This window comes from Halobacillus litoralis (genome assembly GCF_009856415.1).
Classification (GTDB): Bacteria; Bacillota; Bacilli; order Bacillales; family Halobacillaceae; genus Halobacillus; species Halobacillus litoralis_C.
This window is the reverse complement of the sequence record NZ_WMEZ01000001.1, coordinates 57,672-519,044: the sequence shown is the minus strand read 5'-3', so window position 1 is coordinate 519,044 and position 461,373 is coordinate 57,672. Positions and strand designations below refer to the sequence as shown.

Annotated in this window: 498 protein-coding genes, 5 tRNA genes, 4 pseudogenes and 5 riboswitches (2 of these 512 running past the window's edge); of the genes and pseudogenes, 109 read left to right on the top strand and 398 right to left on the bottom strand. The window is 44.1% G+C overall.

Features of this window, described 5'->3' with window-relative positions:
• The 7 genes from deoB to GLV98_RS02770 all read right to left on the bottom strand — a co-directional run.
• Positions 1-604, bottom strand: the 5' portion of a protein-coding gene (gene deoB / locus GLV98_RS02800) for a phosphopentomutase (protein WP_160911900.1). 575 nt of this gene lie to the left of the window's left edge; the window shows 604 of its 1,179 coding nt (coding positions 1-604); the start codon lies at positions 602-604; its stop codon lies beyond the left edge, outside the window.
• A gap of 97 nt (positions 605-701) precedes the next feature.
• A complete protein-coding gene (gene xerD / locus GLV98_RS02795) occupies positions 702-1,589 on the bottom strand; it encodes a site-specific tyrosine recombinase XerD (RefSeq protein ID WP_160911899.1) in 888 nt (295 codons plus the stop codon).
• 7 nt (positions 1,590-1,596) lie between these two features.
• Positions 1,597-1,815 carry a DUF4227 family protein gene (locus GLV98_RS02790; RefSeq protein ID WP_160911898.1) on the bottom strand — a complete coding sequence of 73 codons (219 nt, stop codon included), beginning with the start codon at positions 1,813-1,815 and terminating at the stop codon, positions 1,597-1,599.
• Between the two features lie 291 nt (positions 1,816-2,106).
• Positions 2,107-2,583, bottom strand: a complete 477-nt coding sequence (locus GLV98_RS02785) for a Fur family transcriptional regulator (RefSeq protein ID WP_160911897.1) — start codon at positions 2,581-2,583, stop codon at positions 2,107-2,109.
• A gap of 111 nt (positions 2,584-2,694) precedes the next feature.
• A complete protein-coding gene (spoIIM, locus tag GLV98_RS02780; RefSeq protein WP_160911896.1) occupies positions 2,695-3,333 on the bottom strand; it encodes a stage II sporulation protein M in 639 nt (212 codons plus the stop codon).
• 82 nt (positions 3,334-3,415) lie between these two features.
• Positions 3,416-4,573 carry an endonuclease Q family protein gene (locus tag GLV98_RS02775; RefSeq protein ID WP_160912930.1) on the bottom strand — a complete coding sequence of 386 codons (1,158 nt, stop codon included), beginning with the start codon at positions 4,571-4,573 and terminating at the stop codon, positions 3,416-3,418.
• Complete coding sequence (locus GLV98_RS02770; protein ID WP_160911895.1) at positions 4,573-5,118, bottom strand: NUDIX hydrolase; 546 nt, start codon at positions 5,116-5,118, stop codon at positions 4,573-4,575. The genes GLV98_RS02775 and GLV98_RS02770 overlap by 1 nt, the downstream gene beginning before the upstream one ends.
• Before the next feature lie 95 nt (positions 5,119-5,213).
• Here GLV98_RS02770 and GLV98_RS02765 point away from each other — a divergent pair, with 95 nt between their 5' ends.
• Positions 5,214-6,137 carry an aldo/keto reductase gene (locus GLV98_RS02765; protein ID WP_160911894.1) on the top strand — a complete coding sequence of 308 codons (924 nt, stop codon included), beginning with the start codon at positions 5,214-5,216 and terminating at the stop codon, positions 6,135-6,137.
• Positions 6,138-6,210: 73 nt separating this feature from the next.
• Here GLV98_RS02765 and GLV98_RS02760 read toward each other — a convergent pair whose 3' ends face one another.
• Positions 6,211-7,266, bottom strand: a complete 1,056-nt coding sequence (locus tag GLV98_RS02760) for a dipeptidase (RefSeq protein ID WP_160911891.1) — start codon at positions 7,264-7,266, stop codon at positions 6,211-6,213.
• 737 nt (positions 7,267-8,003) lie between these two features.
• Here GLV98_RS02760 and GLV98_RS02755 point away from each other — a divergent pair.
• Together GLV98_RS02755 and GLV98_RS02750 are read left to right on the top strand one after the other, a co-directional pair.
• Entirely contained in the window at positions 8,004-9,785 is a 1,782-nt protein-coding gene (locus GLV98_RS02755; RefSeq protein ID WP_160911889.1) for a M3 family oligoendopeptidase, read from the top strand.
• A 192-nt stretch (positions 9,786-9,977) separates the two neighbouring features.
• Complete coding sequence (locus GLV98_RS02750) at positions 9,978-10,265, top strand: putative quinol monooxygenase (protein ID WP_337193720.1); 288 nt, start codon at positions 9,978-9,980, stop codon at positions 10,263-10,265.
• A 100-nt stretch (positions 10,266-10,365) separates the two neighbouring features.
• Here the strand turns inward: GLV98_RS02750 and GLV98_RS02745 are convergent, their stop codons facing one another.
• A complete protein-coding gene (locus GLV98_RS02745; RefSeq protein ID WP_160911885.1) occupies positions 10,366-10,896 on the bottom strand; it encodes a DinB family protein in 531 nt (176 codons plus the stop codon).
• Between the two features lie 611 nt (positions 10,897-11,507).
• Between GLV98_RS02745 and GLV98_RS02740 the strand changes: the two genes are divergently transcribed.
• From GLV98_RS02740 to GLV98_RS02730, 3 genes are all read left to right on the top strand, one after another.
• Positions 11,508-12,650 (top strand): glycosyltransferase family 4 protein, encoded by a 1,143-nt coding sequence (locus tag GLV98_RS02740; protein ID WP_160911883.1) that lies wholly within the window; start codon positions 11,508-11,510, stop codon positions 12,648-12,650.
• 18 nt (positions 12,651-12,668) lie between these two features.
• The gene (locus GLV98_RS02735) at positions 12,669-13,994 is read left to right on the top strand and encodes a UDP-glucose dehydrogenase family protein (RefSeq protein WP_160911881.1); all 1,326 of its coding nucleotides are present in this window, start codon (positions 12,669-12,671) and stop codon (positions 13,992-13,994) included.
• A gap of 295 nt (positions 13,995-14,289) precedes the next feature.
• Positions 14,290-15,738, top strand: coding sequence for an MDR family MFS transporter (locus GLV98_RS02730; RefSeq protein ID WP_160911879.1), 1,449 nt, complete (start codon positions 14,290-14,292; stop codon positions 15,736-15,738).
• A gap of 125 nt (positions 15,739-15,863) precedes the next feature.
• On the opposite strand, the gene GLV98_RS02725 is transcribed toward GLV98_RS02730, so the two are convergent.
• From GLV98_RS02725 to GLV98_RS02710, 4 genes are all read right to left on the bottom strand, one after another.
• Positions 15,864-16,970, bottom strand: a complete 1,107-nt coding sequence (locus GLV98_RS02725) for an NAD(P)/FAD-dependent oxidoreductase (protein WP_160911877.1) — start codon at positions 16,968-16,970, stop codon at positions 15,864-15,866.
• A 78-nt stretch (positions 16,971-17,048) separates the two neighbouring features.
• A complete protein-coding gene (locus GLV98_RS02720; protein ID WP_160911875.1) occupies positions 17,049-18,371 on the bottom strand; it encodes a cytochrome P450 in 1,323 nt (440 codons plus the stop codon).
• Between the two features lie 613 nt (positions 18,372-18,984).
• Complete coding sequence (locus GLV98_RS02715) at positions 18,985-19,395, bottom strand: RDD family protein (protein ID WP_160911873.1); 411 nt, start codon at positions 19,393-19,395, stop codon at positions 18,985-18,987.
• 178 nt (positions 19,396-19,573) lie between these two features.
• On the bottom strand, positions 19,574-20,059 hold the full coding sequence (locus GLV98_RS02710) for a DinB family protein (RefSeq protein WP_160911871.1): 486 nt from the start codon (positions 20,057-20,059) through the stop codon (positions 19,574-19,576).
• A 107-nt stretch (positions 20,060-20,166) separates the two neighbouring features.
• On the opposite strand from GLV98_RS02710, the gene GLV98_RS02705 reads away from it, so the two are divergent.
• Positions 20,167-20,352, top strand: a complete 186-nt coding sequence (locus tag GLV98_RS02705; protein WP_160911869.1) for a hypothetical protein — start codon at positions 20,167-20,169, stop codon at positions 20,350-20,352.
• Positions 20,353-20,626: 274 nt separating this feature from the next.
• On the opposite strand, the gene GLV98_RS02700 is transcribed toward GLV98_RS02705, so the two are convergent.
• The 8 genes from GLV98_RS02700 to GLV98_RS02665 all read right to left on the bottom strand — a co-directional run bounded on the left by GLV98_RS02700 (position 20,627) and on the right by GLV98_RS02665 (position 26,966).
• On the bottom strand, positions 20,627-20,965 hold the full coding sequence (locus GLV98_RS02700; protein WP_160911867.1) for a DUF1048 domain-containing protein: 339 nt from the start codon (positions 20,963-20,965) through the stop codon (positions 20,627-20,629).
• Positions 20,966-20,977: 12 nt separating this feature from the next.
• Positions 20,978-21,301, bottom strand: coding sequence for a PadR family transcriptional regulator (locus GLV98_RS02695; RefSeq protein ID WP_160911865.1), 324 nt, complete (start codon positions 21,299-21,301; stop codon positions 20,978-20,980).
• 341 nt (positions 21,302-21,642) lie between these two features.
• Entirely contained in the window at positions 21,643-22,413 is a 771-nt protein-coding gene (locus GLV98_RS02690) for an alpha/beta hydrolase (RefSeq protein ID WP_160911863.1), read from the bottom strand.
• Between the two features lie 232 nt (positions 22,414-22,645).
• Entirely contained in the window at positions 22,646-23,710 is a 1,065-nt protein-coding gene (locus GLV98_RS02685) for an NAD(P)H-dependent flavin oxidoreductase (RefSeq protein ID WP_160911861.1), read from the bottom strand.
• Between the two features lie 80 nt (positions 23,711-23,790).
• A complete protein-coding gene (locus GLV98_RS02680; RefSeq protein WP_160911859.1) occupies positions 23,791-24,333 on the bottom strand; it encodes a cysteine hydrolase family protein in 543 nt (180 codons plus the stop codon).
• Between the two features lie 158 nt (positions 24,334-24,491).
• Entirely contained in the window at positions 24,492-25,967 is a 1,476-nt protein-coding gene (locus tag GLV98_RS02675) for a UDP-N-acetylmuramoyl-L-alanyl-D-glutamate--2,6-diaminopimelate ligase (RefSeq protein WP_160911857.1), read from the bottom strand.
• 132 nt (positions 25,968-26,099) lie between these two features.
• Complete coding sequence (locus GLV98_RS02670) at positions 26,100-26,501, bottom strand: hypothetical protein (protein WP_160911855.1); 402 nt, start codon at positions 26,499-26,501, stop codon at positions 26,100-26,102.
• Between the two features lie 21 nt (positions 26,502-26,522).
• Positions 26,523-26,966 (bottom strand): hypothetical protein, encoded by a 444-nt coding sequence (locus GLV98_RS02665; protein ID WP_160911853.1) that lies wholly within the window; start codon positions 26,964-26,966, stop codon positions 26,523-26,525.
• A gap of 106 nt (positions 26,967-27,072) precedes the next feature.
• On the opposite strand from GLV98_RS02665, the gene GLV98_RS02660 reads away from it, so the two are divergent.
• From GLV98_RS02660 to GLV98_RS02650, 3 genes are all read left to right on the top strand, one after another.
• Positions 27,073-27,522, top strand: coding sequence for an ASCH domain-containing protein (locus GLV98_RS02660; protein ID WP_160911851.1), 450 nt, complete (start codon positions 27,073-27,075; stop codon positions 27,520-27,522).
• Between the two features lie 356 nt (positions 27,523-27,878).
• Entirely contained in the window at positions 27,879-28,877 is a 999-nt protein-coding gene (gene sppA / locus GLV98_RS02655; protein WP_160911849.1) for a signal peptide peptidase SppA, read from the top strand.
• Positions 28,878-28,889: 12 nt separating this feature from the next.
• Positions 28,890-29,432 carry an RDD family protein gene (locus GLV98_RS02650; RefSeq protein ID WP_160911847.1) on the top strand — a complete coding sequence of 181 codons (543 nt, stop codon included), beginning with the start codon at positions 28,890-28,892 and terminating at the stop codon, positions 29,430-29,432.
• Positions 29,433-29,686: 254 nt separating this feature from the next.
• On the opposite strand, the gene GLV98_RS02645 is transcribed toward GLV98_RS02650, so the two are convergent.
• Entirely contained in the window at positions 29,687-30,850 is a 1,164-nt protein-coding gene (locus tag GLV98_RS02645) for a substrate-binding domain-containing protein (protein WP_160911845.1), read from the bottom strand.
• A gap of 138 nt (positions 30,851-30,988) precedes the next feature.
• Here GLV98_RS02645 and GLV98_RS02640 point away from each other — a divergent pair, with 138 nt between their 5' ends.
• Genes GLV98_RS02640 through GLV98_RS02630 form a run of 3 tightly spaced genes read left to right on the top strand, consistent with a single transcriptional unit; the run spans position 30,989 to position 34,593 of the window.
• On the top strand, positions 30,989-32,368 hold the full coding sequence (locus GLV98_RS02640; RefSeq protein ID WP_160911843.1) for a spore germination protein: 1,380 nt from the start codon (positions 30,989-30,991) through the stop codon (positions 32,366-32,368).
• The gene (locus GLV98_RS02635) at positions 32,361-33,455 is read left to right on the top strand and encodes a GerAB/ArcD/ProY family transporter (RefSeq protein WP_160911841.1); all 1,095 of its coding nucleotides are present in this window, start codon (positions 32,361-32,363) and stop codon (positions 33,453-33,455) included. The genes GLV98_RS02640 and GLV98_RS02635 overlap by 8 nt, the downstream gene beginning before the upstream one ends.
• A complete protein-coding gene (locus tag GLV98_RS02630; protein WP_160911839.1) occupies positions 33,445-34,593 on the top strand; it encodes a Ger(x)C family spore germination protein in 1,149 nt (382 codons plus the stop codon). The genes GLV98_RS02635 and GLV98_RS02630 overlap by 11 nt, the downstream gene beginning before the upstream one ends.
• A gap of 28 nt (positions 34,594-34,621) precedes the next feature.
• Here the strand turns inward: GLV98_RS02630 and GLV98_RS02625 are convergent, their stop codons facing one another.
• On the bottom strand, positions 34,622-35,632 hold the full coding sequence (locus GLV98_RS02625; RefSeq protein ID WP_160911837.1) for a serine hydrolase domain-containing protein: 1,011 nt from the start codon (positions 35,630-35,632) through the stop codon (positions 34,622-34,624).
• A gap of 108 nt (positions 35,633-35,740) precedes the next feature.
• Here GLV98_RS02625 and GLV98_RS02620 point away from each other — a divergent pair, with 108 nt between their 5' ends.
• On the top strand, positions 35,741-35,932 hold the full coding sequence (locus GLV98_RS02620; protein WP_160911835.1) for a hypothetical protein: 192 nt from the start codon (positions 35,741-35,743) through the stop codon (positions 35,930-35,932).
• A 33-nt stretch (positions 35,933-35,965) separates the two neighbouring features.
• Here GLV98_RS02620 and GLV98_RS02615 read toward each other — a convergent pair whose 3' ends face one another.
• The 3 genes from GLV98_RS02615 to GLV98_RS02605 form a co-directional block, all read right to left on the bottom strand.
• Positions 35,966-36,796 (bottom strand): GNAT family N-acetyltransferase, encoded by an 831-nt coding sequence (locus GLV98_RS02615; RefSeq protein ID WP_160911833.1) that lies wholly within the window; start codon positions 36,794-36,796, stop codon positions 35,966-35,968.
• A 128-nt stretch (positions 36,797-36,924) separates the two neighbouring features.
• Positions 36,925-37,944: a phosphotransferase gene (locus GLV98_RS02610; RefSeq protein ID WP_160911831.1), complete on the bottom strand. Its 1,020-nt coding sequence runs from the start codon at positions 37,942-37,944 to the stop codon at positions 36,925-36,927.
• A gap of 81 nt (positions 37,945-38,025) precedes the next feature.
• Positions 38,026-38,397: a SecDF P1 head subdomain-containing protein gene (locus tag GLV98_RS02605; protein ID WP_160911829.1), complete on the bottom strand. Its 372-nt coding sequence runs from the start codon at positions 38,395-38,397 to the stop codon at positions 38,026-38,028.
• Between the two features lie 274 nt (positions 38,398-38,671).
• Between GLV98_RS02605 and GLV98_RS02600 the strand changes: the two genes are divergently transcribed.
• The gene (locus tag GLV98_RS02600) at positions 38,672-39,883 is read left to right on the top strand and encodes an Nramp family divalent metal transporter (protein ID WP_160911827.1); all 1,212 of its coding nucleotides are present in this window, start codon (positions 38,672-38,674) and stop codon (positions 39,881-39,883) included.
• 351 nt (positions 39,884-40,234) lie between these two features.
• Here GLV98_RS02600 and GLV98_RS02595 read toward each other — a convergent pair whose 3' ends face one another.
• On the bottom strand, positions 40,235-40,567 hold the full coding sequence (locus GLV98_RS02595) for a DUF4257 domain-containing protein (RefSeq protein WP_160911825.1): 333 nt from the start codon (positions 40,565-40,567) through the stop codon (positions 40,235-40,237).
• Between the two features lie 219 nt (positions 40,568-40,786).
• Positions 40,787-41,071 carry a hypothetical protein gene (locus tag GLV98_RS02590; RefSeq protein WP_160911823.1) on the bottom strand — a complete coding sequence of 95 codons (285 nt, stop codon included), beginning with the start codon at positions 41,069-41,071 and terminating at the stop codon, positions 40,787-40,789.
• A 460-nt stretch (positions 41,072-41,531) separates the two neighbouring features.
• On the opposite strand from GLV98_RS02590, the gene GLV98_RS02585 reads away from it, so the two are divergent.
• The gene (locus GLV98_RS02585) at positions 41,532-42,500 is read left to right on the top strand and encodes a sodium:calcium antiporter (protein WP_160911820.1); all 969 of its coding nucleotides are present in this window, start codon (positions 41,532-41,534) and stop codon (positions 42,498-42,500) included.
• A 206-nt stretch (positions 42,501-42,706) separates the two neighbouring features.
• On the opposite strand, the gene GLV98_RS20085 is transcribed toward GLV98_RS02585, so the two are convergent.
• From GLV98_RS20085 to GLV98_RS02565, 5 genes are all read right to left on the bottom strand, one after another.
• Positions 42,707-42,979 carry a DUF4367 domain-containing protein gene (locus tag GLV98_RS20085; protein ID WP_237417022.1) on the bottom strand — a complete coding sequence of 91 codons (273 nt, stop codon included), beginning with the start codon at positions 42,977-42,979 and terminating at the stop codon, positions 42,707-42,709.
• Between the two features lie 63 nt (positions 42,980-43,042).
• On the bottom strand, positions 43,043-43,615 hold the full coding sequence (locus GLV98_RS20080; protein ID WP_237417021.1) for a hypothetical protein: 573 nt from the start codon (positions 43,613-43,615) through the stop codon (positions 43,043-43,045).
• Positions 43,616-43,905: 290 nt separating this feature from the next.
• A complete protein-coding gene (locus GLV98_RS02575; protein WP_160911818.1) occupies positions 43,906-44,094 on the bottom strand; it encodes a DUF6366 family protein in 189 nt (62 codons plus the stop codon).
• A 326-nt stretch (positions 44,095-44,420) separates the two neighbouring features.
• Entirely contained in the window at positions 44,421-44,615 is a 195-nt protein-coding gene (locus GLV98_RS02570) for a hypothetical protein (protein WP_160911816.1), read from the bottom strand.
• A gap of 67 nt (positions 44,616-44,682) precedes the next feature.
• Positions 44,683-44,988 (bottom strand): hypothetical protein, encoded by a 306-nt coding sequence (locus GLV98_RS02565; RefSeq protein ID WP_160911814.1) that lies wholly within the window; start codon positions 44,986-44,988, stop codon positions 44,683-44,685.
• Positions 44,989-45,106: 118 nt separating this feature from the next.
• On the opposite strand from GLV98_RS02565, the gene GLV98_RS02560 reads away from it, so the two are divergent.
• Complete coding sequence (locus GLV98_RS02560) at positions 45,107-45,829, top strand: 3-ketoacyl-ACP reductase (protein ID WP_160911811.1); 723 nt, start codon at positions 45,107-45,109, stop codon at positions 45,827-45,829.
• A gap of 113 nt (positions 45,830-45,942) precedes the next feature.
• Here the strand turns inward: GLV98_RS02560 and GLV98_RS02555 are convergent, their stop codons facing one another.
• Positions 45,943-46,269: a hypothetical protein gene (locus tag GLV98_RS02555; protein WP_160911809.1), complete on the bottom strand. Its 327-nt coding sequence runs from the start codon at positions 46,267-46,269 to the stop codon at positions 45,943-45,945.
• 199 nt (positions 46,270-46,468) lie between these two features.
• Here GLV98_RS02555 and GLV98_RS02550 point away from each other — a divergent pair, with 199 nt between their 5' ends.
• Positions 46,469-46,819, top strand: a complete 351-nt coding sequence (locus GLV98_RS02550; RefSeq protein ID WP_160911807.1) for a carboxymuconolactone decarboxylase family protein — start codon at positions 46,469-46,471, stop codon at positions 46,817-46,819.
• An 85-nt stretch (positions 46,820-46,904) separates the two neighbouring features.
• Here the strand turns inward: GLV98_RS02550 and GLV98_RS02545 are convergent, their stop codons facing one another.
• The 3 genes from GLV98_RS02545 to GLV98_RS02535 are packed head-to-tail and all read right to left on the bottom strand — an operon-like array spanning position 46,905 to position 49,417.
• Positions 46,905-47,729, bottom strand: coding sequence for a MetQ/NlpA family ABC transporter substrate-binding protein (locus GLV98_RS02545; protein WP_160911805.1), 825 nt, complete (start codon positions 47,727-47,729; stop codon positions 46,905-46,907).
• A 22-nt stretch (positions 47,730-47,751) separates the two neighbouring features.
• Positions 47,752-48,414, bottom strand: coding sequence for a methionine ABC transporter permease (locus GLV98_RS02540; protein ID WP_089653045.1), 663 nt, complete (start codon positions 48,412-48,414; stop codon positions 47,752-47,754).
• Positions 48,374-49,417 (bottom strand): methionine ABC transporter ATP-binding protein, encoded by a 1,044-nt coding sequence (locus GLV98_RS02535; RefSeq protein ID WP_160911803.1) that lies wholly within the window; start codon positions 49,415-49,417, stop codon positions 48,374-48,376. The genes GLV98_RS02540 and GLV98_RS02535 overlap by 41 nt, the downstream gene beginning before the upstream one ends.
• Before the next feature lie 93 nt (positions 49,418-49,510).
• Positions 49,511-49,617, bottom strand: a riboswitch (SAM riboswitch).
• 142 nt (positions 49,618-49,759) lie between these two features.
• Between GLV98_RS02535 and GLV98_RS02530 the strand changes: the two genes are divergently transcribed.
• Positions 49,760-50,833: an iron-containing alcohol dehydrogenase family protein gene (locus GLV98_RS02530; RefSeq protein ID WP_160911801.1), complete on the top strand. Its 1,074-nt coding sequence runs from the start codon at positions 49,760-49,762 to the stop codon at positions 50,831-50,833.
• Position 50,834: 1 nt separating this feature from the next.
• On the opposite strand, the gene GLV98_RS02525 is transcribed toward GLV98_RS02530, so the two are convergent.
• A complete protein-coding gene (locus GLV98_RS02525) occupies positions 50,835-52,166 on the bottom strand; it encodes an NAD(FAD)-utilizing dehydrogenase (RefSeq protein ID WP_160911798.1) in 1,332 nt (443 codons plus the stop codon).
• A 4-nt stretch (positions 52,167-52,170) separates the two neighbouring features.
• A complete protein-coding gene (locus tag GLV98_RS02520; protein WP_160911796.1) occupies positions 52,171-52,743 on the bottom strand; it encodes a GNAT family N-acetyltransferase in 573 nt (190 codons plus the stop codon).
• Between the two features lie 136 nt (positions 52,744-52,879).
• Here GLV98_RS02520 and GLV98_RS02515 point away from each other — a divergent pair, with 136 nt between their 5' ends.
• Complete coding sequence (locus tag GLV98_RS02515; RefSeq protein ID WP_160911794.1) at positions 52,880-53,788, top strand: DMT family transporter; 909 nt, start codon at positions 52,880-52,882, stop codon at positions 53,786-53,788.
• Positions 53,789-53,945: 157 nt separating this feature from the next.
• Here GLV98_RS02515 and GLV98_RS02510 read toward each other — a convergent pair whose 3' ends face one another.
• Positions 53,946-56,675, bottom strand: a complete 2,730-nt coding sequence (locus GLV98_RS02510) for a pullulanase (RefSeq protein ID WP_160911792.1) — start codon at positions 56,673-56,675, stop codon at positions 53,946-53,948.
• A gap of 209 nt (positions 56,676-56,884) precedes the next feature.
• Between GLV98_RS02510 and GLV98_RS02505 the strand changes: the two genes are divergently transcribed.
• Entirely contained in the window at positions 56,885-57,196 is a 312-nt protein-coding gene (locus tag GLV98_RS02505; RefSeq protein WP_160911789.1) for a hypothetical protein, read from the top strand.
• A 29-nt stretch (positions 57,197-57,225) separates the two neighbouring features.
• Here the strand turns inward: GLV98_RS02505 and GLV98_RS02500 are convergent, their stop codons facing one another.
• Both GLV98_RS02500 and GLV98_RS02495 read right to left on the bottom strand, forming a co-directional pair.
• On the bottom strand, positions 57,226-57,792 hold the full coding sequence (locus GLV98_RS02500; RefSeq protein WP_160911787.1) for a hypothetical protein: 567 nt from the start codon (positions 57,790-57,792) through the stop codon (positions 57,226-57,228).
• A complete protein-coding gene (locus GLV98_RS02495; RefSeq protein WP_160911785.1) occupies positions 57,789-58,688 on the bottom strand; it encodes a hypothetical protein in 900 nt (299 codons plus the stop codon). Before GLV98_RS02495 ends, GLV98_RS02500 begins: the two co-directional genes overlap by 4 nt.
• Before the next feature lie 243 nt (positions 58,689-58,931).
• Between GLV98_RS02495 and GLV98_RS02490 the strand changes: the two genes are divergently transcribed.
• Positions 58,932-59,504, top strand: a complete 573-nt coding sequence (locus GLV98_RS02490; protein ID WP_160911782.1) for a hypothetical protein — start codon at positions 58,932-58,934, stop codon at positions 59,502-59,504.
• A 22-nt stretch (positions 59,505-59,526) separates the two neighbouring features.
• Here the strand turns inward: GLV98_RS02490 and GLV98_RS02485 are convergent, their stop codons facing one another.
• The 5 genes from GLV98_RS02485 to GLV98_RS02465 all read right to left on the bottom strand — a co-directional run bounded on the left by GLV98_RS02485 (position 59,527) and on the right by GLV98_RS02465 (position 61,302).
• The gene (locus tag GLV98_RS02485; protein WP_160911780.1) at positions 59,527-59,754 is read right to left on the bottom strand and encodes a hypothetical protein; all 228 of its coding nucleotides are present in this window, start codon (positions 59,752-59,754) and stop codon (positions 59,527-59,529) included.
• The gene (locus tag GLV98_RS02480; protein WP_160911778.1) at positions 59,751-60,209 is read right to left on the bottom strand and encodes a hypothetical protein; all 459 of its coding nucleotides are present in this window, start codon (positions 60,207-60,209) and stop codon (positions 59,751-59,753) included. Before GLV98_RS02480 ends, GLV98_RS02485 begins: the two co-directional genes overlap by 4 nt.
• Positions 60,210-60,231: 22 nt before the next feature.
• Entirely contained in the window at positions 60,232-60,477 is a 246-nt protein-coding gene (locus tag GLV98_RS02475) for a hypothetical protein (RefSeq protein ID WP_160911776.1), read from the bottom strand.
• Positions 60,478-60,576: 99 nt separating this feature from the next.
• Positions 60,577-60,825: a hypothetical protein gene (locus tag GLV98_RS02470; protein ID WP_160911774.1), complete on the bottom strand. Its 249-nt coding sequence runs from the start codon at positions 60,823-60,825 to the stop codon at positions 60,577-60,579.
• A 90-nt stretch (positions 60,826-60,915) separates the two neighbouring features.
• Positions 60,916-61,302 carry an ectoine synthase gene (locus tag GLV98_RS02465; protein ID WP_160911772.1) on the bottom strand — a complete coding sequence of 129 codons (387 nt, stop codon included), beginning with the start codon at positions 61,300-61,302 and terminating at the stop codon, positions 60,916-60,918.
• Between the two features lie 176 nt (positions 61,303-61,478).
• On the opposite strand from GLV98_RS02465, the gene GLV98_RS02460 reads away from it, so the two are divergent.
• The gene (locus tag GLV98_RS02460) at positions 61,479-62,174 is read left to right on the top strand and encodes a toast rack family protein (RefSeq protein WP_160911770.1); all 696 of its coding nucleotides are present in this window, start codon (positions 61,479-61,481) and stop codon (positions 62,172-62,174) included.
• Positions 62,175-62,279: 105 nt separating this feature from the next.
• Here the strand turns inward: GLV98_RS02460 and GLV98_RS02455 are convergent, their stop codons facing one another.
• The 4 genes from GLV98_RS02455 to GLV98_RS02440 all read right to left on the bottom strand — a co-directional run bounded on the left by GLV98_RS02455 (position 62,280) and on the right by GLV98_RS02440 (position 66,363).
• Positions 62,280-63,095: a GGDEF domain-containing protein gene (locus GLV98_RS02455; RefSeq protein ID WP_160911768.1), complete on the bottom strand. Its 816-nt coding sequence runs from the start codon at positions 63,093-63,095 to the stop codon at positions 62,280-62,282.
• A gap of 119 nt (positions 63,096-63,214) precedes the next feature.
• Entirely contained in the window at positions 63,215-64,126 is a 912-nt protein-coding gene (locus GLV98_RS02450) for a methyl-accepting chemotaxis protein (RefSeq protein WP_337193701.1), read from the bottom strand.
• 154 nt (positions 64,127-64,280) lie between these two features.
• The gene (locus GLV98_RS02445; protein WP_272917269.1) at positions 64,281-64,751 is read right to left on the bottom strand and encodes a GNAT family N-acetyltransferase; all 471 of its coding nucleotides are present in this window, start codon (positions 64,749-64,751) and stop codon (positions 64,281-64,283) included.
• 397 nt (positions 64,752-65,148) lie between these two features.
• Positions 65,149-66,363 carry an EAL domain-containing protein gene (locus tag GLV98_RS02440; protein WP_160911763.1) on the bottom strand — a complete coding sequence of 405 codons (1,215 nt, stop codon included), beginning with the start codon at positions 66,361-66,363 and terminating at the stop codon, positions 65,149-65,151.
• A gap of 208 nt (positions 66,364-66,571) precedes the next feature.
• Between GLV98_RS02440 and GLV98_RS02435 the strand changes: the two genes are divergently transcribed.
• Positions 66,572-68,263: an N-acetylmuramoyl-L-alanine amidase gene (locus tag GLV98_RS02435; RefSeq protein WP_160911761.1), complete on the top strand. Its 1,692-nt coding sequence runs from the start codon at positions 66,572-66,574 to the stop codon at positions 68,261-68,263.
• Between the two features lie 134 nt (positions 68,264-68,397).
• On the opposite strand, the gene GLV98_RS02430 is transcribed toward GLV98_RS02435, so the two are convergent.
• Positions 68,398-68,571: a hypothetical protein gene (locus tag GLV98_RS02430; RefSeq protein WP_160911759.1), complete on the bottom strand. Its 174-nt coding sequence runs from the start codon at positions 68,569-68,571 to the stop codon at positions 68,398-68,400.
• A 64-nt stretch (positions 68,572-68,635) separates the two neighbouring features.
• Positions 68,636-68,758 carry a hypothetical protein gene (locus GLV98_RS20215; RefSeq protein WP_272917268.1) on the bottom strand — a complete coding sequence of 41 codons (123 nt, stop codon included), beginning with the start codon at positions 68,756-68,758 and terminating at the stop codon, positions 68,636-68,638.
• Positions 68,759-68,911: 153 nt separating this feature from the next.
• On the opposite strand from GLV98_RS20215, the gene GLV98_RS02425 reads away from it, so the two are divergent.
• Complete coding sequence (locus tag GLV98_RS02425) at positions 68,912-69,910, top strand: tRNA dihydrouridine synthase (RefSeq protein ID WP_160911757.1); 999 nt, start codon at positions 68,912-68,914, stop codon at positions 69,908-69,910.
• 199 nt (positions 69,911-70,109) lie between these two features.
• On the opposite strand, the gene GLV98_RS02420 is transcribed toward GLV98_RS02425, so the two are convergent.
• The 6 genes and pseudogenes from GLV98_RS02420 to GLV98_RS02395 all read right to left on the bottom strand — a co-directional run bounded on the left by GLV98_RS02420 (position 70,110) and on the right by GLV98_RS02395 (position 73,100).
• Positions 70,110-70,313: a hypothetical protein gene (locus tag GLV98_RS02420; RefSeq protein ID WP_160911755.1), complete on the bottom strand. Its 204-nt coding sequence runs from the start codon at positions 70,311-70,313 to the stop codon at positions 70,110-70,112.
• Positions 70,314-70,381: 68 nt separating this feature from the next.
• Positions 70,382-70,618, bottom strand: a pseudogene (locus GLV98_RS02415) (IS1595 family transposase); the annotation flags it as partial.
• Positions 70,619-70,695: 77 nt separating this feature from the next.
• Positions 70,696-70,962, bottom strand: a complete 267-nt coding sequence (locus GLV98_RS02410; protein WP_160911753.1) for a hypothetical protein — start codon at positions 70,960-70,962, stop codon at positions 70,696-70,698.
• A 246-nt stretch (positions 70,963-71,208) separates the two neighbouring features.
• On the bottom strand, positions 71,209-71,991 hold the full coding sequence (locus tag GLV98_RS02405) for an aminoglycoside adenylyltransferase domain-containing protein (protein ID WP_160911751.1): 783 nt from the start codon (positions 71,989-71,991) through the stop codon (positions 71,209-71,211).
• Positions 71,992-72,003: 12 nt separating this feature from the next.
• Positions 72,004-72,351 (bottom strand): DUF4260 family protein, encoded by a 348-nt coding sequence (locus GLV98_RS02400; protein WP_160911749.1) that lies wholly within the window; start codon positions 72,349-72,351, stop codon positions 72,004-72,006.
• A gap of 227 nt (positions 72,352-72,578) precedes the next feature.
• Positions 72,579-73,100 (bottom strand): hypothetical protein, encoded by a 522-nt coding sequence (locus GLV98_RS02395; RefSeq protein ID WP_160911747.1) that lies wholly within the window; start codon positions 73,098-73,100, stop codon positions 72,579-72,581.
• A gap of 334 nt (positions 73,101-73,434) precedes the next feature.
• Between GLV98_RS02395 and GLV98_RS02390 the strand changes: the two genes are divergently transcribed.
• From GLV98_RS02390 to GLV98_RS02380, 3 genes are all read left to right on the top strand, one after another.
• On the top strand, positions 73,435-74,289 hold the full coding sequence (locus GLV98_RS02390) for a hypothetical protein (protein ID WP_160911744.1): 855 nt from the start codon (positions 73,435-73,437) through the stop codon (positions 74,287-74,289).
• Between the two features lie 51 nt (positions 74,290-74,340).
• Positions 74,341-75,468, top strand: coding sequence for a toxic anion resistance protein (locus GLV98_RS02385; protein ID WP_160911742.1), 1,128 nt, complete (start codon positions 74,341-74,343; stop codon positions 75,466-75,468).
• A gap of 395 nt (positions 75,469-75,863) precedes the next feature.
• On the top strand, positions 75,864-76,628 hold the full coding sequence (locus GLV98_RS02380) for a hypothetical protein (RefSeq protein ID WP_160911740.1): 765 nt from the start codon (positions 75,864-75,866) through the stop codon (positions 76,626-76,628).
• Positions 76,629-77,380: 752 nt separating this feature from the next.
• On the opposite strand, the gene GLV98_RS20330 is transcribed toward GLV98_RS02380, so the two are convergent.
• Together GLV98_RS20330 and GLV98_RS02370 are read right to left on the bottom strand one after the other, a co-directional pair.
• Positions 77,381-78,400, bottom strand: coding sequence for an Ltp family lipoprotein (locus GLV98_RS20330; protein WP_337193700.1), 1,020 nt, complete (start codon positions 78,398-78,400; stop codon positions 77,381-77,383).
• A gap of 219 nt (positions 78,401-78,619) precedes the next feature.
• Positions 78,620-79,879 (bottom strand): SLC13 family permease, encoded by a 1,260-nt coding sequence (locus GLV98_RS02370; protein WP_160912923.1) that lies wholly within the window; start codon positions 79,877-79,879, stop codon positions 78,620-78,622.
• Positions 79,880-80,170: 291 nt separating this feature from the next.
• Between GLV98_RS02370 and GLV98_RS02365 the strand changes: the two genes are divergently transcribed.
• The gene (locus GLV98_RS02365) at positions 80,171-80,527 is read left to right on the top strand and encodes a response regulator (RefSeq protein WP_160911738.1); all 357 of its coding nucleotides are present in this window, start codon (positions 80,171-80,173) and stop codon (positions 80,525-80,527) included.
• A gap of 326 nt (positions 80,528-80,853) precedes the next feature.
• Positions 80,854-81,003 (top strand): aspartyl-phosphate phosphatase Spo0E family protein, encoded by a 150-nt coding sequence (locus GLV98_RS02360; RefSeq protein ID WP_160911735.1) that lies wholly within the window; start codon positions 80,854-80,856, stop codon positions 81,001-81,003.
• 486 nt (positions 81,004-81,489) lie between these two features.
• Here GLV98_RS02360 and GLV98_RS02355 read toward each other — a convergent pair whose 3' ends face one another.
• From GLV98_RS02355 to tenA, 6 genes are read right to left on the bottom strand one after another with little or no spacing between them, the layout of a single operon-like run.
• The gene (locus GLV98_RS02355) at positions 81,490-82,509 is read right to left on the bottom strand and encodes a thiazole biosynthesis adenylyltransferase ThiF (RefSeq protein ID WP_160911733.1); all 1,020 of its coding nucleotides are present in this window, start codon (positions 82,507-82,509) and stop codon (positions 81,490-81,492) included.
• The gene (locus GLV98_RS02350) at positions 82,506-83,273 is read right to left on the bottom strand and encodes a thiazole synthase (protein ID WP_160911731.1); all 768 of its coding nucleotides are present in this window, start codon (positions 83,271-83,273) and stop codon (positions 82,506-82,508) included. Before GLV98_RS02350 ends, GLV98_RS02355 begins: the two co-directional genes overlap by 4 nt.
• Before the next feature lie 2 nt (positions 83,274-83,275).
• On the bottom strand, positions 83,276-83,479 hold the full coding sequence (gene thiS, locus GLV98_RS02345; RefSeq protein WP_160911729.1) for a sulfur carrier protein ThiS: 204 nt from the start codon (positions 83,477-83,479) through the stop codon (positions 83,276-83,278).
• Complete coding sequence (gene thiO, locus GLV98_RS02340; RefSeq protein ID WP_160911726.1) at positions 83,476-84,603, bottom strand: glycine oxidase ThiO; 1,128 nt, start codon at positions 84,601-84,603, stop codon at positions 83,476-83,478. The genes thiS and thiO overlap by 4 nt, the downstream gene beginning before the upstream one ends.
• A complete protein-coding gene (tenI, locus tag GLV98_RS02335) occupies positions 84,600-85,214 on the bottom strand; it encodes a thiazole tautomerase TenI (protein WP_160911724.1) in 615 nt (204 codons plus the stop codon). The genes thiO and tenI overlap by 4 nt, the downstream gene beginning before the upstream one ends.
• Positions 85,211-85,909: a thiaminase II gene (tenA, locus tag GLV98_RS02330; protein ID WP_160911722.1), complete on the bottom strand. Its 699-nt coding sequence runs from the start codon at positions 85,907-85,909 to the stop codon at positions 85,211-85,213. The genes tenI and tenA overlap by 4 nt, the downstream gene beginning before the upstream one ends.
• A 156-nt stretch (positions 85,910-86,065) precedes the next feature.
• A riboswitch (TPP riboswitch) is annotated at positions 86,066-86,174 on the bottom strand.
• 154 nt (positions 86,175-86,328) lie between these two features.
• Here tenA and GLV98_RS02325 point away from each other — a divergent pair.
• The gene (locus GLV98_RS02325; RefSeq protein ID WP_160911720.1) at positions 86,329-87,144 is read left to right on the top strand and encodes a YitT family protein; all 816 of its coding nucleotides are present in this window, start codon (positions 86,329-86,331) and stop codon (positions 87,142-87,144) included.
• Positions 87,145-87,545: 401 nt separating this feature from the next.
• Here GLV98_RS02325 and GLV98_RS02320 read toward each other — a convergent pair whose 3' ends face one another.
• The 5 genes from GLV98_RS02320 to GLV98_RS02300 all read right to left on the bottom strand — a co-directional run bounded on the left by GLV98_RS02320 (position 87,546) and on the right by GLV98_RS02300 (position 93,021).
• Positions 87,546-88,613 (bottom strand): PQQ-dependent sugar dehydrogenase, encoded by a 1,068-nt coding sequence (locus GLV98_RS02320; protein WP_160911717.1) that lies wholly within the window; start codon positions 88,611-88,613, stop codon positions 87,546-87,548.
• A gap of 210 nt (positions 88,614-88,823) precedes the next feature.
• Positions 88,824-90,158: a D-serine ammonia-lyase gene (locus tag GLV98_RS02315; RefSeq protein WP_160911715.1), complete on the bottom strand. Its 1,335-nt coding sequence runs from the start codon at positions 90,156-90,158 to the stop codon at positions 88,824-88,826.
• 402 nt (positions 90,159-90,560) lie between these two features.
• Positions 90,561-91,490, bottom strand: coding sequence for an HNH endonuclease (locus GLV98_RS02310; protein WP_160911713.1), 930 nt, complete (start codon positions 91,488-91,490; stop codon positions 90,561-90,563).
• 184 nt (positions 91,491-91,674) lie between these two features.
• On the bottom strand, positions 91,675-92,658 hold the full coding sequence (locus tag GLV98_RS02305; protein WP_160911711.1) for an HNH endonuclease domain-containing protein: 984 nt from the start codon (positions 92,656-92,658) through the stop codon (positions 91,675-91,677).
• A gap of 39 nt (positions 92,659-92,697) precedes the next feature.
• Positions 92,698-93,021 carry a nucleoside triphosphate pyrophosphohydrolase gene (locus GLV98_RS02300; protein WP_160911709.1) on the bottom strand — a complete coding sequence of 108 codons (324 nt, stop codon included), beginning with the start codon at positions 93,019-93,021 and terminating at the stop codon, positions 92,698-92,700.
• 174 nt (positions 93,022-93,195) lie between these two features.
• On the opposite strand from GLV98_RS02300, the gene GLV98_RS02295 reads away from it, so the two are divergent.
• Positions 93,196-94,992, top strand: coding sequence for a GmrSD restriction endonuclease domain-containing protein (locus GLV98_RS02295; RefSeq protein WP_160911707.1), 1,797 nt, complete (start codon positions 93,196-93,198; stop codon positions 94,990-94,992).
• A gap of 840 nt (positions 94,993-95,832) precedes the next feature.
• Here the strand turns inward: GLV98_RS02295 and GLV98_RS02290 are convergent.
• The 20 genes from GLV98_RS02290 to GLV98_RS02195 form a co-directional block, all read right to left on the bottom strand.
• Positions 95,833-96,003, bottom strand: coding sequence for a hypothetical protein (locus GLV98_RS02290; protein WP_160911705.1), 171 nt, complete (start codon positions 96,001-96,003; stop codon positions 95,833-95,835).
• 46 nt (positions 96,004-96,049) lie between these two features.
• Entirely contained in the window at positions 96,050-96,973 is a 924-nt protein-coding gene (locus GLV98_RS02285) for a hypothetical protein (RefSeq protein WP_160911703.1), read from the bottom strand.
• Positions 96,974-97,106: 133 nt separating this feature from the next.
• Positions 97,107-99,701 (bottom strand): DEAD/DEAH box helicase family protein, encoded by a 2,595-nt coding sequence (locus GLV98_RS02280; protein WP_160911701.1) that lies wholly within the window; start codon positions 99,699-99,701, stop codon positions 97,107-97,109.
• Positions 99,701-101,587: a site-specific DNA-methyltransferase gene (locus GLV98_RS02275; RefSeq protein ID WP_160911699.1), complete on the bottom strand. Its 1,887-nt coding sequence runs from the start codon at positions 101,585-101,587 to the stop codon at positions 99,701-99,703. The genes GLV98_RS02280 and GLV98_RS02275 overlap by 1 nt, the downstream gene beginning before the upstream one ends.
• A gap of 261 nt (positions 101,588-101,848) precedes the next feature.
• The gene (locus GLV98_RS02270; RefSeq protein WP_160911697.1) at positions 101,849-102,013 is read right to left on the bottom strand and encodes a hypothetical protein; all 165 of its coding nucleotides are present in this window, start codon (positions 102,011-102,013) and stop codon (positions 101,849-101,851) included.
• Positions 102,014-102,474: 461 nt separating this feature from the next.
• Positions 102,475-103,713 (bottom strand): replicative DNA helicase, encoded by a 1,239-nt coding sequence (dnaB, locus tag GLV98_RS02265; protein WP_160911695.1) that lies wholly within the window; start codon positions 103,711-103,713, stop codon positions 102,475-102,477.
• Positions 103,703-104,035 (bottom strand): hypothetical protein, encoded by a 333-nt coding sequence (locus GLV98_RS02260; protein ID WP_160911693.1) that lies wholly within the window; start codon positions 104,033-104,035, stop codon positions 103,703-103,705. The genes dnaB and GLV98_RS02260 overlap by 11 nt, the downstream gene beginning before the upstream one ends.
• Complete coding sequence (locus GLV98_RS02255) at positions 104,032-104,757, bottom strand: DnaD domain protein (protein WP_160911691.1); 726 nt, start codon at positions 104,755-104,757, stop codon at positions 104,032-104,034. Before GLV98_RS02255 ends, GLV98_RS02260 begins: the two co-directional genes overlap by 4 nt.
• A gap of 154 nt (positions 104,758-104,911) precedes the next feature.
• Complete coding sequence (locus GLV98_RS02250; RefSeq protein ID WP_160911689.1) at positions 104,912-105,784, bottom strand: TIGR03943 family putative permease subunit; 873 nt, start codon at positions 105,782-105,784, stop codon at positions 104,912-104,914.
• Between the two features lie 7 nt (positions 105,785-105,791).
• A complete protein-coding gene (locus GLV98_RS02245) occupies positions 105,792-106,805 on the bottom strand; it encodes a permease (protein WP_160911686.1) in 1,014 nt (337 codons plus the stop codon).
• Positions 106,806-106,883: 78 nt separating this feature from the next.
• Positions 106,884-107,846 carry a GTP-binding protein gene (locus GLV98_RS02240; protein ID WP_160911684.1) on the bottom strand — a complete coding sequence of 321 codons (963 nt, stop codon included), beginning with the start codon at positions 107,844-107,846 and terminating at the stop codon, positions 106,884-106,886.
• A gap of 469 nt (positions 107,847-108,315) precedes the next feature.
• Entirely contained in the window at positions 108,316-108,621 is a 306-nt protein-coding gene (locus tag GLV98_RS02235) for an AbrB/MazE/SpoVT family DNA-binding domain-containing protein (RefSeq protein WP_160911682.1), read from the bottom strand.
• Positions 108,622-108,792: 171 nt separating this feature from the next.
• On the bottom strand, positions 108,793-110,466 hold the full coding sequence (locus GLV98_RS02230; RefSeq protein WP_160911680.1) for a metal ABC transporter solute-binding protein, Zn/Mn family: 1,674 nt from the start codon (positions 110,464-110,466) through the stop codon (positions 108,793-108,795).
• 94 nt (positions 110,467-110,560) lie between these two features.
• Positions 110,561-110,965, bottom strand: a complete 405-nt coding sequence (locus GLV98_RS02225) for a Fur family transcriptional regulator (protein WP_160911678.1) — start codon at positions 110,963-110,965, stop codon at positions 110,561-110,563.
• An 83-nt stretch (positions 110,966-111,048) separates the two neighbouring features.
• Positions 111,049-111,318, bottom strand: a complete 270-nt coding sequence (gene rpsN / locus GLV98_RS02220) for a 30S ribosomal protein S14 (RefSeq protein ID WP_160911675.1) — start codon at positions 111,316-111,318, stop codon at positions 111,049-111,051.
• Positions 111,319-111,362: 44 nt separating this feature from the next.
• Positions 111,363-111,908: a dCTP deaminase gene (gene dcd, locus GLV98_RS02215; RefSeq protein WP_160911673.1), complete on the bottom strand. Its 546-nt coding sequence runs from the start codon at positions 111,906-111,908 to the stop codon at positions 111,363-111,365.
• Between the two features lie 19 nt (positions 111,909-111,927).
• A complete protein-coding gene (locus GLV98_RS02210; RefSeq protein ID WP_160911671.1) occupies positions 111,928-113,130 on the bottom strand; it encodes a GTP-binding protein in 1,203 nt (400 codons plus the stop codon).
• A 54-nt stretch (positions 113,131-113,184) separates the two neighbouring features.
• On the bottom strand, positions 113,185-114,162 hold the full coding sequence (locus tag GLV98_RS02205; protein ID WP_160911669.1) for a CobW family GTP-binding protein: 978 nt from the start codon (positions 114,160-114,162) through the stop codon (positions 113,185-113,187).
• Positions 114,159-114,590, bottom strand: coding sequence for a Fe-S cluster assembly sulfur transfer protein SufU (sufU, locus tag GLV98_RS02200; protein WP_202409879.1), 432 nt, complete (start codon positions 114,588-114,590; stop codon positions 114,159-114,161). The genes GLV98_RS02205 and sufU overlap by 4 nt, the downstream gene beginning before the upstream one ends.
• 98 nt (positions 114,591-114,688) lie before the next feature.
• A complete protein-coding gene (locus GLV98_RS02195) occupies positions 114,689-115,051 on the bottom strand; it encodes a hypothetical protein (RefSeq protein ID WP_160911664.1) in 363 nt (120 codons plus the stop codon).
• Positions 115,052-115,526: 475 nt separating this feature from the next.
• Between GLV98_RS02195 and GLV98_RS02190 the strand changes: the two genes are divergently transcribed.
• Positions 115,527-116,474 (top strand): CobW family GTP-binding protein, encoded by a 948-nt coding sequence (locus GLV98_RS02190; RefSeq protein WP_160911662.1) that lies wholly within the window; start codon positions 115,527-115,529, stop codon positions 116,472-116,474.
• A 117-nt stretch (positions 116,475-116,591) separates the two neighbouring features.
• Positions 116,592-116,774: a hypothetical protein gene (locus tag GLV98_RS19945; RefSeq protein ID WP_202409942.1), complete on the top strand. Its 183-nt coding sequence runs from the start codon at positions 116,592-116,594 to the stop codon at positions 116,772-116,774.
• Positions 116,775-116,898: 124 nt separating this feature from the next.
• Here GLV98_RS19945 and GLV98_RS02185 read toward each other — a convergent pair whose 3' ends face one another.
• The 17 genes from GLV98_RS02185 to bglX form a co-directional block, all read right to left on the bottom strand.
• Complete coding sequence (locus tag GLV98_RS02185; protein WP_160911660.1) at positions 116,899-117,126, bottom strand: hypothetical protein; 228 nt, start codon at positions 117,124-117,126, stop codon at positions 116,899-116,901.
• A 328-nt stretch (positions 117,127-117,454) separates the two neighbouring features.
• Complete coding sequence (locus tag GLV98_RS02180) at positions 117,455-117,751, bottom strand: hypothetical protein (protein WP_160911658.1); 297 nt, start codon at positions 117,749-117,751, stop codon at positions 117,455-117,457.
• 159 nt (positions 117,752-117,910) lie between these two features.
• On the bottom strand, positions 117,911-120,085 hold the full coding sequence (locus GLV98_RS02175) for a malate synthase G (RefSeq protein WP_160911656.1): 2,175 nt from the start codon (positions 120,083-120,085) through the stop codon (positions 117,911-117,913).
• A gap of 25 nt (positions 120,086-120,110) precedes the next feature.
• Complete coding sequence (locus GLV98_RS02170; RefSeq protein WP_160911653.1) at positions 120,111-120,281, bottom strand: DUF1427 family protein; 171 nt, start codon at positions 120,279-120,281, stop codon at positions 120,111-120,113.
• A gap of 21 nt (positions 120,282-120,302) precedes the next feature.
• Complete coding sequence (gene mtnA, locus GLV98_RS02165) at positions 120,303-121,379, bottom strand: S-methyl-5-thioribose-1-phosphate isomerase (protein WP_160911651.1); 1,077 nt, start codon at positions 121,377-121,379, stop codon at positions 120,303-120,305.
• 13 nt (positions 121,380-121,392) lie between these two features.
• Positions 121,393-121,995, bottom strand: a complete 603-nt coding sequence (locus GLV98_RS02160; protein ID WP_160911649.1) for a class II aldolase/adducin family protein — start codon at positions 121,993-121,995, stop codon at positions 121,393-121,395.
• Positions 121,992-123,437 carry an amidohydrolase family protein gene (locus tag GLV98_RS02155; RefSeq protein WP_160911646.1) on the bottom strand — a complete coding sequence of 482 codons (1,446 nt, stop codon included), beginning with the start codon at positions 123,435-123,437 and terminating at the stop codon, positions 121,992-121,994. The genes GLV98_RS02160 and GLV98_RS02155 overlap by 4 nt, the downstream gene beginning before the upstream one ends.
• Position 123,438: 1 nt before the next feature.
• Positions 123,439-124,239: an MTAP family purine nucleoside phosphorylase gene (locus tag GLV98_RS02150; RefSeq protein ID WP_160911644.1), complete on the bottom strand. Its 801-nt coding sequence runs from the start codon at positions 124,237-124,239 to the stop codon at positions 123,439-123,441.
• Positions 124,236-125,117 (bottom strand): nucleoside phosphorylase, encoded by an 882-nt coding sequence (locus GLV98_RS02145; protein ID WP_160911641.1) that lies wholly within the window; start codon positions 125,115-125,117, stop codon positions 124,236-124,238. Before GLV98_RS02145 ends, GLV98_RS02150 begins: the two co-directional genes overlap by 4 nt.
• The gene (locus GLV98_RS02140; protein WP_160911639.1) at positions 125,101-125,967 is read right to left on the bottom strand and encodes an energy-coupling factor ABC transporter ATP-binding protein; all 867 of its coding nucleotides are present in this window, start codon (positions 125,965-125,967) and stop codon (positions 125,101-125,103) included. The genes GLV98_RS02145 and GLV98_RS02140 overlap by 17 nt, the downstream gene beginning before the upstream one ends.
• 21 nt (positions 125,968-125,988) lie before the next feature.
• The gene (locus tag GLV98_RS02135; RefSeq protein ID WP_160911637.1) at positions 125,989-126,837 is read right to left on the bottom strand and encodes an energy-coupling factor ABC transporter ATP-binding protein; all 849 of its coding nucleotides are present in this window, start codon (positions 126,835-126,837) and stop codon (positions 125,989-125,991) included.
• Positions 126,837-127,730, bottom strand: coding sequence for an energy-coupling factor transporter transmembrane component T family protein (locus GLV98_RS02130; RefSeq protein WP_160911634.1), 894 nt, complete (start codon positions 127,728-127,730; stop codon positions 126,837-126,839). The genes GLV98_RS02135 and GLV98_RS02130 overlap by 1 nt, the downstream gene beginning before the upstream one ends.
• A 21-nt stretch (positions 127,731-127,751) precedes the next feature.
• Positions 127,752-128,789 carry a LacI family DNA-binding transcriptional regulator gene (locus tag GLV98_RS02125; protein WP_160911632.1) on the bottom strand — a complete coding sequence of 346 codons (1,038 nt, stop codon included), beginning with the start codon at positions 128,787-128,789 and terminating at the stop codon, positions 127,752-127,754.
• A 228-nt stretch (positions 128,790-129,017) separates the two neighbouring features.
• Complete coding sequence (locus tag GLV98_RS02120; RefSeq protein WP_160911630.1) at positions 129,018-129,797, bottom strand: fumarylacetoacetate hydrolase family protein; 780 nt, start codon at positions 129,795-129,797, stop codon at positions 129,018-129,020.
• Positions 129,794-131,002, bottom strand: a complete 1,209-nt coding sequence (locus GLV98_RS02115; protein WP_160911628.1) for an NAD(P)-dependent malic enzyme — start codon at positions 131,000-131,002, stop codon at positions 129,794-129,796. The genes GLV98_RS02120 and GLV98_RS02115 overlap by 4 nt, the downstream gene beginning before the upstream one ends.
• Positions 131,003-131,186: 184 nt before the next feature.
• Positions 131,187-131,804, bottom strand: coding sequence for an ECF transporter S component (locus GLV98_RS02110; RefSeq protein WP_160911626.1), 618 nt, complete (start codon positions 131,802-131,804; stop codon positions 131,187-131,189).
• 441 nt (positions 131,805-132,245) lie between these two features.
• Positions 132,246-134,411: a beta-glucosidase BglX gene (bglX, locus tag GLV98_RS02105; protein WP_160911624.1), complete on the bottom strand. Its 2,166-nt coding sequence runs from the start codon at positions 134,409-134,411 to the stop codon at positions 132,246-132,248.
• 227 nt (positions 134,412-134,638) lie between these two features.
• Here bglX and GLV98_RS02100 point away from each other — a divergent pair, with 227 nt between their 5' ends.
• The 4 genes from GLV98_RS02100 (at position 134,639) to GLV98_RS02085 (ending at position 138,734) form a co-directional block, all read left to right on the top strand.
• Entirely contained in the window at positions 134,639-135,871 is a 1,233-nt protein-coding gene (locus tag GLV98_RS02100; protein WP_337193698.1) for a sugar ABC transporter substrate-binding protein, read from the top strand.
• Positions 135,872-135,948: 77 nt separating this feature from the next.
• The gene (locus tag GLV98_RS02095) at positions 135,949-136,830 is read left to right on the top strand and encodes a carbohydrate ABC transporter permease (RefSeq protein WP_237417019.1); all 882 of its coding nucleotides are present in this window, start codon (positions 135,949-135,951) and stop codon (positions 136,828-136,830) included.
• A 21-nt stretch (positions 136,831-136,851) separates the two neighbouring features.
• A complete protein-coding gene (locus GLV98_RS02090) occupies positions 136,852-137,682 on the top strand; it encodes a carbohydrate ABC transporter permease (protein ID WP_160911621.1) in 831 nt (276 codons plus the stop codon).
• Positions 137,683-137,744: 62 nt separating this feature from the next.
• A complete protein-coding gene (locus GLV98_RS02085; protein WP_160911619.1) occupies positions 137,745-138,734 on the top strand; it encodes a LacI family DNA-binding transcriptional regulator in 990 nt (329 codons plus the stop codon).
• A gap of 42 nt (positions 138,735-138,776) precedes the next feature.
• Here the strand turns inward: GLV98_RS02085 and GLV98_RS02080 are convergent, their stop codons facing one another.
• The 12 genes and pseudogenes from GLV98_RS02080 to GLV98_RS02030 form a co-directional block, all read right to left on the bottom strand.
• Positions 138,777-140,135, bottom strand: coding sequence for a glucoamylase family protein (locus GLV98_RS02080; RefSeq protein WP_237417018.1), 1,359 nt, complete (start codon positions 140,133-140,135; stop codon positions 138,777-138,779).
• A gap of 494 nt (positions 140,136-140,629) precedes the next feature.
• Positions 140,630-141,964 carry a glycoside hydrolase family 68 protein gene (locus GLV98_RS02075; RefSeq protein WP_160911617.1) on the bottom strand — a complete coding sequence of 445 codons (1,335 nt, stop codon included), beginning with the start codon at positions 141,962-141,964 and terminating at the stop codon, positions 140,630-140,632.
• A 79-nt stretch (positions 141,965-142,043) separates the two neighbouring features.
• On the bottom strand, positions 142,044-143,324 hold the full coding sequence (locus GLV98_RS02070) for a glycoside hydrolase family 68 protein (protein WP_160911615.1): 1,281 nt from the start codon (positions 143,322-143,324) through the stop codon (positions 142,044-142,046).
• 548 nt (positions 143,325-143,872) lie between these two features.
• The gene (locus tag GLV98_RS02065; RefSeq protein ID WP_160911613.1) at positions 143,873-149,545 is read right to left on the bottom strand and encodes a GH32 C-terminal domain-containing protein; all 5,673 of its coding nucleotides are present in this window, start codon (positions 149,543-149,545) and stop codon (positions 143,873-143,875) included.
• Positions 149,546-149,644: 99 nt separating this feature from the next.
• Positions 149,645-150,247, bottom strand: a complete 603-nt coding sequence (locus GLV98_RS02060; RefSeq protein ID WP_160911611.1) for a DUF624 domain-containing protein — start codon at positions 150,245-150,247, stop codon at positions 149,645-149,647.
• Between the two features lie 21 nt (positions 150,248-150,268).
• Positions 150,269-150,742: a GH32 C-terminal domain-containing protein gene (locus GLV98_RS20370; RefSeq protein WP_423785001.1), complete on the bottom strand. Its 474-nt coding sequence runs from the start codon at positions 150,740-150,742 to the stop codon at positions 150,269-150,271.
• Positions 150,743-151,744, bottom strand: a pseudogene (locus GLV98_RS02055) (glycoside hydrolase family 32 protein); the annotation flags it as partial.
• 87 nt (positions 151,745-151,831) lie between these two features.
• Positions 151,832-152,686: a carbohydrate ABC transporter permease gene (locus GLV98_RS02050; RefSeq protein WP_160911607.1), complete on the bottom strand. Its 855-nt coding sequence runs from the start codon at positions 152,684-152,686 to the stop codon at positions 151,832-151,834.
• A 5-nt stretch (positions 152,687-152,691) separates the two neighbouring features.
• Entirely contained in the window at positions 152,692-153,675 is a 984-nt protein-coding gene (locus GLV98_RS02045; RefSeq protein WP_160911605.1) for a carbohydrate ABC transporter permease, read from the bottom strand.
• An 89-nt stretch (positions 153,676-153,764) separates the two neighbouring features.
• Complete coding sequence (locus tag GLV98_RS02040; protein ID WP_160911603.1) at positions 153,765-155,123, bottom strand: ABC transporter substrate-binding protein; 1,359 nt, start codon at positions 155,121-155,123, stop codon at positions 153,765-153,767.
• A 102-nt stretch (positions 155,124-155,225) separates the two neighbouring features.
• Positions 155,226-156,221 (bottom strand): LacI family DNA-binding transcriptional regulator, encoded by a 996-nt coding sequence (locus tag GLV98_RS02035; protein ID WP_160911601.1) that lies wholly within the window; start codon positions 156,219-156,221, stop codon positions 155,226-155,228.
• A 257-nt stretch (positions 156,222-156,478) separates the two neighbouring features.
• A complete protein-coding gene (locus GLV98_RS02030; RefSeq protein ID WP_160911599.1) occupies positions 156,479-157,138 on the bottom strand; it encodes a carboxymuconolactone decarboxylase family protein in 660 nt (219 codons plus the stop codon).
• Positions 157,139-157,363: 225 nt separating this feature from the next.
• Between GLV98_RS02030 and GLV98_RS02025 the strand changes: the two genes are divergently transcribed.
• Both GLV98_RS02025 and GLV98_RS02020 read left to right on the top strand, forming a co-directional pair.
• The gene (locus tag GLV98_RS02025; protein WP_160911597.1) at positions 157,364-157,522 is read left to right on the top strand and encodes a hypothetical protein; all 159 of its coding nucleotides are present in this window, start codon (positions 157,364-157,366) and stop codon (positions 157,520-157,522) included.
• Positions 157,519-157,815, top strand: coding sequence for a hypothetical protein (locus GLV98_RS02020; RefSeq protein WP_160911595.1), 297 nt, complete (start codon positions 157,519-157,521; stop codon positions 157,813-157,815). Before GLV98_RS02025 ends, GLV98_RS02020 begins: the two co-directional genes overlap by 4 nt.
• Positions 157,816-157,820: 5 nt before the next feature.
• On the opposite strand, the gene GLV98_RS02015 is transcribed toward GLV98_RS02020, so the two are convergent.
• Together GLV98_RS02015 and GLV98_RS02010 are read right to left on the bottom strand one after the other, a co-directional pair.
• A complete protein-coding gene (locus GLV98_RS02015) occupies positions 157,821-158,246 on the bottom strand; it encodes an RDD family protein (protein WP_160911593.1) in 426 nt (141 codons plus the stop codon).
• A 27-nt stretch (positions 158,247-158,273) separates the two neighbouring features.
• Entirely contained in the window at positions 158,274-158,441 is a 168-nt protein-coding gene (locus tag GLV98_RS02010) for a hypothetical protein (RefSeq protein WP_160911591.1), read from the bottom strand.
• Between the two features lie 72 nt (positions 158,442-158,513).
• Between GLV98_RS02010 and GLV98_RS02005 the strand changes: the two genes are divergently transcribed.
• The 6 genes from GLV98_RS02005 (at position 158,514) to GLV98_RS01980 (ending at position 163,317) form a co-directional block, all read left to right on the top strand.
• Positions 158,514-159,035, top strand: a complete 522-nt coding sequence (locus tag GLV98_RS02005) for a DUF420 domain-containing protein (protein WP_160911589.1) — start codon at positions 158,514-158,516, stop codon at positions 159,033-159,035.
• Between the two features lie 182 nt (positions 159,036-159,217).
• The gene (locus GLV98_RS02000; protein WP_160911587.1) at positions 159,218-159,448 is read left to right on the top strand and encodes a hypothetical protein; all 231 of its coding nucleotides are present in this window, start codon (positions 159,218-159,220) and stop codon (positions 159,446-159,448) included.
• A gap of 116 nt (positions 159,449-159,564) precedes the next feature.
• A riboswitch (TPP riboswitch) is annotated at positions 159,565-159,667 on the top strand.
• Positions 159,668-159,757: 90 nt separating this feature from the next.
• Positions 159,758-160,360, top strand: a complete 603-nt coding sequence (locus GLV98_RS01995; RefSeq protein ID WP_160911585.1) for a YkoF family thiamine/hydroxymethylpyrimidine-binding protein — start codon at positions 159,758-159,760, stop codon at positions 160,358-160,360.
• A complete protein-coding gene (locus GLV98_RS01990) occupies positions 160,357-160,935 on the top strand; it encodes an ECF transporter S component (protein ID WP_160911583.1) in 579 nt (192 codons plus the stop codon). The genes GLV98_RS01995 and GLV98_RS01990 overlap by 4 nt, the downstream gene beginning before the upstream one ends.
• Positions 160,932-162,551 (top strand): ABC transporter ATP-binding protein, encoded by a 1,620-nt coding sequence (locus GLV98_RS01985; RefSeq protein WP_160911581.1) that lies wholly within the window; start codon positions 160,932-160,934, stop codon positions 162,549-162,551. Before GLV98_RS01990 ends, GLV98_RS01985 begins: the two co-directional genes overlap by 4 nt.
• A complete protein-coding gene (locus GLV98_RS01980; RefSeq protein ID WP_160911578.1) occupies positions 162,538-163,317 on the top strand; it encodes an energy-coupling factor transporter transmembrane component T family protein in 780 nt (259 codons plus the stop codon). The genes GLV98_RS01985 and GLV98_RS01980 overlap by 14 nt, the downstream gene beginning before the upstream one ends.
• Positions 163,318-163,435: 118 nt before the next feature.
• On the opposite strand, the gene GLV98_RS01975 is transcribed toward GLV98_RS01980, so the two are convergent.
• A complete protein-coding gene (locus GLV98_RS01975) occupies positions 163,436-164,701 on the bottom strand; it encodes an MDR family MFS transporter (RefSeq protein WP_160911576.1) in 1,266 nt (421 codons plus the stop codon).
• 97 nt (positions 164,702-164,798) lie between these two features.
• Between GLV98_RS01975 and GLV98_RS01970 the strand changes: the two genes are divergently transcribed.
• Positions 164,799-166,562 (top strand): ABC transporter substrate-binding protein, encoded by a 1,764-nt coding sequence (locus GLV98_RS01970; RefSeq protein ID WP_160911574.1) that lies wholly within the window; start codon positions 164,799-164,801, stop codon positions 166,560-166,562.
• Positions 166,563-166,614: 52 nt separating this feature from the next.
• Here GLV98_RS01970 and GLV98_RS01965 read toward each other — a convergent pair whose 3' ends face one another.
• The 13 genes and pseudogenes from GLV98_RS01965 to GLV98_RS01905 all read right to left on the bottom strand — a co-directional run bounded on the left by GLV98_RS01965 (position 166,615) and on the right by GLV98_RS01905 (position 173,424).
• Complete coding sequence (locus GLV98_RS01965; RefSeq protein ID WP_160911572.1) at positions 166,615-166,977, bottom strand: ASCH domain-containing protein; 363 nt, start codon at positions 166,975-166,977, stop codon at positions 166,615-166,617.
• Between the two features lie 13 nt (positions 166,978-166,990).
• Positions 166,991-167,629 carry an alpha/beta family hydrolase gene (locus tag GLV98_RS01960; protein ID WP_160911570.1) on the bottom strand — a complete coding sequence of 213 codons (639 nt, stop codon included), beginning with the start codon at positions 167,627-167,629 and terminating at the stop codon, positions 166,991-166,993.
• 61 nt (positions 167,630-167,690) lie between these two features.
• A pseudogene (locus GLV98_RS20070) lies at positions 167,691-167,804 on the bottom strand (GNAT family N-acetyltransferase); the annotation flags it as partial.
• A 42-nt stretch (positions 167,805-167,846) separates the two neighbouring features.
• Positions 167,847-168,122: a hypothetical protein gene (locus GLV98_RS01950; protein WP_160911566.1), complete on the bottom strand. Its 276-nt coding sequence runs from the start codon at positions 168,120-168,122 to the stop codon at positions 167,847-167,849.
• A 4-nt stretch (positions 168,123-168,126) separates the two neighbouring features.
• Positions 168,127-168,600 (bottom strand): GNAT family N-acetyltransferase, encoded by a 474-nt coding sequence (locus GLV98_RS01945; RefSeq protein ID WP_160911564.1) that lies wholly within the window; start codon positions 168,598-168,600, stop codon positions 168,127-168,129.
• A gap of 54 nt (positions 168,601-168,654) precedes the next feature.
• A complete protein-coding gene (locus tag GLV98_RS01940; RefSeq protein ID WP_202409908.1) occupies positions 168,655-169,590 on the bottom strand; it encodes a hypothetical protein in 936 nt (311 codons plus the stop codon).
• A gap of 23 nt (positions 169,591-169,613) precedes the next feature.
• Positions 169,614-170,357: an SDR family NAD(P)-dependent oxidoreductase gene (locus GLV98_RS01935; RefSeq protein ID WP_160911560.1), complete on the bottom strand. Its 744-nt coding sequence runs from the start codon at positions 170,355-170,357 to the stop codon at positions 169,614-169,616.
• A 15-nt stretch (positions 170,358-170,372) separates the two neighbouring features.
• Complete coding sequence (locus tag GLV98_RS01930) at positions 170,373-170,714, bottom strand: hypothetical protein (RefSeq protein ID WP_160911558.1); 342 nt, start codon at positions 170,712-170,714, stop codon at positions 170,373-170,375.
• Positions 170,711-171,127 (bottom strand): hypothetical protein, encoded by a 417-nt coding sequence (locus GLV98_RS01925; protein WP_160911556.1) that lies wholly within the window; start codon positions 171,125-171,127, stop codon positions 170,711-170,713. Before GLV98_RS01925 ends, GLV98_RS01930 begins: the two co-directional genes overlap by 4 nt.
• Before the next feature lie 28 nt (positions 171,128-171,155).
• Positions 171,156-171,524: a hypothetical protein gene (locus GLV98_RS01920; protein WP_160911554.1), complete on the bottom strand. Its 369-nt coding sequence runs from the start codon at positions 171,522-171,524 to the stop codon at positions 171,156-171,158.
• 631 nt (positions 171,525-172,155) lie between these two features.
• Entirely contained in the window at positions 172,156-172,428 is a 273-nt protein-coding gene (locus tag GLV98_RS01915; RefSeq protein WP_160911552.1) for a hypothetical protein, read from the bottom strand.
• A gap of 76 nt (positions 172,429-172,504) precedes the next feature.
• Positions 172,505-173,020, bottom strand: a complete 516-nt coding sequence (locus tag GLV98_RS01910) for a hypothetical protein (RefSeq protein WP_160911550.1) — start codon at positions 173,018-173,020, stop codon at positions 172,505-172,507.
• Positions 173,017-173,424 carry a cytidine deaminase gene (locus tag GLV98_RS01905; protein WP_160911548.1) on the bottom strand — a complete coding sequence of 136 codons (408 nt, stop codon included), beginning with the start codon at positions 173,422-173,424 and terminating at the stop codon, positions 173,017-173,019. The genes GLV98_RS01910 and GLV98_RS01905 overlap by 4 nt, the downstream gene beginning before the upstream one ends.
• 235 nt (positions 173,425-173,659) lie before the next feature.
• Here GLV98_RS01905 and GLV98_RS01900 point away from each other — a divergent pair, with 235 nt between their 5' ends.
• Together GLV98_RS01900 and GLV98_RS01895 are read left to right on the top strand one after the other, a co-directional pair.
• On the top strand, positions 173,660-174,184 hold the full coding sequence (locus tag GLV98_RS01900) for a redoxin domain-containing protein (protein WP_160911546.1): 525 nt from the start codon (positions 173,660-173,662) through the stop codon (positions 174,182-174,184).
• Between the two features lie 105 nt (positions 174,185-174,289).
• Positions 174,290-174,901 (top strand): class I SAM-dependent methyltransferase, encoded by a 612-nt coding sequence (locus GLV98_RS01895; protein ID WP_160911544.1) that lies wholly within the window; start codon positions 174,290-174,292, stop codon positions 174,899-174,901.
• A 38-nt stretch (positions 174,902-174,939) separates the two neighbouring features.
• On the opposite strand, the gene GLV98_RS01890 is transcribed toward GLV98_RS01895, so the two are convergent.
• From GLV98_RS01890 to GLV98_RS01840, 11 genes are all read right to left on the bottom strand, one after another.
• Entirely contained in the window at positions 174,940-176,124 is a 1,185-nt protein-coding gene (locus tag GLV98_RS01890; protein ID WP_160911542.1) for a GTP-binding protein, read from the bottom strand.
• Positions 176,125-176,135: 11 nt separating this feature from the next.
• Positions 176,136-177,275, bottom strand: a complete 1,140-nt coding sequence (locus GLV98_RS01885; RefSeq protein ID WP_160911540.1) for an FAD/NAD(P)-binding protein — start codon at positions 177,273-177,275, stop codon at positions 176,136-176,138.
• 352 nt (positions 177,276-177,627) lie between these two features.
• Positions 177,628-177,897, bottom strand: coding sequence for a 30S ribosomal protein S14 (rpsN, locus tag GLV98_RS01880; protein ID WP_160911538.1), 270 nt, complete (start codon positions 177,895-177,897; stop codon positions 177,628-177,630).
• 203 nt (positions 177,898-178,100) lie between these two features.
• A complete protein-coding gene (locus GLV98_RS01875) occupies positions 178,101-178,640 on the bottom strand; it encodes a GNAT family N-acetyltransferase (RefSeq protein WP_237417017.1) in 540 nt (179 codons plus the stop codon).
• Positions 178,641-178,696: 56 nt separating this feature from the next.
• Positions 178,697-179,218 (bottom strand): hypothetical protein, encoded by a 522-nt coding sequence (locus tag GLV98_RS01870; RefSeq protein WP_160911534.1) that lies wholly within the window; start codon positions 179,216-179,218, stop codon positions 178,697-178,699.
• Positions 179,196-179,453, bottom strand: coding sequence for a hypothetical protein (locus GLV98_RS01865; protein WP_160911532.1), 258 nt, complete (start codon positions 179,451-179,453; stop codon positions 179,196-179,198). The genes GLV98_RS01870 and GLV98_RS01865 overlap by 23 nt, the downstream gene beginning before the upstream one ends.
• Positions 179,454-179,470: 17 nt before the next feature.
• Entirely contained in the window at positions 179,471-179,707 is a 237-nt protein-coding gene (locus GLV98_RS01860) for a hypothetical protein (RefSeq protein WP_160911530.1), read from the bottom strand.
• A 1-nt stretch (position 179,708) separates the two neighbouring features.
• Positions 179,709-180,143 (bottom strand): hypothetical protein, encoded by a 435-nt coding sequence (locus GLV98_RS01855; RefSeq protein ID WP_160911528.1) that lies wholly within the window; start codon positions 180,141-180,143, stop codon positions 179,709-179,711.
• Between the two features lie 9 nt (positions 180,144-180,152).
• Positions 180,153-180,335, bottom strand: a complete 183-nt coding sequence (locus GLV98_RS01850) for a hypothetical protein (protein ID WP_160911526.1) — start codon at positions 180,333-180,335, stop codon at positions 180,153-180,155.
• A complete protein-coding gene (locus tag GLV98_RS01845; RefSeq protein ID WP_160911524.1) occupies positions 180,335-180,886 on the bottom strand; it encodes a GNAT family N-acetyltransferase in 552 nt (183 codons plus the stop codon). The genes GLV98_RS01850 and GLV98_RS01845 overlap by 1 nt, the downstream gene beginning before the upstream one ends.
• Positions 180,887-180,900: 14 nt before the next feature.
• Entirely contained in the window at positions 180,901-181,524 is a 624-nt protein-coding gene (locus tag GLV98_RS01840; RefSeq protein WP_160911522.1) for a pyridoxamine 5'-phosphate oxidase family protein, read from the bottom strand.
• A gap of 120 nt (positions 181,525-181,644) precedes the next feature.
• Here GLV98_RS01840 and GLV98_RS01835 point away from each other — a divergent pair, with 120 nt between their 5' ends.
• A complete protein-coding gene (locus GLV98_RS01835) occupies positions 181,645-182,262 on the top strand; it encodes an acetate uptake transporter (RefSeq protein ID WP_160911520.1) in 618 nt (205 codons plus the stop codon).
• 30 nt (positions 182,263-182,292) lie between these two features.
• Here the strand turns inward: GLV98_RS01835 and GLV98_RS01830 are convergent, their stop codons facing one another.
• Together GLV98_RS01830 and GLV98_RS01825 are read right to left on the bottom strand one after the other, a co-directional pair.
• Positions 182,293-182,547 carry a hypothetical protein gene (locus tag GLV98_RS01830; RefSeq protein WP_160911518.1) on the bottom strand — a complete coding sequence of 85 codons (255 nt, stop codon included), beginning with the start codon at positions 182,545-182,547 and terminating at the stop codon, positions 182,293-182,295.
• A 12-nt stretch (positions 182,548-182,559) separates the two neighbouring features.
• Entirely contained in the window at positions 182,560-182,814 is a 255-nt protein-coding gene (locus tag GLV98_RS01825; protein WP_160911516.1) for a hypothetical protein, read from the bottom strand.
• A 214-nt stretch (positions 182,815-183,028) separates the two neighbouring features.
• Here GLV98_RS01825 and GLV98_RS01820 point away from each other — a divergent pair, with 214 nt between their 5' ends.
• On the top strand, positions 183,029-183,418 hold the full coding sequence (locus GLV98_RS01820) for a sporulation protein (RefSeq protein WP_160911514.1): 390 nt from the start codon (positions 183,029-183,031) through the stop codon (positions 183,416-183,418).
• A gap of 107 nt (positions 183,419-183,525) precedes the next feature.
• Here GLV98_RS01820 and GLV98_RS01815 read toward each other — a convergent pair whose 3' ends face one another.
• The 4 genes from GLV98_RS01815 to GLV98_RS01800 form a co-directional block, all read right to left on the bottom strand.
• A complete protein-coding gene (locus tag GLV98_RS01815) occupies positions 183,526-184,434 on the bottom strand; it encodes a GNAT family N-acetyltransferase (RefSeq protein ID WP_160911512.1) in 909 nt (302 codons plus the stop codon).
• The gene (locus GLV98_RS01810) at positions 184,431-184,940 is read right to left on the bottom strand and encodes a GNAT family N-acetyltransferase (RefSeq protein WP_160911510.1); all 510 of its coding nucleotides are present in this window, start codon (positions 184,938-184,940) and stop codon (positions 184,431-184,433) included. The genes GLV98_RS01815 and GLV98_RS01810 overlap by 4 nt, the downstream gene beginning before the upstream one ends.
• A 393-nt stretch (positions 184,941-185,333) precedes the next feature.
• Positions 185,334-185,630: a hypothetical protein gene (locus tag GLV98_RS01805; protein WP_202409878.1), complete on the bottom strand. Its 297-nt coding sequence runs from the start codon at positions 185,628-185,630 to the stop codon at positions 185,334-185,336.
• Between the two features lie 313 nt (positions 185,631-185,943).
• Positions 185,944-187,083: an FtsW/RodA/SpoVE family cell cycle protein gene (locus tag GLV98_RS01800; protein ID WP_160911508.1), complete on the bottom strand. Its 1,140-nt coding sequence runs from the start codon at positions 187,081-187,083 to the stop codon at positions 185,944-185,946.
• A 128-nt stretch (positions 187,084-187,211) separates the two neighbouring features.
• Here GLV98_RS01800 and crcB (GLV98_RS01795) point away from each other — a divergent pair, with 128 nt between their 5' ends.
• On the top strand, positions 187,212-187,586 hold the full coding sequence (gene crcB / locus GLV98_RS01795) for a fluoride efflux transporter CrcB (protein ID WP_160911506.1): 375 nt from the start codon (positions 187,212-187,214) through the stop codon (positions 187,584-187,586).
• Entirely contained in the window at positions 187,586-187,954 is a 369-nt protein-coding gene (gene crcB / locus GLV98_RS01790) for a fluoride efflux transporter CrcB (protein ID WP_160911504.1), read from the top strand. The genes crcB (GLV98_RS01795) and crcB (GLV98_RS01790) overlap by 1 nt, the downstream gene beginning before the upstream one ends.
• Before the next feature lie 46 nt (positions 187,955-188,000).
• On the opposite strand, the gene GLV98_RS01785 is transcribed toward crcB (GLV98_RS01790), so the two are convergent.
• Both GLV98_RS01785 and GLV98_RS01780 read right to left on the bottom strand, forming a co-directional pair.
• Positions 188,001-188,708 carry a GDSL-type esterase/lipase family protein gene (locus GLV98_RS01785; RefSeq protein ID WP_160911502.1) on the bottom strand — a complete coding sequence of 236 codons (708 nt, stop codon included), beginning with the start codon at positions 188,706-188,708 and terminating at the stop codon, positions 188,001-188,003.
• Between the two features lie 185 nt (positions 188,709-188,893).
• Positions 188,894-189,157: a hypothetical protein gene (locus tag GLV98_RS01780; RefSeq protein WP_160911500.1), complete on the bottom strand. Its 264-nt coding sequence runs from the start codon at positions 189,155-189,157 to the stop codon at positions 188,894-188,896.
• Between the two features lie 397 nt (positions 189,158-189,554).
• Positions 189,555-189,659: riboswitch (SAM riboswitch) on the top strand.
• Between the two features lie 139 nt (positions 189,660-189,798).
• Here GLV98_RS01780 and GLV98_RS01775 point away from each other — a divergent pair.
• Both GLV98_RS01775 and GLV98_RS01770 read left to right on the top strand, forming a co-directional pair.
• Positions 189,799-190,848 (top strand): homocysteine S-methyltransferase family protein, encoded by a 1,050-nt coding sequence (locus GLV98_RS01775; RefSeq protein WP_160911498.1) that lies wholly within the window; start codon positions 189,799-189,801, stop codon positions 190,846-190,848.
• A gap of 180 nt (positions 190,849-191,028) precedes the next feature.
• A complete protein-coding gene (locus tag GLV98_RS01770) occupies positions 191,029-191,475 on the top strand; it encodes a hypothetical protein (RefSeq protein ID WP_237417016.1) in 447 nt (148 codons plus the stop codon).
• A 206-nt stretch (positions 191,476-191,681) separates the two neighbouring features.
• On the opposite strand, the gene GLV98_RS01765 is transcribed toward GLV98_RS01770, so the two are convergent.
• Positions 191,682-194,078: a M14 family zinc carboxypeptidase gene (locus GLV98_RS01765; RefSeq protein ID WP_160911496.1), complete on the bottom strand. Its 2,397-nt coding sequence runs from the start codon at positions 194,076-194,078 to the stop codon at positions 191,682-191,684.
• 472 nt (positions 194,079-194,550) lie between these two features.
• Between GLV98_RS01765 and GLV98_RS01760 the strand changes: the two genes are divergently transcribed.
• The gene (locus GLV98_RS01760) at positions 194,551-195,684 is read left to right on the top strand and encodes a S8 family peptidase (RefSeq protein ID WP_160911494.1); all 1,134 of its coding nucleotides are present in this window, start codon (positions 194,551-194,553) and stop codon (positions 195,682-195,684) included.
• Positions 195,685-195,966: 282 nt separating this feature from the next.
• On the opposite strand, the gene GLV98_RS01755 is transcribed toward GLV98_RS01760, so the two are convergent.
• The 8 genes from GLV98_RS01755 to GLV98_RS01720 all read right to left on the bottom strand — a co-directional run bounded on the left by GLV98_RS01755 (position 195,967) and on the right by GLV98_RS01720 (position 204,318).
• Complete coding sequence (locus GLV98_RS01755; RefSeq protein ID WP_160911492.1) at positions 195,967-196,650, bottom strand: RibD family protein; 684 nt, start codon at positions 196,648-196,650, stop codon at positions 195,967-195,969.
• A gap of 177 nt (positions 196,651-196,827) precedes the next feature.
• Positions 196,828-197,229: a VOC family protein gene (locus tag GLV98_RS01750; RefSeq protein ID WP_160911490.1), complete on the bottom strand. Its 402-nt coding sequence runs from the start codon at positions 197,227-197,229 to the stop codon at positions 196,828-196,830.
• Positions 197,230-197,463: 234 nt separating this feature from the next.
• On the bottom strand, positions 197,464-197,619 hold the full coding sequence (locus GLV98_RS01745; protein WP_160911488.1) for a hypothetical protein: 156 nt from the start codon (positions 197,617-197,619) through the stop codon (positions 197,464-197,466).
• 422 nt (positions 197,620-198,041) lie between these two features.
• Positions 198,042-198,332, bottom strand: a complete 291-nt coding sequence (locus GLV98_RS01740) for a hypothetical protein (protein ID WP_160911486.1) — start codon at positions 198,330-198,332, stop codon at positions 198,042-198,044.
• A 498-nt stretch (positions 198,333-198,830) separates the two neighbouring features.
• Positions 198,831-199,976 (bottom strand): saccharopine dehydrogenase C-terminal domain-containing protein, encoded by a 1,146-nt coding sequence (locus tag GLV98_RS01735; protein ID WP_160911484.1) that lies wholly within the window; start codon positions 199,974-199,976, stop codon positions 198,831-198,833.
• A 27-nt stretch (positions 199,977-200,003) separates the two neighbouring features.
• Positions 200,004-201,500: an aldehyde dehydrogenase family protein gene (locus GLV98_RS01730; protein ID WP_160911482.1), complete on the bottom strand. Its 1,497-nt coding sequence runs from the start codon at positions 201,498-201,500 to the stop codon at positions 200,004-200,006.
• The gene (locus GLV98_RS01725; RefSeq protein ID WP_160911480.1) at positions 201,497-203,143 is read right to left on the bottom strand and encodes a thiamine pyrophosphate-dependent enzyme; all 1,647 of its coding nucleotides are present in this window, start codon (positions 203,141-203,143) and stop codon (positions 201,497-201,499) included. The genes GLV98_RS01730 and GLV98_RS01725 overlap by 4 nt, the downstream gene beginning before the upstream one ends.
• 5 nt (positions 203,144-203,148) lie before the next feature.
• On the bottom strand, positions 203,149-204,318 hold the full coding sequence (locus GLV98_RS01720; RefSeq protein ID WP_160911477.1) for an aminotransferase class I/II-fold pyridoxal phosphate-dependent enzyme: 1,170 nt from the start codon (positions 204,316-204,318) through the stop codon (positions 203,149-203,151).
• 235 nt (positions 204,319-204,553) lie between these two features.
• Here GLV98_RS01720 and GLV98_RS01715 point away from each other — a divergent pair, with 235 nt between their 5' ends.
• Together GLV98_RS01715 and GLV98_RS01710 are read left to right on the top strand one after the other, a co-directional pair.
• Positions 204,554-205,741 (top strand): CoA transferase, encoded by a 1,188-nt coding sequence (locus tag GLV98_RS01715; RefSeq protein WP_160911475.1) that lies wholly within the window; start codon positions 204,554-204,556, stop codon positions 205,739-205,741.
• Between the two features lie 12 nt (positions 205,742-205,753).
• Positions 205,754-206,941, top strand: a complete 1,188-nt coding sequence (locus tag GLV98_RS01710; RefSeq protein WP_160911473.1) for an acyl-CoA dehydrogenase family protein — start codon at positions 205,754-205,756, stop codon at positions 206,939-206,941.
• 97 nt (positions 206,942-207,038) lie between these two features.
• Here the strand turns inward: GLV98_RS01710 and GLV98_RS01705 are convergent, their stop codons facing one another.
• Positions 207,039-207,626: a hypothetical protein gene (locus GLV98_RS01705; RefSeq protein WP_160911471.1), complete on the bottom strand. Its 588-nt coding sequence runs from the start codon at positions 207,624-207,626 to the stop codon at positions 207,039-207,041.
• 289 nt (positions 207,627-207,915) lie between these two features.
• Here GLV98_RS01705 and GLV98_RS01700 point away from each other — a divergent pair, with 289 nt between their 5' ends.
• Positions 207,916-208,119, top strand: a complete 204-nt coding sequence (locus GLV98_RS01700) for a hypothetical protein (RefSeq protein WP_160911469.1) — start codon at positions 207,916-207,918, stop codon at positions 208,117-208,119.
• Between the two features lie 20 nt (positions 208,120-208,139).
• On the opposite strand, the gene uvsE is transcribed toward GLV98_RS01700, so the two are convergent.
• From uvsE to GLV98_RS01655, 9 genes are all read right to left on the bottom strand, one after another.
• Entirely contained in the window at positions 208,140-209,108 is a 969-nt protein-coding gene (gene uvsE, locus GLV98_RS01695) for a UV DNA damage repair endonuclease UvsE (RefSeq protein ID WP_160911467.1), read from the bottom strand.
• 69 nt (positions 209,109-209,177) lie between these two features.
• A complete protein-coding gene (locus GLV98_RS01690) occupies positions 209,178-209,342 on the bottom strand; it encodes a hypothetical protein (RefSeq protein WP_160911464.1) in 165 nt (54 codons plus the stop codon).
• 136 nt (positions 209,343-209,478) lie between these two features.
• Entirely contained in the window at positions 209,479-210,117 is a 639-nt protein-coding gene (locus GLV98_RS01685; RefSeq protein WP_237417015.1) for a class D sortase, read from the bottom strand.
• A 57-nt stretch (positions 210,118-210,174) separates the two neighbouring features.
• On the bottom strand, positions 210,175-211,083 hold the full coding sequence (locus GLV98_RS01680; protein WP_160911462.1) for a DUF6612 family protein: 909 nt from the start codon (positions 211,081-211,083) through the stop codon (positions 210,175-210,177).
• 322 nt (positions 211,084-211,405) lie between these two features.
• Positions 211,406-212,086: a DUF421 domain-containing protein gene (locus GLV98_RS01675; RefSeq protein WP_160911460.1), complete on the bottom strand. Its 681-nt coding sequence runs from the start codon at positions 212,084-212,086 to the stop codon at positions 211,406-211,408.
• A 133-nt stretch (positions 212,087-212,219) separates the two neighbouring features.
• Positions 212,220-212,483, bottom strand: a complete 264-nt coding sequence (locus tag GLV98_RS01670; protein ID WP_160911458.1) for a hypothetical protein — start codon at positions 212,481-212,483, stop codon at positions 212,220-212,222.
• A gap of 11 nt (positions 212,484-212,494) precedes the next feature.
• Positions 212,495-212,803 carry an NUDIX domain-containing protein gene (locus GLV98_RS01665; protein ID WP_202409876.1) on the bottom strand — a complete coding sequence of 103 codons (309 nt, stop codon included), beginning with the start codon at positions 212,801-212,803 and terminating at the stop codon, positions 212,495-212,497.
• 276 nt (positions 212,804-213,079) lie between these two features.
• On the bottom strand, positions 213,080-213,364 hold the full coding sequence (locus tag GLV98_RS01660; RefSeq protein ID WP_160911456.1) for a hypothetical protein: 285 nt from the start codon (positions 213,362-213,364) through the stop codon (positions 213,080-213,082).
• 64 nt (positions 213,365-213,428) lie between these two features.
• A complete protein-coding gene (locus GLV98_RS01655) occupies positions 213,429-214,265 on the bottom strand; it encodes an alpha/beta fold hydrolase (protein WP_160911453.1) in 837 nt (278 codons plus the stop codon).
• 325 nt (positions 214,266-214,590) lie between these two features.
• On the opposite strand from GLV98_RS01655, the gene GLV98_RS01650 reads away from it, so the two are divergent.
• The gene (locus GLV98_RS01650; protein WP_160911451.1) at positions 214,591-215,223 is read left to right on the top strand and encodes a FusB/FusC family EF-G-binding protein; all 633 of its coding nucleotides are present in this window, start codon (positions 214,591-214,593) and stop codon (positions 215,221-215,223) included.
• Positions 215,224-215,268: 45 nt separating this feature from the next.
• Here GLV98_RS01650 and GLV98_RS01645 read toward each other — a convergent pair whose 3' ends face one another.
• On the bottom strand, positions 215,269-216,702 hold the full coding sequence (locus GLV98_RS01645; RefSeq protein WP_160911449.1) for an MDR family MFS transporter: 1,434 nt from the start codon (positions 216,700-216,702) through the stop codon (positions 215,269-215,271).
• 40 nt (positions 216,703-216,742) lie between these two features.
• The gene (locus GLV98_RS01640; RefSeq protein WP_160911447.1) at positions 216,743-217,285 is read right to left on the bottom strand and encodes a GNAT family N-acetyltransferase; all 543 of its coding nucleotides are present in this window, start codon (positions 217,283-217,285) and stop codon (positions 216,743-216,745) included.
• 129 nt (positions 217,286-217,414) lie between these two features.
• Here GLV98_RS01640 and guaC point away from each other — a divergent pair, with 129 nt between their 5' ends.
• Positions 217,415-218,398 (top strand): GMP reductase, encoded by a 984-nt coding sequence (gene guaC, locus GLV98_RS01635; RefSeq protein WP_160911445.1) that lies wholly within the window; start codon positions 217,415-217,417, stop codon positions 218,396-218,398.
• 31 nt (positions 218,399-218,429) lie between these two features.
• On the opposite strand, the gene GLV98_RS01630 is transcribed toward guaC, so the two are convergent.
• The 7 genes from GLV98_RS01630 to GLV98_RS01600 form a co-directional block, all read right to left on the bottom strand.
• Positions 218,430-218,900, bottom strand: coding sequence for an effector binding domain-containing protein (locus GLV98_RS01630; RefSeq protein ID WP_160911443.1), 471 nt, complete (start codon positions 218,898-218,900; stop codon positions 218,430-218,432).
• Positions 218,901-219,004: 104 nt separating this feature from the next.
• Positions 219,005-220,426, bottom strand: a complete 1,422-nt coding sequence (locus GLV98_RS01625) for a glycosyltransferase family 2 protein (RefSeq protein ID WP_160911441.1) — start codon at positions 220,424-220,426, stop codon at positions 219,005-219,007.
• On the bottom strand, positions 220,423-221,472 hold the full coding sequence (locus tag GLV98_RS01620) for a HEAT repeat domain-containing protein (protein ID WP_160911439.1): 1,050 nt from the start codon (positions 221,470-221,472) through the stop codon (positions 220,423-220,425). Before GLV98_RS01620 ends, GLV98_RS01625 begins: the two co-directional genes overlap by 4 nt.
• Positions 221,473-221,649: 177 nt before the next feature.
• Positions 221,650-222,513, bottom strand: coding sequence for a cupin domain-containing protein (locus GLV98_RS01615; protein ID WP_160911436.1), 864 nt, complete (start codon positions 222,511-222,513; stop codon positions 221,650-221,652).
• 119 nt (positions 222,514-222,632) lie between these two features.
• The gene (locus GLV98_RS01610; RefSeq protein ID WP_160911434.1) at positions 222,633-223,091 is read right to left on the bottom strand and encodes an SRPBCC family protein; all 459 of its coding nucleotides are present in this window, start codon (positions 223,089-223,091) and stop codon (positions 222,633-222,635) included.
• The gene (locus tag GLV98_RS01605; protein ID WP_160911432.1) at positions 223,088-223,432 is read right to left on the bottom strand and encodes a MerR family transcriptional regulator; all 345 of its coding nucleotides are present in this window, start codon (positions 223,430-223,432) and stop codon (positions 223,088-223,090) included. The genes GLV98_RS01610 and GLV98_RS01605 overlap by 4 nt, the downstream gene beginning before the upstream one ends.
• Before the next feature lie 48 nt (positions 223,433-223,480).
• Positions 223,481-223,924: a GyrI-like domain-containing protein gene (locus GLV98_RS01600; protein ID WP_237417042.1), complete on the bottom strand. Its 444-nt coding sequence runs from the start codon at positions 223,922-223,924 to the stop codon at positions 223,481-223,483.
• 63 nt (positions 223,925-223,987) lie between these two features.
• On the opposite strand from GLV98_RS01600, the gene GLV98_RS01595 reads away from it, so the two are divergent.
• Positions 223,988-224,350, top strand: a complete 363-nt coding sequence (locus GLV98_RS01595) for a VOC family protein (protein ID WP_160911427.1) — start codon at positions 223,988-223,990, stop codon at positions 224,348-224,350.
• A gap of 246 nt (positions 224,351-224,596) precedes the next feature.
• Here the strand turns inward: GLV98_RS01595 and GLV98_RS01590 are convergent, their stop codons facing one another.
• From GLV98_RS01590 to GLV98_RS01575, 4 genes are all read right to left on the bottom strand, one after another.
• A complete protein-coding gene (locus GLV98_RS01590) occupies positions 224,597-225,040 on the bottom strand; it encodes a GNAT family N-acetyltransferase (protein WP_160911425.1) in 444 nt (147 codons plus the stop codon).
• Between the two features lie 13 nt (positions 225,041-225,053).
• Positions 225,054-225,353 carry a hypothetical protein gene (locus GLV98_RS01585; protein ID WP_160911423.1) on the bottom strand — a complete coding sequence of 100 codons (300 nt, stop codon included), beginning with the start codon at positions 225,351-225,353 and terminating at the stop codon, positions 225,054-225,056.
• Positions 225,354-225,567: 214 nt separating this feature from the next.
• A complete protein-coding gene (locus tag GLV98_RS01580; RefSeq protein WP_160911421.1) occupies positions 225,568-225,993 on the bottom strand; it encodes a DUF4871 domain-containing protein in 426 nt (141 codons plus the stop codon).
• Between the two features lie 265 nt (positions 225,994-226,258).
• Positions 226,259-226,561 carry a hypothetical protein gene (locus tag GLV98_RS01575; protein ID WP_160911419.1) on the bottom strand — a complete coding sequence of 101 codons (303 nt, stop codon included), beginning with the start codon at positions 226,559-226,561 and terminating at the stop codon, positions 226,259-226,261.
• Between the two features lie 372 nt (positions 226,562-226,933).
• On the opposite strand from GLV98_RS01575, the gene GLV98_RS01570 reads away from it, so the two are divergent.
• From GLV98_RS01570 to GLV98_RS01555, 4 genes are all read left to right on the top strand, one after another.
• Complete coding sequence (locus GLV98_RS01570; protein ID WP_160911417.1) at positions 226,934-227,434, top strand: peroxiredoxin family protein; 501 nt, start codon at positions 226,934-226,936, stop codon at positions 227,432-227,434.
• Between the two features lie 115 nt (positions 227,435-227,549).
• Positions 227,550-229,391 carry a squalene--hopene cyclase gene (shc, locus tag GLV98_RS01565; RefSeq protein WP_160911415.1) on the top strand — a complete coding sequence of 614 codons (1,842 nt, stop codon included), beginning with the start codon at positions 227,550-227,552 and terminating at the stop codon, positions 229,389-229,391.
• Between the two features lie 242 nt (positions 229,392-229,633).
• Positions 229,634-229,861: a YuzF family protein gene (locus tag GLV98_RS01560; protein ID WP_089652090.1), complete on the top strand. Its 228-nt coding sequence runs from the start codon at positions 229,634-229,636 to the stop codon at positions 229,859-229,861.
• Positions 229,862-229,873: 12 nt separating this feature from the next.
• On the top strand, positions 229,874-230,764 hold the full coding sequence (locus tag GLV98_RS01555) for a manganese catalase family protein (RefSeq protein WP_160911412.1): 891 nt from the start codon (positions 229,874-229,876) through the stop codon (positions 230,762-230,764).
• A gap of 31 nt (positions 230,765-230,795) precedes the next feature.
• Here GLV98_RS01555 and GLV98_RS01550 read toward each other — a convergent pair whose 3' ends face one another.
• From GLV98_RS01550 to GLV98_RS01530, 5 genes are all read right to left on the bottom strand, one after another.
• Positions 230,796-231,272 carry a DMT family transporter gene (locus GLV98_RS01550; protein ID WP_160911410.1) on the bottom strand — a complete coding sequence of 159 codons (477 nt, stop codon included), beginning with the start codon at positions 231,270-231,272 and terminating at the stop codon, positions 230,796-230,798.
• Between the two features lie 11 nt (positions 231,273-231,283).
• Positions 231,284-231,979, bottom strand: a complete 696-nt coding sequence (locus GLV98_RS01545; protein ID WP_160911408.1) for a Crp/Fnr family transcriptional regulator — start codon at positions 231,977-231,979, stop codon at positions 231,284-231,286.
• Positions 231,980-231,995: 16 nt separating this feature from the next.
• Positions 231,996-232,421: a DMT family transporter gene (locus tag GLV98_RS01540; protein WP_160911406.1), complete on the bottom strand. Its 426-nt coding sequence runs from the start codon at positions 232,419-232,421 to the stop codon at positions 231,996-231,998.
• Between the two features lie 681 nt (positions 232,422-233,102).
• Positions 233,103-234,617: a potassium/proton antiporter gene (locus GLV98_RS01535; protein ID WP_160911403.1), complete on the bottom strand. Its 1,515-nt coding sequence runs from the start codon at positions 234,615-234,617 to the stop codon at positions 233,103-233,105.
• 172 nt (positions 234,618-234,789) lie between these two features.
• Positions 234,790-235,680 carry an NAD(P)/FAD-dependent oxidoreductase gene (locus GLV98_RS01530; RefSeq protein WP_160911401.1) on the bottom strand — a complete coding sequence of 297 codons (891 nt, stop codon included), beginning with the start codon at positions 235,678-235,680 and terminating at the stop codon, positions 234,790-234,792.
• Between the two features lie 111 nt (positions 235,681-235,791).
• On the opposite strand from GLV98_RS01530, the gene GLV98_RS01525 reads away from it, so the two are divergent.
• From GLV98_RS01525 to GLV98_RS01515, 3 genes are all read left to right on the top strand, one after another.
• Positions 235,792-237,348: an ABC-F family ATP-binding cassette domain-containing protein gene (locus tag GLV98_RS01525; RefSeq protein WP_160911399.1), complete on the top strand. Its 1,557-nt coding sequence runs from the start codon at positions 235,792-235,794 to the stop codon at positions 237,346-237,348.
• A 146-nt stretch (positions 237,349-237,494) separates the two neighbouring features.
• Complete coding sequence (locus GLV98_RS01520) at positions 237,495-238,133, top strand: YczE/YyaS/YitT family protein (RefSeq protein WP_160911397.1); 639 nt, start codon at positions 237,495-237,497, stop codon at positions 238,131-238,133.
• A 109-nt stretch (positions 238,134-238,242) separates the two neighbouring features.
• Positions 238,243-238,833 carry an NAD(P)H-dependent oxidoreductase gene (locus tag GLV98_RS01515; protein ID WP_160911395.1) on the top strand — a complete coding sequence of 197 codons (591 nt, stop codon included), beginning with the start codon at positions 238,243-238,245 and terminating at the stop codon, positions 238,831-238,833.
• A gap of 54 nt (positions 238,834-238,887) precedes the next feature.
• Here GLV98_RS01515 and GLV98_RS01510 read toward each other — a convergent pair whose 3' ends face one another.
• Positions 238,888-239,295: an NUDIX hydrolase gene (locus tag GLV98_RS01510; RefSeq protein WP_160911392.1), complete on the bottom strand. Its 408-nt coding sequence runs from the start codon at positions 239,293-239,295 to the stop codon at positions 238,888-238,890.
• Positions 239,246-240,040 carry a metallophosphoesterase family protein gene (locus GLV98_RS01505; protein ID WP_160911390.1) on the bottom strand — a complete coding sequence of 265 codons (795 nt, stop codon included), beginning with the start codon at positions 240,038-240,040 and terminating at the stop codon, positions 239,246-239,248. The genes GLV98_RS01510 and GLV98_RS01505 overlap by 50 nt, the downstream gene beginning before the upstream one ends.
• 110 nt (positions 240,041-240,150) lie before the next feature.
• On the opposite strand from GLV98_RS01505, the gene GLV98_RS01500 reads away from it, so the two are divergent.
• Complete coding sequence (locus GLV98_RS01500) at positions 240,151-240,342, top strand: hypothetical protein (RefSeq protein WP_237417014.1); 192 nt, start codon at positions 240,151-240,153, stop codon at positions 240,340-240,342.
• A 207-nt stretch (positions 240,343-240,549) separates the two neighbouring features.
• Here GLV98_RS01500 and GLV98_RS01495 read toward each other — a convergent pair whose 3' ends face one another.
• The 11 genes from GLV98_RS01495 to GLV98_RS01445 form a co-directional block, all read right to left on the bottom strand.
• Positions 240,550-241,119, bottom strand: a complete 570-nt coding sequence (locus GLV98_RS01495) for an alpha/beta fold hydrolase (RefSeq protein WP_237417013.1) — start codon at positions 241,117-241,119, stop codon at positions 240,550-240,552.
• A 10-nt stretch (positions 241,120-241,129) separates the two neighbouring features.
• Positions 241,130-241,483, bottom strand: a complete 354-nt coding sequence (locus tag GLV98_RS01490; RefSeq protein WP_160911386.1) for a VOC family protein — start codon at positions 241,481-241,483, stop codon at positions 241,130-241,132.
• 20 nt (positions 241,484-241,503) lie between these two features.
• Positions 241,504-242,301 (bottom strand): SDR family oxidoreductase, encoded by a 798-nt coding sequence (locus GLV98_RS01485; protein WP_160911383.1) that lies wholly within the window; start codon positions 242,299-242,301, stop codon positions 241,504-241,506.
• Between the two features lie 8 nt (positions 242,302-242,309).
• Positions 242,310-243,143, bottom strand: a complete 834-nt coding sequence (locus GLV98_RS01480; protein ID WP_160911381.1) for an alpha/beta fold hydrolase — start codon at positions 243,141-243,143, stop codon at positions 242,310-242,312.
• A 105-nt stretch (positions 243,144-243,248) separates the two neighbouring features.
• Positions 243,249-244,253 (bottom strand): SDR family oxidoreductase, encoded by a 1,005-nt coding sequence (locus GLV98_RS01475; protein ID WP_160911379.1) that lies wholly within the window; start codon positions 244,251-244,253, stop codon positions 243,249-243,251.
• Complete coding sequence (locus GLV98_RS01470) at positions 244,250-244,675, bottom strand: NUDIX hydrolase (protein ID WP_160911377.1); 426 nt, start codon at positions 244,673-244,675, stop codon at positions 244,250-244,252. Before GLV98_RS01470 ends, GLV98_RS01475 begins: the two co-directional genes overlap by 4 nt.
• Complete coding sequence (locus GLV98_RS01465) at positions 244,668-245,174, bottom strand: GNAT family N-acetyltransferase (protein WP_160911374.1); 507 nt, start codon at positions 245,172-245,174, stop codon at positions 244,668-244,670. The genes GLV98_RS01470 and GLV98_RS01465 overlap by 8 nt, the downstream gene beginning before the upstream one ends.
• Positions 245,161-245,661 (bottom strand): NUDIX hydrolase, encoded by a 501-nt coding sequence (locus tag GLV98_RS01460; RefSeq protein WP_237417012.1) that lies wholly within the window; start codon positions 245,659-245,661, stop codon positions 245,161-245,163. Before GLV98_RS01460 ends, GLV98_RS01465 begins: the two co-directional genes overlap by 14 nt.
• 13 nt (positions 245,662-245,674) lie before the next feature.
• Complete coding sequence (locus GLV98_RS01455; protein WP_160911370.1) at positions 245,675-246,064, bottom strand: VOC family protein; 390 nt, start codon at positions 246,062-246,064, stop codon at positions 245,675-245,677.
• On the bottom strand, positions 246,061-246,435 hold the full coding sequence (locus tag GLV98_RS01450; protein ID WP_160911368.1) for a hypothetical protein: 375 nt from the start codon (positions 246,433-246,435) through the stop codon (positions 246,061-246,063). The genes GLV98_RS01455 and GLV98_RS01450 overlap by 4 nt, the downstream gene beginning before the upstream one ends.
• Before the next feature lie 114 nt (positions 246,436-246,549).
• Positions 246,550-247,413 (bottom strand): AraC family transcriptional regulator, encoded by an 864-nt coding sequence (locus GLV98_RS01445; RefSeq protein ID WP_160911366.1) that lies wholly within the window; start codon positions 247,411-247,413, stop codon positions 246,550-246,552.
• A gap of 261 nt (positions 247,414-247,674) precedes the next feature.
• Between GLV98_RS01445 and GLV98_RS01440 the strand changes: the two genes are divergently transcribed.
• A complete protein-coding gene (locus GLV98_RS01440; protein ID WP_160911364.1) occupies positions 247,675-248,244 on the top strand; it encodes a DJ-1/PfpI family protein in 570 nt (189 codons plus the stop codon).
• Between the two features lie 42 nt (positions 248,245-248,286).
• Here GLV98_RS01440 and GLV98_RS01435 read toward each other — a convergent pair whose 3' ends face one another.
• The 16 genes from GLV98_RS01435 to GLV98_RS01365 all read right to left on the bottom strand — a co-directional run bounded on the left by GLV98_RS01435 (position 248,287) and on the right by GLV98_RS01365 (position 261,844).
• The gene (locus GLV98_RS01435; protein ID WP_160911362.1) at positions 248,287-249,153 is read right to left on the bottom strand and encodes a LysR family transcriptional regulator; all 867 of its coding nucleotides are present in this window, start codon (positions 249,151-249,153) and stop codon (positions 248,287-248,289) included.
• 15 nt (positions 249,154-249,168) lie between these two features.
• A complete protein-coding gene (locus tag GLV98_RS01430; protein ID WP_160911360.1) occupies positions 249,169-249,450 on the bottom strand; it encodes a putative quinol monooxygenase in 282 nt (93 codons plus the stop codon).
• 67 nt (positions 249,451-249,517) lie between these two features.
• Positions 249,518-250,186: a type 1 glutamine amidotransferase domain-containing protein gene (locus GLV98_RS01425; protein ID WP_160911358.1), complete on the bottom strand. Its 669-nt coding sequence runs from the start codon at positions 250,184-250,186 to the stop codon at positions 249,518-249,520.
• A 193-nt stretch (positions 250,187-250,379) separates the two neighbouring features.
• Entirely contained in the window at positions 250,380-250,718 is a 339-nt protein-coding gene (locus tag GLV98_RS01420; RefSeq protein WP_160911355.1) for a hypothetical protein, read from the bottom strand.
• Between the two features lie 163 nt (positions 250,719-250,881).
• Positions 250,882-251,535, bottom strand: a complete 654-nt coding sequence (locus GLV98_RS01415; RefSeq protein ID WP_160911353.1) for a hypothetical protein — start codon at positions 251,533-251,535, stop codon at positions 250,882-250,884.
• A 250-nt stretch (positions 251,536-251,785) separates the two neighbouring features.
• The gene (locus GLV98_RS01410) at positions 251,786-253,369 is read right to left on the bottom strand and encodes a BCCT family transporter (RefSeq protein ID WP_160911351.1); all 1,584 of its coding nucleotides are present in this window, start codon (positions 253,367-253,369) and stop codon (positions 251,786-251,788) included.
• Between the two features lie 369 nt (positions 253,370-253,738).
• Entirely contained in the window at positions 253,739-253,951 is a 213-nt protein-coding gene (locus GLV98_RS19940) for a hypothetical protein (RefSeq protein ID WP_202409941.1), read from the bottom strand.
• A gap of 153 nt (positions 253,952-254,104) precedes the next feature.
• On the bottom strand, positions 254,105-255,139 hold the full coding sequence (locus GLV98_RS01405) for an HAAS signaling domain-containing protein (RefSeq protein WP_160911349.1): 1,035 nt from the start codon (positions 255,137-255,139) through the stop codon (positions 254,105-254,107).
• The gene (locus GLV98_RS01400; RefSeq protein WP_160911347.1) at positions 255,126-255,470 is read right to left on the bottom strand and encodes a PadR family transcriptional regulator; all 345 of its coding nucleotides are present in this window, start codon (positions 255,468-255,470) and stop codon (positions 255,126-255,128) included. Before GLV98_RS01400 ends, GLV98_RS01405 begins: the two co-directional genes overlap by 14 nt.
• Positions 255,471-255,626: 156 nt before the next feature.
• Complete coding sequence (locus tag GLV98_RS01395; protein WP_160911345.1) at positions 255,627-256,571, bottom strand: ribose-phosphate diphosphokinase; 945 nt, start codon at positions 256,569-256,571, stop codon at positions 255,627-255,629.
• 91 nt (positions 256,572-256,662) lie between these two features.
• A complete protein-coding gene (locus GLV98_RS01390; RefSeq protein ID WP_160912909.1) occupies positions 256,663-257,433 on the bottom strand; it encodes a putative hydro-lyase in 771 nt (256 codons plus the stop codon).
• Between the two features lie 108 nt (positions 257,434-257,541).
• On the bottom strand, positions 257,542-258,195 hold the full coding sequence (locus GLV98_RS01385) for a DUF429 domain-containing protein (RefSeq protein ID WP_160911343.1): 654 nt from the start codon (positions 258,193-258,195) through the stop codon (positions 257,542-257,544).
• A gap of 257 nt (positions 258,196-258,452) precedes the next feature.
• Positions 258,453-259,112, bottom strand: coding sequence for a class F sortase (locus tag GLV98_RS01380; protein ID WP_160911341.1), 660 nt, complete (start codon positions 259,110-259,112; stop codon positions 258,453-258,455).
• Positions 259,113-259,192: 80 nt separating this feature from the next.
• Positions 259,193-260,554 carry a copper amine oxidase gene (locus tag GLV98_RS01375; protein ID WP_160912907.1) on the bottom strand — a complete coding sequence of 454 codons (1,362 nt, stop codon included), beginning with the start codon at positions 260,552-260,554 and terminating at the stop codon, positions 259,193-259,195.
• Positions 260,555-260,752: 198 nt separating this feature from the next.
• Entirely contained in the window at positions 260,753-261,295 is a 543-nt protein-coding gene (locus GLV98_RS01370; RefSeq protein WP_423784990.1) for a DNA topology modulation protein FlaR, read from the bottom strand.
• A 27-nt stretch (positions 261,296-261,322) separates the two neighbouring features.
• Positions 261,323-261,844: a GyrI-like domain-containing protein gene (locus GLV98_RS01365; protein WP_160911339.1), complete on the bottom strand. Its 522-nt coding sequence runs from the start codon at positions 261,842-261,844 to the stop codon at positions 261,323-261,325.
• A 279-nt stretch (positions 261,845-262,123) separates the two neighbouring features.
• Between GLV98_RS01365 and GLV98_RS01360 the strand changes: the two genes are divergently transcribed.
• Positions 262,124-262,843, top strand: coding sequence for a DUF4386 domain-containing protein (locus GLV98_RS01360; protein ID WP_160911337.1), 720 nt, complete (start codon positions 262,124-262,126; stop codon positions 262,841-262,843).
• Here GLV98_RS01360 and GLV98_RS01355 read toward each other — a convergent pair.
• Positions 262,823-263,407: a Crp/Fnr family transcriptional regulator gene (locus GLV98_RS01355; protein ID WP_160911335.1), complete on the bottom strand. Its 585-nt coding sequence runs from the start codon at positions 263,405-263,407 to the stop codon at positions 262,823-262,825. The genes GLV98_RS01360 and GLV98_RS01355 overlap by 21 nt on opposite strands.
• 244 nt (positions 263,408-263,651) lie before the next feature.
• On the opposite strand from GLV98_RS01355, the gene GLV98_RS01350 reads away from it, so the two are divergent.
• Positions 263,652-263,819, top strand: a complete 168-nt coding sequence (locus GLV98_RS01350; protein WP_160911333.1) for a hypothetical protein — start codon at positions 263,652-263,654, stop codon at positions 263,817-263,819.
• Between the two features lie 129 nt (positions 263,820-263,948).
• On the opposite strand, the gene GLV98_RS01345 is transcribed toward GLV98_RS01350, so the two are convergent.
• The 7 genes from GLV98_RS01345 to GLV98_RS01315 form a co-directional block, all read right to left on the bottom strand.
• Positions 263,949-264,485 (bottom strand): GNAT family N-acetyltransferase, encoded by a 537-nt coding sequence (locus GLV98_RS01345; protein WP_160911331.1) that lies wholly within the window; start codon positions 264,483-264,485, stop codon positions 263,949-263,951.
• Between the two features lie 100 nt (positions 264,486-264,585).
• On the bottom strand, positions 264,586-265,275 hold the full coding sequence (locus GLV98_RS01340) for a hypothetical protein (protein WP_160911329.1): 690 nt from the start codon (positions 265,273-265,275) through the stop codon (positions 264,586-264,588).
• Between the two features lie 80 nt (positions 265,276-265,355).
• The gene (locus GLV98_RS01335; RefSeq protein WP_160911327.1) at positions 265,356-265,850 is read right to left on the bottom strand and encodes a GNAT family N-acetyltransferase; all 495 of its coding nucleotides are present in this window, start codon (positions 265,848-265,850) and stop codon (positions 265,356-265,358) included.
• Positions 265,851-265,874: 24 nt separating this feature from the next.
• Positions 265,875-266,270: a hypothetical protein gene (locus GLV98_RS01330; RefSeq protein WP_160911325.1), complete on the bottom strand. Its 396-nt coding sequence runs from the start codon at positions 266,268-266,270 to the stop codon at positions 265,875-265,877.
• 291 nt (positions 266,271-266,561) lie between these two features.
• Positions 266,562-267,299 carry a L,D-transpeptidase family protein gene (locus GLV98_RS01325; protein ID WP_160911323.1) on the bottom strand — a complete coding sequence of 246 codons (738 nt, stop codon included), beginning with the start codon at positions 267,297-267,299 and terminating at the stop codon, positions 266,562-266,564.
• A gap of 307 nt (positions 267,300-267,606) precedes the next feature.
• Positions 267,607-268,413 carry an anti-sigma factor gene (locus GLV98_RS01320; protein ID WP_160912903.1) on the bottom strand — a complete coding sequence of 269 codons (807 nt, stop codon included), beginning with the start codon at positions 268,411-268,413 and terminating at the stop codon, positions 267,607-267,609.
• Positions 268,406-268,972 (bottom strand): RNA polymerase sigma factor, encoded by a 567-nt coding sequence (locus tag GLV98_RS01315; RefSeq protein WP_160911321.1) that lies wholly within the window; start codon positions 268,970-268,972, stop codon positions 268,406-268,408. Before GLV98_RS01315 ends, GLV98_RS01320 begins: the two co-directional genes overlap by 8 nt.
• A gap of 211 nt (positions 268,973-269,183) precedes the next feature.
• Here GLV98_RS01315 and GLV98_RS01310 point away from each other — a divergent pair, with 211 nt between their 5' ends.
• Positions 269,184-270,173: a glutathione S-transferase family protein gene (locus GLV98_RS01310; protein ID WP_160911319.1), complete on the top strand. Its 990-nt coding sequence runs from the start codon at positions 269,184-269,186 to the stop codon at positions 270,171-270,173.
• Entirely contained in the window at positions 270,170-270,676 is a 507-nt protein-coding gene (locus GLV98_RS01305) for a GNAT family N-acetyltransferase (protein ID WP_160911317.1), read from the top strand. Before GLV98_RS01310 ends, GLV98_RS01305 begins: the two co-directional genes overlap by 4 nt.
• Before the next feature lie 43 nt (positions 270,677-270,719).
• On the opposite strand, the gene GLV98_RS01300 is transcribed toward GLV98_RS01305, so the two are convergent.
• The 7 genes and pseudogenes from GLV98_RS01300 to GLV98_RS01270 all read right to left on the bottom strand — a co-directional run bounded on the left by GLV98_RS01300 (position 270,720) and on the right by GLV98_RS01270 (position 280,020).
• A complete protein-coding gene (locus GLV98_RS01300) occupies positions 270,720-271,037 on the bottom strand; it encodes a hypothetical protein (protein ID WP_160911315.1) in 318 nt (105 codons plus the stop codon).
• A gap of 246 nt (positions 271,038-271,283) precedes the next feature.
• Complete coding sequence (locus GLV98_RS01295; RefSeq protein WP_160911313.1) at positions 271,284-274,241, bottom strand: carbohydrate binding domain-containing protein; 2,958 nt, start codon at positions 274,239-274,241, stop codon at positions 271,284-271,286.
• 175 nt (positions 274,242-274,416) lie between these two features.
• Complete coding sequence (locus tag GLV98_RS01290; RefSeq protein WP_160911311.1) at positions 274,417-275,763, bottom strand: GH1 family beta-glucosidase; 1,347 nt, start codon at positions 275,761-275,763, stop codon at positions 274,417-274,419.
• A 30-nt stretch (positions 275,764-275,793) separates the two neighbouring features.
• Positions 275,794-276,810, bottom strand: a pseudogene (locus tag GLV98_RS01285) (LacI family DNA-binding transcriptional regulator); the annotation flags it as partial.
• 76 nt (positions 276,811-276,886) lie between these two features.
• Positions 276,887-277,720, bottom strand: coding sequence for a carbohydrate ABC transporter permease (locus tag GLV98_RS01280; protein ID WP_089651846.1), 834 nt, complete (start codon positions 277,718-277,720; stop codon positions 276,887-276,889).
• On the bottom strand, positions 277,717-278,625 hold the full coding sequence (locus GLV98_RS01275) for a carbohydrate ABC transporter permease (RefSeq protein WP_089651894.1): 909 nt from the start codon (positions 278,623-278,625) through the stop codon (positions 277,717-277,719). Before GLV98_RS01275 ends, GLV98_RS01280 begins: the two co-directional genes overlap by 4 nt.
• A gap of 114 nt (positions 278,626-278,739) precedes the next feature.
• Positions 278,740-280,020 carry an ABC transporter substrate-binding protein gene (locus GLV98_RS01270; RefSeq protein ID WP_160911306.1) on the bottom strand — a complete coding sequence of 427 codons (1,281 nt, stop codon included), beginning with the start codon at positions 280,018-280,020 and terminating at the stop codon, positions 278,740-278,742.
• A gap of 320 nt (positions 280,021-280,340) precedes the next feature.
• On the opposite strand from GLV98_RS01270, the gene GLV98_RS01265 reads away from it, so the two are divergent.
• On the top strand, positions 280,341-280,526 hold the full coding sequence (locus GLV98_RS01265; RefSeq protein WP_160911304.1) for a hypothetical protein: 186 nt from the start codon (positions 280,341-280,343) through the stop codon (positions 280,524-280,526).
• A 39-nt stretch (positions 280,527-280,565) separates the two neighbouring features.
• Here the strand turns inward: GLV98_RS01265 and GLV98_RS01260 are convergent, their stop codons facing one another.
• The 5 genes from GLV98_RS01260 to GLV98_RS01240 form a co-directional block, all read right to left on the bottom strand.
• Complete coding sequence (locus GLV98_RS01260) at positions 280,566-280,961, bottom strand: hypothetical protein (protein WP_160911302.1); 396 nt, start codon at positions 280,959-280,961, stop codon at positions 280,566-280,568.
• 140 nt (positions 280,962-281,101) lie between these two features.
• Positions 281,102-281,830 carry a P-II family nitrogen regulator gene (locus GLV98_RS01255; protein WP_160911300.1) on the bottom strand — a complete coding sequence of 243 codons (729 nt, stop codon included), beginning with the start codon at positions 281,828-281,830 and terminating at the stop codon, positions 281,102-281,104.
• Entirely contained in the window at positions 281,784-282,554 is a 771-nt protein-coding gene (locus GLV98_RS01250; protein ID WP_160911298.1) for a DUF1538 family protein, read from the bottom strand. Before GLV98_RS01250 ends, GLV98_RS01255 begins: the two co-directional genes overlap by 47 nt.
• Positions 282,551-283,243: a DUF1538 domain-containing protein gene (locus GLV98_RS01245; RefSeq protein ID WP_160911296.1), complete on the bottom strand. Its 693-nt coding sequence runs from the start codon at positions 283,241-283,243 to the stop codon at positions 282,551-282,553. The genes GLV98_RS01250 and GLV98_RS01245 overlap by 4 nt, the downstream gene beginning before the upstream one ends.
• A 329-nt stretch (positions 283,244-283,572) precedes the next feature.
• Positions 283,573-284,058 (bottom strand): hypothetical protein, encoded by a 486-nt coding sequence (locus tag GLV98_RS01240; RefSeq protein ID WP_160911293.1) that lies wholly within the window; start codon positions 284,056-284,058, stop codon positions 283,573-283,575.
• Positions 284,059-284,213: 155 nt separating this feature from the next.
• Between GLV98_RS01240 and GLV98_RS01235 the strand changes: the two genes are divergently transcribed.
• Positions 284,214-285,212, top strand: coding sequence for an LLM class flavin-dependent oxidoreductase (locus GLV98_RS01235; protein ID WP_160911291.1), 999 nt, complete (start codon positions 284,214-284,216; stop codon positions 285,210-285,212).
• A 57-nt stretch (positions 285,213-285,269) separates the two neighbouring features.
• Here GLV98_RS01235 and GLV98_RS01230 read toward each other — a convergent pair whose 3' ends face one another.
• The 4 genes from GLV98_RS01230 to GLV98_RS01220 all read right to left on the bottom strand — a co-directional run bounded on the left by GLV98_RS01230 (position 285,270) and on the right by GLV98_RS01220 (position 287,098).
• The gene (locus tag GLV98_RS01230; RefSeq protein WP_160911289.1) at positions 285,270-285,536 is read right to left on the bottom strand and encodes a hypothetical protein; all 267 of its coding nucleotides are present in this window, start codon (positions 285,534-285,536) and stop codon (positions 285,270-285,272) included.
• 7 nt (positions 285,537-285,543) lie between these two features.
• Positions 285,544-285,705, bottom strand: coding sequence for a hypothetical protein (locus GLV98_RS19935; RefSeq protein WP_202409873.1), 162 nt, complete (start codon positions 285,703-285,705; stop codon positions 285,544-285,546).
• 106 nt (positions 285,706-285,811) lie between these two features.
• On the bottom strand, positions 285,812-286,288 hold the full coding sequence (locus GLV98_RS01225; protein ID WP_160911287.1) for an HIT family protein: 477 nt from the start codon (positions 286,286-286,288) through the stop codon (positions 285,812-285,814).
• A gap of 666 nt (positions 286,289-286,954) precedes the next feature.
• Positions 286,955-287,098: a hypothetical protein gene (locus GLV98_RS01220; RefSeq protein ID WP_160911285.1), complete on the bottom strand. Its 144-nt coding sequence runs from the start codon at positions 287,096-287,098 to the stop codon at positions 286,955-286,957.
• Between the two features lie 123 nt (positions 287,099-287,221).
• Here GLV98_RS01220 and GLV98_RS01215 point away from each other — a divergent pair, with 123 nt between their 5' ends.
• The gene (locus GLV98_RS01215) at positions 287,222-287,359 is read left to right on the top strand and encodes a hypothetical protein (RefSeq protein ID WP_160911282.1); all 138 of its coding nucleotides are present in this window, start codon (positions 287,222-287,224) and stop codon (positions 287,357-287,359) included.
• A 45-nt stretch (positions 287,360-287,404) separates the two neighbouring features.
• On the opposite strand, the gene GLV98_RS01210 is transcribed toward GLV98_RS01215, so the two are convergent.
• The 13 genes from GLV98_RS01210 to GLV98_RS01150 all read right to left on the bottom strand — a co-directional run bounded on the left by GLV98_RS01210 (position 287,405) and on the right by GLV98_RS01150 (position 299,256).
• Positions 287,405-288,379, bottom strand: coding sequence for a carbohydrate-binding protein (locus GLV98_RS01210; protein WP_160911280.1), 975 nt, complete (start codon positions 288,377-288,379; stop codon positions 287,405-287,407).
• A 149-nt stretch (positions 288,380-288,528) separates the two neighbouring features.
• Positions 288,529-289,251 (bottom strand): exonuclease domain-containing protein, encoded by a 723-nt coding sequence (locus GLV98_RS01205; RefSeq protein WP_160911278.1) that lies wholly within the window; start codon positions 289,249-289,251, stop codon positions 288,529-288,531.
• Positions 289,248-290,213 (bottom strand): DUF294 nucleotidyltransferase-like domain-containing protein, encoded by a 966-nt coding sequence (locus tag GLV98_RS01200; protein WP_160911275.1) that lies wholly within the window; start codon positions 290,211-290,213, stop codon positions 289,248-289,250. The genes GLV98_RS01205 and GLV98_RS01200 overlap by 4 nt, the downstream gene beginning before the upstream one ends.
• Positions 290,214-290,240: 27 nt before the next feature.
• Positions 290,241-291,506 (bottom strand): ammonium transporter, encoded by a 1,266-nt coding sequence (locus tag GLV98_RS01195; RefSeq protein WP_160911273.1) that lies wholly within the window; start codon positions 291,504-291,506, stop codon positions 290,241-290,243.
• Positions 291,507-291,712: 206 nt separating this feature from the next.
• Positions 291,713-292,468 carry a polysaccharide deacetylase family protein gene (locus GLV98_RS01190; RefSeq protein WP_237417011.1) on the bottom strand — a complete coding sequence of 252 codons (756 nt, stop codon included), beginning with the start codon at positions 292,466-292,468 and terminating at the stop codon, positions 291,713-291,715.
• 121 nt (positions 292,469-292,589) lie between these two features.
• Positions 292,590-292,883 carry a hypothetical protein gene (locus GLV98_RS01185; protein WP_160911271.1) on the bottom strand — a complete coding sequence of 98 codons (294 nt, stop codon included), beginning with the start codon at positions 292,881-292,883 and terminating at the stop codon, positions 292,590-292,592.
• A 102-nt stretch (positions 292,884-292,985) separates the two neighbouring features.
• The gene (locus tag GLV98_RS01180) at positions 292,986-293,348 is read right to left on the bottom strand and encodes a rhodanese-like domain-containing protein (protein ID WP_160911269.1); all 363 of its coding nucleotides are present in this window, start codon (positions 293,346-293,348) and stop codon (positions 292,986-292,988) included.
• A 12-nt stretch (positions 293,349-293,360) separates the two neighbouring features.
• Entirely contained in the window at positions 293,361-293,744 is a 384-nt protein-coding gene (locus GLV98_RS01175) for a rhodanese-like domain-containing protein (protein WP_160911258.1), read from the bottom strand.
• Between the two features lie 268 nt (positions 293,745-294,012).
• Positions 294,013-295,587, bottom strand: a complete 1,575-nt coding sequence (locus GLV98_RS01170; protein ID WP_160911255.1) for a long-chain-fatty-acid--CoA ligase — start codon at positions 295,585-295,587, stop codon at positions 294,013-294,015.
• Between the two features lie 151 nt (positions 295,588-295,738).
• Complete coding sequence (gene bioB / locus GLV98_RS01165) at positions 295,739-296,734, bottom strand: biotin synthase BioB (protein ID WP_423785000.1); 996 nt, start codon at positions 296,732-296,734, stop codon at positions 295,739-295,741.
• Positions 296,735-296,998: 264 nt separating this feature from the next.
• Entirely contained in the window at positions 296,999-297,925 is a 927-nt protein-coding gene (locus GLV98_RS01160) for a ferritin family protein (protein ID WP_237417010.1), read from the bottom strand.
• A gap of 207 nt (positions 297,926-298,132) precedes the next feature.
• Complete coding sequence (locus GLV98_RS01155; protein ID WP_160911249.1) at positions 298,133-298,768, bottom strand: putative glycolipid-binding domain-containing protein; 636 nt, start codon at positions 298,766-298,768, stop codon at positions 298,133-298,135.
• An 11-nt stretch (positions 298,769-298,779) separates the two neighbouring features.
• Positions 298,780-299,256 carry a GNAT family N-acetyltransferase gene (locus GLV98_RS01150; protein ID WP_337193694.1) on the bottom strand — a complete coding sequence of 159 codons (477 nt, stop codon included), beginning with the start codon at positions 299,254-299,256 and terminating at the stop codon, positions 298,780-298,782.
• A 422-nt stretch (positions 299,257-299,678) separates the two neighbouring features.
• Here GLV98_RS01150 and GLV98_RS01145 point away from each other — a divergent pair, with 422 nt between their 5' ends.
• Positions 299,679-300,815, top strand: a complete 1,137-nt coding sequence (locus GLV98_RS01145; RefSeq protein ID WP_160911247.1) for a DUF2515 family protein — start codon at positions 299,679-299,681, stop codon at positions 300,813-300,815.
• A gap of 321 nt (positions 300,816-301,136) precedes the next feature.
• Here the strand turns inward: GLV98_RS01145 and GLV98_RS01140 are convergent, their stop codons facing one another.
• The 11 genes from GLV98_RS01140 to GLV98_RS01090 all read right to left on the bottom strand — a co-directional run bounded on the left by GLV98_RS01140 (position 301,137) and on the right by GLV98_RS01090 (position 308,830).
• Positions 301,137-301,463, bottom strand: coding sequence for a YnfA family protein (locus GLV98_RS01140; RefSeq protein ID WP_160911245.1), 327 nt, complete (start codon positions 301,461-301,463; stop codon positions 301,137-301,139).
• 78 nt (positions 301,464-301,541) lie between these two features.
• Positions 301,542-301,943, bottom strand: a complete 402-nt coding sequence (locus GLV98_RS01135; protein WP_160911243.1) for a VOC family protein — start codon at positions 301,941-301,943, stop codon at positions 301,542-301,544.
• A gap of 669 nt (positions 301,944-302,612) precedes the next feature.
• A complete protein-coding gene (locus GLV98_RS01130) occupies positions 302,613-302,822 on the bottom strand; it encodes a DUF3951 domain-containing protein (protein ID WP_160911240.1) in 210 nt (69 codons plus the stop codon).
• 10 nt (positions 302,823-302,832) lie between these two features.
• On the bottom strand, positions 302,833-303,594 hold the full coding sequence (locus tag GLV98_RS01125) for a class I SAM-dependent methyltransferase (RefSeq protein ID WP_337193693.1): 762 nt from the start codon (positions 303,592-303,594) through the stop codon (positions 302,833-302,835).
• Between the two features lie 59 nt (positions 303,595-303,653).
• Positions 303,654-304,103, bottom strand: coding sequence for a hypothetical protein (locus GLV98_RS01120; protein ID WP_160911236.1), 450 nt, complete (start codon positions 304,101-304,103; stop codon positions 303,654-303,656).
• Positions 304,104-304,662: 559 nt separating this feature from the next.
• A complete protein-coding gene (locus GLV98_RS01115) occupies positions 304,663-304,836 on the bottom strand; it encodes a hypothetical protein (RefSeq protein WP_160911234.1) in 174 nt (57 codons plus the stop codon).
• A 133-nt stretch (positions 304,837-304,969) separates the two neighbouring features.
• On the bottom strand, positions 304,970-305,194 hold the full coding sequence (locus GLV98_RS01110; RefSeq protein ID WP_160911232.1) for a YqkE family protein: 225 nt from the start codon (positions 305,192-305,194) through the stop codon (positions 304,970-304,972).
• On the bottom strand, positions 305,191-305,523 hold the full coding sequence (locus tag GLV98_RS01105; protein ID WP_160911230.1) for an iron-sulfur cluster biosynthesis family protein: 333 nt from the start codon (positions 305,521-305,523) through the stop codon (positions 305,191-305,193). The genes GLV98_RS01110 and GLV98_RS01105 overlap by 4 nt, the downstream gene beginning before the upstream one ends.
• 61 nt (positions 305,524-305,584) lie before the next feature.
• Positions 305,585-306,859, bottom strand: a complete 1,275-nt coding sequence (locus GLV98_RS01100; RefSeq protein WP_160911228.1) for a DNA polymerase thumb domain-containing protein — start codon at positions 306,857-306,859, stop codon at positions 305,585-305,587.
• A 206-nt stretch (positions 306,860-307,065) separates the two neighbouring features.
• Positions 307,066-307,860 carry an SDR family NAD(P)-dependent oxidoreductase gene (locus GLV98_RS01095; protein ID WP_160911226.1) on the bottom strand — a complete coding sequence of 265 codons (795 nt, stop codon included), beginning with the start codon at positions 307,858-307,860 and terminating at the stop codon, positions 307,066-307,068.
• Positions 307,861-307,864: 4 nt separating this feature from the next.
• A complete protein-coding gene (locus GLV98_RS01090) occupies positions 307,865-308,830 on the bottom strand; it encodes an MBL fold metallo-hydrolase (protein WP_160911223.1) in 966 nt (321 codons plus the stop codon).
• Positions 308,831-309,053: 223 nt separating this feature from the next.
• On the opposite strand from GLV98_RS01090, the gene GLV98_RS01085 reads away from it, so the two are divergent.
• Positions 309,054-310,577, top strand: a complete 1,524-nt coding sequence (locus GLV98_RS01085; RefSeq protein ID WP_160911221.1) for an AbgT family transporter — start codon at positions 309,054-309,056, stop codon at positions 310,575-310,577.
• Positions 310,578-310,628: 51 nt separating this feature from the next.
• Here GLV98_RS01085 and GLV98_RS01080 read toward each other — a convergent pair whose 3' ends face one another.
• The gene (locus GLV98_RS01080; RefSeq protein ID WP_160911219.1) at positions 310,629-311,105 is read right to left on the bottom strand and encodes an RNase adapter RapZ; all 477 of its coding nucleotides are present in this window, start codon (positions 311,103-311,105) and stop codon (positions 310,629-310,631) included.
• 55 nt (positions 311,106-311,160) lie between these two features.
• Positions 311,161-312,786, bottom strand: a complete 1,626-nt coding sequence (locus tag GLV98_RS01075) for a M20/M25/M40 family metallo-hydrolase (protein ID WP_160911217.1) — start codon at positions 312,784-312,786, stop codon at positions 311,161-311,163.
• A gap of 82 nt (positions 312,787-312,868) precedes the next feature.
• Between GLV98_RS01075 and GLV98_RS01070 the strand changes: the two genes are divergently transcribed.
• The 5 genes from GLV98_RS01070 to GLV98_RS01050 all read left to right on the top strand — a co-directional run bounded on the left by GLV98_RS01070 (position 312,869) and on the right by GLV98_RS01050 (position 318,196).
• Entirely contained in the window at positions 312,869-313,615 is a 747-nt protein-coding gene (locus GLV98_RS01070; protein ID WP_160911215.1) for a glycerophosphodiester phosphodiesterase, read from the top strand.
• Position 313,616: 1 nt separating this feature from the next.
• Positions 313,617-314,777, top strand: coding sequence for a glycosyltransferase (locus GLV98_RS01065; protein WP_160911213.1), 1,161 nt, complete (start codon positions 313,617-313,619; stop codon positions 314,775-314,777).
• Positions 314,774-315,790: an NADPH dehydrogenase NamA gene (gene namA / locus GLV98_RS01060; protein ID WP_160911211.1), complete on the top strand. Its 1,017-nt coding sequence runs from the start codon at positions 314,774-314,776 to the stop codon at positions 315,788-315,790. Before GLV98_RS01065 ends, namA begins: the two co-directional genes overlap by 4 nt.
• Before the next feature lie 105 nt (positions 315,791-315,895).
• Positions 315,896-316,819 carry a ribonuclease Z gene (gene rnz, locus GLV98_RS01055; RefSeq protein WP_160911209.1) on the top strand — a complete coding sequence of 308 codons (924 nt, stop codon included), beginning with the start codon at positions 315,896-315,898 and terminating at the stop codon, positions 316,817-316,819.
• Positions 316,820-316,834: 15 nt separating this feature from the next.
• On the top strand, positions 316,835-318,196 hold the full coding sequence (locus GLV98_RS01050; protein ID WP_160911207.1) for an aldehyde dehydrogenase: 1,362 nt from the start codon (positions 316,835-316,837) through the stop codon (positions 318,194-318,196).
• Positions 318,197-318,508: 312 nt separating this feature from the next.
• Here GLV98_RS01050 and GLV98_RS01045 read toward each other — a convergent pair whose 3' ends face one another.
• The 10 genes from GLV98_RS01045 to GLV98_RS01000 form a co-directional block, all read right to left on the bottom strand.
• Positions 318,509-320,743 carry an ABC transporter permease gene (locus GLV98_RS01045; RefSeq protein WP_160911205.1) on the bottom strand — a complete coding sequence of 745 codons (2,235 nt, stop codon included), beginning with the start codon at positions 320,741-320,743 and terminating at the stop codon, positions 318,509-318,511.
• On the bottom strand, positions 320,740-321,441 hold the full coding sequence (locus GLV98_RS01040; RefSeq protein WP_160911203.1) for an ABC transporter ATP-binding protein: 702 nt from the start codon (positions 321,439-321,441) through the stop codon (positions 320,740-320,742). The genes GLV98_RS01045 and GLV98_RS01040 overlap by 4 nt, the downstream gene beginning before the upstream one ends.
• 872 nt (positions 321,442-322,313) lie before the next feature.
• Positions 322,314-322,538: a DUF3892 domain-containing protein gene (locus tag GLV98_RS01035; RefSeq protein ID WP_089651888.1), complete on the bottom strand. Its 225-nt coding sequence runs from the start codon at positions 322,536-322,538 to the stop codon at positions 322,314-322,316.
• Between the two features lie 119 nt (positions 322,539-322,657).
• Positions 322,658-322,807, bottom strand: a complete 150-nt coding sequence (locus GLV98_RS01030; RefSeq protein WP_160911201.1) for a small acid-soluble spore protein P — start codon at positions 322,805-322,807, stop codon at positions 322,658-322,660.
• A 19-nt stretch (positions 322,808-322,826) separates the two neighbouring features.
• A complete protein-coding gene (locus GLV98_RS01025; protein WP_089651799.1) occupies positions 322,827-322,955 on the bottom strand; it encodes a YpzI family protein in 129 nt (42 codons plus the stop codon).
• A 59-nt stretch (positions 322,956-323,014) separates the two neighbouring features.
• Positions 323,015-324,262: a DNA polymerase IV gene (locus tag GLV98_RS01020; protein ID WP_160911199.1), complete on the bottom strand. Its 1,248-nt coding sequence runs from the start codon at positions 324,260-324,262 to the stop codon at positions 323,015-323,017.
• A gap of 153 nt (positions 324,263-324,415) precedes the next feature.
• Entirely contained in the window at positions 324,416-325,540 is a 1,125-nt protein-coding gene (locus GLV98_RS01015; RefSeq protein ID WP_160911197.1) for a M20/M25/M40 family metallo-hydrolase, read from the bottom strand.
• Positions 325,541-325,610: 70 nt separating this feature from the next.
• Entirely contained in the window at positions 325,611-327,185 is a 1,575-nt protein-coding gene (locus GLV98_RS01010; protein WP_202409872.1) for an acyl-CoA carboxylase subunit beta, read from the bottom strand.
• Entirely contained in the window at positions 327,161-327,973 is an 813-nt protein-coding gene (mce, locus tag GLV98_RS01005; RefSeq protein ID WP_160911193.1) for a methylmalonyl-CoA epimerase, read from the bottom strand. The genes GLV98_RS01010 and mce overlap by 25 nt, the downstream gene beginning before the upstream one ends.
• A 15-nt stretch (positions 327,974-327,988) precedes the next feature.
• The gene (locus tag GLV98_RS01000; protein WP_160911191.1) at positions 327,989-329,644 is read right to left on the bottom strand and encodes an acyl-CoA mutase large subunit family protein; all 1,656 of its coding nucleotides are present in this window, start codon (positions 329,642-329,644) and stop codon (positions 327,989-327,991) included.
• Positions 329,645-329,821: 177 nt separating this feature from the next.
• Here GLV98_RS01000 and prli42 point away from each other — a divergent pair, with 177 nt between their 5' ends.
• Positions 329,822-329,935, top strand: coding sequence for a stressosome-associated protein Prli42 (gene prli42, locus GLV98_RS00995; RefSeq protein ID WP_237417008.1), 114 nt, complete (start codon positions 329,822-329,824; stop codon positions 329,933-329,935).
• 58 nt (positions 329,936-329,993) lie between these two features.
• Here the strand turns inward: prli42 and GLV98_RS00990 are convergent, their stop codons facing one another.
• The 11 genes from GLV98_RS00990 to GLV98_RS00940 all read right to left on the bottom strand — a co-directional run bounded on the left by GLV98_RS00990 (position 329,994) and on the right by GLV98_RS00940 (position 342,468).
• Positions 329,994-330,512: a L,D-transpeptidase gene (locus tag GLV98_RS00990; protein WP_160911189.1), complete on the bottom strand. Its 519-nt coding sequence runs from the start codon at positions 330,510-330,512 to the stop codon at positions 329,994-329,996.
• 36 nt (positions 330,513-330,548) lie between these two features.
• Positions 330,549-331,499, bottom strand: a complete 951-nt coding sequence (locus GLV98_RS00985) for an aromatic acid exporter family protein (RefSeq protein WP_160911187.1) — start codon at positions 331,497-331,499, stop codon at positions 330,549-330,551.
• Positions 331,500-331,631: 132 nt separating this feature from the next.
• Complete coding sequence (locus GLV98_RS00980) at positions 331,632-332,063, bottom strand: BrxA/BrxB family bacilliredoxin (protein WP_160911186.1); 432 nt, start codon at positions 332,061-332,063, stop codon at positions 331,632-331,634.
• Between the two features lie 322 nt (positions 332,064-332,385).
• A complete protein-coding gene (locus GLV98_RS00975; RefSeq protein WP_160911185.1) occupies positions 332,386-333,705 on the bottom strand; it encodes a 2-oxo acid dehydrogenase subunit E2 in 1,320 nt (439 codons plus the stop codon).
• 19 nt (positions 333,706-333,724) lie between these two features.
• Entirely contained in the window at positions 333,725-334,708 is a 984-nt protein-coding gene (locus GLV98_RS00970) for an alpha-ketoacid dehydrogenase subunit beta (RefSeq protein WP_160911184.1), read from the bottom strand.
• A gap of 15 nt (positions 334,709-334,723) precedes the next feature.
• Positions 334,724-335,716, bottom strand: a complete 993-nt coding sequence (locus tag GLV98_RS00965) for a thiamine pyrophosphate-dependent dehydrogenase E1 component subunit alpha (RefSeq protein ID WP_160911183.1) — start codon at positions 335,714-335,716, stop codon at positions 334,724-334,726.
• Between the two features lie 19 nt (positions 335,717-335,735).
• The gene (gene lpdA, locus GLV98_RS00960) at positions 335,736-337,157 is read right to left on the bottom strand and encodes a dihydrolipoyl dehydrogenase (protein WP_160911182.1); all 1,422 of its coding nucleotides are present in this window, start codon (positions 337,155-337,157) and stop codon (positions 335,736-335,738) included.
• 15 nt (positions 337,158-337,172) lie between these two features.
• Positions 337,173-338,258 (bottom strand): butyrate kinase, encoded by a 1,086-nt coding sequence (gene buk / locus GLV98_RS00955; protein WP_160911181.1) that lies wholly within the window; start codon positions 338,256-338,258, stop codon positions 337,173-337,175.
• Between the two features lie 14 nt (positions 338,259-338,272).
• Entirely contained in the window at positions 338,273-339,376 is a 1,104-nt protein-coding gene (gene bcd, locus GLV98_RS00950) for a branched-chain amino acid dehydrogenase (RefSeq protein ID WP_160911180.1), read from the bottom strand.
• An 11-nt stretch (positions 339,377-339,387) separates the two neighbouring features.
• Positions 339,388-340,290, bottom strand: a complete 903-nt coding sequence (yqiS, locus tag GLV98_RS00945; RefSeq protein WP_160911179.1) for a phosphate butyryltransferase — start codon at positions 340,288-340,290, stop codon at positions 339,388-339,390.
• 102 nt (positions 340,291-340,392) lie between these two features.
• Positions 340,393-342,468, bottom strand: coding sequence for a sigma-54 interaction domain-containing protein (locus GLV98_RS00940; RefSeq protein ID WP_160911178.1), 2,076 nt, complete (start codon positions 342,466-342,468; stop codon positions 340,393-340,395).
• 135 nt (positions 342,469-342,603) lie between these two features.
• Between GLV98_RS00940 and GLV98_RS00935 the strand changes: the two genes are divergently transcribed.
• Genes GLV98_RS00935 through GLV98_RS00925 form a run of 3 tightly spaced genes read left to right on the top strand, consistent with a single transcriptional unit; the run spans position 342,604 to position 345,530 of the window.
• Positions 342,604-342,840: a DUF2627 domain-containing protein gene (locus GLV98_RS00935; protein ID WP_160911176.1), complete on the top strand. Its 237-nt coding sequence runs from the start codon at positions 342,604-342,606 to the stop codon at positions 342,838-342,840.
• Between the two features lie 42 nt (positions 342,841-342,882).
• Positions 342,883-344,790, top strand: coding sequence for a DUF294 nucleotidyltransferase-like domain-containing protein (locus GLV98_RS00930; protein WP_160911174.1), 1,908 nt, complete (start codon positions 342,883-342,885; stop codon positions 344,788-344,790).
• Positions 344,790-345,530: a 3'-5' exonuclease gene (locus GLV98_RS00925; RefSeq protein WP_160911172.1), complete on the top strand. Its 741-nt coding sequence runs from the start codon at positions 344,790-344,792 to the stop codon at positions 345,528-345,530. The genes GLV98_RS00930 and GLV98_RS00925 overlap by 1 nt, the downstream gene beginning before the upstream one ends.
• A gap of 628 nt (positions 345,531-346,158) precedes the next feature.
• Here GLV98_RS00925 and GLV98_RS00920 read toward each other — a convergent pair.
• Positions 346,159-347,508, bottom strand: coding sequence for an aspartate kinase (locus tag GLV98_RS00920; protein ID WP_160911169.1), 1,350 nt, complete (start codon positions 347,506-347,508; stop codon positions 346,159-346,161).
• 207 nt (positions 347,509-347,715) lie between these two features.
• On the opposite strand from GLV98_RS00920, the gene GLV98_RS00915 reads away from it, so the two are divergent.
• Complete coding sequence (locus GLV98_RS00915; protein WP_160911167.1) at positions 347,716-347,997, top strand: hypothetical protein; 282 nt, start codon at positions 347,716-347,718, stop codon at positions 347,995-347,997.
• A gap of 40 nt (positions 347,998-348,037) precedes the next feature.
• Here the strand turns inward: GLV98_RS00915 and spo0A are convergent, their stop codons facing one another.
• The 27 genes from spo0A to GLV98_RS00780 form a co-directional block, all read right to left on the bottom strand.
• Positions 348,038-348,817 carry a sporulation transcription factor Spo0A gene (gene spo0A / locus GLV98_RS00910; protein ID WP_160911165.1) on the bottom strand — a complete coding sequence of 260 codons (780 nt, stop codon included), beginning with the start codon at positions 348,815-348,817 and terminating at the stop codon, positions 348,038-348,040.
• A 241-nt stretch (positions 348,818-349,058) separates the two neighbouring features.
• The gene (gene spoIVB / locus GLV98_RS00905) at positions 349,059-350,309 is read right to left on the bottom strand and encodes a SpoIVB peptidase (protein WP_337193692.1); all 1,251 of its coding nucleotides are present in this window, start codon (positions 350,307-350,309) and stop codon (positions 349,059-349,061) included.
• Between the two features lie 235 nt (positions 350,310-350,544).
• Positions 350,545-352,269: a DNA repair protein RecN gene (gene recN / locus GLV98_RS00900; protein ID WP_160911163.1), complete on the bottom strand. Its 1,725-nt coding sequence runs from the start codon at positions 352,267-352,269 to the stop codon at positions 350,545-350,547.
• A 16-nt stretch (positions 352,270-352,285) separates the two neighbouring features.
• The gene (gene ahrC / locus GLV98_RS00895) at positions 352,286-352,735 is read right to left on the bottom strand and encodes a transcriptional regulator AhrC/ArgR (RefSeq protein ID WP_160911160.1); all 450 of its coding nucleotides are present in this window, start codon (positions 352,733-352,735) and stop codon (positions 352,286-352,288) included.
• A 63-nt stretch (positions 352,736-352,798) separates the two neighbouring features.
• On the bottom strand, positions 352,799-353,623 hold the full coding sequence (locus tag GLV98_RS00890) for a TlyA family RNA methyltransferase (RefSeq protein WP_160911158.1): 825 nt from the start codon (positions 353,621-353,623) through the stop codon (positions 352,799-352,801).
• A gap of 4 nt (positions 353,624-353,627) precedes the next feature.
• Positions 353,628-355,520, bottom strand: a complete 1,893-nt coding sequence (dxs, locus tag GLV98_RS00885; protein WP_160911156.1) for a 1-deoxy-D-xylulose-5-phosphate synthase — start codon at positions 355,518-355,520, stop codon at positions 353,628-353,630.
• An 18-nt stretch (positions 355,521-355,538) separates the two neighbouring features.
• Positions 355,539-356,138: a hypothetical protein gene (locus tag GLV98_RS00880; RefSeq protein WP_160911154.1), complete on the bottom strand. Its 600-nt coding sequence runs from the start codon at positions 356,136-356,138 to the stop codon at positions 355,539-355,541.
• Positions 356,139-356,843: 705 nt separating this feature from the next.
• Entirely contained in the window at positions 356,844-357,722 is an 879-nt protein-coding gene (locus tag GLV98_RS00875; protein ID WP_337193691.1) for a polyprenyl synthetase family protein, read from the bottom strand.
• Between the two features lie 3 nt (positions 357,723-357,725).
• On the bottom strand, positions 357,726-357,962 hold the full coding sequence (locus tag GLV98_RS00870; protein ID WP_089651772.1) for an exodeoxyribonuclease VII small subunit: 237 nt from the start codon (positions 357,960-357,962) through the stop codon (positions 357,726-357,728).
• Complete coding sequence (gene xseA / locus GLV98_RS00865; protein WP_160911152.1) at positions 357,952-359,304, bottom strand: exodeoxyribonuclease VII large subunit; 1,353 nt, start codon at positions 359,302-359,304, stop codon at positions 357,952-357,954. Before xseA ends, GLV98_RS00870 begins: the two co-directional genes overlap by 11 nt.
• Before the next feature lie 11 nt (positions 359,305-359,315).
• A complete protein-coding gene (gene folD, locus GLV98_RS00860) occupies positions 359,316-360,167 on the bottom strand; it encodes a bifunctional methylenetetrahydrofolate dehydrogenase/methenyltetrahydrofolate cyclohydrolase FolD (RefSeq protein ID WP_160911150.1) in 852 nt (283 codons plus the stop codon).
• A gap of 22 nt (positions 360,168-360,189) precedes the next feature.
• Positions 360,190-360,567, bottom strand: coding sequence for a transcription antitermination factor NusB (nusB, locus tag GLV98_RS00855; protein WP_160911147.1), 378 nt, complete (start codon positions 360,565-360,567; stop codon positions 360,190-360,192).
• A 159-nt stretch (positions 360,568-360,726) separates the two neighbouring features.
• A complete protein-coding gene (locus GLV98_RS00850; RefSeq protein WP_160911145.1) occupies positions 360,727-361,131 on the bottom strand; it encodes an Asp23/Gls24 family envelope stress response protein in 405 nt (134 codons plus the stop codon).
• 15 nt (positions 361,132-361,146) lie between these two features.
• Positions 361,147-362,505 carry an acetyl-CoA carboxylase biotin carboxylase subunit gene (gene accC, locus GLV98_RS00845; protein ID WP_160911143.1) on the bottom strand — a complete coding sequence of 453 codons (1,359 nt, stop codon included), beginning with the start codon at positions 362,503-362,505 and terminating at the stop codon, positions 361,147-361,149.
• Positions 362,506-362,521: 16 nt separating this feature from the next.
• Positions 362,522-363,031 (bottom strand): acetyl-CoA carboxylase biotin carboxyl carrier protein, encoded by a 510-nt coding sequence (gene accB, locus GLV98_RS00840; RefSeq protein WP_160911141.1) that lies wholly within the window; start codon positions 363,029-363,031, stop codon positions 362,522-362,524.
• A gap of 760 nt (positions 363,032-363,791) precedes the next feature.
• On the bottom strand, positions 363,792-364,343 hold the full coding sequence (locus GLV98_RS00835) for a SpoIIIAH-like family protein (protein WP_160911139.1): 552 nt from the start codon (positions 364,341-364,343) through the stop codon (positions 363,792-363,794).
• A 12-nt stretch (positions 364,344-364,355) separates the two neighbouring features.
• Positions 364,356-364,985: a stage III sporulation protein AG gene (gene spoIIIAG, locus GLV98_RS00830; protein WP_160911137.1), complete on the bottom strand. Its 630-nt coding sequence runs from the start codon at positions 364,983-364,985 to the stop codon at positions 364,356-364,358.
• On the bottom strand, positions 364,978-365,580 hold the full coding sequence (gene spoIIIAF / locus GLV98_RS00825; protein ID WP_160911135.1) for a stage III sporulation protein AF: 603 nt from the start codon (positions 365,578-365,580) through the stop codon (positions 364,978-364,980). Before spoIIIAF ends, spoIIIAG begins: the two co-directional genes overlap by 8 nt.
• 10 nt (positions 365,581-365,590) lie before the next feature.
• The gene (gene spoIIIAE, locus GLV98_RS00820; RefSeq protein WP_160911133.1) at positions 365,591-366,763 is read right to left on the bottom strand and encodes a stage III sporulation protein AE; all 1,173 of its coding nucleotides are present in this window, start codon (positions 366,761-366,763) and stop codon (positions 365,591-365,593) included.
• 19 nt (positions 366,764-366,782) lie between these two features.
• Complete coding sequence (gene spoIIIAD / locus GLV98_RS00815; protein ID WP_160911131.1) at positions 366,783-367,175, bottom strand: stage III sporulation protein AD; 393 nt, start codon at positions 367,173-367,175, stop codon at positions 366,783-366,785.
• A 3-nt stretch (positions 367,176-367,178) separates the two neighbouring features.
• Entirely contained in the window at positions 367,179-367,385 is a 207-nt protein-coding gene (gene spoIIIAC, locus GLV98_RS00810) for a stage III sporulation protein AC (RefSeq protein ID WP_008637060.1), read from the bottom strand.
• 49 nt (positions 367,386-367,434) lie between these two features.
• A complete protein-coding gene (spoIIIAB, locus tag GLV98_RS00805; RefSeq protein WP_160911129.1) occupies positions 367,435-367,944 on the bottom strand; it encodes a stage III sporulation protein SpoIIIAB in 510 nt (169 codons plus the stop codon).
• Positions 367,889-368,866: a stage III sporulation protein AA gene (gene spoIIIAA, locus GLV98_RS00800; protein ID WP_160911127.1), complete on the bottom strand. Its 978-nt coding sequence runs from the start codon at positions 368,864-368,866 to the stop codon at positions 367,889-367,891. The genes spoIIIAB and spoIIIAA overlap by 56 nt, the downstream gene beginning before the upstream one ends.
• A gap of 718 nt (positions 368,867-369,584) precedes the next feature.
• Complete coding sequence (gene efp / locus GLV98_RS00795; RefSeq protein ID WP_160911125.1) at positions 369,585-370,148, bottom strand: elongation factor P; 564 nt, start codon at positions 370,146-370,148, stop codon at positions 369,585-369,587.
• Between the two features lie 18 nt (positions 370,149-370,166).
• On the bottom strand, positions 370,167-371,228 hold the full coding sequence (locus GLV98_RS00790) for a M24 family metallopeptidase (protein ID WP_160911123.1): 1,062 nt from the start codon (positions 371,226-371,228) through the stop codon (positions 370,167-370,169).
• Complete coding sequence (gene aroQ / locus GLV98_RS00785) at positions 371,225-371,686, bottom strand: type II 3-dehydroquinate dehydratase (RefSeq protein ID WP_160911120.1); 462 nt, start codon at positions 371,684-371,686, stop codon at positions 371,225-371,227. Before aroQ ends, GLV98_RS00790 begins: the two co-directional genes overlap by 4 nt.
• Before the next feature lie 45 nt (positions 371,687-371,731).
• Positions 371,732-372,247 (bottom strand): YqhR family membrane protein, encoded by a 516-nt coding sequence (locus tag GLV98_RS00780; RefSeq protein ID WP_160911118.1) that lies wholly within the window; start codon positions 372,245-372,247, stop codon positions 371,732-371,734.
• A gap of 345 nt (positions 372,248-372,592) precedes the next feature.
• Between GLV98_RS00780 and GLV98_RS00775 the strand changes: the two genes are divergently transcribed.
• The gene (locus GLV98_RS00775) at positions 372,593-373,000 is read left to right on the top strand and encodes an SA1362 family protein (protein WP_160911116.1); all 408 of its coding nucleotides are present in this window, start codon (positions 372,593-372,595) and stop codon (positions 372,998-373,000) included.
• Between the two features lie 41 nt (positions 373,001-373,041).
• Here the strand turns inward: GLV98_RS00775 and GLV98_RS00770 are convergent, their stop codons facing one another.
• The 3 genes from GLV98_RS00770 to GLV98_RS00760 all read right to left on the bottom strand — a co-directional run bounded on the left by GLV98_RS00770 (position 373,042) and on the right by GLV98_RS00760 (position 377,442).
• Positions 373,042-373,929, bottom strand: a complete 888-nt coding sequence (locus GLV98_RS00770) for a patatin-like phospholipase family protein (RefSeq protein ID WP_160911114.1) — start codon at positions 373,927-373,929, stop codon at positions 373,042-373,044.
• A 262-nt stretch (positions 373,930-374,191) separates the two neighbouring features.
• A complete protein-coding gene (gene mntR / locus GLV98_RS00765; RefSeq protein ID WP_160911112.1) occupies positions 374,192-374,623 on the bottom strand; it encodes a transcriptional regulator MntR in 432 nt (143 codons plus the stop codon).
• 245 nt (positions 374,624-374,868) lie between these two features.
• Positions 374,869-377,442 (bottom strand): vitamin B12-dependent ribonucleotide reductase, encoded by a 2,574-nt coding sequence (locus tag GLV98_RS00760; RefSeq protein WP_160911110.1) that lies wholly within the window; start codon positions 377,440-377,442, stop codon positions 374,869-374,871.
• A 372-nt stretch (positions 377,443-377,814) separates the two neighbouring features.
• Here GLV98_RS00760 and GLV98_RS00755 point away from each other — a divergent pair, with 372 nt between their 5' ends.
• Entirely contained in the window at positions 377,815-378,195 is a 381-nt protein-coding gene (locus GLV98_RS00755) for a rhodanese-like domain-containing protein (RefSeq protein WP_160911108.1), read from the top strand.
• A 119-nt stretch (positions 378,196-378,314) separates the two neighbouring features.
• On the opposite strand, the gene gcvPB is transcribed toward GLV98_RS00755, so the two are convergent.
• From gcvPB to gcvT, 3 genes are read right to left on the bottom strand one after another with little or no spacing between them, the layout of a single operon-like run.
• A complete protein-coding gene (gene gcvPB, locus GLV98_RS00750) occupies positions 378,315-379,778 on the bottom strand; it encodes an aminomethyl-transferring glycine dehydrogenase subunit GcvPB (RefSeq protein WP_160911105.1) in 1,464 nt (487 codons plus the stop codon).
• On the bottom strand, positions 379,771-381,120 hold the full coding sequence (gene gcvPA, locus GLV98_RS00745; RefSeq protein ID WP_160911103.1) for an aminomethyl-transferring glycine dehydrogenase subunit GcvPA: 1,350 nt from the start codon (positions 381,118-381,120) through the stop codon (positions 379,771-379,773). The genes gcvPB and gcvPA overlap by 8 nt, the downstream gene beginning before the upstream one ends.
• Positions 381,121-381,138: 18 nt before the next feature.
• Positions 381,139-382,239: a glycine cleavage system aminomethyltransferase GcvT gene (gcvT, locus tag GLV98_RS00740; RefSeq protein WP_160911101.1), complete on the bottom strand. Its 1,101-nt coding sequence runs from the start codon at positions 382,237-382,239 to the stop codon at positions 381,139-381,141.
• A 159-nt stretch (positions 382,240-382,398) separates the two neighbouring features.
• Positions 382,399-382,488: riboswitch (glycine riboswitch) on the bottom strand.
• Positions 382,489-382,655: 167 nt separating this feature from the next.
• Here gcvT and GLV98_RS00735 point away from each other — a divergent pair.
• On the top strand, positions 382,656-384,299 hold the full coding sequence (locus GLV98_RS00735; RefSeq protein WP_160911099.1) for a DEAD/DEAH box helicase: 1,644 nt from the start codon (positions 382,656-382,658) through the stop codon (positions 384,297-384,299).
• On the top strand, positions 384,296-385,096 hold the full coding sequence (locus GLV98_RS00730; RefSeq protein ID WP_160911097.1) for a YqhG family protein: 801 nt from the start codon (positions 384,296-384,298) through the stop codon (positions 385,094-385,096). The genes GLV98_RS00735 and GLV98_RS00730 overlap by 4 nt, the downstream gene beginning before the upstream one ends.
• A gap of 187 nt (positions 385,097-385,283) precedes the next feature.
• Here GLV98_RS00730 and GLV98_RS00725 read toward each other — a convergent pair whose 3' ends face one another.
• Together GLV98_RS00725 and GLV98_RS00720 are read right to left on the bottom strand one after the other, a co-directional pair.
• Positions 385,284-385,466, bottom strand: coding sequence for a YqzE family protein (locus tag GLV98_RS00725; protein WP_160911095.1), 183 nt, complete (start codon positions 385,464-385,466; stop codon positions 385,284-385,286).
• A gap of 48 nt (positions 385,467-385,514) precedes the next feature.
• On the bottom strand, positions 385,515-385,997 hold the full coding sequence (locus GLV98_RS00720) for a shikimate kinase (RefSeq protein ID WP_160911093.1): 483 nt from the start codon (positions 385,995-385,997) through the stop codon (positions 385,515-385,517).
• Positions 385,998-386,091: 94 nt separating this feature from the next.
• Between GLV98_RS00720 and comGA the strand changes: the two genes are divergently transcribed.
• Genes comGA through GLV98_RS00685 form a run of 7 tightly spaced genes read left to right on the top strand, consistent with a single transcriptional unit; the run spans position 386,092 to position 389,946 of the window.
• Complete coding sequence (gene comGA, locus GLV98_RS00715) at positions 386,092-387,102, top strand: competence type IV pilus ATPase ComGA (RefSeq protein WP_160911090.1); 1,011 nt, start codon at positions 386,092-386,094, stop codon at positions 387,100-387,102.
• Complete coding sequence (locus GLV98_RS00710) at positions 387,056-388,108, top strand: type II secretion system F family protein (protein WP_160911088.1); 1,053 nt, start codon at positions 387,056-387,058, stop codon at positions 388,106-388,108. The genes comGA and GLV98_RS00710 overlap by 47 nt, the downstream gene beginning before the upstream one ends.
• Positions 388,109-388,124: 16 nt before the next feature.
• Positions 388,125-388,460 (top strand): competence type IV pilus major pilin ComGC, encoded by a 336-nt coding sequence (gene comGC, locus GLV98_RS00705; RefSeq protein WP_160911086.1) that lies wholly within the window; start codon positions 388,125-388,127, stop codon positions 388,458-388,460.
• Positions 388,432-388,884: a competence type IV pilus minor pilin ComGD gene (gene comGD / locus GLV98_RS00700; RefSeq protein WP_237417007.1), complete on the top strand. Its 453-nt coding sequence runs from the start codon at positions 388,432-388,434 to the stop codon at positions 388,882-388,884. The genes comGC and comGD overlap by 29 nt, the downstream gene beginning before the upstream one ends.
• Positions 388,871-389,203 (top strand): type II secretion system protein, encoded by a 333-nt coding sequence (locus tag GLV98_RS00695; RefSeq protein WP_160911084.1) that lies wholly within the window; start codon positions 388,871-388,873, stop codon positions 389,201-389,203. Before comGD ends, GLV98_RS00695 begins: the two co-directional genes overlap by 14 nt.
• The gene (locus GLV98_RS00690; protein WP_160911082.1) at positions 389,187-389,603 is read left to right on the top strand and encodes a competence type IV pilus minor pilin ComGF; all 417 of its coding nucleotides are present in this window, start codon (positions 389,187-389,189) and stop codon (positions 389,601-389,603) included. The genes GLV98_RS00695 and GLV98_RS00690 overlap by 17 nt, the downstream gene beginning before the upstream one ends.
• On the top strand, positions 389,566-389,946 hold the full coding sequence (locus GLV98_RS00685) for a hypothetical protein (RefSeq protein WP_160911080.1): 381 nt from the start codon (positions 389,566-389,568) through the stop codon (positions 389,944-389,946). Before GLV98_RS00690 ends, GLV98_RS00685 begins: the two co-directional genes overlap by 38 nt.
• Before the next feature lie 31 nt (positions 389,947-389,977).
• On the opposite strand, the gene GLV98_RS00680 is transcribed toward GLV98_RS00685, so the two are convergent.
• A complete protein-coding gene (locus GLV98_RS00680) occupies positions 389,978-390,361 on the bottom strand; it encodes a Spx/MgsR family RNA polymerase-binding regulatory protein (RefSeq protein ID WP_160911078.1) in 384 nt (127 codons plus the stop codon).
• Between the two features lie 247 nt (positions 390,362-390,608).
• Here GLV98_RS00680 and GLV98_RS00675 point away from each other — a divergent pair, with 247 nt between their 5' ends.
• The gene (locus GLV98_RS00675) at positions 390,609-390,854 is read left to right on the top strand and encodes a DUF2626 domain-containing protein (protein ID WP_089651732.1); all 246 of its coding nucleotides are present in this window, start codon (positions 390,609-390,611) and stop codon (positions 390,852-390,854) included.
• Positions 390,855-390,915: 61 nt separating this feature from the next.
• Here GLV98_RS00675 and GLV98_RS00670 read toward each other — a convergent pair whose 3' ends face one another.
• Positions 390,916-391,539 (bottom strand): MBL fold metallo-hydrolase, encoded by a 624-nt coding sequence (locus GLV98_RS00670; RefSeq protein ID WP_160911076.1) that lies wholly within the window; start codon positions 391,537-391,539, stop codon positions 390,916-390,918.
• Between the two features lie 189 nt (positions 391,540-391,728).
• Between GLV98_RS00670 and GLV98_RS00665 the strand changes: the two genes are divergently transcribed.
• A complete protein-coding gene (locus GLV98_RS00665) occupies positions 391,729-391,893 on the top strand; it encodes a DUF2759 domain-containing protein (RefSeq protein WP_089651730.1) in 165 nt (54 codons plus the stop codon).
• A gap of 54 nt (positions 391,894-391,947) precedes the next feature.
• Here the strand turns inward: GLV98_RS00665 and GLV98_RS00660 are convergent, their stop codons facing one another.
• From GLV98_RS00660 to GLV98_RS00635, 6 genes are all read right to left on the bottom strand, one after another.
• Entirely contained in the window at positions 391,948-392,736 is a 789-nt protein-coding gene (locus GLV98_RS00660) for an ABC transporter permease (RefSeq protein ID WP_160911074.1), read from the bottom strand.
• 13 nt (positions 392,737-392,749) lie between these two features.
• Positions 392,750-393,436: an ABC transporter ATP-binding protein gene (locus GLV98_RS00655; RefSeq protein WP_160911072.1), complete on the bottom strand. Its 687-nt coding sequence runs from the start codon at positions 393,434-393,436 to the stop codon at positions 392,750-392,752.
• A gap of 361 nt (positions 393,437-393,797) precedes the next feature.
• Positions 393,798-395,678, bottom strand: a complete 1,881-nt coding sequence (locus tag GLV98_RS00650) for an LTA synthase family protein (protein WP_160911070.1) — start codon at positions 395,676-395,678, stop codon at positions 393,798-393,800.
• A gap of 300 nt (positions 395,679-395,978) precedes the next feature.
• A complete protein-coding gene (locus GLV98_RS00645; RefSeq protein ID WP_202409869.1) occupies positions 395,979-396,935 on the bottom strand; it encodes an ROK family glucokinase in 957 nt (318 codons plus the stop codon).
• Positions 396,935-397,150: a YqgQ family protein gene (locus GLV98_RS00640; RefSeq protein ID WP_160911065.1), complete on the bottom strand. Its 216-nt coding sequence runs from the start codon at positions 397,148-397,150 to the stop codon at positions 396,935-396,937. The genes GLV98_RS00645 and GLV98_RS00640 overlap by 1 nt, the downstream gene beginning before the upstream one ends.
• A 65-nt stretch (positions 397,151-397,215) precedes the next feature.
• Entirely contained in the window at positions 397,216-398,697 is a 1,482-nt protein-coding gene (locus GLV98_RS00635) for a spore germination protein (RefSeq protein ID WP_160911063.1), read from the bottom strand.
• Between the two features lie 138 nt (positions 398,698-398,835).
• Between GLV98_RS00635 and GLV98_RS00630 the strand changes: the two genes are divergently transcribed.
• Positions 398,836-399,687 carry a hypothetical protein gene (locus GLV98_RS00630; RefSeq protein WP_337193719.1) on the top strand — a complete coding sequence of 284 codons (852 nt, stop codon included), beginning with the start codon at positions 398,836-398,838 and terminating at the stop codon, positions 399,685-399,687.
• On the opposite strand, the gene GLV98_RS00625 is transcribed toward GLV98_RS00630, so the two are convergent.
• From GLV98_RS00625 to rpmG, 5 genes are all read right to left on the bottom strand, one after another.
• A complete protein-coding gene (locus tag GLV98_RS00625; protein WP_160911059.1) occupies positions 399,684-401,216 on the bottom strand; it encodes a rhomboid family intramembrane serine protease in 1,533 nt (510 codons plus the stop codon). The two genes, GLV98_RS00630 and GLV98_RS00625, sit on opposite strands and share 4 nt — an antisense overlap.
• Before the next feature lie 109 nt (positions 401,217-401,325).
• Entirely contained in the window at positions 401,326-401,511 is a 186-nt protein-coding gene (locus GLV98_RS00620) for a hypothetical protein (RefSeq protein WP_160911057.1), read from the bottom strand.
• Between the two features lie 30 nt (positions 401,512-401,541).
• Positions 401,542-402,525, bottom strand: coding sequence for an L-lactate dehydrogenase (locus GLV98_RS00615; RefSeq protein WP_160911055.1), 984 nt, complete (start codon positions 402,523-402,525; stop codon positions 401,542-401,544).
• Between the two features lie 93 nt (positions 402,526-402,618).
• Complete coding sequence (locus GLV98_RS00610; protein ID WP_160911052.1) at positions 402,619-403,188, bottom strand: 5-formyltetrahydrofolate cyclo-ligase; 570 nt, start codon at positions 403,186-403,188, stop codon at positions 402,619-402,621.
• A 364-nt stretch (positions 403,189-403,552) separates the two neighbouring features.
• Positions 403,553-403,702 (bottom strand): 50S ribosomal protein L33, encoded by a 150-nt coding sequence (rpmG, locus tag GLV98_RS00605; RefSeq protein WP_035509116.1) that lies wholly within the window; start codon positions 403,700-403,702, stop codon positions 403,553-403,555.
• A gap of 183 nt (positions 403,703-403,885) precedes the next feature.
• On the opposite strand from rpmG, the gene GLV98_RS19930 reads away from it, so the two are divergent.
• Together GLV98_RS19930 and GLV98_RS00595 are read left to right on the top strand one after the other, a co-directional pair.
• Positions 403,886-404,263, top strand: coding sequence for a hypothetical protein (locus GLV98_RS19930; protein ID WP_202409868.1), 378 nt, complete (start codon positions 403,886-403,888; stop codon positions 404,261-404,263).
• Positions 404,260-404,709, top strand: a complete 450-nt coding sequence (locus tag GLV98_RS00595; protein ID WP_160911050.1) for an endolytic transglycosylase MltG — start codon at positions 404,260-404,262, stop codon at positions 404,707-404,709. Before GLV98_RS19930 ends, GLV98_RS00595 begins: the two co-directional genes overlap by 4 nt.
• A 143-nt stretch (positions 404,710-404,852) precedes the next feature.
• On the opposite strand, the gene phoU is transcribed toward GLV98_RS00595, so the two are convergent.
• From phoU to GLV98_RS00515, 16 genes are all read right to left on the bottom strand, one after another.
• Positions 404,853-405,512 (bottom strand): phosphate signaling complex protein PhoU, encoded by a 660-nt coding sequence (gene phoU / locus GLV98_RS00590; protein WP_160911048.1) that lies wholly within the window; start codon positions 405,510-405,512, stop codon positions 404,853-404,855.
• A gap of 19 nt (positions 405,513-405,531) precedes the next feature.
• Complete coding sequence (gene pstB, locus GLV98_RS00585) at positions 405,532-406,299, bottom strand: phosphate ABC transporter ATP-binding protein PstB (RefSeq protein WP_237417035.1); 768 nt, start codon at positions 406,297-406,299, stop codon at positions 405,532-405,534.
• A 103-nt stretch (positions 406,300-406,402) separates the two neighbouring features.
• Entirely contained in the window at positions 406,403-407,281 is an 879-nt protein-coding gene (gene pstA, locus GLV98_RS00580; RefSeq protein ID WP_160911045.1) for a phosphate ABC transporter permease PstA, read from the bottom strand.
• Positions 407,281-408,228 carry a phosphate ABC transporter permease subunit PstC gene (gene pstC, locus GLV98_RS00575; RefSeq protein ID WP_160911043.1) on the bottom strand — a complete coding sequence of 316 codons (948 nt, stop codon included), beginning with the start codon at positions 408,226-408,228 and terminating at the stop codon, positions 407,281-407,283. Before pstC ends, pstA begins: the two co-directional genes overlap by 1 nt.
• Before the next feature lie 79 nt (positions 408,229-408,307).
• A complete protein-coding gene (locus tag GLV98_RS00570; RefSeq protein ID WP_160911041.1) occupies positions 408,308-409,306 on the bottom strand; it encodes a PstS family phosphate ABC transporter substrate-binding protein in 999 nt (332 codons plus the stop codon).
• Positions 409,307-409,517: 211 nt separating this feature from the next.
• On the bottom strand, positions 409,518-411,665 hold the full coding sequence (locus tag GLV98_RS00565) for a peptidoglycan D,D-transpeptidase FtsI family protein (protein ID WP_160911039.1): 2,148 nt from the start codon (positions 411,663-411,665) through the stop codon (positions 409,518-409,520).
• Between the two features lie 85 nt (positions 411,666-411,750).
• The gene (locus GLV98_RS00560) at positions 411,751-412,986 is read right to left on the bottom strand and encodes an MFS transporter (RefSeq protein WP_160911037.1); all 1,236 of its coding nucleotides are present in this window, start codon (positions 412,984-412,986) and stop codon (positions 411,751-411,753) included.
• Between the two features lie 102 nt (positions 412,987-413,088).
• Positions 413,089-413,703, bottom strand: a complete 615-nt coding sequence (locus GLV98_RS00555) for a superoxide dismutase (RefSeq protein WP_160911034.1) — start codon at positions 413,701-413,703, stop codon at positions 413,089-413,091.
• Positions 413,704-413,879: 176 nt separating this feature from the next.
• A tRNA-Phe gene (locus GLV98_RS00550) sits at positions 413,880-413,952 on the bottom strand.
• A 62-nt stretch (positions 413,953-414,014) separates the two neighbouring features.
• Positions 414,015-414,107 (bottom strand) — tRNA-Ser (locus GLV98_RS00545).
• An 11-nt stretch (positions 414,108-414,118) separates the two neighbouring features.
• Positions 414,119-414,195, bottom strand: a tRNA-Ile gene (locus GLV98_RS00540).
• Between the two features lie 3 nt (positions 414,196-414,198).
• Positions 414,199-414,274: transfer RNA gene (locus GLV98_RS00535), tRNA-His, on the bottom strand.
• A 24-nt stretch (positions 414,275-414,298) separates the two neighbouring features.
• Positions 414,299-414,375: transfer RNA gene (locus GLV98_RS00530), tRNA-Met, on the bottom strand.
• Between the two features lie 450 nt (positions 414,376-414,825).
• Positions 414,826-416,463, bottom strand: coding sequence for a Na/Pi cotransporter family protein (locus GLV98_RS00525; protein WP_160911032.1), 1,638 nt, complete (start codon positions 416,461-416,463; stop codon positions 414,826-414,828).
• A gap of 197 nt (positions 416,464-416,660) precedes the next feature.
• Positions 416,661-418,445, bottom strand: a complete 1,785-nt coding sequence (locus GLV98_RS00520; RefSeq protein WP_160911030.1) for a methyl-accepting chemotaxis protein — start codon at positions 418,443-418,445, stop codon at positions 416,661-416,663.
• A gap of 95 nt (positions 418,446-418,540) precedes the next feature.
• On the bottom strand, positions 418,541-419,161 hold the full coding sequence (locus GLV98_RS00515) for an NfeD family protein (protein ID WP_160911028.1): 621 nt from the start codon (positions 419,159-419,161) through the stop codon (positions 418,541-418,543).
• 250 nt (positions 419,162-419,411) lie between these two features.
• Here GLV98_RS00515 and ispG point away from each other — a divergent pair, with 250 nt between their 5' ends.
• A complete protein-coding gene (gene ispG, locus GLV98_RS00510; RefSeq protein ID WP_089654277.1) occupies positions 419,412-420,536 on the top strand; it encodes a flavodoxin-dependent (E)-4-hydroxy-3-methylbut-2-enyl-diphosphate synthase in 1,125 nt (374 codons plus the stop codon).
• Between the two features lie 34 nt (positions 420,537-420,570).
• Here ispG and GLV98_RS00505 read toward each other — a convergent pair whose 3' ends face one another.
• Both GLV98_RS00505 and GLV98_RS00500 read right to left on the bottom strand, forming a co-directional pair.
• Entirely contained in the window at positions 420,571-421,134 is a 564-nt protein-coding gene (locus GLV98_RS00505) for a DUF4190 domain-containing protein (protein WP_160911026.1), read from the bottom strand.
• A gap of 114 nt (positions 421,135-421,248) precedes the next feature.
• The gene (locus GLV98_RS00500) at positions 421,249-421,977 is read right to left on the bottom strand and encodes a transglycosylase SLT domain-containing protein (RefSeq protein WP_160911024.1); all 729 of its coding nucleotides are present in this window, start codon (positions 421,975-421,977) and stop codon (positions 421,249-421,251) included.
• Positions 421,978-422,167: 190 nt separating this feature from the next.
• Between GLV98_RS00500 and GLV98_RS00495 the strand changes: the two genes are divergently transcribed.
• On the top strand, positions 422,168-422,452 hold the full coding sequence (locus GLV98_RS00495) for a DUF2624 domain-containing protein (RefSeq protein ID WP_160911022.1): 285 nt from the start codon (positions 422,168-422,170) through the stop codon (positions 422,450-422,452).
• A 753-nt stretch (positions 422,453-423,205) separates the two neighbouring features.
• On the opposite strand, the gene GLV98_RS00490 is transcribed toward GLV98_RS00495, so the two are convergent.
• On the bottom strand, positions 423,206-424,099 hold the full coding sequence (locus GLV98_RS00490) for a deoxyribonuclease IV (RefSeq protein WP_160911020.1): 894 nt from the start codon (positions 424,097-424,099) through the stop codon (positions 423,206-423,208).
• A gap of 15 nt (positions 424,100-424,114) precedes the next feature.
• Entirely contained in the window at positions 424,115-425,434 is a 1,320-nt protein-coding gene (locus GLV98_RS00485; RefSeq protein WP_160911018.1) for a DEAD/DEAH box helicase, read from the bottom strand.
• Positions 425,435-425,609: 175 nt separating this feature from the next.
• Between GLV98_RS00485 and GLV98_RS00480 the strand changes: the two genes are divergently transcribed.
• Positions 425,610-426,566 (top strand): 4-hydroxy-3-methylbut-2-enyl diphosphate reductase, encoded by a 957-nt coding sequence (locus GLV98_RS00480; RefSeq protein ID WP_160911016.1) that lies wholly within the window; start codon positions 425,610-425,612, stop codon positions 426,564-426,566.
• 34 nt (positions 426,567-426,600) lie between these two features.
• Here GLV98_RS00480 and GLV98_RS00475 read toward each other — a convergent pair whose 3' ends face one another.
• From GLV98_RS00475 to GLV98_RS00300, 36 genes are all read right to left on the bottom strand, one after another.
• The gene (locus tag GLV98_RS00475; RefSeq protein WP_160911014.1) at positions 426,601-427,719 is read right to left on the bottom strand and encodes a Nif3-like dinuclear metal center hexameric protein; all 1,119 of its coding nucleotides are present in this window, start codon (positions 427,717-427,719) and stop codon (positions 426,601-426,603) included.
• Positions 427,716-428,423 carry a tRNA (adenine(22)-N(1))-methyltransferase gene (locus GLV98_RS00470; protein ID WP_160911012.1) on the bottom strand — a complete coding sequence of 236 codons (708 nt, stop codon included), beginning with the start codon at positions 428,421-428,423 and terminating at the stop codon, positions 427,716-427,718. The genes GLV98_RS00475 and GLV98_RS00470 overlap by 4 nt, the downstream gene beginning before the upstream one ends.
• A 68-nt stretch (positions 428,424-428,491) precedes the next feature.
• Positions 428,492-428,860, bottom strand: coding sequence for a cytochrome c550 (gene cccA / locus GLV98_RS00465; RefSeq protein WP_146812822.1), 369 nt, complete (start codon positions 428,858-428,860; stop codon positions 428,492-428,494).
• A gap of 108 nt (positions 428,861-428,968) precedes the next feature.
• On the bottom strand, positions 428,969-429,502 hold the full coding sequence (locus GLV98_RS00460) for a hypothetical protein (protein ID WP_160911009.1): 534 nt from the start codon (positions 429,500-429,502) through the stop codon (positions 428,969-428,971).
• Positions 429,503-429,580: 78 nt separating this feature from the next.
• Positions 429,581-430,714: an RNA polymerase sigma factor RpoD gene (rpoD, locus tag GLV98_RS00455; RefSeq protein ID WP_089654288.1), complete on the bottom strand. Its 1,134-nt coding sequence runs from the start codon at positions 430,712-430,714 to the stop codon at positions 429,581-429,583.
• 37 nt (positions 430,715-430,751) lie between these two features.
• Positions 430,752-432,563, bottom strand: a complete 1,812-nt coding sequence (gene dnaG / locus GLV98_RS00450) for a DNA primase (protein WP_160911007.1) — start codon at positions 432,561-432,563, stop codon at positions 430,752-430,754.
• A 37-nt stretch (positions 432,564-432,600) separates the two neighbouring features.
• Positions 432,601-433,062, bottom strand: coding sequence for a YaiI/YqxD family protein (locus GLV98_RS00445; protein WP_160911005.1), 462 nt, complete (start codon positions 433,060-433,062; stop codon positions 432,601-432,603).
• Between the two features lie 255 nt (positions 433,063-433,317).
• Positions 433,318-434,130, bottom strand: a complete 813-nt coding sequence (locus GLV98_RS00440; RefSeq protein WP_160911003.1) for a pyruvate, water dikinase regulatory protein — start codon at positions 434,128-434,130, stop codon at positions 433,318-433,320.
• Positions 434,131-434,153: 23 nt separating this feature from the next.
• Positions 434,154-434,783, bottom strand: coding sequence for a helix-turn-helix transcriptional regulator (locus GLV98_RS00435; protein ID WP_160911001.1), 630 nt, complete (start codon positions 434,781-434,783; stop codon positions 434,154-434,156).
• Between the two features lie 82 nt (positions 434,784-434,865).
• Complete coding sequence (gene glyS, locus GLV98_RS00430; protein ID WP_160910999.1) at positions 434,866-436,950, bottom strand: glycine--tRNA ligase subunit beta; 2,085 nt, start codon at positions 436,948-436,950, stop codon at positions 434,866-434,868.
• On the bottom strand, positions 436,943-437,830 hold the full coding sequence (gene glyQ, locus GLV98_RS00425; RefSeq protein WP_160910997.1) for a glycine--tRNA ligase subunit alpha: 888 nt from the start codon (positions 437,828-437,830) through the stop codon (positions 436,943-436,945). The genes glyS and glyQ overlap by 8 nt, the downstream gene beginning before the upstream one ends.
• 285 nt (positions 437,831-438,115) lie before the next feature.
• Positions 438,116-438,862, bottom strand: coding sequence for a DNA repair protein RecO (gene recO, locus GLV98_RS00420; RefSeq protein WP_160910994.1), 747 nt, complete (start codon positions 438,860-438,862; stop codon positions 438,116-438,118).
• A gap of 18 nt (positions 438,863-438,880) precedes the next feature.
• The gene (locus tag GLV98_RS00415; RefSeq protein WP_160912888.1) at positions 438,881-439,057 is read right to left on the bottom strand and encodes a YqzL family protein; all 177 of its coding nucleotides are present in this window, start codon (positions 439,055-439,057) and stop codon (positions 438,881-438,883) included.
• Between the two features lie 70 nt (positions 439,058-439,127).
• Positions 439,128-440,033, bottom strand: coding sequence for a GTPase Era (gene era, locus GLV98_RS00410; RefSeq protein ID WP_115822485.1), 906 nt, complete (start codon positions 440,031-440,033; stop codon positions 439,128-439,130).
• Between the two features lie 78 nt (positions 440,034-440,111).
• Positions 440,112-440,483: a diacylglycerol kinase family protein gene (locus tag GLV98_RS00405; RefSeq protein ID WP_160910992.1), complete on the bottom strand. Its 372-nt coding sequence runs from the start codon at positions 440,481-440,483 to the stop codon at positions 440,112-440,114.
• On the bottom strand, positions 440,458-440,928 hold the full coding sequence (ybeY, locus tag GLV98_RS00400; RefSeq protein WP_167356112.1) for an rRNA maturation RNase YbeY: 471 nt from the start codon (positions 440,926-440,928) through the stop codon (positions 440,458-440,460). Before ybeY ends, GLV98_RS00405 begins: the two co-directional genes overlap by 26 nt.
• 1 nt (position 440,929) lies before the next feature.
• Complete coding sequence (locus tag GLV98_RS00395) at positions 440,930-443,047, bottom strand: HD family phosphohydrolase (protein WP_237417006.1); 2,118 nt, start codon at positions 443,045-443,047, stop codon at positions 440,930-440,932.
• Between the two features lie 64 nt (positions 443,048-443,111).
• A complete protein-coding gene (locus GLV98_RS00390; RefSeq protein WP_160910990.1) occupies positions 443,112-444,074 on the bottom strand; it encodes a PhoH family protein in 963 nt (320 codons plus the stop codon).
• Between the two features lie 2 nt (positions 444,075-444,076).
• Positions 444,077-445,258: a sporulation protein YqfD gene (gene yqfD, locus GLV98_RS00385; RefSeq protein ID WP_160910988.1), complete on the bottom strand. Its 1,182-nt coding sequence runs from the start codon at positions 445,256-445,258 to the stop codon at positions 444,077-444,079.
• Between the two features lie 4 nt (positions 445,259-445,262).
• Positions 445,263-445,556: a sporulation protein YqfC gene (gene yqfC, locus GLV98_RS00380; RefSeq protein ID WP_160910986.1), complete on the bottom strand. Its 294-nt coding sequence runs from the start codon at positions 445,554-445,556 to the stop codon at positions 445,263-445,265.
• A gap of 71 nt (positions 445,557-445,627) precedes the next feature.
• On the bottom strand, positions 445,628-446,116 hold the full coding sequence (locus GLV98_RS00375) for a hypothetical protein (RefSeq protein ID WP_160910984.1): 489 nt from the start codon (positions 446,114-446,116) through the stop codon (positions 445,628-445,630).
• Positions 446,117-446,144: 28 nt separating this feature from the next.
• Positions 446,145-447,113, bottom strand: coding sequence for a flotillin-like protein FloA (gene floA, locus GLV98_RS00370; RefSeq protein WP_167356116.1), 969 nt, complete (start codon positions 447,111-447,113; stop codon positions 446,145-446,147).
• A 14-nt stretch (positions 447,114-447,127) separates the two neighbouring features.
• Positions 447,128-448,486 (bottom strand): NfeD family protein, encoded by a 1,359-nt coding sequence (locus tag GLV98_RS00365; protein WP_160910982.1) that lies wholly within the window; start codon positions 448,484-448,486, stop codon positions 447,128-447,130.
• A 159-nt stretch (positions 448,487-448,645) separates the two neighbouring features.
• Positions 448,646-449,092 (bottom strand): GatB/YqeY domain-containing protein, encoded by a 447-nt coding sequence (locus GLV98_RS00360; RefSeq protein ID WP_146812806.1) that lies wholly within the window; start codon positions 449,090-449,092, stop codon positions 448,646-448,648.
• Between the two features lie 20 nt (positions 449,093-449,112).
• The gene (gene rpsU / locus GLV98_RS00355; protein ID WP_008638284.1) at positions 449,113-449,286 is read right to left on the bottom strand and encodes a 30S ribosomal protein S21; all 174 of its coding nucleotides are present in this window, start codon (positions 449,284-449,286) and stop codon (positions 449,113-449,115) included.
• Positions 449,287-449,380: 94 nt separating this feature from the next.
• Complete coding sequence (locus GLV98_RS00350; RefSeq protein ID WP_160910980.1) at positions 449,381-449,950, bottom strand: flavin reductase family protein; 570 nt, start codon at positions 449,948-449,950, stop codon at positions 449,381-449,383.
• Positions 449,951-450,314: 364 nt separating this feature from the next.
• Positions 450,315-450,986 (bottom strand): deoxyribose-phosphate aldolase, encoded by a 672-nt coding sequence (deoC, locus tag GLV98_RS00345; protein ID WP_160910978.1) that lies wholly within the window; start codon positions 450,984-450,986, stop codon positions 450,315-450,317.
• A gap of 89 nt (positions 450,987-451,075) precedes the next feature.
• Positions 451,076-451,825, bottom strand: coding sequence for a 16S rRNA (uracil(1498)-N(3))-methyltransferase (locus GLV98_RS00340; RefSeq protein WP_160910976.1), 750 nt, complete (start codon positions 451,823-451,825; stop codon positions 451,076-451,078).
• A 4-nt stretch (positions 451,826-451,829) separates the two neighbouring features.
• Positions 451,830-452,768 carry a 50S ribosomal protein L11 methyltransferase gene (gene prmA, locus GLV98_RS00335; RefSeq protein WP_160910974.1) on the bottom strand — a complete coding sequence of 313 codons (939 nt, stop codon included), beginning with the start codon at positions 452,766-452,768 and terminating at the stop codon, positions 451,830-451,832.
• A gap of 144 nt (positions 452,769-452,912) precedes the next feature.
• Positions 452,913-454,043, bottom strand: a complete 1,131-nt coding sequence (dnaJ, locus tag GLV98_RS00330) for a molecular chaperone DnaJ (protein ID WP_160910972.1) — start codon at positions 454,041-454,043, stop codon at positions 452,913-452,915.
• 143 nt (positions 454,044-454,186) lie between these two features.
• A complete protein-coding gene (dnaK, locus tag GLV98_RS00325) occupies positions 454,187-456,016 on the bottom strand; it encodes a molecular chaperone DnaK (RefSeq protein ID WP_160910969.1) in 1,830 nt (609 codons plus the stop codon).
• Positions 456,017-456,059: 43 nt separating this feature from the next.
• Complete coding sequence (gene grpE / locus GLV98_RS00320) at positions 456,060-456,590, bottom strand: nucleotide exchange factor GrpE (RefSeq protein WP_160910967.1); 531 nt, start codon at positions 456,588-456,590, stop codon at positions 456,060-456,062.
• A gap of 107 nt (positions 456,591-456,697) precedes the next feature.
• The gene (gene hrcA / locus GLV98_RS00315; protein WP_160910965.1) at positions 456,698-457,720 is read right to left on the bottom strand and encodes a heat-inducible transcriptional repressor HrcA; all 1,023 of its coding nucleotides are present in this window, start codon (positions 457,718-457,720) and stop codon (positions 456,698-456,700) included.
• Positions 457,721-458,033: 313 nt separating this feature from the next.
• Complete coding sequence (gene hemW, locus GLV98_RS00310) at positions 458,034-459,173, bottom strand: radical SAM family heme chaperone HemW (protein ID WP_160910963.1); 1,140 nt, start codon at positions 459,171-459,173, stop codon at positions 458,034-458,036.
• Between the two features lie 73 nt (positions 459,174-459,246).
• Positions 459,247-461,061, bottom strand: coding sequence for a translation elongation factor 4 (gene lepA, locus GLV98_RS00305; protein ID WP_160910961.1), 1,815 nt, complete (start codon positions 461,059-461,061; stop codon positions 459,247-459,249).
• A 96-nt stretch (positions 461,062-461,157) separates the two neighbouring features.
• Positions 461,158-461,373, bottom strand: the 3' portion of a protein-coding gene (locus GLV98_RS00300; protein WP_160910959.1) for a hypothetical protein. 102 nt of this gene lie beyond the right edge of the window; 216 of the gene's 318 nt are visible here — the last part of the coding sequence; its start codon lies beyond the right edge, outside the window — the gene reads right to left on this strand; its stop codon occupies positions 461,158-461,160.

The following is a 461,373-nucleotide window of genomic DNA, read 5'->3' as shown; positions in this document are numbered from 1 at the left end:
CCCCGATGAACGGGCGGGCAATGACGCGGCCGACCATATATTTCTCATCTTTCGTAATTTCACGGCAGAACTCACAGATTTCATAAAGCTCTTCCGGCGGAATGACATCTTCGTGGGCGGCAATCTGCAGGACAGAATCAGCAGACGTGTAAATGATCAAATCTCCCGTCTCCATGTGATGTTCTCCCAATTCCTTTAGGATCTCCGTCCCTGAAGCCGGTTTATTTCCGACAATGCCGCGGCCGGTCTTTTCTTTAATCTGATTCAGCAGCTCATCTGGAAAACCATCCGGGAATGTACGGAAAGGCTGGTCGATATAAAGGCCCATGATTTCCCAGTGGCCGGTCATCGTATCTTTCCCGTTCGACGCTTCCACCATGGTTGTGTAATGCGCTTTCGGTTTTTCCGCCTTGTCAATTCCCTGGATCTGCCTAATGTTGCTGAGCCCAAGTGACCCCATATGCGGCATATCCAAGCCTTTCATATGTTCTGCGATATGCCCCAGAGTGTGGGCACCTTTATCGTCGAACTTCTCTGCGTCCGGAGCTTCTCCTATTCCTACAGAGTCCATAACTACTAAAAATACACGTTTGAATGAATTCATCAAAGATCCCTCCTAATGTTTAATTTCCCAAATTCGTGAAAAACTACCCCACATTCATAAGATGTAGGATGTCAGACAACTTAAAACACAAAAGAGTTTATGCCCGTGGATGATACGAGCGATAAACGTCTTTTAACCTTGTCTTGGAGACATGGGTGTAGATTTGTGTTGTTGAGATGTCTGCATGTCCAAGCATTTCCTGAACGGCCCTCAGGTCGGCTCCATTTTCCAGTAGGTGTGTAGCAAAGGAATGACGCAGCGTATGGGGGGTCAACTCTTTATTGACGCCCATCTCCCTAGCAACCGCTTTCAATACCTTCCAAAAACCTTGTCGGGATAAGGCATTCCCATGATGATTGACAAAAAGCTCTTCGGTCTGCTTCTGTTTCACGAGTGCATCGCGACCAATTTGCAAATAATTTTCAACCGCATCCTTGGCCATATCCCCGAGAGGGATGATCCTCTCTTTCGAACCCTTTCCTAGACAACGGACAAACCCCATCGTCAAATGCAGATCCGTCACTTTAAGTGAGACGAGTTCCGTTACCCTCAAACCCGTGGCATACAGCATTTCGAACATCGCCTTATTCCTTGCCGAAAGCGGATCTTTGGCATGAATGTTCAGTAGCTTGTCCACATCGTCTGAGGAGAGCACTTTCGGGAGCTTCCTTTCTTTCTTCGGAGTCTCTATATGTAAGCTCGGATCCTGCTCTGTCACCTTCTCCCGGATCAGGAACTGGTGAAAAAGACGTATGGATGACAACAACCGTGCGATGGTTGCTGATGAACGCCCCTGGTCATTGAGGTGATGCAAGTATTTCATAATATGGGAGCGGGTCATTTCATCCCAACTTTTCACGCCTAATTCCTGCTGTAAAAAGCGATCATACTGGGAGAGGTCCCGCTTGTAAGATTGAATCGTGTTAGGTGATAATCCGCGCTCTACGGTCAAATAATGAAAAAAATCTTCCAGCGCATGCTGCATCGTCCATCTACTCTCCTAACCGAAAAAATATCGACAGCCGATCCGTCCATGGTTGTTCCAGGGGTTGATAGACTTTAATTGCGGTACCACCTGGCGGATCGTATCGATGCTGACGCTCGTATTCTTCATGTACCATTCGTAAGGCCATGTAAAAAACACAAGTACAAACAGTGAATACAATCAGGACTTTGATTAAATCTCTTAAACTGCTCTTTAAACGAGTCATTGGCACTCCCCTCACTTCCGTACCTTTTTGTAAAGGATATGCCTAAATTCCTTACAAATATACGTAGAATGATGAGAGAATCAGATGACAGAGCGTTGAACAACAGCACAAGTCCTATCTAGGTTTAACGTACACGATTTTCATTCATTTGTAAATAAAAATACAAGAGTCAGAGATTTTAGAAAACGGATACAAAAAAACCAACCTGGATCGTTCTTCGTCCTGAGAGTTCCGCTGAATGATTATATAGCCAAAATAAAAGCCACTATGTCTTTCATAGCGGCGGTCGTTTTATTCTTCATTAGATTTTGCTGATGATGCCGTAACAGCCTGTTTTTGGCACACACGGCATATGCCATGGAACGTCAAGCGGTGATCTTTAACTTCGAAACCCCACTGACTTTCCACGATTTTTTCTACATCCCCTAAGAGATCTTCATCGATTTCTTCCACAGATCCACACTCAATACATACGAGATGATGGTGAAAGTGTTCGGCACCTTCTTTTCTCAAGTCATATCGGGAGACGCCATCTCCAAAATTGATTTTATCGACAACTTTTAGTTCTGATAGTAATTCTAATGTTCGATAGACGGTTGCTAGACCAATTTCTGGTGCTTTCTCTTTTACGAGGAGGTAAACATCTTCCGCACTTAAGTGGTCTTCTTCATTTTCCAAAAGTACCCGTACTGTGGCTTCACGCTGCGGGGTCAGCTTATAACTCTGGGAATGCAGCTGCTTTTTAATCTTATCTATACGATGTTCCATATCGTTCGTCCCTCCCTCGTAATACCAATTTCATTATAATCAGAGACAGAACGAGTGTCAAATTATAATTATTTTAATCTGTTAACGATAATCATTATTATTTGATATTTTCTACTTATAAATCCATTTCAATACATATTCCAAAAAAGTGTTGCTAAGAAAGACTTCCACAACGGAGGAAACCATCAGAATCGCAATCAACGCACCGAACAGCGCACTATATCTCACAAAGCCCTTCATGATCGGCTGGTGAACCCGACGAATGAACAGCTGCTTACATAAAGTAAGGGAAAAAATCAAAGCGAGTGAACCTGCAATCAAATATACAGGAATAATAATGACGTTTTGAGGTGCAATCGAAACGGATGAAATTAACAATCCATACCAGCCCATCTGATTAACTAGAAAACCGACGGAAAATCCGATCACCAACCCTTTGAGAAATAGTAACACCGTAATGATCGGCATGCCGATGACCGAGATCCCTAACAAAAAGAGGAGAAGCATATACTTGAGATGGTAAAGGACGCTGTCTTTCCACAGGGTAGCCTTTCCCGTTCCCCCGATCATCGTCTGCTGCTCAAAGAATTGCTTCAGATAGAAGAAGAGATCCTGCTTTTGGACGAAGTTCATACTGTTTACGATCACGGCCCCGAAAATCATCCCCATAAGAAATAGAACGAAAATGAACACGAAAATATTCATATGTGTTTGAACGTCGTTTTTAACCATTCGCATACCCTGCTGCATCTTTTTATCCACCTTTCTCTTCACCGGTCTATGACCAATCTATGAGAGAGATGGAAAAAGTAGACCACATCCAGCTCAGTTTCTATTGAATTCTTCCATAGCGTCCGCCCCCGCCTGCCTGAATGGTGAGTGTCCCTTTTCTCATGGCCGTGATCCGTTCAGCTACCTGGTCAGGAATGACAGCCGTCAATTCTTCCCGTGCAGCTTCATGAATGACAGCCATTTCGGTTCCAAAGGCATCGATCAATTTCTCGTAGGTACGCGTCCCTACTCCAGGGAGCGATGATAGAGGAACTTGATAGATATAGGGAGGTCTCTCTTTCTTCTGTGTACTAGATTCTAACTCCTCTATTCGATCTTTCACGCCTTTGACGATTTTTTTCGATCCACAAGCGTCACATACAGAAGCATTTACCTTCGCAGGGGACAGACATTTGGCACAAACGGTCTGGTGGTATTTCCCCATGGCGGGGCTCATCCCGTAATTGGTGAGGACTTTTCTTCCCAGCTGGTTATGAAGAGCCATCCGCAACTCCTCAAAATTCAAGGCCTTCAATGCCATTCGCTGATACTCACGTGCAAGCTTCCCTAAGGAATGGGCATCGGAGTTGGTTACGTAGGTGTACGGTTCAAGCTCCCCGATTTGATCAGCCATATCTGTATCCGCGCTCAACCCGAGTTCTATGGCATCAATTTTGTCAGGATCAAGAACCTCCCTTAATGTTTCTTTCACCCCTTTTCCATAAAGGCTTTTAAAAGGAGTGAAAACATGAGCGGGAATGAAAATACCCTCATGTTCTTTCACATACTGCTGGAGCTCACGAGCGGTGCCATAAAAACGCTGGGAGCTCAAGTTCACATTTTTCATCTTCTGGGAAAGCCATGCGGTGAACGCCCGCATTCGATTCATCGTTGGAAAATAACAGAGCACATGGATGGGACCGGAACAAGCCGCGTCATAAACTTCGATTTCAGAACCTAGAAGGAGCACTGTGTTTTGATATCGGATGCCCCCTTCCTTCAATTCCTCGGCTTGACCACGTTCGATCAGATCCATCATTTCTTCCTGGACGGCCGGCGCTTGTGCATCGATGACACCAACCATATCCAACCCTTTTCGATACGTCGCTTCTTCAAAGATATTCGAGAGGGTCAGCGTTTTGGAACCTGTTATTTTGACAGGCTTTCCGTTCCAGTCCCTGCCGATGTGAATATGTAGATCGACGAAAAAAGAATCCATCATCTCGCATTTCTCAATTTCATATAAAGGATGGCATAGGCGGTTTTCGCATCATGGATCCGCTCTTCTTTTTCCAAAGCTTCTGCTTCCTCTACCGTCAGTTCGAGTTGTTCGACAAACTCATCTTCATCCCCGTCCGGCTGCTCTTCCATCGGTTTGATCTGGTCTGTGAAGTATAGATGGACGATTTCATCAGCAAATCCTGGAGATGTGTAGAAAGAGGTAATGAATTCAAGATCATCGGACGTGTAACCCGTTTCCTCCTCCAATTCCCTAAGCGCACATGTTTTCGGTTCTTCGCCAGGTTCAAGCTTGCCTGCAGGGATTTCGATGATGCTTTTTTCCATCGGTTTTCTGTACTGTTCCACACAAACGAGTTTCCCTTCATCTGTAATGGCAATGACAGCGACAGCCCCTGGATGACGGATCAGTTCTCGTTTAGATGTATTCCCATCGGGTAAAGTAACACTGTCGACATCCAATTGAACAATTTTCCCTTTATAAATCGTTTCGGTTTCATATGTTTTTTCTTCGAATTTTTTCAAAACATTCATCCTCTCTTGTTGCTATCGTCATTTTATCACAGGAGTGGCATGGAACCGGAATAATCCGCTACACTTAATTTGGAAAGGATGATACCATGAACAAACGTCAATTAGGATCTTCAGATTTATACGTATCCGAAATCAGCCTTGGGTGCATGTCACTCGGGACCGATCATAACAAAGCGAAAGACATTATCACCCGCGCCGTCGATGCCGGGATCAATTACTTAGATACCGCCGACTTGTACGATTTTGGAGAAAACGAAAAAATTGTAGGGGAAGCGGTCAAAGGAAAAAGAGACGATTTATTAATCGGAACGAAAGTAGGCAACAACTTTAATCCTGGTGAGAAAGACTGGCACTGGGACCCATCCAAAAAACATATCAAAGAAGGTGTGAAAGACAGCCTGAAACGACTGGGTATCGATTATATCGACCTTTACCAGCTGCATGGCGGCACAATTGAAGACCCGATTGAAGAAAGCATCGAAGCTTTCGAAGAGCTTAAACAAGAAGGGCTCATCAGAGAGTACGGCATCTCTTCGATCCGTCCGAATGTCATCAAAGAATATGTAGAAAAATCCAGCATCGTCAGTGTAATGATGCAATACAATGCTCTTGACCGCCGTCCGGAAGAAGAAATTCTCAACCTGCTTGCAGACAATGAAATCAGCGTCCTTGCGAGGGGGCCTCTGGCAAAGGGAATGTTATCTTCGAAAGGACAGGAAAAAGCCCAAGAAAAAGCAGAAAATGGATTTTTAGAGTACAGCCAAGAGGAAGTGTTGGAAATCGCGAAGCAATGGCAATCGTTCACCTCTGACGAGAAAACGGCAGAAACGCTTGCGCTTCAATATGTCCTGCAAAGTCCTACCGTCGCGACCGCTGTCTTCGGAGCAAGCTCCGTGGAGCAGCTCAATGACAACTTGCGCTACCTTGAATCCCCTCCATTGACGGAGCAAACGTATAAGGATATGCAAGCACTGACAAGAGGAATTACCTATCAGAAACATAGAGCCTAATCATGAATGACAAACCAAAAAACGAGGATGCCCCGGCCAAGGGCATCCTCGTTTTTTTCGTAGTAAGCGTGGATCAGCTCTTATCTTTCCATGTTTCCTTAAGAACACGAAGCCAATTTTTATAGGCGAGCATTTCCATATCCTCCGTGCTCAATCCTTCCTTTTTCAATAGATCAAATAATTTCGGCACACCGGTCACATCTTTGAGAGCGGTCGGCACCCGGGTTCCGTCAAAATCCGAACCTAAAGCGACATGGTCGATTCCGATGCGATCGATCATGTAATGGATATGTTTCGTGATGTCAGATAATGCGGCTCCTTCATTATTACCACCATCTTCTGTCACCATATTGGGATTAATACTATAAGTGACCCCGATCAAGCCATTCGAATTTCCGATCGCATCGATTTGTTTGTCTGTCAGATTCCTGGTAACCGAACAGATCTGATGAGCATTGGAATGCGTAGCTACAAGCGGAGCATCACTGATGGAGGCGACGTCCCAAAACCCTTTTTCATTCAAATGGGATAGGTCGATCATGATTCCTAATCGGTTACACTCGCGGACGAGATTTTTCCCGGCTTCCGTAAGCCCTGGCCCCGTATCTGGAGAGGAAGGGAAACGATACGGAACCCCCTCCCCGAATGCGTTTGCTCTGCTCCACACAGGACCGACCGATCGCAACCCCGCTTCATATAAGACAGAGAGCGCATGCAAGTCTTGATCAATGCCCTCGGCTCCCTCGATATGTAAGATTCCCGCCATGTACTCTCCTGCAATCGCCCGTTCCAAGTCTCCGACGGTACGTGCTGCTTTAAACTTCCCACCCGATTCTGCTTCCATTTTCAAGAAGCGGGCAACCATCTTAAGGGTGTACTCGTAAGCATAGGCATAAGATAACGGTCTCGGAAACGGTTTCTCATAACCCTTCTCTGTTTTGTAGGCGACGGGAAGGGGATCGGTATCAGGATTCGGACAGAAAACGGCGTAGAAACCTGCGGCCATTCCAGAACGATGCCCTCTTGGCCAATCGATGTGCCCTTCTTTCGTCCCAGTGAAGAATGGCTTCACTCCATTTTCAAAGTTCATCATCGTATCATTATGTCCATCTATGAACGGTACTTTCATCTATTTCTCCTCCTTATAAATCATCTTGCTCCATCACAGGTGTGGAATACTCAGTTTCGAGACTTTTGTTAAGTGGATGGGGGCTGCGGGGAATGGCTCGCTTTCCGCGGGAGCGCGGTGAGCCTCCTCGGACTTCGTCCTGTGGGGTCTCACCATGCCCTTTTTTCCCGCAGGAGTCTCGCCATTCCCCTCCGCCCCTTTGCCATACATGTATCTCGAAACCACCTTCCAGAACAAGCAGTTATTGAACGCTATGGAAGTTGATGAATTCAACTTTCAAACAGACAGTCCCCGAGTACCAGCGCATGCTATAGAGCCCTTTTTACTATAAAGCAGCGGATACGGAAGACGCTCGACCCGTGTATATGGATCGATAGGTGTGATTGGGCACCTGTCCAGGGGATAAGGAGATAGCGAGATTCCGTAGGACGCAGTCCGAGGAATCTCTGCGATCCCCCACAGAAAAGTGTTCAAATGCGGGATCCCCCTGCTGGACACGAGTATTAGGTCGATGAAGCTAGACGAGTAGCTCCCCAGCCTCCCCTGACGCTCAAATGAAGCAATTAACCCAGGACATCTCAAACTTGAGTTTTCAATAATCCTCCTCCATTTTTTAACAACATATTTTTAAAATGCGCTCCTGCGTCGGGGATAGGAGCGGGAGTCCGTCTTGAGGATGATGAAGATTTTTCCAAAGTCTATTACACTAATACTATCAAAACCATAGGAGGAATCATATGAAGAACACGGTAATGAAAAAATGGGATTTGGAGCGTCTTTTTCCTGACGGGCTTGAAGATGTACTGACGAAAAAGAATGAACAATTGGAAACCCTTCATAATCAGATCAAGCACTCAAAAACTCCTGAAAACTTTAACGATTTCCTATTGATGGTAGAAGAAGTACAAAAGCTTTACTCTGACGTTTTTGCCATTGATGAATACGCGATCTGCCTATCTTCTGAAGATGTGCAGGATCGTAATGGCCACTACTTTATGGATCAAAGCCAACGTTTAAAAGCAAAAATGGAGACCTTGCTGCTGACTTTCAATCATTCTCTCGCAGCGATCCATGAATCTTCCTGGCATGAATGGATGCGAGCTGAGGAATTTGCCGAAATCCACACGTCTTTAATGGAGCGGAGAAAACAGGTGAAAGACCGGTTAGCGCCTGAATTGGAACAGGCGATCCACACCTTATCCATGAATGGTTTCGAGGGATGGGAAGACCTTTTTGAGCAGGAATTCGCCAGTCTTCGTGTTCCTGTGGAGGAAGATGGTAAACGGACGGAACTCTCATTTGATATGGCTTTCATGAAGGCGATGTTATCGAAGGATCGGTCTGTCCGCGCTTCCATTGCAACGTCAATCATTGAGGTATGCAAACAGAACCAGGACCGGTTTGCCATTATCTTTAACCATTTCGCCGGTTTCCGGAATGATTTGTATGAGTTGCGAGGCTGGACGAACCCACTGAAAGAAATGTATGAGCAGAACAGAATTACGGAATCCTCTGTGAACAGCATGATGAAAGCTTTACATGAGCATAAGGATCTTTTGTATCGATTCTTGAAAAGGAAAGCACAGGTCGACGACATTCCAAAACCGGACTGGTATGATTTATATGCACCTTCTTTCACGGCTAAGACTACACTTACATATGAAGAGGCAACGGAAATTGTTATCAAGCAGTTCTCTCAATATAGTGAGAAACTCGGAGACTTCGCCAAGCAGGCTTTCCATGAGGGATGGGTCGATGCGGAGCCACACGAAAACAAGCGTCACGGTGCCTTTTGTGCCTCGTTTCCCCATGCGAAAGAAAGCCGTGTGCTCCTCTCCTTCCAAGGAACGTATCAGGATGTTGTGACCATGGCGCATGAACTCGGGCATGCTTATCACAATACGTTGCTTCATGAACAGCCCGGCTTCGCCCAGCATGCAGGTACAGGGCTTGCGGAAACAGCGTCCACGTTCGCGGAAAATCTAGTATTGGACGCTGTCATCGATCTCGCAGAAACAGAAGAAGACGCCCTTTCCCTCTTAGAAATGAAAATTATCAATGGACTGAAGTATACGACCTTCATTCCTGCAAAATTTGAATTCGAAAATGATTTTTATGAAAAACGAAAACAAGGAAAGCTCTCTTCCTCAGAGATCATCGATTTGATGGAAGCAAAAGAACGGGACTGGTTCGGAGAAGAGCTGGAACATGTGAATGCTTATAATTGGATGAGCATCCCTCATTTTTATGATACCGAAAAAGCTTTTTATAACCTTCCCTACACAATCGGTTATCTGTTCAGTAATGGCATTTACTCTCAATACAAAGAAAGTCCAACATCATTCCCTGAAAAGTACGAGGACCTTTTAAGTCATTCGGGAGATTTGCCGATGGATGAACTGTGTGCAGACTTTCTCGGCCAAGACCTAAACACGCAGACGTTCTGGAACGAGTCCTTCCGCCCCTTGGAGGAAGCCATTGAAGATTACCTCAAGAGAACAGAAAACGATCTATCGTAAAAATGGAGAAGCGGCACTCTACGAATTGTAGGGGGCCGTTTCTTTCTTTAAGGCTATGTAGAATCTTTATTAGCAAGAGTGGTGGAAATAAAAGGGGATTTGGGTCCAGTTGTAGAACATTGAACGGGTCATAAAAAAAGGAGGACGATCCGATCATGAGAAACAAAATTCAGTTTGTTCGGTAAGTTTACTGTGCTGGAAGGTGAACGTGAAACAATGGTGGATCTTTTGTTGGAAGCAGCTGAATCCTTGCAGAACCTTAATGACTGCGATGTCTATCTCGTGAATATTTCTGAAAGTGAACCAAATGCTGTCTTTGTTTATGAAGTGTGGAAGAGCGAAGATGCTCATCAAGCTTCTCTGACTCTCGAAACTACACAATCGTTGATCCGGCGCGCAAAACCATTCATAACGGGAATGGAGAGAGTCGAAACCTTACAAACAAGAGGCGGAAAGGGTATTGGACAGCATTCTGATTGAATGGACGAGTATGTAAATGGATCATGGGATACTAAAAAATAGAACTTCCCATATTAAGGAAGTTCTATTTTAGTATGATCTTATAAACCTATTTTTTATGTTAGAAACTACTGATTTTCCGCTGTTTCTTCGAACGGATCATGGCACGGATCTGCCCGCGGTGGCTGATTTCATCTTCCATGACATGGAACCAAAGGTAGTAAGGGTTGTATTTCACGCCATTCGGCCAGGATCGTTCCTCGAACAGCCAATCATCGTCCTTTTCTTTCAAGTATTCAAGCGTCATATCTCTCGTCGCCTCAAGGAGATCCAAATAGTCGTCCACCGGTAAAGATCGGAATTTCGCGCGGGCCCTGTCCCCCAGTTCAAGCGCCGCTCCCCATTCTTCCTGTTCATCCTCTGTTAAATCCCTCTCGTCAAAACTGATGGCTTGATGGACAAACTCAATCGCCGCCATGTGGGAGAGAAGCATACCAATGGAGTTTCCACCGGTTTCGCACTCATCAAGTTCATCCTGCGTGAGATCCGCTACTTCCTGAATCGTCACCGCACGTGCGTGTTCAAGCATACATACGAGTTCCCCGATTTTCTCAGTAAAACCTTTTTCTGATTGAACTTGATAAGAAATCATGAAAACTTCCTCCTCTTCTTTTTTACATTTTCTCAAGTTTTAAGCCTGGATTCTTTGTTTTCTTACAGGCTTATTTTATATATTCGACACTTTCATGCCTTAACCTTCTTCAAAACGTTGAGACGCTCGAATTTTGTAGATATTTTTGTTGTTTAATCTTGATTAAATGACGGTATATGCTAAGTATGAACAAAGCGGTGATGTCTGTTCGTCAAAATTTCGTTAGCCCCATCAAACACTAAGGAGGAAACAAAAGATGAACATTAAAGTGGGCATTTGGAACAAGTTGACAAACCAAGACAAGATGACCCTATTAAAAGCCGTCAGCCAACACTCTCTTACAAAAAAATCAGCGTAATTATACACAGCCTTCCACGAAACTCTCTTCATTCCATCGCCATACTTTCCAACATAACCCGGTAGCAGCCTCCATAATCTTCTGACAAAACCTGCATAGGCAGGTTTTTTGTCGTTCTCTCCTTTTTGTCAAGCTCATGTAAAGATGTGTTCCATTCTTCCCTCTCTTGCATAAACCCTTTTTCCAGCGAATAGATAAGTACCGAAGGACAAGGACACACACCGCTCTTCGGTTAAAAAGGGGGAATGGAAGAATGAAAGTGGCGATTTTCACAGATACGTATGTACCACAAGTCAATGGAGTCGCTCGTACATTAAAAAGATGGACCGGATACCTTGATAAGAAACGCATTCCTTACAGGGTGTATGCTCCAGACGTGAGAAGCAATGAAGAGTACGGCGATTCTATTCATAGATTTAACAGTGTTCCTTTCTGGTTATATCCGGAATGCCGTCTGGCTCTTCCTAATTTGATGAAAATCAAAAGAGATCTTGACGTTTTCCAGCCCGACCTGATTCATATCGCCACCCCCTTCAACCTCGGTCTCGCGGGGCTCCATTTCGGAAAGAAAATGGACATTCCGCTCGTGGGTTCTTATCATACGCATTTCGATCAATATTTAGACTATTATAAATTGTCTTTCCTCTCCCCTTTTGTCTGGAAATATATGCAATGGTTCCATCAGCCTTTAAAAAAGACATTCGTCCCTTCCCTTCATACGAAAAGAGAATTAGAGCTTCACGGGTTCCACAAGATCGAACTGTGGCAGAGAGGTGTGGACCATCATCACTTTTCCCCTGTTCAAAGTGATGATCGTGTACGAAAGCATTTCAAAATCGACGCCCCTATCCTATTAACCTATGTCGGAAGACTCGCACCGGAAAAAGGACTCGACACCCTCATGAATGTGGCCAAAAACCTCCCTCACGTTATGAATAAAAACATTCACTGGCTCATCGTAGGAGACGGTCCTTTACGTAATCATCTTCAGTCGGTTGCCCCTCAGAACATGACATTCGCCGGTTATCAGGATGGAGAAAGTCTTGCTCGCATTTACGCCTCTTCCACGTTATTCATTTTTCCCTCAGCCACCGAAACGTTCGGTAACGTCGTTCTAGAATCCTTATCCTCCGGAACACCTGTAGTCGCCGCAAACGCCGGTGGTGTAACCGAGATTGTGAACCATGGAAAAACAGGCTTGTTATGTACACCGCATGATCATAACTCTTTCACCCAGGGAATCATCGAACTTCTTTCTGATCAAAAAAGGCTGGCATCAATGAGAAAACAGGCACGGCAAGAAGCGCTCGAGAGTTCATGGGAAGAAATCTTTGAACAACTGCTCAGAGATTACAAAGATGCGATTGGCGAAGTGAAGCTCGCCTCTTTCGCCTAGGGACAGGAGAAGATGAATATGAGAAAAATCACAGTCATCGGTACAGGTTACGTCGGTTTGGTTACTGGAACCTGTCTTGCGAACCTCGGTCATGAAGTCACTTGTGTGGATATTGATGAGGAAAGGATAGACGCCTTGAACGATGGACATTGTCCTTTCCATGAGCCTGGACTCTTATCATTGATAAAATCCAACCTTTTAGAAAAAAGACTGCGTTTCACGACCATCCTGAAAAAAGCTGTTCACCACGCAGAAGCCATTTTCATTGCCGTCGGCACACCGGAAAACGAAGACGGGTCGGCGGATCTCTCTTATGTAAAGAGTGCCGTCCAGAACCTATCCCCCTATATCAACGATGGAACACTGATCATTATCAAAAGTACGGTCCCTCCTGGAACCAATCAGAAAGTCCGTGAATGGATGCAGTCGGATTCTGGACGGACGTTCCATGTCGTATCCAATCCAGAGTTTCTTAGAGAAGGATCCGCTCTTCATGATTTCTTTTATGGTGACCGCATCGTCATCGGCTCTACAGACAATAATGCAGGACGATTCCTTGAAGATATCTACAGTAAAATCAACACTCCGTTTTTGCAGACAGACCCGTTAAGTGCAGAAATGATCAAATATGCGTCCAATGCTTTTTTGGCGACGAAAATCAGTTTCATCAATGAAATCTCTTCTGTCTGCGGGGATTTAGGTGCAGATATAGAGCAAGTGGCCCAAGGAATGGGGATGGACAGTCGCATAGGAGAGCAATTCCTACGGGCAGGAATCGGGTTTGGCGGCTCATGTTTCCCAAAAGACACCAAAGCTCTGGTCCAGGTGGCACAGGAAACCGGTCATCCCTTCAAGCTCCTATCTGCGGTCATGGATGTGAATGAAAGGCAAAAGAACCTTTTGATTGATAAAGCATTGAAACGCTATGGCAGCCTGAAGGGAAAGCACGTTGCGGTACTTGGACTTGCTTTTAAACCGAATACCGATGATATCCGTGAATCTCCGGGGATTTCGCTGATCAAACGCCTCCAAAAACTCGGGTCCATTCCGATCGCTTATGATCCTGTCGTCAAAAACATCCCTTACTGTGCAGTCAATAATTCCATCCATGAAGTGTTATCAGGTGCCGACTTTGCGATGATCTGCACAGAGTGGCCTTCCATCAGTGACTTACCTTTAGACGTCTATGAAAATACAATGAAGGAAGCCGTCCTATTTGATGGGCGTAATTGTTATGCACGGGAGGATTTTGAAGGTAGAACCATCGAGTACCATTCTGTAGGACGCCAACCGTATGAAGGACTCATCACAAATAAGCAATCCATAAAATTCAAGCTTTTGTAAGCTCCCCCTTTATTTTCTTTCAATCTAAGAAGTGAGCGCTTATGTAAAGTAACATCTTCAAAAAATCTTTAAAACAGAAAACCTCGATGGATGTAGGATACCATCGAGGTTTTCCTGTTCCCTATTAGTGGATGGTCATGGCTTACCGCTCTATTCATGATCTTCTTTTTCCGAAGAAAAAAGCACCAATGAAGTTTACATAATATTAAACTAGTAAACTGAGTTGGATGAGTTGTTCTTCCATCCCAGCCAGGAGTATAATGTTATATTAGTTGATTCATAGGAGGACGACATTATGACATCCAAAGGCACCAACAAAGTGCTCATGGCAGCCCTTTTACTGGCTGGTTCCTTTATTACGATATTAAATCAGACGCTCATGATTACAGCCATCCCTCCCATCATGGATGAGATGAATGTAACAGCGAACTCCGCCCAGTGGCTGACCACCGTTTTCATGCTCGTGAACGGTGTAATGATCCCTGTCAGTGCATTCCTTATCGAGCGATTCACAACGAGGCAGCTTTTCATATCGGCCATGAGTGTCTTTGCATTCGGGACGATTCTTGGTGGACTGGCATTGAATTTCCCCCTCCTCCTTTTAGGAAGGGTCGTCCAGTCCGCTGGAGCAGGGGTGATGCTGCCTTTGATGCAGACGGTTTTTCTCATGATTTTCCCCGTCCATAAACGCGGAGCAGCTATGGGATATATCGGACTCGTCATTTCATTCGCACCAGCGATTGGACCTGCGCTCAGCGGTTATATCACATCCGCCTATACGTGGAGATATTTGTTCTGGATGATCTTACCTCTGGCCATTTTGATTATTGTTCTCGCCTACTTCATCCTGAAAAACGTTACCGAACTCTCCTATCCTAAGGTTGATCCAGTTTCCATCATCCTATCTTCCATAGGGTTCGGAGGACTTTTATACGGTTTCACACTAGCTGGAAACCAGGGATGGACGAGCATCGACACGGTAACCGTCTTGCTCATCGGTGCCGTAACCTTGACCTTGTTCATTCGGAGACAATTACGGATGCACCACCCGATGCTGGAGTTCCGCGTTTTCAAGTACCCAGTCTTTGCCATCACGACGGTTATCGCCATGATTACTTTCTTAGGATTGATCGGAGCAGAAACCTTGATTCCATTGTATATGCAGGACATGCGTGATTTCTCTGCTTTTGAATCCGGGCTCGCTTTACTTCCGGGGGCGGTCATCACAGCATTCATGTCACCGATCACCGGGCGTATTTTTGACAAAATCGGTGCGCGACTGCTCGCTGTTGTCGGACTCACGATCATTACAGGAGCAACGCTTGCCTTTTCATTCTTGAACATCGAGACGACATTCACGACGATCACTGTCTTATACGCGATCCGTATGTTCGGATTATCAATGGTCATGATGCCTGTGACGACAGCAGGATTGAATCAATTGCCTAAAAAGCTCATCCCCCACGGGGCTGCGATGAGCAACACGATGCGGATGGTAGCAGCTTCTGTCGGTACAGCGATTCTCGTCACCGTGATGACAACAACGGCCCAATCCGCCGAAAGCAATCCGACGATCGACCACCCTTCGATTTATGGTGTGAACATCGCATTCTTTATCGTCACGGCATTGTCCCTTGCCGGGTTGATTCTCGCTTTCTTCGTCAAGCGGACCTATCCGCCGGATGAAGAGCAAGTCAATGAACCAGAAGCAGAGCGTGAATATCAAAAAGCAGAAAGCCATTAAATGAAAGTACGACCAATCTTACACATCCCTTCTTTCCTTGTGAGAATATTTGGTCTTAGAGAAATGGAAAAACGTAAACACCACAAAAGGCTCCCTTATTCGATGAGGGAGCCTTTTTTATATGACTATTTGAATAAATGATTCGCCGTATAGTTGGTAAAATCGAGTTCGGTACCTTCCTCTAACAAGTACTTGACAAGCTCAGATCCAATATAAGGACCGCTCGTCAGCCCAGAGGCCCCTAAACCATTAGCTACCACGATGTTTTCATGACCCGGAACCTTTCCAATGACTGGTGTTGAACCCGGGGTGAAAGGCCTGAATCCGACATTTGTTTTAATATAGGTGGCGTCTGCAAGTCCAGGAGCAACACGAAGGGCTTTATCCATCAACTGATGGACAGAACCTGCGGTGACTCTGGAGTCAGACACTTTCTCTTTCGTCGCGCCAATGACGATCCGCCCTTTCCCTAAAGTGAGAATATAGTGGTTGAACGGTGGGAGCATCACAGGCCAATTCTCCGTATCGTAATTCCTCATGTCTACATGAACAATCTGCGCTTTTTCAAAAGTGACCTGTGGGCTCATGCCGATCGGTTCGAACAACGGCTTTGTCCATGCCCCATTCGAGACCACAATCCGGTCAGCAAAGATTTTTTCTCCATTTACATAGACGCCTTCGACACGTTTGTTCTCATAAAGGAATGCAGCTTCTCCGCTTATAAAAGTCGCTCCATTTTTCTTGGCTGCCCTTATGAGTGAGGAGGTGACTTCCGCTCCATTTACTCGAGCACCCCCTGAGATGTGAAGCGCTCGATAGTGTTCCGCTACAGGTGGGAACATCTCTTTCGTCTCTTTTGGGGAAAGGCAGGAGATCTCCCCCATTTCCGGAGCTTGCTCTTTCCTTTCAAGAGCAACCTGTCGTTTCTTTTCCAATTTTTCTTCCGTATCAAATATATTGATTGCTCCCACCCGCTTATAGCCGGTTTGAGTTTCCCCAGCTTCAGCAAGTTCCTCCATTAAAGCAGGGTAATATTTCGCCCCACCTGTGACGAGAGGATACCAAACTTTGTTGCTTCTGTTCGTCAGCCACGGACAGACGATTCCTGCCGCATTGCGCGTCGCCTGTTCCGGATCATTCCGATCGATGACGATCACTTCTTCCCCTTTTTTCGCGAGATGGTACGCCGTCGACGCCCCTAATATCCCTGCTCCAATAATGATTGTTTTCATACGAACACCTTCTATCCCTGTCATTTCATCTGTTGTTATTGTACATGAACAGAAAGGCAGGGTACAGGAAATAAAAGCTCAGCTGTTGCCTGCTCCTTTTTTCGATAATTGAACTTTCAGGCCATGCTTCATCCGAAGCGTGACCAAAGGCTCTGCCTTGACAGGAAAAGCGTCAGAAGAAGGCGCAAACGTGTACGATTTAATAAGAGACGAGAGGATGACCAGCATCTCAAGCATGGCGAAGTGCTGTCCGATGCAAACACGCGGCCCACCACCGAATGGCAGATATAAATAATCAGGCCCTCCGAGAAGTCGGCCATCCTCAAAACGTTCAGGCAGAAACTCGTCGGGATAATCGATATACCTTCGGTGCCGATGCATCAGGTAAGGACTGACCATCACAGTCGCTCCTTTTTTGATGAAGGTGGATCCAATGTTCACATCTTCTTTGGCACGCCTGCCAAACATCCATGCTGGAGGATACAAGCGCATACTTTCAAGAATCACTTTTTTCGTATATAAAAGGTTCCCCGTTTCCTCGACGGAAGGAGTATCGCTTGAAAGGGTTTGTTCGATTTCGCTTTCGACTTTCTGATAACAGTCGGGGTGCTTCATGAGTAATTGGAGCGTCCATATCAATGCGGACGCTGTCGTTTCATGGCCGGCGAGAAACACGGTCATCACTTCATCACGGAGCTGCCTGGCATCCATTTTATTCCCTTCTGCATCTTCAGCCTCCTTCATGACGCTGAGAAGGTGTTCTCCGGAGGCGTGAGGCTGATGGATAATCGAATAAACCACCTCGTCCAACTTATCGACCGCATCATCGAACAGCTTGTTCCGAACCGTTTTCCATGAACGTGGCGATTTAAAAACACTACGGATCCTCTCGGTGGCGATTTCCATCGCGGTATCCAGCTGCTGCCCAACTTTATCATGGTCCGCTCTCACCTCTGTACCGAACATCGTTTCTGTAATGATCTTGAGCGTGATACTTCTAATATCTTCAGAAATCAACCGCTCTCCATCCTTCCAGAGAGAGGTATGGTCTGTAACGACTCTCCCCATCGTTTCACAATAGCGCTGAATATGCTTTGGAGTAAAAAAAGGCTGTATTTTGCGACGTTGTTGTTTATGAAGCTGCCCTTCACTCAATAACAAGCCTTTCCCTAGTAGTGGTTCCAATTCCTGAAAAGGTTTGGACTTGTAAAAGGAGTCCGCTTTTCTTACGAGCACCTCCTGAATCAAGGCCGGATGCATCAACATGAACATCGGTCGATGAGCAAACCTGAACCTTGTGACGGGTTTCTGTGTCTCTTCCATTTCCATCAGAAATGCGAGTGGATCCTTTTTAAATGCCGGCAATTGACCTAGCGGCGAACGACTCTTCCATTTATGCATAAAGTACCCCCTTCAACCTTCTATTAGAGCGTACTAGAGTCCACCTCATTTTATTCATTCCATTTAGAACCATCTAAACTTCCCTTTTAAAAATTTCGAGATGTTTTCCGAGGTTCGTTGCTATGTTGAGGGTCAGGGTGGCTGGGAAGCTACTCGTCTAGCTCCATCGCCCACGGGAGTCTTGCAGCTTCCCAACCAACCCATTCAGTATAGGAGAGAAACGAACCCACCTACATGGATGAAGCGTCTGCCATAACCACTGATTTATCGATGAAAAGTGCTATATCAAACTCTCACAAACGGTATTCCTGGGCTGGTTATCTTAATTCCACCACCTCCCTCATGCTGAAAAGCTGCTTATTCAGCGGTTTCGAGATACTAATATGGCAAAGGGGCGGAGGGGAATGGCGAGACTCCTGCGGGAAAAAAGTGCAGGGTGAGACCCCACAGGACGCAGTCCGAGGAGGCTCACCGCGCTCCCGCGGAAAGCGAGCCATTCTCCGCAGCCACCATCCACTCACCAAATGTCTCGAAACTGATATTTTTTATAAGAGGTTGTGACTGGAGTTATGGGGATGAATAGGAAAAGTCGATGGGAGGTTCCATCGACTTTTCAGGGGATGTTTTTCACATAGGTTTGAGCAAGCAGATCGTGAATGGCTCGTTTGTCTTTTCTAAAAGCGATCATAAAAGCACTCACAACAGAAGCGATTCCGAATGTAATCACGCCGAGGAGAAATTTACCGATGACTTCTCTAATGAACATCTGGAATAGCCCTACAGGCTGATCTCCTTCTTTCCTGATTTTGATTGTCAGTATCCTTTTCCCTACGACATACCCGCTCCATATCACAGGAAGTACGGTCAAATAACCCACGTAAATGACCTGCCATAACCATCCGTCCGTTACATCCGTGCTCCAATCTCCCTGATACAGAGACCATAAGAGATTCATAGGAACCGTAATGATGAGTCCATCCAAAATCAAGGCGAAAAACCGGCTCCAAAATCCAGCTCGTTCCATCAATCTACCTCCTTCCCATCTGGGAGTATCCGAATGATTTCTATGATGAAATAACCGATGAGAAAATAAAACACAAAGGACAAATCAAAGGATTTTTCAGAGAGCAGCGAGACTAAAAACACACCAAGGACGACGCCATTGCCTGTCCGTGTTAGTTTCTCAATCGCCTTATGTATCATCAGAATAAATTTTCGACACCCTGGGCCCTTTTCATGGCAGATATCGTTCCTTGATGTAGACCTTCGTGCCAGATGGTGAAATTCAACACTTCATCCAACGTCCGGAAGACGATCCCCCCGCCAAGGTCAAAAGGCTTTTCCCCTTCTTCCGATAAGCGTCCCTCGTACGTTTGAATCAAACGCTCGGTTTGAGACTCCAGCTCTTTTCTAAGATCAGACAGACGCGGGACCTCTTCCGGCCATTCGTCTGGCGATGTTCCTCCATTGAATAGTTGGATATATCCTTCTGGTATAAAGGCTTCTTCCCCTGTAAACCGAGCTAGCAAGTTTTCCTGAGAAACGAAAATATGCCCAAAGTTCCAACGGATGTTATTCAAAAACCCTTCTGGTTTTGCATCCGCTACCTCTTCTGTCGTAGCATCAAGCGCGGCAAGACTTCTCTTCCTGACAAAACGCATTTGTTGAAATAAGCTTTCTTCTTTCATTCTTCCACCACCTTCACAGATTCAGAAAAATCAATCACCTTTACTATAGCATGAACCAATCCAAGTATATATGTTAATCTAGTAAGGAAAGAAAGGGAGGAAATCCTATGAATCAAGATATGAAAATAGGCATTGCACTGATCAGCAGCTTTTTAATATTCATGGTCGGCATATTCCGGTTATTCACAGCTGAACTTCAAGATATACCACTTTTTGTAGCTTACATACTTACGATAACAGGCTTGGTTGGGGTCATAACGAATGGGTGGAAGTGGAAAAAACGGGAGAATTAACTCTCCCGTTTTTTAACGTAGATCACCGAAGGCAATTGGCTGAATGGGCAAAGACCCAGGTTTAGTCACTTTTTGATGCGGTGGAGTGCTTCATGAATGCTTTTTCAATCCAGACCACACACTAGTTTGTAAGACTGATATTCTGTATAACTTACTACCAAAGTAAAAATAAAACGGAAGGTTGTATTCTCATTGATAACCATCACCGGAGTCAATAAAGTTGATCGAATTTATTTTCCCTAAATCTGCATGATTGAATAGGACTCATATTTCCCTAGCCACGGCCCACCGTATCGTTTAACCTTGTTCGATACTTATCTTTCCAAGTTTTCTCATCCTCTAACAGGTCGTCACAGAAAGCGGCCACATCATCACCAGTAAGATCAGTGACTTTCCTGTTTTCTGCAGCCCCCTGTTCGAAGAGATCAAGAATACCGTCAAAGATCCGTTTTGTATCCTTCCAGTCTGTAGGACCGCCGGTGGTCCACATATACTTTTGGATGGCTTTGTAAGCGTTATGGTACTCACTTGGGAGCGCCTTCGCGCGTGCCTCCATCGCTCTCCATTCCCGCTTGTCATCCAGACTCCCAATAATTTTTTCAAAAATGCTCATCTTATCTCTCCTTTACTTTTCGTTTTTCAGTTCGTTAATTTTGCTTGAGACGAATTCCCATTTGCCCCAAAAGGTTTGAAGATGCTCCTGCCCTGCAGCGTTGAGTGTGTAAAATTTCCTAGGTGGTCCCATAGTGGACGGCTTTTTCTCAATGTCCACAAGGTTGTTTTTCTCAAGTCGCATGGTAATCGTATAAACGGTGCCTTCGACTACATCCGTGAAGCCGAGTTTTCGTAGCTGTTGTGTGATTTCATAGCCATAGGTTTCACCACGACTGATGATCTCAAGCACACAACCTTCAAGCACCCCTTTCATCATTTCTCTGAAGTTTCCCATTTTTACCTACCTTTGTCGTTTGTACTTCGGAGTATTCCGTTGTATAAATCTTTCAGCACTAATACTAAGTAATACTTATTACCATTATATAGTATTACTTATTAGCTGAATCGTCAAGGGAAAACATTTCATCAAAACCCCTTCTCAAAAGAGTACAAGTGTGATCAGCAGCTTTTTAATATTCATGGTCGGCCTATTCCGGTTTATTTACAGCTGAACTTCAGGATGTCCCACTTTTTGTAGCTTACATACGTACGATCACCGGCTTGATTGGGATCATAACGAATGGTTGGGAGTGGAAAAAACGGGTGAACTGCCTTTTGGACAATCGCTACGAGGCTTCAAAGAATTCCTTGAATACTAGAAAATATTTGAGGTACCCTGCTTTTAAACGACGTATAATGATGCGTACCGCCACTGATGACGGAACATGTAAAGTCGGTTACCTTTTCTTTTAATATACGGGCAACTCTCTCGTTTGAAGTATAGAACCTTTTGTTAATTTCTTCATCTTTCCCCTCTCGATCCCCCCAATCCAAGTAAAGACTATGGATTGATGAAAGGTCCGATTTTTTAATCAGCTCTTCTATTTGTTCCTGGTTCCGCCAAAAAGCTGAAGAGAAACCCACGACATTTTTATAGATTTGCGGGTATTTACATGCGGCATAAACAGAAACCAGACCACCTAAGGATATTCCCACCATGGATGTATCCTCTGTTAAAGTGTGGTATTTACGATCAATGAAAGGCTTAAGCTCTTTCGTAATGAAATCGATATATTGCTTCCCCTTACCTCCTAGTTTACATGGATACCCCAGCATTCGTTCACTGTAGGCCCCATTGATCCAAGGACAGTATTCATTGATTCTCTCTTCTGGGTTCTGATCGATTGCTACAACAATGACTTTCAAACGATTCTCATCTAAGTAGTCTTCCAATGATAATGAGATGCCACCGATTGCATCAGAATCCCGAAACACGTTCTGGCCATCATGTATATAGATGACAGGGTAACGTTTTTTATCATTTGGATTGTACCCTTCAGGTAGATAAACACGTACTTTTCTCTTTTCTTTAAACGGCGTCATATGAACTTGAAATATTTCAAGCATGTTATCCCCCTCCCGTTCTGCTTTCTTATCATTCGATTCCTGAATTCCACGCAGAAATGGAAATCTTCTACATACATGATAAAAAATCACTCCAAGTCTCCATTCCTTCTACTTTTGCTACAGCCTAAATCCTGAACTAAAAAAGAACCTGCCACACATGCAGGTTCTCACCATGATCTCTAGCTTAACTTATCTTTCCGCTGCAAACAGCAATGAATGAGGCCAGGATCTGTTACATTTTTTCGTTTTCCAGGTCAAAAACAATCGACTCCACAATGGAAGAAGCGGATTGGCTCGTGCTTAATCGGGGGCTCTGCCCTGACCACAGCGACATATATTCAGGACGGTTTTGACTGGCCGCTTCCTTTCTTATGTCTTTTGTGAGCGTGTTTTGTAGAGGATATGCTAAAAGATGATGACCTTCCCCGTTTTCCATTTTCTCGATAAAAGAATTCCGAATTCCTCTTGCTGGCTTCCCGCTGAAAACAGAAGTGACAACGGTTTCCGTTTCCTTTGTATTCAAAATCGCCTCTTTATGTTGAACTTTCGCACCACTCTCCTTACAAGTGACAAAAGCTGTTCCAAGCTGGGCGGCTTGAGCTCCCAGGGCGAGGGCAGCCTTGATCCCACGCCCATCCATGATTCCACCGGCCGCAATGACAGGAATCTTCACGTGGTCGACCACCTGAGGCACGAGCGACATCGTACCGATCATGGCATCATCGAAAGCGCCGGAAAAAGTCCCTCTATGACCGCCCGCTTCACTTCCTTGTGCGACAACCATATCCATTCCATACTCTTCGTTGATGATTGCTTCTTCCACCGTGGTAGCCGTACCGATCACAACGATCTCCTCTTTTTTCAAATCCTTGATCACTTCACGCGTCGGCACCCCGAAGGTGAAACTCACGACGGGAACTTGTTCCGTCATCAGTCCTTCGATTTGTTTTTCAAAAAGAGCAACGTCCTGCTCAGGCGTCGGTTCTTGTTCGATCCCTAGCTCGTTGCGGTAAGGTTCTAACCACTTGTTCGCCTCGGCTATTTCTTCCTCTGTCGCTTGAGGGTTTTGAGGGACAAAAACGTTCACACCGAAGGTCCGGTTTGTGATTCGCTTGATTTCCTTCACACTTTGGACCATAGCCTCAGGGGTCATATACCCTGCCCCCAAATTCCCCAGCGCTCCAGTATTCGAAACCGCTGAAACCAGTTCGGGTGTCGTTACTCCCCCCGCCATGCCTGCCTGAATGATTGGATAATCAATGTTCAGCACATCAATCAGAGAATTTCCCTTCCACATGGATTCTGCTCCTTTCTTATCCCGGATCGTTTGGCAGCTATCGTGTCACAAAACCATAAAAACGGTCTCGGTTTTTATGGTTATTTCACTTTCTCCCAGCCAAGCTCGTGGGAAGACTTCAAATCAATTGTTGCCGTTTCACTCCAAAAGTTCGTTAATGTATATTGTGTGTGATCAATGATTTGAGCGGCAGTTAAATGCTCGTTCGAACAAGTGGTATGAGCATCGGAAATCAATGTAACACGGTAACCATGATCAAACGCTCCTCGCGAAGTCGAGTCAACACAATAGTCCGTCTGCGCTCCACATATAAAGAGATGATCCGCTCCCACTCGATCAAGCGTTTTCTTAAGCGATGAATTTACAAAAGCGTTCGGCACCATTTTAAAAATCACGGCATCTTGTTCCAACGGCTTCTCCAAATCTGGATGCAGCTGCCACCCCTCGGCGCCACGTTTCATTGGACCCTCAGGGTATTCATGCTGAACGTAGATCACTGGAATCTGCTTTTCTCTCGCCCGGTGGATCGCTCGATTCATATTCGTGATTTTCTCTTCGCATTGATACGCGTTTTCCATGACGGCCTTCTGCACATCAATGACGATCAATACCTCTTTCCCCATTCACTCACATCCTTTTTGGTTTTCCCTTGTACCTTTCTCTAAAAGAGTCCAGAGTTCCTTCATAAGGTGCAAGGGGTGGTAAAGAGTTGCATTGATTCAGCTGGGATTTGAAAAGGTTTTCAATGGAATAAAAAAAGAACCTGCCATTAAAAGCAGGTTCATGCCATCATATCTTTTTCCACTGACTTCAACTTCCGTTTCATATCTTCTACCATTTCCTTGTCGGAGCTCACAGGGTAATGGTAATCCTGCTGGTAACTCTCATGGCCTTTACCAGTAATGATTACCCAATCTCCTGCTTCGCTGTTCACGATCGCTTCTTCAATGGCGAGCGTCCGGTCGGGGATGATTCTGCCCGAGGAGTCGCCGAATTCTTTCTGCAGGTCTTCGAGCGTGGATACCATTTCATCGAATGTGGCCGTATTCAAGTCATCAAGCGTGAGGATGTAATGGTCTGCTCGTATAGCGGAGGCACCAATCATTTCTCCCCTTTTCGAGATGTCCCTGTCCCCACGAAAACCGAAGACATGGGTCAGTGATGCGGCCCCTTGTTGTCTGGCCGTATCCAGTACATGTTCGATGCTGTCTGCCGTATGCGCATAATCGATGACGACGGTCGGTCCACCTTCCAATTCGATGAGCTCGAAGCGGCCGCGGATGCCAGGCAAGGAAGTCATCGCCTTTTCCATGTCAGAAAATGAAAATCCGAGCTGAAGCCCGACAGCAAACGCCTCCAAGGTGTTGTAGACATTGTGGGTACCCTTGAGCGGAGAAGTTACTTTCCTGTTTTCTTCGCCGTAATGAATGCAAGCAGTAAAATCATCGGTATCGATATCCTTTAGGATGAGCTCATTTTCCAAATGATGGCCGACCTTACAAACGGACGTGTCTCTTTCCTCAACAAGCTTTGCCAGTTTTTCACCCCAGGGATCATCTGTGTTGATGACAGACGTTCCTCCGGGTTTCAACATATGGAAAAGCTTCGATTTCGCTTCGAAATACGACTCCATTGAGTCATGGTAATCCAAATGATCTTTATATAAATTGGTGAATACTGCATAGTCGAAGGCGACCCCCTCCAGGCGGTACTGTGCCAACCCATGGGAGGAGACCTCCATCACGACGACATCATCCTTGCTTTCAAAGAGAAGCTTTTGCAGCAATGGAGCGCTCGGTGTCGTCTGTATACCCGGTACGACTTTATCATTGACCATATAATCGATGGTTCCGAACATCCCACAGGAATAGCCGTTCTTTTCACAAAGGTGTTTAATCATATGGGATGTCGTCGTTTTCCCATTCGTCCCCGTCACACCGATCACGATTTTATCGTCAGAAGGATGTCCATAAAAAGCTGTCGCGATCTGCCCCAGCGCTTTCCTGCTGTTTTCCGTTTGCAGACAAACCGCACCATCGTGCTCCACTTCTTCTTCCGTGACGACCACAGACGCCCCTTTGTCGATCGCTTCTTCAATAAAGTCATGACCGTCGACTTGATAACCTCTGACGGCTACGAAGACATAACCTTCCTCAACCTCCCGCGAGTCGTCTGTGACACCGGTGATGAGCGAATGGGGATTTATATTCTTTTTCGTTTTTTGATTGAGTAATTTTAAAATCTGTTCAACGTTCATCGTCGGTATCTCCTTTGATGTATGTTACGTGTCGCATGCCCTATTTTAATGGAAAATACACCGGTGCAGGCGGATTGTCGAAGAGATGTAAATGAATCTTAATATTCCCGTCAATAATATGGAAATCCGCTGCTATTCTCCCGAGAGCTTCAAAGTCAAATCAATCTCTTCTGCCTGCTCTGTATGAAGGGAAAAAGTATAAGAGCCTTCTTCCATAGGCAATTTAAAGTCACTTTCCTGGTTATGTGGCAGAGTTTCTGCAAAAATCGCTTCTCCATCCTTCGTAATCTCAAGCGTCACATCTCCCTCCTTTATGGAAGACGTGTACGGAATCGAGACATTCCTGTCTGATTCTACGGTATATGTATCCATCACATACCGTCCTTTCAATGAACGAATCTTTACAGAAAGTTCCCCATCCTTATAGACTTTACTCGCCCCCACAGAAACGTTCTCCCCCGTCAGCACCAGGACCATGATCCCAGCGGAGATTATGATGGATAGGATTCCTGCTGCGATCAGCCATTTCTTCATGAACATTCTCCTCTTTATTCATTATGAGGCGCCTTGCTTTTCTTTACTCTTTTTCATGTCATAAACCGTTCTGTAATATTTCCTTTCTTCCCTTCTGATCTGGTAGCGCTCGGCGAAATCTTCAAAATCGGCTAAGACTTCCACCGAATCAAAGTTTACCACCCGAATCGGAAAGCCTTTCTTCATTTTGATGGATGCGGAAGGCGTGCCCCAGCCGGCATCTCTGAAAACAATTGTATGTATGTCCGCGGGTGGTACACTTTTTTCTATAACCTTAAATTGAAAGAAGCATACGTGGAAGTGAATGGTTTGATCCACCTTCAATTGATACGAAAGACCAAGAATAAGCAGAACAATAGCGATCGTTAAAAACGTGTAGAGGTTGATTTCCTGCTCCCGTATGTCAGCGATGAAAATAGGGGCAAAGAAAGGTACAACCCATCGCGGTGGCCTGGCGTGATACAAGGAACTCCTCCCTTCTGAGCATGGAAATGTGCATGGAATCCATTATAACATCCCATAATGTAAGTAAATGAAAAGTCCAGCAGATTTGGAAAAGGAGTGTTCACACATGAACGAACAGGCGAAAGAGTACTGGGATTCCTATTGGAAAGGAAAAGAAAAACCGGATAACGTCAAAGCGTGGTCTTTTGGCACCGCCCCTGACCGAATGGCAAGACTCGTCATGGACGGGATCAAAACAGCCACATGCTCGGCGCGTCAAGCGTATGAGGTGGAAAACGAAGCGCTCCCCGAAGTCGGAGAATATAACATCATCTTAAATGGAGAAGATGAACCTGCCGCTATCATCAGGACGACAGAAGTGGAAGTGATTCCTTTTAACGAAGTAACCGAGGAATTCGCTCGGGCGGAAGGAGAAGGTGACCTTTCTTATCAACACTGGTTAGAGGTTCATAAAAAATTTTACAAGAACGAAGCGGAAGAAATCGGTTATGAATACAGCGAAGACATGGACCTCGTTTGCGAGAGATTCCAACTGGTGCACGTGAACCCGGATTGAAGGACGGAAACCACTTCCGTCCTTTTTCCATCGATCGCCTTCGGCTGCAGGGCCATTCGAATGGATAATCCAACAAGTCCAACTAAAAATACAATGATGATGGTAATGATGATGATTCTTAATTTATTCCGACTCAATGTCTATCCCTCCTCCCCTTCTCTACCCGTTTCCTAAAGGAACTATGCGAAATTTACAACGGATAAAGATCTTATAAAAAAATCATCAAATTTGAAACCTTACAAACCCTCATTCGTAGAAAAGGTGTTCAGAAACATTCGAAGGTTCATTTCATATCCTTGAACCATAGCCTTATGGTATGGTTGTATCCTGAACAACAGACAGAAAGGAGTTTACATATGAGCAAAAGAATAACGGCAAGTATCATTGCAGCCACGATTTTGATTCTCGCTCTTGTCGTCCAGCTGATCGGAACGGTCTTTACCGGTGAAGAAGCGGAGAATGAGACGATGGGGCTCTTCGCAAGCAATGAGAATTTAGAAGAAAAAGTCGTCGAACGAGGGTCCGGAAGCAAACGGATTGTAGAGTTGAACCTCGAAGGGGCCATCATCGACAACCCGAGCACGAACCCGAATCCTTTCGGGGGCGGCGGCTATCAGCATGATCGCTTTATGAAAAAACTAGAAGCGATCAAAAAAGATACCTCCATCAAAGGGGTGCACCTATATGTCAATTCCCCAGGGGGCGGTGTCTATGAAAGTGCTGAAATCCATGACAAATTGCTTGAAGTAAAAGAAGCTGGAAAGACGATTTACGTGTCCATGGGGAACATGGCCGCTTCCGGCGGGTATTATGTTTCTGCCCCAGCTGACCGTATTTTTGCGAGTAATGATACGTTCACAGGTTCCTTGGGTGTCATCATGGAAAGCATCAATTATCAGGAACTTGCCAATGAGTATGGAGTGAAATTCAACACCATCAAGAGTGGGGAGTTCAAAGATATCATGAGTCCGACGAAGGAAATGACCGAAGCGGACAGAGAGATCCTCCAAACGCTTGTCGATGAGTCCTACCAGCAGTTCGTCGATGTCATAGTCGAGGGACGAGATATGCAGGAAAGCCGCGTGAAAGAACTCGCTGACGGCCGGATCTACTCTGGAAAGCAAGCGGTGGAGAACGGACTGGTAGACGACATCGGATTCCGTGAAGACACATTGAAGGCACTCAAGAAAGAAATCGGTGGCGACCCGCAGGTGTTCCAATACAAAAATACCATGGGGTCCTTTTTCAACCTGCCGCTTGCTGAAAGCTTGATGCCGAATAGTGAAATCCGTTACATCGAAGAATTGATGAACAAGCGCCAAGGACCACGCATGATGTATATGTACACAGATTAAGGAGGGAACGGTATGGATGACACCAATCATAACGAAAACGATGGTCAGCTTTCATCGTTGATCCATCATCAGAAAAGCGACCTCCAAAAACTGCTGTACGCAGGATTCGGTTCAAGATTCCTTGCCTACATCATCGACTTGATTGTCATTTGGAGTGTCAATACCATAGTGACCCGGCCATTGCTGCGACTCTTGAATCTGGAAGACGCCCAACTTTGGGTACCCATGTTCAGCGCAGCAAATATTACGACATCGATCATCTTTTTCGCTTACTTCATTTTGATGACGAAGTTTTTCCGCGCTACGCTAGGAAAAATGATCTTAGGTTTGTCTGTCGTTTCATTCAAAGGAGAAGCTTTGTCCAACGGTCAGATCATCTTCCGTGAATGCATCGGTCGTTACATCAGCATGGCAATCCTCGGAATTCCTTATCTGGTTGTTGCGTTCACAAAACGCCACCAGGGAATACATGATCTTTTTGCAGATACATCCGTCATCAAGAATAAATTCAGGAAGCTGAATGATACGATTGAAGATCGACCACAAACGGTATAAAAAAGGAACGCCTGCTTCCAATGGGAAGCAGGCGTTTTTATCATCCTTAACGATAAGGGTCTTGTTTGCCCGTACCGTTCTTTTCCCCTTTTTCACGACGAAGTGCATTCAGGTCTTTCTTGCTTTTGTTTTTCGCTTTTTCACCCATGTCGGAAGACCTCCCTTCTCCCCTATTTTGTGAAGGTTGATGAGAATCCATGTAATGAAATAACATCCACAAAATGCAGAAGAAACTCGTTTCCTCAAAGAGTGGCTTACTCTTCGGGAAGGTTGGTTCCTTTAACAGGGATATATCCTGTCTCTTCAATCAGTCTCTGCCCCTGCCTCGACAGAATCCACTCGATCAACGGTTCGACGTGGGGATTTTTCGTGCCATTCGTAATCGCATAAAAGTTTTCCGTCAGAGGATAGTCCCCGCTTTTGATATGATAAACACTTGGTACGATGCCATTGATATTCAACAGCTTGATGTTATGTCCTTCCACCATCTTCGTGGCGAAAAACCGATAACTGAACCCAATGCTGTTGCGATAATTCCTGTAATCCGAAGCTTTTTCAATCACCCCACCCATTCCGTCGACCCTTTGGTCTTTGGGCGGGTCCATGATGGGTGTTTCCCCCATCATGTTTTCCAGTCCTGTTTGACTGCCGCTTCCTTCCGGCCGTTGAAAGGCGATAATTTTTTGATCTCTTCCGCCAACGTCTTTCCAATTCTTGATTTCACCGGAATAAATCCCTCTCAGCTCGTTCAATGTTAAAGAATCAACCGGATTATCCTTATGTACAAAAAATACGAAAGCTTCCTTCCCTATGGCTGTTTTCTCCATTTGTTTCAAGGCCTGCTTCTGTTCATCCGAAGGTCCAGCGGTGAAGATGATGTTCACTTGAAACCTTGATAACCGCTGAAAAGCTCCGTTCGTTTTCGAGACAGTAACAGGACTTTCACTGCGATCATCATGTACATAGGAGCCTTCTGGATAAACGGCTTCAGCGAACGCTGCATAGACAGGGTATAAAGCGGTCGCTCCATCTAACTCCGGAAGATTTTCTTTCAATTGAAGAGTAGCAGGTTTTTCTAGACGAGCGAGGTCCGCCCCTTCCTTGTACGGTTGATAAGTGGAAAGATCGACTTCAGCGCTGGCAATTTCAATGCTTCGTATATACCAGTCATAACTCCCATAGACGACAGAAGGAACGATGAATACCACAACCATCATGACCCACGTCCACGTCTTGGCGACCTTCTTATGTAAGTTCAAAATAAAGTAATTCACCGATAAACCAATGGCGATGCATAGGAAACCGATGTATATGTATTCATTCCCAGTGGACAATATACGAGCAAGTCCATAAACAAACCATCCCACCAATCCAAAGACAATCGTAAAAACCCAGGCGGCTATCTTTCTTTTCCTCATATCCATTCTCCTCTCCTTTTCTATGGATATGGTACCACAAATAAATGTGTAAATATACACTAAATGAACAATATTACGTTTGTGTAAATAAAGGAAAATAGTACATAATAAAAAAAACTGCGGATGTGGGGTGAGCACATGGATCAAACGTTGAACATCGACCAAATCCTTCGTGAAAAACAGAAAAACCACCATGTGACCATCAAGAAAATGGAGCTTGAGGATCACCCCGTCCACGTCATCTACATACCTGCCATCACGGATATGAAACAAGTGCAGGATGCGATTCTTCTTCCATTACAAGAGTGGAAACACAAAGAGAATCCTCTTCCACATGCCTTTTCAGCAGAGCCTTTGCTGCAACTGGAGAACAAAAACGACGTCGACCAATATCTGCTCGATGGTTACACACTGTTGATCGAACAACAGACGGTGTATGCGATCGACACCGCACAATTCGCGTACCGCTCCATCCAGGAACCTGTATCGGAGATGACCCTGCGTGGGTCACGCGATGGCTTTATCGAATCACTGGAACAAAATATCGCTCTCTTGCGTGTCCACTTGCGTACAACGGATTTGAAGTTTGAAGAATTCACCATCGGCACCCGCTCCTTTACCAATGTATCCATCGCTTATGTCGATCGTACGGTCAATGAGGAACTGTTGAAGGACGTACGAGCAAGGATCCAGGCTGTCCAGGAAGATTACATACCGGATGGTGGAGTGATGGAGCAATTGCTGGAAAAGAACAACTACTCGCTGTTTCCTGAGATACAGGAAACCGAAAGACCGACAAAAGTAGCCAGCGCGCTTGTAGAAGGGAAAGTAGCGGTTTTCGTTGAAGGTTCCCCTTCTGTTTTGCTCGCTCCGACAACGTTGAACAGCCTTTTTCAACAGGCTGATGACTACAACTTCAAGTGGATCCCGGCATCCCTTATCCGATTAATGCGGTTCATGGCTGCTTTTTTATCCGTCATGCTTCCTTCGGTTTATATTTCTTTGATTTCCTACCATCATGGTTTGATACCAACAGATCTAGCCATCTCCATCGCTAAAACCCGTGAAGGTGTACCGATCCCATCGTTCATGGAAGCGTTGATCATGCAATTGACCATTGAAACCTTGAGGGAAGCGGGCATCCGATTACCCAAACCGATCGGACCTGCCGTCAGTATTGTCGGAGCGATCGTCCTCGGTGAAGCGGCTGTTACCGCAGGGATCGTCAGCCCTTTGATGGTCATCGTCGTTTCGTTCGCGGCCATCTGTTCATTTACCATTGCCGATTATGCGTTAAGCCTGGCGCTCAGAACGATCAGTTTCGTCATGCTGTTTGCCGCCGCATTTCTAGGCATATATGGATTGATTTTGGCTATCTTTGTCGTCAGTATTCACCTTGTTCATCTGCAAAGCTTCTCTGTTCCATACTTGGAACCTTTCACACCTTTTTACGTGAAGCGTTGGAAAGATTCCTTGATTCGATTCAAGTTGAAAAAAGGAGGCGGACGCATTGAGTGATTTGAAACAACTGACTATGCTGCAGCTTGTCGTCGTATTCATATCATCGATGATCGGAATCGGCATCATCCTCATGCCCCGTGATCTAGCCAAGATGGTAAATTCTCAAGACCTGTGGCTGAGCATCATTTTCGGTGCCATCGCCGTTTCCATCGTTTCCTGCATTTATGTAGCCCTGGCTGTCCGTTATCCCGGACTCACTTTTTTCGAGATGAGTTCAACGATAATGGGGAAATTCATAGGCTTCCTCTTTAACTTATACTTCACGGTCTACAGCCTTATCGTTGCTGCCTATATACTCAGAATCATCGGGGGAATTATCAAAAACTACCTGCTCGATACGACACCATTGTATATCGTGGTGGGTTCCTTTCTTCTCGTCAGCATGTATTTGATCTATAACGGGGCCGGGGATATCGTCCGGTTTTTCCAACTCTATTTTCCGATCATGATGGTCATGTTCATCGTGCTTTGTTTATTGAGTATCAAAAACCTTGATATCAATAACGTTCGCCCCATCCTGCAAAATAACATTTGGTCAACGATCAGGGGAGCACAAATCACCTTCTTCTCTTTTTTAGGTATGGAGCTTTTACTGATCTTCGCCAAATTGATCAAAAAGAAGAAAGCCAAAAATCTGCTGATCACGATGTGGACGAGTATCGGCTTGACCGCCCTCATCTATGTGGTTTTCCATATCATCTCCATTGGAGTTCTAGGAGTGGAAGAGCTGAAAGAAATCACGTTCCCAACGATAGAAATGGCCAAGAGCATCGAATTTCAAGGTTTCTTTTTCGAACGGTTTGAATTGATCTTTATCTTCGGATGGTTGACGACAGCTTTCACTTCCTTCACCGCTTATATGTACACATTGACTTTGGGCTTGAAAAATATGTTTACACCAAGACGGTGGTTCTTACCGATTGCGGGTGTATCCATTTTTGCTTTGAGCTTATTTCCTGAAGGACTGACGGAAGTTTTCCATTACTCGACGCAAATCCAGCTGATTTCCGTTACAGCCATTGTCGTCTTACCCGCTCTACTACTGATTGTATCCTTGATCAGGGGGAATACGTATGCCACGTAAAATCATCTTCTCAGGTTTAGTGATGCTATTCGTATTGACTGGCTGTTGGGATATCAAAGAAATCGAGGATGTGGGAATCATCACGGGCATGGGCCTGGATGTCGACGAAGAGAAGGATGAACTGACGATGATCAACCAGTATGTCGTTCCAGGAAAGATTCCGTCACAGCAAAGCACCTCACAGCAAAGCGTCCCTTACCAGAACATTTCGCAATCCGGTAAGACATTTTTTGAAATCATAAGGAACAACTCATTGGAAAGCAACCGTCCTCCCAATTACACGCACTTGAAATCGATCCTGGCCTCTACAGATTTATTAGAAAAAGAACGGGCCGACAAAGTGATCGACCTGTTCATCCGTGACCATGAATTCAGGAGGACGACACCTGTGTTCCTGACCAGAGACCCTGTTCTTGATATCCTTAGTACTGAACCAGCAAAGGAATTTTTTCCGTCCATACAAATCAAATCCCTCAGTGAAAATTCCAATAAAAACAATAAAAATCCAACAAATCTAACGATCGGTGATGTGTCCCAATTGATTTCCGAAATGAAAAGCTTTCTAATTCCTGGCATTGCATTGAATGAAGGAAAGATCAAAGCATCGGGTGCTGGGATCATCGACGCGGAGAGTTCTAATTATGTAGGTTGGATCGATATTGAGGATATGGAAGGCATAAGGTATATGCAAAACACGGTGCAAGGTGGTTTTATAGATTTAGATGAAGAAGAAATTGAGGATGGTCCAATCGTTCTTGAAATTAAAGGTTCAAAAACAATGTTCAAGACAAAAGCGAGCAAAGATCAACTGGAAATGACCATTAAAATTGAGACATCCACGGTCTTAGCGGAAGACTGGGGGACAGGGAGAAATGTATATAAAAAAGGATGGAAAAAGGATATTGAAGAGGCAGCGAACAACGTCATCCAAGGAAAAGTGGAACGCGTACTAAAACTCGCCCAGCAGGAATACGAAATCGATTTTCTCAATGTATCCAAATGGGTCCACATTCATGAACCGAAGTACTGGGAAGATCATGAAAAAGAATGGAACGAAATCTTTCCTGAAGTGGATTTCAAAGTCGATGTAACGACAAAAATCACAGACTTCGGCACCCAAAACTTCAATACAGAATAAAGTGGAAGGGTTTCCCCCTCCACTTTATCTATTTCAAAAACAATTCTTCCACCCCTTTGATGATTTGGAAGGCTCCTGAACCATGATTGGAAAGGACGGTCACCATCCAATCATTATCCGGGTAAACGCATGAATGAAAACTGACCCCAGGATCATAGCCCATCGCATGGTAGACCGTCTGTTCATTGACATCATCCAGCCAGAGTCCATACCCGTAGGAAATGCCATCTTTGACTTTTACATGTTTCATCAACAGCCCCTCGACATGATCTTCACTGATGAGTTCCCCATTCAACAAGGCTTCCCAAAAACGGATCATGTCCGGCCCTGTCACAAATGCTCCCCCATCAGATCCTCCGACGACAGGTACAGCATACGCATTCGTTTTTAAAGAACCATCCTTTTCTATGTATCCAAGCGCGGTGTTCTCAGGCAAACGATCCAAACGGTAATACCCAGCATCCAGCATACCTGCATCCTTGAAGATGTGGTCGGTTACATATGCTGTAAAAGACACGTTTGCGAAGGCTTCAACGACTAAGCCTAATACGATGAACCCAGCATTATTGTAGTGAAATTTTTCACCCGGATCGAACATCTTTTCCTTACCTTCAAACATCGGTACAAAATCATCAAGCTTTTCCATCTTGTACATCGGTTTCTCTTCCCACAGTTCTGAAAAGTCATCCATGACGGATTCATCAAAGTAATCGGGAATCCCCGACGTATGTGTCAACAAATGGTGAATGGTCACATCTTCATCTATACAAGGAGGGCACGGCACCAACAGCTGATGAACGGGTGTATCGTAAGCGAACTTCTTCTTTTCAACGAGTTGGGCGACGGCTACCGCTGTCAATAACTTGCTTCCAGAGGCGATTCCGAATTTCGTATCCGCTTGATTCGGTAGCTTTTCAGCAAGGTTTCTGTAACCAAACCCCTCCGAATAGACGACTCCCCCTCCTCTTTGAATAACAACAGAACCTGAAAAATTTTCCCTTTCTGCTATTTCTCGAATTTGATCATCCAATCTCTCCATCTCCCTTTTTTTAAAAAATCTAACCATCTTTTATATCGGCTTAACCCCCCCTTTTTGTTTCACTTAGCCAGTGTACGGAAACAAGGACTGTAAAAAGGAGTGATTCTTATGGAAGTACTAGCTGTCGTTTTAATCGCTCTCGGCATCATCGCTGTCCGGGTGATCAGCTTTTTTTATCCTGATTGGAAAGCGATCAAAGGCGAGCCTTTGTCGGAGCGAAAACATTGGGGCTACAGCTTATTGGGAATTGGCATCTTGCTTCTCATGTATCTACTCAGTCAATTCCTCATCAGGATCTAGGCAGTGTGTTACACCATGGCAGCCGGTGATCATTCATTCGATCGGAAAGATATAAACGAAATAATGCAAATAATGGATTAAACCTGATTTTTCAGCAATAACATTCGAAGGCTTATTTGATTTCTCACAATCCCAGTAAGGAACCATCCCCTTACTCAAACAATCTTTCACAACACAGTGGGCGGCCTTCTGACCCAACTTATTCCCCTGATGATCCTCTATGGTTTCGATATCGATCCCGTGAACATTTTCAGCGACAAACCCAGAAAAACATAAACTCACCATCTTATTCTGGTGGACCACACAGTACCCGATTCCCTTTTGAAAAAAGTCCTCGGGAGAAGACCAGAATTCGGATATTTTTGAACGTAAAAATTCTATGTTTTCTAGAGAATCGTCCTTATTCTCATAAAGTTTTTCGTTGATTTTAAAAACTCGATAAACTGGTTTAATTGAAGGTTCATGATGAGCGGGATGCAGCCTCTTTTCCAACCGATACACTTTCTGATAGGATTTCTGCATCGGGCGATGTTCAAAGACCCTCTCGATCGTTCTTTCCCACTTTGAATGATTACCGATCGCTATAAAATTATTTAACCTAAGCTTCTTCGCTTCAGGAAAAATCACTTGATCTAAAAAATCGTTGATCTGATTATTGAACGCCTGATTTTCTTCTTCACCAATAAAGAAAAAACCATCATGATTCCCCAACCAGATCAGCCCAGTTTTAGGCGATTCAGCATCATCTACAAAAACCCGACCAGGGTTATTCCCTTCGATCACCGCTTTCACTTCTACATGCCCATTCTCTTCTATTAACTTTTCGCATTTATAAAATTCGGTTTGATCAAGTTCACGAATCATTTTTGACTCTCCCATCGGAATGACGTGGTTGATGACATCCATCCTGGCCTTTTATGTAATAACACCTCTGCAGTAGCCCCTGCTAGGCCAAGATTCAAAAAGTTGTAATTGGTGGAGCTGAAAGTGCATTAGACAACCCGCTTTTTATTAAGCCAATCAAGTAGTATGGGGGTCGAATTTTCATATTGTTGAAGTTCCATAATGGTTTCCTTTACTTGAGCAGCCCCCAGCTTTTGCTCCTTTTCATCTGAACACTCCATTTGGAGAGACCGTTTTAAATTGTATTCAAGCCAATTCAGCTTACCTAAATATCCAGTATCTAATACCCGTTCCCAATGGGCACAAAGTTCACCGGAATTCTTTTGATACCCTTCTAAGAAAGCCAAGAATAGTTTCTCATTGATGTTCCCCTGTCCATCCGTTGACCAATATACCGCTGTTTCTATCAAATCTTGCATAGGATTGATGGATCCAGCTGACTCCCAATCAATGATTACAGGACTGCCTTGGTACCACATCACATTTTTCGGATCTAAATCCCTGTGACTCATCACTGTTTCTGATGATAGGACTTCCGCTGCTTTTTTTGATTTAGCCTCCCACTCATATAGTTTATCAATATTTCGTTCCAATAAGGTTACCCATTCAGCACTCTTCTTTTGACCCTTTTTCATATAACGATGCCACTCGATCCAGTGACTATTATTTATCCCACTATATTCGAGCTCAAGTTCTTCACAATTGGCCTTATGAATATCGGCAAGGATTGAACCTATTTTCCTACTATGTACAGGTTTAATCTCTATGGGTTTCATTCTCCCCCCTTCCACCCGATCAAACACCATATAGAACTGGTGATCGATTTCATGAACAAATGTACCGTTAATAAGGTTAGCCGGCAGCGCAGGTATGTAGTTGGACAAATGGTTGGCGATTTTCTCAGAGTTCATATAGTTCGTCATTGCCTCTGGTCTTCTCATTATTACGGGATTCAATACTTTTACAGCATAGTTGTCCTTTGCAGTTTTCACACCGTACATTTTGTGTAAAAGTCCTCCTGTAATAGATTCAGGAGAAGAGACTAATTTCCCTAGGTCAGTTTGAAAACATAAAAGTTGCCATTGAACATCATTTTGCATATGACTCATCTTTTGATCCCCCTTTTAACGGATTCTAATAAAGATTAAAAATGGAAGGCCATACAGATGACCTTCCATTCTAGTTAGCGGCTATTGATTGATCACATCTACAAATTGCTGTGCTTCTTCTTTCGTATAATCCCCAGCCACTTGCATGGAATCATCATGGATGACTTTTCGAATCGTTGGAGACGCTATTTTCTCATCCCCTAAATAAATATGAACCTTCTCATTGAGATGATTCTCAGTCATCTGTTTAGGTGTATCGCTATTATTGAAGTTCACATTAACAAGTACGCGGTTTTCACCCTCTTGAATACTTGCTTCTTCAAAATCCGAGGAAGTCAACAGAACATTTCCTTCCTGGTCTTTCATAGATACATCGTTGAACTGGTCATTGGCATTTTGTTGACAGCCAATAAGCAGAAACAGCGCTGTCAATGTTGATACGATCAGCTTCATTCTAACCCTCCCTTCATCATAGGATCGTTCCGGGATTCTAGTTATCTATACGGCTAGTTTTGGAAAAGTTTCAAATAGAATATAAAAAATCACAAAAGTAACCTTTCTTTTATAATGGTGCAATGACAATCCCACCACGTCTGAAATACTCTCTCCATACTAGGTGAATATCATCATCAAAGAAATGATTAATATTCCATATATAGGGAATTGACAGACTAAAATAAAACACGTAGGTTGCAGACTTATACCATCACATGAGAGGAGACAACAGATGGCGAAGGAGAGCAAATTAAAGAAGCGGTTAAAAAATGTTGGGCCGGGGGCTATTGTAGCGGCAGCCATTGTAGGACCAGGAACGGTGACGACAGCGAGTAATGTAGGGGCACAATTTGGTTATGCACTGATCTGGGCACTGATCTTTTCCGTAATCGCAACGATGTTTCTGCAGGAGATGGTTACGAGACTGGGTGTGATTACCAGAAAAGATTTGAGTACCATTTTGCGTGAGCAATTTTCCCATCCCGTTCTGAAATGGTTGACGATTCTATTGATCATTAGTGCCATTGTCATTGGAAGCGCGGCTTATGAAGCTGGCAACATTGTTGGAGGAGCTATAGGGATGTCTGCATTCACAGGGCTTTCCACTGAAACTGTGGCCATCCTCATCGGATTGATCGCAGGCGTTTTATTATGGGTCGGGAAATATAAAATCATCGAACGCGTGTTCATTGGACTGATCCTGACGATGACCCTGAGCTTCGTCGTAACAGCCATAGTCATCCAGCCGGATTTGTCTGCGATTATTACTGAAGGGCTGGTCCCTAAGATTTCGTCAGGGAATATACTATTTGTCATATCCCTCATCGGGACGACGATCGTACCCTATACCTTATTCTTACAATCTTCTGTCGTACAGGAGCGGTTCAAAGGGGAGGAAGAATTGACAGACAGCCGCTTTGATGTGGTTACGACGATTACCATCTGTGGGATTATCTCTGTTGCGATCATCATTACGGCCGCTGTCGCTTTCCCCTTAGGAACAGAAATACAAAATCCGAGCGTCATGGCCGATCAGTTGAAACCGTTGCTTGGATCATGGGCAAAATATGTATTTGCTATTGGGATATTTGCCGCTGGCATTTCTTCTGCTATGACGGCCCCTTTGGCCTCTGCCTATGCAACTGCCGGCGCATTGGGCTGGGACAGGAACCTTCGTTCAACGAAATTCCGGCTGGTTTGGATCGTAGTACTTCTTGTAGGCGTCATTTTTGCAAGCCTTGGATACGACCCAATTCAATTGATTGTTTTTGCTCAATATGCCAATGGGTTGATTCTTCCGTTTATCGTTTTAATCCTGATGGTTGCCATGAATAATCGCGCTACACTACAAAACCACGTCAATTCCCTATGGGTGAACATTGTGGGTGGATTGATCTTCCTTATTACCGTTACGTTATCACTGATCTCATTCGGAATATTTTAATCATGTGATCATAGTAAACCCTCGATTACGGGACCATGCCCCTATAGAATAGACGCTTACGAAGCGTCTTTCTATAGGGCTCTATTGAGGATCGAGACGCACTGCGATAAGAAAATGAATGTTTTGAGGCGGATAAATCTTCAACATCCAACCCAAAACGATACGCGTGTATTGACTAAGTAGAGATGACAGATTCATCTAACTATTCTTTTGCTCATAAAATTTTTTCATATGTGAAAACAGCATAAGTATTTAAAGGAATGGCGACCATGTTGTAGGGTGATTCGAGGAAGAAGAGGTAATGAGAGGATACCAATTGGAAAGAAAAATAAGGATTGGAGCGGTGAAAATCTATTTCAATCTCTCATTGATACGATCCAACCCTTCCACTTTTGCTTTTTCTACATTCAATTCCCTTTTTAATAACACATTTTCTGCAGTCATGCCCGCTAATATAGAAATTCCAATAATCGACCGTAATACATTAGAATCTGTTGGGGTAAGATAGGTAACGGCGAAAACTGAAGCTGCCGCCCCAATAAAAAAATCAGCGAGGAATCCTAAATAAATCCCCTTGGGACGTGTTCTTTTTTTAGGAAAGATGAGCACTTTTCCATTTCTCATCAAATGAGAGACGATGCCTGTGACCCCTCCAATACACCCGGCAATAAGTAGTGTATTCATAAGAAAATTTCCCCCTAGACTAAAAAAGCGGCAGCTGGTGGAAACTTAGAAACATAAGCTACTATGCACTAAATCCTCAACCAAGCTCGCCGCTCCGTTTAAGTCCGTTATTTTTTTAAATACAAAATCTCCCACTATAATGAACACCATACCTATAGTCTACACTATTATTATCAGAAAATAAATACTATTTTTCAATATTCTGTCTTCAATAACAACTTATGTCAGATTTGTATTGTAAATTTTATTCAACCATGCATGAATCTGTTCTTCATAATACCTGACTTCCTTCTTTGAGTCAGCATCCACCAGCTTCCTTCTCAATCGTTGATACTCTTTCAATTGGGGCTCCGTTATGGATTGCCCCCTGGTTGATTCCAGATTGTCTAAGTACAGTTGGATTTCTACAAAATAATGGCGGCTTTCCTCTATCGACTGAGCCTTTTTAAAGGATTTCATAAGATCATCATAGGCTTCTTTTTCTCTTTCGTTCATCATAATCAATCGTCGGCACCTCCTCTGGACTTTTACTGATCGGGCGCTTAACACGGAATAGAAAATACCACGAAAAAGCATGACTCCCTTGTAAATCATTGAATTTGCCTTGAACACCGACTTATCCTTCATATCCATTATACAAGATTACCTAACGGATATTGTTAGTCCTCCATCATTTCTACAATATTTTTTTACCTTTATGAGAATGGTCACAGGTGTACCATCTCTTTCAAAGGATTCCTGCCATATATGAAAGAAAAAATCTTTTAAACAAGTATTGTTTTCCTCAATCATGAAATATCTCAAGGATTCCCCTTTTTATGAATGAAAGAACAATGGATATATCTATGAGACAAGCATACATTAGAATGGAAAAGCAGTATTCACGAGGAATCCTGGTCGGGTTAATGAGAGATTAACCCCAAATGAGCCAGGCACTCCGTGGTATCTTCAGAGGGGGCAGCCCATGATTTTCATTATTTTCTTTATCGCGGCAATCCTTGTCGTTACAGCTGCAATTCATTTAAATCAATGCGGTGACGTCATCAGTAAAAAAACTTCTCTAAGCGGTGCTGCTGTCGGTACCTTCTTAATCGCCGGGGCTACCTCATTACCCGAACTAACGACTAGTATTACGGCCGTTTATATCGATAACCCGGACATAGCCGTAGGAAATATGCTTGGCAGTAACGTGTTCAATTTATTGATACTCGCCGTTGTCGATTTGTTCTATCGGAAGCAACGGTTATTTCAAAGAATCAACCAGCACGCCAACCTTCCTTCAGCATGGATAAGCCTCACTTTTTTAGTCATCATCTCTCTTTCTCTTCTGGTTCCTGAATCCTTGCAACTTTTCAATATAGGTATTGAAATGTATATGATCGTCATCCTCTATATCATTTCCATGAAATTCATTGCCAGTGATTATGAAGACGATCATGACGCTCCTCTTACTAAGGATATTCCCCTTTCTTCAGCGATTACTGGTTTTCTCATAGCCGTCGGGGTCGTTTTTATATCGGGCAGCATTCTTTCCCTTGCCGGAGATCAGATGGCCGAAGTCACTGGAATGAACAGTAGTTTTATAGGCAGTTTCTTAATTGCAGCCTCAACCTCGTTACCTGAACTTGTGAGCGTGCTTGCTGCATTTAAATTAGCGAACTACAACATGGCCGTCGGGTCCATTATTGGAAGCAATTTGTACAACCTGAACTTACTTGTATTCACCGATGTATTGTATCAAAAAGGTGCGATCTTAAACTCCATCCAGGACACCCATCTTTACCTCGCTTTACTCGGGATAACGATGACATTGTTCCTCATTTACACACTCATCAGGCCGAACAAAATCGATCGTTTAGGGCATTATCTCATGCCTTCGGTGTTCATCATCACTCTATACTTTTTGACCTCTTATATGATCTTTTTTCTGTAGATCCTTCTCTTTCGCTCCTGGTTTATTGAAAGTTCGAAACCATGACCATTACCCTTTCATTCTTTCATCTAACAGATCAACTCTACGGAAGTTCAGTCTGATATCCATGAGCACGGAAGACATAGAAAAAAAGAAAAACCTACTCCCTCAAATAAATGGAGTGGGTTTCATACATTCATTTGTTATTTCACCAGTTCTTCCATTACTTATTTAAAAGACTCCGCCAATGTAATCAGATCATCTTTTGATAAGCCGTCTACATTCCCTTTCAATTCATACAAGATCGATCCATCTTTCCAAATCAACCGTTGAGTCTCGCCTTCTTTTCCGGCGTAACGCCCCGTTTGATCACCGATCGCTACCTCTTCTGTTTCCATGTCCTGAGAGGAAATATCGCCATCCTTAACCGTCTTCAATTCCATCCTATCATTCGTTTCGGCATGAAAGATAAAGATCAGTAAGGTATCCTTTTGCTCCATGACTCCTGCTTTTATTTCTACACCATCCACTTCAAAGGGCATGATTGTCGGATATTTGGGCTGTTAGGCTTGATCCTCGGTCCGACTCACTAACCTTGAACGATCATATTCGAATCGTCCTTCTTCTGTTTCAACAGACGTATCGAAAGCGTGCAGCAGTGTTTGAATATCATTGTAGTGGATGCGGGTGATTTTCCCGTCTTCGTTCGTGTTCACTCTTCCACTGACATCCGCTTTTTGACCATTGCTTATAAGGATTTGCATTTCAAAATCATAAGCGGTTTCTGTCTCCTCGCTTTGCTCGACGCTCTGATTGCCAATTTCCATGGTAACGTCATTTCCAAACGCCTTCTGATGAAAACTGCTAAGCAGATTAGTGTTGATCGCATCTGTCATATACTCTTCTGTGAAATAAGGCTCGAATTGATTCATGTAGTAGTTAGAAATTCCTTCAAAATCATTTTCTTCATACAGTTGTGCTAGTTCTTCTTCAGGTCCTGAGAACACTTGCTCCAGCACCTTTGTCACCTCTTCCTCCGTCGTATCTTTCTCTTCCGCATTCTCACCAGCGGACTGGGAGGATGTGCAACCGGCTGTTATAAAGAGTGCAATCGCAATAAATAGTATATTTTTCATCCTATAGATAACCCTCGTTTTCCTCGTTTACTACAAGTACGATTGCGAACGGTTTAGGTTTCAAAAATTGGTAATAAAATAGAAATTATTCGAGACAAAAATCCTATTTTCAACTCCACGGTCTCAAAACCAGGCTTCTGTTTTCATTTGTTTTACGAAAATTCCATGGATAGAAAAGATTCCCTATCTCCACATGAATCACAAGAGCAGGCCCTTGTTGACCTGAAGTTCTTCTCAACTCACCTGATAAATAATGAAATAATGAAACAATGAAAAACCTTTATACAGCTTCAGCGATAGATAGCAGTATAGATGATAAATCCTGAGATCAGTACAAGAATAAGGATCCCCGTACCTTTCCAGCCTAGATTCCCGATGAAATCAGGAAGTCCTCCACCGTGGATACTACCTGAAGGATCCTTCTTCCATTCCTCTTGTCTCAACCTTTCCCTTGTCGTTTCAGGTTTTTCTTCACTCATTGGAACACCTCCATGATGATTACATTTATGTAAGGCTTCATATTGATCAAAGGCCGTCTTTCTGCTTAATCTTTTCCATTTCCATAAGATTCTCTCTCAAACAAATAACCAATGAAAAATATCCCTCCCAGGAGTAGCGGAAACCCTATAAGGATGTAATAAATATTTTCAGGTACATCAAAGACACTTCTTAGATAAAAGAATAAGAACATCCAAATGATTATGAGTGTGCGTTTCATCCAAAGCTTCATCATCCACCCCGCTAACGTAATCATGAAGAGTGTCCTGGACTCTCGTATCTTGGCTCCTTAAATTTTATACAGGATTCAATGATCATCCTTCGACTTCTTCTTTATGTATGACGGTACCAGCCAACTGCCGATGATTACTCCCGCTAAGACCATTCCTATTAGATGGTTTTTATTGACTCCATCATGATTGAAATAACTGAGTAATAGGGAGATGACGGCCATAGCAAAAGCCATAGCTCCCCCTACCAAAAGTCGTTTGACTAAACTCATCCGTCCACTCCAATCCTTCATTTAACATCGGATACCTGTACCTTGGACTCCTCCATTTAATCGTCCGTTAAACTCTAGTTTCTGACACACGCCTGGGTTTGAAGCTGTACACTAAAATATTCAATAAGCTTACAGGGAATAAAGCGATGTACAGGTAAAAGGAAACAGCATCGCCACTCAAACCGAACGCATCCACGATAGATCCACTGCTGTAAAGGCAGACACTACCGATGATCAAGCTAATCGTTGTGATGATGAAAAGCGTGTATCCATTCACCTTCTCTTCCTTCTGAATAAGAAGAAGAACCGTAAGGAGAAGAGAGACAAGGACTAATAATAGGAATACGGGTCTCAACATGATAAAGGTTTCCATAAAATCCCTCCCCCTATCAGTTTATCAAAGGAAACATCCCGGAGGTAGACGCTATCTTTTGATTTCAAAATAGGAAACTCGTAGACTTGAATGAAGAACAGGTAAAGGAGTGAGGAACATGGCACAAGAAATCAAAGGGAAAATCGCTTATGTGACCGGTGCAGGTCGCGGAATCGGAAAGTCTACGGCTTTGCAGCTGGCGAAAGAAGGGGTTCATGTCGGACTGATCGCAAGGACCGAAAGCCGTCTTGAAGACGTAGCCGAGGAAGCACGGTCCTACGGTGTGCAGGCAGCTGTAGCTTCCGCTGACATTTCCGACATCGATCAGGTGGAAAGTGCGATTCAGAAGTTAAAAGAAGAGCTTGGTGAAGCGGACATTCTCATCAACAATGCAGGCATCGGGGTGTACGGAAAATTCCTTGAACTGGAGCCCGAAGAATGGAAAAGGACGTTTGAAGTGAATGTTTATGGTACATACCATGTCACGAGAGCAGTCCTGCCCATGATGAAGGAGAAAAACCAAGGAGACATCATCAATATCTCTTCATCCAGCGGACTCAAAGGCACCGCCGGCTCTACGGCATATAGCGGATCAAAGTTCGCCCTTCAAGGCATGATGGAAGCGCTCATGCAGGAAGTAAGAAGGGACAACATCCGCGTCTTCACATTAAACCCAAGCCTTGTCGCTACCGAACTCGCTTTAGGCGAAGATATGGAAGGCCAGGATAAAGAGAAGTATATGCAGCCGGAAGACCTTGCTGAATACATGGTTTCTCAATTGAAACTGCATCCTCGAATTTTCATCAAGCAGTCGCTCCAATGGGCAACCAATCCTTTTTAAGCTTTATAGACTATACCTGGCACCTATGAAAAAATTTAAGGAAACGAAAAACGCTTGGATTTCAACATCCAGGCGTTTTCTTTTTCTACACGTTTTCGAAGGACTTCTGTAGATCAACCAGTAAAATAATCTTTATAATAGATGATTGTGATCACAAGCGCTACCGTGGTATATCCGATCGCGGTATAAAATACAACGGTGGGGTTGAATTTCTGTTTCTCCTCTTCGATCTTCAATCCCGTCCGGGCCTGGATCCCCAGCCTGACCGAATTGGAAGCATAACCACCTTTTGAATTAAAGAACCACACGATGGTCATGACGACAACGCCAAGCAAAAAGGAGTATTCGATAAATTCACCACTGAAAAAAGAAGCGACTCCCCAATTGATCAGCACCATGACACCAACCGTTACGATTGCCCATAGGATATTTTTCGCCATTGCCATCCCCTCCAACTATGTATCCTCATCTCTACTTACGGATCAAAAGACGAAAGGTTTCAAATTTTCTTACAAAATTCGCGCTCGAGCCCTGACCCTATCTTTATTATGGATATGCTCTCTTACATACACGCCGGTTTCAAACCTTAGGAAGAACAGGTATAGCACGAGTAAGCTTTGAAAAAGGGAGAGAGTGTAAATGAAAAATCAAGCCGAACAGACACTGAATGATTACCGTCATGGAATAGAAGAATTGACAAGTTATTTACCGGAAGGAACGAAAGAATACAACCGTTTCACAGGCACTTTTTTCGAGGATGGAGAAGTCGACCGGTCCCATAAGCATCTGATGGCTTTGGCGATCAGCGTAAAAGATGGAGATGAAGCAAGCATTACCTATCATATGGACCAATGTGTGGCGCTCGGGTGCAGCGATCAGCAAATCTATGAAACGATGGGCGTCGCAGCTGCTTATGGAGGGGGATCAGCGATGAGCCAAGCGGTGACGGTCGGGATTCGTACATTAAAAGAGTTTCGGGAGAGATCTTGATAGAGAATGGTGATTACCTGATCAGTCCCCAGATGTCCTTCAAAACGATAAAAAAAGGCTGACGAATAAACGTCAGCCCTCCCTACTATTCTTTCATCCACTGTGGTTTCCCAAAACCTTTGAATTCTTCATCGATAATCTTTTCAAACGCCTCGGATTCCACCACTTCTTTAATATCTTTCACAAACTGTGCATCAAGATCTTCCGTTTTCACGGCCACACGGTTACGGTAATCATCAGGCATGTCTTCCAAAGCCAGTGCATTCAGAAGATCCATTCCTGCAGCCAATGCGTAGTTTCCTGGAACCATGGACAAATCTTCGCTATCGACTAGACGCGGCAGTTGGCCAGCTTCCACTTCGACAAACTGGATATCCTTTTTATTCTTCGTAATATCGTTCAATGATGCGCGTAATGGATCGACGCTGTCATCCACCTCCACAAGACCTTCATCCTCAAGCACAATCAAGGCACGGGCAAGGTTTGTCGGATCGTTCGGTACCCCCATCGTGCTTCCATCTTCAATACTTGCGATATCCTCGTATGTATTGGAGTAGATCCCCATCGGCGCTGTCGGTACGATGATGACTTCAGATAGATCCAGGTTGTTTTCCTTCGCAAACGACTCTAAGTAAATTTTATGCTGAAAAAGGTTTGCGTCCAAATCCCCGTTTGCAAGAGCTTTGTTGGGCTGGACATAATCCGTGAATTCCTTGTTCGTCACCTCATATCCCTTTTCTTCTAATAGTGGGGCGATTGCTTTTGTGACCATATCACTGTATGGCCCGGCAGTAGCACCGAAGCGAATCGTTTCTTTTCCAGAAGCATCTGCACTTTCCTCTTCTTCCCCGCACGCAGCGAGAAAGGCAATCGATAATAATGTGAGACCTAATAAAATGATTTTTTTCATGATGGTTCCTCCTAAGTGTGATTCAATTCTTTTTCACTGTTTTTGCAATGTAATCGCCCGTGTATTGTACGATTTGGACGAGGACTATAAGCAGGATGACGGTCGTGAACATGACAAAGTTATCGTAGCGATAGTAACCATATCGAATCGCCAAGTCCCCGATTCCTCCGCCTCCGATGGCACCTGCCATGGCGGAGTACCCGATCAAACTGATGGCTGTGATGGTTAACCCACTGATCAGACCGGGTTTGATTTCAGGGAAAATGATATCCTTGATGATCAGCCAAGGGGAAGCTCCGCAGGCAATGGCCGCTTCGATCACCCCTTTGTCGATATCGCGTGCTGATGATTCCACGATCCTCGCGTAAAAAGGGATGGCAGCGACAGAGAGGGCTACAGAAGCCGCTACCGGCCCCGTGGTTGTCCCGATTAAAAAGTTTGTAAAAGGAAACAAAAAGACAAGTAAGATAATGAACGGGACCGAACGAATTAAGTTCACCACGACGCCAACGATGCTTTTAACGGTGCGATTCTCGAGAAACAAATCACGGTCCGTCACAAACAAGAGCAGCCCGAGCGGAAGACCTGCGATTAAAGCAACAACCAGTCCTATGCCTACCATGATCAATGTTTCGATGAATGATTTATTCAGCTCTGGCCAGAGATTGATCAGTTGATCGATCATCTTGCAGCACCTCCACTTCTCCAAGCTTTTCTCTTAAATCTTGTATGGCCTGTTGGACAACTTTTCGTTCTCCCGTCAGTTCCATAACAAAAGTACCGAGAGCCTGGTCTTGGATGTAATCGATCTTTCCATGCAGGATATTGGCGCGTATGCTGTATCCTTGCAAGAGGTCTGAGACGACAGATTCGTTGGCCGAGTCGCCTTTGAACGTCATATGTACAATCGTCCCTTTCCTTTCTGACAGGACCTTTTCCGGGATCCGGAAATCGATGACGGTTTGGATGAAGCGTTTCGTCAATTCGTTTTCAGGATCAGCGAAGATTTCATACGTCGACCCCTGTTCCACGATTTTCCCGTCTTCCATAACGGCACAACGATCACAGATTTCCTTGACGACTTCCATCTCATGGGTGATCAGGACGATCGTCAGGCCGAGTTCACGATTGATCCTTTTCAACAGTTTTAAAATCGATTGCGTCGTATTCGGATCAAGCGCCGAGGTTGCTTCATCACACAAAAGCACTTTAGGATCATTGGCAAGCGCCCTCGCAATGCTCACCCTCTGCTTCTGACCCCCACTCAACTGGGCCGGATACTGATCGGCTTTATCTGAAAGACCGACAAGCTCCAATAATTCCTGGGCCCTTCTTTTCCTTTCCTGACGATTAACGCCTGAAGCCTTCAAGGCAAAGGCGACGTTTTCCAAGACGGTTTTCGCCATCGCCAGGTGAAAACCTTGGAAGATCATCCCGATCGATTGCCTGGCCTTCCTCAAGTCTCTGGAATTCAAAGTCATGAGATCGATTCCATCCACCATAACCTTTCCTTCTGTCGGACGTTCAAGAATGTTCATGCATCGCAAAAGGGTGCTTTTCCCAGCCCCGCTGTACCCGACGACTCCAAAAATCTCCCCTTTGTTGATGTCCAAGGAGACGTCATCGACTCCGATCACGGTTTTCCCCTTGGATTGATAGACTTTGCTCAGTTGTTCCAATGAAATCATCGGCTCTCCCCCTTTTCAACAATTCATATCAATCCTTATAAAAAAACTCCCGCCCTTTTCAGGGAGAGAGTTTCGCATAGAAAGACTGCCAAACTCTTATCTCCCAGAATAGGAATATTCTGCAGGAATTAGCACCACTCCCATAGGGAAGGTTGCTGTGATCTCTTCGGGCCTTATCCCTCAATCACTCTCGATAAGAATTTTGATTATGTTTTAACACTTTAACGTAAGTATCAGGGTTTGTAAATAATATTCCCAATCTTTTTAATTATTTATTTTTCTCGTTGACATCATTTTTTAAAATATGGATAATGATGGGCATATCTTGAAAGGGGGATGAAGATGGAGACCATCAATGTTCAAGGATCGCCGAACTTTTACAAGTGTGAATCCGGTGTACTGAAGGAATTGCCAGAGCTCATCAAAGATGAACCATTCAAACATGGGACCATCATCCACGGCAAAGATTCATGGGCCATGGCCGAACCTTATATGCCAGAATTTCCGTTCAGCATCGAAACCATTTCGTATGACGGGGAATGCACCCATCAGGAAGTCGAAAGGATCAAGGAAAACGCCTCTGCAGCCACAGACGTCTTGATCGGTGTCGGAGGCGGAAAAATTCTCGACCTCGTTAAAGCGTGCGGCGTGGCGCTAGATCTGCCGGTCATCCTGATCCCTACACTCGTATCCAATTGCGCCGCCTGGACACCTTTGAGTGTATTTTATGATGATAAGGGCAATTTCGTAGAATATACGATCTACAAAAGAAGTACATACATGGTCATCGTAGACCCCTCCATGCTCGTTCATGCTCCCGTCGAATATCTCCGTGCCGGCATCGGTGATACGATTGCCAAATGGTATGAGGCTGATGTTTTGACGAGGCAGATAAAAGATAAACCTGTCCCTTTAGAAATCGCCCTTCACGCTGCAAAATTGTGTAGAGACATTCTCCTTAATGAAGGAAAAGACGCCGTGGAGGTCAATGAAACAGCTCAATGCACTTCCGCCTTCACACGTGTTGCAGAAACCATCATTATGGCAGGCGGTATGGTCGGGGGCTTTGGAGATCGTTACGGAAGAATATCGGGAGCCCACTCCATTCATAATGGGCTGACAAAAGTGCCGGGTGCCCATCCGTTTTTGCATGGAGAGAAAGTCGCTTACGGCATCCTCGTCCAATTAGCACTCGAAGGAAAAAACGAACAAATCAAGCAGCTGGTTCCTTTTTACAAATCCATGCAACTTCCACTATCTCTTAAGGATCTAGACGCTGATTCACCGGAGGATATAGAGGCCATTTCTTACTATTCCACACGTCCTAGTGAATCGATCCACCTCATGGGCATTCATGAACAATCTCAAGTGAGAGAAGCGATCTTTGCCGTTGAAAATAGCTTAGCCTCATTGTAGGCTAAGCTATGATCCGGCGGGCTAAGTAAATTCCGCTTGCCGCCGCTTGAGAAAGGGAATGCGTTTCCCCGGAGCAGTCCCCGATTAAATACAACCCTGACACCTCGGTTTCAAAATGCTCATCGGTGAAGATCTTTGCTTCATAAAATTTGCTGTCCAACCCATAAAGGATGGTATCCCCATCGATTTCCTCGCCAAGCAGCCCTTCCAACGCTTCAAAAAACTCAAGCAGTGCCTCTATATAAAGGGGCGGAACTTCTTTGCGGAGATTTCCCGCTTCTGCTTCCAGTGAGGGGTGAATAACGCCTTTGGAAAGATGGTCGGAAGGGTTCCCCTCCAATAAATCTCCTAACTTATGCGCCACTATCCTGTCATGTCCCTGATTGATTCCGCCGATCACACGATGAGCTTCTGCCATGGCTTCCTCTTGATTTTTGAAATAGCGCGGTACAAAAAGGGTGAAGTTCAAATTCTGACTCGGTTCCTCCTCATTCTGGTTCTGCCCATCCGGCATCACCAGGCCATGCTGATATTTACGGATGATTCTGCCGCGTGGATTCATGCAGTAGGTGGTTGCAGAAAAACGCTCCGTTATGTAATGAAGTTTCGTTTCAAACGTTTCCTGAAGGATAGGATCGAGCTGATTGCCACGCATTTCCACTCTTATTCCTAAATCCAAACGTGTTTGGCCAGCCTTCAACCCTAATTTGGCTGTCATGGATTTCAGCCAGTCACTCCCGCTCATCCCTGTAGCGAATACGACCTTCCTGCTCTGAAACCGCCCGTGATTTGTATCGATCGAAAACAGTCCTGCTCCTTTTGTGACTCCTGTAATATCCGCTTCGAAGGTGAAGGTCATCTGTTCAGACATCTCTTCATACATCTCTTGAAAAACCCGCCGAGCGAGCTGCGTCCCCAAATGCCTCACTTCTGTCGAGAAAACACGCAAGCCATGCTCGGCTGCCAGTAAGGAAAGTTTTTCATTTTTTGTACTGTATCTATCTACATGGTCGCCTCCATAGGAGCATAAAAGTTCATCGACCTCTTCCATGAGTGCGAGGGCTTCCTTTTCCCCGACCTTCCTTCCCAACTGACCTCCGAAGTCGTTGGTATAATTGAATTTCCCTTCTGATTTTCCGAGTCCTGCAAATCCTATGTACCGATCGCACGGCCCTTCACATGTGCACGCTTCCTGTTGTAATCCGCACGTCCGTTCAGCCAGTGGCTTTCCTTTATCCATCACATGAATCTTCAGGTCCGGGTGTTCCTGCGCTAACGTGTAGGCAAGAAACACGCCACTGACACCTGCGCCAATGATCGTCACGTCATACACAAGATCACGCCCCTTTAACACGGACTTTGGCATAGATACACGTATCGGTTAAACGCTTTCCATCGACAGAGAGGTCCTCGTTACGAAGAATTCCTTCCAGCTCAAAACCCAGGGACTCCGGGATGGCGCGGCTCCTTTTATTTTCAGATTCGCAGCGGATCTCCACCCGTGCTCCTCCTAAATCATTCAAAGCATACGCCGTTAAAGCTTCCACCGCTTCCCGCATATATCCTTTTCCACTATGAGCCGTGTCCATCCAATATCCAAGTTCAAACTTCGGGACATCCCAGTCCATGCGATGAAAACCGGTAGATCCGACGAACGTCATATCCTCTTTCAGAAAAACGAGATACCTCAAGTTCTGCCTCAACAAAAATTTCGCATGCGCTTCCCTTGCGTTTGATTCGGTATCTTCGACGGTCGGCGTCTCCTGGACGAATCCAAGCCATGGTTTCAGTTCATTCACAGACCTCTGGATGGCTGCATTGACCGCTGTCCCGTCGCCTGGCTCCGGCATTTTCAAAATCAGCCGTTCTGTTTCGATGTGTGTTTTGATGTCTCGCATAACTGGATTCATAGTCCCATCCCCTTGTGATTCGATTTCATCCTTATTCTCTATCAAACAAGATTTCCTATTTTTTTGCAACAGCTATATTCAAACCTTTCTAAATTTTTGTATAATAGACGGAAATTGATGTAGAAGGAGGGGTACGATGACAAGAAGCCGGGCATTTTTCATGATCTTCCTCGGTGCTTCCTTGTGGGGGATCATCGGGCTGTTTGTGAACGAACTCTACGAATATGGCTTCACTCCTATTCAAGTCGTGGCTCTCCGAGTGACCGCTGCCATGCTCCTATTGTTCTGTTCTATCACCCTATCGAACATCCGACTTTTAAAAATCAAGCCTGCCGACTCGCGCTATTTCTTCGGCACAGGTGTCATCAGCATCGCCTTATTCAACTGGTGTCTGTTCAGCGCGATTGAAACGACTTCGATGTCGATCGCCTTCGTTCTCCTTTATACAGCGCCTGTGTTCGTGACCATATTTTCCAGGATCTTCTTCAAAGAAGCATGGACTGGAAGAAAATTGGTGGCGCTTATCGCGACTTTTATCGGTTGTACACTCGTTATTGGTTTACTTCCGAGTCTTAATGCAACTTTGTCCCTGGCAGGCTTTCTCTTCGGACTAGGTTCCGGACTGTTTTACGCACTTTACAGCATCTTCGGTAAAGTCGTTCTGAAAAAGTACCGCTCCCTGACTGTCACCTTTTATACTTTTTTATTCGCGACGCTCGCCGTCGTTCCTTTCAGCGGCCTATGGAATAATGCATCCCTGCTGAGTGACATCCACGTCTGGCTGTTGATTCTCGGCCTCGGACTCATCTCGACCGTTCTGCCTTTTCTCCTCTACACGAAAGGCCTTGAGCATGTGGAATCGAGCCGGGCTTCCATCGTCGCCACCATCGAACCCGTCGTCGCGACGCTCGTCGGGTACTTTGTTTATGCAGAGATCATGACAGTCTACCAATATGCCGGTGTTGTGCTCGTGCTTTTGTCTGTCGTTATCGTCCAGGAGGCGAAAAAGAAGCCAGCGCAATACAAGGAAAAGTCTGCTTCTTGAACGTTAAGTCACTTTAAGGTAGCGTTAGGGCACTTTCGTGGTGTGTTAGGGCACTTTGGCTTCGCGTTAAGTCACTTTGGTCGTGCGTTAGGGCACTTTGCCCACTCATTAGGGCACATTAAAAAACCAGCTCCTCAAAAAAGGAGCTGGTTTTTCGTTATTTCGTATGGATGACAACCGTCGTCAATGGATCGATGGTTATTCCATCTTTATTCAGCTCAAAGCCGGATGGGTCTTTCACTTTTTTGCGTCCAGCTTCGTCATTATCTACGAGCACTTTTCCTTTCTTCAAATCCTCATCGAGCGTCAGCGTACGTTCTTTGTCATCGGCGTTGATGAACACGTAATAGCTTCCTTTGGCTTTCTTGCCAGGATCGACGGCTTTGTAAGCAAGCATCAAATCCGTTTCCTGGATTTCAGGAGCATCCAAAAGCGTCACGTTTTTTTCGACGTCTTCCTCAGAACCGAGGCGGAAAGCATCTGTCCAGCGTCTCAGTTCAATCAAACCTTTGGTATATTCCATCGTTTCCTGTTGAATACTTGGCTCGGACACGGCCTGCCAATCGAATTGGTTGATCACATCCGTAGAATCATAGGAATCATGGATGAAGTAAGGATCCTCGAACGGATTCCCGTTTTCATCTTCCATGTACGTCCACTTATCTTCTGGAACGCCATCTGCTTTCCACTGCTTCGTACGGCCATACTCCTGACCGGCATGAAGGAAAGAGATCCCCTGACTTGTCAGAATCATAGAGTTACCGAGGCGGATGCGTTTTTGAATTTCCTCCTCATGCTTCGCAGGATCCTTTTTAATCGACTGTGCGATGACGTCATGAAGCGTCAAGTTGTCGTGGGCTGCGATGTACTGCACGATATCGCCCGGGTCATCTTCCGTCACATTTCCAGGCTGTCCTTTGATATTGTTGAAAATGGTATCGATGTTACGAACGCCGCCTGTAATGAAACGCGGTTCGCCTTCACTGCCGAAACCGGACTTCAGTTCATTTCTGATTTCATCAGAGAACACAGCGACTCCATCGGTTTCATCCATCCAATCCTGGTCAGCAGGTTGAACACCTTCTCCGCCGTTATCGCCGGCATATGTTCTCCAACCTTCTCCGAGCATCAAAATGTTCGGGTTCAAAGCTTCCGCAGCGTCATAAGCCGCTTGGACACTTTCTGCATCCAGGTCACCCATCAAGTCGAAGCGGAAACCGTCTACTTTGAATTCATCGACCCAATATTCGATGGAGTCGACCATGAGCTTGCGGGACATTTCGTGCGTCGTCCCCACTTTTCCACCGCCGTAACCGACTTTGGCATTCCCTTCCTCATCCATGAAGTGATAATAGTTCGGGACAAGGTCTTCCAGGATGCTCACTTTGGCTGTGTGGTTATACACAACATCCAAAATGACGCCCATTTTGCGTTTGTGAATTTCCTTGATCAACTGCTTGAACTCTTCGATTCTTTCTTCCGGATCTTCCGGACGCTCGGAATACATGCCGGAAAGAGCGAAGTAGCTGTGAGGGTCATAGCCCCAGTTGTAATTGTTCCCTGAAGCGGAGTACTCACGTTCACGTGTGCTGCTGTCGAGCTCATCACCGAAATAGTACTTCATGACCGGCAGCAATTGGATATGAGTCACTCCAAGTTCTTTCACGTAATCGAGTTTTTCTACAAAAGCATTGAACGTGCCGAACTGTGAATCCAGTTCCCCTTCGATGCTCGGATCAGAAGTGAAGTCGCGTACATGTGCTTCCCAAATGATCGCGTCTTCACGCTTTTCATAGCCTTTGATTTTGGCAAAATCAAGTTTAGGACCGATGTCAGATGGATCGACAATCGCCGCTTTCCCTACATCATCGTTATCCTCATTGTTCGAAGCCGCCATGGATTTCGCATAAGGATCGAGAGCAAGCTTCTCTTCGCCATAAGCTTCGATTTTGTATTGGTAATAATAGCTGTTGAGGTCTTTGATTCCCGTATTGGACTCATCCAGCGTCACAGACCAGACGCCGTTCTCCCCTTTTTCCATCGGGATGTCATTAGTCACGACTTCATATTGATCGTCTTTATCATAAAGAACGACAGAAACATTGGTCGCAATCGGTGACCAAAGCTTCAGTTCAGCTGTACCGTCGTCATGTAGAGTCGCTCCGAGGTCGTCCCCGTCATAAGCGAACCTTTCATCGATCAGCTTCCAGTCGACAATGACATTCGTTTCTTCTTCTCCATACTGGATGGTGTACGTTTGAGTGAGATCCAGCGCTTCTGCTGTTTCAAGTCGGACGTCTTGTCCATCCACCTCAGCAGACTCAATGGTGACGCGCTCTCCATCTGCGCCCTTCAGAACAAAATCAGAACGATCTGCATTTTCTATCACCTGGCTCATCTTTGCTGAAATGAGCGTGTCGTTCTTAATTTTCGCCGACTCCACGTAAGTCGTCAGCACAGGTTCTTCCAAATAGACTTCCTCCTTGCCTTGGACCAGCCAGAAATCCGTTTCACCGGTCGTTGGAAAACTACGATCATTCGGAGTATCTTTTAGATCCCCCTTATGTACAATGAAATTTAATCCGTTCTTGATGTCGATGACCGGGATTTCCACGGACATTCCGAAGTCCGTTTCATTCGTAAATTCCACAGGATCCGACCAATCCGTCCCTTGTTCAATTGCAGGATTGGAACCGTCCTGATTCCATAGGTGCAGTCCCCAGCCTTCGTAATTTCCATCTAATCGTTTGTAGTTAATGGTAACGGTTTCATTTGATTCAGCAAAAGTCTTCGTTGAACTGACCGACGAAAAAGATGTCGGAACTGCCAACAAAAACACAAGTACAACGCTGATGACAACCTTCCACCACTGTCTCCTTATCCTCAAATCATTCTCCTCCTTTAATAGGTATCTGAGTGCGATGCACGCCGATTAGTGCAAACGCTTTCACAAACCAATATACCATACATTTCCTGAGTGTGAAGAAATATTCAGAAAATGATCGAAAAGGAAACGAATGTCCCGTTTCTATAGTCCCAAGTTCTAAACCTGTGTTCTTTGAATACATTGAAAAAGGATATACGGGAGGTGTTTGTATGTCAGCAGCACGCATTCTCATGTGGGTCACCGCCGCTCTGGAAGCATGTTTAGGCATACCTTTTGTTGGAGGGACCTTCGTCATCTCATTACTGTGGACTCCCCTGGCCGTCATGCTCATTCTTCATATCATCACCCTTGTACTTGCCCAGCAAAAAGGAAGAGAAACGAGAGGAAGCATCCTCGGAATCGTCACCTCATGCATCGGCTGGGTTCCTTTCGTCGGTATGGTCATGCACATTTTGACAGCCATCTTTTTGTTCATTGATGCAGCGGAAGCGGATCCGGAATTGGAAAAACAGCCCGCATAGAAAAGACGCCTCAGGCCGAGGCGTCTTTTTTAATAGATTTCGATTCTGTTTTGTTCCTTATGAAAAGCCCGGATTAAGATCAGGAACATTATCTCAAGGATCATCACGACAGCTAATCCTACGATGAATAACGGAATCACCGTACTTTCCGGGAGGTTCATGGAGAAAGGCAATAGAGCATAATAAAAGAGGTGTGCAGTCACATATCCCCTAAATAGTTTATGTGTTCTCCTTTCAAGTTCCTCCTCTCCCTTTTTCTTTGCCCAATCCATGAACACATAGAAAAGGTAGAAAATCAGCACAAGTTTAATCAAACCTAGAGCCTGATGGTAAATCGTAAGAGGATCGAAGCCAATATTGACACCCTCGTTCGTACCTGCCGGTTGACCTAAAAAGGCTTGCGGAATCGTAAGGACACTGAGGGTCAAGGCAGTCGCTCTTGCCCCCTTCATCCCTTTCCAGTTCCCATCCATGCTGTTCAATGCACTTAAGACGAGGAGATACCCGATGAAATCAGCTAAGATCTCTATTTGACCAAGGTGTATATCTAATAAAACAAGAAGCAAACCTCCGAAGATCCGATGAAAGGAATTCATTGGCTGCCCCTCCTTTCAATAAGGAGTTCCATCTGCTCTGGTGTGAACTGCGGATGATTCGAGACAAGGAAAGGCTGTGTGAATGGGGTGCCATTCTTCGTCGTGCCTGTCAAATCAATCTCATAAGAATAAGCGCGAATCGCGTCCGGCTTTTCCTGCATCGTCAACCTGATCCGGTCTCCCTGCTTCATTTCGATTGGAAAATCAATCTTTTCCAGTGGCGCACCTGCCACCCGGCTCCATTCCTCATCCATTTCTTTCGTGTACGTGCGAGGTCCGCCCCCATCCGGTGTGCCTGTTGTACCGATTGAAGGGGTGTATAATTTCATTTTGACATCATCTTGAACCTCAGGAAAAGGAGAAGACATGGATTCTATTTTTACATCTTCTTTTACTGTATAAGAGCGGAAGGAACGTCCGTTACTGCTGCTTGAACTTGATTGTTGACGGAATAAACCATTTCCCTCCCTCAACTTACTAAATTCAACCGTGCCGATATCCGCTGTGACGGTTTTTCCATCATTGAAATGAATAGTCGCTTCTCCTTCATGGTCGACTTCCAATTCTCTCATTTGCTGCTCATCAAATCCTGCTTTTTTCAGCAGGTAGTGCGTGGACCTGCTTTGGACGTCCGGACCATAAGCAGGGCTTTCGCTATGAAAGCCGTAGTAGTCGGATTTCGCATGTAAAGTTGTTCCATCGCTGAACTCTACACTCATAACATGAGATGAGTCTTCTCTATTTGTTAAGTAATAAAGCTCGAACACTCCGGCACCGCCGTAATAGTGTTCAAGAAAAATCGGTTCCTCCAATTGTTTGGATTGATAGAACCATAGATTGCCTCCCCAGCTGATGGCAATGATCAGCAGAGAAATCAAAAATGTTTTTCCTTTCATATGTATCTTCCTAACTCTTATTCTTTTCGTTGCACGCGGTTCTTATTTCATGGACGTTTTTCTAGTATCCTGCGCGTGACTCGGGCTTCCTTACACGCGTTCTAGACTTCTTGCGCGCGTTCCGAGCTTCCTGCGCGCGTTCTAGACTTCTTGCGCGCGACTCACTTATTTTAAATTGAATGAAACCATGAGACCAGATCATTCGTATTGTATAGGAAATCCTATACAGAAAGCGAGACAATTATGTTACATCATTCTACTTACTACACACTGCAAACCGAAACCATCATGACCCACCAGAGCACCCAATACAGCATTTCAAATAGCGAGAATCAGAGAGTCTCGACATTTGAGGAGGATTCCTCTACCTCTAGCCATTGGCTGAACCATGCCTTGAAATTGTTTAACCTTAAACAAATGACCAGTTTACATATCAAGCTGTTATCCGATCGACAGGAGGTCCTCGCTCATATTTATCGCAAAAAAGGCATCTCGAGCGACGTCTCCATTCAAACGGCTGACTCCATATACCACCTTCGCTTCAAAGGGAGCGTTTCACAAAAAATCATAGCCGAATATTCGGGAGAAACACTGTTAGAAGTAAATGGGAAAAACATGGCGTGTGACTTTGAAGTGAAATCAGGTGAGAGACAAATCGCTACGATCCAGAAGAGGTCGATTCCTGCTCCGACAACGAAAGAAGCCTGGCTTTCCGAAGACCTCTACCATATAAGAGGCCACGAGTGGACGGAAGAACAAGCCATTCTATTATTATGTACAGCGTTGATGATCGACTTAACTTATCATCACAAATAGAGCCAGCACAATGGCTCTATTTTTATACCATCACGGCTATTATGGAAACGACGACAAGAAAGAAATAATAAGCCGCATACTTCTTTCGACCATCCATCCAATCATCGATTCCAAGCAATAAAAAGAGACCACCAATGATCACCGCATTGATTTTTACAGAAGGATTGAACCCTTCATAAAATAAACTGACCGTCAGCCAGATGAGAGCAGCGGCACCGTAGAAAACGTTAAAAATCTTTAATGCTTTCATGCCGCCATGCTCCTTTTTTCTATGTATTCCTCATAATAGTACTCTTTCGCTTCCCATTTCTTCTTCCCGTCCCGGAACCCTGTAGCAAGGCCAACCACTAAGAAAATGGCGCCCATGATCCATGAGGCGTTAGCACCCAGGATTGCCGGCAGCAAAATGTCCAGAGAATTAGTTATGGATGAACGCAATTGGAAAAGGGTGCGCCGGTCTTTCCAGCGTTCATCCCAAATCCGCCACAATTCCTCGTTGGTTTTCCTGCTCATATAAGTTTCATAAAGGAAAAATCCATAAAACACGACGGCGCCCAAATAAAAGAGACCTGGAACTTCATCGAAAAAAATCTGCCCTAACCCGATACATAAGGCCATAATCAGGAATAGATGCCAAACCGATTTACGGGCTTTATTTCTAATTTTCTTTTGATCCACGCTTTCATTTTTTAAAGCTTCTTCCATACGAACCCCTCGCAATATGTAGTCAGATGAATAATAAACCGTATAATGAGAGACTAAAAATGAGGATACAAAGAGTAATCGTGATCAGCGGCTCTACTTTCTTTCCTGTCTCACACATATCCCCAACTCTCGTAATGACGACGGAAGGGGCCAGGAAAATCCATCCCCATTCGGTCCGAAATGGGAGATCTGTGAACAGCATGAAAAGAAAAATGAGAACGGCAGCTCCAAAGAGAATATGTCCCAACCATCTCCAAGTCTTGTTCAAATTCATCCCCCTCCCTTGGATTCATCGGTCTAATGGAAGCAGATTTTCCGACTTTATGGAAAAGTAGCCCTTTTTAGGGTAGACCGATCAACAACGTTTCTAAAAACTAATCCATAGTAAACTGTATAGAGAGATCCCGAAAATAAATACACTAAAAACAATAGCAAGAATCGGTTCGACTTTCTTTCCATTTTGAATGTCTTTCACTCTCATAACCGCAACGGCTGGCACGGAGCAAATCCATAACAGCTCCCATCGAAAAGGAAAATCCGTAAACAGTGGTAGGATGAGGGCGAAAAATCCAGCGGCTAAAAAAGTGACACTTACTCTGTCCCATAACTTGTACATCCTTTTCCTCCCTTTACGCTCCACCGGTCCTATTGTAACAGAATTTTCCGTTTTTATGGAAAAAAATAACCCTTCCTGGACTAGGAAAGGTTACGATTCATCGGCAGGATACACACCGTCTTCATCATGAACTTCATCCCCGCTGATCGGTGGATTGAACACGCAGATCATCCGCATATCCGTTTTCGCCCGCAACAAATGCTCATCATGTTCATCAAGCGCATAGAGGACGCCCTGCTCGATCGGCCATGTCTTTTGATCTTTGAGAGTGACGACTTCGCCCTCGCCTTCGATACAATAGACCGACTCCAAATGGTGCTTGTACCAAATGTGCGTTTCCGTACCTGCGCGGATGATCGTGTCATGGACCGAATAGCCCATCCCGTCCTTTTTGACGATGAGACGGCGGCTGTTCCACGTCCCTCCATCGACATCCTGACTCGTCCCAATCACATCTTTTAAGGCAACGACTTTCACAACATCTCCTCCTTCTTTTCCAATCTATTCCCTATTCAAAAGAGTAGAACGCCCTTCCGAGAACTTATGGAATAAAAATATATCTCGAGACCTATGAAAGATACACCCACAGTCGCTGAGCAAATACGCGGAAGAATTCTATACTGGTTTTAGATGCAAAAAAAGGAGCGGTGATGATGAAGAAACTATACAAAACCTTGGTTGGCGCTAGTGCTTTGATGACCCTGGCCGGATGTTCCTTCGTTCATGCTGGGGAACAGGTGGAAGAGACGCAGCGGGTCCAACAGGACAAAGCAGAAAAACTGAAAGTGGAAATCGATATGGGTGTCGGAGAACTTTCATTAGGTACAGGATCGGAAGACTGGCTGGAAGGTTCGTTCATTTATCCTGAAAACCATTTGACTCCAGAGCTTTCTTATCAAGACGGCACCATCAGGCTATCCCAAACGAAACACAAAAGGAAATTCATCAACAATCAAAAGAGCGAGTGGGACGTTCTCATAAGTAAAAGTGTCCCTGTGGATCTTTCCATCCAAACGGGGGCAGCGGAGTCCACCCTGGACCTGACCGTAGCGAAATTGCAGAACCTTTCCATCGAGGCTGGAGTTGGTGAATTGACCGTCGATCTATCCGGCGATTATGAAGAAAGCTTTGATGCAAAAATCGAAACAGGCGTTGGGGAAAGTACCGTGTATCTCCCTAAAGAAACGGGTGTAAAAATCACAGCAGAGAAAGGCATCGGGGATATCAGTACGGAGGGCCTCACGAAAACGGGAGATTCGTGGGAGAACGAAGCGTATAATTCCAGTAAAAACCAAATTCATATCGATGCGGAAATGGGCGTTGGAGACTTGAATTTCATCGTAAAATAAATCGATCGGAGCGACGATCTCACTGTGATAAAAAACCTTAAAGCCGCTCGGACCTACCTGGTCCAAGCGGCTTCCTTTTATCCTCTTAAGAGTGGTTTCACCCACTTACGTTTGCAGCCGTACTTTACGCCTGTTCTTCGCTTTATACATCTCCTGGTCCGCTTCATCCAAAATGCTGACAAAGTCCTTATGCCCAAACTCGAACTCACAGACGCCGATGCTGATGCTGACAGGGATGTGGTGTCCGTCCAGATGGAACGGTTCCTGGAAAGCGTGATGAATGCAGGCACACAATTCATTCGCCCTTCCCCAGCCCTCCATTTTTTGTAGGATGACAAATTCATCGCCGCTCAGCCTGTACACTTCCGCGCTCCCTTTCACCGCTTCTTGCAAAACGGCTGCGATGGATATGAGCATCTCATCCCCCAGCACATGTCCGTATGTATCATTGATCTTTTTGAATTCATTCACATCAATGAACAACAGGGCACAAGGACCGCTCTCCTCCCCATTGAGGAAGCGCTGCTGTAAAGCCTGCCTGTTCGGGATCCGTGTCAGATCATCATGGAGGATGGTGTTCTGGGAGCGCTCCAGATTGACCAGCGTCTTGTTGATGTTCCGGTTCAATTCTCCTATGATGCCGCCGGAACGAAACTGTGTCCTTGCTGACAAGTCCCCGTTTCGAACGGAATTCAATACTTGATTCACGTGAAGGATGAACACTTTTGTAAAGTGAAAATAAACCAAATAGTTGATCAACCCTAACAGCGACCCCGCAAAGACCGAAGCGATCATAAAGAAAGAAAACAGATGCGCTGGAATCGGGATGAACTGGTCGAGGACAAGAGAAAATCCGATGCCCATGAGGACCCCGAGAACGATATAGATGACGAGCATCCACCTTAAATAATTCGATTTCATAGAATGACGACCTTTCCGAAGGGTTACGAGTAAACATCCTTCTTCTGGTCATTTAGACCCGGATATATTTACCCTACGGTAAAAATACCCCTCCTCCTACATTCGAAACTTTCCAATGTTCAAATGATCCCGGACAAGGCCTCCGCCTCTTTCTTTAACGATTCCGCCGCCCCTACGATTTCCTTGTAGCCCGCAGAAGCTTCGTTGATCTGTACTTGGCCGCTTTCCACATCTTTTCTGATCTGCTCGGTTCCTGATGTGATATTGGAAATCTCTTTTGTGATATTATCGATGTTTTCACGGACCTCACCGATGGATTCTTCCACCTTCGTCGAAAGCTTGCGAACTTCTTTTGCGACGACATCGAAACCGCGGCCATGTTCTCCTGCCCTTGCTGCTTCAATGGCTGCATTCAAGGATAGAAGGTTCGTCTGGGCGGCAATATCCCGGATCGTCTTCACGACCCCCTGGATGTCTTCGGTCTGTTTTCGTAAATCTATGAGAATATCCGTGTTTCCTTTGGATTTGATAGCGATTTCATTGATTTTGTCATTCAGTTCTTCGTGTTGGCGGACCCCATCTTCGGCCCTCGTATTTAAAGTAAAGGACATCTCCTTCAAACTTTCCACCACTTCAGTGATTTCACTTTGACGCTTCGTAATATCTGTCGCGACTTTCATGACACCGACGATTTCAGCGCCATCGTAGACAGGCATGTAAGTCGCTTCAAGCCAGACACGATTGCCTTTCGCATCCTTGCGTTCGATTTTATCCTGATAGCTGCGACCGCTAAGCAGGTCATTCCAGAACGTATCATAATCCCTGCTTCTAGCAAAATCATCGAAACAAAAGTTCTGATGATGCAAGCCGATCATGTCATCCGTCGATCTGAACTGCATCGTGGACGAGAAGATGTCATTCACATAAGAGACTCTCCGATCGGTCCCGAATTGAATCATGGCCAGATTCCTTTCAGCTGCCTCGAACATTAAGTCTTTCCTCACGTCAACGTTTTTTATACTATGTAACACTCTACCAGCCCTCTCCCGTATCATAATCCATAATACCTATCTCTTTATATTCATCATTATACCCAGTAGAAAGATGTCTGGCAATTTTAATGTTTTAGACTATTAGAGTACTAGAGTACGAAAAAAGCCCGGAACAACCGTCCCGGACTTTACATTATTCTTTCATCATCGTAATGAAAGGACACACATCCGTTTGAAAAGAAGCTCGTTTGTCAAAACCCATGTTCTCATAAAGACGGATGGCCCGCTTATTGAAGGTGGCTACCGAAAGTCGGACCGGCATACCTTCATGTTCCTTCTCGATTTCGGCGAGGACCGTTTTTCCAAAAAGATTCCCGTTCCCCTGCCCCGTAAGCGAAGGATGCATACCGAGACCCATGTCGATAGCTGCTTCATCATAGACGCCATCCTTTTCACCGGCTGGGACTTTCGCACTCTCTCCCGTGCAAAAGAAGCCGATGAGCGCTCCCTTCTCATCCAGCACGGAATGATAACTTCCGTCCAACCGTTCGGCAAGCGTCTCTTCAGACAGTTCCACATTGTAAAAATCATAAGGCGGCTCGTACATCCACCGAAGAGATTCGGCCGCATATTCTTTGGTCATTTCCTTTATAAAAAGGTTCAACCCGCTCCCCCTCTTTCAGCACCAGTCCTCATCATAATGTTCCATCTCGATAAACATCATCGCCAACCGCGACTTTTCCGGTGCGCTTTTGATTTTATGTTTCTTTTCATAACGAAACGACCCTTTCCAGTGCGCTTTCGCGAATTATCCTGGGTGTTTCAGCCACGGGTGCGTGGGGTCATTTCCTACATACTGTCTCACATTCAGCAAGAAGTCCAGGTGCTTCCGTATGATGCGCTCCCTGTGATGGCGGTCATCATCGGTTCTTTTTTTTCATGGTTCCACGTCCTGTTCCTCGAGATTTGACACGATCCCGTAAGGAGGCTCAAGGAAACTGCTCTCTACAGGAACGTATCAAACGGCGTGGTTGTCATCATGATTGGGACCCCCGTTTGCATCAGGCGAGCAGACACTCGTGCTCATAGATATACGCATACCTCAAATCAATGAAAAGGAAGTGTTGATCCGTCAACGGAAAGCTGAAGGTCCTCACCATTTCCTTTGTTTCGATATCCGAATAAAGGCCGGAAAGCAAACCCGTATTGAGCGCTTTCATCTGCATCACGTTCTCTAAGAAGTACGGACGGAACGCCCAGTTCGATCCACGCTTGTGCGGCTCCAGTTCCCAAACGTCTGTCTTTTTTCTGAAGTTGGAGGACACTTGCTGCCCGTCCATATGACAAACGAACATCCGGAAGCTCTCCTCATTGAATTCCTTCGTCACCCCTTCAATGAAAACATCCGCCTTCTTCGGACCTTCCCACTTCGGCAAGAGATCCTTCACCTTTTTCTCCCACGCATTGATAAAATCATGACGTTGCTGCAACAGGCTCTTTTCCCGTTGGACGTAGCCGGACATCTTCTCCCCGATATTCAGAGCCAGTGACTCGCGGTCGACCGGTTGGAAGGCGGGATACCCGAGATAGAATCCCTGGTAGTAGCGGCTGCCGTGTTTCCATGCGAAATAGAGCTGATAATCATCTTCTATGTTTTCAAAAAGGAGCGCCGCACCGATCCGGTGAGCGAGCATCGACATCGAGAACATGATGTCATGGAATGTGTCGCCGTTCTGCTGGCGGATGATCCTCGAATCGATTTTCAGGATATGTGGCTCCAGCTGGCGGATGCGGTCGATGTTCGAGCTTTTCGCTCCGACGTGGTCGACAGCAATTTGGATGCCATATGTTTTATAATAGAGAAGCAGATGGTTCAACGTCTCGAATTCTTCATCAAAATCATGCTCCGTGACTTCGATGACGACCCGACCCATGTCCAACCCTTTTTGTTCATAATCAAGCAGCGATTGCAACAGGTCATCCCCGTCATTGATCATCAGCTGCTTCGCATTACGGTTGATGAACAACAGCCCGTCGGTCCCTTTTTCTAAGATTTGTTCGACCGCAAGCCTTAGTACATGCTGATCGACTTCGACTTTGAATTCTTCCGGAACGTCGGGGTCGAGGAAAAAGGGACCCAAACTATGCCATTTCCCATCCTCTTCGTATCGCGCCAGAACTTCGTGGCCGATGACGTCTTGATTGATCGCGCTGACGATCGGCTGGAAGACCGGTCTGATTTTATGTAAGTTGCCTAAGATATCCAGTGGATCCATATGTCCCCCTCCTGCTTTTCTTTATCTGAATCTATTATACATGATTTTTTCTTCCATTAATAAATGAAAAGGACAATCGGATAGGGTTCATACGGGACCAAAGTTTTATATCAAAGAAAAAAATGCTTCGTTCACCTTATATCTGACTATACCTTTAGTCTGGTATATTCATATAATACTGGGAAGTCTAGAAAGGAGACTGACTACTATGAAAACTGTTGTCATAGATGCTGGTCACGGAGGGTCTGATCCGGGCGCGACTTATCGCGGATACCAGGAGAAGACCTTCAATTTGTCGATTGCTATGAATGTCCAACGCATCCTTTCACAAAATTACCAAGTGAGAATTCTCATGACCCGAACGACAGACGTTACGTTATCCCTTGGTGCTCGTACAAGTCTTGCCAACCGGGAAAACGCCGACTTTTTCCTATCGATCCACAACAATGCCGCTGGAGGAAGCGGCTTCGAAACGTATATTTATAACGGTCCGTTGAACCCGAATACGCGCACGTATCAAAATATCATCCACGATACCACATATCGTGCGATCAGAGGATACAATGTGCGCGACCGTGGAAAAAAAAGGGCCAACCTTTTTGTCACAAGAGAAACGGATATGAGTTCCCTGCTCGTCGAAGTGCTGTTCGTCGACAACCCGGGCGACCTCGCCCTTCTCAGAAATTCCGCTTTTATCAATGATGTGAGCCGCGGTATCGCAGAAGGCATCGCGGATGCTCTTAACCTTCCGAAAATGCCAACCCCTGCCCCGACACCACCTGGGAATGACACTTTGTACAGGGTCATCGCAGGATCCTTCCGCAACAGAGAGAATGCCGAACAGCGCATCGAGTCGCTCGCCGGCCAAGGGTTCCCTGGCTTTGTCGTACCAACGACGATTTCAGGCACGACGTACTACCGTGTGCAAACAGGCGCTTTTTCTAATGAAGAAAACGCGAAAGAACAGGTGGAGCGTCTGAAGCGCATCGGAATTACAGATGCCTTCATCATTCGCGGTGAAGATGCCCCTGCTCCTCCAGAACCAGAACCGGAAGAACCTGGAGACGGCTTGTTCCGCGTCATCGCCGGATCCTTCCGAAGCCGCGAGAATGCTGAACAAAGAATCGCATTCCTTGCCCAGGAAGGCATCGACGGCTTCATTGTCCAGGCGGAGATCGACGGTGTGACCTATTATCGCGTCCAGACAGGAGCGTACTCGGACAGGGAAAACGCCGAGGCTCAAGTCGAACGCCTAGAAGCCATCGGCATCACCGGTGCCTTCATCATCGGCGGCGGGTCGACACCACCGAGCGAGCCAGAGCCAGAACCGGAGCCAGAGCCGGAACCACCCGTCGACGACGGCGGTTACAAGATACTCGGAGATATGTATTTAACAGCCTGCCAGCTCAACGCTTACGCCAAAACCGTCAACCCGGACGCTCCGGACCTCGGACGCTTCTATTTGAAATATGGAGAAGCATACGGCATCCGCGGCGATGTCGCTTTCGCCCAGGCACTTAATGAAACCAACTACTTCCGCTTCACCGGAGATGTGAGAGCGGATCAGAACAACTACGCAGGCATCGGCGCGACCGGTGGCGGCGTACGAGGAGCTTCTTTTGACACACCAGAAGAAGGCGTGCACGCCCACATCCAGCACCTTTACGCCTACGCATCAAAAGATCCGATCCCAGCAGGATTTGAAAAAGTCGATCCGCGCTTCGACCTCGTCACCCGCGGCATCGCCCCGACGTGGACCCGCTTGAACGGCCGATGGGCTGTACCTGGTGACACGTATGGACAGCTGATTTTGCAACTTCATGAGCGGAATATCAATCATGCGCTCGAAGAGATGGAAGAGCAGCGTGTGCAGTTGAATGATGTGCTAGATGAGATATAAAAATGAGCCAGTCTCCTTTGTAGGAGTACTGGCTTTTTTGTTGGCTATGTGAGAGTGTTATCCATATATAGAAGCTATTTCGATTCTTTAATAGCAAGTATAGTTTTACAGAGGAACTCACCTTCTTATTCGTATTAAAAACTAGTCGCTATCCAAATAAGTAAGAACGCAAACCCTACAGCAGCAATGAGGTGGACCCAATTCCCCTTCATTTTCCCCTTGGCAATATCAAAGTCCCTGAGAATGATCGCTCCCCAACCTGCAACAACCAATAAAATAATGATGACTGACATAATGGTATCATTCATAAGAACCCTCCATTTACTGTTCCATAGGAGTCTATTACCTGGAGCGTTCGTATACAAACTACAATCAGATAATCAGTCGTGTACAATAGATGAATAACTTAAACATCACTCTAATGGAGATATCCGTTATTTCAGCCGTTGGATTGACGCCAAGCACGATTTGAGCTTCATTATCACCTCTATCCATAGAAGAAAGCCTTATCCCCTTGCACTTTTCGCTATATACCATTAAAGTATATAATGGTTCAAATCCTGCCTAAATGGTAATGGATATAGAAGAAACATCAAAAACCACAACATCAACTATGATCATTCTTATAAAGAAAGGGTTCAGATATATATGAAAGAAAATTTCTGGCACGAGCTGCCAAAACCGTTTTTTGTCCTGGCACCGATGGAAGCCGTGACGGATGTCGTGTTCCGACATGTCGTGAGTGAAGCGGCGAGACCTGACGTGTTTTTCACAGAGTTCACGAATACGGAAAGCTACTGCCATCCAAAAGGAAAAGACAGTGTCCGTGGGCGCCTGACGTTCACAGAAGATGAACAGCCGATCGTCGCCCACATTTGGGGAGATAAACCCGAATACTTCCGTCAGATGAGTATCGGGATGGCCGAAATGGGCTACAAAGGAATCGATATCAACATGGGCTGCCCGGCTCCAAACGTCGCGACAAAAGGAAAAGGCTGCGGTCTGATCCGCCGCCCTGATATCGCCGCAGAGATCATCCAAGCTTCGAAAGCTGGAGGACTGCCTGTCAGCGTAAAGACCCGTCTCGGTTATACCGAAGTGGACGAATGGCGCACGTGGCTCAAGCACCTACTGGAACAGGATATCGTCAACCTTTCCATCCACCTTCGTACGAAGAAGGAAATGAGTAATGTCGATGCGCACTGGGAGCTGATCCCGGAGATCAAGAAGCTCCGTGACGAGATAGCACCAGATACGCTTCTGACGATCAACGGAGACATCCCCGACCGTCAAAAAGGGCTTGAACTCGTGGAGAAGTACGGCGTAGACGGAGTCATGATTGGACGTGGGGTCTTCCACAACCCGTTCTGCTTCGAAACAGAGAAAAAAGAGCATACGAGTGAAGAATTGCTCGACCTTCTGCGTCTACAGCTTGATCTGCATGATAAGTATTCCGCAGAACTTGAGCCACGTCTCTTCAAACCGCTCCGCCGCTTCTTCAAGATTTACGTGCGCGGTTTCCGTGGAGCCGGTGAGCTAAGGAACCAGCTGATGAACACAGAATCGACCGATGAAGTCCGTGCTCTGCTTGATGAGTTTACAGAGACTGAAGGAGTTAAGGAAGAACAGAGTTTTTCGATTTCTTAATGTATTTCAACCAATTACCAGAGAGAAAAGCATCGATGCTTTTCTCTCTTTTTTATTTGACTCCGGTAGAATCCATGAAGTAATTTTTATAAAAAATAGGCTCTGTTAAGTTTAATGTTGATATTTATCTAAAAAAACAGAACTTCCGCAAAGTTGGAAGTTCTGTTTGGTTTTATAGGACTTTCAGCAAAATTAAAACTTATTCATCCCATTTCAAAAGTTCAGCAATAACGTCAGAGCTACCGGGAAGCAATAATAATGCTAACGACATTACTATAAACCCAATACCAATGACAAATAGAAAAATTACTATTTTAACTGAACGAGGCACATCCTTTTTAAGTGCTCCAATTATAATTAGTACAATTCCGATAACGAGTAGGAATAAATAATAAAATCCCATCGAGACACTCCTCATAATTTTTCCTTTTTTAAAGAATATGTTCAGATACTTGAATAAAGAAATAACCTTTATACAGTAAATTTAGATAATCTAAGGGTATCATAGGTCTCGACACTTGGAAATATATTCCCTTTTACCATTCATCGTCACTTCATTTCCCTGATGATGGATAATCTCTCTAACACCTGAAACCAGGTTAGGTAATGATTGAGATCCTTCGTTGCTCCACCATTAAAACGCTGCATCCACGCTTTCAGCCTTCGGTGGTAGTTATTGATGTTCTGGATGTGATAAAGCCCCTTGGTGCAGATGATCAACAACAAACTTTAACAGAGCCAAAAAATAAAAGCATGGACCCCATCCATGCTTTTTTCCTAAGATATTAAGCTTCGAGTCCCGTGTAATGAACATCTCCATAAACACGCCCCAAAGATGTGTGCAGACGTTTAGAAATATTCTCAGCCTTTTCCATCGTAATATCAGTTTTAACGACGATCGTTTCGAAGTTTTTCTTCATACTTTTATTGGGCCATACATTCACGAAAACGTCATATAACGAGTCATCTTCCTCGGTCGCCTGCAAGTAAGAGATCGTGATATAGTTTCCGCCAATATCTTCTATTTTCTGTGTAATTTGATTATAGTCCATCTATTTCACCTCTAATAATAATTAATCCTTTGCTTAAGAAGCCAAAGAGTGCCTTATCTACTATACATGAATTAGAGGGAGGATGATAGTCCGTTTTTGAGCTATTACAGGAAGATATCTTTCTTGTATAGGGATCGTATTCACATAAGCTTACGTATACGAAGCTTTTCCAGTGAGTGAGTGGTTTTAAGGATATCGTTTGCTCTTCCATTCCTCCCCTGTTTATGTTGATCTCCCATTCAACGGTCAATCCCCAACTTTAACAGAGCCTTTCACCCTCACATTCTTCTCTTGAAGGGAAGCCTCTATTTTCTCATGATAATATCGTTTGAAAGATGAGAGTTCTTCATCTGAGATCGAAACATCATCCCCCCGCCTCCGCTTCAATACTTTCACCACGGTTTTTGAAAAAGGAGAACTCAATGCCCACTGGCCGGCCTCATCCTTCGAGTAGATGCGTTCGTCCTCCAAATAATAATAGACCCGGAGGATGTTCAACACACTATAAACCGGTTCCACCTCGACGTTTTCCAGACAATCCTCATAGTCGCTCAGAATCGAATCCAAATAGTCCTGCTTCGGAACTGGAGGGAATACTTCATCGACCGGTTTTCCGAACAGCACACACCCTTGGTGATGGATGATGGTCAGATGGGCGGCCAAGTCTGCGTCTTTCCGTGCTCCCCTGTCTAAAAAGGTAGATCCGCCTGAGAGAAAACGATTCCTCCAGGCCTCGCTGTAGTGGTAATCAAATGGACACGGGTGCTGCCATTCCTCAAGCTGGTCGCGGTTCAATACAGAGATTTCGATCGGATAAGGAGAGCCCGACTGTTCTAGCAGAAAATCGGTCAGCTGGACGGCATCCATACGGGACATCGGTTTTTCCGTCACGACAATCAAATCGACATCACTTTTCGCAGGCACGAACCCGCCTAATACAAGCGAACCATGCAGATACACGCCTGTTATATTCTCACCGAAAATTTCATGGAACTTCTCCGTACATCCTACGAGAAAAGCATCGACCATTGATTTACCCTCCTAGATTCTTTGAAGATGAGTGTCCTTGAAACCGGTCGGATATTTCAACCCATACCCGAGCATCCTGTCCATCGCGTTATGCGCCATCCAGATCAAGCTGATCATCAGGAGCCAATCCAGGGAGGCAACTAAAGCAGCCACGATGAACAATAACGGTAGAACATAACTATGGGAAAGGTTATAGACAACCGCCCCGACTCTTTCATTGACAATGTATCCGAGCATGGAAATGTCGAAGATCAATAAAAGGAACACGAAGGCGAGCCAGCTGAAATCATTCTGCTGGTAAAAATATAAACTTGCCAGGAATACGAATGCTCCTTCCAAATGAAGCAAAATCCTCGTCACTTCAACCCCTCCTGTCCACCACTTGTGATACCGAACTCTATCTGCTTCCATTTTAATAGGAACCCTTGTATGACCAACCTATCATAATTCATTGGACAAGAGTTCAAATTTTAATATACTTAACCAAATGTTTAGGTGTCCAGCTTTGGTAAGTATCGTGGTCCTGCTTTTAGGAGGACTTCAAACATGATGCTTAAAGAAACTCACATACACTCAATCAATCCGCCTCAATCTGAATATCTGAGGAAACTGAACTTCCCATCCTCATCCAAATTGATTCTCCCTTTTACGGTTGTAGCATTTGTTTCGCCATCTTTCCTGTATTCCACATCGACCTCAAAAGCGTAAGCATTATTTTCTTCATCTTTGTCAATGTTAATGTCTGTTGCGTTCAATTCATAACCGCTCCTACTTGCTTCCCTGATATACATCGAAGCTTTTTGTAATTGTGTTATGTCTTCGTATCCTTTTTCATTAAAGTAAGGTTTGTACGTCTCCTCTACATAATTCCGGAGCTCTTCAGTCGTCCCCTCCCTATATATTTCTTCCGTTTTTTCACTCGGGCCGTTAAATTCGTGTTCGAGAAACTCCCGCACTCTTTCACGATTCTCATCTGAAGAGGTTTTGGCTTCGTTTCCCTTACTTGAATCTCCCTCTTGTTCCAAAGAGCTTTGATCCGAATTCGTGCAGGCGCTGGTAACGAATAAAACGGATAGGATCGTTGCTATGACGATTAATATCTTTTTCACCTTGAAATTCCTCCTTATATTCCTTCTTTCTTCAACAGCAAGTGTCCTTCTCTTTTGGCCCTAATTCCCTACAAAGGAAAAAATATGGATAAATACTCCCACTCAAACTGTGAAGAGTAATATGTAAAATTGTGAAACATTTAAGCTCGCAAGTACGTATATTCATAGTAAATGGAAGATAGATTTCCCACAGACGATGACTCCGACTCCTCCTTTTCAATGATAGGTGACGTAGGCATATCTTAGTCTCAACCCCCATTTTGTGGTATTCTTGAAGTATTATAGATTCATTTAGTCGTGGAAAAAGGAAAGACGGAAAAGGGGCTGACGAAGCATGGAAAACCTCAACTCTTTTATGCTTGAGAATTTGGAAAGAACATTCATGCCACATACCTCCGAATATCAGCGCTACATCGATTTTCAAACGATGAGAGATATGAAGCAGGTGATTAAAGGAAAACGCCCTGTTTATTTCGATCTGGATATAGAAGAACTGGTAGAGATGAAAAAGAGATATATTATGGATGGATTTTGGAACGGTGTTTTATTCTCCGCCGTTATTCCGAAGTCCAACACATTCAGGGGAACCCTCGAGTTTTACGGCAAACCGCCGAAAATGCTGCTCGGCCGCTTTGAATGGATCGAAGAAGAAAAAGCCTTCCTCCCTACTTTTCTGAAAGAAGAATTCACGAGGAAAAAAGGACTCGGAGGCACGCTGAGAGATTTTTCAGAGGTACTGTACAAACATGCAAATACCTATGTCGAGCACATGGAAGTATCCGGAGAAAGTACAACGTTTGAACATCCTGAGGAACCGATTTTCGAAGACTGGGACTTCCCATTTCTCGAGAACCATCCTGACCTCCAACAGGAGTGGACGTCTTTGAAGGAACGGACAGAGAAACAGTTCAGACGGATGGAAGAGCTCGACATCGAAGAACAATACGCCCTTGAGACGATGATGGAGAAAGACGTCCCTGACTTCATCGCATCGTTCCAACGATTGTCCGACGAAAACAAGGAAAACCGGAAACATGAACTGGTAGAGACGATGTACGATTTGCAGAAGTTTATTGAGACACTGGAGCGAAAAGAAGAAGAAAGTCATGCGCAGAACTTTGCCAGAAGCAAAGGAATCATTGCTTCCAAATATAATAAGGAAGACGAAAACTTCCTTTCGCGAAAGTAAACGGCCGTTTTTTTTCATAAAACCAACGAATGACATACAGGAGGTATGGACATGAGTAAACATTCTCCCTATAAAGATAGAGAAGCTGAAATGAACCAACAAGACCTTAGAGAAGCGATGACGCTTATTGATAAAGAAGATATCGACCGCCTGAACGAAGAAGCCGAAGCCTATGCGGGAAGGTTCGATACATCCAGGGACGATTCCCTATCTGACGTGATGAGAGAACTCGGAGACCTCGGAGAAAAAGAACAGCGCGTCGCCGGTGAGACGATGGAAACATTGAAGCGCCCGGTCAACGACCTTATGACCAAAGGCAACAACGACATCCCCGATTCGCTGAGAGAACTTGAAACGATCGTATCGGACCTTGATCCGAAGCGAACCGAAGGCAACGGCGTGCAGAAGTTCTTCTATAAACTAAGCAAAAAACAGCCCATCGACCGCTACATGAAGAAGTATGAAACGGTCGATTCGAAGATTGATATGGTTGTTAGGAGCCTGCTTGCAGGGAAAGACCGCCTCGAAGAAGATAGCGTCGAATTACAGCTCATCAAAGAAAACGCCCAGAAGCGTATTTATGACCTGGACAAGCAGATCTATCTCGGGAAGAAGCTGTTCGAGCTTTTGAAAGAAAAAGAAGCGACAGGCGAATACGACTTGGCGCTGCTTACCGAAGGAAAAGAGAAAATCATTACGCGGACGAGAAACATGACGCAGATGAAAAGTGTGCTGCATCAGAGTATTTCTTCCGTAGACATCATCAAGAAAAACAATGAAAAGCTGAAGGAATCGATCCGCAATGCGGTTACGCTGACGAAAAATATCATTACCGTTTCTGCCTCGATTCAGCTCGCTTTGAATAATCAGCGGAAAGTGATTGATACGGTGAACGGCGTCAATAAAGCGACCGAGGAGATGCTGCTTTCGAACTCCAGGAATTTAAAGGAGAACGCGGAAGAGACGACCGAGATGATGGAGAATCCAGCGATTAGTATGGAAGCTTTACAGGAGTCTTTTGATAACGTTTTTGAAGCGTTGAAAACGACGGAGCAGTCGTCGGAGAGAATCATTGCTTCCAGTGAACAGTTTATTGAAGAGATGGATGCGTTGAACGAAAATGTTCGGAAGAGGTTGTCCCAGACGGATAGTTATAAGCAAAGAGCGCTTCGTGACTGAAGCGCTCTTTTATACGTGGCACACTGGTCTATTTTCCGTACCATCTATGGTAAAATAATACATAAAAGAATTAGGTGGGATAACTAAGATTATTATTTTCTCTATTTCTTTTCTTTTCATTATGCAAGCCTCCCCCTTTCCATAATTCAGTAATAATTTGAATATTCCCTGCATTATATGTTGAATTTAGACGGTGAATAGGATTTTTCTTTATATTAAGGTACTTGTGTTTTCAAGCAGGACTCAAAATCGTGTGCCTCATGGTGGCAGGGACTAATATAAGATTGTAAATACAATCTCCCACCTACCATTAATACATAATTTATTTTGTTGTATGTCTTCTCACCGCATGGAAAATACAGGAATGTGAACGAATTTATAAAAGGAGTACTTAAATGAATGAAATTAACATTTCTCTTAATCAAATCTTCGACTTAATAATCAATGGGCTTTTATGGCTCTTGTTAAAAGTCTTGACCGGGCTTCTCTGGGTATCTTTAAAAGCCTTGAATGGTGTAATTGTAGGTCTATTTGGCTTTATTACTGCAATGTTATTATATAGATACCTTAATTATCGCTTAGTTGATAGGGATGAAATAAAAGGTATAATTACATCATTTCTATTGACGTGTAGTGGATATAGGAAAAAAGGCAGTACACACTATATGCCAACAAAACAACATCCAGGTAGTGACTATGAAATGCCGGTAGTCTACCCGTCCACAAAAGCAATTACTCAACATGTCAGAATGACCTTCCCATTATTCAAATTTAACAGATGGGGTTTCAAATATGATGAAGAATTTATTAAAGATTTACTTGAAGATATGCTTTTTGAAGGTTGTGTTCAACATTTATATGATGAACACACTCATGAAATTGTTGGATGGAAATATGGAGGAGAATGCCTAAGAAAACTTAAATTTTCTATCTGGCGACCAATCAAAGTTAAAAGGGATGATTCGCAAAAAGTAATAATTATTTCTCAAGGAAAAAAAGAAGAAAAAATATACATAAAGAATATTGACAAAGTGGCTAAAGGAAAAAGGAAAAAGTATCTTGGTATTTTTGCTAACAGGCTTATAGATGTGGACTGTGGTTGGAACTGGAGAGCAACTAGATTAAAAAAGAAAATAGATAAGCTAGCCAAAGTAAAATAAACTATAATGTGTAATTTGGTTTATCGTTACAAAGCAACTCTAAACTTAATCACATTTTATGTCTTTACTCTCTTAAATAAGCATGAACTCATTGGGTTTCCTACTTTAAAAAATCTACCTAACCTTAGGACCGCGTTGGAAAAAGATGTGAAATCACTAAAGTTAAGTACAATTTCTATTCCAAACACGCCAGAGCTAATCCCCAAAAGGACTAGCAAATCAACCATCACCACAATTAATAAGACTTTTCTATTCATTTTTACCACCCCATAAGCGTTGTTGCAGCTAACGAGGTCTCGAATCCGATTATTAAATGATGGCTCTCATACGCCACACCCCTGCGTTTCCTAGCCAGTTTTAGGCTTTAAGGTTTTCTGACGTGATAACCCTACTACATTTCGCAATCTCGTTAATCCTAAGTGCTGCTACGCCTTTCTCGTCTGGCATGTCGCATAAAAGAAGAGTTACGTAGTTTACGTAAGGCATTAATTTATAAATCAATCCTGCTTCCTCTAACATCATTGAGTCCATAAAAAGTGCCTGACTCCCACTACGTTAATACTTTAGCACAGTAGGGGCCAGGCACCATCATGATATATTAGTCGAGTGAAATTCGGGTCTATATGACCAGTTTCCGCTTTATCTGCACTGTAAGTTACCACCAGCGTTAATATTTTAGCGTAGTGGCTGCAGTCACTTTCATAAGTCCTCATTTATTCACCTATATTATCTCACAGCCTTTTATCTTCCGATTACAACCCCATTTGACTGGCAGCGTAAGCTGCATGTTCTTTGCTGAACCCTTCGAAAACCAACTGATCAATCAAACCCTGTCTTGAGAACGCCATAAAATCAAGATATTCCTGTGCCTTGATGACTGCCTGTTCCTGCCAATCCACCGAAATATTTTCTACACCATAAGTAGCATCCTCCGTGCTGAATCCCTCGAACTCCAATTGATCGATCAACCCTGACTTCGAGAATGCCATGAAATTAATGTAATGCTCAGCCATAGCAACCGCCTGTTTTTGAGAAACTGTTACGCTGTCTTCTTTAGCTTTACGCTCTGCCTCTTCCTTCGCTTTCCTTTCTTCTTCCTCTTTAGCCTTACGTTCTTCTTCTTTCTTCTTCTGTTCCTCAGCCTCTTTGGCTTCCTGTTCTTTTTGTGCCTTTTCTTTAGCTTCCCGTTCTTCCTGCTCCTTCTGCGCTTGTTCTTTAGCTTCTCGTTCTTCCTGCTCTTTCTGGGCTTGTTCTCTTGCTTCTCGTTCTTCCTCTTCTTTCTGCGCTTGTTCCTTAGCTTCCTGCTCTTTTTCCACTTGTTCTCTAGTCTCGTGCTCTTTATCTTCCTCTTCCTGTTTCGCCATTTCTTCAGCTTCTTGTTCTTCTACAGAAGCATTAGCTTCAGCGTCTTCCATAACCGTGGCATCCTCGCTCATCGCTCCCACAATAAGGGCAGACACTAATAAGGCCAGAAAGCAGCCACCTGATATCAGAAAGTTTCGCAGCCTGTATCCCTTTCCTTTCACGAAGGCTAATATAAAAAAGACGACTATTCCTGCTAAGGCTGTTACCATTAAAATTAGTAAGAAAGTTAGAAAAGCACCATCCTCAGATCCTAAAATCATAGTGAGGACGAAACAGGCATACAGACATCCACCTGCTTTTAGAAAGTTCCCGCGCCTGTGATTCTTTTCTTTTACAAAGGCAAAAACAAAAAAGACGATCGTTCCCGCTAACGCCAACGACATTAAAATCAGTAAGAATGCGTCCACGAATAACCTCCTCTGATTTTTATAACATCTCCTTCCAGTATATTAAGCAAGAAGCGATACTTTCCTTTTTCCTTCGGGTTATGTAAACGTTTTAAAATTTGAAACGTGGTAACGCATCACCTTAAATTTTTAAAGATGTACCATAACAAAGAGCGCTTCGTGACTGAAGCGCTCTTTTATACGTATGAATTCCAGTAAGCACCTGAACCGTCCCTGCTTTTACAGCAAACCTGCATAAATAATTGTAGAAACAATCACAATGACCAATCCTATCAACGTTTCATAAGGCAGGGCTTTCAATCGTTCTTTCATTTCCATGAACAGACTATCCCGTGAAATGTGAAAAAGCGGACCGTGTGGCAAATGGTCAAAAGCAACAGCTCCCGCATTAATCATCGTGGCAGCGGCTAAAGCACTGACGCCATTTTCTAACAATATTTCTCCAAACACATTACTGGAAATCGCTGCAGAAGACGTGGCTGAAGCTGTGGCGAGTGCCATAAACGAACCTGATAGAGGTGCGATGAAAGAGATGGGCAAATCAAATGCATTTAAACCGCTCATAATCATACGGCTGAGTGAGGAATTCACGATAATGCCAGCTAAGGTACCTGTAGCCAGTATTAAAATGGATATTCCAGACATTTTTTGAAGTCCGCTCGTCATGAAAGATTTTAAATCCGTTGTTTTCCTCATGATAATGGCACCGAAAAATCCCCCTGCTGGCAATGCAATTAATGAGTCCACTTCAATATCTAATAATGGCTGTAAAGATAGGATGAAAATCGCAAACAAAGGCCCTGAAATGGCTGCCAAAAAAGAAGGTTGATTGATCTCATCTGTCTTTTCCATCCTGATTTTAGTGACCTTAGATCCCTTATTATTCAATTTTTTCGCTATAAAATAAGTACATCCTGCGCCAATGATGGCTGGGCCGATTCCAGCGAACATGACGCTCGTTAATGGTATGGAAAAGCTTTCAGCCGCTGCAATGGTATTAGGGTTGGGCGACATCACATTTCCTGCCCTGGCCCCGCATACGACAGCGATTAACACACTTAACCTGGAAACTCCGGTCCGTTTGGCGATCATCAATGCGATCGGTGCGACCGTAATCACTGCTGCTGCGATGAACACCCCTACTGCGGTTAATACCAACGCGGATACTGTAATCGCTAATAATGCCCTTGTCTCTCCCATTTTTGACACAATGGTATTAGCAATGACGTTGGCCGCGCCTGATTCGATTAAAACGCCAACTAACACTCCGGCTGCCAGAATCCGTAGTACAGCCGGGGTCAATAACTGAGCCCCGCCGATCATGAATTCCAGGGTAGCCGCTAAACTGAGCCCGCCTACGAGCCCCCCAGCAATAGCACCTGCCATCATGGCATACGGAGGGTTAATACTCCGGAATATCAAAATAATAGTAATGGCCATTGCCACTAACACACCTGTAATACTAACCTCTGCGCCGATTATGCTCACCACTTCCTGATAAATAGATGTATGTACCATAACATATATTTTTTTAATTGACCTTCCATAGATTATGAAAAGTAACGACGCTAAACATCACACAACAAATGATAGAATTCTAATCTAACTCTTACTAAATAAGAATGAATCATTCTTATTTGGCTGCAGCAATGCTTTCGACTTTTCTATTCTCCCAATGTTCTATTTATTCTGTTATGATATGGGAGGGGTGAACATTTACACAGGTATAAAGTTAGGGTTAGGGAGACCATTCGATGTAAGGAAGATTGTATGCCTACTGCACTATTGGTAGATGATTCTCGAGAGAAACGTAGATTAAAAAGTATATTAGAGCGACATTCCTATAAAGTTTTGGCGGAAACGGAAGATTGCATGGAAGTCCTCTCCCTTTATGATCGATATCATCCAGACCTTGTTCTCATTGATGTTTCCATGTCAGATATGGAAGGTTTAGAATGCTTAGAGGAGCTACATAGCAAGTATCCAAAAGCGCAGGTGATTGTTTGTTCTGAGCTTAGTGATATACGACTCCTTGACCGGTGTGCTTCTTTAGGAGTCATTGACTTCATTCAAAAACCACTTCTTCATAGACTCTCTTCAGCCATAGAAAAATTACATGAAAGATAAAGAGATCACCCCTCTTTGTCAGTGCATTCATTCTGCACTGGCATTTTTTATGTACGAACAGGAGATATAAAGAATAAGGGTGAAGGTGACCACATAAACACCCCTTATATATCCAGCTATTGTGATGAGTCCCCTTTGTTAATTACGCCAGAGCTTTTGCTCTCGCGTCATTTGTCTCCTATGCTACCAACACCTAGGATAAGGAATTTAGTCCTTGGTACCTTTTACCTGTTTCAAACTGCCACAATCAAAATCATTCGAATTGTCAGGATATTGTAAAGACATGTGTTAATCTTGAGTTGGAAGAGCTTACGCGGAGGATTACTATGGATGATATTTCATTGTTAGAAGAAAAAATAGAATCTGTTCGACAAGAAATGTATGATGCCTATTTTAATGGAGCAGACGATGAGGATGTTTTATGCATATCTCAAAAGCTGGATAAACTTCTCAATCAACTCCACTCCTTACTCTAGAGATGCCACTGACGTCACTTGTTTTTAAAGAATGAAAGGTAAAAAAGAACTGAAAACCGGCAAAAGTAAAGAACAGAATGATCGGACCCAAGAAGCTATCATTTAACAGGAACGAGTTTACCATCTGCTTTCAGCTCCGAGAGAGTAATTTTATGTATTCTTCCCATATTTCGCTCCTTTTATCACACTTGTTACGAATTTTTCATTCTTCAAGAAATCTAACGAAAGAGCAGTCATCTAAGTGAACCGTTTAGGGAAAAATGCATGCTTTGTTCTGTAAGAATTCATCTCAGAAACGAGTTCATAATGAAAAAGCGCTTCGTGATTGAAGCGCTCTTTTGTGCACATTATATAAGATTGTCACTTATCTGCCTTTTGTCATTTCTTCATTAAACATGTTCTCTTATCCTTAAAACATATTTCACTCATACCCGTGCCTTACTCTCGCTTTATGAAATTGGATACATACATCGGAGCGATTTGCTGTTAGCCAAAGTACCGATGGTAAAGTGTCTTCGCTTCTGTCTCATCCTGCGTTCCGTGTATCAAAGCACGACCGTCTTTAAATAAAACCATCCTCCTTTTCCCCGTTGTAAAAGAAACAAGATATGGATTTTGTTCTACCTTCCCCTTCTGTTTATCAAGATTCCTTGCAACCTCTTCTAAACTCCATTCCCCGTTTGCCGGAGGGCGGATTTGAACAGAGTCACGCCCACACAAAACAGCCGTTTTCATCTGTTGGCTATATTCTAAAAATGGATAGGAAGGGTTCTCTCCACAAGAAGGGCAGCTTTCGTTCTTCATCCTGGATACGTTGATGGATGTATGCTGATTCTGCCACAGGTCAAAGGAAACAAGCTTCCGGCTGACAACCGCCCAGTCTTCCACTAGTATTTTCATAGCTTCAACGGTTTGATGAGCGACGACCATCTGCACAGCAGGACTGATAATTCCGGCGGTATCACAAGTCATGCCACCGTGGGGCACTTGATTAAGCAGGCAGTTCAAACAAGGGGTCTCCCCCGGAAGAATGGTATAGCTGATGCCATAACTGCTCACGCATGCCCCATAAATCCATGGAATCTGGTATTTTTGAGAAAGATCGTTCATCATCATCCTGGCATCAAAGTTATCGGTGGCATCAATCATGAGATCGACGCTATCTAATAACCGTTCCATATCAGATGGAGTCGCATCCAAGACGTAGGCATCGACTAGTACGTCACTGTTCACCTCCCCCAACCGTTGTTTCGCCGCCACTGCTTTTGGGATTCGGTCTTCGGCATCCTGTTCTGAGTACAATTGCTGCCTTTGGAGATTGCTCCACTCCACATAATCACGGTCAATCACTGTTAACCGTCCAATCCCTGCGCGTACGAGAGCTTCAGCATTTCCTGTTCCCAGCGCTCCTGCTCCAAGAAGCAGCACATGTTTGTCCCTGATTTTTTTCTGGCCTGCTTCTCCAATGGGAGCAAAAAGCGTCTGTCTGGAATAGCGTTCATTCATGGACGGCTCATTCCCTCTATCGGACTGCTTGCTGTGGCATAGCGTTTTTTCGGAATTCTTCCTGCTTCATAACCAAGACGCCCGGCTTCGATTGCTAATTTCATCGCTTCGGCCATCTTCACTGGGTCTTTCGCTGCCGAAACAGCTGTATTTAACAACACACCATCCGCTCCAAGCTCCATGGCCTGTGCTACATCAGCCGGGGACCCGATCCCGGCATCCACGATGACTGGCACCGTTGATTGTTCGATAATGAATTGAAGATTCTCACGGTTGATGATCCCTTGGCCAGAACCGATTGGGGAAGCTCCCGGCATAACCGCATGAGCACCCAATTCTTCCAACCGGCGGGCAAGCACGACATCATCGGAGGTATAAGGAAGAACCGTGAACCCTTCTTGGATCAGTTCTTCTGTTGCCTTGAGCGTTTCTACTGGGTCCGGCAGTAACGTCCTGTCACAGCCGATCACTTCCACCTTGATCATATCGCAAAGCCCTGAAGCTTTCGCCAGTTTAGCATGTCGGACCGCTTCTTCTGCCGTTTTCGCACCCGCCGTGTTCGGAAGGAGCGTAAATCTCTCGACATCAATCTGTTCAAGGAAATTCGGCTGGCTTGGTTCGAAAATATTCATCCGCCTTACGGTAAAGGTAAGGATATCGGTCCCTGATGCCTCCACCGCCTTTTTCTGAACGTCAAAATCCGGATACTTTCCTGTGCCTAACAACAAACGTGACTTGAATTCCTGGTTACCGATTTTCAACATCTTCATCCGCCTCCTACAAATTGTACAATTTCAATCGTATCTCCATCCTGCACCTTGTGTTCTGATCGTGATTCCTTCTCGAGGATGGTTTCATTCTGTTCAACGATGACCACCCGCTGATCCAATTGAAAATGACCCAGAAGCTCACCGATTGTATCGACCGTTTCCGGAACGGTCAGCCATTCCCCATTGATTCGTAGTTTCATAGGTTCACTCCTCCACGTGATAAATTCCCAGTAGTTATCCATTCATGAGGAACATCCTTGCCTTCAATCAAGTCTGCGATCACTTTTCCTGTGATCGGGGACAATAAAATGCCATTGCGATAGTGTCCGGTAGCGACAAAAAGTCCGGCATACTCCTGGTGCGGGCCCAGATACGGAATGGCGCCTTCCGTTTGTGGACGAAGCCCGGTCCAGGCTGTTTCCCACTCCGCAAAAACAAGTTCAGGCACCAACTGAGTCGCTGCTTTGATCAATGGAAATAACCCGCCCAAGGTTACCGTTTCATCAAATGTACCAGGCTTTTCTGTTGCACCGATCACCAGACGCCCCCCTGCCTTCGGAACGATGTAACATCCCTTAGAAAAGAGCGTCCCTTGAATGAGCCTGCGCTTCGTTTTCACGGAAAAGCATTCACCTTTTACCGGAAACATATCCATCCCCAGTTCCTGTTTTCCAAGCAAATCTTCACTCCATGCCCCGCAAGCGACTACGACATGATCGGCGCTTACGTCTCCTCGATTGGTTCTCACGCCTGTGACTTGATTCCCTTCTTTAATTAAACCTTGTACATCGGTATATTCTAAAAGTTCGGCTCCAAGCTCTACCGCTGACATGGCAAAAGCCTTCGACAAATGGGGAGCGGAAACTTGACCATCGTTAGGGAGAAATAACGCGCCACTCAGCTGGGAAGACACCGCCGGCTCTTCTCTTTGGAATTCCTGGGGCTCCATCCACTTCGCTTCCTCCCCGCGGCTTCGTTGAACTTCCCCATATGCGATTAACTCTTTTCTTTCTCCTTCATTGGTAGCAATTTTATAAATGCCATTTTGCTGCAAACCAATATCAATGCCGCTATATTCTTTTAATTCTTCAGCGAGCGTAGGGAACATCGCCCGACTTGCTGTGGCGAGTGAGTACAACGAATCGTTCCCGTCTTTTAGTTCCGATTGCGCTCCAAGCATGCCAGCGGCAGCTGAAGAAGCTTTGCAGGCAATTGTCCCTCGCTCCAAGAGAAGAACGCTGCGTCCACGCTTAGCCAAATGATAGGCGATGGAACTGCCAATCACTCCAGCACCGACAACAATCGTTTCATAATGCGTATTCATAACATCCTCCCTCCATCGATTTCCTTCCGGTAAGCCTGTGCTGCTTCCACAGGATCCTCCGCCTGTAGAATGCCGGACATGACTGCAATCCCCTGAGCTCCCGCACGAATGACATCACCTGCCCGCTCTGGCGTTATTCCACCGATAGCAACGACCGGGCACCCTACAGGTTCGATAATTTCACGGAGCGAACTCAATCCTTTCCCCGCTTTTCCAGGCTTGGAGGCGGTGGGATAGATATTTCCGTATAAGAGAAAATCCGCTCCTTCCTGTTCCGCATCTATGCCCTCATTTAAAGAATGAACGGATTTCCCCACACTCAGGTCTGAAAAGGTTTGCTTCACTTGAGAGACAGGCAGGCTGTGGTGAGTCAACTGCACCCCGAAGCATCCTGCAACAGAAGCTACATCTGCCCTGTCGTTAATGATGATACGATCCCTTGGAAAACCGGTATCCGTCAGCTGTTGAAGTCCATCAAAAATTTCAGCGGCAGACCGTTGCTTTTCTCGAATGTGGAGATAGTCGACATCCTGCTGCACCGCTGTCACTATCTTGGTCAGTTCAGAAAAAGTCTGCTTCCCTGTCGACATCAAATGAATGGAAGGCCTCACATTCCTCTTCCTGCCGTTAAAGAAGTTCTCATATCAAACGGCCATTCTTCCATGACATAAGCCATTTCCCAAAACTTGTACTCATACTGACTGCTGATCACAAACAACTCCATCATCCGCTCACGGTCAGCTACCGATTTCAATTCCGCCAGATCATCCAGCCTCTGGATCTGCTCCTCTACAAGTGTCCGGAACCAATCCCCGCCATAGGTGCCGATCCATTCCTGATAAATCGGTTCTTCCGGCTGATGATCTTTCAAGTGCTCCCCGACTTCATAATAAAGCCAGTAGCACGGAAGAATTGTAGCGATGATTTCTCCCAAGTCCCCGTGGTAGGCTCCCCGATACATATGGGATGCGTATGCGTAAGCCGTCGGAGAAGGAGTGAACTGGTTGCGCTCCTCCTCTGTAATTCCGAGCCTTTTTGAAAAGTTCTCGTGAAGCTCCATCTCTGCTTCATACGTCCCTTGAGCATGAGAAGCCATACTGGCCATGGTTTTCATGTCCTCTGACTTCGCTGCTCCCATCGCCTGCACTCTGGAGAAATGGGATAAATAATAAGAATCTTGAAGCACGTAGTAGCCGAACTGGTCGAGCGATAACGTCCCTTCTCCAATCCCTTTTACAAACGGATGGTTGAAACTTGCTTCCCAAATGGGATCCACCGCTTCTCGAATCTGTTGTGAAAATTTCATTGTAACTCTCTCCTTTTCCCGACGATCCACGGTCAAGGAAATAAGGAATAAGACGCAAGCACTCGATGCATCTATTTCCAGACACTAAAAAAACCACTTTCTTCATATGCGTGAAGAAAGTGGTTTCATGTGTAAACATCTATATGTAGCTTAAGATACACGTAACCGCCACTTCCCTACGCTGGTATCAACCAGATCAGGTTCTAAGAGTCTTAAAGCTACACTTTAATCTCAGCCTTATGAGAAGGCACCCCTAGTGGATCGTCTATGTTTTTTTGATTTCAATGATATCGTAACATGTTATAAATGATTGTCAAAACATTCCTGAAAAACGAATGAAATAAAATATTATTGACTTACAAATTCACGGTCGCTAAAATTCATTTAGTATTTTTTATAACATAAATTGGAGTGTTTTCATGAGTCGCTTGAAAAATTTAGTCGTATTATTTGTCGCCTCCATCATATTAGGAGCAGCCTTCAACCTGTTTTTGATCCCCAATGAAGTCTTAACTGGTGGGGTGACCGGGCTGGCTATGGTGTTCGGGATACTTACTCCTATAAGTGCGGGTATTTGGTTAGTGGTTCTGAATGCCCCGATCTTTATTCTAGGATGGATGAAGCTAGGAAAAGAGTTTATTGCGAATAGCATATTTTCAGTAGTTATCACCTCAATCACGATGCAATACCTCCCAGTCATTCAAGTAACAGAAGATGCCTTGTTAGCCTGTGTATTTGGAGGAGCGATTGCTGGTGGAGCCATTGGCACGATCATCAGGTTTTACGGATCTGGTGGTGGAGCTGATATTATTGGGCTCCTACTCACGTTGAAACGTGATATCCCGTTAGGAGTATTGATTTTTGCTATCAATAGTGTGGTTGTTTTTATCTCCGGCTTTGTTTTTTCATGGGAATTAGCTCTGTACACCATGATATCCATTTATATTACTGGAATCGTGATCGACCGTGTTCATACCCGCCATGTGAAGCTTAGCTTAATGGTTGTATCCGATCGAGGGGAAGAAGTGAAAAGTGAGCTGCTGGATAATTTAATACGTGGCATCACTGTTATGTATGGTCAAGGTGGATATTCAAACACAGAACGTAAAGTGCTCTATACGGTTATTACGCGTTATGAGCTTGCGTTAGTTAAATCACTGATTACAAGTATTGACCCCAAAGCATTTGTTAGTGTCAGTGAAACAGTAGAAGTCATAGGAAATTTCAGAAGGTAAATATAAACTTTAAAATGCCTGACTTCCCACTCCGCTAAAATGTTAGAGCGCTGGGGGTCAGGCACTTTTTACAGACACCCACCTGCTTTTAGAAAGTTCCCGCGCTTGTGATTCTAGCCTTTTACCAAGGCAAAAACAAAAAAGACGATTGTACCTGCTAAAGCCAATAACATTATAATCAGTAAGAATGCGTCCACAAATAACCTCCTTTGATTTTTATCACATCTCCTTCCAGTATATTAAGTAAGAAGCTACACTTTCCTTTTTCATTCAGGTTATGTACACGTTTTAAAAAATGCCATTATTCCCTTTGATTATAAATGATGGACCATAAGAAAGAGCGCTACGTGACTGAAGCGCTCTTTTTTATGGTCTAATTTTAACCAATTAATCTTCAGTGATTAATTCAGATCTAAGAGTGAAATTCTATATAGCTTGTCATCATTTTCCTGTGGATTTCCACGACCATCTGTATTATTACTAATGAAATAAAGATCGTCATCCTTTATCTGTACATCCCGAATCCTTCCAAGACCAGTGATCACTTCACGGTATTCACCTGTTTCGAGATCAAATTCTAAAACGGCAGAACCCCTTAATGCTGCAACATAAAGTTTTCCTGCAAAATTGTCCATTCCAGATGGTGCCCAGGTGGAGTTATCTCCAGAAGTGAATAGAGGCGAAACCATTCCCTCCTGTTCTTCAGAGCCTTCTATAACCGGCCATCCGTAATTTTGACCAGCTTCAATTAAATTAATCTCATCGTTTGCATTATCCCCATGTTCACTTGCATACATCGTACCATCTGATAACCAAGTCATCCCTTGAGGGTTGCGATGTCCAAAGCTATAAACGTAGGAATCCGCAAATGGATTATCATCCGGTATTGATCCATCCAAGTTGATTCTTAAAATTTTTCCACCTAATGAATCTAGGTCTTGTGCTATTTCAGGATCAGAAGCATCCCCAGCCGTAGCGTAGAGTTTTTCACCAGGACCTATTTTAAGTCTTCCTCCATGATGGTAAGTACCGCTTGGAATTTGGTCAAGAAGCAAATCCTCTTCTCTCCACACACTATCTTTCAACCGAAGCGTTACGATACGATTAAATTGTTCTTCACCATCTTCATACGTGTAATAGGCATAGGCAAGGTTCGATTCGGAAAAGTCAGGAGCAAGAACAAAACCAAGCAACCCTGCCTCTGAAGCTGTGGATACCTCTTCTTCAAGCTCTACCCTCTGCCTTTCTACTTCACCATCTTCTATTTTGACAATGTTCCCTGATCTTTCTGTTAAATAAAAGGTATCTTCTATTTTTTCGATGGACCACGGAACTTCCAGATTATCTGCTATCACTTCTAAACCTTCAGCAGGTAGTGGCGATTCTTCCTGGTTATTATCATCCGAGTTGTCAGAGCAACCTGCTATAAAAAAGAAGGTAGTAATCAGTAGCGCTATGATTTTTTTCAATTTAAAGCATTCCTCCCTATTCCACTTTAATCTGAAGTGGGGCAGTTCTAGTTCTCCCTCATTTCACTCCCGTATTTCAAATTAAATAGAAGTGTTCAATTTGGAAAATATGCTATTTTTCTGTTTATCATGAAGGAAGAATAGAAGCTGACGATCCGCCCCAGGCTTCACAATTGTGTCACGAGGAGCCCTTTAACAGGTGAGTTTCTTCTATTCATCTTGACGAAGAAATGATGTCCCTTTAGAAACAAAACCTTCCATAATATCTTTTGGCACCAAACTTCCACCTGTTGCCCAGACTAAATGTGTCGCCTGACTTAACCGGGACCCATACATAAGGTCTAACTGGTTTTGAATGTCAATGGAAGAAGGACCGTACATGCCTGCAAGTGCCGATGGCTCGAGGGAAATACCTTCCGATTCATGCAAAAGAGCCAATAGCTTGTACAAATTTTCGTCGTTGATCGTATAAATGCCGTTCACCATATTTTCTACCAGCCGGCCAGCCAAAGCTGATGGTCGTCCAACAGCTAATCCATCCGCTTCCGTCTTATTATCAAGCCCGATATCCTGAACAGAAATGTCCTCATGTTTTCCTGTGACAAGTCCAAGCATCATGCACGGAGAGCTGGTCGGTTCTGCAAAATAACAGTGCACATGATCCCCAAAAACATACTTCAGTCCATAAGTGATACCCGCAGGTCCTCCTCCTACACCGCAAGGTAAATAAACCACCAGAGGATGATCCGCATCAACCGAGATATTTTCCTGTTTTAATTGCTCATGAAGGCGCAAAGCAGCTACGGCATAGCCTAAAAATAAATCCTTGGAATTTTCGTCATCAATAAAATAACAGTTCTTTTGCTCCTGACATCGTCTCCGTCCTTCGTTTACGGCAAAAGAAAAATCCTTATCATGCTCCACCACCACTACACCTTTATCCCTGAGTAGGTCTTTCTTCCATTCTTTCGCGTCCACGGACATATGAACCGTCACCTGAAAACCTAAAACAGCACTCATGATGCCTATACTCAAAGCCAGATTGCCTGTGGATCCTACAGCGATGGAGAAGTTGGAAAAGAACTGCCTGAATTCAGGATTGGCTAACTTGGAATAGTCATCATCTTTTGTAAGCTTTCCATGTTTTATCGCCAGCCCTTCCGCGTATTTTAATACTTCATAAATACCTCCCCGCGCTTTTATGGACCCGGCTATCGGAAGCTCGTGATCACATTTTACATATAAATGGCCAGGGATGGATTGCTGGAATCGCTTTTCCAATTCCTGCTGCATAGAAGGTATGCAACGAATAGGAGATTCAATGATTCCGTTTATTTTCTTGGTTTCTGGAAATACTTTAGCTAAATATGGAGTAAACCTATGAAAGAGATTTTCTGCTTCATGAAGGTCTTTGATAGGGATAGATAGATTTTTGTCCAGCGTGTGATAAGGTTTAAGGGATTCATTAGACCAAAACGTTTCTTTTTTGTTTTTCAACTGATCAATCAATTCTTTCTCGCTACTATAAGTACTTTCAGGAAACATAAAATCCTCCTTTAATTAATTTAAAGAGTGCCTGACCCTCACTACGTTAATACTTAGCGCAAAAGGGTCAGGTACCCTAGACTTTTGCAATTGCATCAAATTTAGAGGAGTTCTTTAAATACCATTTTCCAATCATCTCTTTTGAATCAGATTGTTGAATCATAGTTATGCGCAGAATTAACTTTACTTTTCTCTTTATAGAAATACTACCCTCAATTATTTAATGCTTCACATACTGAACAAATATAAATCATTTACATACTTAGAAGCGTAAGGACTGTCCCCTCGCTTCTCACTAAGAAAATCGAATCTTAACCTATCATCCTGTTAAACTTGATTGTTCCAATCATAAAGTTATCAAACATTAACCTATTCAATTAACTTTTAGTGTTTAGAGGTATATCAGTTTTTGAATTTTTCTTCTCTATGCCATTTCATAAATTCTCTCTGATCTTTACTTAGATCAATTCTAATGTTCTCGTTTATATTCATAAAAATTCTGATTTTTTCATCTAAAATTGAGGAAACTAAGATATATCCATCATCTTCAAAACTGATGAAGCCTCTATCGAACAAGGAATCATGATTAGGACAAAGAAGCAAACCATTATTAACATCTAGCCTCTCCTCATTATTCGAAGTACTCCATGGCTTGATATGGCTAGCTATAAGAAAGCGGGTGTCATTTACTCCACAAATTTTGCATTTTGATTCTAAATTCAAAAGAGCCTTCTTAAATAATGATTGTCCAATGCGAGCTTTTATTATCGTGTCTTGGTCTGTTTTATCCAAAACAACTGAATAATTTCCTACATCTTCCTCAATCTTCTCTATTATTTGTTTATCACTAGTTTCATCCGACTTAAAAATGTCAATGGAATAGCCGTTTCTTTGCTCGATAATTTCAAACAAGAAGTTTGCTAGTTCTGTAGATACTCTAAATACATAACCAGTATTACCACGACCAACTTTATTAAAAGGAGCATACTTTTCTCCTTGCAAAGCTAAAATGGAGTTCATGTAATCTTTATAAACTATTGGCACGCTTAAATCTATGTATTCTGCATTTACCATGAAACCATCTTTTTCCCACAGATCTAACCCATCTAAATCCACTGGCTTTTCATGTTCTATACAATCTTCTTTAGCCACTAATACCGAAAGCATCTGTCCCCCATAGCTACTAAAAATGATATCGCCCTTTTTAATGTTTCTCATATCAGTCCAGTGGTGAAAGGTTTGCCCCAAATGATTTCGTTGAGGCGCCCAAAGAAAGCCACCCTTGCGCTCTTCATTGTAACTTTTATTTTGAAACACAAGAAAATAATTCATTTAATGACCCCCTAAAAAACATTCAATTATAATGATTGTGTTGTTATTACCTGCTCCCAGCTCGCTTTCAACAGTTTTATTACCAAAATCAAATCTTAACAAATTCAAAAACAGTAATTCCTTTTTTTAAGGGTAATTACTTTATAAGTAGTCAAATTCGATAATTGTAGAATTTTTCAATCCATCATCTAGGCCACCAAATATTTTCATATCCATTCTGTATAGAATATTCATAGAGATGAATCATTTTCTCTTCTTTATAATTTTTAAGATTTTTATCCTGTGATACAATTTCCTGTTGTACCACTAAAACTTCATTCCGTTCCACTACTAGTCTAAGGAAATCACGTATAGGCAACTTATCTTTTTTCGATGTGTTACACTTGCTGCAAGTTAAAACAAGGTTCCATAACTGATCCGACTGTACGAATGACCATGGAATGAAATGATCAACATGAGTTTTGGCCTGCCCTTTATTTAACGGTTTATCACAGTAGAAACACGTGTTTTCAGTATATTGAAGTAGCACTCGTTCAAACGGCTTTAAAGTAGAACGCTTCGCAATACTTTCTACCTTTTCCAACAAGTAATTGATGTGCGGAGCATCGTTCAATCTTTCTATCATCTTAGCCATATGGTAATTGATGAGATCTACCATTAAGAGCTGGTACTTTCTCATGAATGTCAAAACAGTCCTGTTAAACTGAAATCTTTCTTCTTTGTGGTCAAAAGCATAAAAGGACCCTTGCGTATCTCCATAAAGAGCTCCAAAAACGTTTGTCTTCATAACTGCTTTTATTCTCGTTGTTGCCTTCACCTGGATAGTGGCATTAAGTTTATCAAACGTAATATCTTCTGGAATAGACTCTTCTCTTTGAATTTCAATCAGTCGCTTCACCACAGCTGATCCGCTAGTTCCCTGCTCTAATCCATGATGAATCACAAGGTTCCAATAGATTTTTGCAAAAGAATAAGCAAGCTGATCATAGAAAACCACAGCTTCATCATCAACTTGATACAAATTTTCAATCATGGCCTTTAACAAACCATATTTGTAAGTTGAAGACTTTTTTGATCTTGTAGTTAAAATAGTTGTGAAGGATCTCCAAATTTGTTCTTCTGTTAAATAGATGGATTGGAGTTCTCCTACCCGCAACTTGTGGCTCATAATTTACTCCTTCGTCCTTTCTGATATATATCCATTCTATTAATCTTCGACATGTCCTAAAAAAAACTTTTCGTCGAATGATCCTTTATTTTCTGCTTTTTCCTTTCGTACTTTTCCCACTTCTTCTATAGTAGATCCGTGTTGCCTTGCAAGTGCCCTCACTAACTCAAGAACGTCCGCTAACTCCTCTACTGCATCTACATCACTTTCTGCTTCCAGGTATTCGTTCACTTCTTCCTGAATCTTTTTTCTCAGTTCTATGTAGTATTCTTCCTCTGAGAGTATTTGGGCTTCTAGGTCCTTTCCTTGTTTTTCAATAATTTGTGGTATAAGATCGCGGACCAGTTTATTATATATAGGCATATTTAAACTCCTCTTCTAAAGATAAGCATATTTTACCAATAATAGACTATAAGGGAAAGTAGATCATAGAAGCCCCTTTATTCCACTTTGGTTTATGATCAACAGCTTTCTACTGTACATCTATTATTTTTGTTATTATAAAGTTAAAGAGAAATAAAAAAGGAGCATTATTTTATGTCGAATTACAACGTTAATAATAGCACGGTTAATGCTTTACTAGGATGGATAGAAGAAGATATTGTTGCCATACCTGAAATCCAAAGGCCTTTTGTATGGAAATCATCAAAAGTTCGCGATTTATTAGACTCGCTATATAAAGATTATCCCATAGGTTATATCATTACATGGCAAAATCCAGATGCGAGATTAAAAGACGGCAGTATATCACATGGCAAAAGAATTCTTATTGATGGCCAACAACGTGTAACGGCGCTTATGGCAGCTATTTCTGGCAAAGAAGTTCTCAATAAAAAGTTTCAAAACAGACGCATAAAAATAGCATTTCATCCTTTTGAAGAAAAATTCGAAGTGCAAAATACTGCCATATTGAATGATAAAAAGTGGATACCTGATATCTCTAAAATATTTAACAGCACCTTCAGTCAGTTCAATTTTATCAATACATATTGTCAGGAAAATCCTGAAATGAATCCAGATACACTAAATGCAATACTTCAACGGTTAATAAATATTAAACACAGCACTCTCGGGATTATTGAGTTAAATCATACGCTTGATATCGAAACAGTTACAGAAATATTCATCAGAATAAATTCAGCTGGCGTGAGTTTAAGTCAAGCTGACTTTGCTATGTCCAAGATCTCTGTTAATGATGTATATAACGGGCCTATCATCCGAAAAACCATTGATTACTTTTCCCATTTAATCAAGAGTCCAGCTATTTATGATGATATTAAGAAAAATGATAGTGAATTTGCAAGCTCTGATCCTTTCCATAAAATTAAATGGGTTAAAGATTATAATACAAATATTTACGAACCAAGTTATTCTGATGTGTTGAGAGTGGCATTTACGTATAAATTTTTACGCGGAAGGCTATCCAACTTAGTAAGCTTATTGTCTGGTAGAGATTTTGAAACCAGAGAATACAAAGAAGACATCATTGAAAATTCGTTTAAGGATTTAAGTGATGGGGTTATCAAATTTGTGGATGAAACAAACTTCAAACGTTTTATTATGATTTTAAAGTCCGCAGGGATTATTGATACTAAATTAATCAGATCACAGAATAGCCTTAACTTTGCTTATTCTTTATTTTTACTTTTAAGGGAGCGTGGCTTTAATTCCTCTAATATCAACCATGCTGTTAGAAAGTGGCTCGTTATTTCAATACTTACAGAGAGATATTCAAGTTCACCAGAATCAATGTTTGACTTTGATATAAAACGGTTTGCCAATGCTAATAACCCAAATGACTATATCACCTCTATTGAGAACGGTGAATTATCAGATGCCTATTGGGAGAACATTTTCATGGACAACCTAGAAACATCTGTTGCAAGCAGTCCCTATTTCAACCTTTATCTCATGTCACAGATTTATGATAACGATTATGCATTTTTATCAAAGTCAATACGTGTCCAACAATTAATTGAAGAACGTGGAGATGTTCATCATGTATTCCCTAAAAAGTATTTACAAAATAATGGATATAATAACCGTCGCCACTATAATCAAATCGCTAACTACGTCTATACGGAACAAGCAGTTAATTTAGCGATCAGGGATCAAGCTCCAGAAAAATACATGGAGGTTGTTAGAAAACAAATTACTGATAGTGAGTTAGCAATTGGAGAAATAAATGATGAATCATCGCTAAGAGAAAATATGAAGATGAATTGCGTTCCTGAAGCGATATTTTCAATGACTGCCAATAACTATGATGAATTTCTGGTTGAACGCAGGCGAATGATAATGGAAAAAATCAGAAGATTCTATGAGAAGTTGTAAGAAGTATCCCAAACCCTATTCACCTCCCACTATCTGCATAAATAACTCTCTAATTTATAAAGTTTGCTTATATAATCGTTTCTCACCTAAGGAGAAGGTTGTGCTTAAATAGATACCATTGTCCATAAAAAGACCTATGCCGATAAGAGCTTTGACAAATTCAGAGGCATAGGTCTTTTTCTAATATTCGTTCAAGTCACAATCCTTAATTGACGATAAAATTCCCAGAACCGCTTCATTCTTGCTATCAGACTCTACTTTAAAATGGCGATCATAAATTTTGGTCATAGCAATCCATTGATCCGCTTGATAAATCTCAATAAATAATGGATTTCGCTTAACCTTAAGATACAAATATTCTTTATAAATTATGTATGGTCCCTCCTGACGATTATTTATAGATTAGTCCGGTGTTTCATTGATTTCTACTAGAAGCCTACCTGGATGTCCTTCATGGACATTATCAATTCTATAAAGCATAGGAGTGATCGGGGCTCTTAGCCTTAGCTTGATGAAACTGATGTATGTCCGATTAATACCAACTTAATGAGCGAGTTCTACTTGTGATATTCCTCTTTCTTCACATAATCGCTCTGTTTGTCTTCCCCACACTTTTCTTGCTTCTACATCAAAACCTTTTTCCATACTTGAATTTGCTAACTAGGGTGAAGACTCATCTGGAATTTTCCAGAGATAATAATAGTGTATAATTGTAAAAGTTACGTAAGATATTTTACTAATTAATGTATTTCACTTATGAAATTGTTGTATTAGTAAGTTGTATTGGGGACAGTATGAAAATTTCAGTCCCCAACCTGTCCCCACAAAAAGTATTCGAACTTATATTTCAACAGAGCCATCTGTCACAAATTCAAAAGCAATTACATCACGCTTTTGTAACGCACTTAACACACTTTTAGCAATATGCATTTCCTCTTCACCATACGTATCTTCACGTACTCCCTCTACGTACAATATTGCTTCTTTATTTTTCACTTCAAATTTAACCATTATTATTCCCCCTACACTGTATTTAGTTATCGCATTTAGAGATTCCTTAAATATATTGCTCCTTCTTAATAATATCTACTATATTACTAATAAATTGCGTTTGTTCAGATTTATTTGTAGGCAGATCTAATCCATAGCAATTGCCCGCTTCTAAACTCCCGTATCCACCAGTCGCTTCTTCAAAAAGTACATAATCAAACTTTTCTTTTGTTGGATAATAAAGGATGTACAATGGAATGTCGTTTCCCATATTTTCTTTAAGAATTGCTAAACGATTGTATTTTCTTGTATCCTTTCCATTTGAATAGTACCTTTCAAACTTGTGATTTTCAATGTCTTCAGTTAGAGTGTGTTTCTTAAACTCTATTATTGCGAATGGGTTTTTCTCCTTATCAAGTAAAACTAAATCAACATCTCCAGGCCAAGCTGAATCAGTACGAGATAAATAGCATTCAAGACGGGATGTTGAGTAGATCAGCCCCTTACCACCTACATGTACTGGTCCTCCTGATAAGAATTGTATTTGTTCCATTAGCTGATAAATATTTAATCTATCAAAACCATCAACTCGTCCTTCAGAATTAATGTTAACTTTTAATATCGGAAAGTCGCCTTCATCTAAGTTATTCCAGTCAGTAGATTCCCTAAAGATTAAATACTTAACGGAACCTTGTGGTATTCTTGCTAGATCCTCTACAAACTCCTTTGAATCACAAGCATAGATTAAACCTTCCAAAATCTCATCATTAACATTGGATAATTCCTCTTCACTTAATATCCTCTTAACCCAGTATTCATCAGATAGTTTATAATTACTCCAGTTGACAAAAAAGTCGAAGCCTACAGCTGAAAGGGAAAATTGTTCTAATATGTCACGGGGAAACCAATCTCCTGCGTCACCTGCAACAGGGTGAAGGGATGATAGTCTAGTACGGTCGTCGCACCTTGCATGAAAAGGTTTTCTTAGCATATAATTACCTCCAATGGAATTATTTGTACAGTTTAAGTATGAGATAAAATGAATTTTTTTACAATATAACAAGTAATTAAACCTAAAAAAAAAGACCCTAGTAGGGTCTTTTTTCGTTTTATCAATATAGCAATTATTTATTGAGTTTATTTCTTTTCAAAACCTTCATTGAAAAATCTTCTTTAAACTCTCTTCTTAGATCTGTATCTTCAGAATAAAATTTTATACCATGCAATCTTACACTTTCATTTTCTGCCAACACTACTACGTCAGGGTTGTCTGATATCTCCATAAGGATATCTTCTTTCCATTTATCTTCTGTGTACCACTTTTTACCTTTTGGTTCAAGGAATACTTGATAAGTGAAGTCAGCATCTTTTAGGTACAGTAAAAAATCTGGCATAAACCCTCTTGTACCATTAAATTCCACTATCTTTGCTTTCCTTTCATTTCGGATCAAATAAACTTCAGAATAGATTTCCTCTAATTCTTGAATAATATTGGCTATGAAGTCTATCATTTCATATTCAAGTCCGTTAACCACTGCGTTATCGTACACAAACCAGTCATGTCTCTTCATGTTTTTGGACTGTATAACTTGGTTCAATTGTATTTTATCAGAAGCTTTATTCTTTTCTATTACATAATCAGTTATTACTTTTGAAATGTCTACCCCTTCAAATGAGTAGGTACCACGCTCTTTCAAATAATTCGATTTAATTTTTCCCTCAACATAAGACAAGAATTGTTCTATAAATCCCAACTTCTCTTTTGCACTTAGGTCATTGAGTGATAGTCCTAACGGTAGAGATATAATTATTGATACGCTCGATAGAAAGTTTTCCCCTTCTATGAAATCTTTAATAGAAGTAATTGCGGGAACATAAGTTTTCAAATTGTTAAATCGATAAAATTTATTGCGTTGTATAGCCTTCCTTAGCATAGATATACTTACATTAAAATATTCCTCGTGTTTTGCAGTTTGAGACCGGGTTTCTTTATTGGAACCGAACCTCTTCTCTACACCTACATCATAACTAATTGAATATTCCTTAGAGACACCATAATCTTTTAAAGACTGGTAATCACTTACAGATGTAGGAACAGTTTTATTTACGTAGACCTTTCCTTTTTTATAAAAATCCGTCTTTTTAATTTTAGGTTTTACCTTAGCCTCTAACTTCACGTAATGATCTTCTACTGTTTGTATATCAGCCGCTTCCAATGATTGTTCTAGCTTCTTTATATATGAGTTCTCATTTATTGTGTGATAGTGCAATGTTTCTATTGCTTTCAGATCAGTTTCTTTAAAGTCAAACCTTCTCATATATGATTTTTCACCCATAAATATAAATGGATGATATCGAGCTCCCCTTCCTATTAATTGAGCTTCACTATCAGTGGTTTTTTTCGTAGCCGTAGCTCCTTCACTTATACGAACTATGTCAAATAGATTTAGGACGTCCCAACCTTCGTTTAACTTAGCTACAGCAAAAATTGCTCTTATGGGATTGTTTAAGTCTTCTAATGTATTGAGTAATATTGCATTGCTTTCAGAAACTAAGGATTGCTCATTAGCGTTTAGTATTGATTCATTAGAAAAATCCCATTGTAAATCCTCAATGACCTTTTCTAAATTCCGCATTTCGTAGTACTTATACATTTTATTCCATATACTTCGCTCATTATCGTGAATAGATAAACCGTTCTGTATGTTATTTTTCAGCTGATCAACACTTAATCCTTCAATTAAGTCTAAGAAATCTCTATTAGCTTCTTTCGATATAGAAATTTTATTTGATTTAAAAAGTATAATTGGTTTAAAATCGACTCCATTAGATTGAGCAATATATTTTTTGTATTGGCTTAATAAAGCTGCGTTAAACATTTTATTTAAATCTTCTTGATTAGAACGTAATAGTATTACATTCTTCGAATAACCTTGATCCATAAAGCTTTTCAAGTCATATTGATAAACTATTTTGTCACAATATTTGTTAAAAAGTGCTTCATTATCTAAGTCAATTGTTGCTGTGAATTCAACCAATCTATTTGAGTAATCTAGTTTTAACAATTTTTGAACAGTACTTTCCCAAGTCTTTTCTACTAATTCTTTTTTGGAAAGCTTTTTCTTCTCGCTTTTTGTTAAGGTGTTAATATGATGTGCTTCATCCGCTAATAGAACGGTTCTCATTTCCTTCAGCATGTCAAATGAGATTTTATTCTCACCTGGTTTAGTTAAATCTGAATGAAGCTTTTGTATTGTAGTTAGCTTGAGATAAATAGTGTTTTCAGCTGGTGAGATAGGGAAAACATCCACTAATTGTATTTTAATACTTTTACCATCAATTACTATTCCAGGATCATTAAATAAATACTTGGGAGAGTTTGTATTGGTTAGGTTATCTCTGGTTTTTTTAATGATAGCATCACTGTTTACAAAGAAAATAAAGTTCTGCAAGCCTTTTTCTTTAAATAAATATAAAATTGTTCCAGCCAAGACCAGTGTTTTCCCAGACCCTGTTGCCATATGAAATAACAAGTGTTTAAATGAAACATCTGCTGTGTCTGCACGTTGAGTGTATATAAACTGTCTTAAAGCTTGCTTTTGGTATGGTCTTATTTCGTGATTTAAATTATCTAAAATATACTTAGGAACGTCAGGTATTTCCTCAAATATATCCTTAAACCTGGTTTGTATACGCGAATGCAATATTTCGTTTGACATTACAAATCTTCCTTGCTTTTATTATAATAAGAGTCATTAAACTCCTTTACAATATCACTTATTTCAAATTCAGAGTCTTCCATTTCAGAATAATTCAAATACAATAAGTTAGCATCAAGGGCTCGTATTATCAGTTCTTTCTTCTCATCGAAACTTAGGTTCTCCTTAGGTTCGTTAATTTCTTCAATTAGGCGGTTTATTTCTACCTTATAATCATAAAGTGCGTAATGACTAATTTCATTTAAGAAATTTATCAATTCATACTCATTTTTAGCTTGGCTAATAGAGCTAACGGCTTTTTGGTTCAATTGATATAACTCTGCATAAACAAAACTACCGCCGCCATTCCAATTTACTTCCTTAGAAATACCGCCTTGTTCTCCTTCAATAACCTTTTTAAACCTAGCTATAGAAACATCTTCAATATAATCCATTTGTTCAATACCGATGAATTGTCTATTCATTTTCATAGCCACAGCTTGTGTAGTACCTGATCCCATGAAAAAGTCCAAAACAATATCGTTTTCATTAGAACCAAGATGAATTATTTTATTGAGTAAGCGTTCTGGTTTCGGTGTTGAGAAGACTTCATCTGCGTTGAACTTCTTTGTTTCTTCTCTTGCCTCATGGTTGTGACCAACTTCAGTATGACTCCAGATTGTCTTGGATGGTGTTCCTTGGTTTTTTAGATCACTTAGGAAGGTTTTTCTTGAAGGGGTTGCTGTTCCATCCTTTCCAAACCATATCTCATTATTTTCATCCATTCTTTGAAGTGATTCTTTAGAAAACCTTGAAAATGTACCTGCTGGCGGTGTAAATGTTACTCCATTTTTAAAAGTATAACTGAACTTTTCAGCAGTTAATGAACCACTTTTAGCATGTAAAGGTGTGGACTTCCATAGCCCTTTAGGGTGATTATCCGGATTTTTATATGCTTTATTCATTTCTTCTGTACGTGGCATTTGATTAGGACGCCAGACATTCTTATCTTTAGCATAAACTAGAATATGGTCATGGTTATCAGATAGCCATTTGGCATCGTTTGCCACGGTGTATTTCTTTTCCCATACAACATTGTTTATGAAGTTGTCTCTCCCAAAAATCTCGTCACACAGAACTTTTAAGTAATGAGACTCATCGTCGTCTATTGAAATCCATATAGAGCCGTCTGATGCTAACAGTTCCTTAGCTACTTCAATTCGATTTTTCATAAACGTTAACCAAGTTGAGTGATTAAACCTATCATTGTATTTAAAACTGTCGCCACCTGTATTGTAAGGGGGGTCAATAAAGATTAACTTGACTTGTCCGCTAAATCGCTCTTTTAAAGTATGTAAAGCAATCAAGTTATTACCTTTTAAAATAAGATTATCACTTTGATCAAACTGGTTTGCTTTCTCCATACCGTTTGAAGTGTACCTTTTTGCATTAGTTAACACCTTTGGAGAGAGGAGAATATCAATCTCTTCTCTTGCTAAAATCGTATGGTGGTAAACTTCATTTTTACCTCTGTCTTCTCTAGTCATTCCTCCCTGAAGTACACAATCCTTATGCGGATAATCTATTACTACATCATTGTTATACTTTATATATTTTGAATCACTAGTCAAACCAATTTCATTACTGAACCTGGTATAACTATCTGCCCAATAATTTTTAAAGCGTAGCATACTAATAAATTCATTAATCTTAAAAATAGTTCCACTACTTACGTTGAGTGAATATGCATCTTTTATCTTTATGTTTGTAAGCAATTTTTCAATAAGGTCTTCTCTATACTCTCTGAGATCTTCAATCACTTTATTTTTTAATAGAATATTCTCATCCCAATATTCTGGGAATGAAGATAGTTCTTTTTTTACTTGTGACAACAATTCTGGTTCCATCAATATCCTCCTCTGTTCTCCTTAAACCTTCTAGCTTCATGCTATATATTTTATCACCCTTCAAACAATATATCTAAACTTCTATTTCTGGTAACATTAAATAATCGACTAGTGCTACGCTCACCAATGGCAGTAGGAAAATCTCTTAAATTAAAATTAGTAGTATAAATTGTTGGTTTCCCACTTTGGTTAATAATTTGAAAGGTCTTATTTTTTCCCAGCTTTTTGTGTTTCTTTTTTATACTTATTGTGTTGCAGCTCTCAACTTTCCGAATGAACCTTACGGGTATAGCAATAAGCCAGGATGGTCTCTTCTTTGGTGGATACAACGTGGATGACCCTTCGTGAGGTTTTCCCTTGGTCACCCGTGTAAATGAGTTCCAGTTGTTGCTTATCTTCTAAAGCCCTTCTCAATACTCCATTCATTATCATCACTTCCCACAACATAAACGCGAACATTTGTTCTATTTATGTATATATTACCACAACGCCGTTAGAAGTAAACTGGTAAATGAAGGTCTCATAAATAAGAACATACAGGGATTAGAACAGCACCTCACCTGAATTCGCTGATCTAAGGGGAGTCCGAATAGCCTTGGCACTGCCCATGGTCTTTTCAGATGTACATGTTGCATCTGTTTATTCATCCATTTCTCGGTTATCGTCATTATTGTTATTTTCTTCAAAAGGTTCCTGAAGGTCAATTTCCCAGTAAAAGTGCTTGACCCACACCAGGTTAACACTTTAGCTAAGCGGTAGGTAGAGACTTCCATTAAAATATAATGATTTAACAGAGACTATAACAAATGGAATTTTCTCTAGAAGATAATGCTTACGGTCATCTGAACAATGGTAGTTATTTTATTTTATGACTAACCAAATCCAAATCAGGCAAACCGTCCAAACTCTTTCTCAAACCCCAACATCACCGTCCCAATCGGACCATTCCTCTGCTTCCTCAAAATAACCTCCACCACATCACTGCCTTCCTGCGAATAGTAGTCATCGCGGTACAAAAAGCTGATGACGTCGGCGTCCTGTTCGATGTTGCCGGATTCCCTCAAGTCGGACATCATCGGCCTTTTGTCTTGTCGCTGTTCGACGCTTCGGGAGAGTTGGGAAAGTAGGATAATCGGAATGTTGAGTTCACGGGCGAGGAGTTTCAGTTCGCGCGTGATGGCGCCGACTTCGAGGTCTCGGCGTTCGTAGCGGCCTTTGACATTCATAAGCTGCAAGTAATCGATGATGATGAGGTGATCATGGTCGGGGTCGGAAGCTACGGACGCTCTGATCTTTGTCGTGATGTCCTGGACGGTTTGTTGTCGTTCGTGGATAGAAAGGTTCCACTCGGCGATCTCACCTATGGCATGGAAGGAACGTTTGTAGTCTTCTGCTGAGAAACACATCGAGCGCCATTTCTGCCCGTCGATGCGCGCTTCTGAAGAAATCACCCGCTGCAGCAGCTGCTTGGATCCCATTTCCAGACTGAACAGGTCGACGGCTCCTCCGTTCTTGCAATGGTTCATGGCGATATTCAAGGCGAAGGCGGTCTTCCCCATCGAAGGCCGGGCGGCGACGATGATCAAATCGCCACGCTGCGCGCCACCGGTCATTTTGTCATAGTCTTCGAACCCTGTGGCTAAACCTGTCTGGACAGGTGATGAAATCATCTCGATGGCTATGTCACTGAGTTGCTCTTTCACCGTCTGCTCATCCGCTTCCTGGTCCTTATCCATCAGGTGGAGCTGCTGCTTCAAACCAAGCAACGCATCGGCACTCGGATTCTCGATGTACTTGATCGCCGACTGTCTCATTTGCTGGTTCGTGTAGGATTCGATGAGGAGCTTTTCATAGAAGTGGAAGTTCTCGGTTGTAGGGACGGATTCGGCCAGCCCAAGCAAGTAGCCCACTCCCCCGACCTGGGCGATCTCTTCTCCGAGACTCGTGGTGACCGTCACCATATCCACCGGCGTTCCGTTGTTGTCCACCTGCTGCATCGCTAAGAAAATGCGTCGATGGTCGTGTCGGGAAAAATGCTCTGGGGCGAGCGTAGTCTGCTTAATTTTCTCCCCGTCTACGAGAAAAATACCTAAGACGGCCTGTTCCGTCTGTAGATTATGACTCATGGGACTTCTCCTCTGCCAGCAAACGGAGCTTGTCCATGAACCGCTGGCGGATCTCATCAGATACTTCCGCTGCTTCCGCTTCCCACACTTTCATCTGCTCCAAGTGACGGTTTTCCTCCGGTTCATAGACTGCGATTTCTCCGATGGTCGGCGGGAACGGACTGCGGACGGCGAAATCGGAAAGCTTGGCCAGCACCCCTTGATAATCCATTTCCAAAAGCTTCGGAATCAGCATATTTGCGACACGCTCGGTGATATCGAATTTCTGCGGATACAATTCACTGATCGTCTCGAGCACCTCGATAGCTTCTTCTCTCTTCATACCCGTACCTCCTCTCTCAACTTATCGAACACCGATTTGTTTTTCTCATGTTTCGAATTGGTCCTCTGCTTCTTGTGATCCTGCTGGGCTCGTTCCGCTCCTCTTAGGGTGCGGACGCCACCTTGCTGCCACTGTTTCAAAATGCCTTCACAATAGCTGAAGAAACGCTTGTTGCTCTCGACCGCAAGCTTCATCGATTGGATGACGAGTTCATCAGACAACTCTTCACACCACTGGGTAATTTTCTCTGCGATGAACGGTGACAGTGTCCCGATGTTGTTTTCGTAAAAATGGTGGGGATTATCGTCTGGCTTTTCTACTACTTCTTCTTTTTCTTTCGTTTCGTTTTGTTTACTTAATGTGTTCGACTTGCCGGTATCGCTGCCGTTCGACTTGCCGCCACTGTTCTCCTCCCCACTGTCGTTCTCGCTGTCCATTTCTTCATATAGAGGGGTGATCCGATAGATGGGAGCCTGGTTGCCTGGTCTCGAAGTGAACGTCACATACCCTTTCTCCACGAGTTCCTTGCGTGCTTTCCTAATACTGCTCTCGCTCAAGTTGGATTTCAGACAAAGGACCGTCATCGAAGCCGAGAATTCTTTTTTCCAGCGGGATTTGTTATTCACATGCATGAGGCTGTGCCAAAGGTTGATGGCGGCAGAAGTCAGAGGGTTGAATTCCTGGTGATCGTAGAAGGCGTTGATCGCTTTGATATAGTTCATTTGGATTCTCCTATTCTTATGGAAAGATGGAGGATTTGTGCATAGAAAAACACTTCCTCAATTCTATAATCGAAGGAAGTGTGTGTTTAGTGTCTATGAATTTGAAAATTTTTTATTTTTTTCGAAAAGGTTTGTCCCTTAATTATGACGGACTTTAAAGAACCTTCGTCAAAATAGGGAAAATGTAAGGATTGGTCGGCTCAGGGATCGGGGTAATTTCTTTTATCTGAATGATTGGAAGTTCGACACCATTATACTCACCAACATCAATCACACCACGCACTTCCACCCACGTATCTACACCAAAGTTAACGGCCTCATCCGATTCACTCAACCATCCAATGACCCTGGCATCGGCGACGCAGTGGGTGATCAGAAACCTTGCCACCACGAGCTGATTGGGATCTAATCCTTCCTCTTTGTAAACAAAACCTTTCATTTGAATTGTTTTCCCTTTATATTGATGGAGATTTTCTTCTATTTCATGATAATACGAAGCGAAAATATCCTCGTTCATTTCAATCACTTCATCGTTGAGAAGGCCCATTTTCTGTTCATATTCCTCATCCGTCAAATAGTTGTTATTGGGGATCGGCTTGTTCTCATCGAGAGTCGGTGGTTTCGATGATGCTTCCTCTTGATAAGCATTTCCTCCTTGTGGGAGAAGGGAACCTTTATTTTTGGCAATCGTAGCATCCAGGGAGGTGAGCTCCAATCCAAACCCTGTACATAAAGGAAAAAGGAGAACCAAGTAACTCACCCACCTTTTTACATACGACTGCTTGTGATCATGGTCCTCGGTACACCCGGGAGCGCAGGAGGCATGTTCATTGCTATTCCCCTGCCATACTCTCCCCAGCTGGACGAAGAACAGAAGAACGATCACACCTGCGGCCACCTGACTCATCAGGACATATTTGGGGTTGATCAATTTCACAATATCCCCGGTATGGTGCAATTGAATAAGGAAAAAAGCGAAGGCGGCTAATAGGATCAGTTTCATGAATTGATAAAAGTGAAAGCGCACCGCCTACTCACCTGCCCACCATAGATATAGTGATCGTACATACGAAAACAATGACCGTGATGGAAAGGAACAATGTGAACACGAACCTGGATTTGAACACACTCAACAACATGATGGTATTTTTCAAATCGATCATAGGTCCATAGATTAAGAAGGCTAAAACAGCGCCGGAAGGGAACAAACTGCTGAAGGATGCTCCGATAAAAGCGTCCGCCTCTGAACATAAGGACAACACGAAAGCAAGTCCCATCATGACGACCGTCGCCCCCATCAATCCTTCGCCGAACAAAAAGAGGGACTGGGCTTGTACATACGTTTGAACAAAGGCAGCAACGAAAGCACCAATGATTAAGTACTTTCCCATATCAAAGAATTCGTCAATCGAATGGACACACATTCCTTTTAGCTTTTTCATGAACGATACTTCTGTTTGCGGGGACCCTTCAGAACCATACAAACCGGAAACCGAATGTTTGAGCTGGTTGGACTTGAATAAAGTGCTGATGAAGAGGGCGATCAGCAGCGCCGCAACAAAACCCACGCCCATCCGTAACCCTGCCATTCTCATATCATTCCCAAAGGCCATATACGTAGATAAAATGACAATCGGGTTGATCAATGGTCCCGTCAGAAGAAATCCAATACTCGCGGGCAAGGGCACTCCTTTTGCTACTAACCGGCGGACAATGGGGACGATGCCACATTCACACGCGGGAAAAACAGATCCCACCAGACAGCCCATCAGGATCGCCCGGTACTTATTTTGCGGGATCCACCGCTTCACATGTTCTTCTGTAATAAACATTTGGATACACCCGGCAATGAGAACGCCGATGAGTACAAAAGGAATGGCCTCAATGATGAGACTGAGAAAGATCGTGTTCAGCTGATTGAAAGAACCGGGCAGGATCATTGAAGCACTCTTTCCAAGCCATTGACTATACGTAACAAAGTAAGCAACCATAACAAAAGCTAAAACGGCTGTCACATCCAATACTGTGTTGTAAAGCCTGAAAGTCATAGCTTCCTCCTATCCCATGCTTATTCTCGTTCCACCATCAATCATCCATTCTGCGGTCCTTAAGTTTCAGCTGTTCCTTTATCGCTTTCCTATCCGGTTGAAGCTGTTCAGAAGTTCGGTCCGCTGGATCCGGTCGCCGATCAAAATGATGGCCGGATGAATTCCTGCTTGTTGTTGAATCTTTTCAAACTCCAGGGTGTTGGAGGAATATTGAAAGGAATAAAGTCCTTCATGCCCTGCAAGATTCACGACTCCTTTTCCTCGTAAGACCGTTTTAGGTAAGTGGCTCAACCAATGTTCCAGCTCCTGTTTCTTCACCATTGGCACGGGGGCAATCTTTATTGCCTGCAACCCGGAATGATGATGGGAATGGGCCGCCTCTTCTCTCATTTCCGTTGAAGAATGGGTAGAAGTAGAATGATCGATTCGTCTCTTCCATAACTCCTCCAGTGGGACCCGCCCATAGGTCGTCTGAAAGATCGGAACGGAATCTCCTGCAAGACCTTTGATTTTCCTGATGGTTTTATTTAAGGTCTTCTCTTTAGTAAGATCCTGTTTGTTTAACAGAATGACATCGGCGCTGGTCATCTGTTCTTCCAGCAGTTTCCGTATGTCCGCAGTGCTTGAAAAAACACTTTGATACTCTAAAAAGGTACTGGAGTCTATCAAACTAATCATCGAATACAAACGGAAATGAGACGAATAAACAGGATTCTCTAATACTTTCTTCACTTCGAGAGGGTTGGAAACGCCTGTTCCTTCAATAATTAAAAGGTCCAGCTTATTCCTTTGCGCCTCCTCTATCAATTCATCCAGTGTCGTCTCTAAATCTTTCTTGATAGTACAGCATATGCAGCCATTTAATAGTTCTTTCACGTTTTGTTTTTGAAAGAGAGGTTTTTCGATATTCACTTCTCCCAGTTCATTCAAAATCACCCCTACCCGTTGGTTCTTCCTCTCACATTCTTCGATCAGTTTTAATAAAACGGTGGTTTTTCCACTTCCTAAGAAGCCACTAATCATATACGTCGGTATGAGCACGAACAGCATCCTCCTCCATTTGTTAAATCGTAAACGTTACTATTTAAAACAATCTACTATCTAAAGAAGAAAAATATGCGTATGAACCAATGGCTTTTCCTAAAATTCATCCAAAGGCCTCATTCGATTGTAGGACTCCGAATTTGAAGGTGGGTATTCATCAGAACGATGACTATTGGTCGCTTGAACATCCAAGGATACGCTCAAATCAACAACAGTCTCTGAGCACACCATAAAGCAGGAGTAATTTTAATATCATCCTTCATTCAGGCCATGAAATCATTCTTTTACAAGAGTATGGACAGCCGCCTGATGGATAACGAAAAAAAGCGAACCACGGCATGGTGGTTCGCTCCTAGCATGTTTACAATGTGGAAGAGGCATATGCCTATATGGGGGGAGATAGGTAGTGAAATCCATAGGGGATGGAACACAAACGATACTTCCCAATATCTGAAAGCCATTCTCCTTATTCTTGCATAGGCTTCATGATTACAGCCATCTCTCCTTCTTCTATATCCATATGGAAACGTTTCAAGCCTTTCCGCTCAAAGTAGGTACGTATTTCTTTCGGTACATAAATCAGTCCTTTTCTTCCCACCGTGCTCATCACATCCAGGGTTCTTTCGTAAGCGGGCTTAATAACAATCCGATGATTCACGACGTTAAACGTGACGGTCATGCCGTCTTCGATCTGTAATTTCCTTCTCCATTCAATAGGCATGTTGAAATCGCTTTTGCATGTGAAATCGATCGTTTTATGCGTCTGTTTCATACTTATTCCTCTCCATACTCCAATTGGGTGTGATGTGTTTTTGTAGAATAGATCATTGACCACCCCTATGTATTCATGCGCGAATAATAGAAAAGCCGAAGACCATGTTCAGTCTTCAGCTTTTCCCCCTTCTATGATCACCGGAATAGTTATGATAACCAGAATAGTATCTTAATGGGCCATCATTTCATGGGCGATCTCCTGTCCATCCATATCTAATGGATAGTAGGTCGGCCAGTGGGTCACTTCCTCAAGCAAAGCCTCACGGTCATCGCCCCAGTACAGGTGATAGTGACCCGCTTTGGTTGGATAGATACTATGGTCACTGAACTGAATATACGTTGGAAGGCCTTCCGCTTCTTCCTCCAGTTTGAAGATATATCTTACCCCTCTATTGCCTTTATCGTAAGTCAAGATTTCATACCCATCCGAGACATATTCCCCGGATCGTTCTTTTCCATCTTCATAAAAAGTGACGGTCTTTCCGTGAATATCAATACGATTCACATCTGTCTTATACCCCTGCTCATAATATTCCTTGTATTCTTCCGATGTCTTGTCCCCTTCTTCTGCTTTATGAGCATAGACTTCATCAAGCGTTCCGTCTTTATGGTGTGGGTACACCGACTGCCAGTCTCCTTCCCAATCGGAAAGTTTTCGGTCCTCCACTTGGCTGTCTTCAAAATAGCCGTCATAAATTTTCTGCGCTTCTTCGTCATGCCCATGTTCATGGCTGTGGTCATGATCGTGCTCCTCAGATTCTTCCGTGTTTTCTGAAGCTGCCGAAGGATTCGCTAAAGCGGTTGAAAGGACTTCTAAGTTACGCTTCATGAGGCTGAAGTAATCCTCATCATTTTCAAGATCTTCTTCTGTTAAGACAGATAAGTTATGGATGCGTAACGTCTCGGCGTCGATTTCCTGGCGTACAACTTCTGCTACTTTAGGGGTGACATTCTGTTCGAAAAGGACATGATTCAAGCCATTTTCTTCAGCCGTTTTCACGATATTTTCCAGGTCCTTCTGTGAAGGTTCATTCGCAGGGCTTAGTCCAGACACCGCCACCTGCTCTATGCCGTAATTTTCTTCCCAATAGCCATAGGCGGCATGGGATACGATAATCTTATTCCCAGGCAGGCTTTCCATCTTCGTATGGAACTCTTCGTCTAAACGTTCAAGATCTTCTTTCAGCTTCTCAAAATTTTCTAGGAATACGTCTTCCTGTTCAGGGTTTATTTCAACTAATGTATCTTTAATATGTTCGGCCATTTCAATGGAACGGATTGGATCCAGCCAAACGTGAGGGTCCTGATCGCCATGATGATGCCTCTCATGTCCCTCTTCGTCGCTATCTTCACCACCGGAATGTTCGTCATGACTACCTTCTTCGTCGGCATGGTCGTCCTCACCGTGAGCATGGTCGTCATGGCTATCTTCTTCGCCGTGGTTATGACTGTGATCTTTTAAATCTATTCCTTTGGATGCTTCGAGAATTTGAACATCTTCCGACTCGATAGAATCAGAGATTTTCTTCGCATAAGGCTCTAATCCTGCACCGTTATAGATGAAAGCATCCGATTCAGCGATTTCTATCATTTCTTTCGTCGTTGGTTCATAAGTATGCGGGTCGGTTCCCGGTGGCAGAATAGATTCTACTGAAGCTGACTCTCCAGCGATTTGTTCTGTGAAAAACTGTAGCGGATAAACCGTAGTAAACACCTTCATCTCTTCCGTTGAATCCTGCGTTTCTTTTTCACTTTCATCACTGCTTGCCTCTTCCCCATTACATGCAGCCATGGTAAAGATCACGAAACATAAACTGAATAATCCTAAAAATTTCTTAAACATTTGTTCTCCTCCTTCTATTCCACACTTGATATTATCGTAACCATTACTATTTGTAAATAGTAATCATTACTTTTAATATGCGCTCCCTGTCATTTCAATGACATTGAGGACAGATCCCATAAACTTCAAATTTGTGATTTTCAATAACATACCCTTCCAAATCATTCTTGATGAGTTCCATCGGACAAAGGTCTATATCTTTCGTTTCCCTGCATGCCTTACAAATAAAGAGATGCTTATGGCCCGGACGCGCAAGCCGGAAATGCTTTTCCCTATTCATCTCTATGGTTTCCAATAGCTTTTCCTCTGTTAGAAGATAAAGGTTTTTATAAACGGTGGCATAGCTGACACCAGGGAAATATTGCTGAATGTCCCTTATGACATCTTTAGCTGCCAGATAATGATGCTGATCGATGAAAATCTTCAGCATTCTCTCTCTTTGTTTTGTACGTTTATATCCTTTTTCTTTTAAGGTATGGATGGCTGTTTGTAAGTCCAATAGACTTCACCCTTTACTCATTAGATATCATAATCCTGATCTACCTGCTCTTCATCAGGGACAGAAGGCCGGTCACTGGTCACTTACCAGCTTGATTTTTTCACACCGGGAATCTGACCTTTATGTGCATATTCTCTGAAGGCGATCCGGGACATCTTGAACTTTCTCATATATCCACGTGGTCTTCCCGTCACTTCACACCTCCCTGTTAAACGTGTGGGAGAGGAATCACGAGGAAGCTTTCGAAGTGCTTCATCATCCCCTTTGGCTTTCAGCTCTTTTCTAAGTTCCGCGTATTTCGCTACCATCTCCTGTCTTTTTTTCTCTTTTGCTACTTTAGATTTCTTAGCCATTCTGTATGCTCTCCTTTAATAATAATCATTACGATTTAAAATTTTTAAAAATGATTCTCTTTATCTCGATATACGGCACTAGCTGTTGTACTGGATTGACCCCTATATTTACCTTGATAGGCGTTCGTCGGTCGATCCATCTGGGCAAGAACGAGTTGACAGATCCTCCACCCCTCCGTCAATTCAATCGGGCACCGATTTGAATTGAACAATTCCAGCGTGATGCGTCCTTCAAATCCCGGATCCACCCAGCCTGCATTCTGCACGAACAACCCCATCCTCCCGATGGAACTTCTCCCTTCGACAAATGCGGTGAGATCATCAGGTAATTTCACCCATTCCTTCGTCGTCGCAAGAATAAATGAATGAGGAGGGATAATTATGGATTCATTATGGCCAATATAGATATCGCGATAGGAAGCTTTCTGTTTGAAAGACAGTTGGCCTGTACTATGTTCGTCTACTGTCATAAAGTGCCTGCCCAGTGTCAAGTCAACAGAAGCAGGCTGAACATGATCCAGGATAAATGGATTGATGCCCAACTCCTCTTTCTCCACCTTGTTCCGTATAGACTCACGGGATAGTATCATGTTGTCACCTTCTTCATTTTCATTGGTAGGATTTGACTTCCCAGTTAAATGGATCTTCCATCTCCGACCATTCCATGTCCGCCTCTTCAGGCGTTACCAAACACTCATCCAACTCTTTGGTAATCGTTTCCTTATCAAGTTCCACTCCAATGAAGACAAGCTTGGTCATTCGATCACCATACTCCACATCCCAATCGTTCAACACATCCGGGTTTTGCATAATCGTACGATCTTTTTGTTCTTTCGGGAGAGCAGCTACCCAGTAGGAGACCAGTTCTATGGAAACCGATGGACCTGCTTGTGATAAAAGAAGCGCCAGATCATTCCTTGTGGCACACCAGGAGATTCCTTTGGCCCTTACTATCGAAGTCGGCATCCGGCCGATCCAATCGTAGAAGCGTTGGGAATGAAAAGGAAGCCTTCTCTTATATACAAAAGATTGAATGCCATATTCTTCTGTTTCCGGGGTATGGGCCTCAGGGCCTGCCATCAATTCCTGGAGCCACCCAGCCGATTGACTCGCCTTTTCAAAATTAAAGCGATGCGTATTGATAATCTTCTCTGGATCGATTTCACTGAACGTAGTTGGGATGATTTCCGCATCAGGCTGTACCGTCCGCACCACTTTTGTCAATGCATTCAGTTGCTCCTCCGTCACCATGTCGCATTTATTCAATAGAAGCACATCGCAAAATTCAATTTGGTCGATCAACAGATCTGCAAGATTCCGTTCGTCCTCTTCCCCTACCGCCTGCTTTCTGTCCAACAGACGGTCTCCGGATTCATAATCGTGCCAAAACCGGTAAGCGTCCACCACCGTTACCATCGTGTCCAAACGACAGAACCGGGTAAGGTCGATTCCGAGCTCTTCATCGATATAAGAAAAGGTTTGGGCAACCGGCACAGGCTCGCTGATGCCTGTTGACTCAATCACGATATAATCCACATCCCCGGCTTTTGCAATCTTCTCCACTTCAATCAATAAATCTTCTCTTAACGTACAGCAGATGCAGCCATTGGACATCTCGACCAAATTCTCATCCACTCTGGAAAAATGGCCGCCTTTCTCTACTAAGTCTGCGTCGATATTGATTTCACTCATGTCATTGACGATGACAGCGATTTTAAGTCCATCGCGGTTGTTTAATAGATGATTGAGTAACGTGGTTTTTCCTGAACCTAAGTAACCACTCAAGACCGTGACTGGTATTTTCTTCTCCATTGTTACCCTCCTATAAAAGTAATGATTACGATTTAAAACTGTGTAAAAAAATTTCTACTCCGTCACACACTGCTGGAACTGTTCCGTAAGACTTTTTTTATCTAAGTTCTTTCCAATAAATACAAGCTCACTTACCCGCTCATCATCTCCCCACGAACCAGCTTCCTCGCCTGCAAAAAGCATATGAACACCTTGAAAAACAAAGCGTCTCTCTTTTCCCTCAATGTTCAAAACCCCTTTGTAACGGTATAACTTCTCTCCCTGAATTTGAACGAGAAAGGATAACCAAAGGTTTAGCTTTTTCAAATTCAATGGCTTCACTTCCCGAAGAGCCAAAGAAGATATTTCATCATCATGGGAATGGTGATGGCTGTTCAAAAAATCTGGATGTCCTCTCAATTTTTCCTGCAAGTCAAAGGAATAAATCCCAAGAACTTCACCTGGTGAAATCCGGCTGTTTTCACAGAGGTGTTGAGAGGCGGTGGGATTGATGCGTTCCAATCTTTTTCGCAGATCCGTGAGCTGATCCTTTGTTACCAAATCCACTTTGTTGACAAGGACAACGTCGGCAAAAGCGATTTGATTGATAGCTTCCCCCTGTTGATCCAAGTGTCTGGAAATATGCTTCGCATCAACCAATGTACAAACCACATCGATGAAGTAATCTTCGACCACTTCTTTATCCATCAGGAATGTCTGCACAACAGGAGCAGGATCAGCGAGTCCTGTCGTTTCAATAATCACACGGTCAAACTCAATCATTTTCTCGTCCCTGGATATCGCAAGCATGGATAACGTATCAATTAAATCTTTGCGTACATTACAGCAGATGCAGCCACTGTTTATTTCGATGATTTCTTCTTTCGTTTGTTCAATGAGCTGATCATCAATCCCTATATCTCCAAACTCGTTCACGATGAGTGCTGTCTTTTCTTCTGTATGCTTCAGTAGATGATTAAGGAAAGTGGTCTTTCCCGATCCCAAATACCCCGTCACTATGGTTACAGGTATTCTTGTATCCATCTCCGTCATATTTTTTGCTCCTTCAACCATCGATCAAGTGCTTGCCAAGGCATAAGTGCACAATTATGTCTGGCACGTAATGTATGTACACCCTGGAGTGATGCGGCATCCCCTAATTCAATCCCATCCTCCCGGTGTCCTTCCCTTATTAAGCGTTCAAAAGCACGTCTCTTCTTCAGGCATTCCCCCACGGTATGCTTTTTCAAAAGCTCAGTCATCATGGAGCATGAAGCCATACTAATGCTGCAGCCTTCACCTTCGAAAGATAAATCCTCCATTCTCCCTTCCTTTACGCTTAAATATAAGACCATCATATCTCCGCAAGTGGGATTTTTATAATGAATTTTATGAATATCTCTTTCTCCGTCCATCGCTCCATAATTTCGTTTATATTTGGCGTGGTCCATTACAATTTTACGATATAGATCATCCAACATGATCAAAACCTCCTCACTCTTATGATCGTAAGCGTAGACGGCCCCATAAAATTACAGAGCTCCGCTCCTATTTCCTCCTCTGATCGATTCCAGTTTCGTTACGAATGCGGAAGTGATACAAAATAAAGTTTTTGATCCTTTTTTACGTTCAAGTCAGCATGAATAGAGTCTGTACAATCGATGAATTTGACAGCGTCCATCTTCGAGGGAAGCTGTCGAGCGACTTCCTCCTCGATCTCTTTCATCACCTGCAATAATTCAAATAAAGTTAATTCAAAATGGTCCGCTGCTAGCTTATGAGGAGATTCAAGTTTAAGACGGGTTATAAATTCTCCTGCGGAATCCACTTCTTCTGCCATGTCATCCTCCATTTTAATGACATAGTTATATAGATCCCGCTGTTTTTGTGGCAGGGTACTTATAATATTGTCCGTTAGTATGTTAAGTAAATAATCACTCATCGTTTCACCTCCGAATCCGAATCTCTCTATGTACCTTGTCTGTTTCCATTTTTCTGGGTGGATCGAGTACATTTCCTTCTGGCTTTCTTCTGTGAATGAACTCAGGTGATTTCATACATATTGGGGATATAAATAATCAATGATCGATAATTTTTCATGTAAGGATGTTCCCCTACGTTACGAATCAATAGAACGTTTTAATAGTAATGATTACTATTTAACTTACAAAGAATAATGTATCACTTAATTTCTATGAGGACAAGCATAAATTCATTTTTTATTTAATTTCTTCCTTCCCTTTTACTCTCTCGTGGGTAAATACAAAGGGGTGAAAATGTTGCATCTTTCATTAAATGAAGTTAAAATGTAAGCCTTCACAAATATTCGTAATCATTACTATTAAAATAATTTACGGATGACAAATGATGTGAACTAGCAAGGCACTAATACTTACTTTACAAGGAGTGTTTATGTATTGGCACATACCGGAATCCACATACTTTCTGGTTTCTTAGGTTCAGGAAAAACAACGCTATTGCAGAGAATACTGGAAGAAGAATATCAAAGAGGACGAAAAGTGGGCGTGATTATGAATGAAGCAGGCGAACTGCCGATCGATACCCAGTCATTGCCTGAGGGCACCCCTTTAAAAGAACTGTTAAACGGCTGTGTCTGCTGCACTCTTTCTGATAAACTGGAAACTCAAATCTCGGATATCCTCTACCATCATGATCTGGATGTACTCTATATAGAAACGACAGGTGTTGCACACCCGGTTGAGGTATTAGATGCGTGTTTAACTCCCTTTTTATCCAATAAAGTTAAAGTGAATTCGATCATAACCATGGTCGATCCCAATAGTTGGGCGGGACGGCATAACCTCAGAATCCCACTCAGAAAGCTGATTACAGAACAAGTCAAGCATGCAGACCTTGTCATTCTGAATAAATCAGATCAGCTCACTATACGAAATAAAGAGAAATTGATGAGAGAATTAAATGAAATAAACCCTGGTGGTAAGGTGCTTGCAGCTAAGCACGCTCAAGTTCCCTGGGATACATTTTCAATTATAGAAACTAAACAAAGAAATGAGCATGAAAAAGAGCAGACGATTGATCACCTTCATATTAAGACATATGTTCATACATTCTCCTCTCCCGTCAACAAGGAACGATTTGAAAACTTCTTGAAATCCATGCCTGAGCAGATTTATCGTATTAAGGGATATATTCGACTTACAGGTCAACCAGGTACTCAACTTTTTCAATATGCTTATGGAATGCCAAGTTTTACCCCTTCTCCTCTAAATTTGGAAAACAATTTAGTGTTTATTGGTGATGACCTTGATCATGCAGCTTTGAATGAGGAACTGAGAGAGGTAGAGGAAGAATCTTCTCCTTCACATTCAAGTACGCAAGATTAGCCGGCGTGTGTTTTTCATTTAAAGATCACTCATCCCTTCCCGCCAGGAAGGAAAGGTCTATACACGTGATTATTTTTTAAGTTGTCGCTAAACCTACAAATATGGAGGTGATAGGTAGTGGCAAAGAACCAGATAAAGGCAGGAACCGAAGTCGGACAAGGAAGAATAGAGGAGCCGAAATCATTAAAGCCAGGACGTTCCGGAACAGATCCAAATAAAGTAAAGCAGGAAATTCAAAAGGATGTAGACGCAGGGATAGGCGCCATGACATCGCGTGAGGCAGGATCCATGAAAGACTAAAGAACCACTATTTTGTGGTTCTTTTTTTACATACTTATTTCTTGTAAATCTCAACGATTCTAAGATATCTTCTCTAGTTTCCGCTAGAGCAACCGTACATTCACCATATTTCGATGACTGGATTTCAAGGTGTCTTTTTATACTTCTTCCACTTGTTATAAGGGGTTACCGACAAAATATTGGCGAGCTTGAATGACCGCACCGTCTTACGTGTATAACAATAAGCCAGGACGGTCTCCTCTTTGATAGATACTACGCGGATGACCCGGTGTGAGATCTTCCCTTTGTCAGCCATGTAGATGAGTTCCAGTTGTTGTTTCTCCTCTAAACCCCTTCTCAATACGCCATTCATTGATGATCACTTCCTTAATATAAATACGAACGTTTGTTCTAATTATGTATATGTTACCACACGCGCATTAGAAGTAAACTGGTAAATGAAGGTCTTTAATCATGCTAAAAATATGGATGAAATCCTGGGGAGTACAGTACAGAAAGGTAAGTATGCTCAAGCATCTCCTCACCTAAAGTAGATAAAATTCAGTGGATGACCTGATAAATTGAAAGTTTTTCGAGCTCAAAAGTGACAAAGAATATTACTCCTAAAAAAGTCCACAGGACGAAATATTCCCCGGCAGAGGCCAGGGATTTTCTGACGTACGACGATGCTTTGTTATCAGTTATTCAACCATTTCCCGATTATCGTCATTATTGTTTCTTTCATCAAAAGGGTCCTCAAGATCAATTTCCCTGTCACCAAACTCAATCTCCTGGTCCTCTCTATCGATGATCGGATAATCAACATCAGGCCTCGTATCCTCGCCGTTATCTCTGTCCAAACGGTTTCTTTGATCGTCCTGGTCATAACGTGTCGGCTGGTAATTCACATCTTCCGGTTCATTTGGTTCGTTGCCAGCGCAACCGTTCAAAATAGCTGCAATTAAAATGCCTAATAAAATCGGTCCTTTGATCTTCATGCATTCACCTCCTGTTTCAACCTCTAATATTTACTAAAAGCCACTTTATAATGCTCATCTCATGGAAAAAACAATCGCGTACTTTCTTTACAGTGAGGAAAGTATAACGTTCACAAAAAAAGCTTAAGGCTGCAATTAGCCTTAAGCTCTTCCTTCTGATTAGATATAAACGTTTTCCTTCAGCTCTCTTCTCCGCTGATGCAGAATCGGTTCGGTATAACCATTCGGCTGTTTGGTCCCTTCAAAAATCAAATCTCTCGCAGCCTGATAAGCAATCGATTGTTCGTAATCAGGAGTCATCGGTCTATACTCGGAATCATGAGCGTTTTGTTCATCTACGACCTTGGCCATCTTTCTCAAGGTTTGTTCCACCTGTTCTTCGGTGACAATCCCGTGATGCAGCCAGTTGGACATATGCTGGCTGGAGATTCTTAGTGTCGCACGGTCTTCCATCAAGCCGATATTGTTGATATCAGGGACTTTGGAACAACCGACGCCATGGTTCACCCAGCGTACCACGTATCCGAGAATTCCCTGGGCATTGTTTTCAAGTTCTTGCTGGATTTCCTGCTCACTCCAGTTGGTCGAAGAGGCGACAGGCACTTGGAGAATGTCGTTGATGTTGTCTGTGATATTCTCAAGGATCTTTTCCTGTATCGCTTTTACATTGATCTCATGGTAATGAAGCGCATGGAGGGAGGCTGCTGTCGGTGATGGTACCCAGGCTGTATTCGCCCCTGCTATCAACTGACTTCCTTTTTGCTCCATCATGTTGTACATCAACTCAGGCATCGCCCACATCCCTTTTCCGATTTGAGCTTTGCCGATCAGTCCAGTTTCAATTCCTACATTGACATTGGACTGTTCATACGCCTGCAACCACGTGGATGTTTTCATTTCCTGTTTTCGAATCATCGCTCCCGCTTCCATGGAGGTATGGATTTCATCCCCTGTCCGGTCAAGGAAGCCCGTGTTGATAAAGACGATCCGCTCTTTTACTTCATGAATGCAGTTCTTTAGATTCAAGGTCGTCCGGCGCTCTTCATCCATCACCCCGATTTTAATGGTATGGCGCTCCAGGCCAAGCATGTCTTCAATCTTATTGAAAAGGCTATTCGCAAAAGCTACTTCTTTTGAACCATGCATTTTCGGTTTGACGATGTAGATCGATCCTTCAACAGAGTTCTGATATTTTCCATTTTGAAGCAGGTCATGTTTACCTAAGAGAGAGGTCACGACACCATCGACGATCCCTTCCGGCACTTCGTCTCCGTTTTTATCCAAAATCGCAGGGGTTGTCATCAAGTGGCCGACATTGCGGATGAACATCAGTGAACGACCTTTGAGCACCCTTTCGCCACCTTCAGGAGTGGTGTAACTGCGGTCAGGTTGAAGATGACGCGTCACTTCTTTGCCCCCTTTATTGAAGGAAGTGGTCAAGTCCCCTTTCATGAGACCAAGCAGATTTCGATAGACGAGCACCTTGTCCTCGGCATCGACGGCTGCGACGGAATCCTCACAGTCCATGATCGTTGTAGTCGCTGATTCAACGAGCACATCTTTCACTCCAGCCGGATCATCCTTGCCTATTGGGTGATCCGGATCCAGTTGAATTTCTACATGCAGCCCGTGATTTTCAAGCAGGATAGCAGAAGGATCATCGGGGACACCCTGGTACCCTTTGAACTTCCCAGGATCGACCAATCTTCTCTCTGAGCCATCGCTGAGTGTTGCACTCAGCTCTCCTCCCGTCACCTTGTATGTAATCACATCTTTATGAGAGGTTTCTGCCAAAGGAGCGATCCGGTCCAGGAATTCCTTGGCATACGTGACGACTTTCTTTCCTCTTACCGGGTTATAGTGACTTCCCTGCTCCGCTCCATCATCTTCACTGATGACATCTGTCCCATACAAGGCATCATATAGACTTCCAAACCTTGCATTGGCTGCATTCAGTGCATAGCGAGCATTATCGACTGGAACAACTAATTGAGGGCCTGCTTGGTGAGCGATTTCGTGGTCTACATTTTCCGTCGTTACCTTGAAGTCATCCACTTTCGGTTCAAGGTAGCCGATTTCCTCGAGAAACCCTTTATACTCTTCAAATTCATAACCAGCGTTATTTTCCTTGTACCACGTATCCAGCTGGTTTTGAATAGCGTCGCGCTCTCCAAGCAGCGATTGGTTGACTGGCGTCAATTCATCCAGCAAAGTTTCAAAATCACTCCAAAATTGTTCGTCCGCCACACCACTCTCTGGAAGAGCTTCAGAAACAATGAATTCATACAAGGCTTGATCTACGTTCAAATTACCGATTTTCACATATTGACTCATGAGTCCTTCCTCCTTTATATCTTTGTTACTGTACTCTCATAAAAAGCATTTCGATGATTTTACCGCCGATATACACCCCTGCTACACCAAGCACACCAGCGAGAACAGGAGGGGCAGGTAAAGGAAGTTTGATCAATTTGAAAACGACACCGATGAAGATTCCTGCCATCAACGCGAGAATCGCTTCTTTTACCATAAGAGTTCCTCCTTCCTGTACTTACTGAGAGACTTTATCCGCCTCGGCATTCACTTTCTTCAAGTTCGTTGAGTAAGGGGCCGAGATTACACCTTTTTCAGTAATGATCCCGCTGATCAACGCATTCGGCGTAATATCAAATGACGGGTAGAGGGCATCCGTTCCTTCAGGGGCGATGGCGATACCTTTCAGGTGGGTGACTTCGCTGGCATCACGCATTTCCACCTCAATATCGGCTCCACTCGGTGTTTCGAAATCAATCGTATGACTGGAGGTGGCTGTATAAAACGGGATATGATGTTCTTTAGCGGCCAGTGCGTGCATGTACGTGCCTACTTTATTGGCTAAATCCCCGTTTGCCGACACACGGTCTGAGCCTACAACGACCTTATCGATCCTCCCTGTACTCATACAGAACCCGGACATATTATCCGTGATCAGCGTATGTGGAATCCCGAATTTTTTCAGTTCATAGGCCGTAATGCGGGCGCCTTGCAAATAGGGACGTGTTTCACAAGTGATCACATGGATGTTCTTCCCCTGCTCGTGGGCCGTACGGATGACAGATAAAGCCCGGCCTCCATACCCGGCTCCACCTAAGGCCCCGGAATGACAGTGGGTCATAACCGTATCGCCGTCTTCGATCAACTCGGCTCCGTTTCGCCCGAGTTCATATTCAAAGGCAAGTTGGCGTTCCAGAATCTCTACAGCCTTCGCTTCCATCACCTCGATAAGCTCCTGCCCAGCCCCCTTGATGGCGGCCGTCATTTCATCAACCGTCTTCATTAAGTTCACAGCTGTCGGGCGTGTGCTTTTTAACAAAACCCCCGCTTCCTTAACAGCTTCTGGATCGCCATTAGAGACAAGGGCCGCTAAGTAAAGGCCATAAGCCCCACAGATGCCGATCGCACCTGAACCGCGGATTTGCATGGAACGAATCGCTTCCCCTAAATCTTCGACTGTGGAACAAGTCATAATCTCTTCAGAAAAAGGCAGCTTTGTCTGGTCGATGACTTTTAAGGTCCCCTCTTCGAACCAAATCGGAAGAGCGAGATTTTCTTCTTGATAACGCTGCACCAATTGTTGAATATCCGTCATGATAATCCCCCCATTAGTTTGTGACCGGAACACCTGCACGTAATTGAGTTAGTATGAACGCCTGTTTGGCTGTTGCTTCGGCAAGATCGACGACGTTGTAAGCCGCTTCGAGCGTCGGCCCGACGGAGCAGACACCATGATCCTTCATCAGCGTGATTTTGATATCCGGGTACTGGGTGAAAACGTCTGTCACATGTTGCGCAAGTTCCTTGGACCCTGATGGTGCGACGTCCGCCACCGGTACATGTCCGAGAAGTTTTCTCGCCGTCACGGTAGGAAGAGGAAGCTCTTCCCCTAAGCAGGCATAGCCAATCGCGTAGTTGGGATGGCAGTGGACGACCGCGTTGACGTCAGGGCGGACTTTATAGACACCAAGGTGAAAACCGATTTCTTTCGAAGGCTTTCCTTGGCCTTCGATGACCTCTCCGTCCATATTGACAACGAGGGCATCTTCCCTGCTCACTTCCCCGAGGCTGACCCCGCTTCTTTTAATCAGCACATAGTCTGTCCCTGGAATTCTCACACTGATGTTTCCACCTGTCGCCTGGGTGAACCCTTTTTGATAAACCTTATGGGATACATGCTGCAGTTCTTTTTTCAATAATTCATAACTCATCTTTCATTCCTCCCGTTATAAAAGTGATGATAAAACCTTTCCACATGGACCCTAAGTCTGTCCGCGAATGCAACAGCTTCTGCACTGTTTTCAAGAAGCGTTTCTGCTCGTTCCTGCACCCGCTGAATCACTTGTTTCTCATCAAATGAGGTGATCTGGTTATTCTTCATTACCCATTCTCCCTGGATCATGACGGAATCGACGGAAGAACCGTTTTCATGGAAGACCAGCTGGGTGACGGCATCGTGAGTACTCGCCCATGTGGTCGTGTTTTTATTAAGGAAAACAAGATCGGCGTCAAAACCTTCTGCGATCTCACCTTTTCGATTTTCATTTCCTAAGACACGGGCCCCTTGCCCAGTGGCCATGTTAAAAACTTGTGAAGCATTCAGCCATTTTCCTGGATCCCTCTCGCCTATTCTTGACATCATGGCTGCCAGTTTCATCGTTTCAAAGGGACTGTGCGTCGTTCCGCAATTGGAAGCATCGGTGCCTAATCCAACAGGGAAACCTTTTTGTAAATAATCAAAGACCGGCGCTTGTCCACTGCCCAAAATCATGTTACTTGCCGGGTTATGAACGATTGATACGCCTCGGTCCTTGAGGAGATCCATTTCCCATTCATCAACCCAGATCGCATGGGCGGCGGTGAGGCGCTCATCGAGAATGCCGGCCTGATCCAAGTGTTTAAGCACGCCGCCGTCCCCATAATGGCGCCTTCCGTAATCTCTTTGGATTTTCGTTTCCAAGAGATGGGTATGGATAGGGATGTCATAGGTCCTGCTGAGATGATCACACAATTCCAACGCTTCAGCGGTACACCTTTGCGGGGCATTCGGACCGACCGTCAGCTGGATCCGTCCCTCTTTTCCATGCCACTTCTCGATCAATCCGCTGTAAAAGTCATTCATTTCCGCTGACGATCGGCGCGGGGCTTCCAGTATCCTTCTTAGATCATCAGGTAAATCCAATTGAAGAAAGTGATGATCCGGCACATCGTGAATCATCGGAGCGAAGGATACCTGCATCCCTGATTCCAGATAGGCTCCCAATGCGCTTTCCGATTTCGGAATGTGCGGGAAGTGGTCCAAACAGGAAGTCACCCCACTTCGGATCATTTCTGCTGCTCCCAGCAAGACGGCCAGATAGATATCTTCATCTGTTAAGGAATGGCCGTAAGCCACGGTATATAACGACCATAGCTCTAAAGGAAGGTCGGTTTCTGTACCTTTGAGCAGGTTGGAATACGAGTGATAATGCGCATTCGTCATACCAGGGATGATTAACTGCCCGCTGGCATCGATCTCCCGGGTGTCAGGGCTGCCGAGATAAGATCCAGAAGGGAAAATCTTTTCAATTTTCCCTTCGTTGATCAGAATGTCTCCCCTCTTCACTGCACCTTCCTTGTCGATCCATTCCGCCTGTCTGATGACAAGGCTCATTTTACGCCTGCGTCGCTTCTAACTTTTCAAGTTTTGCTTCACGTGCCTTCAACGCTCTCGCATAAGCTTCATGCGCGATCGATGGTTTGTCATCGGTCGCCAGTTCAATCGTCTTCAGGAAAAGGTCTCTGATTTTTTCCTGGTTCTCAATGACGACATTTTTATGTGTATCAAGATCCGGTGGAACGTCCGTCGTTCCTGCCGCGAGGTCTGTCGACATCGTAACGACCGCATAGGCGATGCCGAGTTCTCTTGCCAGAATCGCTTCTGTCGCATTCGTCATGCCGACAACATCCATCCCCCACTGCTTGTAGATGTTGATTTCCAATGCCGTTTCATAACGGGGACCGTCCACACAGATGTAGTTCGCTTTTGGTGTGATTTCCATGTCAAGCTCCTTGGCAGCCTCTAAGAATGTCGCATTCAAATCCGGACAGTACGGCTGCGTGATTTCCACGGAGTATTTATCATAAGTCGAAACACGTTTCGTCGTGACGTCCATAAATTGATCCAGGAGGGCAAGCGCCCCGACCGGGATGTCAGGATTCAAAGAACCGACCGCACACATCGCAAGCACGTGGTCTGTACCGAGCTGTTTCAAGGCCATCATGTTTGCCCGGTAATTGATTTGGTGGGCAAGGCTGTCATGAGATTTCCCGTGCCTCGGAAGGAAATAGATTTCTTTTCCTGCATGCTCCCCTTCATAAACAACGACATCTCCGTATTCTGTAGAAACCTGCACTTCCTTCATGCCATCAACTAAATTGTAAAAGCCTGTGCCTCCGACGATTCCGATTTTCATAAAACACTTCCTCCTTCAATTTTGGATTGTTGCGTTAATAACGATGGGTAAAAGTAAGGCTTGCCTGAATCTTTCTTCAACTGATCCCAGTGGCTCAGGATTTTGATCGCTTCTGTCGCCACTGCGATCGATTGTTCCACGCCTTCTCCCTTATATTCGAATTCATCTTTCACTCTGTTGGCGACCGCTGTGAAAATAGCTCCCGCCCTCAAATTGAACAAACTGCTCAAGGTCAGAACCGTTGCGGCTTCCATTTCAAAGTTCAGAACACCGGCCCGCTGCATATCATCCATGATCGTGTGCATCCAGCTTTGATTATAATTGTTGTACCCTGGGCGTCCTTGGCCACAGAAGAAGGAAGCGGCTGTGTAGCCGATGCCCACATGATAAGTTACGCCTAATCGTTCAGCGGCCTCGATTGTCGCCATCACGACTTCCTGGTTGGCAATCGCCGGGAACTTCTGATCGACATATTGATCGCTCGTCCCATCATAGCGGACAGCACCGGCACAGATGATCAAGTCTCCTGGTGCGATCTCCTCCTGCATCGCCCCACATGTTCCGACACGAAGGAAGGTTTCCGCCCCTACTTCAGCAAGCTCTTCCAAGGCACTGGCCGTTGACGGTCCACCCGCTCCCGTCGAGCAGGCGGAGATTCCTACGCCTCCGACTTTCCCCGTGTATGTAACGTGTTCACGGTAAGTCGCGATATGTTCTTTTTCATCCCAAAGCTGAGCCATCTGTCCGACACGTTCCGGGTCTCCGGGCAGCAAGACATATTTCTCTACATCACCGGGACGGCACCGAATGTGATATTGTGATTGATCCGCTGATTCTGGTCGATTTGCTTTTGCTTTCCATTTAAGATCCTGAGCCAATTTGAACAGCCTCCTCTTTTTTCTCTTCGTTTGGTTTGTTTTCTTTGATCCATGAAAGGATAGAATCGATGGTTAAATAGGTTTTATTTGCATCCAGATTTGATAATTGGTTGGCGAAGCTTGTAATTTGTGGTGGCTGCAGGCCCGCCTCTTCCATCACGCCTTTGTGGGAAAAAACGACATCCGCCTGGTCATCCGCAATCTTTTTGCTCTGGTTCATGACGACGGTTCGGCAATTCAATTCACCGATAAGGTGCATATCGTGGGTAATCAAAACGACGATGTGGCCATGCTCTTTGAACATCCTCACTAAATCGAGGACACGTTTACAACCTTTATGATCCTGACCCGTCGTCGGTTCATCCAGGACGATCACTCTAGGGGATACCGCCATGATGGATGCCATCGCTACTTCTTTCCGCTGACTGGAATTCAAATCAAAGGGATTATCATCGAGCCTGTCCTCCAGTTCAAACAGCTCAATGGCTTTGTTGACCCTTTCCTCGATCTCACTTTCAGACATTTTCAAATTGGTACAGCCATATTCCAGCTCTTTTCTCACAGAAGGAAGAAACGTCTGGTGATTCGGATTCTGGAACACATATCCGACTAAGCTTGAGAGCTTCGATATTTTCTCCTTTTTCGTATTCAACCCACCTACGGTAATTTCACCTTTCGTAGGCGTCAACAGCCCGTTGAAGTGCTTCACGAGCGTCGTTTTCCCAGAGCCATTACTGCCAAGGATCGCGACGACTTCTCCTTCATAGATATCGAGGTTGATATCTTTAATCGCGGTCACTCCGTTGGGATAAACATGAGAGACATTTTTCACAGACATGTATGGTTGCATCGCTTCTGCCCCCTCAAACAATTATTTGTTTGCGCTTTCATAAGATCGAACAGCTTTTTCAATGGTTGTCGCAAGCGCGGCATTCTTATGGAACGTCCGGTTATACTGTGATAAAAATTCGGTCACTTGCGGGGCGTGCAGGGTCAATTCATGCAGACGATCGATTTCTGTAAACACTTCTTCCGTCGTGCCGAACATTTTGACTTCCCCTTCATCCAAAACTAAGACCTTATCACAATACGCGGCGATTCTCTCTACCTCGTGGTCAATGATGATGCCTGTCATTCCATAGGCTTTCAAGTTTTTCAACACATCATAGACTTCATTCTTTCCTTTTGGATCAAGCATCGATGTCGGCTCGTCCATGATCATGATGGTCGGTCTCATCGCAAGCACGGCGGCGATGGCTAGACGCTGCTGCTGTCCACCGGATAAGGCAAGCGGGCTACGCTCTTCGAAACCTTCCAGACCGACTTGGGAGAGGGCATCTTTGATCCGCACAAGCATTTCATCACGCGGAACACCTAGATTCCCCATTCCAAAAGCGATTTCTTCTTCAATCGTCATCTGGCTCAATTGATTCTCAGGTTCCTGAAAGACAAAGCCGACATGTTCTGACATCGCCGCCACATCACTTTCGTGGACATTCATGCCTTTGACATAGATCTCCCCTTCGATCTCTCCCTGGATCACCTGGGGCACAAGGCCATTCACACACATGGCTAAAGTCGATTTACCGGCCCCTGTTGGACCGATGATGCCGAGGATCTCCCCATAGTCGATGGTAAAGTTGATGTTTTTCAAAACCGGTTCTTCTGTATCCGGATATTCAAATGTGAGATTTTTCACTTCAATCGCTTGTTCAGACATCAGTTCACACCTCCGAATTTCCCTTGAAATCGTTTGACCAGGAACTTAACGAGCATAAAGCCGCATACGACCCAGGTTCCAATAAGGGAGTAGGTTAATAGAGCGTCGGTTGTCCACTGAAAGGATCCCATCATGAACAACTTCAAGTAGATTTCAAAGACAAGGACAGCAAGCATCCCGAGGAGGAAAGAATAATCAAGGGATCCGATATTCGTCTCGCGGAGGCTTGTTTTGTTTCCTTTTCTACTAAAGGCTCGGCATTCAAGAACGTAAGAGAGTTGGTGCACTTTCATAAATGTAATGATGAACAATGGAGCAAACATGGGGACGAGATTCTTCACACGTTGAATAATGTTTCCTTTCACATCCAGACACCTCGCCTGTTGGGCTTCCATGACGATTTTCGCTTCACGGGCGATGATCGGGATGATCTGGAAGGTGGATAATAAGATAAACGCAAAAGAATGAGGGACTTTCCATTTCACAAGGGCTGACGCCATGTCAGATGGGTGGGTCGTCATGACGAAGAGAACAGCACCTGTACCGATAACGAGAATTCTGAAAGACATGACAGACGCATAAACCATCGACTCATACTTGAAAGTCAAGCCACCAAAAATTTCAAATACTGGTGTGACGCCGATCGGATTATAGATTCCATGAACAGTCATGATCAGGACGGCAAAAAGCAGCAAGAATTGAATGGAAATCAAATAGGGCTTAACGAGTTTCGCTATGACGACGAGCGGGAAAAGTGAAACCAACAATAAGAGCTGGAGGGCCGGGTCATTCATGATAAATGAACTGGCAACGACAAATGCTACAAAAATCATCTTCGTCCTTGGGTCCAAGCTATGAATCAAGCTATCTTTGGGCAAGTACAAACTATTCAAGCTTTTTCCTCCTTCGTATAGTTAGGATGGGTATTTCTGTACGAGGTCGTTCTCATCGACGACGGTTGTGGATCCCCTTTCGATCAGCGTCGGCTGAAAAGTGATCGTTTCCTTGAAATTCTTGTCTTCCTTTATGATTTGGACAATCAATTCCACAGTCTTCTCTCCCATATCCGCTGTCGGGGTGCGGATCGTCGTCAATTCAGGAGCCACAATTTCCGCGAATTGAGAATCATCAAAACCGATGACCGAAAGTTCTTCCGGAATTGATATGTTCAGCTCCCTTGCGGCCTTATAAATCCCGACTGCAATCGCATCGTTTCCGGCGAAGATGGCTGTGGGCCGGTCAGGAAGAGCTAGCAATTCCTTCCCTTGTTGGTACCCACTATGGATTTTGAATTCATCCAACCGCACATAATGATCGGTGGGCTGAAGACCATGATCTTCGAGTGCCTTGGAATACCCTTTATACCTTTCGACTGTGGCATACGAATCTTCCTGGCCACCGATATAGCCGATCCTCTCATGCCCATATTCCAAAAGGTGCTGGGTCGCTTGATAGCCACCTTCAAAGTTATCGACGAGGACTTCATCCAGCTTCACGTTTTCCACTTGGCTTCCTAACAAAATCATAGGAAGATCAGGGCGATTCTTCATCACTTCTCTGATGTTCCGATCATTCATTTCAGGGGTAGAAAAAATAATGCCGTCAATGCCTTTTCTCAACAGGAAACTCAGGTATTCTGCTTCTTTATCCAAATCATTGTCCGTATTACATAAGATCACGTTAAAGCCATGTTGATGAGCCTGATCCTCGATGGCCCGGGTCAATTCTCCATAAAAGATGTTTTTAATATCCGGAATGATCAACCCGAGGGTCGAGGTTTTTTTCTTAATCATGGCCGTTGCGACCATGCTCTTTTGAAACTTGAGTTCTTCTACCGCTTTGTACACTTTTTCTCTCGTGCTTACGCTGCAGTACCCACTATTATTCAATACTCTCGAAACCGTGGAGATGGATACATTCGCCGCCTTGGCTACATCTTTGATCGTAGTCATTGCCACCACTTCCTATCATTATGGAAACGTTTTTATGCGAAGGGATAAAAAATCAGCTTTCATCCCTTACGGAGTCGCATGCAAACGCTTTCTATTTGTGTCTATTATACGGGAAAGGAAGCGATTATTTCAATAATTTTCAGAAAATAAAGATATTTATTTTTACATTTTCCAGTGAATGCCTTTGTTAAGATGTGGAAACGTTTTTATAAACGGATAAAAAGAGACTCAGGAAACCGTTGTCTTCTGCTTTGCTTTACATACCAGGTTCTTAAGAGAGCCGATCCCATCAATGTGGCATTCGATTTCATCTTTCTCTTTCAAAAACTCCGCTCCAACCGGACTCCCTGTCAGAATGACATCCCCAGGTTGTAGTGTCATCACATGACTCAAATACGAAATCATCCGCTCGATGGTGACGATCATTAAATTTGTCGAACTGCTCTGCTTTCTCTCGCCGTTATGTACAGCTTCTACAACGGCCGTTTTATGGTCAAACTCTGTTTCTACAACAGGTCCGAGAGGCGTAAACGTATCGAAGGATTTCCCCAGCGTCCAATGACCGTTTTCATGGAAATATTGAGGAGCCGTTACATCATTCCCAATGGTATAACCGAAAATATGATTCTGCACTTCCTCTTCTTTCAGTCCACTGGCTTCTTTCCCGATCACAACCGCCAGCTCTGATTCAAACTTCACTTCATCAATGGTTTCAGGGACTTGAATAGCGTCTGAGGGACCAACGACAGAGCTGTTCGGTTTGAAGAAGAATACCGGCATATCAGGCCCTTTTTCCGTCAGGTCGTCCACCTCAGCTACATAATTCGCTCCGATCCCGATCACTTGGTTCGGCTCTAAGGGTGCCAGCCACTCGATTTCTTCTGTTGCATAGGTTTCACCTGTATATCCCCAGGCTTTAAAGACCTCCCCTGAAATTTCTTTCACTTCGCCATCTTCAAGGACCCCTTTTTTCTTCTCCCCTTGGATCGTAAAACGCATAAATTTCATCGTCTAACCTCCACTTTATCCATTATTTTAGTCTTTCTGGCTACGCCGCTCTGGATGGCAGCATCCGCTACAGCCCATGACACCCTATCAACGACACGTTCGTCTAAGGGGGCGGGGATGACATAATCCTTACTCAATCGCTCCTCATCCACCAATGAAGCAATGGCTTCAACAGCTGCAACCTTCATCTCCTCATTGATTTCTTTTGCGGAAACATCCAAGGCACCTTTGAAAATGCCCGGAAAGGCCAGCACATTGTTGATTTGATTCGGGAAATCCGATCTACCCGTTCCCATCACCGCGGCCCCCGCTTTTTCGGCTTCCTCAGGCATAATTTCCGGGATGGGGTTTGCCATTGCGAAAATGACAGGATCACGATTCATCGAAGCGACCATTTCCTTGGTGAGAGCTCCTGCTACAGAAACGCCGATAAAGACATCGGCCTCTTTCAGTACATCTGACAACTCTCCACTCACCCTTGTTTCATTAGTCAGGGCAGCGACCTCTTCTTTCAGAGGATTCATCCGGTAATGACGCCCTTCGTAGATCGCACCTCTCGAGTCACAGAGGATGACCTCCCCGACTCCCATATTGACGAGCAGCTTGACCACGGCTATACCTGCTGCTCCAGCTCCATTGATGACGACTTTCACATGCTCTAATTTCTTCTGAACAACTTTCAGAGCATTGATCAAACCGGCCGCAGTAACAATGGCCGTTCCATGCTGGTCATCATGAAAAACAGGGATATCAAGAGCCTCTTTCAACTTTTCTTCAATATAGAAGCAGTTCGGCGCGGAAATATCTTCGAGGTTGATTCCTCCAAAGGTCGTTTCTAACGCCTTCACAGCATCGATGAATGCATCAGGATCTTTACGGTCGATACAAATCGGAAAGGCATCGACCTCAGCAAATAGCTTAAATAGTGCCGCTTTGCCTTCCATCACAGGGTAGGAAGCACCGGCCCCTATGTCACCAAGCCCCAAAACCGCGGTTCCATTTGTGACAACGCCAACTAGATTTCCTCTCATCGTATAATCGTAGATGGCTTCTTCATTCTCATGGATTTCCTTACAAGGTTCTGCGACTCCAGGAGAATAGACTAAGCTCAAGTCTTCCTTACTTTCCACTGGCACTTTCACTTCCACACTAAGTTTCCCGCGATATTTTTGATGGAGCTCCAAAGCATCTCTGCGCAAATTCATCGGCACCCTCCTCATATAGTTGGAAAAGGACCCAATAGGCTACCACAGGTATTCGATCCTTTTCCGCACATTCAACCAAGTCATAACTTTTGATTTCTGCTCTCTTTTTCTATATCCTTACAAGTAAGTAATTGGAGCATCATACAACGCGATTTCCCAAATTTTGTTGTATTGATGTTCTTTTTTATGCCGTTTTCTTTTTGCTTGTACTATTCTTCGGAGCAATTCCGATTTTTTCTCTTATGTCTTTGGCATTTGGAAGGAAACGGACTGGGAAGATTTTAAGAATCATCCAGACGATGTAGAACGTCAACAATTTGTCAGCGACTGTTCCTGGGATGTTCGCAACAAATGCAGCATTGAATATTTCCTGCCCGGAAGCGATCAACCCTGCGGTCAATACATCCACGGTATGTCCTGAAAATCCACCAAAAGCATAAACCGATATGACAGTGGCGACTGCTGATGCTAAGATCCCCGTAACAGCACCTGCTGTCATGACTTTCCAAGCTTTCTTAAACCATCCTTTTTTATAGAAGAAGTAAGCCAAGAAAGCGACAAATATTCCGACAAGAGCAAAAGGTAAGTACGTCCAACGAACAATAAGAGCTAAAATTACGTTGGTCATCAAAGCGGTCGCAGCACCCCATAGCGGGCCTAAGACGATGGCATTAAGTACGGTACCGATATTATTCAGAAACAATGGCAGCTTGAGCATTTCTACAATCGAGTTCGCCACCCAGTTCAGTGCAATACCGGCGGGAATCATCGCAACAATGAAACTGGAATTCTTTTTCATCATGATTCGTTATGTCCCTCCTCTTTTTTAAAAGCGAATAGTTAAACCTCCTTTTTAAGATTCACCCCCTCTCACGATTTTCCCAAAAGACTTAAACATAAAAACGTTTCCACAAATTGACTTCATTACCCTTAAAACTTTATATGGAAACGCTTTCTTAGACTGAATTATACATAGAGTTGTTTGTAATTTCAACAATATTTTGAAAATAAAAATAATTTCAAGATATTACCTGTACTTATTCGACAAAATCTTACAAAATACCCTGATTTCTTAACTGATATTCGATCTATTCTATAAAAATATGGAAGTGAAAACTCTAAATGAGAGTTTTGATCTTCCTTTATTTATTATGTGGAAACCTTTTCCTACTGAGATTCAAACATGCATTTAAATTAAGCAAAAAATCCACACGGAAAAGATCCGTGTGAATTTTAATTGGTATTATTTTAGCTCAAGCGAAAAGCTCGAACTTTTAACATCACGGCTGTTCGGCCCTACGAAAACTTCAAACTCCCCGGCATCACTCTTATGTTCCATATTTGCATGATAATACCTGAGCTGCTCTTCTGTAAGAGTGAAATGGACGACCTTCTGCTCACCAGGATGGAGATAAACTTTTTCGAAATCCTTTAGCTCCTTCAGCGGGCGGACCACTTCTCCAACTAGGTCTCTTACATATAACTGAACGATTTCTTCTCCCGCATAGTCGCCTGTATTGGTCACTTGAATTGAGACTGTAAGTGATTCGTCCTGTAGGATCCGCTTCGAGGAGATCGTAAGTTCGTCATATATAAATCGGCTGTAGCTCATTCCGAAGCCGAATGGAAATAATGGTTCGTTCGGGATATCGAGATATTGAGAGACATAGCGCTCCTGCGCATCTGGCGCGCCTTTAGGACGGCCTGTATTGTAACGGTTGTAGTAGATCGGCACTTGTCCGACGGAATAAGGCATCGACATCGTCAATTTAGCCGAAGGGTTCACTTCTCCGAACAGGAGATCTGCGAGCGCGTTCCCACCTTCGGTTCCTGGATACCACGCTTCAATGACGGCATCGGCGTTCTCGATGACTTCGCGTAGATCAAGGGGACGACCATTGAAAAGGACGGCTGTGACAGGTTTACCTAAGGATTTGATTTTTTTCAAAAGCTCTAACTGGACCTCAGGAATCCGGATGTCTGCGCGGCACCCAGCCTCCCCGCTCATATCGGAATGTTCCCCGAGCGCTACAACGATGGATTCCGCCTGTTCTGCTTTTTGCAATGCGGCTTGCATTTGTTCGTCTGTTCCCGTTTCAATGCCGCATCCGGCTGATGTTAGGAGCTGATTTTCATTTAAGTATTGGGAGAGGCCGGCAGCAACGGTAATGGTATCATCGGCTGAACCTCCCCATGACCACGGCCCGAGGATATCGGTATTGTCGGCAAACGGACCGATCAATGCGACTTTCTGATCCTGCTGAAGTGGCAGAGTCCCTTCGTTTTTCAGGAGCACCATCGATTTGGAGGCCAGTTCACGGGAAGCTTTTCTGTTTTCAGCGGAGAGGATATAGGTTTCTTCCTCTTGTTCACTCGCTCCCCGGTAAGGATTATCGAACAATCCGAGTTTCTGTTTCAATTGCAGGATGCGCAGCACAGCTTCATCGAGGATGCTTTCTTCCAATGTCCCCTCCTCGATTAGTTCTTCTACATGATTGACGTAACAGGACGTCATCATTTCGACATCAACGCCTGCTTTCATCGCTTTTTCTGCGGCCTTTTTTTCATTCTCTGCGACGCCGTGAGGGATCAATTCCTTCACCGCTCCCCAATCAGAGATGAGCACACCATCAAAGTTCCATTCATCCCGGAGAAGTCCCCTCATTAACGGTTCATTTCCTGTCGATGGCATGCCATTTAAGATGTTGAAGGCTGTCATCACCATCTGAGCACCTTCATCTAACGCAGCCTTATAGGCGGGAAGGTAGTTTTCGCGCAGCTGCCATTCGGACATATCGACGGTATTGTAATCACGACCGCCCTCCGGCGCCCCATAGGCAGCGAAGTGTTTGACACATGAAGCTACTTTATGAAGATCATTTTCCAAATCTCCTTGAAAACCCCGGACGAACGATCGGGCGAACTGGCTGTTCAGGAAGGTGTCCTCCCCGGTGCTTTCCATGACACGCCCCCACCTCGGTTCCCGCGATAAATCGACCATCGGAGCGAATGTGACATGGACGCCGGCGACAGCCGCTTCTCTAGCTGCAATGGAAGCACTCTTTTCAGCCAGCTCCATATTCCAGGAGCAGCCGATCGCTAAGGGTACAGGAAAGATGGTCTTGAACCCATGAACGATGTCCGACATGAATAATAACGGAATCCCTAACCGGCTCTCTTCCATATGAACCTTTTGAATATTGATCGTTTCTTTCGCTCCTGAAGCTCCTAGTACCGAACCTGTACGTTTGATATCTTCCTCATCTATGTTCATATGAACCATCGGGCCCGTAATTTCCCCTCGATCTGAAGCCCCCTTAAAGAAAGGTGTGGCCAATTGTACGAGCTGCCCTACTTTTTCTTCTAATGTCATTTGATTCAATAAGTTTTCCAATTGTTGTTCTCCCATGAATGATCCCCCTCAATTGAGTGATTAGTGAAACGTTTCGAATAAATGTAATTGAAGTATAATCCCGCCAACTCATTCCGTCAACCTCTTTATATCAGCATTAAACAAGGTCATATTATTTTTATTAGAAAAATCAAAGAAGTAGTTGAAAGCGGATACAAAGTAAATTATAATACAGTTATCGAAACGTTTCAATAAACTTAAATTATTTAAAAGGGGTGCTTTAAGTGAAAGGAAAACTATGGTTGTTTATCGCAGTTGTTTTGACATCGTTGATATTGGCAGGATGCTCGGATAGTTCATCCTCCGAAGGGGATGAAAACACCGTAACCGTGTGGGCGATGGGTGAAGAAGGAAAAAAACTGAAAGAGTTCAGTAAAGATTTCGAAGAAAAGAACGAAGGTTTGACGGTCGATGTGCAAGCTATTCCGTGGGATACAGCCCATGACAAATTGTTGACAGCGGTTGCCTCAGGAAATGGACCCGATGTCGTTCAGCTGGGTACAACCTGGGTACCGGAATTCGCAGAAGCAGGAGCTCTACTAGACTTATCTGAATACATGGAAGACTACCCTAATTTTGCAAAAGAAAATTACTTCGATGGTTCTGTAACGACGATGGAACATGACGACCAGGTCGTAGGGATTCCTTGGTATGCCGATACACGGGTCATTTACTACCGGAAGGATATCTTGAAAGAAGCGGGTTATGAAGAAGCACCGAAAACGTGGGACGAGCTGAAGGATGCGGCTCAAACGTTAGCGGACCGTGGCGAAGATTCCTATGGTCTTGACATCGATCGAAATGATCAGATCACTCCATTCATTTTCGCGTGGCAGAATGGTTATGAAGCGAACCTTGAGGAAGGAGATTTGAATTTTGATTCTCCGGAATTCAAAGAAGCGATCAAGTATTATACGAGTTATTTTGAAGAGGGAATCAGTCAGAAGCAGGAAGGAAAAGACATCGTGGAAGCTTTCAAGGATGGCTCTAAACCGATGTTCTTCAGTGGCCCTTGGATGATCAATATCATCAATGACCAAGCTCCGGACCTTGAAGGAAAATGGTCGACAGCTGTCATGCCGACCAAAGAAACGAATACGTCCAGCATGGGTGGTGCTAATCTATCCATTTTTGAAAGCTCCGATAACGTGGAAGGCGCATTGAAGTTCATTTCCTATATGACGGATGTGGATACACAGTTGAGCTGGTTGGAAGAGTCCAACACCCTCCCTTCCCGTACGGAAGCGTGGGAAGATCCAGTGATGCAGGAAAATCCGATGTATGCAATATTCGGGGAACAGCTAGAGAATACGAAGCCTGGTTTGCAGACCGAACAGTTTGAAAGAATTGCACAAGAACTACTGGCTCATATCGAACGCATTACCGTAGGTGGCGCTGACGTAGAAAAAGAGCTTGAGGAGTTCAATCAGGAAGCTCAAAGCTTGATCGAAGAATAAAACACAACATGGAATGATGGAATGGAACCCCATTCCATCTTCTTTTATCCATGTCACGACAAGATAGGTGGGTTTTCATGAAATTAAAAAATAGACACCCTTATATGTTCATATCTCCAGCTGTTCTATTGTTATCATTATTCAGTTTGATTCCGATCCTTATTGCTTTTTTTATCAGCTTCACAGATATGAATTTGAAAGGCCTGGCCGATTGGTCATCTGTTTCATTTGTCGGCCTGGAAAATTACCAATCTCTATTCGCTGACGATAAATTTATCAAGTCCATTTTCAACACCATCTTTTATGTAATCATCGGTGTTCCATTAGTCATCATCTGTTCTTTGTCCATTGCTTTATTGCTCAATTACGGGACAAGCAAACTTTTCACGATGTTCCGGGCCGTTTATTATATGCCTTCCATCACAAATATTATCGCTGTCGCTGTTATTTGGGGTTATTTATACAATACAGAGTACGGCTTGTTTAATTATTTACTTTCTTTACTTACGGTTGAAAACGTTCCTTGGCTGCAAGAGCCGACCATCGCTAAAATCTCACTGATTATATTAGCGGTTTGGAAAGGGATCGGGATCAATATGATCATATTCCTCGCAGCTTTGCAGGGAATTCCGAAATCGTATTATGAAGCAGCCGAAATGGATGGAGCGAACCGCTTGCAGGTGCTTTTTAATGTGACGCTCCCCTTGTTGCGATACGCCACTTTCTTCGTGACCGTTACCACTCTGATCGGATGGATGCAATTTTTCGAAGAGCCATTCGTCATGACCGATGGCGGACCTTTGGATGGAACGATTTCCATTGCTCTCTTCATTTACAAAGAAGGTTTCCAATTCAGTGAATTCGGCTATGCGGCCGCTGCCTCCTTTGTGCTTTTCGCCATGATCATCATTGTAACGATGATCCAATTCAAGTTCAGAAAATCAGATACGGAATATTAATAGAAGGGAGTTCCAGAAGTTATGGCACTAGCGACTAAGAAAAACAAGTGGGAACAAGCGCTTGTCATCTTTATTATGGTAGCGGGAGGAGTTCTCGTTTCGATTCCATTCATATGGATGATCTCAAGCTCCTTCAAGCCTGAAAGTGAAGTCTTGTCCATCCCGCCAACCATCATCCCTGATAACCCGACACTTGATAATTATATCAACCTGTTCACCAATATGAATTTTGCCGTGTACCTGAGGAATACGCTCGTCATTGTGCTCTTCTCTTTCCTCGGATTATTGTTCAATGCGATGGCAGGCTATGGCTTCGCTAAATATAATTTCAAAGGCCGGGATAAGGTTTTTTATATCGTATTAGCTACAATGATGATCCCTGGTCAAGTAACCATGATCCCTGTGTATCTTTTGTTGAATGCTATGGGTCTTACAAATACGATGACTGGAATTATCTTACCAGGTTTAGCTGTTGCCTTCAGCATCTTTTTATTCCGTCAGTTTATGACGACGATCCCCGATGATTTAATTGAAGCGGCAAGGCTGGATGGAGCTGGAGAATTTTATATCTTTTTCAGGTTGGTCATGCCGATTGCAAAACCTATTTTTGCGGTGCAGGGGATTCTGACCTTCATCGCGGGGTGGAACAGCTTCCTCTGGCCATTGATTATCGCCAACGATGAGAGCCTTTACACCTTATCCGTCGGACTTTCCCTACTCCAGGGACAGTATGCAAATAATTTTGCTCTTCAAATGGCAGGGGCTGCTTTCATGGTCGTACCGATTATCATTATCTTCTCTTTTTTCCAGAAATACATTGTCGAAGGTTTTACGATGTCAGGAATCAAATAAGCCGGTTTTCTTGTAAAAACTGTTATAATTAAGTATATGAATAGACAGGTGGAGGATTTAAAATGGCTACAATTAAAGATGTGGCTAAGCGAGCAGGGGTTGCGCTTTCGACAGCTTCCTATGCGTTGAATGGCAATCAAAAAGTGAGTGCATCTACGATTGAAAAAGTGCTTAAAGCCGCTAGAGAGTTGAATTATCAGAAGAACGGGTTCGCTTCCGACCTGAAGCGGACCAAAACAAATACCATTGCCTTGATATTGAGTGATATGTCAGGGCCTTACTTTTCTGAATTGATCAAAGGTGTCCAGGAAGTGACAGCAAGTCATCAGTATGATTTGATCGCGTGCAGTTCCTTGGGTGGCGATCGTTCAACCGCTACGAAATTCCTGCGGGAGAAACGAGTGGACGGAGCGATCATCCTTGCGAATAATGTCAGCACCCAGTTGATTGAGGAGTCTGCACGTGAAGACTTCCCGATCATCGTGCTGGATCGTGAAGTCCAAAATCCTTTTGCGATCCATGTGAAAGTCGATAACCGCCATGGCGCCTATCAAGCCACGGAACATTTGATTGAAAATGGTCACCGAACGATCGGGTATATCAGCGGTCCCCACGATTCCCATGACAATGAGGAACGGTTCAAAGGCTTTTCAGATGCCTTGAAAGACCATGGGATCACGTTCCAATCCCGCTTTAAAATAAGTGGGAATTTCACTCGTGATGGCGGATACCGGGCAACTAAAATGCTCATTGCCCAGCAGCAACTGCCAGATGCGCTGTTTTATGCCAATGATGAAATGGCAATCGGCGGCCTTCAGGCGTTCTCAGAAAAAGGGATATCCATTCCGGATGACGTTTCTATCGTCGGATTTGATGACATCCAGTTATCTGAGTATGTAAACCCACCATTGACGACCGTCAAGCAACCGAAGTATGAAGCAGGAGCTTTAGCGGTCCATACCATTTTTCAAATGCTCGCAGGAGAGCAGGTTGATCAGTCGTTTGATCTTTCCACAGAGTTTGTGAAACGCTCTTCTGTAAGAAGCAAATAAAATAACCCGGTGAGTCTCTCTTGAGAGTCACCGGGTTTTTTATTATTTGATGGAGAATTCTTCTTTGATCAGTAGATCTTCAGGACCGTGTCCAATGGCTGATTCATGGAAATAATCTCTGATCACCCCATCTTTGAGGTAATTGATGATCGAAACCATCGTCATGCCCTGGTCGAGAGCAAGATAAGCGTTGGTCACTTCCCCTGTTTCTACATTGACAGAATCTAAGAAACCATACTTGCTATAAGTATCGAAACGTTTCAATTTCTGGATGTTCTTGAATGCTTCCATCGGTGCATATTCAAGAGCCAGGAAAGTGGCGTGAGGGGTTACCGTGCCGTCTGATTTATATCCATCCATACCAAGTGGTGTAGCAGCGAATTCAGAATAATCCTCTGGCGTCGCGGCAGGGGACATTCCCCAAGCAGCGTACCCTTCCTCTTCGGCATATTGTATTTGGATTTCAGCATGACGTTTATTGTTCAGTCCGAGTGCATCTTTGCCCAGTTCTTTTTCTTTTAATACAAGAGGTGGCATGAGAGCTTCGAACATGCTTCCACCCCAGCTTGGTACATATTTTTTACCATTATAAGTATAGTGGCCTTCAAACACTTCCACACCATCATACGTTGTCGTATATCCTTCCGGCTTCTGTGCTTGCCAATCCCAGCTGTCAGGCATCGTGCGGTACATCTTCCACCAGTGTTCTTTAGGAACATCCCCTTTACCGATCGCGATGTAGCTGGCGACACGAGGTTCCGTGTAGAACGCTCCGTAATGGTGGGAGGTATAGCTTTCTGCTGCGACATCATAGCCTCCTCTCATCTGCCCGACTTCAGGCGTATAGAGCGTGGAATAATCCATGTCCTGCACGATCTCGTTGGACTGATCATAGAGTTCCGGGTACGCTTGTCCGACGACGATCAACCCTGCAGACAGCCAACCATTGTCTACCGTTGAAATGAACTCGCCCCAGTCCGTATATAGAGATCCATCTGAGGTGTTGTACCAGTTATAAAACAAGCCGTTCCATTTTTCCATATCTTCAAGAGTCGTTAAAGTCGTTTTGATTTTATCAACCGCTGAATCACGGGAAATGTGCCCCGCTTCTTCTGCAGCAATCGTGCTCATCATGTAGATGCCGATATTTGTTGGCGAGGTGTGTTTCTGTGCCGTCATCTCCCCGTTCTCATCATATCTGACAGCATCATAAGTGAGTCCTGTTTCCTCCACTGTAAAATCTTCAAAATACCGGTACGTTTTCTTTGAAATCGCTTCCAATTGTTTGGATAAAGCAATCTCTTTACCTTTTGGTGACTGTTTAGCCAGAGACGTGGCTGGGACGGTTACACTCATCATTAGGATAAGTGCCAGGAATAAAAGTGAAACCTTCTTTTTCAAAAAAACACTCCCTTTCAAAGTTTGGTGAAACGTTTCGATTAAAGTGTACAAGACTATTGGATATTGGTAAATACGATAATAGTAGTAATTGTCGTAAATTTCAGATAGTTATTGGGATGAAAGTAATGGTTAATTTTTCTATAGGCAATCACTTACCATTTCGAAGGAATCAAAACTGGTGCTAGTGTGTATTCGTTTATCAGTTCGTCTTCTTCATCAAGTACAGTTGTGATACCGCAACTGGCAGCATCAGCTGCTCCGCATTCTAACCGTTCAGTTACTTTTTATGATCCGTTTGTTTTTTTGAATCACTCCACGTATCCATCCCTTGAAGCAACTAGTTGAGAGAGAGTATTACATCAGTGGTTATCTCTGGTAAACTCTCATCCCCCTTCCATGAATGAATCCGCTCCCTATTTTTCTATAAATACCAACACTACACGTTAAGAGCCTAAAAAAACCTGAACCCTATGCAGGATTCAGGCTTTAAATGTTTATTTGATCTTGCCAGGCGCTTGTTCGTTCACAATTTTCGTGCGGTCGTTTTGGAGAGCAAGCTTCAAGGTTGGCGCTAATGTTCCACCAAAGTGAGACATTTGATACTCCGGAGAAGTGCCTCCGAGATCCGCAATATTTTTACCATCTAAATCATGGAAGTTATAGAAGCTGATCACTTTTCCATTAGGTAGGACCATCCAGGAATAGGCCTGATACGCATGATCTTCAGGATTCGCTAGAACAAGACCACTTTCATTCAACGGCTCATACCCTGATGTAAGCTGATCAGAAGAAAAGCCATACAACCCGTCAGGTGCAGACAAGTCAGGACCGAATTTGTGCTCGTGCGTGTTTGTGAATAAGTAATACTGGTTCCCTTTCGTTACGATATGCGGGCGCTCAAGCTCCTGGTTCACGTAGTTCGCTTCAAGAATCGGAGCCTTGGCTTCGAATTCTGTGTAGCTGTCATTCGTCGCTTCTGCAATACCAATCGCACCGTTGAACAGTTTTGCAAAGTCTTCATTTACAAAATCGAAGGAACTCTGGAAGTCTTCTCCGCCGATATAAGCAGGATCCAGTGTTCTTTCTGCAGGTGTACCTGCAGAGTTTCCTTCAAATAGAATGTAGTCTTTCCCTGTTTTCGGATCTTCGAAGAACCAAGGATCACGGAACGTATAGCCGATGTCTCCAGCTTCCGCCTGCTCTTCCGTTTGATAGTACTTCCCTTCAGGCTCAAGGATGATCGAGTGGTCGAAGTTAGAGAAAGAGATTCCCTTATGACTTGCTTCTACATCACCTTTGGCAAGGGCCAGGCGCTGTTCGTATGTGACGTTTTCTTCGCCTTTACGACCAGTTGCTGTATAGAAAAGGTTCAGTTTTCCGTCTTCAATCATGGCAGAACCGGCCCACTGTCTCGCACCGTATGCTTGCTCTGTATCAAAAGCTTTACCGCCTAGTTCCCAGTTCGTTCCATCTTTCGAGTAGAAATAACGAATCGTTGCTACGTCGTGGCGTTTACCAGGAAGCAGGTCGGAATCAGCCGTTAGGGAGAAGATGATGTAATAGCCGTTGACTTTTGCAATCGAACCATCTTTCTCACGTAGTGGCCATGTATCCCATACGTGAAGTTCTGGAGCCATTTTCTCAAAATCCGGTTCAATATAAGGAGCGGTTGTATCCTCTGTACGTTCGATTTTGGATGCATCCTCAATCGTCCAGTTGGATGTTGTGGACGTCTCTGCAGAGGCAGTTGGTGCAAATCCAAAAGATAATGTGGATACGATCGCCGTTGTCAGCAACACATTACGCGCCATAAATTTCTTTGCGTTCATTGTTCTTCCTCCTCTTTCTCCTATAAGTGGTTGGTAAGAAAGAGAAGCTAGCCGATCAAGCTAGCTTCTTTGATGATTATTAACCGTGAATTTCTCCTTCACCCATAACTCCTTTAATTTCAGAAGTATCGTCCTTAAGCTTCAACTTCAATGTCGGCGCGAAAGATCCACCAAGCTGGAAGTCGCCATTTTCGTCATGGAACTCGTTAATGAAGCTGATGACTTGTCCGTGTGGAAGAACTGCCCAAGAGTATGCCTGGAATGGATCGTTTTCAGGGTTTGCTACCACAAGTCCTGTACCGTTCATCGGCTCGTAATCACCGAACAACTCGTTTGCGTGGAAGCCATAAAGCCCGTCAGGACCATCAAGTCCAGGAGCGAACGTGAACTGGTGAGAAATGGTGAACAAGTAATAGTCATCACCTTTTTGTACAACATGCGGACGCTCAAGCTGCTGGTTTACACCGTCAGCTTCAAGAAGTGGAGGCATCAGTTCAAACTCTGTCAGATCATCGTTTTCTGCTTTGGCAATACCAACGTTTCCATTGTAATCTTCTGCACCATCTGGAATAGGGCCATCAACGTTCCCTATGTTATCGGCCTCAAGTGTCTTATCAGTGCCGCCCGTGTTTCCTTCAAAAATTAAGTATTCTTCGCCTGTTTCCGGGTGCTGGAAGAACCATGGATCACGGAAAGAATAAATGATGTCGCCGGTCTTCTGTGCTTGTGTTTCGTAATAAACGCCGTCAGCTTCTGCAAGGATTTGGTGCTCACCATTGTTTGTTACCTGGAAACCTTCTTTATTGTCATAGTCCATTTCAAACGTTGTCTTTGCTAGACGCTGTTCGAAGGTAGGACCTTCATCCTTACGACCTGATGCTGTATAGAATAAGTGGATTTTATCATCTTCATCGATCATCGCGGATCCAGCCCATTGACGGAAGCCAAGTGCTTTATCCTCATCATATGGGATCGTTCCCAACTCCCAATCTTTTCCGTTTTTAGAGTAGAAGTAACGGATAACGGCATGGTCATGACGGCCGCCCCACGTATAGTCTTTGCTTGCTGTTAGAGCGAACTGTACATAATAGCCGTTGATTTTTGCAATGGAACCGTCACGGTCACGTAGCGGCCATGTGTCCCAAACCCAGTATTCTGGCGCCACATCTGTAAAAGAATCGATGTTTGGTGCCGTATTTTCGTCAGTCAAAGTAAAGTTTGAAGCATCCTCCCGGGACCATGTCGGAGTATCTTCGACTGCTTCTGCGGAAGATGCCACAGGGAATGTTGCAAATGCGCTGGATACTACTAAGGCCGTTAAGGCCAGTTTTGAAAAAATGGATGATTGCTTAGTCTTCATAACCTAACCTCCCGAAAAATTTAGTTGGGGTGTGCTCCGGAACACACTTTTAACTCTAAGCAAACTGATAACCATGGTCAACGATCGATTTTAAGACCAAATGAGAGGGTTAAAAGTCGCAGGAAGATGATGAAGTGTACGATGGTAACGTTTCATTTAAATGTTGGAAAGGTTTGCAGAATTTTCTGAAATGATAGGAAATACATAGATTAATTTCCATATTAATCCATATATTCACACCTTAGGGTTCAGGTGTGGAAGGGTCATTTGAATGAGGTAAAAAGTATGATCAGAATTGTCTTGTGTTCATTTGAACGTTATAACTTCTAAATAGGCAACACTTTGATCTCAAACTCCCCATACAGATCGTTCAACAGACTATTTCTAATGGTTGAAACCACTCGCATTTTCTATTGAAAACTGTGGATAGAGAAATTCTTTAAAAAACCACAGAGAGAGTAGAAGAAAGTATTCACGTATTTTCCATTAAATTTAATTGAACAGTTCAAATAAAGACCCTGTTCCGATGTGGAACAGGGTCTTTATGTTTATTTCAAGTACTGATCGATGACAGTCCGAACTTCTTTCCCTGTCGCATGTTTGTTTACTCTCTTCATCACATACCCCTGGACTTTTCCTGCATCCGAAGGTTGGTGGGCTCCTGTCTCTTCGATCGCATGCTGTACTAGAAAATGAAGCTGGATCGAACTGAACGTGTAATCTTTTTTCTTCAACTTCAGTTTCTTCTCAAGAAAGTCGATCATTTCGTTTTTGATTGAAACCAATGTATCTTCTTTCTCCTTTATTTTCTCTTCTGCATCCTGATAAAGCTCAATTTTCTCATCAAGATCATCTCCTGTCTGCATATCCATCGCTTTCAGCTGCCCGAGGAGTTTCTCTTTTTCACTCAAGGCGACGGGAACATTGACGTCATCCACATTGATATGACCCCAGCCTCCTTCTGCCCTGTCCGTGATGCGAATCAGGAGGTTCTCTCCCACAAACTTAGACGCATCCCATTCGACTCGACGGTACGTTTCCTGGTTTCTTCCTGTCGCCTCCTTCAGTACTTTTCCGTCCGAAGACCGGATTAGGGAGACAGATAGTTGATCAATGTTGTTGCCACCACCGATCAAAAAGTCAATCTTTCCATTGCCGCCAAGTTCAAAGACCTGGGATTCCAAAATACCTGTGGCTGCGTCGCCACCGCTTGAATCAAGGAATCCCCAGAGGTGATAACGCTCGGAATCGATCTGGTCTTCGGCCTGGTCAAACGGTCCGCCCCAGCCCCAATCATCTTTCGCTGCGACATGCGCATCAGAAAAGGCATTCCCTTCTACGATGTTCCAGCCCGTTAAGTCACCGTTTTGGAAATCATGGTTTTCAAGCTCTCCGTGTGGTGGGACTGTTGCGGTTTCTTTTTCATAAACCGGGGCGGTCTCACCGAAGGCACCGTTCATTGCCCAGACATCCATGGACACAATCTCAGGCTCCCCTCCCTCACTCCAAAGCTCTATGCCCAGCGCATCATAACTTGTAGGATAGACACGGGAAGTGATGCTCTTCTGACCATTGGCATACGCTTCAACCATCGAACGATCCAAATAAAGATGAAGCTGCCAGCGGTCGCCGTTCAGTTTCAATTCTCCCCCTTGGACGCCTTTACTCACGTCCGGGTCCAGGCTGGAATGATTCCGGTCAATCGCAAACGTTTCTTCCGTAGTGTCGTAATATACCAGTGTTTCTTCTTCACCATTTTCACTCTGTCTTACTTTGATGCCCACTTGCTCCGCTTGTTTTGGATCAATGTCCAAGATGATTTCAAGCATGTCGCCTTCCACATCCTGAATCCTCTCATTCGCTTCTTTCATTCCTTTGTTTTCAAAAGATACCAGTGACTCCCCTCTTAAAGATTCCAGTTCCTGTATCGGCTGCAATCCGAGATCGTTATTGTCTCTCAGGGAGAGTTCCACAGGGAGGCCAGCATTGTGCGCCCAGCCTGCGTCATAATGTTCCTGCTCACTTCGTTTGTCCTGGGCGATGCTGAATAGGATCGGCGTGCCGTCTTCATCCACCATCCCGCTTGGACCTGTAAAATGCTCGCCATAGTCGAACATTTTCGGTTCTTCATGATCCGGGACAAACGATAAGTTTTCCTTATCCCATGTACCTACCCAATAGAAGGTGTACTTGACATTATGGGGACTGTATCCATCGAACCATGGGTTGATAAAGAACGCATATTTTTCTTCGCCGGATTCATCTTTTCCGAGCGGAAGAAAGACGGGCAATTCCCAAACATCTCCTGTTTTTGGATAGGCTTCTGAATCTCCGGTAAAGAAAGGTTTCTCGTAGGTCCAGTTTTCCAAATCCTTCGAAGAATATAACAGCGCGGTTCCTCCCACTTGATCGATTCCTGACCCCATCAGCTGATACCAGGTATCTCCATCTTTCCAAACGAATGGATCACGGAACTGTCCATACATCACTTCTCCTACTTCTGCCGGAAGGTTTTCTTCCTGTACCGTTACGGGCTTATCAAGCATGCGCCATTCCTTCAATTCAGGATCACTCGGGTCCTCACTGACGGCAAGCCCGGTCATTTGATTCGGGAATTTACTGTCATCGCCAGCCGTGAAGAATAGGACCGGTTCCCCGTTCTCATCAAGAGTCGCACTGCCGGACCATACCCCGTCTGGAGCCACTGAGCCCGCTTCAGGTGCAAGAGCTGTAGGAAGCTCTTCCCAATGCACAAGGTCCTCACTAACCGCATGTCCCCAGTGAATATGGTGCCAATACGGTCCCTGCGGGTTCTTTTGATAGAAGATATGATATTTTCCATTGTAATAGATGGGTGCGTGTGGTTCGTTCATCCAATGTTCCGGTGGCATAAAATGATATTGTGGTCGGTGCTGATCGCCATCGTAACGCGTGCGGTCCCAGTCCATGGATGGTTCAGGAAGCGTGTGGTCGTCGAAGTTCTCGACCATGGACTGATAGGCTTGCTGAATCTCTTCGGCTGACTTCGCCTCATTTGCGATCTTCACTTCATCCATCAACCCATTGAACATATTGGCATCAAACACCCCATTAATCAGGGCCGCCTGGTTATGTTTCCCGATCAAAAGATCTTCGCTGGACGCTGTTATCTTTCCATTCGGAGTATCTGTCTCACCTACGAGTTCTCCATTCAAGTAAAGTTTCATCGATTGGTCATTCCGGTCGAAAGTAGCAGCCACATGGGACCACTGATCCTTTTCCAACCTTTCGTCAGCGGTTGTGGAAACCTCCTGCCAATCGCCATTGATGCCTGTCTGAAAGGAAAGTTTTCCGTGCCGGCCCATGCCTAAAAGAAACCCTTCGCCTTTTGACTTGTCATGCTGGTTGACGATCGCTGATATTTGATTAAGATCTCCCCACTCATAGGCTCGTGGAGCTACCCATCCTTCGATCGTAAGGGCATCATCGGGCTGGACGATCGATTCGTTGTCATGGGTCACCCATGTGGAATACCCATCAAACAATAAAGCGTTCCCAACCAGTCCCGGCCGCCATAACGGATCCGATGATGCTTTATACACCGCGTCATTGAACACGTAGTGCACAGGATCGGATTGTCCACTGACTTCCTCTTTCGTAACCTTTCCTTCCTGCTCATCAAACGACCAATGAGCAAGCGGACCGGTCTGCTTCACTTGGAAGTCATCCACATTGATGTGTCCCCATCCTTCTGTAGAGTGATCAACGATTTTCAGATACACTTCTTCCCCTACATACTCGGACGCATCCCAAACGACTTTCGAATATTCTTCAGAGTCGTTCCAATCCGTATTGGTCGCCTTCATCAATTCTTGATCATCGGCCGCCCGCACCAAGGCTACATATAAGTTTTCTGGGTCATTTCCTCCACCAATCAAATAAGAAATCGTCCCTGTTCCGGATAAGATAAAGGAAGAGGAACGCAGGATACCGGTTTGTCCGTCACCCCCGTCTTTCGCTCCCCACAAATGGTAGTCTCCCTGGTGGTTGAACGGTCCTCCCCAGCCCCAATCCGTATCATTGGTTACGTCAGCCGGGCTGAAAGCATCTCCCTCAACAACGGTCCATCCTGTTAAATCACCCGTTTCAAAATCCCCGTTCAGAAGCTCATCTCTAACCGGCTCTCCTTCTGTATACACCTGAAAATCATCGACGTTAATATGGCCGAATCCATCATTATGGTAATCCACGACTTTCAGGTACAGCGCTTCACCCAGGTAAGCACTGGCATCCCATGAGACACGGCGGTACTTTTCGTCGTTCGCTCCTGTAGCTTTGAAGAGTTCTTTCCCGTCGGACGCTCGGACAAGCGCTACATATAAGCGTTCCTTGTCCTGCCCACCACCGATCAGAAATTCCACCTGGCCTTTTCCACTTAATTGGAAAAGATCAGATTGAAGCGTTCCTGTCCGGAAATCAGAATCAGTCACGTCCTCAGAAAAACCCCAGAGGTGATAGTTGCCTTCCTGTTCAAAAGGAATGCCGTCCCAGTACGTTTCTGTTGGAGAAACACCGTGGGTAAAAGCACTTCCGCTCGCCGTCCAACCTGTTAGATCCCCCGTTTCGAATCCACCGTTTTCCAAGGTGTTCGGAACATCTTCAGGAATCGTCCTTTTCCAAGGTTCCACGGTCGCCCTATTCAATTCCGTCACATTCAATTGAGTAAGGTAAGCCTCTCCTCCAGTGCTGAACATTTCCAGAGTGGAAGTGGTTTCATCTCTGAAAATTTGATCGGTCAGAACGGTCGTCCCTTCATTCCCGAACACTTCCACAGACGAGCGGTCCAGAAGGATTCTCATCTGCACTTTCCCGTCCTCCACTTTCAGCGGCGCTTCATGGACGGCTGCAAAATCCTCTGAGAAGTCATCCTCCCCTGATGACGAACGGTCAACTGCGATCTTTTCCTCTTTTGTGTGATAAACGATCGTCGTCGATTGATCGCTTTCGTTCGTCAACGTAAACCCGAAGGAGTCCGCAGATGACTGAGTGAGATCAAAAGAAGCGGTGATTTCAAGTAAATCATTGACAGAATCGCCAAGCTTCTCCTGTCCTTCTTTCACTACTTCATCTTTTCGCTCTACGGTTTCTCCTCTCAACTGTTCAAATTCAGCTACTGGCTGTTGTTGGAGTTGGTATGTTCCATCTTCTGACGTACGAAGATTCAATTCACGTGGAATGGATGTCGCTCCACGGAAGTTCTCTGTCGGTATGTCCTGCCCATACTGCCAATTGTTCATCCAGCCAAGCAAAATCGTACGTTCTTGTTCTTTCGGCAGGTTGTTCCATGTGACTCCGGCATACATGTCTGCCCCATAATCCAAAGGAACCGGCGTCATTTCTGTAGAAAAAGAGTCTCCATTGAAATCCCCCACGACATATTCCATGCCAGAACCGCCGGCAGAAGAACCTTCACTCACACTCATGATGAGCGCCCATTTCTTTTCATTTCCATCTCCGTCGACCGACAGCTCTACTAGATCCGGGCACTCCCAAACCCCTTTCGCATCTGCTGGCTGTTTAAAGGAGTCGGTATGCTGCCAGTCTTTTAGATTATCAGATTGGTAAAATTCAATGCTCTGCCCGGCGGACACAACCATCTTCCATTGACCTGAAGCTTCATGCCAAAAAACTTTTGGATCTCTGAAAACATCCGTATCGTCAGGCATTTCCATGACCGGATTTCCTTCATACTTCGTCCAGGTTCGTCCTTTATCATTGCTGTACGCAAGGCTTTGCGTTTGGAGGCCTGCTTTTTCATGAGTGAAGACAGCGACCATAGGTGCATGATCACCCGTTTGGAACCCAGCTGTATTCTGTTCATCTACGACGACACTCCCTGACCAGATATAGCCTTTTTCATCCGGATACAGCGCGATCGGGAGCTCCTCCCAGTTGATTAAATCTTTGCTGACCGCATGGCCCCAATACATTGGGCCCCATTGATTCCCTGTTGGGTTATGCTGATAGAATAAATGATATTCTCCGTCATCATAGACCAGTCCATTCGGATCATTCATCCAATTTTCTGCTGGTGAATAATGAAATTGGGAGCGGTATAGATCAAACGAATCTGCCTGACTCTCCTGCACCCCCTCCTCAGCCATGGGATAGCTTGGAAATAAGGCCAGGATTAATAGGGCAATCGTCAAAACGGTGGTGGACCGACGGATTTCACGTTTCAAATGATCTTCCTCCTTTTAAAATGTAAACGCTACCAAAAAATAGTGCGCTGATTTTACAAAACCTAAGTAAAATGAAAACCCGTCTGTGCTCAAAAACAGTCAGACGGGCTTCGGAAACTCCTGCTTAAAAGGAAACAAAAGGACGCTTAACAGGAGGATAATATTGACGGAATACAACGGCAGAATGCCAGGTATGAACCGAATGCACAAGAGAAGCAGGGCAAATCCAGCGATAAAAGAAAGCAGCCGACCAGGGTAAAGCAAAAGAAGATGAACGGCGATTTTCAAAGCTTCTTTGGCCTTCATTCCATGGCTGAGAGTGTTGAACGTTAAGAGGGCCGTCATCAACACCCCTCCTCCTAAAAACACGGTACCGCTGAAGAAAAGATAGAACCATACCCCTGTGAACTGAAGACTGGTATAGAGGTTGAGCCCTAAAAGAGTCAATAAAACAAACGTACATAGGAACACGACATTTGCTGAAAGAAAGGCACGTTTGTAAATGTTCCAATAAAACGATACCGGATGAGGACGCCGCTCCGCCACCCACTCTTTCAATAAAGCGACACAAGAGGCAGAAGCAGGAAAGATACCAAAAACTACACCACCCAGAAGTGTAAAAGTGATCCACAATAGATTTAATATCGCAAGCCGCATCAACCAGTCACAAACAAGGTAGATCAGGTTCCCCGTACCTTTCATCTTCATCCTCCTCTTCTTTCATTAGGTGTTCGGTTTCCAAATCGATCTCATTTCAAAAACCGACGTTTGTTTCACTTCTACCTTTCCGCGGACAGCTTCCATCTTTAACTTCACTTCGTGATCAGCTGCCGGTAAGTATACATTCGTCATGCTTATTTCCCCGTCGCCAAGAAAGATCTCGACCGAGGAATGGTCACAGACGATCTTGAGATAAAAGGACGAATGATCCCCACACAAAGGTGCCTGACAAGTACACGCATAGTCCTTCGAAAAGTCACCTTCTGCCTTGTCTCGTTGAACATAAACAACTTTTTTCTCGCGATCAATTCCAACCCTCAAACCTTTATCCTGCGTTCCGAATAAGCGTGCTTCGAACGCGCCGCCCTTTTCCATTTCCACACCCAATTCCCATAGGAAAGGAGAAGCGGGCTGGGCTAGATCGACCGAGTTTTTTTCTTTAAGTACGAAAGGATCATGCTCCATTCGTTTTTCTATTAAGCTTGTAAGCTCTGCGATTGGCTTCTGAATCAGTCGTTCCTGACCTGCCACCGTCATCAAGGTCAATTCCCTTGGCATCGTCATCGCACTTCTCCACGGATCTGTCGGCACGTCATTGGCATATTGCCAATTGCTCATCCAAGCAAGGACTACCCTTCTCCCTGGGACATCGGAAAAGGACTGCGATGCATAAAAGTCTTTACCGTAGTCTAACCAGCGCACCGTTTCTTTCGGCTGATGAGGGACGAAGTGCTTGCCATCAAAGGATCCAGTAAAATACTGCGTACCTGATCCACCCGAAGGAGCGCCTGCATCAATCCCGATCGGCAGCACCCATTTCTTTTCCCCGGACGTTTCATTCGTGAGAGGGAACAGATCCGGACATTCCCATACCCCTTTCTGCTCACCCCACCCTTCTCCAAATTCACTGACATAGGTCCACTGCTTCAAATCAGGGGAGGTGTAAAATTGAACTTTTCTTCCAGCAGCAAGCACCATCACCCACTTTTCTGTATCCTCATGCCAGAAAACCTTCGGGTCACGGAAGTCCTTGATGCCAGGGTTTGGAATCACCGGATTTCCATCATATTTGACCCATGTCCGTCCGCGGTCTTTACTGTAGGCGATGCTCTGCCTCTGCAAATCTCCATCGGCGTGGGTGAAAACAGCCACAAGTCCTGGTTTCCCATCGAAGAAACCACTCGTATCTTTGTGGTCGACCACCGCACTTCCTGAAAAAATCATCCCCAGTTCATCCGGATAGAGGGCGACGGGAAGGTGCTCCCATAATATAAGATCCTTACTGACAGCGTGGCCCCAGTGCATCGGTCCCCACTGTTTACTATTTGGATGATATTGATAAAAGAGATGATACTCCCCTTCGAAGTAAACAAGACCATTCGGGTCATTCATCCACATCTGTTCAGGGGTGAAATGGATGTGAGGCCGATACCTCTCTTCATAATATCCATTCGTCGTTAACGGCTGGCTTTGAATCATATGTTATGGCACTCCTTCCAACAAAAATAAATCCTTCATGTCAGGCGGCGCTTTCCACTTTCCGCCCGACATTTCGATCAAAATCGATTAGTTTTTTGAACCGGTGTGTGTTAATCCTTGTACGTAGTATCGTTGCAGGAATGCAAAGATCAACAGCATCGGTACAGTGGCGATAGTTAAAGCAGCCATCACCTGCCCCCACTTGATGGGTGGTTCGTTCATGAAATATTGAAGCCCAATCTGGATGGTACGCATACTCTCATCCGAAGCGACAACAAGCGGCCAGAGGAAGTCATTCCAGTGGTTGATGAATAAGACAATCGCCACCGTCGCAAACACCGGTTTCGAAAGCGGGACAATAATCCGGAAAAAGATGCCGATTTGAGAACACCCATCGATTTTAGCCGCTTCCTCCAATTCTTTAGGAAAGTCGAGGAAAAACTGCCGGAATAAAAAGATGGCAAAAGCATTCGCGATAAACGGAACAATCAAACCGGTGTATGTATTGACCCAACCAAGGTCATACACCAAAACGTAAAGAGGCAGAAAAATACTTTCCGGCGGGATGATCAAGGTCGCGATAATGACGCCGAGCCAGAAACCAGCCAGTGGAAACCGAAACCTTGCTAAGGCATATCCAGCCATCGAGTTGACGATCAGCCCAAAGACAATGATGCCAGTGGTATAAATCAAGCTGTTCAAAATGTACTTCATAAGATCGACCCGTTGAAAAGCTGCGATATAGTTGGCGAAATATCCCCCTTCGACTTCACTCGGAGCCGGAGGCAGAAAAGCTTTCAGTGATTTCATATCTCTGAAAATCTGAAACTCATCTTTCAACGATGAAACGAGCATCCATACTAATGGAAAGAGAAAGATGAAGGTGAGTAAAATCAAAGATACATATAAAACGATTCTCTGGATCCCTTTCTTTCTTTTCATAGCTTTTACCCCCTCTCCTCACGAATGAGCACACGCTGAATAATAGTGATGGTAAGGACAATCAGTGTAAAGACGACGGCCATGGCTGAAGCATAACCCACATCCCGGTAGTTAAAGCCCGTTTCATAGATGTGATAGACCAGGGATTTAGTTGAGCCAAGCGGGCCGCCCTGTGTCATGATCATCGGCTGAACGAGTAATTTAAAGGCAGCAATACTGATTGTTATAAAAATGAACAAGGCAATGTTTTTCAAACCTGGCAGTGTCACATGTATAAACTTCTGCCAATTGCTTGCGCCATCAATATCTGCCGCTTCATATAAATGGTTCGGGATGTTTTGAAGGCCTGCCAGGAAAATCATCATCTGAAAGCCGGCCCCCTGCCAGACAGACATGACAATGATGGAATTCATGGCCTGATCTGGGCTTGTAAGAAATGGTTGCGGGGATATCCCTATAAGTCCGAGCAGCTGGTTGATCAAACCTTCGTTTGGATTGTACATAAACGTCCATAGAATCGATACCACAACCAAAGACATCACGACAGGTGAGAAAAAAGCGGTTCGGAAAAATACGCGGAATTTTAATTTCTTATTGATAAGTAAGGCAAGTCCGAGCGCGACCGCCAGTTGCACAGGAACGACGATGACAGAAAAGTAAACGGTATTCCAAAAGGCCTGGCGGAATTGAGCATCCTGCCATATATAAGAGAAATTCTCGAATCCGATAAAAGAAATATCATCCGGTTTTAAAATATAGAAATCTGTAAAACTATAATAAAAGGCAGCCCCCATCGGATATAAAAGGAATACCCCCAGAAGGATTAAGGCAGGCGCGAGAAAGAAGTATCCGGTCATCGCTTCCTGGAATGCCTGTGACCGTCTTCTTTTCTTCCTTTTGGGCGGCACCTTTTTGATCGATGGTTCAGACGGAGCTTTATAATGATCATGATCGGTCAGTGGTTTCGCAGTAGAACTATTCCCTTTCAATATGGTTCACCCTCTCTTTCCAACCCGTAAACGGTCGTTAAAAATCAGAGGGAGCCTGCAGCACTCACAGGCCCCGCTCCTCCCTTGGACTATTCTTCAAAACGCTTCAATTCACGCTCCACACGTTGCACCTGCTGTTCCACCACACTCTCTACATCTTCACCCAGCGCAGCGGCATGGAAAGATTGAGCAAAGGCATCTGTTAATACCGGATAAGCCGGTGTAGCCGGGCGGGCATGAGCCGTTTCAATGACTTGTTCCTTCATGATGCTCCATGGAAGCTCATTGAATTTCTCCATGTTATCGAAGGCAGATTTCTGTGCCGGCGGCATGCCTGTAGCTTTTGAAATTTTAATAGTGGCTTCTTCATTCGTCATCCACTTCATTAGCTCGACAGCTGCTTCAGGATTTTCTGTGTTATTTGTGACCGCATAAGCCATGCTTCCGGATGGAGACACTTTTTCATCTTTGTAAGGGTACGGCATCATCCCCCAGTTCAGGCCTGCGTCTTCAGCAGAAACAGCAATCCACGGACCACCTAAAGCAAGGGCAGCATTTCCTTCCTCGAACTGCATCTCACCAGGACTATCGGTCACCACACCTTCAGCGAAAAGATCTTTCACATAGTTCAAAGCTTCAATAGTTTCCGGACTATTCAAATATCCATCCACTTTCGTACCATCCTCGGAAATCAACGCGCCCCCATTCGACCAGGCAAGCGGCGCACCCATAAACGTCAACCATTCACCAACGCCGTAGTTCATGAACAAGTTCAGTCCATAACGGTCTTCGGTTGTCAGTTTCTTGGAATTCTCCATCAATTCATCCCATGTCCACGCTTCTTCTATAGATTCAGCCGGCTCGATCCCTGCTTCCTCCAACAAATCTTTGTTGTAATAAAGCATGACAGAAGCTTCCATGGCTCCTAAGGAATAGAGTTGATCGTTGTAAGTACCTTGTTGAATGATTGAATCAACATATTGGCTTTTCTTTTCATCGTCCACATAGTCATCAATCGGCTGAATCACTCCAGCTTCAGCAAAGCTTGAGACATAAGGACCGTCGACGGCCATCACATCTGGCAGGTTGCCTGCTACAAGAGCAGCATTGATACTATCACTGTAAGCACTTGCTCCGTCATCAATGATGACTTCTGCGTTGACGTGAATGTCGTCATGCTCTTTGTTGAATGCATCAATCAACTCAATGTAAGCATTCGTTTCGTCTTCACCTGTCTGGTGAATCCAAAAATCAAGTGTGACATCTTCCTCACCTGTAGCTTCAACACTTGTTTCAACGGAACCAGTCTCTACCGTGTCACTTGATGTGTTTTCCCCCGAACCGGAATTCCCGCTATCTGCTTCTGAATTCGCGTTACTGTCACTTGAACAAGCTGCTAGCATCAACACAACTAGAACCCCTGCCAATAAATACGATAATCTTTTCATCCTCCGTACCTCCCATTTCATAATTGAAAGCCTGCCTACCTTCCATTCCATAAAAACGTTTACGTAATCGTTTACCTTATGGTTAAAAAGAGAAGGTTCTCTTTAAAAGGAACCTCTCTGTACCAACTCTGAATCGAGCATGACTTCTGTATATTTCTCCTGTGACCCATTAATTCTTTTAAGCAGCTGCTCAACGGCTACTTTTCCAATTTCAAACGCCGGCTGCCTGACTACTGATAAAGGTGGTGACGTGATCTTCATCCAATCATAATCGTCATAGCCTATGATGCCGATTTCTTCAGGAATGTTGACCTGGTGTTCCTTAAGGTAAGAAACAGCGCCCATGGTCATGACGTTATTCGCAATAAACAAAGCCGTTACCCCTGCTTCATGAAGTTCTTTCGCTAACTGATAGCCTTGTTCAAACGTGGCTGGCCCTTCTTTAATAAACTCTTCCCTCACAGAAACCCCTTTTTCTTCCAGGGCTTTTTTATACCCATTCAAGCGTTCATCACTTGTGGTAATCCCCAGAGTTCCTGTGATAAAGCCGATCCGCTCATATCCTTTGTTAAGGAGAGCCTGGACAGCTTCATAGGAACCTCGCAGGTTATCAACAACAACCATATCTCCTTCAATCCCGCTCGGATGACGGTCAATATAGACGACGGGATAGTCACCCGTTAATTCCTGCTTATATGCGGAATCTTTCCCGTTTACAGGAGCAATGATCAACCCATCAATCAATTGCGTATTAAAAACACGGATTTGATCTTTTTCCGTTCCTTCATCTTCATCGGAATTACTAAGTATTAAGTTATATCCATTCTCTTTCAACACCTTTTCAATTCCATTCGCAATGCTCATGAAAAAGAAATTGGATGTATCTTCAGCAACTAACGGAACTAAAAGTCCAATCGTATTCGATTTACGGCTTCTGAGACTTCTTGCAATTCGGTTCGGGTGGTAATTCAGATCCTTCATCGCCAGGTACACTTTCTGTTTAGTTTCATCTGCTACAAATCTTGTCTCATTGATCACATGAGATACGGTTGCTGTAGAGACTTGGGCTTTTTTCGCAACATCTTTAATGGAAACCATGGTTAATCCTCATTTCTGAAACTCACTTAATCGTTTACGTAATCGATTACCTTGTGTAAACTATACCCCTTGTAAACGTTTTCGTCAATGTGTTTTTTCATATCTTTTAATTTTTGTAGAATCAAACAGAAGATGACTTTATAAGGACACCACCTGAAAATTGCTTGCCGCTCACTTATTATATAAAATAGGCGGTTCCTCAACCAGGGAACCGCCTCTATGACTGGAAACTTATATTCGTTTATTAAGTGTTCTATTTATTCATCATCGTAGGCATTTAACGCATTCACACTATGAGCAATAGCCGAACCGGCCTTTAATGCCGTAGCAACAAAAATCGCTTCCGCTACCTCCTCTTTAGTAGCACCCTGCTGTTTCGAACCTTTCGTATGAACATCGATGCAGTAAGGACAGCCTGTTGTGTGGGCTGCCGCTACGGCAATGAGTTCTTTATCTTTAGCGGAAATCGCTCCCTCTTTCATAGATTGCTGATCAAAATCGACAAACGCATGGAAGGCATCCCCATTAAGGTTGGAAAGTTCTTTCAGACGGTCGAAGTAAGAGGCTTTGTATAAAGCATCGTCACCTTTTTCATCGTATGTATTCAATGCATTGACACTGTGTGCGATCGCAGAACCTGCCTTCAGTGCTGTTGCTACAAGAATCGCTTCTGACACTTCTTCTTTAGTAGCTTCCTGTTTCTTCACATTTTTTACATGCAAATCGATGCAATAAGGGCATCCCGTCACATGAGCAACCGCTACAGCAATCAATTCTTTCAATTTACCATTCAGCTTTCCTGGTTCGAGCGCTTTTTTATCAAACGCTACAAAAGCTTTGAACGCTTCTGGCGCTAAATCTCCAAGTTCTGGCAATCTCTCAAAATATGATTTTGCATAGAGTAGATCGTTTCCCATTGTCCTCTCTCCTTTGTATTCTTTCATTCATTACAGTGATAAATTTTACCATCTCAAGGTCACTTCGTAAATAAATTGAAGGAATTTTCTGTCTTTTTTATTAAGAGTAAGCAGAGAGTGTTCCATGTTCATTAATGAAACATCAGAAAAAGGGCCTACCCTGAAACCTTTCTCCATCCTAAGCGTATAGAATATAGAGAAATAACCGAACGGAGAGTATTTCAGATGGAATTTACACTCGATGCCGTCATTCTGGCCGCAGGTATCGCTTTAGCCGGTTACTTCACCGGACAAGGACTTAAGAATTTCGGACAGAAAGATCCTATGAATGAACACTTGGATCAAACCATCAGGGAACACCTGGAGAAGGGGGAACGAAAATGATGATCATCGGGATCATATTGACACCTATCTTTTTAGCAGCGCTCGTTTATCTATTACGCTTTTCATGGGGTCAGAAGGGAAAAACGGAGGAAGGAAAGGCAGTGCTGAATGCTTCCTATGCAAAAGCGGCACCAATCTTCCCCATCGGTTGGCTCACCATTGAACTTTATCATGAGTGGATCCAGTCCCTATCCTTTTCTGCATACCGTGATGCGATGTGGATCCTCGTGTTGATCACATTCATCTTTATAGGGGCAAGTCTGTTCCGATACCGGAAAGCAGCGGGAGCCTAAGCCTCTTATTCCAACGGGGGCTCTTTCCATTTGATCGTCGTAAAAGAGACGATCTCACTCCACCCTCTCCCTTTCGAATCCATTAACCCGGTGACAAAGGAAATCCAATACCACATTCCCTGGGTAAGGATGACCGGACCGAACCCCAGGATGACACGGATGAAAATCTGCATGATGGTCGGCGGCTTCCCTGTATTCGTTTCGATGGTGAGGTGCGTCAACAGCATACCAAGCGTCCTCCCTTTCGCAAGCAGCGGGATGAGAATGAGAAGCGAGACATGGATGATGATGAAGGCTCTCCAAAAGACCGGGTTCGGATCGAAGCCACGGCCTGTGTCCTGTGTTGATGTGTAAAGGATGGCGAGGAAGCCTGACACAATGAGTTCAAGCCCTGTGCCTATGAATCTGAGGAACAAGTTTCTTTCAGACATAGAAGTCCCTCCTTTCTGTGTATTATCCTATGGGTTTTCGTCGTCATCGGTTTGCCTATTCACCCAGGACGAAGAAAAAGAGATGGAGCTTTTGCCCCATCTCTTTTTCAATGACTTCTCTTTTCGTTGTTCCTGACTCTCGCTGATATTTCCATCCCAATTGGCTCGATCGACAAATTGTGCGTTTTCTGTCATAGCATTCTCCCCTTATATTCTTTATACTTAACTAGGATTCTATATATAAAGAGTTATGAAAGGATCGATACCATGAAAAAATTCAATTACGTCCCATGGGTCGTGGGGCTTTCCATCGCTATCAACCTCATCGTTGTGGCCTTATTGTTCTTACCAAAAGTTGATGGGGATCTCGGGTTCAATATTAAACTCCTTCCCCTGCTGAATGCCGTCTTGAATTCCTTTACGTTCGTGTTCCTGCTCGCTGCCTTGTTCATGATCATCAGGAAAAACGTCAAGTGGCACAAGCGGTTCATTTTCGCTGCATTCACGTCGACGGCTCTTTTCCTCGTTTCATACCTGACGTATCATTCGATGGCGGAGTCCACGTCATTCGGCGGTGAAGGAATTATCGCGATGATCTATTATTTCATTTTGATCACCCATATCGTACTGGCTGCACTCATCGTGCCTCTCGCACTGCTTACTTTGTTCCGCGGGCTCGCGATGAAAGTGGACAAGCACCGGAAGATCGCACGATGGACGATGCCATTATGGCTGTATGTCAGCCTAACTGGAGTCATCGTCTACTTGATGATTTCCCCTTATTATTGATGATCGATCAGGCGCGGATAAGCGCCTGTTTTTTTGTCGAAACTCTAGGCTTCCTTCTTTTGTCTTATTATAGTAGAATAACAGTTAGAGAGATGTCGTGAAATGTTTTTCATGACCGATGTTTCGGATATTGTTATTCAGGGAAAATGTATGGTTCGAGGTCAGATAATAAGGAGACTATAATGGATTTACTCCAATTTATGAAAAGTGAAGGTTACACTTCAGCCAAGTTCTCCTCGTTGACTGGTGAAGACGTCCAATTGGTTTTGAATGATGTGGCTTCAACAGAGGACCTGTATCAAAAGATGGAAGTGACACCGACCTCCGTCAGCTATTACCCTTATGAACGCGTACCCTATATCGATTGTTTCATAGATCAGAATGTGATGAAGTTACGCTTGTCCAAAGCATAAGGAATGGACCGGACCCGCCATTTGGCGATCCGGTCCATTTGTTTTTTAAAAAAAGATGGTTTACAAATTTATGACTCTTCGCTACGATGGAAGCAACGTACAAGAACTGCATACGCGTTTTGCACTGGGGGAGCTGCTTGAAGCGGCTGAGAGGAAACATTCTGACCCTTGGAACCCGAACTAGATAATACTAGCGTGGGGAAGTGCGGTCGTCATTCACAAGGACCATACTGGTTCTTCCTTATGATTGGTAGACTGCATTCCCGTGGGATGCAGTTTTTTTGTGCTCAAAAAAAGGAGGAATAAGAAATGGAAAACCATTGTGGAACATCAAGAATCGCGGGGTGCTCGTTTTCCGTGCACCCGATGGCAGACAAATTCGTGGATTACATCAAGGCGAGCCTGAATGAGGTGGACAGCTCGAAGGTATGGATGAAGACGGATGACGTCACGACCACCGTGCGCGGCCGGATGGAGCATGTCTTTGATGTCACCGAAGCGATTTTATTACATATCGCGAAAACGGGGGTTCATGTCGCTTTTCAAGGCACTTTTTCCATCGGCTGCCCGGGAGATTCGTCCGGCGACGTCCATATGGATGAATCAGAGGAACGTTTGAACAAGCCTCAATCCAAGGGAATCGAACAGCGCATAGCGGCGAAGTTCTCTTTGTATCCGATGGGTGGCGGCGATTATATGGACACGATTTACCGTCAGATCGAAGCGATGAAAGAAAAAGGCGTCGAAGTTACGCCCGCCCACTATTCCACCCGTCTCGACGGAGAAACAAGTGACATTTTCACAGGACTTGAAGATGTGTTCAGGGAGACGGAAGCGAGCGGCTCTTCGCATACGGTAATGACCGTGACGGTCTCCGCCAACAGCCCTTCCCACAAGGGTGAGCGCGCATGAACAGCTGGAAACTGAAAGAAATCGTCGTCATGTCCGTCCTTTCTGTCGTCTTTGCGGTCGTGTATCTGGCGTTCCTTCCGGTCGGAAAAATTCTCGTCGGCTTTTTCGGACCGATCGGCTATGATCTTATCTTCGGCATTTGGTTCATCGTATCCATCATCGCGGCTTATATCATCCGCAAACCCGGCGCCGCGTTTTTATCAGAAACGATTGCCGCAGCCGTTGAAGTCCTGCTCGGTAATGCGGTCGGTCCTATGCTCCTCGTTTCAGGAATGATCCAGGGGCTCGGTGCAGAATCGGCCTTCGCCATGACGAGGTACAAGCGTTATGACCTGTTCACCCTCATGCTTGCCGGAGTTATGGCCGCCGTGTTCAGCTTCGTCTGGGGCTACTTCCTTTCCGGCTACGCAGCGCTCAGCACAGGGTATGTCGTTGCCATGTTCATCGCCCGCATCATCAGCGGTGCCATCATTTCAGGTGTCGCAGGCAAAGCGCTCAGTGACGCCTTGGCGAAGACGGGTGTCCTTTCAAGCTTCGCACTTGGAAAAGAATACCGAAGGAAGCATGCGGCATGAGTCAGGAAGTGATCCGCGTCAAGGACCTCACCCTCCGTTATGAGGAAAGGGAGAAGCCTGTGCTGTCGCGTCTGAGTTTTTCCATCGAAGAGGGAGAAAACGTGCTGATCCTCGGTCCGAGCGGGTCGGGGAAAAGCTCCCTCACCCACTGTCTGAATGGGCTCTACCCACGTGAATTAGATGGCAACATGAACGGAGAAATTCTCGTAAAGGGACGACGGACAGATTCGTATCGGGCGGGGGCCATGGCGCAAAAAGTGGGAGTCGTATTTCAAGATCCGGAGACGCAGTTCTGCATGATCACCGTCGAAGATGAAGTGGCCTTCGGGCTTGAGAACTTGAATACCCCTTATTCTTCGATGGTGGAAAAAGTGGATACGGCTTTACGATCGGTCGGGATGGAAGCTTACAAAACCGCGAATATTTCTGATCTCTCCGGCGGACAAAAACAGAAGGTCGCCCTTGCCTGCATAATCGCGATGGAACCTGAGGTGTTAATCCTTGATGAACCAACGGCTAACCTGGATCCGGTAGCGCGGAAGGAATTCATCCAGCTTTTGAAGAGGTTGAAAAAGGAGCTCTCTTTCACCCTGCATGTCATCGAACATAAGCTGGAAGGCTGGCTGGACTTGTTGGATCGAGTCCTCATCATCAATGATGATGGAGAGCTCGCCTACGATGGTCCACTCCACGATCATTTGAAAACGTACTCACGGGAAATTCATGAGATGGGCATCCAGCTTCCTTACGCGACAAGGACAGCTTTAGAACAGGGATGGACGCCTCCCTACCCACTTCACATCAGGGAAATGCCGTCTTACCCTATAGTAGAGAACGCTCATTCAACGAAACCTGGTAAGGAATTGTTGAGAGCAGAAGATGTGCATTGGAAGTCGATTTTGCGGAACATCAACGTCACTTTTCATGAGGGTGAATGGGTGGCGGTCGTCGGCAAGAACGGGAGCGGAAAATCTTCCTTATCGAGAATCATTGCGGGCATCCAAAATCCTACCAAGGGGACGGTCTCCCTGCACGGCCGCGCCCTGAAGAAATGGAAAGAGAATGAAATGCGGCAAGAGATCGGGTATGTCTTTCAAAATCCGGAACACCAATTCATTACGGATACGGTCTATGAGGAAGTCGCCTTCAGTCTGCGTCATGCCGGGATGAAGGAAGCGGAATGGACACGGATCGTCGAAGAGACATTGAAGTTCTGCCGGCTGGATGGACTGGAGAATCAGCATCCCTTCCTTCTCAGTCAGGGACAGAAACGGCGTTTAAGTGTCGCGACGATGATCATCGAAGATCAGAGTATGCTTTTCCTTGATGAACCGACGTTCGGACAGGATGAAAAGTCGACTTTAGATTTGATGTCCCTCCTGAAAGAAAAACACGAAAACGGGACGACGATCGTCATGATTACGCATGATATGGAGCTCGTGGATAAATACGCGACAAGAGTGCTTGTCATGAACGAAGGCGAAATCAGCTTTGACGGTCAGCCGGAAAAACTCTGGGACCTTCCAGATTTGGCCTCCCATCACCTGGAGCTGCCTCCAAGAGAACAATGGAAGCGAATTTCAGAGCGGAAGGAACCTGCATATGTTTCTTCATGATCTGAATCCGACGGTCAAAGCGTTGACGATAATGGGGGCTGTCTTCCTCCTAGCCTTTGTGTTCGATCCTGTCACGCCTTTGCTCTACATCGTGTGGACAGTGATCGTCACCTTCCTGTTCGGGACGTTCAAGAAGCGATACTACGTGTACTATTTCATTCCGTTCACCCTGTTCGCCTTCGGAATGTTCTGGACGACGATCGTCTTTTCCGATAACGCGGGCGCTACATCCGATTATGTTTCTTTCCTTGGGATGGAGATTCCATCTGAAGACATCTGGACAGCGGCTGCGTTAGGGTTAAGAGTCCTTGCGTTCGCTAGTTTGTCGCTACTTTTCCTGTTCACAACGAACATGGTCCACTTCATTCTTAGTCTGATCCAACAATTGAAACTGCCACCGAAAATTGCTTACGGCGTGCTGGCTGGTTATCGATTTTTGCCGATGTTGAAGACAGAATTCCAACAGGTCCGCGCAGCCCATCGCATCCGCGGTGTCAACCGCCCGGATTCTATGAAGGAAAAAATGCTTCAGTATCAAAGGTTCGCGATTCCCCTTCTGGCTGGTGCGATCCGAAAAGCCGAACGGACAGCCATCGCTATGGAATCGAAAGGGTTCACCGGTGCGAAGAATCGCACGTTTTACCGTCCGATGAAAGTGCAGAAGAAAGATTGGCTTTTTCCTTTAATGATGTTCGGGATGCTCGGGGTGACGATTGCGGTCTCGCTCTATTTCGGTTACTTTTCCTGGTATGATGGTCAGCTTTAACATGAAACAGCCCCCTGTTTTTTACCGGGGGCTGTTTGTGATTGCTCTATATTTCTCCCTACAGGGGTGTGCGAATACCTTCGAGGTTGGTGATTTGTACACTAGTGCCGTTTATCCCTCATGAACCACTCGCCTCAAGAACGACTTCTTCCGGTGATTTCCTGCGCCGGATCGCCATTCTTGAAAAGTGGATGCCTGCGAACACGAGCCCAACATAAAGGACAGCCATTCCGTAACCTCCGATGACATTCCCGATGATGATCCCCAAAGCGCCGAGGATTTTTCCGAACTGAAAAACGAGTCCGTTGAAAGCCATATACGCTCCCCGTCGTGTATCATCAACGATATCGGCAAGGATGGACTGCCGAGTTGGTACATACAGCAGTTCACCGATGGAAAGGACGATGACAGCGATGAAAAGGCCCGGGATATGATTGCTGAACGCGAGGAAGGCATAGCCCAGTCCGAACAAGGCGAATCCAGCGTACATGATCGTTTCTTCTTTTCTTCCTTTAATCCATTTCGAGAATAATGATGTGAACAGGACGATGAACAAAGTATTCGCCACCGTCAACAGGCTCAACAGCCGGATGCCGTCCAATTCAAAAGAAAACATGCCGAAGAGATCCATCATGTTTGAGGCGATGTCCTGCTCTAAACGGACGGAAATGAAATTGTTGCGCTGGAATTCGATGCCCAGGATCGCAATCCCTCCGATCGTAAACGCGAGGAACGGGACGTCTTTCATGACGAGGCTGTAATTTTTCAACACCGGCTTCAGTCCGTACCCTTCCCTCACTTTTTCTTCGCTCACGACGTATGTATCGGTGATCTTCGTGCTCGTCATCCAGAGCGTCAGCAAACTAATCCCTAAGAGGACAGCGATCAATTCGAACAGGTTCCTCTCGAAAAACCAGCCGCCGATCATGAGTCCGATCATCATCGACATGTTGATCGCCCAGTAGTTGATCGCATACATAAACGCCCGTGAATCTTTCGTGCTGACATCGATGAGCATCGCTTCAGCCGCTGGGTTCACGAGTCCCCCGGCTATACCGATGAGCAGCAGCATGAAAAACGTCACCCAGGCCGATTGGAACCACGGAGAGTTCGCGAGGAACATGCCGATGAATGCCGTGAGCTTCAGGATCTCCCCTGTCACCATCAAGCGTTTCCGGCCGATGATATCTGCCAAGTACCCGCCATATAGCCCCGTCAGGAACTGGGCGGCGACTTGGATCAGAAGCAGCACGCCTGCGACCATCGCATTGATTTCTTTTGTAAAATAGATGGCCATGAATGGAAATACAGCCGCCCCAACGACCCGGCTTAGAAAAGATGTATAAATACGAATCCGGATGTTGGGATGCAATTCTTTGAACATAAGATCTCCCCCTTTGCTCCCTCTATTATGGGCTTTCCAAAAAGGGGTAAAAAGGGTACAATTTAGAAAAATCTGTCCCCTTTTAGGAGGTGTAAAGATGCTCGACGAACGCTATTTCTCGCTGAGAGCCCATCTGTATGATCGGGAAGAGAACCAAACGATCGCCTTCAAGCTTCAGGAGCTCGAGACCATTTGGTACTGCTCTCAGAAAAATGCGAAGAGAATTTTGAAAGAATTAGAAGCGAATGGAAAGCTTACGTACATTCCCGGTAAAGGACGGGGAAAACCGTCCACCCTCCTTTTTCCGAAACCGTTCCAAAAGGAAGTGGAGGATTTCGTCACCGCATGTGTGGAGCAGGACGAATTGGATGAGGCGGCCCATCTGCTGCGCCTCCCGATCCCGAAGTCGTGGATTGCGAAAGCGTCCTATGATATCCGCAAGATGTTTAGCTACAGGGAGCAAAGCAGTCCGAAAGACGTGCTTCATGCTTTCATGGCACGGTCGTTGACCACACTCGAACCACTGGAAGTATCCATTACATTCGAAGCCCATCTAATTGAACAGCTCGGCGATCCGCTGCTGAAATATGATGCGGATAAAGATGAAATCCTTCCCCATATCGCCCATCATGTGGAGGTCGATGATTCGTCCCGGACATGGACGTTTCATTTACGGAAAGGGGTACGGTTCCATAACGACGAAGAGCTGACGAGTGAGGATGTCCGATCCACCTTAGCAAGAGCAATGAACACAGAAGCCTCCACGTCATGGCTGACAGAAGGCATTGGGAGCATCGAATGTCCAGGGCGTTATAAGGTCATCATTCATCTAGACGAACCGAATCCTTTTTTCCCGAGATACATGGCGGCATCGAATTTGTGCATTCTGCCTTCCGGAACGCCCTTCGATGAACATGAGTGGATCGGGACAGGGCCGTTTTATTTAAAGGAGCGTACGGAAAACAAGCTCGTGCTCGCCGCCTTCGATGGCTATTTCAAAGAACGTCCGCTCCTTGATGAAGTCCAATTTTTCAAAGTATCCCAGGAAGCTGCGAGTATCATCCATTTCACGGTGGCAGACGGCGAAGACGTGAATCCTGCCCAGAAGCACGAAGTCGAGACCGGCTTCCGCTTCCTGACGTTCAATTTTCATAAAGACAACATCATACAGGATCCTCATTTCCGGGAAGCTGTCTATCACCTTCTGGATATCGGAAGGATGGCGGATTCTTTCGGGTGGCGCCCTTTCGGTGATTCCACTGATTTGCACGGAGAGAGTCAGTATGTGGAAGCCAGCAGTTTCGTTCCTCCAAGGTCCACACACTTGGAGAAAAAGAGCTCTCTGATTCCAGAACTGTTGAAAAAATCCGGCTATGACGGAGAAACATTGAAGCTGTTTCACCTTGAATTCCCAAATGCCGTAAAAGAAGCGGAGTGGCTCGAGAAAAGAGGAGCGGAATATGGCATCCATTTCGAACGTCACTCCTTCAACTTTTCTAACTTTTATGCGGAAGGCATGGGCAAAGACGTGGATTTGATTTTCATGGGAGAAGTGTCATCGCTCGACCCCCATCTTTCTTTTCTAGGAGCTTTTTATAATAAGAACCTCTTCTTCCGGCGCTTTTTCCCGGCATGGGGACTGCAGTGGATCGATGACAGACTCGAAGTTTTCAAAAGGCAGGAATCGTATGAAGGACGTGAGCGGGTGATGGATGAGATTGAAACGTACATACGAAAGCAGCATCTGTTGATTTTCCAGTACCATCCTATAAAAGTCCGGACATTTCACCCGATGATTCAGGACGTCAGCTTTCAGTCGTTTGGTCACTTCGACTTTTCAAAAATATGGATCCCACGATGAGCGAAAGCCCATCTCTCATAACGAGGGATGGGCTTTTGCGGTATGTAGATAGTCAAACTTTTCTCTTCATCGCTTTCTCCAAATCGACCCAAATGACAGCTCCCCGCGGATGTGTATATGCGATCGGCTCTTCATAAAGAACCGGGTTCTGTAGCATCCAGGCGTGCGTCTGTTTGTACGGCATCTGCTTACAGTCCTCTTCCGGGATGCCATGGTGATTTGTGCTCTTCTCGTAATCTGCTTTCGTCAATGGTCGGCTGTCCACGATCTCCACTGTTCCGAACACTTGACCTGTCCCACTTTTGATCAACCCGACCGTTCCTCGCTGCTTCGTATTCGTGCCACGGATTTCCCACGTCTTTTCACCATTCAAGATCATGTCGATCCATGGTTCTTTGATTAACAAACCTTTCATATTCCCACCTCCCCTATTCCTTCATGAACGTCCCGATGGATTCGACCACCTGCTTCATAACCTCTATAGAGCTTGATGTATCCATATCGGCCAGGTCCAACGAATGATTGGCCTTTTCCAGAACTTCGATTCGCATATTCGACCGTCCCGCCAAGTTTTCCACCACATCTTGGATATAGTGATGACCCTGACCTCCTACAAAAACCAACACCTGCGCACTCGTTTGTGTGAGCGGCTTTTTGTAGAGGTCGTGCTTGAATAAAGGAGTCAACAGAACAAACCTCGCCCCTTGGTAGTCATGAATCAATCCTTCTGCAATGGGCAGCGTTCCCATCGATTTCCCAAGAAAACACACATGCTGATATTCCTTTTGATGGAGTACATCTCCTACCACCGCAGAAACATCCCGCTCTATCAGCTTCGCTATCTCCTTCCAAGGTTGGTCAAAAAAGGAGGGGGCATAATCATAATGGACGTGGACAATGTCAAACGCATCTTCAATCAATTTCATCGTGGAATAGTAAAACAAGGGACGGTCGTAACTGTACCCTCTTCCTGCAAACATGAAGCAAACGCGATCCGAACCATTTTGGATATAGGTGTAGGCGATCTTACCTGCCAATCCATGCACTTCTTTTCGATGTACTTCCATCGTTCCACCCCTTCAGGATGATCTCATAACTCGATCCAATACCTTTTGACGACAATCCCGTCTTCTTCAACGACCACGGAATCATCGGTTCTCCACTATCCTTCCATTCGTTATAGAAACAAAGGTAAGATTCCTCGAGTTCTATAGTAGGTTCAACAAGTTTTCTAGCATTCATTATAAAAGGTCCCTCCTCCTGTTCCTAAATTCAAAAATAAGATTAAAAGCCTCTCATCACTTCTTTTCTTTTTTCACATCGCTTACATTCTATGATTTCTCCAGGTCCATCCTCTTTCCAACGAACACGTTCATATGTATGGAGGCCAATCCTGCATCGTAAACTCGTTTCTTTTTTCTCTATCAAAGCGTTCAACATGAGAAACAGAACCCCCGGCATCATCAGGGAGAGGACGAGGAAGGTATTCTGGATGCCGGAGAGGATGAGCACAGGTCCGCTTAGAACGAGAAGCGAACCTACCAACTTCCACTTCCGCATGCCATCAAATCTCCTTTTCCAATAAAAGTTCATCAACAATCGGGATGCCGTGATTGCCTACGGTAGGAATCTCCGGCTTCATTCCCCGCGCTCGCTGGACGGCATCATGGAAGATTTCACATATACGGTATCCGCGTTTTTGATAGAAAGCGAGGGCTCTTATATTATCGTTCGTCGTAATGACACGGAGGGAATGACATCCGAGCCGCTCTGCTTCAGCTTCTACAGCCTGGGTGAGCGATGTCCCGATGCCTTTGTTTTCTATCAAACTGTCGAGGGAGACGATCTCACACTCCCTCCCCTTTTTCACATAGGTAATCAACCCTATGATCTTTTCATTTTCCCAAGCGGCAAATCCGGCAAGTTCCGGGCATTCATAAACACCACTTGAGATGACCATTTTTGTTCCACCCCAATGGGTATGAAAAAAATCCACCTTGTCTTCGGTGGACATGTGCTTCAAGTCTATGATTTTCATTCCTTTTCTCCTTCTTTCCATCTGAACGGACCCTGTGAGGACAGGGTCCTCCTGTCATTCCGGCAATCGACCAAATGCTTTCAATCTCTGATAACGATCGACAGCCAAAATTCCCTGCCACTGCCTTTTGCTGACGGCGAAAGCTTCGGAGTCGTCTCCCCAATCCCACGAGAGGTCCCAGACTCCTTCTTCATTCATCGTTTCTAAATAAAAATCCAGGTTTTCCTTCAATAGGCGCGGGTGCTTTTCAGCAAGGATATGTTTCGGTGAATGGATGAGATCGAGCGGAAGCGGTTTGTAGCTGCTGCCCCAATTTTGCGGGTCCTTTTCTATGCACCGTTCGGCAAGAAGGACCGTTTTGGCATTCACTTCTTCGAATGTAAAAGGGATGTGGGCAGCGACTTTGTCCTTATGACGGAACAGCACATTCATCAACCGTTGAAAGCAGTTGACTTCATGAAAGTCCATCAAATCGATGGCCATCAAATGGGCGACTGCTTTTTCAACACTCGCCCACCCCGTTTTCGCACCTTCACTGTCTTCATACGACCAATGGATAAGAAAGCCGGCGAGTTCCGCCGCGGGATTGAACATCCAATTTTCCTGGACGCCTTCTTTCCAATGCCACCACGGCGCGTGAGGATGATCGTTATGTTCAGGAAGCACAGATGGCCACATCCCTGTCTCTTCATCGTACGTTTCAAGCAGGTAGGAGAGCATATCAAGGACGACGCGTTCCTTAGAAGCGACATCCAATTCGTACAAGTATTGCCCGGCCGCCCATGTCGCCATGGGGGAAGATTCCGGAAGCCAGAAATCCGGTTCGATGCCGTGCCCGAAACCTCCATCTTCGTTCTGGAAGGCGCGTATGTAATGGATCACTTCACTCTTCAAACCGCCCTCCATCAAAGCATGCCAACGGGCCGCTTCCAGTGGTCGTGCGTTCCGTTTAATCCACTTGCTTGTCCGTGTTTTCGTCTCTTTGTTCATCCTCACCCCGATCACACACCCTTCTAAAATGTTTTCCCTCCATTGACGCTGATGTTCTGACCTGTAATGAATGACGCATCATCGCTGCTTAAAAAGCGCACAGCATTCGCGATATCCTGCGGCTCCCCCATTCGTTTCAAAGGTACATCACGGAGATAAGACGTTTCTGTTTCTTCTGATACCTCTCCATGCCGTTCCACGGGGGTGAAACCAGGGTGGACCGCATTGACCGTGATGCCATGTTCGCCGAGTTCACTGGCCCACGACCGCGTCATGCCGACGACCGCTGACTTCGCCGTTACATAATTGGAAAAATGCGCATTGCCGAGCTCGACCACTTCACTTCCTATATTGATGATCCGTCCCCATTTCTCCTCCTTCATCGAAGGCAAAACGGCTTTTGTGAGCAATAGTGGTGCCTTTGTCGTAAATAGCAACTGATCGAGATAATCGTCCCAAGTTACTTCTTCCAGGGAATATTCCGGTTGAGGACCTGTCGCATTGTTCACGACAATATTGATCGGACGCCCCGTTTGCTTTTCTGCTTCTGCGACCAGACGATTCACTTCTTCCTCTCTCGTCACATCGGCCTGAATGGCAAAAGCCTGTCCGCCCTTTTCACGTATATCGTGTACGACCGCATCCGCCGACTCCTGATCACGATTAAAGTTTATGATGACAGTGACACCAGAGCTTGCCAGATTTGAAGCTATACCCTTGCCAAGTCCTTTGGATCCCCCTGTCACAAGGGCTACTTTCTCTTGCATAGACTGCGCCTCCTCTTATTCTCCCATGGCCAGTTGGTAGCGTTTTGTTTTGCCATCATACTCGGCCAACAATATAGCTGGGATCTCTTTCGATACATACAGGATGGTACCCACAGGCAAGTCGCTCGCCATCCCTTTTTCTATTTCTGCGATTTGTTTCCCTTTTGTCAGGTTCTTCTCATTGACCCAATCCGCTCCATGGGTGTATACTTCTCCGTTCTCCAGTTCCACGTAGTCAGCGTCTGGATTCATGGTGAGTACCTGCTTCAGGTTCAAACGTCCCCCTTCGCCTGCACCAGGGGAACAGGCCGAAAGGAGGCATAGAGCAGCAAGCATCATTTTAAAAATGACTTTCATTCTGCGTCTTCCCTTTTTCTAATACAATGAATCAGGGTAAAGCCGAAAATGAAGCCAAAAAGAATGGGACCATTAATAGCATGCATCGCAAAAAATTTCGTCACCGGATTCAGCGGAAAGTTCGTGTAATACAACCAGTGCGAAACAGCAACGAATAAACTGGGCACACCGATTCCGATGAACTCGGGCCACATGAAACCTTTCAATTTATGCGCTCTATATCTACGCCATAGAAAAGGAAGAGCGAATAACATCCCAAACACTACTGGGAAAATGAGATCGAAGATGATGAGAGGCACCACTTCGAATTCCATCTCCGCTTGATCCACAAGTCCTCCGCGAATACTCAACATCCCCATCATGGCGGCGATGAGGAATACAGCAAAGCCCAAATGGTACAAAAGTCTTTTCATGACAACACCTCATCTATATGTATGAACGCTATTCAAGGACCGTGATTTCCTCTGCTGTCACTTTCCTGCTTTCTGGATCTTCCGTGATTTCTGTACTTTCGACGAGTTGCACTCGTATTTTGAGAAGTTTCTCCTCTCTCGCCTGCTCTCTGAACGCGTCCATTTCTATGTTCTCGCCATCATTGGTATGGACAGGGGTATCATGAGGAACGAGTACGAGGCAAGGCCACCCTTCTTCCGTGTCCGTCCCCTCTCCATCTTTCACTGCTGATGAGCAATCGACTTCCAAACCGCCGACTTTAACTTCTGTCACATGACCTTTGAATGCATTGACGTCTTTCCCTGCTACACTGCAACCCACGACTAAGAGTAAAAGAACGAGAAGTAATTTCTTCACGATGTCTCACCTTTCTGCGAATTCGAGCACACTCTGACCGTGCTCTCCGTTGTATTGTTACTAAAAGCGTACCATGCATGGAAGAATTTGAAAATACTGGCATGGGTTTATAGTCATGTTTTGCCAAAATTACTAGGATTTAAGATTTACTTTTTACTGATAAGGACTTTCTTGAACTATTACGATATTCTCACAGGAAAACTCATTCCTCCTCCTTCCATGTATTTTCGATTCGTATAAGAGGGCTTCATTCGCTCATTGACAGCTTTTACCTGATGAAGTCCAGAAGTTGCTAATATAAATCGAAAAGTCGCTAATAAATGTTTAAAAGTTGCTAATAAAACTCGGAAAAGCGCTAATATAAGAGGGAAACCTGCTAATAAATTTCCCCTTGTAAACAAAGGACAAGTTTACAAGGGTCGATAACAGTTGGGGCAGACCGTCTGGCCCCTTCCCCTTTTCAGCCTTTTCCCGCAATGATGGCAAGTGATGGACGAGGAGTCGGGGGCGATCAATCCTTTGAACCCACCTTTCATTCTATTCACTGACAATAAACCGAACCTGAAGCCCAACCCTATGAGAATTCCAATAATCACTAAAGAAATCAACATTCCCAAAGAGCATGCCTCCCCTACTTTGCAAATTTCTGCTTGAAGAAATAAACGAAAAGACCAAAAGCAAAGATCCCTGCCAGTAAAACAAAAGAGCCGCTTAACTGGAAACCTGTTTCTTTTACAGCAAAATGATACATGGGCTGATCAAAGAAAGTAAGCGAATAATCAAAAACGAGGTCGGTCCAGATCACGGCTGCCAAAGTACCGATAAGATTTACACAAAAGAACACAATCAGAGACAGCGCGCCATACTTCATCGATGGCAGGATATGCTTCCTTATGCCATTCATTCATCCCGCTCCATTCTCCATAGGAAAGATACCATCGAAGGAAATCTAGTTTTCAAAATCGTTGAAAATAAGAATCTTATGCTTCATATTTCAAACGAACCGAACAGCCGGCAAGCTTCTCTTCAATACGCTCCTGGTTGAAACTGATCCAAAATCTGAAAGTATCACCAGCCATGCAAAACCGTTCACCATTTTTCATTGTGAAGACTAAGGCATAGTCGAAGTAAAACGATTCTATAAACTTTTGATAGATTATGATACTTTCAATATCACTAAATACAGACAGCCCCGAAGAACGCGTCGCTTGCGCAGAACCTGAACACCTCTCATAGGGAAGGGGGCCCGGTGTCTGCTTTTCATTTATGATTATTTGCCAAATATCCTCAAAATCAGGAGCCAAATCGGATTCAATTTCGAAAACGAGGTACCTGTTCGGTGTATTCATTAACACCAGCGTTTCACTGGTGGTGAAACTTTGATTCTTGAAATCATCCAGATACATGTGGAAAAAGTCAGACTGCAACCCTTGAATCGATTCACCTGTCCAGCTCTTTAACACCTGAAGATCTTGATCACGGATCTGAAGATTCATTCTTCTCCCTCATACGCTCTGGACCAGTGATACGGCTGCACTTGAGCAAGTGTCATAAACCGGAGCCCATCACCATCATGGGTGACAGCGACTTTCACACCATCTCCCCAGTAAAACAACCGTTCCTGACAAACCCCGCAAGGTGACAACACTTTAAATGAAGAACGTTCATCATCACGGGCTATGCACAGGGAATGCGTAACCTTCAAGTTCCGTTTGTGAGCTTCAAGGATCGCCCCTGTTTCCATGCAAAGATTTACGGCATCATTGATCACGTCTGGGGCGACACTGGTCACGATTGTTCCATCTTCTAACCGTACGGCTGCCGCTCCACCCCAACCGCTTGGATATCTATGTTCGACCAGCGCATTTGCTTCCTCATACAATTCTCTTTCTATGTTCATCCCGTATCCCTCTTTCCTATTTCCCATCTACCTGTGTATACGACTGAAAATAGTAAAAGTTTCATAGGCAACCGTATAATAATTATAATTATCTTAAAATTTGGTTAATCTATAGTAAAAGGCCGTTTCAAATGATTCGTAAGTTTTATAATTAAAGCGTTCGATGAATAGACAGTCACAAACAACAAGCTTACGGATTATCTTGAAGAGTACGTTCAGGAAAGGAGGAGCAGCTGTGCCTGAGTTGAGGCTTGGGGACCTGGTTCCCAACTTTATTTTGCCCACCGCCACCGGCGAACAGTTTTTATTAGAGGACCATCAGCAAAGCCATAGGAATTGCTGGCATTTGATCGTTTTCTTCCGAGGATCATGGTCACCCGCTTGCGTACGGGCTTTGAGACAGATGGAGGACCATCTCGAAAAATTCACAAATGAGTACGTGACGGTTATGGCGATTGCCGCAGAAAACACTTCAGAATTAAAGCATTTGGCAGACAAAGAAAACTTCACGTTTCCTCTCTTAGCCGATGAGTTCCTTTCCATCATTGAAGCATTCGGAGTTTTTATTCATCACCGATCAGCTTCTGAAGAAGGGATGGGGGCTTTCGGGGAGCCTGCTTTTTTTCTGATCAATCATGATGGAGAGTTGCTTTATCAACAAAAACAGACCGGTCCTTTCGGCAGGGCTTGTGCAGGGGATTTGTTGGAGACGGTTCGTCATCTTAAAATTCAGCAGCAAACCAAGGGCAGCGCTTCCTAGCGCTACCCTTTTTCTATGAATGTCCTGGCAATGATCCATCCTCGAAAACAGACTATGTTATACTGTCCAAAAGTAAGAAAAATCAGATAAAGCGGTGAACTGGATATGTTAGAAGACACGGGTGAGAGGGTCATACCGAAAAAAATGGCCCCGATGAACAACATGCTGCTCGAACACATCGCACGGTACGTGTTTTCCACCCCTTATGTAAGAGGAAGGGTACTGGATCTCGCATGTGGCACCGGCTACGGAAGTCTCAAAATCGCTAAAGAAACAAAAGAGAAGATCGATGAAATCATAGGCATGGATATTTGTGAGGAAACATTACAATATGCGGTTCATAACTACTATCATCCTTTGCTCACTTTTAAGCAAGGAGATGCGATGGATGCGTCGCTGCCCCAGGAAATCGGGACCTTTGATACGATCCTCAGTTTTGAAACGATCGAGCATGTCAAAGATGACCGGTTATTCGTGGAGCGTATGTACGATTTATTAAAGCCAGGCGGCACCCTTGTTCTTTCCACTCCATTCGGCGAAGGAAGGGATTATGGATCCGGGCAACCTTTTCATTATTTTCAATTGACACCGGAGGAATTCGAGGCATTGTTCGAAGGCTTTTCTGAAAAAGAAATCTTTAACCAGCGCGGCGTCACCATTGAGCCTCCACGTGAAGGGGTCTATTATCCTTTAGGTGTCGCTGTATGTAAAAAGTAGGGACCCTCATTCAAGAGTCCCTACTTTTTTTATGGTCCCTATTCGTGTGTCGAAAACGCTGGCAACGGATCATGAAAACCAGACCAGTTCCTGTCCATCTCTTCCTCTGTCAACAAGCAACGATCCAGGGTTTGGATGATATCTTCACGATCCATATCAATCCCAATGAACACAAGTTCCGTCTGGCGGTCCCCGTAGCGGGCATCCCATGTTTCCTTAAGCGCCGGATCTTCTTCAAGCAGCTCTGCCCTCTCCTCTGCAGGAAACGTGGCGATCCAATTCCCTGCCCCCTGGATCATTAAGGAAGATCCCGCTTGGGAGAGGAGTCCGGCGTCATCGTTCCTTGTCGCCAGCCAGAAGAAACCTTTCGACCGGACGATGCCCGGGGGCCAGTTTTCCAGCCAGTGCATGAAACGTTCCGGGTGAAAAGGTCTTTTTCTACGATAGACAAAGGAGCCAATCCCATACTCCTCTGTTTCCGGGACATGGTCATGGTTCAGTTCTTTGATCCAGCCTGCTCCTTGGCTCGCTTTCTCAAAGTCGAACAGGGACGTGTCCAACACCTCTTGCAGTGGAACCTCACTGAACGATGTTTCGATGATTTTTGCTTCCGGGTTCAGTTGTTGAAGAACAGCCTTCAGTTCTTTTCGATCGATTTCAGCCACGAGATCAATTTTATTTAATACCAATACATTGGCGAACTCGATCTGATCGATCAACAGGTCGATGACTTCCCTCGCATCCGTTTCATCTGCAGCTTCTTCTCTGTCGAGTAACGATTCTCCCGATGCGTAATCGTCCCAAAAGCGATGGGCATCCACGACCGTCACCATTGTATCCAGGCGGCATGTTTCTCCGAGATTGATGCCAAGCTCCTCATCGATATACGTGAAGCTCTGAGCGACGGGGATCGGTTCAGAAATACCCGTCGATTCGATGACGATATGATCGATATCCATCTCAGCTAGTTTCTTGACCTCTTTGATCAGGTCTTCTCTTAAAGTGCAGCAAATACAACCGTTTTGAAGCTCCACAAGTTTCTCCTCCGTTCGCGAGAAACCTCCTTGTTTGACCATGGTTGCATCGATGTTCACTTCACTCATATCATTGACGATCACTGCGATTTTCCGGTCTTCTTTATTATGAAGAAGGTGATTGAGTAGTGTAGTCTTTCCGGAACCTAAGTATCCACTCAACACGGTGACTGATATTTTTCCATTCATATGTTCTCCTCCTAAATGGCAGCAATTCTCTCCGCTGCTCTTCTCGCTCCAGCAATATTTCTCGCAGAAGGGCCGATTTCAAGTTCCGCAAGCGCTCCTGTTACATACAAACCAGGCCCCCACTCCAGGTGACTGTCCACAACAGGAAAACCACAGGGAGCTGTTGGAAGTTCGTAGGAATGAATGACACCCTCAAGCCACTCCGCCCCTGGAATACAATTTTCAGCACCTGTAGCAAGCAGTACCGTCTCCGCCTTTATTCCTTCGTTATCTTTCAACTGAAGATGGATGTGATCCTTATCGTACGATGCCGCTTCCACAAGGTCAGTAATGATTTTCAATCTTCCCTGACGCTCATGGCGCTTCAGCTTGACGGAAAGTCCGCTCGTAATGGAGCCCCGGTGACGGGCAGCTTTGATCATTTCCCGTCGCTTTTCATAACACGTCACTTTTTGAAAACCATTCATATATTTCGGTCCCAACCATCCGGGATCACTATCAAAATCTTTGATCCTGAAAGGGTGTCTCTTCAGAAGCGTCACTTCCCTTTCTCCATCCACCGCATACGTGTTTGCCAAGTGAGCGGCAGATATACCACCACCGACAATGACCAAAGATCCACTTCCCTTAGCTTCTTGAGAAGAAAACAAATGACCCATTCGCTCATCATCTGGAGCTGACCATTCTGGCAGATGAGGGCGGTCATTGACACCGAGGGCGAGGACAACCCGCTCAGCTGAAATGGTACGTCCACCTGTATTGATTTCCCAACCATCCGGGTTCTTCTCCAAGCCCGTGACCGTCGCCTGCATCCAAATATCGTTCCATTCATAACGCTGGAAAAGAGATTCATGGTAATCGTTGAACAAATCAAGCCTTGGACGGTCATACCGGCCAATATAGGGTTGAGCATACTCCTCTTTTTTGCTGAATTTCCTCAGGCCATGAGGGTCAGGATCCAAATGATGAACGGAAGTGGAACGCAGATATTTCATTCCTACACGTTTGGTGAGCGTTTTCCATCTGTGTAGAGGTTCCTCATACGGGTCGATCACTTTCAAGCTCGCGGTGTCTGCTTTTTTTGAATGTAAAAGGTAGGAGGCAACCGTACAGCCTTGGATTCCTCCACCGATGATGACCCATTTATACAACGAGCCACCTCCTCTTTCTTTTTATGTAGGGCCGCGGAGGGAAGAAACCACTCCACTTTGCCTCTTATACTTGTTGGGGCTGAACAAGGCCTCTGCGCTTTTGTATATTATCCGGTTCCGACACCCAGATGCTCGAGACATAAGCAATCTCACTCTGTGGCAAAGACCGCCACGACGTAATTTTGCTTATGCTTGTTGCATCTACCAGGGTGTCTCCACACTTTCTCTCCGGCCAGCTCCGAGGCCTAGCCCCTCGAGGTCATAAGTGTTTCAGTTGCGTGAAGAAAGTCCACTTCACTCCGCTGAAACCCTTATGCTTGTCGCATCTACCGGGGTGTCTCCACACTTAGAATTACCAACTTGATTTTTTCACGCCGGGGATCTGGCCTTTGTGGGCGTAGTCTCGGAAGGCGATGCGGGACATTTTGAATTTCCGCATGTAACCTCGAGGTCTTCCTGTGACTTCACAGCGGCCGGTCAGACGTGTGGGGGAGGAATCTCTGGGTAATTTTCTTAATGCTTCGTAGTCGCCTTTTTCTTTCAACTCTTTGCGCAATGCCGCATATTTTTGAACCATAGCTTGGGTTTTCTTTTCTTTTGCTACTTTTGACTTTTTAGCCATATCTTCACACCTTCCTATATTAGTAATGATTACGATTTAAAAATGAGTAAAAAAATAGGACGCTCCTTTGTATAGAACGAAGCTCCCTCAAACAAATAGTAACGATTACGAATTACATCTTATAACAGGATATCGTTTTTGTAAAGGGTGAAGTTTTCATATTCACCCCTTCCTCTATGTTCCCTCTCAACTACTGGGTCTCCCTACCACTCTCTACGAAGCAGAGAAAAAATATAATGGTCATAATAGCTGCCTTGATAGTAGTGTTTATCGCGGAATACGCCCTCACACGTGAAACCTAATCGTTTAAGCAAAGCGGATGAACGTTGGTTCTCCACTGCTACATAAGCGTGGATCCGGTTCAGTCCCATGTGTTGAAAACCGCTGTTGATGCAGGCCACCAAAGCTTCTTTCATCAGTCCTCTTCCCCAATAGTCAGGATAGAGATCATAGCCGATTTCTGCTATGCGGTTCTGGCGGTCCCATAAATGGAATCCGCATGTCCCAATAGGAACGCCCCCTAATTCTTTGCTTTCCATCACCCAGCGGTTGTACCCTTTTTCTTCGGGATTTGAGAACCATTCCACTAAGGCAAGAGCTTGGTCATAATTCTCCAAGTCTTCTTCATCATACAGATACTCACAGACTTTGCTGTTCCCGAAATGTTTGAAAATGAAATTGGTATGCTTCTGGCTTACGTTCACCAGATGAAGACGCTCTGTTTCGATTAGCGGAAAATGCAAAGCTTCTCCTCCTCTCTTCATTCACTTTGAAAATGATGTATCGGTAGTCACCTGGACTAATCGTTCTGCTTCCACCTTCTATTCGCACCCAACTCACGTGCAAGTACAGATTTTTGCCAACCACGCCTTTTCCAATCTCTCCATTCAGCAGGGGTTTGGTAGGACAAACGAATGTGATAATAGTTGATGTGCTCACCGAGCGCAAATACAAGCAGGAACAAGGCCCACCAGTTCCCTGTATCTGCAAACAGCCATTGAATCACCCACATCCCGGCAGCCATGCATAGGAGGATAAGGTTGATCTTTTTCAACTTCGCAAACCTGCCATATTGCGAATCATGGAGGGCCGTCTTTTTCTTACGAGAGACCCGTTTCCATTTCAGGTACCAGTAAACCGTTCCTTGAAGCAAGATCCATTCCAGGAGAAAAAAGCAGAATAAAGACAAAGGAGTAAAAAGGAAGGCTTCCAAGACAGCTATTCGCTCTAACATGAAAATATACATCAGAAAAAATAAGGCGAGGGCCATCCCCTCACCCGTAAATAGTTGAAAAAATCTACTCTCTAATTTTCTCTTCACGATTCAAGGCTCCTATTCTCCTGCCGCCCCGCCACAAAAGGTGAAGGATTCCGGCTGTAATCGCTCCATAACCGATAAAATAGAAAACTAAGAAATACAAAAAGGAGCCATAATCCTCTAGTTGGGAAAAAGAATTCGAGACAATGTAACTTTCATTTCCAATGGCCATGAGATAAAGAGGAACAAAAATCAACCAGAACCGCTTCCAGAAATAACGCTTGAATTCATGCTTCATGTCCGATTCCTCCATGTTTAATAGGTTCGCTTCGTACCTGTCCGTTCAGTTGACTCTTCATCAGCGCGCTGTTCGTTCAATTCCCCGACTTCCTGCCTCAGCATCTGAAGTTCCTGTTGTATTCCTTCCAGTTCATAAGAATAATCCTGTTGGTGGATTGTTGGGCTGACATTGCCACTCGAAGCGGCACATCCCGCAAACAGGATACAGATGCCGAGAAAATAGATCGGACCGCGAAGTTTTTCCATTTCCACGCTATTCTGCCTCCCCCTCCATGATGGATTGTATATACGATGCATCCCTTTCTGAAATCGTGAAAAAGACGGCATCCTGCCATGTGCCGTTGCGCTCTTCCGCCAGGACCGCCCCGTCATCCGTGAACCATATCCTGTGAGCGGTCAATCCGATCGACCTTTGCGGGCTCATCAGTTTAAGAAAAGCATCGGGTTCATTTATATTTACCGAAACCCCTTCAGCGGGTTGTTTATGCAAGAGAATGCCAAGCAGGGAATCCAATTTCGCAGGGTGGTCGACATCAGAGAGAACGGCTCCATTCGGTGGCTGACCCTCTCCCCCTTCTTCCTGGATACTGATTTGATACGAGGGGTCATCCGATGTGATGATCCCAACGATATAACCCCCACCAAAGACGAGACCAATGCCTAATAGCCAAAAAAGAAACTTCCACATATGTAAAAATCACCTTTCTTTGTACTTCTGCCTCCATAGGAGAGCGAGGATAAAGATGAGCAAACCTGTGACTGCGCTCAGCAGATGAGCGACTAGATATTCTCCGATGCGAAGGTAACGGAGGAAGAAAACGCCTCCAAAAATGAGCATCACCGTCGTTGAGAACATGAGGAGGAAACGATTGATTTCCATCAGTATTCTTCCTTCAAGTACTCATGCCTCAAGAGGGAAAACATGAGCGCATCATGATTTTGATCATGATGGAAAAGATACCCTCGCAATACCCCTTCCTCTTGGAACCCCAGTCTCCTCAACAGCCCTGAAGAAGCTTCATTTTGAGGAAAAGTCACCGCCCCCAGCCTGTATAGACCCAACCCACGAAACGCATAGTCGACGACAGCCGATACAGCTTCTGAAGTGATCCCTTTCCTCCAGAACGCGGGATCGAGTTCATAACCGACCTCCGCCTTTCGGCTATAAGGACTCCAATTGTTCAGTCCTACGGTTCCGATGAATGCATCGGTCTCTTTCCAGATGATGCCCCAACGCATGCTCTTTTTTACTGCAAAATTGTCCCGGAACGAACGGACGATGTTTTCCGCCTGTTCCCTTTCTGTGAGGGAAGGCATTCCATAATACTTGGTGACCTCATCCTTTGACATGATGGCATAGTAGCGGTCTATATACTCGTCCGTAATTTGAACAAGCATTAGGCGATCTGTTCCCAATTCTTGAAAATCCATGTTCCCCACACCTCTCAGTAAAGTCGTTTTGTATAACTTTCCTTCAAACGCTCGGTGACCGCTTCCTCATCCAGGTCCGGGAGTTTGGCGTGCTCCGCGAGCATTTTCGCAGCGGATGGACGTTCTTCTTTTGCAAGCCATGTTCCAGGATCCCATAACCCTGAACGCTTGAAGGCTTTGGCACAATGGATGAAGCATTCCTCGACTTCGACAGCGATTCCTAGGGAAGGAACTTTTCCCTTATGCGCCATTTTTTCAAGGAGATTCTTATCGGCAATGATGCACGCTTTCCCATTAACCCTCAACGTCTCCCCGAGCCCTGGTATGAAAAAGATCAAACCGGCATGAGGATTGGCTAACAGATTCTTCATCGAATCCACCCACTTATTTCCAGGCCTCTCTGGAATGATCAGGGTACTTTCATTCAGTATGTGAACGAAACCTTTTCCATCTCCGCGTGGGGACACATCACATTTCCCTTTCGCATCTGACGTTGCCATCGTCAAAAAAGGCGATTGTCTGATGAACTGTTTGCAGTTTTCATCCAAGTGATGAATCACCTTGTTTTCTACAAGTTCACTGGGATCACCCGTGATCGCTCGAAGCTCTTTTTCATTTGTAATGACATGCTGGAACATCTTCCACTTCCTCTCATTCGCTTGGAATCTATGAAAGTTTCGCTTACATGAAAAAACTCATTGCATGCCCTCTATTTTTTATGTAAATTAGACAAGTATGTTTTTTAGGAGGGATCATCTATGAATCAATCAACAACGACGCAACGGGTACAAATGACAACGGCAGACCCTTCCGCGATCGGACTTTTTGGACTTGCAATGGTTACACTTGTGGCATCTTCAGCCAAGCTTGGATGGACAGATGGAGTATCTTTCGTTCTTCCATGGGCGATTTTCCTCGGAGGGCTTGCCCAGCTGTTCGCAGCCATTCAGGATGCGAAGCATAACAACACCTTCGGAACAACAGCGTTTGCCGCTTTCGGACTCTTCTGGTTCGGTGTAGGAACGTCCTGGCTCATCGACTTTGGAGTCTTCGGAGAAGCAGCGGCACAGGCGGTCGACCCGCATCAACTGGGCATCGCTTACATCGGTTATCTGATCTTTTCCATATTCATGACGGTCGGCGCAATGGAAACCCACAAAGTGCTGTTCATCATTTTTGTTTTGATCGACTTCTTGTTCATCGGCCTTTCCTTATCTACGCTCGGAATTGCCCCGCACGCGACGCATATGCTAGCAGCGGTAGCTGAACTGATGATTGCGATCATGAGCTTTTACGGTTCAGCCGCAAGTGTCTTGAATGTCCATTTCGGTAAAGTCACCCTGCCTGTCGGGAAACCGTTCGGCATTTTCAAATAAAAGCAGGCCGGGAACCAATCCCGGCTTTTTTTAATTGCTCAATCGTTTGTACGCCACCTTCAACTCTTTCGAAAACATGAAGAGGATGCCTAGCACCATGAGAATCCAACTGAGAATCATCGGAAACATGAGGCCACCCTGCAGCACTGCACTCCAATACATACCCGGCGGATTGTTCCAGCCCTCGATAAAGGACAAGTAAATAACCGCACCCACCAATGTAAAACCATAAAGGATCACACCACTGATGAAAAATAAAATACCAGACCAGTATTTTTTTGCCATTCTACTTCTCTCCTATCTATGGATCGCTTCCTCCGCTTTATGGCGATCGACTTTCCTTACATAAAATTTGAATTCTACATTGTAATCATACCTGTGGGCAGGCGAACCGACGGATGGCGTATTACTTAAGGTAGCGACCCTATACTCCACGCCTTCTGCAGATAATTTCGAAGCTGCTTTATAATACTCTTCTTGAATGAATGTCGTATAAATAAGCGCCTTTTTATTGGAAAGGATGTAACTGAGTACATTCATGATGCCGTCCATAGAAGTCCCCCCGTTGATGATGTTTTTACTTTACCATAGATTTTTTCCAAGATTAACCTCTATAGAAGCGATTTATGGTCGGTTGCTGAATTTTCGAAAAATGATTGACGGGATGTACACGCTCGAATATGATACAACTATAAATGGAAATGATAGAGTTCAAGATTTGGTGGTTACCAACAGCCTTGAACATGGAGATGAGGAGGCTTTGACGATGTTAGCAAAGCTATTCAACTGGTTCGGACCAGGCCTGCCCAAGGTCGACTTGGTTCTATCTAAGACAGAATATGCACCCGGAGAAAAAGTGACCGGATCTTTCCATTTGATCGGCGGGTTGAATCAGCAGATCATCCAGCGGCTCGAATGTGACTTGATGAAAAAAAGAGCAGGAGAAAAACCAAGCCTCTTACAGCCGGTGACGACGGTTTTAATGAATCGGGAACTTGATCCCAAAGAAGAAAGTGAGTACCCCTTCCACTTCATTCTTCCCGAAGTCCTTGATTTGGATGATTCGGAAACCACTTATCTTCTCCAAACGACACTTGTATTGATGAATGATGCGAAAACTTCCGATACGGATGAAATCCATATAGTGATCCGTTAATACTTTCAAGAAGCGGTACCTATAGTCATGGCCCGCTTCTCCCTCATATCAGTTTACATAATAAATATATCGTAAATTAATTCATGGAACTTCCATGAACTCTAACTCTAATCTTTGTCACCATATTTTGTGAATGCATAATAATCCATTGTAGAAGTCTCTTCGAAACCACAGGACCGGTATAAATTTAATGCATGATTGTTCTTCACTTCAACTTGAAGCATAATCTGTTGAACTTGCCTTTCTTTTAGTATCTTTACGGCTTTCATAAGGATCTCTCTCCCGTAACCTTTTCTTCGATATTCCGGAAGAACTCCTAATCCATAAACTCCACCTACACCATTCTGTACTTCGAGATGGACTTTTCCAATAATCATTTGATCTCGTTCAACCATAAAAGTATCCATTCCATGCTTCGATTCTTCTTCCGGGTTTTTCAAACCACCTTCTGGAGCACTTACTCGAAAGTATATAGCATTTTGTCTGGCGATTTCTTTTGCATCTTCGTTTCGTGCCTTCCTAAGTTTTATACTTTCCGTAGGAGCGGATGCTCGGACTTCATTTGTCAATAACATCTCATGTTCTGAATGTTCATAAACGGCACCCATATGTTTTATAAACCCTATTCCGGATGATGAATGTCGGTCACACAATAAAAGCATTTGTTGCGAGTCTCTTTTCGACCACTCATCTCTAACCAAAGAAAACAAGTGTGTAAAAATCCCCATTCTCCTATATTCAGGATGAACCATCCCATTTACTTCTAATGTGTCCGCACCGAATTGACAGATCCCAATATATCCAATAAGCGTGCCTTCATCATAAAACATAAATTCATTGATTCTATCCATTCCTTTTCTTTCATTCGCAGCTTTACTCCATTTGTAATCAAGTTCTAGTTTTAGAGTCACCTTTTCTTTTTCAGTGCAGCAATTTTTTAAGGACAGGATATTCTCGTAATCTTTTCGGTCTAATGAATCTTTTAATTTTATGAAAGGGTTTATTATTTTTTTCATTCTATATGGTCTCCCCCATCGATCACCCAGTAGTAAATGGTTTCCGTAAGCCTTTTCTCCTCCATTGCAATGGTGACCTCTTTTACTTTCTCAGCTCCCATCTTTTCATAAAAGTGACGAGCAGGATTTTCTGATAGTACTCTTACAACCAGATTTTTATGCCCTTTCTCCTTAACCTCCCTGAATGTAGAAGAGAGTAAGAGTCTCCCAGCCCCTCGAAGATGGTATTTCTCCAGTATGTATAGTGAGCTCAACTCTGAGTCATATTCTCCACAAGTGGACCCATCTTCCCAAGTGACAAAGCCGAAGACCCCATCTTCTTCCGTTTCTATGACAGATATGTTGTATTTTCTTATATTCTCCTCCCACAGACGTTCTCTATTTTCATAACTCAGGCGATTCAAATATACATCAGGGACAATTCCACGGTAGGTTTCAAGCCATGCATCCACATGGACTTTTGCAATTGCTGGAACATCTCCAGGCTTCGCTTTTCGAATCCTCATGATTCACCTCCATGATCATGGCTGAACTTCCTCAGCCATTCAGGGTCACTCCTGCCATCAACAATTTCGTAATAGTCTCCGACCAATAAGTGGATCCCTGTTTCTTTCCCGTGAACGATGATTGGATTTCTTTCTTACCTATACTTCCATCACCTAGTCTTCATCCTTTCTCCCACCGAAGTCGAATCCTGATTTTCCCCAGTAAATTAAAAACACAGCGGGCGCGACAATCATCGCTATGGCAATGACAAGATTCATAAGATCCCTCCTTACTATTTTAACGATTGAAGGAAAGTTACGTTTCGATGAATTTTCTAAAATAAAGCTCTGTATAAAATCGTACGTTCCTTCCATACAGCTGATTACTTTTACCGATTCTCTTTTTTTGCCCCATCATTTCTCTGGTTTCAGTATGGTACGTTGAGTCGGAACGCGAGCATGCGTGACGATTAGCGGGTGTAAAATGTAATGTTGTCCATCAATCTCAAACCGGTAATTTCCAAGATAAGAGACTTTCTTTCCTCGTTCTTTCAATTCGATCTCAATTGCCTTTACATATTGATTGTAATCTTTGTACCATTCATCCAAGTGCATAACGATATTGCCTTTCTGGTACCCTGAAGTTTTGTAAGCAAAGTAACCAACAAGCAAAAACGGAATGAAAAGGATAACGAAAATAAAGATTTCCACCAACACCTCTCCTTCCTTTTATGGTGTAACAATTCTTTATCTTTTAGAAAATCGTGACCTGCTCTCAACCAATAATTTAGAAACATCGGAGGATATTCTTAAACCCCCTGCTTACTATACTAACGAATGAGCGTGTGGTTTCGTTTCAGTTGTTTTATTGACTTTTCTTCAATTTATAGTTTCCTCGCATGGCAGTCCGGATCCTCTTTGGCGTAATTCGGCCCCTCTTTGACACGTTCACCTACCCTTCTGCCTGGAGAAGACTATCATAGCCCCAACAAAAAAACGCCACCTGAATCGGTGACGTTTTCGCTTAGGCGGCTATTTTTTGTTCCTGCGCTTTTTTTATTTTTGATATGGCATGGATGTTGATCAGCATTCCGGCAGAGAACATCATCATGAGCAGCGATGTTCCCCCGTAACTTACGAACGGAAGTGGAACACCGGTCAAAGGTAGAAGACCGGTCAATCCACCAAGGTTGATGATGGCCTGGATGCCGATTAATCCGGAAACTCCGATAGCAAGCAGGCGGCCGAACGTGTCATGGCTCTCCATACTAATATAGAAACCACGCAGCACGATCAAACCAAGTAATAATAACACCACACCGACACCGATCACGCCTAACTCTTCGGCGATGACGGCCATAATGAAATCGGTATGGGCTTCAGGTAAGTATCCAAGTTTTTGTACGCCAGCTCCAAGGCCTGTCCCGAACAAACCTCCATTATGGATTGCGAGGTAAGAATTGATCAGCTGATACCCGGCATCGTCGGCGTATTCAAAGGGTTGGTAAGCGCCGTCGAAACGGGAAAGCTGTTCTTCACTGAGGCCGAAATTGTACATGAAGATCGCCCCTGCAAGAGCAATCCCGATCATGGAAAAGAGGTGGACCTTTTTTAATCCGCTCGACATGATGATCAGTCCGGATACCGCGAGGGCAATCAGGGCTGTCCCTAAATCCGGCTGTTTCAAGATCATTGCAACGACGAGCATCATCAAAATGATCGGCGGCAGTAACGCTCTCGTGAAGTCTTCAATATACCCACTCTTCTTCGTAAAAATCGTCGCCATGTAAATGATCAGGGACATCTTCGCCAATTCAGCGGGTTGGAATTTTCCAAGACCAGGGATTGGCAGCCACGATTGGGCATTGTTGGACGTATGCCCGAATACAAAGACCGCGGCAAGTAGGATGACCGTCCCAAGCAGAATCAGCTTGAATAAGCGTCGATAGTTTTTGTAAGGAAAGATGATCCCAAGGAAAAGGGCGACTAAGCCAAGAGCCCATGACATTAACTGCCTGTTGAAAAAGTAATCAGGGGTTACTTCGTAAACCATGACACCACTGACCATACTGGCACTGTACACCATCACCGTACCGAACGCAGACAAAGCCAATACAGCGAATAGGATGGTAAAATCTATGTTTTTCAAAATTCTCCGTATCATGCGTAACCCTCTTTCGTTTGGTACTATTATGTAAATTATAAGGCTTCTTGCCACGTAAAAAAAGCATTCCTTTTAAATTACTCCGAAAGTCTATATAATAACGATTAGATTTGTAGGAGGTTTGTGGAATGATTTATTTTTATGTCGGAATCGGTGGGATGATCGGCGCATCCCTTCGGTTTCTGATCGGCGAATGGCTGAAGAACCCTGACCAGTGGTTCCCTTATTCCACACTGACCGTCAATTTGACCGGTAGTTTCATACTGGCTTGGTTCACGATGGGGATCGTTGAGAAGTTTTCTCTTTCGCAAAAATGGAAAACGGCTCTTGGCACAGGGCTGGTCGGTTCGTATACGACATTCTCCACCCTGAGCATGGACTCCATTTCGCTCTATGAACGTGGAGACGTGATTCTCAGCCTCCTTTACATAGCCATCAGCATTTTCGGTGGGCTGGCCTTCTCTATGCTCGGATTCACCCTCGGAAAAAGGAGGGCTTCCTGATGCTTTCTAAACTGTTACTAGTAGGAGCGGGTGGATTTATCGGAGCGATCCTCCGCTACGGGATCAGCCAATGGATCAACAAACGCACGACCTCGGCTCTTCCTGTCGCTACCCTATTTGTCAACCTACTCGGATCCTTCGTCCTGGGGCTTCTTACAGGACTCGAGCTCTCAACGTTTTGGGTACTCTTCGGCGGCACAGGCATCCTCGGTGCTTTTACAACCTTTTCCACCTTCAAACTGGAATCGGTTCAGCTTCATTTCAAAAAGAACTGGAAAACGTTCGTCTTGTACACCGTTCTCAGCTACACGCTTGGAATTGCTTTAGCCTGGACCGGCTTCCAATTGGGAGGATTCTTCTCCCGTTGATAGCCATCAAAAAGGACTTCCTCACAGGGAAGCCCTTTTTTTGTCCCTATTCGAAATCATACGCTTTGATGATCCGCATCGTCAGCTTCTCATACCCTTGTTCATTCAAATGGACAGCATCACTGAAATAACGGGAGGACTTTTCTTCATACAAATCGTTCGTCGGGATAAACGTGACATTTTCATAAGGCTCTATGATCGACTGACTCGTTGCGTTCCAACCTTTGATGATTTGACCGATTTCAGGTTTGTCCGGATATGGATTGTATAGACCAAGAAATAATATCGGTGCCTCCGGATTCTTCTCGCGGATCTGGTTCAGTATCGTTTTGACATTCTTCTCATAATCCTTTTTGCCAACGGCTATTTTATCCTTATGGAGTGGAGAAAGGTCCCCTCCATTACTTTTGATGATATCATTCATACCGATGAAAAATAGAATATAGTCCGCATTTTCGACCGACTTCAAAACGGTCGCCTCATTCATTTGACCGAGCATTCCATCACTTTGTTGGCCGGGGATGGCATAATTATCAACAGTGACGGGACCGTCATGGTTTTTATCGAACCATTGTTGTAGATTTTCAACATACCCATGACCACTTTCATCTCCCACTCCATAGGTTAATGAATCACCGAGAGCGACGATTTGTTCTTCTTTTTGATGTGACATCGATGATTGGAATCCGAACACTCCGAGACCGATAGCGGCCAATATGAGCAGTCCCATCCACCATTTCCGATGTATTTTCATAAGCTGCACCTCCGAATACGCCCTTTTTTCCCTGTAGGAGTATGGACAAAACATTATTACGATAAATAGAACAAAAGCACGATGAATGGACATATACGTGGTCGTCCGTTCATCGTGCTCGTTTATGAGTCCTGGTGATTAGTTTTGTAATTGGTCTCTGATCATTTACCAACCTTTGGTCATAATTATTGGTACAAATCACGAATCTGGTTTAAGTCTTCTATAAATTGACTCGACTCTTCCTGACTCAACCGAACGAGCATCTGTTCATTCAACGTAAGGATTTGACCATCCTCTTCATCTTTATGATTATTCAAATAGTCATAAATGGTATCCAATTGGTCTTTATTAAGAGTGGATTGAGTCGTAAAGTGCTTCACTTGGTTTAGTACAAATTCGTCATTTATATGATCAAATTCCCCTCGAATTATTTTACCGTTAACATCCACGCTACCAACTCCTTTATGGAGATAGTTTATTCCAATCGGCAAAATATAAACGCTTAGTCAGAAAGGTCAATAACCCCATCTACATTTTCGAAAGTGTGGGGAAAATCACATCTAAAACACCGCTCAGTAAACGTTAGGGTCCAGTCTCTTCTTTGCGTTATATTAGTGCGCGAGCAGTATTTCGCCAACCCTCCTGGACTCACTTTAAAATGATTCAAAATTAAATTAAATATTTTTCTGAAGATTCCATTGATTCTCTAATCATTTTCCTGTATTGTAAATCGCAAGCGTAATATTAAACATCTAATATACAACGTCAATGTTTCCATTTGATTCTTAATAGAAGCATACGAATGACGGTAAGCGTCAACTGTTTTTCAAACCAACAAAATAATAAAACTTATCCAGAGAGGTGTAGGGACTGGCCCGTAGATACCTCAGCAACCAGCCAATGGCACGGTGCTAAATCCAGGAGGTATTCGTTGTACCTTGAAGATAAGGAAACTCTTTATACATAAAGGACCCCCTTATCCAGGGAGGTCCTTTATTTTTTTTGACAGAAAGTCAGCTATTCCCTTTCATCAGGGCATTAGCTTTCTAATATAAACTACTCATACAAAATGGAAAGGTTGTGGAATGAAATGAAACGATCATTAGAACAAAGGTTACAGGATGGAACCGTGATTTGTGGAGAAGGATACTTATTCGAGCTGGAGCGACGCGGCTATTTACAGGCCGGATCCTTTGTACCTGAAGTGGCTCTCGATAACCCACAGGCTCTAAAACAAACCTATCGAGACTTTATGCTCGCAGGCTCCGACGTCGTCCTAGCCTTTACGTATAACGGCCACCGCGAGAAAATGCGAATCATCGGAAAAGAGGAGTTGTTAGAGCCGCTGAACCGTCAGGCCATCCGTCTAGCTAAAGAAGTTGCTCAGGAGCACCCTGAGGAAGAAGCACTCGTAGCTGGGAACGTTTCCAATACGAACTTGTTCAACCCGGATGATCCTGAAGCTGTAGAAAAAACAAGAAGCATGTTTGCGGAGATGATCGGCTGGTGTAAGGAAGAAGGCGTAGATTTTGTGAACGGTGAAACCTTCTACTATTATGAAGAAGCACTGATTGCGCTCGAAGAAATTCAAAAGCAGGATCTCCCTGCCGTGATCACCTTCGGTCTGATGGGTGAAAATATTCTGCGGGATGGTTACGAAGTCGAAGAAGCCTGCCGCTTATTAGAAGAAAAAGGCGCCCTTGTTGTCGGGATGAATTGCTTCCGCGGCCCAGCGACGATGCAGCCCTATGTAGAAAAAATACGTAAGACGGTGGACGGTTATGTAGGTGCCCTCCCTATTCCTTACCGCACCACGGAAGAACATCCTACCTTCTTCAACCTGCCGGACGGGGGTTGTGCTTGTACACTTCCAACGGAAACCACGTTCCCAACGTCCCTGGATCCGCTCTACACGAACCGGTATGAGCTTGCCGAGTGGGCTAAAGAAGCGCACAGCATTGGTGTGAACTACCTGGGACTCTGCTGTGGAGCTTCTCCGGCTATGCTTCGTGAAGTGGCAGAAACCGTCGGGCGGAGAGCTGTAAACTCTACGTATTCCCCGGATATGGAGAAACACTTCCTTTTCGGCAATGACGACACGCTGCAGGATCACATTACATCTTATAAGACAAAAGCCTAAGTAAAAACGCCTGCCCTTAATATGGGCAGGCGTTCTTCAAAACTTCGTTCATTAACCTTCTCGAGGGACCTAGCTCTCTTCCGTAAGTAGTAAAAGAAAAAGTTGTAAAAAAAATACGACTAACAAAAGATTATGACGGGTAGGAAATGAATAGAAAACCACTTGAGGAGGATGCAACAAATGGAACATCGAATTTCGCATAAGAATATGGATGAGTTGTTAAAAGGGCTTGAGGACGATTATGTAAAAGCAGTCAGAGGTAATGAAGCGGAGAGTGTAGAAGCATTTGTTGAACAATTTTTATACGATTCCTGGGATTACAATGACCAAAATATAGAAACCATCAAAACTGTGATGAGCCGTTATACTCAGGGTGAAATTTATGAAACGACCTTCAGTGGCGCTTTCAATGAAATGGTCGACCATGTGCAGGAAAAATTAGAAGAGCTGGACGCTGACAAGGAATATCCAGTTATTCAAGACGGTCAAGGCGCATCTATTCTGATCGCTTTTGTTGATGGTCTCGTGATTCAATACTTTACAGGGTGTTGTACAGTGGATCAGTTAAAAGAAATGGCCCCTCAGCATAAGAAAATCCTTTTGCAGGCTCTGCGAACAGAAAAATAATGAATACTAAAATAAAAGAGAAGCTCAAAAGGGAGGATTCCTTTCTGAGCTTCTCTTTATAAAAGGTTTTTTCTTATTCAAGCCGAAGCTTTAAAGCGCTTAAGCAGAACTTATCTACCGCCACTCTAGGTAGTCCATTATAAAGTCCAACACCACCTCCAATCATCCAAAAGCAGTATACAAAAGGTGGTGTCTACACATCATTGTTATTTGGAGTAGATGGCGTTTGAGAACAGGCGGAATAAATAATCCGTGTGATCACGGAAACCTGCTTCAAGTCCGATCAGCGTTACGTCCTGGTCCTTTTCTTTAATCATGACCGGTTTCCCTTGAGCATCCGCGCGGTCTTCCCAGTGTCCAGCCATAAAGAAGTTACTGCTGTCTTTATAAGTCGCATGGACATCTGTTCCTTCTACATCTGTGTACCAAACCGGGCGGTAGACGAAACCATAATCAGTTGTTTCATAACCAGAAGTTAAAGAACCAGTACCGTAATTCACTCGGACGATTCCATTACTATTGTAATCACCTTTATGAACAGTCACATCCGTCAGTCCTAGTTGCTTCGCCGCATCGGAAGCGCCCGCTCCAACAGCGATATATTTCCCTCCATCTTCAACAAAGGAGTGGATGTTTTCTTTAAAGGCTTGATATTGGGCTTCATTTTCAAGTCCGAATTCAGCGTTCGGAGTCCAATTGTTATACGAAACCAAGCTTGATGTGCCACTGTAGAAAAAGACATCTGTATCTCCTAGTCCTTGTTCTGCCAGTTCCCTTGGAGTGATTTCTTGAACTTCAAATCCTAATCTTTCCAAAGCTAAAAGGGTGCCTGCGTGTGATTGAGCTTTATTCATACCACCGTCTTTCAGAATCGTAACCTTCTGAGAAGTTAATGGTTCCCCTTCAACAGTTCCGGTCGATTTGACAGTAATGCCAGACGCTTCCACAAGTTTTCTCAATTCAGGAGACTTGTCGGCATCGACAAAGAATTGCTCCCCATCCCTGGTCACTTCAAACCCGTTCTTCACGAGAGAATTCACGAGATTGATCGCTTTCACGGAAGAGTTAGGAATCACATAGGGACCGTTTCCGGTTAACTCCCCATCGGCTTTTACTTTCTTCACGTCATTCGTCTTTACATTAAAGGAGTTGTCCGCTCCAACCTCTACTGCTTCAAAGCCCCATAATTCTGGTAAATTCCAGGCAGAGATATCATACATCGATGGGGTGATATCGGTAATATCTTCTCCATCCCACAGCATCGTGTTCGCAAGTCCAGCTTTCGCCTGGCTCATGTCTACGATATATGTTCCCGCTGGGTACGAGACACCGTCGTATTCGAAAGCTTTCTTCGATTCGGAGATCTCAATATCATTGAACATCAAATGTTCAACGGCTTTTTCGGTTGCTGTTGGGTCTGTTTCATCTACGGGTAAAATATACGCTTGCGGGAAGAATCCTTCCGTATGGTACGGGTGATCAAATTGGATGCCCCGTTTGAATACTTCAATTTGGTCTTTGATCATTTGTTCTTTGTTATCATCGGAAAATTCAAGGGCTCCCATAACCGCATCATAATGCCATTGAACGCCATCCCAATCGTTCGTCGGTGCTTCAAGCGTATATCCATATGCCCCGTGGTACATCGCATACATCGGTGTGAAAATCGGTGGATAATCATCCCACCCTGCATCATCATCCCGCTGCGGAATATATGTACCTGTCATCGATTGATAGTCGACGCCTGAAGTATTCGTATTTTCATAATCTGCACGATTATCTACAATGCTTCCTTCCATGGCTTCCGCCTGATCAAGTGCCCACTTCGAGAATAGATCATATTCGTAGTTCGGATTGTGCGGCGGTGTACACGGCTCGATTAAACCAGGATGTTCTTTCCCGCCATAGCCCTTCACATAGCCATGCAAATCAAGGAAGACCATGGGATTCCATTCTTTGATCAATTCCACGGTGTGCCTGGTTTCCGCTTGAGACTGTGTAATGAAATCTCTGTTCAAGTCAATGCCATTGCTGTTAAAACGTGTGGCATTAATCCGGCCGTCAGGATTCGCGACCACATTAAAAATAAGAATATGATCTTCAAGCAGATCTTTCGTTTGCTCATCATCGGCTGTCGCAAAACGCTCAATCAATTGCAGCGCAGCATCTGAACCGACAAACTCTGTGCCATGAATCGACGCATTAATCATCACCGGCACTTTAAAGTCCGGATGTTTTTCAATAAATGCCTGAGCTTTTTCAGGGTTCTTGAACATTTTCTTCCGCAACGATTTTTGGTAGCCATATTTTCCTTTGGCTGTTGGATCGGAAATGGTGACCGTATAAAGATCATGCCCGCCGGAAGATTCCGCCGAACTTTCCACGGTGATCCGGTTACTTTGTTCAGCGATTTCCTGTAGTTTGTCGTCCACCTTCGAGTACTTCAAAAAATTATAGTTTTCACTGTTAAATAGACTACCATCTTCCTCCTGCAGTGTTTCATTCACGTTGACATTTTGCCACTTAGGTGCTTCTGCTGCGGCCGTTAGAGGCGCAGCAAGCATCGTAATGGCTGCCATACCAGTCATGACTGTTTTTTTCATTAGGTACCCCCTAGTCTAAAAGATATAATTACTAGTTTATACCATTAGTAACAGAAACTGTATAAACCGAATCTACTGTTTAAAGGGGGTGCTTTTGTACTACGTTAATCCATTAAAGTTTCCGAACATCTTATCTACCTTGTCCCACCCCTTTCCATACATTTAACAAAAAAAACAAACCATGCTGGAAACGCATGGTTTGTCCGCAAGCTTTGATGGAGCTTTCTTCATCCTACTCGTTCCGAGGGATGATCCTCTTTTTCCTCTATCGACTTCGTTTTCTTTAAGAAATGACGCTGCAAGAACGAGTCCATTATCAAACTTTCCCAAGTTGATCCTTGAAGACCGCTTTAAGCGGCCGTTTTTACATATCCATTTCCCAAACACGAGTCAAACTACATATGTTATCTTAATGTTATAACTATTCAGAATTTATTAATAGTTCTGAATACAAATTAAAAGGAGGAATTGGATGCGTAAACACATGTGGAAAGTAGCCGGGATTATGTTAGTGTTTGCTTTAGTTTTTTCATTCAATAACATAGCCCAAGCTTCCGTTGAAAAAGCGGCGGAGCAAAAGGCACAGGTCGAAGAATACTTAATTGGTTTCAAATCAAAAGTGAACCAAAATGCAGTCAAAGGTGCGGGAGGGAAAGTACTTCATGAATATAAATATATGAATGTTGTACATGCCAAGCTGCCGGAACAAGCAGTAAAAGCCCTATCCAACAACCCTAATGTCGCCTATGTAGAAAAAGATCATACGGCACAGGCAACGAGTCAGACGACGCCCTATGGAATCTCCCAAATTAATGCGGATGATGTCCAAGCTCAAGGAACGACTGGGAATGGTGTAAAGGTAGCGATCCTGGACTCTGGTATTGATGGAGCACATGAAGACTTGAACGTAGCTGGCGGAGAGAGTTTTGTCAGCGGTGAACCGAACGCCTTAGTGGATGGAAATGGTCATGGTACCCACGTAGCTGGAACGGTTGCAGGCGTAAATAATACACTAGGCGTGCTTGGTGTAGCACCATCTACTGAGCTCTACGCCGTTAAAGTATTAAGTAGTGAAGGCAGCGGTTCCTACAGTGGAATTGCTCAAGGAATTGAGTGGGCCATCAGCAATGACATGGACATCATTAACATGAGTCTTGGAGGAAGCCGCGGTTCAGCTACTCTAGAACAAGCGGTAAACAATGCGGATGCTCAAGGCTTACTAGTCGTAGCTGCTGCTGGAAACGAAGGATCTAAAGGGAAGAAAAACACCATTGGTTATCCTGCCAAATATGCAGCAGCCATGGCTGTTGGTGCTGTAGACAGTGCCAATAATAGAGCGTCATTTTCCAGTGTTGGAAGTGAACTTGAAGTGATGGCTCCTGGTGTAGATATTCTAAGTTCTGTCCCAGGTAATAACTATGAGCGCTTTAATGGTACTTCCATGGCAACTCCGCATGTTGCAGGTGCAGCTGCTTTACTATTAGCAGATGACCCAGCATTGACGAATGATCAGATCCGTCAAACATTAATTGACACAGCTGTTCCTCTTGGTGACTCCTTCTATTATGGAAACGGAGTGATCGACGTACAGGCTGCTGTTCAATAATATTCAACAGTAGCACGGACTGTTCACAGTTCTAAACTAAAATGAAAAGGCGTATGAAATCAGATATTCATTCCTGATTTCATACGCTTTTCATTTATTAGAGATACTTTTCCATCCACTTAATTTGTATTAGGGTAACAAATATAATGGATCACCAACTTACAGAATAGTGTAGACTAAAGCTCTTATGTGCAAGTAGTTTATTAAAATAAAGAATCTATTTTAAGACTAGATTTCGAGGTATCTCACAGAGAATCTTTTACTTTTATCCCCTACTCTAGATTATTTATTTCTTTGCTTTACTTTGTAATGAAGCCAAACTGAACCTTTACCCACGGTTTTCATATTTTTTAATTCTAATCTGGTCGCATCATTTAGTTCTTTCAAATCCTCTGAGTCAAAGATCGATGGTGTAGTCGTACCTCCTATCGCTAAAGGGGCCATAACTAAACTTATTTCATCTATTAGACCTTGCCTTAAGAACGCTCCATTTATTACACCGCCGCCGGCAAGTCCCAATCTTCTATATCCTAATTCGTATAATTTATGTAGAGCTAGCGGTAAATCTATATGAGCTCCGGAACCTGCTGAAATATAGGTAATGCCCTTTTCTTCTAATTGTTGAATATATTTTTCCGAAACATCTTCCCTTGTAACTACTAATAACCCCTCCGTTTGATACCAATCAATACGCCCCCGACCATCAAATACAATATATGCTTTTGATTTTTTCGGTTCATAGACGGGCTTCTCCAGCTTTACCCCATTTGCGCTCCATACGATTAAACTTTCGCTACCTGAAACTAGACCATCACAGTCTAACTCATCGTATAGTTGATGCGTGACTTCGTGAGCTTCTCCATCAATGCCTGTTGCTGTCCATTCGGCTACATCCCTATTCGGAGCAGTTGTAATTTTTCCATCGATCGAAGAAAAGACATTTAAGACTACGTAGGGTTTTTTCAATACCATTCACTCCTTTACCGTTGTACTTATAATGGTATTGTATTCCAAAAAAGAATGTCAGTGTTTTTTACAATTTCCTTTTCCGATATAAAGATCATGAGTTAAATGCAGAACTTACAAATTTAACAATTGCCAGAGATTGTTTAAAACTCGAAATCAAGATAATGAAATAACAGTTTATGGTGATGGGGCAACAAATTCTACTTTTATCCTATCTGGGTCTTCAAAGTAAACCGCATAATAATCCTCCCCACCTGCAAAAGGATGTTCGTTTTCGTATAAAATATTCATACCTCTCTCCTTGAGCATTTTTGTCATTTCATCTACTCTTTCACGTGAAGACGCGTGAAAAGCCAAATGATTCAAACCAGTTCTGCACCTGTGGTAAGGGACGTCTAAAAACCTATTTTCTGTTTGGACAAACACCAAATAAGTTTCTCCTAACTTCCAACTTTGTCCCTCATCCCATTTTTGATAAGACTTGTAACCTAACTCTTCCAAAAACCAGCACCAAAATGATTCTGACTTCTTTAAATTGGAAACATAAATTTCTACATGATGAAGTAAGCCTTCACTCATTGAAACCTCCCCTTCCTATGCTTATTACATCATAACAATGAAATTACATAGAGAAACGCCCCCAACACATTAAGATTTGAATTCCAGATCATTGATACAAGTGTTAAGTTTATGAAACGCTTTTCCTGAATGAACATTTATAAACTTCTTAATACAAAAAAACCGCCCACTGAAAAAGGCGGTAATCTTAACAATTGGTATCCTTTTCTTCAACGAATTCCAAAAAGATGCTGCCTAATTTTTCTCCAGAATAACAAGTGAAGAAACCATTGGTACCAATCCAACTGGACTCTGAGAAACAACTTTCCATCCCTCTTGAAGAAGTTGATTTAACTCACTTACGTTATTCTTTTTATCGGATTGATAATGAACGGTGATCGCTTTTTGCATAATACACCTCCCAGAACCCAATATACTATACGTAAAATTCCATTAAATAGTAGAGCCACAAACAGAATCTGTTATAGATATAACCAAAGCTTATCATAAGAAACCATGGCGATATCCAGTAAACACTTCCGTCAGTTATGAAGGAAACATTACTAATTTGGCGCTGTATTTAATAAAGATTTTCAATTCTATATCATGTACGTTTTCCTTCATGGAAAGGTTCCAAATCCTTGGAATCTCGAAACGGAGCCTTCCACAATCCTGTCCTTTTAGCTGAAGACTCAGCTTCGAAGATCAATAAAATAACCAGTAACGTTTTCCCTTCTTTGGTAGAGAACACTACTGGTTTCATTCTTGTATTAGGCTTTAACTGTTGAGAAATCCCTATTTCCATAGCATGTCATTCTGAGTACTTCCATTCATTAAGAACGAAATTGCTTCGCATGCTCCTTGGCAAAATGGATGATCTTATTGTAGGTTTTCTGTTCGAAGTCCTTTTTGGATGGAATGTGTAACGTCGCATTGTCTTCATCAATGATTTTGATTCTTTCGCCGCCTCTGACATAAAGGGTGACGTACAAAAATGGTTCTCTCATCCCTAGTGCTACCCGTAATTCTTTCGGAAAGTCTGCCGTTATGATGATCCGATCCTCCACTTGCTTCAAACTCAGTTGACTATGAAACTTCAGGTGCTCGATCCCTTTTATATGCATATACGCACTCCCCGTTTTTCATTATACATACCTAATCTTACGTTCTTTTAAACTCATTATCTGTCGTTTGTTGCTTTTTTCACAAAGCTTTAACAAATCGTCCAGCTAACACCTAGGATAACCGTTTTCATCTCTTTGTTCCTAAACTCCATGTAAAAATTTTCGAGGATATGTGAAATGTTGAGCATCAAACCTGGCACTGTGCACTTGTTTGTGGGTACCGGGTACGGAAAACATATTTTCCGTACCCGGTACTAAACGAACAGGAAACTGTACCTAAACCAAAATATAGTACCACAAAACACACAAAAAGACCGGACAACAGCCCGGCCCTCTCATATGATTATCTTCACAGAAAGTCTGGCACCATGAGCATTTTATTTGGTGCCTGTCACCAAACAAAGTGTTTTTAGTGCCTGTCATCCCAAAACGAATGACAGTGCCAGGCACCGAAAAATGTAAACCAGTGCCTGGCACCACATCAAAACACAACCTTACCTACGCCTGTTCTCTAATCACAACCCCTCGCCTCATCATTTCATCGATATACACATCACCAGGGACGATCGTTTCCGGTGGACATACCCCACGCTTTGTGATCGTTCCTCCGCCGATCAATTGAGCGACGACAGAGATGGTGTTGGCTGTAGCGCGGGCCATGGCCGTTACGTTTGTCGCCCTGTCTTTATAGGTGACCATTTCATATTCACAAGCTTTCCTCACTCCGTCTTTCTCACCGCCTACGATGACGCGGAGCAGGACGGCATCGTCTTTATCTTTCAGCTCAAGAAGAGGATCGATGCTCTTCAGCAGCACTTCCCTCGTCTTGATTTCCGTTCCCCGGATATTCACGACTTGATCCGCGCCCGTCAAGTTGAGATCGACGAGGAGTTTCATTTTCTCAGCATGGCCGGGATAACGAATCGTCTTGTATTCAAGACTGTCGATGTTCGGGTACGATTTCAGTAGCGTCGATGTCCCGCCGGAAGTATGGAAAGCTTCCAATGGACCGAAGCGTTCAAAATAGATGTTCTCGATTTCCGTCAAGGACTCGACTTCACGCAGCTTTCCATCTCTGATGATTGTCGATGGATCGGAGTAATGATCCAGCAATCCTTCCATGGAAAACACATGGTTGTACTCAAGTGGTGGATCCGGCCTTACCGGTATGCCGCCCACGAACAGGCGGATCGACTCGAGTTTATCAAGCTTTCCTGCGCCGTAGCCCGATAGAATGTTGATCATGCCAGGAGCGACACCGAGATCCGGGATGACGGTGACTCCGGCAGCTTTCGCCTGTTCATCGAGCTCCAGAACTTTATCGGTAATGTGACCGATGTGTCCGCCCAAGTCGACCGAATGGACCCCCACTTCGATCGCTGTTTTCGCAACGATTTCATTGAAAGAGTAGAAAAGCGCATTGATGATGACATCATAATTTTGGATGAACTCAGCAAGTTCGGTCTGGTTTCCGGCGTCCACTTTGAATCCTTGTATTTTTGATGAGTTCAATGAATCAGAAACACGCTGGGCACGATCGAGGTCGATATCGGCGAGACCGACCTTCTCAACCCCCGAACTATGGACAAGATCGCGCGCCGCTTCTTTTCCCATCAATCCAGACCCTAGAACAGCTACTTTCATAGTCCGCACTCCTTTTTCTCTGTAAAATTACTCGACATCGATTTGGGCACGCTGGAGTTTCCCGCTGAAATCGACGTACACCGCTTTCCATTCGGTAAACACATCTAGGGCAGCCACGCCAGAATCTCTGTGGCCGTTTCCGGTCCCCTTCGTACCTCCGAATGGCAGATGAATTTCAGCTCCTGTCGTCCCTGCATTCACGTATACGATGCCTGTATCTAAATCCCGCTGAGCGGCAAATACTTGGTTCACATTCTGAGTGAAAATCGAGCTCGACAAGCCGAATTCCACACCATTGTTGATTTCAACAGCTTCCTCAAAACTTTTGACAGGGATTAAGGAAACAACCGGCCCGAAAATCTCTTCCTGGGCGATTCGCATGTCCGGTTTCACATCCGTGAACAACGTCGGAGCGAAATAGTTTCCTTTCTTGTGATCCCCGTTTTCCATGATATATCCACCGGTCAGAAGTTTGGCTCCTTCTTCTTTTCCGACACTGATATAGCTTTTCACTTTTTCAAGGCCCGCACGATTGATGATCGGTCCGACTTTGATTGATTCATCAAGGCCATTCCCGATGGAGAGTTTGGCGATCTCCTTCTGCAGGCGCTCTTCCAGTTCATTTTTGACCTTTTCGTGGACCATTACGCGACTGCAGGCGGTGCAGCGCTGACCGCTTGTCCCGTAGGCACTCCAGAGAATACCCTCGACGGCGAGGGACAAGTCGGCATCATCCATGACGATTACGCCGTTTTTCCCGCCCATTTCAAGGGAAACTTTCTTAAGACGCTGGCCGCATTTCGCCGCGATACCGCGACCGACTTCGTTCGATCCTGTAAAAGAAATGACACGGATGTCGTCTTGCTCAATCATCGCTTCCCCTACCGTTGAGCCCGAGCCGAACACGACATTGATGACCCCTTTCGGCAGACCGGCCTCTTCGAAAATTTTCGCCAGTTCGTAAGCCATGATCGGAGTTTCCGTTGCGGGTTTCCAAACGACCGCGTTTCCGGTAACGATGGCCGGGAAGGACTTCCATGTCGCAATCGCAATCGGAAAGTTCCACGGAGTGATGATCCCGACGACGCCGACGGGGGCACGGACGCTCATCGCGAATTTATCCTTCAACTCTGAAGGTGTCGTCTGCCCGAATAGTCGGCGCCCTTCTCCGGCCATGTAGAAGGCCATGTCGATGCCTTCCTGGACTTCTCCCCGCGCTTCTTCAATGACTTTTCCGTTCTCCATCGTCAACAGCTGGGAGAGCCGCTCTTTTCTTTCTTTCATGATTAAGCCGACCCGGTACAGCACTTCCGCTCTTTGAGGTGCCGGTACGAGCGCCCAGCTTTTCTGTGCTTTTTTCGCCGCGCGTGTCGCTTTCTCTACATCAGAAGCCGCTGATAACGGAACGTTCACCAACGTTTCGGATGTTGCTGGATTGATGACAGCTGTCGCCTTACCAGAAGAAGGCTCCACCCATTTTCCATCTATGAAATTCTTTAACTGCTCTTCATGAATCAATGTCACTTTGATTCTCCCCCTTTTTTTCTTAATTGGCTGATCGTTTTTGATAGTGAGATCTGCTCAGGATCTGTCTCTACTTCAATCACCACAGGCTTGTCCAAGACCAGCGCCTGATCCAGGGCATGTCTGAACTCTTCCACTGTTTTCACATAAAATCCAGCAGCCCCCAGGTTTTCCGCCACTTTTGAAAAGGCGACATCGCCTAAGTCCGTACCGATGACTTCGCCTGGATAATGGATTTCCTGATGCATGCGGATCGTTCCGTACATCCGGTTATTGAACACGATACTGATAACTGCAATGTCATACCGGACCGCCGTCTCCAGCTCCTGCAGCGTCATCATGAAGCCACCATCCCCAGATAGAGAGACGACTTTTTTATCAGGATTGGCAAGTTTCGCGCCCAGGGCTGCCGGCATGCCGTACCCCATCGCGCCTGATGTTGGTCCTATATATCGGTGTTTCTTAAACTGAAAATACGTGTGCAGCCAACCGGCAAAGTTACCAGCATCATTCGTCAGGATGCTGTCTTCCGGCAGGTTTTCCTGAAGAAGCGAAATCACTTCCCCGTTCAGCGTTTTGCGCCCTGCTGTAACGAGCGTGGCCTCATAAGCCTTACGCCTCGCGCTTGTCCATGCCGTCAAATCCCGTCCGTAGGCGGCATCAGCTAAAGCTTCCAGCATTTCACTGGCATCCGCTACAATGCCAACATCCGGAGGGTAGACCTTGCCGAGGACGCTGTCATCGATGTCACAGTGGATCAAACTCTGCCCTTTTAAAAGCGAATAGTCCTGTGTCGTCACTTCAGAGAGTCTTGTCCCAATAGCTAGGACCGTATCTGCTTGAGCGATCGTCTCCAGAATGTTCGGATGGGTGCCGAGCCCGAGATGACCGCAATAGTGGATATCATCGTTCGGAAAAACATCATGACGTCGGAATGCACTCACAATCGGAGCGCCCCATTTATAAGCGAGCCGCTTCAAAGCCATTTCTGCACCCGCAAGCTTCACTCCCCCACCCGCTAAAATCAGCGGACGTTCAGCCAGACGGAGGCGGTCGACCACCTCGATGATTTCTTGATCCGAAGGCTTTGGTGCCGGCCTTTTTGTAACAGGGCCGAATGACATGAGCGCATCTTTTTTCAAAACATCTTCAGGCAAAGAGAGAACGACAGGTCCAGGTCTTCCCGACATAGCGATCCTGAGCGCCCGTTGGATGAGTTCCGGAGTCCGGGGTGGTTCGCGGATTTCAGCCACCCATTTAGCGATGGGTCGGAAGAAAGCTTCAAGATCGACTTCTTGGAAGCCTTCACGTCCACTGAAATTCGTGTGCACCTGACCGAGGAGGACGACCATGGGTGTGGAGTCCTGGTACGCCGTATGAACACCAATCGCAAGGTTGCTCGCACCGACGCCTCTCGTCGCCATCACAACGCCTGGGGTTCCACTCGCTTTCGCGTACCCTTCCGCCATAAATGCGGCCCCGCCTTCGTGTCTGGCCGAGATGAGCTCGATGTCCGGCTCTTTCAAAATGGCATCCATCACAGGAAGATAGCTCTCCCCTGGGACACAAAATACTTTGGAAATGCCTTGTCTCTGAAGACAGGTGACGATGGCTTCCGCGCTCGTCATCAGACGTTCGTCCATGGACGTCAGCCTCCTTTCATCGCTTTTTTCATACGGATTGAAGCTTCATGCAGCCGCTCGATCGGAACCGACAGGCTCATTCGGAAATACCCCTCCCCTTTCTGACCGAAGGCTGTCCCAGGGGTGAGGATGATGCCTGCTTCATCGAGCATCTTTTCAGAGAATCCTTGAGACGTATAGCCTTCGGGAACACGAGCCCAGATGAAGAAAGTCCCCTTCGGTTTTTCAGCGTAGATATTCATTCCATTGAAAGCATTCATCATAAGATCGAGCCGCTGCTCGTACGTTCGGTTATTCGCTCGGACTGAGGAAAAATCACTCTGTAATGCCGTAACCCCAGCCAATTGGATCGGCAGAAACTGACTCGTATCCATATTGCTCTTGTACACACTGAGGGAGCGGATCAGGTCCTTATTGCCAACGACATAACCAAGCCGCCAGCCGGACATGTTGAACGTTTTCGACAGCGATCCGAATTCGACGGCTGTTTCTTTCGCTCCCGGCACCTGTAAGAGACTTGGAGCTTTATAGTCTCCGAACGTTACGAGATCGTAGGCGGCATCATGGATGAGGGAGAGTTTATGTTCTTTCGCAAAACGGACCGCTTCCTCGAATGTATCCAATTCGACCGTTCCACCAGTCGGGTTGTTCGGATAGTTGAGCAGCATCATTTTCGATCTGGAAATATCTCTTGGTGAGATTTGATCAAATAGAGGTGCATAGCTGTTTTCTTCATCGAGCGGAAAACGGATTGTGCTTCCATGGGCAAGGTGGATCGCTGATTGGTAGACCGGATAGCCCGGGTCCGGTGCTAAAACCCCGTCTCCCGGGTCAAGGACGGCACTGATCATATGAGAGATACCCTCTTTTGATCCGATCAGGGTCAGCACTTCTGTTTCTGCATCCAATTCCACGTCATAGTGAGATCTATAGAAATCCGCAACGGCTTCCCTGAACTCCCGGCAGCCGCCATACGGGGAATATTTGTGGTTCTTCGGTTTACGTACTTCTTCTGCCAAACGGTCGATGATAAATGGTGGTGTCGGTAAATCCGGAGCGCCGATACCAAGATCGATGACATCGACCCCCTGAGCGGTCAACGCGACTTTCTTTTTATGAAATATCGAAAACAAATAAGGTGGCAGGCTACGCACCTGCTTCGAGCTTTGGATCATGGAAAGACCCCCTTCAAACATTCTGGTTGTCCCATCGCTCTATCCTATTAATTGAAAAATGATTCTATGAACCAAAGTTTTCACGTCATCTTTTCCAACGAGGTGCATATAGTGTGATATAGCCCGTCAAGGACAACTCCCCTATCTGAATTGATCCGTGTTTCCCAAGCCAGTTGGATTCATACGTCGTATGGGTTCTTCTGGCTTTTTCTAATGTGAAAGGGTGTGATGAGTGGTGACCGCCGCATTGGAAGGCATCCGCGTCCTCGATTTGACCCGGGTTCTCGCCGGCCCTTATTGTTCGATGATCCTTGGAGATCTCGGTGCTGAAATCATCAAAGTCGAAGCTCCCGGAGGAAGTGACGAAACCCGTACGTGGGGACCTCCCTTCAAAGAAGGGGTGAGTGCCTATTATTTATGTGCCAACCGTAATAAGAAGAGTTTGACGCTGGATCTAAAATCTCGTGAAGGAAAAGAAGTGTTGGAAAAACTCGTCAATGAAAGTGATGTCATCATCAACAACTTCAAGACGGGAACGATGGACCGACTTGGAATCGGCTATGCCCATTTGAAAGAACTCAACCCCCGCATCGTGTTCTGCTCGATTACGGGTTTTGGAGAGACAGGCCCCTACAAACACCTGCCCGGATATGACTTCATCATCCAGGCGATGAGCGGACTGATGAGCATTACTGGTGACGACCAGTCCGGTCCGCAGAAGCTGGGAGTGGCCATTACGGATATTCTCACCGGCCTGTATGCCTGTATCGGAATCCAAACGGCGCTGTTAGAACGGGAACGATCCGGAGAAGGTCAGAAAATCGATCTATCCTTATATGATTCTGCCGTCAGTTCCCTCATCAACATCGGGAGCAATTTTTTAATGACCGGCAAATTACCGCAGCGGCTCGGAAATCATCATGCCAACATCGTGCCCTACCAAACCTTCCGTTCCAGAGACGGCGAAATGGTTATTGCTGTCGGGAATGACCGTCAATTCGCTCAACTATGTGGGATTCTGGGACAACCTTTGCTTGCTGAGGACCCTCTTTTTTCTACGAATTCAAAAAGGGTGGAAAACAGAGAGACGCTTGCACGGATTTTACAGGAACGGTTTTTGAAGGAGAATACGGCTTATTGGAAAACGCAGTGTCGGGAAAAGCACATCCCCTTCGGCCCGATCCAATCGCTCGAAGACGTGTATAACGATGACCATTTGAAAGCCCGCGACATGTTCCTCAACCTTGAGCATCCGAAAGCAGGTAATGTGGAGATGATCGGCAGTCCACTGAAACTATCCCGCACGCCGGTGGATTACAAGCAGCATCCCCCGGAGGCGGGTGAACATACAGAAGAGATTCTTACAAGACTGGGTTATGACAAAAAAACGATCCATCAATGGCAGAAGGATCACAAGGTGTAAGGAGTGAACGAAATGAATTTCGATTTCAGTGATGAGCAAGTGATGTTAAGAAAAGCGGTCCGAAGCTTCGTCGACCATGAAATCATGCCTAACATCGGAGAATGGGATGCAAAAGGCCACTTCGATCAGCAGACATTGAAAAAGCTTGCGGAGCTTGGGTTGATGGGGGTCTGTATCCCTGAATCTTATGGGGGGAGCGGGATGGATTACAATTCCCTTGCGATTGTTTGTGAAGAACTCGAACGTGGAGACACGGCCTTCCGTACAGCCGTCTCCGTCCACACCGGCCTGAACAGCATGACACTCCTCCAGTGGGCGACAGAATCACAGAAGCAAAAGTACTTAATCCCGCAGGCAAAAGGAGAAAAAATCGGAGCTTTCGGTTTGACGGAACCCGCGGCAGGTTCAGACGTCGCGGCACTGCAGACGACTGCGACGCTCGATGGAAACCATTATGTATTGAACGGGCAGAAAACATGGATATCCCTCTGTGACGTGGCGGATCATTTCTTAGTGTTCGCTTATACAGATAAAAGCAAGAAACATCACGGCATCTCCTGTTTTATTGTAGAAAGAACCTATGAAGGCTTCTCATCGAAAGCGACGAAAGGAAAGCTGGGCATCCGCGCAGGCAACACGGGCGAATTGTTTTTTGACGGGATGAAAGTACCGAAGGAAAACTTACTTGGAGCCGAAGGGGATGGCTTCAAGATTGCGATGTCCGCCCTGGATAGCGGACGGTTCACGGTGGCTGCAGGAGCGTGCGGGCAGATCATGGCTTGCCTCGAAGCGAGCGTAGAGTACTGTCATGAAAGAGAAACATTTGGCAAAGAGATCGGAAAGCACCAGCTTGTCCAACAGATGATTGCGAAAATGGAAGCCGGCTTGCACATGAGCCGCCTCCTCGTTTACCGGGCAGGTGCATTGAAGAACAAAGGAGTGAGGAACACGAGGGAAACCTCCCTCGCTAAATGGCAGGCGTGTGATTTTGCCAACCAGGCGGCGGATGATGCTGTGCAGATCCACGGGGCGTACGGTTATTCAAATGAATATCCGGTCGAGCGTTATTTGCGAAATTCCAAAGCTCCTGTGATCTACGAAGGAACGCGTGAGATTCACACGATTATGCAGGCGGAATATGTCCTCGGTTACAGGAAAGACAAACCGCTCAGTCATATGCTTCCGGCTTGGAAAGGATGAGCCGGAGAAACATCAAAAAACGTGCGTGAATCCATCACGCACGTTTTTTTTGCTTATTATTGTATCGTTCTTTATCGTGTATAAATTCATTTCCGGGCTATTGAAGATCTCTCTCATAGAGTATCCCTTTTTTATCGAGATCTGCCTCCATCTCGTTTGCTAATGGAACATCTTTTCCAATGACGAATTTCCATTCCTGTTCCTTAAGAAACGCTTCCCTTTCCCTCAGCCTTCTTAATTCTAGCAAGTCTTCCATTGATCTTTGAACAGGTTCCGCATGACTCTTCGCTAACTGATTCCGATAATGTCTTGTAAAATCATTCTCTGAACATTCATTGACTTTCATAAAATGTTCCTTTAGTCTCCGCATGACAAAATCGCTGAACTTTCTATCTTTCATTCGATGTCCAACATGGTGCAGATGCTTTAAATCGTGACAGGACCTGCACAAAGGCTGGATCTTTTTTAAAATCAAGAGAAACTTATCTTCGTCATATTCCCACACTTCATGCGCATGAAGCTTCTCTTCATCATGAAAACCACAGATTTGGCATTGAAAATCGTTTTCCTTAAGAACTTGTTTGCGCACGGAATTCCATAAAGAACGGGAAATGGAATCCCTTACTGTCTTATTCTGTGCATAAGAAGGTTTGCGGATTTCTATGGTCAATGTGAAATCAGACATACCCACCTTCCTCTCCTTGTTGAGCTTTCAGTCATACTTCCACGTGAATCAAACCATTCATTTCCATATCAATATAACACTCTGAATCTGGTTCACCAAGATGTTCTTTTCCTTCTACATAAACGTTTAAGCTCAGAGTTGTGGACTCTGAGCTTTTTTGGACCTGCACCATTCATCAGAATCATCTTCTGAATTTGGATATTTGGATGAGCAGCTATGCCGTTTTATATTTTCGTGGGAGCATTTTATGTATCCTTCTGCATAAACGTTTAAGAAGGAGGCGATGCGTATGGGAGATTTGATTCCTTTTCCTAAGAAAGAGCCTGCAGAAGTCATTGTACTTACGACTGAAGAAAGACAGGAATTTGCCCACCTGACTTATGAACTGATGAAAGAAGACAGGCTCATTCCTTTTCTGAGGATCAAACGTCGTCTAAAAAAATTGATCAAAAGAGGCCTTGAACGTGCGAAGCAGGACGATTTTCATAAATGAGAAATTCCTCCCGCTGACTCCTACCCTTTCCAAATGAACGAACTATCATCCTGCATATCTATGCTCGGGTGCTGCTTCAGTTCTTCTACAAGACGGAACAAGGCTTCGTCTTTTTGTTTCGCTTCAATCATGCAGTCGATTTGATCTGTTGAACCATTTGTTTTCTTCACAAATTCAAGGAACATCTCAAGATCAATAAAATCCGCATGACTTTTAAAATCTTTTTCGCTTTTGGGACTCGAGATATGCATTTTCACAGGAAGAGGAGAATGACTCCATGTATCCACAACTCGCGGCCATTGTTCCTCCCACTTCTCTCCTTCATGATTCGCATAATGATGGTGAAGATCGAAGACGAGAGGAATGTTCAATTTTTCACAGACGTACAGACCATCCGCTAACGTGTAGGACGTATCATCGTTTTCAATCATGACGGTCTTTTGAATACCCGAGGGGACCAGCGCCCAATTTTCGATGAACCGCTCCAGCGACTTTTCTTTGTCTTTATATCTGCCACCAAGATGGAATACACATCGATGTGTCGGATCAAGTCCCATATGATGGAGAAGTAGATAATGATACTTGAGTACGCCCATCGAGGTCTTGAAAATTCCTTGGTCCGGAGAATTGATGACAACAAAATGATCAGGGTGAAAATCCAGCCTCATCTTGTTCTCCATCGCATACGCTCCCAGTTCTCTCAAATCCTCTTTGATTGGATTCAAATAATCCCATCCTTGCAATTCCTCATGTGTAGCAAGAGGAACAAGCCTGGAACTCAACCTGAAAAAGTGGATGTCATGGGCTTTATTATGCTTCAATAATCGAAGGCAGTTATGAAGGTTTGATTTCGCAATCCGTTCCAGCTTCCGTCTGGCTGCTTCTACATCACGAATCTCGGAAAAACGCTTGTAGGTCATCGTTTGAGATGGGGATGCGTTCTGCAAATTCACACTCATCGCTACATAACCGAGCCGGTACAACGTCATCGTTTCCACCTACTCCCTGTTTTCCTTAGCTTGTGCGAAAAGGATTTTCCTTATGTAGAAAACCCAGCTTTAAAAGGATAAGGAGATACATAATCCCATGACGACTAAAGGCAGAAACACAAAGAGCATAATCCACAATTTCACATTGCGCTCATCAGAAAAGAAGCTTTTTCTAGTGAGATAAACGTAAACAATCAACCCCAGGATACCTGCGATCAGAAATAAAACAGACATTCACATCCCCTCTTTCTTCATCAGCATTACATAGGGCTTCCTATACTTTTACATTTCATAGGGAAGGCTCCTCAGATAAAGAGGCTGGATTTTAGTCCGGGAATGATTCAGTAAGGACAACTCGTTTGATTCCGTTCTATTCTATTTCCTGAACATCGACCAACCTTGACTGTACAATAAACCTTTCAGGAGCGCTCCCTATGAAATCGAAAGGATAACATGTGGTTAGTGTAAGCGTAGGATCCTCATGATCGACGATGACGGACCGGTCGTCTTCGTCCGTCACCCAAGTTTTTTCCACTTCATACTTGTACCGTTTCCCTTCATACTCATAAAAAAGCGGTGCTCCTTTCTCAATTTCCCCCAGCTGTGTGAAAACGGTCTCCCGGTGACCGCTCAAAACCGTATGACGCTTTTCATCAGGTGTGGTCGTCCATTTACTAATGAACATGCCTACCCCTTGATGAAGCGACTGTTCGTCTGTACCCCAATAAGTGGAATAGCCTTTGTTTAATAAAGGGATGACCAACCTTCCCACTTTCTCCCCATTGTCAAACTTATGTAGTTCATTTGAATATCTAGGTGGTTTTGGTTTGTCATGATTTTTCACCACCACTGGATGCGGTTGCTCTGCCTGATCATGGGACTGCCATTCGTTTATTTCCTCTTCTGTCACTTTTTCAACAGCCTGGGTGGAGTCCCACCATTGAAAGGTGAAGTAAGCGGTACACGAAAATCCGATAACGACAAGCAGTAACAGAACTTTATTCAGCATAATGGCCTCCTCGTCAAATGAAGGATGAAAGAGCCAGGCCTGAGCCCGGCTCTTATTTTATTGCACCGATCTCTTTCTAAAGAATAGAACACTTCCAGCAAACAGCACCAGTGTTGCGCCAAGTAATGAATACATTAGATTCGGGCTTGCTGTATCAGGAAGTTCGCCTCCGATGGCATCTTCAATCGGTTGCGCCTTATCCAGGACCTCTTGAGGGATTTGGATTTCTCCGACACCATTAAAGTTTTCCAGTGTGATCTCTGTCTCTTGTGTGACAGGCATCGGCGGTCCTTCTTCCGTTTCTATTTCCATTTCCAATTGAACGTGGCTGGACGTTAAATAGTGGTTTTCTTTGTCTATCGTCATTTTATAGGTCACGTCATTGATTGTGATTTTATCAAGGATTTCTTCACCCAGTTCCTTTAACCCTTGCTCGCCTTCACTCGAACCCATTCCCTGCTGAAGCATTTTCATCGACATTTCCAAAAGTTTCTCTCCATCTCCCTCATAATGAAGGACATAGGAACCGTCACTTTCTTCCACACTCATATCCTTGGCTAGCGGAAGGGCCTGCGCCATTTGACCTTCTGCAAGCATCGATTGCATCATATCCTGGCTGGAATCATCGGATAGCTGAACCCACCCTTGCCCTGGAAGTTCACTGTAGTATCCTTCTTCTGCAAAGTAAGACTCGGTCGTCTCACCTGCCAATTCTGTCTTCAAATAAAAGGCGAAGGGATCCATAGTCACATCGGCCATGGTTTTTGTTTCCATTCCTTCCCCTTCATTCATCATCGGCATTTTCGATTTGGATACTTGTTTCATAGAATAGCTGTCCAGATTCTTCATCGCTTCATTCGATTTCTTCAACACTTCCTCTGCCGACATGTCTGCAGCGAATACTTGAAGCGGAAACAGGAACAACACCAAAACACTCAAAAACAGCAAGTTACACTTTTTGAACATCGAAACACTCCCGAAGTTTATTCGGTAAAAAAAGAGGCTGGTCTATGTAGAGACAGAGGCTGAATAGGACATCCCACTATTTTCCACCTAGCCTTCTATATCCTTCTCATCACAATAACAAACACATTTTTCCAAATTCTTTCAAAAAATTTTGATTCCACGCTTTTTTACTGGAAAGTTTTCATAAAGAGAACAGACAACGCAAGAAAATGTTGTCTGCTCTCTCCTTATTATTTTCAACTTCAATAACTATTGTGGATATTCGACGTAAATTAGCCAGTATGAGGCTGATTTCACATACGTACAGTAACGATCACTTTTCCTATTCCATTTTTTCGACAAATAAAGTCCCGTCAGCATTGACTTGGGCAACAAGCACCTCTTTGTGATCGGACACTCCATGTGACTGCAACCGATCCTCCAACCAGGATTCACTGTATCCACTCGCATTCAACTGATCCAGAAGTACTTTCCCCTGCACCATCACAACATGAGAATACGTGACAGGTTTAGGTTCAAGCTTCATATCACGAGGGGTTAAGGGCTCAACATCCGATTTTCTTAAAACGCTTACAGATCCGTCCGTTTCCAAAATGGCTGTCTGAACCTCACTGAACTGGAATACCCCCGCTTTCCTTAATTCAGCAATGAGTTCATCAATGTTGAAACGCACTTTTTTCATGTTTTTAATAATTATTTTCCCATTGTCCATTAATAGAGTGGGTTGACTGTTCACAAGTTTTCTTATTGTCAAACTTTTGAGTGTGAGATAGTCGATGAGCAGAACAAGGGCAGCGAAGGTAAGTAATCCAAGAGCCCCTTTTAAGAGCGTAACATTATCAGCAAGGAAGGTCGTTGCTGTCATAGACCCAAGCGTAATACCAGCAATAAAGTCGAAAAGCGTCATTTGTGAAATCAGCTTCTTGCTTAGAATCCTTGCTAAAACATACAATAGAATAAAAACGGTGACGCCTGTTCCGACGAACTCCAACCACTCATCCATAAGCTCCCTCCTCCTCTTCTGTTATTATTTCTTTTTCAGTCACATTTATGTTGAAATGGTAAACTTCATTGAAACGCTTCCACTGATTCCAATAAAAAAACAGTAACCCTTAATGGTTACTGTCCTCAATGCCTTAGCCTTCTTTAGGCTCAGGCAAATATTTGGTGAACATTGCACCGGTGATAAAACAAATACCGAGGATGAACCATGTGAAAATGCCTCCAAATTCAAATAGATAAGAGAACACAGCCACTCCAGGCGCCACAACAAAAGCACCTGGCGTCACATAGCTTTTCCATCCATAATCTTCTTTCAGATTTTTCCTCTTCTTATAGATCGTATAAATATAACCAGCTACTAAAACAGCTGTTATGATCAACATTAATAATTCCAGCATCGAATCCCTCATCACTCATGTTTTTTCAAAAATGGTTGTAGATAATCAAGATATTCCTTCGTTAAGCCGGCGGGGAGTTGGTTCCTAGAAAAGAAAGTGACTTCACGAGATTCATCCCCATCCACCTTTACTTCTTCGCGCCGCGCTGTATCCTCTAAACTTTCCCCAAGCTCCATGAGACCACCAGGAAGGCCCCACCCACCGTCCTTGCGGTGTTGAAGCAGTATTTCCTGCTGATCGTTCTCGATGATCACGACAGCCCCGGGCAGAATCAACGGCTTAGTTCCAACGTCCTTTCTAAGCTCTTTCACATAATCCATCCAGCATTCCTCTCCTTCATACATAGTCCAAAACGACATCTGTATTCTATATGTAAGCCAGTATTTCTAGACTTCCAGCCCCGATATAACTTTTTTATCTCAAACGAATAATCGGTTATGTATGTACCTGCCTAAGGAAAATATAAGGTGTGCCATCATCATTATGATTCGAATCGTAGAAAACGATCAAAAATGTCTTAGAGAAAGACAAAGGATATATAGTTCATTTGATTTATACACGTTTGTTCATCCCCAAGATCCCCTCTCCCTTTTCCCTCAAGGAATCAATAAAGCGCCGAGCACGAACACACCCGCAATGTAAAAGCCGATGAGCGATCCCCAGGACAATGGCTTCCTCATGAACTCCACGACCTTCCGCAACCAGCGGAACAAGGCATACATGACGAGGAACAAGATGCTGTAGCCGATGAAGCTCCAGCCCTCCCCGATAAGGACGACCATTGTGTTATGCGATAGCGTGAATAGAAGCATGAACAAAAGAAACCACAGTTCTTTGAACTTCGCAAAGTCGCTTTTTCTCTGTTGTTTTACATGATGCATGAAGTTATCTCCTTCCTTGTTAAAACGCTACCATCATGAGTAACTTTACCACTTCCAGTTTATGCTAGTCAAAGTGGGCTTTGATCACTTGTTTAAACTTCTGACCCTCTTCCAGATGAGGGTAGTGATTGCTTTGATGGAACCTGTAAAGAACAGCACCTGGGATACCTTCGGCGATTTCCTCAGAATAATAAGGCGGGCATTGAACATCATAGGAACCGGATATGACCATCGTTTTTGCAGTGATGAGTGCCAGCTTCCTCGTCACATCAAAGGTGTGAAGCTCCCGTGCTAAGAAGTTCATCCGGACGGCTGACATCTTCTTCTCGATCGATTTGTTAAAATAGTGTTCATACTTTTGAGGATTCCATAAGGAAAGCTTTGTACGTTCGACCGTTAATTCTTTTCTTTCTTCCTTAGACAAGCCCTCATTCTTCAACGCCTCGATAAGTGATTGCATTCGGTTGAACTTCGAGTGCGATTCATTGTAGATACAATCCTCTGAAAAAGTCATATACTCTCGCGCCGCGGCATTCGCAATGATTAGAGTTTCCAGGCTTTCCGAAAAGTAGATCCCGTAAACGACGGCAAGCATTCCTCCCGTAGAATGACCCGCAAAATTCCACCTTTCATATTCTAACTCGTTCCGGATGGCTTCGAGGTCTAAGGCGCTCTCAAGCATCGTCAGTTCATGAGGGAACGATGCCTTGTCCGTCCTGCCACACTCTTTCAGATTGATTAAATAGACCGTGTGAGTCTCCACAAAGGATTCTGCAAAATAGTCGCCCGTTTCATTGAACTCCGAATACAAATGAGTGACGGCAAGCGGAGGTCCGCTTCCTTTCTCAAAAACTTCAAAGTCGCCCCGGCCGGTTTCAATCATGGTTCGCTTCCAAGTCATTTCCCTATCCCTCCCCGAGCTTACAAGTATCTCTACGATACCATAAATGAAAGCGTTTCATATGTTTGATGAAATGCTTTTTTAATACCTCTTTTTGGTACCGTCTTTCTGGTACCGGGTACGGAAAATCGCGATCGGGTACCAGGTACACCGTTCCGAATGATCGTAACCGGTACACCGGCGTAAGGAAGGTGTACCGGCAACCAAACTGGAGAGTCCGGGTGCCAGGTTTGCTGCTCAGTCTTGAACATGAAAGGCATAACGTTTGATAGAAAAGACGTGCTCTGAAATAATAAGAAGAAAATCAATGAACGGAGGTTGACTTATGGAAAGATTTATCCGCTCCGATCAGTATCATTTTATTAAAAATCAGGCTCACAACCTGTTAAATGGACATATGACAACAAACGATGCCTCGGTCACCCAGGCTCTCCAATCGATTACGAACGAAAAAGTGTTGGATTTGTTTACGGATCTTTCGTCAGAGCAGGAACAATTGATTGCCCAAGCGAGTGATGTCAAAGATGAAACCGATGCAATCCTTTATTTCTCTCGTCTGAAGCAGTATGTGGTCCCTTTTCCAAAGCTGTCTGAAGCAGATATCCAAAGGTTGTTCCCTAAAGTGAAGAAACTGAGAGTTCCTGCGATCCCGGACGAAGAATGGGCCGAGCTCTCCTACATTGGATGGAACGATCCAGCAGCAAACCGAAAGTACCTCATAACTACGGTGGACGGTCAACTGACAGGGTTGTATGGCCATTACAAGCCGCTGCAGCAAAAGAGCATTTGTTCTCTTTGCCACGAGCATGAAAAAGTGGGCATGTTCACGGCCACCTTCAAGGGTGAGGAAGAAACCATCAGCCGCGGCAATTATATCTGCCATGACAGTAAAAAATGCAATGAAAACATCCAGTCCCGTGAACATCTCGAATCCTTTATCAAACGCATGAAAGCATAAAAAGAAGCAGGACCTATCCAAGACGGATAAGTCCTGCTTCTTCTTTTATTGTTGTTCTGGAGCATAATCCGGAGCCACGGCTTTTCTAATGAACAAAGCAACGACAAATGTGAGGATCGCAAGGCCTAAAGCAAACCAATAGGCGTGATGGACCCCTGCGGTCATGGCCCGGTCCATGACTTCCCCTGTCACTTCTCCTGATACATCATTCAAATAGCTTCTTTCTCCCTGACTCATGATGCTTACGAAAATGGAAACACCAAGGGCGCCACCGATCGGCTGGAGCGTATTGGCAATGGCCGTCCCGTGTGGATATAAATGTTTCGGCAGTTCATTCAACGCATTGGTCTGTGAAGGCATAAGAACCGCAGAAACTGCAAGCATGAGTAACACATAAGCAAGAATAAAGGACCAAACCGGAATCGAAGGATTGATACTGCTGAAGAAAATCATAACACCCACAAGTACTAATGTACCCGGTATGATCAATTTCCTCGGACCGAATTTATCAAAGAGTGTCCCCATCACCGGCGACATCAGACCATTTAATAGAGCACCCGGGAGCAGCAGCAATCCAGCGGTCTTCGCCGAGAACCCTAATGGCCCCTGCAGATACATCGGCATGACGATTTCTGAAGCGAACATCGCCATGATGACGATGACGAAAATGGTAATTCCTCTGGCATAGCTTTTATACGTAAACACTCGAACGTCCAATAACGGTTCTTCTAACTTCAACTGTCTTAAGACAAATAGAATTAAACTGAGGAAAGCGACGCTTAAAATGATGATGATATGGACCGAAGAGAATCCCTCTCCACTTTCCCCGGCGCTGCTGAATCCATAGACAATGCCGCCAATCCCTATGGATGACAAAACGATCGAAAGAATATCCGCTTTCGGCCGCGTCACTTCTCCGACATTTTCCAAATACTTTACCGCAAATAGAATGGAGAATAAGGCAAACGGAATGACGGTGATGAACAACCACCTCCACCCCAGCAAGTCGACGATGACACCAGAAAGCGTCGGTCCAATAGCTGGAGCGAACATGATGACAAGACCGAACGTCCCCATGATCCGCCCACGCACTTCCGGTTCATAAAGCAACAGGAGCGCGTTCATGATGACAGGGATCAATAAACCGGTTCCCACCGCTTGAATCATCCGCCCTGTCAAAAGCATCGGGAAATTCATAGCCGATGCTGCAATAATCGTTCCTGCTAAGAACACCGTCATGACCCCGATGAACATTTGTCTCGTCGTGAACCATTGAATCAATAACGCGGAAACCGGCATCAACACACCCATCACCAGCATGAACCCGGTCGCCATCCATTGGACCGTAGGCGCATCCAACCCGAAAACCTCCATGAGTTCTGTAAGTGCAATATTAAGCAGCGTCTCATTCAGAACAGCAAAGAACGCGCCGATCATAAATGTAACGAGTATGATTTTTCTATTGTATTGCTTTTCCATCTCTATCCCTCTACTTCTCTATATTTAAAATCCGAACATTTTACATCTTCCACTCTTCCACTAAAATTCCATAAATCGTGTGATCGACATAATGGTCATACAACCATTCTGCGCACCTGATTCTTCCTTCCTCCTTGAACCCAAGACGCTTAGGGATAGCCGAGCTCTTTTCATTTCCTTCGGCAACACGGATCTCCACTCGGTTCATGTTCATTTCCAATAAGGCATAATCGGTCAAAGCTTTCGCCACCCGTGTCATAATTCCTTTCCCCTGGAATTCCTGCCCGAGCCAGTAACCGATTTTCACGATTTTATTGGTGTGGTCGATTTCATTGAATCCTGCGGTACCAGCAATGGCACCATTATAGATTACCATAGTTGTCATGCTTTTGTTTTCTGAAAATCCCTGCCTTCCAGATTGAATGAATGATTTCGTATCTTCTACTGTTTTCGTAGAATCCAGCCATGGAAGCCACTTTCGCAAATACGTACGTGATCCGTCTGTCAATTGAAATAACGCCTCCGCATCCTCTGGACCGGCAAGTTTCAGTGTAAGTTCATCATCGACCTTATGTACAAACATACTTTCTCCCCCTTTTTTCATCATTTTACCATGAACCTTTGACAACAGAACAAGAATAAGGTAAATTACAAATATACGAACGATTAAATTAATTAACCTTTAAAATATTCGGTTTTAGGAGTGAAATCCATGGAAAACGTATTTGACTATGAAGATATTCAACTGATTCCCGCAAAATGTGTCGTAAACAGCCGTTCGGCCTGCGATCCATCCGTAAAGCTTGGCAACCATACATTCAAACTGCCTGTCGTCCCTGCCAACATGCAGACCATCATTGATGAAACGATCGCCACTCAATTAGCAAAAGAAGGTTATTTCTATGTCATGCATCGCTTTGAACCGGAAACTCGATTGTCTTTCGTAGAGAAGATGCATGCACAAGGATTGATCGCTTCTATCAGTGTCGGTGTGAAGTCGGAGGAATACGAGTTTGTTCAAATGTTAGCAACGAAAGAACTGGTCCCTGAATACATCACGATCGATATCGCTCACGGACATTCCACAGCGGTCATTGATATGATTCAACACATCAAACAGCACCTGCCGGAAACGTTTGTCATCGCAGGAAATGTCGGTACACCTGAAGCCGTTCGTGAACTTGAACATGCAGGAGCTGATGCAACCAAAGTCGGAATCGGACCAGGAAAAGTGTGCATCACAAAAATTAAAACCGGCTTCGGTACAGGTGGCTGGCAGCTTGCAGCCCTACGCTGGTGTGCGAAGGCAGCAAGCAAACCCGTCATTGCTGATGGAGGCATCCGCACACATGGAGACATCGCCAAATCCATCCGCTTTGGAGCGACAATGGTCATGATCGGCTCTCTGTTCGCCGGTCACGAAGAGTCGCCTGGCGATACGGTTGAAAGAGACGGTAAGCTTTATAAGGAATACTTCGGCTCCGCTTCTGAATACCAAAAAGGGGAAAAGAAAAACGTCGAAGGCAAGAAAATGTATGTGGAGCACAAAGGTGCGCTTCAAGATACGCTGACGGAAATGGAGCAGGATCTACAATCCGCGATCAGTTACGCAGGCGGATCCGATCTTGATAGTATCCGGCATGTCGATTATGTCATCGTCAAAAATTCTATCTTCAATGGAGATAAAGTCTATTAAAAAAGAGCCCCGAGCGGGCTCTTTTTCTATTCTATGCTTGAATTGGAATGTAAATATCAAAATGAGGCTCATCAAAATCCCTGTCGACCGGATACTTTTCAAATTTCAATGGCAGCCCATCGTAATATTTCGTTCCAGGTTCAAGGTAGGGCTTCGCATTTCCATCACGGAACCATTGGTAAATCGATGCATAGGTTTCCCCGATATCTCTGCCTTTTGGATGATGAACGTTCATATATGTATGACGCGGTACGTTCATTTCTTCATACGCGGCATCACTCTTCGCATCTTCCACCTCGAAACCGCTGAAATGGACAAAGCCATTTTTAATCGTATGAACAGATAATCCCCATTGGTAATCCTGGTCCACTGGTTTTATCTCTTCTTTTTCACTCCCAACCTTTTTGATCAATTCTTTTAAAGCAGGGACTTGTTCATAACTTCCTTCCCATTGACGTCCTCTAACTTTGAATGAGGGTAATGCAACAATATTGACTTCCACAATGTGACCTCCTTTCTTCTATAGATTCTCTATGCCTGAGGTTATTTCCTCCAGAAACGTGCGCCGCTCATCTAGAATGGAAGAATCCAAGGGAAGACAGGCTCCTAAAAGTCTTGAGATAAACCTTTTCTGTTCATATTTCCCCACGAGCTTTTTCTTTTTGACAGAAACAGGAACAACCCTTCACATCGCCACCAAACGAGTAGCGGACGATACCAGAAACTTTCTGAGAGAGCCCATAGATACAATAGAATCACGCTTTTGGGATCAGGGTTTTTATGGTAAGTCCACTCTTCCAGCAAGACAGCGAGAGAGGAGATCATCGAACCATAACAGACGGTTAACAAACCGACGACAATGGTGATTTCTGTCGATACAAAAGAAAAGAAAACTCCAGAAATGATGATGACGTATCCTAAAATCTCAAAGATTGCACTCAGCAATTCAACGAATAGATAATAAGGGAGCGAAAACATTCCGATCCCCTTGTAACGGGGATGGAGCATCATTTTTTTGTGTTTCCACAGGGTTTCGGCAAGTCCTTTCTGCCACCTCTTCCTCTGAGCTCTCAAAGATGAGAACGTAGAAGGAGCTTCTGTCCAGCAAACCGGATCTTGGATATACTCGATTCTCTGCCTCGACTTTTCATCTTTCAGCGACCGGTGGATCCGGACAATGAGTTCCATATCCTCACCGACGGTATTCGAATCATACCCTCCTGCTTTAATCACACGTTCCTTTTCAAAGACACCGAAGGCTCCTGAAATGATTAACAGGATGTTCAATTTTGAAAGGCCTAATCTCCCAATGAGAAAGGCTCGGAAATATTCAACGATCTGCATGAGGAGCATCGGCTGTTTGGGCAAACCGATCCGCTCGACCACCCCTTTGGTTATTTTAGAACCATTCGCAATTCTCACCGTCCCCCCTGTAGCCGTAACCGTTCCATTGGAATCGATGATCGGTTTCATCGTCTTCAAGAGTGCATCACGGTCCAGAATCGAATCGCCATCAATGGCTGCGAAATAAGGATATTTGGAAAAATTGATTCCTGCATTGAGGGCATCCGCTTTTCCACCATTCTCCTTTCTTAGAAGGTAGAGGTTCGGATGGGTCGTCGACTGATATCCTTCCAAGATGTCCTGAGTTTTGAAGTGACGCCTGACGGCTAGTTCCATTCGTTCCATGGCGAACGTATCGATCATCTTCTCTGCCGTCTTATCCTTCGATCCATCATCAATGACGATCACCTCGGACTGCGGGTAGTTCAATGCCAACATAGATCGGGCTGTACTGACGACACCGACCTCTTCATTATAGGCAGGGACGAGGATGGAGACCGGAAATGTATCCGTATTGATAGCCGTATCCTCAATGAGTTCTTCTCTATGAAGCCCTCGTTCTTTCCGAATATGAGGGCTGGCAATCAAAAATAACCAAAGGTAGACGATTGCTACAACGACCATATAAATGATGACGAGATAGCCTATGATTTCTAACATGCGATAAAATAGATCCACACTCATATCGATTCTCCCACCTTTACTGTCAAATGCTGCCTTGCCATGGAACGTGCAAATCGATCCTCATGATGGTGGTACGTATAATCCAATAATCGCTCACCATCCGGGAATTTCTTCATCGCTTCGCAAGCCGCATATCTCACCCACCAGTGAGAATCCCCAGCAAGGATGAGTAACGCACCCTGGGCAGATTCCAACTTCAGACTACCTGCAATCTTAGCCGCATACATCCGCTCTTCCCAAACCTCTGATATGTAGAACGGATCCAACTGTTCGGTATGGGTACAAGCTTTCAATTCCATAAGGCTTCGTAGGGCTTTGAGGCGAATCTCTTTTGACGGAAATTGAAGCATCCGCTCAACGAATGGAAGGTGATCCAAGGATCCTTTTTCACCACAAAAAGAAACAACGGCCAGATGCACCTGTCTGGGTACTCTTCCTGGTTCATCCTCTATGACCTTCATCATTTGTTGAGTGAGGTCCTCCTTGAAACGACGGAGGACTTGTTTTACAAGTCTTTGTGAAATCGTTTCTGTATTCAGGATTGAACGAATGACTCGCTCGTCTTGGAAGGTAGCCAGCACCCTCACCGCCTGCCGGTATTCTTCGTCCAGCACAGAGAGACGGTTGAAATATTGCCAAACATCAAGTTTCAAATCCACCATATCGAAGTCTTCGATATAATAAAGGGTGTTCACCCGCTGGGCCCAGCTTCCATTTTTCAGAAATAGGCGATAAGCATGAGCGAGATATTTCTGCGCTGTCTCTCGCACTCTCGTATACTCGATATCCACCTGCTTTTGATCCACAAAACGATTCAATACGCGTTCGACGATCAGTACACGATAACGAATGTCACTTGGGAGGTCAGGAAATTCTTCTGTTTTCCTCTCCAGATAGGTGAAGAACGGCTCTTCGTATGTTTCCATGTATGTGGAAAGGAGTCGCTCTTCCTTCAAACTTTGAATCTTTGAAATCACCAGGGCACTTAGAAGACATAGTTGAACAATGAATAAAATAGTCACCGTAAATAAGACGAAAGAAACCAACAGACATCCCTCCACATAACCCCATGGGCGATTATAATGAACACTTAGTCACTAACTCTCCGTTTTTTGGAAAATACTCGGTACCAATAGTATGACAGGGGTACTCACTTTTTTCTATCTTTAATCTTTAATCGTCAATCAAAAAAGAAGGACCTCCGTTAAAGAAGGTCCTTCTTTTCACTCTTCAGCGGCCATGGCATCTGCTTTCGTTTTATGAACCGTGCCGAATGGATGCTCTGGTGGAGCATAGATGGAATACAGTTTCAACGGCTGCTGGCCTGTATTGGTCAGGTTATGCCACTTGCCTGCAGGTACCATGATAGCGAAATCATCAGACACTTGCTGCTGGAAGTTCAGCTGATCCTTGGTATCCCCCATTTGGACGAGTCCTTGCCCTTCCTCAATCCTCAAAAACTGATCCACGTCAGGATGGAGTTCTAAACCAATATCATCCCCCACCGCAATACTCATCAACGTCACCTGTAGATGGTCCCCCGTCCATAAGGCCGTACGGAAGGTACGGTTTTGTGTGGTCGCTTCTTCGATATCGAGGACGAATGGCTGCCCGCCGTAATCTTTGATCACAACACGCCCTTCCCCTCGAGAAAAAGCGACGATTCGATTCGTCGTCACGGCTTTATCATGGCAGGCTCTGTAGAATACATCCCCCAGCTGATTGCCTTGGTTTTCTAAATAGGCTTTTTGATACTTCTCAAATTCTTCAACCCCATGATCATACCCGACTCTCAACCCTTCTTCAAACGTGTTGAAGTTCGCTTCTTCTCTTTCGTATTCCGGTTGCTCACCAGTGAATGATGTATATAAATTCTTAAAATGGTTCAAGTGCCTCTTCTCATTCTCCAGTGCCTGACGGATTTCATTCTTATAGGACTCATCAGGAGCAACGTCGGCCAATTGACGGAAGATTTGAATGGCAGAATCCTTCTTTTTGATTCCTTCTAAAATGTCTTCGGTGTTTTGCTCAGCACTTCTAAACGACCCAGCCTGCGGATATCCATACCCATACGGAATGTGACTCATACACCTCATCCCCCTCTCCAAACTATAAACATTTCTATGCAGGGAAAGGGAAAATCATACATGTACACCATTCCATATCATGGAGAAAGCAAAACAAAAACCCGTCCGCAGACGGGTTCTTATACGTTCGTATGAGTCGCTTCTTTTTCAACACGATCGAGGAATTCTTCGACGACACGTTCATTCCCTTTTTTGTTCGCCAGTTTCATCATCGCCTTACCGACGAAGTTCACCCCTTTATTTTGTCCGGAATACGTAAGTCTTGTGTGTTCCTCATCCACTTTCTCTAAAAGAAAGGAGGCCGTCACTTCGAACGCCTTTCCGATGACGAAAGCGATTTTTTTATACTTGCGCTCAGGAGACTCTTCATAAGCCAGCGTCTCAACCGTATACGTTTCCAGACGCTTTCCTTCCCGGTACGTTTGGCGGTGTTTCGCCCCTACTTCCGTTTCCGTTTTTTCAATCAATTCATGCTCTTCCACTTTCGGCATAATTCGTTTGATGTTGTAGTCTCTGAAAAGCTCCCATACTTCATCGATGGGTGCGGCAATCACTCGGTCGTTTTCCCATTGGATCATTTGTCTTCCTCCCTGCCTGATTCTAAAAATGCATCAATTTCAGCAAGTCTTTCTTGGAGACCCTGAATCTCTTCATGGATCTTTTTTCTTTTTTCAAGTAGCAGTTCTTCCATGTGTAAAAAGGATTCATCCTCCATCACTTTTACCATTTCCTGAATAGTGAACCCAAGCGCTCGGAGTTTCCCGAGCATGAGCGCCAAAAAGTAACTGCCATCATCATAATACTTGTACCGGTTATCCGGATGGATGTACGCAGGCTCAAGTAAGCCGACCTCTGCATAGTACCGGAGCGTTTCTTTACTGAGCCCGGTCAGTTCTGAGAATTCGCTGATTTTATACACGGTGTGTCCTCCCACTTCCTATAGTAAACCGTGGGGTGCACCACAGAGTCAAGTCCGTACCGTTTCCCAAAGTTCCATATGGAGTTGGTCCTTGTCCTGCCATGAATGGTAGACTTCCACATGCCAGGCCTCCAAATCCCTGGAATAACCCTCTCGATCCATCCACTCGTGCAGCGAGGCATAGGCTTCTCGAATTCTTTCGTTTGATTCTTTATATGTTGTGATGGCATACGTTTGTTTTTCGATATTCAAATGGTCCAGATCTTCTGGGACGGTTGTGTTAGGAGCGAAAGGCACGCCAATCCAATATCCATCATTTTCTTCCTTGCACTCTCCCGGGATAAAGGCTCCCACTTGCACGTCCGCTTCAGGAAAACGCTTGTGAAGTTTTTCAGAGGTCTTCGGAATTTCTACGATGTAATCTTCTCCATCACACACAACTCTGTAACCTATGAGAGTCAATGCTTCTTTTTCTTCCACCTTGTTATTCATTTTCAAAAAAATGACATCCTTTCATGTTATGGTAGAGTTATCAATTTTATAGGAGGGAACGCTTTGAAAAGTCCAATCGTCAACCGTCTCAATACGACATTCATCCCTGTCACTGACATCAAACGCTCCGTTCGATGGTACAGGGCATTGATCGGGGAGCCTTATAGCGAGGAAAAGATCCATCCCCCTGTTTATCAACTGCCGATGGCAACTCATACAGGCGTCATTCTTGATGCAGGGTCAGAAAAAGTAGAACCATCGCCTCATCCTCTTTTCAATTTTCATACGGATGATATCGATGCATCTTATCGCTTCGTCGAGCAGCTCGGATACACGATCAAGAGTGAAATTCAAAGATTTGAAGATATCTCTTTTTTCAATATCCAGGACCCCGACGGAAATATCGTTATGATTTGCACAGGATAAGACGCTAAGGAAAAACTATGACGGTGCTTCCATGTTTTACGGCCCTTCTTATGTAATCTCGACAGGTGTACAGAGCAACAACAGCCAGGAGAAGTTGAGCACCAGCGGCACCTGCCTATCCCATAGGTGTTCGATGCCGTACAACCATAGATAATGAATGCCGCACCAAAAGGAAACCTTCCACTCTATTGTCTCTCGCTCTCCGCCACCGACATCTGCAATCGAACCGTTCCCCTTTCACTTGTCTCATTCTTCGGTGAAAGATTTTTTGTACACATAGCTGACACGGTCGTAATCCACTTTTCCTTCATAAAATCGGTGGGCCATCAGTCTGCTGATTCCAGAAGAAAGAGCGATACTTTCCATTCCATGTTCTTGTGCCCAGTCTTCAACGAAAGTCAGCAACTCTTCGCCATATCCTTGAGAACGATGAGTGGATGATGTTACTAAATCACAAACCCAGACGAAACGACCATAATACAAGGTCGTCATCTCTTTGAAGCCCGTAACGGCAACCATCTCTTCACCCGCATAAAGAGCAAAAAGATGATAGCGATCCACGTCCATCGCCTCTTGCACCAATTCTACATACTGCTCTTCACTTAAGTGAGACCTCAATTCCCTCATTACAGGATAGGCAGATTTAATTTCCTCTGCAGTTTTCAACTCGATCACTTCCCTACCTGTCATACCTTTTCACTCCTCAATGATTAATCCCAGCAATAATCCATGGACATGCCAGAAGCAGCACCGATCCGAACACGATGATTCTAGTTACCCTTTGGGAAAGTTTCTTTTTCCCTTTCCCGTTGTACCAGCCAGAAAACTGCCAGCGGTTTCTGTAAATCACGAATAGTACTCCATATACACCAAGGGCGCCAAGCCATTGATACTCTCCGGATAATGGATGGGCGTTATAAAAAGGACCGATAACGACCCAGACCAGCGCACCTCCGAAAATGAACAGGAAAACGATCCGTAACAATTCTAATAAAACTCTCATACAAAAAACCTTTCTATCTAAATTAAAGACTCATACCGATGTAGATGACCATGGCCGCAACGAAGAAGCTCGACAGGAATAAACCTTTTTGAATGCGTGTCCAATTTTTCATCCATCCCCACCGTTTACGATCATGATCGAATCATAGGTAGTCTAGAAGAATGGCGATCGCTAAAATAATGATTATGCCTGCCGTTTCCACAGGATCCCTCCTTTATTCCTTTACATTTACAAGGATGGTCCCAAACGCCTCACCATCAACACTCGTATCCAATTTCCACTCGCCGCTCTCTGGCAAAGACATATTTGATGGAAGAGACGCATCGGCTCCATTCACCGGCCCCGCAATTTCTGAAGCTTCCAGAACGGTGACTGTTTCTCCCGTTTCCGTATGTGTGCCTGTGACTTTGAACGCGCCCTCCAGTTCTTCTTCACTTCCCCAAAAATGCCACATATACTTTTGCGTTTCACCTTCGATCCATGGGGCATCAATGAATGCGACTTTGTCAGGAATTCCTCTCATCGTGTAGGAGCCGGCTTCGAACTTTTCGGTTTTTGTGGTGACGACGGGCTCTTCATTTCCGGTCTGCTGACAGCCTACACACATCATGAATAAAGCCATCCATATGATTTTTTTCATAACATCCTCCTTTGCGACTTTCCATAAGAAAAGAAGCTCTAGTCAAGGGCTTTCTTTCTTTAACTCCATTTCAATAACTCATCTGAAGCATCTCATCCCCAGATGAAGGATCGTACACAAAACGCCCCCCCCTCGTTCAATTTGAAGCTTCTCTTCCATAAAGACGAAGAGTTCTTCCATCGTTTCTTCGTCATCCTCCCATGCCGATCGCTCCAAGTCTATGATGACATTGGGAACAAGGTTCAAGTCATGGAAATCAGGCAGCTCATCTTCCCGCTGGTACTTCGCAGGGAACCTGAGAATCCCTCGTTTCATAGATTAGAAACCTGACCCCAGTTTTCTTATGCGTTACTTTTGCAGCGTAATCGAATTCGTGATTCCCCATATTGTCATAGAGCACGTCGTAGACTTCGGCCTGTCCACCAAAATGCTTTTGGATATAATCTTCTCCCATTTCTTTTGCTTTCGTTTCCATACTCGCATTTGGGGTCATTTCATAAATGAAAAGTAAGATGATCGCTATAACGATGGTTCCGATACTTCCAAGAATCCAAAGGATTGCTTTCACCGTATCACCACCCTTTTTTTCAATTATACCAAAATATGGGTGTCTTTTTCTCTTATTGATGTAAACAGTGGAGCACCTTCCTCCTATTCATAGAATGAGAGGCTGCCCGATTTTTCCAATTCCAGGGAATAACATGTTCTGCCGGACACTAGTAAAATTGTGAAGATTAAAGACCATTCCCATCCCTTAATGAATTCCATACGATACGCGAGAATCCTTTAAGTAGATAACGATTCACCGCTCTTCCATGTCCTTGCTATGTGCGTCAAATGAACGAAACCATAGCATGGAATGTCGAAAAAATAATTACTTTTGACTAGAAAAGGGTATGGGGATGTATGAGCGATAAAAAAGAAAAGGGAGTGTCATTCTATGAGTTTTAAATTAAATCAACATGCCCCGGACTTCAAACTGTCTTCCGTACAGGGAGAAGAGTTCCATTTTTCCGAGGACTTAAAAGGGAATAACCATTGGTACTTATTCGTGTACTTCCGTGGATCGTGGTGCCCGGTGTGCATGAGTGAGCTGGACGAGTTTCAGAACACGTTGAGTTATTTTGAGGAACACGACATCAAATTCGCTGCGATTACCCATGAAAGCAAAGACAGTTTGGAAAAAATGGTGAGCGAACACGACTTCACCTTCCCGATATTGATGGATGAGAACCTTGAATTCCTCTCCCACTACCAGGTTCATTATCATGACGAGCACGCTCCTTACGAGGACCACGGAACCCACGGAGAACCTGCTTACTTTTTAACTGACGAGCAGGGACGTGTATTATACCAACAAAGACAGACGAGTCCGTTCGGCCGTCCGCACCCGGATGAAATCAGAAAGATCATCAAGTATATCCGAGAGAATATGAAATAAGGAAGAGCGAGCTTCTATCTTGGAAGCTCGTTTTTTTATGCCTAAAGAGCTCCTTCTGAATCAAGCATCCGATTCATATAAAAGAGTAGGATGGAATCAAAGAGGGTGAATCATTGTGAAAGAACAGATCCATGAAGCGATTGCTCAACTGGCTGCTGAGATTCATGCACATCAGACAGTCGACGGGAGCTTTCATTTTTGTTTTGAAAACAGTCTGATGACCGATGCCAATATGATACTTCTGCTCCAAACGTTCACGAAAGAAAAAGACCTGATCCAACAGTTGTGCGCGCGTCTCTCTTCCCTTCAAACCGAAGAGGGGTACTGGAAACTCTATGCTGATGATGCGGGCAACCTTTCCGCAACGATCGAAGCGGTTTTCGCTCTTCTTTATGCTGGATACTATTCCAATGAGGACCTCCCGGTTAAAAAAGCCAAAGCATTCATCCGGAGGCACGGAGGGCTGAACCGCGCTCATTCTTTGACCAAAATGACCTTGGCCATCCACGGAGAGTATCCATGGCCGAATCTATTCCATTTGCCTGTTCACATCATTTTACTTCCTCCATCTTCACCTATTTCCTTTTATGATTTCAGTAGTTACGCTCGTGTGCACATGGCACCGATCCTGCTCTTATCCGATCAACCTTTTGTGATGAAAAACAAGCAAATCCCCGATATGAGTGACTGCTTCATTCGAGAGGATCAAGAGCTGATTTCTAAGGAAAGCCGGTCGTTACTGACAAGTGTCCAGGATGCGGTCAAATCCCTGGCTGGACTTCCTCACAAACTCTATCTGCTCTCAAGGCAGCGTCTGCTTACCTACATGCTGCAGCGCATCGAGTCGGATGGGACATTATACAGCTATTTCACTTCCACTTTTTATATGATTTATGCTCTTGTGAGCTGTGGCTATCAAAAACACGATCCCATCATCAAAAAAGCCATTCAGGGGCTGATTCAGCATGCCTGTTCCACGGACCGTGGCCTCCATATCCAAAACTCACCTTCTGATATATGGGATACAGCATTGTTGAGCCATGCCCTTCAAGCGCCTCCCACATCCGATGTCCCTTTACATGAAGCTGAACAATTTCTTTTAAAACACCAACAGACCAAATTCGGCGACTGGATGGTAGCGACCAGCCATACAGAACCCGGGGGATGGGGATTTTCTAAAAGCAACACCATTCACCCGGATGTCGATGACACAACAGCAGCTTTGCGGGCCCTACGTAAAGATTCCTCTCTCCAGAGCCATTACACGAGAGGCTTGAAGTGGGTGCTCGCTATGCAGAATGAAGATGGTGGCTGGCCTGCCTTCGAAAAAGGGAAAACCAACCCTCTCATGACGTTTGTTCCCATGGACGGAGCCGAGTATGCAAGCCTCGATCCTTCAACAGCAGATTTGACAGGACGGACACTCGAATTTCTCGGTACAGACGCTCGTTTCCCACTGACGGATCCACGCGTTCAAAGAGCTTTGAACTGGCTGCGATCACATCAGGAAAACGATGGATCCTGGTATGGACGGTGGGGGATCACCTATATTTACGGAACCTGGGCCGCCCTCACCGGGATGCGGGCCGTAGGAGTAAGCAAGGATGACCGTTCCATCAAAAAAGGCATCCACTTTCTTGAAAGCATTCAGAATGAAGACGGCGGATGGGGAGAATCGTGTAAAAGTGATCAAGAGAAGAGCTACATTCCTTTAGGGGACAGCACCCTTTCGCAAACCTCCTGGGCTCTGGCGGCCTTGATGGCTGTGCACGAAAGGCGGACACCGAGCATTGAAAGAGGGATATCTTGTTTGCTACGAAAACTGGAGGCGAAGGATTGGACGTATGAATACCCGACAGGAGCAGGCCTTCCAGGGCACCTTTACATTTACTATCACAGCTACAACTACATTTGGCCGCTCCTCGTATTGAAAAAATACTTATCGCTCAGCTCTTAGTTACTGGAAGGAGAGTCATTTAGGAAAGTTGCCAATATAAATGCGAAAGTCGCCAATAAAACTCCGAAACCTGCTAATATAATCCGAGAAACTGCCAATAAAAGCCGGAAGTCGCTAATATACTAAAAGTCACAGTGTCTAGCGTACCAACTTTCACCTCTTTTTCCCGTGAATGATGCCTAAAAAGGAGGTTTGTACATATACATCATTAAGTGAGACTACCTGTGAAGGGAGCAGAATGAATGAATTCTCAAAACGTATCCATGAATTCCGCTATTGATCCATATGTGTACCAGACGCTTATGTCCATCCAAGGCACCCCTGTCGTCGTCCAGACGACGCAAGGGTCTGTACGCGGCGGACTGAAAACGGTTATGCCGGATCATATCGTGGTAGAAGTGAGCGGGACCCCATTTTTCGTACGGACCCAGCAGATTGTCTGGGTGTTTCCTGATCAACGATATAAGTAAAAGGAGGATGTCATGTTTAAGCGACTCGACCGGATGCAGATTGCTTTGACCATTCCTGAACACGGCGACGCGAATGCCGCTGCTGCTGTTCAAGAGCTATTAGGTGGAAAGTTTGGCGAAATGTCTACGTTGAATAACTACATGTTCCAGTCCTTCGCTTTTCGCCAAAAGAAAAAACACCGACCCTTTTATGATTTAGTGGCAAGTATCACAGCAGAAGAGTTCGGTCATGTCGAACTCGTAAACAATTCCATCAACCTGCTCACTCGTGGAGTGACTTTTACCGGGGATCCCGATATCGCCCCCCTACAGAATGGGTTGAATAAAAGGAACTCGTATCAATTCATTGCGACAGCCCAAACGGCACTCCCCGGCGATTCGATGGGACGAGCCTGGACGGGGGACAACGTTTTTTCCAGTGGCAACCTGGTGCTTGACCTTTTACACAACTTCTTTCTCGAACTTGGTGCCCGAACACATAAGATGAGGGTCTATGAAATGACCGATCACCCGACGGCACGTGAAATGATCGGCTACTTACTTGTCCGAGGGGGTACGCATGCCCTTGCTTATGCGAAAGCTTTGGAGATCGCCACAGGTGTCGATGTGAAAAAAATGCTTCCTGTTCCGGACCTCGACAACTCTAAGTTCGATTATGCCCGCCCCTACCTCGACCAGGGACTGGATAACATTCTGTACACATGGAGCGACTATGACTACCAGGAGATCAAGAAAATATGGAAAGGGACAAACCCAGAGAACGGCCAGCCGCTTCAGGTCATCCAAGGGACGCCGAAAGGAGCTCCGATTCCCGATCTCGATGACCTTCCGGAAGAATTCGCCCCTGGGATTGACCGGGATGATTATGAACGGATTGCCAAGAAACTGATGGAAAATATGTAACAAAAAAAAGAGCGTGATCCTCCGAATGAGGTCACGCTCTCAGTTGTTCCACTTCCTCTTGTTCTTCTTCCACCGGCGGTTTTTCCAATTTATAAACAAGCACCCCGCCAATCAACAAAGCGATCCCCGCAAGCTTCGTCACAGAAAGAGGAGAAGCATCGAAGCCGAACCATCCTCCCGTATTGATGACAAAAGCGATGACGATTTGTGATATGAGGGCGATGGAAATCGCATAGGCAGGACCGATCAGTGTTACTCCACGCATGAGGCAGAACACGATTCCTACCCCGAAAACGCCACTGAACAAAAAGATCTTGTTCACATCTCCGAAGTCAAACAAGCTCCTTTGTTCCATAGCATAGAAAACCGGCAGAGAACAGACTAGCCCTAAACCGAGCACAAGTGATGTCGTCGCCCAAGCTCCTGTTTTTTCACTGACACGTGCATTGAACACATTTTGCATACTGATCAAAATGCCTGCCACGACTGAAAATAATACGCCAAGCATAGAATCCCTCCTTATTCATAGATGTTTCCGTTCGCAAGGTCCCGGAGTTTAGCCAAATCTTTAATCTTAATCGATCCATTCGCTCGTTCGATAACCTCATCGGATACCATTTTCTTAAGCACCCTGTTCAAATGGCGGTAACTCGTCCCTACCCATTCCGCGAGCTCTGTAAGATTCGCCGTCCGCATCTCCTGATGAAAAAGTGTCCCCTCCCCATCTGAGGAGATGGATAAGAAATAACTGGCCAGCCGTACTTCGACAGGATAAAGCATATGCAGGCTTGAGGCCTGGGATTCGGAATAAAACTTGTGCGCCACCGTCTCCAGTAAAAAACGAATGAACGGCGGATGGTTCCTTTCGAGATCCCGCAAGTCCTCAAAGGATGCCGCAAGCATCACCCCATCAGAAACCGCCTCAACAGAATTGATGACCGAATTTCCTTTTACATATTCCACATCTCCGATCACACCAAGCGGCCGTTTAAAACGGTTAATGAGAGACTTCCCTTCGGGTGTCAGGGTGAAGATTTTGATCTTCCCTTCAACAAGTAAAAACATGTCAGCTAACGTTTCACCAGGTGCGAAAAGAACGTCACCCTTCGTGAAGGTGTACCCTTTGATTTTTGGTACGAATTCTTCGGGAAAGATCTGCTCAAGCTGATATTTCTCAATGTAAGGATGTGGATTGATTTTTTTGTTTTCTTTCATAACAATGATCTCCTTTTTACAACTGGAAAAGGATGACACCCACAAGCATCATAGCGATTCCGATGCCCTGCCTTTTCGTGACTGGAACCTTGTTCTCCCCGAACCAGCCTTTCGATTCGATGACAAAAGCCGTGCCGATTTGTGCGACGAGTAAAATAGCGATGGCACTCGCCGGTCCGATCATTTTAATTGCCGTCAATTCTGCAAATACGACGACAACTCCGAACGTCCCACCGATCAAATAAAGGGATGGCACTCTTTTAAAGCTTTTCCCTTTTCCGTCTCTGACATAAAAATATACGAGAATGGATATCGTGAAGGCGACCAGATGGACCATTGATGTGGTATGCCAGCCGCCTATGGAATCACTCATCCTCGCATTGAAGATGCCCTGCATCGTGATGCACAAGCCTCCGAGTAGTGAAAATAAAGCACCTTTCATCGTTCATCCTCCTGTTCTGAAATCCATTTAAAAGGATGACGGCGATTTCGGAAAGGACATATGTCCTAAACCCTTAAATTTATCACATATTCATCAATATGGCAGGGGGGTGTATGACTTGATTTCGAGACCTTTGTTGAGTGGATGGGGCTACGGGAAAAGGTTCGCTTTCCATGGGGCGGGCGCTGAGCCTCCTCAGGCTGCGCCTTGCGGGGTCTCAGCTGTCCCGCACACCCCATAGGAGTCTCACCGTTTCCCTCCGCCCCTTTACCATATTCAGTGACTCGAAAACACTTATCGGCTAAGTAGCTATCCAACTTGGTGGGAATGTAAGACTAAACTCTCCTAGGTTCATGAATACTGAAAGCTTGATACAGAGTGCTTTATACTTCCAACTCTCGGACAGTTGAAAACAACCCAACGTGGTGAAGGGGTTCGTTTCTCACATACATCGAACGGGGTGGTGGGGAAGCTGCGAGACTCCCGTGGGAGAAGGAGACAGGCGAGATCCCGCAGGACGCAGTCCGAGGAAGCTCGGCCCTCCCCCACAGGAAAGCGAGTGGCTTCCCCACCACCCCTCACGCCCGACACAGCAACGAATCCCCGGGAACCATCTCAAAACTGAGCCTTCCACAAAAGAGAGCTTTAGCAGAAGATGTATATCCATAAGAAAAAGACGCTTTAGGAGGAAGCGTCTTTTTCTTTCATGAGCTGTTCACTTTTTTGTACGCGCTGTTCCAGCGTTTTCTTGAGCTGTTGCTTGTACTTTTCTTCCACGAGAATGTACAGGAAGTCTCCGGCTTTGATTTCTGTCTCACCGTAAGGGGTGATGACTTCATTGTTGCGGATGATGGCGCTGATGTTGGCGCGGTTGGGGAAGCTGACTTCGTGGAGCTTTTTACCGACGACGGCTGATTCGGCATTGGTTTGGTATTGAATCATTTCCGCCTTGGCTTTCCCCATGGATATCAATTCAATGCTATGGTGCGGGATGTCTTTTTTCGGTCCGACCAAGTTCATTTTCTTCGCGACCAGCGAGATCGTGGATCCTTGGACGAGTGCTGAGGTCAGCACGACGAAGAAGACAAGATTGAATAAGGCCTGACTGTTTTGCAGTCCTTCCACAATCGGAAAGGTTGCGAGCACGATCGGTACAGCCCCACGCAGGCCGGCCCAGGATATGAACAGCTTTTCTTTTGTTGAATAGTTCATCTTGATCATCGATAAGAAAACAGCAATCGGTCTTGCGATCAAAATAAGCACGATCGACAGCAATATGCCGTTGACCATAATGGATGCGGTAAACAATTCACTAGGGAATACATAAAGACCTAGAATCACGAACATAAGAATCTGTGCCATCCAGGCAAATCCTTCATTAAACTGGAAGATCGAATAGCGATACGTCAGTTCACTATTTCCGATGACCAGTGCCGCTACATACACACCTAAAAATCCACTTCCTCCACTAAATGCGGTTATGCTGTAGGTGGCTAAAGCAAAGGCTACGGAAAAGATCGGATAAAGGGCGCTCGAGTCCAATTTGATACGATTGATGGACAAGGAGGCTAATTTTCCTAACGCCAGCCCGATGATCAGACCAAGTCCCATCTGCAAGAAAAACGTCGGGATGAGCATCCAGAACGACGCTTGCTCTGCAGTGATCAATTCAATGAGAGACAATGTCAAAAAGACGGCCATCGGGTCGTTCGTTCCAGACTCCGCCTCGAGGGTCGCCCCCATTTTCGCTTTGATGTTCCTTTCTTTCAATGCCGCAAAAACGGCAGCTGCGTCGGTTGATCCAACGATGGCACCGAATAAGAACGATTCCAACCAACTCAATTCGAACAATAAATAGGCAGCAAGTCCAACGATCAAAGAGGTGATCAATACTCCAAAAGTTGCGAGTGATAAGGAAGGTACAGCAACGGAGCGCACTGTCCCCCATTTCGTATGTAGACCACCTTCGAACAAAATGATGACGAGGGCAAATACGCCGATGACCTGGGCTGTGCCGGCATCACTGAAATAAACGATTCCGAGCCCTTCACTGCCAAAAGCCATGCCGACCATGATGAACAAAATCAATGCAGGGATGCCCCAACGGCTGGAAAACTTCGCTACAAGTACACCGCTGAATAACAATAATGCCGTCAATAATAAAAATGAATCCGTCCCAAAAGCGTCAAAAAACATGTAGGTTTCGATTCTCCTTATGCACTCAATTTGATTTGAATGAATTGGGTTTCTGTCTTAGAAAACAGTAGGTGGAGCGTGGATGGATTGTTTAAAAGTAGAATGTTCAAGATAGGAAATGTAAATGGTATATCCATCATTATCCTATATCCATGAGTTGAAATCAAAGAAATCACCTTGTATCTTTCAACCATTTGTGTATCCAGACAGCCGCCTGTGCCCCGTCCCCCAGGGCTGTTGTCACAAATTGAGAATGATCCACCACATCCCCCGCTGCCCATACGCCTTCAATATTGGTCATTTTCGTTCTCGGATGCACAACGAGGTGACCTTTGTCGGTGGCTTCAGCTCCAAGCTTGACCGCTAGATCCGATTGAACCCGATTCCCACTGAACGCAAGAAAAGCTTTCCCTACTTCCCAGCGATGACCGTCAACTGTTTGGATAGCCTCAAGTTGTCCGCGGTTATGTTCAAATTTTTCGACTTGCACCTGCTGAACAAGAATCCTGTGTTCCCGCAGCTTCCCTTGTACATCAAGGGATAGGGGTTCACCGTCCTGATTGAAAAAAATGATATCCTCGCTCCAGTCTTTCAACGTCAGCGCCATCTTGGCTCCCGATTCTCCACTTCCCACGACAGCGGTCTTTTCACCGATGATTTCATATCCATCACAGTCCGGGCAAACATAAATAGATAAACCAAGACATTCTTTGATGGATGGAATAGATGGGAGCTTTTCTTCAATCCCTGTAGCAAGCAAGATCGTCCGGGTCCGAATGGATTTCCCCTTTCCTGTTTCAACGATGAAGTGGGAATGGATATCCGTGACGTTGCCTTCCATCGTTTCCACCCCAAAGGATTGTGCTTGTTTTATCCCGTCATGACGGAGCTTTTGACCACTGACTCCCTCAGGAAACCCGAGAATGTTGTTATACCTGTGACAGAGACTGGACCGCCCCCCGCCACTATCGATCATTAATACGCGGTGCCGGTACCTTCCGAGCATGATTCCTGCCTGCAAACCGGCGATCCCTCCACCGATGATGACGCAATCATAAGACAAGGCCACCCACTCCTTTCCTCAACTCTTCCTACTTTTCCCCTATCGTTTCCCCTCATTCCCCTTTATAATATAGAAGGACGAATCTAACGATAGAAAAAGGTGTTAACGACAATGAGCTTACTCACAGTAAAAAACTTGAGCCACGGCTTCGGGGATCGGGCGATCTTTGATGACGTGTCTTTTCGTTTGTTAAAAGGAGAACACATCGGCTTGATCGGAGCGAATGGTGAAGGCAAGTCGACGTTTATGAATATCATTACAGGAAAACTCGAGCCGGATGCCGGGAAAATCACCTGGTCGAAGCGGATTCGTATCGGGTACCTTGATCAGCATGCGGATTTAAAACAGGGCATGACCATCCGCGATGTGTTGCGTACAGCTTTCCAATACTTGTTCGATATGGAACAGGAGATGAACGACCTTTTTGCCAAAATGGGCGAAGTCGATCAGGATGAGCTTCAGGATCTATTGGAAGAGACCGGAGTCCTTCAGGATATGCTGACGAATAACGACTTCTATACGATTGATGCCAAAGTGGAAGAAGTCGCGAACGGACTCGGTCTGAATGAAATCGGGCTTGACCGTGATGTGCATGACCTGAGTGGCGGACAGCGAACGAAAGTCCTGCTTGCGAAACTGTTACTGGAAAAGCCAGAAATTCTACTTCTCGATGAGCCGACCAACTACCTCGATGTCGAACACATCGAATGGCTGAGAACGTATCTGCAGGAATATGAGAATGCCTTCATCCTCATTTCCCACGACATCCCGTTCCTGAACAGTGTCGTCAACTTGATCTATCATATGGAAAACCAGGAGCTGAGCCGTTACCCTGGCGACTATGATGAATTTCTCCGCGTTTATGATATGAAGAAACAGCAGCTGGAAGCCGCTTATAAGAAGCAACAGAAAGAAATCGCCAATTTGAAGGATTTTGTGGCTCGAAACAAAGCGAATGCGGCGACAAGTAAGATGGCGATGAGCCGTCAGAAAAAACTTGATAAGATGGACGTCATCGAACTTGATGCCGAAAAGCCGAAACCACAATTCAACTTTAAACAGGCTCGTACACCAGGGAAATATTTGTTTGAAACGAAAGATCTTGTCATCGGATATGATGAGCCGCTATCCAGGCCTCTCAACCTATCGATGGAACGCGGTCAGAAAATCGCCTTGTCCGGGGCGAACGGCATCGGTAAAACGACCTTGCTGAAGAGTATCCTCGGTGAAATTCAGCCGGTCACTGGATCCGTTGAGCTTGGAGAGCATTTGCACATCGGTTACTTTGAACAAGAGTTGAAGGAAGTCGGAGACAACACGTGTATCGAGGAAGTATGGGAAGAGTTCCGTCACTTCACTCAATACGAAGTACGCGCGGCGCTTGCGAAGTGTGGACTGACTCGTAAACATATCGAGAGTAAAGTACAAGTATTGAGCGGTGGGGAAAAGGCGAAGGTCCGCCTCTGTAAATTGATCAACAAAGAAACGAACCTGCTCGTACTCGATGAGCCGACGAACCACTTGGATGTAGATGCCAAGGCTGAGTTGAAGCGTGCGTTGAAAGAATACAAAGGAAGCGTCCTGCTCATTTCACACGAACCTGAATTTTATGAAGATGTCGTCACAGATGTATGGAACTGCGAAGACTGGACGACGAAAGTCTTTTAAAAGTCGAAATTCCTCCATGCCGGGACTCGGTTTTCTTTCCAAATTTTTTTGATTGACCTATAAAATAATCGCTAATAAAATGTGGTCACGATTTAGAGAAACCCTCTACTCGTGACCACTTTTTTTATGGAAAGGAGGCATATGTCATGCTTTATCGTGCCACGGTTTACCTTGTCGGCATGTTCATCAATTTCTTCGGTGTCGCCCTTCTCATCAACGCGACGCTCGGAGCTGGATTTTGGACTTCGTTTTTCATCGGAGTCTCGGATCACTTCGGTTATACCGTCGGTTTTTGGTACGGAGCTTTTCAATTGATCATCATCTTCATCAATGCCAAATTGATGAACGCACTCCCTGAATCGAGGGCGGTTGTGCCTGTGTTTCTGGAAAGTTTGATTTTGGACTTCTGGTTGGAAGTTGTTTTTGCTCCAGTAAACTTATCCACCGCCCCATTTGCTTTACAAGTCGTGACGCTGCTTGCGGGAGTCGGATTCATCGGATTGGGAGTGGCGATCTATATCCTGCCACAATTCCCGAGAGCCCCCGTTGATCAGCTGTTCCTTGCGGTAAGTTCAAGGTTCCAATTGAGTCTCCAAACGGGTCAAACCTTGGTTGCGGTCGTCATGACTAGCCTTGCCTTAGCCATTGGTGGACCGGTCGGACTCGGAACCCTTGCTCCGATGCTCTTTCTTGGACCAGTGATTCAATACTTCTACACGAGGGCATATCCGATCTATTATCGTTTACATCCTGGTGGAGAAGCCGCTTATCAGGAAGCTGTGTAAAGCATAAATCATGAATTCTCTCCCTCCCCTGTGGTATATTATTTTGGAAATCAAAGAAGGAGGGAAAAAAAGATGAGTGACAAAGAAACGAAAAAGCAGGAAATTTTAAATGCGGCTAAAAGATGATTTCAGATTCATCCTTGAAGTCGGCCGTTTATCCCCTAGCTCGTTCGGTTTCGAACCGTGGCGGTTTGTCGTCGTTCAGAATCCTGAACTGAGACAAAAGATCAAGGACACGGCCTGGGGCGCGTATGGGAAACTTCCGGATGCGAGTCACTTCGTCATTTTCCTCGCAAGGACGAGGAAGGATACCCAGTATGATTCCGAATACTTGCAAGATCACTTCAAGAACGTGAAACAGCTGCCCGAAGATTTTATGGAAAAATATTTGGGCCGGATCGAAGAGTTCCAGAAAGAAGATTTTGAACTTCTTGAAGGCGACCGCCCCCTCTATGACTGGGCTGGAAAACAAACGTACATTGCTCTATCCAATATGATGACAGCCGCAGCTGAAATCGGCATCGACTCTTGCCCGATTGAAGGCTTCAACATGGAGAAGATGAACAATCTTCTAGAAGAAGAAGGTCTCCTCGAGGACGGGAGCTTCGGTATTTCGGTCATGTGCGCCTTTGGATACCGCGCCCAAGAACAGCCTGAGAAATCACGCCGGTCTTTCGAAGATGTTGTGAAATGGGTCTAATATATAAAAAAGGAACTTCCAGCGGGGAAGTTCCTTTTACTTTTTGCTCGGAAATCAGAAATCTACCAAAAATGGTTGTCGGCTTTCATCTAAACAAAGCTCGATTCTTTCCCGGAAGTTCCCCCATGTCACCATGTCCCGGGCTTTTTCCAAGGGAAAGAAACCAACTTCCAATGCTTCTTCTGTCGTCCTCAACGTTCCCCCTACCACTTTTCCTAAGAATAACGTGTTGCAGATGGAGCGATCAACATTTTGGAATACGCCGCAAAATCTTGTGACCTCAATGTCCAACCCGCATTCTTCTTTGGTTTCTCTGACGGCGGCCTCTTTCAAGGATTCGCCTTCCTCCACTTGGCCTCCAGGCATCTCCCAGCCACGCTTCGGTCCTTTGATTAGGAGCACTTCCTTTTCTTCATTCGTTATTATGGTCGCTGCTGATACAATGTGTTTCGGTGGTGTCATGATGGGCCCTCCTGTTTTTTTGAAAAAGCTTCAGAATCACTTCCTTACGTGGGAAGTCGATCCGATTCAAGTGTTCTAAATATGTATCCATTGGATAAGGTACTCGACGTTTAACAAATCGAACTTTTCTACCGTCAATTTCAATGATTCCATAACGGGCATAGGGCTCGTTGTAACACCCCAGGGATCCTGGATTAAAAAACACTCTGTCGTTCATGGAAAAATGATGGACGTCGTGGTCATGGCCAAAGCATACGACCGTCTCTGCTTCTAATTCATCTAACTGCGAAAAGTTTTCCCCATTCGGTGGTACTAGTTGATCGAATGGATCCTCACTAATGGGCAGCAGACTCGATTTCGTGTCCATCGGATAGTGTGCAAACTGAAAAGTACGCGCTTCAATCTTTGTATTGATCTGCCGTGGAAGACTTTCCAGCCAATTCGCATACCTCTTGTACAAGCGATCAGCGATCCACTGGTGATGCTCCTTCACATCGATCCTACTCTCAGGATAAGGCTCACCATTCATCAGAGCAAGCACAGCTTCATCATGATTTCCTCTCACAATTTCTGTATCCTTTAAAGAATAAAAGTATTCGCACACTTGATTGGAAAAAGGACCGATTCCGATGAGATCTCCCATACAAAAGAGATGATCCACACGTTGTTCCTTGATATCACGAAGTGCAGCTTTGAGGGCATACGTGTTTCCGTGCACATCCGTCAATACAGCAAACCGCTTCATCCTTTTCCCCTCCTTCTTTATTAAAAAGTTAGGTTACACTTGCGTCCAAGCCTCCCTTTCCTATTTTCATAGAATAGAGTATCCCTCTATGATGGAAGGAGGTGATGGATATGTTTCGTACAGGAGACCGCATTGAAGTGTTCTCTGCCGGAAGATCTATCGGCACAGGTGTTTTCATCCAGTTCAGCTCAGACAATGAAGACCTCAACCTCCATAACGATTTTCTCTTATGGGTTGAAGACAAAGACCAATCCGCTCATATGACAGATATGAGTTCCATTAACATCCGTAAGATCACTTGATCAGTATTGTAAACCGAACCGATACCGTTCGGTTTTTCCTTTATTTTATGCTTGATTCCCCTTCAGGATTCCCTGTTAGTGAGGAACACATCCAAGGTCTGATTGTACAAATCCGGCTGTTCTGCATGGACCAAATGGGAAGCAAAGGGAAGAACCGCTACATGAACGGAGTCTGATTGTTCTTTGTAAATCCTCACGCCCTTGAGTTCATGTTCCTGACCCTCCCCGATCAAAAAAAAGGACGGTCATATCCAGGTCCTGTATGGAACGCGTCGCTTCAAAAGGGTACCATCCTTCGTCCTGTCCCATATGAATAAACCTCTGCCAGCCTTCTTCGTGGAGAGAATCGAAGTAGGCACACGTCTCTTCGTCCTTTAAGAGATTCATGCGGAACTTGGACTCTTTCTCATTCAAAGTTTCCCAATTTTCCGGTTTGAGAGGGGTCACTCCTGAAATCGTTAACGTCCGCACAAGTTCAGGGTGGCTTTTTGCCAAAATTATCGCTACTAAGGCTCCAAATGAACACCCTGCCACATGAGCACTCGATAATTCCATGGACCTGAGCGTATCGGCCAAATCATCAGCCGCCTGGTTGTAATAGTCATTCAAGTCATCGGCCGAAGATTTCCCATGCCCTCTTAAATCAGGCGAAACCACCTGATATTTCGAGGAGAAATACTCCTGCTGCTCTTCAAAATCCGTCCTCCCCGTCTGTAAGCCGGTGTGCAGGAAGACGAGAGGTTCTCCTTCTCCTACCACCTCTGTATGTAAAATCATCGTTTTCCTCCTAGCATTGACAAATCATCAACAGATTCCCATCAGGATCCTTGAAATTGAAAAAATGGCCGAATTGAATCTCAGAGACCACATCGATCCCTTTTTCTTTCATGTACGTGTAAGCAGCCTCGATATCTTCTGTATTAAAATGAAAGGCTGGCGCGCCAAACACCGCTTCTTCAGAATAAATCTTGCTATCCAGCACGACCCCGGCATGCTTCATAGGCAAAACGTACAGGTGACCGCCGGGAAACTCTTCTTCCGCTGGCACATCAAGCAAATCGCAATACCAGTCGCGGGCTTTCTCGATGTCTTTGACTGGGACAAAAATGGCTCCGACTTCGTTTTGAATTGGGCTTTTCAATTCATTTTCCTCCTTTTTTATTATCGACCTAAAAATCCACCGTCTGAATGGATGACCTGCCCCGTCACCCATGAAGCATCCGGGCTCACAAGGAACCGAATCAGCTTGGCTGCATCGTCCGCCGTTCCCAACCGTCCTTTAGGGAATAAAGGCAAAAGCCCTTCCTTCGTTCCTGGATCCATCCAACCCGTGTCTGTTGGTCCGGGATCGACGGCATTCACATTGATTCCGATGGGCGCAAGTCCTGTGGCTAATGGCGGGGTGAACGCCTTCAAAGCCCCTTTTGTAGCTATATAAGCCAGATTATCCGGGTCCGGACCTCCGGATACTAAAAAGATGATGCTTCCTCCCTCTTCCGAGTGGAACTTTTTCTCATATAATTTGGCGAAGGCCTGCGTCAGCAGGATCGGACCTTTATTATTGACTTCATAATGGTCATCCAGCAATTCTGAAGTCAAATTCTTATAGTTCGAGTTCACGCTGAATGTTGCGTTATGGATAAGAATGGATGGCACTCCGATTTCTTTTACCACATTCTCTAATAACTTCTGCGGCAGATCTTTATCTCTCAAATCCGCTTCCATATGAGCGACACGAACACCTCGCTCATCCAGCTTTTTCGCGAGTGTGTCCGGCCAATGCTCTTCTATTCCTTCTCCATCTTTTTCATCATAAGGACAGTAATGAGTAAAAAAGATATCTGCCCCTGCTTCAGCGAGCCTCTCACACGTGCTTGTTCCGATCCCATGCTCGCGACTTACGCCCGTGACAATGGCCACTTTCCCTGTTAATGGCTGACTTTGAGTTTCGTTTTTCATGAAATTTTTCAACTCCATTGATTTCTGATGTATTGAACGATCCGTTCGGGACGATCCCAGTGCATCATATGAGAGGTCCCCGGAACCTCCACGACCCTGGCCCCTGTTTCTTTTTCAAAAATAGAGGCGGTCTTATTCCTTTGCTTCTCCATGTGCTCTGGTTGAGTGGCTCGTAATAACAGCAAATTTGATGGCAGGCGGTGATAAAGGTCTGCGGTTTCATCTTTGTGCATGGCTCTTACGATCGAAGCCGCGGTCCGCCCTCTGGCGTGCCAATAAAATTTACCGTTCTCTTTCAAAGCAAGGTCCACTCCAGCGAGCCTCAATGAATCGGAACGGCGTGCTCCAGGAGCGAAGACAGCGACATCAATGAAGGTTTCCCAGCTTTCCAGCGCTTCTTCAAAGTCCTTTTCATAAAAGGCCACTTCCTCTTCGACGGTTTGATTTCCGAGACGCTTCGTCTGATATCCACCGTCCAAAAGGATGCTGCCTAACACAGGGTTTGGAAAAGCATCTACATAAAATAAGGCGACGAAACTTCCCCATGAATGGGAGAGGAAATAGAATTTTTCAAGGTCCAACTCCTGGTGTACTTCCTTCAACCAGCTAGCCATTGCTTTCATTTCATACTCTTCCACTTCATCAAAAGGTTCCGTCTGGCCATGTCCAGGGGCATCTATAGAGATGATGCGATATTCGTTTTGCAAGATCTCCGCGATTTCGATAAAGCTGAGACTCGTCGATCCTAGTCCATGCAAACAAAAAATGACGGGGTGACTCTGTTCTCCCCATTCGGTCACACGGACTTTTTTATTTCGAATCTTTATAAAATATCGTTCCATACAGCCCTCCTAAATCTTGTTGTCCTATTCACTGGTTCAATATTTTTGGTTTCCCTCTAAAAACCTACTGCTGGGACTTGATTATCCAGCACATCATTGAAAGAGTCAGCCTCTATGCCATTTATTCAAAACGGATGCTTCTTGATCCCTTGTCAATCCTGCACCTCTTACACCTTCCACTCTTTGCTGATCCCAGCGATACGTGTCCAAAATGGTTTCTTTTAACGGGCGGAATTTCAATCCACTCTGAATCGCTTTCGTCGTATCCTGACTGAAATCTTTTTCGGTCGGAATCCAAACGGGAAGGTCTTTCCAGGGCTGGATACCTTCATCTGCCAAAAACTGTGCGGATACCCATGTAAATGACACCTCTTCATTCAGCGTTGATGCACACGTCTCCAGAAAACCTTGCATCGTCAGCTTGTTTTCCGGACCGTTAGCATTGAAGACCCCTGTGTGTTCAGTAGCAGACAGCTGGACCACCCACTCCGCTATATCTCTTGCATCAATGAACTGAACCTGTTGATCCTTCCTGCCGGGAGCGAGCACTTCTCCTCCCTCAGCGATTCTTGAAGGCCAGTATGTAAATCGATCGGTCGGGTCATGAGGTCCTACAATCAATCCCGGGCGGATGATGATGCCTCTATCTTTCATCCTGCTTTGGACTTCCTGTTCACAATGAGCTTTCAGAGGTCCATATAAGGATGGGTCAAAAGCTTCTGTTCGTTCCGCTTCTTCCAGTTCCTCTTGAGTCAACGTCATCGGTTCTACCGTTTCCTCCAGCTGGTCAACAGCAGTAAAATCCGGATAAACCGATATGGAAGAAATGAAGATGTACTTTTCTGTGCAGCCGGCAAGGACCTCCAGACTCTTGGATACGGTGGATGGTTTATACCCACACGTATCAATCACCGCGTCCCATTGTTGTCCGGCCAACTTTTCCAGATCCCCACAGTTTTCCCTATCTCCAAAGATATTGGTCACATCTTCAAACAAATCTGGATTGGTCTTGCCTCTATGAAACAACGTCACCTCATGACCCTCGTTCAAGGCTGATTCCACGATATGCCTCCCAAGAAATTTCGTCCCGCCAATGACAAGCATCTTCATGTACGATCCACTCCTTCCTTCTTTTTTGTCAGCATCTGGTTTAAAAAGGTCTGGTCTTCAGGAAAAGAGAGCGGCCATTCGTTCAGCTCTTTTTGTGAAACCCAGCGAATCTCATGGATTAAATGGTCAGGGTCCTGGATGTGCATACGACCACCCGTCACGATACAGGAAAAGTATTCAACATGGATATCCGTCTTCCCGATCCTTCCTCTTTTCGTTTGCAGCCGCTCGGTCACATGGACGAGATAACCCGTTTCTTCAAACGTTTCTCTCATGCAGCACTGTTCCAGACTTTCCCCTTCAAACACCCCTCCAGAAGGGACCGTCCAGGTTTTCTTTTCTCCCGGCTTCCCCTGAAGGACCATCAAAAGTTCGTTCTTTTCACTAATACAGATGGCTGCTGCACCTCGCCACTTATCCATCGTTCAGCACACTGAACAGCAGGGAATCACGACGCCCTTCTTTCATTTTCAAATGGTCACGTAGTCTTCCTTCCATCTCCATGCCGCACTTTTCCAGCACCCGGATCGATCCCTTATTTTCAGGGTGACAGGTCGCCTGGATACGTTTGAGCTGGAACGATTTGAATCCATCACGAATCAATCGATTCGCAACTTCGGTCCCCATGCCCCGCCCCCACTCATCCGGGTGTAAGATATAAGCGATTTCTCCAGTCTGATGATAAGCATCCAAAATCGTCAGTTCCGCAACACCAATGAGCTGTTCATCCGCCTCACGTAAAATGGCCCACGCATGTTTTTGGGGTTCGGGCTGCCTGATTTCATGGACCAAGTGCTGGACATAGTCCTGCGTGTCCTTCTCCGTGTTCGGCCCCCACGGCTGGTATTGAGAAACCTCCACTTTTGAAGCGTAGGTATGGATCTTCTTCCAGTCTTCTTGTTTCAGCTCACGGAACAACAATATGCTTTCTCTCCCTTCCTTTTGCGTATTCGATGATTTTTCCATGACGGACGGTAAAATGGTGATGGACTTCTTGATTCTCATTCAAAACCGTATGTAAATAATAAGGAATCATCGGACTGACCCCATGATTGTCTTCTGAAAGGATCCAGGACACGCTTTTCCAAGCTAGAATGCCCTCATCCATTTCGAAAGGCGCTGGGTAGAGGTCATCATCATTGATCCTCACGACAAACACTTCCATCCCACCTGAACCCTCCCCATCTATTGCCCAGGAAATCGTCCCTTTATATTCGAATAGATTCTTTTCAAGAAAAAGGTTCGTTTCTTCTGCCACTTCACGCTGCACACTAGACAGAGGCGTTTCCCCTTTCTCGATTTTTCCTCCGACTCCGTTCCATAACCCCTGAACGGGAGGGGAGTTTCTATTCAACAGCAGCAATTCTTCACCGCGCTTGATGAAACAAATGGTATATCCAATGTCCAAAATCTCCCCCTCCTCAGCGATAAGACTTGAATTGTTCATCCTCATAAAGCCCGGCCAAATAAGCTTCTAATAGATTGCCATCCAAATCTCTGAACTTGAAATGACCTTCACTACCGCCTTCTAAAACGACGACTCCCCGGTCCATCAAGGCTTTTTTGCAATCTTCCACGTTGCTTGGAGAGATGCTGAAAACAGGGTGAGTGCCATCAAGGTTATCGGGCAGCTCTGTGTGCGGAGGCTTTTCAATCAGACAAACCGGTACTCCTCCGTCATGCTCGAGAACAACGGTTTTCCCGTAATCTTTCAACACGTGAAAACCAAGGATCTCCTCATACCATTCCACAGCCTTATTGATTTCTTTTACTCTCACATTGATTTGATAGACTCCTGAAAAAAAGCTCAAGGGCTTTCATTCCTCTCCAAAATGATCCTTTTTATGTTTTTATAATCCCGTTCCGTCAGCATATAAACGGTATGGGTATTCTTTTGATTCATGATTATTCCTGATTCCAACCATAAAAAGTAAGACTCTTTCCCTAATGTAAAAGCAAGTTCGGGATCATCAAGATCAACGGCTCCAGATTCCTTTCCTGCGCCCCAGATCCCTGCCTGGAATTTTCGAATATCTTCTTTATCCTTAATGACGATTGACTCGGCTTGTATATTTTCATCAAAACTTTCCATTTCATGAACCGTAATCTTCTCAGGAATGCGTGCGGAAAGTGGTGAACACGAGGTTAGGAAAACAGCGAGAAACAGAAAAAATGATCTCACAACTTCCCTCCCTTTTGTTATGAATGGATACTTGTTACCTTCTACATTCTGCCAATAAAATCCTTTATTCCATAAGAAAAAGCACAATCCGACAAAGGACTGTGCTCTCCCTAACTATTTGACCGGAATCCAAATTTCCGAGTAATAATCTTTACTGTTCGGGTTCCCATTTTGATAGACTTCAAGCTCTGGACCCCCGGCATTTTCATAGCCGCTGGAAGGGAACCATTCGGAGTAGATTTTCTTCCATGTTTCCTGCATGGCGTGTGGCATCGGTCCATGAACACCGAAAACCGCCCATTTTGCTTTTGGAACATCTAAAGATTCCAAGCCCTCGACTTCTCCGCCTTCATGAGCGACTGCGATCCAATAATCGATGTGGTTCGGCTTATCCTCATTCTTATCCTCACAGACGCCAAGCAGACCTTTAACGGGACCATTGTTTTGCTTCAACAACTTCTGATCGGTTCCATCCCCATTCACTCTTTCCCACATTTCAGGGATGCCTTTCACATTCTCCTCGTCACCAACACACGAAAACTGCTCTTTCACACCGACAATTTGAAACGCTTCTTTTTCCACCACTTCATACTCCATCGGATCCGCTCCTTTTAGGTTCACCTGGATAACCAGGCGGTTGTATGCGGTCATCTTCCCACTGTAATTTCGCGCTTCCCTCGGTGAGATGCCATGCTGTTTCCGAAACGCCCGGGAAAAAGACTCGGGAGTTTCATAGCCATACGTGTAGGCGACATCAATGATTTTCCGCTCCCCTTTTCTCAATTCCTGAGCGGCCAACGTCAACCTCCGCCTTCGCATATATTCCGCAACCGTCGTGTCTGTAAGCAGGCTGAATATGCGTTGGAAATGGAATGGTGAGGTATGAGCAGCCTGTGCGATTTCTTCTATGGAGATGGCTTCCAATAGGTGCTGTTCCATGAAGTCAATCGCTTTCTGCATCGATTGTACCCAAGTCATGGCGTCTCCTCCCTTACTTTCATTCTATCCATACTTTACCATGAAAACCTGACCACGAGTGCTTCCTGATATCAGGTTTTTCTTCCAAATAGGAACTTCCATCATGGCAGAAATACCTTTTCCACTGTTCATCTAAATAATGTATAAGGTTCAGTTCAACGAAGATCCAACAAGTTCTTTTAAATGATGTAAAAATGTGGTTATCAAAGAAGAGAATAAGGGTACTACACCTTATGTAATTCTACTTTAGGAGGGTGAAAGATGACTGCAAAGAAAGTGTTGATCGTCACCGGAGATGCTGTCGAAGCTTTAGAAGTGTATTATCCTTATTTCCGCTGCTTGGAAGAAGGTTTTGATGTCGATATTGCCGCACCTCACAAGAAGAAATTGAATACAGTCATCCACGATTTTGAAGACTGGGAAACGTACACCGAAAAAAAAGGCTACATGATCGATTCAAACATGACTTTCGAACAAGTCGATCCGAATGATTATGATGCACTGATCATTCCAGGTGGCCGCGCCCCTGAACATATCCGTATGCACGATGACCTGCCAGGTATCGTCAGCCATTTCTTCATCGCAGACAAACCGATTGCCGTCATGTGCCATGGCAGCCTTGTTCTGACGACAATCGCTGATGTTGTAGAAGGACGTAAGATGACCGCTTATCACGCGTGTCGCCCTGAAGTAGAGAGTATCGGTGCCGAATACATGGATGAAATGAATTATGTCGATGACAATCTCATCTCCGGTCACGCGTGGCCAGATTTGCCTTCCATCATGAAAGAATTTGTGAAGCAAGTGAAAGGAACGACGGTTAATTCATAAAAAAACAGACCGCGCCTTCCCTTACCAACGGGAGGCACGGTCTTATTTTTTCCACTGTTGGACAATGGACTTGATGTTCGGTTCATCGCGCTGGTCGATCCGGTAAGCTGCGTAGAGAGCATTTCCTACCGATGCTTCAGGAAAAAGAATCTGGACTTTTCCTTCTTCCACAGCTTCTTCGATCAAATACTTCGGCAGCACACTGATGCCCATCCCTCTTACAATCGCCTTTAGGATCGACTGCAAGTTAGGAATGATATGTTTCGCTTTGATATCCGGGCGTTTGTTGAAATGTTCCCGCCAATATCGGCGAATAATCGGAAGGTCGAGTCCGTAACTCAGCCAAGCCTGCTCCTGCAGCCAGGCTTCAATGTCTTCCAGCTCTTCCTCCACCCTCATATTTTTTGGTGCCACGACTACGAATGACTCAACCTCCAGGCGAGTGTATTCAATCCCTGTAACCGTCTGTTTCTTCGGTGTCATGATCAAATCGACTTCTTCATGGATCAATTGATTCAAAAGCGTGGGCGCCGTACCGAAGTGGACAAGATACCGGATATCCAGAGACCTGACCTTCTCCAAGACTCTCCCTGTAAAAAATTCTACCGGTGAACCTAACTTGATCAGTGGCATCTCAGACGGATGGTTGGAGGTCTGCTTAATTTCCTGTGTCGTGCTTTCAAGGTTTTCAATGAGCGGCACAAGCTTTGTGTACAATTCCTTCCCTTTATCCGTCGGGACCATTTTTCTTGGTGCCCGTGTAAATAGCGGCTCACCGACTTCTGACTCCAGAGCAGCCAAATGCTGGCTCATCGCCGGTTGGGTCATGAATCGCGCTTTGGCAGCCCCAGATACCGAACCGTGTTTGTATATACCGATGAAACTGCGATACCATTCAAAATCGATCATAGCTTCCTATTCCTTTTATACTTTCCGCAGTTTATGAACCGTGCGTGAATCAGTCAGTTCTGATGTCGCCTGGCGGTACGCTTTATAATGTTCCGATTCAACATGCGCTTTCAACGCCGCTTCATCTTCCCACGTTTCATAAAAAACAAAGGTCCCATCTTCGTCCAAGGATTGGTGAAGCGTATATTCCACACAACCCGTTTCTTCCCTCGAAGGTTCAACGACTTTTTTCAATTCCATGAACAGCGCTTCTTCCTGCCCTTGTTTCGCTTGAATGATTGCATTTATTGTGATCATGATATCTCTCCTTTTCAGAACGAAAGAACCTGTAAGATGGATATCTCACAGGCTCCTCCAAACTTCATTATTTTTCAAGCTGGTTGATGACTTCTTTTGCAACGCTGATGGTTGACTGAGGGTTTTGGCCTGTGATCAAGTGACCGGAAACTTGCACATGGTCCGCCCAATTATCTGCACCGACAAAGTCTGCACCAAGTTTACGCAAACGTGTTTCCAACAAGAAAGGCATGTACGCATCCAATGTCGTCGCACGCTCTTCTTCATCGGTGAACGCCGTAACCGCTTGGCCTTTCACGATCGGCGAACCATCGGATAGCGTCACACCGACAAGACCTGCCGGACCATGACAAACCGCAGCCACCACTTTGTCCGCTTCATAAAGGTCACGGATGGTTTCATGCAGTTTCTTGTTATCCGGTAGATCGAACATCGTTCCATGACCACCCGGCAAAAAGATTGCATCGAACTTGGAAAAATCGGTGACCTCACCGATTTTCAAGGTTTCTTCCAAATACTTCGCCGTATCGAGAATTTCCTGAGGTGTTTCGCCACCTTCAAGACTACGATCATCCACTGGCGCTTTCCCGCCTTTCGGGCTTGCAACAGTAATATCATACCCTTTCTTGGCGAATTCTACATAGGCTTCCCCAAATTCAGAAAGCCAAAGACCCGTGTCCAACTCTTCATTCATTTTATCCGCCGTCGTAACGACCATCAGTATATGTTTACTCATTTTCCATTCCTCCTGAGAAAGTGAATTTGTTTACGAGTCTAATTGTAGAACGGCGGTGGGTATAATACAAATTAGTAAATATGAGATTATGTATAAATATATTTATATATTACTTTATTACCTACTTCATGATTATTATCCACCTTCAAAAAAGAGAAGGCTCAGCTTTTAACAGCCTGCCTTCTCAAAATTTTTATGCTAATTGACGCTCATAGACGACTTCTTCCGTATTCAAGTCAATGGCATCCACTTTCATATTCAATACTTCATCGGTTTCATTGTTTTTCGAACCAAAGAGGCGGATAAAGTTTTGGGAGTTTGTATCCAGGAAATTCACCTGGACTGTTCTGATTTCTTCCACTTGCTGATCCTGAATCCAGCATTCCTTAAACTCCATGGTGGCCTGACTTAATATGTAGTCTTCCATCATCTTTTTCAGTTCTGGGAAAGCTAATCCGTCGTTTTCCACACAGACGCGGTTAAAGTCGTTGGCGTCTGTGATGTGGAAGGTTTGTTTGGTTTCGTTAGGCATTGTGATTCCTCCTGAGTAAGTTTTATAGAGAGCATTTTCCCTAATAGGAAAAAGGAGAAACCTACTCTGAGTATAACTCAAGCTAAGAACGCATCTCTTGAGCAAGGATGGAAGGAACTCTGTATAAGACTAGGAACCACCTCTAATTCGCTCAACGGGGATTTCAACGAATATTTAAGTCGTTTATTGTTACATCCAGCAGGTCCATCGCATCCTTGACTCCATGGGAATATTCCTCCCATGATTCAGGTGGAAACCCACTTTCAAAGTTCCCCTCTAATACAGAGACCGCCACATATATATTTTCTAATTCCCTATTCAAATCCATGAGTTTTACAATCGTTTCTGGAAGAAGTTTGCTAGAATCTATTTCTTCCAGAAAGTTAAGTTTTTCTGCCAACCTCTTTATTCTCCATTTGAATCTTTCACGTTCGATCTTATTCCATTCGTATCCCTGTTCAATCATTTGGTGATTGTTTTCCAATGAAAGTCTTATGTTCTTTAAATTTGATTTTATTAATAGAAATTTTGGATACAGCATGAGAAGTGTTTTATGTTCATTCACTTCATCTTCTTGGTGTTTATTCTTTGTTTGGAAGTTTAATGTTATTAAGACACCCGCCAGAGTCATTAACCCTCCAATGATTCCTCCTAGGTAGCTTCCATAAAAAGCGATCCAAGTCTCCTCATCACCGATAACTTTGAACCAACGAAACGTCATAAGCTGGTTAGTTAGAATAGGGAGAGCCAAAATAATAATTCCAATGGTTATAGATAAAATCAGTCTTATTTTGTTAGGGTTTTTAATATTAACCACTTCCTTATTCCAAAAGCAAATCAAGTTATTGAAGTTGAAGCGCCTAAAATAGAAAAGCTTAAATACACATTTTGTGAACCAACTTAGTCAAATGAGGGCATACCACTTCCTCCTATGATTATATGTTTTCAAAATCTATCACAGAACGCTACAGTGCTTGTGCAAAGGTCTGCAGGCCATTTCATACTTCATAAAAAATAAATAACATAAAAAACCGCTATTCTACGATAGAATAGCGGTTTTGCTTCAATCATGATGTTTTACGTTCTTTTTCCTCAACGGATACAGGTACACTTCTTTCCGTAATCAGTCCTTGTTCCTTCGCCATCTTCTTAGCCACTTTCGGTGCCAGCCAGACAGGTGGTAACAGTAGAAGGGAAACCGGAACAGCGGTAACGACGATGAAGTTCTGTAGTGTTTGGATACTACTTTCGCCAATACCGAGAAGGGTTGCAGCGATTCCTCCAAACAACAGGGCCCAAAAAACGCGCAGGACACGTGGTGGATGGGTGTCACCTGTAATCGTAACCGCGACAGAATACGACATCGTATCTGCTGTGGTTGCGACAAAGATAACCGTCACAATTAAGAAACCAGCAGCCATGACCATTCCGTATGGCACTTGTTCCATAATCGCCATGACGGCGGCAGGCATTCCAGTGTCGTTCAAGGCTGTAGAAATAGCTCCTGGTGATTCCAATTCGTAAAACAGACCAGATCCTCCGACAACGGCGAACCAGAAATTACTCACAATCGGAGCAATGATCGCTACGGCAAGGATCAGCTCACGGATGGTACGACCTCTGGAGATCCGACTGATGAACATCGCCATCGCCGGTCCGAAACCGAGGAACCAGCCCCAGAAGAAGACGGTCCAATAACCGAGCCAACCGCTGTCTCCCCGATAAAGACTCATACGCAGGAAGTTCTGAATTTGAAAAGCTTCTGCGGCGATGAATGAATCGATGATGAACATGGTTGGTCCTAAAATGAGCATGCCAATCATGAGAATGACGGCAAAACCGACGTTCAGACGACTGAGCAGTTGAATCCCTTTATCCACCCCGGAAGCTGCAGAAATGGCAGCAATCGTCACTAGGAAAATAATGACAAGTGACTGGGTGAACATCGTATCCGGGATATTGAATAAATAATTGAGAGCATAACCGACTTGTAAACCTAAGAAGCCGATCGGTCCAATCGTTCCTGCGGCTACAGCAATGACAGAAACAATATCAGCTGCAGCACCAATGACACTTTTCTTATTGAAAATTTTCTCTCCTACCATCGGATACAAAATCGCCCGTGGCTTTAACGGGTATCCTTTATGGTAGTGCGCATACATCAGTACAATTGTAGCTACCGTACCTAAACAAGCCCATGCGGTAAAGCCCCAGTGGAAAAAGCTTTGGGCTAAACCAGGGACGACGGCCTGTGCACTTGTCATCCCCTCATCTGCAAAAAGCGGTGGTGTCGTTAAGAAATGATAGATCGGTTCTCCGGCTGCCCAGAAGACACCGCCACTCGCAAGCAATGTACAAAGAATCATGGAGACCCAACGGAACCAGCTGTTTTCCGGTCGATCCATTTTTCCTAATTTCACTTTTCCATATTTCGATAGAGCCAGCGAGACACCGACTACGAAAGTAGCAAGCAGCAGCAGTTGCCAAAAGGCACCAAAGAATGTAACAGAAAAGTCGAACGAGCTTGAGATCCATTCTCCCATCAGGTCTTTGTTCAAAAGAGACATGAGTAAAAATAAGACGAGAAAGCCTCCACTGATGCTGAATGTGACCCAGTCAATTCTCGTTCTCCTATTCGTTTTTTCGTTCATTATTTTCCTCCTAGGTTTGTTAACCTGTGATAGTTAATATATTTTCAAGTCTATGACGGATTTACAATGGTTTTGTTCTTTAGACGTTCAGAAAACGAATACTCCTCTTATTCTAAGACTTTTTCACACATAGGGATTAATTATAGAGATGTTCGTACAACTCGTCAAATCAAGATGAGGTAAGGATTGATAGGATGTTGTAGCATTTGACAGCTGAGGGACTCTAGTTAACTGTGAGAATAAATCTATGATGTGGCAGCTATTCGTACAATAAAACCACAAAAAAAGCAGCCCATGCTTTAGCACGAACTGCGTCAATTTATGTATGCTACCCCTAAAAATGCTAAGGTTCCATAAGAGATCTGTTCACTAAGAGTTCTCATCCGTGTGACATTCAAATGAATAATTCATAGCCAGAAAATCACTCTCCACTTTTGGCGTCCCGCCGATCTCATAACATTGGTCACTGGCATTCTCGATTTCTTTGTTATTAAAATAGGACTGCATGCCAAGTAAGAAAATACCCATGACTATCGTTAACGAACATAATGCTAATACAACCCATTTTGTTCTAACTTTCACATTCACTACTCCCCTCGATCATTAGCCCTTTACAACATTAATTCTCCCGTTCTAAAATATCAATCTCTTTTTCCATTGTATCATGAACAGGAATATTTTGGTTAACACACAAAAAAGATGACCCTGTAACCCGGGTCACCTTTTTCATCCGATTCATTTAACAAATTCATGGGTCAACTTCGTCTTTTTAACCCCTTTTTTATACTTCATCCATCCATCAATGATATTCCATACGGCGAAAATGATAAAGATAGCCGCAATTCTCCAAGCAAGACCGTTCTCGACTTGCGCTGCACTCACCCCGAAGAGGTCTGAGATATAGCTGATGAATGCTGGTTGAAATAGCCTTTCATCTGTAATGATCCAAACGAAAATCCCTATGGATAGGAGTTCCTGAATGGTATGGAACCATACTACGCCTTTGGTCCATTCTTTTTTCAATAACTTATAAAGGGCCAAAGCGATTTCAAGTCCAATCACCAGGACGACTCCAGGCCAATAGCTGAGCAGGACATCCTGGTTTAAAGCCGGGGTGATGAAGGTGAGCCCTTCCCCCTGGTTCTCATAGATTCCCAGCAAATGGTCGGCATGGAAGTAGACGGTTCCCCAAATCGCTGTCCAAAGAAAGGCACCATACACTTCCCATTGGGATATCGCACGTTTCTTAGGGACATGAGCGACTTTTTTCAAATCATCTGGAGTCCATTTTTTCCGTTGAGGCCCAGGATATTCGTCTTCCATGCCGAGGTCCACCCGCTCGATGATGGCGAAAATGATCGTGATCCAGAAAAAGACTTGCATGCCGACAGAGATCACCCGCCAGATGCCCTCACCGATAATGGTGAGGATCATCGTTATCAAGCTGCCTTCCTCGACAGATCCGATAATATTCTCAGCGACGAGGCTAATCAAAGAAATCGTGATCGCGATCGGCAGGATCATTTTTATAAGGGAGATATAGGTATCATAATAACGCGGACCGATCAGATGCATCGGTTTTTCACTGTATCCATGAGCAAGCGTAACAGGATCACCCAATTCCTGCAGGACATCTTTGACTTCCTTCTCCGTTGGGTCTTCTGGAAGCATATCCTCAATGGTCGATCGGATCTCAAGTAAGATGTCTTCCCGGTTCTTTTCCGGCAGTCGGCGTCCAACTTCTTGTAAGTAGACATCAATCCATTTCATTGTTCTCCTCCTCCAATAAACGGAACAATTCATTCGTCGCTTTTTTCCATTCTTTCTTCAACGTTTGAAAAACATCTTCCCCATAATCACTCAACACATAATACTTCCGAGGGCGAGACTCTGAAGTATCCCAACTGCTCGTGACCAGGTCCTTTTTTTCCAACCGGCGAAGCAGAGGATACAGCGTACTTTGTTCGATGGTGATGCCTGAATCTTCTAATCGTTTTACGAGAGAGTACCCATATTGCGGGGTACGCAGCTGACTTAAAACCGCTAACGTCAGATTCCCCCTCCGCTGTTCGGTCAGCAATGAGTTCAGTAGTTGACTCAAAATCTTCACTCCTCTATATACTGTACGACAAACACTATCTACACTTAGTATATGTCATACAGTATTGTATGTGCAACTGTATTTTCATATATCCAGAATGATTTTTCCCATAAAAAAAGCACCTCTTCGGTAAGAGGTGCTTTTGGATAGAAGCGATTAATCGAACAAAACACTCACGGAATGCTCGTGTTGGACGCGTAACAAGGCATCTGCGAGCAAAGGAGCGACTGAAAGAATAGTCATTTTATCAATCTGTTTTTCTTCCGGTTGGAAAATGGAATTTGTGATCACTAATTCTTTGATCGGCGACTGTTCGATTTTGATGACGGCAGGATCAGATAACACGGCGTGTGTTCCACAGGCATAGATATCGTTGACTCCATTCTGATGGAGAATATCAGCAGCGATGGTCACGGTATCCGCTGTATCCATCATGTCATCAACGATGATGACATTTTTGCCTTCGACATCACCGACGACATCCCGGATCTCAGGTTGTCCGGGCTCTGCTTTGCGTTTATCGATGAATGCGAGCGGTGCATCAAGGATGTTCGCCATTTTCCTTACCCTGTTCATACTGCTTGTATTAGGAGAAACGACAACAAGGTTTTGGATGTCTTTCGTTTTAAAATGTTCGCCAAGAATCGGAATTCCCTGCAGCTGATCAACAGGGATATTGAAGAAGCCCTGGATCTGTGGTGCATGTAAATCCAATGAGATCACTCTGTCTGCCCCAGCCTTTTCCAGGAGGTTGGCGATCAATTTCGCCGTGATTGGCTCACGGGAACGGGCTTTCCGGTCCTGGCGCGCGTAGCCGTAATAAGGGATGACGACATTGATCGTTTTAGCAGAAGCTCTTTTCAAAGCATCGACCATGATCAACATTTCCATCACGTGCTCATTGACGGGCTGGGATGTGGACTGGATCAAGTAGATATCATCACCACGTACACTTTCTTCGATATTGATTTGGACTTCTCCATCGCTGAAACGGACGACTTTGCTTTTCCCTAAAGGTACTTCAAGGATCTCTGATATTTCTTGAGCTAATGGTTCATTGGAGTTTAATGTAAAAAGTTTCATCTGTGATCGTGTATCCATATGTATCGCTCCTGTTTTGTAAAGGTTTCGTTAAGAAAAACTTATCACTCCAGGGGCTTTGTTGCAAGTTCGGAACCTCGTTTGGTAAGAGTTACCCATTTTTATAATTCGAGTCCAACTGATCGGTAATCAACATATGACCAGGGGCATGGGTAATCATAATTGATGGCTTCGCTTGAAGCGCAGCATTTTGTGGGGTAACTCCACATGCCCAAAACACGGGTGTGGCTTCAGCAGTGTCAAAATTGACTGCTTCCCCATAATCTGGTTTTTGCAAATCCTTGATGCCGATTTCTTCAGGTGATCCGATATGGACAGGGCTCCCGTGAGACTGTTCAAACCGATCCGAAATGGCAAGCGCCTGATCGACTAAATCGTTCGGCACTGCTCTCATACTGACGACCATATTCCCTTTGAAAATCCCTGCGGTCTCTAATGGAATGGTTGTATCGAACATGGGTACGACTTTTTTCTGCTCCTGGTGGAATAACGGAATGCCGCCATCAAGGAGCGCTTTTTCAAAAGTGAAACTGCACCCGATGAGAAAGGTCACAAAATCATCCTCCCACACGTCGGAGATATTCAGGGTTTCTTCAGAGAACTTCCCATTGCGATAAATGCGGTGCCGCGGCAAATCTGTCCGGATATCCGCATCCGCCGTTAGAGGGACCGTCTGCCCTGCTTCCATCACTTCGACGAGAGGACATGGCTTCGGATTTCTCATGCAGAACAATAAGAAATCGAAGGCATACGCTTTCGGCAGTGTCACCATATTGGTTTGAATATATCCTTCACATAGTCCGGAAGTTGTACCCGTATGTTCTTCCTTTCGCATCGCCGATCTTACTTTATAAGGTTCCATCATCATCTCGTCTCCTTTTCTACTTAAAACTTTCGCATTTACAGCCTCTTACGTTCTATTATACATGACACTTTCATCGGAAGTTTTAAAAGGATCCTCAACAAAAGATCAACAACAAAAATCATAAGGGTGAAGAGGTAAGGAAGCCTTGAACAGCCAGGCAGGTTCAAGATCTGGATCCTGCCAATGCCAGGCAGCTAGAGCGGCGGCGCATGCATCAATGGTATGGGATTCCTCGGCCATCACTTCCGGGACATCGAGTAATTGTTGTGTTTCGAACCATATCCGTATTCTTTTACGAATAGAGAGGTCCTGCTTGTAGTGGAGAACATCATCGATCGTTTCCATTCTTGCTCCAAGGGCCGCTCCGGGATGAACTTCCACGATATGAATTTTGTGTTTGGTAGAAAAACGTTCGATTTCTCTTGTCAAGCGTATTCCTCTCAACGATAAGTACACCATGCGCATCATCGTCGGCGGCATGATGGATGCTCCCTTCATGCCCAGCTTCGTTACGAATGTTCTCAAAGAACGGTCGCTTTCCCGGTCCCCTCCTCCGTCCTCATAGGATAAAGGAGCGTCCACGCCGATGGTGACGGAGTCTCTATTCGCGAGAGATTCTATGTATGTCATGAGAGCATAGTCATTCATCGGTGTTTCATGTTTTTTGTAATGAAGCTTGTCCTTCTCCTTGTGAAAATGAACGAGTACGGTGTCTTTGGTGTTACTGGGTCCGGACAAATCAATCCCTATGTATTGCATCTACCCGCCTCCTTCATAGTTGGCTAATAAGCCTATCTAATTTCAGAAATGAATGACAGACTCTTGATTCTTCCATTATTGTTGGAGAGTTGATTTATCAGTATTTCGAAAATGGTATCATTGTTTCCAGGGTGATATCAGCATTTCCAGCTATATCCCCGTATTTGAGCAATTATATCAGTATTTATGAAAGCAATCCGCTACAACGAACTTTCATCCAGAAAAAAACAGGCATCTATAAAAAGATAGATACCTGTTTAGCCTGCAGGATTCACATCATCTTCATGGACGGCATAGACGACCAGCCGTTCATCATGTGTTCCCGCTTCTCTATTGAATTCCCCTGTGCAAGTGATGAGGTTCAATTGTCTTCGGTACGAAAAACCAAAAATCTTATTCAATGGGGCGTTTTTCCGATCATAGGCTTCTAATTTTTGTACAATAAACGTTTGTTCTGTACCATCTTCATCTGTGACGATGATCTCATCGCCTTCTTCTAAATCTTCCAGGTTATAAAATACGGCAGGACCCGTGCGGCTATCTACGTGGCCCGCAAGAACGGCACTTCCTTTCGCTCCTGGCTGATAGCCATCTTTGTACCAGCCCACACCATCTACACTTTCCGGTTCGCCCATTTGCCCATTCGCATAACGTCCGACATTCTCAATATCTGCTTTTACCTCAATGGCAGGGAGGGTTATGGTAGACGGAGTGATGGCTGTCTTCTCAGTCGTTTCAGAAGTTGTCGAGGCATTTATTTTCTGGGAGTCATACGTATCTCTCAAACTTTCCTTTTCTTCCGTCTGCTTTGACGTATCCGTTGCCTTTTGTTCAGCATCTGCATTCGCTTCCGGCTCCTCGGCACTGGAGCAGGCAAACAAGAAGCAGAGCAACACCAGTGACATCCACTTGTACATCTCCATTCACCTTCCATCTATTTGAACTACCCCTGGAAATATCTGTATGACCAGGGGTAGAAATTTTTGGTAATTACCTTTTATGCATTGTTTTTGCTTTTGCGTACGCCGATGGCTGTTGCGAATAGGACGGCTGCCATGCTTGCGAAGGCGATCATCCAGGCATTCATTCCGTCATCCGCTGTGCCGCCGAGACCGGTTTTAGGCATTTCAGAAGGCATGTTGGATGCGAACATTTCTGGGTTTTGCGCTACAATGGCACCAGAAAGCCCTTCCCCTACGCCATACATATGAGCATACGCTTCACGAAGCTGGTCATAGGCCGCATCAAAGTCACCATCTACATAGCTGTCGAACGATCCAGTCAATTGGTTCACGTGCATTTGAAGTCCTTCCGCTGTTGCTTCTGCTTCTAATCCACCTTCTGTCGCTGTATCAAGGAACTCGGAGAAGTCTGCTCGGTAACCGTCCAAAGCAGTCAGCGCCTGTTCTTTGGCTTCTTCATCTCCTGCACCTGTCGCTTCTACATAATCAACGAAATAACCGATGTGCTCAGACCACATTTCTTCAAATTGTTGTCCAGCTTCCTCTCCATAGACAGAAGTGATGGCTGCAGAAAGATCTTCTGTATTGTTGCTGAGTGCAGCTGCGGCATTTTCAAAGTCTTCCGCACCGTCGCCGCCTTTTTGCATGGCAAGAACGGCAAGAGCTGCGTGTTCAGATAGCAAATGGTTCAAGTCTGCACGAAGGTCAGCAGCCGGGGTCGCTGGGTTCGTGTTTTCGAATTTATCCGGGAATTGGTCGGTAATCGCTGTGGATAGACCTTTTCCTACTCCGTACATGTGATCGATACTCGTACGAAGTTTTTGGTAGGCTTCATCAAAGTCGCCTTCTTCATAATTGTCAAAAGCACCCACGAGCTGATTGACGTGCATTTGAAGACCTTCAGCCAGCGCAGAAGCTTCTAAGCGTTCATCCGTTGCTGTCTCCAAGAACATGGAGAAATCTTCACGATAGTTGTCCAAATTGCTTAACGCTTCTTCACGTCCTGCTTCATCTTCTTCCGCTGTCGCCTTTACGTAATCAACAAAATACCCGATATGTTCAGACCACATGGATTCGAATTGCTGTCCTGCTTCCTCTCCATAGACGGAAGCAATCGCTGCGGTCAAATCTTGTGTATTTCCTTCAAGGGCTGCAGCTGCTGCATCAAAATCCTCAGCTCCCTCAATTCCTTTCTGCATAGTAACTACAGCAAGATAGGCGTGCTCGGAAAGGGACTGATCAAGTGTTGCTCGTAAATCTGCAGCCGGGGTTGATACCGTTACATCTGACATTTTTTCATTGTGATCTCCGTGATCATCTGCAAACGTAACCGTGGCTGTCGGCAACATAAGTGCTGCGGACATCGGCAAAGCGATCAAGGACTTTTTCCAATTGATTTGTTTTTTCATTTCCAACCACTCCTCTTAATTTTGATTTCACTAAGCTAACGAGAGGAGATGCATTTTGGATCACAAAAAAACAAAAAAAGTTTTAAAAAAGGATAAAACCCTTGTTATATCAACAAATATTTTCTTCAAAAAAATAGAAAACCACCATTTTACAGTGGTTTTCCATAGGTGCTTCCAATACCTGCATCACTTATTTTCAACTGGTGAAGTCGATCGGAGAGAAGGCAGTCTCTGATCCAACTCTTTAACTGTACTCACCTTAAGCACTTTATCTTGAACTTCCTCAAATGCTTGAAAAAAGTGCGGTTTCCCATTCTCCTCAAAATACTTGTTCCATTTGAACATTTTCAGGAAGATTCGGAAGGTTGGGGTGTAATGGGCCTTCTCCAAGCGTAGCTTTTGTAAAATGAACCGCTTGATGATCCGGTAGGTCCGGACGGAATATTTGGTATCAAGGAAGATGATGACATCCGCATGACGGAAACTTTCTTCCACCCACCACTCATTGTGGACCCCTTCCATGATCCACCCTTCCATCCCGACCACCTGCCTCAAGTATTCGGCCCGTTCCTCTTCTGTTCTTCGAATATCGCCTGTCTGGTGCCTTTCCCACACGACATTATCCAATTCATAATAGGGAAGTTCCAATTCTCTGGATAGTTTTCTTGCAAGTGTCGTCTTCCCACTCGCAACGGAACCGATGATATGTATTTTCTTTACGTCGTTCACCAGACTCCCCCTTTTAAATACCGCTTTTTATTCTGGATCCTTCATCATTACGTCAGTCCCTCGTCCCCGGTATTGAACAGGAATCCACACCTCTTCCACGGCTTCAGGGTCAGCCGGTCGATAATCTTCTGTAAACCGTTCAAAGTGCTCCCGATCATCCAAGGTGTAGGATGAAGATGGCAGCCACTCTTTGAATATGTATTGCAGCGTTTGGTTGAATGCACTTGCAGGACCACGATGCAGAAAGACCGCATAAATTCCACCACTCAAAAGATGGGTTTCCATTGCCGGCATTTCTTCAGGATCTAATTGATCAACCTCCACAGCCGCCCATTTAACAAAAGTTGTTGAAGAACTAAAATTCATTGGACCCAATCCCTGGTCAAATACCTTAAGATTGTAGAGCATTTCATCTGTTCGATGGGGGATGGAATGACGGTGTGGCATGAAACTTTTCCAAAGTTCCTGCGTTGAATCTTCCTCTAAAGACATCCGCTTCGATTTTCCAATCAACTTCTTTTCCTCCAGCGCTATGATTTTCGGATCCATTTTTTCACCTCCATAAGCATTTTTGATTCCACTAAGTGACATAGATGATGGTCATTAGACAATCTTTCCTCATCAACTTTTTCTCCACGAAGACCTTTATTCCTGCTTCATTCATAGGTTTCAGATCAGACCTTCCACAGAAATAAAGCACATAAGCTGTAAACGAACATCAGGATGAAAAAAAGTTCAATATTTATGGCTTTCTTGACTTAAGTCAATGTGATGTTTCTTCTGTGAAGGTAAAATACAATCAAACGAACAAGGAGGATCCTGATTCTGATGAAAAAACTGAATCGAAGTGAAGATTTCCAAAGACGACCAGCTATCATTGCTGGAGTGAGTTTAATTGTGATGACCCTTGCCGCGTTCTTCTCCTATGGCTACGCCCATAGCTCATTGGTGATCTACGAAGATGCTGCAAAAACGTATGATCTTTTGCAGTCCTCCCTTTTCTTATTTCATCTTGAAATTCTCGGCTGGGTGGTGATTATATTAACAGATCTCCTCGTATCCTGGGCGTTTTACAAAATCTTAAAACCCATTTACTCTTCCTATGCCTTATTGGCTGGAGGGTTACGCCTCATTTATACCATCATTCTTGCCACAGCTGTTTTCCGATTATGGATGGTCAACCCAGTCATTCAAAGCGACTCAGGCACAGCGTCACAAGTGATGGCCAACATTCTTAGTTTCGAAAAAATCTGGTCGATAGGATTAATGGTCTTCGGAGCTCACTTAATCATGGTAGGTTTTGTTGCTCTAAAAGCTGACTTTATCCCTAAGTGGATGAGTGCTTTGTTAATGATTGCCGGGGTCAGCTATCTGTTGGTCCATGCCATGTACAATGGACTTCCTCAATACGAAAATCTCACAGCCACCATAGAGACCGTTTTAAGTCTTCCGATGATGATTGGCGAATTAGGATTCGCGATGTGGTTATTGGTCAAAGCAATCAAAGGCAAACCAAGCACACGACCTTCATATTTGGGAGCTTCCTAATCGCTTTTTGATTCGACTCAAGGATTCAGGGGTCATGCCTAGATAGCTGGCCAGCTGATGCTGGGGCACCCTTTTCAATAGTTGTGGTCTTTTTTCAAGAAGGGATTGGTAGCGCTCCTCAGGTGTGGAAGAAATGAAGGCAGCAAATTCATCATGCATGGTACCCATGTCACCTTCCACCATCTTAAGGATCATGGTTTCAAGGCCAGGAGTTTCGTCATAGGCTGTTTGTTCGATCGATAAGTCACCAACGACCAGGACACAATCTTCCACGCATCCCAATGAATATTTAGATGATTGATTGGAGGCATGCGGGTTGAAGATCGTCACACTCTGTTCCTCTGTATAAAAATTGACCGTCGTTTCTTTTCCCGATTCACTCACTGAAAACTTCCGGATACAACCTTTTAAAATAAAGTAACAGTGTGTAGAGACATCTCCTTGTTGTAACAGAACGGTCCCTTTTTTGAAAGGAGTGATCGTCACTTCAGAGGCGATCTTATCCAGTTCAGCTTCATTGAGATCAGAATATTTCTTCATATAGTTGATGAGGATCTGTTTCATAAAACCTTTCCTCTCCGTCATTGTTTTCTTCTTTATTACAAATATAGCAAGTTCAGACTCTTTTAGGAAGATTCTTCATTTCCTTGGATCAAAAAAGAAGGCTATGTTATTGTTGATTGTTAGCGCAAAAGCACTGTTAGCGGATGTAGATCGGCTCAAATGTAATTAATAAGGTATTCATGCTCATATTATTTAATTGAACGAAAATGCACGCTTGATCAATTTTATTTAAGGGGAGATCCGTTTGGACCTGTTTTTATTTATTTCAGTCATTGTCGGTTTGACTTTTGTTTTTTTATCATTTGTTATCCATTATGACTTTAAAAAGAAAAAGTTGGAGATCGAAGAGAAGAAAGTAGAGTTGGAAGAAAGAAAGTTAGAAATGAACAATAATGATCAAGAAGAGCTTTAAAAGGTGAACGTTATCTTTTAAAGAGTTGAAAGTTCCTGTTAAGCTAACCGGTTCGTTCGTTGATTGTGGCTTTCAAAAAGATAGGACTTCCATATCATGGGAAGTCCTATCTTTTATGAAAAATCAAAACTACTTTCCTCTTTGGATATCCATGAACCAACAATCTTCAAACTTGCCCTCATGAAGCTCATGGCTTGGAAGAAGCTTCACCTTTCTAAACCCGGACTTTTCATAACATCTTAAAGCCCGTTCGTTTCTTACTTGAGGATCCATCACCACCCTGTCTGCACATTTAACCTCGAATAAATAATCAACCATAGACGTAACAAGCAAGGTTCCGATCCCCTTGTTCCAATACATCACTTCTCCAATAAATTGATCCATTCCATAAACGACTTCATCCACATACTCATATTGATCTTTCAACTTTTTATCTAATTGATAGAATTGGATATATCCAACCTTCATCCCTTTATATAGGACAAGGCCTTGGGTCTTTTCATCACCGAAGGAAATGAATTCTTTCTCCAGTTTACTCCGATCAAATGGCTGATCTCTTCCTTCATAAAATTGAAGTACTCTAGGATCTGAAAGCCACTTGGAAAGTACATCATGATCCTCTTTAACTATTTGCCTGACTGCTAAATTACCATTTTCAAACACCATTGAAGACCTTCTTTCTATTATGCTCTTCCTATCATGATCCATATCCAGTGCCCTCCAGTCCCCGCTGACTGCAATATAGTGTTGCAGCCTCCAGAAAAATTCACGGTCCTGAATCGACCATTTGAATCTTCTTGATCAACTCTACGATTTCCTCATTGGAAACAAGCTCAATCTTCACGTGCTTTGGATTCTCTATCACTTTTTTCGTGACTTTTTTTATCTCCTCTTTATCCACTTCCCCAACCAACTTCTCATTCCACCGTGCCGGTACATTGTAGACATTCACGGTGCCATCCCCGTTACCACTGTAAGTGACGGCCCCATCGACTAAGCGCGTACCTTCTAACTGAATCACATCCTCAGGGTAGACAGCACTCTCTTCATAGTTAGGATTAACTAGACTACCAGCGGAAATTTTTCTCACATACATTTTGTCGATCTGTTGGTTGGGAGCTAGTTGATACCAAACTCTTGCCACTTCTATTTCATTGGAGGTGTAAGGGGCCAAATCTACCGTATCTCCTTTTGATTGTTGATTAGAATTCTCGTCATTTGAAGGGCTAGCATTTGATTCGTCTTCTCCAGTTTCTTTTGACGATGCACTCTCCGATTGGTTTTTCGCAGTATCGCTTTCTGCTGACTCCGTGTCTATTTGTCGGTCGATACTAGACTCATTTTGCCCGATTGTTAAGGTGGTTTCCTTGCCCTTTGTTTCTTGACATCCAGCAGTTATGGAAACAATCAAGATTAATAGTACATGGAAATAAAAAAGCTTTTTAGAATGCTTCACTTTGTCCTCCCTTTCTTTTAATACACATGAAGGTACCTATATTTTCCTAAGTGCTCCATTTTCTTAGAAGCCTATGTAGATCAGCGCCGTTCATTTGGTCTTATGATATAAACACATTGGGTTTCACCAAAACGAATGAGGGTCTTGTCTAATTTCATCCCTGCTTTTTCTAAAAGTCTGCAAGAATACACATTGGCCATCTGCGTTTCGGCCGTAATTTTTTTAAGGTTGAGCTCATTAAAAGCATAGTCTATGACTTCTTTCACAATTTCAGAACCATAACCCTCTCCCCACCAACGTGGCAGGAGTTGATATGAAAGCTCGATATTCTCCCTATCATGATAAGGGTCTAGTGAAATTAACCCAATAAAATGATCCGTAGCTTTTTCTCGAACTACTAAATAGAAAGAATTTTCATCTGATGTCTGCATCCCTTCAAAAAGCGCAGCCATACTGTCCTCATCGCGCGGACCTCCAAGGTATTTCCTGACCACTGGATGTAAGTAGAGTTCCTTTACCTCTTTATAATCTCTAGTTTGAATCTCTTTCATAACGGTTCGTTTTGTCGATAACACGTCTATCTCCCCTTTTTCATCTTTTTATTTTACTTCTAGTGCAAATGCGTAATGGCCATCCCCTTCCTTCCACTGAGCTTTAATATAATAAAAATATAATCCTTTTTCGGTGGGAGCCGTTACCTCATCTCTCTCAAAATCAATTCCCTTCACATAACCATCTTCCACCCATTGTTCTATTATCATTTCTTGCGGAGGTGCCTGACCGAAACGAACGCTTACTTTTTGATTAGGGGCTACTTTGGTCGGTTCATATTGTTTTCCCATTTCTATGGGATCTGTGAACACTTTATCTACACATTCAGCTGATCGAGGTCCTTTCCAACAATAGGATCCTTCTGTAACAGGGAGACTCAATCCAGCTGATGTTGTGACAGTTGGAATGGGCTGTTCTTGAGGTATTGAAAAATAATAAAACACGCCGATGGCCAACTGTACGCATAATAGAAGTCCCAATACTCCTAGAATTTTTCTAATTTAGCATTCCTCCCTCTTCATTATAAGACGACCATATTATGGAAAAGTTTCAGTTCAAAACTAAAATACAAATATTTATCCTGGATGACTCTTCTCCGAACATAGAAAAAGAAGCTAAAGGTTCATAGGAACCTTTAGCTTCTAAGAATGATTGATGACTTTTATAAAAGAATGAGCTTCTTTTTGTTCTGCCCTGTCTCTTACGCTCACATCTTTGATTATGCACACTCTTAATTATTCACTGAATAATGCTTTTCTTGTTTTCGGTCCAACGATTCCATCAGCTACTAATCCTTTTGATGTCTGGAACTTCTTAACAGCTCTTAATGTCTGAGGACCAAAAGATCCGTCAGCCGTTATGCTGAGTTTTCGCTGAAGAATGGCCACTGATTCTCCCTTACTTCCATACCTTAACGTTTCATTAAATGTCTCATATCCTGCGACTGCTTTATTGGCTCCTACTCCATATTTTTGAGCTAATGTGGAAAATGAAAAGGAGGAACTCGTAATATAGACAGGGATGTTTTTATCCGCACGTTCATAAAGCCATACGACATCTTTGTTATGCATGCGGATACAACCGCTGGACGCGTAAGTTCCAATAGAAGACGGATTGTTTGTTCCGTGTACTCCGTATATATTTCCTGAGGTATGCCCCCAGTCTCCTGGGACATTTATGCCAAGCCACCTTGCGCCTAAAGGATTCCTTGGATCCCCACCAGGGATGCCTTCTTTATACCATGGCCTGTTTTTAACCTTATTAACGAGAGAAAACTTCCCTTCCGGTGTCATATTTCTCGTTCTTCCTGTTGCTACAGGAAAGACTTTTTGAAGAGTACCATTTTCATAAAAAGCTAGTTGGTTATTACTCTTGTTAATGATAATGGCTTCCTTCTCAGCTGCCTCTGCCGGCTTTACCCCCAAACACACACCTAATAACAAAATCCCCAGTGCAAACACAAGTTTTCTCATCTGCATCCTCTTTCCTTCATTACTCCCTTAGTTAACATGGAAATATTATACTCCGAGGAAGGAGGAAATAAATGTCGATTACGGCTGTCGAAAGGTGAAAATTTTCGTGTGGATCAAGCTGATATTTTTTGACCATTTCCTTGGGTATTAGAGCAGAATGATAAACGTGAGTGTTTCCTATTCCCTGGTCATTCATCTCCCGTTCACCCACATACCTGCCATTTTATAGGGAATGTATGTACGAAGAAGCCAGAATAAAAGGAAAAGAGGTCGGCATTATGAGCCGACCTCTTTCGCTTCTATCGTCTTATAATTCCGCTTGTAACACAACATCCCCTTCAGGAAGCTGGTTATTCGGTTGCGGCTCTTTCGTGATGGCGATGGCATCCCATGATTTTTGGTTTTCTTCATCAATCCGGAAAGTCACCGCACCATTACCCTCAGAATCTGTCGTAAATGCACCTGCGGGTTCGGGGTTTTCACCTTCGATCAGCCACACTTGATAGACCTGGTCCCCTTCGAGTTGACTCAATTCTTCCACTTGGACAAGCAGTTCAGAACCGATATTGCGGTCAACTAAGGTCGCGACTCCTGAGCCGGTTTCACCTGTTGATGCAAGCTGCGTCCGCTCGGTCGGGGTCATCGTATCTCCATTCTCACTTTCGCGATCTTCGAGTTCAGATAAAGCCACTTGAAGGTCAGAAAGATTCGACTCGAGATCTTCATTTTGTGAAGATAACTGTTGAAGCTGCAGACCTGCGAATATATTTCCACCGACAGATAGAAGGAGCCCTGCTGCTAATGCGCCAGCCCAAACCTTCCACTTGTTCGGCTTGTTAGGTGAGAGGACCGGCGTCTGTTTTTCTTCCGCTTCATATCCATGTCCATCTTCTTCCTCATTGAAGACACCATTTAAGACGCGTTCTCTCATACCGGCCGGAGGTGTCGCTTCTTTCATATAGGCAGGGATATCTCCCATCAGGTCTTCCAGCTCCTGGACTTCTTCCTGACAGTCGGGACACTCCCGTAAATGTTGTTCAAATTCGTCTTTTTCTTTTTCTGTCAACTGGTCATTCAAGTAATCAAGGACATTCTCGCATTGTTTGTCATTCATCGGTGGTCCCCCCTTTCTCATCCAAGTGCTCGCGCAACTTTTTCAATGCGAGCCGGACCCGTCCTTTGACTGTACCAAGGGGAATGTCACATTTTTCAGCAATTTCCCTTTGAGATAATCCCTGAAAATAAAAAAGGCAGATCATGCGTTGTTGTTCATCAGGTAAGGTGTCGATCGCTCTACGCAATTGGTCGCGTTCTTCTTTGTCAGTTACGACCTCTTCGACCCCTGGCATTTCTTCGTTCAAGGAATCTCGTTGATCCCACTCCACTTCCTGGACTTTCTTTTTTCTGATCAAGTCGATGGAAGCATTTCTCGTGATGGTCAACAGCCAGCTTGAAAACTTGCCGCGCTCCTTCACGTAATGACCTGCTCCTTTGCCTCTCCACAACTTTATGAAAACATCCTGCATCACTTCTTCTGCGGCTTGCGGATCCTTCATCATTCGATAAGCAAAAGAATACAATAATTTCTCATACCGGTTGTAGAGGGTTTCAAGAGCCGTTTTATCTTGATTACGGATTTGTTCGTATAGCTCATAGTCCGTGGGTTTGCTCATTAAAATTCCCCTTTATTTTTGCCATGTCTCTTTAGTATATCTGTTAAAAGGAGATCTTTCACGTTTCACAAAGTATACGAAAGGAAATAATATTTGGATCACCATTTCTCTTAAAATTTTCTTTCATACCAAGGCCTTTTCATTGACCCTTGAAGAAGAACATGCGATAAACAAGATACCATTTCAATATCTTGAAAGTGAGGGATAGTTCATGAGTTCTACCCATCAACCTGCAGAAATCGATCAGGACGGTTCTTTTAAGCGCCAGACCAACCGCTTCACTGCTCCATTCGGTGAAGAACTTCCGGTACAACCCGGCAAATACCGTCTCCTTTGGTCTCCCGCTTGTCCATGGGCACACCGTGCAGTCATCGTCCGGAAAATACTTGGACTTGATACTTCAATCAGTCTAGGAACCGCAAGCCCTCTTCGCCCGCAAATTGACCGTGTGGATTGGGAGTTTTCTTTAGATGAGAACCATAAAGACCCGGAACTAGGGATTCAATATGTAAGTGAGGTCTACTTCCATTCAGATCCAGACTACAAAGGGCGGCCTACAGTACCCGTGATGGTCGATATTGATGAGAAAAAAGCCGTGAACAATGATTATTTCACCTTGACTACAGATTTCGAAACGGCCTGGGCTCCTTTACATAAAAAAGGCGCACCTGATCTTTATCCTGAACATTTGAGAGAAGACATCGACCAATGGAGTGACGTCATTTTTCATGACATCAACAACGGTGTCTACAAATGTGGTTTTGCCTATTCACAAGAGGCTTATGAACAAGCATTCGATAAGCTATTTGCGCGTCTCGACGAGCTTGAAGGCCACTTGTCTGAAAACCGCTTCCTACTCGGTGATTTCATCACAGACTCCGACGTAAGGCTTTATACCACACTTGCACGTTTTGATGCCGCTTACTATAACGGATTCAATACAAACCGGAACCTTATTCGTGAGTTTCCGAATCTGTGGGGTTATGCCCGTGATTTGTATCAGACAGATGGATTTAGTAATACAACAGATTTTCATGCCATTAAACAACATTATCATTTATCCATTACCATCAACCCCGAACGCACGGAGGAAAAAATCCTTCCGAAGGGCCCTGACCTTTCTGTATGGGAGCTTCCTCATCATCGTGAGAAATTAAGCAAGACGAAAGAAAAGTTTCATGATAAAAGGAGAACGACATGACCATTATAATCCGCAATGCGAAGGAAGAAGAACTACTTGAAATCCGAAAGCTGAGAATCGCGGCTTATGAAGACCATATGACCGCTATTCCAGAAGAACATTGGAAAGCCTTGAAAAAAGCGATTTCCTCAGAAGCTGACCAACAACCAGGTGTCGATTTATTAGTCGCCGAAGTAAACGGGGATATTCTAGGAAGTGTAGCCCTCTTTCCAGCGAAGACAGACGCTTATGAAGGGTACGTAGATGAACTCGACTACCCGGAAATCCGAGTACTTGCTGTCATCCCACAAGCACGGGGGAAAGGGATCGCTTCTGCTTTGATTGAAGAATGTATGCAAAGGGCGAAAGCGAAAGGGTATTCCGAGATCGGCTTGCATACGGGTGATTTTATGAAAGACGCCATCGCCTTGTATGAACACTACGGATTCGAACGTTTACCAGAGCATGACTTTGAACCTGCAAATGACGGAATCATCGTAAAAGCTTTTCGGCGTTCCATCTAAAATGAATAAAAAGGTCCCTTTCTTTCAGAGGGACCTTTTTTACTCATTGATACTTTATATAGTTGTAATGTTCCGTAGGCACTTCCTTTATAATATTTCCATCACGGTCCTTGTAAATTTCATATTCCCGATAGGCTTCCACTTTAGAACCATCCACGACTTTCGTTCCCTCGTGAACGAGCTCCAACTCCATCGTCGTAAATAGGTCCTCTGTTTCTTGAGTAGCTACAGCTTCTGTTTCACGATCTTCCGTGCTAACAGGGGTTTGAAAATGGTCCTCAGGCTTCATGTTTGGTGACTCCATGTAACCGATCCACGCAAAAACACCTAAGAGCAGGAAGAAGGGATAATACTTTTTCATGACATCGCCCTCCCCAAAAGTCTCTGTACAAGCATCTTATGCATCCACACATAAAAAAAGGAACCCTCCCAATGGAAAGTTCCTTTTTTAGTGGTTGATTCAAATAATTCGCCGCGACGGTTATGATCGAATCGGACGCACCTTCCCTTTATGGATGATTAGTATGGACATCTCATATCCAAAGAACAATCTGTACACTCCGTATAAAGAAGACACGCTCCTCTAAGAAGAGCGTGTCCGACTCAATTATTTAACTTCCAGCTTTACATCATCGATATAGATGTCATGCGCACCTGCAAATTTACCCATTAAAAATTTCAGAGATGCTGTATCATCTTCTCCCATAACGAACTCAAACGTGTACGTTTCCATATCTTCACTCAAAGAGACAACTTCATTGAAATAGCGATGATAGGCAGCGTTCTCCAACGTGACTTCCATATCCCTAGCTACAGTAGAACGTGCATCGAATGATAAAGAATACGTAACCCCTTTGTTCAGAGAAAGGCCAGGTTGCTCCACTAATACACTCCACGTTTCATTTCCTGCATTTTCAATGTCTACATAAAGAGATTCGTCAGGAGTGGAAGTTTGAGCCTGCGCATCAAAATGAATGTAAGGAACCCAAGATTCTAGACCACTTGAAAAATCACCGTTTTTCAATGGAGCAGGATCGATCAGTTTAGAAGTTTGAATCATCCGGATATCATCTAGATAAACGTTTCCTTCTTCTCCACCCAGCAAAAATCTAAGCTGTCCATTGTCTTCTGAAATTTCCTCAGGCATTTGGAAGGTTACGGTATGATCGGTCATTTCTGTTGTCAAAGCTGTTTCTTCACTGACGTACTTCACAGAACCATCTTCATTGACGACGTCCAGTTGAAGATTTCTTGCTTCGGATGCTTTTGCCTGGAATGTCAGTTCATATTCTTGTCCCTCTACAAGAGGAATTCCTGCCTGAGTGAACATGATATCTTCCGGCTGTTCACCCTTATTTATTGTGGCAATCTCAGCTTCGCGTGTCTCTTCTGGTACAACGACATCAGCTTCCGCTCCATTCTGCAACAACAGTTCCCAATAGTTGAGGCGGCTCATATCCCCCTGGTCGAAGGTCCCGTTATAAATAAGGTTGCCATCGCCCAAAGCTGGTTTTGATGTATCCTCTGCGACTTCATCCGTAATGTCTTCCACATGCACATTTCCGATCCAAACTGGGGCTGTGTTCCCACCCATGTTGAATTCCAGACGGGCCGCTAAATCTGTATCCTGTTTCAACGTGAATGTGTACTCGTAGGATTGGACACTTTGACTCAAAGCCATCGTTTTTTCACCAGAATAATTGGCAAATCCTCTTTCCGCTCCACCAGAAACTTTCGTCATCAAGTTACGATTGGTATTGGACTTCGCATCAAACGTCACCTTGTACGTGTGCCCTTCTAAAATCGGCAGATGCTGGATTTGCTGCAGGGACCATAACGCATTCCCCGGATTACTTATTTCTGTCTTAGCGAAACTCTCTCCGTTTACTTCATCAATGGTAAGATTTCCTTCTCCTTCAAAGTCAGGAAGCTTATAGAAATTCCAGTCTGTTGGATGTGGCTCCTCTCCTCCTTCATCCACAACTGTGATTTCATTTTCATAGTCCTGATCATAAATGAGGTTTCCATCCTCTAATGGCTGTTTCGCATCTTCCGGCAGTGTCACTTCTTCTATGACTGGTTCCACTGGTTCTTTATAATCTCTTCTAGTCAATTCATAGACACGTACGTAATCCACTTCCATCTGACCAGGAAACTCTGTCGTTTCATCTGGATTGCCACCGTACCAGCCACCGACAGCAAGGTTCAAGATCATGTAGAACTCTTGATCGAATGGAGCTGGAAATGCATACTTTTCTCCTTGATTCTCACCTTTACTGAACCAATCATTCAGTGTTTGATAAAGTTCACCATCGACGTACCAGCGGATCTCACCCGGCTCCCATTCGACTGAATACGTGTGGTAGCCTGTGAAGTCTTCCCCTTCAGGGAAGTGATACTCTTTACCTGTGTACGTATTATTCGGCCATTCTTCACCATAGTGAATCGTTCCTCCGATGGTACTCGTGTCGCCTCCCGCCGCTTCCATAATGTCGATTTCACCGGAAGTCGGCCACGGTCCATACACATCATCTTCCGGCATCATCCAGAATGCCGGCCAATAGCCCTGCCCCTCAGGCAATTTCATTTTTGCTTCAAATTTTCCATATTTCTTACTGAATAGACCCTTCGTCTTCAACTTAGCGGACGTGTAATCGTAAGATCCGAACTCATCGGTAATCGGTTCTTCTTCCTTTTGCGCTTTGATTACCAAATTTCCATCTTCTATATAAGAATTTTCACTGGAGTCTGTATAATATTCGAGTTCATTGTTTCCCCAACCAGGTGAAACAGGTGCTCCCTGATCATCTACAATCCAGTTTCCGATGTCATAACTCCATTTCGTTTCATCAATTTCTTTAGCTAAAAATTCATCGTTCCAAACGAGCGACCAATCGGAAGCTTTTTCAGCAGCATCATATACGAGAACACGATTCAAATCTGAGTTCACAGTGGAAACTTCATTCTGAAGCTCTTCATCAATATAAACCGTTCCGTTTACAGTGACTTCGTTTAAAAGGATGTCCTTCCCGTTAGTAATGACTAAATCTCCATCAATGGTAGATTCAGAGATTGTAACGCCTGATGCATTGATCCATGCATTTCCTTTGATTTGTTGTCCTTCGAATTCTCCCGCTTCGTTATAGTAGGCATCAACGAAACCATCCAATAACTGGAGGAGGTCATTCCGCTTCAATGGTTTGTCCGAACCTTCCCATTGATCAAGAGGTTCTTCCAATTGGTTAGGAAGATATTCGGTAAGAATATTCTTCGCTGTCCCTTGTTTAATGGCAGAGCGTAAATGGACAGAATCATCCGTTACTTCTTGAGTTTTTTGGATGACTTCTTTCTCATCAACGCCAAACAGATGGCTTAACACTACGGCATATTCTTGATAGCTCATGGATGCGCTTTCATTTTTCTTATTGTTCAGCCCCTCAAATAGACCTTCTTCATACCACTGGATTCCTTCTTCTTGTTTCCCTTCGGACTTCTTGGCATGAACAGGGCTGAAACTGCCTAAAACGATAAACAGGACGATCAAACAATAAAAAATTTTCTTCAATCTGCTTCCTCCTTTAATTTTTCAGCTGTATGTAGTAAATCTGAGAGGTGTTGGTTGTTTATCTTTTTGTTCCTTGATCCTCAAGGACAGAAGACAATTTATAAAAAAGAAAGGGAAACGAGTATCTTCCTATAATGAATAGAACGAAACCGGTTTCCCTTTGGGTCAAAAAATTTTATCTTTCAAACTTGTGGTTCTTTACCGTGTCTTTGTACCAGTAGTAACTGTCTTTTCTCGTACGCTCGAATGTCTCGAAATTCACGTGGATGATTCCGAATCTCTTCTCATATCCTTCCGCCCACTCAAAGTTGTCAAGAAGGGACCAGACGATATACCCGACGATCGGTACCCCTGCTTCCATTGCACGGTTCAGAGCGGTCAAGTGTTGTTTGAGGTAATCTACGCGCTCTTTGTCGTGCACTTTTCCATCTTCCTCTACGCCATGGTTATAGCAGGCGCCGTTTTCCGTGATGTAAATCGGAACATCCCCGTACGTCTGATGAAGGTCCGTAAGGGTTTTATAAAAACCTTCCGAATAGATCGGCCAGTCGATATCGGTGCGGCGTTCATCAAGAGCGATTTCTTCGACTTGGAACAACCCTCCGTCTTCCTTGTAGCGGCCGAGACTTCCTGTATAATAGTTGATTCCCATCATATCAATTGGCTGGGAAATGATTTCAAGGTCACCCTCTTCCATGTTCAAGGTCGCGTCGTGTTCCGCAAACAATTTCACCAGAGTTTCTGGGTAGGTCCCTTTGAACACGGGGTCCATAAACCATTCTTTCTGCCACATCATTCCACGCTTACATGCATCAATGTCTTCTTGATTTGGGCTGTATGGCTCAAGCCAACCGACATTTGGTGCATACCCGATTTCTCCATCCGGTACAAGATCGCGGAAGGACTGAACCGCTTTTCCGTGTGCGAGCAACAAGTGATGGGAAACATCTACCGCCGCTTGCAAACTCGTTTTTCCAGGGGCATGGATACCTAGATAGTTAGATAAGAAGGATGCACACCAGGGCTCGTTGATCGTCAGCCACTTTTTCACCTGGCCGCCGAACTCCTGGAACATCGCATTCGCATAGGCTAAGAACGCCTCTGTCGTTTCGCGATTTTCCCATCCGCCTTTTTCCTGCAGAACTTGAGGGAGATCCCAGTGATAGAGCGTAATCATCGGCTCAATTCCGTTGTCAATCAGCTCCTGAACCAAGTTGCGATAGTACTCGACACCTTCTGGGTTCAATTCACCGGTCCCATCAGGAATGACGCGGGACCATGAAATAGAGAAGCGATACAAGTCGACACCGAGCTCCTTCAAGTGCTGCACATCTTCTTTATACATATGGTAACTGTTACACGCGTGATCGCCATGATCTCCGTTTTTAACATTGCCAGGAGTGTGGGAGAAGACGTCCCAAATGGATGCGGTGCGTCCTCCTTCCTTCGCAGCTCCTTCAATCTGGTAGGATGCGGTCGCTGCGCCCCATTTTAATTTGTCAGGAAATTGAATCGTTGTCATTGCCTTTACCTCCAGTTAATCTTTAGGAGTCTAGCGTTCTTTGGTAGATGCCCGCGGGACCAGCTCTGGGTCCACTTTGACATCCTGGATGTCGTGGTCGTCCTTGATCAAGTCTTCAAGCATATACGCCGCTAGTTTTCCTAGTTTTTGTTTGTCTTGCTTTACAGTCGTCAGTGGTGGATCACTGTACCGGCAAGCTTCGATATCATCGCAACCGATCAATTGGATATCTTCAGGAACAGATAATCCTTCTTCCTTCATGGCCTTTAATGCGCCAAGGGCCATCATATCGGAAGCTGCGAAAACCGCTTCAGGGAGCCGGTCTCCTTTTAGAATTTCTTTCATTCCTTCATAACCACTGTCTTCGAAAAAGTCGCCGTAGTAGATCCAGTCCTTGTTAATCGTAAGTCCGAATTGGTTCATCGCATCAATAAACCCGATGTTCCGGATACTCGATATGAGGGAATCTTGTTTCCCTCCGATGTAGGCGATGTTACGGACTTTGTTCAAATAAAGATACTCGACGACTTTTGCTCCGATTTTTGCGTTGTCTGTCATAATGTAGCTGGACCTCGGACCTTCCAGCTTCAAGTCAATCCCGATACAAGGAATCTCGCTTTTCGCGATGTCATGGACAGCCTCTTCGATTTCATCACCAGCGATAACCAGGCATCCATCGACATGGAAATGCTTACACCTCTCTAAATACTTGCTTTCCCCTTTATAAAATTTTTCGTTAGAGAATAATAGCAAGTCATAGCCTAAAGCCCCTACGGCTCTTTTAAATGAATTGACGACTTCATTGAAAAACGGGTGAGTAAAATCGACATTGATCTTACCCGCATAAATCAAACCGATCAAATTCGATTTTTTCGTAGCCAGAGATTTGGCTGAAAACGTAGGTTGATATTTTGTATCTTCGATAATCTTATAGACTTTCTTTCGTGTCGATTCACTGATGCCTCCATAATTGTTGATGATCTTAGAAACAGTGGCTGGAGAAACACCTGCCATTTTTGCTATGTCACGTATTGTTAAATCCATTTCTTGTTCTCTCCTTAAAAGCTAGCCGCTCTGTGATTACCATCTATTGTATCAACAATTACGAGTGGATGGCATAGATTTACTTGATCGACCCTTCTGTGATGCTTGAAATGAACCAGCGGTTGAAAATCAAGAAGATGATAATCAACGGAACAGTTGCCCAGAATACCCCGGAAAGCAGCATACCAAAGTCAACACGGAACGCGTTGTTCAATGATGCGAGTGCCACTTGCAATGTGTAGGACGCCGGGTCACGCAATACGGTAAACTGCCATAAGAATTCTCCCCATACAAGCGTGAATACGATGATACCTAATGTTGCAAAGGCCGGCTTGATGATTGGAAGCACAATGCTCCGGAAAATTCTGAAGTTCGAACAACCATCAAGTTTTGCTGCTTCCATCAGCTCGTCCGGTACAGATTCACTGATGTATTGGCGCATTAAGAAGATGCCCAATGGATTCAACAAGAACAGCACTCCTGCCCCAAGTAACGTATCCAACCATCCTAATTGGGAAACGAGATAGAACTGTGGAATCAATCCCAGCTGAGGAGGGATGACCATCGTCAATAGAATCAGGATGAAGAAAAAGTTTTTACCTGGGAACTCGAACTTCGCAAAGGCGAATCCAGCCAAAGAGCTGATCAATAATACAGCGAGGGTTACTGTGGTACATAAAAGGATCGTATTCCACATCGCCTGAAAGAATGGAATCGTATCCAGGACTTTCATGAAGTTATTTACAAGTTGATCACCCGGCAAGAGTGTCGGAGGGATCGAGTTGTAAGCAGCACTAGGCTGAGTCGCCATAACAAACATCCAATAGAATGGAAAAATGGATAAAATGGAAGCGATCCATAAGATGATGTAAACGGGAAGCGTCCCTTTTTTCAATCCTTTAGATTTTCTCATTTCGTAAACGCCCTCCTTTTCTGCTTACGACCGACTCCAGAAGTCAACCACGTATTCAATGCTGCGGCACCGACGATAATGATGAGCAATAATACAGCTGTTGCTGAAGCTGTTCCAAATGAACCTAAGTTGAAGGCGTCACGATAAAGATACATAACGACGGTCATGGCTTCATCTCGGTTGAAAGCGGAAGAACCTAAGAATACCGCTGGTTCAGCGAACAATTGCAGTGCTCCTACAGTAGACATGAAGACCGTCAGGATGATGAATGGTTTCAGCATTGGAATGGTAATGTGAAGGAATTGCTGAACCTTGCCAGCACCGTCGATGGTTGCTGCTTCATACAAGTCTTTCGGAATACTTTGCAATCCTGCTAGATAGATGATCGTGTTGTAACCGACCCATCGCCAGAAAACCATTAAGGAAATCGCGATTTTCGCTCCCCATTCAGACGTTTTCCAACTGACAGGATCGACCCCGAATAGACCGATTACATAGTTCGCCAAAGCTGTCTCACTACTACTGAAAAACACACCGAATACTAAAGCTACGGCTACCATAGATGTGATGTATGGCATAAAGATTGTCACTCGGAAAAAGTTCGTGAATCGGATGACGGCCATGTTCAGGAAGTAGGCCAAAATAATTCCGACGATCAATTGTGGTGCTGTCCCCATCAAGCCGATGATGACGGTGTTATACAGGGATTTCCAAAACAATGGATCCTGAAGGACGACAACAAAATTGTTCAACCCTACGAAGTCCATCTCTCCAAGTCCATTCCAATCCTGGAAGGCCAATACGATACTAAAAACCGCTGGATAAAGACCTATAATGCCAAAAATGATGAAAAAGGGCGCAATATATAAATATCCTGACAGCATATCTTTTTTCTTTTCAGACATTTGGGTAGTGGATTTTTTCACTTTTGAGGCTTGCTGACGTTTTTGTACATTCTCCACATGATTCCCTCCTTTATGTAGGAAGGCCGGATGGATCCCATCCAGCCCTTAAAACCTTTAGCGTTTCACTAAACCTTCAATACGTTCAACGGCCGCTTCCCATTCTTCTTGAGGATCTGCGCCTTCTTGAACATTTCTTAGAGCTGTCAATACTTCATTGTTTACAGTTACATATTTCGGTCCTTTGTAAACTTCAGGAATTTCTTTTGCCGCTTCTGCAAAGTAAGCAGCTGTGTTCTGTCCGCCGAAATACTCATCAGAGTTGTTCACGAATTCTTCCATTTCGTACACTTCTGGAGCAGATGGGAACAAACCACTTTCCACGAAGGACTCCAATTGGTTTTCAGGAGAAAGCATCCATTTAGCGAATTTGTAGGCTTCTTCACTATGTTTCGTTTCAGAAGGAATCGCTACGTAAGATCCTCCCCAGTTTCCGGCGAAGTCTGTTGGAAGTGTTGTCACTCTCCACTTTCCTGCGCCTTCTGGTGCGTTTTCAGTCATGTAACCTTTCAACCAAGCAGGAGCCATCTCAACAGCAAATCCACCTTGGTTCAAGGCATTCGCCCACTCTGGTGTCCACATTTCGAATGAACCTACGACACCTTTATCATGGAGTTCAACTGCATAGTCATAAGCTTCTTTTACTCCGTTATCTGCTTCACCAATCAATAGTTCACCATCACGGTTGAAATAGCTGACTTCAAGAGCATCCATGTTTGCACGGAACGCCATTTCCATACTGTCGACCATTGGTTTTCCTGTTTTATCTAAAACGGTTGTTGCTGCTTCTTTGAATTGTTCTGGAGTTGAAATCATTTCACTGACTTTATCAGGATCTGTCGGTAGTCCCGCTTCTTCGAATACTTCTGTGTGGAAGTACATCGCCTTCGGACCTATGTCTGTCGGCAAACCGAACAAGAAATCTCCTTCTCCGTTTTCAGCCATCTTCCATTTCCAATCTAAGTATTGATCCTGGATCTCTTCTGCTCCTAAGTCGTACAAGTTAACAAAACGATCTTGCGCTTCACGGTAACGGTCTAACTGGTCGACCTCGATCATCGTAAGATCTGGTGCGCCTGTCCCAGCTGAAATCGATGTGAACAAACTATCGTGGTGATCGCCAAGCTCAGAGTTTTTGATATTGATTTTGACATTCGGATTTTCTTTTTCATATTCTTTCGCTAAATCTTCATAGTTGGTAGCACCGAAAACCCAGAAATCTAGAGTGACTTTGCCTTCACCTGAAGCCGACTCTTCATCGCCACTGCTACATGCATAAAGGAACATCGATAAGACCAACAACATAACGACAGCTAAATTCTTTTTCACTTTCACCATTCCTTTCGTATTCCTGCCTAATTTCTCTTCCCCCCACATTAACGAAACCGGTTTCGTTAATGTTTAAAAAAAATCAATCGATTTATTAGGTTAGCTTGATTATATCGACTAATGTATCCGTTTTCAATGGTTTTTTTAAATTTTTTCACAATTAATTATATTTTTTAGTAAACCGGTTTCCTTATACTTCTTATAGAGGATTTATTTCGTTTATTACATTGAACAGTTCCTTAGACGCATTTCTTGTCATAAACCGCATGAAAACGGTTAGACGGGGAATAGGGTTAATGTAAGCCAAAAACATCGAGGAGGAACGAAACATGTTATGGCTCTTGCTATTGATTCCGATCGTATTGATTGGCCTAACCATCTATTTCGACCGTAAGCGAAAAGCCCAGCCTCATGTCAATATGGCACATGAAAATAAAGAAGCCTACGAAGAAATGTATTACGAAGAAGGAGCTGCAAAAAAATCAGCAGACCCTAAACATACGAAACCTTTTTAAAGGCATAGAAAAACGGAAGCTCCCCCGGCTTCCGTTTTTTTAATGCTCATGAGAGGAATGTTGTCCATCACCAAGCAAAAAGCTTTCCAAATCCTCGATATGTGACGTGCGGAAAACAATCTCCCTCGTATCTAAAACGATAAATTGCGGCAGCTCTTCAATGTTCAAAAGTATCTTATAATCATAGGGTTCATCAGGCACCCTCTTCAGGATGTTGAATGAGTAGAGCTTGTTCTCCCAAACTTCAGGATCATTGAACCTCTGATTGATTTCATTTTGAAACACTTCTTCAGAGTCCTTTTCACTTTTAAAAGCAAGAACACTGTAACGTCCATCCACCTCTGAGGTTATTTCATCCATCAGTTTCTCTTTTTCAGAACTGCACCCTGCAAGAAGGACAAACATGCCAAACGCAAAAATGAGAAACTTCCTCAACCTCTCTCCCCCTTATGCTCTGGAGCTTATTGAATCTCTTAACCTGCCTACGATTTGATGTTCGATTTGATCACTCATTTCCGCGTTCTCAAATGCAAGTTAGGAAGTCTTCTTTCTTTTCTGCTATGATTTGCTTGCCCTCACTCCTTCATATCTTCACTCCATTGTTGATTTAATAGATGGTTGATCCCTACCGTCCGTTCAACATCCAGCACAAAGGCAATGCCTCTTCCCGGCTCATCCAGTCTGGCTCCTCTTTCAATCGCATGCAGGACTCCATCACATTTTTCTTTCACGATCAATGTAAGCACGACTTCTTTTTCAGGTTCAATTAATATATTAAAGAGTTTCGCCTTTTCATGTATTCCCGTCCCTCGTCCTGTGAGGATGGTACCGCCCTCTGCTCCTGCCTCCTTAGAGGCGTCTACGACTTTTTCCGCATCCCCTTTATTGACGATCGTCACAATCAGATCATAGGATAATTTCTGCTTCTCCACCTGCATCACATCCTCACCTGCGTTCTGTTCTGCTTCAAGGCCCAGTCCGATCATATGATTGATGCCACTAATATTTTTCGTATCGATAACAAACCCGATGCCGTGCCTCGGCCGGTTCAATTTTGCTGAATCGATAATGGCTTCCATGACCGACTCATAAATAGAATTGGAAACGAGAGTTAAAATGACCTCCCGCTCCCTTTCTACAGGGATACCAAGAAAACGCTTCTTTTCATCCATTCTGAAGCCTTTCCCAAATAAAGTGGTCCCACCTTGGGCACCTGCAAGAGTCGAGGCATGGACGACTTTTTTTGCTTTCTCTTTTTTAACGATCGTTACTATGAGCTTTTGTCCGGAGTTGTTCTTTGTCATACTGCTCCTGCTCCTTTCTCCTGTAGATCACGCCTAAAGTAAGGACAGAAATAATCGGGGCCAAAGCTACGAGAGCGACCATTCCAAAACCGTCCAACAGTGGATCACGTCCTTCTGTGACAGAGGCAATGCCTACGAATAGACTCAGTATAAAAGTGGCGGTCATCGGGCCTGTGGCTACTCCACCAGAGTCAAAGGCAACCGATGTGAATGTCTTATTGGAAAATCGGACAATAACCAAGGCAAACAGGTAACCAGGGACAACAAAATACCAAATCGGGATCCCTATTAAAATGCGCACCATGGAAAGCGCTATTGAAAGTCCGACACCAATAGAAAGTGTATAGAGCAGTAATTTCTGCGGGATATAGCCGCCGGAGACTTTTTCAACCTGATGGGTAAGCACACTGACCGCTGGCTCTGCATAAATCGCAACAAAACCTAGGACAAAACCGATGGGTACAAGCACCCACGTGTGTTCTATCGTTCCAAGCTTCTCCCCCATCATGCTGCCAACAGGCAGGAAACCGATATGGACCCCTTGCAAAAACAGGGCCAAACCTGCATAGGTCAAAAAGAAGCCAATCATGATGTCCTGTAACTTTTTCCAGGGGAGCTTAAGAAAAACAAGTTGAAAGAGAAGGAATAAGAAGAATAATGGAATGAGCGCTGTCGCAACATCAAACAGGACGTGCCAGAAACCATCGAAGATTTTGATATTCACCCATAAATCACCCCCAAAAGGAGAACGGATAAAATCGGACCAATCGAAGCTAAGGCGACAAGACCAAACCCATCACCCGATGACGATTTCCCACGCATGACCGCGGCCACACCGACACCGAGCGAAAGGATAAACGGTACCGTCAACGGGCCAGTGGTCACTCCGCCGGCATCAAAAGATATTGGGACGAAAACACCCGGTGTAAAGGCTGCCAGGAGAAAGACAGCTGCATAGCCTCCTGCAAGCAAGTAAACAATGTTGATACTGAAGATGATCCGGAACATGGCGAGCGCTACAAACACACCTACTCCGATGGCAACGGAAAGGATAAGAATGTCCATAGGGATCTGTCCACCAGAAACCTGATCGACCTGAGAAGAGAGCACACGCACGTCAGGTTCTGCTATGGTCACCACAAGGCCGAGAAGAAATCCGAAAAAAACGATCAGCCAGACTCTTTTCGTTTTAGACAAGGCAGAGCCAATCATTTCTCCAATCGGTAACAATCCGATGTTGACTCCGAGCAAAAACAGCACCAATCCGGCCCCGACCATCGCTACGCCAATGAGAAATTGAAAGAACATGTCCAACGGAAGCCAGACTAAAGTGAATTGAAGGATGGTGATGACGATCGTGATGGGGAGTATGGAGAGGACGACTTCAAGAAACGTCTCTTTAATATTGTCCATCTAAAGCCTCCTTCGTAAAAGTTGAGGAGCTTGTATATAGATGTTCCGTTTCTAAAAAAAGTTTTTCTATCTCTATTATATCATTAAACATATCCAATCATGATAACGATCATTGTCTTACCTTTTTCTCATGGCTCGTCGTTCGGCGTAAGAGACACATGACCTGCAGACGAGCACCACTTCCCCCTGGTCATTCTTATACGACTTCGGGTCCACGGCCTTCTTCTTACAGATTGCACAAGACTTTCGGGTAAACAAGTTCTTCAAATGTTTGAGCATCTTCATCCCCCTTCATGGCGTTAAGCTAAACTACATAGTGGTTTCAATCCTCAGGTCTCTTTACGCTGAAAAAGATAGACCGCACCACCGACGAGAGAGAGGAAGCACACAAATAAGAACGTGCCAAGGATGAGATCGTTCCGCTCCACCGTCTCTCCTTTTTCCAAAGAAGAGCCTGAAACTGCTTGCCCTTCACTCACGTAAGTGTAAGCAGCTTCACGCTCTGCTTTTCTAAACACACCTTCACGTTCCTCAACGGCAATCACTTGTGTTGTGGGTTGGCCGTTGATTTTATAATAGGCCGTCCCTTTTTCAAAAACATTCGAGAAATTCCCCTCATACTGTTGCATATCCGAGTATGCCGTCACTTCCCCAATCTTTTCTCCCACTTGCACTTCTACCGCTGCTTCTTCAACGACATAAATGAAACCATCATAGACGACGAAAGGATAGGCCCATGAAGTGGCTGAAGCTGTTGTAGCTGAATAGCAAAATGGGAAAAGTAAACAACAGAGTGTAAGCAAGATTCTCCGCATCGTCTACCCCCTTTGGGAAATAGACGTCTGAATCTGGAATAAGTTTCAAACAAAATATTTTGAGACACGAAATACAGCTGATATGATAAGTGTTGTCATCCGAATGAAAAGTTATCGTGACCACTAATAAATTGAAGCAGAAAAGAGGTTATCCTATGTCTGTACAAGGTTTAGCAAATACTAAATTCTCGGTCCTCGACCTTGCCCCTGTCATTGAGGGTGGAACGCCGGCGGATTCTTTCCGAAACACGGTGGACCTTGCTCAACATGTTGAAAAGTGGGGATTCACAAGGTACTGGATGGCCGAACATCATAACATGCCTTTTATCGCCAGTTCCGCAACATCTGTTGCGATCAGTCATGTACTACACAATACCGAATCCATCCGCGTCGGTTCAGGTGGAGTCATGCTTCCCAACCACGCCCCACTCGTTGTCGCTGAACAGTTCGGCACACTAGAAACTCTGTTTCCCGGACGTGTCGATTTAGGTCTTGGACGTGCTCCAGGAACAGACGGAATGACAGCTCGGGCTTTACGGAGAAACCTGGACTCTGACCCCAATGAGTTTCCTGCGATGTTGGATGAGTTACGAGGCTATTTTGCAGGAGATCACCACATTCGCGCCATTCCAGGAGAAGGACTGGACATTCCAGTTTGGCTGCTCGGCTCTAGTGGATTCAGCGCACAACTTGCCGGCCAACTCGGACTGCCGTTTTCATTTGCCAGCCACTTTTCACCGAACAACACACGCGGCGCATTGAATTTGTATCGTTCAAGTTTTCAGCCTTCTGAAGTAATGGACGAACCCTACGTTATGGTGGGCGTCAATGTCGTTGCCGCAGATACGGATGAAGAAGCAGAAAGACTGGCCACGTCCCTGCAGCAACAATTCTTGAATCTTGTACGAAACACGAATCACTTACTCCAGCCACCCGTTGATAACATGGATGAAGTGTGGACAGCACAAGAAAAAGCTGCTCTAAGACAGCAACTTGGCGCATCTATTATCGGAAGTAAAGAGACGGTGAGAGAACAACTGAAGAAATTCCAGGAAGAGACCGAAGCTGACGAAATGATGGTCATTTCCCAAATCTACGACCACAGCGCACGTTTGCGGTCCTATGAAATCATTTCTGAGATCATAAATGAATGATTATGAAAGCATCCATGATAGAAAAGAAGTCCCTCTGCGATCCAGAGGGACTTCTTATTATATAATATATGTACAAAACAGAAAGACAAAAACGCCTGTAGCGGTAAGAAAATGTAGAATCGAATAGGCTCCTCTACGGTTTTCAATTTCAATCATTCCTGTAACAAACATCAGGAAACCTATCATCAATAGCATGAAAGGCAGGATACGAAAATCTTCTGTCCATAAACCATAGCCGCTCAAACTGATGACAAGCAGCCCAATAATAAAACGGATGATCGTTAATATTCGAAGACGTAATCCCGTCTCACTTCTCCATTCCACGTGAACTTCAACCTCCCATAAACCCACCAAGAAACAAAGCTAATGCGACACTCACCAGGGCCGACACAGCCCAATCTCTTTTTTTCGTAGTCTTTAATAATACATTCAGGACTGAACTGATACTAAAACAGATGACAAAAGCAATGAACACCATTAAAATACTGTCCATACCGCTCCTCCTATTTCAAAAGTGATTGAAAATAATACTACGTCATGCCATGCATGCCCCCATTCAATAGAAGCCGTAACCAGTATGTAACAGCACGAGGATGAACCTACTCTTTCAATCCTTCTGTTAACAAGCGAATGCCTTCCAACACGTGTGCATGATCCTTTTCGTTCTCTCTCGCATGAAGCAAAACAGGACGGACCGATTCCACCGAACGGCCGAATTCATACATCCAGTCATAACGGGGCACCATCCATAAATGGAAGTGGTGAGTCGTGTCCTCATTATAAAAATAATACACATGCTCAATCCCTAAGGTTTCCCTTTGTGCTTTCCTGATCTTTGTAAGGAAGGTGATATAGTCCTGTTGTTCATCTTCTGTTAATTCATCAAGGCCCTTGATGTGCCGTTTGGATGCTACAATGACTAACCCTCTGATAGGGTAAGCAACATCCTGATGTGCGTGGAAATGCTCGGTTTCTGCAATGACCCCTCCCTCGGGTTCAACTGTCCCACTTGTCAAAGCACAACTGAGACAGTCCACTTCCACCATGTCACCATTCGATAACGTTATCGTACGCATGTCATCCCTCTTTTCACTTTTACGTTTACATTATATAAGCTCCCTATTCTTGAAGACTCAGTTTCAAGACTTTTTCGAGAGTTTAGGGGCTGCGGGAAAAGGTTCGCTTTCCATGGGGCGGGCGCTGAGCCTCCTCAGGCTACGCCTTCCGGGGTCTCACCTGTCCCACACGTCCCATAGGAGTCTCACCGTTTCCCTCCGCCCCTTTACCATATAATTGTCTCGAAACCACTTCTCCCTAACATGATTAAAGGAGGCGCAGTAATATATACTTGCAAGGCAGGTATACTGTCTTGCAAGCTTGATATAGTGGTCTTTATGCTTAATACACATGGATTAGTTGAGGACACTCCTTCTGAGTAGAGGAGGTCATTACTCCATACATCGAATGGGGTGGTTGGGAAGCTGCGAGACTCCCGCGGGAATGGATTGGCTGGCACAGACACCAAAGAGCTTTAGCTCGAGGAGGCTTGCCGTCATCCCCACAGGAAAGCGAGTGGCTTCCCAACCTCCCCTCTCTCAATACAACAACGAGCCTCGGGTATCTGGAAACTGAGTCTTCAACAATCCTGCCATATTCTATAATCATTCACCCCCATGTTTAACAGAGGTATATTAATTGATATCGGAAATAAGACCGATGAACCTTCCGATCCCTCTCAATAACTAGAAGACTATCCGGATGGGGAAAATGATCAGCTCAGGTAACCAAAGCAATAGTTCAAATAAGAAATCAACCATACCGGATTTATCAGCATTCTGTGTGCGTCGTTTCAATGCTTCTCTTTTGCTTTTCAACCATTGTCTCAACCGGACCACCTCTCTGTAATTCTTACGTTTTTTTCTTATAGAAGGTTTCATGGATGAAAATTTTTCCTCGTTTTACTCTCCCCATTATATACAAACTATGCCCATAAGAGGAGGTAGATGTTGATGGGAAAAAGAACGTCACAAATGAACGCAGCGAAAACGAACAATAAAACACCGAAAGAAAGCCTGCCGATTGAAGAAGAGATCGGTCACCGCACCAATAAAAATCGCCCCAAGCAAGGACCTGGAGCGAATGAATAAACGATAAAAACCTGAGGGATGTCCCTCAGGTTTTTGTTTGATTTATTATGAATACCATTTGTGCCACATGTGGTCATTCGCTCCGCGGACAAAGCAGTCAATCCGGTTCCTTCCCCATGATACAGCAGCTGGCGAAGATCGCACGCCCCCTCTTGGTGATCCAAGGTTCTCCCAGTTCCTCCATCGTCTGCCGTCCCACCATTTATGCCAGAGTTGATTATTATCTCCACGCACAAAACAATCCAGACGGTTTTGCGCCCAGGAAGAAACACCAGGGGTTCCATCAAATCCGCCTCTTGGTGACCCCAGATCTTCCCACTCACTCCAACGCGTTCCGTTCCACCACTTGTGCCACATGACATCATTTCTTCCCCTGACAAAACAATCAATTCGATTCGGCCCCCAAGATACAGCTGCAGGAGAACTCCGGACGCCTCCACTTGGAGCACCGAGATTTTCCCATTGTCTCCACCTCGAACCATCCCACCATTTATGCCAAAGATTGTTGTCGTCTCCTTGGACGAAACAGTCGAGACGATTTCTCTCCCAGGAGGATACAGCTGGCGATCCATCAAATCCAGGAGGTGGCGAACCGAGATCTTCCCATTCTCTCCACCTTGAACCGTCCCACCATTTGTGCCACATTCGGTCATTGGTACCTCTTACAAAACAATCAATTCGGTTCGGCCCCCAGGAAACAGCTCCAGGCGAGCTTCTTACCCCCCCACGAGGGGCGCCTAAGTCTTCCCACTCCCGCCATCTTGAGCCATCCCACCACTTATGCCAGAGACGGTTATCGCTGCCCCTGACAAAGCAATCCAATCGGTTCGCTTGCCATGATGACACAGACGGGGACCCTCTGAACCCTCTAGGAGGTGCTCCGAGATCTTCCCACCTCTTCCAACTGTCCCTCCATTGATTGAATGATTGATTTACCTGATAAGGATAAGCTTGATAAGTCGGTTGCCCATAATAACCCTGTTGATAAGGAACGTATGGATATTGGACATTACCTTCCATAGGGTAACCCCTATACCCATAAAAATCCGGCGGTCCTCCATAACCATAATAATAAGGTCCGTTTGGATACATGATGCTGTCATCCCCCCTTCATGGTGTCCTATCAATTTTATGCTGAAAAAAAGTAAAACATGAAAAGGTTCAGATCGTTATTCCATCGTGGCGATTCTTGCATAAATCTCGCTCAAATTTGAAAACCCTTCTTTCTTTAATTCTTTTATACAGACCACCCATAATTCAGCGGTTGCCACACTATCATAAAGGGCATGGTGGCGTTTTTTTATATCAATTCCATAATGCTCACAACATTCATCCAGCGTGGTCAGCCCCTGCTGGTTATGAAGAATTTTTGTCAAAAAGGCTGTATCAACAATTCTATGCTGAAACCTTTTTCTCAAGGCAATCCATGTCGCATGATTCATGAATTGCTTTTCATGATTGGCATGATGAGCGACAAGCAAATCCGCTTTCACATATTCAAAAAAGCTCTTCAAAGCATCGCGAAGGGGAGGAGCATCTTCAATCATTTCCCTTGTAATTCCAGTTAAAGATGCAATCTCTTGAGATGGCTCAGCCTCTGTCCCTACCAACGTGTAAAACGTTTGGCTATCGACCATTTGATTTCCTTTCACTTTCACAGCACCTATGGATAAAATCTGATCGCCGTTGTATGGATAAAAGCCGGTCGTTTCCAAATCGAAAACCGTAATACTCAAATCATCAAAAGGAAGATCAAGCGTATCCTCATTCTTCATCTCTCTCTCCAGGTTCCTTAAATACGCCATATTCGATGGATCATTCTGATTCAACGAAGAAAGTCCACCACCGATTTTCCCGGACAAATCTTTAACAAACTGTACAAAGGGGTTCATGATTGACCTTCTTTAACAATGGATTTCGCCATTTGATATAGTTTTTGGGCACTTTTGACCTGGTTTTTTAACTGCTTTTTCTCCTCTTTTGATAAATGTTCCACTTTAACCACGTGGACATTTTGATAATTGGCAGCATCTTTTTTCAGTTCCAACCTTTGCTGAAGGAATTGCCGGAACCCATTCTCATATTCAGAAAGAGTGGGGTAGAGGGAACGCAACGCTCCGAATCTTGATAAGGTTGAAGATTTGGTGACCTGTTGAAAAAGGGACAGAATTCTCAAAGCATTAATATATGGAAAATAGACGGTTTGTTTGAGATTGAAATGACCTTTTTTCTCTCCACTGTAATCCGGCAGCAGCTGTCCAAAAACTCCTACACCCTTTTTCACGTAATTGACATTATTCATCAACCTCGTGAAAATTTCCGGTTCACCCTCGATAACTGCGAAAGAAGTCTCTTTAACTTTGAGCAGCAAGGCTGATTCGCCCACCAACACTCTAGAGTCGAAGAAAATAAGGAAATGCCTCAGAGACTGCCACTCCGCATCTTTCAACCACTTTGAGATTTGTAGCGTGAATACTTCCACGGATTGACACCATAAAGGGTTGGAAGCCATCACGTTTCCCTCACATCGTTCATAACCGACGACGGCCATCCCTTCTCTGATTTCTTCTCCCAGTGATAAAAAATAGTCCTGATGCTTCTCGTCCCCATCAAACAGAATGCCGTGATCTTGATCACTCCATAACGACTGCTCATATCTGCCCGCACTCCCCATCAGAAAAAATGCAAAAGGAGCAGGAGGGGGCCCCTGCTCGCGTTCAATCTTTTCTTTTGACAGATGGAAAGTATGGTGGATCAATTGATCGTGAAAAGCATTCAGCTGCAAATGATCACCACTCACCGATTCAATCATTTCTTCCCGCCACACTCTGATTTCTTCATATGTTTTGAACATCCATCCCATCCTTTATGATTCCGTCTTTTACGCTCCTGATTTTGTCTTTTGAGGAGGCGTCAAATTTTCCGGGTATCCATAACCGCCGTGTTCACTTAAGTCAAGACCCATGATTTCTTCCTCTTCCGATACACGAAGGCCACCCATCGCCTTATCCATAATTTTAAGAATGAGGAAAGAAACGATGAACGCATACAACCCACTACTTACAACTCCGAGCGTCTGCACCCATAACTGCTCAAATCCACCACCATAAAACAAACCAGGACGACCCACAGAAGCAAGTTCTGGTGTGGCGAACAAACCATTGGACAATGTTCCCCATACACCTACGACACCGTGGACAGAAAGAGCGAAAATCGGATCATCGATTCTTCTTTTATCAAAGAAACGCATGCTGAAGAATACAATCCCACCACCGATCAAGCCAATTAAAACGGCTGCCCAAGGTTCAACGAAAGCACAAGATGCTGTAATCGCAACAAGACCAGCGAGGGCACCATTCAGTGTTGTCGGTACATCTGCTTTTCCAGTCACTGCCCAAACCATCAACATCGCACCGATGGCACCAGCACCAGCTGCCAATTGTGTGTTAAGAGCGACATAACCAAAGAACGCATCCGCTACACCGAACGTGCTTCCAGCATTAAATCCAAACCAGCCGACCCATAGGAGGAGCACTCCTAATGCTGTAAACACTTGGTTATGGCCAGCAATCTCATTTGATGAACCATCTTTGTTGTATTTACCGATTCGGGGTTTTAAGATGATTGTTGCCGCTAAAGCTGCCATAGCACCTGTCAAGTGGACAACCGTTGAACCGGCAAAATCCTGCTTCCCGTGTTCACCTAACCAGCCGCCGCCCCAGATCCAGTGCGCAATCACAGGATAAACGAGAACAGAAAATAAAATAGCGAAAATCACGTAAGCGACGAGTTTTGCCCTCTCAGCAAAACCACCAAAAGCGATCGTCATCGCAATGGCTGCAAACGCCAGCTGAAACAGGAAGTCTGTAGAACCAGCTAAGCCTTCCCCCATCGTCGTTGCATCCCCATAAAAGAAATTAGAAAAGCCAATAAATCCATTTCCTTCCCCATAAATCAATCCGTATCCTAATGCCCAGAATACCACAGAAACGATGCCTATCGTAAAAACCGTCTTCCCTGCAATATGGCCGGCATTTTTCATTCGTGTCGACCCTGCTTCTAGTAGGATAAAGCCCCCTTGCATCAATAAAACCAGGATCGTACAGACGATGATCCAAAGATTGTTCATCAAAAAAGTAGCATCCATTCTCTTAACTCCCCTTATGTTAGATTTTATAACATCTTATGTTATTAAGCATTGTATCAAAGTCGCAATATTTACACAACTATAAATGTCAGGTTTCTTAACATAGGGTATGAATGCAAATTCTTAAGTTGCTTAAAAAGCCTTCGTCACAGTCTTTTTTAACATATTTAAATAAAAAAAAGATCCCAAAATTTTGGGATCAGGGATCATTCTACTCCATTAACACCATGAAGGAGGTTATATTTTGTATGTTTTTGAAGTAATTCTGATACGGTAACAAATTGGTATCCTTCATCTTTTAGTTTAGGCAGAATCTGTTTTAAGGCTGCAATCGTCTGTGAACGATCGCCTCCAAAATCGTGAAAAAGGACAATGTCACCATTTCTCGTATTGTTTAATACGGTTTTTACAATATTATGGACACCAGGGCTTTTCCAGTCCCGCGTATCTTGATGCCAGGACCACATGACTACCATATAACCTTCTTCATTGGCCGTATTGACAATAATATCGTTATAGACGCCTCCAGGTGGACGAAACAATCTCGGCGGTGCCCCGGTCAAACTTTCAAGAACTTCTGACGTATTGTCCATTTCATGGATCAGTTCTTCTTTCGTTATGCCCGTAAAGTCCGGGTGATGAAAACTGTGGTTGGCAAGCTCGTGACCACTCTTCACCATCGACTTGATGAGCGCCGGATTTTCCTGAGCTCTTGATCCTACTACAAAAAATGTCGCTTTGGCGTTATACTCCTGTAAAATATCCAATATTTCCGGCGTGTACTCTGAACTTGGACCATCATCAAAAGTGATCGCTATATACTTTGATGAAATAGGCACATCCCAAATCGCCGTTCCTTGTTCCTCATAATAATTCCTGGGATGATTATTAGCGTAAACGCTTACAACACTCATGTAAACAATAATCATCAGAAATAAAAGAGACAGGGTGAATGTCTTCAAGTGAAGCACCCCTTTCCTTTTTTCATTAGTTTGCGGGTAAAAAGCTCTCTTATCCCAGCTAAAAAACGGAAGTGAATCCACACAAAAAACCAGTACCCTGCAGGAACTGGTTTTACAGTCGTTATTTTTGAGGTTTCAATATCGTACGTTGCAAAGGAACACCACCTATAGGAACATTCCTTTCAAAAAAGACGTATGGTTTTTCATCCACGATAAAAGTGTAATCCCCTTCGTAATGAACATCGTGTCCTCTTTCAATCAATTCTTTTTCAATGGCCTCGACATACGCCTGATGATCGATATGCCTCTTATCAAAATCAATTTGTATATGGCCTTTCCGGTAACCCATCAACGTATTGAACAAAACCAACAATCCAATACCGACAGCTCCAACTAATATATATACCCATAACATATCATCACCTCTGTCCCCTACAAATACGAGCAGGCTGCACGATAAGTTTAGATAATAAAAAAAGACCAGATTCTACTGATCTTTTTCGTGAGGGAACATTGGTCACCCCCAAGCACTCATGCCACCTTTAACGTTGGTGATTTTATCAAACCCTTGCTTTTTCAATACTTTCGCTGCGTTCATACTTCTCATCCCGCTTTGACAAATTAAAACGATTTCCTGATTGCGGTCCAATTCGCCCGATCGTTTTGCAAGATCAGAGAGAGGTACATTTTTAAATGGCTTTTTGTGATTCGCTCGATATTCACCAGGCGTCCGAACATCAATCCATTGCACATTTTTTTCTTTCAAACGCTTCTGTGTTTCTTGGACAGTTATATTCTGAACCCCTTTTACTGGTAAAAGCTTTTTAATTATGAACCAACCGAGTAACACTCCAATGATCCATGGGAGGATAGCTTCCATTTGTTTCACCCCTTACTTTTCAATCATACAGGGCATCGCCCGGCACTCCTGGTGCTGAACCGGGATGGTATACCCAATCACTTCATACCCTTTTCTTTTCAGCAGTCTCGCTGCCAAATTCTTTTCAACTTCATCTGAACAGATCAGAACAATCGGGCGCTGTGGGATATCTTGATGGTGCCTTTCGAGATATGCCAGTGGCAGACAAACCGCATGTTCCATTTTATCATGAGATGACGTTTGATAATCCCTCGTATCAACAGGAACGACCATGTCATCATTTTTTGCAGTTATTTCGGACATGTCCATCTTCTTCACATGAGAGACCGGGAGATAACGGTGAAGGATAAAAAGCCCCGCTCCAACGACTAACGTTACAATTAATACAAATGACATGATGTTCCTCCTTTTTGTCTTGAACTAAAAACATTTTATACCCTATAAGGTATATATGTCAACAATAAAACCTCTTGTTTCCAATGAACATTTAAGCAGAGTATGACCTTTTTTTCCAGAACAAGGTCTTATGCCGTATGTTTTCATCTGCTGAATACAAATGCGGTTCCCGATTACACCATTTCATACGTTTACACAGCTGGGACATTTTAAAAATTCCCAAACAAAAAAAGCCTAAAGCGTCGGCTTTAGGCTAATGGAACCTTCTTTAATTGACCATTCGATTGTGGTCTTTCCAAAACTTCTTCCGAATGACGACTTTCTGGATCTTTCCAGACGCTGTTTTCGGTAATTCTTCGATAAATGTTACGCTTTTTGGTGCTTTGAAATGAGCCAGCTTCTCACGGCAAAACAGAATCACCTCTTCTTCTGAGAGGGTTTCTCCTTCTTTCACCACGACTACCGCATGGGGTACCTCTCCCCACTTTTCATCCGGAACAGCAACGACTGCCGCTTCAAGGATAGACGGGTGTTCATATAAGGCAGCTTCCACTTCAATGGAAGATATGTTTTCTCCTCCACTGATGATGACATCTTTCTTACGATCGACAATTTCTATATTCCCTCCGTCATCAACCACAGCCATATCTCCCGTATGAAGCCACCCATCTCTTATCGCTTCATTGGTTGCTTCCACATTCTTATAATAGCCTTCCATCACATTGTTTGATTTGGTTACGATTTCCCCTATAGATTTTCCGTCGCTCGGTACCTCTTCTCCCAACTCATCCACAACCTTCACTTGGCTGCCGATCATGCTGTAACCAGCTTTCGCTTTCAGTCGATAACGCTCTTCCGCTGGTCGGTCCACATCCATCGATCGCAGTTCAGACGTAGTGATTAATGGTGAAATCTCCGTCATCCCGTACACCTGAACGAATTTCCATTTCAAGTCTTCTTCCACTTTCCGCACGAACGCGGGAGGAGGAGCGGAACCTGCGATTACGACTCTTACGTCTTGGTCAATCGATGGCTGCTTCTCTTCGTACGCCCCGATGACCATGTTTAACACGGTAGGCGCCATATGTAGCACGGACACATTGTATTTCTCTACTTTATTTAAAATTAATTCTGGATCGGTTTTACGAAGCATCACTTGTGTAGCACCGTTCGCCGTATAATAAAAAGGAGATCCCCACCCATTCACATGGAACATCGGCAGGACATGGAGTAGAGTATCCTGGTCGGAAACCCTTAAGTGATGCATGGATGACAAAGCATGGAGGTAATTGGACCGGTGGCTTAGCAATACCCCCTTAGGATCTCCAGTCGTTCCGCTTGTGTAAAGTAAAGAGGCGATGTCTGTCTCCTCTACATTCTCCCGATCAAAAGTGTCGGGTGAAAATTGGGACAGCCAAGACTCATACCCTTCCTTGGAAGGATCCCCATGCACAATCACTTTTTCTATGGAAGGAAGGTCCTGGACAACCTCTTGTACTAACGGCAGGAGAGTATGATCGACGAGGAGCACTTTACTTTCACTATGCTCTAAAATGAAACGGTAGTCCGCCGGCTTCAACCTTGTATTTAACGGGGTCATGACGGCCCCCAGCTGGAAGACACCGTAGAACCCTTCAAGCATCTCTGTCGAATTCGGTGCAAGATAAGCGACCTTGTCCCCTTTCTTCACTCCTAAAGATTCAAGCCCTCTTGATAACTGGTTGACCCGAGCGTTCAACTCGCGGTAAGTCAGTGTCCAGTCCTCATCAATGATCGCCGGCTTTTCTCCATACAAATGTACCGCCCTATCCAGAAATTCAGTCAATATCAATGGAACATGCATCGGATACCCTCTCCCTTTTCGGAAAAATTATTAAGCGCTTACATTTAATTCTAATTGTTATTCTGTACTATATCAATAGATGTATGGATATTGTGTACACGAACAGATCATTATCTTCACAAAAAGAAAAAACTGCCGTTTGGCAGTTTTCTCACATCATCACCTTATCTGCATTAACGACGTCGATTTCAAATCCGAGGTCTTCGATCATTCGGTGATCTTCCGTACTTTCCTGTCCATCCGTTGTCAGGTAATCACCGATGAAAATGGAATTCGCGGGATACAAACTGAACGGCTGAAGGCTCCGTAAATTCACTTCACGACCTCCGGAGACACGTATTTCTTTCGTTGGGTTGATGAAACGGAACAAGCAAAGGACCTTCAAGCAGTAGGAAGGTGTCAGTTCATCCGTCCCCTCTAATGCTGTACCATCAATGGCATGCAAAAAATTCACCGGAATAGAGTCTGCATCAAGAGCTTTCAAAGCACGTGCCATATCGATGACGTCCCGCTTCGTCTCTTTCATCCCAACGATGACCCCGGAGCAAGGCGAAATGCCAGCCGCTTTGGCATGACTCACTGTCCCAACCCTGTCATGATATGTATGACTTGTCGTTATTTCATCATGATGATTTTCTGAAGTGTTGATATTATGGTTGTAGCGGTCCACGCCAGCTTCTTTCAATTGCTCTGCCTGTTCAGCTTTCAATAAACCTAGACACGCACATACTCTCATATCATACGCTTCTTTGATTTCTTTGACTGCTGATGTGACGATATCAAGCTCCCGCTTGGATGGACCTCGCCCACTTGCCACGATACAGTAAGTTCCCGATCCCATTCTAGAAGCCTTTTCAGCACCTTTTACGATCGTGTCCTTATCCATCATTCGGTATTTTTGGATGGGGGCACTCGAATCTCTGGACTGTGAGCAATACCCACAGTTTTCCGGGCAGAAACCGGACTTCGTATTGACGATCATATTCAGTTTCACTTTGTTTCCATAGTGCGTTTTCCTAACTTGGTAGGCTTGGTGTAATAAGTTTAGAAGTTCATCGTCTGGACAGTTCAACACATCAAACGCTTCCTGATCTGTGATTTCTTCTCCATTCAACGATTTTTCCGCTAGACGACTCCACATACAGATTCCCCTTTCTGATGACTCATTTAGTTAACCTATAAATTTATCGGTTAACAATTAGATTCAGAATACCATAAGCCATCAGAAAAATCACGATTCAATTTTGCTTTCCTTTTTCGATATAGACTCTTGGTTGATGACTCAGTTTCGAGATGTTTTCAGATTCGTTGCTAAGTGTAGAGTCTTCAACAATCCTGCCAAATAGTATTTGGAGAACTCACTATCCCTACTGCAGGTGGGCCTTATGTAAAGAGAGCTGTCATGCAGCTCTTATGATTCCTCAAACCGTGCAAGGCCTCGCCGGAAGGCTGCGAGATGGTTCAATGATGCATTCCTCAACTGTGTAAAAACAGTCCTCACATCCTCTGGCAAATCATACAATAAAAACTTCTCATACATGGATATGTTTTCAATTTCTCCCTGAACCCCAGCAGCATATGCCGCTTTTACACTATCAGGAGTGCTTACATACTGACTCGCATCATCGGATGGTATAGGAATCTGGTATCTTGTAAAAAGTGTATTCAGGGCAGAAATGTGGCGTTTCTCCGCTTCCTGAATTCGGACGAATGTCTGGATATCGCCAAATTCCCTTCTAATATCCTCATAACGGGCTTGAGCAAGGTACTCATCCTGAATGGCATACGTCAACATGTCTGCCAAGGTTAATGTAGAAGCGCTCAGGGCACCTGTCGCACCATAACCCTGCTGTCTTATCTGGCCCCGATCCCTTTTGGGAAATGAAAGAAAATAAAGAAACCATACGGCATGGTTCTGTTCATCAGCAGCCGCCTGACGGAAAGTTTCCTTGATGGAAAGGTCCTGTGCTTTCCGTTCAATTTCATAATAAAAGTCTGTCGTCTTTTGTTCATCGACAAACGCTGCTTCTATTCCATCCCTGTATTGATCGGGGCACGGTTCAGTGATTTTCGGGGATGGTTGTTTTCCTGTCAGTTGCTTATAAATATTGGTAAAGGCCTCATAGTGACGGATTTCATCCTGGCGAATCTCATAAATCTGCTGTCTTGCCTGCTGTGTAGGTGCTAAATCAGCTAACTTATTGTAGCAAGCAATCGCACTGTACTCGCCGTTAATCGCTCTTTCCATATCTTTTACGAGGGATTGATCATTTTGAATGCGAAAGTAACCATCATATCCATAAGGGTTGAATGTATATCCATACTGATTCCGATACAATGAATCCAACCTCCTTTTAGAAGTCATCAACCTATTCTATGATTAATGGGCGTTTTTGTGTGCACGTGGAATTCATCGTATCGTTGATCAACCTTATTTAACTGTTATCCCATGATTCCCAGTAAAAAAGCGTGATGAAGAATTTCTCTTCATCACGCTTTTTCGGTGATATGACATGAAACGTAAAAATAAATAACTGTACAGCTTTCAATAAAAACCACCAGACGAAGATGGGGCATTGGCTAGAAGAGGTTGTGGTTGTTTTTCCATCGTCCGGTCTCCTGTTGTCAACAGCGCTCTCCGTTCAAAGGCACCAGGATACTCGACGACCCACCCTTCTTCATCAATCACTATTGCTGTCTCATAATCCCTGCAACGGTATTGAAAGATCCTATAGCCGTCGTTGTCTCCCAAATACGTGTACACTTGCAGAAGTGGAAATACTTCTTTTCTTAATACATCGATAAAAACCATTTTGAACGTCCGTCGTTCTCCAATATGCCAGGTCACACGATTGATGGGCAAGGTGTTGGAAAAAGGCGTGATGGTCAAATCGACGTTCGTCGCACCATCCAGATTCTCATCGTACTTTCCATTGACCCACCACTTATCCTGATTTTCCGCCTGGACAACAAAAGGCTCGGTCTCCTGCTCTTGATAAATCTTCACTTTTTTGGTCTTCCAATCAAGTCCGAGCTTCAAATCATAAGTAAGATGGTGCGGCACTCCCTGATCGACAAGAAGTACCGTTCCCCGTACCTCCATATGATTGGTTAATTTTTTCAATGTTAAATGTTCCGCTCCAGCAGACTCCAGATGATCCCAAATCACACGTTGCTCCATATGATTCCCTCCTAAATGGATTTTGTGACAGACCCTTTCATCCGAATGACTTTCCCATCAAGTTCAGGACCGATCGTTTTCATCCCCGCCTTCTCATAAAATCGCCTTGCTCGATGATTATCAGGTGCAACACGCAAATGATATTCCTCCAGGTTACGTTTTTCAAAAAAATCGATTGCGTAGTTGTGGAGTGCTTTCCCCATGCCTTTCCCACGCGCTGAAGGGATCAGGTAAAACAAGTGGATGTAGCCGATCCTCCGATCCTTATCCTTTTTCACAGATAACTCCAGTTGACCGATCACTCCTCCGTCTACCTCTGCCATGACGAAACCATCGGGGTATTGCTCTACTTTTTCAATCACATAGAACAAATAGGCATTGACGTCAAAGCCTGAGGTGTTTCCAAAGCTCACCATAAACGAATCTTTACGGAAATCGATGATGGACTGCCGATCTTTTTTCAAATCAATCGTTCGAAACTGAACCACCTTTCCCCCTCCATTTCTTCGGTTGAATATCATAGAAGTATGGCGGGATGAATGACGCAATGACGCGGACTGACCTCGCTGGAACGTGCCAAAACTCCTCCTCTCATATGAAAAAGATCAACCTCTTTTATCAAGCTCAAAACCTTTTCTAGCAGCATGACTCATTGATGTTACGCTGTTGTTCGGGTCCTTGTGGAAGCTGGTATGTCATAGGTTACTGCTGCGATTTGTATAGGTAGCTCTCATCAATGGTTATCTTTTTCTTAAAAGACCATTCCATCTCGCTCCTCCTTCTCTTAAAATTCGCTATCTGAATTGAAATTCCTTCCTTTTTTTACATAGAGAATGATGGCAGACAAATACTAAGTTAATCATGTTGCATTCGTGTCGGAAATATATTCGTAGTAGGAGGTGAGAAGGATATGTTTTCATCCAAATGGCGCCGGCTGAAAAAAGACCTGAAGGCGGCGTTGAAAGCAACCTCAGCCCCGTTGACGACGCAGGAAGAAAAGCTGGTGAAAGAAATAAGGAGAATCACTCAGAAGAAGAATCGAAACAACGTCACGCGTACGATGGCGTATCTCCATTTTTTTGAAAAGCACCCCGAGATTCATTGGGCACTGCTCGCCCATCTCGTATCCAGAAACGCTGGATGGAACATGACAGACTTGAAGGGTGAATATTTGCCGAAGTTATTGACAGGAAAAGAAGGAATAGATTTTTTCGTTTTTTTAGAACGAGGAAACTGGCTCATTTTTCAGGATGCCTATCCACAACTATTATTGTATGATGCCAGTTTGAAACATGGCCGCCCTCTCTACCACCTGTTGGATGCGTTGAATGTTTCCAAATTCATGAGACCTTTTTGGGAACGCTTTTGGGAAAGCGGAAATAGTGAAGAATTGACCAAGGCTCTCATCGTCAATGAACAGCATTATATCGAAAATCGCGTGGTAAGAAACCACCTTTACATGGCGACCGTTATGGACAAAGTAATGTTTAAGCTTCAAGATGTGCTTTCAATGAATCATATCCTCTTCCCTTATGTGACTCCGATCCAGCAGAAAATCAAACTCGTAGGTGGAACCGTTCACCACTTTTCGGCCGTGGACGAACGCATTCTCCTCGGAAGATCTCTTTACGAGCTTCTTTATGGTGTGCGGTCCCGATTAGATCAAATCGTCCAATGGAGCTCCGCTCATAAACACACAGGTTCTCGTAAGGATTACTGGCCGCAACTATTCAATGATGTCAATGAAACCCCTCCAGGTCATGTCCATGAAATGACCGTGAGCCCGTGCAAACGAAAGCAGACCGGGCTCAAAATTTACAGCCCGAGACTGGAAATTGTGTGGGAGGACTGGGTCCATGCAGAAGCGGAGACGGGAGATTGGTTCCAGAGTGTACACGTCCTCGATATGATGAAAAAGAATGCAAAGGAATTCAGCGGAGATATTGAATCGGTGTATTGCCGTACATTAGAAGAAATCGAGTTCGCCTCCCAAACGAAGCATACTTTCTTTCAAAACTCAGAAGGACGATCCGAAGACCGTCCTTAACTATGTAACTGGTTTCTTTGGGACGTTTGTTGAATCAGTTTGAGAACCTGACGAACGATGAGGTCCGGGTTCTCTAGATGAACAGAGTGCCCGGTATCAGCGAAAACCTGCTCTGCACAGGGGCAATTCTGCTAATAACTGCTGATATTCCCGCCAATGTTCAGAAGGATGATTAGCGCTGATCACAATTACCGGCAGATAGGGTTGTAAGGTTTGGGTTTCTTTCAAAATCCCTGCACTTTTTCCTGCGTATTGATATTCTTCATACGCCTAAGACTGCAATCAAACCACGTACCCCTTTTTTCATCCGATCTTCATCTCCTATTGTCTAGGCGCAAACAACATGACACAAACACCGATCATACAGATGCCTGCACCAATCCAGTCATAGAAATCGGGCGTTTTCCGATCGACGCCCCACCCCCACAATACTGATAAAATGATGAACACCCCGCCATAAGCGGCGTACACACGACCAAAGGATGGGAAGCTTTGAAACGTAGCGATCACCCCATATAAGGCAAGCGCGAATCCTCCGGCGATTCCCCAGGAAAGCGGCTTTCCTTCACGAATGGCGAGCCAGATCAAATATCCCCCTCCGATTTCAGCCACTCCGGCAAATAGAAATAAGACGAATGCTTGAATCATTAGCGATCACTCCTGTAAAAACTATATCAATAGTTTACAGGAGAAACCATCTACTTGTCACAGACCAATAAATCATCGTCAACCTCGATAAGCAGGACTCAACTCGCTCCAGACATCCAACCGGTTTCCATTCAAATCTTCGAAAACAAAATTCAAACCAGGATGGCCCCTGTCTTCAATCTCGCCCACTTCTACGCCTTGATCTTTTAATTTTTTCTGTAAAGCCTTCAACGTCTCTTTTCCATCTACTTCAAATGTAATAGCAAAACGCTCGCTTCCGTCCTCATCTAAAAAGTTTGATGTTTGTTCCTGCGCTGATTTTACTAAGAAAATACTGATGCCTGCTAAAGCTATGATGGCTTTCTGGTTATCTTGATAATTGATGTCAGCTCCAAGCTTTTCTTTATACCAGACTGCGGATTTATCCACTTCTTGGACGGGTAAATAAATCGTCCCTACTCGGATTAATGAATGGTTCATCATACGCCCTCCTATCGTTCTATGTATTCCACCAAACGCTAGAAACTCCTTCTCTAATTTTCTCATTTTCTATAAGCTCCCGTTTGTGGAAGACTCAGTTTCGAGACTTTTGGGTTAGAGATTCGAGGCTGCGGGGGATAACTCGCTTTCCGCGGGAGCGCGGTGAGCCTCCTCGGACTGCGTCCTGTGGGGTCTCACCATGCACTTTTTTCCCGCAGGAGTCTCGTCATCCCCCTCCGCCCCTTTTGCCATATTCAGTGTCTCGAAACCACTACCACGAATAGCGGAGTTCCCAAGCTCTGTCGAAATGCATAAGTCTGTGGCTTCCCTATTGAAATGCTATTACAGCGCGCTTTATGACTCCTGGACAAGGAGGTTGGAAGACGCTCCTTCTAAGTGTAGGATTCGTTTTTCACACTCATCGAATGGAGTGGTTGGGAAGCTGCGAGACTCCCGTGGGAGAAGGAGATAGGCGAGATCCCGGAGGACGCAGTCCGAGGAAGCTCGGCACTCCCCCACAGGAAAGTGTTCAAATGCGGCATCGCCCTGGTAGACACGACTGGCATAAGCCAAACAGGGCAACGAACCCCGGAAACATCTCGAAATCAAGTCTTACACAACCCTGTCATTTACTTTAATAACACAGGAACTAAAGAAACAGGGCAGGCGTTAGTCATAACGCTGCCCTGTTCTGTCATTTTCTTCTTCCTCTTCCCTTTCTTCTTCATGAAAAGGCGTTTCTGTTTGCCCGCTCACATAATCGAATGGTGTATAGGAATTGTCTGGGTACTGTTTTTTCACAAACATGCGGTAGGTGGTGAGCATGACGACGGAAACAACTAACAAGAAGAACAACCCCGTTATGATCGTTGAAACCATAAATCGCTCCTTATACCTTTAACTTAACGGATCTTGTGGCAATCATTGTTTTGATATGGTGATCGATTGTTCTTCCACCACCGAAATCATCTTCATAGATTCCTGCAATGACGAAGCCTGCATCCGTCTGGCCTTGCAGTTGGTCTTCCAGTGTGTGGCCGAACTCGAGCGTCTCACCTTCGATCACTTCTTCCTCATCAAGCGCGGAGTATGGAATGGTATGGGCTACTTCCAACTGGCCCTCGTCCTCTTTTTCTGCATCAAACAAGTAAAGGACAGGATTCATAAAGCCTGAAATAAGCGTTCCTTTTTCCTTCAAAACACGTGCCGCTTCCCTCCAGACCGGGCGTACATTTTCGATGAATACGTTCGAGACAGGATGAACAATGAGATCGAATGTTTCATCTGCGAATGCGGATAAATCAGTCATGTCACCTTTAACGGTTTTCAAATCGAGTCCTTCCTGATCAGCTACACGCTTGTCCTGCTGGAGCTGTTTCTCAGATAAATCATAAACGGTAACGTCGGCACCTGTGGCAGCGAGGACAGGCCCTTGTTGACCACCTCCGGATGCGAGGCAGAGAATCTTCACCCCTTTTAACGATTCAGGAAACCAGATTCTAGGCACTTGACGATCGGCGGTCACACCGATTGTCCACTCGCCGCTACGAGCCTTTTCGATTGTTTCATGCGTGACACTTTGGGTGTAACGCACCCCGTCTTCCACTTTTTTGTCCCATGCTTTACTGTTATGTTCTGTCGTTTGGCTCACCTTTCTCTTCCTCTCTTCTTTTAGCAATAAGGTTATTTCCTTCTTCAAATAACGGTAGATCATGCCGGATGGTCGCTGGTGTGCATGCGGTTTCCATATTGGTGTTTAAGTTCGTCTAAAAGAGATGCTGCATCCTCATCGGATAAGTTTTCTAAGTAAATGTTCTCTTCCCCATCTTTGTCTGATTTTATGGAAATGACATCATCCATTTGCTGGATACGCTTAATTTCTTCATCTGTCAGGCGCTTGTTCGGATCAGCGATTCCAATCCGGATGTCAAGGACGTCATCCTCTAAACACACATAATTCCGTTCAGGCATTTTGTAATAGTGAATCATTTGCCAAAGCCCTAATAGAAAGACCACACCTGATCCGAAAACGATAAATGGCTCGACACGGCCGTGCAAATACAGTGAAATTCCTACCGGTAATACCCCTGTGAAAATGTTAACCAACGAACCCCGCGCTTTTTTTCTCCATAATTCTGTGTTGCTATATTTATAATTCAAGACATCACCCTCTGAAACCTCTCGCTGCGAGACTGATTTGTCGTATGCAGCGTTGAAATGATTGCTTCAAGGTTAAAAATCGACCTTTCTCCTCGTATTCTTCCAACATGACCCGAATGAGTGGCAAACCATAGAGTTTTTGGTTCCTTCGTTTATCAGATATTTTCATGCCCATTTTTTTATGGTCCTGGATTATGATGAACTCTTTTGAATAGCGCTTGATCTTCTTTGTTTTTTGTCCTTTGAGAAGAGAAAACAAATCTTTCAACAACCCCTCACTACTTATGCAAGACTTCCTCATCCGATAAGTGGATCATCAGCGGTTGGACGAATAGGACGACCAATAAAAGGAAGACGGCGAAAAACAAGGCTGACGTTAGGCGCATTTGGAACGTCTCTATTAAAAGCATAAACACTATAAATGACGAAACCGCTAGTATCCCTGAACGATGATAGGAGCGTTTCGTAGAATAATGTTCAATGCGGAGATTCTTTCTTGCCGCTGACTTTTATCGATGAAAGCAGTGCTTTTCCAAATGTCCAAGTGCGTCCGCATGCCTTACATCTCACTCTGTTCACTATCCTTTAATGCTTCCACTTCTTTTTCCAAATGCCTTATCCGCTCCGCCTCGCTTGGTGATCGAAGGTTACGTACAACCGCAAGAAAGCACCCGATGACAGCGAGCGTCACTCCTAACGTTCCAATGAAGAATACAAGGAAAAAATTGACCATTTTGTTCCCTCCTGGCTTGCTATACGGCCGGCAAGGTCCGAATGTTTCAATTTTTCCGAAAAATCATTAGACAGCGCCCTAACGGCCCTAACGAGAGGAAGTCACAAAAAATAAGCACCCCATTGTGGAGTGCTTATTTTTTGAAGGATTTCCAGTCGAGCTCACTTTCATTCAACAGTTCCTCAAAACTTTTGTTTGCTTCTGCCCGCTTGCGCTCTTCGATGCGACGCTGTTTTTCCTGTTCTTCACGCTCGACGGCCTGCTGCTTGAGCTCCGTCTTTTTGGATTTCAGCTTTGAAAGAACGTCGGCATTCAGCTGGTCTCCGAGAGATCCGGGCTGCGGCTTTTTCTTACTCATACAGTCGCTCCTTCTTTCACGTCTTTGATCGGGATGATCGGGTTCAAGATTCCGTCCGGGCTGGAAAGGCGGAAGGTGCCTCTCATGAAATCAAGCTTCATTTCTTTTTTGAAAAAAGTGGCTTGCTGATCGTCGATAATGACGGAATAATCATCATTTTCTACTTTGAGATCTGTAGAGCGTTCTTCTTTTTCCAAACGAATGGTTGGCAGTCCATTTACGCCGCATCCACATCCTTCCGTGTCATAAAAAAGACGGATGAGTGGACGCTCGGGATCCTGAATTTGTTCTAGCTGCTGCTTCGCTTCTTCGGTGATGCGTAGTTTCATCGTTCATCCCTCCTGTTTCTTCTATTGTAAGAAAACAGAGCTTCAGAGGCAACGGTTATGTTTATTCTGCGTAGTGTCCGCCGACGAGACGACTTCGGTGGCGGGCGGTTCCTGCATTTGTCCAGGATACGGCGCGGAGGAGCGTATCCTGCCCGTATCGTTCGCGAATCTCATCCATCACATAGCCAAGGTCTCTTTTTTTATCGCGGCCGTCATCAAACAAGTCGAGCTGGACATTGGCATCTTCCGTAATGTTTCCGAGGGTGACGGAGATGCGGCGGACGACCCCGCCGTTAAAAAAGCGGTGGAACAGGGTGAGGCAGGCATGGTAAATGTCCATTGTAATGCTCGTTGGATGCTCAATGGATACAGAGCGGTGAAATCCGCCCGATCCTTCGCTTTTACTGTAGCCGATCCCGAGAGAAATCGTTCTCCCTGCATGGCCTTTTTTCCGGGCACGACGGGCGACTTCTTCACACATTTCTAGTATGACGTACTTCACCTCTTCGGGATCTTGATAATCACGAAGGAGAATCTGACTTTTTCCATAGCTCACCTGACCGTGAATGATCGGAGCACCAGGGTCGGACAAATCGATGCCATTGGCGTGGTAGTACAGCTGGTTGCCCATCACGCCAAACGTTTTTTCAAGGCGATCGAGAGGGAACTTTGCCAGTTGCCCGACAGACCAAATGCCCATGCGGTTCAACCGGTGTTCAAGACGCGGACCAATGCCCCACATTTCTGACAGGGGGGCAACCGGCCACAATTTCTCTTGAAAGTCATCATACGTCCAGCGGGCGATGCCTTTCTTTTTTGCCTCAAGATCGAGGCAGAGTTTGGAAAGCAGCATGTTCGGACCAATGCCAATCGCTGCATCCAGATGGAACGTTTCTTTTAATTCATCGACGATCATTTGAGCCGTTTCTTCCGGCACGCCGAATTTCCCTTTGTTATCCCCTACTTCTAAAAAGCTCTCATCGACGCTGTACGTATGGATCTTTTCTTTCGGGACGAATTTGTGAAAAAGGTTCGTTACTTGGGTGGACACCTCTAAGTACTTCCTCATTTGCGCGGAGACGATGACGATTTCCGGTGCGGAAGGAATTTCGAACAGGCGGCTTCCCGTGCGGATGCCGTATTTCTTTTTCATCGCTGGGGTCGCAGCCAATACGACACTTCCTTTCCGGTTCGTATCCGCCACGACCGCAAGCGGGACCGTAAGCGGGTCGAGTCCGCGGTCAATCGCCGCACAGCTCGCATAGAAACTCTTCATATCCACACACAAAATCCCCCTGTCCGGGTACCTCCCATAATCAATGCTCGGATCACCCATGTCGTCTCCACCTCCTTTATCCTAGTATATCCCCATTATGCGAATATATGTTCGCATTTGCAAGTTCCAATTCCTTCTACCATTTCCTGTCTGACCAGGTCTTACAAATATTGGTGTACCAGGTCATACATATTTTCCCACTCACCCCATACAAAAAGCCTCTTTCCTGGATGGAAAGAGGCTTTGGTCTGGACAGGTGGATGGTATCATTTTTTGTTGAATTGTCTTTGCATGAGTTTTTCCATCGCGACTGGTGCGAGAGAATATACTTTGCTACCGGAATCCATCCAGGAAGGCATATTGACCTCCCGCTGTTTCGTAAATAAATGGTGGACGACCGTTCTTGCTACACGGTTCGGATCAAGCATGATCTTATCGACCGACTTCTCATACTTCCCGCTCGGGTCCGCCTGTTGAAAGAAATTCGTTCTCACAGGTCCGAGGTTGACAGAAGTGACATAGATGCCTAAAGGCTCTACTTCCATCCTTAAGGCATTCGTGAAGCCTATGACCGCGTGTTTCGTCGCGGCATAAACAGCTGATTTCGGGGTGGCGATTTTACCTGCCTGGGATGCGATGTTGATGATATGGCCCTCTCCGTGCTGCACCAAATGTGGCAGCAACTGATGCGTGGCGCGGAACAGGGACTTCACGTTAACAGACAGCATACGCTCGATATCCTGCCAATTCGATTCGGCCACAGGATCGAACACAGCGACCCCTGCATTGTTGATCAGTCCGTCGATGGATCCATGTTCATAACAAATCCGGTCAATTGTATCTTTCCACTCCGCATCATTCGATAAATCCGCAGGGTACCATGGACTTTTGACGCCAAAGGCTTCTTCAATCTTTTCTGCGATGATTTCCAATTTGTGTGCGGTCCGCGCAACAAGGATCGGGGTCCCGCCTTCCTGCGCGACGTGAATGGCAAGAAATTCGCCAATTCCACTCGAGGCTCCTGTGATAAGCACTTTTTTTCCTTTTACTCGTTCATTCATTCGATCACCTATTTGCTTGATAGAATTTCTCTCCGTCTACGTAAGAAACCTTAAGCTTTCCAACGCTTTCTAAGTAGTCCAGTTGTCCGATTGTTTCAGACATCGTCAAACCGAATTGATTCTCGATATGTTTCGGAAAGAGACGCTTGCATACGTCATATGCACGTAATGGCCCATCGCTAAACATCCGGAACACTTTTTCTGCACGATGTTCCTGCTTTTTCAAGCGTTCTGGAATCAGCTCGTGTGCATGATTAAACATTTCCCCGTGCCCTGGATAAACGGTACCGATCTCCCACTGTAACAACTTTTCCATAGACTGGCGATAATCAAGCAAAGGCCTTGGGCGTGCCTCTCCTTTGTTGTGAGGCGGCTCAAGTAGAGGGTTGGAAGAAATATGGGAGAGCAAGTGATCTCCACCGATGAGCGCCCCGTCCCCTTCTCTATAAAAGGATAAATGGCTTTGAGCATGGCCGGGAGTTTCGATCGTCACCCATTCTTCATGCCCCGGTAATCGGTCGCCTTCGGTCAATTCATGGGTAAGCTTTCCTTCCGACGTCCATTTCAATGTCTTCCTCAATCCCTTTAACAATGGAAAAAAGCGATCAGGCACTCCAGATTCCTTGTACATGCCTTTGAAGAACTCCTCATAATGAGAGAAATAATCTTCTTCCCGCTCGAGCCAAGGCTTCAATTTCGGGTGGCCGGCGATAACATCTACATTGGGCAGCCGTTCGACAAGCCCCATATGATCGGGATGGTGGTGAGTCAAAATCACCTGTTCGATATCTTCCGGCTCGTACCCCGCTTCCTTTAACTGTTCCACTAAGGCTTTCCAGCACTCTTCTGTTTTCACCCCTGCATCAATAAGGGACAGCCGATCTCCTTTTACTAAATAAACATGAACATCCCCAACCGCATAAGGGGTCGGCAACGTGAATTGTGTAATGGTATCCTTCAATGTTTTCATAACACTTCCTCCATACTGAATGATCATTCACTTTTCTATATTGTAGCATGATTGCCCTATCTTTTCCTCCTATATGACAAAGATTACAGCCGTCACATTATTCATAATTCTTTTTCTAGTGGGACTTTTTCCAAAAGACTTCAAATAAAAATTACTTTTCATTATACTTTAACGCGTCATTGTAAATTTAAAAGAAATGTAAAGGTCAATAAGGAGGAAGATCATGGAACAACAAGAAAAGAAAGGGTTGACAATGCGCATGCTCGACTGGATTGAGCGTGTCGGGAACAAACTGCCTCACCCTGTCACATTGTTCGCAATATTTGCACTCATGGTTGTCGTCGCTTCTTGGATCTTCTCCACGATGAACGTGGAAGTCGAAGACCCAGCGACCGGCGAAACGTTACAAGTCGTCAACTTGCTTTCCAGTGACGGCATTCAATACATGTTTGAAAGCATGGTAGAAAACTTCGTAGGCTTCGCACCGCTCGGTACCGTTCTTGTTACGATGCTGGGTATCGGTATTGCCGAACGGTCAGGGCTGATCAGTGCGATGCTTCGTGGACTCGTTACATCCGTACCACGTTCATTGATGACAGCAGCGCTCGTATTCGGTGGTATCATGTCCAGTATGGCTGCTGATGCCGGTTACGTTGTTTTGACACCACTCGGAGCGGTGCTATTTGCTGGTCTTGGGCGTCACCCGCTTGCAGGTCTTGCTGCAGCATTCGCCGGGGTTTCCGCTGGTTTCAGTGCCAACTTGCTGCTCACATCGCTCGATCCATTGCTTGGTGATTTGACGATTCAAGCGGCAGCAACCATTGATCCTGCGTATGCGGATACGATTCTTTATACGATGAACTATTACTTCATGATCGTCTCTGTTTTCGTCCTTACGATTGTCGGTACACTCGTAACAGACAAAATCGTCGAGCCTCGTCTTGGTGAATACAAAGGTGGCGTGAAAGAAGAAGTCAACTACCTTTCTCCACTCGAGAAAAAGGGTATGATCGGTGCGTTGATCGCGTTTATCGTGACCATCGGCCTGCTTTCCCTTCTCGTCGTACCATCCTGGGGACCATTGCGTAACCCTGATGATTTCTTAGCATCTCCATTTTTCCATAGCTTAGTGCCTGTCATTCTGATTATGTTCTTCGTCCCTGGTTATGTTTACGGGAAGATCACGAATGAAATCAAAAATGATAAGGACGTAGCCAATCAAATGTCTGAAACGATGGCAAGCATGGGAATCTACATTGTCCTTGCCTTCACGGCTGGTCAATTCGTTGCCTACTTCAACCATACCAATCTCGGAAAAGTCATTGCTGTCAGCGGTGCCGAATTCCTTGATTCCATCGGTTTCACAGGCATCGGACTCATCATTGCGTTCATGTTCGTGGCTGGTTTCATCAACCTGTTCATCGGAAGCTCGTCAGCGAAATGGGCGATTATGGCTCCCGTATTCGTCCCGTTGATGATGCAGCTCGGCTACTCTCCGGAGCTCACGACACTTGCTTACCGGATTGCCGACTCTACGACGAACATCATTTCACCATTGATGCCATACTTCGCAATCGTCATTGCGTTTGCCCAAAAGTATGATAAGAAGGTCGGTATTGGTACATTGATATCTACCATGCTTCCTTATTCCATTGCATTCTTTGCCATTTGGACATTGATGCTGTTGATTTGGATGCTGACCGGCGCACCAATCGGTCCTGGAGCAGGATTCGAATACAATGGTTAATCCATCATAAACAAAAGCGTCCGGGAATGATTTCCGGACGCTTTTTTATATCTAAATCCTGACCTGATGTGCCAGGATCATTAAACTTTTCAGACGATCGGCCGTTTCAGAGATGCTCACCTTTGAAGTATCGATCACCACATCTGCGCCGGCCCGCAGTTTTGGCAGCACATGAGTGAAATTACCAATGATTTCTTTTCTTTCAACTGGATGCTTTCCATAAGGATTCGTATTTCTTTTATTCACACGACCAAGCATAACATCCAAAGGAGCCTCCAGGAGGACAACATATTCAAAAGATTTATAAAACTTCCCTTGATTTGAATAACACCCGGACAGGATTAAATGAGTGTGCCTTTTTCTTTCGATGAGATGGGAAATTTCTTCTTCATCCCACACGATTTCCTCCCCTTCTCCTGTAGCGACTTTCTTCGTGTAGCCATGATCATCGGTATCCACCACATCGTAGCCTTCATTCTCCAATCTCTGCAGTACACTCGTTTTTCCGACACCAGATAACCCTGTCACAAAAATAACTCCCACTCTACCACCGACCTTTTAGAAAAGTTTGCTCAAAGACCTTTTACCCACGATCCCTCTTAAAGAACTCATGAATGACCCTTGTCAAAATCTGCGGCAGTTTTTCAAAGCTGTAGGATAATTCCAGGCGTTCCGTCCACTGGTGCGGGTCTCTTCCTAATGGTCCGATGTTGATAATCGGCATTGTGATCGATTCCATCACTTCTGTCGGCCACTCAAAACCATTGCCGTGAATCGGCATCTGCTTCGTCAAATCAGAGAGGGAAGAGGTGGAAGATGTCGGTCCGATAAAACTCAAATCACTTAACCCTGTAAAGTACTCCACCACTTCAAGTTCTTCACCGAACTTCTCCTTGGCGTAATCGATGGCCGTTTTGGCCCCATGCTGGATAAAAGGATCATCATTCGACGACACGGCCGGATAAAAAGGCGGGCTGTAAAAAAGGACGATCATCGGGCTGATGTCTTTGCATATGGATGCAAGACTTTGAACCAATGTTGTAGAGAAATCACGATCGCCCTGGTCTCTCAAATTGACTAACCGGTTCTGACGGCGATCGACTTCCATTTTCCCGTACCGTGCGACCGCTTCCTTGTATAACTGATCATAGGTCAGGATGGTGATATCCGGGTGGAAGGCGGATGTTTGGGTGCCTTCCAAGTAAAAAGACGCCTGATGGTGGTAATGATTGATGATCTTCGCTTTTGCCCGCTGGGCCGCCTGTAAAAGTTTTTCATTCAGTTCTGTAATTGACTGCTTCATATACAGGACATTGTACATCGCGACCGCTGCCTGGGGTGTCTGCACCGAATACTCAAATTTCAAGTCCCGCTGCATCAGACTGAGTGGGGGCGGCGTCCGTTCTCCTCCCACTTTTTCAATAAAGGCTTCGTTCAGTTCCATCTCCTGTGCTAAGTAGCTGACCATCAGATTGGCATTCAATCCTCCGAACGGTTCACCCGCGTGCGTTTCTTTTCCGTAACATAAAAAACCCGGCAGCGTCTTTCCAATGGAACCTGTGTACAAATAATAAGCAGGGTCTCCGGGATATTTGCTGAACATCGGCTCGCCATTCAGAGCCGCTTTATAGACAAGATCTTCCTTATCCCGAATTTCGGCAAGAGCAGGAAGAGCAGCCAGCATACCTTCGGAGTTCACTTCTTCATCAGGGACAGCTACGAGAAGAAGATTCCCATCAAACTCCCCGGCCATCGCTTTTTCCAAAAGGGATAGGTGGACGGTAAGGCCTGCTTTCATATCCATCGTTCCACGACCGAAGAGCCAATTCCCTGACTCCAGGTCACGGGCGGCTTCTTTCGGCAGATCATCAACATTCTTATGTAGCTCTTGAGTGAGCTCACGGGGATAGAAAGCAAGATTCTGATAAGAACCGTAATCCTCAATTCCTACCACATCGACGTGGGAAATCAATACAAGCGTTTCCTTGGCTTCGTCTTTCTTCACTAAGGCTGTCAGTAATTGACGCCCATCGTCCAGCGGATGCAAGTTGAGGTGGCTGGGCCGTTTTTTATAATAATCGCGATCTTCCAAAATATAATATAAGTATTCGATGATTGCGATTTCCTCATTGCTGTTCGTTATACTCGGATACTCTACCAAAGAACATAAGAGATCCGTCAACTGCTCTTTCGTCTGCCAAACTGTCATGGGGTCACACTCCTTATTGACTTTTGCTGGATTATCAAACACAATCAAACTCATAAGCTACTTGGAAGAGGTGAACGTCACGATGAAAACCCTTATTTACGCTCATAGAGGAGCGAGTAAGCTGGCTCCTGAAAATACGATGCCTGCTTTTGAATTAGCGCGTGCAGCCGGAGCTGACGGAATCGAGACCGATGTGCAGCTAACCAAAGACCAAATCCCCGTCCTCATCCACGATGAAAACCTGAGACGCACCACCAACGGAACAGGGTTCGTACAAGACTATACATATGCTCAGCTGCGCCTGCTTGATGCAGGAAGCTGGTTTTCTCCTAAATTTTCTGACACTTATATTGTAACACTGGACGAGTTTCTTCGCTGGTTTCGAGACCAGCCTATGTTCTTAAATGTCGAACTGAAAACGAACGTCATCGCCTACAAAAACATCGAGCGGATTGTCTATGAATCTCTAAAAAGATACCACGTCCTGGAACGGACCGTTATTTCCAGTTTCAATGCTGAATCCCTCACACGCATGAAAGAAATCAACCCCTCGATTCAGACGGCATTCTTGACATCAACGAAAATGCGGAACCTCCCTCAATACGCTAAATCCGAAGGGTGTGACGCTTTACATGTGAAACACCGCCTTCTGGATAAAAAGCTCGTGAAGCGCTGCCACAAAGAAAATCTCGAACTCCGCATATATACGGTCAACCGCCCTTCCATGATGAAGAAGTGTTACAGCCTGGGTGTAAACGGAATTTTCACAGATGTTCCTCATCAGGCCATCGAATATCGTGATCTTTATCGAAAACGGAGAAATCGTTAATATGTTTTGGGTGTTTTTCGGACTTCTATTTATATGGATCATCCTGCTCATAGACTTTCTTCAAGGAATTAGAAGAATTCCAAAGCTCGAACATACCGTTCCTTCTCAAGCGTCCGAGCTCATCTCTGTGATCATCGCCGCTAAAGACGAAGAAACCTCTATTCACGAAACGCTACAAACCCTTGCGAACCAGAAAGACGTGAGGTGTGAAATCATCGCAGTGAACGACCGATCCAGTGACCGAACGGGTGAAATCATCGATGAAGCAGCTGCCCTGCACTCTTCCACTCGAGCCGTTCATATCGACCACCTGCCAGAAGGTTGGCTTGGGAAAAATCATGCTCTGAAAAAAGGCGCCGAGCTAGCCGCTGGCGCTTATTTGGTTTTTACAGACGCAGACATTCAATTTGAAGAACAAACCCTCGTAAAGGCGATAACAGCCATGAAAGCAGAAGAGCTCGATCACCTCACAGCAGCACCGGACCTAAAGGCACGTTCATTTGCGTTACGAGGCTTAATCTCCTACTTTTTGTTCGGTTTCGGTTATTTAAAACGGCCATGGACGGCCAACCAGGAGAAGCGTAGAGGCGGGATGGGGATTGGGGCTTTCCAAATGATGACGAAATCATGTTATCAAAAGACAGGAACCCATGAAGCGGTGCGTTTCCGACCTGATGATGATCTTGCCCTCGGACAGAAAATCAAAGCGGCTGGATTCAGACAAAAACTCGTCACAGCCAAGCAGCTTCTCTCTGTCGAATGGTACCCTGACTTCAAGTCCGCTCTAAAAGGTTTCGAAAAAAATGCCTTTGCTGGATTGAATTATTCCATTCCCCTGTCTTTGTTTGCTCTTTTCGGTGTCCTGATTTCGCAAGTGTTTCCATTCATTTTCGTCTTTATCGGAAGTCCTTCCGTTCAAATCATTAGCGCAATCAACATCCTTTTGTTATTTTGTTTATATGGTTTAACCACCCGTTCTTTCACAAACTATCCATGGTGGATGATTTTCGGTCTGCCGATTTTTGCTCTTTTGTTTGTATTCATGCTTGCAAGAGCACTTATCCTGACATGGATTCGCGGGGGAATTGAATGGCGGGGCAACCGGTATTCAATCAAAGAATTGAAACAATTTTTCCGTAATTCGGAGGAGGATCATCGTTGAAACATAAATTATTTCAACCTTATACAGTAAGAAACGTTACATTAAAAAACCGCATCGTCATGTCTCCGATGTGTATGTACTCATCGGATAATCAGGACGGCTATGCTCAGCCCTTTCACCTTACCCATTATGAAAGCCGTGCAGCTGGACAAGTTGGTCTGATTATAACAGAAGCGACCGCTGTTTTACCCGAGGGCCGTATTTCCCATGAAGACCTTGGCATCTGGAGCGACGAACACATTGAAGGATTACAAAAAATCAATGAAGGCATTCACCGCCACGGGGCTAAAGCAGGCATTCAGCTGGCCCACGCCGGACGTAAAGCCAACTTAAGGGATGAAACTTTCGCGCCGAGTGCTGAAGCTTTCAGTGCATCCATGAAGGTTCCCACAGAAATGACCAAAGAAGACATTCACCGTACAGTCGAAGCTTTCCGTGAAGGAGCTGGCCGATCTAAAAAAGCCGGTTTTGATGTGATTGAACTTCACGGGGCCCACGGGTATTTGATCAACCAATTCCTCTCCCCTCTTACGAACAAGCGAGAAGATGAGTATGGAGGCACTCGTGAAAACCGTTACCGTTTCTTAAGTGAAGCAATCGAAGCCGTCAAGCAAGAGTGGGATGGACCACTGTTCGTCAGAATCTCTGGAGAAGAATATCATGAAGATGGAAACACCATGGACGACTTTATCTATTTTGCCCGTGAAATGAAGTCTCAGGGCGTGGACCTCATCGACGTCAGCTCAGGTGGTGTCGTACCAGCTGCCATCGATCCGTACCCAGGATACCAGGTCACCTACGCCGAACAAATCAAACAAGGCGCCGGCATCGACACAGGCGCTGTCGGTTTGATCACAAGTGGAAATCAGGCGGAAGAAATCCTGCAAAACGAGCGGGCCGACCTGGTTTTCCTGGCCCGGGCTCTTTTGAGAAACCCATACTGGCCGAAAGAAGCAGCCGATGAACTCGGCTACCCATTAGAAGGGCCGAGACAATACACTCGTGCCTGGTAAACACCTGTCAACTGCCGGAAACACATCCGGCAGTTTTTTTATGGCATTTCAAGTGTGTTCTCCCCCTTCTGGTGGTATCATGATAAGTGTAGGAGAGTGTTGGCAATGGAACTATTTTTTTTAGGAACGGGATCTGGTGTCCCATCGAAAGAAAGAAATGTCTCCTCCCTTGTCCTCCGCCTTCTTGAAGAGCGTGGAACGACATGGGTCTTTGACTGTGGAGAAGGCACACAACAGCAAATATTGAATACAAACATACGTCCGCGACGAATTGAAGTGATTTTTATCACCCACCTTCATGGGGATCACATATACGGACTGCCCGGACTATTGAGCAGCCGTTCTTTCCAAGGTGGAGAAACCCCTGTAACCGTTTACGGGCCGCGCGGTTTAAAAGATTACATTGATATCAGTCTCGAATTGAGCGGAACGCACCTTCGCTATCCCCTTTACATTGAAGAAGTGGAAGAAGGAGAGCTTTTCGAAGACGAACAGTTCATCGTTGAAGCCGTTAAGCTTGAACATGGACTTGAAAGCTATGGATATATCCTTAAGGAAAAAGATCAACTTGGCGAGCTCCAGCCAGACAAGCTGAAGGCACTAGGCGTCAAACCTGGGCCTATTTATCAAAGGATTAAAAACCAACCACGGACGGTCCTTGAAGATGGAAGAGTCATCCATCGCAACGAGGTGATTGGACCTCCTAAAAAGGGTCGAAAAGTCGCCATTTTAGGAGACACACGTTACCTTCAGCATCTTGCAGAAGTCTTAAAAGACAGCGACGTCCTCGTCCATGAGGCGACTTTTGCCGGGGATGAAGAAAAGATGGCTTATGATTATTTTCATTCTACCGTCAAACAAGCCGCCACCCTTGCAGAGAAAGCAAATGTTGGCGAATTGATTTTGAATCATGTTTCTTCCAGGTACCAGGGTGATTCGGTGGAGGAGCTCCTGGACGAAGCACAGACCATATTCCCGAACACAACCATCGCATACGATTTTTATCAACACCCCATTAAACGTACTTAATAAAGGAGGAGCTGTATGCACCCAACGGTGAAGCTACAAAAATCATGGTTCAAAGAAGGACATACGAAGAGCTATGCTTTCCGTAAAGAACAACTGTTAAAAATGAAAAAGATGCTGACGACCTTTGAAAAACCGATCCTCAATGCTTTGAAATTCGATATGAACAAATCGGAATATGAAGCGTACGCATCAGAGATCGCCTTTTTGAAAAGTGAAATCGATCACCATGTGAAACAGTTGAAAACATGGATGCAGCCGACCAAAGTGAAAACACCTCTTACCCATACAGGCTCAAAAAACTTCATTCGAAAAGAGCCCTATGGTACTGTATTGGTCATCGCTCCGTGGAACTATCCAGTCCAGCTCGCCCTTGCTCCGGTGATCGGTGCGATTGCGGCCGGAAATACGGTGATCATCAAACCCTCTGAACTTACACCGACCGTTTCGTGGGTATTGAAAAAAATGATTGAGCAATATTTCCCTCCCCACTTAATAGCCGTGATTGAAGGGGATAAAGACGTCACCCAGGAGCTGCTGGACCAACCGCTTGATTATATTTTCTTTACCGGAAGCGTGCCCGTTGGAAAGATCATTATGGAAAAAGCGAGCAAACAGCTTATCCCGGTAACACTGGAACTTGGAGGAAAGAGTCCAACAATTGTCCACAAAGATGCAAACATCGATCTTGCCGCCAAACGAATCGTCTGGGGCAAATTCACCAATGCAGGACAAACGTGCATTGCACCTGATTATCTTTACGTCCACCACGAAGTGAAAGCGGACTTGATCCGTACCATGAAAAAATACATTCAGCAGTTTTACGGAGAGAATCCTTTGGACAATGAAGAGTACACCAAAATCGTGAACCAAGCGCACTTTGAACGCGTATCTTCGTACCTCGATACCGGTACGGTTGTTGTGGGCGGCTCATTGGATGAATCCAAACACAAAATCGCCCCTACCATTCTCGATCAGGTGTCCTGGGAAGATCAAGTCATGAAAGATGAAATCTTCGGGCCTGTGCTTCCAGTTCTGACTTATCATGAACTCGATGAAGCCATTGATAAAATCAACAGCCGTCCAAAGCCGCTTGCCCTATATTACTTTGGTGAAAACGAAATCGAACAGCAGCGCATCCTTAACTCGATTTCTTTCGGCGGCGGATGCATCAACGATACCCTTTACCATATCATCAATCCACACCTTCCATTTGGAGGCGTCGGCGAGAGCGGCATGGGCAGCTATCATGGCAAACGAAGCTTTGATACCTTTACGCACGAGAAAAGCATCACAAAACAAACGACCCGGTTCGACCAGAACTTCCGCTATCCCGGCTCCCAGCTCGGAATGACAGTGCTGAAGAAATTCTTCGGATAGAAAAAAGCGAGCATTGCGCTCGCTTTTTTTGCGCGCGTTCCAGACTTCTTGCGCACGTTCCAGGCTTCTTGCGCGCGTTCCAGGCTTCTTGCGCGCGTTCCAGGCTTCTTGCGCGCGTTCCAGGCTTCTTGCGCGCGTTCCAGGCTTCTTGCGCGCGTTCCAGGCTTCTTGCGCGCGTTCCAGGCTTCTTGCGCGCGTTCCAGGCTTCTTGCGCGCGTTCCAGGCTTCTTGCGCGCGTTCCAGGCTTCTTGCGCGCGTTCCAGGCTTCTTGCGCGCGAAAAAGGACAGCGGCCTGGCCGCTGTCCTTTTTCTCTAGTCTTGCTGCTTTTTCAATGCTTCCTGTAACGATACATTCTTCAACTTTCGTTTAGACAGCCCAAGAGAAAGCCAATACGTAAGCAGGATGACAATAAATCCAATCACGACCATCCACCACGCTACATCTGTCGGCATAAGAAAACCGGTCTCTTGAACGAGTGTGTTCATCGTTTGCTGCAAGCTCAAACTTGCGAGCGGGATCGAAACAAAGTAAGCAATCAGTACGATAGGAGTGTACACACTCAAGACAAGTTTAGAAACTTCCTTGTCATGATAGCCCATTACTTTGAACAACGAAATCGAAGGTGAATTTTCCTCCACAATCAAATTAGTGAGCAAAGTAAGAACAATCACTCCAATTAATACAGCAAACACGGCCATTCCGGCCACAGAAGCTCTAGTTGCGCCTGTCGTCGATTCAAAGCTGTCGATCGCCTTCTGCTTATCTTCTACCATATAAACATTTTCACTATTTTCCGGAGACTGCTTTTGCCATGTTCCTGTATAAGCTTCGTCAGGAAAACCTAGGAAGCCGTTCAATTCCTCGCGAGGAAGATACAGGTTATTCCCAATATAAAGGTCAGCTACTGCAGCGACCTCTAACTGCATCGTATCCGAATTCAGTGAGTTTTTGAGGTTGATTTCATCCCCTTCTCCTACACCAAGTACCGCAGCTAGAGGAGCACTGATAATCGCTCCTTCTGAAAAATCGGATTGCAAACTTTCCCCTTCCGCACTCAATTGAATAAACTCGTTATCTTTTTCCATTCCGTATGCCGTAATTTTCACGTCTTCATCCACGACACCAAGTTCGTTCATAGTGAAAGGACTTTGTTCATCCTCCGTTTCTTCCGTCATCAACGATTGATAGTGGACAGCATAATCGTATTTCAAAATTTCCTTATACGTCGTTTCTACGAGCTGGTCCATGCTGTTGAACGTAATCAATCCAAACAATAATAAAACCGTGGAGAACATTACCCCGATAAAAATATAGAAGCTTCGTGCTTTGTTTCTCACCAGTAACCTCAATCGGAACCTGCGAATAAAACCTCCTTTTTGCAAAAGGGGAAGTTTTTCAAGCCAGGATTTTTTCCCGTTTGACATTTCTTTAGGCCTTAAAAGTGTCAGTGGTTCCGTACGCAATGTCCGACTGATGACGAAGGTCGTGAGTAAGATCAAAAGCAATAAAGGAATGACAAATCCTATGACAAGAACGAAAGGATCCCAGTCAAACATAGAGAGGGCTGGTAAATTAAAATAATTCGCATACAGGTTCGAAAGCGGTACAGACAGGCCAGCACCGGCAGTTAAACCGCCGACTGTTCCTCCCAATCCAATGAACCAGGCATACCCTAAATAATGCCGGACCAATTCTTTCTTACGGTACCCAAGGGCCATAAGCGTGCCAATTTCTTTTCGTTGCATTTCCATACGCCGCTTCATAAGCATCAATACCATAGCGATGGAGAGGGCAAGAATGAACAGCGGTAATGTCGTCGTCATGCCCTTTGCGCCTTCGATTTCTGTTTCCACGAAACCTATGCGCGGGTTATCTTCTGAGTTCACGAATTGCAAAAGAGCCGTTTCTTCACTTACCGATTCCCTAAACCCATCAGGGACGTCTCCATTCTCCGTCCATCCTAGAATTTCCGTCTGTCCATTTACCGAAAAACTCGAACCGGAAACGACTGCGACTCCGAATTTTTCAGCATCCGCTAGCAAATCTGTCATTTGTTCGACCATATAAATATAATCAGGCAAATAGACGAAGCCTGTAATTTCAAACTCGCGATCATCGAGTGTAATGGCGTCCCCCAGCTCATACTGATGTTTCTCAGCATACACTTTGGATATAGCAAGTTCTTGATCGCTCGTTGGCGCTCTCCCTTCAGCGATGTAAGGAATATTTACGGATTCCGTAGTCGTAAACACGCGTAACGTCGAATCCTCGACCTGAAAATCAGCATACTCACGTTTCTCTAAGGTCACATTGTACTCATCTTCCCATACAGAGAGTTTTTCATCTGCAACATCCTCACCTGCTACAAAATGAAAACTCTCCTGTTTATAGTCCTTCGAAAAAGTTTCATTTCTTGATTCAAGTGTCGTGATGGCCATGGATAAGGACACATAAAGCATAACTGCAAGTAAAAGAAGAACAGCCACCCCGGCATATTGGAATTTCTTTTCTTTTAATGTTCGGTACACAGATTTCTTTAGAATCATGACCATGTCACCTTCTCTGGATGGACAGGATTTTCGTTTTCATAAGAATCTACAATTTCACCGCTTTTCATTCGAATCACGGAATGGGCCATTTCACCGATTCCCTGGTTATGGGTGATGATTAAAACCGTCGTTCCGTACTGCTCATTGACGAACTTCAACAATTTCAATATGTTTTTCCCTGTTTCTTCATCAAGGGCACCTGTTGGTTCATCACAGAGTAAAATTTGCGGGTTCTTAATTAGTGCTCTCGCTATTGCGACACGCTGCTGTTCACCCCCGCTCAGTTGAGAAGGGAACTTATCTTTCTTATCCCACATGCCCACTTTTTCAAGTGTATCTTTCATATGAAGTGGCTGCTGGCTCAATTCCCGGCCTACTTCTACATTTTCTTCAACGGTTAGTGTTGGAATTAAATTATACTGTTGAAAAATGAACCCTACGAATTTCCGGCGGTAATCCGTGAGTTGACGATCCTTCAATTGATCAAGGACCGTGTCTCCTACTTTGATTGATCCTGAATCGTAACGGTCTATTCCCCCAATTACATTGAGCAGCGTTGATTTCCCCGACCCTGAAGGGCCAAGAATCGTTACGATTTTTTTATCTGGTACTTCCAATGACGCCTGGCGCAGCGCCTGAACTGTCACTTCTCCGCTCTGATACGTTTTATTGACTTGATTTGCGAAGATTGCCATTTCATCATCTCCAATTAAAAGTTTTGTAATGAAACACATCATTTATTTCATTTTTAGTGTACCTCAATAAAAAAAGAAGTCAATAACTTTTTGAAATATTTATATGTATATATTTCATTATTTATCATCCCGCTCACTATTTTTATTGCCGATAAGGGCAGGATTGTGGAAGACTCAGTTTCGAGATGTTGACGGGGTTCGTTGCCTAGTTGGGTGTCAGGGGTGGTTGGGAAGCTACTCGTCCAGCTCCATCGCCCAGACACTCGCGTCATAAGCAGAACAGCAAAGGAATGAAAAAGCACATTCCGTTGCTGTTCTGTTTATGCCATTCGTGTCTACCAGGGCGATTCCGCATTTGAACACTTTCCTGTGGGGGAGTGGCAAGCTTCCTCGGAGCGGGCTGAAGTACTAAGGGATCTCGCCTATCTCCTTTCTCTCACGGGAGTCTTGCTGCTTCCCAACCACCCCATTTAATAAGTGTGAAAAACGAACCCACTTTTCCCAGGATGAGTGTCTTCCACCATGCCTGTCCTAAATTGATAAAGCACTCTTTAGCAGGCTTTCCATGAAAAATGTACACTCTTTAGTATTTTCACGCTACTATTGGAAGCTCCCCTATTTTTTGAAGTGGTTTCGAGATTTTTATATGGGCAAAGGGGCGGAGGGGAATGGCGAGACTCCTGTGGGAAAAGAGTGCTTGGTGAGACCCCACAGGACGCAGTCCGAGGAGGCTCAACGCGCTCCCACGGAAAGCGAGTCATTCCCCGCAGCCCCCATCCACTCAACAAAAGTCTCGAAACTGAGTCTTCCACAATCGGGAGCTTTAACGAAAGAAAACCCAGGCAAGCGCGAGGCTTTGCCTGGGTTCTCTATTAAAAAGATGGAAGGTTGTCCAAGTTGTTGGATTGAATGCCATCCGGTTCACTGCGCAGATGGTCTTCTCCATCTTTACCTCGAATGAGGTTCACGTGTTCCAGTTCACCACTGCGCGCCATTTCATGTGCTCGCTTATAATCGATCACTTGTCCTGACGACAGTTGCATTTCAACAATGCTACCTTGCCCGTTTTTTCTAACGGCGACAATTCGTTCTGGCATCATTCTCAACCTCCTCAAGAATTATTTTGTCCAAGAACCCAAATAATATGACCATCATTCCTGTGGCGATAATTGGATGTTAAAAAATAAAAAGACAGCCAAATGGCTGCCTTTTCTGCTTACATATCGTGAGAAGATTTTTGTTTTTGACGCGAATGCTGTCTGTTTTTTACTTTATGAGATCCTTGAGCCGGTTCCCCGTATGCTTGTTGCGGCCCCAGGGGTAAGTTCGGTTGTTCTTGCTGTTTTGGACCCATACGTCTACCCATAAAAAATCCGCCTCCTTGATTATCTGCGTTTACGAGCTGCTTCTGGCCCCTCCATCGCGGTTGCACCCGGATAACTTAGGCGCTGATCACGATCGGACTCCACTCTGCCGGATTTTTTCAACTTTTTCTCTTGTCGATCTCTACCCATTCTAGAACGCCTCCCTTCTCTTTTAGTATGGAAAAGAAGAGGCAGGCTATGCCTGGGAATCATTTTTTGAAATCGTCGAGAAAATCCTTTTGAAAGCTCGTATTTACCTGAGGGTTCGTGGGATTACTGAGATCACGGAAAGGGTTTTTGCCGTATTTTTCAGTCAGATCATCAATCGTCTTATACAGCTTTTCCTTGCTGGCGTATTGTTCAAAATTAAAGAGGTCAAGCTGTTGACTGACTTCTGATTTTTCAGCGAGGTCACTAGCTGTAACGCCGAGAAGACGAACAGGCTGTTGATTCCAGTGATCATCGAATAACTGCATAGCCACCTGAAAAAGGTCTTCAGACGAATGGATGAATTCCTGTAGCTGCCGACTGCGTGTCACTGTTTTCCGATCATGATAACGAATCGTCAACTGCACATTTCTTGCAAGCACCTTTTTATTCTTCATCCGAACTTCCACTTTATTGGAAAGTCTGCGAATGACCGTTTGTACCTCCGTGTCATCGGTCGTATCTTGTGGAAGTGTTGTTGATGTGCCGATACTTTTAAATTCGTGAACCGCATCTGGATCGACGGGACGGTCATCGATTCCATTCGCCCTGTTTTTCAATCGCTCTCCATTGATGCCAAGAACTCCCTTCAACTCAAGGACAGGGTGTTCAGCTAAATCGCCAATGGTTTCAATGCCAATTTTCCTCAGTTTCTCTGCTGTTTTCGATCCCACTCCGTACATTTCTTCTATCGGTAAAGGCCATAATTTTCTTTCAAGATCTCTTTTCCGTAAGACCGTGATTCCCATAGGCTTTTTCATATCAGAAGCCATTTTTGCCAAAAATTTATTTGGCGCTATCCCGATACTGCATGGAAGATCGAGCTCGTCATGGATTCGCTGCTGAATACGTTCGGCTATTTCTGGAGGGGAACCTTGGTCCGCGCAGTTGGTAATATCCATATAACCCTCGTCTATCGAAACCGGCTGAACGAGCGGCGTCACATCAGCTAAAATTTTGAACATCTCTTTGGATGCTGTACGGTATCGTTCAAACGTTGGTCCCATGACAATGAGTTCTGGACACAACCGTCTTGCCTCACCTAAAGGCATCGTCGTTTTAACACCGTATTTGCGGGCTTCATAGCTGCTTGTGACAATGATTCCGCGTCTTTCTTCAGGGTTTCCTGCGATGGCAAGCGGCTTTCCCTTTAGGGTGGGATCAAAGGCTGCTTCAACAGACGCATAGAAACTGTTCATATCGACATGAAAAATGACGCGACCTTTTTTTGGATACCATTTGGACTGCATAACGTTCTTCCTCCATTGGAACATTTGTTCTCTATTATACCATGTTAAGCTTCGTTATTGTTCATCAACGCCCCAATTATTGTTTGTCTAAGTCGTAAAACTATCGTGTAGATCCACAAAAAAGACTCCCTGAAATCAGGGAGTCTTGGATTATTATTGTGCCACTTCTTCTACGATCGCTGTTACGAACTCTGTGATTTTTTCAAGCTCGCTGACAGGCATGCGCTCGTTCGTAGTATGAATTTCTTCGTATCCTACACTCAAGTTGACTGTAGGTACGCCGTGGCCTGCGATGACGTTGGCATCACTTCCGCCGCCACTTGTCAGTAGTTCACTTTCACGACCGATGCGTTTCGCTGCAGAACGCGCGACTTCTACGACTTGGTCTCCGGCCTGTTGTTTAAAGCCAGGGTACATGATTTCGATATCAAGTTCGACTTCGCCGCCCATTTCTTCAGCTGTTTCTTGAAACGCTTTTTTCATTTTTTCTACTTGCGCTTCCATTTTTTCAGGGTCTAGGGAACGGGCTTCGGCTAAGACCTCTACGTGGTCACAAACGATATTCGTTTTTTGACCACCTTCAAAACGGCCGATGTTCGCTGTTGTTTCGTCATCGATACGTCCTAATGGCATTTTAGCAATTGCGCGGGAAGCCAGTGTGATGGCTGAAATCCCTTTTTCAGGAGCCACTCCTGCGTGAGCGGTCTTCCCTTTCACGATGGCATTGATTTTCGCCTGGGTAGGAGCCGCTACGATAATGTTTCCGACTTGACCGTCACTATCGAGCGCATACCCGTATTTCGCTTTGAGCATGGAAGCATCAAGAGCCTTCGCGCCAACAAGCCCGCTTTCTTCTCCTACGGTGATCACGAACTGAAGGTCTCCATGCTCAACGTTTTGTTCCTGAAGAGAACGGATCGCTTCAAGAATCGCAGCGACACCCGCTTTGTCATCCGCTCCAAGGATCGTTGTTCCATCGGTCACGATATAACCATCTTCAACAGAAGGTTTCACACCGTTACCTGGAACCACCGTATCCATGTGAGAAGTGAAATAAATCGGTTCTGCGTCCTTTTTTGAACCTTCTAAATTACAAATAAGGTTGTTTGCTCCATGACCTGTAATCGAGGCTGCATCATCTTCAAGCACTTCCAAACCTAAGTCCTGGAATTTCTTTTTCAATACTTTAGCAATTTCAGCTTCCTGTGTTGTTTCTGAGTCGATTTGAACCAACTCTAGAAATTCGTTCAGCAAGCGTTCTTTATTAATGGCTACCATCTATGTCTGCCTCCTTCATATGTAAACCCATTCCTCTTAGTACGTTAGCGGAACGAAAGGACTGTGTCAATTATAGAGGGATGTTGCCATGCTTTTTATACGGACGTTCTTCGTGTTTATTCTTCAGCATATCCAGGGCTTTGATCAGGGTTGACCGCGTTTCTCTTGGGTCGATAACGTCATCGATCATCCCGAGGCCTGCTGCTACGTATGGGTTTGCAAAGCGTTCTCTGTATTCATTGATTTTATTTTGCCGTGTTTCTTCCGGTGTTTCGCTTTCTCTGATTTCTTTGGCAAAAATGATATTCGCTGCCCCCTCAGGACCCATAACGGCAATTTCCGCATTTGGCCAGGCATAGACAAGGTCCGCACCAATCGATTTACTGTTCAGCGCGACATAGGCTCCACCGTAAGCTTTTCTAGTAATAACCGTCAGTTTCGGCACTGTGGCTTCGGAGTAAGCGTATAAAATTTTCGCACCGTGGCGGATGATTCCCCCATGTTCCTGTTTGATCCCAGGGAAGAAGCCGGTCACATCTTCAAATGTAATGAGAGGGATATTGAAAGAATCACACGTACGAATGAAACGGGCAGCTTTATCACTGGAGTCGATATCAAGTCCGCCAGCCATGTACTTCGGTTGATTACAAACAAGTCCCACGGTCTTCCCTTGCAGACGTGCAAATCCGACAACAATATTCTTTGCAAAGTCCTTATGAATTTCGAAGAAGGAATCCTCGTCAACGAACTCATCGATAACGATACGCACGTCGTAAGGTCGAATCGGATCAAAAGGGATTTTATCTGTAATATCAGGTCTGAAGTCATCGTCAACTTCCACGTCGACTTCAGGGGTCAGTTCTTCATTGTTTTGTGGCAGATAACTGACGAGATCACGTACAGCATCCAATGCAGAAGCTTCATCAGGTGTTTTCAAATGAGCATTCCCACTCAAAGAATTATGGACGCCGGCACCACCGAGGTCTTCTGCGGAAATTTGCTCACCGGTCACGGTTTCAATGACTTTCGGCCCGGTAATAAACATTTGCGATGTTTTTTCCACCATGATGACGAAATCAGTGATGGCTGGAGAATAAACGGCTCCTCCGGCACATGGTCCCATGATGACCGATATTTGTGGTATGACCCCAGAATAAATGGAGTTGCGGTAAAAGACTTGTCCGTAACCATCCAAGGAAGAAACACCTTCCTGGATGCGTGCTCCTCCAGAATCGTTCAAGCCGATAAAAGGGGTTCCATTTTTCGCAGCGAGGTCCATGACAGCGGCAATCTTTTTCGCGTGCATTTCCCCTAAGGCTCCACCGTAAACCGTGAAGTCCTGAGCGAACAAATACACATCACGCCCATGAATTTTCCCAAATCCTGTCACGACACCTTCCCCAGGCGCTGATTTTCCGTCCATTCCAAAGGCATCGTGACGATGTTCAATAAAGGGGTTTAATTCTATGAAGGACCCTTCATCTAAGAGATGCTCAATCCGCTCCCTCGCTGTCCATTTCCCTTTATCATGCTGTTTATCAATTCTTTCATCACCGCCGCCTAGTTCAACTTGGCGACGCTTATCGTATAATTCATTGATTTTATCAAAAATGTCCACCCTTACTCCTCCTCCCCATGCTGACATAGTTCAAATAGGACACCATTGGCTGCTTTCGGATGCAAAAAGGCGATCTGGCTGTCATGAGCCCCTTGTTTCGGTTGTTCATGAATGAGACGGACCCCTTGTTCTTTATACTGCTCCAAACGCTTGGAAAGATCGTCTACTTCCAATGCGATATGGTGGACACCTTCTCCTTTTTTCGTCAAGAACGATTGGATCGGAGAGTCATCACTCAAAGGCTCCAACAATTCGAACATCGTTTCACCGATTCTTAGAAAAGCGACACGCACTTGTTCTGATTCCACAACTTCAACAGCTTCAAGCTCTAAGCTGAGGTTATGTTGATAGAACGGCAAGGCTGTATCGATGCTTTCCACAGCAATTCCGATATGGGCGATCCGTTTCGGTGCTTCTATCGTTTCCTTGTTCAGAAGCTGCTTAATATAAAGAGCGATGGCATCTGTGGGTGACCCGCTGGTGAAGATTTTGTTCACCCCTTTTTCCTCAAGAAAAGGAATATCTTCTGCAGGTATGACCCCGCCCCCTACGACAGGAATATCAGATGCTCCCTGCTCTTCCAGCGCTTGGACCACTTTAGGAAACAATGATTTGTGAGCACCGGAAAGAGACGAAAGTCCGACGACATCTACATCTTCCTGAATAGCAGCTCTTGCGATTTGCACGGCGGATTGCCGCAGGCCTGTATAAATGACTTCCATTCCATGGTCTCTGAGTGCCTGAGCGATAATTAAAGCTCCTCTGTCATGACCATCCAACCCTGGTTTGGCTATAAGTACACGTATTGGTTTCATCCTCATCATCCCTTCCTACATTCCGGTGTATTCTCCAAATTCCTCTCGTAAAACGTTCGCGATCTCCCCGACTGTGGCATAAACTTTAACCGCAGCCACAATATGCGGCATGACATTCTCCGACCCTTTCGCCGCTTCCCGAAGGGCTTGAAGGCATTGGTCGACCGCTTCCTGATCGCGGGAAGATCTCACTTCCTGTGTTTTCTTGATTTGTGCTTGTTCCAGCGCTTCATCCACGCGTAACAAGTCGGCATGTATCTCTTCTTCGAGTTTGTATTCGTTCATACCGACAACGATGTCTTCATTTGATTCGATCCGTTTTTGGGCATCATATGCGGCTTTATGAATTTCACGTTGCATATACCCTTCTTCCACCGCCTGGACAGCTCCACCGAATTCTTTGATGCGCTCTAAGTAAGAATTTGCCTCTTTTTCAATCTGGTCTGTGAGCGACTCTACATAGTAAGAACCAGCGAGTGGGTCTATGGTGTCCGCCACGCCGCTCTCATTGGCAATGATCTGCTGTGTACGTAACGCAATTCGTGCGGAATCTTCTGTCGGCAGAGCAAGAGCTTCATCCCGGGAATTGGTGTGCAAACTTTGTGTTCCTCCCATGACAGCGGCGAGTGCTTGTAATGTGACACGTACAATATTATTATCCGGCTGCTGAGCCGTCAGCGTACTTCCGCCTGTTTGTGTATGGAAACGGAGCTTCCAACTTTTCGGATTTTCTGCTCCATAGTGTTCTTTCATGATTTTTGCCCACATGCGACGAGCTGCCCGGAACTTGGCTGCTTCCTCAAAAAATTGATTGTGAGCATTGAAGAAGAAAGCAAGCCTTGGCGCAAACTGATCGACTTGAAGTCCAGCTTCGATCGCCGCATCTACATAAGCCATCCCATTAGCAATCGTAAAGGCGACTTCCTGAACGGCCGTAGAACCTGCTTCCCGGATATGATAGCCGGATATGCTTATTGTATTGAATTTAGGCAAATGCTCCTGGCAGTAACCGAAGATGTCTGTAATCAGTCTCATGGAAGGTTTCGGTGGATAGATATACGTACCTCGAGCGATATATTCTTTCAAAATGTCATTTTGAATCGTTCCTGTCAGTTTTTCAGGCGTTACTCCCTGCTTCTCACCTACGGCTATATACATCGCAAGCAGAATACTGGCCGGTGCGTTGATCGTCATCGACGTACTAACTTTATCGAGGGGAATCTGATCGAACAGCTGCTCCATGTCTTTTAATGAATCAATGGCAACACCGACTTTCCCCACTTCCCCATCTGCCATCGGATCGTCAGAGTCGTAACCGATTTGTGTCGGCAGGTCAAAAGCGACCGATAAACCGGTCTGACCTTGTTTCAATAAATAGCGGAACCTCTGATTCGTTTCTTCTGCCGAACCGAACCCTGCATATTGACGCATCGTCCAATAGCGGCTTCGATACATGGTCGGTTGAATACCTCTCGTATAAGGATATTGGCCTGGAAAGCCGATTTCCTCTATGTAGTCCTCATCCATCTGTTCCGGCGTGTATAATCGTTCGACCGGAATTTCGGAACTTGTATGAAACGCTTCTTTCCGTTCCGGAAAACGCTCCGTCGTTTTTTCTACATCTTTTTCCCATTTTTGCTTTGGGTGTTGGTCACTTGATGATCTGTTCATAAGAAAGGCCTCCTTATTCAGTCCATTCACACTACTAGCATACCAGAAATGAAGCGCTTACCTATCTAAAAATTGTTATCATTCACAATTTTATTGTAAATGATTTCACGCCCTTGTCCAATTTCTCTTTTTTAGGTAGAATGTCAGTAGGATTGACTGAGAAGGAGGTTACACACCTTGGCTACAAAAAAACGTTCAAAACGCGAACGCCGTATGAAAATTGTGATCTATGTCATGATTTTGTCCATGCTTCTATCCAGTGCATTGGCTGGCGCGAGTTTCTTCTTATAATAAATGAATGGAAAAAGCCGAAGGGATGGAACATCCATCCCTTCGGCTTTCTTACTTTCTAGAGTTGTTTGTGTAATTTGTTTTCTTCCCAGAAACGATATAATTCAGGCATTCCCTTTTCACTATCGACAATCAATACATCCGCCTCAGCAGGAACCATCTCAAATAGAGCCTCAACATCCTTGTTGTTCATCCGGATACAGCCTGCTGAGACTGATTTGCCGATGGAATCCGGTTGATTCGTTCCATGAATGCCATAAATTCTACCGTCAGTTCCTCTGGCATCAAACCCGATCCACCTGCTCCCTAGTGGATTTTTTGGATCTCCACCTGGGATGTCTTTTTTTCGATAGTATGGATCTTTGGCTTTCACTTTCACATTGAACTGGCCCTCCGGCGTCAAGTCCTTCGTCTTCCCAATGGCCGCAGGAGCCTTGAAGAGAACTTGATCGCTTTGGTAGAGCACAACCTCATGGGTCGCTTTATTTACAATGATAACGGGCTCAGCCGGCGTGTGAGGAGGAAGTAAAGGGTTTAATAAACTGAAAAGTAAAAGGAAGCTGTACAACGGGATCATCCTCTTTTATTAAGAGTTTCCCCTCACTGTTTCCCTCTATACATCACTCTTTTTGAACGATCGTTTAATGATGAGATAGTCTTCTATTTCATTTAATAAATGGAAGAGGCTCGCTCTTACTTCAAACTCTTCCCGCGTTTCCGGCAGTCGGTCTTCCCGGAATTCCTCTTTCATCTCTTTTAACATTCTCAAATAGATAACGGCTGTATTCCCGGGATGAACCGCATCAGCTAAATCATCGAAAAACTCCGCCATGCGAATGCCATGGATGTCAGAAGACGATATACGGCTCACGAGAGGGAGCATACGTTCCAGAAGTTCAAACTGTTTGGTTCGCATATGAAAATAGTGATAAAAATGATTGTGAGCACGCAGCAAATGATTTTCTACGTCCCGATAAGAGAGTGATTTCGCTTTCTCCAGAAGATTCGCAGTCTCCGTTAACTCCTTGCCTGTCCAATCATTATCTCCATTTCGTAAAAATTGAGCAATCTCTCTCAAAATAACGGAAAAGTTGCTTTCCACCTGCTTTCGATACTGATTTAACTTCTTCTCCAGACTGGGCATATATAAATTCAACAGCAATGCTGTTCCAATCCCTACTATGATCAATAACACTTCGTTCCATATAATACTCCACCCGATATCCCCTGAACCGTAGAGGTGAAGGATGATGACGGAGCTGGTTACGATTCCAGGTGTGATTTTGAACCAAACCGTCGCAGGAATAAAGGCAAACAGCATCAATCCGATTGAAATGGGATTGTATCCTAATAGCTCAAAAAAGGCGAATGAAAATCCCATCGCTAATAAACAAGCGGAAAAACGATGCCACGCACTTAAAAAGGAACGTTTTCTAGTAATTTGGATACAGAGAATGGTTAAGATCCCCGCTGAAGCGAAATTCTCCAGCTGAAGCATCTGAGCAATCCATATGGCAAATGGTGTTCCCAATGCCGTCTTAATGGTCCGATATCCTATTTTCAATCCTGTGTTCACCTCTATTCTTTCTATAGATCGCTGACCTAAGAAGACCAAGCGTTCAGTTATGTAATGGAAGGATATTACGTAAAAAAGGATCTTTGCTTTATAAACAAAGATCCTAAGCTTATTGTATTCTTATACTTCCTCGCAATACTCTTCAAAACTGCGTTGAAGCTTTCCGATGACTTCCATTGGTTCAAATCCTTCAATGTCGTGACGCTCGACCATTGTCTGGATTTTACCATCTTTCAAGAGTGCGAAAGATGGGGAAGAAGGTGGATATCCTTCAAAATATTCGCGAGCACGATCTGTCGCTTCACGATCCTGCCCAGCAAAAACCGTCACAAGGTGATCCGGGCGCTTATCGTAGTGAATCGCATGAGCAGCTGCCGGACGGGCAATGCCGCCTGCACATCCACATACAGAGTTAATCATAACAAGTGTCGTACCTTCTTTATTTAGTGCCTGATCGACATCCTCAGGTGTCGTCAGTTCTGTATATCCTGCTTGTGTAATTTCTTCACGTGCTTTTGAAACAACGTCGTTCATAAAAATATTAAAATCCATTTGACATGGCCCCTTTATAGAAATGCTATGAACATTTTACCAAGATATCTGACATCTTTCAATTGAATTGTCTATGATTTCGAGATACTTGAAAGAGCATAGAGACCTTTGGGAAGAGCTCACTTTCCTGCGGGAGCCTCCCTCTTCCCAAACGCCCCTTACCATACAGGGTTCTCGAAATCGCAAAAGTCATCTAAAAGTAGGTCCCACACACATTATACCTTCTATAAAAGTTTCGAAACGAATCACCTATGAGAGAAAAAGCCTTGATGAATAGGATGATAAAAAGCTGTCCTCCATGTTGGGGGACAGCTTCATTGCATTAGTACACAGATGTGTTGTCTTCTGACATTTTCTCTAGAATCTCTTTCACGCGGGCAAGGAAGTTGCCGGCGACGAGGCCGTCAAGAACACGGTGATCTAGGGATAGACATAGGTTGACCATGTCACGCGCACCGAACATGCCATTCTGATAAACCGGCTTTTTCACAATGGATTCTACTTGCAAAATAGCGGCCTGAGGGTGGTTGATCACACCCATGGATTGTACAGAACCGAAAGATCCTGTGTTATTGACAGTGAAGGTACCGCCTTCCATATCTTTCGATGTCAACTTGCCTTGACGGGCTTTGTTGGCAAGGTCGGTAATGTCTTTAGCGATACCTTTGATGCTCTTTTCATCAGCATCTCTAATGACAGGGACGAATAATTGGTCATCTTTAGCCACAGCGATGTTCAAGTTGATAGCTTTACGCTGAATGATCTTATCTCCTGCCCACATACTGTTCAACTGTGGATACTCTTTCAATGCTTGAGCGACAGCTTTTACAAAGAAAGCGAAATAGGTCAGGCTGAAGCCTTCCTGTTGCTTGAACTGATTTTTCTTGGCATTGCGGAGTTCAACCAGATTCGTAACATCTACCTCAACCATCATCCATGCATGTGGAATTTCCGTCTTAGACTTCACCATGTTTGCAGCAATGGCTTTACGGACACCTGTTACAGGGATCTCGATATCCCCTTCACTGGCTTGTACATTCGGTGTCTGTGGTGCAGAAGCCGAAGCTGGAGCAGCTTTCTGCTCTGCTTGTGCAGGTTGCTCGGCAGGCGCTTCTGCTTTTTCTTCTCCTGCTTTAGGAATATCTCCGCTCGCAATGATTTTCTCAATATCTTTACGCGTAATTCGTCCACCGCGACCGGAACCATCGACTTGATTCAAGTCAATATCATGTTCCTGTGCAAGCGTCATGACCGCTGGAGAATACCGCTTTTTATTGCCTTTGTCCTGTTTTTTCTCGGGTTTCTTGGAAGCTGAAGGCTTTTCTTCAGCGACCGGCGTTTCCTGAGCAGGAGCCTGTTTATTTTCTTCCTCCGCTGGTTCTTCGGCAGACCCTGCTGCGCCTTCTACTTCGATATGGCACATGAGTTCACCGACTTCAATCGTATCCCCTTCAGATGCGACGAGCTCTTTGATCACGCCGGAAAAAGAAGATGGGACTTCTGCGTTCACTTTATCTGTCATGACTTCTGCAATAGGATCGTATTTATTCACCTGATCACCAGGTTGGACAAGCCACGTGCTGATCGTTCCCTCTGTGACACTTTCACCAAGCTGAGGCATATTGATTTTTTCTAAACCCACAGGAAATCTCCTCCTTCAATTAAAATTCCGCGAGATCTCTCATCGCTTTTTCTACTTTATCGGGATTCATCATGAAATGCTTTTCCATCGTTGGTGCATAAGGCATCGATGGTACATCCGGCCCTGCCAGTCGCTGCACAGGAGCATCCAGGTCGAACAGGCAGTTCTCACTGATGATGGCAGATACCTCTGAGATGATCCCACCTTCTTTATTGTCCTCCGTTACAAGCAGGACTTTACCCGTTTTGGATGCTGCTTCGATGATTCCTTCTTTATCAAGCGGATATACAGTACGCAAATCAAGAATATGTGCATCAATACCTTCTTCAGCCAACTTCTCTGCTGCCTGCAAAGCAAAGTGGACACATAGCCCGTAGGTAATAACCGTAATGTCCGAACCTTCGCGCTTTACATCTGCTTTCCCGATTGGAAGCGTATAATCCTCATCAGGCACTTCCCCTTTGATCAGACGGTAGGCACGTTTATGTTCAAAGAAAAGGACTGGATCATTGTCACGGATCGATGCTTTTAACAAACCTTTAACATCATACGGAGTCGATGGCATCACAATTTTCAATCCTGGCTGATTCGCAAAAACCGCCTCAACGGATTGGGAATGGTAAAGAGCACCATGGACACCGCCGCCGTAAGGAGCACGGATTGTAATCGGAGCACTCCAATCGTTATTGGAACGGTATCGGATTTTAGCGGCTTCAGAAATAATCTGGTTGACCGCCGGCATGATAAAGTCAGCGAACTGCATCTCGGCTACCGGACGCATGCCGTACATAGCTGCACCGATCCCAACTCCAGCGATGGCGGATTCAGCTAGTGGCGTGTCAAGAACTCTGTCTTCACCAAATTCATCATACAGACCATCTGTCGCGCGGAATACGCCTCCACGTTTTCCAACATCTTCACCAAGGACGAACACTTTTTCATCCCGCTTCATTTCTTCTTTCAAAGCTTGAGTGACGGCTTGAATATAAGATATAACTGCCATTATTGCTCCCCCTCCTTACTCTTCGTACACATATTTCATGGCTGATTCCGCTTCCGCATATGCCGCATTCTCGGCATAGTCAGTCGCTTCATTGACGATTTCACTGATTTCGTCATTCATTTCTTTTTCCTTCTCATCCGTTAGGACACCTGTGTCACGCAAGTATTGGGCAAAGGTGACGATCGAATCCTTTTTCTTCGCTTCATCCACTTCTTCGCGCTCCCGATAGGTACGATCATCATCATCACTGGAGTGCGGAGTAAGACGATAGGAAACAGTCTCGATTAGTGTCGGTCCTTCTCCATTACGGCCGCGATCCGCTGCTGCTTTCACCGCTTCATAAACGGCTAGAGGATCATTGCCGTCTACTGTGAAACCTGGCATACCATAACCGATAGCGCGGTCAGAAACTTTTTCACAGGCCAACTGCTTCGATACCGGAACAGAAATGGCATACTTATTGTTTTCAACCATAAATATAACGGGAAGCTTGTGTACACCTGCAAAGTTCGCACCTTCGTGGAAATCACCTTGGTTGGAAGAACCTTCACCGAATGTTACGAGAGAAACGAAGTCTTTCTTCTCCATCTTCCCTGCCAAAGCAATACCTACTGCATGGGGAACTTGTGTAGTAACGGGTGATGAACCGGTAACGATTCGGTTTTTCTTTTGACCAAAGTGGCCTGGCATTTGACGGCCACCAGAGTTCGGATCTTCTGCTTTTGCAAAACCAGAGAGCATCAAATCTTGAGCGGTCATACCGAATGCCAGAACAACACCCATGTCACGGTAGTAAGGCAGAGCATAATCTTTTTCACGATCAAGAGCGTAGGATGCCCCTACTTGGGCAGCTTCCTGACCTTGACAGGAAATGACGAATGGGATTTTACCTGCGCGGTTCAATAACCACATCCGTTCATCAATTCTTCTTGCTAACAACATCGTACGAAACATGTCCAATACTTGATCATCACTTAAGCCTAGAGCTTTATGGCGATTTTCAGCCATGAGGATCCCTCCTTCTTATTTATCCGTGGATTTGGTTGCCGTCGACGGCCATAGCCGCTTCCCCGATCGCTTCAGAGAGCGTTGGGTGTGGGTGAATCGTTTCAGCGATTTCCCAAGGAGTCGCATCAAGAACTTGAGCCAAGGCTGCTTCTGAAATCATGTCTGTTACATGCGGCCCTATCATATGCACGCCTAATAGGTCATCCGTTTCTTTGTCGGCTACGATTTTGACAAAGCCATCGGTTTCTCCGTGTACGAGCGCTTTCCCGATCGCTTGGAATGGGAACTTGCCTACTTTCACATCGAACCCTTTCTCTTTTGCCGCCTTTACCGTCAAACCGACACTTGAAACTTCAGGGTTCGAGTAGATACAGGATGGCACTTGTTCCTGATTCATCGGATGTGGATTCTGATTAGCCATATGTTCGACAGCGATCATTCCTTCATGAGAGGCTACGTGGGCCAGCTGCATGCCTCCGATGACATCACCAATCGCGTAAATGTGGCTTTCTTTCGTCTGGTAGACATTATTGGTTTGAATCATCCCGTTTTCGACTTGAATATCTGTGTTTTCAAGACCGATATTATCAACGTTCGCTGATCTCCCGACAGAAACCAACATGCGTTCCGCTTCATAAGTAACCGTCTCGCCGTCCACTTCTGCGTTAACTTTTACACCAGCGTCTTTTTCAATCGTATCAGGAAGAACCTTGGCGCTCGTAACAATGTCGACGCCTTTCTTTTTCATCTGCTTCAACATTTCCCTGGAAATATCTTCGTCTTCGGTAGGAAGAATGTTTGGCAAATACTCAAGAACTGTCACTTTAACACCGAAATCTGCAAGCATAGAGGCCCACTCGATTCCGATGACCCCTCCACCGACGATGATGATGGATTCAGGTAGTTTTTCCATATGAAGAGCTTCATCAGAACTCATGACAACTTCACCATCGATTTCAAGTCCAGGCAATGACTTAGGACGCGAACCTGTCGCCACTAACACATTTTTAGGAATCAACATTTCGTTTTCTTCCCCATTGTTCATCTCCACAGAGATCGTTCCTGCTGTCGGTGAAAAAATAGATGGGCCCAAAATACGGCCAAAACCTTCATAGACATCGATTTTCCCTTTTTTCATCAATCCTTGAACACCTTTATGTAGTGTGTCTACAATCGATTGTTTCCGTTCTTGGACTTTCGTGAAATTCAAGGTTGTATTTTCTGTAGTAATCCCATACTGATCCGCTTCTTTTGTCTGTTTGAATACTTCAGCACTTCGAAGCAATGCTTTCGAAGGGATGCACCCTCTGTGTAAGCATGTTCCACCAAGTTCTCTTTTTTCTACAATCGCTGTTTTCAAGCCTAATTTTGAAGCTCGGATGGCGGCGACGTAACCGCCTGTGCCACCTCCGAGAATGACCAAATCGTATTCTTGTGCCACCTTGGATTCTCCTTCCTATTCTTGAAAGTTAGGATATTGTTTTGGAACTTCTTCTTTATTAAGGACACGCAGGGTCCCCTCATTCAACGCTTCCAGCTCATTTTCTCCAGGATAAACGAGGACATCTGCAATCCAATGCACGCGTTTTGAAATTTCTTCAACAAAGGCTTTCCCGTATGCAAGTCCACCCGTGAGCGCAATCGCATCTACTTTCCCTTCCATAACGGCACTCATACTTCCTATTTCTTTGGCAATTTGGTAAGCCATGGCGTCAAAGACAACTTTCGCTTTTCGGTCACCATTGGCAACCATCTCTTCAACTTCACGGGCATCGTTTGTATCCAAGTAAGCCATAAGGCCCCCTTGCCCGACCAATTTCTTCATCACTTCGTCGCGATAATATTGGCCGGAGAAGCATAAGGAAACAAGGTCACCAGCAGGAACGGTCCCCGCACGCTCTGGTGAAAACGGTCCGTCTCCATGTAAACCATTGTTAACATCAATCACTCGACCTCCAACGTGGGCTCCTACCGTGATTCCCCCACCCATATGAGTGACGATCAGGCGCGCATCCTTATAGGACAAGCGGAGGTCGGCTGCTGCTCTTCTCGCGACAGCTTTCTGATTCAAAGCATGGAAAATGCTTTTTCTCGGTATTTCAGGCACCCCAGAAACACGGGCTAATTCATGGAGTTCATCCACCACGACCGGGTCGACGATATAAGCTCCAATGTTCAACCCTTGAGCAATTTCATTGGCAATGATCCCGCCAAGATTTGACGCATGTTCTCCATTGTATCCATTTTTCAAGTCTTCAAGCATCGCGTCATTGACCTCATACGTCCCACCTTCGATCGGACGCAGCAATCCCCCTCTTCCGCAGACGGCACTCAGTTTGCTAATGTTAATGCCTTCGCGGTCGAGCTCTTCTAGAATGACCCGTTTACGGAATTCATATTGATCAATGACGCGCTTGTATGAACTGATCTCATCCGTTGTGTGACGGATGGTTTTTTCAAAAACGACTTCCTGATCATCAAAGACTCCGATCTTCGTAGATGTGGAACCTGGGTTGATGACCAGAATACGATGTGTTTGCAATGCCTAAACCCCCGTTAACCGTTCTGTCTTCTGCTTAAGATGTGTTGACCATTTTGAAGGAACTGACTGCGGGACCTGCGCATACGTTCAATCCGTTCTTCTGCCATACGGTCTGCGGCTGCATATGTTGGAATGTTATCGCGACGTGAAATTTCAAATACGCGGGTTACGTTGTCATAAATTGTTTCTACCCGCTTCATCGCACGATCTTTATTATATCCGTGAAGCTCATCCGCTACGTTGATGACCCCACCTGCGTTAATGACATAATCCGGCGTATAGACGATGCCTTTTTCATGAAGAATATCGCCGTGTTTTGTTTCTTTTAATTGATTATTCGCCGCACCTGCTACGACTTTCGCTTTCAGTTGTGGAATGGTTTCATCATTGATTGTTGCTCCAAGAGCACAAGGGGCGTAAATGTCACAATCCACACTGTAAATATCGTCCGGATCAACCGCTTTCGCTCCAAACTCTTCTACTGCACGCTGAACCGCTTCTTTGTTGATATCTGTAACAACAAGATTCGCTCCTTCTTCGTGGAGATGGCGGCAAAGAGTGAAGGCGACATTCCCGACACCCTGGACGGCTACCGTTTTCCCTTCCAAGGAATCCGTGCCAAACCCTTCTTTCGCTGCCGCTTTCATACCACGGTATACTCCGTAAGCAGTCACTGGTGAAGGATTTCCTGAAGAGCCGAATGCAGGAGAGATCCCTGTCACATAATCCGTTTCCTCATGGATTAGATCCATGTCCTGAACGGTTGTTCCTACATCTTCTGCAGTAATGTAGCGACCATTCAGTCCTTGAATATAGCGACCAAAGGCGCGGAACATCTCTTCATTTTTTTCTGTTTTAGGGTCTCCGATGATGACCGTTTTCCCTCCACCGAGATTGAGTCCGGCTGCAGCATTTTTGTAGGTCATCCCTTTTGCCAAGCGAAGGGCATCTTCCACTGCATCGTCTTCAGAAGCGTATGTCCACATACGTGTGCCTCCAAGGGCAGGCCCAAGTGTTGTATCATGGATGGCAATGATAGCTTTTAGTCCTGATTGTTCATCTTGACAAAATAACAATTGCTCGTAATCGTACTCTTGCATATAACTGAAAATTTTCATTTTGGTTCCTCCTATTGTTGACTGGCTTGTAAAGCTAAAGCCAGTGAATAAATTTTACTTTGAGCATCATCCGCTCGAGACGTCAATACAATTGGAGCTTTAGCCCCACTGATGACGCCCGCCACTTTTCCTTTGGCGAAATATATGAATGACTTATATAAGGCATTGGCCACTTCAATGGATGGCACGACGAGGATATCGGCCTGTCCCGCTACTTCGGATACGATTCCTTTTTGTTCTGCTGCTTTTGGATCGACCGCATTGTCAAAAGCAAGGGGACCATCAACGATACAGCCCTTCAGTTGCCCGCGTCTGTTCATTTGAGTAAGCATCGCAGCATCTTGAGTGGCTGTCATCGAAGGGTTCACCACTTCTACGGCAGCTAGTGGAGCGACCTTCGGGTTTTCCCAGCCTGCCCGAGTAGCTACTTCTACGGCATTATTGATAATTTGAACTTTTTCCTCCAGACTTGGCGCGATATTCATCGCAGCGTCTGTGAGGTAAATCAATTTATCCCTGCCTGGAATTTCAAACAAAGCGACGTGAGACAATACCGAACCTTTCCTGAGTCCGTATTCTTTATCCAGGACCGCTTTCAACAAAGATTTTGTATCAATATGGCCTTTCATGACGACATGAGCTTCGCCAGAGTGGACGGCTTTTACAGCCACTCGTGCACTATCCTTTTCACTTGCATGAATCACTTCAATGCCTTCCTGTGATAAATCCAAATCAACAGCTTCTGATTTCCTTTCAATCTCTGTTTGATCTCCTACAAGAAAGAACTCAGCTAGTTGGGATGCCCGGGCCATTCTTACTGCCTTCAATACTTCTTCATCTGCAGCTTGAGCCACAGCGACCGTTTTCGGTGAACGACGGTCTATTTGATCGACTAATTCATCTAACTTTTTCATGCGTCACCTCTTCCCCTCTTCTATACATGCAATATTCATGCCAACTCCAAGAAACATCAAATCAGGTGCACTTGGAGGTTTCACCACCTGCAAAATGCTGCACTACGAAAAATTTTGCATGCTATTTTTGTCTAATTGATATTTTTCTAATTTATAATACAAGTTCCGAATCGAAATCCCTAAAGCTTTAGCTGTTTTCGTTTTATTGAAATCATGAGACCGGTAAGCATCGGCAAGTAAGCTCTTTTCATATTCATCTACGGCCTGCTGCAAAGTTTCTCCCAGCCACGGCGCATTTTCCGTAGGCCTTCCAGATTCCGTTGTTGCCTTTTTCAGCCGAGGAAGGTGCTCCACCTTTATCGTATCTTCCATATTCTCCATATAAATCATCGCTCGGCCGATAATGTTTTCTAACTCTCTCACATTTCCCGGCCAATCATATTCTTTCAACATACGAAAAGCTTCCTCATCCACCGAGGTGACATGCCTTCCATAATCCTCATTCAACTTCTGAATCAAGTGGTCGGTCAAAAGCTGGACATCTTCAATTCTTTCACGAAGGGGAGGAATGTAAATCGGCAGCCGGTTCAGGCGATAATAAAGATCTTCACGGAAGTTCTTATTCATAATCGCTTTTTCCAAATTGACATTGGTGGCAGCAATTACACGGACATCCACATGGACAGGCTTCGTACCTCCGACACGGATGATTTCGTTCTCTTGAAGAACCCTCAGCAATTTCGCCTGCATCGGCAATGTCAATTCCCCGATTTCATCGAGAAAAATACTCCCGTGATTCGCTTCTTCGAACAAGCCCTTTTTACCGCCTCGTTTCGCTCCAGAAAAAGCACCATCTTCGTAACCGAACAATTCACTTTCCAGTAAAGATTCAGCTATAGCCGCACAATTGACACGGATAAACTTATTATGGCGCCGCTTGCTCTCGTTATGAATCGCGTGAGCGAAAAGTTCTTTTCCTGTGCCCGACTCCCCTCTTAACAAGACGGATGCAGGTGTGCGCGCCCCGACTTTTGCTTGTTCAAGAGCTAAGGTCATTTCCTGGGAATCCCCGATGATATCATCGAACGTGTACTTCGCTTCCAAGCTGCGAATGATTTGTCTCGCTCTTTTAAGTTCACTCGTCAACGCTTGGATTTCCGAAACGTCATGAAGGACTCCGACACTCCCCTTCAACTTTCCATCGACGATGACAGGAGCGACATTGACGAGCACGTCTTTTTTGGAAGGTCCCACCTTCATGCGCACCCCACGGACAGGCCTTCTTGTACGGAGGACTTTCATGTGCATACTTTCGCCTTCAGAAATATCGACCGTTGCCGGCTTCCCAACGATTTCTTCTTCAGAAAGTCCGGTAATCCTCGTATATGCAGGGTTAATCATTAAACCGCTTCCATTTTCATCGACAACAGAAATCGCCTCATCCGAAGATTGAATGATTGCTTCGAGCATCGTTTTCACTTCTTTAAGGTCTGTAATTTCCTCAGCAAGGTTGACGACTTCCGTAATGTCTTTAAAAACAGCAAAGGCCCCGATGACTTTTTGATCTTGGCCAATCATAGGAATCCGAGTGGTCACTACTTTCTTCCCATTGCCTAAAGTAAGCTTTTGATTCACTTCTTCTTCGCGGGAGGCTAGAACTTGAGGCAGCCTTGAATCTGGAATGATTTCATTTATGGGTTCGCCAATCATCGTCGAACGCCCCATACTTACAATGCGCTCCGCACTGCGATTGATGAATGAAATTTCACCCTTTTCATCTATAACAATCATTCCATCGTGAATGCTGTTTAAAATCAGATGCTGATTTTCCGTCTGCTGCTTCAATTTTTGCACGAGCGATTCCTTTTCTTCCAATAATTCTGCAGTCACATAAGCGACCGATCCTGGAATGACGACCGTCGAGCGCTTTCTCGTTTCACGGATTTCATTGAACACGTGTTCTTCCCCTGTAGCTTCGATCACGATATCAATTTCTTTATGTATCCAATCTTGCCACTGACGATCAGTAGAAATCCCGAAACTCTCAGCGAGCGCTATCCCCGGCGCCTTTGGGTCGATGTCTGTTACCGCAACCACTAACATTCGATCCATCTTCTTCAACAATTTCAACAGGGCGGTTCCACCTTTCCCCGCTCCGACAATCAACACACGTTTCATTTCACCACACCCTGCAACTTTTTGCGTAACTTTATCGTACCCTAATCTGCACATTTTAGCAAGTGTGTCTATAGTTCCCACCGGCCCTGCCATTTGATATACTTATTCATGGATTGAATTAAAGGAGTTACGAGTATGCGATTAATTGCTTTACTTTTATTAGTCACGCCAGGTGTCACCGCCGTTTATGGAATAAAATTGATTCGCGATGCTCTTTTCGGAGAATTTCACACCATCTTTTTTCACATCGCCATCCAAGGTCTTGTAGGGATTCTATTTGTAGTTGGAGGTTTGGCCTTTATTGGTGGCTTCATCCTCCACAGGGACAGAAAACGAAACTTGACCAAAGGACGGTTCAAACAAAAAGATTAGGCCATAGTGAAAACAACAACTGCATTGAAGGAGTTTTGCTCTGTGACAGAGTTTGAAATGTTTAGAAAGCAATACCCTTTCGATTTGCTTTCTGAAGAAGAGTTTGAAGAAGTATTTGGGAAAGCCATGGTCAGAGAATTTTCAAAAAACGAATTCATCATCCATGAAGACCAAGAAGATGATACGATCGATATCCACTTTATGGTCTCCGGACTTGCTAAAAACATCATGCATCGGTCGAACGGCCGACAGTTATCGGTAAGGTTCTATTACCCCGGAGACCTGGTAGGTGTGATGATCCTCCTCACAAGCGGAGAAATGCGATTCTCGGTTCAAGCTTTAGAACCAATCAAAACCATTTGTTTTGAGCGTGAATCCTTCTTGAAAGTGATGTCCAACAACAATCACTTTTCAAAAGTCGTGATGGATGGGATCAGCCACCTGATGAAAAGCTTATACGATGAAGTAAAATATAAGAGCTCTACGACAGATGAGCAGGATGATCGTGAACTGTACAAAAAACGTGCAGACGCTTATATGGAACCGCCTACGTTCATACATCCTGAAGCCTCGATCGAAAAAGCTGCCCGTATGCTCCAACAGCAAAAGATTGAGGCTTTGATTGTAAGTGATGACCAACAATCCATGCTCGGTATGATTGGATATGGTGAAATTCTGAAAGCTTACTTTGAGAACGATCACAGAAACCCAGTCAAAGCTTATATGTCTGAAGAAGCCTATGAAATTAATGAGCAGGAATTCATCTATGATGCTTTGAGCTATTTGAAGCACCACCCTACAGAAATTATCCCTGTTCTTCATAAGGATAAGGTCGTCGGAATTTTAAGACAGTCTTCATTTTTCACAATTAAGAATTCCGTATACTTCGACCTGACGTACAAAATTTCAAATGCTATTACTATTGAAGAAATCAAACCGTTGTCGCCGATTCATAATGAACGCTTCCAAAAATTCGTGGCGGGTTTGATTAAAGATCATATGTTTGCTTATGACATTGCAGAGTTGATGACGAACTACAACGATCGTATCCACAAACAAGTCGTGCAAATTGCAGAAGACGAAATGATCCGTGAGGGACATGGAGCTCCACCGATCAATTACTGTTTCCTGGTCATGGGCAGTGAAGGACGGAAAGAACAAGCCTTTTCCACGGACCAGGATAATGCCATCATTCTTGCCGACTACGAGAACAGTAAGCACAAAGCGAAAATCGAAGCATACTTCGAAATCTTCACCAATAAAATCAATGATATGTTGAACGATTGCGGCTTTCCTTACTGTACAGGCGGCATTATGGCAAAAGAACCGAAGTGGCGTCAGCAAATGAGCGATTGGCATGCGAGTATCGACCAGTGGATTAACAAAATGGATGCAGAAGAAATCCGTGATTTTACCATTTTCATGGACTTCCGTCCGATTACTGGCGATTATTCTCTTGCCTATGATCTAAAGAAATATGTAACCAAACGCGTTCAAAAATCTTTGAACCTGCATCAATTGCTTATGAAAGACACGCTTCGTTTCCGAGTCCCTGTCCAGCCATTCGGAAGAATTTCTGGTATCGGAAAAAAACGGACGCTTAACTTGAAAAAGTCAGCCATTATGCAAATCGTCAATGCCATCCGTATCTACAGTATGAAATATGGAATTGAAGAGATTAATACCGTAAACAGGCTGGAAGCATTAGCTGAACAGGAACGTTTCCACCCCCGGGATGTGGAAAATGCGAAAACAGCCTTGCATCGTCTCATGTTGTTTCGGCTGAAAGCCAATCTGCAACAGTTAGATGACGAAGAACCGTTGAGCAATGATTTAAAACTAGGACCTATGAATAAAGAAGAACGTCGATCACTTAGAGAAGCGCTCATTATCGCCAAACGCCTGCAGCAGGTACTGGAATTGAGCTATAACCGAAATCGGGTGGTCTGATGCTGCCAGTTGACTTACAAATTATCAAGTATCTGCTTTTTGAGAAACCGCTGTACTATTTCAAGATTAAACCTTATTTGAAATGGCACACATACAGTGAATTAGAAAAGCAGCTGACCATTTTTAATAAGAAGGAAAGTTTTCATCAGAAACCTTTAAAGGACTTGGACTTTACGATCTTTGACCTGGAGACAACCGGATTTTTACCGGAGATTGGACATGAGATCATATCTATAGGTGCAATCAGACTTCAAGGACTGCATGCTTGTCGAATGGAAAAGTTCCATCAGGTGATCCGACCGATTCGTCCTGTCAACAAACAAACCTTGCGTTTAACAGGGTTATCCCGTGAGCGCCTCAACAATGCCAGCCCTTTCATTGAAGGTTTCCAAAACTTCATGGAATTCAGCGAAGGATCTGTTCTTGTTGCCCACCCTGCAAAATTTGATATGCGGTTCTTAAAAGCCATGTTGAAAAGATGGAAGCTTCCTGATTATGAACCCCACGTGATCGATTCCCAGCTTATGGCGCAATGGCTCCTGCCGAATGTAAGGCACCAGCTCGACCCTTTGCTAAAGTATGTAGGCATTGATAAAAGGGAACGACACCACGCATTAAATGATGCCATTATGACGGCCGAGTTATTTCGATATTTGCTTTCTAAAACGATCGACTATGATGTTCACACATTGGAACAACTAAATAAAGTTTTAGCTCAACAGAAAAAAACGAAGCAGTGACAATCACTGCTTCGTTTTTCTGTCTATTTCACCTAAGCTCCCGATTGTGGAAGACTCAGTTTCAAGATAACCGGGGTTCGTTTGCCATATAGGCGGTCAGGGGTGGCTGGGAAGCTACTCGCTTTCCTGTGGGGGAGTGGCGAGCTTCCTCGGGCGTTCTGCCGCACTAAGGGATCTCGCCGATCTCCTTTTTCCCACGGGAGTCTCGCAGCTTCCCAACCACCCCATTCATTGTATGTGAGAAACGCCCCCCTTTAAAAAGTTGGATCTTCTTCCACTATCCCAATGTTAGAAGCAAAAAGCGCTCTACATCAAGCTTTCATGCTCAAAATGAACAGGGGGGATAGGTTATATTACTCGATTCACTTGAGTATATAACCGGAGTTGCCAAGAAGTGGTTTCGAGAAACTGATATAGCCAAGGGGCGGAGGGGAATGGGGAGACTCCTGCGGGAAAAAAGTGCATGGTGAGACCCCACAGGACACAGTCCGAGGAGGCTCACCGCGCTCCCGCGGAAAGCGACTCATTCCCCGCAGCCCCCATCCACCCAACATAAGTCTCGAAACTAAGTCTTACACAATCCTGCCATATACTTTAATAACTTCCTTCACCATTAAAGATAGGAAGCCTATTCGAAGAATGTTCGATACAGCGATTGGACGGCTTTGCCTAAACTTGCGGATTTGACACCGAACATCATGGAAACTTCTGATGAACCTTGGTTAATCATCTCAATATTGACCTCTGCCTCACGAAAAGCTACGGCTGCTCGACTGGCGATACCGATCGTCTGGTTCATTCCTTCCCCTACGATCATAATCATGGCCATTTCCCTTTCAATCAAGACCGTATCCACTTCCAACTCTTCTTTAATCCGACTTACGACCTTCTCCTCTTTTTCAGGTGGTAGTTGATGTTCACGAATGACGACCGACATGTCATCGATTCCAGACGGAGCATGTTCAAAGGATACTTCCTCATCTTCTAAAATTTGAAGCAACCGACGACCGAAACCGATCTCGCGGTTCATTAAGTATTTACTTACATATAAGTTTAAAAATCCATCATCACTGGCAATCCCGACGACATGACTTTCCCTTTCCGGTAGATCAGCCACAATCATCGTCCCAGGTGCTGATGGGTTATTCGTATTTTTTATGCATACAGGAATCTTTTCTTTAAATGCAGGAATGAGAGCTTCGTCATGAAAGACTGAAAAACCTGCATAAGAAAGCTCGCGCATCTCACGATAGGTTAAGGAGGTTAACTCTTTTGGTCGATCTACAAACATAGGATTCACACAATAGACGGAATCGACATCCGTAAAGTTTTCATACAAATCCGCTTTTAATCCTGCTGCAACAATCGACCCGGTGATATCGGACCCTCCCCGGGAGAATGTCACCAATTCACCCTCTGGTGTATAGCCAAAAAATCCAGGAATAACAAGGATTTCATTACGATGTCTCAAGCTATACAATTTTTCAAAACTTTCTTCTAAAACCAACGCGCCACCAGGTTGGTCCCGGACGAGAATTCCTGCTTCTTTTGGATTTACATAAGAGGCATCAGACCCACTCTTTTGTAAATATGCACTCACAATATGGGCAGAACCATCCTCTCCACAAGCCTTCAAGGCGTCAAGCGCATGCTCAAAACCATTTTTCACCAGTTCGATCGCTTCATCAATTTTATCTTTTACTTGCTCGACCACATGGAAAGAAAGATCCAGCTCCTCGGTCATCGATTGAAAGCGATCGATGATTTTTTTATAAACCGTCTCATCCATCTGATGCATTTGTATAGATGTACCTAAAGCGATAAGGAGATCCGTTACTTTTTCATCATTGCTATGGCGTTTTCCTGGAGCTGAGACGACAACTACGCGCCTTTCCTCATCTAAATCAATAATATTTTTCACTTTTTCAATTTGTCCGGCATCTGCGAGAGAACTGCCTCCGAATTTTACGACTTTCATTTATACAACACCCCATTAGAGAACGAAAGTAATTAATAATTAAGAATTGTATCACAAAAGAGGTGTATAGTTGAACAAATTTTAGAAAAAAAACAAATGATTAGCGAAATTTGGCGATAACATGGGAATTTTTACATTTATTCTATAAATTTGTTACATCTTTTGGTATTTTCAGATATGATGGATGATAACAGGAAGGGTGGTTCTATGGTTTTAAAAAGGGATGGATTTGGTGGATCCAGGTATTATCCCGAAAATAGCGAATTATCCATATTATGTACATACAAGGATCAAGGACACACCTTTGTCATTATTCAATATTTGGACCTTCCTTTCAGTTATCGGTTGATCAACAGAGATGGATTATTTTTATTAGAGGAAGAGCTCCTCAATTTTTTATGCAACCAACTTGATGAAATTGATGCAGGTATATATGAAGATGTTTCCCTTGCCAAAGAAATCACTGAATTGATGACAACACCAAAATAAAGCACGAAAGATGTTTTTTACATCTTTCGTGCTTTTTCCATTAGCTGGCTTTGTGCTCTAAACGCAAGCGGTCCGCCACCATGGCGATGAACTCGCTGTTTGTCGGTTTTGCTTTCGTGTTGGAGATTGTATAACCGAATAGAGAAGAGATAGCATCGATATTCCCTCGATTCCAAGCTACTTCAATCGCATGCCTGATGGCACGCTCCACTCGGGATGCCGTCGTGTTATATTTCGTTGCAATATCCGGATAAAGGACTTTTGTAATTGATCCTAGAAGTTCAAGGTCATGGTAAACCATTGTTATGGCTTCTCTCAAGTACTGATAACCTTTAATGTGTGCAGGCACACCCACTTCATGAATAATGTGAGTGATACTTGTATCAAGGTCAGGTTTTCTCGATTTGGTTGATGTGTAACTGTTCCCCAATGCACGATTGATCGGGTCACCGGCATGTTTAATCTGACGAACTTGCTCACCAAGGTGGTCAAGGTCGAATGGCTTCATCATGAAGTAAGCTGCTCCAAGTTCCACCGCTTTCTTCGTGACTTCTTCCTGACCGAACGCCGTCAACATAATGACTTCAGGATGCTTGTCCATGTCTTTCAATTTGTTCAAGACAGCAAGACCGTCTAAGTGCGGCATGATGATATCCAGAATCAATACATCCGGTTTCTTCTCCTCGACCATTTGAAGACAATCTTTCCCATTATAGGACGTGCCTACGACATCAATATCCGACGCATCATCAAAATATTCCTCAAGTAGCTTTACAAGCTCACGGTTATCATCAGCCAAACAGACTTGAATCTTTTCCATTTATTTTTCCTCCTTACAAAATAGTCCTTCTTTTTTCCGTAATACACATATTCGACATCCAGGAATTTAACCCTCTTTTATTATAACAAAAAAATTTCAATATTTGAGATTATCTTGAAAATGCTTTAAAATACTCATGAATTCGTACAAATTCGACATCTATTTATAGCGTCTGTCGAAATATGTCGAATGCATTTATCATCCATTTCATAAAAAAAAGAAGAGCCCTTAGGAGGCTCTTCTAACTTGCTTTTTGTTTATCGATATTATCTTCGTATAATTCAATTCCGGCTTCTTGTAGCATCCATTCAATGTGTACACCATACCCGCTTGTCGGGTCATTGACGAACACATGAGTGACTGCACCAATAATTTTCCCATTTTGAATGATTGGACTTCCACTCATCCCCTGAACAATACCACCTGTTTTATCAAGCAGTTCAGGGTCTGTGATTTTGACAATCATCCCTTTTGTAACCGCGGATTTTTTCGGCATGTTACTGACGATTTCCACATCAAAGGTCTGCATTTCTTCACCATCTAACACAGTCATGATTTGTGCAGGTCCTTCTTCGACTTCTTCTGCGAATCCGACAGGGACTCCTTTAGGATACGTTTCATTCTTCATATCCCCGTCCAATTCTCCAAAAATGCCGAATGGTGTGTTTTTTGTGATCGTGCCTAAACGATCATCGCGTAAAGAGAACTTTGCTTTTTTCTCGCCAGGAATTCCCTGACTTCCTTTTTCAATAGAGGTTACGTGGGAACGAACAATGGTTCCTTCATGGATCTCAATAGGTTTCTTTGTATCCATATCCGAAATCACATGGCCAAGTGCTCCATATTTCTTCGTTTCTGGGTCATAAAACGTCATCGTTCCAATACCTGCAGCTGAATCACGGATATAGAGACCAATTTGATATTCCTCTTCCTGGGCGTTAAAGACAGGGGTTAAAGAGGTGGAAATCATTTCTTTCCCTCGCTTGATCTTTAGTTCAATAGGTGTCTCCGCTTCGCCGGACTCTTTGACGATGGAGGACAGCTCTTCCATACTATTGAGTTCTTGACCGTTACCTTCAAGAAGAATGTCACCAACGAGGACATTCGCTTCCTCTCCCGGTGATTTTTGCGTCTCTTTTTCTCCCTTGACTAAATGGTGTCCGACAACTAGAACTCCTTTTGTATGCAATTCAACCCCCACCGACTGGCCGCCAGGAATTAAACGGATGTCACGCATTTGAGTAACATCCGTTTTCTTGAGCGGAACTCCGGCGAACTCATAAAATACTTGGTGATCATCAGTGGATGAAAAAGCAGTTAACGCATCTGTATCTTCAAACTCAGAAGAGACTTCTGAATCATTGGATGCACTGATTTTTACATCGGTAGGGATGGACAGATAATCATGAACAGGGGCGATCAAAGGTAAAATGAGCATAAACAGCAGGAGAACGGAACCACATATATATTTAAATGTCTGTTGATCTTTCACGGGTTCACACTCCTTATCACTCCAGTACCAACTAAATGGCTTACTTATAATGTGGTCTTCCACAAGCATTTTTAAACGAGCATAATCACAGTAATTATAGTACCCTTTCCCTTGTGTAGAAACATTCTCCAACGTATATGTAAAGATTGGAATATGAAATACAATTTTGCGAAGACTACATAATAGAAAAGATAAGCGTATGGATCTAAGATCCATACGCTTATCTTTTGTTCAATCAACGTTTCTTATGTTTATCAGCCATGAGTAGCAGTTCCCGCGCATGTTCAACCGTTGTTTCCGTAAGTTCTGCGCCTGTAATCATTCTTGATATTTCGTCCGCTTTCTCATCGTATGTCAATTCTTTTGCTGCTGTATGAGTTCGATCATTATCCACTCTTTTTTCAATTCTTACGTGAGTATCGGCCATAGCAGCTACTTGTGGGAGGTGTGAGATACACAGGACTTGTGAGCCTTCCGATATCCCGTAGATCTTTTCAGCAATCGCTTGGGCCACTCGACCGCTTACACCTGTATCTACTTCATCGAAAATCACACTTGTAACTCCTTGATGTCGTGAAAAAATACGCTTCAAAGCGAGCATAATCCTCGACATTTCTCCTCCTGATGCAACTTTATGTAATTCTTTTAATGGTTCTCCTGGATTCGTGGTTATTAAAAATTTTACGATGTCTATCCCATTCGGGAGCAGTTGCACAGGGTTACCGTCGAGTTCAGGATCGGATTTACGACCTTCTTTCAAGTTGATATCGACAGCAAAAGATGCTTTTTCCAAATATAAATCCCTTAACTCTTCATGGATATATTGGGATAAAGTCCCCGCTGAACTCGTCCTAATGTCATGAAGGGCTTTGGCCTCCAGCACAGCATCCTGACCCAGCTCATGAATTTCATTCTCCATCTTATTCAAGTGAGAATCCTTATTTTTTATCTCATCGATCTCTTCTTCAATTCTCGAAGCATATTGAAGCATATCATCGACGGTTGCCCCATACTTTTTCTTCAAACGGTTCAATTCGTTTAAACGGGATTCAATTTGATTTAAACGTTCAGGATCAAATTCAAGCGCCGCCATTTGATTACTCAATTGGAAGGTCAACTCTTCAATAATATAGTAGGAGTTCGACATTTCTTCTGAAAGTTTCGCCAGTTCCCCGTCCACATCTGCCGTACTCTCTAGAGATGTCATGGCATGACTCAGCCAGTCCAGCCCTTTTTGTTCGCCATATAAGGAGTAATAAGCATCATGGATTCCTTGATAAATCTTTTCGTAATTCATCAACTTTTTACGCTCTTCCGAAAGTTCGTCATCTTCAAGGGGCTGCATTTCAGCTTCTTGAAGTTCTCGTAGCTGGAATTCAAGCAAATCCAAACGTTGCGCCATCTCCTGCTCATTTTCACTTAATTCCTTGTAGCGTTTCTTCAGGACACGGTATTTATCATATACCCGTTGGTACTCATCCAAGGAAGGTTTCATATCGTCCCCTGAAAAAATATCCAAGAGTTCAATGTGACGGTCTGGATCCATCAGTGATTGTGTTTCATGCTGACTATGGATATCGATTAACGAATGACCGAATTCTTTCATGATCCCAAGGGTGACCAGCTTCCCATTGACCCGGCAAATGCTCTTTCCTTGATGGGTAATGGTCCGTTGCAGAACCACCATACCATCTTCATCAATATCTACACCAAACTCTTCTCCCACTTTATGAATGGGATGATCGCTTCCAATAGTAAACAATCCTTCAATCTCGGCTTTTTTTGTTCCATGACGCACGAACTCGACAGACCCTCGTCCACCAGATAGCAGTTGTATGGCATCGATAATGATCGATTTACCCGCACCTGTTTCCCCTGTGAGTACGGTGAGACCTTCTTTGAACGTAATTGAAATTCGATCAATGATTGCAAAATCACGAATAGACAATTCTGTTAGCATGAAACTTCCACCTCAGTTATAACATATTGAGCAGCTGCTCACTTATCGTTTCTGTTTGTTCTGCACTGCGGCAAATGATCAGACATGTATCATCCCCACAAATCGTGCCCATGATTTCATCCCATTCCAAATTGTCGACGAGCGCTCCTACCGCATTCGCGTTTCCTGGCAGCGTTTTTAAAATGATAAAATGTCCCGCCTGATCGATGCTGACAAACGCATCCATCATTAAACGTTTTAATTTCTCAAAAGGATTAAACCGCTGATCCGCCGGCAAGCTGTATTTATAACGCCCATCCATCATAGGTACCTTGACCAAGTGTAATTCTTTAATGTCCCTTGAAACTGTAGCTTGAGTTACATTATAGCCCATACCCTTTAATCGATCGACTAACTCATCTTGAGTTTCAATGTCGTCATTCGTAATCAATTCCCTAATTTTGATATGACGTTGTCCTTTGTTCATGACCATCCTCCGTTTCCAGTCCTTCCATAAGAAAAGGGCTTTTCATAAGCCCTTTTACGTTCATTATGCGTTTTTACGGTGCGCTTCATGCGCCTCTTCAACGACCGCTCCGATATTGATTTCTTCTGAAATTCCACCTTGTGTATCCCCATTCAAACGTAAATGGACAAGGAATTCGATATTCCCGTCTCCGCCTGTAATCGGCGAAAAAGTGAGTCCATGTACAGAATAGCCGTGTTGGGTTGCAAAATCAAGAATATTTTCAATCACCTGTCTATGTATGGACGGGTCTTTGACAATTCCTTTTTTCCCCACCTGTTCACGTCCAGCTTCAAATTGAGGTTTGATCAAGGCAACGACATCGCCTTCTTTATCCAAAAGCGTTGCTAATACTGGAAGAATGATTCGTAACGAAATAAAGGAAACATCAATCGAAGCAAACTGTGGTTGTCCTTCCTTCAAATCGTCTTTTGTCACGTACCTGAAATTTGTTCTTTCCATCACGATGACTTGTTCATGGTTACGAAGACCCCAGTCCAACTGGTTATAACCGACATCAATCGCATAACTTAGCTTCACTCCATTTTGTAAGCCACAATCTGTGAAACCACCGGTAGACGATCCGATATCAATCATCACTTTATCCTGCACGGTAAGGTCAAAAAACTTTAAGGCTTTTTCTAGTTTCAACCCGCCCCTGCTTACATAAGGAATAGCTTTGCCTTTCACAGTAAGCTCTGAGTCTTCCTCTATTTTTTGTCCCGGCTTATCCAGGCGGACTTGATTATGAAAAACAAGTCCGGCCATAATGGTTCTCTTAGCCTTTTCGCGCGTTTCCACGTATCCTTTTTCTACTAATAATACATCTAGTCTTACTTTTCTTCCCATATCCTTAAGCCCTTTGCTGTTTATTCGGTATCATTTGTTTCAAATTTCGCACGACATGATCGGTCGTTAAGCCGATTTCTTCCCAAAGCTTTTGGACACTGCCATGTTCGATGAAGCGATCCGGTACACCCATACGCTTGACCCATTGCGAGGAGTATTCATGTTCCTCTGCAAACTCTAAAACGCTTGAACCGAATCCACCCTGAAGCACTCCTTCTTCTATAGTAAGAATCGGCATACCCGCTTTCATGATGTCATGAAGCATCGCATCGTCCAATGGTTTGATAAACCGCGCATTCACGACTTTTACTGAACGGCCATCCTTTTTCAACTTTTCACTAGCTTCAAGAGCCATATCAATGGTCGTACCAAAGGTCAGGATGACGGCATCCGTTCCTTCTTTTAAGATTTCCCAACTTCCAATCGGAATGATCTCAGGCTGTTCATCTGTCTGAACACCTTTGGCATTTCCTCTTGGGTAACGAATCGCAAAAGGACCATCATCATAGTGGGTGGCAGTATGGACAAGGTGTTGCGCCTCATTTTCGTCCTTAGGCATAGAAATGACAAAATTAGGAACAGATCGTAGGAAGGCAATATCAAATACTCCCTGGTGGGTCTCGCCATCAGCCCCTACCAATCCAGCTCGATCGATTCCAAAGATCACATTCAGCTTTTGTCTTGCTACATCATGGACGACTTGGTCATACCCTCTTTGCAAGAAGGTGGAATAGATAGCCAAAAACGGTTTCATTCCCTGAGTAGCTAGACCTGCTGACATTGTTGTTGCGTGCTGTTCAGCTATACCTACATCAAAAAGACGATCGGGAAACTCTTCCCCGAATTTCTCTAATTTAGATCCGAGAATCATCGCTGGTGTTACAGCAACGATACGATCATCTTTCTTCGCTTCTTTGCGTAAAGCTTCACTGATGACAGAACTCCAAGCAGGTGGAGCATCCACAGGCTTAATTTTCTCCCCTGACTCCATTTTATAAGGTCCTACACCGTGCCATTTGTCTTTCACATCAGTCTCTGCCGGGTGATAGCCTTTACCCTTCTGTGTCATTACATGGACGATGACAGGTCCGTCCGTCTTTTTAGCGTAATTCAAATTCTCTATTAAATCATCGAAATCGTGCCCATCTACCGGACCATAATACGTAAACCCAAGCTCTTCAAAGAACATACCGGGTACCACAAAGTACTTCATGCTGTCCTTCAGACGTTCAGCAGCCTGCGCAATTCTTCCTCCGACAGCTGGGATTTTCTTTAATACCCATTCTAGGTCGTCTTTTACGCGGTGGTATTTTCCAGCGCTTCTCATCCTACCTAACGCACCGTGAAGAGCCCCCACATTTTTAGCGATCGACATCTCGTTATCATTGAGGATAACGGTTACATTCTTCTTCTCATGTCCGATGTGGTTCAAGGCTTCTAAAGCCATTCCACCTGTTAGTGCTCCATCACCGATGATCGGTAAAATGGAATGGTTTTCTTTTTTCAGGTCCCTTGCAATGGCCATTCCCATAGCTGCAGATAAAGAGGTGGAGCTGTGTCCTGTCTCCCATACATCATGCTCACTTTCGTCACGTTTCGGAAAGCCGCAGAGCCCTTTATATTGGCGGAGCGTTTCGAATTGACCACCGCGACCTGTCAAGATCTTATGGATATATGATTGGTGACCGACATCCCAAAGAAAACGGTCTTCCGGGCTTTTATATACTTTATGAAGAGCGAGGGTAAGCTCAACGACCCCCAGGTTCGCCCCCAGGTGGCCTCCTGTTGTAGCCAGGTTTTCTATGAGAAACTGCCTCGTTTCATCTGCCAATTGTTCAAGTTGGTTCGTATTCATATCCTTCAGAATTGAAGGGTCTTTAATTTTACACAGATCCATTGAAGGACCCCCTTGTATTTATCTTGATTTTTTAGTGGAAGACGGTGCACTTGTTACTATTCTTACTTTCAGCCGCTTTTCTAACCATGAAATGACCTTTGCAGCGAAGAAAATGATATCTGTGGACTTATTAATGGCAAAAAATTTACCAAGGGCTTTTCCACCGACAGTAAGTGCAGCCACAATACTTGTCAGGATCACAGATATGACAATTTGAACCGTTGATCCGTCACTATAGCCGAAGTTGTTGGCCAATTGGATGACCACAACTGCAGACGCCGTACCACTAACTATACCAGATATATCCCCTATTACGTCATTACAGAAACTTGCGAATCGATCCGCGTTTCTGACAATAGCAATCGCTTCTTTCGCTCCGTTCACTTTTTCAGACGCCATCGCATGGAAAGGCTGCTCTTGGGCAGCTGTGGCAGCAATGCCGAGCATATCAAAGATGACACCCGTAAAGACGATAAGGAATACAATGACGAGGCCGATGATCCATACGACTCCACTTAATACGGAAGAAGATATAACTGAAAAAATAGCCGCTAACACGAATGTGATAACGGCGATACTCAAACTGAATTTTAAAGATTTTTTTAATTTGTTATCCATATATACCCTCTATATCACTTAATTGACGTGTCTTATGTAAGGAAAGGAATGGTCATGATTCAAGTAAAAATTGCGGCTTAGGTCTAGTAGGTTTTCCCAGTCGAGTACCGAATGTCACCATTCTGGCGGTTCCCCTTTAAACTCGACTCAGCCCCGTCTCCGGCAGCTGGACTAGATTGCCACTTAGTCCGCACTATAATTCCTAAATCATGTCCTGGGAACAGTCTAGGGGATTTCCCCGACAGCCTTTAGCCGTTCCTTAGCCTCTTTTGCAGTTCTGATTTCATATAGTTTCCGCATCAGCACCTCAGTGGCCATCTGAAGCTGCGTGATGTTCAATGACTATAATCCCCTCAAGAACCACTCAAGGCAGGCTACGCTGCGCATATAGATGTTACTCCATATGCTGCAGGTTCATACCCCATTTCATAACAGCACCTGGCTCAGGTACCGTTACAAGAATGGGCCTCCGCGGAAGCAGGGTCAACGCCCACATGCCTTTGTGGATCGCCCTGCGACCTTAACTCCCAGCATCGACCCAAGGCTGGGCGCCTCAAGCCAACACAAGGAACTTCATCGATGTGCCCTTCGGCGGATTTTTAGGCCCGCCTTCAGGAACGGAGGGCCGACTAGAATACTGCACCATTCCTTTTGTAATCATAATATATCACATTTTGTCACGTGGCTCAATCGAAATCGTTCCGTTCAATGGTCACGGGTGCTCAAATAGTGAATGAGCTCAGAAAGAGTGGTTCCCTCTACTCCTGCATTTTTCAGAGCCTGTTGAGCCTTATGAACGTATTTGTCTTTTTGAGCGATGGCTCCCTCTAACCCTAGAAGCTGGGGATACGTACTTTTATGGTTGCCCACATCACTTCCTGCAGGCTTCCCGATGACCTCTGAGTCTCCTGTGATGTCCAGGATGTCATCTTGGATTTGGAATAAGAGTCCAAGTGCTTCAGCCATCTCAGTCATTTCTTCCATAACCCTTTCTGAAGCTCCACCTAAATAGGTTCCTGCAAGGATAGAGAACCTCAATAATTGCCCTGTCTTATTCCTGTGAATATTTTCAAGGGTTTCTAAAGAAACTTGAGTACCTTCGCTCAGCATATCCTGCATCTGCCCTTCAACCATGCCTCTAGCGCCGCTGGCTTTCGTCAATTCACGGACTAAAAAAACACGTTCAGCATCACTTAAAGCAGCATCTTCCGTAATCACCTGGGAACTAAGCGTCAATAATGCATCTCCTGCAAGAATTGCGGTAGCTTCATCGAAACGCTTATGGTTCGTCGGTTTGCCTCTTCTTAAATCATCATCGTCCATGGCAGGTAGGTCGTCATGGATCAAGGAATAAGTATGGACCATTTCGAGGGCTGATGCGACTCCCATCACTTTCTCTACAGGAACACGAAAAGCTTGAGCAGTCGCCATTAATAGGATTGGGCGCAACCTTTTTCCTCCAGCATGAATGGAATATAACATGGAATCCTGAAGACGTCCTGGCACCGTATAATCGCGGACAAGCATTTCCAGTTGCTGATTGATTCGTTGTTTTTTTTCTGTAAGATAGTCAGTTAAATGCACCGATCAGTCTTCCTCCTGGACAGAGAACGGTTCCAACTCTCCGTGTTCATTCATAATTTGTTGCATTTGAGTCTCCACATTCCCTAGTTTTTCACTGCAAAGCTTGGAAAGTTTCATCCCCTCCTGGTAATACTGAATCGCTTTTTCCAAGGGAACCTCTCCTGTTTCCAACTTCTCTACAATTTCTTCAAGCTGTTTCATTGCTTCCTCAAAACTGATGGTTTCCTGCTTATCTGTCATTTTCATCCTCCTTTACATCCATTACGTGACAATCAACCATCCCGTCTTGCATTTTCAAGGAGAGGGATTGCCCTTTCGTAATATTAGAAGTACTTTTTATGACATCTCCAGCTGAATCAAAGGGAACAGCGAAGCCCCGCTTCATAATGTCTAAAGGGTTGACTAAGGTCAATTTATCGACATTCGTATAGAACCGTTCCTTTTTCTGCTGAAGAAGGGATTCAAAACGCTTCTGCAACTGTTTCGTTTGACGCTCCAAAGATTCTGCGCCTTCTTTAATCTTCAATTCCGGCCCTTGCTGTCGTAACCTTCGAGACATGTTCCCCCAATGAACGTGGCTCGCTTGATGAAGATGCTTCATTTGGATCGCCATACGTTCGATGACCCGATCCAAGTCTTGCTCTTTTTGCTTCATCATTTGTTCAGGATATTTAAAAGCATAGGACTTTTTCAGACGTTCCAATTGCTGCTTGGCCTCTGTCTTTTTCACTTCCATTACCCTGTGGAGGCGATGATCCATCGACTTGACCTGATCCCTCAACTCTACAATGGATGGAACGGCAATTTCAGCAGCTCCTGTCGGTGTTGCTGCCCTTACATCTGCTACAAAATCACTGATGGTCGTGTCTGTTTCATGACCCACGGCTGAGATAACGGGTATTGCAGATTCCGCGATCGCTCTTGCAACCACCTCTTCGTTAAAACCCCATAGATCTTCAATAGAACCGCCGCCCCTACCAACAATCAAAACATCAACATCCATTTTTTCGTTCGCATACTGAATGGCATTGACTACAGAAGAAGCCGCCCGCTCGCCCTGCACGAGAACAGGAAGAACTGTGACTGGCACAATCGGATAGCGCCTTTTTATAGTAGTCATAATGTCTCGTACAGCTGCTCCTGTAGGAGACGTAATGACACCAATATGCTTGGGGTATGTAGGAAGAGGCTTTTTACGTTCAAGAGAGAACAAGCCCTCTTTTTCCAATCTTTCCTTCAATTGTTCAAAGGCATAGTAAAGAGCTCCGATACCGTCCGGTTGCATTTCTTTGATATACAGTTGATATTGTCCCATGGGTTCGTAAACGTTGATTTCCCCTTTGACGAGGACGTTCATTCCATTCTCAGGTACAAACTTCAGGGAACGATTATTCCCGGCAAACATGACGGACTGAATTCTTGCCTGGTCATCTTTTAAGGAGAGGTACATATGCCCACGACTGTGGTGTTTGAAATTCGAAATTTCTCCTCTCAACCATACCGTTTTCAAATGCGGATCCCCTGAAAGTTTACGCTTGATGTACTTCGTTAGTGCCGTAACACTCAAGTACTGATCCTGCATACCCATCCTCCTTACTGATTATGAATTCGCTTGGCCGCTTTAATCGTATTATGGAGGAGCATGGTAATTGTCATCGGACCTACACCTTTAGGAACGGGAGTGATATGGGAAGCTACTTCTTTTGCAGAATCAAAGTCCACATCCCCTGTCAGCTTACCATCTACACGGTTAACTCCAACATCAATCACAACCGCACCTTCTTTGATATCTTCACCCGAGATCAAGGAAGGTTTACCCGCAGCTACGATAAGAATATCTGCCTGCTTCGTATGCGACTGCATATCTTTTGTACGTGAGTGACAATGAGTAACGGTTGCGTTCTCGTTAAGCAACAATTGACCTACTGGTTTCCCTACCAAATTACTACGGCCGATGATCACCACATGCTTTCCTTCAAGCGTAATGTCTGCACGTTTAAGCATGACGAGTATTCCATAAGGTGTACATGGGAAAAAGGTGTCCTGACCTGTCATCATTTTTCCAACATTTGCCGGATGAAATCCATCAACATCCTTATCTGGATGGATAGCTTCAATGATCTTTTGGTCAGAAATATGGTCAGGCACTGGTAATTGAACAAGTATTCCGTGTACAGTGGGATCCTGATTCAATTTTTCGATCAAATCCAGCAGTTCCCGTTCAGAAGTTTCTACAGGTAATTCAATGAGATCAGAATCCATACCGACTTTCTCAGAAGCGCGTTGCTTCCCTTTTACATAAGACATCGAAGCCGGATCTTCACCCAAAATGACGACGACCAACTTCGGACGGATATCCTTTGTATGCAGTGCACTCACTTCTTCTTTCATTTCCTGACGAAGATCTTCTGCCAGTTGTTTTCCATAGATCACTTCTGCTGTCATGTCCCATTTCCCCCTTGTTTTTTTAAACCATTTTGGATAATACGCCGTTCACAAACTTACCTGATTCATCTTCCCCGAAAATTTTCGCAAGCTCAATTGCTTCGTTAATGGCTACTTGCGATGGGACGTCTTCTTTGTATTTCATTTCATAGGCAGCCATTCGCAGGACGGTCTTCTCTACCTTGGCTAACCTTGGAAACGTCCAATTGTCGAGATTATCAGAAATCCATTGATCCAATTCATCTCGATTTTGCATTACCCCATGTACGAGGTCATACAAAAACTCGTCCACTTCCTGGCCTTCGACTACATGAGCAATGGCCTCGTCGGTTTCAATATCACTCGTAATCGTTTGAAAAAGCGCCTGGAAAGCTTTTTCACGTGCTGTGCGTCGTTTCATCTTCATTCTCCTTTAAGGTAATATCCGTTAGAATAATAACATTTTAGCTTGATAAAAGCCATTGTAATCAAGTGATCCCAAAATTTTACCGCCCTTCAAACAAAAGGGCAGAGAAATAACAAAAAAATCAGAAAGGGAGCGGCCCCTTTCTGATTACTCTCACAATTCTTCTGCTTCTACTTCTTCCTCTTTCCCTGCTTCCATTTGTACGCCGACAATGTGGACATTGATTTCATTAATATCAAGTGCTGTCATGTTTTTAAGCGCTTGCCTTGTGTTGTCCTGAATCTTTTGTGCCGTGTCCGGTATGGAAATCCCATAGTCCATGACTACATAAGCATCAATTAAAATGCCATTTTCAGTGAGCTCCACCTTCACGCCTTTGCCGTGGTTTTTCTTACCCAAGCGTTCAGCTACGCCAGATGCGAAATTGCCTCTCATCGAAGCAACACCAGCCACTTCAGAAACAGCGATTCCAGCGATCACTTCAATGACTTCAGGAGCAATCTCGATGTTACCTAATGTCGATCCATCTGTCACATTCAACAATTGCTTATCACTCACAATGACCACTCCTTTTTATGATTCATCCTTCATTATAGTATATTTCTCTAAAAACTTTGTGTTAAAGTCTCCGCCAACAAATACTTCATGTTCCATCATCCGTTGGTGGAACGGAATCGTCGTATGCACTCCTTCAATGACAAACTCATCTAAGGCACGCTTCATCCTGCGAATCGCTTCATCTCTATCACGACCATACGTAATCAACTTAGCGACCATAGAGTCATAATAAGGCGGAATCATATAGCCAGGATATGCAGCTGAATCGACTCTGACACCGAGCCCTCCTGGTGGGAGATACATGTCGATTTTTCCAGCCGAAGGCATAAAGTTTTTGTGAGGGTTCTCCGCATTGATCCTACATTCAATAGACCAACCTTCGAACTCAATTTCCTCCTGCTTGAAGGAAAGTTCATTGTTATCTGCAATCAACAACATTTCTTTAATCAAGTCTACACCTGTAACCATTTCTGTAACAGGGTGTTCAACTTGGATTCTAGTGTTCATTTCCATAAAGTAGAAAGAATCATCTTCTTTATCATAGATAAACTCAACGGTACCCGCGCCTGAATAGTTGACGGCAAGAGCAGCTTTGACCGCTGCATCTCCCATTTTGGCGCGCATAGCTTCAGAAATAGCCGGAGACGGTGTCTCTTCAATCAGCTTCTGAAGGCGACGTTGAATGGTACAATCCCTTTCACCAAGGTGAACGGCGTTGCCGTGGTTGTCGGCAAGGACTTGAATTTCAACGTGACGGAAGTCTTCAATGAATTTTTCAATATAAACGCCAGGATTTCCGAAAGCCGTTTCTGCTTCCTGCTGGGTCATACGAATTCCTTTTTTCAAGTCTTCCTCATTGCGGGCTACACGAATTCCTTTTCCTCCCCCGCCTGCTGTCGCCTTGATAATGACAGGGTAACCGATCTCTTCCGCGACTTTCAAACCATCTTCTTCGTCTTTAATAATGCCCGCTGAGCCAGGAACAACAGGTACTCCTGCTTCTCTCATCGTTTCACGAGCGACGTCCTTCGTCCCCATCTTTTGGATGGCATAAGAGGAAGGTCCAATGAAAGTGATGTTGCACTCTTCACACATCTCAGCGAACTCTGCATTTTCGGAAAGAAATCCGTATCCAGGATGGATCGCATCTGTCCCCGTCAATGTCGCCACGCTCATAATGTTCGTATAATTCAAATAACTATCTTTACTGAGCGTCGGACCTACACAATACGCTTCATCAGCCATCTGAACATGCAATGCTTCTTTGTCAGCTTCGGAATAAACCGCGACCGTTTCAATCCCCATCTCTTTACAAGCGCGGATGACCCGGACAGCGATTTCTCCTCTGTTTGCTATCAGAACTTTTTTAATCAACGTCTCAAACCCCCGTTTACTTGGACTTCACGCGGAACAACGGCTGTCCATATTCCACTAATTCACCGTCTTTAACGAGAATCTCAACGATCTCCCCAGATACTTCCGCTTCAATCTCATTAAATAATTTCATCGCTTCAACGATACAGACGACGGAATCTTCTTTGACTGTGTCTCCAACTTTCACATACACATCCTCTTCAGGCGAAGGTGATGCGTAGAAAGTACCGACCATCGGTGATTTCACCTCTGCATCGTAATCCGCGTTCCCTTGAGCTTTAGGAGCTTCTTTCTCAGCTGTTTCTTCTTTGACATCTTGCTTAGGTGCTTCATCAACAGCTTCTTGTTTGGGTTCTGGTTTTGGTGGAGCTTGTACTGGTTGTTGAACTTGAACAGGCTCAGTAACTACCTGTCCCTGTGGCTTTTTCATGTGAACTTTTGTTCCATTTGCTTCGTAAGAAAACTCATCGATATTGGATTGATCAATCAACTTAATGATTTCTCTGATTTCTTGTACCTTTAGCATTTTGTGGCACCCCTCTTATGTAAAGTTACTTTTTATAAACTGGTACTAATACCTCTTCATATTCTATTATACATTACCACCTCCCTGCAACTCGCGACAAGAATAACCCCCAGTAATATTCTGACAACTATTCCATAGTAGCTTCCATTTGTGTAAGACTTAGTTTCAAGATAACCAGGGATCGTTTGCCATATAGGCATCAGGGGTGGTTGGGATGCTACTCGCTTTCATGCGGGGATGACGGCAAGCCTCCTCGATCTTCGCTCTTTGGTGTCTGTGCCAGCCAATCCATTCCCACGGGAGTCTCGCAGCTTCCCATCCACCCCATTCCATGTCAAGGAGAAACGAACCCCTTTACCAACTTGGTTTGTCTTCCACTATCCGACTGTTAGAAGCATAAAACGCTCTGTATCAAGCTTTCAGGATTCACGAACCTAGGAATGAGGCGTTTAACCTTACACTCCCATTAAGGTGGATAGCTACTTATCTTAGAGATGGTTACGAATCACTGAATATGGTAAGGGGCGGAGGGAAACGGTGAGACTCTTATGGGACGTGTGGGGCAGGCGAGACCCTACAGGACGAAGTCCGAGGAGTCTCATCCCATGCAAAGCGAACGGTTTCCCGGATCTCCTAAACGCACCCAAACATCTCGAAACTGAGTATTACACAATCCTGTCAGATGGCTAAATAATAAATGAAGGAAAACGATAAAAAAGCCTCACTCCTTTTTTGAAGGAATGAGGCTTTTGTTTTAGTTTCAGCCTGCTGGCTGGAATTGTACTTGGACTTCTTTTTGCCCGAATTCATCAGAGACCATTTGAATAATGTTGTTCGTTTCTGTTTTCGATAGCTCATCTGCTTTTACTGTAACGTGAACGACATCATCTTCCGCCCTTACTAGGACATCATCGTAGGAAGCACTAGCACGAATTGTATTTTCAATAATGGATTCTTTGGATTGATTTGCTTTGATTGTCTCCATCTTTTCTAAGGCTTCATTTTTTTCTTCTGTACTAAAGTCGCTGGAGGCGACGATTTCGGATAATTGTTCTTGAATTTGATCTCGTTGATTCTGCATATCCAGGCGGATGGCTGAGAAAAGTTCATCGGTGGAGATTTGCGAGATGACGGTACCATCGCCAGTGGTTTCTACACCCTCTTCTCCAGCAGCATCTTCGGTAATCTCTGCCCATTCATCTTCCTGTATGAAGGCCATTTCACCATTGTCCGGGGATGTCATGTAATATACACTTAGAACAATCAACAGACTCAACATTGTCAACAACCAAACCGTTTGTTTTTTAACCAAAGTAACCCCTCCTTATTGTTTAGGCAAAACAGAAATCCTGTGAGTCGGGACATCCAAAACTCTAGAGACAGCTTCCACCACCCACGCTTTCACCTGCATTTGATCGACCCCCTCGGCTGTTACGAAAACCCCGCTTACGTCCGGCTTAGATGTTTGCGTTAGCAGCGGAACTTCTCGATCGCCTTGGCGGACGAGAACTAGCTGCTGTTCTCTCGAATAATCCTCAATTTCACGTTCGCCTCCGTTCTTATCATTTTCCTTAGTGGTTTGTTTTCCGACGATTAAATTTTTATCGTACACTTTTTTATGTGTCGATGACAGATTGATCATAATGTCCACAGCACTCACCCCTTGAATGTTTTCAAGAAGAGGTTTTAGCTGTTTTTCATATTCTTTTTCCAACTGCGAAATAGAGTCCGTCATTTCAGGAGTTTGTTGAGCCGCTGCCCCTTCTCCCGATTGACTTTGGACATTTCCTTCATCGAGGGCAGGTGAAGGAGGATCGCTCGGCTGAAACCAATTGCTTGTTAAAATAATCAACACACCGATAATGCCAATAGCAATCAAATACTTCGTTTTATTCAGCTTTCTCCCCTCTTTGTTTGATAGAGGTTCCGTCAGCTTGTTCCACCATTTATTCATCCTCATCCTCCCAGCGGATAATGATTTGTTCTTTGTTCAAGTCAAGATAGTCAGCGACCCACTTTAATAATTCTGGATCTTGCTTTTCTTTTTCTGTCTCCCCTTCATCCATGACAGAGATCTCAACATCTTCGACCGACTGGGTCATTTCATCACGAGAAAGAGTGAGGGTCAGCTTGTCCAGCGTTTCCAAACTGTAGGGTTGTTGATGGAAGCTCATTTCAACATCGACGAGAACCAGGTTTTGTTCTTCTTTTAATGGTGTTTCAATTTCAGCTGCAAGAGCCTGGGTAACTTGTTCTAATTTATATGCATCTTGTCCCTCGAGTATTTCATTTTTCTTGGATTCTACATTTTCCTCAAAAACTTCTGCGTCCAATTGTTGCTGCATCGTCTGGTCTGCACGTTGGACAATACGCTCAGGATCAATATTTAAAATTTGTAAAAGTGGCCCCATAAAAATCAGTAATAGCAAAATAGACATGACCAGCCGGGCGTACTTCTTCATGACGCCAGACGGGAGAAGGGCATCAGCTACCATAGCTAATAAGAGAAACAGAACAATTTTTGTGATCCACTCAATGAGATACTCCATGTTCACCACCCTATCTGACCATCATCGTAATGTTACTCGCTGTCACCATGATGACGATGACAAGAAAGAACATCATGGAAACCATGAGTAGTGCTGCGAAAATATAAAGAATGTGCCTACTGACGACATCCATCGCTTGGATGATCGGCCCGTCCCCGAGCGGCTGAAGAAGAGCTGCTGCAATTTTATAGATGAGCGCAATGGCTAACACTTTGATAGCCGGAAATACTGCGATTCCAAGTAAGATGACGACACCGGCAATTCCTAGTGTATTCTTTAATACAAGGGAAGCCCCAAGGATTGTATCGGTAGCGTCCGTAAACAGCCTTCCAACCACGGGTACAAAATTCCCTGTAACAAAACGAGCCGTCTTCATCGTAATGCCATCCTGTACAGCGGTCACCGTCCCCTGAACAGAGATCACTCCAAGAAATATGGTTAAAAATACACCCATGATTGCCATCCCAGTTTTCCTCAGAAGTTCAGCCAGTTGGTCCACTTTATACGTCTCATTTAAACTCCCTACAATCAGTAAAAGTGCAGAGGATGCAAACAATGGGATGAGTAAATATTTAACTAACAGGCCACTGGATTGGACGAGTGCAATGATAATAGGATGGAAAAAGGAAATCGACATCAAATGACTGAAGGAGGCCATGATTCCAAGAAGAAGAGGAATCAACCCGATCATGAAGCTGCTCATCCGTTCAATGGCCCCTAATGTATATTCAATGACTTGCCGAAAACTCTCGAGAGCAAGTGTCAATAAAACCAGGTAAACCACCATGTATGCAATCTTACTTACGACAGAATTTTCGAATGCCGACTGTACCGAATGAAGCAAAGTACTGAATAGTGTTAAAAACAATAAGGAAGCAAGCAACTTTCCGTTGAGGAGAAGCTCATGAAAAAAGAACTCCAAAATTCCAGAAAACCAATCCGATGATTCTACAGAACTTTCACTTTGAATAAATTCACGAAAATTGTTGGTATGAAAACTTGGAAGATAATCCCCATACTGTTGATTTAATTGATTCCAATTTTCCTCCAACTCTTCTGTAGATACATGGTCGAGCATAGATATGTCGGCATCTGCAGGGGAGGGGGAGGGTGACGCAGCTACGATAATTGGAGAGTTCAAACAACCGATTACGATTAGGCAGCACAACAACATCCGTTTCATGGCATCCCTCCCGAGTTTCCTATGCCCCTGGAATGAAATTCAGAATGGTCTCGATCACAGCTGTCACAATCGGTATGGCAAGCATTAAAATAAACAATTTCCCTGCGAGTTCCACTTTTGAAGCCAGGGAGTTGAGTCCAGCATCTCGAATAAGTTGAGCTCCAAACTCTGCAATATAGGCAATGCCGATAATCTTCAAAATCGTTTTGAAGTACACAGGTTCAACCTGAGCCTTTCCTGCCATGTAAGACAATAGCGCAAAGATATGCCTGACCTGATCAAGAATAGTTAAGAACAGGATGATGACCGTGAATAAAAGGAGAAGAAAAGCGACCGAAGATTTGTGTTCCTTCAAGAGTAAAATCAATAGGGCCGCAACTAATCCTAAGGAAACAATTTGAATAATATCCATGGGTTACCCCTGGTAGAGAAAAACAGACTTGATTTGTTGAAACAGATCGGCGAGCCTGTGGAGGACGATAAATAATACAATGATGAAACCCGTCAATGTTACAGCCTGGGCGATCTCTTCTTTTCCCATCTGTTTCAGGATGCTATGGATCATCGCGACAATAATACCTACACCAGCTATTTGGAATAATATCGTTGCATCTTGGAGCACAATGTCTCTTCCCCCTTTTGTAAAATCCATAAATCCCTTGCTTAAAGTCCTAAATGATTAAAATAATGACGAGCAGTCCGCTTAATATCCCCATCCCTTTCGCCATCTTCTGATATTGATCACCGACTTCCAGTGCATCATGCAGTTCGCGATCCAGGTGATGAATGGTAAGCTGGATCTGCTTTTGCTGCTGTTCCAGATCGTGCTGTCCAAGCGTCCTGCCAAACTGCAACAGGATCTCAAATTCGTTTTTCGACATCGCGTTCAGCGACCAGTGTTTCTTTAACTGCTTGGACCATAAGGAATAAAAGTCATCCCAGACTCCATTTTCGTTCAGGATTCCTCCAAAGAACTGGTTAATGGGTTTGGGTAAATGGGTAGATAAATTCTCACAGACTTCCAACAGGGAAGATTGTCCAAAGACCATCTCTGCTTCTATCATCTGTAAAGCATTTTTCCATTGCCGGATATGTCCAGGGCGCTTTTTGAAGCGGGAAGCCATATCAAACCCTGCCCAGGTCGTAACGGTCAATACGATGACGGCCCCGATCCATTGCATTCAATCCCCTCCCCTTGCCATGACCCAGTATTTCTCCATATTGGTCGAGTACTGTCCAACTTCTTTCTTTTTGAGACGACATCCGGTCTAAAACAATATACCGTTGAAACACTTTCTCCTCGACCAATTGTTTTGCTGAGGGACGCTTCTTCACACCCGAAAAACTTTGCCCATGAATACTGCAAATGACTTCTACTCCTGTATAAGTCGCCTCCCGGACAGCTTCCGCATCTTTATGTCCACCTATTTCATCTACAATTAACACTTCTGGTGACATGGAACGGATCATCATCATCATGCCTTCCGCTTTAGGACAAGCATCCATCACATCTGTGCGGAACCCGACATCCAGCTGAGGAACCCCCCTCATACTTGCTGCAATTTCGGAACGCTCGTCCACTATGGCGACTTTTGCAGCGCGATATCCCTCTTGATTGGATCCAATATAGCGTCCCAATTCCCGAAGGAGTGTGGTTTTCCCTGAATGCGGGGGCCCGATGACCATCGTACTCAGCCATCGCCCGGATTGATAAAGGTATGGAATGAGAGGTTCAATATTTCCGGAAGTAGCTCTAGCAACCCTGATGTTCATAAACGATATGTGCTTTAACGTTTCTACATGATCTTGATGCGTGTTCGTCTTTCCAGCCAAACCTACCCTGTGTCCACCCTCAATCGTAATAAACCCCTCTTTCAGCTCTTCTTTAAAACGGTAGAGAGAGAACTGGCTGATCTGGTTCAGGACGAAAGAGAGGTGTTCAACAGTCATCACTGCAGTCTCAATGGAATCATGACGATTATTTTCAAGAATCTCTATCGGACGACCAATCCTTAAACGGATCTCCTGCACACTCTTCCACTGGACCTCACTTTTTAAGAGATGTTGGATAGAGGGTGGAAACAAACGTATAATCTCCTTCATCCTCTCCTACTCCTTTATTAGGTTTACTTCATATGTATGTGCTTCTTACGGGCTTATGACTGTGAAATGGTATAAAACTAGAAGATTTTGAGAGAGGAACTAGAGGGGTGATAGAGCGATTGATAGAAACTACTTGCCACACCCTTTTTAAACAATATGGCAGGATTGTGGAAGACTTGATTTCGAGATGTTTCGGGGATCGTTGCTGGGGATGAGCTTCAGGGGTGGCTGGGAAGCAACTCGTCCAGCTCCATCGCCCAGACACCCCATCTGTCGTATGCGGGTAACGAACCCCTATACCGAGCGAGACTGTCTTCCACTATCCTGGTATTATATGCATGAAACGCTCTATAGCAATCTTTACACACCCAAAATAGCCACCGTTGGAGTTAGTTTTTTTTGTTTTCACTGGAATAAAAGCTGCTTATTCTGAATGTGGTTTCGAGATACTTATATGGTAAAGGGGTGAAGGGAAACAGTGAGACTCCTATGGGACGTGTGGGACAGGTGAGACCCCAAAGGACGAAGTCCGAGGAGGCTCACCGCCCGCCCCATGGAAAGCGAACTGTTTCCCGGAGCCCCTAAACGCACACAAACATCTCGAAACTGAGTCTTCCACAATCGGGAGCTATATGGAACAAGAGTTATTCGCTTTGGGGTTTCTGGATGTTTAAGACAAAAAAAGAACCTGCCCTGTTTGGACAAGTTCTTTTGAAGATCAAGAGGATGCACGGGATACGTATTTGCCGTCTGTTGTACTGATGACCAATACTTCACCTTCATTAATGAAGAATGGCACTTGAACCGTAAGGCCCGTTTCAAGCGTTGCAGGCTTCGTACCTCCGCTTGCTGTATCGCCTTTGATGCCAGGTTCTGTCTCTGTAACTTCGAGCTCGACGTTCTTCGGTAGTTCGACACCGATCGTCTCACTTTCATAAGACTGGATATGAACTTCCATGTTCTCTTTTAAATAGTTTAATTGATCCTGGATGGTAGCTGTAGGAATCTCCACCTGTTCATATGTCTCCATGTCCATGAACGCATGCATGTCACCATTCGCGTAAAGGTACTGCATCTTCCTGTTTTCAATGTGAGCACGCTCTACTTTTTCACCGCCACGGAAGGTTTTTTCCTGGATATTCCCATTGCGAAGGTTACGGAGTTTCGAACGAACAAAAGCCGCTCCTTTTCCTGGCTTCACGTGTTGGAAATCCATCACTTGCCAGATATCTCCATCCACTTCAATAGTCAGACCTGTACGAAAATCGTTTACTGAAATCATTTGACTTCCTCCTTTTAATTACAACGTGATTAATTCTTTGGTAGACTTGCTTAATCGTTCATTCCCTGTTTTCGTGACGATTGTATCATCTTCGATCCGGCAGCCGCCAACGTTCGGAACATAAATGCCCGGCTCCACTGTAACGACCATGCCTTCTTCAAGCGTGACATCGGAACGGAAGGAAAGTCCAGGACCTTCGTGGACGTCCAAGCCAATTCCATGACCTGTGGAATGACCGAAATATTCGCCATACCCTTTTTCTTTAATATAATCACGCGTCAGCGCATCCGCTTCCTTGCCGGTGATGCCTTCTTTTATTCCTTCCATACCTTTTAACTGGGCCTGTAAAACGGTATCATAGATTTCCTTTAATTGATCATTGATTTCGCCAACAGCTACTGTTCTTGTGATATCAGAACAATACCCTTTGTAAAGGGCACCAAAATCGAGCGTCACAAGCTCTCCGGATTGGATTTCTTTATCGGAAGCCACTCCGTGGGGCAGAGCTGATCGGTATCCTGATGCAACGATAATATCAAAACTTGAAGAGGTGGCCCCTTGTTTGCGCATGAAGAACTCAAGTTCATTCGATACATCGATTTCCTTCACACCAGGCTTTATGTAACCAAGAATATGTTCGAAAGCATCATCTGCAATCTTAACGGCATCCTTTAATATACTAATCTCCTCATCCGTCTTAATCAAGCGTAATTTTTCCACAAGGCCTGATGTAGGGACGAGTTCTGCCTCTAAAGCTTCTTCATATTGTTCAAAAAGGGTGTAGGTGACATGATCTTTTTCAAACCCTATCCTCTTCAAACCTAATTCTTTTGCTTTTTCGGCTACCGTTTTCGGCATAGGCGTTTTATGTTCCAGGATCTCAAACTCTTTCGCTTGCTCTGCCGCTTGTTCTGTATAACGGAAATCTGTAATTAAAACAGCTTCATCCCTCGTAACTAAAAGAGCGCCAGAAGAACCAACAAAACCTGATATATACCTTCTGTTTTTCGGACTCATAATTAAGAGACCGTCTAATTCCTTTGAAGCAATCGCTTTTCTCAAATTTGAAAGTTTACTCACGAATGATTTCTCCCTTCACTTTCTATCTTTTGGATCATCCCCAATGTCGCTAATCGGTAGCCATCGATTCCAAATCCGACCACTTGTCCTGAGCATACCGGCGCTAACATTGAGGTATGGCGGAAAGATTCCCGTTCATGGACATTTGAAATATGAATCTCGACCACAGGCTTTGAGATGGCACTGATGGCATCCCGTAAAGCGATGCTTGTGTGTGTATAAGCTGCCGGGTTAATGATGATTCCCTCAGCGCCTTCTTCCGCCCGCTGAATCCAGTCTACAAGATCCCCCTCGTGATTGGATTGAAAAGATGTGACTTCATATCCTTGGTCGGCGGCCACTTGCTCGACCAATGTCACAACATCTTCAAGAGACTTATTTCCGTACGTATCCGGCTCTCTCTTACCTAACATATTCAAATTCGGTCCATTGATTAAGAACAGTCGCTTCTTCCCCATTCACCAATCCCACCATTTCCAAAATTGTCATACACTTTAAGTTTATCATACTCTCCCTTGATTTGAATAAGAATTCACTGTCTCATTGAACTCCCTGTATTCATAGGAAATGGAATACCCGATAAATACCCCGTATAAAATAAACAAACAGCCTGTTGTAACCCATGTATCACTATTCAATTCCATAAAAGCTGGAATGGCCGGAAAGATCGGGGTCAATAGAAAATAAACGATCGCCCATAATCCGATGCCATAAAAAACTCCGGGCCACATTCCATTCCTTTTTTTCAAGAGAAGGTAGTAAATGAGTGCCGTTCCTAAAGATAAAATACCGACAATGAGAACGGCTAAAACTTCAGCAAGCCATGTACCTGTCCAATCCGTTTGCCAGAATGAACGAAAAATGAAGGATGCAGGGGACACCTCTGTAAAATTGAAATAATAAGCGATTGCCCCTAACCCACTCCATAAAATCCCTGCAGTAAAACCTGTGACTAATGCTTTTGCTATGACACTTTGCTGTGGCTCCTGTTGTCTTTGATCTTTTTGTTTTTCAGCCATCTTCATCACCTCTATTCTCATTTTAACCAACCCCAATTTTTTCATGCTCTTTTAATTGTTGGGCTAGTGATTCATACAGATTTGAGGTAAAATAGAAGTCCAACCCATTTTAATAATCTATTGTTTAAAAAAGCCCGTGTGAAGGAAAGAGTTTACTAAAATGTACTCTTTCACACTCAAAAATAAAGATGGGCCTGCATATTTTATTCTATAAAGGAAACAATCTTAAATAGCACATAATAGCCTACAAACCGCCGCACCTGATGATGAAAAGTGTTGAAATAAGGGTATAGTTCAATAACCAGATATTCATAGTCGACCACTACGAGAAGGGAGGAAAATATCATGCGTAATTGGATGACTCCTGTCATTTACACATTGATCGGTTTAGCCATCTTCTTTGTTGGCATTCAGCTGTTTACGAACACGACTGGCTTTCTCACTTCGATCGTCACGATGATTGGAATCGCCGCTCTTATTTATGGAGCCATCTACTTCTTCTTCCTCCGCAAACGCGGCTTTGGAGGAGCGGCAGGTGGAAACAAAAATGAAATGAAAAAATATAAGCAAGCGGTCAAACAATCCAAACAGAAATACAAGCAACCCACCCCTGCAATTAAGAAAAGCCCTGTAGCTAAAGCACAAACCAAAGCCTCTCCATTAGGTAGAAAAAACCGAAAACGTACAAGTGGACCACAACTTCGTGTCATTGAAGGCAATAAGAGCAAAGGAAAAAATCGAGCCACCTTTTAATGGCTCGATTTTTTCATTTCATATTTTTCGTTCATTTGAAATCATCTGCTCCACCTTCTTAAAAATTTGCTCGCATGTTCATGACCTAAATTCATCAAGGCTTCTTTTTCCTCATCACTCATATCAAAATCCGTCGTTTCCACTCCACTAACTGGAATGAAGATAATATCCTTACTCAAAGCCTTGGAAATGTACCTTGCATCATGAGCTTGCTGCATCGTTTTAAAGAGGGCGTGGAACATTTGTATTGCATTTTTGATTTTCTGTTCTGGTATTTTATCGGGTTCATCACTTAATTTCATCCCAATCACCGGTCTGGTACGGCAGCCATCTTGTTTTTCCCAAATCCACAGAGGGAAATTACTTAATACTCCACCATCTACGATAATGGATCTTCCGCGTTTTCCATGGATTTTAACTGGAATGAAAAAGTAGGGAAGTCCTGAGCTCATCCTTACCGCTTTTGCTACAGAGAAAGTTGCCGGGTCAATGCCGTAAACTTTCTTCAAATCATCAGGGATAACGACGATTCTCCCTAGTGTTAGATCAGAACATATCACCTTTAATGACCCAGGCGGCAAGTCAGCGAAAGTTCGAACACCTTTTTCCCCCAGCCACTCCTCCAGAACATTTTCCAACTGATTCCCTTTATACAGCCCCATCCGGTAATACAAAAGAAGCCATTTCATAAATGGAAACAGGCGATCCGTCAATGGAACGTCTACTAAACTAAGAAAGGAAAGATTCATGAGTCTTTCCTTCAGTTCTTTAGCTGTGTATCCGGCAGCTGTCAAACTCGCTAATATGGCTCCAGCGGATGTGCCGGCCATTCGTTTGAATGTGTATCCTTGCTCTTCCAGTTCTTCAATAGCTCCAATAAAAGCAAGGGCCTTCACACCGCCACCGGAAAAAACTCCGTCCACTTTCATCCTGCTTCACCCCACTTTACTTCATTATAAACGCGGGTTTGGCAAATTAGAACGAAAGCAAACGAATCCAAATGTAAGGATATTTATACTGCTAAATCCTGTCTTTATCTGACACATAGTACCTCCCCTAATTGAATTAAGCTTCCGCGTGTGGAATGGGGTGGTGGAAACGCAACTTTCTCGAAACGACCTAAAGAACCAAAAACATCTCGATTGTATTGGGGAAGTATAAAAAAAGACACATGGAGATCCATGCGTCCTTTTACTCATCATTCTGTTCTTCATTCTTTTTTTGTACTTCTCTTAACGAATTCACACGCTCTGGTTTCTCATCGAAATATTGAACGAGATCACCGATACGGTCGATGGAATTCCAACTCATATGGTGCTCAATGCCTTCAACATCATCATAAATGTTCTCCTGGTCAACCCCGATAATCTCTAAAAACTGCTCCAATAGTTCGTGCCGGTAAACGAGACGTTTCCCGACTTTCTTACCTTTTGGTGTTAAAATCAATCCTCGGTATTTTTCATAGTTCAAGTATTGGTCTCGATCAAGTTTTTGAACCATCTTCGTAACGGATGACGGATGCACCTGTAGATTTTCAGCAATATCAGAAACTCGTGCATATCCTTTATCTTCAATCAAAATATATATTTGTTCAATATAATCTTCCATGCTAGGTGTCGGCATGTTGAACCCCCAATACCCTGTCTTATGTACACGCCCTACACGATATGACGGACGGTTTTTATAGCATATGTTTCCACATTAAAATGATACACCAGATTCCTACCAGTGACAAGCAAGGCCTCTACTCATAATTTTCTATCCATTGTCATTTTTCAAGCACGGACACCATTATGGACAAAGCAAGGACTGGCGAAACATGTGGAAAAAAAAATAAACCGGTCGTTAGAAACGACCGGTTATTCCCCTTACAATCCGCACTTCAATTGAGCGTTACAATTCGTACAAGTATTACAACCACCTATATCCTCTACTGTTCCCTGGCGACAGACTGGACAAGTATCTCCTACTTCAGATCCGATTGTAACCTTCGTCTTGTCAAGTTCATGGATGGTATCCATAAGAACAACACGCGGCTTTTTATCTTCTACTTCGAATAGTTCTGTTTGTTCTCCTTCAAAGTCATTCTCTTCTGCTTTCAAGGATAGTACTTGACTGTCCCGACTTCCATCCACATACACGGTACCGCCTTTGGCTCCTCCACGATACAGACGTTGATACACTCTCTCCACTTCTTCTACTGTGTACCCTTTTGGAGCATTGACGGTTTTAGATATACTGCTATCTACCCAGCGCTGTATAATACACTGAGTATCCGCGTGTGCTTCCGGGCTCATAGTCATTGCGGTAATGAACCAATCCGGCAACTCATTAGGATCTTGATCTGGATGAGCATCCAAATATTCCTGAAGGATATCTGCCTTCACCTCGATAAATTTACCTAAGCGACCACTTCGGTAATAAGAGAATGAAAAGTAAGGCTCCAGTCCTGTACTTACGCCCACCATTGTTCCTGTACTTCCTGTAGGTGCAACGGTTAAGAGATGGGAGTTTCTAATTCCATACGTCAGTACATCCTGGCGTATATCTTCTGGCATTTCCTTCATATAACCGGTTTGAATAAAACGTTCGCGAAGCTCTTTCGTCTCAGCATCCGTTTTTCCTGTCAGGAATGGGAAACTTCCTTTTTCTTTCGCGAGTTCAACGGACTCACGGTATGCTGTAGTCGCAATGGCTTCAAATATTTCATCGACTAATTGATTTCCTTCTTCTGATCCATAGGTTGTCTCACAATAGATCAACAAATCGTGCAGCCCCATAACTCCAAGCCCAATTCTTCGTTCTCCCAGGGCCTGCACTTTATTTTCTTCCAAGAAATATGGAGTTGCATCAATGACATTGTCCTGCATACGAACGCCCCGACGGACCGTTTTCTTAAGCTTTTCAAAGTCGACCTGCTTACGCTCTTTATCAGCAACATTTGCCAGGTTGACAGCAGCCAAGTTACAAACCGAATAAGGGGCAAGTGGTTGTTCCCCGCAAGGATTCGTAGCGACTACCTTCTGTCCATAGGCTGTTGCATTTGTCTTCTCATTGGCATTATCAATAAAGAATATACCCGGCTCAGCCGAATACGTAGCGCAAATGTTGATGAGGTTCCATAGTTCGCTCGCTTTCACTGTACGATACGTGCGTACACCGAATCCGCGTGCTTGCCATTCACGAACATCACCACTTTGATGCCATTCTTCATTATAAATTTCCATTTCTTCTGCTGAATAATTTTCAACATCAGGGAAGCGAAGGTCATAATCAGCATCATTTTCCACGGCTTCCATAAATTCGTTCGTGATACAAACAGAGATGTTGGCTCCTGTCAGAAATTCAGAATTATGAACGGTATAATTTCCACCCAAATGAAGCTTTTCTTCCGCTTCTTGTATGCTTTGGTCTGTAAATCCACCTTGTCCTTGAATGTGCTTATAATTGACCACACTCTGGTACAAGTCTTTCTCCGTTTCCGTGAGAGGCGTAAACTTCAATTTATCTTTAGCTAACTGCTTGATCGTCTCATCTTCGGTATTCTCAATGAGGAAACGAAGGATTCTCGTATTTTGCATCTTAGATATAATAAACTCAAGGATGTCGGGATGCCAGTCAGCTAACATGATCATTTGTGCCCCGCGTCTCGATCCGCCTTGTTCAACAAGATGTGTAAGCTTCGCAATATCATCAAGCCAGGAAACTGAACCTGAAGATTTCCCATTCACTCCTCTAGCGAGCGTGTTCCGAGGGCGTAACGTCGATCCGTTTGTTCCAACTCCACCCCCACGCGACATGATTTCCATCACTTGCTTACGGTGATCCGATATCCCTTCACGGGAGTCTTGAATGTATGGCATCACATAACAATTAAAATAGGTTACGTCGGTTTGCGAACCAGCGCCGTACAAAACACGTCCGGCTGGAATGAAATTCAACTCCGATAACTCTTCATAGAAGTCATTGAAACTTTGTTGTTTCTTTTCTGAATCTGTTTCTACTTCTGAGAGCCCCGAAGCATTACGAAGGGCAATCTGCTCGTAGTAGACTTCCAGAGGTTTATCGATGGTGTCAAGGTTACGCTTGATCAATCCTGTGTTTCGTTCCTCTTCATGTTCGAGAACATTTATGAATTCATTTTCCACTCTCACAATGGCCTGGTGGGACTGCCAATCAATGGAATGGATAAACCCAAATCCTCTGGCAGGAAACTTCGGATCGTCCTTAACTGTAAGAACAACGAAATCCCCCTCTGCAAGAGTCAACTTCTCAGTATCTTTAAACGCATATCTGTCCAGCATCACAAGTCTTGAAACGCCTTTGTGCGTAATCGTCATAGATTCAGTAACCTCATGGACCTGTGGAAATTGCCTTATATCTGCATTGAGGCGTTCCACATCAATTTTCGTGTGTACATCTATGGAGGTGGTCGTCTGCATTTTGCATCTCTCCCTTTAAACTAAAAACTAAGTAAATTTTCATTTGATATAAGTAACATACCACATCTGCAAAAAGATAATCAATATATTGTGTTGTGATAATTTTCAGTCACCATATATTGTGCTGTTGAACGAATATGTAGAAACTTGTCAATCGAAAAATCTTGAGATAACAAACGTATAGCCAAGAGATTAAAAGAAAAACCTGCTCCCTATTGTTTCTTTCAGCTTTTTCATCATTTGCATCACCCAACTTTCTACAATCCTCGACAAAATAACCATTTCACTCCAGTTTCGAAAAAATTTTTTTGAAATACTCCTCATTCCCTCCTATAATAGATAGAGGAATAGAGAAATGAGGGGGATGGAAAGATGGATTTATGGATCTTAATCGCAGCGATCCTATTGATTATCGCTTTCGGTTTGTATAGATTCTTCAAAGCAAGAAAAATTATGACCACATTACCGGAAGACAAGTTCCGCGAAGGCTACAGAAAAGCCCAGTTGATTGATGTTCGCGAACCGAAGGAATTTGATGGCGGCCACATCTTAGGGGCAAGAAATATTCCATTGTCTCAAATGAAAAACCGCCTTATTGAAATCCGCAAAGACAAACCTGTTTATCTATACTGCCAAAGCGGCGCCCGTTCCGCACGTGCCGCCATGATGCTCCACAAGCAAGGGTATGAAGACCTCAATATGCTTGAAGGTGGATTCAAAAAGTGGAATGGTAAAATCAAAGCGAAAAAGTAACCACCCTCCCGGTTCCCTTAGAACCGGGATTTTATTTTTTTCTTCCCATTAAACTATCGCTCCATTTAGTTTAAGAGATAAAACCCGGAGTCCATATGTAGGTGGACTCCGGGTTTTTGTTATTGTTCTTTTTGGTATCTTAAAACAGGTTTCCGCGCAGCTTGCGTTTCATCCATACGACTCACAATCGTTGTATGAGGAGCCTCTTGAACTTTTTCAGGATCATTCTCCGCTTCGTGTGCGATTTGAATCATGCGATCAATGAAATCGTCCAGCGTTTCTTTTGATTCCGTTTCCGTCGGCTCAATCATGAGTGCCTCTTCCACATTAATCGGGAAGTAGATCGTTGGCGGGTGATAGCCGAAATCAAGGAGACGTTTCGCCATATCCAACGTGCGGACTCCCAGTTTTTTCTGGCGTTTTCCTGACAAAATGAATTCATGTTTACAATGACGGTCGAATGGAAGATCGAATGCCTCTTGAAGACGTCGCATCATGTAATTCGCATTGATGACGGCGTATTCGCTCACTTTTTTCAACCCTTCTGGTCCCATCGTTCGGATGTACGTATAGGCACGGACGTTGATTCCGAAGTTTCCATAGTAAGGTTTCACTCTTCCAATGGAATGGGGACGATCATAATCAAACACATACAGATCATTTTCCTTCGTCAAAATCGGTGCTGGTAAGTATTCAGCGAATTCTGCGGTTACTCCGACAGGACCAGACCCTGGGCCTCCGCCTCCATGAGGACCTGTAAACGTTTTGTGAAGGTTCAAGTGAACGACATCAAATCCCATGTCCCCTGGTCGTGCATAGCCAAGAATTGCGTTGAGGTTCGCTCCATCATAGTAAAGCTTACCACCAGCTTCATGCACAATGGCTGCCATTTCTTCAATATCCTCTTCAAACAAACCGAGAGTATTCGGATTGGTAAGCATTAACGCTGCTGTTTGCTCATCGACGACACGCTTCAAGTCTTCTAGGTCCACAAGACCTCTCTCATCCGACTTGACCGTTACCGCTTCAAAACCGGCGACTGTAGCTGAGGCAGGGTTCGTACCGTGAGCTGAGTCCGGTACAATGACTTTCGTCCGGTTCGTCTCTCCTCTTGCTTCATGATAAGCACGGATCATCATTAATCCCGTCCATTCTCCGTGAGCGCCGGCAGCAGGCTGTAAAGTAACGGTATCCATTCCAGTAATCGCCGCCAGAGACTCTTGCAAATCATACATCAGATGTAAGGCACCCTGGACACTTTCTACCGGCTGGTAAGGGTGGATATGACTGAATCCAGTCAGCCTCGCTACATCTTCATTCATTTTCGGATTATACTTCATTGTGCAAGACCCAAGAGGGTAGAAGCCTGAATCCACGCCATGGTTCCTTTTGGAAAGGCCTGTGTAATGGCGCATAATTTGGAGCTCACTCACTTCCGGAAGGTCTGGTTCACTTTTTCTTACATAAGCTTCTCCGATCATGTCATCGACATTTGTTTCCGGTACATCAAAATCTGGTAAGCTATAGCCCGTACGACTTTCTTGGCTCAATTCAAATATCAATGGAAAGTCCTGATTAGACATGAAGATCCCCCACTTCCTTGACAAACGTATCAATCTCTTCTTTTGTCCGGATTTCTGTTACGGCTACTAACATACAGTTCTTCAGTCTTTCATCCACCTCACCAAGGTCATATCCTCCAATGATCCCTTGATCAAGAAGCACTTGGTTGAACTCTTTCACATCTCTGTCTAATTTCACAACAATTTCGTTGAAAAATGCCCCATCAAAAACAACCTCTACGCCTTTTTCTTGGAGTTGCTTTTTCATATAGGCTGCTTTTTGAATGTTCATCCATGACATCTTTTTCAGTCCCTGTTTGCCGAGTGAAGACATCGCTACGGATGAAGCGAGCGCATTCAAGGCCTGGTTGGAACAAATGTTTGATGTGGCTTTATCACGACGGATATGCTGTTCTCTTGCCTGCAAGGTCAACACGAAGCCGCGACGGCCTTCCTCATCCACCGTCTGTCCTACGAGTCTCCCCGGAACTTTTCTCATCAATTTTTTCGTCGTTGCAAAATATCCACAGTGCGGACCACCATATTGTGCGGGTATTCCGAACACTTGAGCATCTCCGACCACGATATCGGCTCCAAATTCACCTGGAGGTGTTAAGTATCCTAATGCGAGGGGGTTGCTTGATGTAATCATCATCGCTTTTTTCTGTGTATCTACAATAGCTCTAACCTGATCCAGGGGTTCGATTTGACCGAAAAAGTTCGGGTACTGGACCACAACACTTGCCGTGTCCTCATCGAGTTCTCTTTCTAATTGCTCAAGGTCTGTTCTACCGTCCTTGTGATCAATCTCTACCACTTCGACGCCCGGACCTTTGACATAGGAATGGATAACAGCTAATGATTCAGGGTGAATCGCTTTCGATACGAGAACTTTCTTTTTCTTTGTTTGTCCCGCAGACAGGTTGACCGCCTCAGCTAATGCCGTCCCGCCATCATACATTGAAGAGTTCGCCACATCCATCCCTGTCAATTCACAAATCATCGTTTGAAATTCAAAGATTGCCTGCAGCTCACCTTGGGAAATTTCAGGCTGATAAGGAGTATAGGCCGTGTAAAATTCTGATCTTGAAATCACATGATCTACAATAGAGGGAATGTAATGGTCATAGACACCCGCTCCAAGAAAAGAGGTATGAGATTTCAAGTTCACGTTTCTCTCAGCGATTTCCGTTAATTCTTTCATTAATTGAAATTCATTTTTAGGGTCTTTAATATCCAAATCGCCTTTAAAGCGGATCGTTTCCGGTATATCTGAAAAAAGATCATCGGAGTGCTGAACACCGATCACATCCAGCATTTCTTTTTTATCTGTTTCTGTCATGGGCAAATAACGAAACTCCATGCTTCCATCCCCCTCAAATTATCTTTTATAAAAAGGTGTTTTGACGACTTTCGCTTTTAGCTTCCTTTTGCGCACTTGAACCGTCACTTCTGTACCCTCATCTGTATACTCACTATTAATAAGTGCCAGACCAACGTTTTTCCCCAGTGTCGGTGACTGTGTCCCTGTAGTTACAAACCCAATGACTTCTTCTCCATCCAAGATATCGTAATGGGTACGAGGGATCCCCTTGTCGATCATTTCAATTCCGACTAGCTTTCGGCCAGGCCCCTCTTCTTTTTGTCTTTTCAAAACTTCTTTACCAATAAAATCTGCTTCTTTATTCACTTTCACAGCAAAATTCAATCCTGCTTCGATTGGTGTAATTTCTTTACTAAGCTCTTGGCCATACAGGGCAAGGTTCGCTTCAAATCGAAGCGTGTCACGAGCACCGAGTCCAACAGGTTTCAAACCAAACGGTTCACCAGCCTTAAGGATGGCTTGCCACAGCTGGGCGCCGGAATCTGCGTGCAGATAAATTTCAAACCCGTCTTCCCCTGTATATCCTGTGCGGGACACAAGAGCCTCTCCATCGACGCCCTTCAATGCCACACCTTGTTCAAAACGGAAAAACTTAATAGCTGAAAGATCCGTGTCCGTAATGGTTTGAAGCGCTTCTTCCGCTTTCGGTCCCTGGACCGCCAGCTGTACGTATTCATCAGAGACGTCTTCTACGGTTACATCGCCTTCCTGATGTTCTTTCAACCACTCATAGTCCTTTTGTCGGTTCGCTGCATTGACGACAAGGAGGTATTTGTCTTGGTCAAGGTGGTAGACGATCAAATCATCTACCGTTCCTCCGTCTTCATAACACATGATCGTGTATTGAGCTTTCCCGGGTTCCAGCTTAGACACGTCGTTCGTCAGCACTTTTTGTAGAAAAGGAAGACTGTCCGGCCCTTCCACCATCACTTCTGCCATGTGAGAAACATCAAACAACCCTGCGGCTGTTCGTGTGGCCTGGTGCTCCTCTTTGATACTGGAGAACTGCACAGGTAAATCCCACCCACCAAAATCGATGGTTTTAGCTCCGAGTTTCTTATATTCAGAGTATAACGGTGTTCGTTTTAAATCTGCCATTGGAACCACTCCTTATCACTGTTTTCGCCCATAAAAAAAGAGACTTCACCGCTTGCACGGGAGTCTCTGTCCGTTTCACCAGAAAGTTTCACATCAGGGAAACCTGACGCTTGCTTCTTGGGTGGTTTGCACACAAATTGCAAACACTCTCCAGAGTTGCGTCCTATAGAGGTCTTTTTGCCTGAGAGATTCACAAATGAATGCTTGCTCCTTCGGCGCCACGAGCGTGGTCTCTCCCTCTACAGTCATTCGCTTTCGTATTTTTCTAGATTTTACCGGGCATACTATGGTGTAACGTTCACACAATGTTTTGTATATTTTCAGCATCATTATATCACGCGTCTTTCACAAAAGACATGATAATTCTACAATAATTCGCAATCTTTTATCATTCCTATTGATGGAGGGCTACAAATATGATCGAAATTCATCCAGACCAGTCATTTATTGGGTTATTGAGCGAGAACCTGGAACACCCTGACAAACTCGCCACATGGGATGGTTTTAAGCTCGCTTATCAGGCCGCTCAATTTAAAACCGTACCAAAATTCGATGGCCTTCTTGCCCTTGAACACCTTCCCCATGTAGATTTTATGGATCATCAGGTTGAAGCAGCAGAAACAGCGGTCCATCAGATGAATGGACGTGCCATTCTAGCTGATGAGGTAGGACTAGGAAAGACATTGGAGGCAGGATTGATTCTAAAAGAGTATATGATCAGAGGAAGAGCTAAAAAAATCCTCATTTTGACACCTGCTTCTCTTGTAAACCAATGGATTCAGGAATTAAATGAAAAATTTTATATCCAGGCTGCATCCCCAAGAAAGAAAAATGCCTCCTGGAAAGAATGGGATGTGACAGTGACTTCCATCGATATGGCTAAGCGCGAAAACCACAGGGAAGTCATCCTGGATATCGACTACGACCTTATCATTATCGACGAAGCTCATAAGCTCAAGAACCACCAAACAAAAAATTACCAGTTCGTACAATCCTTGAAAAAGACGTATTGCCTTTTGTTAACTGCCACACCCATTCAAAACAAATTAAGTGATTTATTTAATTTAGTTTCCATTCTTAAACCGGGTTACCTCGGAAATTTGACCGATTTCAAGAAGAAGTATAAAGAAAATGCTGCCGATAAGGATAATATCCAACATATCCATTCCCTGGTCGGGCATTTAATGATCCGGAACCGGAGAAAAGACACCGGCCTCGATTCTTCCAAGCGAAAAGTCGTTAATGAGCGACTTTCGTTTTCGGATGAAGAAATGGAGATGTACAAAAAACTAGAACACTTGAAAGCAAATCACCCATCCTTTACTTGGCTTACGCTTGCTAAAGAATTATGTTCGTCTAGAGAAGCTTGTTACATGTCCCTAAACCAATTAAAGAAAAATGCTCCTGAAGAAAAAGCAGACATTTATGATGAGTACATTGAAGCGATCGGACAGGTTCCTCACCATGTGAAAGCAAAACGGATGACGGAACTCATTGAACAAACAGGTGAAAAATTCATCGTATTTACAGAATACCGTGCCACCCAATTTTATTTGCAGTGGTATCTTCAACAGAATGGAATCACCTCCGTCCCATTCAGCGGAAAATTCAATAAAAGTAAGCGGGACTGGATGAAACAATTGTTTAAGAACAAAGCTCAAGTGATGATCGCTACAGAAGCCGGCGGAGAAGGAATCAACCTGCAATTTTGTCATCACATGATCAACTATGATCTTCCATGGAACCCAATGCGCCTTGAACAAAGGATCGGACGCATCCACCGCTTCGGACAGGAGCACGACGTGAAGATCTTTAATTTTGCCATCAAAGATACGATCGAAGATCATATCATGAAGATGCTTTATGAGAAAATCGAAATGTTCAAAAATGCGGTCGGTGACCTGGATCATATTCTCGAGCAAATTCCAGGTGGGTCGTTCGAGCATCAAATCCAGTCCATTCTCAAACAGTCTGAAAGTCAAGGCGAGGTAGACATCAAACTCAACAATTTAGTCAGTTATGTCGAACATACGGTGAATGAAAGGAGAGAATCGAGTTGAATGCCCCCAATCCGCACAAATCATTCGTCAAGCAGTTCTTTTTATCCCATGGTTGTTCGATCATCAACGATGCTCCTTCCCATTTCACTGTTCAGCTTACCAATGAGATGGATGAGGAAATCATGAATCGACCTTTCTACTGGCATTACATGAAGAAAATGAATCGGGAAGGCGTCCCGATGAAATTGACTTTCAGCGATACAGACCAAAAACAAGCGGGAGGCATATACCTTCATGCAGGAACACCTAAACTTCACCGCTTGTACAATACGGCGATTTCAAAAGCACGAACAGCTAGACTTTATGAAGTCGTACATCAAACGACAGGACAAAACCGGGCCATGAGCCCCTGGTTGGTCGTTAATGGGCTTCTGCACTTCCGCGGCAAACATACTAAGGACGAACCCGTATCCATAGGAATCAACTTAATCCATGGAACAATGATGCTTGGAATGATGGACAAAATCATCAACATGAATTTTGAAACAACCGTTTCGGACTACACGTTTCCTATGAGGCCTGTCATTTCATTATCCCATGCTTATAAACGCATGGAACGCCATATTGAAACGTATGTGGGGTCGCTCGATCATCAATGGGCGAAGGATTCACTGCATCATCTTGAAAAAGAAAAACAACTACTTGAATCCTTTTATGAGTCTGAAGACATCGGTTTGGATTCTTTCACAAAAGAACGAGAACAAATCGACAACCGGTACAAACCTTATATAGAAATGGAAGTCATCAACGGAGGGTTATTTTATATTTCACAGGAAACCAGTAAATCTTGGATGTAGAACGAAGGCGCCCCCTAAAAGACGAATGCATAAGCAAAACATTTGGCAGAAGGTAAACTTCCCTCTTCCAATATGGCTGACATGTTGCGATTGTCATTGTGCCTTTTGACTCTCAGAACCTCCCATCCATTTATGAAAAAACGAAACGAAAAAAGCCGCTGACAACTCAGCGGCTTTTCTTATTCTTTCAATGATTGTTGATTCGTTTCCTTTTAAACATTTTCAAAGCGAAAGGAAGCAATCCGAACCAGTAAACGGAAGATTTTTTGGAGGGCTTGGATTCTTTTCGTTGCTGTTTCTCATCCTTAGACATGTGCATATACTTGACAACTTCTTCTGTCAAAAACTTGACATAATCATTCTGATTCATGAAAACCCCTCTTTTTCCATTGTTGCCTTTAGTATGCTCCAAAACCTCCTATTTTAGACGTTCTACCAGTTCTTCGGTGATTTCTTCAGGAGTTTTATGATCTACATCAATCACAACATCTGCCGCTTGTTCATATAATCCCAAGCGTTCATCAAACCGCTTTTTCTTTTCTGAGTCATCGCCTTTCCACAATGGCCGGTCGGTATCACCGGTCAACCTTTCCACAATCGTTTCCCATTCCGCTTTTAAGTAAACAACGGTCCCCTCTTGCATCAGTGCTCGATTTTCTTCTCGGAGAATGACGCCTCCTCCTGTAGATAGCACAACATCATTCTTTAAGTTCTTCAGGAATTCTGTTTCTTTATCCCGGAAGTACTGTTCTCCTTTCCCAGCAAACATATCCCGGATCTTCATTCCTTCCGTTTCTTCTATGGCCTGATCCATTTCTATGTATGGGTAATTTGTTTTTTCACTCAACATTTTTGCTATTGTAGACTTGCCACTTCCCATGAATCCTATTAAATAAATCACTATAATTTTCCTCCTTATAAATTTTTTGCAGGAATTAGGCCATCCATGTCGAATATAATAAAAGGCCAAATAATACGAAAGAGGTGGTAAATGATTGAAATCCATTGCTCAATATTCCCATGATCTTATCGTTTCAGCTATCCAGCAAACCGCGACAGACATCCACTTTTCCCCGTATGAAGAAACAGCCTCCATCCATTTCCGCATCCATGGCAACCGTATTTTCCACTCGACGACCCCAATTCCCATGTACAAGAAGCTTCTTTCCTACTTCAAATTCACTTCAGGAATGGATATAGGAGAACATAAACGACCTCAGAACGGAACAATCCAGCACCGCTCCAACCAGAACACATTTGACTTACGACTATCAACTCTCCCCATAACCGGCACGGAAAGTTTGGCCATTCGAATTCTTAGACCGATGGATCACACTCCGCTCGAACAACTTTTCCTCTTTCCTTACCAATTAAAAAAAATCCAACGTTGGTTGCATCATCGAAGTGGAATGATTCTCTTCACCGGACCGACGGGAAGCGGAAAGACCACTACCTTATATGCCTTGCTCCAATCCATTAATTCAACGAGTTCTTTTCAGGCCATTACCCTTGAGGACCCGATAGAAAAGAATTTAAATAACATCATTCAAGTACAAGTGAATGAGCGTGCAGGTGTAACATATGATACAGGATTAAAAGCAGCTCTAAGACATGACCCGGATCTCTTAATGGTCGGAGAAATTCGGGACAAATCAACCGCACAGTTCGCATTTCGTGCGGCGTTAAGCGGACACCTCGTCATCAGCACGATCCACGCCCGTGATGCCCATGGAACCATTCACCGTCTAAAAGAGATGAGTATTAAACAAACCGATATCGATCAAACCATGATCGCCATCGCTTCTCAACAGCTCATTTCTCTTAAAGGAGCCAAGCACTTACCAAAGAGAGCGGCTATTCTCGAACTATTAGAAGGAGCCCCATTAAAAAGAGCGATTGTTGGGCAGACCAAACATCAGCAGAATTTCCAATCGTTCAGGCACTTGAGGAGGAAAGCCTATGCACTTGGCTTCGTTGCAAAAAACGAAGTGGACTCGTTTTCGTGACCCGCCTTTACCTGTCAGTCAGCAGATTCTGTTTTTCAAAAGATGCAGCCACATTTTAGACAAAGGCTATCCGCTTCTAGATGCTCTGGAAATGACGGGTTGGGATACAAGTCTGAAATCCACGTGTGACATCTTGACACAGCACCTCAGCGCTGGTCACCCTATCCATGAAGCTTTTATGAAAGCCCGCTTCTCCCATTCTGTTACGAACTTCCTCTACTTCAGTCAGGTTCATCATAACTTGTCCAGGAGTTTTCACCAGTGTAAAGACATGTTGCAATTGAAAAAGGATTACAAAGAAAAATTTGTAAAGGTTATCCGGTATCCCGTTTTTTTATTGGTTTTCCTCATCATTGCTTGCACAATCTTACAAAGGACAGTGATCCCAAACTTTTTAAATCTATTTGAAGGTGAAAAAGACGGAACCTTCCGCCTGATGGTCATTATCATGCATGTCATGAACGGGTTAGGCATCCTCGTCCTTCTGTCTGGCCTTCTGCTTGTGGTCATTATGATTATCTTACCGCGGATGACATTAAAAAAAAAGCTGTCATTATATGAAAGAGTCCCTCTCTTGAAACTGTACCACTCCTACTCCGTCTCCTTTCTATTCACAACCCATCTCCACTCTTTGCTACAGGCAGGTCTTCCACTAAAGGATTCAATTGAGATGATCTGTCGTCATAAGAAATATGAGCTACTCTCTCATTACTGCAAGGAACTGTTGTATGAATTGTCCAACGGCAAAACTTTTGCTCAGGCGATATACAGCTGTCCTTTATTCAGACCGGAACTCACCAATATATTTCATCATACCAACGACATCAAAGCGTTGAAGGATGAACTTGAACTTCTTGCTGAATTCTTCATCGACTACCTCAATCAAAAGATCTCCGCATGGCTTCATATCATTCAGCCTGCTTTCTTCATCATTATCGCTACCGTCATCATCCTGATCTACGCATCCATCATGCTGCCTCTATACCAGTGGATGAACCAAATTTAAGCGAGGAGGAACCCTCATGGTAAGAAATGAAAAAGGTTTCACCCTAATTGAAATGCTGATTGTTTTGCTTGTCATCTCTGTCCTGCTGATCATCACAATCCCTAACATGTCTAAGAACAGTGATTCCGTAAAAGCCAAAGGGTGTGAAGCCCTTCAAAAAACCGTAGAAGCTCAAGCACAAGCGTACTTTATTGAAAAAGGAAATTTCCCAGACTCTACTCAAACATTAGTGACTGAAGAGTATATTTCTCAAGATACATGTCCGGACGGTACAAAATTAATCATTAGCTCAGATGGAAAAGTAAACGCAGAAGGAGAAGTTGTTGAACCAGAACCAGCAGCAGGAACATAACGGTTACACTTTCACAGAAATGATCATCGTTTTATTATGTTGGTCCATTCTCCTCTCCTGTTTCATTCCCTTACAGTACCGCACCTACCAAGAGCTTGAAGCGAAACACACCCTTCAACAATTAAAGGAAGACCTTCTCCTTATCCAACACCTTTCCATGAACGAACATGTTTACTATACGCTGAATTTCGACCAAGAATCAGGAGGCTATATTTTATATGATACAAAAGAAAGAAAACCAATCTTCCATAGGAAATTGCCCGAGAAATGGGTAATGCGTTTGACTACCCTCCATCCGACGGTGCGATTCAATCAAAAGGGAATCATTCAAAGAGCAGGAACGATGTACCTGTATGCACCTAAGAAAACATATAAAGTCGTTTTTCCTTTCGGATCAAGCAGGTTACGCATTGAAGAAATCTGAGGGATTCACGATACTTGAGACCCTCAGTGCTTTTACCCTTATGATAATCATCTCACTTTTTACACTTCCTTTGCTTACCGAATTAAGAGCTGCGCAGAAGGACCTTCAAATAGAAAGGGAAGCCATCACGCTGCTTCATAATGAATTCTTTGAACACAGGGTAAGGAATGGTCCACTTCCTTATACAGCAAACCATCTATTGACCCATGAAATCACTCTCGTCATTCAACCTGAGGAAGAATGGATCACAGGGTGTTCCCTATGGAAAAACCATAGAAATGAAAACAAGGAGTTCTGTTTGCATGACAAAAGGGAATAGGTCGAGTGAAAGAGCCTTCACATTATCGGAAGTATTGATCAGCCTAATGGTAACCATGATCCTGTTATCGATTTCCGTCCCCTTATTTTCTTTACTGAAAGGATATGACTATTACTCTGAATTAACGGTTGACCAGCTGAGCGCAGTCATCCAATGGGAAATTAACCAGTGCCGTTCGTACAACGTTTCAGATCATTCCATATCATTGATAGATAAGCAAAACCGCCATATTGTCATGGAGCAATATGGCGGAATATTCAGGCGAACCGTAGACGGATCTGGACACGAGGCCCTCCTACAAGATGTAGAAGCTGTTTCTTTCACACATGGATTTCCTTCAATTCTTATGGAGGTAGAAATTCATGACCAACCATACACGAGAAAAATCCATCTTCCATAATGTACATGGGATCGTCTTCCCTTGGGTGCTCATTTTTTGCTTTTTACTTCTCATTGTTACATTTACAACCATTAATCAGTATAAAAACCACCTTCTCCTTGTCAAAAGCCATCAAGCTTCGGTTGTGAAACAACACATTCTCGACACTTCACGAATGAAATTGGATGCAGAATTAGAAGCTCTACCTATTGAACAAATGCAATACTCTTCTGCCTTTCATACACCTGATGGTGAAAGCGTAGCAGATTGTACACGTGAAGAAGACAAATGGGTGTGTCTTTGGAATATAACTCCTGTAGTAAACGGTCATCAATCTCAGGTCAGAACGTTCCAAAGCCCATAAAGAAATCGCCCCTCACAGAGGGACGATCCTTTTATGAAATGTTTTGTTTATATTCCAACCGATTATCAGTGATCCCACGTAGTCCGTCCAAATCATAACCGATGACTAATTTATCTCCATTCGTCAGAATCGGACGCCTCAACAGCTTAGGCTTCTCGATGACCAGCTCTAGAAATTCATTCAAGGTTAAATCCTCTACATCTAGATCAAGCGTTTTAAATTCTTTGCTTCGTTTCGCTAAAATTTCATCAATTCCGTGGGTGGTTAGTGATAGGATTCTCCTCAATTCATCAGCGGTAGGAGTCTCACGAAACAGGTGCTGTTCGTTAAAATCCACCCCTTGACTCTTTAACCATGATTTCGTGCGCCGACAGGATGTACAACTTGGGTATGTGTAGAATTTTAACTTCTCCATGTTTAACGCTCCTCGCTTTTTTTGTATAACTTTATTGTATATTGATTGTATAACCTTTGTACAATATTTTAAACTCCTTTTTTCTATTAGACAAATAATTTTCACATCTTGGTGGGTTAAGGAATAAGGACAAGTGGGAATACAAATACTGAGAAATGAAAGATGAATACGTTTTATTTACAATTGTATCCGGGTCGTTTATAATATGAATGATAGTTTAACGATAGAAAAGGAGGGGGAAAAAAGCATGGATCGTATGTTTCGAGTAATGGCCTTTTGGACAGGTATCTTCGCTGTCATGTTCTATACAGGCGATATGATGGAAGCTTCCTTATTATCTCTAGTTCAAACGGCTTTTTTCCTTACTATTGGTTACCTTAAGCTGTCAGAACGTATGTATGTGTACATATTTTTCTCATACTTGACAGTCTTCATGATCGGTTTTACGTATTATTGTTCCTTTATCTTAGTACCAGGATTTGGTGGCCACTAAACAAAAGAACCTGTCATCCTTATAAACGGATGACAGGTTCTTTTTCTATTTCAGTCAATGATTAGTTTAAAAACGGATTTTCTTCCCGTTCTTCACCTATCGTGGTCGGCTGGCCGTGGCCTGGAAAGATGCGCATGTCATTACGTAAAGGGAGAAGCTGTTCCCTAATGCTTTTCTCAAGCTCTTCTCGACTACCACCAGGCAAATCAGTACGTCCGATGCCTCTTTGGAACAAGGTGTCTCCAGCAATCGTAAGACGCTGGTTCCTAAAGACAAAGGAAACACTTCCCGGCGAATGCCCCGGGGTATGGCGGACTTCAAATGGGAAGTCTCCTATCTGCATTTGACCTATTTCAAAGTAGTGGTCTGCGGGCCTTGCAGTGATATCGCCTAACCCGAATAAGGCGGAACCGTTCTTTTGCGGATCCCCAAGCCATTCCGCTTCTTTTTCATGTATGTACACTGGAGCATCATAAGCATCCCTTACGTCATCAACGGCACCAATGTGATCGAAGTGTGCGTGTGTTAACAGGACGGCAATGACATCAAGTTTCCTTTCTTCTAAATAGTTCTGTAACTTTTCAAAATCCCCTCCCGGATCAATGACCAGCGCTTTGTTATTCTCATGGATGATATAAGCATTCGTTGCTATCGGACCAAGTGGTAACCTCGTTATTTTTTTCAATCTTCACACCTCATTTAGTCATTTCATTTAAAATTATCTGCTTTATCGTACAATGTGTAAAAAAGATGTAGATAACTCGACATTTTTTTGTTTATACTATAAAATAGATGAGTACCAATAACTACATATAGTATAACATCTATCCTTTATGGATGATAATAATGAAAAGAGACTTAGGGGGTGCTGAACTTGGTAACAGCTATTCTTCTTTTACTCGTAACAATCTTGTGTGTTTGGGCAATTTTCCGTGAACTAAAAACAAAAAACTTCTTTGCTGTTCTTTTTGCAGGGGCATCAGCATTGATTTTCGGATGGTTCTCCGTTATGACTATCTGGTACAACTTATTCGGTTAAACGATGAAAGCAAGCAGACCTATTGGGTCTGCTTGCTTTTTTATGGAGGTAGGATCAGGAGCGGGAACTCCTGATCTCTTCATCCGTTTGCAATAACTGTTTGTTTTTGTTAAAGAAATACCTGTACATACATAATGTAATGAACATGGCACTCAGTGAAACAGAGGAAAAAATACTGAGAGAGATGACTAACTGATATTTGATGGCCATTACGGGTGAAACACCACCGAGAATCAAACCTGTCATCATTCCAGGAAGCTGGACAAGACCTATTGTTTTTAGCCGGTCGACATTAGGTATTAAAGACGCATGTAACGTTTTTTGAACGATCAGATGAGAGGCCTGTTTCGGTTCTGCACCTAAAGATAAGGAAGCAAGCAACCGGCCGTTGTTGTCTTTGAACTCATTTTTCATTCGTTCAAGAGCAAGCCCCATAGCGGTCATACTGTTGCCAATGACCATTCCACTCATCGGGATGACCTCAGAAGGTTTAAACTGGATCATGTCAAATAGGAGCCACAAGCTTAGCACCCCTACCTCAATGGCCAATAGTCCTCCAAAAAGAATAAACCCGACATAAGGCAGGTCCTTCCCCTTCTGTCTAGCATGAAAAGTTGCAATGATAATCATGACTGTCAACATAAACGGGATCCCGTAACCAGCGGGTAGATCAAAAAGGAATGTTAATATGTAACCAATAGCAAACAACTGTATCGTTCCTCTAAGCGTGGACCAAATGACATTTTTGCTCACACCCAACTGGTAATAATAAGACAATGCTAAAGGAACGATGACGAATATAATTAAAAAGAATAACGACTGATTCGAAATTTCTGGTTCCAAACCTTCTGCCTCCCTACTGCTCTAAAAACTTCGCAAGTTCTTCTGTTTTCGGTTGATCTAACATTTGTGGCATTTTTCCGTCTTCTAAGATCTGACCATCACTAATAAATAACCCCCGGTTCCCAAGCCTCCGTGCTTGACTCAAATTATGAGTAACCATAAGCATGGTGAGCTTATGTTCTTCCATCAAACACTCCAGAACTTCTTCGATTTCTTCTGCCGTGCGATAATCGAGGGCGCTGGTCGGTTCATCGAGCAGTAAAACTTCTGGCGAATTGGCCAATGTCCTTGCTAGCGATACCCGTTGTTTCTCCCCTCCAGAGAGCTGATCTACATCCCGATCCAAATAATCGGAAGGGAGTTGAACGTAATCCAATAATTCTTTGCCTTTGTGTTCTTCCCATTCACCAAATAAGGACGGTCCGTATTTAATATTATCCAATACGGTTCCCGGAAATAAATTCGGTGCCTGCAGGACGAGACCCACTTGTTTTCTCAAATCTGTGATAGAATGTTCTTCAATGGGTTTTCCGTTAAAATAAATGTCCCCCTGTTCTGAATCATTCAGTCGATTCAATAAAAACAATAGAGTACTCTTCCCCGCGCCTGAAGGGCCGAAGAGGATGACTTTATCCTGTTTTTCCATTGAAAAATTAATATCTTGAAGAACCCCTTGGTACACATGCTCAAAACGAAACATACCATTCCCTCTCTCTATAAAACGTTGTTTGTAAATATCATTACCCTTATATGTATGAATTTATGTGAATAGCGAAATATTGCTATCTTGATTCTATAATCGTTCCCCCTTTTCCTGACGCCTCGGTCACTAATCTTTCGCTTTAGAAGATGGGATTCTACCGTCCTCCCACTAAACATCCAAATACCCCGTATCCTCCTTCATAAAGCTTATCAGGTTTGAATTAAGATTTCTAAAAACTAACTCGCAAGCGACTGGGAATTCGCATCAGAGGTGGCTGTCGCTAGCCTTTCTTATGAAGTTTCTTATCTCTTACACCAAAAATAAAGCCGCTAAGACAAAACGTCTCAGCGGCTTTTCCTCATTTTTCTGATTGATCAAAATCGTAGAACCTAAATAAATCACCATAGATGATATTATCCGAGTAATTCATTTCTTTGCTCACTTTTTCTTTAATAGGATGGCATGCTTGTGCATTTTCTTCAGGAAGAGGTTCTCCTGTAGAGCGATCATAGCACGTTTCATTGGAATACAAATATTCTTCTGTAATGAAGCTGCCGTCTCTTAAAGCAACAAAGTCTTTATTCTTCTCGGCGAACATATTATCACCGAAGGTCAAATCTCCCTTTTCTTCAATCCCAAGAAGGTGAAGTAGTGTCGGTTTCACATCAATTTGACCGACTACTTTATCTTGCACTCCTCCATTTTCGTATCCTGGGATGTGGATCATGAAAGGAACTCGTTGAAGTTGTGTTTGCACATAAGGGTCTACTTCTTTTCCTAGGAATTGCCCCATTGCTTTATTGTGAAAATCACTAATCCCATAATGGTCACCCATCAGCACAATGATGGAATCTTCATAGATACCGGCATCTTTCAACTGCTGGAAGAACTGCTCTAAAGCCTCATCCGTATAACGAGCGGTTTGGAAATAAGAATTCAACGTTTTTGAATTGGAGTCGTATTTATCGATATTTGCTTTTTCTTCAGGAAGTTCAAATGGAAAGTGATGAGTCAAAGTAATGAACTTGCTGTAGAACGGTTTTTCCTGTGATTGCAAATATTTAATGGATTGCTCAAAAAACGCTTTGTCCTCAAGGCCCCAACCAAATGAGTTTTCAGGAGTGACTTCGTAAGATTTCTCATCATAGAACTGGTCGTACCCCACATTGTCATACATGACATCCCTGTTCCAAAAACTTGCGTTATTCGCATGAAAAACAGAGGTTTCGTACCCTTCTTCATTCAATATCTCAGGCAAAGCATTGTATTCGTTTCCTGCATGTGTGAAATACACAGAACCTCTACCCAAAGGGTAAAGAGAATTTTCAACAATAAACTCCGAATCGGATGTTTTCCCTTGGGCTGTCTGATGATAAAAGTTTTCAAATGTGATCGTGTCCTTGCTTTGTTTCAGATCATTAAGGAACGGTGTCGTTTCTGTCCCATTAATCTCTGAATCGAACAGGAAGTTTTGAAACGACTCCACACTTACAAAAATGACGTTTTTATCTTCAGCAATGCCATATAACTCCGAATCTTTATTTGCTTGATCAGGAGAGGTTTCTTTCAAATACGTTTCAATTTCACTGATTTCACTGCCATCAGCAAAGACGCGCTGAGCTTTTGTTTTCGTCTGCATTGTTGCATCATAAAGGTGGTAGTTGTAGATACCAATATTCTTCACAAGGTACTCGCGGTCAAAGGCTCGTACGAAAAGCATCGGGCGTTCAATCTCTGCAAGAACCACATTACCAGCCAAAAGCAGAAATGTAACAGCTGTAGCTGCTATTTTCCCACGTTTCGGGAGCTTTACAGTCAAATCGAACTTTTGACGGCTCAAGTACCAGACAAGTGCCACATCAGCGAAGATGAAAATATCTTCGATGTGAAGCAATGTCAAAAAGCTTCCTGTAAGGTCTGCGGCATTATTCCCCTGGAACAACACGGGGATCGTAATAAAGTCTGTAAAATTCCTATAGAAAATCAAGTTTAAGAATAAGACCAATGAACCGATCAACGTGGTCCAGCGTAAATATTTCATTTGATTTTTAGGTTTCATCCATACACTGATCGCGAAAATCAAATAGGCACTGGCAATCGGATTAAATAAAAGTATGAATTCTTGCATTGGATTCTCAATCGATAAATCGAACATGAATCTATACACGACATATGTCTTCAGACCAAATAACAATGTCGCAATGATAAATAATGGCATGTTCTTCATTCTCCATTGCATCATGGTTCCTCCTCTAGTACAATACTGGTCCATTTTTAACAATAATTAACCAGGTTCCTTATCTTCCTTAACAATTTCCACTTATAATCCATATTAAACTCTTTCTTCATATATGACGTAAATGGTCCCATAAAGGTTTCATGAAATTTCTAATTTCCATCATTTTCAAAATGATAGGATGGAGCTTTTCTTATCATAAGACAAAAACATGATAAAAAGAAGTCCTAGCGATTAAAATCTTTTTACAAATTTTATACAAATGAAACATAAAAAAGTTGGAGCCCTGAGGCTCCAACTTTTTTAATTATTCTTTTTCACTAGGAAAGCTCCACCAATGACACCGGCATCATTTCCTAACTCCGCTATACCGAAACTCGATGCTTCCGCGGTTCTTGGTAAAGCATATTTTCGATAAGCTTTTTCAAGAGGATCGAGCAACAAATCTCCCGCTTTGGAGACTCCGCCGCCGATTACGATTTTTTCCGGATTGATGGCAATGGCCATGTTTGCAATCGCCATTCCAAGGACATCTGTGATCTCCGCAATCACACCTTTTGCTGCTTCATCGCCATGCTTTGATGCTTCAAATACATCCTTAGACGTCAATGTTGCATCATTTAATAAAGCATTCAGTTTAGATTCCGGGTGTTTTTCCGCTGCTTCTTTTGCCTTTCTGACAATACCTGTAGCTGAAGAAACGGTCTCAAGACATCCGGTTTTTCCACAGTTACAAGGAGCTCCACCTTCTGGTACAACAGTGACATGTCCAAGTTCAGCTGCTGTACCATTAGCTCCATTAAGAATCTGACCGTTAGCAATAATGCCTCCACCTACACCTGTACCAAGTGTAACCGCAATCAGTTCTGTGCACCCTCTTCCGGCACCAAGCCAATTCTCACCTAACGCAGCCAAATTAGCATCGTTATCTACCCATACCGTCATTCCCGTCAACTCTTTAAGAAGGTTTCCGAAATCAATATCTTTCCAACCAATATTCACGGCCTCGTGAATATATCCTGTTGTTGTATCAACAAATCCCGGAGCTCCTGCGCCGATACCTACAACCATCGACGTGTCAATGGCCTCTTCTTTTAGAGTATTTGTTATGGACGACGCGATATCAGAAGGAATGGCTTCTCCCTGGTTGTCTGTGTTTGTCGGGATTTCCCATTTCTTAGTAATTGTTCCGTTATCTTCAATAATGGCTAATTTTACTGTCGTTCCACCGATGTCTGCACCAATATAGTAATGACCCATCACTTTTCCTCCCCTAATTGACGATCCTTTTGTTTCGCGATTTCACTTCTCAAAAGCAGAATGGCCATTTGATAGTCCTTTGATGGCATGCATTGGGCTTTGTACAACTCCCTTACTTCATCTTCCATCATTTCTAAATCGGCCAACCTGTCACCTATGTAAATGATCGTTCCGAATTTTTTCAAGTACTGCTGAATATCATAAATCGTTTTCATTCTTCATCACCACCATCCATTATACCAATACCTTTAAGACTTGAAAACGTAAAAACCCCGATCGATCAACGATCAGGGTCATTTGGATGTAGAAATGCCGGTCTCCGGTTCTTCAATGGTATTGGAGAACGCAGCAACACATCTCTCAGTGGTTTCCATGAAAAAGGTAGAAACGGCCATAAGTATGGCGTTTTGAATGACTTCATGCTGGAAATATAGAGAAGCCAAAGAGTAATTCCTAACACATACCCCTTCAGTCCGAAGAAGCCGGTTATGAGAAGAAGAACAAGCCTTGTTATTCGATCGGCCAGTCCAAATTCGTAACTAGGAGTAGCAAACGTACCGATAGCAGCAAGGGCTAAATATAAAACCACTTCGCTTGAGAACATGCCAACCTCTACAGCCACTTGGCCAATCAGTATGGCAGCCACTAAACCAAGAGCGGTCCCTAGTGTTGATGGTGTATGGATCGCTGCCATCCGCAGCATGTCGATCCCTATTTCGGCAATTAGAAATTGGACGATCAGTGGCAGAGTTCCCGTATCCGTGGGACCAATAAATGCGAGAGCTTCAGGAAGCAAATCCGGTCTCTTAGAAAAAAGGAAGTACAGAGGCAAAATAAAGATCGATGCAAAGAAAGCAAAAAAGCGAACGGCACGCAAATAAGCACCTACCAACGGTTTTTGCCGATATTCTTCTGCGTGTTGTAAATGATGCCAAAAGGTTGATGGAGTAATCATGACACTCGGTGATCCATCAATAATGACGAGAATATGCCCTTCATAAAGGTGAGCAGCGGCCGTATCGGGACGTTCTGTGTACCGGATAACTGGATAGGGGTTCCAATAACGACCGCTGATATATTCATCAATAGTTTTTTCGGCCATCGGAAGCGCATCGGTATCGATTTCCTGCAATACTTTCTTCAATTCTTCGACCCGGTCGGAATCTGCAATATCTTTGACGTAACAAATACAAACATCCGTTAATGACCGCCGTCCCACCTGCAAATATTCCATTCTCAAAGAACGGTCTCTGATTCTTCTTCTCGTCAAAGCCGTATTGAAAATAATGGTCTCTACAAATCCATCCCTCGATCCTCTCACGACTCTCTCGAGATCAGGCTCTTGCAACCCACGGACAGGATAAGTACGAGCGTCAATCATGATGATTTCATCGACGCCTTCAACGACTAACGCTGTTGGACCTGCCAGCACCCAATCAGCCGCTGCATTCAAATCTTTTTTCTTCTCTAACTCCACATAAGGGAGATGGGTTTTCAATAATTTTTCCAGAGGGTCCGGGTCCAGTTGATCAGGGTCCAATCTGGAGAGGAGCTTCATTAAATAGTGAAGAATATCATCTTTAACAAATCCGTCTACAAGGAATAAGGACATCCCTCTTCCAGCGTAGACAAGATCGAGATGAACCATGTCAAAGCTTTCTTCCACCCCAAGCCGATCTTTGAGATACGATACATTTTTTTCATAACTATCAAATAAACGTTGTTCTTCCAAAACGCATCCTCCTCTTAACCTTCTCCGCATAGTTTCTTCCAAATTCATTTATTCATACACAAAAGGAAGAAGCAGGATTATACGCATGTCCCTGGAAAAACGAACATATCCTGAACTATAGATCACCTATGCAGAGAGGATGTATGAGGAGATGATAGTTTGAGAAAAGTGTGGGTACATTGGGTACTTGTTCCTTTGGCCTTAGCCATAGTCATCGCACTATATACTCAATATTTTAATGAGGAATCGGTCATTAAATATTTCCCTTTAGATGAAGGAAGTGGTTTTCAATCTTTCGGGACTACCTTGAACTTTGCTTCTGAGGAAGATGAGGACGAGTATGAAATTTTATGGAATATGTTCTCTGAGAGTGACAAAGCCATGTACTTGAGACAGGACGTCTCCCTTTTATATGTAAACGGACGACTAAAAGGTGTGGTGAGCAAATGGGAGGAAAACACGGCAAAAATAAAGAAGGAAACGTCCTTACATGGAGAAGATAGTCAAAAATATCAGGCCATTTCTTTCCACCATGGGGAAATACATGAGGATAGTGGTCCGATTAAAAGCATCCAGGCAAGTTCTAAGGACGAGCTATACGTCATTGACTCTCCTCACTCTAAGCGGACCGCATTCAAAGAACCAGCAAATCAAGAGGAGGAAGAGTGGAAGAAGAGATTGGACCATTCCATTCAGCAACAACTCGAAGTCCAATGGGAAGAATTGCTGACATATTATGGCATCAAAAAAGAAGATTACACGCTTGTCCCATTGACTGATCTCGCAGACTATGAAGACAAGCCGCTCCCTGAAACAAATGAAGAGGACTCAGAACGAATAAAAGGACAACTGTGGGAAGGTTTGTATAAAAACTATGTGCTGGGCATTAGTGATACAAAATCCTCCCACCCGATCCAAAGTTATATTCCACTTATTCTTTTTGATAAAAAAGGGAAGCATTTGATCGTCCTTTATGAGGATGATACCGGAAAAAAACATCGCCTCATTCAGTCCTATTAGCGGAGGTTTTCATAGAGTTCTTTAAAATCCTCTTGATCAGGATTAATATCAGCGGCTCGTTCCGCATGGTCAGCCGCTTTATCTTCTTCTCCTACTTGTTGGTAGAGTAGGGCTAAATTATAATGTGCTTCTGCCATCTTAGGAGAGAGTTCCAGAACACGAAGCAAATCTTCCTCAGCCTCACTTGTTTCTCCTTTTTGTAAATATGCAAACGACCTGTTAAAAAGAAGAGCAGCTTCGTATCTCCCAGGGTCCGCCAAGGTTTCACTTGTAATTTCTATTACTTCATCATAGTCACCCGATTGATTTAAATCCTGTGTCTCTTGTACCTCACTAAAACCTTTTTCGTTATTGAAAAGCCCCTTATAGCCAGTAAACGCCATGCTTGAGATAAGTAATAAAAAGACAGCAAGAGCAGCCAGCTGCTTGGACTTATTCATCTGTTTAGGCATACGCACGGTTGCAGTGGCAATAAAACCACCGACCATTCCCCCGATATGTGCTCCATTATCAATTTGTGGAACGAGAAGTCCGAATGAAATATTGAGGATGACAATAAAAATGAGGTTCCAGCCCATTGTTCGGAAAAACAACTGTTTATGTTGGACACCGAAAAACAAAAGGGACCCAAACAATCCGAAAATGGCGCCTGATGCTCCGGCTGCCACATGAGGATTCAACATAAAACTCGCCACACCGCCAAACAAACCTGAAAGTACATAGATCCATGTAAAACGCCATGTTCCATACAATTTTTCAACGGCAGTACCTAAGTAATAAAGGGCGAACATGTTCATAAAAAGATGGAGAAACCCTATATGCAAAAACATAGAAGTGGCAATTCGCCACCATTCCCCGTCCATAATGGCTGGATTGAATTTTGCACCGTATTGTATGAGTGTATCCACCGAAGTACTCTCACCCACCCACTCAATGTAAAGAAAGATCAAGACATTGACTGCAAGCAAAAAGTAGGTTACTTGAGGTTTACCATAATCGAAAATTGACAGGACCTGTCTTCTTTGATCCTGTTGTTTTTTGACAAGCTGTTGCTTCAAGTAAGGAAGCATGGCCTCCATTTCACTTTCACTAACCTGCTGATCGATGAGAGGTTCTTCTAATTGAAAAGCCTCGTAAAGCTTTTTCTTTTCTACTGTTTTGTTTTCATCATCCATATAGTAAATGGAAATTGGATTATTTTGTGATGAAGAGATGTCACTTTCAACATTCTCCCACTCTTCCACAGGAGGGTATTCTGAAACATACAGAACATGGAACTGGACTTTTCCGCCTCGGAATAACTTTTTGTTCTGGGACAACTGTCGATATGACTTTTCCAGGTCCCTCCGCAACTCATTCCTCCAGTTGATTTGTTTATGAGATAAACGAATGACATGTGTTTGCCAGCCCTGTTCCTTCTCCAGCCAAACTTCCCCTCGTTCTGCACTCATATTAAGCACTTGAAAATCTTGTGCAACAACCAAGTCATAGGTAAGTTTCCATAAATAAAACTCTTGTTCAATAAACACGTTGCAACCCCCTCGATAACACCTACATCATATCATGCCCTTTTGTTAAGGAGCTAACTGAAAGCATTGAAAAAAGCTGCCAGGAACATACCCTGACAGCTTATTATACTCATAGCCCACGGAACATTTGAGAAAGAAATTTCTGCCTAACCCAAGGAATGTTCATGGACAACCGAACAAGGAGCTTACGAAGAAAAGGGATTTTCGTAACAAAGTCCAACGCTTTGTATCGATACTTATACACCGTTGCTACAACCGAGCTGATGATCATCACCCATCTGAAAAATTGACGCATCTCATCCACCTCTTCTTTTATTAGGTGAACTTATTTTTCACTTGAGTGGTCATCCTTATACACATAGTTATGAATGACAGGTTCCATCGTCTCCTTTAATATGGAAGCTGAAGAATGAAACTTTTTCAGTTCATCTTGATCCAGGTTCAACTCAATGATTTCTTGAATTCCTTTTCGATTTACGATCGCAGGTACACCTATATAAAGGTCATCCATGCCATACTGCCCTTGTAGGTAACCAGAGACAGTCAAAACTGCATTCTCATTGTGGAGTATCGCCTTCGTTAAACGAACAAGCCCCATTGCGATTCCATAATGAGTGGCTCCTTTGCGTGCGATGATGTGATAGGCAGCATCCCTGACCTGTTCAAAAATACCTTCCAGGTCCTTTACATCATACAGATCAGGATGGTCTTGGATACGATCGAACACAGAGCGGCCAGCGACATTTGCGTGACTCCAAACCGGTAGCTCAGAATCTCCGTGTTCACCCATGATATACGCATGGACATTACGTGTATCGATATTGAAATATTCGCTGAGTTTGAAACGCAGTCGAGCTGTATCCAGAATCGTCCCTGACCCAATGACACGTTCAGCAGGAAGGCCGGAAAACTTCCACGTCATATAGGTTAGGATATCAACAGGATTCGTGGCTACAAGGAAGATCCCATCAAAACCACTTTCCATAACAGAATCAACAATGGACTTAAATATGGCCGTGTTCTTTTCAAGCAAATCCAACCTTGTTTCCCCTGGTTTCTGGTTCGCCCCTGCCGTGATAACGACAAGATCCGCACTTTCACAATCGGCGTAATCCCCGTACCATATTTTCTTGTTCGCTGGTGCAAAGGCAAGGCCATGATTCAAATCCATCGCATCGCCTTCCGACTTCTCTTTGTTCAGATCAATCATGACCAACTCATCTGCAACTCCCTGGTTCAACAAAGCAAAAGCATAGCTGGAGCCCACAGCACCTGTACCTATTAACGCTACTCGATTGAGATGTTCCAATCCAATCCCTCCTCTGTTAATCTAACCCCATTATAACTTGAAAAGATTGCTCATTACTTCACAATGAATGAATGTTTTGTGACATCCTCACAATTAAATCTGGTATGTAGATCGTATGCCGTTTTCTGTGAGCACATATTCCACTCTCTGATCAAATTCTTCATAAGGGAGTGGTGAGTATTTTTGTCTAACGGAAGCGATCATTAAGGTTTTCCCTCGATACCCTTCAATGAAACGATCAAAATATCCTCCGCCATACCCTATTCTGTACCCTTTTTCATCAAACAATAGCCCAGGTACAACAAGAAGATCAATATCATTTTTCTTCACTAATGCTGATTCCTCAGGCTTTGGTTCCCTTAAACCAAAATAAACTCGCTCCAACTGATCATACTTTTCCAGGTGGTAAAATTTCATCTGCCTATTCTCGGGAATACATTTGGGCACCACCATCTTCTTACCGGCCCGCCACCCTTCCTCGATAATAGGTTCTGTAGACCATTCATGTGTTTGAGATAAAGTGATACCAACCACACTGGCGTTTTTCCATATTGCACTTTCAAACAAACTCTCATGCATTTTTGCTTCGATTTGGAGTCGCTCTTTCACACTTATTTCTTGAAGAATCTTCTTTCCTTTAAATCTGAGTTCGTTCTTTTCCAACCTCCGCACCTCCTCATCTGTCCTTTAAATTAATTTATTTCATAAAAAACCCCTATTCTTGAAGGCTCAGTTTCGAGATATTTGTTGGAGCTTAGGGAATCTGTGAAACAGTTCGCATTCCATGGGGAGGCAGTGAGTCCTCCTCAAGATACGCCTCCCGGGGTCCCCGCAGCACGCATTTCGAGGAAGCTCGGCGCTCCCCCACAAGAAAGCGAGTGGCTTCCCAGACACCCCTTACGCTCAACATGGCAACAAACCCGGAAACATCTCGAAACTGAACCTTCCATTTTCCTGCCCTATTGTTCAATAACAAATTTAGTATAGCTTCAGATATAAAAAAAACAGTAGGAAATAATCCTACTGCTTACTTTGTTTCACGGTGAAGCGTGTGCTTCCCTACGCGTGGGCTGTATTTCATAAGCTCTAGACGCTCTGGGTTTTTACGCTTGTTTTTTGTGCTAATATAATTGCGGTCACCAGTTTCGGTGCATGCAAGTGTAATGTTTACGCGCATTATTATTCCTCCTAATCATAAAAGCTATTCACTGTCTCATTCACATTATCAGACTAATTCATAATACCAAAAACGAGAGAAGCTTTCAAGTAGTTATTCAGGTAAAAACGGTGAAATATCCCATAGCCACGCATCTCATTCTATGATATAAATAAATGTGGACAACCAAAGGAGTGATACAGCTTGATTTATGTGATTGGTACATTGGCTGCTGTTGCGCTCGGTCTTTTTGTTCTTTCATTCTTCATGAATGACCGCATGAAAGAACTTGAAAACCAAGTCGAACAGGTCAATATGACAATGATGCAAAGCAACTACCAGCTCAAAAAGAAAATGAAGGTTTTGGAGGAAGAGCTTCTAGCTGAAGATTTAACTCAAGAAATCATGAAACAGCATCCGAAGAAAAAAGAAGCTCCTAAAACCCTTCCATTAGTCGATACAGTTCGATCCATGTATCAAAAGGGCTATAAAACCCACTACATAGCAAAACAGACGAATCTAAGTGAGCATGATGTCCACTCGATGATTCAACAGCAAAAAAGTGGCGGTGTTCAAACATGAAACAATGGATACGTTCCTACGCCCTGGGTTTACTTACAGCTGTCCTTGTGTTTTCTATATCCTACTGGAACACAGGTGACACATCTTCGAAAGTCGTAAAAAAGGAATATGAAACGGAAGAGTTGATCCAACAACTCGAAAGTGAAGGATATCAAACTTTAACCATGGATGAGTGGAATACCCTCAAGGCAAGAGATAGCAAAGAGGTCTCAACTCGCACCTCTCCCAAGGATCCTGTAACGACTTTTTCAATGGACATCGTTTCAGGTACTACTACAAATGATATCAGTGAAAAGCTGATACAGGCCAATATCATTGAAGATGCTGCCGAGTTTGAATCTTTCATGAAAGACAATGACTACAGTCGTTATATACAGATTGGTCAGGCTACACTAAATTCAGGAATGTCGCTTCAAGAAATTGCTGAAGCCATTACATCTAAGTAGAAAAGCTGCCCTATCGCGGCTTTTTTCTTTATATTTACAGGATTACTTTATAAAGAAATAAATAATCTATATAGATAAGCCGAGGATTTCTCAACACTAAAAAGACATGAATCGAAACAATCGATTCATGTCTTTTATTTCCATTATTTATTCAAATCGTACGTTCTTCCCTTAACCAGATAGAAGATACTTTCGCCAATGTTTGTAATATGATCAGCGAACCTCTCAATATACCTGGCTACATAAGCCATCTGCATGATGTGCTGAATCTGTTCTGGATTGATCGCTGTCAATTCCAACATCTCTTTTACAATCGATCCGTACTTTTTGTCTACAACGTCATCCATTTCAGCAAGCTTCTTCGCTAACGATATATCTTCATACTCGAAAGATTTAATAGCCAAATCCACCATATCCATAGCAAGGACAGCCATTTCACGCAATTCAGGATCTATTTCAATCCCATGATGCTCACCTAAGTGAATGGTTGCCTTCGCAATATTTGTGGAGTGATCAGCCATACGTTCCAAATCGCTGGAAATTTTGATAGCAATGATGATTCTTCTCAAATCCCTCGCTACCGGCTGTTGCTTAGCAAGCATTAAAATAGCATCATCGTTTATCTTTTCTTCCTTACGATCAATAACTGCGTCATTTTCCAGGATTCTTTTCGCAGCCTCTACATCCCTTTGATATAGGACATGGATCGCTTGGTCCAGTGAATCTTTCGCATTATGAGCTAACTCTTTAATCTGTTTCTTTAAGTCTTCGAGCTCTTCTTCAAAATGAACACGGATTGACATGAATATCCCCCCTAAAAAATTAGCCGAAGCGTCCAGTAATATAGTCCTCTGTTCGCTTATCGTGAGGGTTTTGGAACAAGTTATCTGTGTCAGCGAACTCGATTAATTCTCCATTTAAGAAAAAGGCTGTTTTATCTGAAATACGCGCGGCCTGCTGCATGTTGTGTGTAACAATAATAATGCTGTATTTTTCTTTCAGCTCCTGAACAAGCTCTTCTACTTTCGCTGTTGAAATCGGGTCTAATGCTGAAGTCGGCTCGTCCATTAAGATGACGTCCGGTTCAACCGCTAATGCACGCGCGATACAGACACGCTGCTGCTGACCACCAGATAGACCATAGGCATTTTCATTCAAACGGTCTTTCAGCTCATCCCAAATCGCCGCACCTCTTAAACTTTTCTCAACGATTTGATCTAATACTTCTTTCTTTTTGATCCCATGGATTCTTGGTCCGTAGGCTACGTTATCATAAACACTCTTAGGGAACGGATTAGGTTTTTGGAAAACCATCCCTACCTTCGTGCGAAGGTATTCTTCTTTATATTTACTGCTGAAGATTTCCTGGTCACGATATTTAATGGATCCGGAAGTCTTTACAATCGGGACCATTTCAACCATGCGGTTTAATGTTTTCAAGAACGTCGATTTCCCGCAACCTGAAGGTCCGATAATCGCTGTCACTTGTTTTTCTGGTACTTCCATGCTTACTTCATATAAAGCTTGATCTGAACCATACCATAAGTTCAAGTCATTCACTTCAATGATGCTATTGGTTTTCTCTTTCATTTTTCCCTCTTTTTTAACCTCTGGCTTCGCTGTTCCCTGGTTTACCTTTTTATTTGTTTTCTCTTCCATTACTTTATTCATATTGAAACCCTCCTCATCCTAATTAAAGACGACGTTGATATTTGTTTCTGATTAAAACAGCAATTGAGTTCATGAGTAGTAACACAGCTAAGAGAACAATAATTCCTGCTCCTGCCACGTACTGCCATTCTTCTTGTGGTCTACCTGTCCAGTTGTAAATCTGAATAGGCATGACGGTGTATTTAGCCAGTAATGACTCTGGTAATGTGTAGATCGCAGTGGCTGCGCCAACGATAATCAAAGGCGCAGTCTCACCAATTGCACGTGACAAAGCGATAATTGCACCGGTAAGAATTCCTGGAATAGCAGCTGGCAAAATGACGCGGGCAATGGTTTGCCATTTAGAAGCTCCCATTCCGTAGGATGCTTCCTTGATTTCAGCTGGAACCGAACGGACAGCTTCTTGAGCAGCTACTACGATGACGGGAAGAATCAATAAGGCCATCGTTAATCCACCAGCAATAAGCGTATAACCAAAATTAAACATATAAACGAAGAAAGTTAATCCTAATAGTCCGAATACAATGGAAGGTACACCAGCTAAATTTTGAATGTTTACTCTGATAAAGTCCGTGAACTTATTTTTAGGTGCGTACTCTTCCAAATAGATCGCTGTCGCAACACCGATAATGACAGCAAAAATAGCAACGATAATCATCAAGAAAACTGAACCGATCAAACCAGCGTAAATACCCGCTTCTTCTGGATATGGTGCTGGGAAGTTCAAAATATAGTCAAGACTTAAATAACCAATTCCTTGAGTCAATACACGATAAAAAAGTAAAACTAGAAAGACTAATCCTACTGCGGTAGCCATACCAAACAAGACCATAAGGACTTTGTTGAAGGCTACTCTCCCTTCCATACGTTTCCTGATATTTTGTTCATTTTGACCAAGCATCAATATTCCTCCCTGAACTTACGAGAAATGTACTGAGCAATAAGGTTCATGGCGAGTGTGAAGACAAACAACGTCATCCCTACTGCATACAAACTGTAATAAATGGTAGACCCGAATGTGGTATCACCTGTGGCTGCCTGTACAATAAAAGCAGTCATGGTTTGGATCGATTCTGTCGGATTGAATGTCAGATTAGGTGTAGCTCCTGCCGCGATCGTTACAATCATTGTTTCTCCAATGGCTCTTGAAATAGCAAGAACGATGGATGCGATAATTCCGGATAGAGCAGCTGGTAGAACCACCTTAAATACAACTTCTAATTTTGTTGCACCTAACCCATAAGCTCCTTCCCTTAAAGCATTAGGAACAGAGTTCATAGCATCTTCTGAAAGAGATGCGACCATGGGAATAATCATAATACCGACTACAAACCCACCACTAAGGGCGTTAAAAATTCCTAAATCAGGAATGAAGGATTGGAACATTGGTGTAATGAATGTCAAAGCAAAATAACCATAAACGACCGTCGGGATACCTGCTAATACTTCAAGCACAGGTTTGATAACACGTCTCACTTTATCATTTGCATATTCACTCAAAAATATGGCAGACATAAGTCCTAATGGTACAGCTACAAGCGTAGCGATCAATGTGATGAGTAATGTACCTCCAATCAACGGCGCAACTCCATACTCACCTGACCACGGTGACCAGCTTGTTCCTGTATAAAAATCAACTAAAGACACATTGGAAAAGAAGCCAATAGACTCTCTCAACAAAGTAAACAATATCCCCACAGTTGTTAAAACACTAACTGCAGCACAAAGAAGTAAGAAAAAAGGAATGATTCTCTCTATTCTTTCCCCAAAACTTTTTTTATTCTTATTTCTTTCAATCATTTGTTGGACGTCAATCATTTTCCCCTCTGATTGTAACCCCTTGTCCATGTTAAAAACTCCTCTCATCCATAAGGCAAGGTGAGACTCCAAATTAAGTCTCACCTTCCTTGTTAGGTTTTCAAATCAATTACTCTGCCCAGCTTTTTGCTGTTTCAAGTTGCTCTTGATACTTGTCTTCAGGAAGTGCTACATACCCTACTTCTTCAGCAGCTTTTCCAGCATTGTTCAATGTGTACTCTACGAAATCACGAACTTGTGCTTTTTCTTTATAAGCATTCACGTTTACATAAGTGAATAGTGGGCGGGAAAGTGGTGTGTAAGAACCATCTTGAATTGTTTCAGGGTTTGGTTTTACAGCTTCGTTGCCGCCTTCAGAAATTCCAAGAACTTTCAATACATCTTCGTTTTCAGCATAGTAAGCATATCCGAAGAAACCAATAGCGTTTGGATCATTTTCAATACCGCGAACAAGGACGTTGTCATCTTCAGAAAGTGTTGTGTTAGATCCTTCTTTCATTGGCTCTTCTTCAAGAATTACTTCATTGAAGTAATCGAATGTACCGGAATCATGTCCAGGGCTGAAGATTTTGATTTCTTCTTCTGGCCATTCTGGATTGATATCAGACCACATTGTAGCGTCTGAAGATTCAAGGAAGATTTGTTTCAACTGTTCAATTGTCAATTCTTCAACGAAATCATTTTGTTGACTAACTACAACAGAAAGACCATCATAAGCTAGTTCTAGTTCTTCTAATTGAATGCCGTTTTCTTCAGCAGTTGCCATTTCTTCTTCTTTAATAGGACGAGAAGCGTTACTCAGATCAATTTCACCTACTGTGGATTTTTTGAATCCACCGCCGGATCCGGAAGAGTTCACTGTTACGTTCACATCAGGATTTTCCTGATTGTAAGTGTAAGTCAAGTTTTCCATGATCGGAAAAACAGTAGAAGATCCATCAATAGCGATTGGTCCGGATACTTCTTCAGAACCTTCAGCATTGGTGCCTTCTTCTGAATTGTTACCTTCTTCAGCTGCTGGTTCCTCTTCGGATCCTCCGCATGCAGCAAGTACACCCAGCACTAGGATGAACATTAGCATTAGTGCAAAACTTTTAAAGTTTTTCATTTCTTTCTCCCCCTATATTTGTGGTTATGTTTTGTGTTCGACGGCTTGGCCATCTCACATTTTATATATTAACGAGAGAGTTTTAATGACATATGAACCAAACGTAAAGGTTTTGTAAATTGGCGTTTTTTGTTGAATAAACACCTTTATGTTTGGATATATCTCAATTTTTCATCCGTTAATATATAAAAAAGGAGTGATACATGTCGTATCACTCCTCAGTTTCTGCTTCTTCCTCTGAATTATTCGTAGTTATTCCGTTCTTCTGCCGTTCCTCTTTCAGTTCAAAATACGCTTGTCCAATCCGCGCACCAATTTTGTTGCTGATATCAAAAGTACTTGTTGCGTTTTCTCCTAAATAAGGGGAAACGATGGAAAAAGCAATTTCCGGGTCATTCGAAGGTGCATATCCAACCAAGGTTTTATTTAATAGTTCGCTGTAGGTTGTTCTTTCACCATTTTCATCAAACACGGCTTTGAATGATTGTGCCGTTCCTGTCTTTACAGCCATGTTGTATTTCGCATAAGGTTCTTTAGAGAACACATGACTTGCTGTCCCCTGATTTGTTTGAGCAACTTGCCTGAACCCTTCTTGTACTCTTTCAATATAAGATTGGTCCATCTCTAGCTGGTTCAATACTTGTGGACTATAATCTTTGTACAATGGACCCAGCCCATCTTTCAGCGATGGCTCATGAACACTTTTCACCAATCTTGGCCTCATTCGGTCACCACCGTTTGCAATGGTGGATACATATTGGTTCAACTGCATCGGTGTATAGGTGCTGAATTGGCCGATGGAGAAGTCCAGGATGTGTCCTGGGTTCCGAGGTTCGCCTGTAACCCCTAAACCTTCATACGGAAAATCAATACCCGTTTTCACACCAAGTCCGAGCTGGTTAAAATTATAAATAAAGTTGCCAAACGTGCCTTGTTCTAATGATAGTGAATTCATATCATAGTTGTTGCTATAATTCCCTCCTAAGTACATAGCGAGGAAGTACATATATACGTTCGAAGACTGCTGAAGTGCTGCAATATCATTGACGGTACCTATATTAGATGTGTAAGAACTTTTTTTAGTTGGCCCTATGGTGACTGGTTTGTCATTGATCCATGTATTAGGTGTCACAGCGCCTTCATGTAATCCTGTTAACACGGTAGCTCCTTTTACAATCGAACCAGGCATATAGGAATTATAAAGAGCCTGATGGGAAGTATCAGAGAATCGAGATTCCCCATCTTCAGGATTTCTGTTGTAGGTTTGACCTGTAATCGCCAAAATTTCACCTGTGTTTGGGTTAGAAACGACTGCCACAGCATTCTCCAGGTGTCTGTTTGGACCAGGGGCTTTGCGAATGGCTGCTTCCAGTTCTTCCTGAACAATCTTGTTGACTCGTTCTTGCAACTCCATGTCTATCGTCAGGACGAGATCTTTACCTTTCTCCCCCTCACGAATTACCTTGGAATTAATCACATTATTGTTCTTGTCTGTTTCGTATTGGACCTTTTCTTTCGTGCCTCTTAAAACATCCTCATACTGTTGTTCTAGCCCGCTTGTTCCCACACGATCATTACGGCTGTAATCCAACGACATGAAATAATCCAGTTGATCTCTCGGAACACCTTGTTCTTTCGAAGTAATGCTTCCGATATAACTGCGGAAGACAGAATCATACGGATATGTACGCTCCCAATCCGATGTCACGTTAATCCCGGGTAACTCAGCTAAGTGTTCAGCAACAACCGAATATTCCCTTTCAGAGATATCTGTATTTTTCAAAACGTGAGGTGCAAGAGCATAGGCTTTGTCTAATTCCTTCTTAATGGCTATGATTTCCTTCGTTTGGTTGTCATAGCCAGCAATTTCGTCTTTTTTAATGCTATCTAGTTGAAGTTGGTAGACTTCACCATTATCCAATTCTGATGTATCCTCATTTTCAATACGCGCAGCAACCTCTTCCTGGTTTAGAAGAAAGAAGTACTCCTTAAGGTCTCTATCCGTTAACTTCCCTTCAAATTCCATATCTATATACTTAGATATTTCTTCAGCTAATTGCAGCTTGTCATTAGGTTGAACACCTTTTGGAGGTGTGTAGGTAATCGAATATAACGGCTGGTTATCAACCACTACACGGCCATATCGATCGTACATTTCTCCCCTAGGTACTGGTATGCTGGTCGTTGTGTTTTCTGTACGGTCAATTTCTTCCTGGGCCTCTTCCCCGTTTAGAATTTGAACGACCCCTAGTTGAAGTATGATTCCAGCAAATATTAGGAATACAACAAAAAACACCACGTTCAATCGGAAAGAAAGGTGTGACTTGTACTTCGATTTGTTTTTTTGCTTCTTTCCCATGAACTCCTCTCCTTCTTTACATGCTTCATTCATTATAGCATTTATTATGCATCATAGAATAGATGAAGCTCATGGGTTATTGTGTTCAATTATGTGACGATTCTGTGCACTGCGTGTCAATACCCTTCACAAAGAAATAGATAAAGAAATGACCGCCTCCAACAATCAACAAAATATAAGGAATTCCAGTTTCCGGCGGGATGAGCGTTATGGCAATAAGGAAAATTACAATGGATAACACTCTTCCTAGATTAAGAAAAATCTCCCTGACTACAATGTATTCAATTCGCATTTCAGCTGCATTCCACGATTTTCCTATGACGTCGTACGTCAACGAAATATATGGCACATAAAGCATTGGGAAAAACACCCCTGCAACCCCTGCATAGATGAGCAACAGAGCCATCGTATCACTGAAAAGTAAAATCAAAACACTCAAATATAAAGCCAATCCTGATATAAGGATCGCCTTCTTCCTCCGCCTGGGCTTAACCCAACGACTGACTAGAAAGTAGAATAGAAAAGAAAAACCAGAATAAACCAAATTGAATACACCTAAAGACAACTCATTTTCAGTCAATAAAAAAATCCAGATGGAGACCGCAAATAAGAAGGTCCCTTCTCTAAAGCCTTGCGAAACATGAGCATTCAATATTCGTCGCCAATTTGAGTTATTCCTTCTCTCTGATACAATCCTACGGAACGAAAAATTACCTTTAGCCTTTCTTCTCGATAAACCAAAACTTACAAGGACAGCAACTATGAACAAACCGAAGGAAATCGTGAAAATCACAGTATATCCAGTAAAATTGTTCAACCTGGAAATGATATAACCCGCAAGTATCGGACCGGTCATTCCACCTAGAGATTGCAGCACACCAAGAAATCCATTGAAAAAATCGCGGGTATCAGGTTCAGTAATCTCAAAGGTCAACACATTGTAAGCAAGCCAATAAAAGCCATACCCTACCCCCAAAAGTGACCCCAGCATAATATTAAAGGTAGCTGCCCGTTCACCCACAAGTAACACAGTTAAAAAAAACAAAGAGAGAACGGTTACGCCGGTTCTCAACACGATGACACGATCTATTCTCTTCGCGCACTTGCCCGCTAATATGAAAGTTATTGGTTGCAATACATAAATGGCTAAATTATAGAGAGCTATGTCAATGTAGCTATTGGATTGTTTCCATAAGTATATGTTCACAAATGTACTGGATAAGAATATACCGAGAGAGTATAAGCCTCCAATGAGAAGTAACAGCAGTAAATCTTTTGATACATTTTCGTGGCTGAGCCACACACGCAGCTTACTCACCATATCCATGTCTCCTTTGTGTTCACCTTTAGTGTTTTCAGAACAAAAGGAGATATACAAAAAGAGAGGCATGGATTAATATCCATGCCTCTCAGTAATTTTCAATTATTTAGCTGCGTCGAAACGCTTTGCTACTTCATCCCAATTTACAACGTTCCAGAATGCTGAAACATAATCAGGGCGACGGTTTTGATAGTTCAAGTAATACGCATGCTCCCAAACATCAAGACCTAAGATTGGAGTTTTACCTTCCATAATCGGAGAATCTTGGTTAAGAGTATCGATTACTTCAAGGTCACCATTATTGACTACTAGCCAAGCCCAACCAGATCCGAAGCGGCCTTTTGCCGTTTCTTCAAACTTTTCTTTGAACTGGTCGAAGCCACCGAATGTATCATTGATTTTCGTAGAAAGATCGCCTGTTGGCTCACCGCCACCATTCGGAGACATAATTGTCCAGAAAAGGCTGTGGTTTGCGTGGCCGCCACCGTTACGGCGAACCGCTGTGCGGATATCCTCAGGTACAACAGAAAGATTATTGGAAAGAAGCTCTTCCAAGGACTTATCTTGTAGATCTGCATGTCCTTCAAGTGCATTGTTAAGCTTTGTTACATATCCGTTGTGGTGCTTCGTATGGTGGATGTTCATTGTTTCCTTATCAATAGTGGGTTCTAATGCATCATAAGCATAAGGTAGTTCTGGTAGTTCAAATTTAGCCATAATGTAACTCCTCCTTTAAAATAATATGTAAAACAGAAGCATTCCGCTTCATATTTTACATTATCAAACGGAAAAATGATTAGCAAATGTTTTGCATCACGATATTAAGAATTCCCTGAAAGCAAATTTTGAAACATAAAAAAACAACCAAGCATCACTTGATTGTTTAAAAAGAGTGGCTCGGGACGGAATCGAACCGCCGACACACGGATTTTCAGTCCGTTGCTCTACCGACTGAGCTACCGAGCCATGTTTATATTTGTTTTTATATTATTGACCATATCGTCCATAATTTCGTTAATTAAGTATCATGGCGGAGGAGGAGGGATTCGAACCCCCGCGGGCCGTAAAGCCCCTGGCGGTTTTCAAGACCGCTCCCTTCAGCCAAACTTGGGTACTCCTCCGAAACATGTTGTGGTGGACCCTGCAGGACTCGAACCTGCGACCGATCGGTTATGAGCCGATAGCTCTAACCAGCTGAGCTAAGGGTCCACATGGGGCGGTTGATGGGAATCGAACCCACGAATGCCGGAACCACAATCCGGTGCGTTAACCACTTCGCCACAACCGCCACGTTTTTTTAATTATGTATGTTTGGTGGCGGTGGAGGGAATCGAACCCACGACCTCACGGGTATGAACCGTACGCTCTAGCCAGCTGAGCTACACCGCCAATTAATATCGCTTGTGAGCGACTTTAATAATATAACATTTCTATTTCAGAACGTCAACTGTTTTTTCTCTCTCAAATCAGCGACAAAAATAATATATCACGCCCTTCTGCTCCTTTCAAGGGTTTTTTAACAAAAAATATCTTGAATATACTTTCATATAAGTTCTTTTTTCTTAAAGATTTAGTTTCGAGAAACTATTAAGGTAAAGGGGCGGAGGGAAACGAAGAGACTCCTAAGGGGTGTGCGGGACAGCTGAGACTCCACAGAGCAAGCTCGAGGAGGCTCAGCGCCCGCCCCCATGGAAAGCGAACCTTTTCCCGTAGCCCCTAAATCCCAACAAACATCTTGAAACTGAGTCTTACACAATCCTGCCAACTTCTTTCATAACACTTGTTGTGTCAAACATCCCATAACCACAAAAAAGGCGGCTGAGTCAGCCGCCTTTTTCTTTATAGACTTTCTTTTTCTCCTAAAACTTCTTCAGCAATGTTCACGGCATGGTCACCGATACGTTCTAAGTTGCTGATCATGTCGACAAATACAATTCCTGCTTGTCCTGTACATACACCCTCGTTCAAACGGATGATGTGCTTCTTACGATAACTACGTTCCATACGATCCAATTCATTCTCTTTTTGAACGACGGCCAGTGCTTCTTCGCGACTCATCGTTTCAAGAGATCTTGTCGCCTGTTTGACGGTCATTAACGTAAGGTCAAACATTGTATTCAAATCCTCAATGGCCTGAGGAGTCAGGTTCACTTTATTTGAGTTCTTATAATCGATCAGCTCAATGATATTCTCAAAGTGGTCACCAATACGTTCTAAATCTCTGACAGAATCCATTAGTGCCGAATGCTTGTGACTTTCCTCATCTGAAAGTGAAGCTTGAGAAAGATCCACTAGATAATCTGTTATTTTGCGATCAAGGTTGTTCAAAGCATCTTCAATTTGCATAGCAAGTTCAGAGTGCTTTTGCTGTTTATTGTTTAAATAAAGGCTTGTCTCTTCAAGACCTTTATAAGCATATTCACCCATACGAACAACTTCTTCTTTTGCTTGGTCTAAAGCAAGGGATGGAGATTGTTCAATAAAGATCGGATCCAAATGCTGTGGTTTATGATCAATTTCTGAATCCTTTCCTGGTACCAGTTTAATGACAATCCATGCGAGGACTGCAATAAACGGGAATTGGACAACCGCATTAGCAATGTTAAAGGATCCGTGGGCAAAGGCAATGGTCATTTCAGGCTCTAAATCCATACTCGTTTGTAACCAGTTCACATATCTTTCAAATGGAACTAAGAAAATTAAAAATACGGTAGCACCTAACACGTTGAATATGACGTGAGCAAAAGCAGCTCGCTTCGCCCCGACACTCGCACCGATGGATGCAAGAACAGCTGTAATCGTTGTTCCGATATTATCACCAAACAATACAGGAATAGCTGCTTGTAAATCGACAAGCCCTTCTCCCAGTAACGTCTGCAAAATTCCAATTGTGGCACTGGAGCTTTGTACAATAACTGTGAATAAGGTACCTACAATAACACCCAGAATCGGGTTATCACTCATGCTTACCGTCAAATCCTGGAAAGCTTGTAATGATCGAAGTGGCTTTACTCCTCCACTCATTACTTCAAGTCCAAAGAACAAAGCACCTAGACCGAAGATGGTCTGACCAAAGTTCGCGACTTTTTTACTTTTGAAAAAGAATAGCAAGAAAGCACCAACAGCAAGGATTGGTAATCCATAAGCTTTAATATCTATACCTATAATAAATGCAGTCATTGTTGTACCAATGTTGGCACCCATAATAACACCAATCGCTTGTCTGAATGTCATGAATCCTGCATTGACAAGACCTACAGTCAATACGGTAGTCGTACTACTACTCTGTACAAGAACCGTAACGACGGTACCCGCGATCACACCCATAAATGGATTGCTCGTGAAACGGTCTAATAGTTCCCTCAAACGATCTCCCGCTGTACGTTGTAGTCCATCCGCCATATATTTTAAGCCGAATAGAAAGATACCGAGTCCACCGATGAATTCAAATATCATCTGTTGCACATCGATTTCCATGTTCTCCACCCTTTCTTCATCCAAGTTTCTTCATTTTTCTCTTTATTAAAACAACCTCACTCATATTAACCATGGAAAAAGCTTTTGTAAAGGCAATTCATGAATCTTAACATTAAATTTACATTCGCATAATACTGAAGCAACTGTTGTGTGTTATTTGAATTTTCAAATAAAAAAAACCCCGTGATTGGGACCTTTCATGAAGCTTTCTCTTCAACTGTAGAATCATCTTTATGCTCATCATTGCCAGCAAGATTCAAATTTTCCTTTACTGCTTCTTCATTTTCAAATTGATTGGAAGCAATAATACTGGATAACTCCTGTGTAAGTCCAATCAGATCATTAGTAAATGCATCGAAAGTTTCCATAGTGAATTGTTGACGTACGGATGTTTCGGCTAATTTTTCTGTAGAACGAGCCTGATTTGAGGTAACTTTGTTCATTCCTTCAATAACATCCTCCATACGAGGCATGACCTCTTTGCCTTCATTCAACTGGTGTTTAGTGGACTCTAATTGTAAGTTAAACGTGTACATACCTTCCGATAAATTCCTGAAGGCATTTTTTGAAATATCCATTTCATGCTGCCTTTCCTGAATTTCACGTTCCATTTGGTCAAATTGTGTGGAAAGGTCACCACCGAGAGACATGACATCCTTCATGCGCTGGTCGACATCAACAGCTGCTATTCTAGATCGGTCAGCCAGTCGTCGAACTTCCTGGGCGACAACAGCGAATCCTTTTCCGTGCTCACCAGCACGAGCGGCTTCAATAGAAGCGTTCAATGCAAGCATTCTCGTCTGCTCTGCAATCTCTTGAATTTTGGTGCCAGAATCCTGAATATTTAACATGTAGTTTTGAAAAGTTTCGATTCTTGAAGTCATTCCTTGAATTCCTTTTCTAAAACTATGGAAAGATTGTTCGACCTGCTCCACTCCTCCATTCCCAGAGTGAACAGCGCCATTCATTCGTTCCTGTTCGCCAAATAGGTTTTCCAATGTTTTTTGCAACTGACTGAATACCATATTCAATTCGTCAAAAACTTCTTTTTGGCTATCCATATATTCTGAAGTTTGCTCACTTTCACCTTGGACTTGATTTACACTTTTCCGAAGATCGCGGTGGACAAGTTTTAGATCCTGAGAAGAATCATCCATCTGTTCACCACCTTTTTCAAGTTGATTAACAGCCCCTTGAAGCGAAGAGAGAATATCTGCAATTTTATGTATAAGCTCTTCAAAACTTTTCCTTAACGACTGGATCTCAGGGAGGCTCGTATTAATGGAGCTTGCTTCACTAAGAACCCCATTTCTCGCTTGCTTCATAACACGTTGCATCTGTTTCACTGGATGAACGCTTTTCCCTACAACCAAATAAACAATTATACCAATCGCTATTACGGTAATGAGACCTAATATCAATGTGTACATGGCCATTTGGCGCACTCCACTCATAAAATCAATCTCTGGGACTCCAAGAACATAAATTCCTTGTAATTCTTGGACAGGTGCATAAGATAACACAAAACTTTCCCCATCCAACTGCACGGTTTCTGTACCATTCTCTTTGTTCAGAAGTTTCTTCGCAAGAGGTTCAGGAAGAGGAGCTTCATCCATTGTAGGGTACGAATAGATTCCCTCGTTATTAATGAGATAAGCTTCAGAGGATAAACCATCTTGTTGGATTTGCGCCTGTTGAGCATTTGAGTATCCTTCCATGCGTTTTGTGAATTCTTCCTGGTCTCCAACGAAGGCGTACATCAATTGTTCTGCTACATCCTGAGCCATCAACAACTCACGTTCCAGGCGATCATGGACTAAATTCATTTGATTTTCCTTAGCCTTCGTGTACGAGAAGAAACCAATCATGGAAACTGAAATAAGTACAAGCGCACAAACGATGACTGTCAGCCTTATTTGCAAGTTGAATTGAGGCCATCGCACGTTTAAAGCCATCGGTTTGAGTCGCATCTTTTTATTCATAAAATAAACACTCCATCTCTTTGAATGATTGCACAAACAAAGTATGACGACAGAGTGTTAAGGGATTGTTAATGATCTTTTAAGGTTTGGTAATTTCACAACTTCTTGACCAGGATTTTTGTCCCATCCACTTTTACGACCTTAATTTCATCACCGCCGGTAATCCACTGGCCATTTGAAACAGCACTGTATTCTTCATCATCAATTTTTATCGTACCTACAGGCCTCATATCTGTGAGAGCTTTTCCTTGTTGATCCAGTAAGTACTGGTACTTTTCATTCATTGAATTGTACCCCATCTCTGAGGACAGTTGGTCATTGAGAGCCATTTTCGACCACATCTTTCTGTGTTTAAAAACTTTCAGGAACAGTAGAGAAGCCGCTCCTCCTAAAATGACCCCTATCACACTGTACAAACCTGCTACCCAATTAGGCGCACTGAAGCCGACGGCAATAACCATCGTAACAGCACCGATTACCGCCAGTGTCCCATCATTCAGGAGTTTACCATCAATAATCATAAGGATGATTCCCAGAAAATACACAAGCATCATGACAATAAACATTTCTGTCTCAAGATAACCTGAAAAATAGACCGTAATGAAGCCAAAACCGATAATAGCGAACACTCCACGCATATTAACGAGTAATTCCCCAATTAAAAACATGGTACCCAGAAAAGTAATAAATAAAGCGATCCAATCATAAGTAAACATGATGGTTCACATCCTCTCCTTAATTACTATATGTACGTTCGTAGATGTTCTTTTGTTTCAAAGTTCCCATTATTTTTTCTCCATTAACCCCATGATATAATGATGACAACATTTATGAGTTTACACAAATTTAACTCACAAATGTGCATATTTAAGGTTCCTGACTTCTCATTTATAAAAATAGCCCTTATAATGAAGATTGGAATTCATCTTGCATACCTTTTTGTGAATATACAAAGGAGCGATATTAATGGCAATTACGCACAGAAAAGATACTCGTCCCGTAAGAGTCGGAGACGTTACGATAGGTGGATCGGATGAGGTTGTGATCCAATCCATGACGACCACCAAAACACACGATGTAGAAGCAACAGTCGCTGAAATCAAGCGACTAGAGGAAGCCGGATGTCAAATCGTCCGTGTCGCTTGCCCAGATGATCGAGCAGCTGACGCCATTCCTGAAATTAAAAAACGTATCAACATCCCGTTGGTTGTTGACATTCACTTCGATTATAAAAAAGCTCTGAAAGCCATTGAGGGTGGAGCCGATAAGATTCGTATTAACCCCGGGAACATCGGCAAACGCGAAAAAGTCGAAGAAGTCGTGAAAGCGGCCAAAGCAAAAGGCATTCCAATCCGAATCGGAGTCAACGCAGGTTCCCTTGAGCGTCATATCCTTGAAAAATACGGTTACCCGACCGCAGACGGAATGGTCGAGAGTGCTTTGCATCACATCAAGATTCTCGAGGACCTTGATTTTCATGACATTATTGTGTCCCTTAAAGCTTCTGACGTGAAATTGGCTATTGAAGCGTATGAAAAAGCTGCTGCAGCTTTCAACTATCCGATTCACTTGGGAATCACTGAATCAGGCACTCTTTTCGCCGGTACAGTAAAAAGTGCTGCAGGGCTTGGAGCTATCTTGAGTAAAGGAATTGGAAGTACCGTAAGGATCAGCTTGAGTGCTGACCCTGTCGAGGAAGTAAAGGTAGCGAAAGAACTTCTTAAATCATTCGGCCTTGCATCGAACGCTGCGACGTTAATTTCCTGTCCAACATGTGGACGGATTGAAATCGACTTGATCTCCATTGCCAATGAGGTTGAAGAATATATCCAAACCATTAAAGCACCAATTAAAGTAGCTGTTCTCGGCTGTGCTGTTAATGGTCCTGGTGAAGCGCGAGAAGCAGACATCGGAATTGCCGGTGCCCGCGGGGAAGGTCTACTCTTCCGCCACGGAGAGATCATCCGTAAAGTACCTGAAGACATCATGGTCGATGAACTGAAGAAAGAAGTCGACAAGTTGGCTGAGGAACATTACGAAAAAGAACGTAAAGAAAAAGAGAAACTAAAACAAGAACAAGAACAATCCTAAAAAAAGGTGACCCTGATTGGGGTCACCTTTTTATTTATATCAAGTTATACATCGGAGCGAAAAATAATGAAAATGCGATGGAAACGATACTGACAATAATCGCCATATTTCCTAGTGTATCGGCTCCCCGTCGCTTACCAATGATCCCGAGAACAATCCCGGCCGCACCGAGAATTAACGGAGCAAAAAAGAAAGAAAGGATTGCGGCGGATAATCCCAACCAGCCCATCCCCACTTTTACATCTTCCTCTTCTTCCATGGTTGTTTCCTTTTCCTCGTTATTCATCGGCTCATCGATTGGCCCTACGGCCGCTTCCTGAGCGAATTCTTCCTCATAACTATCACCATAAACAGGCTGATCTGATTCACGACCGTGATCATCAACAGTGACAACGTCATCAAAGTCAGAAGCTCTGGCTTCGCTGTTGCCAGGTTCTTGTCGTAAATCATGGTCTTGGATTTCCTCAAAGGCTTCGTTCAACACTTGTTCTGTCGACGGCTCCTCATGGTCATCCACATGCACTTGCTCTATTTCATCTCCGTGCTCAGGGGCTTTTTGTGTTTTATGATTCTCAACAGTATCTTTCGGATCATGCATTAGAATACCCTCACTTTCTGTTTAAAGAATCATGATTATTATATGGAGAGTCCAAGAAATTACATGAGGGATTTGATGGTAAAAAAAACGCCTGACATCGTCAGACGTTTCCAATTAATTCGCTAATACTACTGCCGTATGATTTTCTGCTTTCTCTTGAATTTCTTTTGCATACCAGCTTTTTGCGTGGCCATTTTCTTCTTTATATTCCTTCATACCGCCCATACCTCTGTGATAAGCTGTGAGTGCTTCGTCCCAATTATCGTATTTTTTTTGTAAAAAATCTAAATAAACTAAAGATAATTGCATGGAATAATAAGGGTCGAAAAGCAACTCTTCTTCATAAGGTAATCCAGCCATATCAGCAATCCACGGAGCCGTGTTTTTCATAAATTGTGACATCCCATAAGCATGTCCATATTTCGTTTCAGGTCCTACAAGCTCAGGATTAAAGGTTCCTCCTGTTTCCACTTTGAGCAGCTCATAAACAAGAAATGGGTTGATTTTATAGCGCTCTGCTTCCTTAACCAGGTACATGGCCCAGGATTTTTTAAAATTACCATCACTTTCTTTTACAAGGCGGTCAGCCTTTTTTTCAATTTCCGGCCACGTATGATACCCATTTTCTTTTTCTTCTACTGAAGGCTGTTCCTTCAAATACTCATTCGTGGACTGTAACCGCTCTATTTCCGTGGATAGCTTCTCGTTTTTATTTTTCAATTCCTGCTTTTGATCAGCCAGGGCCTTTTCCTGCTTCTGGTTCCATTGGTTTACAGTAAAGAATGTCGCCACAACGAGCAACAATGCAATACCCGTTGTCCAAAGAGGTTTTTGATCCTTCATCATTGTTTCACTCCTTCACTTTCTGCACATTGGTACTTTTGACCAGTCCCACTCTGAATCCATTGGCTTATACTAAACGATTGATATATGTAATTCAATTGAAATACTTATAGACGTAATTTTTTAAAAACACAAATCCTTCTCAACATTCATATGGTGTAGTAAATATGGAGAGAGGGAGTATAAGCCTATGAAGAATGTGGCACAACAGTTAATTACCCAGAAATTGAAACAGTTAACCGTAAAAGAACTTCTTTTTTATAGTCAGAAGTATCAAATTCCGATATCAGAGGATGAAGCTGCTGCCATAGTCAAAGCTTTGAAAAAAAACAAGGATAACCCCTTCGACCCCGATGGACGGAAGCGGATGCTCAGCAAGCTCGCGAAAATTACATCTAAAGATACGGCAAGGTCTGTATATAAATTGCTCATGAAAATGGCAAAAGAATACGGAGTAGAGCATTGGCTAAAATAAAAAATACTAACCAATCTACATTCTTAATTCAACAAACGCTCCCTATTCTTGAAGACTCAGTTTCGAGACTTTTGTTGAGTGGATAGGGGCTGCGGGAAACCGTTCGCTTTCCATGGGGCGGGCGGTGAGCCTCCTCAGGCTACTCCTTCCGGGGTCTCACCTGTCCCACACGTCCCATAGGAGTCTCACCGTTTCCCTCCGCCCCTTTACCATATAAGTGTCTCGAAACCACATCCAGAATAAGCAGCTTTATTCAGTGCAAACAGAAGGAAAACTACCTCCCCCGGGAGCTATTTTGAGTGCGTAAAGCTTGCTGTAGAGCGTTTTATGCGTATAATACCAGGATAGTGGAAGACAGTCTCTTCCGGTGTAGGGGTTCGTTTCTCCTTTACATCGAAAGGGGTGGCAGGGAAGCTGCGAGACTCCCGTGGGAGAAAGGAGATAGGTGAGATCCCACAGGACGTAGTCCGAGGAAGCTCACCACTCCCCCACAGGAAAGTGTTCAAATGCGGAATCGCCCTGGTAGACACGACTGGCATAAGCCGAATAGCAACGGAATGTGTCTTTTCATTCCTTTGCTATTCGGCTTATGACGCGAGTGTCTGGGCGATGGAGCTAGACGAGTAGCTTCCCAGCCACCCCTGACGCTCATCCCAAGCGACGAACCCCGAAACGTCTCGAAATCAAGTCTTACACAATCCTGCCATATACTTTAATAACTGATAAAAAAAGAAGGAGCCCGGGGCTCCTTCTTTATTGTTGCATGATTTTTTCTTTTAAACCTTCATCAAACACGCCTTCTTTGACCATATCAATTTCATAGCGATACGGAGGCTTTTTATTTTTCTTATCTTCCCCTACATATGGCGTTTCAAGGATTTTCGGAAGCTCCTTTAGGGTCGGGTGATGGATGACTTTATGAAGAGCATCGAAACCGATATGACCGAATCCGATATTTTCGTGGCGGTCCTTAGCTGCTCCTTTGATATTTTTACTATCATTCACATGGACCACCTTCAAACGATCGAGTCCAACGATTTTATCGAATTCATCCAGTACCCCATCAAAGTCCTCTACGACATTATAACCCGCATCATGAATGTGACACGTATCCATACAGACAGATAATTTCTCATTGAAGGTCACGCCATCCATGATTTTTGCCAATTCATCAAAGCTCCTGCCGATTTCAGAACCTTTTCCTGCCATCGTCTCAAGAGCGATTTGAACCTTTTGATCTTTATGAAGAACCTCATTCAATCCTTCAATAATTTTTGGCAACCCTTTTTCTACCCCTTGGCCAACATGAGACCCTGGGTGAAGAACGATTTGCCTTGCACCGAGAGCTTCTGTACGTTCGATTTCATTTCTAAGAAAATCAACCCCAAGCTGGAACGTTTCTGGCTTGGTTGTATTTCCAATGTTGATGATATAAGGAGCATGGACCACGATGTCGTCGATGCCATTCGCTTTCATGTGCTCCGTCCCGACTTCAATGTTCAATTCTTCGACGGGGCGGCGTCTTGTGTTCTGCGGGGCTCCTGTATAGATCATAAATGTGCTTGCACCATAGGAAATTGCTTCTTCACTGGCGCCGAGCAACATTTTTTTCCCTTTCATAGATACGTGTGATCCAATCTTTAACATACGATCTACCCTTTCTTATTTCTTCTTGAAACGACTCTGTTTCAGCTTTCTCATATTTTTATCTGTCTGCTGCTTCATTTTTTTCTTATACCCAGGCTTAACTTTTTTAGGTTTCCGGACCATCTGCTTCGCTTTTTTCTCTAGATCGGAAGCATGCCGTTCCCGGTTCTGTCTCTCGTTGTAAGCATTTGTTTCTTTCCATTCACCATTTTTCACTTCATAAAATTCAAAAGTAAGCCCCTTTTTCTCGAGCTTCTGAATGAGAGGCAGGTCGGATTCCTTATACAAATTGATTGCTGTTCCTTGCATTCCAGCTCGAGCTGTTCGTCCGACTCTGTGAATGTAAAATTCTTCTTCCTTCGGCATCTGGGCGTTGATAACATGGCTGACGCCTTGAATATCAATTCCTCGTGATGCAAGGTCTGTGGCTACAATATACTGATAGCGCAAGCTTTGCAACTCTTTGAGCATTCTTTTTCTTTCTCGCGGTGAAAGCCCACCGTGAAGAATTCCTGTTTCCAGGCCTCTGCTCATCAATTCACCCGCAAGCTCATCGGCATGATTTTTGCCATTCGTAAAAATGATGGCCAAATAAGGCTGGATCGCCTTTGATATTTCAACAATGACATCGGCTGGTTCTTTATGTCTTAGCGGGATAAGACGATGCTCCATCGTTTCCGGCGATGGTTTGTCATCTTCAATCTGAATGTGGGTAGGGTTCGTCAAATATTTCTTTAAAAATGGTTGGAGCCGTTCAGGAATGGTCGCTGAAAAGACGAGCATCTGTACATCCTGGTCCATCCTTACAAGAATTTGGTCTACCTCTTCAATGAAACCTAAATCCAGCATCAGGTCTGCTTCATCCAGTACAAATGCTTTGGCATGGTAAAGGTCAATCGCTTCCTCTTTGACCATGTCTAAAATTCGTCCCGGTGTTCCTACGACGATATGAGGAGGCCGGGATGACAGTTTTCCGACCATTTTCTGCTTATCCGTACCACCTATAAGGAGCTTGGAACGCCAAACCTCCTCTTTTCCAGCCATCTGAATGGCTTTTTTCACTTCATCCTGAATTTGGATAGCTAATTCTCTAGTAGGCGCTGTAATCACAAACTGTACATGGTCTGCCTCTTCATCCATCTGATTGAATAGTGGAAGTAAATAGGCATGTGTCTTCCCTGATCCTGTATGGGATTGTCCGATGAGACTCTCCCCTCTTAAAGCTGCAGGGAGCACCTGCTTCTGAATAGGGGTTGGTTTCTTAAAGCCTAATCCCTCTACAATTCGACTGACCGTAGAAGTAATGGCGTATTGATCAAATGTATGCTTACTCATAACCGTTCTCCTTTAATGTAAAATGTTCCTTCCTCATTATAATAGAGCAGAAGGCAAATTGCACGATAACCTTGTTTTAGAACGTCTTTCTTTGTCATCTTTCCCTTTACCCTTTATAATGATAATGGTATCTTTAAAGTTATTGGATTGGATTTATAGAGGAGGACGTTAATCAATGGAAGTCATTAAAATCGCCCCTCGCGGTTATTGTTATGGTGTAGTAGATGCAATGGTCATTGCTCGAAACGCAGCTAAAGACCCGAATCTGCCACGTCCTATATATATATTAGGCATGATTGTCCACAACTCACATGTAACGGATGCCTTTAAGGAAGAAGGAATCATAACTGTAGATGGAAAAAATCGCAGTGACATGTTAGAAGGCATTCATGACGGTACGGTCATTTTTACAGCTCACGGCGTTTCCCCTCTCATAAAGGAACGCGCTAAAGAAAAAGGTCTCACCGTCTTAGACGCTACTTGCCCTGATGTGACCAATACTCACAACTTGATTAGAAAAAAAGTGGCTGAAGGATTTGAAGTCATTTACGTAGGGAAAAAAGGTCATCCAGAACCGGAAGGCGCTATGGGAGTAGCACCAGGGAAAGTCCACCTCGTCCAGACGGAAGAAGATGTGGAAGAACTCAATCTTGATCATGACAAATTGATGATAACCAACCAGACGACGATGAGTCAGTGGGACGTCTATGATGTCATGGAAAAAGCGAAGGAAAAGTACCCGCAGCTAGAAAAGCAGCAGGAGATTTGCATGGCAACCCAGGTACGTCAGGAAGCTGTTTCCGAGCAGGCTGGCGGAGCAGATTTGACACTGGTTGTCGGTGACCCGATGAGTAACAACTCCAACCGACTTGCCCAAGTCTCTATGGAAAAAGCAGGAACCACCGCTTACCGAATTGCTGATGTTACAGAAATTGAATTAGAATGGTTGGAAGGTGTCGAAAAAGTGGCTGTTACAGCAGGTGCGTCGACACCGACTCCTATCACAAAAGAGGTCATCAAATTTATCGAACAATTCGATCATAACGATGAAAGCACTTGGATCCGGGAGTCAAAAGTGGAACAGAAAAAGATTTTGCCACCCGTCCGTGCGAGAAAAAAAGTGAAAAGATAAAAAAAGGATGAAAGCCTCCGCTTTCATCCTTTTTTCATACAACCGAAAATGGCTCCGTATCTGCTTCAGAAACGTAGATGTTCAAATCTCCTTGTTTATTACACTTCTCTTCAAGATATTTTTTCACTTTGGGACAAACAACTTTTTCAACGTGATGACCAGGGTCAATGATGGAAAGCCCCATTTCCATTGCATCTTGTGTCATATGAAAAGTCATGTCTCCCGTAATATAAACATCCGCACCACTTCTCTTAGCCTTATGAATATACTTTTCACCGCTGCCACCAAGAAGGGCGACTTTTTTCACTTTTTCATCCATCTTTCCGGATACACGCACATGAGGGACATTGTATTGCTTCTTGATCAGCTCTACAAGCTCCCGTAAAGTCATTGGGTCGTCAAGTTCTCCTACACGCCCAGCTCCCATTGGTTCCCCTTTATTTAATAATGGATAAACATCATAAGCGACTTCCTCATACGGATGGGATTCTTCCATCGCTTTCAAAACTCCGGATAGGCGTGATTTTGGAACAATCGTTTCGATACGTTTTTCGTCTACGATTTCAAGTTTCCCTTGTTCACCGAGATAAGGATTCGTTCCCTCTTCCGGTTTGAACGTCCCTTGTCCCGAGAGTTGATACGTACAATGGCTATAATGACCGATATGACCTGCTCCTGCCTCACTGATGGCATTCCGTAAGTCATCTGCGTGATTTTCAGGTACAAAAACAGTAAGCTTGACGAGAGAATCGCTTCCTGTTTCGATCAGTGGCCGGCTATTCGTTACTCCAATCAGTTCAGCCATGACATCATTCACCCCGCCTGTGGCAATATCAAGGTTCGTGTGAGCAGCATAAACCGTAATGTCATGTTTAATCAGTTTTTGAACGATTCTCCCTTTCGGTGTATCCAAATTGATTTGATTCAATTTGACGAAAAGCAAAGGGTGATGAGCAATGATCAAATCCACTTTTTTTTCAATGGCTTCGTCTACAACGTTCTCCAACACATCCAGGGTAACCATGATATTTTTCACTGGTTTATTGAGGGTGCCGACTTGGAGGCCCACATTATCCCATTCAAAGGCTAACCCTTTGGGCGACCATTTTTCAAATTCACGGATGATGTCCTGGGCTGTGTACGTGTGATTCATAATTGCAATACCTCCTCTAACCATTCCATTTCCTTTTGGTGTTGTTTCAATTTCTCTTCATCAGGGGATGATGCTTGCTTCATCTGTTTTATAATGTATTGTTTCTTCTTCCATTCCTCATTACATTTCTGGATAAACGGCTCTGGTCGTTTCTCTAATAAAAACGGCCCCAGCCACATTTCTTTTTCTATAACTTCCTCGTTGTAACAAACAGAAGGGTCACCTTTTTCTGCCACCAGAATTTCGTAAATGTGTCCCCCTTCCTCTACAATGGTCTCATCGACAAGCGTATAGTCATGCTGATAGAACCACCTTCTAAGAGACCTCGAGTCGATATTGGGTTGAACGACAATCCGATTGACGTCAGAAAGCTTCTCTTTTCCTCCCTCAAGAATATCACGGATTAAAGGGCCACCCATTCCAGCAATGACCACCTGTTTGATTTCTCCAGGATCAACAACAGCGAGCCCGTCACCGAGACGTACATCAATGCGACCCTCAAGCTTATGTTTTTCCACTTCACTTTTGGCACTATCATATGGTCCTTGATTCACTTCACCCGCTACTGCTCTTGCTTCTGGATCTTTCATACATACAAAGCATGGAAGATAGGCATGATCTGAACCGATGTCCGCAAAATGGGCTCCCTTAGGTAAATAATCAGCAACAAGTGCTAAACGTTGAGATAATTGATATACATTCATAGACTCTTTCCTCTCATAAAAGAAAAGCTTTCTGATAGCCAGAAAGCTTTTCGTTCTTCTTCTTATTGTTATTTCTTTTCAGCTAGCCATTCGGCCAATTTAGTTGCTTGTTCTCCTGTGTAAAGACCAGCAGGCATGGCAGAACCTTTACCATTTACGATGATGTCATTGATTTCTTCAGCTGAATACCGGCTTCCTACTTCTTGAAGGTTAGGGCCAGCTCCACCGCCAAGGTCTCCACCGTGGCAACTTGCACATTGGTTCTGATACAACTCTTCAGGACTTGCGCTTGCGGTTTCTTCTTGCTTCTCACCGCCGCCTTCTTCTTCATTCTGAATAGCTTCGCGTTGATTAATACCTGCTGCAGATACGACGATCATAACGACGATCCCCAGCACAGCAATAATTGCGAATGGAATCACAGGGTTCTTTCTCATTTGTTGCAACCTCCTTATGTATTCCCTCATATAGAATTTTCGTGTCTATTCGACTATATTTATTTTACTTGAAAACCGTTACTTATTAAAGAGATATCATGTGAAAACTTATGAAACAATGTAAATAATTAAAAAAATGAAGCCAATGACCCCTGTATAGAAAAGCGTTTTCACCTTCCATAACCATCCAAGAAAAATCCATAAGACCAAGTTGAAGGTAAGCGTTATGTAAAAGGACAACCCGGAACCTATCATATTCTGATCAAGATGAACAGTCAAAAGCAGAAGAATTAAAGCACCGTTGATAAGCGGAACAAAAAGCCACTCCGACTTTTTATATTGTAACCAACGAATATGAATCCATACCCCGATTACAAAACTCGACAAAACCACTGTTTGCATTATGATTCCCATTTCAGTAAAATAAATGACAAGAAATGAAAGGGGTAACAAAAAAGCATTCAAACCCATGAACATATAAAAGGCGAGGCTTTGAAAACCTTTCGCACTCTCATCGTTCTCCTGGCTTTCACCTTGAGTATAAAGCGCTAACAAGAAATTGCAATATTCATCTGGAAGCAAATGATTTTGTTTCCAGTACCTAATTTCATCAACGATGGTTTTTGTCCTTTCATGTTTCATAGCAGCCTCCAAAAGAAAAGATAACTCAGGAGCCCTCCCGCATCCATTTGCGAAAGGATCCCTGAGTCAGAAGAATCTTTATTCCATGAAGTCCTTCAAACGTTTGCTCCGGCTTGGATGGCGGAGTTTACGTAAAGCCTTCGCTTCAATTTGACGGATTCTCTCACGAGTTACCCCAAACACTTTCCCTACTTCTTCAAGTGTTCTTGTACGTCCATCGTCTAGACCGAAACGGAGTCTGAGTACATTTTCTTCTCGATCTGTCAATGTATCAAGGACATCCTCAAGCTGTTCTTTCAACAGTTCATAAGCTGCATGATCTGAAGGAGATGTCGCTTCTTGATCTTCAATAAAGTCGCCTAAGTGAGAATCATCTTCCTCCCCGATCGGTGTTTCTAGAGATACCGGCTCCTGGGCTATCTTCAGAATTTCACGGACTTTATCTGGAGTGAGGTCCATATCCTGTGCAATCTCTTCCGGCGTCGGTTCACGACCAAGATCCTGAAGGAGTTGACGCTGGACACGAATCAGTTTGTTGATCGTCTCCACCATGTGGACAGGGATACGAATGGTACGCGCTTGGTCAGCGATCGCTCTTGTAATTGCCTGGCGGATCCACCACGTAGCATAGGTACTGAATTTATAACCTTTACGATAATCGAATTTTTCTACCGCTTTGATCAGACCCATGTTACCTTCTTGGATCAAGTCAAGGAAAAGCATACCTCGGCCTACATATCTTTTAGCGATACTTACGACGAGACGCAGATTGGCTTCCGCTAGGTCACGTTTCGCTTCTTCGTCACCATTCTCAATGCGTTGAGCAAGGCTGATTTCATCTTTCGCAGATAGCAGGTTCACACGGCCGATTTCTTTAAGGTACATACGCACCGGGTCATTAATTTTGACCCCAGGTGGTACACTCAAGTCATTAAGGTCGAACTCTTCCTCTTTATTCAATTGCTTCATACTTGGATCTGATTCAGAATCCCCGATTACTTCTACCCCCTGCTCATTCAGGTGTTCATAGAATTCATCCATTTGATCAGAGTCCAGTTCAAAGCTCGATAGTTTTTCCGCTACCTCTTCATATGCGAGGATCCCTCGTTTTTTCCCTAACTCTACCACTTGCTCTTTCGCTTGCTCAAGTGTCAATTCTGTTTGGTTCTCATTTTCTTTAGAACGTGATGGCTGCTGTTGCTTATCTGCCATAAGTCCCCCTCCTTCCAACAATCTATACAAACTCTACCTAGTTATGTTTGAACTCTTTCTTGCGCTTGATGATTTCCATTGCAATTTCTGCTGCTCTGATCGGCTCGTTTTGTTGTTCAGCCTTTTTCAACTCAGATTCAAGGTTCCTAATATCCGTTCGATCCCACTGTTCTGATCGAATCCTTGTGATGTAATCGTGGATTTCCTGATCAGAAACTTCTTCGCTGACAGGGGCCATTGCAAGCTCGATCGCTAAATTTTTGATGGAAGCATCTTCAATCATCTCGACGAACTGACTGATATCCGATTCATTGCCGTCTTCATAATATGCATAAAGATGGGTGACAATGACCTGATGGTCTTCAATATTGAAAGCTCCTCCGATTTCCTCTTGAACTTTATCAGCGATATACGGATCTCTCAGCATATACGCAATCAGTTTTCTTTCAGCATTATGAAAAGCGGGTAAAAGTTTTTTTTGAACCGTCGGCTGCCTCGTATCATTAGTATATCGGTTCTTGGGCTCATTATCCTTTACACCGCTTTGTGATCGAATCCGCTGAACTTCTTCTTTCAGAGTTTCTACGGAGAGCTGAAATTCTGTAGCTATTTCATTTAAGTAATGCTCTCGTTCGACAGCACGGTCAAGCCCTGCAATCTCTTGTAATACCTTTTCGATATAAGTGATACGATCTCCTTCTACTTGCAGATTATAATCTCTGCGCAAGTAATTCATCATAAAGGAAATGTACGTGTCACTAGTATCGATGATTTCACGCTTGAATCGATCCCCGCCATACTTTTGGATGAACTCATCTGGATCAAGTTCATCAGGTACACGGGCGACGTAGGTTTGACAGCCCACATTCTTTAAAAGTTTCGCTGCCTTGACAGCTGCTTCGATTCCAGCGCGGTCACCATCATAACAAATGATGATCTGTTCTGCGTATTTCTTCAAAAGATTCGCCTGCATGCTTGATAAAGAAGTACCCATTGTACCTACGGTATGGTGAATATCTGCCTGGTCTGCAGAGATGACATCTCCGAAACCTTCGAACAGGATCACCGTTTTTTCTTTTCGAATGGCGGAACGGGCGAGGTCGAAGTTATAAAGGAGACGACCCTTATGGAAAAGTTCTGTCTCAGGGCTGTTTAAATATTTCGGTTCCTGTTGTCCAAGAGACCTTCCCGCAAAAGCCACCGTCTTCCCTAAATGGTTCCTCAGTGGAAAAATCACTCTCCCACGGAACCTGTCCGCATATTCTCCATGATCATTGGTACTGAGCAATCCCGCCTTGACCATCGTCTGTGGATGATACCCTTTCTTTTCAAGAAACGTAACGACAAAGTCTTTGGAATCCGGTGAATATCCAATTTGGTATTTCTGGATCGTTTCATCCGTAAAACCACGGTCGATTAAATATTGATAAGCTTCCCGGCCATCTTTGGAATTCTTTAACAAATGATGGTATAATTTAGTCAGCCATTGATGAGCTTCAAGCATCGCTTGGGATTCCTGGCTCTTTTCAGACGGGGCTTCATCAGTTAATTGATCAGGAAGATCGATAGCTGTCTGCTCAGCCAGTTGTTTCAGTGCCTGGATAAAACTAAACCCTTCAATCTCCATCAGGAAGGTATAGACATTCCCTCCCTTTCCACAACCAAAGCAATGAAAGATCTGTTTATCTTGAGAAACGGAAAAGGAAGGAGTGTTTTCCCCATGGAATGGACAGAGGCCGAAATGATTCCTGCCTTGTTTCTTCAAATCGACGTAATTGCCGATCACTTCTACAATATCCGTTGACCTTCTGATTTCATCGACTTTTTCTTCTGGTATATGTCCAGCCATAAGATCACCATACTACTCAATTATTCTCGTTCAATGCTTAAATTCCTTCATGTTCTGACAACATTTTTTGGAAGACAGACCGGAACTTTTCACGATCACTCGCTGTAAATGCCGATGGGCCTTTCCATTTCTTTCTTTTCTTCATTGTCTGCTGCCTTATGAACTTTTGATTCATGATGTTGTCTGCATCATTTTCTCTAACCAGTTTACCTCTTGGAGTAAGTACATAAACCCCTTTGGAAGTCAATAATACAGCAAGGGAAAGATCTTGGGTAATAACGACATCGCCTTCGCCTACTTGATTGAGGATATACAAATCGACAGATTGCGATCCGTCATCGACGAACATCCATCCAGCGTCTGCTTTCTCCCGACTATAATGGTTGACGGTTGCGATGAAATAAGGGTCAAGATCATATTGGGCACAAACATCGATGATTTCCTCTTGTACTGGACAACTATCTGCATCGACATAAATATGGACATTTAAATTTGGCATAGTATCAATATTTCTACAATAAGCGGTAGAATCCTCCTTAAAAGCGAATGTTTTATTTTTCTGAAAAGTATGTGCTTTTTACGACATCTTATCAGAAAAACTTCGTAGGAATGGACATCCCTTCATTATAAGGATTTTTACCACAAATAGATATTATAATACATTCCTATCATTTACGCTATGTCTAATTGTACCTATTTTCATTCTTCCCAACAAAAGTCGCGCTTAATCAAAGCGCGACTTCCGCTATTTGTACTATTCTTGGGCATTCTGGCGTAATTTGTTCATAATGACATTGGCAGTCTCTTCGACGGCTTTGTTCGATACATCAATCACCGGACAACCGATCCGGTCCACAATCCGATTGAAGTGATCGATTTCCTGCTGAATGCGATTCATATTCGCATAACTTGCTTGATCTCCAAGTCCTAATGACTTTAATCTTTCTTTTCTAATATCATTTAGTTTTTCTGCACTGATACTCAAGCCTATGCATTTATCAGGATCGACACGGAACAATTCCGATGGTGGTTGTACTTCCGGTACAATCGGCACATTCGCAACCTTGAGGCGCTTGTGAGCCAAATACTGAGACAATGGAGTCTTGGATGTCCTAGAAACACCAATCAGCACGATGTCCGCTTTGGAAATACCACGTGGGTCACGACCGTCATCGTACCGGACAGCGAATTCAATAGCCTCTACTCTCTTAAAGTAATCTTCATCCAATTTATGAACGAGACCCGGTTCGAGACGAGGTTTAATTTGCAGATGGCTTTCCATGACCTCCATCATCGGTCCCATAATATCAACACACTGAATGCCATGCTTTTCCGCTTCTTGCTTCAAATGTTGCCGGAACTCTGGAATCACTAATGTAAAACCGATCATAGCCTTATGTTCTTTGGCTTGCTGCACGGCTTCGTTGATTGTCCCCTTATCTTCAACATATGGGATTCGCTGCAGGTCAAAAGGCCCGTCATCAAACTGACTGAGACATGCTTTTACGACCAGTTCCGCGGTCTCCCCTACCGAATCCGATAAGACATAAATTAAAGGTTTCTCCATACAATCCCTCCTCCCCTCTAAAACTACAAGTGTTGGTCCCTAGCCAATTCCACAAGTGCTTTCGTGATATTTGTTTTTGTCAGTCGGCCGACTACTTTCATACCTTCTTCACTAGGCTGAACGACAGGCAGACCATCAATCTGTTTTTCAATTAACTTCTGAGCGGCATCTAATAGTAAATCTTCAGGTTCACAAACGGTGATGTTCGGCATCCTTGTCATAATGATATGGACAGGAACGGAAGTAAGATCCTGATTGCCGATACTCGCTCTCAGAAGATCTTTTCTTGATAAAACCCCTGTTAAAAAGGAATGTTGATCCGTTACGAAAAGCGTCCCTACGTCTTCTAAAAACATCGCACAGATGGCATCGTAAACAGATACATCTTCTTCTACAACAATGGGCCGGGATTGATATTCATCCACTTTGAACTTCTTCAACTTTTCAGTAAAAAGCTCTGACCCTGTTTTACCCGTAAAGAAATAACCGACACGCGGGCGGGCGTCCAAGAAGCCTGCCATTGTCAAGATGGCTAAGTCTGGACGCAGCGTGGCCCGTGTCAAGTTTAGCTGATCTGCGATATTCTCACCTGTAATCGGTCCGTTATCTTTCACAATTTGAATAATTTGCTCTTGCCGGTTTGATAGTTCCAATCTTTCTTCACCCCGATCACTAACTGTGACATACTATTTATCAATTATAGCTCATTTTTAATTATCGGTAAAAGAAAGCTGATTAGAACTGTTGTTTCCATTCAATGGCATTCAAGTCGGCGAACGCATAAACATCGTTAGAAATCTGTTTCAATAGACCTAAACGGTTCCGCCGTATGCTTTCGTCTTCAGCCATAACCATCGTTGCATCAAAGAAGGTATGGATTGGGTCTGCAAGCTTGGATAACTGATCCAAAGCAAGCTTCAGATGAGGCTCACTTAATGCGTGTCGATAATCTTCATGTACTTGTTGATAAGCATCATACAACTGTCGCTCTTGATCATTTTCAAATAATGATGGGTCGACATCGGCAGCATCTGCTTTCTTTGCTAAATTCAATACACGACCGAGTGCTTCATGCACAGATTTGAAAGAAGGATCCTGGCGTTTTTCTACTAATAGTACCGCTTTTTCCTTCGTGGTTGGATAGACGCCGATCCCACTTGCCAACACAGCTTCCACAACATCTGGAGCGACCCCTTCTTCTCTCATTAAGTAAGCCGCACGTACGCGGAAGAATTCATGCAAGTCGTTATGGACTTCTTTTTCATCACGTGTCGGGAGTTCCAGTTCATAATAAAATTGATGTACGAGATCAATCAATTTTTCAACTGGAATCGACCATCCATGTGCTGTCAAGGTTTGCAAAATCCCTAAAGCCTGTCTTCTCAATCCGTAAGGGTCCTGTGAACCTGTTGGAATGATGCCGATGGAGATACTACCGACGATCGTATCCAATTTATCCGCTATACTGACTAGAGAACCGATGGTTGACGAAGGTACGGCGCCATTCGCTTGACGCGGCATGTAGTGTTCATTGATAGCTACGGCTACCTCTTCATCCTCACCAAAAATACGTGCGTACTTTTCGCCCATCGTTCCTTGCAGTTCTGTAAATTCATCGACCATCTGGGTCACAAGATCAAACTTACAAATTTCTGCTGCACGTTTCGCTTTTTGGAGTTGGGGTCCTTCAAGACCGATCCATTCTCCCAGTTTTCCAGTTATTGCTACGATTCGTTGGACTTTATCAGCTAACGTGCCCAGCTCCTCTTGATAGACCATGCGAGAGAGCTTCTGCATTTTTTCATCAATGCTCCCTTTCTGATCTTCTTCATAAAAGAATTGAGCATCCTTAAGACGCGCCTTCAGAACTTTCTCGTTTCCTTTAGCTACTGTCTCAATGTGCTGGTCATCCCCGTTACGAACCCCGACAAAATGAGGTTTCAACTCTCCGTCCAGAGAACGTACTGGAAAATACCGCTGATGCTCCTTCATGGAAGTAACCAGGGCTTCTTCAGGAACTTCAAGGAATTCTTCAGAGAAAGTCCCGCTGAAAACTGTTGGATATTCGACTAAGTGCGTCACTTCGTTCAATAAATCTTCATCGATCATCAGCTTCCACTCATTTTCACTTTCAAGCTTCTTCAGCTGATTCACAATCTCCGCTTTTCTTTCCTCTACGGAAGCCATAACATACTGTATTTTCAACGTTTGTTCATAAGCATCCGCTTCCGTTACTGTTGTTTCGGATCCTAAGAAACGATGCCCGTACGTCGTTTTTCCTGTTTCCACCCCTTCGATGGTAAAAGGAATGACTTCTTCCCCGAAGAGGGCGATCATCCAACGGATCGGACGTGCATAACGAAGGTCACGATTTCCCCATCTCATATTTTTAGGGAAAGTAAGCGATAAGAAAACATCCCGGAAGTTTTGAAGAAGGTTTTTGGTTGGTTCTCCTTCAATGAACTTATTGACATGAACATATTCCGTGCCCTTGATTTCCTTGAAATAGATATCCTCTACATCTTTCCCTTGCCCTTTAGAAAACCCGATGGCCGCTTTTGTCCAGTTTCCTTCTTCATCAAGAGCGATTTTTTTAGCTGGGCCTTTCGCTTCCTCTTCAATATCCGGCTGCTTTTCTTCAACATTGGTAATTTTAACAGCCAATCTCCTTGGAGTCGCAAAGCCTGTGATGTCTCCATAAGGAATCCGGTTATCCTTGAACCATTGAGCTGTCTTTTTCTGCAACTGATCTAAAGAATCATCGATAAAACGAGCGGGAAGCTCTTCCACACCTAGTTCAAATAATACAGTATTACTCATGATGACCCTCCTCCTTCTTCAACATCGGGAAGCCAAGACGCTCCCTTTCCTCTACATAGGTTTTAGCAATTTTCCGTGCGAGTTTTCTTACGCGGGAGATATACCCGGTTCTTTCCGTCACACTGATGACACCTTTCGCATCAAGCAGATTAAATGTGTGAGAACATTTCAGCACATAATCATAAGCTGGGAAAACAAGTCCTTGTTCCATAATTCTCTGTGCTTCCTTTTCGTAAGTTGAGAAAAGATCGAACAACATCTCCTCATCAGAAGCTTCGAAAGTATAAACCGAATGTTCATATTCCGGCTGTGTGAAAATATCTCCTACCGTTACTCCGTTGGTCCATTCTAATTCAAAAACATTTTCTTTATCCTGAATGTATGAGGCAAGTCGTTCCAAGCCATACGTTATTTCAGCAGAGACTGGCTTCGCTTCAAGACCGCCGATTTGCTGGAAATACGTAAATTGAGTGATTTCCATGCCATCAAGCCATACTTCCCAACCAAGACCTGCGGCACCCAGGGTTGGGTTTTCCCAGTTATCTTCGACGAACCTGATGTCGTGCTTCTTCGGGTCAATCCCAAGTGCTTCCAGTGACTCTAAGTACAATTCCTGGATGTTATCAGGAGAAGGTTTCATAATGACCTGAAACTGATGGTGTTGATATAAACGGTTCGGGTTTTGGCCATAGCGTCCATCAGCAGGACGGCGGGAAGGCTCTACATAGGCAACGTTCCACGGCTCAGGTCCGAGGCTCCGTAAAAGAGTCATGGGAGACATCGTCCCTGCCCCTTTCTCTGTATCGTAGGCTTGCATAAGCAGACACCCTTGTTTTGACCAGTGATTCTGCAAAGTTAAAATCATGTCTTGAATATTCATACGTTCCCTCCTAGAAAATGATTGGCTCGAAAGAAAAAAGACCCCGTTCCTACGTCTGCATCCAGACATAGGGACGGGGTCTCCGCGGTTCCACCCTAATTGCTTCCCAAAAAAGGAAGCCACTTTCATCATCGCTCCAGAACGCCTTCACCAGCCGGTTTCCGCTTGTCTCTCACCGTCACAAGCTCGCTATTGGAAACAGAAAAACTGGTTACTACTCTCCTTCACAGCAACACGTTATTTAGTAATAGAATCATACTCTAATTCCAACAAAAATGTCAAACCTCAGTCTGAAAACAAATCCAGCTGTTTTAAAAATTTCTTTGATTTAATGAAGTATCCACCATATCGATCATAGTACTCATCCATGATTTGACGCAACAATTTTTTATTCTCTTCTTTCATCGTAATCTGACCAAGTCGCTTCACATCCATATGTAAGAAGACTCTCAGCAATTTTGGTAAAGGGTCCGGTAAACCATAGGCTTGGGGGTCACGCTGTTTACAACGAAAACATAATAGACCACCCTCTATCATAGAAAATGCAAAAGGTCCTTCCTGCCTGCCGCATTGGATGCAGTGATCAACCACAGGAGCGAACCCTGCTTTTTTGTACATTTTCAATTCATACATCAACGTGAGAATGTTTGGATCCTTGCCTTCATTCATCCATTGGAACGTTTGAAGCAACTGTTCATAAAGAAAAGGATCCGGCTGCTTTTCTTCAATGAGCTTGTCTGTCAATTCTGCGATGTAAGAGGCATAAGCCGTTTTTACAATATCCTCGCGAATCGACCTAAGGGAAGATAACATCTCCCCTTGACTCATTGATCCTAAGCCGGACCCTGTCTGAATTAAAAATGTGCCGTGGATGAATGGTTGGGTGATTGAGGACATCCGGCTCTTTGGTTTTTTAGCACCACGAGCCATTACACCGATTTTCCCTTTTTCTCGTGTCATCATCGTGACGATTTTATGTGTTTCACCGTAATTATTCGTCCGGATGACGACTCCTTCCACCTTGTCCATCAAATGGCTCACCTGCTCCGTTTACGAATGAAGATCATCCGTAGATATTGGTTCAGTAGGGGAAGCGAGCTGCTCTTGAGACTGCTGATCTTGAGACTCCAATTCTTTCATCAGTAAATATGTTTCCACACTACCTGTTTGACTGAAAACGTTCCATGAAAGCTTGTCGCGCACAAGAAACACCGCCTTTCTTATCATCGCTAAACGAGTGTACATTAGTAGAATGCTTCCCCTGACTGAAAACATAAGGCTTAATTTTTTCCAACCTTTAATATTCGTCTTCGCGATAGCCGAAATCACTGAGTTGGATTTGTTTGTTTCTCCAATCTTTTTGAACTTTGACCCAAAGTTCCAAATATACTTTGCTACCTAACAGGGACTCGATGTCTCTTCTCGCTCTCTTACCGATTTCTTTTAACATACTGCCTTGCTTACCGATAATGATGCCTTTTTGAGACTTTCGTTCCACAATGATGGCCGCTTGAATTTCTACCTTATCATGTTCATTTCGAGGCTCAATCCCCTCAATGACAACAGCAATGGAATGAGGAATTTCCTCACGAGTCAAATGTAACACTTTTTCCCTGATAAACTCGCTGATCACAAAACGTTCCGGATGGTCTGTAATTTGATCTTCTGGATAAAATTGTGGCCCTTCAGGTAAATGCTTTTTCAGAACGTCCAGTAAATGATTGACGTTGTTGCCTTCAAGTGCTGAGATTGGAATAATTTCTTCAAAATCAAGCTTCTCTTTGTACTGGTCAATTAAAGGCAATAAGTCATCCGGATGGACCCTGTCAATCTTATTAATGATTAAAAATACCGGTTGGTCGACTCGTTGCAGACGGTCCAAAATGAATTGGTCCCCTCTGCCGTATCCTTCTTCTGCATTGATCATAAAAAGGACGGCATCCACTTCGTTCAATGTATTTTCTGCGACGTTCACCATATAGTCACCAAGCTTGTGCTTTGGTTTATGGATTCCAGGAGTATCAATAAAAATGATTTGCGACTCTTTATCTGTCATGACTCCCTGGATTTTGTTTCTTGTTGTTTGGGGCTTATCACTCATGATGGCGATTTTTTCACCGATCACACGATTCATAAACGTCGATTTGCCCACGTTCGGACGACCGACGATCGTAACAAAACCCGATTTGAAATTCTCTGTCATAACTGTTCCTCCAATAAATGTTCACGCAGTCGTTCTGCTCCATTTTACTATATCATCTTCTTACGTTCATTCCCATTCTCATATCAGCTTAGGGAGGAAAATGATGATTCCTATGATGACTGATCCAATACTCGCTACAAGGACCGCCCCGGCCGTAATATCTTTAATGGAACCGATGACGGGGTGTTGTTCAGGGTGGTAAAAATCCAGCAGTCTTTCCATAGCTGTATTCACCATTTCCAGGCTGAGAACCATGCCTATGATGAGGAGGATAGTCATCCATTCCCATTTAGATAAACCGAGTACAAAGGCTGCTATGATGACTAATAAAGCAACCGAGAGATGAATCCGAAAATTCCGCTCCGACTGATACACTTCTTTTATCCCATTCCAAGCGAAGCGGAAACCGATCCTTGTCTTCTTTTTACGATCTTTGAAGTCCGAACTCATGTAAAATTTCCTCTTGTCTGCCGAACATCTTCTTTTCATCTTCTTCATTCATATGATCATAACCAAGCAAATGTAAGAACCCGTGCAACGCCAAGAAGCCAAATTCTCGTTCAAGAGAATGATTGTAGTCTTCGGCTTGTTCTTTCGCCTTATCAACAGAAATGATGATATCACCTAGCATGAGCGGCATATTCTCATCCAACACATTCATTTCGTCTTCCCCAAGTTCCTGCATGGCAAAAGAAATCACATCTGTCGGTTCATCTTTTTGACGGTAATTGCGGTTGATCTCCTGAATTTCCTTGTTATCCACGAAGCTGACAGAGACTTCCGCATCCCCTGTAACTCCTTCTTTTTCTCCTGCAAAACGGATGATACGCTGGATCATATCAACAAATGCTTCATCTACTGAATTGGTTTCATCTTGAAAATCAATGGTAATCATATTATTTTGCCTCCTTGACTAATGGTTTGGTTTCCGGGTATTCGATTCTTGAGTGAAAGATGCCATGTAACGTTTCACATATGGCTTTTTCCATCGTCTTCAACTCATTAAACGTCAGATTGCTGTCATCCAGCTGACCATCGAGCATGCGGTCTTCCACAATGGATTTCACGATAATCTTGATCTTTTCTTCTGTCGGGTGGCTTAATGACCTGACCGCCGCCTCTACAGAATCGCATATACAAACGATCGCAGCTTCCTTACTTTGAGGTTTTGGACCTGGATACCGATAATCTTCTTCTTTGGTATCTTCATTCCTTTCCTTTGCCTTAAAATAAAAATATTTCAAAAGCGTGGTCCCATGGTGTTGTTTAGCAATAGCAATGATCTCTTCTGGAAACTTATTTTTCTTAAGCATCCTTGCACCATCATATGGGTGATTGATGATCATTTCAGCGCTTTGTTCAGGTTCCAGAAAATCATGCGGATTTTTCATACCCAATTGATTCTCAATAAAATAACGGGGCTGGACGGTTTTCCCGAGGTCATGGTAATAGGATGCCACACGTGCCAGAAGACCATGAGCTCCAATTGATTCACACGCCGCTTCGCTTAAATTGGCTACCATGACACTGTGATGATACGTACCTGGTGCTTCCACAAGTATTTTACGTAAAAGCGGGTGGTTAGGACTCGCGAGTGTCAACAATTTCTGATCAGAAAGGACTCCGAAACCTGTCTCTATGAAAGGAAGAAAGCCAAGCGTCAAAACTGCCGAAAGAAAGGCGCCCATGATTCCATACCCACTATACAAAAAGACTTCCGACCATGAGTATTTTTCAAAAGAAATGAATAGGAAGAACAGGATCGCACATATATTGGTAAAAGCAACCCCTGCACTTGCCCGAACAATGGACAACCTATCTTTACTTTGTGTAAGGAAAAAGATGCCTGCCAGTTGGGATAGCAGCAAATACATTCCTGCGGTTGCATGAAGAGCGCCAGCTAACTGTCCGTTGAACAATAAGCAAGCCATTAAAGCATAGACTACCGCCAGTACAATCGCAAACCGTTCAGAACAGAGGATTTTAACAATCATGACACCTGTAACGGCTGGGACGAGATAGTACACAGGTTGTTCCATGGATCCGAATAAACTGAACACTTTCAAGAGCGTAATCATCAATACGGATACAAACGTGGATATGAAGATATGACGTCCATTCCAGTTGTCCTTTTTAACAGCCCTTCTGCATTCTACGTACAAAATAGCGCCTAATAATAAGGCGAACATGGCAAGCCCAATGGATGGAAGTATATTACGCTGTTGATCAAGCAGTCCGGTCAACAGAAGATCATCATAGATATCCCCTGTTATCGTAGATCCCTCTGATACAATCACTTCTCCTGCTCTAATCATGACCGGCTCGACAGTAGCAGCCGCTTTTTTAATGGCTCTATCTGTTTTTTCAGGATCGAACAAGGAATTTTCAACAAGGGCATACGTCCCTATATCCGAAATGACTGGTTTCAAAGGCGTTGGCGTTTCTGAATATTGAACTTCCAGATCAATTCTTCGTTCTAGTCCTTCAACTTCTGATCCTTGTACCCCTTCTTTAAAATAGTTATGTAAAAGGGTTTCAAGCATCCGCTGACTCTCATTCAACGACTGTTGATCCGACCTCAGCAAGGGAAGGAAAACTTCTGTAGGAAGATCTTCAGAAAGTTCATCAGACAAAAGTGATTCGATCATCGTTACTTGTTCGTCTTTCGTCAGATTCTCTCCCTGGCTTTTCGTTTCTTTTACCACATCATAAATTTCACTTACCATACTCAGACGTTCTTCCGCAATATCTTCAGAAATCGTATACTGATCTTCGACGGCCTGGGTAACTGCTCTCAGCTGCTGCTCTGTCTTTTCCTTGTTCTCTATGGTGATGGGGGAATGAATCGTTTCTGGTGCCGTGCTGTATTTCTCAAGCTCATAGGTTTGCGTGTAGACATTTGGGATGGCAAGCGCAAAAAAGAAAACAGCAACAACGAACGCGGGTAATGCAAGCAACAGCTTTGACTTTTGCATGTTAAGTTTTTGAAGCTGTTGAAAGAAACGCGCCTTCAAATCACCCCACCTCCTCCTAATTTATTCCAAGTAAAGACAATAAATAAGACCCAATGGCTGGGTCTTATTTACGTTCCTCTTCATATGCATCGATAATCCGCTGCACAAGTGGGTGCCTGACTACGTCGGATTGATCCAAATGAATGAAGGCAGACCCTTTCACTTTAGCTAACCGCTCCTCGGCGACTCGCAAACCGGACTTCACGCCTTTAGGAAGATCCACTTGCGTGATATCTCCCGTGATAATCATTTTTGAACCGAATCCTAAACGAGTCAGAAACATCTTCATTTGTTCAGGTGTCGTATTTTGAGCTTCATCCAAAATAGCGAATGCATCATCCAACGTCCGCCCTCTCATATAAGCAAGCGGAGCAATTTCAATTGTGCCTCTATCGATCAAGCGCGCCGTATGTTCTGCGCCAAATACATCGTGCAAAGAGTCATAAAGCGGTCTTAAGTAAGGATCGACTTTCTCTTTTAAATCCCCTGGAAGAAAACCTAAACTTTCTCCTGCTTCCACTGCCGGACGAGTCAGGATGATCCTCTTCACATCTCCATTTTTCAAAGCATTGACGGCCATTATCACAGCAAGGTAGGTCTTTCCTGTACCAGCAGGGCCGATACCGAATACAAGGTCATTCTTCTTGATCGTTGCGATATAATTTCTCTGACCAAGAGTTTTGACCCTGATTGATTTCCCTTTCGAGTTTTTCGTGATTTCATCTTCGAACAATGCTTCGAATTGATTAATTTTCCCTTTTTTAGCGAGCTCGACGGCATATACGACATCTCGTTCTGTAACAGTCAAGCCTTTACGAATGATCGCAAGAACACTGTTGAGTATTTCTTCAACAAGCTGAACATGTTCCGCTTGACCAGATACTCTGACTTGCTCTCCACGTGAAATGATCGTAACTTTCAGCTGTTCCTCAAGTTGCTTGAGGTTACGGTCTTCTGTACCAAAAAGGGCTAATGCTTCTGTTGTATTATCTAATTGAATGTCCATTGTTTTTAAATCTTCTGGCATACTCAATCTCCTTGACTTACATACTTGGTCACTGCAATATTTTCATAAACTTTGTACAATAGGATTAATTTTACTTTACCATTCTCCTCACTGAGGTGCAAAACTTTTTCATCCTTAATTTGCGCATCAGTATCAAGTTCCTGCTGAAGGTTGCTCCTTGCTGATGAAATCCCTATTTTCTCAATATTCTTCCGGGATGATTCATACGCTTTTCGGTCAATGGAATAGTAATCGATCGTCTTCATGTTCACTGGAATATGGAACCCAAAAATACTCCAGTCTGATGTATGTGATTCTTCCCTGAAGTCTCCCTCTTCTCCACGCCAGAACCCCCAAATAGGAATCGCAAACTTCCCGATTTTTAAGTGATATTCACTTTCGACAGAACCATCCGTTAAGGAAAGCACTTGTTTCATGGGAAGGTTTTGAGCGACGCGGTACCATGTTTCTGCAATCACATCTCCTTCAGAATGTATAAATAGATCCTCTTCTTCCACCAACTGACCTGTGGCAAGGATTTGACCTTTTTGTACAACATCGTAGACCGATACCATAGGACGACCCTTTTTTATAAATGTTTCAATAATCATCCCTTTTTTTGCTGCTACAAGGTTTGAAGGTCGAGTGTTCATTTCGGTATCGTATCTCGTTTTTTCCACCCCATACAAATGATAGCTCGTCCCTTGCTTTTTCACACCAATCCATAACAAGTCCGGGATATCTTCCAACAACTGTTGTTGTATTTCAATGGGATCCTTCATCCCTATCGTTAGTTTTCCAGGAGAGACGCCATAACTATTCAATTTACTTTCAACATTTGCTTCAAGTTCCGGTGAAAGGCCGTCCACCTTAATGGACCACAACGTATTCGCAAGAACAAATATGATAACAACCGCTGCGATGAAGGCGAGAAGAACCGATAGCCTCCCAATCATATGCTGAATAAGAAACGGCAGCCCTTTTCCATCTTTGATGGAAATTTTACACCGGTACTTCTTCCTCAATTGCCTCAAAATCTTCCAATCCTTTAATCGAATCGTTAAAATGACGAGAGAAGCATCCAATCTTTTCATATTTGTAATGTGACAGCCACGTTTTGTGCATGCTTGCAAAAAAGGTTCGATCAACGGTCCCTCTACTTGTACCGTCATGATTCCCTGAAAGAAATCATGCTGGTTCTTCATCGTCTCACCCCCCTTTGGATTCCGGCAAAAATTCTACGGACTTGAGTTCTCCTTCCAGTAATAACTCTTCCTTCAGCATCATTTTCACACCAAGGTCTTTTCCTAATATTCGAACCTGACCTTTTTTGTATTGAATTCTAACTTCTTCATCAGAAAAATGAAGGAGGCCTGTATGATTTTCTATGTACACATGAATGGACCCTATTGTCGTTATTCTAGGAAGATCCAACATGACATCAGATGGTAAATCAAAGTAACGACTGATCCAAGTCCGTATTTGCTGCTGCCATTTTGACATGTGACGCCCTCCCCTCTTTTCATTTATACGAAAAACGCACGAATTGTATCACTACAATTCGTGCGTTCTGCTTATCTTTTTCGTGGGTGGGAGCTGTGAGGCTTGCGAGCACGGGGTGGACCGAGCACTTCAGCCATTAAAATCCCTTCAGCTAACCGCTTTTTATCCCACTTTCTTGTTTTTTCTATGAGCGGACCATTTAGATTCAACTCAGAAGATATTTTCTGTTTTTTTCTGGACTCCGCCCGAAGAGAATACGTTTCCTCATCTTCTTCTTGAAGATCTTCAGAACGAGCCGTCTCGGCTTCAGCAAGCTTCTTCTGTTTGGTCTCGTAGTAATCCCTTAACCTTTCTCCCCCAGATTTATCCTTCGTTTCTGTTTCTTGAAAATCCCGGGAAGGACCACTAGGGTAGGCGGGAGGAACTGGAGATGTTTTCTTTTCAGGCCTTTGTTTATTCTCATTTTCTTTAGTCATCCCGCTAAACCAGCTGATAATCCCGCCAATTATAGCAGCAAGAATAAGGAAATTGCTGAAAATGAGTTCAATCAGATCTCCCATACAGATTCTCCTTTAAGTTAATCAAGGATTATTTTTCTTCTTCCTCTTCATCAGACATTTTACCAAGCGTGTTTCTCATATCCGTATCCGCATTGATGTTCTGATAATTCATGTAATCCATGACACCCATCTTACCGGAACGCAAAGCTTCGGCAAGGGCTTGAGGGACTTGAGCTTCTGCTTCGACCACTTTCGCCTGCATTTCTTGTACGCGGGCACGCATCTCTTGCTCTTGAGCAATCGCCATGGCACGACGTTCTTCCGCTTTCGCTTGAGCAATATTCTTATCAGCTTCTGCTTGATCTGTTTGCAAGATAGCACCAATGTTCTTCCCGATATCAATATCTGCAATATCAATAGAAAGAATTTCGAAGGCCGTTCCAGCATCTAATCCTTTCCCTAATACATTCTGTGAAATCCTATCCGGATTCTCTAGTACTTTGTTATGGTTTTCACTGGACCCGATCGTGGATACGATACCTTCGCCAACACGAGCAATGACTGTATCTTCACCCGCACCACCTACAAGGCGGTCGATATTGGCTCTTACAGTAATACGCGCCTTTGCTTTCACTTCAATTCCGTCCATCGCTACACCTGCAATGAATGGTGTTTCAATTACTTTTGGATTAACACTCATTTGAACAGCTTCCAGAACATCCCGGCCAGCGAGATCAATGGCTGCGCAACGTTCAAAGCTAAGTTCGATATTTGCTCTTTGTGCTGCAATCAGAGCATTTACTACACGGTCCACATTACCACCAGCAAGGTAATGACTCTCTAGTTGGTTTGTATTTACATTGACTCCAGCTTTATGAGCCTTGATCAACGGATTGATCACACGTGAAGGAATAACCCTTCTTAATCGCATCCCTACTAATGTGAAAATACTAATTTTTACACCTGCAGCTAGAGCACTGATCCATAGCATGACAGGAATAAATGTAAATAACACCGCTACTACGATAATAATGATACCAATGATGATAATTGGCATTAATTGTTCAAGTGTCACTTTGTTTCCTCCTCTTGTTCTGCTTTTTTAATCTCACGCACGACAATACGTGAGCCTTCTGTTTTTAAAATCTTCACTGCTTGATGAACAGGAATGAAACCACCTTCTGTCACGACATCTAAACGTTCACCATCAAAATCAGCTGTACCAGAAGGGCGGAGAGGTGTAATCGTCTCCCCTTCCATTCCGATTAAATCCAAACGGTTTTGGGAAGATACATATCCTTGTTCAGATGAAGTGGAATCATTCAAAATGATATGACGAAAGAACCCTCTTTCCAAACCAACAAATTTAAATAGCACAACAGATACAACGATTGTCACTAATAAAGCAATTCCTATACTCATGGCCATATGTCCCATATCTGCTGATGAAAGCATCAATGAGGATACAATCGCGACAACACCCGCTATTCCTGCAATCCCCCCTGGTAAAAAGAATTCAGCTATCACTAACCCAATCCCGAGGACCAATAGAATAATCGCTTCATACCCGGCCAGGCCAGCAACAATGTGGCCATAAAAAAACAGGACAAGCGAGAGCGCTCCCATTGTTCCTGGTATGCCAAAGCCAGGCGAATACAATTCAACCACGAGTCCAATACTTGCGACGGATAATAAGATCGGAATAACAACAGGATCTGTCAGGAATCTGGCAATATTCTCAGAAAGGGTAGGGTTCTCCTCTATGACGGTTGCATCAGACAAGCCAAGGACACTGAGAAGCTCATTACGATCGTCTACAATTCCTTCCGCATAGCCTACCTCTTCCGCATCCGTTGCTCCCAATGTCAAAAATTCTCCCTCAGGAGCTCCATAATCTTTCAAATCAACGGATGAATCGGCCATAGCACGCGCATATAAAGGGTCACGTCCTGTAGATTCAGCAGCGGCTACCATTGCTGAAATCCAGGCCGATTGTGCCTTCTTATCAGCAGCCGTTCCATCAGAATTGATGACTCCGGATGCGCCCATAGTCGCTGCCTGCTTCATGTAGATTTCATCCGCGTTTAAAGCAATGTAGGAACCAGCCGAATAAGCCCTGTTCGTTACAAATGCACTGTTCGGAATATCTAAATCTCGAAAGATTTCTCCGATATCACCCGCTGCATCCACTCGACCTCCTGGCGTGTCGATTTCAAATATGATATGGTCCGCCCCATTTTCACGGGCTTCTTCTGTCGTTCGGTTAAGAAATGCAGCCATCCCCCGCTCCACTGTATCTTTTACGGGAATGACATAAACTGTCTGACCTTCCCCGTCCGCTTGTACCGATGATTGGAGATGGAAGAATGATAAAACGCTTCCTAAAATAAGGAGTATCCCCCAAACACCTAGACGTAAAGACCGCTTCATTCATTTCACCTCCTTTACAGGTAGCTTTCCCACCATATAATACGTTTACGAATCAAAACCATGGTTGGTTTCAAAAAAGTTCAGTTCTTTCATAAACGCACCGAAGAGATGTTTAGCGTATGTAAAAAGGCCTCCCTTAACAAAGAGAGGCCTTTATATTTACGATAGTTGCTGAAGAACGAGCTTATTGACCTTGGTTCCGTCGGCCTTGCCCTTCACTTTAGGCATGACGGCACTCATGACTTTACCCATGTCACTCTTAGAAGTAGCGCCTACTTCCTGAATCGTTTCATCAACGACTTGCTTGAGTTCTTCATCTGTCAGCTGTTTCGGCATATATACTTGTAAAATCTCAATTTCACGTTCGAGTCCTTCTACAAGATCTTCACGTCCAGCTTCTTTGAATTCATGGAGGGAATCATTTCTCTGCTTTACCTCACGAGATAAAACAGTCAATTCTTCTTCTTCAGATAATGAGTCTTTCCCCAGTTTAATGGCTTCATTTTGCATAGAAGCTTTCACCATGCGAATCGTCGATAGTCTTTCCTTATCGCGGGCTTTCATGGCTGTTTTCATATCCTGGGTGAGACGGTCTGTAATTGTCATCTCTTCAACACCCTCTTTAATTACTTACGCTTTCTAGCCGCCTCAGACTTTTTCTTACGGCGTACGCTAGGCTTATCGTAATATTCACGCTTACGATATTCCGCTAATGTACCACTTTTTGATACATCACGCTTAAAGCGACGAAGAGCATCTTCAAGAGACTCGTTTTTACGAACGCGAGTTGTTTTTGACATGCTAATTTCCCTCCCTCCGAAGCAAACAAAACTGTTTCTCTTGTATGGGAACCCCCCATACCTTTGACAATTATATTATATGCATGTCATATGGTCAACTTTTTTTGAAAGATAAAGGGTCATTAACTTCCTTGACCTCTACCCCTTCATTCAGCCTCATGTAACTTGAACGCCCAAGGTAGAGCGGAATATTCAAATCTTCAAAGTTCGGTAACCCATTTTCAAGAAATTTTTCTTCCTTGTAGTGACAGCCCACGATGTCACCAATCACCCAGTCATGATCGCCGGTAGGAACGATCTGATGGACCTGGCACTCATAAGCGAGATAAGCATGTGCAAGCAAAGGAAATCCATTCCGCTCCATTTCCCATGGTTGATCGTACATTTGATTTTTATCAACATCCGCACCTGAAGCAGTGCCGCTGTATTGGATAAATCCAGCTTCATCAAAAGGTAGGAAATTGATTGTGAATTTCTTTGATTGTTTTACTAAATCATATGTATGCCGCTCTCTCCCTATGGCTACGCCGTACATAGGCGGCGACATGGATAAGTAGGCGTGCCAGCCGGCAGCCATAAAGTTGACCTTTCCTTCGTGGAACACTCCCACCACAGCTACCATACCAGGATAACTATGCATCTTAACATGATCTTTCCTTTTCATCTCATCCCTCCTCTTCTATACAATCTTTCAAAAAATCTTTAAAGTCAAATTTAGCTACCCTCTCTTCCGATATAGCTCCCGATTGCGGAAGACTCAGTTTCAAGATAACCGGGGTTCGTTGCCATGTTAAGCAGCAGGGTTGGCTGGGAAGCTACTCGCTATCCTGCGTGAAGAAAGTGCTTGGTGAGACCCCGGAAGGCGTCAGCCTAAGGAGACTCACCGCGCTCCCGCGGAAAGCGAGTTATTCCCTGTAGCCCCATCCACTCAAAGAACACCTCAAAACTATGCCTCAAGAATCCTGCTATATTCTTTAATAGTTATAAAAAGAAGCCATCCCCTTTTGGAGATGGCTTCTTTCGCTTTATTAATAATCAGAAGTTCCTTGTTCGCCGTTTACGATGGCAATTCCTGAGCTTGCGCCGATGCGAGTGGCACCAGCTTCAATCATTGCTTTTGCACCTTCGTAGTCACGGACTCCGCCAGATGCTTTCACGCCCATGTCTGGGCCGACTGTTTTGCGCATTAGGCTGATATCCTCAACCGTTGCGCCTCCACCAGAGAAACCAGTTGAAGTTTTTACAAAGTCTGCTCCTGCAGCTTTTGCAAGCTCAGATGCAGCTACTTTCTCATCTTCCGTAAGAAGGGAAGTCTCAATGATTACTTTAACCAAAGCTTTTCCTTCCGCTTCGCGAACGACTGCTTCGATATCTTGTTGCACAAGTTCTTTGTTTCCTGATTTCAACTCACCAATGTTGATGACCATATCAACTTCAGTTGCACCTTTTTCGATGGCTTGCTTTGTTTCAAAAGCTTTTGTTTCTTTCGTTGTCGCCCCTAATGGGAAGCCGATGACTGTACATACCTTCACATCTGTACCTTCTAGTAACTCGGCGCAGTAAGATACCCAGTGAGGGTTGACACAAACAGAAGCAAAATTTTGTTCTTTTGCTTCCTTACAAATTTGCGTGATCTTATCTTTCGGTGTATCGGGTTTAAGCTGTGTATGATCAATCATTTTTGCTAGGTTTTGTTCCATTTGCAGATCGTCCTTTCAAATTTAAGTTGTTCGTACATCTCTTCTATCTTAGCATGAAAGCGATTAAAATGCGAGCTTGCCTACGCACTTCATACTTCTTCCAATTTATAAGATAGACTGGAAAGAAAATAAAGAGGGGCTGTTTCCATTCGTAAAATCCGCGGGCCTAACCGAATCGATGTGAACCCTTCTTGTAATAGTTTTTCCACTTCACTTTCAGAAAATCCACCTTCAGGTCCGAACACCACTAAAACAGATTCCTCATGCTTGAATGATTCGAATACCTCACTCAACGAACGGGACTTTTCTTGCCTTGCCTTCTCTGCATACCCAAATAAACAATGATCATAGTGCTCTTTCAATTCCAAGAGCTGATGAAGAGTATGGACAGGTTGAACCTCAGGTACGATGGTTCGTTCGGACTGTTCACTCGCTTCTTTGGATATTTTCTGCAATCTTTCGATCTTCTTGGACGCTTTTTTATTATCCCATTTGGCAATGGATCGATCGGCTTGATATGGAATGAAAGCAGACGCTCCAAGTTCTGTCCCTTTTTGGACGATTTGCTCCAGTTTATCCCCTTTTCCAAGACTAGCTACGATCGTCACATGGACAGGAAGTTCCCGTTCTTCCTCCATCCAGCTGACAACAATACAATGAACAACGTCCTGAGCCACTTTAGTGATTTCGCATAAGGCGGGACCTTTTTCTGGATGGATTGCTACTAGGTTGTCCCCTTCCCTCATCCGCATCACTCTTACCATATGATGGGTATCTTCCCCGCTCACATAAAGGGTGTCATCGTTCCAACATTTTTGATCCACAAAATATCGTTGCATGGAATCACTCCGGTTTTTTAGCGATAATGCTGACCCAGTCTTCCATCATGTTCGTCTCTACAATTTCAAACCCTGATTGAATCAATTGCTCTCGGACCATTTCCTTACGTCCAGAAATAATTCCACAAGTAATGAAATATCCTCCAGGCTTGACGACACGATAGGCATCATCTGTAAACTTGACGATAATCTCTGCGAGAATGTTGGAGACAATTAAGTCCGCTTCCCAGTCTACCCCCTCCAGAAGATCATTAAGTTTAGATGTGACTTTATCTTCTACACCATTTAAAGCAGCGTTATTTCTTGTACTTGAAACAGCTACATCATCTAAATCATAAGCATACGCATGTTCGGCACCTAAAAGGACCGAAGCTACACTTAGAATTCCGGATCCAGCGCCGACATCGATTACCTTATCTCCTTTTTCTAAGTACTGCTCCAAGGCTTGTATGCTAAGAACTGTAGTCGGATGCGTACCTGTTCCAAAAGCCATGCCAGGATCCATTTCAATAATGATTTCATCACTGGATACCGGTGTGTAGTCTTCCCATGTCGGGATGATTGTAATTTTTTCTGAAATTTTGACTGGTTTATAATATTTTTTCCACGCGGTTGCCCAGTCTTCTTCATGAATTTCACTGATCGTCACATGATTATGCCCGATATCAATGCCGAATTCTGTCAAGTTGGATACGGTTTGTTTAATTCCATCAACGGTTTCACCAAGAAAACTGTTCATAGGCAGGTAGGCTTTTACATACACGCCTTCTGCCGGATAATCGTCTGGATTCAATTCATAGATTTCTCCAAGTTTCGTTTTCTTTCTTTTCATATCTGACGGGTCTTCGATGACGACGCCACTTGCTCCTGACTCATGGAGAATGTTTGATACCGGTTCAACTGCTTCTGTTGTCGTATGGACACATACTTCAGACCATTTCATTGATGATCCACCCTCTTCATAATTTTTTCTAAGTACCTATAACTTGTCAACTAGACGCTCAAGATAAAAAGTGCCTGCACGAGAGAACGGGAAATTCCATGAACTACCCATCAACCAATCGTACAGACACCTTCCTGTTAACCTTTAGCTGTCTCCCTTAAACGCACGTTTCATACGTTCGAAGAAGTTTCCGTGCTGCTCATCTGTTGCTTCATTGCCACTAATATCATTAAATTCACGAAGCAATTCTTTCTGTCGCTCCGTCAAATTCTTAGGCGTGATGACTTTCATCTTCACATGCTGGTCTCCTTGTCCACGGCCGTGGACATTCGGTGCACCTTTTTCTTTCAAACGGAATGTTTTTCCTGTTTGTGTTCCCGCAGGCACTTTCAACTTCACATTCCCGTGTACGGTAGGAACTTCAATTTCATCACCAAGTGCTGCCTGTGCAAAGGTAAGAGGAATTTCACAGAAAATGTGATCGCCCTCGCGTTGGAAGAATTCATGAGGCTGAACGCGGATAACTACAAATAAGTCTCCAGCTGGACCTCCATTGACCCCTTCTTCACCTTTTCCTTGCACACGAATTTGTTGACCGTCATCGATACCTGCTGGGATGTCCAGATGAATTTTCTTGCGCTTTGTCACACGGCCATCGCCGCCACAGGTGTTACATTTGTCTTTAATGAATTTCCCTGTGCCCTGGCAGTGGTGACAAACACGACGGTTGACCACGCGGCCGAACGGTGTGTTCTGTTCTTGATTGACCTGTCCTGAACCTTGACAGTGGGAACAAGTTTCAGGTGTTGTGCCTGGCTTAGCACCGGAACCATCACACGTGTCACAGTCTTCCTCCATTGGAATTTCGATATCGGTAGACTTACCGAAAATAGACTCTTCGAAGTGGAGGGTCATCGTATATTGCAAGTCTGCACCTTTACGTGGTGCGTTCGGGTCACGGCGTCGTCCACCGCCACCAAAGAACATGTCGAAAATATCGCCGAAGCCGCCGAAGTCTTCGGCGCCTCCACCGAAACCGCCAAAGCCGCCCTGGTTCGGACCAGCATGACCGAATTGATCATATTGGGCACGTTTCTGCTGATCGCTTAATGTTTCATAAGCTTCTTTCGCTTCCTTGAACTTTTCAGAAGCATTTTCTTCCTCACTGACGTCAGGGTGATACTTACGCGCCAGTTTACGGTAGGCTTTCTTTATTTCGTCTTTTGAAGCATCCTTGGACACGCCAAGGACTTCATAATAATCACGTTTACTCACTTGTCGATCACTCTCCCGGACGCTATTACATAAGGTTTATATTAACACTGAAATTCTAGGCAGGCAAACGTCACCGATTTGCCTGTTCATGAAAAAAGTCAAAGTCAAGAAGAACCTGACTTTGACTTTTTTTCTACCTATTCTTACTTCTTATTCTCGTCTTCGTTGACTTCTTCATAATCCGCATCAACGACATCATCGTCAGAGCCGCCTTCTTGACCTTGAGCAGCTTCAGCCTGTGCTTGTGCCTGCTCATAAAGCTTCACAGAAAGAGCTTGCACTTGTTCTTGAAGTGCTTCTTTCTTCTCTTTAATCGCTTCTAGATCTTCGCCTTCAAGGGCCGTCTGAAGTTCTTCTTTCGCAGATTCAGCTTTTTGTTTTTCTTCTTCACTTACTTGTTCGCCAAGATCTTTGATCGTCTTATCTGTTGTGAAGATCAGCTGGTCCGCTTCGTTACGAAGTTCAATCGCTTCGCGTTTCTTCTTGTCTTCTTCAGCGTTTTCTTCCGCCTGACGAACCATTTCTTCGACTTCCTCATCAGAAAGACCGGAAGAAGACTTAATTGTGATGGATTGTTCTTTGTTTGTACCCATGTCTTTCGCACGTACGTTAACGATTCCGTTAGCATCAATGTCGAAGCTTACTTCGATTTGAGGCACACCGCGTGGTGCTGGTGGAATATCTGTCAACTGGAAACGACCAAGTGTCTTGTTATCTTGAGCCATCTCACGCTCACCCTGCAAGACGTGTATATCAACAGCCGTCTGATTGTCAGCAGCCGTTGAGAACACTTGAGAGTGGCTTGTCGGGATTGTCGTGTTACGTTCGATCAATTTCGTCGTAACGCCACCCATTGTTTCGATTCCAAGGGAAAGTGGAGTAACGTCAAGAAGTACAACGTCCTTCACATCTCCTTGAAGTACGCCACCTTGGATGGATGCACCAAGTGCTACAACTTCATCAGGGTTTACACCTTTAGAAGGTTCTTTTCCGATTTCTTTCTTAATGGCTTCTTGTACAGCTGGGATACGAGTAGATCCACCTACAAGAATAACTTTGTGGATGTCGCTTGCACTCATGTCTGCATCTTTAAGTGCTTGACGAGTTGGTTTCATAGAACGCTCAACAAGGTCAGATGCAAGCTCTTCGAATTTCGCACGAGTCAAGTTCATTTCAAGGTGAAGCGGCCCCGCTTCTCCTGCAGTAATGAATGGAAGAGAAATTTGTGTCTGAGCAACGCCGGAAAGGTCTTTCTTCGCTTTCTCAGCCGCGTCTTTCAGGCGCTGTTTTGCCATTTTATCCTGGGACAAATCAATGCCGTTTTCTTTTTTGAATTCAGCTACCATGTGATCAATAATGACTTGGTCGAAATCATCTCCACCTAGACGGTTGTCACCGGCTGTAGAAATAACTTCAAATGTTCCATCTCCAATTTCAAGAATGGATACGTCAAATGTACCGCCACCAAGGTCATAAACAAGAATCGTTTGATCTTGGTCTTCTTTATCAATGCCGTATGCAAGGGCAGCTGCTGTCGGTTCATTGATGATACGCTCGACTTCAAGACCAGCAATTTTACCAGCGTCTTTTGTAGCTTGACGCTCAGCGTCGTTAAAGTAAGCTGGAACTGTGACGATCGCTTTATCTACTGTTTCTCCAAGATAATCTTCTGCATAGCTCTTGATATACTGAAGAATGATGGCAGAAACTTCTTGAGGCGTGTATTCTTTACCTTCTACTTCTACTTTGTAGTCTGTTCCCATATGACGTTTGATGGAAAGAATCGTGTTCGGGTTTGTGATCGCCTGACGTTTAGCGACCTCCCCTACTTGACGTTCACCATTCTTAAATGCAACAGCCGATGGAGTGGTGCGGTTTCCTTCAGGGTTCGGAATTACTTTCGCTTCTCCACCCTCCATTACTGCTACACAAGAGTTTGTTGTACCTAAGTCAATACCAATGATTTTACCCATGGTTAAATGTCCTCCTTTACGTACTCGTTCATAAGATAATTTTTTACTGGTTCACTTTTACCATTGACGGGCGGATGACCCGATCTTTCAGACGGTATCCTTTTTGCAACTCTTCTACGACAATATTACTTTCATAATTTTCGTCTTCGACTTGCATGATTGCCTGATGCATATGAGGATCGAATTCTTCCCCTTTAGCAGGAATTTCTTCGACACCCTCTTTTTCCAGAGCTGCTTTAAATTGGTCATAAACCATTTTCATTCCATTTGCGAAGTTTTTGGCGGCATCGCCATCCACTTCTACTTGGAGAGCTCTTTCAAAGTTATCCAGAGCAGGTATCAATTCCTCTACAAGGCTCTGGGATCTATATTTCCTGTCCGCCTCTTTCTCTTTTTGAGTACGACGGCGGAAATTATCGTAATCCGCTTGCAAACGAAGCAGTCGATTATTGATCTCTTCTTTTTCCTGACGAAGCTGTTCCACCTCATCTGTCTCTTCCACTACCGTTTGTTCAGATTCCTCATTTTGAGTTTCATCTTTTTCATCAATGATCTCTTGTTTGTTCTCTTCCACGACTTCCACCTCCTACTTTCCATTACACCGTTACTGACTATAACATGAATCCTTATCCTGAAAAAGCATGAGACGATGGAGCAGTAGCCCCGTTTCTTTTTCCCGCGCTAATACCAGCCACGCAATGTATCAGTCATATGCTTGGATAAGACGTTCATCAATGAAAACATCCGGTTATACTCCATGCGAGTCGGACCCAAGAGGGCAATCGTACCCACTTGATCATTGCCGAGCTGATAACTTGCTGTAATCAGACTGCAGTTTTGCATAGCATCAAAAGGGTTTTCTTGTCCTATTCGGACTTGAATCCCTTCCTTACCGGTCCGCAGTAAGTCAGCCATCTCACTTTCTCGCTCGATGGTGGCATATAAAGACCTGACTTTATCAAGGTCCCTGAATTCAGGTTGCATGAGAATGTTTGTCTTTCCGCCAATGTACAGTTTCGTCGGATGCTCATCCACAAGAGCTGCACGCAAATACTGGAAAGCCTCTTCGTGATGATCCGTATGTGTTTTTAATAGATCATTGATCTCAGAATAGAGTTTTTCATGCAATTTTACTAACGGGACTCCTTGGAGCCGGCTGTTTAAAATGTTCACCATCTTTTCCAGATCTACACCCTTGATCTCAACAGGAACATTGAAAGCGCGATGCTCCACATGACCGGTATCCGTAACTAAAATGGCAATCGCAGACTGATCCGATAATGGGACGATCTGCAACTGTTTTAATTTTGTTTCGAACACTTCCGGTCCGAGAACAATGGATGTGTAATTCGTCAAATCGGATAGAATCCCTGCTGACTTTTGAACCACACGTTCAAATTCCATCATTTTATCATCAAACGCTTCCCGAATGGTCACAATTTCTTGGCTGGAAAGGCGCAATGGAGAAAGAAGATGGTCGACATAGAAGCGATACCCTTTTTCAGAGGGGACTCTTCCGGAAGATGAATGAGTTTTTTCGATAAAACCCAGTTCCTCTAAATCAGCCATTTCATTCCTTATCGTTGCTGAACTGAATGTTACAGCATCTTTTTTGGCTATTGACCGTGAACCTACAGGTTGTGCGGTCAGAATGAAATCATCAATAATGACTTGCAAAATGAGCAATTGTCTATCTGTTAACATCGATGATCACCCCTGTTAGCACTCGTTTACAGTGAGTGCTAAATCTAATAATAAATTATCAAAAGGGTTGGGGGATGTCAACGGATAAAGCTCTTTTTTTTAGTCGTTCCTCCAGGTCCTTCTTCTCTTTTGGAAAATATCGCTTTTAAACGCCGGTGTTCCGTTCCCTAAAGCACCCTTTTGAAAACAGGAAATCTAACTTCTATCGTAGAGAGATAAGGTTGAAGGAGGGAAGCCTCATTCAATCTGACAAGCACCTCCATCCCTATCATGTTAAAACCACCTATTTTTAATGATGAGAACGTTTATAGGATTATTCCTCCAATAAGAATTCTTGGAATACTTCGTTACCAAGAATTCGCCCCTTGGAAGTGAGATAGATATGGTCGGTGTCTTCTGCTATCAACGAGCGCTCTTTTAGCTCCGTCAGCTTGTTTCCAAACACATCGACTAGTGTTTTCCCATACTTTTGATGGAAGAGTTCTTTCGAAACCCCTCTAGTCTTTCTCAACCCTAGAAACATTTCTTCCTCCAACTGTTCTTTGAGACCAATAGGTTCCTCATGGAGAACAGGCTTCCCATCCTCTGTGGCTTTTTTCACATAGGCAGGCAAAGGGCGAATATTAATCGTCCGTTTACCCGGCAGGTACCCGTGTGCACCCGCTCCGATACCATAATAATATTCATTATTCCAGTATGTCAGGTTGTGTTTACTTTCAAACCCGGGCTTTGCGAAGTTGCTGATTTCATATTGCACAGCACCAGCTTCTGCTAATTTACGCTGTAGCAATTCGTACATTTCCGCCTCATCATCTTCCTTAGCCTTGGAGAGCTTACCCTTTTTATACCGTTGATAAAACACGGTTTTCGGTTCAATTTGAAGAGAGTAGGAAGAGTAATGAGGCAAGCCGAATTGCATGGCTTCATCAATGGTTTTTTCAAAGTCTTCAACCGTCTGCCCAGGGAGAGCATACATCAGATCAATACTCACATTCGTCAAACCTGCTTGAACGAGACGGTCGATGTTCGTATAGACATCTTTCACTTTGTGTACACGGCCGATCTTTTCAAGCATATCATCATCGAAAACTTGAACACCGAGAGATATGCGATCTACGCCATATGCCTTCAGCAAACGTACTTTTTCAACATCTAAATCACCAGGGTTTGCTTCAAAGGTGTACTCTTCACAACCAGCAATATCAAAATGGGCATCAATCATTTGTAAAAGCTTTTCTAACTGCTTGTGATTTACAGCTGTCGGGGTCCCGCCACCTACAAAAATGGTTCGTACATTCGCTTTTTTTCCTGGGATATACGTGTGAATTTCTTTTTCCAGTGCTTCTAAATAGTCATCTGCCAGTCGCTCATTATAGAAAAACTTCGTAAAATCACAATAGTGACAAATCTGCTGACAGAATGGGATGTGAATATATGCGGATGGGATTTTCATGGATGTTACCACCTTTCATAAGGAAAACCGCAAGAGAAAAATCTCCTGCGGTTTCAACTGTCTTCCTTTAACTTTAGTCTTCGTTCAAGTCAAGGACGGACATGAAGGCCTCTTGAGGAACCTCGACAGATCCGACCATCTTCATGCGCTTCTTCCCTTCTTTTTGCTTTTCAAGCAATTTACGCTTACGGGAAATGTCTCCACCATAACATTTGGAAAGAACGTTTTTACGCATCGCTTTAATCGTCGTTCGAGCAACGATTTTATTTCCGATCGCGGCTTGGATAGGTACTTCAAATTGCTGTCTTGGAATTAATTCCTTAAGCTTTTCAGCAATGAGCTTGCCACGTTCGTACGCAAAGTCACGGTGTACGATGAAGGACAAGGCATCAATAGTATCTCCATTCAACAAGATATCCATCTTCACAAGATTAGAGACACGGTAGCCAATCAACTCATAATCAAAGGATGCATACCCTTTTGTTTGGGATTTCAAGGAATCAAAGAAATCATAAACAATTTCAGACAATGGAATTTCATAGACGATATTGACCCTGTTGTCATCTAGATACTGCATATCCATGAAATTGCCGCGCTTTCGTTGACAGATTTCCATGACTGGACCGACATAATCGTTGGGTACCATGACTGTTGCTTTAACGTAAGGTTCCTGAACTTCTTCAAGTTTCTGGTTATCCGGCATCATGGAAGGGTTATCGACATCGGTGACAGAACCGTCTGTAAGAGTCACCTGATAAATAACACTTGGAGCGGTTGTAATAAGATCGATCTTATACTCCCGCTCAATGCGTTCTTGGATGATTTCCATATGAAGCATTCCTAAGAAACCACAACGGAACCCAAAACCAAGAGCTTGGGAAGTTTCAGGCTCGAATTGAAGGGAGGAATCATTAAGTTCCAAGCGCTCGAGAGCATCTCTAAGGTCGTTATACTTGCTTGCATCGACCGGATACATCCCACAGAACACCATCGGATTCATCTTTTTATAACCAGGCAGTGGTTCGGCAGCAGGGTTATTGGCAAGTGTTATGGTATCCCCCACACGGCTGTCGCCAATGTTCTTGATCGATGCCGTCAAATATCCGACATCCCCAACATTCAACTCTTTCAATGGGGTCGGGGTCGGACGGAACACACCTAGTTCGTTCACTTCAAACTCTTTGCCTGTGGCCATCATTTTAATTTTATCGCCAAGCTTGATAGACCCTTCACGAACGCAGGTATAAGCAACGACACCTCTGTAAGAATCGTACAAGGAGTCGAAAATCAGAGCCTTCGTCGGATCTTTCACATCGCCCTCAGGAGCCGGAATATCGCTTACGATCCGTTCTAATATCTCATCGATCCCAACTCCTTCTTTAGCAGAAGCAAGAATGGCATCAGAAGCATCGATCCCGATAACATCTTCGATTTCTTGTTTAATCCGCTCAGGATCTGCACCAGGCAGGTCGATTTTATTAATTACCGGAATGATTTCCAAATCGTTTTCCAGTGCCAGATAAACATTGGCTAATGTTTGTGCTTCTATCCCCTGGGCAGCATCTACAACGAGAATCGCCCCTTCACAGGCCGCTAAACTACGAGAGACCTCATATGTAAAGTCGACGTGGCCTGGGGTATCAATTAAGTGAAACGTATAATCCTGTCCATCGTTCGCTTCATAAGACAATTGTACGGCATTTAATTTAATCGTAATTCCACGTTCACGTTCAAGATCCATCGCATCGAGGAATTGTTCCTTCATTTCTCTTTGGGTTAATGCTTTTGTTTTTTCTAAGATACGGTCAGCAAGTGTCGATTTCCCGTGGTCGATATGGGCAATAATCGAAAAATTGCGGACCCTTTCTTGTTTGGATTGTGCTGTCAACTTAAATCACTCCTACTGAATTCGACACAAATATCTAGGTTGATTATAGCAATACGGCAAGCATTATTCAATGTAAACCCCAACAACATCTGAATCTTATTCTCCCGCCTGGATGATTTCAGACAAAACAACGATCACTCCATTGAAGCTCGAAGCCACCCCTTCCCCCATCCCTCCAGCAAGTTGTGAGATCCATGGAGCTTTAGCATCTAGTTTAGGAGGGGCGCAAAAATCATTCGAAGCTGGTGATGTGGTTGGTTGCTCTTCCACTCTATGATCCACCTCTGGCTCTGATTTTTGAGTCGTCACCAC

What these genes read in the sequence shown, in the direction of transcription:
- xerD (WP_160911899.1), bottom strand. Translation starts at nt 1,589, where the DNA reads ATGCAGCATGCGCTGGAAGATTTTTTTCATTATTTGACCGTAGAGCGC.
- GLV98_RS02790 (WP_160911898.1), bottom strand. Translation starts at nt 1,815, where the DNA reads ATGACTCGTTTAAAGAGCAGTTTAAGAGATTTAATCAAAGTCCTGATT.
- GLV98_RS02785 (WP_160911897.1), bottom strand. Translation starts at nt 2,583, where the DNA reads ATGGAACATCGTATAGATAAGATTAAAAAGCAGCTGCATTCCCAGAGT.
- spoIIM (WP_160911896.1), bottom strand. Translation starts at nt 3,333, where the DNA reads ATGCAGCAGGGTATGCGAATGGTTAAAAACGACGTTCAAACACATATG.
- GLV98_RS02775 (WP_160912930.1), bottom strand. Translation starts at nt 4,573, where the DNA reads ATGGATTCTTTTTTCGTCGATCTACATATTCACATCGGCAGGGACTGG.
- GLV98_RS02765 (WP_160911894.1), top strand. Translation starts at nt 5,214, where the DNA reads ATGAACAAACGTCAATTAGGATCTTCAGATTTATACGTATCCGAAATC.
- GLV98_RS02760 (WP_160911891.1), bottom strand. Translation starts at nt 7,266, where the DNA reads ATGAAAGTACCGTTCATAGATGGACATAATGATACGATGATGAACTTT.
- GLV98_RS02755 (WP_160911889.1), top strand. Translation starts at nt 8,004, where the DNA reads ATGAAGAACACGGTAATGAAAAAATGGGATTTGGAGCGTCTTTTTCCT.
- GLV98_RS02745 (WP_160911885.1), bottom strand. Translation starts at nt 10,896, where the DNA reads ATGATTTCTTATCAAGTTCAATCAGAAAAAGGTTTTACTGAGAAAATC.
- GLV98_RS02740 (WP_160911883.1), top strand. Translation starts at nt 11,508, where the DNA reads ATGAAAGTGGCGATTTTCACAGATACGTATGTACCACAAGTCAATGGA.
- GLV98_RS02735 (WP_160911881.1), top strand. Translation starts at nt 12,669, where the DNA reads ATGAGAAAAATCACAGTCATCGGTACAGGTTACGTCGGTTTGGTTACT.
- GLV98_RS02730 (WP_160911879.1), top strand. Translation starts at nt 14,290, where the DNA reads ATGACATCCAAAGGCACCAACAAAGTGCTCATGGCAGCCCTTTTACTG.
- GLV98_RS02725 (WP_160911877.1), bottom strand. Translation starts at nt 16,970, where the DNA reads ATGAAAACAATCATTATTGGAGCAGGGATATTAGGGGCGTCGACGGCG.
- GLV98_RS02720 (WP_160911875.1), bottom strand. Translation starts at nt 18,371, where the DNA reads ATGCATAAATGGAAGAGTCGTTCGCCGCTAGGTCAATTGCCGGCATTT.
- GLV98_RS02715 (WP_160911873.1), bottom strand. Translation starts at nt 19,395, where the DNA reads ATGGAACGAGCTGGATTTTGGAGCCGGTTTTTCGCCTTGATTTTGGAT.
- GLV98_RS02710 (WP_160911871.1), bottom strand. Translation starts at nt 20,059, where the DNA reads ATGAAAGAAGAAAGCTTATTTCAACAAATGCGTTTTGTCAGGAAGAGA.
- GLV98_RS02705 (WP_160911869.1), top strand. Translation starts at nt 20,167, where the DNA reads ATGAATCAAGATATGAAAATAGGCATTGCACTGATCAGCAGCTTTTTA.
- GLV98_RS02700 (WP_160911867.1), bottom strand. Translation starts at nt 20,965, where the DNA reads ATGAGCATTTTTGAAAAAATTATTGGGAGTCTGGATGACAAGCGGGAA.
- GLV98_RS02695 (WP_160911865.1), bottom strand. Translation starts at nt 21,301, where the DNA reads ATGGGAAACTTCAGAGAAATGATGAAAGGGGTGCTTGAAGGTTGTGTG.
- GLV98_RS02690 (WP_160911863.1), bottom strand. Translation starts at nt 22,413, where the DNA reads ATGCTTGAAATATTTCAAGTTCATATGACGCCGTTTAAAGAAAAGAGA.
- GLV98_RS02685 (WP_160911861.1), bottom strand. Translation starts at nt 23,710, where the DNA reads ATGTGGAAGGGAAATTCTCTGATTGATGTGCTGAACATTGATTATCCA.
- GLV98_RS02680 (WP_160911859.1), bottom strand. Translation starts at nt 24,333, where the DNA reads ATGGGGAAAGAGGTATTGATCGTCATTGATGTGCAGAAGGCCGTCATG.
- GLV98_RS02675 (WP_160911857.1), bottom strand. Translation starts at nt 25,967, where the DNA reads ATGAACGTTGAACAGATTTTAAAATTACTCAATCAAAAAACGAAAAAG.
- GLV98_RS02670 (WP_160911855.1), bottom strand. Translation starts at nt 26,501, where the DNA reads ATGAAGAAATGGCTGATCGCAGCAGGAATCCTATCCATCATAATCTCC.
- GLV98_RS02660 (WP_160911851.1), top strand. Translation starts at nt 27,073, where the DNA reads ATGAACGAACAGGCGAAAGAGTACTGGGATTCCTATTGGAAAGGAAAA.
- sppA (WP_160911849.1), top strand. Translation starts at nt 27,879, where the DNA reads ATGAGCAAAAGAATAACGGCAAGTATCATTGCAGCCACGATTTTGATT.
- GLV98_RS02650 (WP_160911847.1), top strand. Translation starts at nt 28,890, where the DNA reads ATGGATGACACCAATCATAACGAAAACGATGGTCAGCTTTCATCGTTG.
- GLV98_RS02645 (WP_160911845.1), bottom strand. Translation starts at nt 30,850, where the DNA reads ATGAGGAAAAGAAAGATAGCCGCCTGGGTTTTTACGATTGTCTTTGGA.
- GLV98_RS02640 (WP_160911843.1), top strand. Translation starts at nt 30,989, where the DNA reads ATGGATCAAACGTTGAACATCGACCAAATCCTTCGTGAAAAACAGAAA.
- GLV98_RS02630 (WP_160911839.1), top strand. Translation starts at nt 33,445, where the DNA reads ATGCCACGTAAAATCATCTTCTCAGGTTTAGTGATGCTATTCGTATTG.
- GLV98_RS02625 (WP_160911837.1), bottom strand. Translation starts at nt 35,632, where the DNA reads ATGGAGAGATTGGATGATCAAATTCGAGAAATAGCAGAAAGGGAAAAT.
- GLV98_RS02620 (WP_160911835.1), top strand. Translation starts at nt 35,741, where the DNA reads ATGGAAGTACTAGCTGTCGTTTTAATCGCTCTCGGCATCATCGCTGTC.
- GLV98_RS02615 (WP_160911833.1), bottom strand. Translation starts at nt 36,796, where the DNA reads ATGATTCGTGAACTTGATCAAACCGAATTTTATAAATGCGAAAAGTTA.
- GLV98_RS02610 (WP_160911831.1), bottom strand. Translation starts at nt 37,944, where the DNA reads ATGAGTCATATGCAAAATGATGTTCAATGGCAACTTTTATGTTTTCAA.
- GLV98_RS02605 (WP_160911829.1), bottom strand. Translation starts at nt 38,397, where the DNA reads ATGAAGCTGATCGTATCAACATTGACAGCGCTGTTTCTGCTTATTGGC.
- GLV98_RS02600 (WP_160911827.1), top strand. Translation starts at nt 38,672, where the DNA reads ATGGCGAAGGAGAGCAAATTAAAGAAGCGGTTAAAAAATGTTGGGCCG.
- GLV98_RS02595 (WP_160911825.1), bottom strand. Translation starts at nt 40,567, where the DNA reads ATGAATACACTACTTATTGCCGGGTGTATTGGAGGGGTCACAGGCATC.
- GLV98_RS02585 (WP_160911820.1), top strand. Translation starts at nt 41,532, where the DNA reads ATGATTTTCATTATTTTCTTTATCGCGGCAATCCTTGTCGTTACAGCT.
- GLV98_RS20085 (WP_237417022.1), bottom strand. Translation starts at nt 42,979, where the DNA reads ATGGAGCAAAAGGATACCTTACTGATCTTTATCTTTCATGCCGAAACG.
- GLV98_RS20080 (WP_237417021.1), bottom strand. Translation starts at nt 43,615, where the DNA reads ATGAAAAATATACTATTTATTGCGATTGCACTCTTTATAACAGCCGGT.
- GLV98_RS02575 (WP_160911818.1), bottom strand. Translation starts at nt 44,094, where the DNA reads ATGAGTGAAGAAAAACCTGAAACGACAAGGGAAAGGTTGAGACAAGAG.
- GLV98_RS02570 (WP_160911816.1), bottom strand. Translation starts at nt 44,615, where the DNA reads ATGAGTTTAGTCAAACGACTTTTGGTAGGGGGAGCTATGGCTTTTGCT.
- GLV98_RS02565 (WP_160911814.1), bottom strand. Translation starts at nt 44,988, where the DNA reads ATGGAAACCTTTATCATGTTGAGACCCGTATTCCTATTATTAGTCCTT.
- GLV98_RS02560 (WP_160911811.1), top strand. Translation starts at nt 45,107, where the DNA reads ATGGCACAAGAAATCAAAGGGAAAATCGCTTATGTGACCGGTGCAGGT.
- GLV98_RS02555 (WP_160911809.1), bottom strand. Translation starts at nt 46,269, where the DNA reads ATGGCGAAAAATATCCTATGGGCAATCGTAACGGTTGGTGTCATGGTG.
- GLV98_RS02550 (WP_160911807.1), top strand. Translation starts at nt 46,469, where the DNA reads ATGAAAAATCAAGCCGAACAGACACTGAATGATTACCGTCATGGAATA.
- GLV98_RS02545 (WP_160911805.1), bottom strand. Translation starts at nt 47,729, where the DNA reads ATGAAAAAAATCATTTTATTAGGTCTCACATTATTATCGATTGCCTTT.
- GLV98_RS02540 (WP_089653045.1), bottom strand. Translation starts at nt 48,414, where the DNA reads ATGATCGATCAACTGATCAATCTCTGGCCAGAGCTGAATAAATCATTC.
- GLV98_RS02535 (WP_160911803.1), bottom strand. Translation starts at nt 49,417, where the DNA reads ATGATTTCATTGGAACAACTGAGCAAAGTCTATCAATCCAAGGGGAAA.
- GLV98_RS02530 (WP_160911801.1), top strand. Translation starts at nt 49,760, where the DNA reads ATGGAGACCATCAATGTTCAAGGATCGCCGAACTTTTACAAGTGTGAA.
- GLV98_RS02520 (WP_160911796.1), bottom strand. Translation starts at nt 52,743, where the DNA reads ATGAATCCAGTTATGCGAGACATCAAAACACACATCGAAACAGAACGG.
- GLV98_RS02515 (WP_160911794.1), top strand. Translation starts at nt 52,880, where the DNA reads ATGACAAGAAGCCGGGCATTTTTCATGATCTTCCTCGGTGCTTCCTTG.
- GLV98_RS02505 (WP_160911789.1), top strand. Translation starts at nt 56,885, where the DNA reads ATGTCAGCAGCACGCATTCTCATGTGGGTCACCGCCGCTCTGGAAGCA.
- GLV98_RS02500 (WP_160911787.1), bottom strand. Translation starts at nt 57,792, where the DNA reads ATGAATTCCTTTCATCGGATCTTCGGAGGTTTGCTTCTTGTTTTATTA.
- GLV98_RS02495 (WP_160911785.1), bottom strand. Translation starts at nt 58,688, where the DNA reads ATGAAAGGAAAAACATTTTTGATTTCTCTGCTGATCATTGCCATCAGC.
- GLV98_RS02490 (WP_160911782.1), top strand. Translation starts at nt 58,932, where the DNA reads ATGTTACATCATTCTACTTACTACACACTGCAAACCGAAACCATCATG.
- GLV98_RS02485 (WP_160911780.1), bottom strand. Translation starts at nt 59,754, where the DNA reads ATGAAAGCATTAAAGATTTTTAACGTTTTCTACGGTGCCGCTGCTCTC.
- GLV98_RS02480 (WP_160911778.1), bottom strand. Translation starts at nt 60,209, where the DNA reads ATGGAAGAAGCTTTAAAAAATGAAAGCGTGGATCAAAAGAAAATTAGA.
- GLV98_RS02470 (WP_160911774.1), bottom strand. Translation starts at nt 60,825, where the DNA reads ATGTACAAGTTATGGGACAGAGTAAGTGTCACTTTTTTAGCCGCTGGA.
- GLV98_RS02460 (WP_160911770.1), top strand. Translation starts at nt 61,479, where the DNA reads ATGAAGAAACTATACAAAACCTTGGTTGGCGCTAGTGCTTTGATGACC.
- GLV98_RS02455 (WP_160911768.1), bottom strand. Translation starts at nt 63,095, where the DNA reads ATGAAATCGAATTATTTAAGGTGGATGCTCGTCATCTATATCGTTCTC.
- GLV98_RS02440 (WP_160911763.1), bottom strand. Translation starts at nt 66,363, where the DNA reads ATGGATCCACTGGATATCTTAGGCAACTTACATAAAATCAGACCGGTC.
- GLV98_RS02435 (WP_160911761.1), top strand. Translation starts at nt 66,572, where the DNA reads ATGAAAACTGTTGTCATAGATGCTGGTCACGGAGGGTCTGATCCGGGC.
- GLV98_RS02430 (WP_160911759.1), bottom strand. Translation starts at nt 68,571, where the DNA reads ATGAATGATACCATTATGTCAGTCATCATTATTTTATTGGTTGTTGCA.
- GLV98_RS20215 (WP_272917268.1), bottom strand. Translation starts at nt 68,758, where the DNA reads ATGGATAGAGGTGATAATGAAGCTCAAATCGTGCTTGGCGTCAATCCA.
- GLV98_RS02425 (WP_160911757.1), top strand. Translation starts at nt 68,912, where the DNA reads ATGAAAGAAAATTTCTGGCACGAGCTGCCAAAACCGTTTTTTGTCCTG.
- GLV98_RS02420 (WP_160911755.1), bottom strand. Translation starts at nt 70,313, where the DNA reads ATGGGATTTTATTATTTATTCCTACTCGTTATCGGAATTGTACTAATT.
- GLV98_RS02410 (WP_160911753.1), bottom strand. Translation starts at nt 70,962, where the DNA reads ATGGACTATAATCAAATTACACAGAAAATAGAAGATATTGGCGGAAAC.
- GLV98_RS02405 (WP_160911751.1), bottom strand. Translation starts at nt 71,991, where the DNA reads ATGGTCGATGCTTTTCTCGTAGGATGTACGGAGAAGTTCCATGAAATT.
- GLV98_RS02390 (WP_160911744.1), top strand. Translation starts at nt 73,435, where the DNA reads ATGGAAAACCTCAACTCTTTTATGCTTGAGAATTTGGAAAGAACATTC.
- GLV98_RS02385 (WP_160911742.1), top strand. Translation starts at nt 74,341, where the DNA reads ATGAGTAAACATTCTCCCTATAAAGATAGAGAAGCTGAAATGAACCAA.
- GLV98_RS02380 (WP_160911740.1), top strand. Translation starts at nt 75,864, where the DNA reads ATGAATGAAATTAACATTTCTCTTAATCAAATCTTCGACTTAATAATC.
- GLV98_RS02365 (WP_160911738.1), top strand. Translation starts at nt 80,171, where the DNA reads ATGCCTACTGCACTATTGGTAGATGATTCTCGAGAGAAACGTAGATTA.
- GLV98_RS02360 (WP_160911735.1), top strand. Translation starts at nt 80,854, where the DNA reads ATGGATGATATTTCATTGTTAGAAGAAAAAATAGAATCTGTTCGACAA.
- GLV98_RS02355 (WP_160911733.1), bottom strand. Translation starts at nt 82,509, where the DNA reads ATGAATGAACGCTATTCCAGACAGACGCTTTTTGCTCCCATTGGAGAA.
- GLV98_RS02350 (WP_160911731.1), bottom strand. Translation starts at nt 83,273, where the DNA reads ATGTTGAAAATCGGTAACCAGGAATTCAAGTCACGTTTGTTGTTAGGC.
- thiS (WP_160911729.1), bottom strand. Translation starts at nt 83,479, where the DNA reads ATGAAACTACGAATCAATGGGGAATGGCTGACCGTTCCGGAAACGGTC.
- thiO (WP_160911726.1), bottom strand. Translation starts at nt 84,603, where the DNA reads ATGAATACGCATTATGAAACGATTGTTGTCGGTGCTGGAGTGATTGGC.
- tenA (WP_160911722.1), bottom strand. Translation starts at nt 85,909, where the DNA reads ATGAAATTTTCACAACAGATTCGAGAAGCGGTGGATCCCATTTGGGAA.
- GLV98_RS02325 (WP_160911720.1), top strand. Translation starts at nt 86,329, where the DNA reads ATGAGTCGCTTGAAAAATTTAGTCGTATTATTTGTCGCCTCCATCATA.
- GLV98_RS02315 (WP_160911715.1), bottom strand. Translation starts at nt 90,158, where the DNA reads ATGTTTCCTGAAAGTACTTATAGTAGCGAGAAAGAATTGATTGATCAG.
- GLV98_RS02310 (WP_160911713.1), bottom strand. Translation starts at nt 91,490, where the DNA reads ATGAATTATTTTCTTGTGTTTCAAAATAAAAGTTACAATGAAGAGCGC.
- GLV98_RS02305 (WP_160911711.1), bottom strand. Translation starts at nt 92,658, where the DNA reads ATGAGCCACAAGTTGCGGGTAGGAGAACTCCAATCCATCTATTTAACA.
- GLV98_RS02300 (WP_160911709.1), bottom strand. Translation starts at nt 93,021, where the DNA reads ATGCCTATATATAATAAACTGGTCCGCGATCTTATACCACAAATTATT.
- GLV98_RS02295 (WP_160911707.1), top strand. Translation starts at nt 93,196, where the DNA reads ATGTCGAATTACAACGTTAATAATAGCACGGTTAATGCTTTACTAGGA.
- GLV98_RS02290 (WP_160911705.1), bottom strand. Translation starts at nt 96,003, where the DNA reads ATGGTTAAATTTGAAGTGAAAAATAAAGAAGCAATATTGTACGTAGAG.
- GLV98_RS02285 (WP_160911703.1), bottom strand. Translation starts at nt 96,973, where the DNA reads ATGCTAAGAAAACCTTTTCATGCAAGGTGCGACGACCGTACTAGACTA.
- GLV98_RS02280 (WP_160911701.1), bottom strand. Translation starts at nt 99,701, where the DNA reads ATGTCAAACGAAATATTGCATTCGCGTATACAAACCAGGTTTAAGGAT.
- GLV98_RS02275 (WP_160911699.1), bottom strand. Translation starts at nt 101,587, where the DNA reads ATGGAACCAGAATTGTTGTCACAAGTAAAAAAAGAACTATCTTCATTC.
- GLV98_RS02270 (WP_160911697.1), bottom strand. Translation starts at nt 102,013, where the DNA reads ATGAATGGAGTATTGAGAAGGGCTTTAGAAGATAAGCAACAACTGGAA.
- dnaB (WP_160911695.1), bottom strand. Translation starts at nt 103,713, where the DNA reads ATGAGTCATAATCTACAGACGGAACAGGCCGTCTTAGGTATTTTTCTC.
- GLV98_RS02260 (WP_160911693.1), bottom strand. Translation starts at nt 104,035, where the DNA reads ATGAAGAGAGAAGAAGCTATCGAGGTGCTCGAGACGATCAGTGAATTG.
- GLV98_RS02255 (WP_160911691.1), bottom strand. Translation starts at nt 104,757, where the DNA reads ATGAACTATATCAAAGCGATCAACGCCTTCTACGATCACCAGGAATTC.
- GLV98_RS02245 (WP_160911686.1), bottom strand. Translation starts at nt 106,805, where the DNA reads ATGACTTTCAGGCTTTACAACACAGTATTGGATGTGACAGCCGTTTTA.
- GLV98_RS02235 (WP_160911682.1), bottom strand. Translation starts at nt 108,621, where the DNA reads ATGAAACAGACGCATAAAACGATCGATTTCACATGCAAAAGCGATTTC.
- GLV98_RS02230 (WP_160911680.1), bottom strand. Translation starts at nt 110,466, where the DNA reads ATGTTTAAGAAATTTTTAGGATTATTCAGTTTATGTTTCGTGATCTTT.
- rpsN (WP_160911675.1), bottom strand. Translation starts at nt 111,318, where the DNA reads ATGGCTAAGAAATCTAAAGTAGCAAAAGAGAAAAAAAGACAGGAGATG.
- dcd (WP_160911673.1), bottom strand. Translation starts at nt 111,908, where the DNA reads ATGATACTATCCCGTGAGTCTATACGGAACAAGGTGGAGAAAGAGGAG.
- GLV98_RS02210 (WP_160911671.1), bottom strand. Translation starts at nt 113,130, where the DNA reads ATGGAGAAGAAAATACCAGTCACGGTCTTGAGTGGTTACTTAGGTTCA.
- GLV98_RS02205 (WP_160911669.1), bottom strand. Translation starts at nt 114,162, where the DNA reads ATGACGGAGATGGATACAAGAATACCTGTAACCATAGTGACGGGGTAT.
- sufU (WP_202409879.1), bottom strand. Translation starts at nt 114,590, where the DNA reads ATGTTGGATGATCTATATCGTAAAATTGTAATGGACCACGCCAAATAT.
- GLV98_RS02195 (WP_160911664.1), bottom strand. Translation starts at nt 115,051, where the DNA reads ATGAGTGATTATTTACTTAACATACTAACGGACAATATTATAAGTACC.
- GLV98_RS02185 (WP_160911660.1), bottom strand. Translation starts at nt 117,126, where the DNA reads ATGAATGGCGTATTGAGAAGGGGTTTAGAGGAGAAACAACAACTGGAA.
- GLV98_RS02180 (WP_160911658.1), bottom strand. Translation starts at nt 117,751, where the DNA reads ATGAAGATCAAAGGACCGATTTTATTAGGCATTTTAATTGCAGCTATT.
- GLV98_RS02175 (WP_160911656.1), bottom strand. Translation starts at nt 120,085, where the DNA reads ATGAGTCAATATGTGAAAATCGGTAATTTGAACGTAGATCAAGCCTTG.
- GLV98_RS02170 (WP_160911653.1), bottom strand. Translation starts at nt 120,281, where the DNA reads ATGGTAAAAGAAGCGATTCTCGCGTTGATGGCAGGAATCTTCATCGGT.
- mtnA (WP_160911651.1), bottom strand. Translation starts at nt 121,379, where the DNA reads ATGACGGATATTCAACAATTGGTGCAGCGTTATCAAGAAGAAAATCTC.
- GLV98_RS02160 (WP_160911649.1), bottom strand. Translation starts at nt 121,995, where the DNA reads ATGAGTTATGAATTATTGAAAAAAGAACTGCAGCATGTATCCCATAAG.
- GLV98_RS02155 (WP_160911646.1), bottom strand. Translation starts at nt 123,437, where the DNA reads ATGAGCCTTGTCATCAGACAGGCGGAATGGATCGACAAGGAAGGTGCA.
- GLV98_RS02150 (WP_160911644.1), bottom strand. Translation starts at nt 124,239, where the DNA reads ATGAAAATCGGAATCGTCGGAGGCACAGGCTTTTACAATTTAGTTGAT.
- GLV98_RS02140 (WP_160911639.1), bottom strand. Translation starts at nt 125,967, where the DNA reads ATGCAACCATACATGTCTGTGAAAAATGTCTCTCATGTTTATCCCAAC.
- GLV98_RS02135 (WP_160911637.1), bottom strand. Translation starts at nt 126,837, where the DNA reads ATGTCTGAACAAGCGATTGAAGTGAAAAATCTCACATTTGAATATCCG.
- GLV98_RS02125 (WP_160911632.1), bottom strand. Translation starts at nt 128,789, where the DNA reads ATGACTACGATCAAAGATGTAGCCAAGGCGGCGAATGTATCCATCTCC.
- GLV98_RS02120 (WP_160911630.1), bottom strand. Translation starts at nt 129,797, where the DNA reads ATGAAATTTATGCGTTTTACGATCCAAGGGGAGAAGAAAAAAGGGGTC.
- GLV98_RS02115 (WP_160911628.1), bottom strand. Translation starts at nt 131,002, where the DNA reads ATGAATTTGCGCAGAGATGCTTTGGAGCTCCATCAAAAATATCGCGGG.
- GLV98_RS02110 (WP_160911626.1), bottom strand. Translation starts at nt 131,804, where the DNA reads ATGATGAAAAAGAATTCCAGTTTCATTGTTGCGATGATTCCCGCCGGT.
- bglX (WP_160911624.1), bottom strand. Translation starts at nt 134,411, where the DNA reads ATGGGAGAACAACAATTGGAAAACTTATTGAATCAAATGACATTAGAA.
- GLV98_RS02095 (WP_237417019.1), top strand. Translation starts at nt 135,949, where the DNA reads ATGAAATTAAAAAATAGACACCCTTATATGTTCATATCTCCAGCTGTT.
- GLV98_RS02090 (WP_160911621.1), top strand. Translation starts at nt 136,852, where the DNA reads ATGGCACTAGCGACTAAGAAAAACAAGTGGGAACAAGCGCTTGTCATC.
- GLV98_RS02085 (WP_160911619.1), top strand. Translation starts at nt 137,745, where the DNA reads ATGGCTACAATTAAAGATGTGGCTAAGCGAGCAGGGGTTGCGCTTTCG.
- GLV98_RS02075 (WP_160911617.1), bottom strand. Translation starts at nt 141,964, where the DNA reads ATGAACGCAAAGAAATTTATGGCGCGTAATGTGTTGCTGACAACGGCG.
- GLV98_RS02070 (WP_160911615.1), bottom strand. Translation starts at nt 143,324, where the DNA reads ATGAAGACTAAGCAATCATCCATTTTTTCAAAACTGGCCTTAACGGCC.
- GLV98_RS02060 (WP_160911611.1), bottom strand. Translation starts at nt 150,247, where the DNA reads ATGAAAGGTACGGGGAACCTGATCTACCTTGTTTGTGACTGGTTGATG.
- GLV98_RS02050 (WP_160911607.1), bottom strand. Translation starts at nt 152,686, where the DNA reads ATGAAAAGAAAGAAAGGGATCCAGAGAATCGTTTTATATGTATCTTTG.
- GLV98_RS02040 (WP_160911603.1), bottom strand. Translation starts at nt 155,123, where the DNA reads ATGAAAAGATTATCGTATTTATTGGCAGGGGTTCTAGTTGTGTTGATG.
- GLV98_RS02035 (WP_160911601.1), bottom strand. Translation starts at nt 156,221, where the DNA reads ATGGTTTCCATTAAAGATGTTGCGAAAAAAGCCCAAGTCTCTACAGCA.
- GLV98_RS02030 (WP_160911599.1), bottom strand. Translation starts at nt 157,138, where the DNA reads ATGGGAAACGATCTACTCTATGCAAAATCATATTTTGAGAGATTGCCA.
- GLV98_RS02025 (WP_160911597.1), top strand. Translation starts at nt 157,364, where the DNA reads ATGGAATTTACACTCGATGCCGTCATTCTGGCCGCAGGTATCGCTTTA.
- GLV98_RS02020 (WP_160911595.1), top strand. Translation starts at nt 157,519, where the DNA reads ATGATGATCATCGGGATCATATTGACACCTATCTTTTTAGCAGCGCTC.
- GLV98_RS02015 (WP_160911593.1), bottom strand. Translation starts at nt 158,246, where the DNA reads ATGTCTGAAAGAAACTTGTTCCTCAGATTCATAGGCACAGGGCTTGAA.
- GLV98_RS02010 (WP_160911591.1), bottom strand. Translation starts at nt 158,441, where the DNA reads ATGACAGAAAACGCACAATTTGTCGATCGAGCCAATTGGGATGGAAAT.
- GLV98_RS02005 (WP_160911589.1), top strand. Translation starts at nt 158,514, where the DNA reads ATGAAAAAATTCAATTACGTCCCATGGGTCGTGGGGCTTTCCATCGCT.
- GLV98_RS02000 (WP_160911587.1), top strand. Translation starts at nt 159,218, where the DNA reads ATGGATTTACTCCAATTTATGAAAAGTGAAGGTTACACTTCAGCCAAG.
- GLV98_RS01995 (WP_160911585.1), top strand. Translation starts at nt 159,758, where the DNA reads ATGGAAAACCATTGTGGAACATCAAGAATCGCGGGGTGCTCGTTTTCC.
- GLV98_RS01990 (WP_160911583.1), top strand. Translation starts at nt 160,357, where the DNA reads ATGAACAGCTGGAAACTGAAAGAAATCGTCGTCATGTCCGTCCTTTCT.
- GLV98_RS01985 (WP_160911581.1), top strand. Translation starts at nt 160,932, where the DNA reads ATGAGTCAGGAAGTGATCCGCGTCAAGGACCTCACCCTCCGTTATGAG.
- GLV98_RS01980 (WP_160911578.1), top strand. Translation starts at nt 162,538, where the DNA reads ATGTTTCTTCATGATCTGAATCCGACGGTCAAAGCGTTGACGATAATG.
- GLV98_RS01975 (WP_160911576.1), bottom strand. Translation starts at nt 164,701, where the DNA reads ATGTTCAAAGAATTGCATCCCAACATCCGGATTCGTATTTATACATCT.
- GLV98_RS01970 (WP_160911574.1), top strand. Translation starts at nt 164,799, where the DNA reads ATGCTCGACGAACGCTATTTCTCGCTGAGAGCCCATCTGTATGATCGG.
- GLV98_RS01965 (WP_160911572.1), bottom strand. Translation starts at nt 166,977, where the DNA reads ATGAAAGGTTTGTTAATCAAAGAACCATGGATCGACATGATCTTGAAT.
- GLV98_RS01960 (WP_160911570.1), bottom strand. Translation starts at nt 167,629, where the DNA reads ATGGAAGTACATCGAAAAGAAGTGCATGGATTGGCAGGTAAGATCGCC.
- GLV98_RS01950 (WP_160911566.1), bottom strand. Translation starts at nt 168,122, where the DNA reads ATGCGGAAGTGGAAGTTGGTAGGTTCGCTTCTCGTTCTAAGCGGACCT.
- GLV98_RS01945 (WP_160911564.1), bottom strand. Translation starts at nt 168,600, where the DNA reads ATGAAAATCATAGACTTGAAGCACATGTCCACCGAAGACAAGGTGGAT.
- GLV98_RS01940 (WP_202409908.1), bottom strand. Translation starts at nt 169,590, where the DNA reads ATGAACAAAGAGACGAAAACACGGACAAGCAAGTGGATTAAACGGAAC.
- GLV98_RS01935 (WP_160911560.1), bottom strand. Translation starts at nt 170,357, where the DNA reads ATGCAAGAGAAAGTAGCCCTTGTGACAGGGGGATCCAAAGGACTTGGC.
- GLV98_RS01930 (WP_160911558.1), bottom strand. Translation starts at nt 170,714, where the DNA reads ATGAAAGTCATTTTTAAAATGATGCTTGCTGCTCTATGCCTCCTTTCG.
- GLV98_RS01925 (WP_160911556.1), bottom strand. Translation starts at nt 171,127, where the DNA reads ATGAAAAGACTTTTGTACCATTTGGGCTTTGCTGTATTCCTCATCGCC.
- GLV98_RS01915 (WP_160911552.1), bottom strand. Translation starts at nt 172,428, where the DNA reads ATGAATGGCATAAGGAAGCATATCCTGCCATCGATGAAGTATGGCGCG.
- GLV98_RS01910 (WP_160911550.1), bottom strand. Translation starts at nt 173,020, where the DNA reads ATGAATCTTCAGATCCGTGATCAAGATCTTCAGGTGTTAAAGAGCTGG.
- GLV98_RS01905 (WP_160911548.1), bottom strand. Translation starts at nt 173,424, where the DNA reads ATGAACATAGAAAGAGAATTGTATGAGGAAGCAAATGCGCTGGTCGAA.
- GLV98_RS01895 (WP_160911544.1), top strand. Translation starts at nt 174,290, where the DNA reads ATGTTAGAAGACACGGGTGAGAGGGTCATACCGAAAAAAATGGCCCCG.
- GLV98_RS01890 (WP_160911542.1), bottom strand. Translation starts at nt 176,124, where the DNA reads ATGAATGGAAAAATATCAGTCACCGTGTTGAGTGGATACTTAGGTTCC.
- rpsN (WP_160911538.1), bottom strand. Translation starts at nt 177,897, where the DNA reads ATGGCTAAAAAGTCAAAAGTAGCAAAAGAAAAGAAAACCCAAGCTATG.
- GLV98_RS01865 (WP_160911532.1), bottom strand. Translation starts at nt 179,453, where the DNA reads ATGAAGCATGAATTCAAGCGTTATTTCTGGAAGCGGTTCTGGTTGATT.
- GLV98_RS01855 (WP_160911528.1), bottom strand. Translation starts at nt 180,143, where the DNA reads ATGTGGAAGTTTCTTTTTTGGCTATTAGGCATTGGTCTCGTCTTTGGT.
- GLV98_RS01850 (WP_160911526.1), bottom strand. Translation starts at nt 180,335, where the DNA reads ATGGAAATCAATCGTTTCCTCCTCATGTTCTCAACGACGGTGATGCTC.
- GLV98_RS01845 (WP_160911524.1), bottom strand. Translation starts at nt 180,886, where the DNA reads ATGGATTTTCAAGAATTGGGAACAGATCGCCTAATGCTTGTTCAAATT.
- GLV98_RS01840 (WP_160911522.1), bottom strand. Translation starts at nt 181,524, where the DNA reads ATGTTCCAGCATGTCATTACAAATGAAAAAGAGCTTCGAGCGATCACG.
- GLV98_RS01835 (WP_160911520.1), top strand. Translation starts at nt 181,645, where the DNA reads ATGAATCAATCAACAACGACGCAACGGGTACAAATGACAACGGCAGAC.
- GLV98_RS01830 (WP_160911518.1), bottom strand. Translation starts at nt 182,547, where the DNA reads ATGGCAAAAAAATACTGGTCTGGTATTTTATTTTTCATCAGTGGTGTG.
- GLV98_RS01825 (WP_160911516.1), bottom strand. Translation starts at nt 182,814, where the DNA reads ATGGACGGCATCATGAATGTACTCAGTTACATCCTTTCCAATAAAAAG.
- GLV98_RS01820 (WP_160911514.1), top strand. Translation starts at nt 183,029, where the DNA reads ATGTTAGCAAAGCTATTCAACTGGTTCGGACCAGGCCTGCCCAAGGTC.
- GLV98_RS01815 (WP_160911512.1), bottom strand. Translation starts at nt 184,434, where the DNA reads ATGAAAAAAATAATAAACCCTTTCATAAAATTAAAAGATTCATTAGAC.
- GLV98_RS01810 (WP_160911510.1), bottom strand. Translation starts at nt 184,940, where the DNA reads ATGAGGATTCGAAAAGCGAAGCCTGGAGATGTTCCAGCAATTGCAAAA.
- GLV98_RS01800 (WP_160911508.1), bottom strand. Translation starts at nt 187,083, where the DNA reads ATGATACGGAGAATTTTGAAAAACATAGATTTTACCATCCTATTCGCT.
- crcB (WP_160911506.1), top strand. Translation starts at nt 187,212, where the DNA reads ATGATTTATTTTTATGTCGGAATCGGTGGGATGATCGGCGCATCCCTT.
- crcB (WP_160911504.1), top strand. Translation starts at nt 187,586, where the DNA reads ATGCTTTCTAAACTGTTACTAGTAGGAGCGGGTGGATTTATCGGAGCG.
- GLV98_RS01785 (WP_160911502.1), bottom strand. Translation starts at nt 188,708, where the DNA reads ATGAAAATACATCGGAAATGGTGGATGGGACTGCTCATATTGGCCGCT.
- GLV98_RS01775 (WP_160911498.1), top strand. Translation starts at nt 189,799, where the DNA reads ATGAAACGATCATTAGAACAAAGGTTACAGGATGGAACCGTGATTTGT.
- GLV98_RS01770 (WP_237417016.1), top strand. Translation starts at nt 191,029, where the DNA reads ATGGAACATCGAATTTCGCATAAGAATATGGATGAGTTGTTAAAAGGG.
- GLV98_RS01765 (WP_160911496.1), bottom strand. Translation starts at nt 194,078, where the DNA reads ATGAAAAAAACAGTCATGACTGGTATGGCAGCCATTACGATGCTTGCT.
- GLV98_RS01760 (WP_160911494.1), top strand. Translation starts at nt 194,551, where the DNA reads ATGCGTAAACACATGTGGAAAGTAGCCGGGATTATGTTAGTGTTTGCT.
- GLV98_RS01750 (WP_160911490.1), bottom strand. Translation starts at nt 197,229, where the DNA reads ATGAGTGAAGGCTTACTTCATCATGTAGAAATTTATGTTTCCAATTTA.
- GLV98_RS01745 (WP_160911488.1), bottom strand. Translation starts at nt 197,619, where the DNA reads ATGCAAAAAGCGATCACCGTTCATTATCAATCCGATAAAAAGAATAAC.
- GLV98_RS01740 (WP_160911486.1), bottom strand. Translation starts at nt 198,332, where the DNA reads ATGCATATAAAAGGGATCGAGCACCTGAAGTTTCATAGTCAACTGAGT.
- GLV98_RS01735 (WP_160911484.1), bottom strand. Translation starts at nt 199,976, where the DNA reads ATGAAAGTAGCTGTTCTAGGGTCTGGATTGATGGGAAAAGAAGCGGCG.
- GLV98_RS01725 (WP_160911480.1), bottom strand. Translation starts at nt 203,143, where the DNA reads ATGGACGAACGTCTGATGACGAGCGCGGAAGCCATCGTCACCTGTCTT.
- GLV98_RS01720 (WP_160911477.1), bottom strand. Translation starts at nt 204,318, where the DNA reads ATGATCCAAAGCTCGAAGCAGGTGCGTAGCCTGCCACCTTATTTGTTT.
- GLV98_RS01710 (WP_160911473.1), top strand. Translation starts at nt 205,754, where the DNA reads ATGAATTTCGATTTCAGTGATGAGCAAGTGATGTTAAGAAAAGCGGTC.
- GLV98_RS01705 (WP_160911471.1), bottom strand. Translation starts at nt 207,626, where the DNA reads ATGTCTGATTTCACATTGACCATAGAAATCCGCAAACCTTCTTATGCA.
- GLV98_RS01700 (WP_160911469.1), top strand. Translation starts at nt 207,916, where the DNA reads ATGGGAGATTTGATTCCTTTTCCTAAGAAAGAGCCTGCAGAAGTCATT.
- uvsE (WP_160911467.1), bottom strand. Translation starts at nt 209,108, where the DNA reads ATGACGTTGTACCGGCTCGGTTATGTAGCGATGAGTGTGAATTTGCAG.
- GLV98_RS01690 (WP_160911464.1), bottom strand. Translation starts at nt 209,342, where the DNA reads ATGTCTGTTTTATTTCTGATCGCAGGTATCCTGGGGTTGATTGTTTAC.
- GLV98_RS01685 (WP_237417015.1), bottom strand. Translation starts at nt 210,117, where the DNA reads ATGCTGAATAAAGTTCTGTTACTGCTTGTCGTTATCGGATTTTCGTGT.
- GLV98_RS01680 (WP_160911462.1), bottom strand. Translation starts at nt 211,083, where the DNA reads ATGTTCAAAAAGTGTAACTTGCTGTTTTTGAGTGTTTTGGTGTTGTTC.
- GLV98_RS01675 (WP_160911460.1), bottom strand. Translation starts at nt 212,086, where the DNA reads ATGGATGAGTGGTTGGAGTTCGTCGGAACAGGCGTCACCGTTTTTATT.
- GLV98_RS01670 (WP_160911458.1), bottom strand. Translation starts at nt 212,483, where the DNA reads ATGCTGGAATTATTAATGTTGATCATAACAGCTGTTTTAGTAGCTGGT.
- GLV98_RS01665 (WP_202409876.1), bottom strand. Translation starts at nt 212,803, where the DNA reads ATGGATTATGTGAAAGAGCTTAGAAAGGACGTTGGAACTAAGCCGTTG.
- GLV98_RS01660 (WP_160911456.1), bottom strand. Translation starts at nt 213,364, where the DNA reads ATGCATCATGTAAAACAACAGAGAAAAAGCGACTTTGCGAAGTTCAAA.
- GLV98_RS01655 (WP_160911453.1), bottom strand. Translation starts at nt 214,265, where the DNA reads ATGACTTGGAAGCGAACCATGATTGAAACCGGCCGGGGCGACTTTGAA.
- GLV98_RS01650 (WP_160911451.1), top strand. Translation starts at nt 214,591, where the DNA reads ATGGAAAGATTTATCCGCTCCGATCAGTATCATTTTATTAAAAATCAG.
- GLV98_RS01645 (WP_160911449.1), bottom strand. Translation starts at nt 216,702, where the DNA reads ATGGAAAAGCAATACAATAGAAAAATCATACTCGTTACATTTATGATC.
- GLV98_RS01640 (WP_160911447.1), bottom strand. Translation starts at nt 217,285, where the DNA reads ATGTTTGTACATAAGGTCGATGATGAACTTACACTGAAACTTGCCGGT.
- guaC (WP_160911445.1), top strand. Translation starts at nt 217,415, where the DNA reads ATGGAAAACGTATTTGACTATGAAGATATTCAACTGATTCCCGCAAAA.
- GLV98_RS01625 (WP_160911441.1), bottom strand. Translation starts at nt 220,426, where the DNA reads ATGAGTGTGGATCTATTTTATCGCATGTTAGAAATCATAGGCTATCTC.
- GLV98_RS01615 (WP_160911436.1), bottom strand. Translation starts at nt 222,513, where the DNA reads ATGAGTCACATTCCGTATGGGTATGGATATCCGCAGGCTGGGTCGTTT.
- GLV98_RS01610 (WP_160911434.1), bottom strand. Translation starts at nt 223,091, where the DNA reads ATGATCCAATGGGAAAACGACCGAGTGATTGCCGCACCCATCGATGAA.
- GLV98_RS01600 (WP_237417042.1), bottom strand. Translation starts at nt 223,924, where the DNA reads ATGAATAACAAGGTGGAAGAAAAAGAAGCATTGACTCTCATAGGTTAC.
- GLV98_RS01590 (WP_160911425.1), bottom strand. Translation starts at nt 225,040, where the DNA reads ATGACAGGTAGGGAAGTGATCGAGTTGAAAACTGCAGAGGAAATTAAA.
- GLV98_RS01585 (WP_160911423.1), bottom strand. Translation starts at nt 225,353, where the DNA reads ATGAGAGTTTTATTAGAATTGTTACGGATCGTTTTCCTGTTCATTTTC.
- GLV98_RS01580 (WP_160911421.1), bottom strand. Translation starts at nt 225,993, where the DNA reads ATGAAAAAAATCATATGGATGGCTTTATTCATGATGTGTGTAGGCTGT.
- GLV98_RS01570 (WP_160911417.1), top strand. Translation starts at nt 226,934, where the DNA reads ATGAGTTTTAAATTAAATCAACATGCCCCGGACTTCAAACTGTCTTCC.
- GLV98_RS01560 (WP_089652090.1), top strand. Translation starts at nt 229,634, where the DNA reads ATGAATTCTCAAAACGTATCCATGAATTCCGCTATTGATCCATATGTG.
- GLV98_RS01555 (WP_160911412.1), top strand. Translation starts at nt 229,874, where the DNA reads ATGTTTAAGCGACTCGACCGGATGCAGATTGCTTTGACCATTCCTGAA.
- GLV98_RS01550 (WP_160911410.1), bottom strand. Translation starts at nt 231,272, where the DNA reads ATGCTTGGCGTATTATTTTCAGTCGTGGCAGGCATTTTGATCAGTATG.
- GLV98_RS01545 (WP_160911408.1), bottom strand. Translation starts at nt 231,979, where the DNA reads ATGAAAGAAAACAAAAAAATCAATCCACATCCTTACATTGAGAAATAT.
- GLV98_RS01540 (WP_160911406.1), bottom strand. Translation starts at nt 232,421, where the DNA reads ATGAAAGGTGCTTTATTTTCACTACTCGGAGGCTTGTGCATCACGATG.
- GLV98_RS01535 (WP_160911403.1), bottom strand. Translation starts at nt 234,617, where the DNA reads ATGTTTTTTGACGCTTTTGGGACGGATTCATTTTTATTATTGACGGCA.
- GLV98_RS01525 (WP_160911399.1), top strand. Translation starts at nt 235,792, where the DNA reads ATGAGCTTACTCACAGTAAAAAACTTGAGCCACGGCTTCGGGGATCGG.
- GLV98_RS01520 (WP_160911397.1), top strand. Translation starts at nt 237,495, where the DNA reads ATGCTTTATCGTGCCACGGTTTACCTTGTCGGCATGTTCATCAATTTC.
- GLV98_RS01515 (WP_160911395.1), top strand. Translation starts at nt 238,243, where the DNA reads ATGCGGCTAAAAGATGATTTCAGATTCATCCTTGAAGTCGGCCGTTTA.
- GLV98_RS01510 (WP_160911392.1), bottom strand. Translation starts at nt 239,295, where the DNA reads ATGACACCACCGAAACACATTGTATCAGCAGCGACCATAATAACGAAT.
- GLV98_RS01505 (WP_160911390.1), bottom strand. Translation starts at nt 240,040, where the DNA reads ATGAAGCGGTTTGCTGTATTGACGGATGTGCACGGAAACACGTATGCC.
- GLV98_RS01500 (WP_237417014.1), top strand. Translation starts at nt 240,151, where the DNA reads ATGTTTCGTACAGGAGACCGCATTGAAGTGTTCTCTGCCGGAAGATCT.
- GLV98_RS01495 (WP_237417013.1), bottom strand. Translation starts at nt 241,119, where the DNA reads ATGATTTTACATACAGAGGTGGTAGGAGAAGGAGAACCTCTCGTCTTC.
- GLV98_RS01485 (WP_160911383.1), bottom strand. Translation starts at nt 242,301, where the DNA reads ATGAAAAACGAAACTCAAAGTCAGCCATTAACAGGGAAAGTGGCCATT.
- GLV98_RS01480 (WP_160911381.1), bottom strand. Translation starts at nt 243,143, where the DNA reads ATGGAACGATATTTTATAAAGATTCGAAATAAAAAAGTCCGTGTGACC.
- GLV98_RS01475 (WP_160911379.1), bottom strand. Translation starts at nt 244,253, where the DNA reads ATGAAGATGCTTGTCATTGGCGGGACGAAATTTCTTGGGAGGCATATC.
- GLV98_RS01470 (WP_160911377.1), bottom strand. Translation starts at nt 244,675, where the DNA reads ATGGATAAGTGGCGAGGTGCAGCAGCCATCTGTATTAGTGAAAAGAAC.
- GLV98_RS01445 (WP_160911366.1), bottom strand. Translation starts at nt 247,413, where the DNA reads ATGACTTGGGTACAATCGATGCAGAAAGCGATTGACTTCATGGAACAG.
- GLV98_RS01440 (WP_160911364.1), top strand. Translation starts at nt 247,675, where the DNA reads ATGACTGCAAAGAAAGTGTTGATCGTCACCGGAGATGCTGTCGAAGCT.
- GLV98_RS01435 (WP_160911362.1), bottom strand. Translation starts at nt 249,153, where the DNA reads ATGATCGATTTTGAATGGTATCGCAGTTTCATCGGTATATACAAACAC.
- GLV98_RS01430 (WP_160911360.1), bottom strand. Translation starts at nt 249,450, where the DNA reads ATGATCACAATAAATGCAATCATTCAAGCGAAACAAGGGCAGGAAGAA.
- GLV98_RS01425 (WP_160911358.1), bottom strand. Translation starts at nt 250,186, where the DNA reads ATGAGTAAACATATACTGATGGTCGTTACGACGGCGGATAAAATGAAT.
- GLV98_RS01420 (WP_160911355.1), bottom strand. Translation starts at nt 250,718, where the DNA reads ATGCCTAACGAAACCAAACAAACCTTCCACATCACAGACGCCAACGAC.
- GLV98_RS01410 (WP_160911351.1), bottom strand. Translation starts at nt 253,369, where the DNA reads ATGAACGAAAAAACGAATAGGAGAACGAGAATTGACTGGGTCACATTC.
- GLV98_RS01405 (WP_160911349.1), bottom strand. Translation starts at nt 255,139, where the DNA reads ATGAAATGGATTGATGTCTACTTACAAGAAGTTGGACGCCGACTGCCG.
- GLV98_RS01395 (WP_160911345.1), bottom strand. Translation starts at nt 256,571, where the DNA reads ATGGATACACGATCACAGATGAAACTTTTTACATTAAACTCCAATGAA.
- GLV98_RS01390 (WP_160912909.1), bottom strand. Translation starts at nt 257,433, where the DNA reads ATGGAACCTTATAAAGTAAGATCGGCGATGCGAAAGGAAGAACATACG.
- GLV98_RS01385 (WP_160911343.1), bottom strand. Translation starts at nt 258,195, where the DNA reads ATGCAATACATAGGGATTGATTTGTCCGGACCCAGTAACACCAAAGAC.
- GLV98_RS01380 (WP_160911341.1), bottom strand. Translation starts at nt 259,112, where the DNA reads ATGTACAAGTGGATGTCACTGGTGTTGCTCTGCTTCTTGTTTGCCTGC.
- GLV98_RS01365 (WP_160911339.1), bottom strand. Translation starts at nt 261,844, where the DNA reads ATGGATCCGAAAATCATAGCGCTGGAGGAAAAGAAGTTGATTGGAAAA.
- GLV98_RS01360 (WP_160911337.1), top strand. Translation starts at nt 262,124, where the DNA reads ATGAAAAAACTGAATCGAAGTGAAGATTTCCAAAGACGACCAGCTATC.
- GLV98_RS01355 (WP_160911335.1), bottom strand. Translation starts at nt 263,407, where the DNA reads ATGAAACAGATCCTCATCAACTATATGAAGAAATATTCTGATCTCAAT.
- GLV98_RS01345 (WP_160911331.1), bottom strand. Translation starts at nt 264,485, where the DNA reads ATGGTGTTTGAAAATGGTAATTTAGCAGTCAGGCAAATAGTTAAAGAG.
- GLV98_RS01325 (WP_160911323.1), bottom strand. Translation starts at nt 267,299, where the DNA reads ATGAGAAAACTTGTGTTTGCACTGGGGATTTTGTTATTAGGTGTGTGT.
- GLV98_RS01320 (WP_160912903.1), bottom strand. Translation starts at nt 268,413, where the DNA reads ATGAATGACAAACAATGCGAGAATGTCCTTGATTACTTGAATGACCAG.
- GLV98_RS01315 (WP_160911321.1), bottom strand. Translation starts at nt 268,972, where the DNA reads ATGAGCAAACCCACGGACTATGAGCTATACGAACAAATCCGTAATCAA.
- GLV98_RS01310 (WP_160911319.1), top strand. Translation starts at nt 269,184, where the DNA reads ATGAGTTCTACCCATCAACCTGCAGAAATCGATCAGGACGGTTCTTTT.
- GLV98_RS01305 (WP_160911317.1), top strand. Translation starts at nt 270,170, where the DNA reads ATGACCATTATAATCCGCAATGCGAAGGAAGAAGAACTACTTGAAATC.
- GLV98_RS01300 (WP_160911315.1), bottom strand. Translation starts at nt 271,037, where the DNA reads ATGAAAAAGTATTATCCCTTCTTCCTGCTCTTAGGTGTTTTTGCGTGG.
- GLV98_RS01290 (WP_160911311.1), bottom strand. Translation starts at nt 275,763, where the DNA reads ATGACAACGATTCAATTTCCTGACAAATTAAAATGGGGCGCAGCGACC.
- GLV98_RS01280 (WP_089651846.1), bottom strand. Translation starts at nt 277,720, where the DNA reads ATGAGAAAATCTAAAGGATTGAAAAAAGGGACGCTTCCCGTTTACATC.
- GLV98_RS01275 (WP_089651894.1), bottom strand. Translation starts at nt 278,625, where the DNA reads ATGTCTGAAAAGAAAAAAGATATGCTGTCAGGATATTTATATATTGCG.
- GLV98_RS01270 (WP_160911306.1), bottom strand. Translation starts at nt 280,020, where the DNA reads ATGGTGAAAGTGAAAAAGAATTTAGCTGTCGTTATGTTGTTGGTCTTA.
- GLV98_RS01265 (WP_160911304.1), top strand. Translation starts at nt 280,341, where the DNA reads ATGTTATGGCTCTTGCTATTGATTCCGATCGTATTGATTGGCCTAACC.
- GLV98_RS01255 (WP_160911300.1), bottom strand. Translation starts at nt 281,830, where the DNA reads ATGACAAAGAACAACTCCGGACAAAAGCTCATAGTAACGATCGTTAAA.
- GLV98_RS01245 (WP_160911296.1), bottom strand. Translation starts at nt 283,243, where the DNA reads ATGGACAATATTAAAGAGACGTTTCTTGAAGTCGTCCTCTCCATACTC.
- GLV98_RS01240 (WP_160911293.1), bottom strand. Translation starts at nt 284,058, where the DNA reads ATGCGGAGAATCTTGCTTACACTCTGTTGTTTACTTTTCCCATTTTGC.
- GLV98_RS01235 (WP_160911291.1), top strand. Translation starts at nt 284,214, where the DNA reads ATGTCTGTACAAGGTTTAGCAAATACTAAATTCTCGGTCCTCGACCTT.
- GLV98_RS19935 (WP_202409873.1), bottom strand. Translation starts at nt 285,705, where the DNA reads ATGGACAGTATTTTAATGGTGTTCATTGCTTTTGTCATCTGTTTTAGT.
- GLV98_RS01225 (WP_160911287.1), bottom strand. Translation starts at nt 286,288, where the DNA reads ATGCGTACGATAACGTTATCGAATGGTGACATGGTGGAAGTGGACTGT.
- GLV98_RS01215 (WP_160911282.1), top strand. Translation starts at nt 287,222, where the DNA reads ATGGGAAAAAGAACGTCACAAATGAACGCAGCGAAAACGAACAATAAA.
- GLV98_RS01210 (WP_160911280.1), bottom strand. Translation starts at nt 288,379, where the DNA reads ATGGAAGGTAATGTCCAATATCCATACGTTCCTTATCAACAGGGTTAT.
- GLV98_RS01205 (WP_160911278.1), bottom strand. Translation starts at nt 289,251, where the DNA reads ATGAACCCCTTTGTACAGTTTGTTAAAGATTTGTCCGGGAAAATCGGT.
- GLV98_RS01200 (WP_160911275.1), bottom strand. Translation starts at nt 290,213, where the DNA reads ATGTTCAAAACATATGAAGAAATCAGAGTGTGGCGGGAAGAAATGATT.
- GLV98_RS01195 (WP_160911273.1), bottom strand. Translation starts at nt 291,506, where the DNA reads ATGGATGCTACTTTTTTGATGAACAATCTTTGGATCATCGTCTGTACG.
- GLV98_RS01185 (WP_160911271.1), bottom strand. Translation starts at nt 292,883, where the DNA reads ATGTTATGGGTATATATATTAGTTGGAGCTGTCGGTATTGGATTGTTG.
- GLV98_RS01180 (WP_160911269.1), bottom strand. Translation starts at nt 293,348, where the DNA reads ATGGAAGCTATCCTCCCATGGATCATTGGAGTGTTACTCGGTTGGTTC.
- GLV98_RS01175 (WP_160911258.1), bottom strand. Translation starts at nt 293,744, where the DNA reads ATGTCATTTGTATTAATTGTAACGTTAGTCGTTGGAGCGGGGCTTTTT.
- GLV98_RS01170 (WP_160911255.1), bottom strand. Translation starts at nt 295,587, where the DNA reads ATGCATGTTCCATTGATATTGACTGAATTTCTGGATAGGGCGGTACAT.
- GLV98_RS01155 (WP_160911249.1), bottom strand. Translation starts at nt 298,768, where the DNA reads ATGGAGCAACGTGTGATTTGGGATCATCTGGAGTCTGCTGGAGCGGAA.
- GLV98_RS01145 (WP_160911247.1), top strand. Translation starts at nt 299,679, where the DNA reads ATGTTTTCATCCAAATGGCGCCGGCTGAAAAAAGACCTGAAGGCGGCG.
- GLV98_RS01140 (WP_160911245.1), bottom strand. Translation starts at nt 301,463, where the DNA reads ATGATTCAAGCATTCGTCTTATTTCTATTTGCCGGAGTGGCTGAAATC.
- GLV98_RS01135 (WP_160911243.1), bottom strand. Translation starts at nt 301,943, where the DNA reads ATGAACCATTCATTAATCCGAGTAGGGACGATTTATTTACCCGTCCAA.
- GLV98_RS01130 (WP_160911240.1), bottom strand. Translation starts at nt 302,822, where the DNA reads ATGGTTTCAACGATCATAACGGGGTTGTTCTTCTTGTTAGTTGTTTCC.
- GLV98_RS01115 (WP_160911234.1), bottom strand. Translation starts at nt 304,836, where the DNA reads ATGGTCAATTTTTTCCTTGTATTCTTCATTGGAACGTTAGGAGTGACG.
- GLV98_RS01110 (WP_160911232.1), bottom strand. Translation starts at nt 305,194, where the DNA reads ATGAGTAAGAAAAAGCCGCAGCCCGGATCTCTCGGAGACCAGCTGAAT.
- GLV98_RS01105 (WP_160911230.1), bottom strand. Translation starts at nt 305,523, where the DNA reads ATGAAACTACGCATCACCGAAGAAGCGAAGCAGCAGCTAGAACAAATT.
- GLV98_RS01100 (WP_160911228.1), bottom strand. Translation starts at nt 306,859, where the DNA reads ATGGGTGATCCGAGCATTGATTATGGGAGGTACCCGGACAGGGGGATT.
- GLV98_RS01095 (WP_160911226.1), bottom strand. Translation starts at nt 307,860, where the DNA reads ATGAATGAACGAGTAAAAGGAAAAAAAGTGCTTATCACAGGAGCCTCG.
- GLV98_RS01090 (WP_160911223.1), bottom strand. Translation starts at nt 308,830, where the DNA reads ATGAAAACATTGAAGGATACCATTACACAATTCACGTTGCCGACCCCT.
- GLV98_RS01085 (WP_160911221.1), top strand. Translation starts at nt 309,054, where the DNA reads ATGGAACAACAAGAAAAGAAAGGGTTGACAATGCGCATGCTCGACTGG.
- GLV98_RS01075 (WP_160911217.1), bottom strand. Translation starts at nt 312,786, where the DNA reads ATGACAGTTTGGCAGACGAAAGAGCAGTTGACGGATCTCTTATGTTCT.
- GLV98_RS01070 (WP_160911215.1), top strand. Translation starts at nt 312,869, where the DNA reads ATGAAAACCCTTATTTACGCTCATAGAGGAGCGAGTAAGCTGGCTCCT.
- GLV98_RS01065 (WP_160911213.1), top strand. Translation starts at nt 313,617, where the DNA reads ATGTTTTGGGTGTTTTTCGGACTTCTATTTATATGGATCATCCTGCTC.
- rnz (WP_160911209.1), top strand. Translation starts at nt 315,896, where the DNA reads ATGGAACTATTTTTTTTAGGAACGGGATCTGGTGTCCCATCGAAAGAA.
- GLV98_RS01050 (WP_160911207.1), top strand. Translation starts at nt 316,835, where the DNA reads ATGCACCCAACGGTGAAGCTACAAAAATCATGGTTCAAAGAAGGACAT.
- GLV98_RS01045 (WP_160911205.1), bottom strand. Translation starts at nt 320,743, where the DNA reads ATGATTCTAAAGAAATCTGTGTACCGAACATTAAAAGAAAAGAAATTC.
- GLV98_RS01040 (WP_160911203.1), bottom strand. Translation starts at nt 321,441, where the DNA reads ATGGCAATCTTCGCAAATCAAGTCAATAAAACGTATCAGAGCGGAGAA.
- GLV98_RS01035 (WP_089651888.1), bottom strand. Translation starts at nt 322,538, where the DNA reads ATGCCAGAACGAATTGTCGCCGTTAGAAAAAACGGGCAAGGTAGCATT.
- GLV98_RS01030 (WP_160911201.1), bottom strand. Translation starts at nt 322,807, where the DNA reads ATGGGTAGACGTATGGGTCCAAAACAGCAAGAACAACCGAACTTACCC.
- GLV98_RS01025 (WP_089651799.1), bottom strand. Translation starts at nt 322,955, where the DNA reads ATGGGTAGAGATCGACAAGAGAAAAAGTTGAAAAAATCCGGCAGAGTG.
- GLV98_RS01020 (WP_160911199.1), bottom strand. Translation starts at nt 324,262, where the DNA reads ATGCAGTCCAAATGGTATCCAAAAAAAGGTCGCGTCATTTTTCATGTC.
- GLV98_RS01015 (WP_160911197.1), bottom strand. Translation starts at nt 325,540, where the DNA reads ATGGTAGCCATTAATAAAGAACGCTTGCTGAACGAATTTCTAGAGTTG.
- GLV98_RS01010 (WP_202409872.1), bottom strand. Translation starts at nt 327,185, where the DNA reads ATGTCAGCATGGGGAGGAGGAGTAAGGGTGGACATTTTTGATAAAATC.
- mce (WP_160911193.1), bottom strand. Translation starts at nt 327,973, where the DNA reads ATGAAACCAATACGTGTACTTATAGCCAAACCAGGGTTGGATGGTCAT.
- GLV98_RS01000 (WP_160911191.1), bottom strand. Translation starts at nt 329,644, where the DNA reads ATGAACAGATCATCAAGTGACCAACACCCAAAGCAAAAATGGGAAAAA.
- GLV98_RS00990 (WP_160911189.1), bottom strand. Translation starts at nt 330,512, where the DNA reads ATGATCCCGTTGTACAGCTTCCTTTTACTTTTCAGTTTATTAAACCCT.
- GLV98_RS00980 (WP_160911186.1), bottom strand. Translation starts at nt 332,063, where the DNA reads ATGGATTTTAATATTTTTATGAACGACGTTGTTTCAAAAGCACGTGAA.
- GLV98_RS00970 (WP_160911184.1), bottom strand. Translation starts at nt 334,708, where the DNA reads ATGGCAGTTATATCTTATATTCAAGCCGTCACTCAAGCTTTGAAAGAA.
- GLV98_RS00965 (WP_160911183.1), bottom strand. Translation starts at nt 335,716, where the DNA reads ATGGCTGAAAATCGCCATAAAGCTCTAGGCTTAAGTGATGATCAAGTA.
- bcd (WP_160911180.1), bottom strand. Translation starts at nt 339,376, where the DNA reads ATGAAAATTTTCAGTTATATGCAAGAGTACGATTACGAGCAATTGTTA.
- yqiS (WP_160911179.1), bottom strand. Translation starts at nt 340,290, where the DNA reads ATGAAAAAGTTAGATGAATTAGTCGATCAAATAGACCGTCGTTCACCG.
- GLV98_RS00940 (WP_160911178.1), bottom strand. Translation starts at nt 342,468, where the DNA reads ATGAAACGTGTGTTGATTGTCGGAGCGGGGAAAGGTGGAACCGCCCTG.
- GLV98_RS00935 (WP_160911176.1), top strand. Translation starts at nt 342,604, where the DNA reads ATGCGATTAATTGCTTTACTTTTATTAGTCACGCCAGGTGTCACCGCC.
- GLV98_RS00925 (WP_160911172.1), top strand. Translation starts at nt 344,790, where the DNA reads ATGCTGCCAGTTGACTTACAAATTATCAAGTATCTGCTTTTTGAGAAA.
- GLV98_RS00920 (WP_160911169.1), bottom strand. Translation starts at nt 347,508, where the DNA reads ATGAAAGTCGTAAAATTCGGAGGCAGTTCTCTCGCAGATGCCGGACAA.
- GLV98_RS00915 (WP_160911167.1), top strand. Translation starts at nt 347,716, where the DNA reads ATGGTTTTAAAAAGGGATGGATTTGGTGGATCCAGGTATTATCCCGAA.
- spo0A (WP_160911165.1), bottom strand. Translation starts at nt 348,817, where the DNA reads ATGGAAAAGATTCAAGTCTGTTTGGCTGATGATAACCGTGAGCTTGTA.
- recN (WP_160911163.1), bottom strand. Translation starts at nt 352,269, where the DNA reads ATGCTAACAGAATTGTCTATTCGTGATTTTGCAATCATTGATCGAATT.
- ahrC (WP_160911160.1), bottom strand. Translation starts at nt 352,735, where the DNA reads ATGAACAAAGGACAACGTCATATCAAAATTAGGGAATTGATTACGAAT.
- GLV98_RS00890 (WP_160911158.1), bottom strand. Translation starts at nt 353,623, where the DNA reads ATGGGAAGAAAAGTAAGACTAGATGTATTATTAGTAGAAAAAGGATAC.
- dxs (WP_160911156.1), bottom strand. Translation starts at nt 355,520, where the DNA reads ATGGATCTGTGTAAAATTAAAGACCCTTCAATTCTGAAGGATATGAAT.
- GLV98_RS00880 (WP_160911154.1), bottom strand. Translation starts at nt 356,138, where the DNA reads ATGGATAACAAATTAAAAAAATCTTTAAAATTCAGTTTGAGTATCGCC.
- GLV98_RS00870 (WP_089651772.1), bottom strand. Translation starts at nt 357,962, where the DNA reads ATGACAGATAAGCAGGAAACCATCAGTTTTGAGGAAGCAATGAAACAG.
- xseA (WP_160911152.1), bottom strand. Translation starts at nt 359,304, where the DNA reads ATGCAGGATCAGTACTTGAGTGTTACGGCACTAACGAAGTACATCAAG.
- folD (WP_160911150.1), bottom strand. Translation starts at nt 360,167, where the DNA reads ATGACAGCAGAAGTGATCTATGGAAAACAACTGGCAGAAGATCTTCGT.
- nusB (WP_160911147.1), bottom strand. Translation starts at nt 360,567, where the DNA reads ATGAAACGACGCACAGCACGTGAAAAAGCTTTCCAGGCGCTTTTTCAA.
- accB (WP_160911141.1), bottom strand. Translation starts at nt 363,031, where the DNA reads ATGCTAAAGGTACAAGAAATCAGAGAAATCATTAAGTTGATTGATCAA.
- spoIIIAG (WP_160911137.1), bottom strand. Translation starts at nt 364,985, where the DNA reads ATGAATAAATGGTGGAACAAGCTGACGGAACCTCTATCAAACAAAGAG.
- spoIIIAF (WP_160911135.1), bottom strand. Translation starts at nt 365,580, where the DNA reads ATGGAGTATCTCATTGAGTGGATCACAAAAATTGTTCTGTTTCTCTTA.
- spoIIIAE (WP_160911133.1), bottom strand. Translation starts at nt 366,763, where the DNA reads ATGAAACGGATGTTGTTGTGCTGCCTAATCGTAATCGGTTGTTTGAAC.
- spoIIIAD (WP_160911131.1), bottom strand. Translation starts at nt 367,175, where the DNA reads ATGGATATTATTCAAATTGTTTCCTTAGGATTAGTTGCGGCCCTATTG.
- spoIIIAB (WP_160911129.1), bottom strand. Translation starts at nt 367,944, where the DNA reads ATGCAATGGATCGGGGCCGTCATCGTATTGACCGTTACGACCTGGGCA.
- spoIIIAA (WP_160911127.1), bottom strand. Translation starts at nt 368,866, where the DNA reads ATGAAGGAGATTATACGTTTGTTTCCACCCTCTATCCAACATCTCTTA.
- efp (WP_160911125.1), bottom strand. Translation starts at nt 370,148, where the DNA reads ATGATTTCAGTAAACGATTTTCGTACAGGTCTGACTATTGAAGTGGAT.
- aroQ (WP_160911120.1), bottom strand. Translation starts at nt 371,686, where the DNA reads ATGGGGAAGAAGCGACTGTTCTTAATCAATGGACCGAATTTGAATATG.
- GLV98_RS00780 (WP_160911118.1), bottom strand. Translation starts at nt 372,247, where the DNA reads ATGGCTGAAAAACAAAAAGATCAAAGACAACAGGAGCCACAGCAAAGT.
- GLV98_RS00775 (WP_160911116.1), top strand. Translation starts at nt 372,593, where the DNA reads ATGCGTAATTGGATGACTCCTGTCATTTACACATTGATCGGTTTAGCC.
- GLV98_RS00770 (WP_160911114.1), bottom strand. Translation starts at nt 373,929, where the DNA reads ATGAAAGTGGACGGAGTTTTTTCCGGTGGCGGTGTGAAGGCCCTTGCT.
- mntR (WP_160911112.1), bottom strand. Translation starts at nt 374,623, where the DNA reads ATGCCGACACCTAGCATGGAAGATTATATTGAACAAATATATATTTTG.
- GLV98_RS00760 (WP_160911110.1), bottom strand. Translation starts at nt 377,442, where the DNA reads ATGCAGACGACCACCTCCATAGATGTACACACGAAAATTGATGTGGAA.
- GLV98_RS00755 (WP_160911108.1), top strand. Translation starts at nt 377,815, where the DNA reads ATGGATTTATGGATCTTAATCGCAGCGATCCTATTGATTATCGCTTTC.
- gcvPB (WP_160911105.1), bottom strand. Translation starts at nt 379,778, where the DNA reads ATGTCTAATCAGGACTTTCCATTGATATTTGAATTGAGCCAAGAAAGT.
- gcvPA (WP_160911103.1), bottom strand. Translation starts at nt 381,120, where the DNA reads ATGGAGTTTCGTTATTTGCCCATGACAGAAACAGATAAAAAAGAAATG.
- gcvT (WP_160911101.1), bottom strand. Translation starts at nt 382,239, where the DNA reads ATGGCAGATTTAAAACGAACACCGTTATACTCTGAATATAAGAAACTC.
- GLV98_RS00735 (WP_160911099.1), top strand. Translation starts at nt 382,656, where the DNA reads ATGATCGAAATTCATCCAGACCAGTCATTTATTGGGTTATTGAGCGAG.
- GLV98_RS00725 (WP_160911095.1), bottom strand. Translation starts at nt 385,466, where the DNA reads ATGAATCAGAATGATTATGTCAAGTTTTTGACAGAAGAAGTTGTCAAG.
- GLV98_RS00710 (WP_160911088.1), top strand. Translation starts at nt 387,056, where the DNA reads ATGCACTTGGCTTCGTTGCAAAAAACGAAGTGGACTCGTTTTCGTGAC.
- comGC (WP_160911086.1), top strand. Translation starts at nt 388,125, where the DNA reads ATGGTAAGAAATGAAAAAGGTTTCACCCTAATTGAAATGCTGATTGTT.
- GLV98_RS00690 (WP_160911082.1), top strand. Translation starts at nt 389,187, where the DNA reads ATGACAAAAGGGAATAGGTCGAGTGAAAGAGCCTTCACATTATCGGAA.
- GLV98_RS00685 (WP_160911080.1), top strand. Translation starts at nt 389,566, where the DNA reads ATGACCAACCATACACGAGAAAAATCCATCTTCCATAATGTACATGGG.
- GLV98_RS00680 (WP_160911078.1), bottom strand. Translation starts at nt 390,361, where the DNA reads ATGGAGAAGTTAAAATTCTACACATACCCAAGTTGTACATCCTGTCGG.
- GLV98_RS00675 (WP_089651732.1), top strand. Translation starts at nt 390,609, where the DNA reads ATGGATCGTATGTTTCGAGTAATGGCCTTTTGGACAGGTATCTTCGCT.
- GLV98_RS00655 (WP_160911072.1), bottom strand. Translation starts at nt 393,436, where the DNA reads ATGTTTCGTTTTGAGCATGTGTACCAAGGGGTTCTTCAAGATATTAAT.
- GLV98_RS00650 (WP_160911070.1), bottom strand. Translation starts at nt 395,678, where the DNA reads ATGCAATGGAGAATGAAGAACATGCCATTATTTATCATTGCGACATTG.
- GLV98_RS00645 (WP_202409869.1), bottom strand. Translation starts at nt 396,935, where the DNA reads ATGGGTCATTACTATATTGGTGCAGACATCGGTGGAACGACAGTAAAA.
- GLV98_RS00640 (WP_160911065.1), bottom strand. Translation starts at nt 397,150, where the DNA reads ATGAAAACGATTTATGATATTCAGCAGTACTTGAAAAAATTCGGAACG.
- GLV98_RS00635 (WP_160911063.1), bottom strand. Translation starts at nt 398,697, where the DNA reads ATGCGGAGAAGGTTAAGAGGAGGATGCGTTTTGGAAGAACAACGTTTA.
- GLV98_RS00620 (WP_160911057.1), bottom strand. Translation starts at nt 401,511, where the DNA reads ATGCGTCAATTTTTCAGATGGGTGATGATCATCAGCTCGGTTGTAGCA.
- rpmG (WP_035509116.1), bottom strand. Translation starts at nt 403,702, where the DNA reads ATGCGCGTAAACATTACACTTGCATGCACCGAAACTGGTGACCGCAAT.
- GLV98_RS00595 (WP_160911050.1), top strand. Translation starts at nt 404,260, where the DNA reads ATGAAACAATGGATACGTTCCTACGCCCTGGGTTTACTTACAGCTGTC.
- phoU (WP_160911048.1), bottom strand. Translation starts at nt 405,512, where the DNA reads ATGTCAATCCGTGTTCATTTTGAAGAAGAGCTCGAAGACTTAAAGAAA.
- pstB (WP_237417035.1), bottom strand. Translation starts at nt 406,299, where the DNA reads ATGAAAGAGAAAACCAATAGCATCATTGAAGTGAATGACTTGAACTTA.
- pstA (WP_160911045.1), bottom strand. Translation starts at nt 407,281, where the DNA reads ATGCTTGGTCAAAATGAACAAAATATCAGGAAACGTATGGAAGGGAGA.
- pstC (WP_160911043.1), bottom strand. Translation starts at nt 408,228, where the DNA reads ATGGACAAGGGGTTACAATCAGAGGGGAAAATGATTGACGTCCAACAA.
- GLV98_RS00570 (WP_160911041.1), bottom strand. Translation starts at nt 409,306, where the DNA reads ATGAAAAACTTTAAAAGTTTTGCACTAATGCTAATGTTCATCCTAGTG.
- GLV98_RS00565 (WP_160911039.1), bottom strand. Translation starts at nt 411,665, where the DNA reads ATGGGAAAGAAGCAAAAAAACAAATCGAAGTACAAGTCACACCTTTCT.
- GLV98_RS00560 (WP_160911037.1), bottom strand. Translation starts at nt 412,986, where the DNA reads ATGGTGAGTAAGCTGCGTGTGTGGCTCAGCCACGAAAATGTATCAAAA.
- GLV98_RS00555 (WP_160911034.1), bottom strand. Translation starts at nt 413,703, where the DNA reads ATGGCTAAATTTGAACTACCAGAACTACCTTATGCTTATGATGCATTA.
- GLV98_RS00525 (WP_160911032.1), bottom strand. Translation starts at nt 416,463, where the DNA reads ATGGAAATCGATGTGCAACAGATGATATTTGAATTCATCGGTGGACTC.
- GLV98_RS00520 (WP_160911030.1), bottom strand. Translation starts at nt 418,445, where the DNA reads ATGAATAAAAAGATGCGACTCAAACCGATGGCTTTAAACGTGCGATGG.
- GLV98_RS00515 (WP_160911028.1), bottom strand. Translation starts at nt 419,161, where the DNA reads ATGTTTACTTATGATTGGATCGCTTTATTTATTACTTTTCTGGGTACC.
- ispG (WP_089654277.1), top strand. Translation starts at nt 419,412, where the DNA reads ATGGCAATTACGCACAGAAAAGATACTCGTCCCGTAAGAGTCGGAGAC.
- GLV98_RS00505 (WP_160911026.1), bottom strand. Translation starts at nt 421,134, where the DNA reads ATGCATGATCCGAAAGATACTGTTGAGAATCATAAAACACAAAAAGCC.
- GLV98_RS00500 (WP_160911024.1), bottom strand. Translation starts at nt 421,977, where the DNA reads ATGAAGGATCAAAAACCTCTTTGGACAACGGGTATTGCATTGTTGCTC.
- GLV98_RS00495 (WP_160911022.1), top strand. Translation starts at nt 422,168, where the DNA reads ATGAAGAATGTGGCACAACAGTTAATTACCCAGAAATTGAAACAGTTA.
- GLV98_RS00490 (WP_160911020.1), bottom strand. Translation starts at nt 424,099, where the DNA reads ATGTTAAAGATTGGATCACACGTATCTATGAAAGGGAAAAAAATGTTG.
- GLV98_RS00485 (WP_160911018.1), bottom strand. Translation starts at nt 425,434, where the DNA reads ATGAGTAAGCATACATTTGATCAATACGCCATTACTTCTACGGTCAGT.
- GLV98_RS00480 (WP_160911016.1), top strand. Translation starts at nt 425,610, where the DNA reads ATGGAAGTCATTAAAATCGCCCCTCGCGGTTATTGTTATGGTGTAGTA.
- GLV98_RS00475 (WP_160911014.1), bottom strand. Translation starts at nt 427,719, where the DNA reads ATGAATCACACGTACACAGCCCAGGACATCATCCGTGAATTTGAAAAA.
- GLV98_RS00470 (WP_160911012.1), bottom strand. Translation starts at nt 428,423, where the DNA reads ATGAATGTATATCAATTATCTCAACGTTTAGCACTTGTTGCTGATTAT.
- cccA (WP_146812822.1), bottom strand. Translation starts at nt 428,860, where the DNA reads ATGAGAAAGAACCCTGTGATTCCATTCGCAATTATTGCTGTGCTGGGG.
- GLV98_RS00460 (WP_160911009.1), bottom strand. Translation starts at nt 429,502, where the DNA reads ATGAAACATGAAAGGACAAAAACCATCGTTGATGAAATTAGGTACTGG.
- rpoD (WP_089654288.1), bottom strand. Translation starts at nt 430,714, where the DNA reads ATGGCAGATAAGCAACAGCAGCCATCACGTTCTAAAGAAAATGAGAAC.
- dnaG (WP_160911007.1), bottom strand. Translation starts at nt 432,563, where the DNA reads ATGGCTGGACATATACCAGAAGAAAAAGTCGATGAAATCAGAAGGTCA.
- GLV98_RS00445 (WP_160911005.1), bottom strand. Translation starts at nt 433,062, where the DNA reads ATGCCAAATTTAAATGTCCATATTTATGTCGATGCAGATAGTTGTCCA.
- GLV98_RS00440 (WP_160911003.1), bottom strand. Translation starts at nt 434,130, where the DNA reads ATGGAGAAACCTTTAATTTATGTCTTATCGGATTCGGTAGGGGAGACC.
- glyS (WP_160910999.1), bottom strand. Translation starts at nt 436,950, where the DNA reads ATGAGTAATACTGTATTATTTGAACTAGGTGTGGAAGAGCTTCCCGCT.
- glyQ (WP_160910997.1), bottom strand. Translation starts at nt 437,830, where the DNA reads ATGAATATTCAAGACATGATTTTAACTTTGCAGAATCACTGGTCAAAA.
- GLV98_RS00415 (WP_160912888.1), bottom strand. Translation starts at nt 439,057, where the DNA reads ATGATAAGAAAGGCGGTGTTTCTTGTGCGCGACAAGCTTTCATGGAAC.
- era (WP_115822485.1), bottom strand. Translation starts at nt 440,033, where the DNA reads ATGACAGAGAATTTCAAATCGGGTTTTGTTACGATCGTCGGTCGTCCG.
- GLV98_RS00405 (WP_160910992.1), bottom strand. Translation starts at nt 440,483, where the DNA reads ATGAGTTCGGACTTCAAAGATCGTAAAAAGAAGACAAGGATCGGTTTC.
- ybeY (WP_167356112.1), bottom strand. Translation starts at nt 440,928, where the DNA reads ATGATTACCATTGATTTTCAAGATGAAACCAATTCAGTAGATGAAGCA.
- GLV98_RS00390 (WP_160910990.1), bottom strand. Translation starts at nt 444,074, where the DNA reads ATGCCAGAAGATTTAAAAACAATGGACATTCAATTAGATAATACAACA.
- yqfD (WP_160910988.1), bottom strand. Translation starts at nt 445,258, where the DNA reads ATGAAGAACCAGCATGATTTCTTTCAGGGAATCATGACGGTACAAGTA.
- yqfC (WP_160910986.1), bottom strand. Translation starts at nt 445,556, where the DNA reads ATGTCAAAATGGCAGCAGCAAATACGGACTTGGATCAGTCGTTACTTT.
- GLV98_RS00375 (WP_160910984.1), bottom strand. Translation starts at nt 446,116, where the DNA reads ATGGGAGATCTGATTGAACTCATTTTCAGCAATTTCCTTATTCTTGCT.
- floA (WP_167356116.1), bottom strand. Translation starts at nt 447,113, where the DNA reads ATGCCAATTATCATCATTGGTATCATTATTATCGTAGTAGCGGTGTTA.
- GLV98_RS00365 (WP_160910982.1), bottom strand. Translation starts at nt 448,486, where the DNA reads ATGAAGCGGTCTTTACGTCTAGGTGTTTGGGGGATACTCCTTATTTTA.
- GLV98_RS00360 (WP_146812806.1), bottom strand. Translation starts at nt 449,092, where the DNA reads ATGACAATTACAGACCGTCTCACCCAGGATATGAAAACAGCCATGAAA.
- rpsU (WP_008638284.1), bottom strand. Translation starts at nt 449,286, where the DNA reads ATGTCAAAAACAACTCGCGTTCGTAAAAACGAGTCTCTTGAAGATGCT.
- GLV98_RS00350 (WP_160910980.1), bottom strand. Translation starts at nt 449,950, where the DNA reads ATGAAAAGGAAAGATCATGTTAAGATGCATAGTTATCCTGGTATGGTA.
- deoC (WP_160910978.1), bottom strand. Translation starts at nt 450,986, where the DNA reads ATGGAACAAAACCTAGCAAAAATGATTGATCATACACAGCTTAAACCC.
- GLV98_RS00340 (WP_160910976.1), bottom strand. Translation starts at nt 451,825, where the DNA reads ATGCAACGATATTTTGTGGATCAAAAATGTTGGAACGATGACACCCTT.
- prmA (WP_160910974.1), bottom strand. Translation starts at nt 452,768, where the DNA reads ATGAAATGGTCTGAAGTATGTGTCCATACGACAACAGAAGCAGTTGAA.
- dnaK (WP_160910969.1), bottom strand. Translation starts at nt 456,016, where the DNA reads ATGGGTAAAATCATTGGTATTGACTTAGGTACAACAAACTCTTGTGTA.
- hrcA (WP_160910965.1), bottom strand. Translation starts at nt 457,720, where the DNA reads ATGTTAACAGATAGACAATTGCTCATTTTGCAAGTCATTATTGATGAT.
- hemW (WP_160910963.1), bottom strand. Translation starts at nt 459,173, where the DNA reads ATGAAAATCCCATCCGCATATATTCACATCCCATTCTGTCAGCAGATT.